The organism is Nocardioides kribbensis (assembly GCF_015070375.1).
In the GTDB taxonomy this organism is placed as follows: Bacteria; Actinomycetota; Actinomycetes; order Propionibacteriales; family Nocardioidaceae; genus Nocardioides; species Nocardioides kribbensis.
The window spans coordinates 1-361,671 of record NZ_JADCLL010000004.1 but is presented as its reverse complement, the minus strand read 5'-3'; the positions used below and the strand labels follow the sequence as shown (position 1 = coordinate 361,671).

The 361,671-nt window shown below is 74.3% G+C and carries 356 protein-coding genes, 3 tRNA genes and 1 riboswitch; of the genes, 207 read left to right on the top strand and 152 right to left on the bottom strand.

Annotated elements, in window-relative coordinates; translation table 11 throughout:
- The first annotated feature begins 308 nt into the window (after positions 1-308).
- Both IR170_RS11270 and IR170_RS11265 read left to right on the top strand, forming a co-directional pair.
- Positions 309-1,946, top strand: coding sequence for an MDR family MFS transporter (locus IR170_RS11270; RefSeq protein ID WP_193663933.1), 1,638 nt, complete (start codon positions 309-311; stop codon positions 1,944-1,946).
- Complete coding sequence (locus IR170_RS11265; protein ID WP_227489023.1) at positions 1,946-2,398, top strand: MarR family winged helix-turn-helix transcriptional regulator; 453 nt, start codon at positions 1,946-1,948, stop codon at positions 2,396-2,398. The genes IR170_RS11270 and IR170_RS11265 overlap by 1 nt, the downstream gene beginning before the upstream one ends.
- Before the next feature lie 57 nt (positions 2,399-2,455).
- On the opposite strand, the gene IR170_RS11260 is transcribed toward IR170_RS11265, so the two are convergent.
- Positions 2,456-4,078 (bottom strand): glycoside hydrolase family 13 protein, encoded by a 1,623-nt coding sequence (locus IR170_RS11260; protein ID WP_193663931.1) that lies wholly within the window; start codon positions 4,076-4,078, stop codon positions 2,456-2,458.
- A gap of 68 nt (positions 4,079-4,146) precedes the next feature.
- Entirely contained in the window at positions 4,147-5,505 is a 1,359-nt protein-coding gene (locus IR170_RS11255; RefSeq protein WP_319805030.1) for a cryptochrome/photolyase family protein, read from the bottom strand.
- Positions 5,506-5,612: 107 nt separating this feature from the next.
- On the opposite strand from IR170_RS11255, the gene IR170_RS11250 reads away from it, so the two are divergent.
- Together IR170_RS11250 and IR170_RS11245 are read left to right on the top strand one after the other, a co-directional pair.
- Positions 5,613-6,299, top strand: coding sequence for a metal-dependent transcriptional regulator (locus IR170_RS11250; protein ID WP_193663929.1), 687 nt, complete (start codon positions 5,613-5,615; stop codon positions 6,297-6,299).
- Between the two features lie 257 nt (positions 6,300-6,556).
- Entirely contained in the window at positions 6,557-6,940 is a 384-nt protein-coding gene (locus IR170_RS11245; protein ID WP_193663927.1) for a hypothetical protein, read from the top strand.
- Positions 6,941-6,977: 37 nt separating this feature from the next.
- On the opposite strand, the gene IR170_RS11240 is transcribed toward IR170_RS11245, so the two are convergent.
- The 3 genes from IR170_RS11240 to IR170_RS11230 are packed head-to-tail and all read right to left on the bottom strand — an operon-like array spanning position 6,978 to position 10,242.
- Positions 6,978-7,871 carry an NAD-dependent protein deacetylase gene (locus IR170_RS11240; RefSeq protein ID WP_319805029.1) on the bottom strand — a complete coding sequence of 298 codons (894 nt, stop codon included), beginning with the start codon at positions 7,869-7,871 and terminating at the stop codon, positions 6,978-6,980.
- The gene (locus IR170_RS11235; protein WP_056865708.1) at positions 7,868-8,137 is read right to left on the bottom strand and encodes a DUF2277 domain-containing protein; all 270 of its coding nucleotides are present in this window, start codon (positions 8,135-8,137) and stop codon (positions 7,868-7,870) included. Before IR170_RS11235 ends, IR170_RS11240 begins: the two co-directional genes overlap by 4 nt.
- A gap of 20 nt (positions 8,138-8,157) precedes the next feature.
- Positions 8,158-10,242, bottom strand: coding sequence for a beta-propeller domain-containing protein (locus IR170_RS11230; protein WP_193663924.1), 2,085 nt, complete (start codon positions 10,240-10,242; stop codon positions 8,158-8,160).
- A 64-nt stretch (positions 10,243-10,306) separates the two neighbouring features.
- Between IR170_RS11230 and IR170_RS11225 the strand changes: the two genes are divergently transcribed.
- Positions 10,307-11,479 carry a saccharopine dehydrogenase family protein gene (locus tag IR170_RS11225; RefSeq protein WP_193663922.1) on the top strand — a complete coding sequence of 391 codons (1,173 nt, stop codon included), beginning with the start codon at positions 10,307-10,309 and terminating at the stop codon, positions 11,477-11,479.
- A 28-nt stretch (positions 11,480-11,507) separates the two neighbouring features.
- Here the strand turns inward: IR170_RS11225 and IR170_RS11220 are convergent, their stop codons facing one another.
- Entirely contained in the window at positions 11,508-12,251 is a 744-nt protein-coding gene (locus IR170_RS11220; protein WP_193663895.1) for an SDR family NAD(P)-dependent oxidoreductase, read from the bottom strand.
- A 380-nt stretch (positions 12,252-12,631) separates the two neighbouring features.
- On the opposite strand from IR170_RS11220, the gene IR170_RS11215 reads away from it, so the two are divergent.
- Positions 12,632-12,940: a tyrosine-type recombinase/integrase gene (locus IR170_RS11215; protein ID WP_193664028.1), complete on the top strand. Its 309-nt coding sequence runs from the start codon at positions 12,632-12,634 to the stop codon at positions 12,938-12,940.
- Between the two features lie 8 nt (positions 12,941-12,948).
- Here the strand turns inward: IR170_RS11215 and IR170_RS11210 are convergent, their stop codons facing one another.
- A complete protein-coding gene (locus tag IR170_RS11210; RefSeq protein ID WP_193663893.1) occupies positions 12,949-13,515 on the bottom strand; it encodes a hypothetical protein in 567 nt (188 codons plus the stop codon).
- A gap of 565 nt (positions 13,516-14,080) precedes the next feature.
- Here IR170_RS11210 and IR170_RS11205 point away from each other — a divergent pair.
- Complete coding sequence (locus IR170_RS11205) at positions 14,081-15,193, top strand: three-Cys-motif partner protein TcmP (protein WP_193663892.1); 1,113 nt, start codon at positions 14,081-14,083, stop codon at positions 15,191-15,193.
- Here IR170_RS11205 and IR170_RS11200 read toward each other — a convergent pair.
- Both IR170_RS11200 and IR170_RS11195 read right to left on the bottom strand, forming a co-directional pair.
- Complete coding sequence (locus IR170_RS11200; RefSeq protein ID WP_193663890.1) at positions 15,190-15,933, bottom strand: DUF5131 family protein; 744 nt, start codon at positions 15,931-15,933, stop codon at positions 15,190-15,192. The genes IR170_RS11205 and IR170_RS11200 overlap by 4 nt on opposite strands.
- Positions 15,934-16,288: 355 nt before the next feature.
- Positions 16,289-16,364: transfer RNA gene (locus IR170_RS11195), tRNA-Arg, on the bottom strand.
- Positions 16,365-16,570: 206 nt separating this feature from the next.
- On the opposite strand from IR170_RS11195, the gene IR170_RS11190 reads away from it, so the two are divergent.
- The 3 genes from IR170_RS11190 to IR170_RS11180 all read left to right on the top strand — a co-directional run bounded on the left by IR170_RS11190 (position 16,571) and on the right by IR170_RS11180 (position 18,746).
- Positions 16,571-17,113, top strand: coding sequence for a GNAT family N-acetyltransferase (locus IR170_RS11190; RefSeq protein WP_319805028.1), 543 nt, complete (start codon positions 16,571-16,573; stop codon positions 17,111-17,113).
- A gap of 203 nt (positions 17,114-17,316) precedes the next feature.
- Positions 17,317-18,552 carry an LCP family protein gene (locus IR170_RS11185; RefSeq protein WP_319805027.1) on the top strand — a complete coding sequence of 412 codons (1,236 nt, stop codon included), beginning with the start codon at positions 17,317-17,319 and terminating at the stop codon, positions 18,550-18,552.
- On the top strand, positions 18,552-18,746 hold the full coding sequence (locus tag IR170_RS11180) for a hypothetical protein (RefSeq protein ID WP_193663888.1): 195 nt from the start codon (positions 18,552-18,554) through the stop codon (positions 18,744-18,746). Before IR170_RS11185 ends, IR170_RS11180 begins: the two co-directional genes overlap by 1 nt.
- Before the next feature lie 43 nt (positions 18,747-18,789).
- Here IR170_RS11180 and IR170_RS11175 read toward each other — a convergent pair whose 3' ends face one another.
- The 3 genes from IR170_RS11175 to IR170_RS11165 all read right to left on the bottom strand — a co-directional run bounded on the left by IR170_RS11175 (position 18,790) and on the right by IR170_RS11165 (position 20,362).
- Positions 18,790-19,161 (bottom strand): MscL family protein, encoded by a 372-nt coding sequence (locus tag IR170_RS11175; protein ID WP_193663886.1) that lies wholly within the window; start codon positions 19,159-19,161, stop codon positions 18,790-18,792.
- Between the two features lie 52 nt (positions 19,162-19,213).
- Positions 19,214-19,927: an SAF domain-containing protein gene (locus IR170_RS11170; RefSeq protein WP_193663884.1), complete on the bottom strand. Its 714-nt coding sequence runs from the start codon at positions 19,925-19,927 to the stop codon at positions 19,214-19,216.
- A 75-nt stretch (positions 19,928-20,002) separates the two neighbouring features.
- Positions 20,003-20,362: an FmdB family zinc ribbon protein gene (locus IR170_RS11165; RefSeq protein ID WP_193663882.1), complete on the bottom strand. Its 360-nt coding sequence runs from the start codon at positions 20,360-20,362 to the stop codon at positions 20,003-20,005.
- Positions 20,363-20,458: 96 nt separating this feature from the next.
- Here IR170_RS11165 and IR170_RS11160 point away from each other — a divergent pair, with 96 nt between their 5' ends.
- Positions 20,459-23,149, top strand: coding sequence for a penicillin acylase family protein (locus IR170_RS11160; protein WP_193663880.1), 2,691 nt, complete (start codon positions 20,459-20,461; stop codon positions 23,147-23,149).
- Between the two features lie 33 nt (positions 23,150-23,182).
- On the opposite strand, the gene IR170_RS11155 is transcribed toward IR170_RS11160, so the two are convergent.
- On the bottom strand, positions 23,183-23,779 hold the full coding sequence (locus tag IR170_RS11155; protein ID WP_193663878.1) for a 5-formyltetrahydrofolate cyclo-ligase: 597 nt from the start codon (positions 23,777-23,779) through the stop codon (positions 23,183-23,185).
- Positions 23,780-23,802: 23 nt separating this feature from the next.
- On the opposite strand from IR170_RS11155, the gene IR170_RS11150 reads away from it, so the two are divergent.
- From IR170_RS11150 to IR170_RS11120, 7 genes are all read left to right on the top strand, one after another.
- Positions 23,803-25,221, top strand: coding sequence for a UTP--glucose-1-phosphate uridylyltransferase (locus tag IR170_RS11150; RefSeq protein WP_193663860.1), 1,419 nt, complete (start codon positions 23,803-23,805; stop codon positions 25,219-25,221).
- Positions 25,214-26,446: a molybdotransferase-like divisome protein Glp gene (glp, locus tag IR170_RS11145; protein WP_193663815.1), complete on the top strand. Its 1,233-nt coding sequence runs from the start codon at positions 25,214-25,216 to the stop codon at positions 26,444-26,446. Before IR170_RS11150 ends, glp begins: the two co-directional genes overlap by 8 nt.
- Entirely contained in the window at positions 26,446-26,925 is a 480-nt protein-coding gene (gene moaC / locus IR170_RS11140; RefSeq protein WP_193663813.1) for a cyclic pyranopterin monophosphate synthase MoaC, read from the top strand. The genes glp and moaC overlap by 1 nt, the downstream gene beginning before the upstream one ends.
- The gene (locus IR170_RS11135) at positions 26,922-27,434 is read left to right on the top strand and encodes a MogA/MoaB family molybdenum cofactor biosynthesis protein (RefSeq protein ID WP_193663811.1); all 513 of its coding nucleotides are present in this window, start codon (positions 26,922-26,924) and stop codon (positions 27,432-27,434) included. The genes moaC and IR170_RS11135 overlap by 4 nt, the downstream gene beginning before the upstream one ends.
- Entirely contained in the window at positions 27,431-28,036 is a 606-nt protein-coding gene (locus tag IR170_RS11130) for a GNAT family N-acetyltransferase (protein WP_227489022.1), read from the top strand. Before IR170_RS11135 ends, IR170_RS11130 begins: the two co-directional genes overlap by 4 nt.
- A 78-nt stretch (positions 28,037-28,114) precedes the next feature.
- Positions 28,115-29,128: a divisome protein SepX/GlpR gene (gene sepX, locus IR170_RS11125; RefSeq protein ID WP_193663809.1), complete on the top strand. Its 1,014-nt coding sequence runs from the start codon at positions 28,115-28,117 to the stop codon at positions 29,126-29,128.
- Between the two features lie 83 nt (positions 29,129-29,211).
- Positions 29,212-29,284, top strand: a tRNA-Ala gene (locus IR170_RS11120).
- A 25-nt stretch (positions 29,285-29,309) separates the two neighbouring features.
- Here IR170_RS11120 and IR170_RS11115 read toward each other — a convergent pair.
- The 3 genes from IR170_RS11115 to IR170_RS11105 all read right to left on the bottom strand — a co-directional run bounded on the left by IR170_RS11115 (position 29,310) and on the right by IR170_RS11105 (position 31,523).
- Complete coding sequence (locus IR170_RS11115) at positions 29,310-30,146, bottom strand: acyl-CoA thioester hydrolase/BAAT C-terminal domain-containing protein (RefSeq protein ID WP_193663807.1); 837 nt, start codon at positions 30,144-30,146, stop codon at positions 29,310-29,312.
- A 4-nt stretch (positions 30,147-30,150) separates the two neighbouring features.
- Positions 30,151-30,315 carry a hypothetical protein gene (locus IR170_RS11110; RefSeq protein WP_193663805.1) on the bottom strand — a complete coding sequence of 55 codons (165 nt, stop codon included), beginning with the start codon at positions 30,313-30,315 and terminating at the stop codon, positions 30,151-30,153.
- Between the two features lie 260 nt (positions 30,316-30,575).
- Positions 30,576-31,523 (bottom strand): universal stress protein, encoded by a 948-nt coding sequence (locus tag IR170_RS11105; protein ID WP_193663796.1) that lies wholly within the window; start codon positions 31,521-31,523, stop codon positions 30,576-30,578.
- Between the two features lie 157 nt (positions 31,524-31,680).
- Here IR170_RS11105 and IR170_RS11100 point away from each other — a divergent pair, with 157 nt between their 5' ends.
- On the top strand, positions 31,681-32,640 hold the full coding sequence (locus IR170_RS11100) for a TauD/TfdA dioxygenase family protein (protein WP_193663794.1): 960 nt from the start codon (positions 31,681-31,683) through the stop codon (positions 32,638-32,640).
- Positions 32,640-34,016: an aldehyde dehydrogenase family protein gene (locus tag IR170_RS11095; protein WP_193663792.1), complete on the top strand. Its 1,377-nt coding sequence runs from the start codon at positions 32,640-32,642 to the stop codon at positions 34,014-34,016. Before IR170_RS11100 ends, IR170_RS11095 begins: the two co-directional genes overlap by 1 nt.
- Positions 34,017-34,061: 45 nt before the next feature.
- Here IR170_RS11095 and IR170_RS11090 read toward each other — a convergent pair whose 3' ends face one another.
- Positions 34,062-34,355, bottom strand: a complete 294-nt coding sequence (locus IR170_RS11090; protein WP_193663790.1) for a YiaA/YiaB family inner membrane protein — start codon at positions 34,353-34,355, stop codon at positions 34,062-34,064.
- Positions 34,356-34,741: 386 nt separating this feature from the next.
- On the opposite strand from IR170_RS11090, the gene IR170_RS11085 reads away from it, so the two are divergent.
- The gene (locus IR170_RS11085) at positions 34,742-36,865 is read left to right on the top strand and encodes a DEAD/DEAH box helicase (protein WP_193663789.1); all 2,124 of its coding nucleotides are present in this window, start codon (positions 34,742-34,744) and stop codon (positions 36,863-36,865) included.
- A 31-nt stretch (positions 36,866-36,896) separates the two neighbouring features.
- On the opposite strand, the gene IR170_RS11080 is transcribed toward IR170_RS11085, so the two are convergent.
- Complete coding sequence (locus IR170_RS11080; RefSeq protein ID WP_193663787.1) at positions 36,897-37,928, bottom strand: hypothetical protein; 1,032 nt, start codon at positions 37,926-37,928, stop codon at positions 36,897-36,899.
- A 224-nt stretch (positions 37,929-38,152) separates the two neighbouring features.
- On the opposite strand from IR170_RS11080, the gene IR170_RS11075 reads away from it, so the two are divergent.
- A complete protein-coding gene (locus IR170_RS11075) occupies positions 38,153-38,971 on the top strand; it encodes an alpha/beta hydrolase family protein (RefSeq protein ID WP_193663785.1) in 819 nt (272 codons plus the stop codon).
- Here IR170_RS11075 and IR170_RS11070 read toward each other — a convergent pair.
- The 3 genes from IR170_RS11070 to IR170_RS11060 all read right to left on the bottom strand — a co-directional run bounded on the left by IR170_RS11070 (position 38,883) and on the right by IR170_RS11060 (position 43,381).
- Positions 38,883-41,123: an acyltransferase family protein gene (locus IR170_RS11070; protein ID WP_193663783.1), complete on the bottom strand. Its 2,241-nt coding sequence runs from the start codon at positions 41,121-41,123 to the stop codon at positions 38,883-38,885. The genes IR170_RS11075 and IR170_RS11070 overlap by 89 nt on opposite strands.
- 69 nt (positions 41,124-41,192) lie before the next feature.
- Positions 41,193-41,618 carry a pyridoxamine 5'-phosphate oxidase family protein gene (locus IR170_RS11065; RefSeq protein ID WP_193663781.1) on the bottom strand — a complete coding sequence of 142 codons (426 nt, stop codon included), beginning with the start codon at positions 41,616-41,618 and terminating at the stop codon, positions 41,193-41,195.
- Between the two features lie 44 nt (positions 41,619-41,662).
- A complete protein-coding gene (locus IR170_RS11060; protein ID WP_319805026.1) occupies positions 41,663-43,381 on the bottom strand; it encodes a dolichyl-phosphate-mannose--protein mannosyltransferase in 1,719 nt (572 codons plus the stop codon).
- 94 nt (positions 43,382-43,475) lie between these two features.
- Here IR170_RS11060 and rsmI point away from each other — a divergent pair, with 94 nt between their 5' ends.
- The 8 genes from rsmI (at position 43,476) to IR170_RS11020 (ending at position 52,439) form a co-directional block, all read left to right on the top strand.
- Positions 43,476-44,387, top strand: coding sequence for a 16S rRNA (cytidine(1402)-2'-O)-methyltransferase (gene rsmI / locus IR170_RS11055; RefSeq protein WP_193663721.1), 912 nt, complete (start codon positions 43,476-43,478; stop codon positions 44,385-44,387).
- Positions 44,384-45,265, top strand: a complete 882-nt coding sequence (locus tag IR170_RS11050) for an alpha/beta fold hydrolase (RefSeq protein WP_193663719.1) — start codon at positions 44,384-44,386, stop codon at positions 45,263-45,265. Before rsmI ends, IR170_RS11050 begins: the two co-directional genes overlap by 4 nt.
- Positions 45,262-46,185: a TatD family hydrolase gene (locus IR170_RS11045; RefSeq protein ID WP_082500544.1), complete on the top strand. Its 924-nt coding sequence runs from the start codon at positions 45,262-45,264 to the stop codon at positions 46,183-46,185. The genes IR170_RS11050 and IR170_RS11045 overlap by 4 nt, the downstream gene beginning before the upstream one ends.
- Positions 46,186-46,514: 329 nt before the next feature.
- Positions 46,515-47,702, top strand: coding sequence for a ubiquitin-like domain-containing protein (locus tag IR170_RS19505; RefSeq protein WP_319805025.1), 1,188 nt, complete (start codon positions 46,515-46,517; stop codon positions 47,700-47,702).
- Positions 47,703-47,725: 23 nt separating this feature from the next.
- Positions 47,726-48,655, top strand: coding sequence for a 16S rRNA (adenine(1518)-N(6)/adenine(1519)-N(6))-dimethyltransferase RsmA (gene rsmA, locus IR170_RS11035; protein ID WP_193663630.1), 930 nt, complete (start codon positions 47,726-47,728; stop codon positions 48,653-48,655).
- Positions 48,652-49,560, top strand: a complete 909-nt coding sequence (locus IR170_RS11030) for a 4-(cytidine 5'-diphospho)-2-C-methyl-D-erythritol kinase (RefSeq protein ID WP_193663628.1) — start codon at positions 48,652-48,654, stop codon at positions 49,558-49,560. Before rsmA ends, IR170_RS11030 begins: the two co-directional genes overlap by 4 nt.
- A 1-nt stretch (position 49,561) precedes the next feature.
- Complete coding sequence (locus tag IR170_RS11025; protein ID WP_193663570.1) at positions 49,562-51,394, top strand: ABC-F family ATP-binding cassette domain-containing protein; 1,833 nt, start codon at positions 49,562-49,564, stop codon at positions 51,392-51,394.
- Positions 51,395-51,521: 127 nt separating this feature from the next.
- Entirely contained in the window at positions 51,522-52,439 is a 918-nt protein-coding gene (locus tag IR170_RS11020) for a patatin-like phospholipase family protein (protein WP_193663421.1), read from the top strand.
- Between the two features lie 32 nt (positions 52,440-52,471).
- Here IR170_RS11020 and IR170_RS11015 read toward each other — a convergent pair whose 3' ends face one another.
- Positions 52,472-52,957 (bottom strand): MarR family winged helix-turn-helix transcriptional regulator, encoded by a 486-nt coding sequence (locus tag IR170_RS11015; RefSeq protein ID WP_193663419.1) that lies wholly within the window; start codon positions 52,955-52,957, stop codon positions 52,472-52,474.
- 76 nt (positions 52,958-53,033) lie between these two features.
- Here IR170_RS11015 and IR170_RS11010 point away from each other — a divergent pair, with 76 nt between their 5' ends.
- From IR170_RS11010 to IR170_RS10990, 5 genes are all read left to right on the top strand, one after another.
- Positions 53,034-53,867: a methyltransferase domain-containing protein gene (locus IR170_RS11010; protein WP_319805024.1), complete on the top strand. Its 834-nt coding sequence runs from the start codon at positions 53,034-53,036 to the stop codon at positions 53,865-53,867.
- Positions 53,864-54,262, top strand: a complete 399-nt coding sequence (locus IR170_RS11005) for a VOC family protein (protein WP_193663417.1) — start codon at positions 53,864-53,866, stop codon at positions 54,260-54,262. The genes IR170_RS11010 and IR170_RS11005 overlap by 4 nt, the downstream gene beginning before the upstream one ends.
- Positions 54,263-54,584: 322 nt before the next feature.
- Positions 54,585-55,088, top strand: a complete 504-nt coding sequence (locus tag IR170_RS11000; protein ID WP_193663416.1) for a hotdog fold domain-containing protein — start codon at positions 54,585-54,587, stop codon at positions 55,086-55,088.
- An 85-nt stretch (positions 55,089-55,173) separates the two neighbouring features.
- Complete coding sequence (miaB, locus tag IR170_RS10995; protein WP_193663415.1) at positions 55,174-56,736, top strand: tRNA (N6-isopentenyl adenosine(37)-C2)-methylthiotransferase MiaB; 1,563 nt, start codon at positions 55,174-55,176, stop codon at positions 56,734-56,736.
- Between the two features lie 196 nt (positions 56,737-56,932).
- On the top strand, positions 56,933-57,877 hold the full coding sequence (locus IR170_RS10990) for a DUF559 domain-containing protein (RefSeq protein WP_193663414.1): 945 nt from the start codon (positions 56,933-56,935) through the stop codon (positions 57,875-57,877).
- Positions 57,878-57,925: 48 nt separating this feature from the next.
- Here the strand turns inward: IR170_RS10990 and IR170_RS10985 are convergent, their stop codons facing one another.
- The 4 genes from IR170_RS10985 to IR170_RS10970 all read right to left on the bottom strand — a co-directional run bounded on the left by IR170_RS10985 (position 57,926) and on the right by IR170_RS10970 (position 59,241).
- Complete coding sequence (locus IR170_RS10985; RefSeq protein ID WP_193663413.1) at positions 57,926-58,222, bottom strand: hypothetical protein; 297 nt, start codon at positions 58,220-58,222, stop codon at positions 57,926-57,928.
- A gap of 76 nt (positions 58,223-58,298) precedes the next feature.
- Positions 58,299-58,805, bottom strand: coding sequence for an NUDIX hydrolase (locus IR170_RS10980; protein ID WP_193663412.1), 507 nt, complete (start codon positions 58,803-58,805; stop codon positions 58,299-58,301).
- A complete protein-coding gene (locus tag IR170_RS10975; protein ID WP_156718300.1) occupies positions 58,802-58,966 on the bottom strand; it encodes a hypothetical protein in 165 nt (54 codons plus the stop codon). Before IR170_RS10975 ends, IR170_RS10980 begins: the two co-directional genes overlap by 4 nt.
- Positions 58,963-59,241, bottom strand: a complete 279-nt coding sequence (locus tag IR170_RS10970; protein ID WP_056865743.1) for an antitoxin — start codon at positions 59,239-59,241, stop codon at positions 58,963-58,965. The genes IR170_RS10975 and IR170_RS10970 overlap by 4 nt, the downstream gene beginning before the upstream one ends.
- A 91-nt stretch (positions 59,242-59,332) precedes the next feature.
- Here IR170_RS10970 and miaA point away from each other — a divergent pair, with 91 nt between their 5' ends.
- The 6 genes from miaA to IR170_RS10940 all read left to right on the top strand — a co-directional run bounded on the left by miaA (position 59,333) and on the right by IR170_RS10940 (position 65,425).
- Complete coding sequence (gene miaA, locus IR170_RS10965) at positions 59,333-60,301, top strand: tRNA (adenosine(37)-N6)-dimethylallyltransferase MiaA (protein WP_193663382.1); 969 nt, start codon at positions 59,333-59,335, stop codon at positions 60,299-60,301.
- Complete coding sequence (locus IR170_RS10960; RefSeq protein WP_193663381.1) at positions 60,298-60,840, top strand: dihydrofolate reductase family protein; 543 nt, start codon at positions 60,298-60,300, stop codon at positions 60,838-60,840. The genes miaA and IR170_RS10960 overlap by 4 nt, the downstream gene beginning before the upstream one ends.
- 130 nt (positions 60,841-60,970) lie before the next feature.
- Positions 60,971-62,902 (top strand): gamma-glutamyltransferase, encoded by a 1,932-nt coding sequence (gene ggt / locus IR170_RS10955; protein ID WP_193663322.1) that lies wholly within the window; start codon positions 60,971-60,973, stop codon positions 62,900-62,902.
- A 16-nt stretch (positions 62,903-62,918) separates the two neighbouring features.
- The gene (dapF, locus tag IR170_RS10950) at positions 62,919-63,791 is read left to right on the top strand and encodes a diaminopimelate epimerase (RefSeq protein ID WP_193663320.1); all 873 of its coding nucleotides are present in this window, start codon (positions 62,919-62,921) and stop codon (positions 63,789-63,791) included.
- 85 nt (positions 63,792-63,876) lie between these two features.
- The gene (locus IR170_RS10945) at positions 63,877-64,653 is read left to right on the top strand and encodes an SDR family NAD(P)-dependent oxidoreductase (protein ID WP_056865811.1); all 777 of its coding nucleotides are present in this window, start codon (positions 63,877-63,879) and stop codon (positions 64,651-64,653) included.
- Between the two features lie 79 nt (positions 64,654-64,732).
- Positions 64,733-65,425 (top strand): alpha/beta hydrolase, encoded by a 693-nt coding sequence (locus IR170_RS10940; protein WP_251532516.1) that lies wholly within the window; start codon positions 64,733-64,735, stop codon positions 65,423-65,425.
- A gap of 18 nt (positions 65,426-65,443) precedes the next feature.
- On the opposite strand, the gene IR170_RS10935 is transcribed toward IR170_RS10940, so the two are convergent.
- The gene (locus IR170_RS10935; RefSeq protein ID WP_319805023.1) at positions 65,444-66,151 is read right to left on the bottom strand and encodes a nucleoside/nucleotide kinase family protein; all 708 of its coding nucleotides are present in this window, start codon (positions 66,149-66,151) and stop codon (positions 65,444-65,446) included.
- Positions 66,152-66,254: 103 nt separating this feature from the next.
- On the opposite strand from IR170_RS10935, the gene hflX reads away from it, so the two are divergent.
- Positions 66,255-67,799: a GTPase HflX gene (hflX, locus tag IR170_RS10930; RefSeq protein ID WP_193663318.1), complete on the top strand. Its 1,545-nt coding sequence runs from the start codon at positions 66,255-66,257 to the stop codon at positions 67,797-67,799.
- A 53-nt stretch (positions 67,800-67,852) separates the two neighbouring features.
- Positions 67,853-68,581 carry an SGNH/GDSL hydrolase family protein gene (locus IR170_RS10925; protein WP_193663304.1) on the top strand — a complete coding sequence of 243 codons (729 nt, stop codon included), beginning with the start codon at positions 67,853-67,855 and terminating at the stop codon, positions 68,579-68,581.
- Here IR170_RS10925 and IR170_RS10920 read toward each other — a convergent pair.
- Complete coding sequence (locus IR170_RS10920; protein ID WP_193663302.1) at positions 68,556-69,455, bottom strand: alpha/beta fold hydrolase; 900 nt, start codon at positions 69,453-69,455, stop codon at positions 68,556-68,558. The genes IR170_RS10925 and IR170_RS10920 overlap by 26 nt on opposite strands.
- Before the next feature lie 108 nt (positions 69,456-69,563).
- On the opposite strand from IR170_RS10920, the gene IR170_RS10915 reads away from it, so the two are divergent.
- Positions 69,564-71,606 carry an ATP-dependent DNA helicase gene (locus IR170_RS10915; protein WP_406603381.1) on the top strand — a complete coding sequence of 681 codons (2,043 nt, stop codon included), beginning with the start codon at positions 69,564-69,566 and terminating at the stop codon, positions 71,604-71,606.
- Between the two features lie 4 nt (positions 71,607-71,610).
- Here IR170_RS10915 and IR170_RS10910 read toward each other — a convergent pair whose 3' ends face one another.
- From IR170_RS10910 to lexA, 4 genes are all read right to left on the bottom strand, one after another.
- Positions 71,611-72,942: an alkaline phosphatase family protein gene (locus tag IR170_RS10910; RefSeq protein WP_193663282.1), complete on the bottom strand. Its 1,332-nt coding sequence runs from the start codon at positions 72,940-72,942 to the stop codon at positions 71,611-71,613.
- Positions 72,942-74,663: an alkaline phosphatase D family protein gene (locus IR170_RS10905; RefSeq protein ID WP_193663280.1), complete on the bottom strand. Its 1,722-nt coding sequence runs from the start codon at positions 74,661-74,663 to the stop codon at positions 72,942-72,944. Before IR170_RS10905 ends, IR170_RS10910 begins: the two co-directional genes overlap by 1 nt.
- A gap of 119 nt (positions 74,664-74,782) precedes the next feature.
- Positions 74,783-76,483 (bottom strand): MXAN_6640 family putative metalloprotease, encoded by a 1,701-nt coding sequence (locus IR170_RS10900; RefSeq protein ID WP_193663263.1) that lies wholly within the window; start codon positions 76,481-76,483, stop codon positions 74,783-74,785.
- A 133-nt stretch (positions 76,484-76,616) separates the two neighbouring features.
- On the bottom strand, positions 76,617-77,315 hold the full coding sequence (gene lexA, locus IR170_RS10895) for a transcriptional repressor LexA (protein ID WP_406603380.1): 699 nt from the start codon (positions 77,313-77,315) through the stop codon (positions 76,617-76,619).
- 448 nt (positions 77,316-77,763) lie between these two features.
- Between lexA and IR170_RS10890 the strand changes: the two genes are divergently transcribed.
- On the top strand, positions 77,764-78,093 hold the full coding sequence (locus IR170_RS10890; RefSeq protein ID WP_056865751.1) for a LysM peptidoglycan-binding domain-containing protein: 330 nt from the start codon (positions 77,764-77,766) through the stop codon (positions 78,091-78,093).
- Positions 78,094-78,230: 137 nt separating this feature from the next.
- Here IR170_RS10890 and IR170_RS10885 read toward each other — a convergent pair whose 3' ends face one another.
- Positions 78,231-78,599: a hypothetical protein gene (locus IR170_RS10885; RefSeq protein ID WP_193663219.1), complete on the bottom strand. Its 369-nt coding sequence runs from the start codon at positions 78,597-78,599 to the stop codon at positions 78,231-78,233.
- A 130-nt stretch (positions 78,600-78,729) separates the two neighbouring features.
- Between IR170_RS10885 and IR170_RS10880 the strand changes: the two genes are divergently transcribed.
- The gene (locus IR170_RS10880; protein WP_193663217.1) at positions 78,730-79,233 is read left to right on the top strand and encodes a mismatch-specific DNA-glycosylase; all 504 of its coding nucleotides are present in this window, start codon (positions 78,730-78,732) and stop codon (positions 79,231-79,233) included.
- A 4-nt stretch (positions 79,234-79,237) separates the two neighbouring features.
- On the opposite strand, the gene IR170_RS10875 is transcribed toward IR170_RS10880, so the two are convergent.
- The gene (locus tag IR170_RS10875) at positions 79,238-80,257 is read right to left on the bottom strand and encodes an alcohol dehydrogenase catalytic domain-containing protein (RefSeq protein ID WP_227489021.1); all 1,020 of its coding nucleotides are present in this window, start codon (positions 80,255-80,257) and stop codon (positions 79,238-79,240) included.
- A gap of 427 nt (positions 80,258-80,684) precedes the next feature.
- Here IR170_RS10875 and nrdR point away from each other — a divergent pair, with 427 nt between their 5' ends.
- From nrdR to IR170_RS10845, 6 genes are all read left to right on the top strand, one after another.
- On the top strand, positions 80,685-81,185 hold the full coding sequence (gene nrdR / locus IR170_RS10870) for a transcriptional regulator NrdR (RefSeq protein ID WP_056904883.1): 501 nt from the start codon (positions 80,685-80,687) through the stop codon (positions 81,183-81,185).
- 188 nt (positions 81,186-81,373) lie between these two features.
- Positions 81,374-84,277: a vitamin B12-dependent ribonucleotide reductase gene (locus IR170_RS10865; protein ID WP_193663215.1), complete on the top strand. Its 2,904-nt coding sequence runs from the start codon at positions 81,374-81,376 to the stop codon at positions 84,275-84,277.
- Between the two features lie 857 nt (positions 84,278-85,134).
- The gene (locus IR170_RS10860) at positions 85,135-86,193 is read left to right on the top strand and encodes a nucleotidyltransferase domain-containing protein (protein ID WP_193663213.1); all 1,059 of its coding nucleotides are present in this window, start codon (positions 85,135-85,137) and stop codon (positions 86,191-86,193) included.
- A complete protein-coding gene (locus IR170_RS10855) occupies positions 86,178-86,702 on the top strand; it encodes a hypothetical protein (protein WP_193663212.1) in 525 nt (174 codons plus the stop codon). Before IR170_RS10860 ends, IR170_RS10855 begins: the two co-directional genes overlap by 16 nt.
- Positions 86,690-87,298, top strand: coding sequence for a hypothetical protein (locus IR170_RS10850; protein WP_227489020.1), 609 nt, complete (start codon positions 86,690-86,692; stop codon positions 87,296-87,298). Before IR170_RS10855 ends, IR170_RS10850 begins: the two co-directional genes overlap by 13 nt.
- 473 nt (positions 87,299-87,771) lie before the next feature.
- Positions 87,772-88,620 carry a bifunctional 5,10-methylenetetrahydrofolate dehydrogenase/5,10-methenyltetrahydrofolate cyclohydrolase gene (locus tag IR170_RS10845; RefSeq protein ID WP_193664010.1) on the top strand — a complete coding sequence of 283 codons (849 nt, stop codon included), beginning with the start codon at positions 87,772-87,774 and terminating at the stop codon, positions 88,618-88,620.
- A gap of 458 nt (positions 88,621-89,078) precedes the next feature.
- On the opposite strand, the gene IR170_RS10840 is transcribed toward IR170_RS10845, so the two are convergent.
- Both IR170_RS10840 and IR170_RS10835 read right to left on the bottom strand, forming a co-directional pair.
- Positions 89,079-89,405, bottom strand: coding sequence for a hypothetical protein (locus tag IR170_RS10840; RefSeq protein ID WP_193663210.1), 327 nt, complete (start codon positions 89,403-89,405; stop codon positions 89,079-89,081).
- Positions 89,402-90,265 (bottom strand): tryptophan 2,3-dioxygenase, encoded by an 864-nt coding sequence (locus IR170_RS10835; RefSeq protein ID WP_193663208.1) that lies wholly within the window; start codon positions 90,263-90,265, stop codon positions 89,402-89,404. The genes IR170_RS10840 and IR170_RS10835 overlap by 4 nt, the downstream gene beginning before the upstream one ends.
- 35 nt (positions 90,266-90,300) lie before the next feature.
- Between IR170_RS10835 and IR170_RS10830 the strand changes: the two genes are divergently transcribed.
- The 3 genes from IR170_RS10830 to IR170_RS10820 all read left to right on the top strand — a co-directional run bounded on the left by IR170_RS10830 (position 90,301) and on the right by IR170_RS10820 (position 94,717).
- Positions 90,301-91,746: a T3SS (YopN, CesT) and YbjN peptide-binding chaperone 1 gene (locus IR170_RS10830; protein WP_406603379.1), complete on the top strand. Its 1,446-nt coding sequence runs from the start codon at positions 90,301-90,303 to the stop codon at positions 91,744-91,746.
- 132 nt (positions 91,747-91,878) lie between these two features.
- Positions 91,879-93,255: an NAD-dependent succinate-semialdehyde dehydrogenase gene (locus tag IR170_RS10825; protein WP_193663205.1), complete on the top strand. Its 1,377-nt coding sequence runs from the start codon at positions 91,879-91,881 to the stop codon at positions 93,253-93,255.
- Positions 93,256-93,562: 307 nt separating this feature from the next.
- Entirely contained in the window at positions 93,563-94,717 is a 1,155-nt protein-coding gene (locus IR170_RS10820) for a magnesium and cobalt transport protein CorA (protein ID WP_193663203.1), read from the top strand.
- Between the two features lie 55 nt (positions 94,718-94,772).
- On the opposite strand, the gene IR170_RS10815 is transcribed toward IR170_RS10820, so the two are convergent.
- The gene (locus tag IR170_RS10815) at positions 94,773-95,435 is read right to left on the bottom strand and encodes a hypothetical protein (RefSeq protein WP_200919257.1); all 663 of its coding nucleotides are present in this window, start codon (positions 95,433-95,435) and stop codon (positions 94,773-94,775) included.
- A 205-nt stretch (positions 95,436-95,640) separates the two neighbouring features.
- On the opposite strand from IR170_RS10815, the gene IR170_RS10810 reads away from it, so the two are divergent.
- On the top strand, positions 95,641-97,293 hold the full coding sequence (locus IR170_RS10810) for an alkaline phosphatase D family protein (RefSeq protein ID WP_193663201.1): 1,653 nt from the start codon (positions 95,641-95,643) through the stop codon (positions 97,291-97,293).
- 24 nt (positions 97,294-97,317) lie between these two features.
- On the opposite strand, the gene IR170_RS10805 is transcribed toward IR170_RS10810, so the two are convergent.
- Positions 97,318-97,725, bottom strand: coding sequence for a VOC family protein (locus tag IR170_RS10805; RefSeq protein ID WP_193663199.1), 408 nt, complete (start codon positions 97,723-97,725; stop codon positions 97,318-97,320).
- A gap of 386 nt (positions 97,726-98,111) precedes the next feature.
- On the opposite strand from IR170_RS10805, the gene IR170_RS10800 reads away from it, so the two are divergent.
- The 5 genes from IR170_RS10800 to IR170_RS10780 all read left to right on the top strand — a co-directional run bounded on the left by IR170_RS10800 (position 98,112) and on the right by IR170_RS10780 (position 102,637).
- Entirely contained in the window at positions 98,112-98,660 is a 549-nt protein-coding gene (locus IR170_RS10800) for a C40 family peptidase (RefSeq protein ID WP_193663197.1), read from the top strand.
- 213 nt (positions 98,661-98,873) lie between these two features.
- A complete protein-coding gene (locus tag IR170_RS10795) occupies positions 98,874-99,896 on the top strand; it encodes a hypothetical protein (protein WP_193663102.1) in 1,023 nt (340 codons plus the stop codon).
- A 31-nt stretch (positions 99,897-99,927) separates the two neighbouring features.
- Positions 99,928-101,052, top strand: coding sequence for a 23S rRNA (uracil(747)-C(5))-methyltransferase RlmC (gene rlmC, locus IR170_RS10790; protein ID WP_193663100.1), 1,125 nt, complete (start codon positions 99,928-99,930; stop codon positions 101,050-101,052).
- A 51-nt stretch (positions 101,053-101,103) separates the two neighbouring features.
- Positions 101,104-102,099, top strand: a complete 996-nt coding sequence (locus IR170_RS10785; protein ID WP_193663049.1) for an aldo/keto reductase — start codon at positions 101,104-101,106, stop codon at positions 102,097-102,099.
- A gap of 55 nt (positions 102,100-102,154) precedes the next feature.
- Positions 102,155-102,637 (top strand): winged helix-turn-helix domain-containing protein, encoded by a 483-nt coding sequence (locus IR170_RS10780; protein ID WP_319805022.1) that lies wholly within the window; start codon positions 102,155-102,157, stop codon positions 102,635-102,637.
- A 24-nt stretch (positions 102,638-102,661) separates the two neighbouring features.
- Here the strand turns inward: IR170_RS10780 and IR170_RS10775 are convergent, their stop codons facing one another.
- A complete protein-coding gene (locus IR170_RS10775; protein ID WP_193662956.1) occupies positions 102,662-103,282 on the bottom strand; it encodes a hypothetical protein in 621 nt (206 codons plus the stop codon).
- Positions 103,283-103,299: 17 nt separating this feature from the next.
- Here IR170_RS10775 and IR170_RS10770 point away from each other — a divergent pair, with 17 nt between their 5' ends.
- The 5 genes from IR170_RS10770 (at position 103,300) to IR170_RS10750 (ending at position 106,320) form a co-directional block, all read left to right on the top strand.
- Positions 103,300-103,512 (top strand): hypothetical protein, encoded by a 213-nt coding sequence (locus IR170_RS10770; RefSeq protein WP_193662928.1) that lies wholly within the window; start codon positions 103,300-103,302, stop codon positions 103,510-103,512.
- A gap of 128 nt (positions 103,513-103,640) precedes the next feature.
- Positions 103,641-104,306, top strand: coding sequence for a SprT-like domain-containing protein (locus IR170_RS10765; protein WP_056865771.1), 666 nt, complete (start codon positions 103,641-103,643; stop codon positions 104,304-104,306).
- 85 nt (positions 104,307-104,391) lie between these two features.
- Positions 104,392-105,078: a DUF6629 family protein gene (locus IR170_RS10760; RefSeq protein WP_193662927.1), complete on the top strand. Its 687-nt coding sequence runs from the start codon at positions 104,392-104,394 to the stop codon at positions 105,076-105,078.
- Positions 105,075-105,407, top strand: a complete 333-nt coding sequence (locus tag IR170_RS10755; protein WP_193662926.1) for a TraR/DksA family transcriptional regulator — start codon at positions 105,075-105,077, stop codon at positions 105,405-105,407. The genes IR170_RS10760 and IR170_RS10755 overlap by 4 nt, the downstream gene beginning before the upstream one ends.
- Positions 105,408-105,513: 106 nt before the next feature.
- Positions 105,514-106,320 carry a hypothetical protein gene (locus IR170_RS10750; protein WP_193662925.1) on the top strand — a complete coding sequence of 269 codons (807 nt, stop codon included), beginning with the start codon at positions 105,514-105,516 and terminating at the stop codon, positions 106,318-106,320.
- Between the two features lie 49 nt (positions 106,321-106,369).
- On the opposite strand, the gene IR170_RS10745 is transcribed toward IR170_RS10750, so the two are convergent.
- The 7 genes from IR170_RS10745 to IR170_RS10715 all read right to left on the bottom strand — a co-directional run bounded on the left by IR170_RS10745 (position 106,370) and on the right by IR170_RS10715 (position 112,143).
- Positions 106,370-106,684 (bottom strand): contact-dependent growth inhibition system immunity protein, encoded by a 315-nt coding sequence (locus IR170_RS10745; RefSeq protein ID WP_193662923.1) that lies wholly within the window; start codon positions 106,682-106,684, stop codon positions 106,370-106,372.
- 11 nt (positions 106,685-106,695) lie between these two features.
- On the bottom strand, positions 106,696-108,123 hold the full coding sequence (locus IR170_RS20320; RefSeq protein WP_193662922.1) for an RNase A-like domain-containing protein: 1,428 nt from the start codon (positions 108,121-108,123) through the stop codon (positions 106,696-106,698).
- Complete coding sequence (locus IR170_RS10735) at positions 108,120-108,416, bottom strand: WXG100 family type VII secretion target (RefSeq protein ID WP_193662920.1); 297 nt, start codon at positions 108,414-108,416, stop codon at positions 108,120-108,122. Before IR170_RS10735 ends, IR170_RS20320 begins: the two co-directional genes overlap by 4 nt.
- Positions 108,413-108,784: a WXG100 family type VII secretion target gene (locus tag IR170_RS10730; RefSeq protein ID WP_193662918.1), complete on the bottom strand. Its 372-nt coding sequence runs from the start codon at positions 108,782-108,784 to the stop codon at positions 108,413-108,415. Before IR170_RS10730 ends, IR170_RS10735 begins: the two co-directional genes overlap by 4 nt.
- 97 nt (positions 108,785-108,881) lie before the next feature.
- The gene (locus IR170_RS10725; RefSeq protein WP_056865779.1) at positions 108,882-109,286 is read right to left on the bottom strand and encodes a DUF2237 family protein; all 405 of its coding nucleotides are present in this window, start codon (positions 109,284-109,286) and stop codon (positions 108,882-108,884) included.
- 68 nt (positions 109,287-109,354) lie between these two features.
- Positions 109,355-110,656 carry a DUF1501 domain-containing protein gene (locus IR170_RS10720; RefSeq protein WP_193662900.1) on the bottom strand — a complete coding sequence of 434 codons (1,302 nt, stop codon included), beginning with the start codon at positions 110,654-110,656 and terminating at the stop codon, positions 109,355-109,357.
- Positions 110,657-110,667: 11 nt separating this feature from the next.
- The gene (locus IR170_RS10715; protein ID WP_193662898.1) at positions 110,668-112,143 is read right to left on the bottom strand and encodes a DUF1800 domain-containing protein; all 1,476 of its coding nucleotides are present in this window, start codon (positions 112,141-112,143) and stop codon (positions 110,668-110,670) included.
- A 308-nt stretch (positions 112,144-112,451) separates the two neighbouring features.
- On the opposite strand from IR170_RS10715, the gene IR170_RS19490 reads away from it, so the two are divergent.
- Positions 112,452-112,967: a DUF4234 domain-containing protein gene (locus tag IR170_RS19490; RefSeq protein WP_227489019.1), complete on the top strand. Its 516-nt coding sequence runs from the start codon at positions 112,452-112,454 to the stop codon at positions 112,965-112,967.
- A 75-nt stretch (positions 112,968-113,042) separates the two neighbouring features.
- Positions 113,043-114,125, top strand: coding sequence for an NADH:flavin oxidoreductase/NADH oxidase (locus tag IR170_RS10705; RefSeq protein WP_319805021.1), 1,083 nt, complete (start codon positions 113,043-113,045; stop codon positions 114,123-114,125).
- Between the two features lie 102 nt (positions 114,126-114,227).
- On the opposite strand, the gene IR170_RS10700 is transcribed toward IR170_RS10705, so the two are convergent.
- Positions 114,228-114,569 carry an ArsR/SmtB family transcription factor gene (locus IR170_RS10700; RefSeq protein ID WP_193662897.1) on the bottom strand — a complete coding sequence of 114 codons (342 nt, stop codon included), beginning with the start codon at positions 114,567-114,569 and terminating at the stop codon, positions 114,228-114,230.
- Positions 114,570-114,652: 83 nt separating this feature from the next.
- Between IR170_RS10700 and IR170_RS10695 the strand changes: the two genes are divergently transcribed.
- Complete coding sequence (locus IR170_RS10695; RefSeq protein ID WP_319805020.1) at positions 114,653-115,669, top strand: cation diffusion facilitator family transporter; 1,017 nt, start codon at positions 114,653-114,655, stop codon at positions 115,667-115,669.
- Here the strand turns inward: IR170_RS10695 and glgA are convergent.
- Entirely contained in the window at positions 115,651-116,853 is a 1,203-nt protein-coding gene (glgA, locus tag IR170_RS10690) for a glycogen synthase (protein WP_193662895.1), read from the bottom strand. The two genes, IR170_RS10695 and glgA, sit on opposite strands and share 19 nt — an antisense overlap.
- Before the next feature lie 75 nt (positions 116,854-116,928).
- On the opposite strand from glgA, the gene IR170_RS10685 reads away from it, so the two are divergent.
- Positions 116,929-117,300: a DUF427 domain-containing protein gene (locus tag IR170_RS10685; protein WP_056865784.1), complete on the top strand. Its 372-nt coding sequence runs from the start codon at positions 116,929-116,931 to the stop codon at positions 117,298-117,300.
- 38 nt (positions 117,301-117,338) lie between these two features.
- On the top strand, positions 117,339-118,583 hold the full coding sequence (glgC, locus tag IR170_RS10680; protein WP_193662841.1) for a glucose-1-phosphate adenylyltransferase: 1,245 nt from the start codon (positions 117,339-117,341) through the stop codon (positions 118,581-118,583).
- Here glgC and IR170_RS10675 read toward each other — a convergent pair.
- On the bottom strand, positions 118,580-119,185 hold the full coding sequence (locus IR170_RS10675; protein ID WP_193662801.1) for a mismatch-specific DNA-glycosylase: 606 nt from the start codon (positions 119,183-119,185) through the stop codon (positions 118,580-118,582). The two genes, glgC and IR170_RS10675, sit on opposite strands and share 4 nt — an antisense overlap.
- Before the next feature lie 71 nt (positions 119,186-119,256).
- On the opposite strand from IR170_RS10675, the gene IR170_RS10670 reads away from it, so the two are divergent.
- On the top strand, positions 119,257-119,721 hold the full coding sequence (locus IR170_RS10670) for a hypothetical protein (protein ID WP_193662799.1): 465 nt from the start codon (positions 119,257-119,259) through the stop codon (positions 119,719-119,721).
- A gap of 31 nt (positions 119,722-119,752) precedes the next feature.
- On the opposite strand, the gene IR170_RS20315 is transcribed toward IR170_RS10670, so the two are convergent.
- From IR170_RS20315 to IR170_RS20310, 3 genes are all read right to left on the bottom strand, one after another.
- Entirely contained in the window at positions 119,753-121,036 is a 1,284-nt protein-coding gene (locus IR170_RS20315) for a phosphodiester glycosidase family protein (RefSeq protein ID WP_193662797.1), read from the bottom strand.
- 19 nt (positions 121,037-121,055) lie between these two features.
- Positions 121,056-122,627 carry an alpha/beta hydrolase gene (locus IR170_RS10660; RefSeq protein ID WP_193662794.1) on the bottom strand — a complete coding sequence of 524 codons (1,572 nt, stop codon included), beginning with the start codon at positions 122,625-122,627 and terminating at the stop codon, positions 121,056-121,058.
- Between the two features lie 86 nt (positions 122,628-122,713).
- The gene (locus IR170_RS20310; protein ID WP_193662792.1) at positions 122,714-123,616 is read right to left on the bottom strand and encodes a matrixin family metalloprotease; all 903 of its coding nucleotides are present in this window, start codon (positions 123,614-123,616) and stop codon (positions 122,714-122,716) included.
- Positions 123,617-123,690: 74 nt separating this feature from the next.
- On the opposite strand from IR170_RS20310, the gene IR170_RS10650 reads away from it, so the two are divergent.
- Positions 123,691-124,869, top strand: a complete 1,179-nt coding sequence (locus IR170_RS10650; protein ID WP_193662773.1) for a site-specific DNA-methyltransferase — start codon at positions 123,691-123,693, stop codon at positions 124,867-124,869.
- Between the two features lie 18 nt (positions 124,870-124,887).
- Here the strand turns inward: IR170_RS10650 and IR170_RS10645 are convergent, their stop codons facing one another.
- A complete protein-coding gene (locus IR170_RS10645) occupies positions 124,888-126,294 on the bottom strand; it encodes a WS/DGAT/MGAT family O-acyltransferase (protein ID WP_193662768.1) in 1,407 nt (468 codons plus the stop codon).
- Positions 126,295-126,530: 236 nt separating this feature from the next.
- Between IR170_RS10645 and IR170_RS10640 the strand changes: the two genes are divergently transcribed.
- The 4 genes from IR170_RS10640 to IR170_RS10625 all read left to right on the top strand — a co-directional run bounded on the left by IR170_RS10640 (position 126,531) and on the right by IR170_RS10625 (position 129,182).
- Positions 126,531-127,184, top strand: a complete 654-nt coding sequence (locus IR170_RS10640; protein ID WP_251532476.1) for an HNH endonuclease family protein — start codon at positions 126,531-126,533, stop codon at positions 127,182-127,184.
- 169 nt (positions 127,185-127,353) lie between these two features.
- Positions 127,354-127,692, top strand: coding sequence for a hypothetical protein (locus tag IR170_RS10635; RefSeq protein ID WP_193662727.1), 339 nt, complete (start codon positions 127,354-127,356; stop codon positions 127,690-127,692).
- Positions 127,689-128,021, top strand: a complete 333-nt coding sequence (locus tag IR170_RS10630; RefSeq protein WP_193662671.1) for a hypothetical protein — start codon at positions 127,689-127,691, stop codon at positions 128,019-128,021. Before IR170_RS10635 ends, IR170_RS10630 begins: the two co-directional genes overlap by 4 nt.
- Positions 128,022-128,081: 60 nt before the next feature.
- A complete protein-coding gene (locus tag IR170_RS10625) occupies positions 128,082-129,182 on the top strand; it encodes an FUSC family protein (RefSeq protein ID WP_056865792.1) in 1,101 nt (366 codons plus the stop codon).
- A 24-nt stretch (positions 129,183-129,206) separates the two neighbouring features.
- On the opposite strand, the gene IR170_RS10620 is transcribed toward IR170_RS10625, so the two are convergent.
- Complete coding sequence (locus tag IR170_RS10620; RefSeq protein WP_251532473.1) at positions 129,207-130,334, bottom strand: glutamate--cysteine ligase; 1,128 nt, start codon at positions 130,332-130,334, stop codon at positions 129,207-129,209.
- Between the two features lie 88 nt (positions 130,335-130,422).
- On the opposite strand from IR170_RS10620, the gene IR170_RS10615 reads away from it, so the two are divergent.
- On the top strand, positions 130,423-131,868 hold the full coding sequence (locus tag IR170_RS10615) for a threonine/serine exporter family protein (protein WP_193662662.1): 1,446 nt from the start codon (positions 130,423-130,425) through the stop codon (positions 131,866-131,868).
- Here the strand turns inward: IR170_RS10615 and IR170_RS10610 are convergent.
- Genes IR170_RS10610 through IR170_RS10600 form a run of 3 tightly spaced genes read right to left on the bottom strand, consistent with a single transcriptional unit; the run spans position 131,856 to position 134,781 of the window.
- A complete protein-coding gene (locus tag IR170_RS10610) occupies positions 131,856-132,392 on the bottom strand; it encodes a DUF402 domain-containing protein (protein ID WP_193662660.1) in 537 nt (178 codons plus the stop codon). The genes IR170_RS10615 and IR170_RS10610 overlap by 13 nt on opposite strands.
- Before the next feature lie 5 nt (positions 132,393-132,397).
- A complete protein-coding gene (locus IR170_RS10605; protein WP_056865795.1) occupies positions 132,398-133,240 on the bottom strand; it encodes an SDR family NAD(P)-dependent oxidoreductase in 843 nt (280 codons plus the stop codon).
- Positions 133,237-134,781, bottom strand: coding sequence for a flavin-containing monooxygenase (locus IR170_RS10600; RefSeq protein ID WP_193662658.1), 1,545 nt, complete (start codon positions 134,779-134,781; stop codon positions 133,237-133,239). Before IR170_RS10600 ends, IR170_RS10605 begins: the two co-directional genes overlap by 4 nt.
- 50 nt (positions 134,782-134,831) lie before the next feature.
- On the opposite strand from IR170_RS10600, the gene IR170_RS10595 reads away from it, so the two are divergent.
- Positions 134,832-135,491 carry a TetR/AcrR family transcriptional regulator gene (locus tag IR170_RS10595; protein ID WP_319805019.1) on the top strand — a complete coding sequence of 220 codons (660 nt, stop codon included), beginning with the start codon at positions 134,832-134,834 and terminating at the stop codon, positions 135,489-135,491.
- On the opposite strand, the gene IR170_RS10590 is transcribed toward IR170_RS10595, so the two are convergent.
- The 5 genes from IR170_RS10590 to IR170_RS10570 all read right to left on the bottom strand — a co-directional run bounded on the left by IR170_RS10590 (position 135,464) and on the right by IR170_RS10570 (position 141,858).
- Complete coding sequence (locus tag IR170_RS10590) at positions 135,464-137,461, bottom strand: mannosyltransferase YkcB-related protein (protein WP_193662654.1); 1,998 nt, start codon at positions 137,459-137,461, stop codon at positions 135,464-135,466. The genes IR170_RS10595 and IR170_RS10590 overlap by 28 nt on opposite strands.
- 88 nt (positions 137,462-137,549) lie before the next feature.
- Entirely contained in the window at positions 137,550-138,806 is a 1,257-nt protein-coding gene (gene rocD, locus IR170_RS10585; RefSeq protein ID WP_193662652.1) for an ornithine--oxo-acid transaminase, read from the bottom strand.
- A 228-nt stretch (positions 138,807-139,034) separates the two neighbouring features.
- Entirely contained in the window at positions 139,035-140,552 is a 1,518-nt protein-coding gene (locus IR170_RS10580; RefSeq protein WP_319805018.1) for a sensor histidine kinase, read from the bottom strand.
- Positions 140,553-140,565: 13 nt separating this feature from the next.
- Positions 140,566-141,276, bottom strand: a complete 711-nt coding sequence (locus IR170_RS10575) for a response regulator transcription factor (protein WP_056865799.1) — start codon at positions 141,274-141,276, stop codon at positions 140,566-140,568.
- Between the two features lie 156 nt (positions 141,277-141,432).
- Entirely contained in the window at positions 141,433-141,858 is a 426-nt protein-coding gene (locus IR170_RS10570) for a hypothetical protein (protein WP_193662650.1), read from the bottom strand.
- A gap of 1,282 nt (positions 141,859-143,140) precedes the next feature.
- Between IR170_RS10570 and hrpA the strand changes: the two genes are divergently transcribed.
- The 4 genes from hrpA to IR170_RS10550 all read left to right on the top strand — a co-directional run bounded on the left by hrpA (position 143,141) and on the right by IR170_RS10550 (position 149,859).
- Entirely contained in the window at positions 143,141-147,052 is a 3,912-nt protein-coding gene (gene hrpA, locus IR170_RS10565; RefSeq protein WP_227489018.1) for an ATP-dependent RNA helicase HrpA, read from the top strand.
- Positions 147,053-147,092: 40 nt separating this feature from the next.
- Entirely contained in the window at positions 147,093-147,689 is a 597-nt protein-coding gene (locus IR170_RS10560) for a hypothetical protein (protein ID WP_228942954.1), read from the top strand.
- 169 nt (positions 147,690-147,858) lie between these two features.
- A complete protein-coding gene (locus IR170_RS10555; RefSeq protein WP_193662645.1) occupies positions 147,859-148,350 on the top strand; it encodes a type II toxin-antitoxin system PemK/MazF family toxin in 492 nt (163 codons plus the stop codon).
- A gap of 129 nt (positions 148,351-148,479) precedes the next feature.
- Positions 148,480-149,859: an ABC transporter substrate-binding protein gene (locus tag IR170_RS10550; RefSeq protein WP_193662643.1), complete on the top strand. Its 1,380-nt coding sequence runs from the start codon at positions 148,480-148,482 to the stop codon at positions 149,857-149,859.
- 3 nt (positions 149,860-149,862) lie between these two features.
- Here IR170_RS10550 and IR170_RS10545 read toward each other — a convergent pair whose 3' ends face one another.
- Together IR170_RS10545 and IR170_RS10540 are read right to left on the bottom strand one after the other, a co-directional pair.
- Complete coding sequence (locus IR170_RS10545; protein WP_193662641.1) at positions 149,863-151,152, bottom strand: HRDC domain-containing protein; 1,290 nt, start codon at positions 151,150-151,152, stop codon at positions 149,863-149,865.
- Positions 151,152-151,778, bottom strand: a complete 627-nt coding sequence (locus tag IR170_RS10540; protein WP_193662639.1) for a DUF3000 domain-containing protein — start codon at positions 151,776-151,778, stop codon at positions 151,152-151,154. The genes IR170_RS10545 and IR170_RS10540 overlap by 1 nt, the downstream gene beginning before the upstream one ends.
- Before the next feature lie 71 nt (positions 151,779-151,849).
- Between IR170_RS10540 and hemE the strand changes: the two genes are divergently transcribed.
- Positions 151,850-152,899 (top strand): uroporphyrinogen decarboxylase, encoded by a 1,050-nt coding sequence (gene hemE / locus IR170_RS10535; RefSeq protein WP_235558562.1) that lies wholly within the window; start codon positions 151,850-151,852, stop codon positions 152,897-152,899.
- Here the strand turns inward: hemE and IR170_RS10530 are convergent.
- Together IR170_RS10530 and IR170_RS10525 are read right to left on the bottom strand one after the other, a co-directional pair.
- Complete coding sequence (locus IR170_RS10530) at positions 152,868-153,803, bottom strand: DUF4349 domain-containing protein (RefSeq protein ID WP_193662637.1); 936 nt, start codon at positions 153,801-153,803, stop codon at positions 152,868-152,870. The genes hemE and IR170_RS10530 overlap by 32 nt on opposite strands.
- Entirely contained in the window at positions 153,800-154,738 is a 939-nt protein-coding gene (locus tag IR170_RS10525) for a LysR family transcriptional regulator (RefSeq protein WP_193662635.1), read from the bottom strand. Before IR170_RS10525 ends, IR170_RS10530 begins: the two co-directional genes overlap by 4 nt.
- A gap of 112 nt (positions 154,739-154,850) precedes the next feature.
- Between IR170_RS10525 and IR170_RS10520 the strand changes: the two genes are divergently transcribed.
- From IR170_RS10520 to hemQ, 8 genes are all read left to right on the top strand, one after another.
- Positions 154,851-156,203: an acyl-CoA dehydrogenase family protein gene (locus IR170_RS10520; RefSeq protein WP_193662634.1), complete on the top strand. Its 1,353-nt coding sequence runs from the start codon at positions 154,851-154,853 to the stop codon at positions 156,201-156,203.
- Between the two features lie 151 nt (positions 156,204-156,354).
- Positions 156,355-157,503, top strand: coding sequence for a dimethylsulfone monooxygenase SfnG (gene sfnG / locus IR170_RS10515; RefSeq protein WP_193662632.1), 1,149 nt, complete (start codon positions 156,355-156,357; stop codon positions 157,501-157,503).
- Positions 157,500-158,732 (top strand): SfnB family sulfur acquisition oxidoreductase, encoded by a 1,233-nt coding sequence (locus IR170_RS10510; protein WP_319805017.1) that lies wholly within the window; start codon positions 157,500-157,502, stop codon positions 158,730-158,732. The genes sfnG and IR170_RS10510 overlap by 4 nt, the downstream gene beginning before the upstream one ends.
- A 15-nt stretch (positions 158,733-158,747) precedes the next feature.
- A complete protein-coding gene (locus IR170_RS10505; protein WP_193662629.1) occupies positions 158,748-159,920 on the top strand; it encodes an LLM class flavin-dependent oxidoreductase in 1,173 nt (390 codons plus the stop codon).
- Positions 159,917-160,468: an NAD(P)H-dependent oxidoreductase gene (locus tag IR170_RS10500; protein WP_319805016.1), complete on the top strand. Its 552-nt coding sequence runs from the start codon at positions 159,917-159,919 to the stop codon at positions 160,466-160,468. Before IR170_RS10505 ends, IR170_RS10500 begins: the two co-directional genes overlap by 4 nt.
- The gene (locus IR170_RS10495) at positions 160,465-160,983 is read left to right on the top strand and encodes a flavin reductase family protein (protein ID WP_193662627.1); all 519 of its coding nucleotides are present in this window, start codon (positions 160,465-160,467) and stop codon (positions 160,981-160,983) included. Before IR170_RS10500 ends, IR170_RS10495 begins: the two co-directional genes overlap by 4 nt.
- 101 nt (positions 160,984-161,084) lie before the next feature.
- Positions 161,085-162,545 (top strand): protoporphyrinogen oxidase, encoded by a 1,461-nt coding sequence (gene hemG, locus IR170_RS10490; protein WP_193662625.1) that lies wholly within the window; start codon positions 161,085-161,087, stop codon positions 162,543-162,545.
- Positions 162,542-163,249: a hydrogen peroxide-dependent heme synthase gene (hemQ, locus tag IR170_RS10485; RefSeq protein WP_193662612.1), complete on the top strand. Its 708-nt coding sequence runs from the start codon at positions 162,542-162,544 to the stop codon at positions 163,247-163,249. The genes hemG and hemQ overlap by 4 nt, the downstream gene beginning before the upstream one ends.
- 12 nt (positions 163,250-163,261) lie before the next feature.
- Here the strand turns inward: hemQ and IR170_RS10480 are convergent, their stop codons facing one another.
- Genes IR170_RS10480 through msrB form a run of 3 tightly spaced genes read right to left on the bottom strand, consistent with a single transcriptional unit; the run spans position 163,262 to position 165,299 of the window.
- On the bottom strand, positions 163,262-164,161 hold the full coding sequence (locus IR170_RS10480; RefSeq protein ID WP_193662609.1) for an aminotransferase class IV: 900 nt from the start codon (positions 164,159-164,161) through the stop codon (positions 163,262-163,264).
- Positions 164,162-164,890, bottom strand: coding sequence for a sulfotransferase-like domain-containing protein (locus IR170_RS10475; RefSeq protein ID WP_193662607.1), 729 nt, complete (start codon positions 164,888-164,890; stop codon positions 164,162-164,164).
- Between the two features lie 10 nt (positions 164,891-164,900).
- Positions 164,901-165,299, bottom strand: a complete 399-nt coding sequence (gene msrB, locus IR170_RS10470; RefSeq protein WP_193662605.1) for a peptide-methionine (R)-S-oxide reductase MsrB — start codon at positions 165,297-165,299, stop codon at positions 164,901-164,903.
- Between the two features lie 76 nt (positions 165,300-165,375).
- Between msrB and IR170_RS10465 the strand changes: the two genes are divergently transcribed.
- From IR170_RS10465 to IR170_RS10455, 3 genes are read left to right on the top strand one after another with little or no spacing between them, the layout of a single operon-like run.
- Positions 165,376-166,449: a ferredoxin reductase gene (locus IR170_RS10465; protein WP_193662603.1), complete on the top strand. Its 1,074-nt coding sequence runs from the start codon at positions 165,376-165,378 to the stop codon at positions 166,447-166,449.
- 49 nt (positions 166,450-166,498) lie between these two features.
- The gene (locus IR170_RS10460; protein WP_056862035.1) at positions 166,499-167,698 is read left to right on the top strand and encodes a fatty acid desaturase family protein; all 1,200 of its coding nucleotides are present in this window, start codon (positions 166,499-166,501) and stop codon (positions 167,696-167,698) included.
- Positions 167,695-168,066, top strand: a complete 372-nt coding sequence (locus IR170_RS10455; RefSeq protein ID WP_056862036.1) for a hypothetical protein — start codon at positions 167,695-167,697, stop codon at positions 168,064-168,066. Before IR170_RS10460 ends, IR170_RS10455 begins: the two co-directional genes overlap by 4 nt.
- An 86-nt stretch (positions 168,067-168,152) precedes the next feature.
- On the opposite strand, the gene IR170_RS10450 is transcribed toward IR170_RS10455, so the two are convergent.
- Positions 168,153-169,457, bottom strand: a complete 1,305-nt coding sequence (locus IR170_RS10450; RefSeq protein ID WP_193662601.1) for a GNAT family N-acetyltransferase — start codon at positions 169,455-169,457, stop codon at positions 168,153-168,155.
- Positions 169,458-169,520: 63 nt separating this feature from the next.
- Here IR170_RS10450 and IR170_RS10445 point away from each other — a divergent pair, with 63 nt between their 5' ends.
- The 3 genes from IR170_RS10445 to IR170_RS10435 are packed head-to-tail and all read left to right on the top strand — an operon-like array spanning position 169,521 to position 171,461.
- On the top strand, positions 169,521-170,621 hold the full coding sequence (locus IR170_RS10445) for a DNA polymerase domain-containing protein (protein WP_193662599.1): 1,101 nt from the start codon (positions 169,521-169,523) through the stop codon (positions 170,619-170,621).
- Positions 170,618-171,181, top strand: a complete 564-nt coding sequence (locus tag IR170_RS10440) for an AAA family ATPase (RefSeq protein ID WP_193662597.1) — start codon at positions 170,618-170,620, stop codon at positions 171,179-171,181. Before IR170_RS10445 ends, IR170_RS10440 begins: the two co-directional genes overlap by 4 nt.
- Positions 171,174-171,461, top strand: a complete 288-nt coding sequence (locus IR170_RS10435) for a DUF4031 domain-containing protein (RefSeq protein ID WP_319805015.1) — start codon at positions 171,174-171,176, stop codon at positions 171,459-171,461. The genes IR170_RS10440 and IR170_RS10435 overlap by 8 nt, the downstream gene beginning before the upstream one ends.
- Here IR170_RS10435 and IR170_RS10430 read toward each other — a convergent pair.
- The 3 genes from IR170_RS10430 to serA are packed head-to-tail and all read right to left on the bottom strand — an operon-like array spanning position 171,451 to position 174,257.
- Positions 171,451-172,095, bottom strand: coding sequence for an HD domain-containing protein (locus IR170_RS10430; protein WP_193662595.1), 645 nt, complete (start codon positions 172,093-172,095; stop codon positions 171,451-171,453). The genes IR170_RS10435 and IR170_RS10430 overlap by 11 nt on opposite strands.
- Before the next feature lie 53 nt (positions 172,096-172,148).
- A complete protein-coding gene (locus IR170_RS10425; RefSeq protein WP_193662592.1) occupies positions 172,149-173,027 on the bottom strand; it encodes an oxygenase MpaB family protein in 879 nt (292 codons plus the stop codon).
- A gap of 30 nt (positions 173,028-173,057) precedes the next feature.
- The gene (serA, locus tag IR170_RS10420; protein ID WP_056904829.1) at positions 173,058-174,257 is read right to left on the bottom strand and encodes a phosphoglycerate dehydrogenase; all 1,200 of its coding nucleotides are present in this window, start codon (positions 174,255-174,257) and stop codon (positions 173,058-173,060) included.
- Positions 174,258-174,336: 79 nt separating this feature from the next.
- Between serA and IR170_RS10415 the strand changes: the two genes are divergently transcribed.
- Together IR170_RS10415 and IR170_RS10410 are read left to right on the top strand one after the other, a co-directional pair.
- Positions 174,337-174,984 (top strand): hypothetical protein, encoded by a 648-nt coding sequence (locus IR170_RS10415; RefSeq protein WP_193662590.1) that lies wholly within the window; start codon positions 174,337-174,339, stop codon positions 174,982-174,984.
- Between the two features lie 96 nt (positions 174,985-175,080).
- A complete protein-coding gene (locus IR170_RS10410) occupies positions 175,081-177,429 on the top strand; it encodes a hypothetical protein (protein WP_193662588.1) in 2,349 nt (782 codons plus the stop codon).
- Between the two features lie 19 nt (positions 177,430-177,448).
- On the opposite strand, the gene IR170_RS10405 is transcribed toward IR170_RS10410, so the two are convergent.
- From IR170_RS10405 to IR170_RS10385, 5 genes are read right to left on the bottom strand one after another with little or no spacing between them, the layout of a single operon-like run.
- Positions 177,449-178,156 (bottom strand): class I SAM-dependent methyltransferase, encoded by a 708-nt coding sequence (locus IR170_RS10405; RefSeq protein WP_193662585.1) that lies wholly within the window; start codon positions 178,154-178,156, stop codon positions 177,449-177,451.
- Complete coding sequence (locus IR170_RS10400) at positions 178,153-178,941, bottom strand: ABC transporter ATP-binding protein (protein WP_193662583.1); 789 nt, start codon at positions 178,939-178,941, stop codon at positions 178,153-178,155. Before IR170_RS10400 ends, IR170_RS10405 begins: the two co-directional genes overlap by 4 nt.
- Entirely contained in the window at positions 178,938-179,924 is a 987-nt protein-coding gene (locus IR170_RS10395) for an ABC transporter substrate-binding protein (RefSeq protein WP_193662581.1), read from the bottom strand. The genes IR170_RS10400 and IR170_RS10395 overlap by 4 nt, the downstream gene beginning before the upstream one ends.
- Before the next feature lie 45 nt (positions 179,925-179,969).
- Positions 179,970-181,082, bottom strand: coding sequence for a FecCD family ABC transporter permease (locus IR170_RS10390; protein WP_319805014.1), 1,113 nt, complete (start codon positions 181,080-181,082; stop codon positions 179,970-179,972).
- 59 nt (positions 181,083-181,141) lie between these two features.
- A complete protein-coding gene (locus tag IR170_RS10385) occupies positions 181,142-182,311 on the bottom strand; it encodes an RtcB family protein (RefSeq protein ID WP_193662579.1) in 1,170 nt (389 codons plus the stop codon).
- Between the two features lie 120 nt (positions 182,312-182,431).
- Here IR170_RS10385 and IR170_RS10380 point away from each other — a divergent pair, with 120 nt between their 5' ends.
- Positions 182,432-182,590, top strand: coding sequence for a hypothetical protein (locus tag IR170_RS10380; RefSeq protein ID WP_193662577.1), 159 nt, complete (start codon positions 182,432-182,434; stop codon positions 182,588-182,590).
- 42 nt (positions 182,591-182,632) lie between these two features.
- Here IR170_RS10380 and IR170_RS10375 read toward each other — a convergent pair whose 3' ends face one another.
- Genes IR170_RS10375 through IR170_RS10365 form a run of 3 tightly spaced genes read right to left on the bottom strand, consistent with a single transcriptional unit; the run spans position 182,633 to position 187,134 of the window.
- Positions 182,633-184,273 (bottom strand): DNA repair helicase XPB, encoded by a 1,641-nt coding sequence (locus IR170_RS10375; RefSeq protein ID WP_193662575.1) that lies wholly within the window; start codon positions 184,271-184,273, stop codon positions 182,633-182,635.
- 40 nt (positions 184,274-184,313) lie between these two features.
- Complete coding sequence (locus tag IR170_RS10370; protein WP_193662573.1) at positions 184,314-184,841, bottom strand: CGNR zinc finger domain-containing protein; 528 nt, start codon at positions 184,839-184,841, stop codon at positions 184,314-184,316.
- 10 nt (positions 184,842-184,851) lie between these two features.
- A complete protein-coding gene (locus tag IR170_RS10365; protein ID WP_193662571.1) occupies positions 184,852-187,134 on the bottom strand; it encodes a helicase-associated domain-containing protein in 2,283 nt (760 codons plus the stop codon).
- Between the two features lie 48 nt (positions 187,135-187,182).
- Here IR170_RS10365 and IR170_RS10360 point away from each other — a divergent pair, with 48 nt between their 5' ends.
- The 5 genes from IR170_RS10360 (at position 187,183) to IR170_RS10340 (ending at position 194,725) form a co-directional block, all read left to right on the top strand.
- Positions 187,183-188,016, top strand: coding sequence for a PP2C family protein-serine/threonine phosphatase (locus IR170_RS10360; protein ID WP_056904821.1), 834 nt, complete (start codon positions 187,183-187,185; stop codon positions 188,014-188,016).
- Positions 188,013-189,299: an FHA domain-containing protein gene (locus IR170_RS10355; protein WP_193662569.1), complete on the top strand. Its 1,287-nt coding sequence runs from the start codon at positions 188,013-188,015 to the stop codon at positions 189,297-189,299. Before IR170_RS10360 ends, IR170_RS10355 begins: the two co-directional genes overlap by 4 nt.
- A gap of 11 nt (positions 189,300-189,310) precedes the next feature.
- Positions 189,311-190,390 carry an RDD family protein gene (locus tag IR170_RS19950; RefSeq protein ID WP_193662567.1) on the top strand — a complete coding sequence of 360 codons (1,080 nt, stop codon included), beginning with the start codon at positions 189,311-189,313 and terminating at the stop codon, positions 190,388-190,390.
- Positions 190,391-190,581: 191 nt separating this feature from the next.
- Positions 190,582-192,990: an immune inhibitor A domain-containing protein gene (locus tag IR170_RS10345; RefSeq protein WP_227489017.1), complete on the top strand. Its 2,409-nt coding sequence runs from the start codon at positions 190,582-190,584 to the stop codon at positions 192,988-192,990.
- 118 nt (positions 192,991-193,108) lie between these two features.
- The gene (locus tag IR170_RS10340) at positions 193,109-194,725 is read left to right on the top strand and encodes an AMP-binding protein (protein ID WP_193662554.1); all 1,617 of its coding nucleotides are present in this window, start codon (positions 193,109-193,111) and stop codon (positions 194,723-194,725) included.
- Between the two features lie 17 nt (positions 194,726-194,742).
- On the opposite strand, the gene IR170_RS10335 is transcribed toward IR170_RS10340, so the two are convergent.
- Positions 194,743-196,911, bottom strand: coding sequence for a S8 family serine peptidase (locus IR170_RS10335; protein WP_193662552.1), 2,169 nt, complete (start codon positions 196,909-196,911; stop codon positions 194,743-194,745).
- A gap of 143 nt (positions 196,912-197,054) precedes the next feature.
- Here IR170_RS10335 and IR170_RS10330 point away from each other — a divergent pair, with 143 nt between their 5' ends.
- The 3 genes from IR170_RS10330 to IR170_RS10320 all read left to right on the top strand — a co-directional run bounded on the left by IR170_RS10330 (position 197,055) and on the right by IR170_RS10320 (position 199,716).
- Positions 197,055-198,515, top strand: coding sequence for an HAD hydrolase-like protein (locus IR170_RS10330; protein ID WP_227489016.1), 1,461 nt, complete (start codon positions 197,055-197,057; stop codon positions 198,513-198,515).
- A complete protein-coding gene (locus tag IR170_RS10325) occupies positions 198,512-199,231 on the top strand; it encodes a M50 family metallopeptidase (protein ID WP_193662550.1) in 720 nt (239 codons plus the stop codon). The genes IR170_RS10330 and IR170_RS10325 overlap by 4 nt, the downstream gene beginning before the upstream one ends.
- 89 nt (positions 199,232-199,320) lie before the next feature.
- The gene (locus tag IR170_RS10320; RefSeq protein ID WP_056862058.1) at positions 199,321-199,716 is read left to right on the top strand and encodes a cold-shock protein; all 396 of its coding nucleotides are present in this window, start codon (positions 199,321-199,323) and stop codon (positions 199,714-199,716) included.
- A gap of 6 nt (positions 199,717-199,722) precedes the next feature.
- Here the strand turns inward: IR170_RS10320 and IR170_RS10315 are convergent, their stop codons facing one another.
- Positions 199,723-201,162, bottom strand: coding sequence for an MFS transporter (locus tag IR170_RS10315; protein ID WP_227489015.1), 1,440 nt, complete (start codon positions 201,160-201,162; stop codon positions 199,723-199,725).
- A 94-nt stretch (positions 201,163-201,256) separates the two neighbouring features.
- Here IR170_RS10315 and IR170_RS10310 point away from each other — a divergent pair, with 94 nt between their 5' ends.
- Positions 201,257-202,033 carry a DUF3027 domain-containing protein gene (locus IR170_RS10310; RefSeq protein WP_056862059.1) on the top strand — a complete coding sequence of 259 codons (777 nt, stop codon included), beginning with the start codon at positions 201,257-201,259 and terminating at the stop codon, positions 202,031-202,033.
- A 24-nt stretch (positions 202,034-202,057) separates the two neighbouring features.
- On the opposite strand, the gene IR170_RS10305 is transcribed toward IR170_RS10310, so the two are convergent.
- Both IR170_RS10305 and IR170_RS20305 read right to left on the bottom strand, forming a co-directional pair.
- Entirely contained in the window at positions 202,058-202,732 is a 675-nt protein-coding gene (locus IR170_RS10305) for a class I SAM-dependent methyltransferase (RefSeq protein WP_193662547.1), read from the bottom strand.
- Positions 202,725-203,018: a DUF2530 domain-containing protein gene (locus tag IR170_RS20305; protein ID WP_319805013.1), complete on the bottom strand. Its 294-nt coding sequence runs from the start codon at positions 203,016-203,018 to the stop codon at positions 202,725-202,727. Before IR170_RS20305 ends, IR170_RS10305 begins: the two co-directional genes overlap by 8 nt.
- A gap of 129 nt (positions 203,019-203,147) precedes the next feature.
- Between IR170_RS20305 and IR170_RS10295 the strand changes: the two genes are divergently transcribed.
- The 9 genes from IR170_RS10295 to IR170_RS10255 all read left to right on the top strand — a co-directional run bounded on the left by IR170_RS10295 (position 203,148) and on the right by IR170_RS10255 (position 213,205).
- Positions 203,148-204,590, top strand: a complete 1,443-nt coding sequence (locus IR170_RS10295; protein ID WP_228942191.1) for an NCS2 family permease — start codon at positions 203,148-203,150, stop codon at positions 204,588-204,590.
- 84 nt (positions 204,591-204,674) lie between these two features.
- Positions 204,675-205,124, top strand: a complete 450-nt coding sequence (locus tag IR170_RS10290) for a MarR family winged helix-turn-helix transcriptional regulator (RefSeq protein WP_227489014.1) — start codon at positions 204,675-204,677, stop codon at positions 205,122-205,124.
- Between the two features lie 44 nt (positions 205,125-205,168).
- On the top strand, positions 205,169-206,470 hold the full coding sequence (locus IR170_RS10285) for an MFS transporter (RefSeq protein WP_193662537.1): 1,302 nt from the start codon (positions 205,169-205,171) through the stop codon (positions 206,468-206,470).
- A gap of 196 nt (positions 206,471-206,666) precedes the next feature.
- Complete coding sequence (rpsL, locus tag IR170_RS10280) at positions 206,667-207,041, top strand: 30S ribosomal protein S12 (protein ID WP_056862063.1); 375 nt, start codon at positions 206,667-206,669, stop codon at positions 207,039-207,041.
- Between the two features lies 1 nt (position 207,042).
- Entirely contained in the window at positions 207,043-207,513 is a 471-nt protein-coding gene (gene rpsG, locus IR170_RS10275; RefSeq protein ID WP_056862064.1) for a 30S ribosomal protein S7, read from the top strand.
- Positions 207,514-207,590: 77 nt separating this feature from the next.
- Positions 207,591-209,702, top strand: coding sequence for an elongation factor G (gene fusA / locus IR170_RS10270; RefSeq protein WP_082499865.1), 2,112 nt, complete (start codon positions 207,591-207,593; stop codon positions 209,700-209,702).
- A gap of 86 nt (positions 209,703-209,788) precedes the next feature.
- The gene (tuf, locus tag IR170_RS10265) at positions 209,789-210,982 is read left to right on the top strand and encodes an elongation factor Tu (protein ID WP_056862065.1); all 1,194 of its coding nucleotides are present in this window, start codon (positions 209,789-209,791) and stop codon (positions 210,980-210,982) included.
- Between the two features lie 116 nt (positions 210,983-211,098).
- On the top strand, positions 211,099-211,821 hold the full coding sequence (trmB, locus tag IR170_RS10260) for a tRNA (guanosine(46)-N7)-methyltransferase TrmB (protein ID WP_193662534.1): 723 nt from the start codon (positions 211,099-211,101) through the stop codon (positions 211,819-211,821).
- Between the two features lie 169 nt (positions 211,822-211,990).
- A complete protein-coding gene (locus IR170_RS10255) occupies positions 211,991-213,205 on the top strand; it encodes a S8 family peptidase (protein WP_056862838.1) in 1,215 nt (404 codons plus the stop codon).
- Positions 213,206-213,248: 43 nt separating this feature from the next.
- On the opposite strand, the gene IR170_RS10250 is transcribed toward IR170_RS10255, so the two are convergent.
- Positions 213,249-214,058 carry an RDD family protein gene (locus IR170_RS10250; protein ID WP_193662525.1) on the bottom strand — a complete coding sequence of 270 codons (810 nt, stop codon included), beginning with the start codon at positions 214,056-214,058 and terminating at the stop codon, positions 213,249-213,251.
- A 23-nt stretch (positions 214,059-214,081) separates the two neighbouring features.
- Here IR170_RS10250 and IR170_RS10245 point away from each other — a divergent pair, with 23 nt between their 5' ends.
- A complete protein-coding gene (locus IR170_RS10245) occupies positions 214,082-215,077 on the top strand; it encodes a stage II sporulation protein M (protein WP_193662522.1) in 996 nt (331 codons plus the stop codon).
- Positions 215,078-215,081: 4 nt separating this feature from the next.
- Here the strand turns inward: IR170_RS10245 and IR170_RS10240 are convergent, their stop codons facing one another.
- Genes IR170_RS10240 through IR170_RS10220 form a run of 5 tightly spaced genes read right to left on the bottom strand, consistent with a single transcriptional unit; the run spans position 215,082 to position 220,018 of the window.
- The gene (locus IR170_RS10240; protein ID WP_193662518.1) at positions 215,082-216,374 is read right to left on the bottom strand and encodes a DUF58 domain-containing protein; all 1,293 of its coding nucleotides are present in this window, start codon (positions 216,372-216,374) and stop codon (positions 215,082-215,084) included.
- Between the two features lie 8 nt (positions 216,375-216,382).
- Positions 216,383-217,375: an AAA family ATPase gene (locus IR170_RS10235; RefSeq protein ID WP_193662514.1), complete on the bottom strand. Its 993-nt coding sequence runs from the start codon at positions 217,373-217,375 to the stop codon at positions 216,383-216,385.
- On the bottom strand, positions 217,372-218,475 hold the full coding sequence (locus IR170_RS10230) for a DUF4350 domain-containing protein (RefSeq protein WP_193662510.1): 1,104 nt from the start codon (positions 218,473-218,475) through the stop codon (positions 217,372-217,374). The genes IR170_RS10235 and IR170_RS10230 overlap by 4 nt, the downstream gene beginning before the upstream one ends.
- Positions 218,472-219,083 carry a DUF4129 domain-containing protein gene (locus IR170_RS10225; protein WP_193662506.1) on the bottom strand — a complete coding sequence of 204 codons (612 nt, stop codon included), beginning with the start codon at positions 219,081-219,083 and terminating at the stop codon, positions 218,472-218,474. Before IR170_RS10225 ends, IR170_RS10230 begins: the two co-directional genes overlap by 4 nt.
- Entirely contained in the window at positions 219,080-220,018 is a 939-nt protein-coding gene (locus IR170_RS10220) for a hypothetical protein (RefSeq protein ID WP_193662502.1), read from the bottom strand. Before IR170_RS10220 ends, IR170_RS10225 begins: the two co-directional genes overlap by 4 nt.
- Positions 220,019-220,658: 640 nt before the next feature.
- Between IR170_RS10220 and rpsJ the strand changes: the two genes are divergently transcribed.
- The 33 genes from rpsJ to rplQ all read left to right on the top strand — a co-directional run bounded on the left by rpsJ (position 220,659) and on the right by rplQ (position 239,514).
- Positions 220,659-220,967: a 30S ribosomal protein S10 gene (gene rpsJ, locus IR170_RS10215; protein WP_008360994.1), complete on the top strand. Its 309-nt coding sequence runs from the start codon at positions 220,659-220,661 to the stop codon at positions 220,965-220,967.
- Positions 220,968-220,977: 10 nt separating this feature from the next.
- On the top strand, positions 220,978-221,640 hold the full coding sequence (gene rplC, locus IR170_RS10210; RefSeq protein ID WP_082499866.1) for a 50S ribosomal protein L3: 663 nt from the start codon (positions 220,978-220,980) through the stop codon (positions 221,638-221,640).
- A 4-nt stretch (positions 221,641-221,644) separates the two neighbouring features.
- Positions 221,645-222,253, top strand: a complete 609-nt coding sequence (rplD, locus tag IR170_RS10205) for a 50S ribosomal protein L4 (protein ID WP_056862074.1) — start codon at positions 221,645-221,647, stop codon at positions 222,251-222,253.
- Positions 222,250-222,555 carry a 50S ribosomal protein L23 gene (gene rplW / locus IR170_RS10200; RefSeq protein ID WP_056862075.1) on the top strand — a complete coding sequence of 102 codons (306 nt, stop codon included), beginning with the start codon at positions 222,250-222,252 and terminating at the stop codon, positions 222,553-222,555. Before rplD ends, rplW begins: the two co-directional genes overlap by 4 nt.
- 29 nt (positions 222,556-222,584) lie before the next feature.
- A complete protein-coding gene (gene rplB / locus IR170_RS10195) occupies positions 222,585-223,421 on the top strand; it encodes a 50S ribosomal protein L2 (RefSeq protein ID WP_056862076.1) in 837 nt (278 codons plus the stop codon).
- A gap of 5 nt (positions 223,422-223,426) precedes the next feature.
- Positions 223,427-223,708 carry a 30S ribosomal protein S19 gene (gene rpsS, locus IR170_RS10190; RefSeq protein WP_056599671.1) on the top strand — a complete coding sequence of 94 codons (282 nt, stop codon included), beginning with the start codon at positions 223,427-223,429 and terminating at the stop codon, positions 223,706-223,708.
- A gap of 34 nt (positions 223,709-223,742) precedes the next feature.
- Complete coding sequence (gene rplV / locus IR170_RS10185) at positions 223,743-224,168, top strand: 50S ribosomal protein L22 (RefSeq protein ID WP_082499867.1); 426 nt, start codon at positions 223,743-223,745, stop codon at positions 224,166-224,168.
- A complete protein-coding gene (gene rpsC / locus IR170_RS10180) occupies positions 224,168-225,004 on the top strand; it encodes a 30S ribosomal protein S3 (protein WP_056862077.1) in 837 nt (278 codons plus the stop codon). The genes rplV and rpsC overlap by 1 nt, the downstream gene beginning before the upstream one ends.
- 5 nt (positions 225,005-225,009) lie before the next feature.
- Positions 225,010-225,429 carry a 50S ribosomal protein L16 gene (gene rplP / locus IR170_RS10175; protein WP_056862078.1) on the top strand — a complete coding sequence of 140 codons (420 nt, stop codon included), beginning with the start codon at positions 225,010-225,012 and terminating at the stop codon, positions 225,427-225,429.
- A complete protein-coding gene (gene rpmC / locus IR170_RS10170; protein WP_056862079.1) occupies positions 225,429-225,674 on the top strand; it encodes a 50S ribosomal protein L29 in 246 nt (81 codons plus the stop codon). Before rplP ends, rpmC begins: the two co-directional genes overlap by 1 nt.
- Positions 225,671-225,949: a 30S ribosomal protein S17 gene (rpsQ, locus tag IR170_RS10165; RefSeq protein ID WP_056862080.1), complete on the top strand. Its 279-nt coding sequence runs from the start codon at positions 225,671-225,673 to the stop codon at positions 225,947-225,949. Before rpmC ends, rpsQ begins: the two co-directional genes overlap by 4 nt.
- Positions 225,950-226,048: 99 nt before the next feature.
- The gene (rplN, locus tag IR170_RS10160) at positions 226,049-226,417 is read left to right on the top strand and encodes a 50S ribosomal protein L14 (protein ID WP_056862081.1); all 369 of its coding nucleotides are present in this window, start codon (positions 226,049-226,051) and stop codon (positions 226,415-226,417) included.
- Entirely contained in the window at positions 226,417-226,779 is a 363-nt protein-coding gene (rplX, locus tag IR170_RS10155) for a 50S ribosomal protein L24 (RefSeq protein WP_056862082.1), read from the top strand. Before rplN ends, rplX begins: the two co-directional genes overlap by 1 nt.
- On the top strand, positions 226,779-227,366 hold the full coding sequence (gene rplE / locus IR170_RS10150; protein WP_056862083.1) for a 50S ribosomal protein L5: 588 nt from the start codon (positions 226,779-226,781) through the stop codon (positions 227,364-227,366). The genes rplX and rplE overlap by 1 nt, the downstream gene beginning before the upstream one ends.
- A 1-nt stretch (position 227,367) precedes the next feature.
- Positions 227,368-227,553, top strand: coding sequence for a type Z 30S ribosomal protein S14 (locus tag IR170_RS10145; protein ID WP_011757321.1), 186 nt, complete (start codon positions 227,368-227,370; stop codon positions 227,551-227,553).
- An 82-nt stretch (positions 227,554-227,635) separates the two neighbouring features.
- Positions 227,636-228,043 carry a 30S ribosomal protein S8 gene (gene rpsH, locus IR170_RS10140; RefSeq protein ID WP_056862084.1) on the top strand — a complete coding sequence of 136 codons (408 nt, stop codon included), beginning with the start codon at positions 227,636-227,638 and terminating at the stop codon, positions 228,041-228,043.
- Between the two features lie 30 nt (positions 228,044-228,073).
- Positions 228,074-228,613 (top strand): 50S ribosomal protein L6, encoded by a 540-nt coding sequence (rplF, locus tag IR170_RS10135; protein WP_193662469.1) that lies wholly within the window; start codon positions 228,074-228,076, stop codon positions 228,611-228,613.
- Position 228,614: 1 nt separating this feature from the next.
- Positions 228,615-228,998, top strand: coding sequence for a 50S ribosomal protein L18 (gene rplR / locus IR170_RS10130; protein ID WP_056862086.1), 384 nt, complete (start codon positions 228,615-228,617; stop codon positions 228,996-228,998).
- Positions 228,999-229,035: 37 nt separating this feature from the next.
- Positions 229,036-229,665 (top strand): 30S ribosomal protein S5, encoded by a 630-nt coding sequence (rpsE, locus tag IR170_RS10125; RefSeq protein WP_056862087.1) that lies wholly within the window; start codon positions 229,036-229,038, stop codon positions 229,663-229,665.
- Positions 229,665-229,847, top strand: a complete 183-nt coding sequence (rpmD, locus tag IR170_RS10120) for a 50S ribosomal protein L30 (protein ID WP_056862088.1) — start codon at positions 229,665-229,667, stop codon at positions 229,845-229,847. The genes rpsE and rpmD overlap by 1 nt, the downstream gene beginning before the upstream one ends.
- A 1-nt stretch (position 229,848) precedes the next feature.
- Positions 229,849-230,289: a 50S ribosomal protein L15 gene (rplO, locus tag IR170_RS10115; protein WP_056862089.1), complete on the top strand. Its 441-nt coding sequence runs from the start codon at positions 229,849-229,851 to the stop codon at positions 230,287-230,289.
- 169 nt (positions 230,290-230,458) lie between these two features.
- Positions 230,459-231,760 carry a preprotein translocase subunit SecY gene (gene secY, locus IR170_RS10110; RefSeq protein WP_056904803.1) on the top strand — a complete coding sequence of 434 codons (1,302 nt, stop codon included), beginning with the start codon at positions 230,459-230,461 and terminating at the stop codon, positions 231,758-231,760.
- A gap of 1 nt (position 231,761) precedes the next feature.
- Positions 231,762-232,337 (top strand): adenylate kinase, encoded by a 576-nt coding sequence (locus IR170_RS10105; RefSeq protein WP_193662464.1) that lies wholly within the window; start codon positions 231,762-231,764, stop codon positions 232,335-232,337.
- An 8-nt stretch (positions 232,338-232,345) separates the two neighbouring features.
- On the top strand, positions 232,346-233,161 hold the full coding sequence (map, locus tag IR170_RS10100) for a type I methionyl aminopeptidase (protein ID WP_227489072.1): 816 nt from the start codon (positions 232,346-232,348) through the stop codon (positions 233,159-233,161).
- Positions 233,162-233,242: 81 nt separating this feature from the next.
- Positions 233,243-234,238: a TerC family protein gene (locus IR170_RS10095; RefSeq protein ID WP_056862092.1), complete on the top strand. Its 996-nt coding sequence runs from the start codon at positions 233,243-233,245 to the stop codon at positions 234,236-234,238.
- Between the two features lie 28 nt (positions 234,239-234,266).
- Positions 234,267-235,328, top strand: coding sequence for an LLM class flavin-dependent oxidoreductase (locus tag IR170_RS10090; RefSeq protein WP_193662444.1), 1,062 nt, complete (start codon positions 234,267-234,269; stop codon positions 235,326-235,328).
- Positions 235,329-235,570: 242 nt separating this feature from the next.
- A complete protein-coding gene (gene infA, locus IR170_RS10085) occupies positions 235,571-235,792 on the top strand; it encodes a translation initiation factor IF-1 (RefSeq protein WP_026145687.1) in 222 nt (73 codons plus the stop codon).
- 74 nt (positions 235,793-235,866) lie between these two features.
- Entirely contained in the window at positions 235,867-235,980 is a 114-nt protein-coding gene (gene rpmJ, locus IR170_RS10080) for a 50S ribosomal protein L36 (RefSeq protein ID WP_056862094.1), read from the top strand.
- Between the two features lie 209 nt (positions 235,981-236,189).
- Positions 236,190-236,564: a 30S ribosomal protein S13 gene (gene rpsM / locus IR170_RS10075; protein ID WP_056862095.1), complete on the top strand. Its 375-nt coding sequence runs from the start codon at positions 236,190-236,192 to the stop codon at positions 236,562-236,564.
- A gap of 68 nt (positions 236,565-236,632) precedes the next feature.
- Complete coding sequence (rpsK, locus tag IR170_RS10070; RefSeq protein WP_056862096.1) at positions 236,633-237,040, top strand: 30S ribosomal protein S11; 408 nt, start codon at positions 236,633-236,635, stop codon at positions 237,038-237,040.
- A gap of 26 nt (positions 237,041-237,066) precedes the next feature.
- A complete protein-coding gene (gene rpsD, locus IR170_RS10065; RefSeq protein ID WP_056862097.1) occupies positions 237,067-237,675 on the top strand; it encodes a 30S ribosomal protein S4 in 609 nt (202 codons plus the stop codon).
- A 124-nt stretch (positions 237,676-237,799) separates the two neighbouring features.
- A complete protein-coding gene (locus IR170_RS10060) occupies positions 237,800-238,816 on the top strand; it encodes a DNA-directed RNA polymerase subunit alpha (RefSeq protein WP_056862098.1) in 1,017 nt (338 codons plus the stop codon).
- Between the two features lie 116 nt (positions 238,817-238,932).
- Positions 238,933-239,514: a 50S ribosomal protein L17 gene (rplQ, locus tag IR170_RS10055; RefSeq protein WP_056904801.1), complete on the top strand. Its 582-nt coding sequence runs from the start codon at positions 238,933-238,935 to the stop codon at positions 239,512-239,514.
- A gap of 78 nt (positions 239,515-239,592) precedes the next feature.
- Here the strand turns inward: rplQ and IR170_RS10050 are convergent, their stop codons facing one another.
- Positions 239,593-239,952, bottom strand: coding sequence for a GntR family transcriptional regulator (locus IR170_RS10050; protein ID WP_193662440.1), 360 nt, complete (start codon positions 239,950-239,952; stop codon positions 239,593-239,595).
- A gap of 62 nt (positions 239,953-240,014) precedes the next feature.
- On the opposite strand from IR170_RS10050, the gene IR170_RS10045 reads away from it, so the two are divergent.
- Positions 240,015-240,914, top strand: coding sequence for a PfkB family carbohydrate kinase (locus IR170_RS10045; RefSeq protein WP_227489013.1), 900 nt, complete (start codon positions 240,015-240,017; stop codon positions 240,912-240,914).
- 18 nt (positions 240,915-240,932) lie between these two features.
- Here the strand turns inward: IR170_RS10045 and IR170_RS10040 are convergent, their stop codons facing one another.
- On the bottom strand, positions 240,933-242,627 hold the full coding sequence (locus IR170_RS10040; protein WP_319805012.1) for an FAD-dependent oxidoreductase: 1,695 nt from the start codon (positions 242,625-242,627) through the stop codon (positions 240,933-240,935).
- A gap of 17 nt (positions 242,628-242,644) precedes the next feature.
- Here IR170_RS10040 and IR170_RS10035 point away from each other — a divergent pair, with 17 nt between their 5' ends.
- Genes IR170_RS10035 through IR170_RS10025 form a run of 3 tightly spaced genes read left to right on the top strand, consistent with a single transcriptional unit; the run spans position 242,645 to position 244,870 of the window.
- On the top strand, positions 242,645-243,391 hold the full coding sequence (locus IR170_RS10035) for a hypothetical protein (RefSeq protein WP_193662429.1): 747 nt from the start codon (positions 242,645-242,647) through the stop codon (positions 243,389-243,391).
- Between the two features lie 11 nt (positions 243,392-243,402).
- Entirely contained in the window at positions 243,403-244,233 is an 831-nt protein-coding gene (gene truA / locus IR170_RS10030) for a tRNA pseudouridine(38-40) synthase TruA (RefSeq protein ID WP_193662425.1), read from the top strand.
- Positions 244,226-244,870: a class I SAM-dependent methyltransferase gene (locus IR170_RS10025; RefSeq protein WP_193662411.1), complete on the top strand. Its 645-nt coding sequence runs from the start codon at positions 244,226-244,228 to the stop codon at positions 244,868-244,870. Before truA ends, IR170_RS10025 begins: the two co-directional genes overlap by 8 nt.
- A gap of 103 nt (positions 244,871-244,973) precedes the next feature.
- Here the strand turns inward: IR170_RS10025 and IR170_RS10020 are convergent, their stop codons facing one another.
- From IR170_RS10020 to IR170_RS10000, 5 genes are read right to left on the bottom strand one after another with little or no spacing between them, the layout of a single operon-like run.
- Entirely contained in the window at positions 244,974-246,317 is a 1,344-nt protein-coding gene (locus tag IR170_RS10020) for an ABC transporter substrate-binding protein (RefSeq protein ID WP_193662405.1), read from the bottom strand.
- Entirely contained in the window at positions 246,314-247,465 is a 1,152-nt protein-coding gene (locus IR170_RS10015) for a branched-chain amino acid ABC transporter permease (RefSeq protein WP_193662399.1), read from the bottom strand. Before IR170_RS10015 ends, IR170_RS10020 begins: the two co-directional genes overlap by 4 nt.
- Complete coding sequence (locus IR170_RS10010; protein WP_056862107.1) at positions 247,465-248,343, bottom strand: branched-chain amino acid ABC transporter permease; 879 nt, start codon at positions 248,341-248,343, stop codon at positions 247,465-247,467. The genes IR170_RS10015 and IR170_RS10010 overlap by 1 nt, the downstream gene beginning before the upstream one ends.
- 26 nt (positions 248,344-248,369) lie before the next feature.
- A complete protein-coding gene (locus tag IR170_RS10005) occupies positions 248,370-249,074 on the bottom strand; it encodes an ABC transporter ATP-binding protein (protein ID WP_056862108.1) in 705 nt (234 codons plus the stop codon).
- Position 249,075: 1 nt separating this feature from the next.
- Positions 249,076-249,939 (bottom strand): ABC transporter ATP-binding protein, encoded by an 864-nt coding sequence (locus IR170_RS10000; protein ID WP_193662368.1) that lies wholly within the window; start codon positions 249,937-249,939, stop codon positions 249,076-249,078.
- Positions 249,940-250,211: 272 nt separating this feature from the next.
- Here IR170_RS10000 and IR170_RS09995 point away from each other — a divergent pair, with 272 nt between their 5' ends.
- Positions 250,212-251,504 carry a PucR family transcriptional regulator gene (locus IR170_RS09995; RefSeq protein ID WP_193662355.1) on the top strand — a complete coding sequence of 431 codons (1,293 nt, stop codon included), beginning with the start codon at positions 250,212-250,214 and terminating at the stop codon, positions 251,502-251,504.
- Positions 251,505-252,314: 810 nt separating this feature from the next.
- Here the strand turns inward: IR170_RS09995 and IR170_RS09990 are convergent.
- From IR170_RS09990 to IR170_RS09960, 7 genes are all read right to left on the bottom strand, one after another.
- Positions 252,315-253,022, bottom strand: coding sequence for a hypothetical protein (locus IR170_RS09990; RefSeq protein ID WP_193662342.1), 708 nt, complete (start codon positions 253,020-253,022; stop codon positions 252,315-252,317).
- Between the two features lie 100 nt (positions 253,023-253,122).
- Positions 253,123-254,061: an alpha/beta hydrolase gene (locus tag IR170_RS09985; protein WP_193662328.1), complete on the bottom strand. Its 939-nt coding sequence runs from the start codon at positions 254,059-254,061 to the stop codon at positions 253,123-253,125.
- A gap of 51 nt (positions 254,062-254,112) precedes the next feature.
- Complete coding sequence (locus tag IR170_RS09980; RefSeq protein WP_193662323.1) at positions 254,113-255,264, bottom strand: acyl-CoA dehydrogenase family protein; 1,152 nt, start codon at positions 255,262-255,264, stop codon at positions 254,113-254,115.
- A gap of 62 nt (positions 255,265-255,326) precedes the next feature.
- On the bottom strand, positions 255,327-256,076 hold the full coding sequence (locus IR170_RS09975; protein WP_056904792.1) for an SDR family oxidoreductase: 750 nt from the start codon (positions 256,074-256,076) through the stop codon (positions 255,327-255,329).
- Positions 256,077-256,128: 52 nt separating this feature from the next.
- On the bottom strand, positions 256,129-257,082 hold the full coding sequence (locus IR170_RS09970) for a phosphatase PAP2 family protein (protein WP_193662311.1): 954 nt from the start codon (positions 257,080-257,082) through the stop codon (positions 256,129-256,131).
- A 32-nt stretch (positions 257,083-257,114) separates the two neighbouring features.
- Positions 257,115-258,254: an acyl-CoA dehydrogenase family protein gene (locus IR170_RS09965; RefSeq protein ID WP_193662305.1), complete on the bottom strand. Its 1,140-nt coding sequence runs from the start codon at positions 258,252-258,254 to the stop codon at positions 257,115-257,117.
- A 19-nt stretch (positions 258,255-258,273) separates the two neighbouring features.
- Complete coding sequence (locus tag IR170_RS09960) at positions 258,274-259,425, bottom strand: acyl-CoA dehydrogenase family protein (protein WP_056862116.1); 1,152 nt, start codon at positions 259,423-259,425, stop codon at positions 258,274-258,276.
- Positions 259,426-259,630: 205 nt separating this feature from the next.
- On the opposite strand from IR170_RS09960, the gene mfd reads away from it, so the two are divergent.
- From mfd to IR170_RS09945, 3 genes are read left to right on the top strand one after another with little or no spacing between them, the layout of a single operon-like run.
- Complete coding sequence (gene mfd, locus IR170_RS09955; RefSeq protein ID WP_319805011.1) at positions 259,631-263,212, top strand: transcription-repair coupling factor; 3,582 nt, start codon at positions 259,631-259,633, stop codon at positions 263,210-263,212.
- Positions 263,209-263,883: a hypothetical protein gene (locus IR170_RS09950; RefSeq protein ID WP_193662291.1), complete on the top strand. Its 675-nt coding sequence runs from the start codon at positions 263,209-263,211 to the stop codon at positions 263,881-263,883. Before mfd ends, IR170_RS09950 begins: the two co-directional genes overlap by 4 nt.
- A 2-nt stretch (positions 263,884-263,885) precedes the next feature.
- A complete protein-coding gene (locus IR170_RS09945) occupies positions 263,886-264,548 on the top strand; it encodes a MazG nucleotide pyrophosphohydrolase domain-containing protein (protein WP_319805010.1) in 663 nt (220 codons plus the stop codon).
- A gap of 18 nt (positions 264,549-264,566) precedes the next feature.
- Here the strand turns inward: IR170_RS09945 and IR170_RS09940 are convergent, their stop codons facing one another.
- A complete protein-coding gene (locus IR170_RS09940; protein ID WP_193662285.1) occupies positions 264,567-265,400 on the bottom strand; it encodes a class I SAM-dependent methyltransferase in 834 nt (277 codons plus the stop codon).
- Between the two features lie 135 nt (positions 265,401-265,535).
- Between IR170_RS09940 and eno the strand changes: the two genes are divergently transcribed.
- From eno to IR170_RS09885, 11 genes are all read left to right on the top strand, one after another.
- Entirely contained in the window at positions 265,536-266,813 is a 1,278-nt protein-coding gene (gene eno / locus IR170_RS09935; protein WP_193662283.1) for a phosphopyruvate hydratase, read from the top strand.
- Between the two features lie 189 nt (positions 266,814-267,002).
- On the top strand, positions 267,003-267,449 hold the full coding sequence (locus tag IR170_RS09930; RefSeq protein WP_227489012.1) for an FtsB family cell division protein: 447 nt from the start codon (positions 267,003-267,005) through the stop codon (positions 267,447-267,449).
- On the top strand, positions 267,446-267,943 hold the full coding sequence (locus tag IR170_RS09925) for a DUF501 domain-containing protein (RefSeq protein ID WP_193662281.1): 498 nt from the start codon (positions 267,446-267,448) through the stop codon (positions 267,941-267,943). Before IR170_RS09930 ends, IR170_RS09925 begins: the two co-directional genes overlap by 4 nt.
- Positions 267,928-268,857, top strand: coding sequence for a Ppx/GppA phosphatase family protein (locus tag IR170_RS09920; protein ID WP_319805009.1), 930 nt, complete (start codon positions 267,928-267,930; stop codon positions 268,855-268,857). Before IR170_RS09925 ends, IR170_RS09920 begins: the two co-directional genes overlap by 16 nt.
- Before the next feature lie 59 nt (positions 268,858-268,916).
- Positions 268,917-269,222, top strand: a complete 306-nt coding sequence (locus IR170_RS09915; RefSeq protein ID WP_056862124.1) for a hypothetical protein — start codon at positions 268,917-268,919, stop codon at positions 269,220-269,222.
- Positions 269,223-269,232: 10 nt separating this feature from the next.
- The gene (locus tag IR170_RS09910; protein ID WP_193662280.1) at positions 269,233-270,030 is read left to right on the top strand and encodes a uracil-DNA glycosylase; all 798 of its coding nucleotides are present in this window, start codon (positions 269,233-269,235) and stop codon (positions 270,028-270,030) included.
- A complete protein-coding gene (locus IR170_RS09905) occupies positions 270,027-270,566 on the top strand; it encodes a glycine cleavage system protein R (RefSeq protein ID WP_193662279.1) in 540 nt (179 codons plus the stop codon). The genes IR170_RS09910 and IR170_RS09905 overlap by 4 nt, the downstream gene beginning before the upstream one ends.
- Positions 270,563-271,123 carry a peptide deformylase gene (def, locus tag IR170_RS09900; protein ID WP_193662278.1) on the top strand — a complete coding sequence of 187 codons (561 nt, stop codon included), beginning with the start codon at positions 270,563-270,565 and terminating at the stop codon, positions 271,121-271,123. The genes IR170_RS09905 and def overlap by 4 nt, the downstream gene beginning before the upstream one ends.
- Before the next feature lie 37 nt (positions 271,124-271,160).
- Positions 271,161-271,233 (top strand) — tRNA-Leu (locus tag IR170_RS09895).
- Positions 271,234-271,291: 58 nt separating this feature from the next.
- Positions 271,292-271,906, top strand: coding sequence for an SAM-dependent methyltransferase (locus IR170_RS09890; protein ID WP_193662277.1), 615 nt, complete (start codon positions 271,292-271,294; stop codon positions 271,904-271,906).
- 163 nt (positions 271,907-272,069) lie between these two features.
- Entirely contained in the window at positions 272,070-272,936 is an 867-nt protein-coding gene (locus IR170_RS09885) for a Bax inhibitor-1/YccA family protein (protein ID WP_056862129.1), read from the top strand.
- Between the two features lie 124 nt (positions 272,937-273,060).
- On the opposite strand, the gene IR170_RS09880 is transcribed toward IR170_RS09885, so the two are convergent.
- The gene (locus tag IR170_RS09880; protein WP_193662276.1) at positions 273,061-274,113 is read right to left on the bottom strand and encodes an SGNH/GDSL hydrolase family protein; all 1,053 of its coding nucleotides are present in this window, start codon (positions 274,111-274,113) and stop codon (positions 273,061-273,063) included.
- A 69-nt stretch (positions 274,114-274,182) separates the two neighbouring features.
- Here IR170_RS09880 and IR170_RS09875 point away from each other — a divergent pair, with 69 nt between their 5' ends.
- The 5 genes from IR170_RS09875 (at position 274,183) to IR170_RS09855 (ending at position 279,395) form a co-directional block, all read left to right on the top strand.
- Positions 274,183-275,589: a cystathionine beta-synthase gene (locus IR170_RS09875; protein WP_193662275.1), complete on the top strand. Its 1,407-nt coding sequence runs from the start codon at positions 274,183-274,185 to the stop codon at positions 275,587-275,589.
- 138 nt (positions 275,590-275,727) lie between these two features.
- Positions 275,728-276,369, top strand: a complete 642-nt coding sequence (locus tag IR170_RS09870) for an ABC transporter permease (RefSeq protein WP_319805008.1) — start codon at positions 275,728-275,730, stop codon at positions 276,367-276,369.
- A complete protein-coding gene (locus tag IR170_RS09865) occupies positions 276,366-277,562 on the top strand; it encodes an ABC transporter ATP-binding protein (protein ID WP_193662274.1) in 1,197 nt (398 codons plus the stop codon). Before IR170_RS09870 ends, IR170_RS09865 begins: the two co-directional genes overlap by 4 nt.
- Positions 277,559-278,377 (top strand): ABC transporter permease, encoded by an 819-nt coding sequence (locus IR170_RS09860; RefSeq protein ID WP_193662273.1) that lies wholly within the window; start codon positions 277,559-277,561, stop codon positions 278,375-278,377. Before IR170_RS09865 ends, IR170_RS09860 begins: the two co-directional genes overlap by 4 nt.
- A gap of 1 nt (position 278,378) precedes the next feature.
- Positions 278,379-279,395 carry a glycine betaine ABC transporter substrate-binding protein gene (locus tag IR170_RS09855; protein ID WP_193662272.1) on the top strand — a complete coding sequence of 339 codons (1,017 nt, stop codon included), beginning with the start codon at positions 278,379-278,381 and terminating at the stop codon, positions 279,393-279,395.
- Here the strand turns inward: IR170_RS09855 and IR170_RS09850 are convergent.
- Entirely contained in the window at positions 279,385-279,909 is a 525-nt protein-coding gene (locus IR170_RS09850; RefSeq protein ID WP_319805007.1) for a GNAT family N-acetyltransferase, read from the bottom strand. The two genes, IR170_RS09855 and IR170_RS09850, sit on opposite strands and share 11 nt — an antisense overlap.
- Before the next feature lie 34 nt (positions 279,910-279,943).
- Between IR170_RS09850 and IR170_RS09845 the strand changes: the two genes are divergently transcribed.
- From IR170_RS09845 to IR170_RS09825, 5 genes are all read left to right on the top strand, one after another.
- Positions 279,944-280,789 carry an aminoglycoside phosphotransferase gene (locus IR170_RS09845; RefSeq protein WP_193662271.1) on the top strand — a complete coding sequence of 282 codons (846 nt, stop codon included), beginning with the start codon at positions 279,944-279,946 and terminating at the stop codon, positions 280,787-280,789.
- Positions 280,790-280,891: 102 nt separating this feature from the next.
- Entirely contained in the window at positions 280,892-282,355 is a 1,464-nt protein-coding gene (locus IR170_RS09840; protein ID WP_056904775.1) for a cytochrome ubiquinol oxidase subunit I, read from the top strand.
- Positions 282,356-282,372: 17 nt separating this feature from the next.
- Entirely contained in the window at positions 282,373-283,395 is a 1,023-nt protein-coding gene (gene cydB / locus IR170_RS09835; RefSeq protein WP_193662270.1) for a cytochrome d ubiquinol oxidase subunit II, read from the top strand.
- Positions 283,392-286,766 carry a thiol reductant ABC exporter subunit CydD gene (cydD, locus tag IR170_RS09830; RefSeq protein ID WP_193662269.1) on the top strand — a complete coding sequence of 1,125 codons (3,375 nt, stop codon included), beginning with the start codon at positions 283,392-283,394 and terminating at the stop codon, positions 286,764-286,766. Before cydB ends, cydD begins: the two co-directional genes overlap by 4 nt.
- Entirely contained in the window at positions 286,759-287,463 is a 705-nt protein-coding gene (locus IR170_RS09825) for a response regulator transcription factor (RefSeq protein ID WP_319805006.1), read from the top strand. The genes cydD and IR170_RS09825 overlap by 8 nt, the downstream gene beginning before the upstream one ends.
- 22 nt (positions 287,464-287,485) lie before the next feature.
- On the opposite strand, the gene IR170_RS09820 is transcribed toward IR170_RS09825, so the two are convergent.
- The 4 genes from IR170_RS09820 to IR170_RS20300 form a co-directional block, all read right to left on the bottom strand.
- Positions 287,486-289,105, bottom strand: a complete 1,620-nt coding sequence (locus tag IR170_RS09820; RefSeq protein WP_193662267.1) for a GAF domain-containing sensor histidine kinase — start codon at positions 289,103-289,105, stop codon at positions 287,486-287,488.
- Between the two features lie 119 nt (positions 289,106-289,224).
- Positions 289,225-289,641, bottom strand: coding sequence for a pyridoxamine 5'-phosphate oxidase family protein (locus tag IR170_RS09815; protein ID WP_193662266.1), 417 nt, complete (start codon positions 289,639-289,641; stop codon positions 289,225-289,227).
- A gap of 91 nt (positions 289,642-289,732) precedes the next feature.
- Positions 289,733-290,152: a YchJ family protein gene (locus IR170_RS09810; RefSeq protein WP_319805005.1), complete on the bottom strand. Its 420-nt coding sequence runs from the start codon at positions 290,150-290,152 to the stop codon at positions 289,733-289,735.
- Complete coding sequence (locus IR170_RS20300; RefSeq protein ID WP_193662265.1) at positions 290,149-290,994, bottom strand: adenylate/guanylate cyclase domain-containing protein; 846 nt, start codon at positions 290,992-290,994, stop codon at positions 290,149-290,151. Before IR170_RS20300 ends, IR170_RS09810 begins: the two co-directional genes overlap by 4 nt.
- Before the next feature lie 88 nt (positions 290,995-291,082).
- Here IR170_RS20300 and IR170_RS09800 point away from each other — a divergent pair, with 88 nt between their 5' ends.
- The 3 genes from IR170_RS09800 to IR170_RS09790 are packed head-to-tail and all read left to right on the top strand — an operon-like array spanning position 291,083 to position 295,581.
- Positions 291,083-292,066 (top strand): universal stress protein, encoded by a 984-nt coding sequence (locus tag IR170_RS09800; RefSeq protein ID WP_193662264.1) that lies wholly within the window; start codon positions 291,083-291,085, stop codon positions 292,064-292,066.
- Between the two features lie 52 nt (positions 292,067-292,118).
- Positions 292,119-293,507: a P-loop NTPase family protein gene (locus IR170_RS09795; protein WP_056862141.1), complete on the top strand. Its 1,389-nt coding sequence runs from the start codon at positions 292,119-292,121 to the stop codon at positions 293,505-293,507.
- The gene (locus tag IR170_RS09790) at positions 293,500-295,581 is read left to right on the top strand and encodes a vWA domain-containing protein (protein WP_193662263.1); all 2,082 of its coding nucleotides are present in this window, start codon (positions 293,500-293,502) and stop codon (positions 295,579-295,581) included. The genes IR170_RS09795 and IR170_RS09790 overlap by 8 nt, the downstream gene beginning before the upstream one ends.
- Before the next feature lie 28 nt (positions 295,582-295,609).
- On the opposite strand, the gene IR170_RS09785 is transcribed toward IR170_RS09790, so the two are convergent.
- From IR170_RS09785 to bla, 4 genes are all read right to left on the bottom strand, one after another.
- The gene (locus tag IR170_RS09785; protein ID WP_319805004.1) at positions 295,610-296,005 is read right to left on the bottom strand and encodes a DUF2695 domain-containing protein; all 396 of its coding nucleotides are present in this window, start codon (positions 296,003-296,005) and stop codon (positions 295,610-295,612) included.
- Between the two features lie 96 nt (positions 296,006-296,101).
- On the bottom strand, positions 296,102-296,632 hold the full coding sequence (locus IR170_RS09780; protein ID WP_193662262.1) for a hypothetical protein: 531 nt from the start codon (positions 296,630-296,632) through the stop codon (positions 296,102-296,104).
- Between the two features lie 96 nt (positions 296,633-296,728).
- Entirely contained in the window at positions 296,729-297,625 is an 897-nt protein-coding gene (locus tag IR170_RS09775) for an ABC transporter substrate-binding protein (protein WP_193662261.1), read from the bottom strand.
- A gap of 4 nt (positions 297,626-297,629) precedes the next feature.
- Complete coding sequence (gene bla, locus IR170_RS09770; protein WP_319805003.1) at positions 297,630-298,610, bottom strand: class A beta-lactamase; 981 nt, start codon at positions 298,608-298,610, stop codon at positions 297,630-297,632.
- Positions 298,611-298,654: 44 nt separating this feature from the next.
- Between bla and IR170_RS09765 the strand changes: the two genes are divergently transcribed.
- From IR170_RS09765 to IR170_RS09750, 4 genes are read left to right on the top strand one after another with little or no spacing between them, the layout of a single operon-like run.
- Positions 298,655-299,434, top strand: a complete 780-nt coding sequence (locus IR170_RS09765; RefSeq protein WP_193662260.1) for a TSUP family transporter — start codon at positions 298,655-298,657, stop codon at positions 299,432-299,434.
- Between the two features lie 4 nt (positions 299,435-299,438).
- Positions 299,439-300,080, top strand: a complete 642-nt coding sequence (locus IR170_RS20295; protein WP_193662259.1) for an IMPACT family protein — start codon at positions 299,439-299,441, stop codon at positions 300,078-300,080.
- Between the two features lie 32 nt (positions 300,081-300,112).
- Positions 300,113-300,502 carry a pyridoxamine 5'-phosphate oxidase gene (locus IR170_RS09755; RefSeq protein WP_193662258.1) on the top strand — a complete coding sequence of 130 codons (390 nt, stop codon included), beginning with the start codon at positions 300,113-300,115 and terminating at the stop codon, positions 300,500-300,502.
- 59 nt (positions 300,503-300,561) lie between these two features.
- Positions 300,562-301,089: a GNAT family N-acetyltransferase gene (locus IR170_RS09750; RefSeq protein WP_251532230.1), complete on the top strand. Its 528-nt coding sequence runs from the start codon at positions 300,562-300,564 to the stop codon at positions 301,087-301,089.
- Between the two features lie 13 nt (positions 301,090-301,102).
- On the opposite strand, the gene IR170_RS09745 is transcribed toward IR170_RS09750, so the two are convergent.
- Both IR170_RS09745 and IR170_RS09740 read right to left on the bottom strand, forming a co-directional pair.
- Positions 301,103-301,648 (bottom strand): hypothetical protein, encoded by a 546-nt coding sequence (locus tag IR170_RS09745; protein ID WP_193662257.1) that lies wholly within the window; start codon positions 301,646-301,648, stop codon positions 301,103-301,105.
- Between the two features lie 24 nt (positions 301,649-301,672).
- Positions 301,673-303,007 carry an ABC1 kinase family protein gene (locus IR170_RS09740; RefSeq protein ID WP_193662256.1) on the bottom strand — a complete coding sequence of 445 codons (1,335 nt, stop codon included), beginning with the start codon at positions 303,005-303,007 and terminating at the stop codon, positions 301,673-301,675.
- A 92-nt stretch (positions 303,008-303,099) separates the two neighbouring features.
- Here IR170_RS09740 and IR170_RS09735 point away from each other — a divergent pair, with 92 nt between their 5' ends.
- Entirely contained in the window at positions 303,100-303,486 is a 387-nt protein-coding gene (locus tag IR170_RS09735; RefSeq protein ID WP_193662255.1) for a hypothetical protein, read from the top strand.
- Here the strand turns inward: IR170_RS09735 and IR170_RS09730 are convergent.
- The 5 genes from IR170_RS09730 to IR170_RS09710 form a co-directional block, all read right to left on the bottom strand.
- Positions 303,483-304,778: an MFS transporter gene (locus IR170_RS09730; RefSeq protein ID WP_319805002.1), complete on the bottom strand. Its 1,296-nt coding sequence runs from the start codon at positions 304,776-304,778 to the stop codon at positions 303,483-303,485. The two genes, IR170_RS09735 and IR170_RS09730, sit on opposite strands and share 4 nt — an antisense overlap.
- Before the next feature lie 38 nt (positions 304,779-304,816).
- Entirely contained in the window at positions 304,817-305,872 is a 1,056-nt protein-coding gene (locus IR170_RS09725) for a YihY/virulence factor BrkB family protein (RefSeq protein ID WP_251532220.1), read from the bottom strand.
- Positions 305,859-306,365 carry a TetR/AcrR family transcriptional regulator C-terminal domain-containing protein gene (locus tag IR170_RS09720; protein ID WP_193662254.1) on the bottom strand — a complete coding sequence of 169 codons (507 nt, stop codon included), beginning with the start codon at positions 306,363-306,365 and terminating at the stop codon, positions 305,859-305,861. The genes IR170_RS09725 and IR170_RS09720 overlap by 14 nt, the downstream gene beginning before the upstream one ends.
- 69 nt (positions 306,366-306,434) lie before the next feature.
- Positions 306,435-307,208, bottom strand: a complete 774-nt coding sequence (gene aqpZ, locus IR170_RS09715) for an aquaporin Z (RefSeq protein WP_193662253.1) — start codon at positions 307,206-307,208, stop codon at positions 306,435-306,437.
- A gap of 199 nt (positions 307,209-307,407) precedes the next feature.
- A complete protein-coding gene (locus IR170_RS09710; RefSeq protein WP_193662252.1) occupies positions 307,408-307,581 on the bottom strand; it encodes a CsbD family protein in 174 nt (57 codons plus the stop codon).
- A 134-nt stretch (positions 307,582-307,715) separates the two neighbouring features.
- On the opposite strand from IR170_RS09710, the gene IR170_RS09705 reads away from it, so the two are divergent.
- The 9 genes from IR170_RS09705 to IR170_RS09660 all read left to right on the top strand — a co-directional run bounded on the left by IR170_RS09705 (position 307,716) and on the right by IR170_RS09660 (position 316,805).
- A complete protein-coding gene (locus tag IR170_RS09705; protein ID WP_193662251.1) occupies positions 307,716-308,750 on the top strand; it encodes a LacI family DNA-binding transcriptional regulator in 1,035 nt (344 codons plus the stop codon).
- A 166-nt stretch (positions 308,751-308,916) separates the two neighbouring features.
- Complete coding sequence (locus IR170_RS09700) at positions 308,917-310,269, top strand: ABC transporter substrate-binding protein (protein WP_193662250.1); 1,353 nt, start codon at positions 308,917-308,919, stop codon at positions 310,267-310,269.
- Entirely contained in the window at positions 310,266-311,225 is a 960-nt protein-coding gene (locus IR170_RS20290; protein ID WP_251532209.1) for a carbohydrate ABC transporter permease, read from the top strand. The genes IR170_RS09700 and IR170_RS20290 overlap by 4 nt, the downstream gene beginning before the upstream one ends.
- Complete coding sequence (locus tag IR170_RS09690) at positions 311,222-312,046, top strand: carbohydrate ABC transporter permease (RefSeq protein WP_228941392.1); 825 nt, start codon at positions 311,222-311,224, stop codon at positions 312,044-312,046. The genes IR170_RS20290 and IR170_RS09690 overlap by 4 nt, the downstream gene beginning before the upstream one ends.
- 59 nt (positions 312,047-312,105) lie before the next feature.
- Positions 312,106-313,098 carry an acetylxylan esterase gene (locus tag IR170_RS09685; RefSeq protein WP_193662249.1) on the top strand — a complete coding sequence of 331 codons (993 nt, stop codon included), beginning with the start codon at positions 312,106-312,108 and terminating at the stop codon, positions 313,096-313,098.
- Positions 313,099-313,101: 3 nt separating this feature from the next.
- Complete coding sequence (locus IR170_RS20285; protein WP_319805001.1) at positions 313,102-313,482, top strand: LacI family DNA-binding transcriptional regulator; 381 nt, start codon at positions 313,102-313,104, stop codon at positions 313,480-313,482.
- A gap of 28 nt (positions 313,483-313,510) precedes the next feature.
- Positions 313,511-313,690, top strand: a riboswitch (cobalamin riboswitch).
- A gap of 48 nt (positions 313,691-313,738) precedes the next feature.
- Positions 313,739-314,836 carry a FecCD family ABC transporter permease gene (locus IR170_RS09670; protein WP_374108175.1) on the top strand — a complete coding sequence of 366 codons (1,098 nt, stop codon included), beginning with the start codon at positions 313,739-313,741 and terminating at the stop codon, positions 314,834-314,836.
- Positions 314,833-315,621: an ABC transporter ATP-binding protein gene (locus IR170_RS09665; protein WP_319805000.1), complete on the top strand. Its 789-nt coding sequence runs from the start codon at positions 314,833-314,835 to the stop codon at positions 315,619-315,621. Before IR170_RS09670 ends, IR170_RS09665 begins: the two co-directional genes overlap by 4 nt.
- Before the next feature lie 128 nt (positions 315,622-315,749).
- Positions 315,750-316,805, top strand: coding sequence for an ABC transporter substrate-binding protein (locus IR170_RS09660; RefSeq protein WP_193662247.1), 1,056 nt, complete (start codon positions 315,750-315,752; stop codon positions 316,803-316,805).
- 13 nt (positions 316,806-316,818) lie between these two features.
- Here IR170_RS09660 and IR170_RS09655 read toward each other — a convergent pair whose 3' ends face one another.
- Positions 316,819-317,403 carry a helix-turn-helix domain-containing protein gene (locus tag IR170_RS09655; protein WP_193662246.1) on the bottom strand — a complete coding sequence of 195 codons (585 nt, stop codon included), beginning with the start codon at positions 317,401-317,403 and terminating at the stop codon, positions 316,819-316,821.
- A gap of 101 nt (positions 317,404-317,504) precedes the next feature.
- Between IR170_RS09655 and IR170_RS09650 the strand changes: the two genes are divergently transcribed.
- Positions 317,505-318,143, top strand: a complete 639-nt coding sequence (locus tag IR170_RS09650) for a class I SAM-dependent methyltransferase (protein ID WP_193662245.1) — start codon at positions 317,505-317,507, stop codon at positions 318,141-318,143.
- A gap of 5 nt (positions 318,144-318,148) precedes the next feature.
- On the opposite strand, the gene IR170_RS09645 is transcribed toward IR170_RS09650, so the two are convergent.
- The 23 genes from IR170_RS09645 to msrA all read right to left on the bottom strand — a co-directional run bounded on the left by IR170_RS09645 (position 318,149) and on the right by msrA (position 349,141).
- A complete protein-coding gene (locus tag IR170_RS09645; protein ID WP_193662244.1) occupies positions 318,149-319,237 on the bottom strand; it encodes an MSMEG_0565 family glycosyltransferase in 1,089 nt (362 codons plus the stop codon).
- Positions 319,234-320,073, bottom strand: a complete 840-nt coding sequence (locus tag IR170_RS09640) for a carbon-nitrogen hydrolase family protein (RefSeq protein WP_193662243.1) — start codon at positions 320,071-320,073, stop codon at positions 319,234-319,236. Before IR170_RS09640 ends, IR170_RS09645 begins: the two co-directional genes overlap by 4 nt.
- On the bottom strand, positions 320,073-321,344 hold the full coding sequence (locus IR170_RS09635) for an MSMEG_0569 family flavin-dependent oxidoreductase (protein WP_193662242.1): 1,272 nt from the start codon (positions 321,342-321,344) through the stop codon (positions 320,073-320,075). The genes IR170_RS09640 and IR170_RS09635 overlap by 1 nt, the downstream gene beginning before the upstream one ends.
- Entirely contained in the window at positions 321,341-321,670 is a 330-nt protein-coding gene (locus tag IR170_RS09630) for an MSMEG_0570 family nitrogen starvation response protein (RefSeq protein ID WP_193662241.1), read from the bottom strand. Before IR170_RS09630 ends, IR170_RS09635 begins: the two co-directional genes overlap by 4 nt.
- Positions 321,663-322,574: a carbon-nitrogen hydrolase family protein gene (locus IR170_RS09625; protein WP_193662240.1), complete on the bottom strand. Its 912-nt coding sequence runs from the start codon at positions 322,572-322,574 to the stop codon at positions 321,663-321,665. The genes IR170_RS09630 and IR170_RS09625 overlap by 8 nt, the downstream gene beginning before the upstream one ends.
- The gene (locus tag IR170_RS09620) at positions 322,571-323,986 is read right to left on the bottom strand and encodes an MSMEG_0567/sll0787 family protein (RefSeq protein WP_193662239.1); all 1,416 of its coding nucleotides are present in this window, start codon (positions 323,984-323,986) and stop codon (positions 322,571-322,573) included. The genes IR170_RS09625 and IR170_RS09620 overlap by 4 nt, the downstream gene beginning before the upstream one ends.
- A complete protein-coding gene (locus IR170_RS09615; protein ID WP_193662238.1) occupies positions 323,983-325,065 on the bottom strand; it encodes an MSMEG_0568 family radical SAM protein in 1,083 nt (360 codons plus the stop codon). Before IR170_RS09615 ends, IR170_RS09620 begins: the two co-directional genes overlap by 4 nt.
- Positions 325,066-325,077: 12 nt before the next feature.
- Positions 325,078-325,602 (bottom strand): MSMEG_0572/Sll0783 family nitrogen starvation response protein, encoded by a 525-nt coding sequence (locus tag IR170_RS09610; protein WP_193662237.1) that lies wholly within the window; start codon positions 325,600-325,602, stop codon positions 325,078-325,080.
- A gap of 72 nt (positions 325,603-325,674) precedes the next feature.
- Positions 325,675-326,505: an amidohydrolase family protein gene (locus IR170_RS09605; protein ID WP_193662236.1), complete on the bottom strand. Its 831-nt coding sequence runs from the start codon at positions 326,503-326,505 to the stop codon at positions 325,675-325,677.
- Positions 326,506-326,584: 79 nt separating this feature from the next.
- Positions 326,585-327,124, bottom strand: a complete 540-nt coding sequence (locus IR170_RS09600; RefSeq protein ID WP_193662235.1) for a 4'-phosphopantetheinyl transferase family protein — start codon at positions 327,122-327,124, stop codon at positions 326,585-326,587.
- Entirely contained in the window at positions 327,121-327,972 is an 852-nt protein-coding gene (locus IR170_RS09595; RefSeq protein ID WP_193662234.1) for an ABC transporter permease, read from the bottom strand. The genes IR170_RS09600 and IR170_RS09595 overlap by 4 nt, the downstream gene beginning before the upstream one ends.
- Positions 327,969-328,958, bottom strand: coding sequence for an ATP-binding cassette domain-containing protein (locus IR170_RS09590; protein WP_319804999.1), 990 nt, complete (start codon positions 328,956-328,958; stop codon positions 327,969-327,971). The genes IR170_RS09595 and IR170_RS09590 overlap by 4 nt, the downstream gene beginning before the upstream one ends.
- On the bottom strand, positions 328,951-329,154 hold the full coding sequence (locus tag IR170_RS09585) for an MbtH family protein (protein ID WP_193662233.1): 204 nt from the start codon (positions 329,152-329,154) through the stop codon (positions 328,951-328,953). Before IR170_RS09585 ends, IR170_RS09590 begins: the two co-directional genes overlap by 8 nt.
- Positions 329,155-329,242: 88 nt before the next feature.
- The gene (locus IR170_RS09580; protein ID WP_193662232.1) at positions 329,243-339,502 is read right to left on the bottom strand and encodes a non-ribosomal peptide synthetase; all 10,260 of its coding nucleotides are present in this window, start codon (positions 339,500-339,502) and stop codon (positions 329,243-329,245) included.
- On the bottom strand, positions 339,499-339,993 hold the full coding sequence (locus IR170_RS09575; RefSeq protein ID WP_193662231.1) for a hypothetical protein: 495 nt from the start codon (positions 339,991-339,993) through the stop codon (positions 339,499-339,501). Before IR170_RS09575 ends, IR170_RS09580 begins: the two co-directional genes overlap by 4 nt.
- A 149-nt stretch (positions 339,994-340,142) precedes the next feature.
- Positions 340,143-341,132, bottom strand: a complete 990-nt coding sequence (locus IR170_RS09570) for an arsenic resistance protein (protein ID WP_319804998.1) — start codon at positions 341,130-341,132, stop codon at positions 340,143-340,145.
- A gap of 10 nt (positions 341,133-341,142) precedes the next feature.
- Positions 341,143-341,793: a hypothetical protein gene (locus IR170_RS09565; protein ID WP_193662229.1), complete on the bottom strand. Its 651-nt coding sequence runs from the start codon at positions 341,791-341,793 to the stop codon at positions 341,143-341,145.
- Positions 341,790-344,315 (bottom strand): AMP-binding protein, encoded by a 2,526-nt coding sequence (locus tag IR170_RS09560; protein WP_319804997.1) that lies wholly within the window; start codon positions 344,313-344,315, stop codon positions 341,790-341,792. Before IR170_RS09560 ends, IR170_RS09565 begins: the two co-directional genes overlap by 4 nt.
- Positions 344,312-345,382, bottom strand: a complete 1,071-nt coding sequence (locus tag IR170_RS09555) for an ABC transporter ATP-binding protein (RefSeq protein ID WP_193662228.1) — start codon at positions 345,380-345,382, stop codon at positions 344,312-344,314. The genes IR170_RS09560 and IR170_RS09555 overlap by 4 nt, the downstream gene beginning before the upstream one ends.
- The gene (locus IR170_RS09550; protein ID WP_228941375.1) at positions 345,379-346,935 is read right to left on the bottom strand and encodes an ABC transporter permease; all 1,557 of its coding nucleotides are present in this window, start codon (positions 346,933-346,935) and stop codon (positions 345,379-345,381) included. Before IR170_RS09550 ends, IR170_RS09555 begins: the two co-directional genes overlap by 4 nt.
- Positions 346,936-346,943: 8 nt before the next feature.
- Entirely contained in the window at positions 346,944-347,954 is a 1,011-nt protein-coding gene (locus tag IR170_RS09545; RefSeq protein ID WP_193662227.1) for an iron ABC transporter substrate-binding protein, read from the bottom strand.
- Positions 347,955-348,097: 143 nt separating this feature from the next.
- Positions 348,098-348,313: a hypothetical protein gene (locus IR170_RS09540; protein ID WP_193662226.1), complete on the bottom strand. Its 216-nt coding sequence runs from the start codon at positions 348,311-348,313 to the stop codon at positions 348,098-348,100.
- A 180-nt stretch (positions 348,314-348,493) separates the two neighbouring features.
- Complete coding sequence (gene msrA, locus IR170_RS09535; protein ID WP_056862172.1) at positions 348,494-349,141, bottom strand: peptide-methionine (S)-S-oxide reductase MsrA; 648 nt, start codon at positions 349,139-349,141, stop codon at positions 348,494-348,496.
- A 144-nt stretch (positions 349,142-349,285) separates the two neighbouring features.
- Between msrA and IR170_RS09530 the strand changes: the two genes are divergently transcribed.
- The 4 genes from IR170_RS09530 (at position 349,286) to ilvA (ending at position 354,108) form a co-directional block, all read left to right on the top strand.
- On the top strand, positions 349,286-350,167 hold the full coding sequence (locus tag IR170_RS09530; RefSeq protein ID WP_193662225.1) for a dioxygenase family protein: 882 nt from the start codon (positions 349,286-349,288) through the stop codon (positions 350,165-350,167).
- Positions 350,168-350,216: 49 nt separating this feature from the next.
- The gene (locus tag IR170_RS09525) at positions 350,217-351,380 is read left to right on the top strand and encodes a cystathionine gamma-synthase (protein ID WP_056862177.1); all 1,164 of its coding nucleotides are present in this window, start codon (positions 350,217-350,219) and stop codon (positions 351,378-351,380) included.
- Positions 351,381-351,442: 62 nt separating this feature from the next.
- Complete coding sequence (locus tag IR170_RS09520; protein ID WP_319804996.1) at positions 351,443-352,801, top strand: AI-2E family transporter; 1,359 nt, start codon at positions 351,443-351,445, stop codon at positions 352,799-352,801.
- Positions 352,798-354,108 carry a threonine ammonia-lyase gene (gene ilvA / locus IR170_RS09515; protein ID WP_193662224.1) on the top strand — a complete coding sequence of 437 codons (1,311 nt, stop codon included), beginning with the start codon at positions 352,798-352,800 and terminating at the stop codon, positions 354,106-354,108. Before IR170_RS09520 ends, ilvA begins: the two co-directional genes overlap by 4 nt.
- 56 nt (positions 354,109-354,164) lie before the next feature.
- On the opposite strand, the gene greA is transcribed toward ilvA, so the two are convergent.
- Both greA and IR170_RS09505 read right to left on the bottom strand, forming a co-directional pair.
- Entirely contained in the window at positions 354,165-354,674 is a 510-nt protein-coding gene (gene greA / locus IR170_RS09510) for a transcription elongation factor GreA (RefSeq protein WP_056862178.1), read from the bottom strand.
- Between the two features lie 202 nt (positions 354,675-354,876).
- Complete coding sequence (locus IR170_RS09505; protein WP_193662223.1) at positions 354,877-355,278, bottom strand: DUF4307 domain-containing protein; 402 nt, start codon at positions 355,276-355,278, stop codon at positions 354,877-354,879.
- An 82-nt stretch (positions 355,279-355,360) separates the two neighbouring features.
- Between IR170_RS09505 and mca the strand changes: the two genes are divergently transcribed.
- The gene (mca, locus tag IR170_RS09500) at positions 355,361-356,266 is read left to right on the top strand and encodes a mycothiol conjugate amidase Mca (protein ID WP_193662222.1); all 906 of its coding nucleotides are present in this window, start codon (positions 355,361-355,363) and stop codon (positions 356,264-356,266) included.
- Positions 356,267-356,278: 12 nt separating this feature from the next.
- Positions 356,279-356,617, top strand: a complete 339-nt coding sequence (locus IR170_RS09495) for a hypothetical protein (RefSeq protein ID WP_193662221.1) — start codon at positions 356,279-356,281, stop codon at positions 356,615-356,617.
- Positions 356,618-356,659: 42 nt separating this feature from the next.
- Here the strand turns inward: IR170_RS09495 and IR170_RS09490 are convergent, their stop codons facing one another.
- The 3 genes from IR170_RS09490 to IR170_RS09480 form a co-directional block, all read right to left on the bottom strand.
- On the bottom strand, positions 356,660-357,040 hold the full coding sequence (locus IR170_RS09490; protein WP_056904739.1) for a thioredoxin family protein: 381 nt from the start codon (positions 357,038-357,040) through the stop codon (positions 356,660-356,662).
- An 80-nt stretch (positions 357,041-357,120) separates the two neighbouring features.
- Positions 357,121-358,095 (bottom strand): YihY/virulence factor BrkB family protein, encoded by a 975-nt coding sequence (locus IR170_RS20280; RefSeq protein ID WP_193662220.1) that lies wholly within the window; start codon positions 358,093-358,095, stop codon positions 357,121-357,123.
- Positions 358,096-358,814: 719 nt separating this feature from the next.
- Positions 358,815-359,963 carry a serine/threonine-protein kinase gene (locus IR170_RS09480; RefSeq protein ID WP_193662219.1) on the bottom strand — a complete coding sequence of 383 codons (1,149 nt, stop codon included), beginning with the start codon at positions 359,961-359,963 and terminating at the stop codon, positions 358,815-358,817.
- 234 nt (positions 359,964-360,197) lie between these two features.
- Between IR170_RS09480 and IR170_RS09475 the strand changes: the two genes are divergently transcribed.
- Positions 360,198-361,574, top strand: a complete 1,377-nt coding sequence (locus IR170_RS09475) for an ABC transporter substrate-binding protein (RefSeq protein ID WP_193662218.1) — start codon at positions 360,198-360,200, stop codon at positions 361,572-361,574.
- Positions 361,575-361,671: the final 97 nt, after the last annotated feature.

Sequence of the window (361,671 nt, the reverse complement as noted above, 5' to 3'; positions counted from 1 at the left end):
TCGCCCAAGTCGCCTCCGCCGCCGACGACACCCGCCACGGCGCCCACAACACCCTCGAGTCCGCCACCGCCCTGGCCACCATGGCCACCGAGCTCAAGGCCCTCGTGGCCCGCTTCCAGGTCTGAGGAGGAGACGACGCCGGGGTCGGGTGACCCGACCCACACGAGGAATGGTTGTCGGGGACAACGGTCGGGGATACCGTTGCCCCCGACAACCTTCTACCCGTCGTGAAGCGAGCAGACCCCGTGACCCAGACGTCCCCGTCCACCCCGGCCTCCCCGGCGGCCCCGCCCGTGGCGGACGCTCCGATGACGCACCGCCAGATCCTGGAGGCCATGAGCGGCCTGCTGCTGGCGATGTTCGTGGCGATGCTCTCCAGCACGGTGGTCACCAACGCGCTGCCCACCATCGTCGCCGACCTCGACGGCAGCCAGACCGGCTACACCTGGGTCGTCGTCGCCACGCTGCTGGCCATGACCGCCACCACCCCGATCTGGGGCAAGCTGGCCGACCTGTTCAGCAAGAAGCTGCTGGTGCAGCTCGCGCTGGTGGTCTACTCGGTCGGCTCGCTCATCGCCGCCTTCGCGCCGTCGATGGAGGTGCTGATCGGCTCCCGCGTCATCCAGGGTCTCGGCGTCGGCGGCCTGACCGCGCTGGTGCAGGTCGTCATCGCCAGCATGGTCTCGCCGCGCGAGCGCGGTCGCTACTCCGGCTACATCGGTGCCACGTTCGCGCTGGCCACGGTCAGCGGGCCCCTCATCGGTGGCCTGATCGTCGACTCGCCCCTGGGCTGGCGCGGCTGCTTCTTCGTGGGTCTGCCCGTCGCCGCGCTCGCCTTCGTGCTGCTCCAGAAGACCTTGCACCTGCCCGTCGTGCGCCGCCAGGTCTCCATCGACTACCTCGGCGCCACCCTCATCATGGCCGGCGTCAGCATCCTGCTGATCTGGGTCAGCCTCGCCGGCAACCAGTTCGCCTGGGCCTCGGCCACCACCGCCGCCATGGTCGTGGGCGGTCTGCTGGTGATCGCCGCCGCCCTCTACGTCGAGGGCCGGGTCGCGGCGGAGCCGATCATCCCGCTGCACCTGTTCAGGGACCGCACCATCGCCCTGGCCACCGTCGCCTCCACCCTCATCGGCGTGGCGATGTTCGGCTCCACCGTCTACCTCAGCCAGTACTTCCAGGTCGCCCGGGGCATGAGCCCCACCGAGGCCGGCCTGATGTCGATCGCCATGGTCGGCGGCCTGCTGGTCTCCAGCATCGTCACCGGCCGGATCATCTCCGAGACCGGCCTGTGGAAGCGCTACCTCGTCGGCGGCATGGTGCTGGTCGTCGTAGCCCTGGGCCTGCTCGGCACCATCGACGACACCACCAGCCTGGTCGTCATCGGCCTCTTCATGGCCGTCCTGGGCGTCGGCCTGGGCGCCACGATGCAGAACCTCGTGCTCGCGGTGCAGAACAACGTGGCGCTCAAGGACATGGGCGCCGGCAGCTCCGTCGTCGCCTTCTTCCGCTCCCTCGGTGGCTCCGCCGGCGTCTCGGCCCTCGGCGCGCTGCTGAGTGTGCAGGTGGCCGACAAGGTCGCCAGCGGCCTCGCGGCCATCGGCGTGAGCGGGGGCAGTGAGACCGAGAGCCACTCCATCCCCGACCTGGACACGCTGCCCGGGCCGGTGCGCGAGATCTTCCAGTCGGCCTTCGGTGAGTCCTTCGGCCACCTGTTCCTCGTCGCCACGCCCTTCGCGGTGCTCGCCCTGGTCTGCGTGCTCTTCATCGAGGAGGTGCCGCTGCGCACCACCAACGACCTGGTGCCCGACACGGCGCCCGGAGCCGACGAGGGCAGCGACCTGCTCGAGGCCTCGACGCGCCGGGCGGCCGGTGCCGCCACCGGCGCCGACACCACGCCCGGGTCGCTGGTCGAGCGCGAGCAGCCCACTACGCTGCGGTCCTGATGACCGCGCGCACGGAGCACCTGATGAAGCTCGAGCAGGAGGTCGGCGTGCTGATCCGCCGGGTCCGCCGCGTGATCGGCGAGCGCGCGCTCGCCGTCCACGAGGAGCTGCAGCCGGCCTCCTACCTCATGCTCAGCTACCTCGCCGACCACGGCGCGATGCGCTCCTCGTCGATGGCGGAGGCCTTCCACATCGACAAGGGCGCCATCAGCCGCCAGGTGCAGCACCTCGCCGACCTGGGTCTCGTCGAGCGCACCCGCGACCCCGAGGACGGCCGGGCCTCGCTGGTCGCCGCGACCGACGAGGCGGTGCGCCGCCTCACCGACGTGCAGGAGCACCGCCGCAAGTTCCTCGACGAGCGGCTCGGCGACTGGGACGAGAGCGAGCTGGCGGCCTTCGCCGAGGTCCTGCACCGCTACAACAGCGCGCTCAACCAGCCGACCGACCGCTGAGCGAAGGCACGCGGGCCGCCGACCCCGGCGCGGGGTCGGCGGCCCGTGGCCTGCCGCTCAGTCGCCGGTGGTGAGCCAGACCGCGGTGTCGACCGGCAGCAGGTCGGAGACCGGACCGCTGCTGGCCACGACGTCGCCGGCGGGGCGGGTCACCGGCGTCGCGCCGCAGTTGACCACGACGGTGAGCGGGCCACGACGGAAGGCCAGCACGTCGCGGCCGAGGTCGAGCAGCTCGACCTCGTCGCCCGCGGTCTCGGCGAAGGCGCGGCGTGCCGCGAGCGCCTTCTGGTAGAACGCCAGCGTCGAGTCGGGGTCGGCCTGCTGGGCGGCCACCGTCAGCGGGGCCCAGTCGTCGGGCTGCGGCAGCCACGGCTGGGCGTCGCCGGGGCCGAAGCCGTAGGGGGCGGCGTCGCCGCTCCACGGCACCGGCACGCGGCAGCCGTCGCGGCCGACCTCGCCGGTGCGGAACCACGACGGGTCCTGGCGGTGCTCGGGCTCGACGTCGACCTGCTCCAGGCCCAGCTCCTCGCCCTCGTAGAGGTACGACGAGCCCGGCAGCGCCAGCATCGCCAGGGTCGCGGCACGCGCCCGCGCCAGGCCGACCGCACCGCCGCCGTAGCGGGTCACGTGGCGCACGACGTCGTGGTTGCTCAGCACCCAGGTGGGGCTCGCGCCCACGCCGGAGAGGGCCTCGAGGGTGCCGGTGACGACCGACGCGAACTCCTCGGCCGACCAGGGGGCCAGCAGCCAGGAGAAGTTGAAGGACTGGTGCATCTCGTCGGGGCGCACGAAGCGGGCCATCGACTCGGCCGACTGCGTCCAGGCCTCGGCGACCATCATCCGGTCGCCGTCGTAGGAGTCGAGGACCGTGCGCCAGCGGCGGTAGACCTCGTGCACCTCGGGCTGGTCCCACATCGGCTCGTCGCGCATGGTCCGCTCGACCATGCTGGAGACCGCCTCGGGGTTGATCTCGCCGCTGGCCGGGGTGTCGCCCTCGTCGACGACCTGGTCGCGCAGCGACTCCTCCTTGACCAGGCCGTGGGCCACGTCGACCCGGAAGCCGTCGACGCCGCGGTCGAGCCAGAAGCGCAGGACGTCCTCGAACATGTCGCCGACCTCGGGGTTGCGCCAGTCGAGGTCGGGCTGGGTGGAGTCGAAGAGGTGGAGGTACCACTGTCCGTCCTCGACCCGCGTCCAGGCGGGCCCGCCGAAGACCGAGCTCCAGTTGTTCGGCGGCTGCGAGCCGTCCTCGCCCCTGCCCTCGCGGAAGAGGTAGCGGGCGCGCTCCGCGCTGCCCGGCCCGGCGGCCAGGGCGGCCTGGAACCACGCGTGGGCGTCGGAGGTGTGGTTGGGCACGAGGTCGACGATCAGCTTGAGGCCGAGCTCGTGCGCGGTGGCGACGAGACGGTCGGCGTCCTCGAGGGTCCCGAAGAGCGGGTCGATGTCGCGGTAGTCGGCCACGTCGTAGCCGTGGTCCTTCTGCGGCGAGGTGTAGAAGGGCGAGATCCACAGCGCGTCGACGCCGAGGTCGCGCAGGTAGGGCAGCCGCGAGGTGATGCCCGGGAGGTCGCCGACGCCGTCGCCGTCGCTGTCGGCGAAGGAGCGGGGGTAGACCTGGTAGATGACGGCGTGACGCCACCACTCCGGGGCCTCGGAGCTCTTTGGATCGTTCAAAGTCATGTCCACAAGTCCATCACACGATCCGGCCCCGTGCCCAGCCCTCGCGCCCGGGCCGGGCGGCCCCGTGGTCAGCGGTCCTTGATCGCCCCGTAGCGGTCCAGCGCCTCCAGCCGCTCCGCCTTGTGGTCGACGATCGGCTCGGGGTAGCCCGCCGCCTCCCGGTCCTGCGAGGACGGCTCGTGCGGGTCGGCGGCGTCGGCCAGCTCCGGCACCCAGCGGCGCACGTAGTCCGCCTGCGGGTCGAACTTGCGGCCCTGGGTCGTGGGGTTGAAGACCCGGAAGAAGGGCGAGGCGTCGGTGCCGCTGCCGGCGGTCCACTGCCAGCCGTGGTTGTTGCTGGCCAGGTCGCCGTCGACGAGCCAGTGCAGGAAGTGGCCGGCGCCCAGCTGCCACTCCAGGTGCAGGTCCTTGACCAGGAAGCTCGCGGTGATCATCCGCACCCGGTTGTGCATCCAGCCGGTCGCCCGCAGCTGGCGCATGCCGGCGTCGACGATGGGGAAGCCCGTGCGGCCCTCCTGCCAGGCGGCGAGCTGCTCGCCGGGGGAGTCGTAGGCCATCCGGGCGTACTCCGGCTTGAGGTACTCGCGCGCCGTCTCGGGGCGCCGCGCCAGCACGTCGGCGTAGAAGTCGCGCCACGCCAGCTCGGTGCGGTAGGTCGCCGCGCCCCGCGAGCGGCGCTGCGCCAGGTCGGCCAGCAGCGTGCGCGGGTGGACCTCGCCGTACTTGAGGTGCACCGACATCCGGCTGGTGCCCTCCACCCCGGGGCGGTCGCGGTCGTCGTCGTAGTCGTCGACGCGGTCCAGGAACTCCTCCCAGCGGGCGCGGGCGGCCCTCTCCCCGGCCTCGGGCAGCTCGAGCCCGGCGGGGAGGTCGGGGTCGGGCACGTCGGTGGTGCCGTCCTCGAGCTCGACCCAGCCGCCGCCCGACGGCGGGTCGACCGGCGCCCGCCAGCCGTGGTCGTTCCAGGCGCGGGAGAAGGGCGTGAAGACCTGGTAGGCCTTGCCGGAGCCGTTGACGACCCGCCCCGGCGCCACGGCGTACGGCGAGCCCGTGCGCACCAGCTCGATCCCGGCCTCGCCGAGCGCCTCCTCCACCCGCTCGTCGCGCGCGCGGCCGTAGGGCCCGAAGTCGGCCGCGACGTGCACGCGCCGCGCGCCGACCGCCTTCGCGGCCAGCACCACCCGTCGCACCGGGTCGCCCCGCACCACCGAGAGCCGCGTGTGCCGCTGCCGCAGCTGCGCGTCGAGGGCGCGCAGCGACGCGCCGAGGTAGGCGCGGCGGCTCGGCCCGGCCGGGCCCCACAGGTGGGGGTCGAGCACGAAGAGCGGGAGCACCGCCCCGTCGGAGGCGGCCTCGAGCAGCGCGGGGTTGTCGCCCAGGCGCAGGTCGCGGCGGAACCACATCACGGAGGTCGTCGAGTCAGCCACCCGGCGACCCTGCCACCCCCGCGTCGCCGTGGCCTCCCCCCTCCGGTCCCGTTCCGCCGCGCCGGGCGCCGGTCGGGACGAGGTGCGCGATGAGGGACAATGGGGGTGTGAGCGACCTCATCGACACCACCGAGATGTACCTGCGCACGATCTACGAGCTCGTCGAGGAGGGCATCGTCCCGCTGCGCGCGCGGATCGCCGAGCGGCTGCACCAGAGCGGCCCCACCGTCTCGCAGACCGTGGCGCGCATGGAGCGTGACGGCCTGCTGACGGTGCAGGGCGACCGCCACCTCGAGCTGACCGAGGAGGGCGACCGGCTCGCCACCCGTGTCATGCGCAAGCACCGCCTCGCCGAGCGGCTGCTCATCGACGTGATCGGCCTCGACTGGGAGCTGGTGCACGAGGAGGCCTGCCGCTGGGAGCACGTGATGTCGGAGACCGTGGAGCGCCGGCTGCTGGAGCTGCTCGACCACCCGACCGAGTCGCCCTACGGCAACCCCATCCCGGGCCTGGAGGAGCTGGGCCAGAGCCGGGTCGGGGAGGAGTTCATGGCCGGGGTCGAGTCGTTGGCCGACGTCGCCTCCGCCGAGGAGGGCCGCGTGCTCGTGCGCCGCATCTCCGAGGAGATGCAGAAGGACGAGGCGCTGATGAGCGCCCTGCGCCGGGTCGGCGCCCTGCCCGACAAGACCGTCACGGTGGTGCAGACCGGCGAGGGCGTGCTGGTCGGCTCCGGTGGCGAGACCGCGGAGGTCCTCCTCGACGCCGCCGACCACATCTTCGTCAAGCGCCTCTGAGCCTCGGCCGTCGTCGACCGGGCCGTCCCCGCACCGCGGGGATGGCCCGTTGCTTTACCCCCGTGCTGCGGAACGCGCACCACCTGCGGTGTCGGGTGGCCGAAATCGCGGCGCGCTCAGGGGCGGGCGGGCATGATGGTGCTCGACGCACGACTCTCGGAGCACTGGTCCAGACCGGTGCGGTGCGCCGTGACCGCCGGCGTCCCCCCTCGTTGTCCCTGCACACACGCACACGCCTGGACCTGAGGGAGGTCGCCATGAGCATGGCGAGGGGAGTGCTCGAGATGGAGCTCGTGGAGGTGCCGGCGACGGCGCTCGAGCTCGGTGTGCTCGAGGGAGACATCGTGGTCAGCCACGTCGGCACGCGCCTGACGCGCGGCCTGGAGATCGACGAGGAGGTCGTCGTGCTCACCGCCGACGGCGAGTTCCTCAGCGCCCGCGTGGTCGACCTGGAGTTCGACCTGGCCGACACCCGCTACGTCCTGCGCCGCGGCGTGCGGATGCCCCCCGAGCTGGCCTGGGAGCGCCTCGAGCAGGGCGACGGCCTCGCGCCGCGCGGCCCCGCCGCCGGGTCGGGCGAGTCGGTGCAGTCCCTGCTCGACCTGCTGGGCGACCTGCGCGACCGCGACCAGCGCGACTGACCGGGCGCAGGGTCCGACCGCGGCTCCGGCCCGGGACTCAGCCGACGCGCCGCGCGGCGAGGTCGGCCAGGAAGCCCGAGCACCCGGCCTCCACGGCGTACGTCGCGAGCGCGTCGCCGCGCGTGGCGCCGCGGTTGACCACGACCACCGGGGTGCCGGCGCGCGCCGCCCGGCGCACGAACCGGAACCCGCTCATCACCGTCAGGCTCGACCCGACGACCAGCAGCGCACCTCCCGCGCCCAGCGCGTCGACGGCGTCGTAGCAGCGCTGCACCCGCGGGGCCGGCACGTTCTCGCCGAAGAACACCACGTCGGGCTTCAGGGTGCCGCCGCAGTCGCAGTCGGGCACGACGAAGGACTCCGTGAGCGACGCCTCGAGCTCGACGTCGCCGTCGGGCCGGGTCTCGGCGTCGTCGTGCCCTGCGCCGAAGTCGGGGTTGAGGGCGCTGAGCCGCTCGTGCAGCGCCGCGCGCGAGGTCGTGCGGCGGCAGCCCAGGCAGACCACGTCGGCGATCCGTCCGTGCAGGGCCACCAGCCGCGGGCTGCCCGCACGCTCGTGCAGTCCGTCGACGTTCTGGGTGATCAGCAGGTCGGGGTCGACCTCGACGAGCGCGCGGTGCCCGGTGTTGGGGTCGGCGTGACGCATCCGGCCCCAGCCCAGGTGGCTGCGGGCCCAGTAGCGGCGGCGGGCCTCGGGGGTGGCCACGAACTCCTGGTAGGTCATCGGGGTGCGGGTCGGCGCCTGCGGCCCGCGGTAGTCGGGGATCCCGGAGTCGGTGGAGAGCCCGGCGCCGGTCAGCACGACGAGGTCGCGGTCGGCGAGCAGGTCGAGCGCGGCGGCACGGGTGGCCGGGTCGTGGGCGGCCGCGTCGGGGTCGCGCTGCTGCGACGGGGAGGTCGCGGCGGGGGAGCGGGTGGGCAGCAGGCTCACCGGGCGTACCTCACCTCGGCCCGCGCACGCGCCTTGGCCGCCTCGACCTCGCGGTCCTTGGGCGGCGCGGCGGTCACGAGGTCGTCGAGGAGGTGCTGGGTCAGGTGGGCGATCTCGCGCACGGCGCGGTCGAAGGCCTCCTGGTTGGCCTGCGAGGGCTTGGAGCTGCCGCTCACCTTGCGCACGTACTGCAGCGCCGCCGCCGTGACCTCGTCTCGCGTGGCCGGCGGCTCGAAGTTGTGGAGCTGGCGGATGTTGCGGCACATGCGACGAGCCTACGCCGCCCTCAGCGGGCCGGCGGCTGCTCGGAGCCCGGTGCCGGACCGGGCACGGGGGCGAGCCGGGCCGCGTCGAGCAGGGTCGTGGACCGGTCGGTGAGCAGCACGACGCGGCGGTCGGCCAGCAGCACCGTGCGCACGCCGCGGGCCTCGGTGCCACGCGGCAGGGGCAGGGTGCGGGCCGAGACGCGACCGTCGGCGAGCGTGACCACGGCCAGGTGCGGTCGGGTGCGTCCTGGTCCGTAGACCACGCTCAGCGCGGTCCGGGCACCGGGCAGCCAGGTCAGCTGCCGCGGGTCGACCGACGCGCCCAGCGTGGTGCCGGCGGCGAAGTGGTGGACGCCCAGGGGGCGGGGGTCCGCGAGGTCGCCCAGGTCGAAGAGGCCGACTTGCGCACCCCACGCGCCGCGGTCGGGCCCCTCGCCGATCCCCAGCAGCCGGCGCGGTCCGAGCGGGTGGAGGTGGGCGGAGAACCCGGGCACCGTCAGGGTCCCGAGCAGCCGCGGCCGGTCGGGGTCGGAGAGGTCGACGGTGTGGAGCGGGTCGACCCGGCGGAAGGTCACCACGATCGCGAGGTCGTCGAACCACCGCACCGACTCGATGCTCTCGAAGCGGCCCAGCCCGTCGACCCGGCCGGCCTCGACGAGCCGGTCGCCGTCGCGGCGCAGGGTGGCCACGGCGTTGGCCGGCCCGGTGCCCTGGGCCGGTCCGAGGGCCAGGCGGAGCACCCCGTCGACCTCGTCCATGGCCCACCGGTCGGCGAGGGCGCCGAGCACCTCGCCGGAGGCGACGTAGGAGGTGGAGACGCCCTCGAGGTCGAGCTCGTGCACCGTGGTGAGGCCGGCGCCGGCCGCGCCGGTAGGGTCCCAGCCCGCCCAGGCGGGGGCGGTGGCGACGTAGAGCCGCTCGTCGGAGGCGTAGGCGAGGTCGGTGTCGACCAGCAGGCCGGAGCCGCTCGGGTCGACCAGGCTCCGCGCCGCCGACTCCGGGGTGGCCGCGTCGAGGCCGAGCACCGCCAGCGTGCCGAGACCGGCCTCCTGCGACGGCACGGCGACGTCGTCGCAGGCCACGGTGGGCGCGGTGGTCGACGCGCCGTCGGCCGCCAGGTCGTCCACGGTGGCCCCGGGCAGCCAGTCGGCCGCGGTGGCGGCGCGCACGACCTCGCGGTTGGCCAGGGTGGCCGCGGTCCTCCCGCCCGCGCGGCGCGGCGTGGTGAAGGGCAGGTCCGGCCGGCCGGAGGACAGCACGAGCCGCACCACCGTGCCGTGCTGCACCGCCCGCACGAGCCCGGCGTCGTACGCCGTCGACGCGGTCACCCGCGGGTCGGTCGGGTCGGAGACGTCGACGGTCAGGACCCTGGTCGACGTCGCGATCGAGGTCGAGGCCGGCGTGCCGGCGATCCGCGGGGTGGTCGCCGCGCCCCGGTCGCGACCCACGACCACGACGGTGTCGCCCACCAGCAGCAGCTCGGGGTCGACCAGCGACGTCGCGGTCAGGTCGAGCGAGCCGAGCCCGACGACCGCCGAGCCGCCCACGTCGTGGGTGCTCAGCGTGCCGCCGGCGACGCGCACCAGCAGGGAGCCCTCGGTCTTGACGGTGTCGGGCTCGTCGACGCCGGCCTCCTGCACCGTGGTGCCGGTGGCGCTGGGGTCGGCCCGGGTCATGCCCGCGGTCGGGCCGCTCGCCGCCCGGGCCGACGCGGCGAGCTCCGGCGCGCCGTCCCGCGCCGCGAAGAAGGGCGAGTCGAGGAAGAAGTACGGGTCCTCCCAGCCGTGGGGGCCGACGAGGTCCTCGCCCAGGTCGGCGTACGCCGCCGCGAGGTCGGCGCACGAGTCGGCGGGCACGAGGTCGCCGCCGAGCCAGGCGGCCCGTGCGGCCCCGTCGCCGGTGGTCCGGAGGCCGGCGGTCCCGAGGTCGGGGCCGGCCGGGCCGGCGGGCCCGTCGCCCGCCGGCGCTGCGCCGCACCCCGCGGCGAGCGCGCCGGTGAGCAGCACGGCGAGCAGCGTCGCGACCGTGGGGCCGGGCCGCCCGGCGCGGGCCCGACGGGGCGCGACGACGGGACGGAGGAGGCGGGGCGTGGGGGTGACGGGCACGGGGCTGTGACGGCGGGCGGCCCGTGCTGGTTCCCGGCGACGACGCGGTGCGAGGATGACGGGCATGCCCGACTCCCGCGAGCTCGACCTCGTCCTCTTCGGCGCCACCGGCTTCACCGGGGGCCTCACCGCCGAGTACCTCGCCCGCACCGCGCCCACCGGGCTGCGCTGGGCCCTGGTGGGTCGCAGCCGCGACAAGCTCGAGCGCGTGCGCGCCCGCCTGGTCAGGATCGACCCCGCCCTCGCCGACCTGCCGCTCCTCGAGGCCGACGCCACCGACGCCGCGGGCCTGGCCGACCTGGCGGCGCGCACGAAGGTGGTCGTCACCACCGTCGGGCCCTACCTCCAGCACGGCGAGCCGCTGGTGCGCGCCTGCGCCGAGGCCGGCACCGACTACGTCGACCTGACCGGCGAGCCGGAGTTCGTCGACCGCATGTACGTCGCCCACCACGTCACGGCTGCCCGCACCGGTGCCCGGATCGTGCACGCCTGCGGCTTCGACTCGATCCCGCACGACCTCGGTGCGCTCTACACCGTGCAGCAGCTGCGGGCCAGCGGCCCGGTGGCCATGCGGGGCGTGGTCCGCGCCAGCGGCATGGTCTCGGGCGGCACCTTCCACTCCGCCATCGGCGCCTTCGCCCGGGCCAAGCAGATGAGCGAGGCCCTCAAGGCCCGCCGCCGTGCCGAGCCGCGGCCCGAGGGCCGCTCCTCGCGCGCGGTCGCTGGCAAGCCCCACCGCGACAAGGCCCTCGGTCTGTGGCTGCTGCCGATGCCCACCATCGACCCCCAGGTCGTCGCGCGCAGCGGGGCGGCGCTGGAGGCCTACGGGCCGGAGTTCCGCTACTCCCACTTCGCCGGCACCAAGACGCTGCGCTACGCCGCCGGCGGCGCGCTCGGCGTCTCCGCGATCGGCCTGGCCGCCCAGGTGCGCCCGCTGCGCAACGCGCTCCTCGGCCGGATCAAGCAGGGCGAGGGCCCCGACGAGAGCCGCCGTGCGCGGTCGTGGTTCACCGTCGACTTCGTCGCCGAGAGCGAGGGACGCTCGATCCACACCCGCGTGTCCGGCGGCGACCCGGGCTACTCCGAGACCGCGAAGATGCTCGCCGAGTCGGCGCTGTGCCTCGTGCTCGACGAGCTGCCCTCCACCGCCGGCTGCGTCACCACGGCCCAGGCGATGGGTGACGCGCTCATCGCGCGGCTGGTCGCCGCCGGCCTCACCTTCGAGGTCGTGGCCTGAGTCCCGCCTCGGCGGGGTGCGCCGGCGGCTAGGCCCACAGCGACCCGGGGCGGCCCCCGTCGAGGGTGACCACGCCGCCGTTGACGATCGCGGCGTGGGGCGAGCAGAGGAACGTCACCGCCGTCGCCACCTCGTCGGCGGTGATCGCACGCCCCAGGGCGTTGTCGGCGGCCTTGACCAGGTAGTCGCCGTCGTCGGCGTTGCGCTCGGTGACGGTGAGGCCGGGGTGCACGCACACGGCGCTGACGCCCTGCGGCCCGAGCTCGTCGGCGAGGTTCTTGGTGAGCGCCACGACGGCGATGTTGCGCACGGAGCCGGTGATCGAGCCGGTCTTGCGGGCGTTCATGCCGGAGACGTTGACGATCCGCCCGCCCCCGTCGAGCAGGTACGCCGAGGCCGCGCGCACGACGCGGGCGTAGCCCAGCGCCTTGGTGTCCATCTCCACCAGGAACTCCGCGTCGTCGAGGCCGGCCAGCCCCGGGGTGCGCCCGCCGCTGGCCCGCGGGGCGGCGGCGTTGACCACCACGTCGAGGCCGCCGAGCTCGCCCGCGGCGCGCTCCACCGCGGCCCGCACGGCGGCGTCGTCGGTGGTGTCGGCCTGCACCGTCACCGCCCCCTCGAGGGAGGCCGCGGCCCGCTCCAGCGCCTCGCCGTCGCGGGCCAGCAGCGCCACCCGCGCCCCCTCCGCGCTGAGGCGACGTGCCGTCGCCAGGCCGATGCCGCGGTTGCCGCCGGTGACGAGCGCTCGGGCGCCCGAGAGTCCCAGGTCCATGCGCCCGAGCCTAGGTCGCCGCTGCCAGCGCGGCGCCGCGCTCGGGCCCGGACGGCCGGACCGCCGGTGGCGCCCCAGGGCAGGAGTCGAACTTGCGACCTTTCGCTTCGGAGTCCGCGCGACAGGTCTGCGCCGGTCCACCGAGGTCTGTCCCGGTCCTGACCGTGTTCTCTACGTTCCGCTGGTAGGTCGCCGGTTCCACTCGCTTCAGCCTCCGACCAGGAGGAACGCGCGGAGCGGTCCCTGATCCGAGGCTAGTAGCGCGCTCGTAGCGCGGCGAGCCGACCCATTCTGGCCTGAACACCCCTTGGCCTCAGGTGGACCGCCGAGCGTAAGCCGGTCCAGTAGAGTGGTAGGCGAGCCGGTCGTCCCGGGGACAACTGAACATCACGCACGACCCGTACTGGCGGCGCACGTGCCGTACGGTCGGGCTGCCGGAATCGGTGCGGGTGTACGACCTCCGACACTTCCACGCAAGCACGCTGCTGGACGCGGGCATGAGCATCAAGGACGTTCAGGAGCGGCTCGGCCACGCCAACGCGACCATGACCCTGGATCGGTACTGGCACAGCCGAACCGACGGTGAGGCGCGCCGCCAGCGTGGCGCAGCAGTGGCCGCCGCGATGGGCCGCGATGTGATGGAGAACGTGACACCAATCGCGACCAGACGCTCAGGCCAAACTGGTTGAGCGACCGCCTAATGACTGTCGGGTGGGGGCTCTGACGGCGAGCCCGTTGAGGAGGAGGGAAGTGCCTTCCGCCGTCGCGCGCTAGGAAGGGGTCTCTCCCTCGCGAGTGCCTTGATCCCAAGGTCTGTCCGCACGACACGAACATACGCAGTCATGGCTTCGTACAACTCGGTGTGTGAGCCGCCACCCCACCCCCAGGAGTAGAACGCTCGGCTGCACACCTCCGCGGCGGCAAGGCCCGCATCGGAAGCATGGAATTGGAGCCGCACCAACGCGTTGTCTACGCGCTTGTTGCCCGCGTCGTACCCCATGTCGCCCGGGAGCCCGCCGGTTTGCTCTTCCAGTTCTAGTGTGGCCTGCTCTGCTGAGGCGAGAGTGGCATAGAACTCTTCATACGCCGTCTTGCGTTCGTCGTAGCGCGCCTGGCGCTCCTCGTGAAGCCGCGCCTGTTCGTCGCGCTTGTCCTGTGCTGCCTGCCGCCTGCTTTCGAGGTAGACGTTTGCGCCCGTCGCGAGTCCGCCCGCGCTCAGAGCAGAGAGCGCGGCGATGAGGGCACCCTGAACGGCTGGATCCATGTGACACACCCAAGCACAGGCGGCGGGACGCGGCGCGCGCCATCGCGCTTCGAGGCGAGTTGAAAGTCGCCATCATGGCGCACGCGCGACGTGGGGCTGGTATTGAGGCTTCGGCGTGTCGTGCCCCCGTCTGTCGGTGTTGGCAGCCACCATCGAGACAATCGAGAGGAAGGAGGTAGACACCATGGCTGGCAAGAAGCGCAGCGGCGGCGGTGGCAAGCGGGTTCGTTCCGCGATCACCGGTCGCTACGTCACTCCGGCTACGGGGCGGCGTCACCCCAAGACGACCGTGACCGAGTCAACCAAGAAGTAGGCAGGTACGTCGCTGTAGGCGGGGAAGCCGCGCAGCGTCTAAGAAGCCCCACCCGACCCGAAGTGCTAACGACACCTCGGTGCGAGTGGGGCTCTGCTGTATTCAACCAATTGACTTCAGTGTGCTGGTAGTGGGCTGCACTACCCGGTGCGGGCTCTGGCCTCGATACCTACGTTGGCGTGTTCCGCGCCGGGCTACCGCTGCGCGTAGTTACCCTCACCCCATATACGCGCGCAGGATGGAGACAGGCCGATGGGGGGTCTCTGGGCGCTGGAGCCTGCTACCGAGGCGAAGCACCGGCTGTACAAGCGATATCTCGACGCATGGTGGCCGATCATGCTGCAGCGGGCGCACGTCAGCCGCGTGACCTACGTTGACGCCTTCGCCGGGCCAGGCGAGTACGTCGATGGCCAGGAAGGCTCCCCGATCTTCGCGCTTGACCGGTTGTTGAGTCATGTGGCCCGCCCGCGCATGAACTTGACCAGGCAGCGGGTGACCCTGATCTTCATCGAAGAGAATCAGAAGCGACGTGACCACTTGGAGGCGTTGCTCGAAAAGCGGTTCGGGGCGCTTGATGAGTTGCCTGTGACTGTGCGCGTGGAGAAAGGCCGAGCCGAGCGCGACACCCTTCCCCTGCTTGACGAGACGAACGCGTGGGGCTCGCCCATCCTTGCCGTGTTCGATAGTTGGGGAAACGTCGGTGTGCCCTGGGTGGACCTCCGGAAGATTGCAAGCAATCCGTCTAGCGAGAACATCGTGACCTTCGGACCCAACTGGTTCAGTCGCCGGGAGAACCAAGAGCCAGAGAAGCTTGACCTCATCTTTGGCGGGCCCCAGTACTGGCAGCCGAGCAACGACGATCTGACGTCTACGGACCGATGGCGAGAATGGCTGGAGACTTACCGAGGCGCGCTTAAGCGGGCGGGTCACGAGTACGCCCTGACTTTTCAGGTGATGCCGCGCACTGGTCAGCCGTTGTATCTGGTCTACGGGACGGGGCATCCCTCGGGCGTGAAGGCGTTCAAGGATGCCATGTGGAAAGTGGATGTCTCCGACGGCATGCGCTTCAACGACCCACGCACTACAGCAGGCAAGCAGGCGGCCATGGCTGACCTACAGCCCTCGCTGTTCGATGCGCCCGATGACGTTCCCGATCCGGAGCTGCTCGGGTTCGTCGATGACCTCATGGACAAACCAGGGACCTCGGTTCAGGACGTGTGCGACTTTCTCATCCGTGAGACGTCACGCTGGCGTGAGACCGACGCGCGACCCGCGATTCGCCATCTGCTCGAAGAGGGCCGTATCGCCCGGAACCCGGCAAAGGGTCACTTGACTAGCACGACTCGGCTCCGACGAGTGACCTAGCCGACTAGTTCTGGCATCTCATCCCATGTGCGACCGTCGAGTTCGCGACCGCCTGCCTTGGCCCTGATGCCGCCCCACTGTTTGAAGAAGAACGGGGTGCGCTGGTCCACGCAGGTGTCCCGTAGATCCCGGAACCACTCAGGGTTGGCAGGCCGGGCATTGAATCCGCTCTCACCGCCCGCGATAACCCAGTCGATGCCTTCGAGGGGTATCTGCGGCAATGGTCCCAACAGTGGCTCGCAGGACAGGAACCGAACGGCTGCCGGAACCTTCGCCAAGTCGCGGATGCGGTCGTACTGCTCAGAGGACTCGACGCTCACCCCCATCCACACGTTGCGGGGCCAGTCCAGCTTGTCGGCTATCCGCGCCAAGCGATGCGCGCGCTTGGTCAGGACTTGATATGTATGGTGAGGAGTGTCGCCCATCACGTCAAAGACTTGCTTGATGAAGTCGATGGGGACCCGGGCGTGAAAGAGGTCGCTCATCGAGTTCACAAAGACGACACGCGGGCGCTTCCACGAATAGGGGATCGCGAGCGCGTCCGGATGAACGGTCACGCCAAAGCCTGGGCCGCTCGTGCGCGGGTCGCCATCGTTCTGATACTTGGGATTACCCATGGCTTTGAGCCGCTTGGACAGCGTCAGCGCGTAGCAGTTGTCGCATCCGGTCGAGACGCGGTCGCAACCGGTCGTGGGGTTCCACGTGGCCTCAGTCCACTCGATCGCACTCTTGTCGGCCATGAGCGCACTGTAGCCACTCTGAATGTCGAACACGTGTTCGAACTCGGCGCGTCGTCGATCTAACCCTTTGCGAGGGGGTGGGAGGTTCGGAGCGACCGCTGAGGGCCGTCAACGCGCGAGAGGCCGTTTGCACGCGTCCAGCGGGGCCTCCCCGCCTCTTAGTCGGTGCGGTTCAGGGTTGCCGGCGTTCTCGGTGGGGACGGACGCGAGCCGAACTCTGGCCGAAGCGGGGCGGGGCGACTCGGTACCGGTCCGGAGCGGCCTCCCGCGTCGGTTGGTAGCGCGGGAGTAGCGCGGCACGCGGATTCGACCAACCCGGTTCGCAGGCCGTACCCGCGCCGACCAGGCGAAACATTGGTGCCCCAGGCAAGAGTCGAACTTGCGACCTTTCGCTTAGGAGGCGGCTGCTCTATCCACTGAGCTACTGGGGCGGGCCGCGCGCATCGATGCGGACGACACCCACGGCGGGGAGCAGTTTGTCAGCCGAGCGTCGCAAGAACCAACGCGGCCCCGAAGTGCGGACGTGCGAGCGGTCGGTCGCGGACCGTGGGCCGGTCGTCTCGCCGCCCCTCGCGGCGCGGCGGCACGGGTCGCCGCTCGGCGCCACAGCGCTCCGCGGGTCTGACAGGCTGCCGCCGTGACCCCCACCGCCGCGCCGTACGCCGACGACGAGATCGTCGTCGTCGCCCTCACCGAGACGCACTGGAGCGCTGTGCAGGCGATCTACGCCGCCGGCATCAGGACCGGGCACGCCACGTTCGAGGCCGAGCCACCGACCTGGCGGCGGTTCGACCAGACCCGCCTCGCGGACCACCGCCACGTCGCCGTCGACCAGCAGGGCCGGGTCCTGGGGTGGACCGCCGCGTCCGCGGTCTCCGACCGTCGCGTCTACGCCGGCGTCGTCGAGCACGCGCTCTACGTCGACCCGGACGCACGGGGACGCGGTGTCGGGAGGCGGCTCCTCGAGGCGCTCGTGCAGTCGACCGAGGAGGCCGGGATCTGGACCATCCAGTCCGGGATCTTCCCCGAGAACGCTCCCAGCCTCGCCGTGCACCGCTCAGCCGGGTTCCGCCCCGTCGGCACCCGCGGACGCGTCGGACTGATGACCTACGGGCCGAGGGACGGGGAGTGGCGTGATGTGGTGCTCGTCGAGCGACGCAGCGAGAGGGTCGGGGCCTGACCGTACGCGAGCGCCGGTCGGGCGTCGCGGCCGAGCCTCGTGCTTCCGCGCGCCTCCTCATCGGGGTCCGCGACGGGCGGCACGGCGAAGTCGAGCGCCTCCGGCGCGGCGGTTGGGCGCGCGAGGTGATTTGGGTGTAACGCGGCTGCCGCCGCACACTAGGTCGACCCGTCTACCGTGGGTCCGCATCCCCGACTCCCGAGGTGACAGTGCCCGACCAGACCGAGCACGGCTCGACCGGCCAGCCCGACGTGGCGACTCCCGACACCGCCGTGACCCGCACCGGGAAGCGACGCGCACGACGACGCCGTTCCCACACGGTCCTCAAGGTCGTGCTCACCACGGTGCTCGTGCTCGCCATGGTGTCGGGGCTGTCGGTGACCTACCTCTACCGCCACCTCAGCGGCAACCTCACGGTGCTCGACATCGACGACCAGATCGTGGGCGAGCGCCCTGACAAGGTCGAGGTGGCCGGACCCCAGGAGCCGCTCAACATCCTCGTCATGGGCTCCGACAGCCGCGACGGGGAGGGCAACAACATCGACGGGCTCACCGGCGGCGGCGAGCGCTCCGACACCACGATCTTCCTGCATCTCTCGGCCGACCGCGAGCGCGCCTACGGCGTGAGCATCCCGCGCGACTCGATGGTCGACCGCGCCAGCTGCAAGACCGGCGACGGCGAGACCATCCCGGCAGCGTCCTACCAGATGTGGAACACCGCCTTCGAGCTCGCCGGGCCCGCCTGCACGGTGCAGCAGTTCGAGCACCTCACCGACATCCGCCTCGACCACTTCGTCGTCGTCGACTTCGAGGGCTTCGAGGACATGGTCGACGCCGTGGGAGGCGTCGAGATGTGCATCCCCGAGACCATCGACGACCGGGCCCACGGCATCTACCTCGAGGCCGGCACCCGCGAGCTCGAGGGCCGCGAGGCGCTCAACTACGTGCGCGAGCGCTACGCCGTCTCCGGCGGCAGCGACATCGGTCGCATGAAGCGCCAGCAGGCCTTCATCGCCTCGATGGCCCACACCGTGGTCTCGGCCAACACCCTGGCCAACCCCGCGCGGCTGCTCGGCTTCCTCGAGGCCGCCACCGAGTCGCTCACCCTCGACGACGACATGGGCAGCCTGGCCAAGATCGCCAAGCTGGGCTACGAGTTCCGCGACATCGGGCTGGACAAGATCCAGTTCCTCACCATCCCCAACACCGTCGACCCCACCGACCCCAACCGGTTGGTGTGGACCGACCAGGCCAACGACGTCTGGAACGCGCTGCGCAAGGACGAGCCCCTCACCAAGGAGCTCACCAGCAGCGCCATCAGCGCCGGCAACGTGCCCGGCACGACCGGGGCCGGCGGCTCCGGCGGCAGCGGTGGCGGCGGCGGGGCCGGCGCCGAGGCGAAGGCCGAGGAGCTGCGCGCCGCCGGTCTGTGCGCCTGATGGCGACCGCGGGCGACACGCCGGACAACCTCCCGGCCGAGACGGCGTGGCAGCGCCGCAAGCGCCTGGCCGAAATCTTCGGCGACGCGCTCCCCGAGACCACCCGCGACGAGCGGGACGCCTCGGGGGAGCGCGAGCGCCGCGACGGCGACACCTGGCTGCGCGAGCAGGTGCCGCCGCACCACGGGTCCTGACCGACGGGTCCCGGCCCGCCGGGCGGGCCGGTCCCGGCCCGGGTCAGGCGCCGGGGGTCTGCTGGCCCTTGAGCGCGTCGCGGATCTCGCGCAGCAGCATCGTGTCCTCGGGCGTGCCGGGAGGGGCGCTGGGGAAGTAGCGCTCCTTGGCCTTGGTGAAGGGCGTGACGATGAAGAAGTAGACGACCGCGGCCATGATCACGAACGAGATGAGCGCGGTCAGCCACGCGCCGACGGAGACGCCTCCCGGCTCGTACTCGGAGAAGTCGGGTGTGCCCCCGATCTTGCCGATCAGGTCCATCAGCACGTCGACGGTCGCGGTGACCACGGCGGCGAAGGCGGCGGCCATGATGAAGGCCGTGGCCAGCTCGACCAGGTTGCCGCGGAGCAGGAAGTTCTTGAATCCACCGAGCATGGGCTCTCCCTCGGGTGCGCGGGACGGGCCGGTCCCGCCCCCGGGCGGCACGCTAGCGGGCCCACGCCCAGGTGAGGAAGGTGCGCACGGCGGCGTCGGCCAGGCCCGCGACCAGTACGTCGGGGGCTGCGACCACCACCACGCGACCCGTCGTGCCCAGGCCCGATCCCGTCTGGCCGCCGGTGTCGGTCGCCGACCCGTCGCCCGGCAGCGCGACCACCTGGACGCCCGGCGCCACGACCCGGGGCTCGGCGCCCTGCGGGTCGGTGGCGATGAGGTCGATCCGGTCGCCCACGCGCAGCAGCCCGGCCATCTCGGCGTCGGGCAGCCGCACCGGCACCGCGGTGAGGCCCTCGGGGGCGAGGGCGGGCCCGACCAGGCGCACGTCGGTCACGGCCTCGCCGCGGCGCAGCGGTGCCGCGAGCACCCGCCCCACCGGGTCGGGCGCCAGGCCGGCCGGCTGCGTGCCCGGCACCTGCTCGACGCGCACCAGGTCGGCGGCGGTGAGCTCGGTGCCGGCCGGCAGGTCGTGCGCCGCCACGAGCAGCGGGCGGGTCGGCGCCGCCGGGGCGGTCGCTGCCCGGAGGCCGGCGACCACCGCGATCGCGGTCAGCAGCGCGGCGAGCACCCGGCGCCGGGCGAGCACGGCGCGTCGGACGGCGAGCAGCGACTCACGCCACCGGCGACGCGACGGGGCGTGGGGCCCGTCGGCGGCCGTCGTGCGTGACCGGTCGGCGACGGACGCGGGAGTCGGGGTCGAGCGCATGGCCCGACGCTAGGCCGGATCACCGGGCCGTGCGGCGGCCTCTCCACAGGCGCGGTGCGGGCCGGTCGGCCCGTGTCAGCTCGAGCTGGCGGCCGGCTTCGCGGACGAGGACGAGGACGACGACGAGGTCGACGGCGTGGAGGACGAGCCCGACGAGGACGAGCCGGAGTCCGACCCCTTCGACGAGCCCGACCCGCCCGAGGCGGCCGGCGCGGCGGGCGTGGTCGAGGACGACCCGGCGTCGGAGGAGGTCGTGGTGGAGCGGCTGTCGTTGCGGTAGAAGCCGGAGCCCTTGAAGACGACGCCCACGGCGTTGAACACCTTGCGCAGGCGCCCGTGGCACTGGGGGCACTCGGTGAGCGAGGCGTCGGAGAAGCTCTGGAACTGCTCGAAGGCGTGCCCGCACTCGGTGCAGGCGTACTGGTAGGTCGGCACGGTTCTCCCCGGTCGGACTCGACGGCTTCCGGGGGAGGGATTGGCACTCCGACCCGGCGACTGCCAATGCTACGCCAGGGCACAATGAGGTCCACCATGACCGACCCCGCCGCCCCGTCCTCGCCCGATCCGACCCAGGTCGGCCCGGCCTCGTGGCCGCGGCGCATCCGCCGGGCCTGGGCCTCCGGCTGGGGCGTCTTCCGCGGCCTGCCCCGCTCGCTGCGCGTCTCGACGTACGTCGTGGTGGGTCTCGTGCTGGTGCTGCTCGCGGGCCTGGTGACGGCCACGGTCGTGGTGCGCCGGCCCTTCCCGCAGACCACGGGCGAGGCCAGCCTGCCGGGCCTGGAGGGCGAGGTGGAGGTCGTGCGCGACGACCACGGCGTGCCGCAGCTCTACGGCGACTCGGTGGAGGACCTCGTGCGCGCCCAGGGCTACGTGCAGGCCCAGGAGCGCTTCTACGAGATGGACGTGCGCCGCCATGCCACCGCCGGCCGGCTGGCCGAGCTCTTCGGCGAGGCCGCCCTGGAGAGCGACCTGGTGGTGCGCACGATGGGCTGGCGCCGGGTGGCCGAGGAGGAGCTCGGCCTGCTCGAGCCCGAGACCCGCGCCGCGCTGGAGGCCTACAGCGAGGGCGTCAACGCCTACCTCGACCAGCACGACCCCTCCGAGATCGCGATCGAGTACACCCTGCTCGACCTCAGCGGCCTCGACTACCGCCCCGCCGACTGGACGCCGGTCGACTCCCTGGCCTGGCTCAAGGCCATGGCGTGGGACCTGCGCGGCAACATGTCCGACGAGATCGACCGGGTGCTCACCGCCGCCGACGTCGGCCCGGAGCGCGCTGCCGAGCTCTGGCCGCCCTACCCGTACGACGAGCACGCGCCGATCGTCGACCAGGGGGCGGTGGTGGACGACGTCTTCGAGCAGGACGCCGAGCGGGGCGGCTCCCGCAACCCGGTCCGCCCGCCGTGGCGCGCCGACCAGGTCGCGGCCCTGCGCGCGGTCGGTCGCGGTCTGGAGGACCTGCCGGCGTGGCTGGGGCGCGGCGACGGCGTCGGCAGCAACTCCTGGGTCGTCGACGGCGAGCACTCCACGACCGGCGCGCCGGTCCTGGCCAACGACCCCCACCTCGGGGTCGGGCTGCCCGGGGTCTGGATGCAGATGGGCCTGCACTGCCGCACGGTGTCGCCCGCCTGCGCCCTCGACGTCGCCGGCTTCACCTTCTCCGGGGTGCCGGGGGTGGTGATCGGCCACAACGCCGACATCGCCTGGGGCTTCACCAACCTCGGCCCCGACGTCACCGACCTCTACCTCGAGCGCATCGACGGCGACAGCTGGATCCAGGACGGCGAGCGCCGCCCGCTGCGCACGCGCACCGAGACCGTGGAGGTGCGCGACGGCGACGACGTCACCCTCGAGGTGCGCGCCACCGCCCACGGGCCGATCCTCTCCGACGTCTCCGGGGCGATCGGCCGGGTCGCCGACGCCGAGGCGGCCGACCCGCCCGGGGGAGCGGTGCGCGAGGGCGAGGAGCTCGCGGTGTCGCTGCAGTGGACCGCCCTGCGCCCGGCCCCGACCGCCGACGCGATCCTCCAGCTGAACCTGGCCACCGACTGGGACTCCTTCCGGGCCGCCGCCTCCTCCTTCGCCGTGCCGGCGCAGAACCTCGTCTACGCCGACCGCGAGGGCCACATCGGCTACCAGGCGCCGGGGCGGATCCCGATCCGCAAGTCGGGCAACGACGGGCGGCTGCCCGCCGCAGGCTGGCGCTCGGAGAACGACTGGACCGGTGACTACCTGCCCTTCAGCTCGCTGCCCCACGTGCTCGACCCCGAGGACGGCTTCGTCGTCACCGCCAACCAGGCCGTGGTCGCGCAGGACTTCCCCTCCTTCTTCACCGACGACTGGGACCGCGGCTACCGCTCCCAGCGCATCCGCGACGTGCTGGAGGACCGCTTCGCCGACGGCGGCACGGTGTCGGTGGGCGACATGACCGACCTGCAGCTCGACACCGCCAGCGCGCTGGGGCCGGTGCTCACGCCGTACCTGCTCCAGCAGCGGATGCCCGGCGGCTACTACACCGGCGGGCAGCGCCAGCTGCGCGACTGGGACTTCACCCAGCCCGCCGAGGGCCCGCAGAGCGCGGCGGCGGCCTACTTCAACGTCGTGTGGCGCACGGTGCTGCAGCAGACCTTCGACGACGAGCTCTCGCCCGAGGTGCGCCCCGACGGCGGCCAGCGCTGGTGGGCCGTCATGGAGCGGCTGCTGCGCGAGCCCCGGGACCCGTGGTGGGACGACGTCACCACCGAGGACGTGGTCGAGACCCGCGACGACGTGCTGCGCCAGTCGATGCTCGACGCCCGCGACGAGCTGACGCGCCTCGACGCCCACGACGCCGACGACTGGGAGTGGGGCCACCTGCACCGCCTCGAGCTGCGCGAGCAGACCCTCGGCGACTCCGGCATCGCGCCGGTGGAGTGGCTGGTCAACCGTGGCGGGTGGAAGGCCGGTGGCGGCGGCTCCGCGGTCGACGCCACGGCGTGGGACGCGGCCGAGGGCTACACCGTGACCGCGGCCCCCTCGATGCGGATGGTGGTGTCGCTGGCCGACCTCGACGACTCGCGGTGGATCAACCTCACCGGCGTCAGCGGCCACCCCTTCCACCCCCACTACACCGACCAGACCGACCTGTGGGCGCGCGGGGAGACCCTGGCCTGGGCCTTCAGCCCCGACGCCGTGCGCGACGCCGCCGACGACACGATGACGCTGGCGCCCGCCGAGGAGTAGACCGGAGACCAGACCGGTGGAGCAGGCCGGGGCTCAGCGCAGTCGCACCACGCCGGCGGGGCTGACGGCGGCGGTGACGGGCAGGTCGTGGGCGTCGACGGGCACGTCGAGGCCGACCTCCTCGTCGTGCAGCAGCACGCAGGTGACGGTGCCGACCGGCACCCGGGCGAGCGCCCGGTCGTAGGAGCCGCCCCCGCGGCCGAGCCGCTCCCCGCGCGGTGAGACGGCCAGGCCCGGCACGAGCACCACGTCGGCGGTCGCGACGGCCTCGGGGCCCAGCCGCCGGCCCACGGGCTCCAGCAGGCCCCGGCCGGCGCGGGCGAGCGAGCCCGGCCCGGCGTACGCCGCCCAGTCGAGGTCGTCGTCGGGGAGCAGCACGGGCAGCAGCACGCGGCGCCCCGAGGCCTCGAGGGCGTCGAGCAGGGGAGCGGTGCCGGGCTCGTCGCCGACCGCGACGTAGGCCGCGACCGTGGCCGCGCGGCGCACCTCGGGCGCGGCCAGCAGGTGGGCCGCCACGGCCGCCGCGACCTCCGCCCGCTCGCTCAGCGGGCGCCGACGACGGGCGGTGACGAGCCGGTCGCGCAGGGCGGTCTTGGCCGCGGATCGGGCGGGAGGTTGCGAGGCGGCCACCCCGGAAGCCTACGATCGACATCATGGGTTCACCTGGCTTGCACATGGCGCGCGACAAGATGGCCGCCGCGGGGGTCGACGAGGTCGCGATCGACACGTTCTCCCACTACTACCGCCTCCTCGAGCACGGCGAGACCGGGATGATCCCGGAGTCGACCATCGAGCCGGTCGACATGGAGTCGCTGGCCGACGTCGAGGTCTCCGACGAGGTCGCCGCGCAGGCCATCCGCACCACCGCGGTGATCAAGCTCAACGGCGGCCTCGGCACCTCGATGGGCATGGACCGCGCCAAGTCGCTGCTGTGCGTGCGCCGCGGGCTGTCCTTCCTCGACATCATCGCCCGCCAGGTGCTGCACCTGCGCACGCAGTACGACGCCACCCTGCCGCTGGTCTTCATGAACTCCTTCCGCACCTCGGGCGACACCATGGCCGCCCTCGCGCGCTACGACGACCTGCCGGTCGCCGGTCTGCCGCTGGAGTTCCTGCAGAACAAGGAGCCCAAGCTGCGGCTCAAGGACCTCGCCCCGGTCGAGTACCCCAAGGACCCCGACCTGGAGTGGTGTCCGCCCGGGCACGGTGACCTCTACACCGCGCTGCGGGGCACGGGCCTGCTCGACGAGCTGATCGCGGCGGGCTACGAGCGCGTCTTCGTCTCCAACTCCGACAACCTCGGCGCCGTGCCCGACGCCCGGGTCGCCGGCTGGTTCGCCGCGAGCGGCGCGCCCTTCGCCATCGAGGCCGTGCGCCGCACCCCCTCGGACCGCAAGGGCGGCCACTTCGCGCGCCGTCGCTCCGACGGCCGGATCGTGCTGCGCGAGACCGCGCAGACCCTCGACGCCGACAAGGACGCCCTGGCCGACCTCGACCGGCACCGGTTCTGCTCCACCAACAACCTGTGGTTCGACCTGGCCGCGATGAAGGCGGCCCTCGACCAGCGCGACGGCATCCTCGGCCTGCCCATGATCCGCAACGTCAAGAACGTCGACCCCGGCGACAAGTCCACCACCGAGGTCGTGCAGATCGAGACCGCGATGGGCGCCGCGATCGAGGTCTTCGAGGGCTCCACGCTCATCGAGGTCGGTCGCGACCGCTTCGTGCCGGTCAAGACGACCAACGACCTGCTGGTGCTGCGCTCCGACGTCTACGACCTGGGGCGCGACTTCGTGCTCGACCAGACCGCCGACGAGGTGCCCTTCGTCGACCTCGACGGCGACTTCTACAAGCTGGTCGGGGAGTTCGACAAGCGCTTCCCCGAGGGCGCGCCCTCGATGAAGGCCGCCTCCTCGCTGCGCGTCGAGGGCGACTTCACCTTCGGCAAGGGCGTGCAGGTCGTCGGCGACGTCGCGCTCTCGGCGCGCTCGGCCCAGCGCCTGCCCGGCGGCGAGGTCCTCACCGGCGAGGGCTCCACGGCCGGCGCCACCGACGGTCGTGCCCGTGGCTGACGCCCCGATCACCGTCGAGCAGCACCTCGCGCGGGTGCTGGAGGCGATCACCCCGCTGGGCCACGTGCAGCAGCCGCTGATGGAGACCCTCGGCCTCGCGGCCGCCGAGTCGGTCACCGCCGGCATCGCGCTGCCCTCCTTCGACAACTCCGCCATGGACGGCTACGCCGTGCGCCACGCCGACGTCGCCGACGCCGGCGAGGAGTCGCCCGTCGAGCTGCCCGTGGTCGGCGAGATCGGCGCCGGCAACGCCCAGCTGCTGACGCTGCCCCCCGGCACGGCGGCCAAGATCATGACCGGCGCGCCGGTGCCCAGCGGCGCCGACTGCGTCGTGCCCTACGAGTGGACCGACCACGGGGTCGCGCGCGTGCGCATCGAGCGCTCGCCCTCGCCGGGCCAGCACGTGCGGGTGGCCGGCGACGACGTCTCGGTGGGCGACCTGCTCATCGAGGAGGGCACCGTCCTGGGTCCGCGCCACCTCGGGCTGCTCGCCTCGGTGGGCCGCGCCAGCGTCGCCTCCCGGCCCCGCCCGCGGGTGGTCATCCTCTCCACCGGCACCGAGCTGCGCGAGCCCGGGCAGCCGCTGGGCCACGACTCGATCTACGACGGCAACTCCTACCTCCTGGCCGCCGCCGCGCGTCGCGCCGGGGCGCTGGCCTACCGCGTCGGGATCGTGCCCGACCAGCCGCGCGCCTTCCTCGACGCGCTGGCCGACCAGCTCGTGCGCGCCGACGTCGTGGTGACCTCGGGCGGGGTCTCGATGGGCGACTTCGACGTGGTCAAGGAGGCGCTGCGGCCGCTGGGCACGGTGTGGTTCGGCCCCGTGGCGATGCAGCCGGGCAAGCCCCAGGGCTTCGGCACCGTGGGTGACGACGCCACGCCGATCTTCTGCCTGCCGGGCAACCCGGTGTCCTCCTACATCTCCTTCGAGATGTTCGTGCTGCCGGCGCTGCGCAAGATGATGGGGATCGCCCCCCACTCCCGCCCCCTGGTGCAGGCCCGGCTGACCCACGCCATCACCTCGCCGCCGGGTCGGCGCCAGTTCCTGCGCGGGGAGTACGACGCCGCCTCGGGGCAGGCCACCGTCACGCCGGTCGGCGGGTCGGGCTCGCACCTGGTCGGCGACCTCGCGGCCTCCGACGCGCTCATCGTGGTGCCCGAGGACACGCTGTCGATCGGCGCCGGCGAGCCGGTGCAGGTCATCCGGCTCGACGAGGAGTTCTGATGGGCGAGCGCCCGGGCGGGCTCACCCACGTCGACGAGACCGGCGCCGCGCGCATGGTCGACGTCTCGGCCAAGGCCGTCACCGCCCGCACGGCCTCGGCCTCCGGGCGGGTGCTGGTCTCGCCCGAGGTGGTCGGCCTGCTGCGCGGGGAGGGCGTGCCGAAGGGCGACGCGCTGGCCGTGGCCCGCATCGCCGGCATCATGGGCGCCAAGCAGACCCCCGCCCTGATCCCCCTGTGCCACCCGCTCGCGGTCTCCGGCGTCACCGTCGACCTCGCCGTGGCCGACGACGCCGTGGAGATCCTCGCGACCGTGCGCACCACCGACCGCACCGGCGTGGAGATGGAGGCGCTCACCGCGGTCTCGGTCGCCGCGCTCACGGTCGTCGACATGGTCAAGGCGGTCGACAAGGGCGCGGTGATCACCGACGTGCGCGTCGAGACCAAGACCGGCGGCAAGTCGGGGGACTGGGCGCGATGACCCCCGAGCCGACGACACCGGCCGCGCCCGCCCACGGCCTGCCCGCCGCGGTGGTCGTGGCCTCCAACCGCGCCTCCGCCGGCGTCTACGCCGACACCACGGGCCCGCTCATCGTCGAGGCGCTGCTCGGGCTGGGCTTCGAGGTCGGTGAGCCGGCGGTCGTGCCCGACGGGGAGCCGGTGGCCGCGGCGATCCGCGCCGCGGTCGAGGCGGGGGCCCGCGTGGTCCTCACCACCGGCGGCACCGGCCTCACCCCCACCGACCGCACCCCGGAGGCCACCCGCAGCGTGGTGGAGCGCGAGGTGCCGGGCATCGCCGAGGCCATCCGTGCGCACGGCGTGGCCAAGGGCGTGCCGACGGCGATGCTGTCGCGCGGGCTCGCCGGCGTCGTCGGCACCACCCTGGTCGTCAACCTCCCCGGCTCGCGCGGCGGCGTCAAGGACGGCCTGGCGGTGCTGACGCCCGTGCTGGTGCACGCGGCCGAGCAGGTCGTGGGGAGCGACCATTGAGCCGTGACCAGCGACCCCCGCGGTCGGCCTGGCCCGTGGCCCTGCGCCACGAGGAGGTCACCGTGCGTCCGCTGCGCCGCGGCGACGCCGACGCCTGGCGCGCGACGAGGCGTCGCAACGCCGCCTGGCTGATGCCGTGGGACGCCACGGTGCCGCCGGGCGGCGACGACCGGCCCACGACCTTCCGGGCGCTGGTGCGCCGGCTGCACCGCCAGGCCCGCCACGACACGACGTACCCCTTCGTGGTCGAGGTCGACGGCCGCTTCGTGGGCCAGGTGACCGTCAACAACGTGGTGCGGGGCTCCGCGCTCTTCGCCTCGGTCGGCTACTGGCTCGACCGCGACGCCGCGGGTCGCGGCATCATGCCGCGCGCGGTGGCGATGGTCATCGACCACTGCTTCACCGGGCTGGGCCTGCACCGCATCGAGGTGGCGATCCGCCCGGAGAACTCCAACTCCCTGCGCGTGGTCGAGAAGCTGGGGCTCACCGAGGTCGGCTACGCCCCGCGCTACCTCCACATCGACGGCGCCTGGCGCGACCACCGGCTCTACGCCGTCACCGCCGAGGACTGCCCCGACGGGCTGCTGCGCCGGGTGGTCTGAGCCCGCTCCCAGCAGCTGATCTGCGACACACGGGTTGACATCCGAGAGCCCCTGAGGCAGTGAACCTAGGCTGCGGGGGTGGACCTGAGCGCATTCATCTTCCTCGCCCTCGCCGTGGCGTGGGCCGTCTACCTGGTCCCGAAGGCCCTGCGCCACCACGACGAGGTGACGCGGAGCCGCTCGGTGGAGCGCTTCTCCCAGAGCATGCGGGTGCTGGCCCGGCGCGAGCCGGTCGACCGGCGCGACGCACGCCTGGTGGTGCAGCCCGGCCGGGCCCCCTCGGGCCCCGTGGTGACCACCAAGGGCGGTGCCGCGGCCGGCCCCGCCGGCGAGGCCGTGCGCCTGGAGTCCACGGTGTCCGTCTCCTCCCCGGCACCCGCGCCCCCGACCGACGCGACGGTCGACGCCGCCGGTGCTCCGACCCGTACGCCGTCGCCGGTGGCCCGTCGCGCGGCCGCGCGCAGCGCCGCGCGCCGCCGTCGCAACGTGCTGGCCGTCCTGCTGCTGGCCCTCGTCGTGGTCGGCGTGCTCGCCGCGACCGCGGTGGTCTCCTGGTGGTCGCTCACCGCCCCCGGCGCCCTGCTGGTGGCCTGGCTGGTGGCCTGCCGGCTGATGGTGCGCCAGGAGCGCGGTCTGGGCCGCGCCCGCCGCGCGCCCGGCACCCCGGCCGGCACCGCTGCCGAGACCGGCGGGACCGGCGCGACCGAGGACGCCCCCCACGCCGCCGTCACCTTCGTCTCCGAGGTCGTGCTCGACGTGGCCCTGGCCGCCGGGCCCCTCGAGGCGCCCGCGCCCGAGCCGCGCGAGGAGTTCGAGCTGCCCGGCGAGGTGACCGAGGAGATCAGCGCCGTGCAGGCCGACCCCACCCCGGACGCCGCCCTGTGGGACCCCGTGCCGGTCACGCTGCCCACCTACGTCTCCAAGCCCGCCGCGGCCCGCCGCACGGTGCGCACCATCGACCTCGACGACACCGGCGTGTGGACCTCCGGGCGCTCCGAGGCCGACTCGGCGCTGGCCCGCGAGGCCGACGACCAGGCCCGCGCGGCCAAGGCCGCCCGCGAGGAGGGGTCCTCCCGCCGCACGGGCTCCTGACGGGCATCGGATTCGTGACGGCGCCGCGACGGTGCTAACGTTTCCCACCGCATCGCCCGCCGCTCGTCGGCGGTGACGCACCCGGGGCTGTGGCGCAGTTGGTAGCGCGTCTCGTTCGCAATGAGAAGGCCAGGGGTTCGAATCCCCTCAGCTCCACCGATCGACGCAAGGCCCGCAGCCCTCAGGCTGCGGGCCTTCGTCGTGCCAGGCGCAGGGCGTCGGCGATCGCGGGCCAGGCCAGCGCCCCGAGCCGCTGCGGCGCGCCCGCGTCGCCACCCACCTGGTAGGGCCGGCGCAGGTCGGGCGCTTCCTCGCCGGGCAGCACCACGGGGTGACCGGCGGCGGGATCGACCACCACCGTGGTCGCGAGTCCGGCCGCGGCGCGGCGCGCGGCGATCCGCCGGGCCTGCCCCTCGCTGTCCCACACCCGGTCGTCGCCGCCGGCCACGAGCACCACGTCGCCGCCGATCCGCTCCACCGGGAGGGTGGCCGCGGCCACCGCCTCGGGGGCCGCCCGCGCGCGGCTGCGCTCGTAGACCTCCACGAAGGCCGGGTCGGGCGGCGGGGTCCAGGTGCGGTCGAGCGGCACGAACGGCACCGGCTCGCCCCGGAGTGTCCACTTCGTGCGCGGCGGGTCGTCGTCGCTCTCCCGGGCGCCCTCCCAGACCACGTCGGTGGGCGCCAGCGCCACCACGGCGTCGATGCGCTCGTCGTGGCAGGCCAGCAGCAGCGCGGCCTCCGCGCCGTACGACGTGCCGAGCGCGGCCACCCGCCGGCACGACGCGGCGAGCCGGTCGAGGGCGCCGGCGAAGGTCTCCAGCGGCACCTCGCACGGCTGGGCCGGCTGGCCCTGCCCGCCGAACCACCGCAGCGCCACCGCGGTGGCGCCGCGGGCGGCGAGGAGGTCGGCGCGCCCGGTGTCGAGGCGGCCGCTGGAGCCGGCGAGCACCAGCACGCCGGTGCCGCAGTCAGCCGCGGGCACGGGGGCGGACCAGTGGATGTCGGGGGTGGGCCTCACGTCCTCAGCGTTGCACGATCCTCACGCTGACCAGCTCGTGGCCGTCGGGGGCCTCGGCGTCGAGCAGGGCCAGGAAGTCGGCGGTGGAGCGGGGGGCGGGGCCCTCCACGTGGCGCTCGACCTCCTCGCCCCACGCGTCGCGCGGTCGGTAGGTGCAGGTGAGCTTCATCGTGCGACCGTACGCGTGTCGCGGGGCCGCCGTGGCCCGCCGCCACCGGCGTGACGCTGCCGTGACGGAGGGCTGACGCGTGGGTGCCGCCCCGCGCCCGGCGCACCGCCCGGCCCGCCCTCGCCCGGGGTCCGCCGGGTCCGTCGAGCAGGTGACCTCCAGGGCGCGGAGGCAGGACCGTCGGCCCTCGGTGCCCCCGGCGGTCCGCCGCTGGCCGGGCTCGCCCGGCACCGCGACCACCTGACCGCGAGGGGGCCGGCTCAGGGCGCCGACACCGGCACGACGGCGACGGCTCCGAGGGCGTGCTCGACCACGATGGGGGCCACCGAGCCGTAGAGCAGGTCCTCCAGCGGTCCGTCGACCTGGTGGCCGACGACCACCAGGTCGGCGTCGCGTGAGGCCTCGACGAGGTTGTGGTCGGCGAAGCCCCGGCCCAGCCTGACCTCCACGTCGACCTCGGGGAACTTCTCGGCCATCCCGGCCAGCGACTCCGCCACCAGGGCCTGCTCGTCGGCGAGCTCGGGGGCGGGCAGTCCGCGCTGGATCGCCAGGGCCTCGGTGGCGTCGAAGTAGGAGTGCTGCACGATCAGGGGGCGCCCGCGGAAGGACGCCATCCGGAAGGCGAACTCGACGGCCGGGAGTGAGCGCGCGGTGCCGTCGACACCGACCAGCACGCCGGTCCGCGGGCGCTGCGGGTCGTCGGGTCGCCGCACCACCACCGGGCAGGAGGCGTGCTTGGAGACCGAGACGCTCACCGAGCCGAGGAGCAGGCTGCGCAGCGGGCCGCGGCCGCGGGAGCCGAGGACGACCATCGCGGCCTGGCGCGAGAGCCCGAGCAGCACGCCACGCGGGTCGGCGCTCGACATCACGCGGTGCACGACCACGCCGGGCGCCCGCTCGTGGGCGGTCGCCTCGGCGGCGCCCAGCAGCGCGGCCCCGCCCTCGCGCACCTGGTCGAGCAGCAGGCCGTAGTCGATCGCCGTGGTGGCGTACATGCCGGACGCCGGCACCTGCACGGGCTCGAGCACGTGCACCAGGGTCAGCGGGCGCTGCTCGAGGTCGGCCTGGTCGCAGGCCCACACCAGCGCCTGGGCCGCCGTCTCCGACCCGTCGACGCCCACGACGATGCTGCCCGGCGGCACGTGGGCGGTCTCGCCGGCGCTCGCGGCGGGCAGGGTCTGGTCGTCGGGGCGAGGGGAGAGGTCCATGCCGCCAGCCTCGACGCACCGTGCGCCGCGGGGCAGGGGCGGACGTCCTGACGTCGGGGGTCGTGCGTCCCGGCCCCGCCGCGAGTCGAACCCGAGTAACTCAAGTGTGTCACTATGGTTTGGTACGCCACTCGACCCGACGCGCCCAGGAGCAGCCATGACCAGCACCCTCGACCGCCCCGAGGCCGCCCTCGGCGGCGACCGGCTCGACGTCCACGGGCTCGACGTCCACCAGCTCGGCGCCCGCATCGGGGCGCGCGTCGACGGCGTGCGCCTCGGGGGCGACCTCGACGAGGCGACGGTCGCCGCCGTGCGCGGGGCCCTCCTGCGCCACAAGGTCGTCTTCTTCCGCGGCCAGGACCACCTCGACGACGCCGCGCACCAGGCCTTCGCCGAGACCATGGGCCCCCTCACCACCGCCCACCCGACCGTCAACACCGGCAGCGCCCGGGTCTTCAGGGTCAGCGCCGACAAGGGCATGGCCGCCAACGCCTGGCACACCGACGTCACCTTCGTCGACCGGGTGCCCGCGATCAGCGTCCTGCGCGCCGTGGAGCTCCCGCCCTTCGGGGGCAACACGGTGTGGGCCAACACCGTGGCCGCCTACGACGCGCTGCCCGCCTCGCTGCGCGCCCTGGTCGACGACCTCTGGGCCGTCCACACCAACTCCTACGACTACGCCCAGCACGAGGAGGACTCCGAGGAGCCCGACGCGCACTACACCCGCGCCGACTTCACCTCCCAGCTCTTCGAGACCGAGCACCCCGTGGTGCGCGTGCACCCCGAGACGGGGGAGCGCTCGCTGGTGCTGGGCCACTTCGTCAAGGCCTTCAGCGGCCTGAGCTCCGCGGAGTCCGTGGCGGTCTTCACCCTGCTCCAGAACAGGATCACCCGGCTGGAGAACACGATCCGCTGGACCTGGCAGCCCGGTGACGTGGCCATGTGGGACAACCGCGCCACCCAGCACTACGCCGTGGCCGACTTCGGCACGGCCTACCGCGAGATGCGCCGCATCACCGTGGCCGGCGACGTGCCGGTGAGCATCGACGGGCGTCGCAGCCGGGTGCTGCGCGGCGACGCGCAGGCCTACTCGCGCATCGACGAGCTGATCAGCTGATGCCGCTGCTCGACCTCGTCGACCCCGCGACCGGCGGCGTGCGCTCGAGCCTGGCGACCAGCGACACCGCTGCGGTGACCCGCGCGGTCGACGCCGCCGCCGCGGCCTTCCCCGACTGGTCGCGCAGCACGCCGGGGGCGCGTGCCGACGCGCTCCTCGCCCTCGCCGGCCTCGTGGAGGAGCACGCCGAGGAGCTGGCGCTGCTGGACTCCGAGGACGTCGGCAAGCCGGTCCACCACGCCCGGGAGGAGCTGCCCGGGGTGGTCGACAACCTGCGCTTCCTCGCCGGCGCGTCCCGGGTGCCGAGCGCCGGCTCCGCCGGGGAGTACGCCGCCGGCCGCACCTCCACGCTGCGCCGCGAGCCGCTCGGTGTGGTCGCCCTCGTCACGCCGTGGAACTACCCGCTGCTCGAGGCCGTGTGGAAGGTCGCCCCGGCGCTGGCCGCCGGCAACACCGCGGTGGTCAAGCCCTCCGAGCTGACCCCGCGCTCGACGCTGCGGCTGGTCGAGCTGGCCGCCCGCGTGCTGCCCGCGGGGGTCCTCGGGGTGGTGCTCGGCGGGGCAGAGGTGGGCCAGGCCCTCGTGCGCGACCCGCGGGTGCGTCTGGTCTCGCTGACCGGTGACAGCGCCACCGGCAGCGCGGTCGCAGCGACCGCGGCCGAGTCGCTGACCCGGGTGCACCTCGAGCTGGGCGGCAAGGCACCCGTCGTGGTCTGCGACGACGCCGACCTCGACGACGCCGTCGCCACCCTGGTGCCGGCCGGCTTCCTCAACGCCGGCCAGGACTGCACCGCGGCGTGCCGGGTGCTGGTGGCCGACTCGGTCCACGACGCCTTCCTGGCGGCGTACGTCGAGGCCGTGCGCGACCTGCGCGTCGGCGACCCCGCCGACGAGGACACCCGGCTGGGCCCGCTGGTCAGCCGGCGCCAGCTCGACCGCGTGGCCGGCTTCGTCGACCGCGCGGTCGCGGGCGGGGCCCGGGTCGAGGTGGGCGGGCGCCGGCTCGAGCGCCCCGGCTGGTTCTACGCGCCCACCGTGCTGACCGGGGTGGGGCAGCGCGACGAGGTGGTGCAGCGCGAGGTCTTCGGCCCGGTGGTGACGGTGCAGCGGGCTCCCGACGACGAGGCCCTGCTGGCCCTGGCCAACGACGTCGAGCAGGGGCTCGCGGCCAGCGTGTGGACCGCGAGCCTGGCCCGGGCCGACCGCTTCACCCGAGGCCTCGACTTCGGCACGGTGTGGGTCAACGACCACCTGACGACGGTCTCGGAGATGCCGTTCGGCGGGTTCGGTGCGTCGGGCTACGGCGCGGAGCTGTCGACCCGCTCGATCGACGACTACTCCCGTTTCAAGCACGTGATGACGCGCGTGCCGCGCTGAGCGGCGCGCGCCCGGGCCGACCGGTGCCGACCCGGGCGGGGAGGCTCAGGAGACGGCGCGGAAGGGGTCGTGCTCGGCCAGCAGCTTGTCGACGCGGGCCTGGTCGAGACGGGTGGTGACCGCGCTGTTCTCCTGGTTGTCGCGCACGACCTTGGCCAGGGTGAAGGAGGAGGAGACCAGGAAGAGCGTGGTCATCGCGAGGAAGGCCCGCACCCACGGGTCGACCGGCAGGTAGAGCACGGCGATCGCGAGGCCGAGCAGGGCGGCGCCGAAGGAGATCGCGGCCTGGGCGAAGAAGGCCGTGGTGTTCTGGGTGCTGCGGGGGTTCGGCGAGCTCATGGTGGTCCTCCTGGTCGGGGCCGGGGTGGCCGGTGTGCCCACCAGCCTGGCGGCGCCCGCCGCGCCGCGCCTGAGCCCGAGTGCTTAACCGGCCCGGGTGCGGCTACCATGGTCGCGGCGCCTCCGGGTGCCCCGGCGCCCGTGGCGCCAGGGGCGGCCCGCAGCCGCCAGGCGGTCACCACCCGGTGGCCGCGGCTCCACGCCGAGACCGGCAGCAGCCCCTCGGCGTCCCGAACCCCCGTGGTCGGGTCGGGGCCGAGACACGCGATGGACACGTGACGCAGCGGCCGCCCGGCCCGTGCGTCCGAGACGGTCGCCGCGCCGCCGGCGCGGGCCGCCACCCCGCGACGGGGTCGTGCACGCCGGGCGCTCCAGAGGAGGAGTACGTGGCTCGACGAGACCAGCGCCGCTCAGGCGGGTCCCGCACCGCGACGCGCCAACGGCGCGTGCGCGACATCGACAACGAGGGCATCATCCCGGTGCTGGCGCGCGCCGTGCGCGAGGTCGAGAACGGCGTGGCCCGCGGGTCGGTCGCCTCCTCGCTGCGCACCAAGTTCCAGGTCGTCGCGATCCTGGTGCGCGAGGAGCGGGCCCGCGTCAAGGCCGACGAGGAGGTCACCGAGGCCCAGCGCGCCGAGCAGCTCAAGCGCCTCGACGGCGTGGCCACCATCCTGGCCAAGACCGCGGCGCGCGACACCTCCCTGCTGCAGCTGCTGGCCGAGGACGCGCGGCTCTCGGAGTCGGCCGCCCTGCTCAAGCGCGAGATGCTCGAGGCCGCCGGCATCGAGCAGCGCGTCGTGGCCGACCGCGAGGAGACCCCGGCGACCGGCCTGGCCGAGAAGCGGATCGTGCCGCAGTCGGTGATCGCCCGGAAGCTGGCCAACCCCTTCCTGGTGCCCGACTTCGCCAACGCCGAGCCCACCGAGCCGCGCCCGCGGCGCCTGGCCGGCTGGGAGCTCATCGGCCCCCTGCTGCGCTCCTTCGAGTACGCCGGCGGCCACTCCGCGTGCATGCCGCTGCCCGACACCGCGTCGGTGGCGGCGCCGGGCCGCCTGGAGCTGATGCACCACCAGGCGCAGGTCGTGCAGGCCGCCGCCGACGGCCACCGCACCTTCCTGCTGGCCGACGAGCCGGGCCTGGGCAAGACCGCCCAGGCGCTCCTGGCCGCGCAGGCGGCCGGGGCCTACCCGCTGCTCGTCGTGGTGCCCAACGTGGTGAAGACCAACTGGGCCCGCGAGGCCGAGCGCTGGACGCCGCACCGCGCGGTCACGGTGGTCCACGGCAACGGCGACACCGTCGACGGCTTCGCCGACATCGTGGTGGTCAACTACGAGATCCTCGACCGCCACGTGGGCTGGCTGGGCGACCTCGGCTTCCGCGGCATGGTGGTCGACGAGGCCCACTTCATCAAGAACAAGACCTCCCAGCGCTCCCAGCACGTGCTCCAGCTCTCCGAGCGGATCCGCGCCCGCATCGCCCGGCCGCTGCTGATGGCGCTCACCGGCACGCCGCTGATCAACGACATCGAGGACTTCCGCGCGATCTGGCAGTTCCTCGGCTGGACCGACGACAAGACCCCGCGCGCCCGGCTGATGGAGAAGCTGGAGGAGACCGGGATGACCCCGGCCGACCCGGCGTTCTACCCCGCGGCCCGCGCGGCCGTCGTCGACATGGGCATCGTGCGGCGCCGCAAGGTCGACGTGGCCTCCGACATCCCCGCCCGTCGCGTCGCCGACCTGCCCGTCGAGCTCGACGACGAGATCGGCCGCTCCATCCGCGAGGCCGAGCGCGAGCTGGCCCGCCGCATGGTCGCGCGCTACGACACCGCGCTGGCCACCCGCACCTCGGGCCGCACCGTGGCCGGCATCGACCACGAGCTGGTGCGCCGGGTCGCGACGTGGGAGCGCGAGGACACCACGACCACGAAGACCGACGAGAACGTGTTCTCGATGATGCGGCGCATCGGCCAGGCCAAGGCCGGTCTCGCGGCCGACTACGCCGCGCAGCTGGCGCGCAACGTCGGCAAGGTCGTCTTCTTCGCCAAGCACCTCGACGTCATGGACGTCGCGGAGGAGACCTTCGCCAAGCGGGGCATCAGCTACGCCTCGATCCGCGGCGACCAGACCCCGCGCGTACGGCAGAAGAACATCGACGCCTTCGTGGAGGACCCCGACGTCCAGATCGTCGTCTGCTCGCTGATGGCGGCCGGCGTGGGGCTCAACCTCCAGGTGGCCTCCAACCTGGTGCTCGCCGAGCTGTCGTGGACCGACGCGGAGCAGACCCAGGCCATCGACCGGATCCACCGCATCGGCCAGGCCGAGCCGGTGACGGCGTGGCGGATCATCGCGGCGCAGACCATCGACACCAAGGTCGCCGAGCTCATCGACAGCAAGGCCGGTCTGGCCGCCCGGGCGCTCGACGGCTCCGACGACGAGGTGTCCAGCTCGGTCGACGTGCAGCTCGAGGCGCTGGTGGCGCTCCTGACCGAGGCGCTCCAGGCGCGCGGCTGAGAGCCGTCCCGGGGCCCGGCCCCGGGACGGCTCAGCGAGCGGTCGCGGGGCTGCCGGTGCCGAAGACCAGCTCCGGGCCGGTCGGCAGCTGGAACTCCGCGCTGACCGGTCGGCACCGCGGTGCCCTGACGTCGCAGGCGACGACCACGGTGCGCCCGCTGGGCCCGGCCGAGGAGCCGTCGGCGCTCGCCGCGCCGTAGTAGGTGTCCTGGTCGATCCAGCCGCCGAGCTGGAACCACCGCTCGCCCGGGTCGAAGCGCACCGGCACCCCCGAGGCGGCGTCGTAGGCCCGGGGCGGGGTCGCTGCGCCCAGGGGGTGGATCAGGTCGCCGGCCGGCGACAGCAGGGCGCGGGCGTCGGGCCGCTCACCGTCGCGGGCCAGCCTCAGGTGGCCCGCCGTCGTCCGCACGACGTCGACCTCGGAGCCCAGGGAGCGGTCCACCCGCAGGTCGTCGGGGGCCGGCCCGCCCGGCCCGCCGTCGAGCGGCAGCCGGGTGACGCCGTCGACCAGGGGGTCAGCGACGTAGGCGGCGTCCTCGTCGAACCCGAGGAACGTCGGGGGCTGCGCGGCGTAGAGCGCGGCGACGTCGACCGTGGGCCGCGCGGGACGGGTCCGCAGCACCTCCTTGCCGGTGGTCACGTCGAGCACGACGGCGACCGCCGCCGCGACGCCGGCCGCGTCGGTGGGCCCGTGCACCCGGTCGAGCAGGCCCAGGTGCCGCCCGTCGGTGGACAGGGCCAGCCGGTCGGTGTCCACCTCCGCGACCGCCACGGGGTCGGCGCCGTCGGTGAACCACAGCGTGCCGCGGGCCAGGTAGTAGACGCCGGCGGTCGTCACGACGAACGCCTCGGGCGCGGGGCGCACGTCGAGCTCGACGTCACCCACGTGCAGCGACCGGCCGACGGCCCACGCCGGCGCGGCGACGTCGTAGGTCGGGGCTCCGACCGGCACCGTCAGGTCGCCGGCCGCGCCCTCCTCACCCGCCGGTGCGCACCCGGCGAGCGCCGCGGCGAGTGCGAGCACGAGGGCCGGCACCTGGGTGCGCGTGCGTCGCGAGAGCATCCGCCACCGCCGTTCCTCGGCCCGTGCGGGGGCTCCGAGCAGCTCCCGCGTCGACGCCTCCCTTCCTACCCGGCGACCCGCCCCTGGACCCGCGGATCCCAGCGGGCGGCCATCACGATCCGGTCTCGATCCGCGGCGCCGGACCGGTGGGGTCGACAGGAACGCTGCCACCGATCTGCCGGATCGATGTGGGAAACGGCCCGCCGCGGTTGATAATCGACGCCATGACCTCGCCGTCGACGATCCCCGGAGCCCCTCGGCGTCGCTCGTCGGTGCCCAAGCGCGTGGCCCAGGCCGTGCTCGCCGGGGTCCTCGCGCTCGGGCTCGTGCTCGCCACGACCGGGGCCAGCGGCGAGCACCCCGGTGAGCAGGTCACCTCGGTGCTCGCGGGACAGCCGGTGCGCCTCAACCTGCCGCCCACCGACGAGCCCAAGGGCGTGGCCGTCTTCTTCCACGGCCAGGGCGGCAACGTCAACGACAAGATGGACGGTCCGTGGCTCGACGCGCTGCGGCGCGACGGCTGGGTGGTCGCCTCGTCCCTCTTCCACCGGGAGGCCTGGGGCAACCCCGCCTCCACCGAGGACACCGAGCGCCTCATCGCGTGGGCCGAGGAGCAGGGCGGCGCGGAGGTCAAGCTCTTCATCGGCACCTCGATGGGCGCCACCACCTCGCTCAACGCCGTCGTGCACGGCATCGAGTCGCCGCCGTGCTGGTACGGCGTGAAGGCCGCCGTCGACATGCGCACGATGGGCAACGTGCCGGGCGCCGACGGCTTCATCCGCGCCGCCTACGACGGCGAGCCGTGGCCCTTCGTCCGCAACCCCGTGGACAACGCCTCGCGCTTCCCCGCCGACGTGCGCTACCGCTTCGTCGCCTCGCCCGTCGACCCCTACGTGCCCTTCGAGGACAACACCGAGGTCATGGCGGGGCGGCTGCGCGAGGCCGGCGCCGAGGTCACGGTGCGGCCGGTGCAGGGCCCCCACGACGACCCGTCGCACTACAGCGCCTTCGACCTGGTGCGCTTCGCGAACTCCTGCGCCTGAGCAGGCCCAGCGACACCCCCAGCGGGCGGGCCAGCTGCTCGGCGTACTGCGTGGTGACGTGCCCGCCGTCGCGGTAGGGCACCGTCGAGCCGACCACGGCGGGACAGTCGTCGCCCGCGCAGAACCACTGCCGCGTGCGCACCGAAGCGACACCGACGGCGTCCGCCGCCCGCACCTGTGCGGCGGCCGCGGCGCGGTGGTCGGGACGCTCGTGGGTCAGGCAGGCCCGCAGCGACCGCGGGCGCGAGGACAGGCACGGCCCCGGGTCGTCGGCCAGGATCGGCACGTCGGCCAGCAGCACCGTCCGCCCCGCCGCGGCGTCGAGTCGCTCCAGCAGGGCGGTCGTGCCGCGACGCACCGCGCGGGCGGTCTCCTCGGGGTCGTCGACCACCTCGCCGTCGACGAGCACGCCCCTGCTGGTGCCCGGTGAGCTCGAGACGACCACGAGGTCGGGCTGGAGCCGCTCGACCTGCTCCAGCGCCCAGCGCTTGAAGTCGTCGCAGGCGGTGAAGGGCTCCGTGGTGCCGCCGCGCAGCGAGGTCACCAGCCACGGCACGCACTGGGGCTTGGCCAGGTAGTAGGCGCGGTAGCCGGCCTGCTCCGCGATCGGCTCGAGCGCCGGGATCCAGTGGCGGGCGTGGGAGTCGCCCAGCAGCACCACGGTGCGCTCGGCGTCCTGGTCGCCGCGGGGACACAGCTCGCGGTTGGTGTCGTCGCGGTAGTCGCAGCCGGCGAGGTCGGCGGTGGAGTCGAGCAGGCGGGTCAGCGGGGGGCTGAGGCGACGCGGCACGGCACGCCCCTCACGGCTGGCCCGCGCCGAGGCGCGCACCAGGGCGGTGGCCGGGTCGTCGGTGCCGAGCTCGCGCCGCCAGTCGTCGGGCAGCGTGATCGCCGCGCCGCGGCCGACCTCGCCCTGCGTGCGCTGCACGTAGGCGCCGGCGGCCACCGCCGAGGACACGACGAGGGCCAGCGTGGTGGGGTAGAGCACCAGCCCGCGCCACGGCAGCGCGAGGCCGCGGGCGCGGCGTACGGGGTCCTCGACGAGGCGCGTGGTGAGCGCGGCCAGCAGCAGGGTCAGCCCGGCCAGGGCGATCTTCTCGCCGAGCGTGAGCGCCCGGTCGACGTGCACGGAGGGGATGACGACGAGCGGCCAGTGCCACAGGTAGATCGAGTACGACCAGCCGCCGAGCAGCTGCAGCGCACGCAGCGACAGCGCCCGGTCGACCAGCGAGCGCGTGGCCGTCGCGCCGGCGAGCAGCACCGCGAGGGTGCCGAGCACGGGCACCAGCGCGGCGGTGCCGGGGAAGGGGGTGGCCGGCGTCAGCCGCAGGCAGGCCCAGCCGACGGCGGCCAGCCCGGCCAGCGCCAGCGGCTCGACGACCGCGCGGGGCAGGGTGCGCCTCGCGGGCCAGGCGGCGACGGCCACCGCACCGAGCGCCCCCAGAGCCAGCTCCCACGCGCGGGTCAGGCTCGAGAAGTACGCCGCCGTCGGGGTCTCGCCCGTGCGGTGCGCCGACCAGGCCAGGCTGGCGGCGGCCACGACCACCAGCACACCGGCCAGCGCTCCCAGCGGCACCGGCTGGGCGGGCGGGGCGGGCTGGTCGGGCCCGGCGGCCCGGTCGGAGGCACGGGCCCGGTGGCGGCGCCGGGCCAGGAGCACGACGGCGAGCAGCAGCAGCGGCCACACGACGTAGAACTGCTCCTCGACCGCCAGCGACCAGTAGTGCTGGACCGGCGAGGGGGAGAGGTCCAGCGCGAAGTAGTCGGTGCCGCGCTCGGCGAAGCGGACGTTGGCCGCGAAGGCCGCGGCCCACACGACGTCGACGAACGCCTCGGGGGCGCGCAGCGGGCCCAGCCACAGCGCCGAGGCGACCGCGGTGGCCACCAGGACCAGCGAGGCCGCCGGCAGGATCCGTCGGGCGCGGCGGGCGTAGAAGTCGGTGAGCGAGAGGCCGCCCGTGCGGGCGACCTCGCGCAGCATGAGCTGAGTGATGAGGAAGCCCGAGACGACGAAGAACACGTCGACGCCGACGAACCCCCCGGTGAGGGGGCCGAGGTCGAGGTGGCCCAGGACGACGGTGACGACCGCGACGGCACGCAGTCCCTGGACGTCGGTGCGCAGGTGCGTTGCGCGCGCGGGGGACGGGCTCACTGGCCACCACGCTAACCGCCGCGCGCTCGGTGAGCCGGGCGGGGGACCCTCGGCGCGGCGGCGCCCGGGTCAGGCGGCGCGCAGCAGGCCGGGGCCGAAGACGAAGCGGGCGACCTCGATCCGCAGGGCCACGCGGGCGGGGTTCTCCCGCGGCTGGCGGTAGCGCGCGGCGTACCGCTCCTCGGCCCGGGCGACCTGCTCGCGGTCGTCGACCACCTCGGCGGTGCCCTCCACGGTCGACCACCGCGCGCCGTCGACCTGGCAGGCGGCCACCAGCCGGGAGCCGGCCGGGTCGGCGAGGTTGAGCGCCTTGCGGCTGGTCGCCGAGGTGATCACCCACGCACAGGCGCGCTCCGGGTCGAGCGCGACCCCCACCGGCACGACGTGCGGGCGCCCGTCGGGCCGCAGGGTGGTCAGCGTGCACAGGTGGCGCTCGGTCCAGAAGGCCAGCAGCGGCTCGGGCAGGCTGTCCCAGCCGGGGGTGAAGGCGCTCATGACGGGCAGCCTAGGCGTCGCCGGCCACCGTGGCCGGCCCGACCTCAGATCCAGCGGGCGAACCACATCCGGTCCAGCCACTCGCCGTTGGTGAGCAGCCCGTTGGTCCAGATCGGCCAGAACCACGCGAAGTTGACCAGGGTCAGCACGAGGAAGGCCCCGGCGACGACGACGCCGACGGTGCGGCGGGTGGAGGGGCCGCGCCGCCGGCCGACCAGCGCCCCGATGGCCAGCGTCAACGACAGGACGATGAAGGGCAGGGTGACGATGGCGTAGAAGGAGAAGATCGGCCGGTCGTCGTAGGCCAGCCAGGGCAGCCAGGTCGAGGCCACACCGACCACGGCCAGGCCGTGGCGCCAGTCGCGGGCCCCGATCCACATCGCGGCCGAGAACACCAGCGCCAGGATGCCGGCCCACCAGATCGTGGGGGTGCCCAGCAGGAGCACCTGACGCAGGCAGTCGCTGCCCTCCGGGGCGGTGCAGCCGCGCGTGCCGGGCTGGATGCCGGTGTCGGCGGCCACGCCCACCGAGCGGTTGAGCAGCAGCCACCCCGCGGGCTTCGAGGCGTAGCTGTGGGTGGAGCAGTCGAGGAAGTTGGTGTGGAAGGTGTAGACGTCCTGGTGGTAGTACCAGAGCGAGCGCAGCGACTGCACGACCTCGGCCGGGCCGGAGGCGTCGGGCTCGGTGGCGGTGGGCCAGCGCGCGTCGGGGTCGGGGTCGTCGGAGACGAAGGAGTCGCCCTCGCAGTGGCCCTGCCCGGTGAACTGCGTGTACTGCGTCGAGGAGAGCGCCTCCTCGTACTGCCCGGCGTGCACCAGCCACCCGCCCCACGTGCCGACGTAGACCACCGCGGCGACGCCGACCAGCTGCACGAAGGCCGGCAGGCCGTCGACCACCGCCGAGCGGAGCACGGCCGCGCGCACGCCGAAGGAGCGCCGCGCCCCGCTGCTCCACAGCCACACCAGGACGCCGAGTGCGGCGAGGGGGTAGAGCGCGGTCCACTTGGTGCCGATCGCCAGGCCGAAGCAGACCCCGCCCAGCAGCAGCCACGGGCGCAGCAGCAGCCCGCGCACGGGTCCCCACCCCCCGGTGAGCGGCACGGGCTGCAGGCGGGCCATGCGGGCGCGGTGCCAGTCGCGGTCGTTGACCAGGCACGCCACCGCACAGAGGGTGAAGAAGGCCAGGAAGATGTCCAGGAGCGCCAGGCGCGACAGCACGAACTGCAGCCCGTCGAGCATGAGCAGCAGCCCCGCGACCAGGCCGAGCACGGTCGACCCGGTGACCCGTCGCGCCAGGCGGCACATCACGAGCACCATGAGGGCGCCCACGACGGCCGAGGCGACCCGCCAGCCGAAGGGCTCCATGCCGAAGACCTTCTCGCCCAGCCCGATCAGCCACTTGCCGACCTCGGGGTGCACGATCATCGACGGATCGCCCTTCCACACCCCCGTGGTCGTGCCGGCGAGGATCTTCTCGTCGGCACCGTCGACGTACTCGCGGACGTAGCCGTGGTTGACCAGCGACCACGCGTCCTTGGCGTAGTAGGTCTCGTCGAACTCGAAGACCTTCGGCTCGCCCAGGCGCCACAGCCGCAGCACGAGCGCGAGCAGGGCGAGGCCCAGTGCGGCCGACCAGCCGATGAAGGGGTCCTCGACGCCCAGCCGGCCCCTGGCCCGCTGCCACGCGGTCGGGAGGGTCTCGCCGGCCGCGGTCCCGGAGAGCCCGCGTGCCGCTCCCGGGCGCGGCGCCTGCGTGGTCGTCACGGGGGTGGACTCTACGGGGCGCCACCCCGGCGCCGCGGGGCTTCGCGGTCGAGGGCCGAGCGCGACGCGGCGCGGGATCGGGCATGATCGGCCCATGCCTGCCGCCCCCGACCCCGCCCGCACCGGGCCGCCCCGGGAGCCGGGGGAGCCGGGGGTGCTCGTGCTGGCCGCGACCCCGATCGGTCGGGTCGCCGACGCCCCGCCCCGGCTGTCGCAGGAGCTGGCCGACGCCGACGTCGTGGCCGCGGAGGACACCCGCCGGCTGCGGCGCCTCACCACCGACCTCGGGGTGACGGTGACCGGGCGCGTCGTGTCGTACTTCGAGGGCAACGAGAGCGCCCGCACCCCCGCGCTGCTCGAGAGCCTGCTGGCCGGCGACCGCGTGCTGCTGGTGACCGACGCGGGCATGCCGAGCGTCTCCGACCCGGGCTACCGCCTCGTGGCGGCCGCCGTGGAGGCCGGGGTCCTCGTCACCGCCGTGCCGGGACCGAGCGCCGTGCTCACCGCGCTCGCGGTGAGTGGGCTGCCGGTCGACCGGTTCTGCTTCGAGGGCTTCCTGCCGCGCAAGGCCGGCGAGCGGGCCCGTCGCCTGGCCTCGCTGGCCGCCGAGGAGCGCACGATGGTGTTCTTCGAGGCCCCCCACCGCACCGAGGCCGCGCTCGCCGCGATGGCGCAGGCCTGGGGCGAGGACCGCGCCGGCGCGGTGTGTCGCGAGCTGACGAAGACCCACGAGGAGGTCCGGCGCGGGCCGCTCGGCGAGCTGGTGACCTGGGCCGCCGAGGGCGTGCGGGGCGAGGTGACGATCGTGGTGTCGGGGGCGGCTGTCACCATGGCCGTCGACAACGACCCCGCCAGCCTGCGGGCCGCCGTGGCGGACCTCGAGGCCGGCGGCACCCGCCGCAAGGAGGCGATCGTGGAGGTGGCCCGCATGGCCGGAGTGCCCAAGCGCGAGGTCTACGACCTCGTCCACAAGCAGGACGGGTCCGCCGGGGGTGGGGTCCGGTGAGCGCCCGCCACCCCGACCGCGTCACCGAGGTCCACCGCGACGGGCTGGTGCTCGACGTCATCGACGAGGGCCCCCTCGACGGCGACCCCGTCGTGCTGCTGCACGGCTTCCCCGAGCGCGCCACCTGCTGGCGCTCGGTGGCTGCGCTGCTGCACGCGCAGGGCCTGCGCACCTTCGCCCTCGACCAGCGTGGCTACTCCCCGCGCGCCCGTCCCCGCGGCCGCCGCGCCTACCGCGTCGCCGAGCTCTCCGCCGACGTCGCCGCCCTGCTCGACCTGCTGGTGGGCGAGCCCGGGCCCGGCGGCGTGCGCGGCCAGGAGAGCAAGGTCCACGTCGTCGGCCACGACTGGGGCGCCATCGTGGCCTGGCACGTCGCCACGACCCGCCCCGACCTGGTGCGCTCGCTCACCGCCTTCTCCGTGCCCCACCCCGCCGCCTTCGTCTCCTCACTCGTCTCTTCGCGCCAGGGCCTGCGCAGCTGGTACGTCGGGGCCTTCCAGCTCCCGGGCGGTGCGGAGTGGCTGGCGGGACGCGGCACGTTCGAGCGGCTGCTGCGCCGCGGGGGGATGAGCGCCGACGAGGTGGCCCGCTTCCGCCGAGAGATCCTCGACGACGGCGCGCTGCCCGGGGGCCTGGCGTGGTACCGCGCGCTGCCCTGGACCGACCGCGAGGCCGCCCGGCAGCAGGTCACCGTGCCGACCACGATGGTGTGGAGCGACGGTGACTCCTTCATCGACCGCGGTGCGGTCGAGCGCTGCGGCCGCCACGTCGACGCGCCCTACCGCCTGGTCGTGATGCCCGGGGTCACCCACTGGATCCCGACGCAGGCCCCGGAGCCCGCCGCGGCCGCGATCCTGGCGCGCGCCGAGGCGTCGTGACCGGGCCCGACCCCGCGGCGGGGCCGGCGGGCCCCACCCGTGCCCGGGCCGCGGTCGACGAGCGGGGCAGCCGGCGCAACCGCGAGCGGCCGCCGGCCCCCGACCCGCTGCCGCACCCGGTGGTCGACAACCACTGCCACCTCGACATCGCCGACGCGGGCGAGGGCGACGACTGGCTCTCCACCGCCGACGCCCTGGCCGCGGCCGCGGCCGTGGGCGTGACGCGCATCGTGCAGATCGGCTGCGACCTGCCCGGTGCCCGCTGGGCGGTGGAGGCCGCCGCCGCGCACGACGCGCTCGTCGCCGGCGTCGCGCTGCACCCCAACGAGGCCCCGCGCCTGGCCGCGGAGGGGCGCTTGGAGGAGGCCCTCGCCGAGATCGAGGAGCTGGCGCGGACCCACGACAAGGTCCGCGCGGTGGGGGAGACCGGCCTCGACTTCTTCCGCACCGGCGAGGACGGCCGGGCGGCCCAGGAGGAGTCCTTCCGCCGTCACGTCGACCTGGCCAAGCGGCTCGACAAGACCCTGGTCATCCACGACCGCGACGCCCACCAGGCCGTCCTCGACGTGCTCGACTCCGAGGGGGTGCCGGAGCGCTGGGTGATGCACTGCTTCTCCGGCGACGCCGCCTTCGCCCGGGCCTGCCTCGACCGCGGCGCCCACCTGAGCTTCGCCGGCACCGTGACGTTCAAGAACGCCGACGCGCTGCGCGAGGCGCTCGTCGTGGTGCCGCGCGACCGCCTCCTGGTGGAGACCGACGCGCCCTTCCTCACCCCGACGCCGTGGCGGGGTCGACCCAACGCCTCCTACCTCGTGCCGCTGACCGTGCGGACGATGGCGGAGGTGCGCGGCGACGACCTCGAGCAGCTCTGCGCGGCGCTCGACGCGGCCACCGAGGCCGCCTTCGGTGGCTCCTGGTGAGTGTTTTTACCTTCCGCCCCGCCCGACCGGTCGGGTCACGGCGTTCTGCCTGGTGAGGCGGGCTGAGACCGGTCCCTACCCGGGCCCCGACCCGGGGAGAGCCTGCTCACGTTTTCCGCAAGATCCGCCCGACGGGTTTGCGTGACCCCCGTGCCGGCTGGTCCTCTGGAGCACAGACCGCCGGGATCGGGACCGATCCGGCCGGGCCTCCGACGCTCGCACAGCGAGCGCGGGCAGCGCCCCCGCACCCCTCCCGCCGCCGTGTGGGAGTGGCGCGCGGGAGCAGGCCGGGCCTCCCGAGAACCGGAGAGCACGACGTTCGGAGCAGTGTGCCTTCCCAGCAGACGAGCAGCCTCGCCCACCGTGTGGGCGCCCTCATCGCCGCAGCAGGGCGCAGCCGCGCCCTGGTCGTCGGACTCACCGCCGTGGTGGTGCTGGCCGTGGCCGGCACGACCCTCGGCTACGCCTCCCTCGGCAAGTCGGTGACGGTCTCGCTCGACGGCCAGGAGCGCGAGATCACCTCGCGCGCCGGCACCGTCGGCGAGGTCCTCGAGGCCGAGGGCATCGAGGTGGGCCAGCACGACGAGGTCGCCCCCGACCTCGGGGAGTCCGTGGAGGACGGCAGCGCGATCAGCGTGCGCTTCGGTCGCCCGCTCGAGGTGAGCGTCGACGGCGAGGAGGAGACCTACTGGGTCACCGCCACCGACGTCGCCGGGGCCCTCGACCAGATCGGCCGCGGGTTCACCGACGCCGACCTGTCGCTGAGCCGTGGCGGCTTCATCGACCGCAGCGGCGCCTCGCTCGAGGTGGTCACGCCCAAGCGGCTCACGCTGGCGCTGGCCGGCAAGAAGCCGGTGGAGCGCGAGATCACCGCGCTGACCGTCGAGGACGCCCTCGACGAGCTCGGCGTCGAGGTCGACCGGAGCGACAAGGTCCGTCCCTCCCTCGACACGGCGCTCGAGGACGGCGACAAGCTCGTCTTCACCGACATCCGACGTGTCGAGCGCACGGTCAAGGGCGAGAGCCTGCCCTTCGACACCGTCGAGCGCTCCGACTCCTCGCTCTACGACGACCAGACCTCGGTGGTCCGCGAGGGCCGCGCCGGCAGCCGCAACGCCACCTACGCCGTGACCATCCGCAACGGCGAGGTCGTGGCCCGCAAGCTCGTGCGCAGCACCCTCACCTCGGCGCCGGTCGACCGTGTCGTCGCGGTCGGCACGAAGGAGCGCCCCGCCCCGGAGCCCGAGCCCGCCGCCCCCGTCTACAGCGACGGCGGCACCGTGTGGGACAGCCTCGCCCAGTGCGAGTCGGGCGGCAACTGGGCCATCAACACCGGCAACGGCTACTACGGCGGCCTCCAGTTCAGCCTCGGCACCTGGCAGGCCTACGGCGGCACCGGTCTGCCGAGCAGCGCCTCGCGCGAGACCCAGATCGCCATCGCCACCAAGGTGCGCGACGCCTCCGGCGGCTACGGCGCCTGGCCGGGCTGCGCGGCGTCCCTCGGCCTGCCGACCTGAGTGCTGGCACTACGCTGACCCGCATGTCCCACCCCTCCGCCGGTCCCGCGGTCCCACGACTGCTCGGGCCGGCGGAGGTGCGTCTGCTGGCGGCCGAGCTCGACCTGCGCCCCACCAAGCAGCGCGGCCAGAACTTCGTCATCGACGCCAACACCGTGCGTCGCATCGTGCGCGCGGCCGAGGTCACCGCCGCCGACACGGTGCTCGAGGTCGGCCCCGGCCTCGGCTCGCTCACGCTGGCCCTGCTGGAGACCGCGGGCCGGGTCGTGGCCGTGGAGGTCGACCCCCTGCTGGCCGGTCGCCTGCCCGCCACGATCGAGGAGTTCGCGCCCGGCCGGGCCGACCGCTTCGAGGTCGTGCTCGCCGACGCCATGCGCGTCGCGGAGATCCCGGGGCTCCCGCCGACCGCCCTGGTGGCCAACCTGCCCTACAACGTCTCGGTGCCGGTGCTGCTGCACCTGCTCGGGCTGCTGCCCAGCCTGGAGCGCGGCCTGGTCATGGTGCAGGCCGAGGTCGCCGACCGGCTCGCCGCCGAGCCCGGCTCGAAGGTCTACGGCGTGCCCTCGGTCAAGGCGGCGTGGTACGCCGACGTGCGCCGCGCCGGCTCCGTGGGCCGCAACGTGTTCTGGCCCGCGCCCAACGTCGACTCCGGGCTGGTCGCCTGGACCCGCCGCGAGCCGCCCGCCACCACCGCGACCCGCGCCGAGGTCTTCGCCGTGGTCGACGCCGCCTTCGCCCAGCGCCGCAAGGCCTTGCGCGGGGTCCTGCGGGGCCTGGCCGGCTCGGCGGAGGCCGCGACCGCCGCGCTCGAGGCCGCGGGGGTCGACCCGATGGCTCGCGGTGAGTCGCTGCGCGTCACCGACTTCGTGCGGATCGCCGAGGCCCTCGGGGCCGTCGCCGGGCCCGGCCCTGACGGCTCCGTCGGATCGAGCCCGGGGGAGGCGCCGGCGTGAGCGTCACGGTGCGGGCCCCCGCGAAGATCAACCTCCACCTCGGCGTCGGCTCGCTCGGCGCCGACGGCTTCCACCCGCTCGCCACGGTCTACCAGGCCATCGGCCTCTACGACGACGTCACCGTGCACGACGCTCCCTCGTGGGCCGTGGAGGTGCGGGGCGATCGCCACGTGCGCGTGCTCGACGTGCCCGCGGACGACGACAACCTCGCCGTGCGCGCCGGGCGCGCCCTGCTGGCCCACCACGGCCTCGAGCGGGCCGCACGCATCGAGATCCACAAGGGCATCCCGGTGGCGGGGGGCATGGCGGGCGGTTCGGCCGACGCGGCGGCCACCCTGGTGGCCCTCGACCGGCTCTGGGACCTGCAGACCCCCGACGACGACCTGCTGGAGGTGGCCGGCCGGCTGGGCAGCGACGTGCCCTTCGCCCTCCTGGGCGGCACGGCCCTCGGCGAGGGCCACGGGGAGCAGGTCAGCGCGGTCGACGACGCCGGTGCCTGGTGGTGGGTGGCGGTGCTCAGCGACCGCGGCCTCTCCACCCCCGAGGTCTACCGGCGCTTCGACGAGAGGCTCGACGGCCTGCGCCTGCCGGCGCCCGAGGTGCCCGGCGCGCTGCGGGTCGCGCTCGGCCAGGGCGACCCCGGCCGCCTGGCCCAGACCCTCGCCAACGACCTGCAGGCGCCCGCGCTCGACCTGCGGCCCGACCTGGCCGCGGTCTTCGAGGCAGGCGCCTCTGTCGGTGCACTGGCCTCGCTGCTCTCCGGCTCCGGGCCCACGGTCCTCATGCTGTGCGACGGGATGCCCCACGCCCAGGAGGTCACCGCCGGCCTCACCGCGCTGGGTCACGAGTCCGTGCTGGCGGCCCCCGGTCCGGTCGCCGGCGCCCACGTGGTCGAATACGCCTGACATGCCCAACCTCCTCAACCTCGAGCGCGTCTCGAAGTCCTACGGCGTGCGGCCCCTGCTCACCGACGTCTCGCTCGGCATCGGCGCCGGCGAGCGCATCGGCATCGTGGGCCGCAACGGCGACGGCAAGACCACGCTGCTCGAGGTCATGACCGGCCTCGAGGAGCCCGACACCGGTCGCGTCTCGCGCCAGCGCGGGCTGCTGGTGGGCTACCTCCACCAGGGTGACGAGCTGCTCGACACCCACACCGTGCGCGAGGCCGTGCTGGGCGGGCGCTCCGACCACGAGTGGGCCGCCGACTCCCGCACCCGCGAGGTGGTCGAGGTGCTGCTGGCGGGCGTCACCCTCGACCGCTCGGTCGCGGGCCTGTCCGGTGGGGAGCGCCGCCGCTGCTCGCTGGCCGCCCTGCTGCTGGGCGAGCACGACCTGGTCGTGCTCGACGAGCCCACCAACCACCTCGACGTCGAGGCCGTGGCCTGGCTGGCCGCCCACCTGGTGCAGCGCAGCTCGGCCATGGTCGTGGTGACCCACGACCGCTGGTTCCTCGACGAGGTGTGCCAGTGGACCTGGGAGGTCCACGACGGCCAGGTCGACGCCTACGAGGGCGGCTACGCCTCCTTCGTGCTGGCCAAGGCCGAGCGCTCCCGCCAGGCGGCCGCCGCCGAGACCCGTCGCTCCAACCTGGCCCGCAAGGAGCTGGCCTGGCTGCGCCGCGGCCCGCCGGCGCGCACCTCGAAGCCGAAGTTCCGCATCGACGCCGCCAACGCCCTCATCGAGGACGTGCCGCCGCCGCGCGACCGGCTCGAGCTGCAGCGCTTCGCGACCCAGCGCCTGGGCAAGGACGTCGTCGACCTCGAGGACGTCGACCTCGTGCGCGGCGAGCGACGTCTGCTCCACCACGCCACCTGGCGCCTGGGCCCGGGGGACCGCGTCGGCATCGTCGGCGTCAACGGCGCCGGCAAGACCTCCGTGCTCTCGCTGCTCTCCGGCGCGCTGGCCCCGGCCTCGGGCAAGGTCAAGCACGGCCGCACGGTCGCGCTGCAGCACCTCACCCAGCAGCTCGACGACCTCGACCCCGACGGTCGCGTGCTGCCCACGCTGGAGTCGATCCGGCGCGTCAGCAAGACCCTCGACGGGGTGGAGCTGACCGCGACCTCGCTGCTCGAGCGCTTCGGCTTCACCGGTGACAAGCTCACCACCCGCATCGGCGACCTCTCCGGTGGGGAGCGCCGCCGCTTCCAGCTGCTGCGGCTGCTGCTGACCGAGCCCAACGTGCTGCTGCTCGACGAGCCCACCAACGACCTCGACATCGACACCCTCAACGTGCTCGAGGACTTCCTCGACGGCTGGCCCGGCACCCTCGTCGTGGTCTCCCACGACCGCTACTTCCTCGAGCGGGTCACCGACTCGGTGTGGGCCCTGCTCGGCGACGGCCAGATCGCGATGCTGCCGCGCGGCGTCGACGAGTACCTCGAGCGGCGCACCGCGGCCCTCGCGGTCTCCACGACCCCCACCACGAGCGAGGCCGCGGCGACGGCCGCCACCGCCGCGGCTGCTGCAGCGTCCCCGGCGGGCGCCCCTCCGGCGGCGGCGTCCTCCACCCGCGCCAAGGCGGGCTCGGCCGAGGAGCGCGCCGCCCGCAAGGCGGTGGCCCGGATCGAGAAGCGCCTGGCCCGCATCGCCGAGCAGGAGGCCGCCCTCAACGCCCAGGTGGTCGAGCACGCCCAGGACTACGCCCGCCTGGCCGACCTGGGCGCCGAGCTCGCCGTGCTGGCCGACGAGCGCGACGAGCTCGAGCTGGAGTGGCTCGAGGCCGCCGAGGTGCTGGAGTAGCCACCCGCGTGGCCCTCTCCCCCGGGAGGGTGACCGGGGCCCGATTTTCCTGGCGTGAGGTGCGTCACTCAGGTCTCATGGGGGTACGCCGATGAGGACGGTGTACCCCCGACCGCGAGGAGGCCCGATGGCGACCACCCGTCACCGCGACGTGCTCGTGCTCTCCGGTGGTGCCTCGCGGGGCGCCGTGCAGGTCGGCATGGTGCAGGCGCTGCTCGAGTCGGGCGTGCGCCCCGCCGCCTACGTCGGCACCTCGGTGGGCGCCCTCAACGCGACCTTCCTGGGCAGCCACGACGGACCCGACGCGGGCGAGCAGCTCGCGCGACGCTGGCGCGGCATCGACACGCGTGAGGTCTTCGCGGTCAGCCACGGGACCCGTCGGGGACACCTCGCGCGACACCCGGCCCCGCTCTGCGCCGCCGACGGGGTCGCGCGGCTGGTGCGGCGCTGGGCGCCGTACGTGAGGCTGGAGGACCTGCCGGTGCCGGTGCGGGTGGTCACCACGCGCCTCGACAGCGGGGTGGCGGTCTACCACGACCGCGGCGACCTCCTCGACGTGCTGCTCGCCTCGACCGCGCTGCCCGGTGTCTTCGACCCGGTGCGCCTCGCCGACCCGACCTCGGGCTGGCAGGTGCCTCACGTCGACGGCGGCCTCGCCGACCTCGTGCCCGTCGCCGGCGCCCGCGCGCTGGCGCCCACCCGGGTCTGGGTGCTCGACGCCACGGTCCCGACCCGCATCGAGCGGGTGCGCTCTCCGCTCGACGCCCTGCTGGCCGGGCTCGCGGAGTCGTTGCGGGTGCGCCCCGCGGTCGACCTCGGCGACATCGAGGTGCACCACCTGACCGCCCCCGACCTGGGCGTGAGGATGCACGACTTCCGCCGCACCGAGGAGCACATCGCGCTGGGCCGGGCCTCGGTCGCCGCCGCCCTGGCCGGGCCGGCCGACCAGGTCGAGCCCGTCGCTGTCCCGGCGGCCGAGGCCCCGGTGACCGGGCTCGCGGCCCCGGTCGCGCCGCAGCGGCCCGAGCCGTCGGTCGCCGCCTGACGCGAGCCGGTCCGCGCGCGGACGGGCGCGGGTCAGGAGAAGGGCACGAGCAGGGTGCGCAGCAGGCGGGCCAGCTGCTCGCGCTCGCGCACCGGGAGGTCGACCAGCAGCGCGTGCTCGGCGGCGATGAGCGCCCCGAAGGCCTCGTCGACCGCCGTCTTCCCGTGCGGGGTGAGCCGCACGATGACCCCACGCCGGTCGTCGGGGTCGGGGGAGCGCTCCACGAAGCCGCGGGCGGCGAGCCGGTCGACCCGGTTGGTCATGGTGCCGCTGGTCACGAGGGTCTCGCGCAGCAGCCGGCCGGGGGAGAGCTCGTAGGGGGCGCCGGCGCGACGCAGCGCGGCCAGGACGTCGAACTCCCACGACTCCACGTCGGCGGCGGTGAAGGCCTCGCGGCGGGCCAGGTCGAGGTGGCGGGCGAGGCGGGAGATCCGGCTGAAGACGGCCACCGGGGCGAGGTCGAGGTCGGAGCGCTCGCGCGCCCACGCCTCGATCAGCTCGTCGACCTCGTCCCGCATGGGGCCAGCCTAGGCCAGATCGAGAATCTTGACGTCAAGAGGTGTTAGTGTCTTGACGTCAAGACACTTCTCACGCGTGACGACCCGATGGAGCGAGGACGACGTGCACGACCTGACCTGGGACCCCGAGCGCTACCTCACCTACGCCGACCAGCGCGGTCGTCCCTTCGTGGAGCTGCTCGCCCGCGTCGGCGCCACCACCCCCGACCTCGCCCCCGCCGACGTGCTCGACCTGGGCTGCGGCCCGGGCAACCTCACCGAGCTGCTCGCCCGGCGCTGGCCCGACGCCACCGTGCGCGGCCTCGACAGCAGCGCCGAGATGGTCGCCGCGGCCCGCGAGCGGGGCGGGCCGGTCGACTACGAGGTCGGTGACCTGCGCGACTGGGCCGAGCGCGCCGAGGAGCAGGTCGACGTGCTGCTGACCAATGCCACGCTCCAGTGGCTGCCGGGCCACCTCGAGCTGCTGCCGCGCCTGGTCGCGCGCGTGCGCCCGGGCGGCTGGTTCGCCATGCAGGTGCCGGGCAACACCGGCGAGCCCAGCCACGAGCTGCGCCGCGAGCTCGCCGCGGAGGCGCCGTACGCCGCCCACACCGCGGGGGTCTCCTCGCCCGCCAGCCACGACGCCGTCGCCTATTTCGACGCGCTGGTCGCGGCCGGCTGCGTCGACGTCGACGCGTGGGAGGCCACCTACGTGCACGTGCTCACCGGCGAGGACCCCGTCTTCACCTGGATCTCCGGCACGGGCGCGCGACCGACCCTCCAAGCCCTGCCCGACGCGCTGCGCCCCGACTTCGAGGCCGAGCTGCGCCGCCGCCTGGCCCGCGCCTACCCCCGTCGCGCCGACGGGTCGGTGCTGCTGCCCTTCCGTCGGGTCTTCGCCGTCGCGCGGGTGCCGGAGGTCCGGCGGTGAGCGCCCGGCTCCACCACGTGCAGGTGTCGTGCCCGCCCGGGGGCGAGGACGACGCGCGCCGACTCTGGGTCGGGGCGCTGGGTCTGGTCGAGGTCGAGAAGCCGCCGGCGCTGCGGGCGCGGGGCGGGGCGTGGTTCCGCTCCTACGACGAGCAGGGCCGGGTCGTCGCCGAGGTGCACGTGGGCGCCGAGGCCGACATGGTGCCCGCCCGCCGCGCCCACCCGGCGCTGCTGCTCGACGACGAGGCGGCCCTCGAGAGCGCTGCCGACCGGGTCGCCGCGCTGGGCCTGGAGGTCGACCGCAGCGAGCGCGGCACCTTCCCCGGCTACCTGCGCCTGCACGTCAGGGACGCCGCGGGCAACCGCGTCGAGCTGCTCGCCCCGGGGCCGGACTGAGGGGTCGGACCGGGGATCTGACCGGGCGCCTGGGCGGGGTCCGGGGCTGGACGGCAGCGCCGCCCGAGGGCGACCCCTCGGGCCAGGCGGGGGGAGCCCGTCCCGAGGGGCCGTCCACGTGCGGCGCCGCCGGCGCCGGCCGTGACGGCCGTGGTGCCGGGGCGCGGTGGGGGCACGACCCGGCCGGTGCGGTCGACGGTAGCACCGGCGGGGCCTCCCGGTCCGACCGGTCGAGACCTGCGGTGCGGCGGTCCCGGGCGTGCCGCGCGGGCGGTGGGACGGGTGCTGGCGGCAGAAGTTACCGTCGAGTAATGTGCGGCCCATGAGTCAGGTCCTCTCGCTGTGGCGCACCACCAGCAACCTCCCCGTGATCGGCCGGAGCGTCGGCACCCGGGTGTTCTCGGTCCTCTTCGGTCAGAAGGCGCCCTACTTCGCCTCGATCCGCCCACGCTTCACCGTGCTGGAGCCCCACCGCGCCGAGCTCGTGATCCCGAAGCGTCGCGCCGTGCACAACCACATCGGCACCGTGCACGCCATCGCGCTGTGCAACGGCCTCGAGGCGGCCATGGGTGCCCTGGCCGAGGCCTCGATCCCCTCCGACAAGCGCTGGATCCCCCAGGGCATGGAGGTCCGCTACACCGCCAAGGCGACCAGCGACATCACCTGCATCGCCGAGACCGACCCCGAGCAGTGGTCCTCCGAGACGCTGCCCGCCGCCGGGGGCGAGGTGCCCGTGCGGGTGCGCGGGGTGCGCGACGACGGCACCGTCGTCATCGAGGGCGTCATCCGGCTCTGGGTCACCCCCAAGCCCGCCCGCGCCTCCTGACCCGGCGGCCGGGCCGGGGCCGGGCCCGGGGGGTCGCAGCGCGCGTTGGGTGGGCGCCACGGTGCCGCCGTACCCTGGGACGGCCATGACTGCTGCCCCCGAGACCGTCCCCGCCACCGTCGAGTCCGCCGAAGCCACGGCCGACGTCGCGGCGGCGACCCGCACCTACGAGGTCCGCACCTACGGGTGCCAGATGAACGTCCACGACTCCGAGCGGCTCACCGGCCTGCTGGAGGACGCGGGCTACGCCCCCTTCGCCCGCCCCGGGGCCGGCGAGGCCGGCACCACCGCGGAGGCCGTGCCCGACGTGGTGGTCTTCAACACCTGCGCCGTGCGGGAGAACGCCGACAATAAGCTCTACGGCAACCTGGGCCACCTCGCCTCGGTCAAGGCCCGCCACCCCGGCATGCAGATCGCCGTCGGCGGCTGCCTGGCGCAGAAGGACCGCTCGACGATCACCGAGCGCGCGCCCTACGTCGACGTCGTCTTCGGCACCCACAACATCGGCTCGCTCCCGGTGCTGCTGGAGCGGGCCCGGGTGCAGGAGGAGGCGCAGGTCGAGATCCTGGAGTCGCTCGACGTCTTCCCCTCCACGCTGCCGACCAGGCGGGAGTCGGCGTACGCCGCCTGGGTGAGCGTGTCGGTGGGCTGCAACAACACCTGCACCTTCTGCATCGTGCCCGCGCTGCGCGGCAAGGAGCGGGACCGCCGCCCCGGGGAGATCCTGGCCGAGATCGAGGCGCTGGTGGCCGAGGGCGTCAGCGAGATCACCCTGCTGGGGCAGAACGTCAACGCCTACGGCGTGGAGTTCGGCGACCGGCAGGCCTTCTCCCAGCTGCTGCGCGCCTGCGGGAGCATCGAGGGGCTGGAGCGGGTCCGCTTCACCTCGCCGCACCCCGCGGAGTTCACCGACGACGTCATCGAGGCGATGGCCGAGACCCCCAACGTCATGCCCTCGCTGCACATGCCGCTGCAGTCGGGCTCCGACAAGGTGCTCAGGGACATGCGCCGCTCCTACCGCTCGGCGAAGTTCCTCGGGATCATCGAGCGGGTGCGTGCCGCGATCCCCGACGCCGCGATCACCACCGACATCATCGTCGGCTTCCCCGGGGAGACCGAGGACGACTTCGCCGAGACGCTGCGCGTGGTCCGCGAGTCGCGCTTCGCCAGCGCCTTCACCTTCCAGTACTCCAAGCGCCCCGGCACCCCCGCCGCGACGCTGCCCGACCAGGTGCCGCCCGCGGTGGTCAAGGAGCGCTACCAGCGCCTGGCCGCCCTGGTCGACGAGATCGCCTGGGAGGAGAACAAGGCCCTCGTGGGGCGCACCGTCGAGCTGATGGTGGCCGAGGGCGAGGGCCGCAAGGACGCCGAGACGCTGCGGCTGTCGGGACGTGCGCCCGACAACCGTCTCGTGCACTTCGCCGCCCCCGAGGAGCGCGTGCGCCCCGGCGACCGGGTCACGGTGGAGATCACCCACGCCGCTCCGCACCACCTGGTCGCCGACCGCGTACTCGGCTCGCGACGCACCCGGTCGGGCGACGCGTGGGAGGCCCGCACCGCCGCCCCCGCCGCGAGCGCCGGCGTGGGGCTCGGCATGCCGGGCGTCGGCGTGCCGGCCCCGCTGCCGCCCGTCAACGCCTGCGGCTGACCCGCGCCGACCCGAGCGGTCGGGGCCGGTGGGCGCCGTAGCCGAACGGGCACAGTCGTCACGTGCCGCCCGGCGGGCTGCGGTACGACGGGGCGCGGCCGGCGGGTCGGGACGCCGGCGGGCGACTGTGCCCGTTCGGCTCCGCGGCTGTGGAGAGCACCCGCACCACCACGCCTGCGCCGGGCACCATCGGCGCATGGCGTCGGCGTGCGTGGTGGAGGTGCTGACCCGGCTCGGCGGGGTGGCCTCGCGGCACGACCTGGTGGAGGCGGTGGGGAGTCGGGCCGAGGTCGACCGCGCGCTCGCTGCCGGCGACGTGGTGGTGCTGGCCCGCGGCCGCTACGCGCTGCCGGCGGTGGACGAGGCGCGCGCCGCCGCCCACCGGCTGACCGGCACGGTGTCCCACCTCAGCGCCGCGCTCCACTGGGGATGGGCGGTGCTCACGCCGCCGTCGCGACCGGTGGTCACGGTGCCGCGCAACCGCAGGGTCACGCCGGCACAGGCACGCGGCGTGCAGGTGCGCTGGTCGCGCCTCGACCCCGCCGTGGACGTCGAGGACGGTGTCACCGCACGGGAGCGCACGCTGCGCGACTGCCTGCGCCACCTGCCCTTCGCCGAGGGCCTCGCCGTCGCCGACTCCGCGCTGCGCGCAGGGGTGCCGCGGTCAGCGCTCGACCGAGTGGCGCGGGAGGCACGTGGTCCTGCGACCGCGCAGGTGCGGCGCGTGGCGGGTGAGGCGAGCCTCCTGGCCAGCGGCCCCTTCGAGTCGGCGCTGCGGGCCGCGGCCCTCGACGTACCGGGGCTGCGGGTGGAGCCCCAGGTGAGCATCCACGACCCGGGCTTCCTGGGGCGTCCCGACCTCCTCGACCGGCGGCTGCGCCTGGTGCTGGAGGCCGACTCGTTCGCGTGGCACGGGTCGCGCAGCGCGCTCGCCGAGGACTGCCGGCGCTACGACGCCCTCAGCGTGGCCGGGTGGCTCGTGCTGCGCTTCTCCTACGAGGAGGTCGTCGGCCGGCCGCACCGTGTGACCGAGACCCTGCGGGCCGCCGTGGCCGAACGGGCACAGTGCCTGTGCCCGGGGTGCCGCACCGTCCCTGACCCGCGCGACGTCGCGGGTCGACCACCGTGCGGGCCGGGCTGATCGGCACTGTGCCCGTTCGGCTCCGGCGGCGTCCGGCGTGGGCGACGCTCAGACGGGGGCGTCCTCGTCGTCGGCGTCGGGACCCTCGTCCTCGCCGCCGGGGGAGCGGGTGGCCTTGGTGCTGGTGTCCTCGCGCTCGCGGGTGGCCACGGGGGAGTCCTCGGTGGCCGGGTTCGACTCCGGGGGGAGGTCGGGCACGATGACCTCCTGCTCGCCGGTGTCGAGGGCGTCGGCGCCCCCGGGGTTGGGCTCGCCGGGCTCGATCGAGGGCTCCGGCATCGGGCCCAGGTCGCCCTGGTCCTGCGCGGTGGTCTCGTCGGTCTGGTCCTGGGGGGTCTCGCTCATCGGGGCCTCCTGGGTGTCGGGGGTCGGGTGTGCGGGGGTCGGGTGGAGTGCTGCGGCGGAGGGTCCGCCGGCTGCGTCAGAAGCCGAAGGTCGAGTACGGCGTGGTCGTGCCGGCGCCGAGGGCCGAGAGCACGGCCCGCTCGTGGGGCACCACGGGCTGCGGCAGCTCGCCGAGCTCGCCGAGACCCACCCAGCGCAGGCCGGCGCACTTCTCGGGCTCGACGACGCGCGGCTCCCCGGTCCAGGCGCGCGCGGTGAAGAAGAAGTCGATGCGCTCGTCGATCGGCTCGCCGCCGCGGGTGCGGTGCATCGCGGTGACGAAGGTGAGGTCGAGGTCGCTCACGCCGAGCTCCTCGGTGGCCTCGCGCTGGGCGGCGGCGTAGGCCGTCTCGCCCTGCTCCACGTGGCCGGCGGCGGCCGCGGCCCAGTGGTCGTCCATGTAGCCGGTGCCCCGGCGCAGCTGCAGCAGCACCTCGGTGCCGTGGGCCCCGTCGCGGGTGAGGAAGACGTAGGCCGCCGGGACGACCACGAAGCGACCGAGCTCCTGGGGGGTGCGGCCGGCCGGGGTGGAGGCGGTGGTCACTGGGACGGCTGGTCCAGGGAGGTCTCGGCGTTCTCCTCCTGGGCGGCCTCGGCGGCCTGGTCGCCGTCGCCGCCGCCGGGCAGGTCGCTGGAGTGCTCCCCGGGCGGCTCCTCGGTGAGGTCGTAGGCGTCGTTGCGCTCCTCGGGCACGGGCTGGCTCATCGGGGGCCTCCTGCGGGGCCGGTGGGCCCGGTCGGACCCGCGGGGCCGGCGGGCCCGTCGCGGAAGTCGTCGTTCTTGCCGTCGAGCTTGTCGAGGCCGTCCTTGGCCTTGGCCACGCCCTTGGCGATCTTGTCGCTGTGCTTGCCGCCGGTGCGCTTGTCGGCGGCCGCGGCGGCCTTGTCGATGCCACCGGAGATCTTGTCGCCGTGCTTGTCGACGGCGTCGCTGACCTGGCGCTTGACCTTGTCGAGCCTGGCCTTGTCGAAGAGGCCCATGTCGTCTCCTGTGTCGCCTCGGGATGGCTGGGATGTCGCGTCGTGCCGGGTGGTCGCCGCGGGGGCGGTCCGTGCTTGCCACACTAACGACATGACCAGCGCCGACGGGACGCCCGAGGGGGTGTGCGGACCCGTGCCCGTGGTGGCGGTCGTCGGGGCGACGGCCTCGGGCAAGACCGCGCTGTCGCTCGACCTGGCCGAGGCGCTGGGCGGCGAGGTGGTCAACACCGACGCCATGCAGGTCTACCGCGGCATGGACGTCGGCACGGCCAAGCTCCCGGTCGGGGAGCGCCGGGGTGTGCCGCACCACCTGCTCGACGTGCTCGACGTGCGCGGGTCGGCCAGCGTCGCGCAGTTCCAGCGGTGGGCCCGCGACGTGGTCGACGACCTCCGTGGGCGGCGCCGCGTGCCGGTGCTGGTGGGTGGCTCGGCGCTCTACACCCGCGCCGTGCTCGACCGCTTCGACTTCCCGGGCACCGACGAGGCCCTGCGCTCGCGGCTGGAGGCGGAGCTGGCCGAGGTCGGGCCGGTGGCGATGCACGCCCGCCTCGCCGCCGTCGACCCGGAGGCCGCCTCCCGCATCCTGGTCGAGAACGGTCGGCGCACGGTGCGCGCACTCGAGGTGGTCGAGCTCACCGGTCGCCCCTACAGCGCCTCCCTGCCCCGCCTGGAGTACGTCGGGCCCGCGACCGTGCAGGTGGGCGTGGACATCGACCGGCCGACCCTCGACGCCCGCATCGAGCAGCGGGTCGACGCGATGTTCGCCGGCGGCCTGGTGGCCGAGGTGGAGCGGCTGCTGGGCGAGGGCCTGGCCGAGGGGCGCACGGCGGTGCGGGCCATCGGCTACCGCGAGGTCGCGGCGTACCTCGCCGGGGAGCTGGGGCTCGAGGAGGCGCGCGAGCGCACCGTGAGCGCGACGCGGCGCTTCGCGCGGCGCCAGGACGGGTGGTTCCGCAAGGACCCCCGGGTCGTCTGGGTGCGCCACGACGACCCGGAGCGGCTCGACCGCGCGCTGGAGGCCGTGCACCGCGCCGTGGACGGGGCAGGATCGACCCCGTGACCCGGGTGACCTACTACACCGCGACCACGCTCGACGGCTTCCTCGCCGACGAGCACGACTCCCTGGACTGGCTCTTCACCCAGGACACCGACGCCGACGGGCCCATGGGCTACACCGGCTTCATCGCCGGCATCGGGGCGATGGTGATGGGCGCGACCACCTACCAGTGGCTGCTCGACCACGCCGCCGCCACCGGCGAGCCGTGGGGCTACGACATCCCGTGCTGGGTCTTCACCCACCGCACCTTCCCCGAGGCCGAGGGCGACGTCCGGTTCGTCGGCGGCGGGGTGGAGGAGGTCTGGCCCGAGGTCGTGGCGGGAGCGGCCGGGGGCGACGTGTGGGTCGTCGGCGGCGGCGACCTGGCGGCGCAGTGGGCGCTGGCCGGCCACCTCGACCGCCTGGTGGTCTCGATCGCGCCGGTCACGCTGGGGGCGGGGCGCCCGCTCTTCCCCCGTCCCTTCGACCTCAGGCTGGTCGACCTGGCCCGCAACGGCGACCTGCTCTGCGCGACCTACGACGTGGTGGGCCCGCGCGGCTGAGGCCGCGCCGAGGGGTCGCCACCGCGGGCCGGTGAGGCCTGCCGTCGGTCGGCGACCTGGTGCAGGATGGGCGGCACCCGCAGGCCGCCCCCGGGCCGCCGCCGACCACCCCACCTCTCGGAGCCCCGTGATGCGACGCCCCCGCCCGCCCCGTCCCTCCCGCCTGGCCGCCGCGGTCGCGGCGCTCTCCTGCGCCCTGGTGGCCGCGCCGGCCCTCGCCGCGCCCGACGCCCCCGACACCGGCTCGGACGTCGGCCCCGTCGGCCCCGTCGGCGTGGTCGGACCGGCCGACGCGCCCGCCGCCCGCGCCGGGGTGCCGCCCAAGCAGGCCACCGCGGTCGGCACCGGGGGCGCCGTCACCTCGGTCGACCCCTACGCCACCCGCGTCGGCATGGCCGTGCTCAAGCGCGGCGGCAACGCCGTCGACGCCGCCGTCGCCACGGCGGCGGCGCTGGGCGTGACCGAGCCCTACAGCGCCGGCATCGGCGGCGGGGGCTACTTCGTGCACCTCGACGGGCGCACCGGGAAGGTGTCCACCGTCGACGGGCGCGAGACCGCCCCGCTGTCGGTCCCGCGCGACGCCTTCCTCGACCCCGGGACCGGTGAGCCCTACCCGTTCACCCCCGACCTGGTGACCAGCGGCGTCTCGGTCGGCACGCCCGGCACCCTCGCCACCTGGGAGCGGGCCCTCGAGCGGTGGGGCAGCGTGCCGCTGCGCCGCGCGCTGAGGCCGGCCGCCCGGCTGGCCCGCACCGGCTTCGAGGTTGACCAGACCTTCGCCGACCAGACCGAGGACAACGTCGAGCGCTTCTCGGCCTTCCGGTCCACCCGGCGGCTCTTCCTGCCCGGGGGCGAGGTCCCGGCCGTGGGCTCGACCTTCCGCAACCCCGACCTGGCCGCCACCTACGACCTCGTCGGCCGGCGCGGCACCCGGGCGTTCTACCGCGGCGACCTGGCCGGCGACGTCGTACGTGCCGCGCGGCGCCCGCCGGTCACGGCCTCGACCGACCTGCCGGTGCCCCGCGGGCACCTCCAGCGCCGCGACCTCGCCGCCTACCGCGCGGTCGACCGGGCCCCGACCCGCGTCGACTACCGCGGCTACGACGTGTGGGGCATGGCCGGGTCCTCCAGCGGCGGCACGACCGTCGGCGAGGCGCTCCAGGTGCTCGAGCGGTTCCCCCTGCCGGAGCTCGACGACGTCGACGTGCTCCACCACTACCTCGAGGCCAGCGCCCTGGCCTTCGCCGACCGCGCGGAGTACGTCGGCGACCCCGCCTTCGTCGACGTGCCCCGCCGGCGGCTGCTCTCGGAGCGGTTCGCGGCCTCCCGGGCCTGCCTGATCGACCCCGACCGCGCCGCGACGAAGCCCGTGGCCGCGGGCGACCTCGACGCCACCGGGGCCGACTGCGACACCGCCCGCGCCGGGGCGGTCGCGGAGGACCACGAGAACGTCGAGACCACCCACCTCACCACCGCCGACCGCTGGGGCGACGTCGTCTCCTACACCCTCACCATCGAGCAGACCGGCGGGTCGGGCATCGTCGTGCCCGGGCGCGGCTTCCTGCTCAACAACGAGCTCACCGACTTCAGCCTCGAGTTCGACCGCACCGACCCCAACCGGCTCCAGCCCGGCAAGCGCCCGCGCAGCTCCATGGCGCCCACGATCATCACCGAGCAGGTCGGCGACGGCGCGGGGGAGCGCACCGTGCCGGTCCTGGCGATCGGCTCGCCCGGCGGGTCGACGATCATCACCACGGTGCTGCAGAGCATCGTGGGCTACCTCGACCGCAGCCTGCCGATCACCGAGGTCGTCGCCGACCCGCGCGGCTCCCAGCGCAACACCCCCGCCGTCAGCGCCGAGCCCGGGTTCATCGACCGCTACGGCGCCGCCCTGGAGGCCTACGGCCACGACCTCCAGCCCGCCGGCGACGCCTTCACCTCGCAGGCCGAGATCGGCGCCCTCACCGCGATCGAGTTCGGCCCCCGCAGGCGGCTCACCGCCGTCGCGGAGCCGGAGCGCCGCGGCGGGGGCTCGGCCCGGGTCCTCGACCCGACCGGCTGAGCGGGAGGATCGACCCATGCCCGCGCACCGCACGCCCTACCCCTTCCTCAAGGGGCACGGCACCGAGAACGACTTCGTGCTCCTGCCCGACCACGACGGCACGGTCCACGGCGACCTCGACCCCGCCCGGGTCAGGGCGCTGTGCGACCGCCGGGCGGGCATCGGGGGCGACGGCGTGCTGCGCGTCGTGCGCACCGCGGCCCTCGACGGCGGGGTGGCCGGCCCCGGCTCGCCCGCACCGGAGGGCTCCCCGGAGTGGTTCATGGACTACCGCAACGCCGACGGGTCGGTCTCGGAGATGTGCGGCAACGGCATCCGGGTCTTCGCCCGCCACCTGGTCGAGGAGGGCCTCGCCGACCCGGCGCGCCCCCTCCCGGTGGCCACGCGCGACGGGGTCAAGACCATCCGGCTCGAGGGCGACCTGGTCGCCGTCGACATGGGCCCGCCGGCCCTGCTCGGCCACACGGAGGTCACCGTCGGCGCGACCCGCTGGCCGGCGCGTCACGTCGACATGGGCAACCCCCACGCGGTGGCCTTCGTCGACGACCTCGCCCCCACCGGGCCCGTCGGGGCCCTGCGCGAGGCCCCCGGGCACGACCCCGCGGTCTACCCCGCGGGCGTCAACGTGGAGTTCGTCGTACGCCGGGGGGAGCGGCACGTCGCGATGCGGGTGCACGAGCGCGGCTCCGGCGAGACCCGCTCGTGCGGCACCGGGGCCTGCGCGGTCATGGTGGCGGCGGCCGAGGCCGACGGGCTCGGGCCGGCCGACGGTGCGGAGTACCGCGTGGACCTGCCGGGCGGCACGCTCACGATCGCCTGGACCCCGCAGGACCGCGTGCTGATGACCGGCCCGGCCGTCGTGGTCGCCCGCGGCACCACCGCGCTGTAGCACCCGCGCCGACCGTGACAGCGGCGCTGTCGCGGGAGTACCAGGAGGTGGGAGCGGGTACTCCGCGCCCACTATGCTCGCGGCCATGGACATCAACGGATGCAGTGCCATCGTCACGGGCGGGGCGTCGGGCATCGGCGCGGCCGCCGCCCGCCAGCTCGCCGCCAAGGGCGCGGTCGTCGTGGTCGCCGACCTCCAGGCCGACAAGGGCGAGGCCCTGGCCCACGAGATCGGGGGCGTCTTCGCCCAGGTCGACGTCACCGACACCGAGCAGATCAAGGCCGCCGTCACCGCCGCGGCGCAGATCGCGCCGCTGCGCGCGGTGGTCAACTCCGCCGGCATCGGCTGGGCGCAGCGCACGATCGGTCGCGACGGGGAGTTCGACTCCGCCCACGACCTCGAGGCCTACACCCGCGTCATCGCGATCAACCTCATCGGCACCTTCGACATGACCCGGATCGCCGCCACGGCGATGAGCCGCAACGAGCCCGACGCCGACGGCTGCCGCGGCGCCATCGCCAACCTGACCAGCGTCGCGGCCTTCGACGGCCAGATCGGCCAGGCGGCCTACTCCTCCTCCAAGGGCGGCGTGGTCGGCATGACCCTGCCCGTGGCGCGCGACCTCTCGGCCTCCGGCATCCGTCTCAACACCATCGCGCCGGGCCTGGTCGACACCCCGATCTACGGCGAGGGCGAGGACGCCGAGGCGTTCAAGGCCAAGCTGGGCCAGAGCGTGCTCTTCCCGCACCGCCTGGGTCGCCCCGAGGAGCTGGCCAGCATGGTGGTCGAGACGATCACGAACTCGTACATGAACGCCGAGGTCATCCGCGTCGACGGCGGCATCCGGATGCCTCCGAAGTGACGCTCCCGGGCCGCTGCGGCGGCCCTCCCTCGGCCGGCGGGGTGGGGCGCGGCTTGAGCGCTCCCGGGAGACTGGGGCGGTGACCGGTCCCCTGGAAGCCGCCCCCCGCCTCGTGGCGACCCACGCCCCCCGCGACCCCGAGGGCGTCGTGGTCGTGCTCCACGGCGGCGCCAACCGGCAGGGCGACCCGCGGGTCAGCCCCACGCAGCTCTCGGTGCTGCGCATGGTGCCGACCGCGCGGCGGGTGGCCCGCGCGGGCGGCCGACGCCTGGCCGTCGTACGTCTGCTCAACAGCCACCGGGGCTGGGCCGCCGACCACACCCCCCTCGACGACCTGCGCTGGGCGATGGCCCGGCTGCGCGAGCAGTACGGCGACCTGCCGGTCGGCCTGGTCGGTCACTCCCTCGGCGGCCGCGCCGCCCTCCTCGGCGGCGCGCAGGACGGCGTGGTGAGCGTGGTGGCCCTCAACCCGTGGGTCTACCCGACCGACGGCGTGCCGCTGCCGGGGCGCCGCGTGCTGGTGGTGCACGGCCAGCAGGACCGCATCGCCCAGCCCTCGCACGCCGAGGCCGTCGCCCGTCGCATCGCCGCCTCGACCGACGTGGGCTTCATCCGGGTGCCGGAGGGCAAGCACGCGATGCTGCGCCACGGCGGGGACTTCGACGGCTACGCCGCGCAGTTCAGCGTCGCCTCGCTGCTCGGCGCCGACGCCGTGCGCCTCGACCCGCCCGTCGCCCAGGTCCTCGCCGGCGAGGAGTGGGTCACCGCCTGACCGGCCCGGTGCGGCCGCTCAGCCGAGCCGCAGGTCGCTGAGGTCCAGCACGAGGTCGGCGCGGGGCGCGGCAGCCTCCACGAGCCGGGCGTTGGGCCCGTCGACCCGCTCGACCCACGCCCGCGCCTCGGCGGGCGACTTGCCGAACTCCTCGTGACGCGTCACCAGGCGCGCGAGCCGCAGCGGCTCCGCGACGCGCAGGTGCCACACCGCGTCGAGCTGGTCGTGCACCCGGGCCCAGGCCCCGTCGAGCAGCAGGTAGTTGCCCTCCACGACCACGAGGTCGACGCCGCCGGGCACCGGCAGCGCGCCGGCCAGCGGCTGCTCCAGGCCGCGCTCGAAGGCCGGTGCCATCACCAGCGACTCCCGGCCGCGCACCCGGGTCAGCAGCGCCGCGCAGCCCTCGGGGTCGAAGGTCTCCGGTGCGCCCTTGCGCGCGAGGAGCCCGCGGCGCCGCAGCTCGACGTCGGCGAGGTGGAAGCCGTCCATCGGCACGACCGCCGCGCCCGAGCGCGCCGCCAGCAGCGCGGCGAAGGTCGACTTGCCGGCCCCGGGCGCGCCGGTGAGGCCGAGCATCCGCGCCCCACGCTCGCGCAGGCCCGTGAGCAGCGCGTCGAGAGCGGTGTCGAGGGCGGGTCCGTGGGAGGGCAGCCGGGTGACGCCGGGAGCGCCCGGGGCGTCGGGGCGGCTCGCGGCACCGGGGCCGGCAGCGGTCGGGTGGGGCACCCGCCGATGATCGCGCAGCGCGGGCGCCGGTGGGCGGATCCGGTGCGGCCGGGGGAGTAAACCCGCTCGCGGTGTTGTTCCCCCACACCTACCCTGGAGGCATATGACCCACGCACACGACCTCACCCTCGACTCCGACCTCGAGCCCGATCTCGACTCCGGGCTCGACTCCGCGCTGGCCGAGACGGCCGACTGGGAGGACCCCGACGTCGAGTCGGGCTACGCCGCCGACGGGCCCGACCCGGAGGACGACCCCACCACGGGCGCCATGGACCTCGCCGAGCGTCACCAGCTGCGCAGCGTGGCCAGCCTGCGCACCGAGCTCGAGGACATCACCGAGGTCGAGTACCGCCAGCTGCGCCTCGAGCGCGTCGTGCTGGTCGGGGTGTGGACCGAGGGCACCACGCAGGACGCCGAGAACTCCATGGCCGAGCTGGCGCTGCTGGCCGAGACCGCGGGCTCGGAGGTCCTCGACGCGATCTACCAGCGTCGCCAGTCGCCCGACCCGGCGACGTACGTCGGTCGCGGCAAGGTGGAGGGCCTCAAGGAGATCGTCGCGGCCACCGGCGCCGACACCGTCATCTGCGACGGCGAGCTGGCCCCCAGCCAGCTGAGGAACCTCGAGGACCGGCTCAAGGTCAAGGTCGTCGACCGCACGGCGCTGATCCTCGACATCTTCGCCCAGCACGCGAAGTCCAAGGAGGGCCAGGCCCAGACCGAGCTGGCCCAGCTCAACTACATGAAGCAGCGCCTGCGCGGCTGGGGTGGCAACCTCTCGCGCCAGGCCGGTGGCCGGGTCGCCGCCGGCGCCGGCATCGGTGGTCGCGGTCCGGGTGAGACCAAGATCGAGACCGACCGCCGCCGCATCAACACCAAGATCGCCAAGCTGCGCCGCGAGCTCAAGGAGATGAAGGGCACCCGCGACACCAAGCGGGCCGACCGCAAGCGCCACCAGATCCCCGCGGTCGCGATCGCCGGCTACACCAACGCCGGCAAGTCCTCCCTGCTCAACCGGCTCACCAGCGCCGGCGTGCTCGTCGAGGACTCGCTCTTCGCGACCCTCGACCCGACCACGCGCCGCACCACGACCTCCGACGGTCGCGTCTACACGATGAGCGACACCGTCGGCTTCGTGCGCCACCTGCCCCACCAGCTGGTCGAGTCCTTCCGCTCCACGCTGGAGGAGGTGGCCGACGCCGACCTGCTGCTCCACGTCGTCGACGGCTCCCACCCCGACCCCGAGGGCCAGCTGGCCGCCGTGCGGGAGGTACTGGCGGAGATCGACGCCGGCGACGTGCCCGAGCTGGTGGTCATCAACAAGGCCGACGCGGCCGACCCCATGGTCATCGCCCGGCTGCGGGCCCGTGAGCCCCACTCCGTGGTCGTCTCCGCCCGCACCGGCGAGGGCATCGCCGAGGCCCTGGCCGTGATCGAGGCCGAGCTGCCCCACCCGGAGGTCGCCTTCGAGGCGCTGCTGCCCTACGACCGGGGCGACCTGGTCAACCGGCTGCACCAGGAGGGCGAGATCGACAGCATCGAGCACACCGCCGACGGGTCCGTCGTGCGCGGCCGCGCGACCGAGGCGCTGGCCGGCGAGCTCGCGCCCTACCTCCTCGACGCGGGCGTCGGCACCGCCACGATCGGGTAACGACCGGTCCCGATGTGCTGCGCGGCCCCCGGGTCGTGCCGCACCCTGGTCGCGTGGGGATCCTCGGGACGCGCCGTCGGCGCCTGCTCGCCGGCGTGGCCGGGCTCGGCGCCGTCGTGGCGACGCTGCCGCTGTGGCTGGGGGCCGGCGCGACCGGTGAGGGCGCCTCGCGCTGCGAGACCTTCGCCGCGCAGTCGGCCGCCCGCGCCGCGGCCGTCTCCGGCAGCGGCGCGCCGGTGCTCGTCGTGGGTGACTCCTACTCCGCCGGCCTCGGCCTCGACGACCTCACCACGTCGTGGCCCGCCCGGCTGCCCGGCGAGGTGCACGTGGCGGGCTTCTCCGGCTCCGGCTTCAGCCCCGGTGCCTCCTCCTGCGGCGCCCGGGTCGCCTACGACCGCCGCGCCCCCGAGGCGCTGGCCCGCCTCGCCGCCGACGACCCCGCCGGCGCCGACGACGCCGTCGTGGTGCTCGAGGGCGGCCTCAACGACGTCGACCAGCCCTCGGGCGAGATCGCGGCCGGCTTCGAGCGGCTGCTGGCCGGTCTCGAGGGCCACCGCGTGGTCGTGGTCGGCCCGCCGCTCGCGCCCGAGCGCGCCGCCGCGGTGCCCCGCGTCGACGCGCTGCTGGGCGAGCTGGCCCGCGCCCACGGAGCGGCGTACGTCGCCACCTCGGGGCTCGACCTGACCTACCTGCCCGACCGGCTGCACCTCACGCCCGAGGGCCACCGGGTCTTCGGCGACCACGTCGCCGCGGCGCTCACCGCAGGCCAGCCAGCCCGGTGAGGTCGGCCAGCACCTCGTCGAGGCGCGCCACCAGCGACAGGTGGCCCTCGTCCTCGAACAGGTGCGCCCGCGCGCCGGGCACGTGCTCGGCCAGCCACGCGCCGTGGGAGTAGGGGACCATCGCGTCCTCGCGGCCCTGCCAGACCGCCACCGGCACGGTGATCGAGGCCAGGTCGAAGCCCCACGGCGCGACGCAGGCCAGGCCGTCGTCGCGCACCCCGACCACCCCCTGGGCGCCCGCGCGGCGGAAGGTCTCGGCCAGCCACTCGGCGTAGGTGTCGTCGAGGGCCGCCTGGTCGACGGGGGTGAGCAGACCGCCCATCGCCTCGGTGAGGTCGGCGGGGGAGGCCTGGAGCACCGGCAGGAACTCGCGCTCGAGGTAGGCGGCGTAGGCCTCGGGCCCCGCGGCGGCCGCGGTGTACTCCGCGACGTTCTCCGGGGCCATGCCCGCCGACCAGTCGAGCCCCGCGCCGTCGTGCGGCGCCACCCCTGCCAGGGTGGCCGCGGCCCGGCAGCGCCCGGGCAGCAGCGCCGCGGTGGCCAGGGCGCGCGGCCCGCCGCCCGACCAGCCGAGGGTCACCAGCTCGTCGACGCCGAGGTGCTCGAGCAGCTCGACGGCGTCGGCGACGTCGTCGGCCATGCGCGGCGGGCCCTGCTCGGGACGCCGGGGGCTCGAGCCGCCGTAGCCGGCCCGGGAGAAGGTGATCAGGCGCAGCCCCGCCTGGCGCGCGGCCTCGTCGACGGGGGCGTAGGCGACGGCCGCGCTGGGGGAGCCGGAGTGGTAGAGCCACGGGAAGCCGTCGGGGTCGCCGCCGGTGAGGTGCTCCAGGGTGCGGCCGTCGGCCAGCGTCAGGGTGTCGGTGAGGGTGTCCACCTCGGCAGCCTAGGTGGTGCGGCGCCGGTGCGGCCCCGGCCCGACGGGGGTTCTCCACCGGTGCCGCTCGGGGCCCGTCGGGCTGTCGGCGAGCGCGGTTAGGGTTCTCTGGTGCCGCAGACCCCCGCCCCCAGCCAGACCGCCCCCGCGGCGCCCGCCGCGAGCCCCGGCGACGCCCGCGCGGTCACCCGGGTGCTGTCGGCGGCCGTGGCCGCGCTCGGAGGGCAGGAGCGGGCGGGTCAGGTGCAGATGGCCGAGGCCGTCTCGCGCGCGCTGGAGTCGGAGGAGCACCTGCTCGTCCAGGCCGGCACCGGCACCGGCAAGTCGCTGGGCTACCTCGTGCCGTCCCTGGTCCACGACGGCCGGGTGGTCGTCGCCACCGCCACCCTGGCCCTGCAGCACCAGCTCGTGGAGCGCGACCTGCCCCGCCTGGTCGAGGCGGTCAAGGACCAGCCCGGCGTCGACACCTCCTACGCCGTGCTCAAGGGCCGCTCCAACTACGCCTGCCTCCACCGCATCCGCGAGGGGGTGCCCGACGACCAGGGCGCGCTCGTGCAGATGCCCGAGGGCTCGATGGGCCAGAAGGTGCTCGAGCTGCGGGCCTGGGCCGAGGAGGAGGCCGAGCAGGGCGGGTCGGGCGAGCGCGACGCCGCGCCGCGCCACACCGACCGCGAGTGGCGCCAGGTCAGCGTCGGCCACCGTGACTGCCTGGGCGCCAGCAAGTGCCCCTTCGGCCAGGAGTGCTTCGTCGAGCTCGCGCGCGAGAAGGCCCAGCGCTCCCACCTCATCGTCACCAACCACTCGCTGCTGGCCATCGACGCCATCGAGGGCGTGCCGATGATCCCCGACTACGACGCGGTGGTCATCGACGAGGCCCACGAGCTCACCGCCCGGGTCACCCAGGCCGCCACCGACGAGCTGGCCGTCGGCGACGTCGAGCGCGCCGCGCGCCGCTCCCAGCGCTGGGTCGACGGCAGCGAGGCCGACGACCTCGCCGACGCCGCCGGCGCGCTGCGCGACGCCATGGACGCCTCCACCCCGGGGCGCTTCGAGCAGCTGCCGCAGCAGCTCGGCGACGCCCTCGAGCTGGTGCGCGACGCCGCGCGCACCTGCCTGTCGGCCTACCCCCGCGAGCAGAAGGAGGCCGGCGAGGGCGGCGACGCCGGGCGCGCGCAGGCCCGTGGCTCGGTGCAGGAGGTCTTCACCACCGCCGAGCGGATGGCGGGTCTCTCCGAGCACGACGTGCTCTGGCTCAACGAGGGCGGCCAGGCCGGCGCCTCCCGCATCCCTCCGCGGCTCCACGTCGCGCCGCTGCAGGTGTGGGGCCCGATGCGCGACAAGCTGCTCTCGGAGAAGACGGTGGTCTTCACCAGCGCCACCCTCATGCTCGGCGGCGACTTCAACAACGTCGCGACCGGCGTGGGCCTCAAGCCCTCCGAGCGCGTCGACGTCGGCAGCGACGTCACCGGCTCGGGAGCGCTGCCCTGGCGCGGTATCGACGTCGGCAGCCCCTTCGACTACGGCCAGCAGGCGATCCTCTACGTCGCCCGCCACCTGCCGCCCCCGGGGCGCGACGGTCTCGCGCAGGCCCAGCTCGACGAGATCGTCGACCTCGTCGACGCCGCCGACGGCCGCACCCTCGGGCTCTTCTCCAGCCGCCGGGCCGCCGAGGCCGCGGCCGAGGCGGTGCGCGAGCGGCTGCCGCACCTGACCACGCTGGCGCAGGGCGACGCCCAGCTGCCCGAGCTGGCCAAGCAGTTCGTCTCCGACCCCCACACCTGCCTCTTCGGCACGCTCACGCTGTGGCAGGGCCTCGACGTGCCCGGCGAGACCTGCCAGCTCGTGCTCATCGACCGGATCCCCTTCCCGCGGCCCGACGACCCGCTGATGAGCGCCCGGCAGCGCGCCGCCGACAAGGCCGGCGGCAACGGCTTCATGCAGGTCGCCGCCACCCACGCCGCCCTGCTCATGGCCCAGGGCGCCGGCCGGCTCATCCGCACCACCAGCGACCGCGGCGTCGTGGCCGTGCTCGACCCCCGGCTGGCCACCGCCCGCTACGGCGGCTTCCTCAAGGCCAGCCTGCCGCCGATGTGGACCACGACCGACCCGGCCGTGGTCCGCAAGGCCCTCGCGCGCCTTGCCGCCGGCTGAGGGCTCAGATCCGGGCGCGACCCTCGTAGAGCGCCGCTCCTGATGGCAGCCCGAAGAACGACGCCACGGTGGGGGCCACGTCGAGGGTGCGGGCGTGGGCCGAGGACGCCTTCCCCCGCGGCACCCGCGGGTGGCCGCCGGCGAGGAAGAACGGGATGGCCCGGGTGGCCGGGTGGCCGTGGTTGCCGGGGATCGGGTTGGAGGTCAACGGGTCGGGGTCGCTGAAGCGCCACCCCGCCCGGCAGAAGACCACGACGTCGCCGGCCTCGGGGCCCAGGCGCAGCCACTCGGCGCGGCGGTCCCACGCCCTCAGCACGCCCTCGGTCTCCTCCGCGATCGCGCGGATGCGGCGTACGGCCTCGGCGCGCCGGCTCGACGGGCCGGTCCAGTAGACGAGGTCGGCGCCGCCGTTGTCGGCGATGACGACGTTGCCGGCGAGGAGGGGGTCGGCCTCGAGCGGGGCCTGCAGCGAGACGACCTGGGTGGGCAGCGACCAGTCCATCGAGTGGTCGGCGAGCACCACGAGCATCGAGTGCTCCCAGCGGCCCGAGCTCTTGAGCTCCTCGACGAACCGAACGACCAGGGCGTCGGTGGCCGCCAGTGCGGTGCGGCGCGCGAGCTGGAGGGTCGTGCCGGTGAGGTCGGAGTGGCCGAAGCGGTCGATGTCGCCGAGGTTGACGAAGACCAGGTGCGGGTCGAACTCCTCCAGCATCGCGAGCGTGGCCTGCATGGTGAAGACGTCGGGGGCGTAGCCGGCCACCGGGACGATCGGCATCGGCTCCCAGCGGTGGGTGGCGCGCTCGCCGAAGACGCCGTAGAGGTACTCCTTCGACAGCACCGTGCCCGTGCGCAGGCCGCGGCGGTTGAGCCGCTCGATCACCGTCGGCACCTTGATGTCGCTGGCGCGGTCCATGTCGCGGATCGCGCCGAGCTCGCGGTCGAGGATCGCGTTGGCCGGCACGCCGGTGCGGTCGGGGCGCTGGCCGGTCATCATCATCACGTGGTTGGGGATGGTCTCCATGACCGGCATGGAGGAGGCGCGCGGGAAGCGCAGTCCGCCCTCGCGGAGGGCGTGGAGGTTCGGGGTCAGGCCGCTGTCGATCTCCTCGGGCCGGCAGCCGTCGACGACGAGCACGTAGGCCCGCCTGCGGGTGTCGGCCCCGCCGGCGGCCCGGGCGACCTGTGTGCCGGCGAGGGTGGAGAAGAGCAGTCCGGCGGCGCCGGCCGTGATCGCCGTACGCCGACCGGTGCGCAGCTCGCCGAGGCCGCGGGCGAAGGGGCGCTCCTCGTGGCTGTCGTGGTGGTCGCAGTGGCCGCGGGGAGTGGGCGTGCACATCAGGCGTCACCCCCGACGGGGGCGTCGACCTGCTCGATCCGGCTGGTGCCGGCGGCGGTGGCGAAGGAGACCGACCACGTGATCGCGGTGTCGCGGTCGTCGCGGGCCCCGATGACGTACCAGTCCATCTGGGCGCGGGCGGGGGTGACGTCGAGGACCGAGAAGCCGTGGTCGTCGAAGTCGAGGTACTTGATGTGGCGGTTGTTGGCCAGGATGGCCTGCTCCACCAGCCTCGAGGTGGTGTGGGGCGGGGTGCCGGTGATGTCCTTGAGGTTGTTGGAGGTCACCGAGGTGCACACGAACTCCACGCCCAGGGAGTCGCCGACCACCGGGTAGGTGGAGGTGTCGAGCGGCAGCTCGCAGGCCCAGGCGGAGTGGATGTCGCCGGTGAGGAACACGGTGTCCTTCACCTGGTGGTCGTCGAGGTGGGTCAGCACCTCGCGGCGGTCGGCGGTGTAGCCGTCCCACTGGTCGACGTTGTAGGGCGCACCGTCGCCGGGCAGCAGCCCCGTCACGTCGTTGACCGGCTGGACCAGCGCGTCGGGCAGGTCGGCGAAGGTCACTGGCGCGATCATCACGGGGTTGCCCACCACCTTCCACTGGGGCCGGTGGTCGCGGCTCAGGGAGTCCTTGAGCCAGGCCATCTGGCGCGCGCCCGTGATCGTGCGGTCGGGGTCGCTCACGGCCGGGTCGACGGCAGGGGTGGCCACCTGCTGGTCGCGGTAGGTGCGCAGGTCGAGCATGCTGATCTCCAGCAGCGTGCCGAAGCGCAGCCGCCGGAAGAGCCGGGCGCCGTCGCCCAGCGCGGCCGTGCCGTCCAGGCGCACGGGCATCCACTCGTCGTAGGCGCGGTGGGCGCGGGCCCGCCGGCGCCGGTAGTCGCCCTCACCGCCCTCGCCGGTGCCGGGGGTGTGGTTCTCCGCCCCGCCCCGCCACTGGTCGTTGGTGACCTCGTGGTCGTCCCAGGTGACGATCCAGGCGTAGCGGGCGTGGGCGTCCTGGAGGTCGGGGTCCTGCTTGTACTGCGCGTGGCGCTGGCGGTAGTCGGCCAGCGAGACCATCTCGTGGTCGGGCACGTGGCGGCGCACGTCGACGTTGTCCGCGCCCATGCCGTACTCGCCGGGGCCGTACTCGTAGAGGTAGTCGCCGAGGTGCACGATCGCGTGCAGGTCCTCGCGCGCGGCGAGCCCGCGGTAGGCGGAGAAGAAGCCGGCCTGGAGGTTGGCGCACGACACCACGCCGAAGCGGAGGTGGTCGGGGGAGGCCTGGGGCGCGGGAGCGGTGCGGGTGCGACCGGTGCGACTGGCCTGGCCGTCGAGGCGGAAGCGGTAGTAGTAGTCGGTCGCCGGGCGCAGGCCGGTGGCGTCGACCTTGACGGTGTGGTCGCGGCTGGGCCCGGTGCGCACACGTCCGCGGCGCACCACGCGGCGGAAGCGGGGGTCGGTGGCGACCTCCCAGACCACCTCGACGGAGGGGCCCCGGCCCGAGCCGGGGGTGCTGCCCGGGGTCGGGGTGACCCGGGTCCACAGCACCACGGCGTCGGGCAGCGGGTCGCCGGAGGCGACCCCGTGGCGGAAGACGCGGGCGCGGCGGGCGGCGGGCCGCGAGGGGGCCGCGGTGGCGCGGTCGGCGCCGACGCGCAGGCCGAGGGCGCCGACGCCGACCGCGCCCCCGGCCAGGACCGTACGCCGGCGCGGGGCCGGGCCGGTCGAGTCAGGCACGGGGGAGGACTGCGGGGTGGTCTCGCTCGTGGTCACGTCTCGTTCAACGACGCGGTGGCGGCGCCGTGACGGCCTCGCGGCGACCCGCACCGATCGTTCACCTGCCGGGCGCGGTCCCGTCACCCGGCAGGGACGGCCCTCCCGGTGAGGGTGAAGCGGAGCCCGTCGTCGACCGGGCGACCACCGCAGGGCCACGTGCTCGTCCCGCCGTTGCTGCAGTTGCGGTAGCGGGCGCTGCCGTTGACCAGCGTGACCTCGACGTAGGAGGTGCGGGCCGAGGAGAAGCCGACCCGGGTGACGGCGTCGCCGGCGCGGTCGAGCCGCAGGACCCGGGTGGAGGGGGTGCCGGAGGTGGGCACGACGGTGACGACCGCCGCGGAGCCGCGCGTCGGTGACGGCAGGTCGAGGGACAGCCGCAGCCGCCAGCCGCCCCCGAGGCCGGCGCCCGGGGTGAAGCGCTGGCTGGCGCTGCTGAGGTGGTCGAGGTAGACGCGCTGGGCGCCCACGGAGCGCTTCGAGCCCGTCAGGGTCGTGCGCTTCCACAGCGGGGCCTTGGGGTAGGACTGCGCCCTGCCCTCGGCGTAGGCGCGGCCGGGGCGCAGGTTGGCGTCGGCGAAGCGGGCGAAGGACTCGCTCAGGGACACGTCGTGCTGGCGGCGCAGCACCTGCTCGACGGCCTGGGTGGAGTACTCGTCACGGTCGCCGGCGGCGGCGCCGGCGCGCTCCCAGATCGTGCGCACCAGCACGGGCAGTCCGCCGACCGCGGCGGGGTGGCGCTCGGTGAGGTGGCGGAAGAAGATCCAGTCGCCGTAGACCGCGAGGTCCTCGTCGCGGTCCATCGACTGCCGCGGGTGGGAGAGCGGGCTGTCGGCGAGGTACTGCACGTTGTCGTCGACGGAGTCGAAGAGCTCGTCCTCGGCCCAGGTGGCGGTGGCCTCGATGAGCCAGCCGTCCTCGCCGGCGTCGTAGGCGTACTGGACGGCGTGGAAGTACTCGTGCGCCGCGGTCACCTGGAGGTTCTCGGTCGGCAGGTTCGTGGGGAACTGCCCGGTGCGGTAGTCGTTGTCGAGCACGCAGTAGGCGGGCACGTCGCGCGCGTCGTCGGGCACGTCGTCGTCGGAGGTGCAGTAGCCGTAGAAGCCCATGCTGCCGACGTCGCCCAGGTAGACGTCGGTGCGGGCGTCGCCGCCCTTGGCGCCGTCGGGCAGCGGCGTGCGGTAGCCCGCGCCGGCGTAGGTGTCGTGCACGTCCTGGAGCGTCGAGAGTGCGAAGTCGACGTAGTCCGGGACGCCGTTGCCCGCACCACCGGCGCCCCCGCTCGCGTCCTTGGCCGGCACGTTGTTGCCCGAGGCGCCGCCGACGACGTAGTGCACGCACAGGTCGTCGGTGCAGATGCGCTGCACGGCGTCGCCCTCGTAGTCGAGGTAGCCGTCACCGCGCCTGTCGGTCGGCCGGGCGAGGTAGGCCGCGGCCTCCGCGCGGTCGGCGGGGGAGAGGGCGTTCATGCTCAGCGCGAGGTCGCGCAGCGCGCCCGTGAGGTCGGCCTCGCCGGCCTGCGTCAGGGTCTGCTGGGCCTCCGCGGGGCTGGTCGCCGGGTCGACCAGCGTCTCGACCACCTGGAGGGCCGCGAGGGCCTGCTCGTCCGGCGTCCCGGTCTCGTCCGGGCCCGGCAGTCCAGGCAGCCCCGGCAGCCCCGGCAGCCCCGGGACCCCGGGCACCCCGGGGAGGTCGACCTGGGGGGCTGCGACGGCCGTGCCGGGCAGGACCGGGACGCACAGGGCGCCCGCGAGGAGCAGGGCGGATAGGGGACGAAGGCGCACGTCGGGCACTCCAGTGGGTCGAGGGTTCCGGCTGTCCGTCCAGGCTCTCACGGCTCGCCGACACGCACGCCGGCCCGCCCTCCGTGGGGGAGGACGGGCCGGCGCCGGGTGTCCCGGGTGGGTGCGCCTCGGGCTAGACGCTGCGCAGGACGGCGGTGACGACGCCCAGGATCGTGGCGTGGGTGCCGTCGATCGGGTCGTAGGCCTCGTTGTGCGGCATCAGCCAGACCTGGCCGTTCTTGCGCTGCAGGGTCTTCACGGTCGCCTCGCCGTCGATGAGGGCGGCGACGATGGTGCCGTTGTCGGCGGTCTGCTCCTTGCGGATGACGACGTAGTCGCCGCTGCAGATCGCCGCGTCGATCATCGAGTCGCCCACGACCTCGAGCAGGAAGAGCTGCCCCTCGCCGACGAGCTGCTTGGGCAGGGGGAAGACGTCCTGCACCTGCTCCTCGGCCAGGATCGGGCCGCCGGCCGCGATCCGGCCGACGACCGGGACGTAGGTGGCGGCCGGCACGGAGTCGCCGACCCCGGTCTCGTCGTAGCCGCTCTCCTCGGCCGCCGAGATCGACCGGCGTGCGGCCATCACCTCGGGCAGGAAGACCTCCAGCGCCCGGGGGCGGTTGGGGTCGCGCTTGAGGAAGCCCTTCTCCTCGAGCACCTTGAGCTGGTGGGCGACGCTCGAGGTGCTGGTGAGGCCGACCGCGTTGCCGATCTCGCGCATGCTCGGCGGGTAGCCGCGCTTCTCGATCGCGTCGCGGATGGTGGCCAGCACCCGCAGCTGCCGCGGCGTGAGGCCGGTGGCGTCGGGCGCGCCGTCGGGCAGCTCGGTCACCGTGCCGTCCGCCGTGCCGCCAGTCGGGCCCTGCGTGGGACCGCCCCCGGTCCGCCCCCGGGTGTCCTTGGTCGCCATCGTCTGCCTCTCCGCTGGTCGGTGCCACCGATCGGTGTCGCTGGTCGCCCGGTCGGGCGATGTGCTCACCATGCCAGGAGGCCCCGAGGGTTTCAAACACCTGTTCGAACGGCGTGTCGGACCGTCCGTGCCGCTCCAAGTCGGCAGGTCCGGGCCTCCGTGTCGGGCCGACGGTCGAACAGATGTTCACTCGACCCCTTGTGCTGTTCGAACGCGTGATCTAACGTCGTACACATGTTCGATCGAACGTGTGGTCGAGCCGGTGCGCGACGGCGGTCCTCCAGGACTGTCGGTGGTCACCACTAGACATCACCTCGTCCACCTCGAGCTCCACCCCACGGCTGACCGCCCCCTTCCCCAGGAGGTCCCCATGAGCACCACGATCCAGCACCCCGCCGCATCCCGTGTCGCCACGCACCACGTGCGGCTGACCCGGCGTGGGCGACTCGTGGTGTTCACGCTCTCGCTCCTGGCCATCCTCGCCGTCGGCGTGTGGCTGGCCGCCGGGTCGGTGGCCACCTCCCAGGCGCAGCCCACCGAGGTGATCGTGGTCGGCACCGGCGAGACGCTGTGGGACATCGCGGCCGACGTCGCCGACGACGGTGACGTGCGCTCGACCATCGCCGAGATCCAGCAGCTCAACGACCTCGACGGCGGCATGGTCGCCGCGGGCCAGCGTCTGCGCATCCCGCTGGCGTGACCTCGGGCGCCGCCGTCGGCGCCCCCATCGACATCACCGGTCGCCTCGACCCCGGCCGGTGAGCAGCGGGGAAGGTGCAGGAGGGCGGGCCCCACCGGGCCCGCCCTCCTTTGCCGTCCAGGGGTGCTGCCGGCCGGTCAGCGCGCGGCGCGGCGTCCGCCGGGCGGGCGGGGCGCGGCCGGCTCGAGGTCCTCGGCGCCGCTGCCGTCCGGGGCGACACCGGTCGGTGCGGTGGTGATGCCGAGCTCGCGGAGCAGGCGTGCCACCAGCAGGAGGCCCACGAAGAGGCACGCCACCGCTCCGACCGAGGCCAGGGCGAGGAACGCCCACGAGCCGGAGTCGCCGTCGCGGGCGGCGGTGCCGAAGTCGATCGCGGCGTAGACGAGGTAGCCCCAGGCCACGACGGCCGCCGTCACGGCCAGGGCCAGCGCCAGCAGGCGCGGGCGCAGCTGGCGGGGCGCCCGGGTGCCCTTGCGCGAGCCCGCTCGCTTGCCCGCTGTCGCCACGGGCTCATTCTGTCCGATCGGCAGGGACTTCGCAGCGCGACACCACCATCGCGTCGCGCCCGTCGACCCGAAGCCCTGACCCGGTGCCCTGACCCGGTGCCCTGACCCGGTGGCTGGCACGGTGGGGGGCATGGAGGTCCTCCCCGACATCGTGGCCACGGAGCCGGCGATCGTGTTCTGCGGCCTGGCCGGCGCCGACTCGACCCGCACCCGGGAGCACTACTACGACTCGCCCGGCAACTCCTTCTGGGAGTCGCTGCACCTGTCCGGTCTCTCGCCGCGTCGGTTGCGCCCGGAGGAGGACCGTGAGGTGGCCGCCCTCGGTCTCGGCCTGACCGACCTGGTCGGCCACTGGGACCCGCGGTGGGTCGAGGTCGACGAGCTCGTCGCCAAGGTGGAGCGCTGGCGGCCCGACTGGCTGGCCTTCACCAGCAAGGGTGTCGCCCACGAGGCCGCGCGTGCGCTGGGTCGACGCGCGCACCCCCGTCTCGGCGCCCACGACTGGTACGCCGGGACCGCGCAGGTCTTCGTGCTGCCCGGGACGAGCGGGGCCAACCATCGTCGTGACTACGACGGTCGGCCCACGCGCGTCGCGTGGTGGCGCGAGCTGGCCCAGCTGGCCGGTCGCGCCTGAGTCGTCAGCCGACGGTGAGCACCATCCGGAAGCGGGCGTCGCCGGCCATCATCCGGGCGTAGGCCTCGTTCGCCTGCTCCAGCGGCATGGTCTCGATCTGCGCCTCCACGCCGGTGAGGGCGCTGAAGTTCAGGGTGTCCTCGCTGTCGGCCGCAGTGCCCGAGGCGTGACCGGCCACGGAGCCGTTGATCGGGATGAGGGCGGCGGCCGGCACGGGGATCGGCTGCTCGGCCGCACCGACCACGACCAGCTCGCCGTCGACGCCCAGGCCGGGGATGGTCGAGGCGACGGCGTCGCCGTTGGTGACGGTGGAGAGCACGACGCGGGCGCCGCCGAGCTTGGCCAGCTCCTCGCCGGGGTCGGTGGCGGTGGAGTCGATGTAGGTGTGCGCGCCCAGGCCCAGGGCGAGGTCGGCCTTCTCGGTGCCGCGGGCGATGGCGGCGACGCGGAAGCCCATCTTGGCGGCGTACTGCACGCCGAGGTGGCCCAGGCCGCCGACGCCGAGCACGGCGACCAGGTCGCCGGGGCGCGCGCCCGTGCGGCGCAAGCCGTTGTAGGTCGTGACGCCCGCGCACATCAGGGGGGCGGCGAGCTCGGGGGCGAGCTCCTCGGGCATGGCGGCCATGGCCGCGGCGGGCACCAGCACGTAGTCGGCGTAGCCGCCGTCGCGCTGGACGCCGGGGATCTGGGTGTTCTCGCAGGCGATCAGCGCGCCCATCCGGCAGGGGCGGCACCAGCCGCAGGCTCCGCCGTACCAGCCGACGCCGACGCGCTGGCCCTCGCGCCAGCCCGGCACGCCCTCGCCCAGGCTGTGCACGGAGCCGGCGACCTCGTGGCCGGGCACCACGGGGAAGCTGACGCCGGGGTAGACGCCCTCGCGGGCGAACATGTCGCTGTGGCAGACGCCGCAGGCGGCGACCTTCACCACGGCCTCGCCGGGCCCCGGGGTCGGCACCGGGCGCTCCTCGAGGGTGAACTCCTGGCTCTTGGCCTTGACCACCATGGCTCGCATCGTCTCGCTCATGGCACGGACGCTAGGCCGAGCGGGGCGCCGACCGGCTCACCCCATGCGGCAGGACGCGGAGCCCCGTCGAGCCGCGACACGCCCGGACCGCGGTCGGTACGGACCACCGTGCGGTCACCGTCGCACCCCGCTGACCTGCGGGTTTGGCGGAGCTCCCGACGCGACCCGGCGGGACACGCCGAACAGGTTGCGCGGTGTGCGCGACGGGCGTACGGTTCCCCTACATCTAGTACTTACACGGATGTAGTTATCCACATCTAGTGCACAGCGCCAGGGTGGATGGTTCACAACAGGCCCGGTGTTCTCCACATGACCGGGCGTCTTATCCACAGCTCCTGGCCACCCGACGAGGGTGTCACAGGCGCGCCGCCACGCTCCTGCAGCCGTCCCGCACCGTCCGTTCGACCCGTCCGAGAGGAGACCTGTCGTGCACTGCCCGTTCTGCCACCACGCCGACACCAAGGTCCTCGACTCGCGGGTCGGCGACGACGGCGGCTCGGTGCGCCGGCGTCGGCAGTGCCTGGCGTGCAAGGAGCGGTTCACCACCGTCGAGCTCATGCCGCTCGCCGTGGTGAAGCGCTCCGGCGCGACCGAGCCGTTCCACCGCGAGAAGGCCGTCGCCGGTGCCCGTAAGGCCTGCAAGGGCCGGCCGGTCACCGAGGACGACCTGGCCTGCCTCGGCCAGGCCGTCGAGGACGCCCTGCGCGGCCTCGGTCAGGCCGAGGTCCCCGCCCACGAGGTGGGGCTGGCCATCCTCGCGCCGCTGCGCGAGCTCGACGAGGTGGCCTACCTCCGCTTCGCCAGCGTCTACAAGGCCTTCGAGTCCGCCGAGGACTTCGAGGCCGAGATCGCCCAGCTGCGCACCCACCGCGCCGAGCAGCTCACCGAGCTGGTCGAGGGGCGCGACCCCCAGCCCACCACGGGCTGACCCAGACCGCCCGGCAGGCAGTGGGGAAGCTGCCTGCCGGGCGCACCACCTCCTCCCCACCGGACCGACCCCCACGCCGGTCCGCCCCCCGAGTGTCGGTGGTCAGCGCGACCATCGACACGAGCCCGACCACGCACCACACGACCAGCACGCGACACAGCCAGCACGCGACACAGGGAGAGCAGCACATGACGGAGACGATGAGCGGGGCCCAGACCGGCGCCTCGGCGGCGGGCAAGGGCCTGACCTTCGAGCGCACGTTCAGCACCGCCGGCGTGCACCCCTACGACGAGATCACCTGGGAGCGCCGCGACGTCGTCCAGACCAACTGGAAGACCGGCGCCACCGTCTTCGAGCAGAAGAACGTGGAGTTCCCCGACTTCTGGTCGGTCAACGCCTCCACGATCGTCACCACCAAGTACTTCCGCGGCGCCGTCGGCTCCGACACCCGCGAGCAGAGCCTGCGCGAGCTCGTCGACCGGGTCGTGAAGACCTACCGCAAGGGCGGCGAGGACAACGGCTACTTCGCGTCCCCGGCCGACGCCGAGGTCTTCGAGCACGAGCTGACCTGGCTGCTGGTGCACCAGTACTTCTCGTTCAACTCCCCGGTGTGGTTCAACGTCGGCACGCCCTCCCCGCAGCAGGTCTCGGCCTGCTTCATCCTCTCGGTCGACGACTCCATGGACTCGATCCTGAACTGGTACAAGGAGGAGGGCTTCATCTTCAAGGGCGGCTCCGGCGCCGGCCTCAACCTCTCCCGCATCCGCTCCTCCAAGGAGCTGCTCTCCTCCGGCGGCACCGCCTCGGGCCCCGTCTCCTTCATGCGCGGCGCCGACGCCTCCGCCGGCACCATCAAGTCCGGCGGTGCCACGCGCCGCGCGGCGAAGATGGTCGTGCTCGACGTCGACCACCCCGACATCGAGGAGTTCGTGGCGACCAAGGCGCGCGAGGAGGACAAGATCCGCGCCCTGCGCGACGCCGGCTTCGACATGGACCTCGGCGGCGACGACATCACCTCGGTGCAGTACCAGAACGCCAACAACTCCGTGCGCGTCTCCGACGAGTTCATGCGCGCGGTCGAGAACGGCACCGACTTCGGCCTGCGCTCGCGCAAGGACGGCTCGGTCATCGAGACCGTCGACGCCCGCGACCTGTGGCGCAAGATCGCCACCGCCGCGTGGGAGTGCGCCGACCCGGGCATGCAGTACGACGACACCATCAACGACTGGCACACCAACCCCGAGACCGGCCGCATCACCGCGTCCAACCCCTGCTCGGAGTACATGTCGCTCGACAACTCCTCGTGCAACCTCGCCAGCCTCAACCTGCTGAAGTTCCTCAAGGACGACGACACCTTCGACGGCGCGCTGTTCGCGAAGGCCGTGGAGTTCATCATCACCGCGATGGACATCTCCATCTGCTTCGCCGACTTCCCGACCGAGTCGATCGGCCAGACCACCCGCGACTACCGCCAGCTCGGCATCGGCTACGCCAACCTCGGCGCGCTGCTCATGGCCATGGGCCTGGGCTACGACTCCGACGGCGGCCGCGCCATGGCCGCCACCATCACCTCGCTGATGACCGGCACCTCCTACAAGCGCTCGGCCGAGATCGCCGGCGTCGTGGGCCCCTACACCGGCTACGCCCGCAACGCCGACGCCCACAAGCGCGTCATGCGCAAGCACCAGGCCGCCAACGACACGGTGCGCCCGGTCCACATCGCCGACGAGCAGGTCCACAAGCTGGCCACGGCCGCGTGGGCCCAGGTGCAGGAGCTCGGCGCGAAGCACGGCTTCCGCAACGCGCAGGCCTCGGTGCTCGCGCCCACCGGCACCATCGGCTTCATGATGGACTGCGACACCACCGGCATCGAGCCCGACTTCTCGCTGGTGAAGTTCAAGAAGCTCGTCGGTGGCGGCTCCATGCAGATCGTCAACCAGACCATCCCGCGCGCCCTGCGCAAGATGGGCTACCAGCCCGAGCAGGTCGAGGCGATCGTCGACCACATCGCCGCCGAGGGCCACGTCATCGAGGCCCCGGGTCTGCGCCAGGAGCACTACGAGGTCTTCGACACCGCCATGGGCGCCCGCGCCCTGGCCCCGATGGGCCACGTGCGGATGATGGCGGCCTGCCAGCCGTTCCTCTCCGGTGCGATCTCCAAGACCGTCAACCTCCCCGAGACCGCCACGGTCGAGGAGATCGAGGACGTCTACTTCCAGTCCTGGAAGCTCGGCCTCAAGGCCACCGCGGTCTACCGCGACAACTGCAAGGTCGGCCAGCCCATGTCGAGCGGCAAGGGCGACAACAAGGGCACCGACTCCAACAAGAGCGCCGACGCCGCCCCGGTCGAGACCAAGGTCGTCGAGAAGGTCGTCTACGCCCCGACCCGCAAGCGCCTGCCCAAGTCGCGCGTCTCGCGCACCACCTCCTTCACCGTGGGTGGCGCCGAGGGCTACATGACCTCGGGTGCGCACGCCGACGGCGAGCTCGGCGAGATCTTCCTCAAGCTCGGCAAGCAGGGCTCGACCCTGGCCGGCGTCATGGACGCGTTCTCGATCGCGGTCAGCATCGGCCTGCAGTACGGCGTGCCGCTGGAGACCTACGTCTCGAAGTTCACCAACCTGCGCTTCGAGCCCGCCGGCCTCACCGACGACCCCGACGTGCGGATGAGCCAGTCGATCATGGACTACATCTTCCGCCGCCTGGCCCTGGACTACCTGCCCTTCGAGCAGCGCCAGGCCATGGGGATCTACTCCGCCGACGAGCGTCAGCGCTACCTCGAGACCGGCTCCTACGAGCCCGTCGTCGAGACCGGCGGCGCCGCGGAGCTCATCGACGAGCCGGTCGCCTCGGCGCCGGTCGCCGAGCCCGAGACCGTCGAGGGTGTCGTCACCCACGACACCGAGGGCGCCTCGCAGCGCGAGGTCCCGGCCCAGCCGGCCAAGGAGGCCCACACCTCCGCCGAGCTGATGGAGAAGATCACCGGCACCGCGATCGACTCCCCGCTGTGCTTCACCTGCGGCACCAAGATGCGCCCCGCAGGCTCCTGCTACGTCTGCGAGGGCTGCGGCAGCACCTCCGGCTGCAGCTGAAATCAACCGAGGGTTCCGTGTCCCCTGCGGGGGCCGGATCTGCTCGAACAGGAAGTGAGAACTGCCTTGAACTAACCAAGATGCGGTGTCCCCCTTGGGGGGGCTAGCTCCCCGACAGTGGGACACCGCATCTCCGGGGTCGAACTTGGTTGGGCCAGTCGCCGACTGGCCCGCGAACCTCCGTCAACGACCCCAGGTGGAAGAGGAACATCGTGATCAGCCAGACCCAGCACACGAACCAGGGCGACGCCTCGGCGCTGGATGCTGCCTCGAACGACGGCGCTGATCCGATCCGACTCATCCCCAACCTTGACCGGCCCGGCCTCCCGCAGTGTGGGGAGCCGGGCCGGCCCCACGTCTGGCACCTGTCGAGCGCTATCCGCTCTCGTGCCGCGGCCTGCGTCGTCGCATCGCGCTGGCCCACGAAGCTCTCGCCGACGGTTCAGCGTCGGTGCGAGGTGATCAACTGCACGCGGGCCATCGAGGCCCACACAAGAACTCGAGGCCCGGTCCTGGCAGACCGGGCCTCGGGGGCACCGACCGAGTGGCCGAGTGCGGGGCGTTCACCCGTATGTGACCACCCCCGGTGCCGGCTTGTCCATACGGCATCAGGGGCGGGGGTGAAGAGAGAGATGACCAAGAGGAACACGAGGCAGACGAGCGCGAAGGCTGCGTCGGCTGCCAGCAAGGTGCTGAGCAACCCGAAGGCGGGCAAGGCCGCGAAGTCGGCTGCCGCCAGCGCGTTGTCGCAGACGCCGAAGCGGAAGTGACTCTCGGCGGCCCTCCCTACGGGGAGGGCCGCCACCACGGCCGTGCCGTCCGGCACGACCACTCTCTTCAACCTCTAGGAGGCCCGCATGAAGCGGACCGTGGACAACTCGTTCATCAAGCTCGACGAGAACCTCAACCTCGACCCGTTCGTGCGCCAGAAGGCGCAGACGCTGCACAACACCATCCGCGACGACCTCACCAAGGCCGGGCTCATCGCGGGCAGCTTCCTGCAGGGGTCGTTCGCCCGCAAGACGATGCTGAAGCCGCTAAAGGACGTCGACATCGTGTGCCTGCTGCCCCCCTACCTGTGGGAGCAGCTGCGCGGCCCCGACGGCCCGGGCAGGGCCATGGAGTCGTTCAAGGCGCCCATCGTGGACCGGTGGCCCGACGTCCAGTTCGACGTGGGTGACGAGCCGTCCGGCAAGGCGCTGCGGCTGACGCTCAGCGACGTCGACTTCACCATCGACCTCGTGCCGGCCTTCGACACCGACAACGACTACGTCCTCATCGGTGACCGCTTCGAGGGGACCTGGGAGCAGAGCAACACGCGCATCCAGCTGAAGCGTGTCTCTGACCGGAACCAGGCCACGGACGGCCGGTTCGTCCACCAGGTCCGCGAGGTCAAGGCGTTCACGAAGCACCACGAGGAGCTCGACTTCGTCTCCGGCATCGTCGTGGAGTCGCTCGCGTACGCAGTCGTCGGCCGCAAGATGCTCGACAAGGACGCGGTGGCTGCCGTCCTGGCGTACGCCAAGGACGGCGTCAAGGGTCCGGTGCTCGAGCCGGCCGGAGAGGACGACGTCACCATCAAGTGGACCGACGAGGAGCGGGAGACCGCTGCCCGGGTGTACGCCGAGGCCTCCCGCAAGGCGTCCGAGGCGCTCCGGCTCGAGCGTGCCGGCGACATGGACGGCGCCATCAGCGTGTGGCACTCCCTGTTCGGGGACGCGTTCCCCGACGCGCCGATCCGCCCCGTCCTCGACGTGATGACCGCCTTCGCGGCCGGCAGCGTGTCGAGTGCGGGACGTCCGAGCACCACGACGGTCGCGCAGCAGGCCGCGGCCCCGGGCCGCTCCTGGACCCGCGGACCGGACGGTGGCCAGGGCTCGGTCTTCGGCCTGCCGGGCACGTGGCCCTCGCGCTGAGCGACGTCCTGGACGACCCGGCGCGCGTGCGCCGGGTTCTCCAGGACGAGGTGTTCGGCGTGACCGTCGACGACCTTCGTGAGCCTCGGTACGGCGGCCTGGTCATCGACCTCACGTTCGCGCCCCTGCCCGAGCTGGGAGTGGCCGGCTACGGCGTCGAGCGCGGCCGGGTAAGCGTCCGACCTGACGGCGCCATCTACGCGTTCCCACTCGGGCCGGACCGCACCTGGCACCACCGCAACCCGTCCCCGCTCGGGCCCCGGTTCGGGAAGCTCGCCGGCGACCTGTGCCTGTGGTACCCGAAGGACCCCCGGGCGCTGCGATGGGAGTGGGACGACGGCCTGGAGCAGTACGTCACCCGTGTGCATCGCCACCTGCTCTTCGAGGAGTACTACCGCCGCGAGGGTCAGTGGCCGGTCGAGGACGCCCCGCACGCTGAGCGTGTCAACGGCGCGCACCCCATCCGTAGCGCCTTCATGCGCGAGGAGGAGCGACGATGGGCGTCCTGACCATTCACCTGTTGGCCGCCGAGGTCGCCACCCACGTGGCTGAGGCCGGCGGGGCACCCGCAGCGCCCGGGAGTGAAGACCCCTCGACGAGCGTGTGGCTCCTCGTCGTCATCACCTTGTTCGGCTCATCCGTCCTTGCTGGGCTCATCACCAGCGTGCTCGGGAATCTGCGGGCCGCCGCGACCGCTCGTCGCGAGGGGTACGCGAACGCAGTCCGGTCGCTCATCTCGCGTGGGGAGTACCCGTACCGGGTCCGGCGCCGGGTCTCCGATGACCCTGCCGTGCTCACCGCGCTGGTGGAGCGGGGCCATGACCTTCAGGAGCAGTTGGCTGCGTGCCGGACCTGGGTGGCCTCCGAGCACGGGGACCTCGGGGACATGTTCGAGCAGGCGCTCGCCGCCGTCGACGCAACGGTGAAGCAGGCGACGGGGGACGCGTGGAACCAGCCGCCCATCACAGCCGCCTCCGGGATGAACCTCAACGGCTGGGGACCGGGGGACCAGTGGCCGCACGTCGCCAAGCTGGAACGTGCCATCACGTATCGCTTCGGATGGCGTCGACTGCTGCCTCGGAGACTTTGGCGCCTCCAGCCCTGATCCGACTTCGACAGGCGGCACGCCGCATCTGGGTAGTCCGGATGTGATCCCCCGCAACTACGGTGATCTTGACGAGTTCGACTCCTCATCAGGGTCACCGTTCGTTGCGAGGGAGATCCCGTGGCGCACGAGGTCAAGGTCCGGCAACCGCTCGCGGCCCTAGACCTCGACATCGCCGAGCGGGCTCTCGGCGAGCGTCCCCTGGACCGGCGCAAAAGGGACCACGTCCCGGCTCATCGACCTGTCACGATTGCCCGCCGGTTTCGGCTAGTTCGCTGCGGCGAAGCGCCGAAACGCGGTGACCTGCGGGAACGCGGCCGCACACGACTTCCCCGCTAGTGAGATCTGGCACCGCGTTCACCGCGTTCCCGGAACGTGGGAACGCCCGGACATTCTGATGAGCGGGCGTCACCACGAGCCAACGACTGCCGCCGGGGGGCCACCAGGCATCATGAGGACTTGTGTCAGCACTCATGATGCCCGGAGCCCCCGTCGCCGACGCCGTGCTCGCCGACGTCCGTGCCCGCGCCGCGGTACTGGTCGCTGCTGGCCACGTCCCCGGCCTGGCCACGTTGCTCGTCGGTGACGACCCAGCTAGCGCTGGGTACATTCGGATGAAGCAGGAGAAGGCCGCCGAGCTGGGCTTCACCTCTCCACATGTGCACCTACCGAGCAGCGCGACCCAGGCCGACGTGCTCGCGGTGATCTCGGAGTTCAATGCCGACACGGCGGTGGACGCCATGCTCTTCCAGCACCCTGCGCCCCGGCACATCGACTACGACGCGGCGCTCGCGACGGTCGACCCCGACAAGGACGTCGACGGGATGCAGCCGGTCAACGTCGGACGTCTCGCCCTGGGGCTGCCCGCGCCCGTCGCCTGCACACCGGCTGGTATCGAGGCGCTGCTGGCCCACTACGAGATCCCTGTCGCTGGCCAAGACGTCTGCATCGTCGGACGCGGTGCCACCATCGGTCGTCCGTTGGCGCTGTTGCTCTCCCAGAAGCGGGACGCCGCGAACGCCGCAGTCACCGTCGTGCACACCGGTGTACCCGACTGGGCCGAGTACACCCGCCGCGCCAGCATCGTCGTCGCCGCCGCGGGCGTTCCCGGCATGATCCGGCCCGAACACCTGACCCCCGGCGTCACGGTCGTCGGCGCGGGCGTGCGCTATGAAGGGCGACGTCTACTGCCCGATGTCGACGAGTCCTGCGAGGCCGTTGCCGGTGCTATCACGCCGCGGGTCGGCGGAGTCGGCCCGACAACGATCGCCATGCTGTTCCGAAACGCGGTCGAGGCCGCCGAGCGGCACGCCCGAACCTGAGCGGCTGCGTCTACCGGGGGTCTACCCCTGTCCCCACGCGGTCGTCCCCTGCCCGCGGTCGTTGGGAACCGCCAGGCTGACGGCTTGCCCGGCCGGGGACATCAACTCTCCTGTCCGGTGCAGGACTGGCCGAGGTTTCCTCGAGGGTGCACCCATGCTCCGTTCGCTGTTGCTTCCGGGGGATCACTCCCACTCGCTGTCGGGCCGGCAGGTCTGGGCTGCGATCCGCCCGAGACCGGGGATACTAGGTGCATGCGAGGGGATCGAAATGCGGGGGGACAGGGGCCCTTCGCCCAAGACCTCGTGACGCCTCCAGCATCGCCACCGGCTCGATCCCTCCAGCACACAGGGACCGGGCCGGTGGCCGTTGCGGACCAGACGAGGCCCAGCTGCTGTGCGGTGACGGTGGGCTCGCGCAGTCCAGGCAGCGACCGAGCCGTCCCCAGCAATCCCGACCGTCACGGGACCTGGGCGAGCCCCCACAGGGACAGGGTGGTCACGAGCGGCAGGGCCGCCACCATGAGGCCGAGGGCCGTGGTGCCGCGGCTCCCGGCCGGCCGCTGGACGATCAGGGCGAGGGCCAGGAAGCCGGTGGTGGTGAAGGCGAGCACGGTGGGCGTGAAGGGGAACGCTCCGCCGCACACGCGCGCTGCCCACCCGGTGAGCGGAGCGTAGGTGCCGGCCCAGGCGGTGTCACACGTGGGACCCCAGTCGATCATCAGGTAGCCACCGAGGCTGCCGGTGACCACCCACACCGCAGCGAGGAGCGGCCGCGGCGACGTCACGACGGGCCGCCGCCGATGCCCGTGCGCACGGAGTACAGCTCGGGGAAGAACGTGAGCTCGAGCGCGCGCTGGAGGAAGCCGACGCCGGAGCTGCCGCCGGTGCCGGTCTTGAAGCCGATGGTGCGCTGCACGGTGCGCAGGTGGCGGAAGCGCCAGAGCTGGAAGGCGTCCTCGAGGTCGACGAGGTCCTCGCAGATCGCGTAGCCCTCCCAGTGGGTGCGCGGGTCGTCGTAGAGGGCGGCGAGCACCGGCACGAGGTCGGGCCGCTCGACCCAGGCCTCGCGGACGTCGCGGCCCAGGACGTCGGCGGGCACGTCGTGGCCGTGACGGGCCAGGAAGGCCAGCAGGGCGTCGTAGACGGTGGGGGTGTCGAGCAGGTCCTGCAGCTCCCCGCGCACGGTCGGTTTGGCGTCGAAGACGCGGAGCATGCGGGCGTTCTTGTTGCCGAGGATGAACTCCACCCCGCGGTACTGGTGGGACTGGAAGCCCGACGAGGGGCCGAGGGCGTCGCGGAACCCGCCGTACTCGCTGGGGGTGAGCGTGGCCAGCACCGACCACTGCTCGGTGAGGGTGCGGAAGATGTGCTTGACCCGGGCCAGCGCCTTGCGGGCCCGGTCGACGTCGTCGGCCTCGAGGTAGCCGCGCACGCCGCGCAGCTCGTGGAGGACGAGCTTGAACCACAGCTCGGTGGTCTGGTGCTGGACGATGAAGAGCAGCTCGTCGGGGTGGACCGGGTCGCTGACCGGGTGCTGCGCGGAGAGCAGCCGGTCGAGGTCGAGGTAGGTGCCGTAGTCCAGCGCCTCGCGCAGGTCGGTGCGGATGCCCTCCTCGAGGGGTCGCTCACCGTGCTCCAGGGCCATCGGGTCTCCTCCGGTCGGGGTCGACCCCCGGGTCGGTGGCCGCGGCCACGTCACACGGAGGCGGCCGTGCCAGAGCCTGCCACGCCGCCGGACCGAGCAGGCCCCGACTGTCGGTGGTCGCCCCTAGCGTGACGGGCATCGCAGCGGCACCGGGTCGCGGCGCGACGGGGACGGGGCGTGCGGTGACGCAGCTGACGGGATCGTGGCGGGAGCTCCGCCGGCGACTGGGCGACCGGCTGGCCGAGCTCGGGGACGGCGAGGTGGTGTCCCTCGGGCTCGAGGTCGTGGACACGGACACGGGCCAGAGGCCCGGCGTCAGGCTGACCGGGTGGGGTGCGGGCATGGTGCGGGCGGAGGTGGTGGCGGGTGCAGACGCCGACGCGGCCCTCCGCCGGGGTCTGCTCGACCTCGGGTGGCTCGACCCCGCCGCGGAGCCGGGCGAGGAGCCCGACGCCGCGGTCCTGGGGGTCCTCGACCGCCCGCGAGCGAGGGCCGACGAGCTGGCGGCGCTGGCCGTGCTCGCGCTCACGGAGGTCCTCGGTTGTCCTGACCCGGCGTTCCTCGTGACCGATCTCGACCTCCGGGGCCTCCGGTCGGAGGGCGGGCAGGAGCCGACACGGACGTCCCCGGCGCCGCTGGCCACGATGCCCGAGGGTGTCGAGCACCTGCAGGAGATGGTCGACGAGGTGCTCCTGGAGCTGTCGGAGGGCGAGGAGCTCGAGCGCGACGAGGACGGCGACGTGCCGGTCCGGGTCGGCCTGTCGACGGTGTTCGTGCGGGTCCTCGACGACGTGCCGGTGGTGCGCCTCTTCGGGTGGCTGGCCGTCGACCTGCCCGACCACGCTGCAGCGCTGCGCGAGGTCGCCCTGCTCGCGGCGCGCATGCCGTTCCTCCAGCTGCGGGCGGTGGAGGGCGAGATCGAGTTCGGCCACGACCTGCACGCCCTGCCCTTCGCGCCCATGCAGCTGCGGGTCGTGCTGTCGCGGATCATGCAGGAGATCGACGAGGCCGCGCGCGACACGGTGGCGCGGCTCGGTGGCCGGCGCTACCTCCAGCCGCCGACGGAGCCGGCGCCGGCAGCCCGCACGGCGGCCTTCGAGCGCCTGGCCCGCCTCGGGCCCGGAGCCGTCGACCTCGCGGAGGCCACGCCCCTGGCCGCCGTGGTCGAGCTCATGGCCGACGCCCGGCTCGCCCCGGAGCTGGTGGCCGAGCTGTTCGACCACGACCGGCGCCTCATCGTGGCCCACCTCGTGGGTGTGCGTGCCGGCCACCTCGACGTGACCGGCGTGGACGTCGAGGAGCTGCTCGCCGGCCTGCGCGCTGCGCTGCGCCTGGTGGTGTGGCGTCAGTCCCGCGAGCGGGAGCCCGCCCCGCCGCGTCCCGTGGTGGCCCGGAGGCGCGAGCGCCAGCTCTCGTTGCTGCCCGACGACGAGCCCGGGCTCGAGCTGTTCGACCCGGGGGAGGAGGCGCGCTGGGCCTGAGGACAGGCGTGGCTGCGACCACCCCGACGGGCCCTTGCGCCGTGCTCCGCGCGGACTACCGTCGAGAAGGCCGGTGAGCGCGGCACCAACGAGGGTGCGGCGTGATCGCCGGCGGCACGGAGAGGACGCGAGATGAGCGACTACCAGGTGGTCAACCCGTCGACGGGCAAGGTCGAGAAGGAGTACCCGACGGCGACTGATGCCGAGGTGCAGGACGCGCTGGCGCGCTCGCACGCGGCGTACGGCCAGTGGCGCACCACCGACAAGTCCGAGCGCACCGCGGTGCTGCACAAGGTGGCCGACCTCTTCGACGAGCGCATCGACGACCTCGCCGCGATCATCGCCCGCGAGATGGGCAAGCCGCTGCGCGAGGGCAAGGGCGAGCTGCAGCTGGTCGCCTCGATCTTCCGCTACTACGCCGACGAGGGCCCGGGCCTGCTGGCCGACGAGCCGCTGAGCCCGTCGATGGGCGGCAACGCGGTCGTGCGCAAGGAGGCCGTGGGAGCCCTGCTGGGGATCATGCCGTGGAACTTCCCGTACTACCAGGTGGCCCGGTTCGCCGCGCCCAACCTGATGATCGGCAACACCATCCTGCTCAAGCACGCCCCCCAGTGCCCGGAGTCGGCGCTGGCCATCGAGCAGATCTTCCACGACGCCGGCCTGCCGGCCGACGCCTACATCAACCTCTTCGCCACCAACGACCAGGCCGCCGACATCATCGCCGACCCCCGCGTCGTGGGCGTCTCGGTCACCGGCAGCGAGCGCGCCGGCGCCGCGGTGGCCGAGGTCGCGGGCCGCAACCTCAAGAAGGTCGTGCTCGAGCTCGGCGGCTCCGACCCCTTCATCGTGCTCGACGCCTCCGACCTCGGTGCGGCGGTCAAGACCGCCGTGCGCGGACGCATGGGCAACGCCGGCCAGGCCTGCAACGCCGCCAAGCGCATGATCGTCGTCGACGACCTCTACGACGACTTCGTCGAGCAGTTCACGCAGAGGATGTCGGCCCTGCAGCCGGGCGACCCCTTCGAGGACGGCACCGGCTTCGGTCCGCTGTCCTCCGAGGGCGCCGCGCAGACCCTGGTCGAGCAGCTCGAGGACGCCAAGGCCAAGGGCGCCACCGTGCGCACCGGTGGCAACCGTGTCGACCGCCCGGGCTCCTTCGTCGAGGCCACGGTGCTCACCGACGTCACCCCCGACATGCGGGCCTACGGCGAGGAGCTCTTCGGACCCGCCGCCGTCGTCTACCGCGTGGCCGACGCCGCGGAGGCCATCGAGCTGGCCAACGCCTCCTCCTTCGGCCTCGGCGGGGTGGTGTGGAGCGACGACGTCGAGAAGGCCCAGCAGGTCGCCGACCAGCTCGACACCGGCATGGTGTGGATCAACAGCGCGCAGGGCACGGCCGCCGACCTGCCCTTCGGCGGCACCAAGCGCTCCGGCGTGGGCCGCGAGCTCGGCCCCTACGGCATCGACGAGTTCGTCAATAAGAAGCTCATCTACACCCCCCAGGGCTGACCCGGGGGGGGGTTGGCCCGCAGACCCGCGGGTGAACGGCGCACGACCGCACGGGGCCGGTCGGACGAACACCGTCCGGCCGGCCCCGCCTGGCGTGCGGGGAGCGGCAGCGGCGGTTTCCGCGCAGCCGCGCCGCGGCCTATCGTGGACGCCGAGACAGACGAGCCACGGGCGTGGCGCAGACGGACGGGGGAGGTGGTCGCCGTGAGCGGTGAACCTCCCAGTCGTCCCCGTCCCGCTGCCTGAGGTAGCCCCGCCCGCCGCGCCCACCGCCCGGCGCCGCCCGTCCGCGGAGGAGTCTCCCGTCATGTCCGAGCGCCCGTTCCTGCCCCTGCGCCACCTCGCCGGCCGTCGTCGTGCGCCCCACCCCGCGCCCGCCGCGCCCGCCGCCGCGGCGGCCCCCGACAGCACGCGGGTGGGCCACGAGACCCTCGTCGACGCCGCGGTCTACGTCGACGGCGACCGCGTCGAGTCGCTGAGCAGCCTCGCCGACACCTACCGCTGCCTGCGCGAGCGCGGCGACGAGGCCCCCGACGACGGCGCCATCGCCTGGATCGGCCTCTACCGCCCCGACCAGCACGACCTCGCCTCGCTGGCCGAGGAGTTCGACCTGCACGAGCTGGCGCTGGAGGACGCGATCCTCGCCCACCAGCGGCCCAAGCTCGAGCGCTACGACGACACCCTCTTCGTCGTCCTGCGCGCCGCGAGGTACGTCGACGCCACCGAGGAGGTGGAGTTCGGCGAGGTGCACGTCTTCGTCGGCCCCGACTTCGTGGTCAACGTGCGCCACAGCGAGGCCCCCGACCTGGCCGCCGTGCGCCGGCGCCTGGAGAGCAACCCCGACCTGCTGCGGCTGGGACCGGAGGCGATCCTCTACGCCATCCTCGACCGGGTCGTCGACGGCTACGCCCCGGTCGTCGCTGGCCTGGAGAACGACATCGACGAGATCGAGGTGCAGGTCTTCACCGGCGACCCGGGCGTCTCGCGGCGCATCTACGAGCTGACCCGCGAGGTCATCGAGTTCCAGCGGGCCACCGGCCCGCTGCTCACCGTCGTGCGGCGCCTGACCATGGGCTTCGCCAAGTACCGCACCGACGAGGAGCTCCAGCGCTACCTGCGCGACGTCGAGGACCACCTCGTGACCGTCACCGAGAAGGTCGACGGCCTGCGCCAGCTGCTGCGCGACATCCTCACCGTCAACGCCACCCTCGTGGCCCAGCAGCAGAACGAGGAGATGAAGAACCTCAGCGAGGTCAGCATCTCCCAGAACGAGGAGGTCAAGCGGATCTCGGCGTGGGCCGCGATCCTCTTCGCGCCGACCCTGGTCGGCACGGTCTACGGCATGAACTTCGACTCGATGCCCGAGCTGCACTGGCGCTTCGGCTACCCGATGGCCGTGGTCATGATGTTCATGGTCAGCGTCGTGCTCTACGTGGTCTTCCGCCGGCGCCGCTGGATCTGAGCAGACTGGATCTGAGCAGACCCGCGGGCGCCGGCGGACCACGCCGGGGTGGTGCTCAGGCGCAGTTGTCGCACTCGCCGGTGGGCGGGATGGCCATGAAGCAGGTGGGGCAGATGTCGGGCTGCGCCTCCTCGCGGTTCTTCTTCCGCTCGCGGGTGACGACCATGTCGTAGCGCGGGGAGAGCGCGGCGTTGCCGCCGTCGGCCGGGAGGGTGGCGTCGGCCCAGCGGTAGCACTCCATGCGGGCCAGGGCGGCGTGCTTCTCGCGGGCCAGCGGGTCGCTGATCGGGTCGGCGTCCTGCAGGCGCAGCACCTCGTCGTAGGCCTCGCCGACGGTGCCGTGCACGCCGTGGACCACCAGGGCGGTCAGCGGGGGCTCGCCGGCGGCGTGGACCTCGGCGGCGACGCGGGCCAGCACGCGCCCGATCCAGTTGCTGGGGTTGCTGCGGGTGCGCACGCCGGTGTCGGCCTGCAGCCGCCCGGCGAACTCGGTGTGGGTGATCAGGCCGTGGTAGGTGCCGGCCACCTCGGTCAGCACCGGGCGCGCGGCGGCGACCCAGACGTCCTCGCCCTCGGCGGCGGTCACGGGCTCGGCGGGCGCCTCCGGCTCGGAGGTCTCCTCCGGGTCCGGGGTCTCCGTCTCGTCGCGGTCGTCCTCGAGGGCCTCGTCGGGCTCCACGTCGGTCGGGCTGGCAGGGGTCGTCGTCTCGAGGCTCATGACGTCCGTACTGGAGCTGGCACGTGTCGGGCGTGGTCGCGCGGCGCCGTGCCCCGGCTCCCTCACCCTCGACTGTACGGCGAGGACGCCAGCCGCACCGAATGCGCCGGCCGACGCACCGGTGTGCCGGACGCCTTCCCGAGGCGACCGGCGAGGTTCACCCGCAGGACCACCCCGCGCCACCTCGGTGGTGTGGCCTCGGGGCATGACCGATCTCGGACGCCCTGCCGCCAGCCCCGCCAGCAACCCGGCCGCCAGCCCCGCCGGCGGCGTCACCCCCGCGCCGGTGGGCCGCCGCGCGGTGCTGCGTGCGGGCGCGCTCACCGCCGGTGCGCTGACCACGCTGGGCGCCACGAGCGGGGTGGCGGCCACCTCGCCGCAGGTGCGGCAGGCCGCGTCGGCCGGTGGGCTGGTGACGCGGCGCCTGACGCTGCCCTCGGGCGTGCAGAGCGGCGACGTCACCCCGCGCGCCGCCGTGCTGTGGGCGCGCTCGAGCGGGCGCGGGCGGCTCGTGGCCCACCTGCGCAGCGGTCGACGACGCCGTGTCGTCCGCGGTCCCTGGGCCACCGACGCCTCCGACCTGACCGCGAAGATCGCCCTCGACGGGCTCGCCCCGGGCCGGGAGTGGGAGGCCGAGCTGGCCTTCGAGGACGAGCAGGGCCGGCGCGGCGAGGCCCGGGTCGCGCGGTTCTCGACCCCGTCGCTGCGCCCGGCGGCCACCAGCTTCGTGTGGACCGGCGACACCTGCGGCCAGGGCTGGGGGATCAACCCCGACCTCGGCGGGCTGCGGGGCTACGCCGCGATGCACGCCACGCGTCCCGACCTCTTCGTCCACGCCGGCGACACCGTCTACTCCGACGGCCCGATCGCCGCGGAGGTCGTCGAGCCCGACGGGCAGGTCTGGCGCAACCTGGTCATCCCCGAGGTGACCAAGGTCGCCGAGACCCTCGCGGAGTTCCGCGGACGCCACCGCTACAACCTCATGGACGACAACGTGCGCGCCTTCTACGCCGACACCCCCGTCGTCGCGCAGTGGGACGATCACGAGACCACCAACAACTGGTGGCCCGGCGAGGTGCTCACCGACGAGCGCTACACCGCCGAGCGTCGCGTCGACGTGCTCGCCGCCCGCGCCCGGCGCGCCTGGCAGGAGTGGCAGCCGATCGCCGACCCCCGCGCCCACGGGCGCGGCAGCGGCTTCGCGGAGGCCCGGATCTACCGCAAGGTCTCGCGCGGGGCCCACCTCGACGTCTTCTGCCTCGACATGCGCACCTTCAAGGACCCCAACACCCCCGGCCTCGAGCAGGAGCGCACCAGCGTCCTGGGCCGCGAGCAGCTCGACTGGCTGGTGCGAGAGGTGCGCCGCTCGACCGCGACCTGGAAGGTGATCTCCGCCGACCTGCCGATCGGGCTCGTCGTGCCCGACGGCAGCGCCCAGGAGGGCCTGGCCAACCGCGATCCCGGCGCCCCGCTCGGCAAGGAGCAGGAGATCGCCGAGGTGCTCAGCGCCTTCAAGCGCCACGGCGTGCGCAACACCGTGTGGATCACCGCCGACGTGCACTACTGCGCGGCCCACCACTACGACCCGGCACGCGCTGGCTTCACCGACTTCGACCCCTTCTGGGAGTTCGTGGCCGGGCCGATCGCCTCGGGCACCTTCGGACCCAACGACCTCGACGGCACCTTCGGGCCCGAGGTGGTCTTCAGCAAGGTCGCGGGCACGCCGGGGGAGTCGCCGCGGGCGGGCAACCAGTTCTTCGGCCACGCCGCGATCGACCGCGCCGGGCTGCTGACCATGAGCCTGCGCGACCAGTCCGGCGCGGTGCTGTTCAGCCGCGATCTCGAGCCGCAGCGCTAGCGGCGTACGTCGTGCCGCGCCGGATCAGGCCGGGGCCGCGATGTTGACCAGCCACGTGACGCCGAAGCGGTCGGCGCACTGGCCGAAGACGTCGCCCCACACCTGCCGCTCCAGCGGCACGTGCACCTGGCCGCCCTCGGCCAGCGCCTCGAACCATCCGCGCAGCCGGGGCTCGTCGTCGCCGCTCAGGCTGAGGGTCACGGTGTCGCCGGGGGCCACGGTCATGCCCGGCGGGACGTCGGCGGCCATCAGCGTGACGCCGTGCTCGCCGCGCAGCATGGCGTGCATGACCTGGTCGGCGTGCTCGCCCTGCTCGCCCATCTGCGCGAAGGTCATCACGTCGAGCTCACCGCCGAAGAGCGACTGGTAGTGGGTCATCGCCTCGCGGGCGGTGCCGTGGAGGTGGAGGTAGGGGTTCAGCAGGACCGGCATCGGGGCTCCTCGGGTCGGCGGCGGTCGGGCAGTGGCGCGACCGGTGTGCGGGTGTGCAGACCGGCGGTGTCCCGTGGAGTCATCGGCGTGACGCCGGGCGGCGGTGAGAAGGGTCACCGGGTGTCGGCTTGATCGGCACCCGGGGGGCCGTGGCAACCTCGGTGCCTCCTCCGGCACACCGGAGGCACCCGGCCCGAGCCGAGGCCCGTCACGGCGCCGGGGTGACCCCAGCAGCACGCAGTGACGGGCGCGGGAGACCCGAGCAGGACGCCGCGGCGCAGCCGCGGCTCGGGGTGGAGCCGGAGCGACCGCGAGGGAGCACCGGCCGGGCACAGGCGCCCGAACCCGACAGGACCCCTTCCGCAGGCGATGCCTGAGGACCACCGATGACCCACACCCGCATGCGCACCCTCGGGGCGACCCTCGTCGCCGCCATGGCCACCAGCACGGTGCTCGGCACCGGGCTCACCCTCGACACCGCGCGCGCCGCGGAGGCGGCACCGGCCGAGCGCCAGAGCGCCCAGACCGCCCGGGGCACCGAGACCACCCGGACCGCCGACGCCCGCCGTGACGACGGCCCGACCCGTGCGGAGCGGATCCTGGGCGTGGCCCGCGCCCAGGCCGACGACGTCTACCGCTACGGCGCAGCCGGGCCCGACGCCTTCGACTGCTCGGGCTTCACGCAGTTCGTCTTCCGCAACGCCGTCGGCGAGGCGCTGCCGCACTCCTCGGCGGCCCAGGTCGACCGCACCCAGCGCGTCACCCCCGCCGAGGCCCGCCCCGGCGACCTGGTCTTCTTCTACGACGGCGGCGGGGTCTACCACGTCGGCATCTACGCCGGCGACGGCTACATGTGGAACGCCGCCAACTCCGAGGCCGACGTCGAGCGCACGAAGATCTGGACCGACCAGCGGTTCTTCGGCCGGGTGCGCTGAGCCCGGCACGCCCGTCCCGGACCGCCCGTCGGGGCCACTCGTCCGCGGCGCACCCCCCTCCGGCGCTCGCCCGGAGGGGGGGTGTTTCCCCAGATGTGGGCATCAGTTCGCCGGCTCCCGCAGACGTGGGGGGTGCACCGCCCTAGACTCCGAGGACCGGGCACCCCCACCCGGCTCTCGGTCTCGTGTGCGCGGAGGCAGCAGGTGCGGCAGGTGCTGGTCAGGTCCGGAGTGGTCCTCGGCGTGCTGGGCGCGCTCCTGGTGCCCTCGCTCTCCTCCCCGGCCTCCGCCGCGGGCGACGCCACCGTCGTGGTGCGCGGCACCGACCTGCCCGTGGGCGGCCCGATCGAGCTGTCCTACGTCGGGTGCGCGCGGCTCTACGAGCGCACGGCCGAGGTGCCGCAGCCGTTCGTCGGGCTGGGCCCCGACCAGGCGCCCGCGGGGGAGCGCAGCCTGCGCTACGACCTCGCCGGCGGCACGGCGCTGGGCTCGCTGAGCTACGCCCGCTCGATGGCCTCGACCACGACGTCGGGCCTCTCGGTGCAGGCGCCGCGCGGCGCCGCGGGCGTCGCGTGGGTGGGCTACCAGGAGCCCGCCGACTTCGGCACCACCACCTACTGGTTCGGCCGCGCCGACGTCTCGGCGCCCGCCGGTGCGTGGACCAGCGTGGAGACCACCGGCCTCACCTACACCTGGTCGCGCTACGACATGGCCACCCGCCGCGCCGTCGGCGGCGCCACCGCCGCCCCCTCGACGCTCGCGGCGATGATCGCCGAGCGCGGCGACGGGCCCGGCTTCCGCACGGTCGGCTTCGGCTGCGACGGCAACCGCTTCGCCCTCGACGCGCTGCGCGTCGGCGACGCCACCGGCACGACCACCTACGACCTCGAGGGCCTGACCACCACGACCGTCATGGCCGCTCGCCCGGCCCCGAGGGGCACGGTGCTCACCGGCGTCCTGCGCGACGGCTCCGGCGAGCCGGTCGTGCGCGGCACGCTCGTGCTCGAGCGCCAGGTCGCCGGCGGCTGGGAGACCGTGCAGGTCGTCCCCGCCGAGGCCGTCGACGCCACGGTCACCGTCACCCCGGAGCAGACCACGACCTACCGCTGGCGCTTCGCCGACCGGCCCCTGGCCGAGGGCAGCGTCTCCGAGCCGACCACGGTCACCGTGGCTCCCGGCCAGCAGCCGACCCAGCAGCCCGCCCAGCAGCCCACCCGGCAGCCCGCCCAGCGCTGACCCCTGCGGGCCCGGCCCGTAGCCTCGCCCCGTGCAGTGCCACCACTTCGACGCGGGTCGCTGCCGCTCGTGCGCCTGGATGGGTCAGGCCTACGACGACCAGGTCGCCGCCAAGCAGCGTCACTGTCGCGGGCTGCTGGCCGCGTGGCCCGACCTGACGTGGCTGGAGCCCCACCGCAGTCGCGAGGAGGGCTTCCGCAACAAGGCCAAGATGGTGGTCGCCGGCACGCTCGAGGCCCCGACGCTGGGGATCCTCGACCCGTCGGGGGCCGGCGTCGACCTGCGCGACTGCGGCCTGCACGAGCCCGGCCTGGCCGCCGCCCTGCCCGCCCTGGCCGACTTCGTCACCCGCGCCGCGGTGGCGCCGTACGACCTCGCGACGCGGCGCGGCGAGCTCAAGCACCTGCTCGTGACCCGCTCGCCCGACGGTGAGCTCATGGTGCGCTTCGTGCTGCGCTCCACCGAGCCGGTCACCCGGATCCGCAAGCACCTCCCGGCCCTCCACGCCGCGCTGCCCGAGCTGGTGGTGGTCTCGGCCAACGTGCAGCCCGAGCACAAGGCCGTGCTGGAGGGCGAGCGCGAGATCGCGCTGAGCCCGCGCGAGACGCTGGCGATGCGGGTCAACGGGCTCACCCTGCGGCTGCGGCCCCAGGGCTTCTTCCAGACCAACACCGAGGTCGCGGCCGCGCTCTACCGCCAGGGCCGCGACTGGGTCGAGGAGGTCGCCCCGGCCTCGGTGTGGGACCTCTACTGCGGGGTCGGCGGCTTCGCGCTGCACGTCGCGGCCCCCGGGCGCCTGGTCACCGGGGTGGAGGTCAGCGAGGAGGCGGTCGCCGCCGCGCGCGCCACCGCCGAGGACGCCCGGCTGCCGGGCCTGCGCTTCGAGGCCTCCGACGCCACGACGTGGGCGCAGGCGCAGGAGGCCGGCCCCGAGCTGGTGGTGCTCAACCCGCCGCGGCGCGGCGTCGGGCCCGAGCTGTGCGCGTGGCTGGAGGGCTCCGGGGTCGGCCACGTCGTCTACTCCAGCTGCAACGCCGTCTCGCTGGCCCGCGACCTGGCCGCGCTGCCGTCCTTCGCCCCGCGCCTGGCGCGGTTGTTCGACATGTTCCCCCAGACCACCCACCACGAGGTGATGGTGCTGCTCGAGCGCCGCTGACGGGTCGCTGACGGGTCGGGGGCGTGGGCCGGCGTGGCTAGAGTCGCGGCCATGGACCACCGCACCCTGGGCCGCACCGGCCGTGACGTCTCCACCGTCGGACTCGGCACCTGGCAGCTCGGCGCCGACTGGGGCGAGGTGAGCGAGCACGACGCCCGCGCCGTGCTCGAGACCTCCCTGGAGGCCGGGGTGACGCTGTTCGACACCGCCGACGTCTACGGCGACGGCCGCAGCGAGCAGGTCATCGGCCGCTTCGTGGCCGACCACCCCGACGCCGCGCTCACCGTGGCCACCAAGATGGGCCGCCGCGCCGAGCAGGTGCCGGAGAGCTACACCCTCGAGCACTTCCGCGGCTGGGTCGACCGCTCGCGCCGCAACCTCGGCGTCGACCGGCTCGACCTGGTCCAGCTGCACTGCCCGCCCTCGGCCACCGTGACCTCCGACGCCACCTACGAGGCCCTCGACACCCTCGTCGACGACGGGGCGATCGCCGCCTACGGCCTCAGCGTCGAGACCACCGACCAGGCCCTCGACGCGATCGCGCGCCCCCACGTGGCCAGCGTGCAGATCATCCTCAATGCCTTCCGGCTCAAGCCGCTCGACGCCGTGCTGCCCGCCGCGGAGGAGGCCGGCGTCGGTGTCCTGGCGCGCGTGCCGCTGGCCTCGGGCCTGCTCAGCGGGACCTACGACGAGACCACCACCTTCGCCGCCGACGACCACCGCACCTACAACCGTGACGGCAGCGCCTTCGACGTCGGTGAGACCTTCTCCGGGGTCGACTTCGCCACCGGCGTGCGGGCCGCCCAGGAGTTCTCCGCCCTGGTCGCCGAGCACGGCCCCGAGGGCGCCACGCCCGCCCAGGTCGCCCTGGCCTGGGTGTGGCAGCAGCCCGGCGTCACCACCGTCATCCCCGGCGCCCGCAACCCCGGGCAGGCCCGGGCCAACGCCGCCGCCGGCGCGCTGCCGCCGCTGGCCCCCGCCCTGCTCGAGGGCGTCCGCGACCTCTACGACGCGCGCTTCCGCGCCCAGGTGCACCACCGCTGGTGATCCTGCCCGGGCCCCGTGTGGCCGGGAGCGGCGGGCACGACGTACGGTCGGGGGCGTGGCCGAGGACTACTGCGAGCTGTGCGACCTGCCGCTGAGCACCTGTGTGCACGGGATGCCGAAGCGTCCCCCCGAGCCCGTGGCGCCGCCCAAGGCGACACCGGTGCGCCGCCGCAGCACGGCGGCCCCCTCGGGGTCCACCGCGCGGGTGCCGGGCTCCTCCAAGTCGGCCGCCGCACCGGCCAAGCCGCGGCGCCGCACCCACCAGGACGACTTCAAGCCCTACATCATCCGGGTGCTGCAGGAGGTCGGCGGGGAGCGCGAGGCCGAGCTGGTGATGCTCGAGCTCGAGGAGCGCATGGCCGAGGTGCTGCGCGAGGGTGACCGCGAGGTCGGCCCCACCGGTGAGGTGCGCTGGCGCACCGCCGTGCGGTGGGCGCGCAAGGAGCTCGCCGACGACGGCTTCCTGGTGGCCCCCCGCCCGGGCGTGTGGCAGCTCACCGACCGCGGCGCCGAGCTGCCCGCCGACGCCCTGGACTGACCCCGCCGCGCGGCCGGGCGCCGCTCAGGGCACGGCGACGGCGATCTCGTCGCCGAGCCGCGCGCCGCGCAGCAGCCCCATCTCGTCGCCCGACCAGAACATGCCGGGGTCGTAGAAGTTCGTGGGGCGGTCGTCGTCGAGCAGCCCCATCGCGGTGTAGGTGGCGGCGACCACCTCGGCGCAGTAGGTCAGCTCGGCCGGGGCGGCCCGCCGGATCCGGCCCCGCGCCCAGCGCCCGGCCAGGGCGACCGTCGAGGGGAACGGCGTGCCGTCGAGGCGGGCCACCGTGCGCAGCACGGCGTCCTCCATCTCCCGGGTCACCGCGGTGTCGAGCTGGCGCAGCCAGGCGCGCTGCTCGTAGCGCCCGCACCACTGCTGCACCGCCTCGCGCAGGTCGTGCAGCTGCACCCCGCGCTGGTGCTGCCCGGTCCACACGTCGCGCAGGCCCTTGCCCAGCTCGGCGTGCCACATCAGCGGCGGCAGGTCGTCGAGCACGACCGCCATGCCGACGTGGTTGACCGGCGCGTTGGTCAGCACCCGGATAGCGTGGTCGGCGGTGGAGCGCCCGCGGAAGAGCCACAGGTCGCCGGTGCGCGTGAGGTCCACGGCCACGTCGAGGGACAGCGGGGCGGACGGCGAGGACATGAGGAGGAGTCTGCTCGATGAGGTCGACGAAGGTGTGGAGGCTGCTCGGCGTCGCCGGGCTCGCCGGGGTCGCGGCCACCGGGGTGGTCGTCGCGCGCGACCAGCGGCGCCGCTCGACCCTCGGCGCCGACGAGGTCCGCGCCCGGCTGCACGAGCGGTTGGCCCAGGCCGACGGGGCCGAACGAGTCGACGGGGCCGAACGAGCCGACGGGGCTGAACGAGCCGACTGAGCCTGTTTCGCTAGCGAAACCGTGGTGCGCGTGGTCCGGCGCGGCCGGCACCGGCGTGTCCCGCCCGGGCGCCGGTGTCCTGTGGATCGCCCCGCCCGCCTGTCGGCGTCGCGACGTACGGTCCTGCCATGGACCTGAGCGACGCCTTCGCCCTCGCCGAGCACCTGCTCGAGCGCCACGGGCCGCCGGGGTGGAGCGTGGAGCTCGACTCCGCCAAGCGTCGGGCCGGGGTGTGCCGCTTCGGGCCGCGGGTGATCGGGCTCAGCGCCCCGCTGACGGTGCTGCACTCCGAGGCCGAGGTCCGCGACACGATCCTCCACGAGATCGCCCACGCGCTGGTGGGCCCGCGCCACGGTCACGACGAGACCTGGCGCCGCACCGCCCTCGCGCTGGGCTCCTCGGGGCGTCGCTGCGTGCCCGCCGACGCCCCGGGCGTCGAGCCGGCCTGGCTCGGCGTGTGCGCGGCGGGACACACCTCGGGGCGCCACCGCCGCCCCGAGCGGGTGATGACCTGCGGGCGCTGCTCACGCCGCTTCGACCTCGCCCACGTGCTGACCTGGACCCACCACGGCCGCCCAGCGGTGCACCACCCCAACTACGAGGCCGAGCTGGCCCTGCTGCGCACGGGCGGTCGACCCACCCGGCTGCCGGTCGGCTCCCGGGTGCGGGTCACGGTCGCGGGGGAGCACCACGGCCGGGTCGGCGTCGTGGTGAAGGTCGGCCGCACGAGCTACCACCTGCGCGCCGGCCGGGCGGTGCTGCGCGTGCCCTTCGCCTGGGTCGAGTCGGTCTGACCCGTCGGCGCTCGCCGCGCCGGTCGCCGCGCCGGTCTCCCCCCGGGTGAGCACCACGGCGCGGCCCGGGTGCTCCACTGGTCGCGTGTGCTTCTCCCTCCAGGCCGACCTCGTCGCCGGCGCCGTCGTCCTGCCCCTCGGCGCCCTGGCCCTGCGCGAGGTGCGCGCGCCCCGCGAGCTGCCGCTGGCCGCGCTGCCGGTGCTCTTCGCGGTCCACCAGCTGGTGGAGGCCCTGGTCTGGGCCGGTGCCGACGGGCTGGTCTCCGACACCACCGCCCACCGCGCCGCGCTGGCCTACGTCGTCTTCGCCCTGCCCTTCCTGCCGCTCTACCTCCCGCTGGCGGTGCTCCTGGTCGCCCGGCCCGACCGGCGGGGTCTCGTCGCGCCCTTCGTGGCGCTCGGGGGAGCCGTCGGCGCCTACATGGCCTGGCACCTGTGGACGGGCGGGGTGCGGACCACGGTGCGCGACCACGCGATCGTCTACTACGTCGGCCTCGGCGAGCCCGAGATCTCCACCGGCCTCTACATCGTGGCCGTGGTCGGCGCCTGCGTCCTGGCCGGCCACCGGTGGATCACGGCCTTCGGCCTGGCCAACCTCGTCGGCCTGCTCGTCGTCGGCTACGCCTACGCCGACGCGTTCGCCTCGCTGTGGTGCGTCTGGGCCGCGGTCTCCTCGGTGCTGATCCTGGTGCACCTCGCGCGGGTCGAGCGTGGGACCGACCCGCGCGGTGACGGGGAGAGCCTGCAGCCACGCACGGACGCCGCCCGGTGAGCGGCCCGCGCGAGCGGCTGCTGGCCGAGCGGGAGCGGGTGGCCTCGCGGCTGCGCGACCTCGAGGGCGACCACCGCGGTGTGGTCGAGGCCTCCCGCGACACCAACGCCGACGACGAGCACGACCCCGAGGGCGCCACGATCGCCTTCGAGCGCTCCCAGGTCGACGCGTTGGCCAGGCAGGCGCGCCACCACCTCGACGAGGTCGACGCCGCCCTGGCCCGCGAGGCCGCCGGCGACTACGGCCGCTGCGAGCGCTGCGGCAGCGAGATCCCGGACGAGCGGCTCGACGTACGGCCCACGGCACGGACCTGCGTGACCTGCGCCTGACCCCGGGCCACCGGCGCGACGCGCCCGGGCTGCGCCGGGCCCCCGTGTCGATCGACACAGCGCACGGGGTTGGGCGTCGCGACGTCGGCTCCATACTGGGAGACGTATGGCTGACGAGACCCCCACACCCCAGAAGCTCGACATCGACTGGCTGAAGACCGCCGCCGGTGCGCTCGCCGCAGTGTCCTCCGCGGTGCTGCTCTCGACCCTGGGTGCCGCCGGCACCCTCATCGGCGCCGCGGTCGGCTCCGTGGCCGCGACCGTGGGCACCGCTCTCTACTCCGAGGGTCTGGCCCGCAGCCGTGCCGCGGCCGCGAAGGCCCAGGAGGCGGCCCTGTCGAAGGTCGGCATCGCGCAGGCGGAGGTACGCCGCGCCGGGCGCAGCGACGCCGACACCGCGGCCGTCGGGGCCCACCTGGACCACGCCGACGAGAAGCTCGCCGAGGCCAAGGCCGGCCTCGACGAGGCCGTGCTGGAGTCGCGCACCGGCTGGCGCGACCGGCTCGCCGGCCTGCCGTGGAAGCGGATCGCGATCCTGGCCGCCGGCATGTTCCTGGTCGTCATGGTGGCGCTGTCGCTCTTCGAGGTGGTCTCGGGACGCTCGGTCTCCAGCTACACCGGCGGCAGCGACCGCGACGGCGGCACCACGATCTCCCGCCTCACGGGCGGCTCGTCCTCCGGCGACGACGAGCCCACCCGGGACCCCGGCCAGGGCAGCGACCCGTCCGGCGCCTCCACCCCCACCGCCGACCCCACGGCCGAGCCCACCGACGACCCGACCGCCGAGCCGAGCGACGAGGTCACCGACGAGCCGACGGAGGAGCCCACCGACGAGCCGACCGAGGAGCCGACCACGGTGCCCTCCACGACCCCGACCCCCAGCGCCGTCCCCACACCGACGCCGACCTCCTGACCGCTCCTCGAGGGGCCGAGCCCCTCAGTCGTGCTCGGGCGGCCGGGGATCAGCCACGAGGTGTCGACTCCCGCCCGATCTGCTCTCGCGCCAGACGGGCCAGGTCCTCGAGCCAGACGCGGTTGGTCAGCCCCAGACCGGTCGGGTCCAGACAGAACCCCGCCCGTTGCATGGCCTCTCCCAGCTCGTCGTCGGTCAGCCCGGCGGCGAGGAGCTGCTCGACCTGGTCCAGCAACTCGGGGCCCGCGTCCGGTTCGTCGCGGAAGAAGTCCTCGACGACGCCCTGCGGCGTCTCGAAGTCGTAGGGCCAGTCCTGGTGGAAGTAGGCCCCACCGAGCTGCTCGAAGGCGGGTGTACGTGGCATGGCAATCTCCTCTAGACATCGGGAAAAGCGGTCAGGACGCGCCATCCGTCGTCCATCCTGTGGTCGCGGACGAGTACCACCCGGACGTTCGACGTCGTGTGGTGTGCAGTTCTGCTGACAGTCACGCCCGTGACGTCGTCCAGCGTGGCGTGCAGCGTGAGTTTGCCCGAGCCGGCGGTCAACCACTCGGCCACGTCATCGCCCCGCATCCTCAGCGCTTGAGCGATCGCGCGCTCCGCCGCTGGGACATCCGCGAACGAACTGGCAAAAGAGATCCCAGGCTGACTCCGAAGGCGTGCCAGCAGATCCTCGAGAGTCTTGCCCACGTGCCGCTCGATCGTGTGCGACCCGCGCACCTCGTGCGTGCGCAGCCACCCTGGGCCGGGGTCCCAGGGCCTGGGGGCGACGACCCGGATCTGCCCCGCCTCGTCGGAGAGCCCACCGGAGCGGGCGTAGCGGAACTTCTCCAGCCGGCTGCGGGCGACGGTGACGCGGACGGCGGTGTTGCGCACGGAGGCGGCGAGCACCTCGTTGGCGGCCCGCAGCCGGGCCGCCACGGCGAGGACGTCGGGGGTGATGGCGGCGACGCGGGTGCCGGTGAGGGCGGTGGCGCCGACGGTGCCGCCTCCGCCGGTGACGGAGTTGAGGAGCATGCCGGCGCCCTGGATGACGACGGTCTCGGCCAGCAGCTGCACGACGAGGGCGACGACCTCGGCCCGGTGGGACTCGACCTGGTCGGCGTACTGCTCGCAGGCTCGGCCCAGGCCGTAGGCCTCCTCGGCGATCGCGGCGAGCTGGTCGGAGACCTCCTGGCAGGCGTCGACGGCGAGCGGGATCTCGGGGGACAGCTCGCCCCCGAGGCCCCGGACCGCGGCGTCGCAGTCGGCGGTCAGGTCGGCGACGGCGCGCGCGCAGTCGACCCACGTGGCGCCCGCGGCGCGCAGCTCGCCGACGTCGGCGCTGGGCCACGCGAAGCCCTGGATCAGGTCGATCACCCAGCCCAGCCCCGTGGGGACGGCCGACCAGTCGCCGCCGAGGGCGGTGGGCGGCGGGCAGGGCATCGCGCCGACCCAGCCCAGGTCGCCCGGCCCGCCGGCGGGGGAGACCTCGCCGTCGGGCGCGACGACCGACCCCGGCACCACCACACCGCGGAGCACGGCCCCGGCCTCGGCCCGCTCGTGCTCGGCGCGTGACGTCGCGGTGAGCCGGCCCAGGCAGGCCAGGGCCGTCACGCAGTCGCCGAGCCCGGCGACGACCTCGGCGGCCGCGGTGTCGTAGGCCGCTGCGAAGTCGGCGGACGTGGCGTCGTCGCCGGCCATGCCGCCGAGACCGGAGAGGGCGTCGGTGAGGTCGTCGAGGTGCTCCGCGCAGCGGCGGTTGCCGGTGGCCAGGGCGCGCTCGGCGGTGAGGAAGCCCGCGCCGTCGACGTCGATCCTCACCGCACGGCCCCCCAGGCCGCGAGGTTGGAGGCGACCGCCGCCTCGTAGCGGTCGTGGGCCACGCCCGCGGCCGTGCGCAGGTCGGCGAGCGCCTCCCGCATCTCGTCGTACGCCGCGGTCCAGCGCGCATGCGCCTGGTCGTGCGCGTCGGCGGCGGCGCCCGTCCACGTGGCGTCGAGTCGCGCCACCCGGGCCGCGACGCGGTCGAGCGCCGCGTCGAGCTCGCGCTGGGTCGCACCGGCCGCGTCGACGACCCGCTGGAGCTCCGCGAGGTCGACCCGGAAGCCGCTCACCGGGAGCCTCCGACGCCGCTCCCGTCGAGCCGGGCCGCCAGCGCTGCGAGTCCGTCGGCCACACCGACGTCGAGGTCGGTTACGTCGCGGTGGTGCCGCGCGATCCGGTCGGCGGTCTCGTCGAGGGCCGCGACGACCGCGTCGGCGGCCCCGGCCCAGTCGGCCCAGGCGACCGCGAAGGAGTCGGCGGCCCGGCCGCGCCACACGGCGTCGAGGAGCCCGTCGACCTCGCGGCCGAGGCGGGCCCGCGAGCGGGCGAGGTCGGCGGCCACGTCGCGCAGGTCGGCGACCGCGGCGTCGGTGGCCGCGTGGTCGAGGGCCAGCGTGCCGGCGGGGCCGGTGGTGCCGGCGGGGGCGTCGAGGGGCATCGGATCTCCCGAGAGGTCGTCGTAGGACCACCCTGACCCGAGGGGGAGCGCCGCGACAGCCCCGGTCGCCGATCTGTGGACAACCCCGCGGGAGGGGTCAGACGAGGTCGCCGGGGTCGGCCGGCACGTCGACCGACTGCGAGCGCAGCGCGTCGAGGGGGATGATCTCGAGGGCCCGCTCGCTGGTCGCGGCGAGCACGACGGGGGCCGCGACGCCGTCGTGGAGCGCCTGGAGCCAGCGCACGGCCACCACGCACCAGCGGTCGCCGGGGTGCAGCCCCGGGAAGCCCCACTCGGGGCGCGGGGTGGCCAGGTCGTTGCCGACCGAGCGCTGGTGGGCGAGGAACTCCTCGGTCATCACCGTGCACACCGCGTGCAGGCCCACGTCGGCCGGGCCGCAGGTGCACGTGCCGTCGCGGTGGAAGCCGGTCATGGGCTCGGTGCCGCAGGGCTCGAGCTCGCCGCCGAGCACGTTGAGCTCCGGTGTGCCCTCGGGTCGCATGGCGCCACTGTGGCAGGTCCGGCGGCTCCGCGGACAGTGTTCGCGGCGACCGCTCCTCGCTAGCGCGGTCAGCGCCCGACCATCACCCCGACCGGCTCGGGGGTGAAGCCGGGGAAGACCTGGGCGGCGGAGGCGTCGGTGCGCGACAGGACGACCTCGGAGAGCACCGAGCGGAAGTCGGTGGTGACGGTGAGGTCGGCGTCGAGGGAGTTCTCCAGACCGGGCCAGCGGCCGTAGTAGCGCCCGCCCTTGACCCCGGCACCGGCGAGGAACATGACGTTGCCCCAGCCGTGGTCGAGGCCGTAGTTGGAGTTCTCCGAGACCCGTCGGCCGAACTCCGAGATGGTCAGCAGGGTGACCCGCTCGCGCATCGAGCCGAGGTCGGCGAAGAAGGCGGCGATCGCGGTGGCCAGGTCGTTGGCGTTGTACTTCATCGCGCCCCAGTCGAGGGTGCCGAGGTCGGCGTGCATGTCCCACTCGCCCTGGTCGACGGTCACCAGGGAGACGCCGACGTCGCCGCGGATGGTGCGGGCGACGGCGGCCAGCGCCCGGCCCAGGTCGCTGTCGGGGTAGGCCGCGCGGTTCTCCGGCTGGGCGCGCACGGGGCCGAGGTCGGCCACGGCCGCCATCGCCGAGCGCATGCCACGGGCCATCGGGGCGGTGGAGGAGCCCCACATCTGCGACAGCGAGCGCAACCGGGCCTGGTCGGTGTCCCACTGGTCGTTGCCGGCGACGACGGCGTCGGAGATGTTGCGCAGCGACATGATCGGCTGCTCGCCGTAGAGCGAGGCCGGCGGGGAGGAGGAGCCGATGCTGACGCCCTGGAGCGGCGAGTCGCCGTCGAGGCCGCCGAGCAGGCGGTTGAGCCAGCCGCTGCGCACGCTCGAGCCCGGGTTGGCGTCCTCGACCAGCTCCATGGCCGCGAAGTGCGACCGGTTGGCCACGGCCATGCCGGTCGCGTGCACGGCGGCGAGCTCTCCCGACTGCCACATCGGGAGCAGGGGCGCGAGGTTGGGGTGCAGCCCGAAGAAGGCGTCCTTGCCCAGCAGCTTGGCCGCGGGCACGGCGATGCGGGGGCGCGCGGCGTAGTAGGCCGGGTCGCCGTGGGGCACGACGAGGGAGAGCCCGTCGGCGGCACCGCGCATCGACAGCACGACCACCACCGAGCCGTTCGGTGCCGGCGCGACCCCGGCGGCCATGGCCGGCGCGGCGCCGTAGGTGACCATCGCCGAGCCCACGGCGTACGCCGCGCCCGTGAGCCCCAGCCCGCGCAGGAAGCCGCGGCGCGAGAGCGCGGTGGCGGCGGCGTAGTCGGGGCACCCGCACGGGTCGCCGGTGCGGGAGGCGGTGCGGGCAGCAGAGGTCGTCATCGTCGTCACGCTCACCGGAGGTAGTGGTCGGGGTGGTCGAGCAGAGCAGCGAGCAGGCGCGGGAAGTGCCACTTCATCAAGGCGTGGTCGGCGGTGATGGTGGCGTCGGGGGCGATGCCGGTGGCCGTGCACGCGCCCTGGAGCAGCGAGGCGGAGGACGGACGGGCGTGCACGCGGCGGGCCATGTGGTCGACCAGGTCGCGGAAGACGATCGGGAACTCCGGCACCCACTCGGTGGGCTTCTTGTAGGTCGTGCCGTGCTCGGGCCACCACCCGCCCGACATCGACCAGTGCATGGCCATCGAGGCCAGGGCGCGGGCCGGGGAGTCCCAGGCGGCGTTGGTGAGCGGCTGCCCGTCGGGGCGCGGCCAGGCGAAGGGCTTGAGCCCGATGGTCTCCGACTGCCAGATCATCGCGTTGGCGGCGGCCTCGCCGTCGCTGGGCGGCTCGAGGGGCAGGCCGAGGGCGCGGTAGGTCGCGACGACGTCCTCGGCGGGGTCGCGCAGCTTGGTGCGCCGCGAGGTGCGGAACTCGCGGCTGTTGACCAGCTTCATCAGCACCGGCTTGATGGCGGTGTCGTTGGCCAGGTAGGTCGCGGCGAGCCTCTCCACCAGCGCGTCGCTGGGGGTGTCGCTGACGAAGCGCAGCGCCAGCTTGCGCGCGATGCGCCGGGCCGTGGCGGGGTGGTGGGCCAGGTGCACGAGGTAGGCCCGCACGACCTCGCGCCCGTCGGCGGCGGCGTTGTCGTGGCTGAAGCCCGCCACCTGCACCGGCCCGGTCCAGTGGTCCTCGGGGCGGTAGGTGGCGGCCCAGGTGCGCCACAGGTCGACGCGGTAGCCGGTGAGGATCCGCGCGGAGGCCTTGACGTCGTCCTCGGTGTAGTTGCCGACCCCGACGGTGTGCAGCTCGAGCAGCTCGCGGCCGAGGTTCTCGTTGGGGTGGGCCTTGGTGGAGGTCGCGCCGTCGAGGAAGATCAGCATCGAGGGGTGGGTGATCGCCTCGACCAGCATCTCGTCGAAGCGCCCGAGCGCGTGGCGCCGCATGATCTCGCCGTACGGCGCGCGCCACACCGCCTGCGCGTCGCCGATCGCCGGCACGTGGAGGTGGCCCTCCCAGAACTCCGTCATGACCTCGAGCACCTGCTGGCGCGAGGTGATGCGCCGCGCCATCACCCGGCGCGCGTAGTCGTACATGACCTCCCACGTGCCGCGGACGTCGGTGATCTGGCGCTGCCAGAGGTCGGCGGGTCCGCGGTGGAGGTCGGGCCACCAGTCGGCGAGGGCCTCGGCGCGGGCGGAGTCGGCGCTGGCGAGCTGGTCGCGGAACCACGCCATCCCGCCGCCGGCGGCCTTGACCTCGGCGGTGAGCTCGGGCGTGACGCCGTAGGAGAAGCGGGTGACCAGGTGGCGGGCGCCGGCGCCCAGGACGGGCGTGCGGGCGTAGCGACCGGGGGCGTAGGTGGCACTCACGAGGCGGGGGGTCCTCATCCGTGGGGTGGTGCGGCGGGGGGTGCAGGGGGGTGTCGAGGGGGGCGACACGGTGATCTTCGGCCGCGACGCGCCGAGGCGGAGGGATCGGCTGCAGAACGGGCCGTCAGGCGGGCGGCATGGCCCGGACGGGCCATGCCCGGATGGCCCGGACGGGTCATCCGGGAGAGGTGGGCGGGGTGCGGTCGAGCCGTTCGCGGCGTCGGTGTCGCCGAACGGCGCACGGAGCGTCGCGGCGTCGGTACGTTGCGACCGTCCAGCCCGCGGCACCCCGCCCCGGGCCCGCCCCCCGGTCACGAGGATCCCCGATGAGCGACAGCACCCCCTCAGCCCCGCCCCCGCCGCCCGAGGGCTACCGCCCCCCGCCGCCGGCCGGCTCGCCCTCCTCCTACGGCGCGCAGCCGCCCTCGCCGTACGGCGGCTACGGCGCGCCCGCCGCCTACGGCGCCCCGGGTGGCGCGCCCCTCGGCAAGGTCCGCGGCACCGGCGTCTGCATCGTGCTGGCCATCGTGACCTTCGGCATCTACTCCCTCTACTGGTACTTCAAGACCCACGAGGAGATGAAGCAGCACAGCGGCCAGGGCGTCGGCGGCGGCGTGGGCCTGATCCTGGCCCTCTTCGTCGGGTTCGTGATGCCCTACCTCACCGCCAGCGAGGTCGGCGGGCTCTACAAGCGTCGCGGCCAGGAGCCGCCGGTCAGCGGGCTCACCGGCCTGTGGTACTTCCCCGGCATGTTCATCCTCGTCGGCCCGATCGTGTGGTTCGTGAAGACCAACGGCGCCCTCAACCGCTACTGGGAGTCGCTGGGCGCCACCCGCGACTGACCCGCACGGAACACCCGGGACGCTCCCGGGGTTGGCCCGACGTACCCTCGTCACCGATCCCAGGAGCGTCTCCCCGTGCCCATCTCCGAGCTGTTCACCCCGATCACCCTGCGCGGCGTCACCGTGCGCAACCGGGTCTGGGTGGCGCCGATGTGCCAGTACTCCTCCGTCGACGGCCTGCCCGACGACTGGCACCTGGTGCACCTCGGCTCCTTCGCCCGCGGCGGCGCCGGCCTGGTGATGACCGAGGCCGCGGCCGTGGTGCCCGAGGGCCGCATCACCCCGCAGGACGCCGGCATCTGGGACGACGCCCAGCGCGACGCCTGGCGCCGCGTCGTCGACTTCGTGCACGGCCAGGGGGCCACGGCGGCGGTCCAGCTCGCCCACGCCGGGCGCAAGGCCTCCGCGGCCCGCCCCTGGGCCGAGGGCCAGGTGGCCTCCGACGCCGAGGGCGGCTGGGAGCCGGTCGGCCCGTCGGCCGAGGCCTTCCCGGGCCTGCGCGACCCGCGTGCGCTGACGGTCGCCGAGATCGAGCAGGTCGTGGCGGCCTTCGGGGCCGCCGCGGTGCGCGCCGTCGAGGCCGGCTTCGACGTCGTCGAGGTCCACGCCGCCCACGGCTACCTGCTCCACGAGTTCCTCTCCCCGCTCTCCAACCACCGCGACGACGAGTACGGCGGCCCCTTCGAGCACCGCGCCCGCCTCCTGCTCGACGTCGTGCGCCGGGTCCGCGCGGCCGTCGGCGAGGACGTGCCGCTGCTGGTGCGCATCTCCGCGACCGACTGGGCCGAGGGCGGCTGGGACGCCGACTCCTCGGTGCGGCTCGCGGGGCTGCTGCGCGAGGCGGGCGTCGACCTGGTCGACACCTCCTCGGGGGGCAACCTGCGCGTCGACATCCCGGTGGAGCCGGGCTATCAGGTGCCGTTCGCGGCCCGGATCCGCGCCGAGGCCGGCATCGCCTCGGGTGCGGTGGGCCTGATCACCGAGCCCAAGCAGGCCAACGACGTCATCGCCGAGGGCTCCGCCGACGTGGTGCTGCTGGCCCGCGAGCTGCTGCGTGACCCGCACTGGCCGCTGCGCGCGGCCCACGAGCTCGGCGTCGAGCCGGGGGAGGGCGTCGACTGGCCGGTGCAGTACCGCGCGGGGGCGGCCGGCTGGTGAGGCCGGTGGGGTCGGCGGGTGTCACCAGCCGGCTGGTGACACCCGCGCCTGTCGGCCCACGCGTCGGCCGACAGGTGCGGGTCCGGGCCGACAGGTGAGGTCTCAGTAGGTGAGCGAGGCGCGCACGTGCTCGGCGTGGGCGAGGGCCTGCTCGATGAGCTCGCCGACGTGGGTGTCGTAGAGCCGGTACTCGCGGTGGCGACCGTCCTGGGTGGAGGTGACGAAGCCCAGGTCGCGCAGCAGCCGCAGCTGGTGGGAGACCGCCGACTGCTCCATGTCGAGCGCCTCGGTCAGAGCACCGACCGTCGTCGGGCCGTCCTGCAGCACCGCCAGGATCCGCAGTCGGTGGGGGCTGGCCAGCGCGCGCAGGGTCGCCGCGACCGCGGCGGCGGCGTCGACGTCGAGATCGGGGCGGCGCGCCTGCCCGGTCGTCTGGTGGCCCATGGCCGCCACCCTACCGAGACTGATGACGACTTCTTCATATGATGTACCGTTCATGCGTCAGCCGCCGCGACGAGAGGCAGCCCGTGAACGACCGCGACCACAGCCACGACCACAGCCACGACCACAGCCACGCCGGCGGCCTGCGGGGCGCCGTGCGGGAGTTGCTCCACCCGCACAGCCACGACGCCGCCGACTCCGTCGACAGCGCCCTGGAGGGCAGCGCCGAGGGCATCCGGGCGGTCAAGGTCAGCCTGGTCGTCCTGCTGCTCACCGCCGCGGTGCAGGCGGCGCTCGTGGCGGTCACCGGCTCGGTGGCGCTGCTGGCCGACACCATCCACAACGTCTCCGACGCGTTGACGGCGCTGCCGCTGTGGGTGGCCTTCGCGCTCGGGCGGCGCCGGCCGACCTCGCGCTACACCTACGGCTACGGCCGCGCCGAGGACCTCGCCGGCATCGTGGTGGTCGTCATGATCGCCGGCTCCGCCGTGCTCGCGGGCTACGAGTCGGTGCGGCGCCTGCTCGACCCCGCGCCGCTGAGCCACCCCTGGGTGGTGGTGGCCGCCGGCCTGGTCGGCTTCGTCGGCAACGAGCTGGTGGCGGCCTACCGGATCCGGGTCGGTCGCCGGATCGGGTCGGCCGCGCTCGTCGCCGACGGCCTGCACGCCCGCACTGACGGCTTCACCTCGCTGGCCGTCGTGCTCGGCGCGCTCGGCGTGGTGGCGGGCTTCCCGCTGGCCGACCCCCTGGTGGGGCTGGTCATCACCGTGGCCATCCTGCTCGTCCTGCGCACCGCCGCACGCGACATCCTGTGGCGGCTGATGGACGCCGTCGACCCGGCGCTGACCGAGCGGGCCGCCGACGCCCTGCGCTCGACCCGCGGTGTCGTGGAGGTGGAGTACCTCCGGCTGCGCTGGGTCGGCCACCGCGTGAGCGCCGAGGCCGGGGTGGTGGTCGCGCGCGACCTCGACCTGACCGCCGCCCACGACATCGCCCACGACGCGGAGCGTCGGCTGCTGCAGGACGTGCCGCGGCTCGACACCGCGACCCTGCACGTCAGCCCGCGGGCCCTCGACGGGGCCGCTCAGAGCACCGAGCGGTAGACCTCCACCGTGCGGGCCGCGATGGCGCCCCAGCTGAAGGACTCGATGGCCCGCTGCCGGCCCGCGCGCCCCATCGCGGCGGCCCGGTCGGGGTCGGAGACGACCTCGACGAGCGCCGCGGCGAAGTCGGCGACGTAGCGGTCGGGGTCGAGGGGCGTGCCGGTGCCGTCGGTGGCCTGCTCGATCGGCACGAGCCGGCCCGTGGCGTCGGGGCCGGCGCCGTCGACGACGACCTCGGGGATGCCGCCGGTCGCGGTGGCCACCACCGCGGTCTCGCAGGCCATCGCCTCGAGGTTGACGATGCCCAGCGGCTCGTAGATCGAGGGGCAGGCGAAGGCGGTGGCGGCGCTGAGCAGCGCGACCACGTCGGCGCGCGGCAGCATCTCGCGGATCCAGACCACGCCGTCGCGCTCGGCGGCCAGGCCGGCCACCAGCGTCTCGACCTCGGCCTGGATCTCCGGGGTGTCGGGGGCCCCGGCGCACAGCACGATCTGCACCTCGGGCGGCAGCTGCGCCACCGCGCGCAGGAAGAGCGGCAGCCCCTTCTGCCGGGTGATCCGGCCGACGAAGACGACCGAGGGCCGGTCGGGGTCGACGCCCTGGGCGCGCACCCGGTCGGGGGCGTCCACGGGCGACCACAGGTCGGTGTCGATGCCGTTGTGCACGGTGTGCACGCGGTCGGGGTCGACGGCGGGGTAGGAGCGCAGCACGTCCTCGCGCATCGCGGCCGACACCGCGATCACCGCGGCCGCCGCCTCGTAGGAGGTGCGCTCGACCCACGACGACAGGGCGTAGCCGCCCCCGAGCTGCTCGGCCTTCCAAGGCCGCAGCGGCTCCAGGGAGTGCGCCGAGACGACGTGCGGCACGCCGTGCAGCAGCGAGGCGAGGTGGCCGGCCATGTTGGCGTACCAGGTGTGGGAGTGCACCAGGTCGCTGCCGGCGCAGCCCTGCGCGATGGCGAGGTCCACGCCCAGGGTGCGCAGGGCCGGGTTGGCGCCGGCGAGCTCGCCCAGGTCGGCGTACGACGAGGTGCCGGGCTCCTCGCGCGGGGCGCCGAAGGCGTGCACCCGGGTGTCGGGTCCGTCGGGCATCGCGCGCAGCGCACGCACCAGCTCGGCGACGTGCACCCCCGCCCCGCCGTAGATCTCCGGGGGGTACTCCTTGCTCAGGACGTCGACTCGCACGCAGAGGAACCTACTCGCCCCGGGGGCGACACGCCGCGCGGGAACAGCGCCCGTGGACGCCGAGTTGGGGCGGGCATGAGCACCCGCCCCGTGAAGGTCCCCGACGCCAGCCACCCGATCTCGGTCACCGCCACCGGCCAGCCCGTCACCGTCAGCGTCGACGGCCACGTGGTCGCGCGCACCGACGCCGCGCTCAGCCTGGCCGAGGCGGGCTACCCGCCCGTGCAGTACGTGCCGATCGGCGACGTCGACCCGCTCGTGCTGACCCGCACCGAGCACGCCACCTACTGCCCCTACAAGGGCGAGGCCGGCTACTACAGCCTCGTGGTCGGGGGCCGCACGCTGGAGAACAAGGTGTGGACCTACGACGCGCCCTACCCCGCGGTCGCCGAGATCGCCGGTCACGTCGCCTTCTACCCCGACGTCGTGGACGTGCGCGTCGGCTGACCTGCCCAGCCGGGGGTCCGGGGCGTTACGGTGACGCCATGAGCGCCTCCCGCAAGAAGGTCCTGGCCATCGTGCTCGCCGGCGGTGAGGGCAAGCGACTGATGCCGCTCACCGCCGACCGGGCCAAGCCCGCGGTGCCCTTCGCGGGCATCTACCGCCTCATCGACTTCGCCCTGTCCAACGTCGTCAACTCCGGCTACCTCCAGGTCGTGGTGCTGACGCAGTACAAGAGCCACAGCCTCGACCGTCACGTCACCCAGACGTGGCGCATGTCGACCATGCTCGGCAACTACGTCACCCCGGTGCCGGCCCAGCAGCGCGTGGGCAAGCACTGGTACCTCGGCAGCGCCGACGCGATCTACCAGTCGCTCAACCTCATCAAGGACGAGAAGCCCGACATCGTCGTCGTGGTCGGGGCCGACCACGTCTACCGCATGGACTTCTCCCAGATGGTGGCCCAGCACGTCGAGAGCGGCGCGGCCTGCACCGTCGCGGCGATCCGGCAGCCCATCTCGCTGGCCGACCAGTTCGGCGTGATCGACGTCGTGCCCGACGAGCCGAGCCGCATCCGCGACTTCCTCGAGAAGCCCACCGACCCGGTGGGGCTGCCCTCCAGCCCCGGCGAGGTGCTGGCCTCGATGGGCAACTACGTCTTCGACGCCGACGCGCTCGTCGAGGCCGTCACCCGCGACGCCACCACGCCCGGCTCCAAGCACGACATGGGCGGCGACATCGTGCCGGCCTTCGTGCGCCGCTCCCAGGCCGGCGTCTACGACTACCGCGACAACGTCGTGCCCGGCGCGACCGACCGTGACCGCGGCTACTGGCGCGACGTCGGCACGCTCGGGTCCTACTACGCCGCCCACATGGACGTCGTCTCCCCGCTGCCGGTCTTCAACCTCTACAACTTCGACTGGCCGATCTACACCGCCTACGGCCCGCAGCCCCCGGTCAAGATCGTGCAGGGCGGCGACGGCACCAAGGCCGAGGTCGACGAGGCCGTGCTCTCGCCCGGGGCCGTGGTGACCGGCGGCGCGGTCAGCCGCTCGGTGCTCTCGCCCGCGGTGCGGGTGGAGTCCGGCGCCGAGGTCAGCGGCTCGGTGCTGCTCAACGGCGTGCAGGTCGGCGCCGGCGCGGTCGTGCGCAACGCCATCCTCGACAAGAACGTCGTGGTGCCCGCGGGCGCGCAGGTCGGCGTCGACCCCGAGGCCGACCGGGCCCGGGGCTTCGTGGTCGAGGACGGCCTCACCGTGCTCGGCAAGGACCAGCCCTTCCCGGCCTAGGTCGCGGGCGGCGGGTCCGCGAGCAGCCCCGCGGCCCGCGCCGGCTCGGCGTAGGCCACGGCGAGGGTCTCGGTGGTCTCGTGGGCGTTGAGCCCGCTGGGGTTGGGCACGATCCACAGCTGTGCGCCGGCCAGGGGCTCGGGCTGGCGGCCCTGCTGCGCACGGGGCAGAGCGAAGGCGGTGCGGTAGGCCGTGACGCCGGCGACCGCGACCACGCGGGGGCGCACCCTCTCGACCAGCGCCGTGAGCCGCTCGGCTCCGGCGCGCAGCTCTGCGGCGCCGAGCTCGGAGGCCTTGGCGGTCGCGCGGGGTGCGAGGTTGGTCAGCCCGATCCCGCGCTCGCGCAGACGGTCGCGGTCGACGTCGGTGAAGCCCGCGGCCGGGTCGACGGGGTGCTCGATCACCCCGGCGCGAAGCATCGCGGGCCAGAACCGGTTGCCCGGGTGGGCGAAGTGCGTGCCGGTCGCCGCGGTCCACAGGCCGGGGTTGATCCCGACCACGAGCAGCCGCACCGGGTGCGCGTCGTCGCCGAGCACGTCGGGCACCTCCGCGTCGCGGAAGCCCTCCAGCTCGGCGCGGGTGAAGGTCTGCCGCGGGCTCACGCGCCGAGCCTGCCACGCCGGCGCCGCGCTGCCCGCGGGAACCCCGCGCCGCGGGCTACCGTCGGAGCACCATGCGCCTCCTCCTCGGGACCCTGACCGTGCTCGTGCTCGCGTCGGGCTGCGCCGACGACCAGACCTCGGGGTCGGCCGCCGACCCGGTCCGCACGGCTGCGGAGCCCGAGGTCGTCGCGCTGCTGAGCGCCACGGCGGCGGGTGGCCGGGCGGAGGCGGAGCCGACTCGCCTGCGCGAGCCGGGCGACGTGGCCGCGCTGGTCGCCGACCTGCGGGGGCCGCTGGTGGGCGAGGTGCGCCGTGCGGTCGAGGGCACCGACGTGCCGCAGGGGAGCGAGCTGGTCGGCGGCGTCGTGGCGGTGGGCTGCGAGCCGGCCGAGGACGTCGCGGTGGAGGGCGCCGGTGAGGGGCTGCGGCTCGAGGCCGTCCCCGCCGCCGCGACGGGTCGGGAGTGCCTGGCGCCGGTGACGACGGTGGCGCTGGTGCTGGTCGACGACCGGGCCGACGACCGGGCCGACGGCTGAGCCGGCCGACGACCGCGCCGGCCGGACCGGGTCAGCCGCGGGGCGCGGCGTAGGTGACCAGGAGGCTGTTGGCCACCGACCGCTGGAAGTCGTCGGAGGGCTCGTTCTCGACCGCCAGCCCGCCGTCGCCCTGCTCGGCCACGAGGGTGGAGGAGCCACCGCCGTCGAGGTTGAGCGCCTCGTCGGCGCCGAGGTCGATCATGAGGTCGGCCAGCTCGACCATGGTGTGGCCGCGGCTCTGCTGGGAGCGGCCGTCGACCACGAGCACGAGCACCTCGCCGGTGTCGGAGTCGATGCCCACCGCCGTGCGCGGGTGCATCTCGCGGTCGTCGACGACCTGCACCACCCCGTCGTCGACGAGGAACTTGTTGCCGGTCACGACCATGCGCGGGGCGCCCTCGAGCGACCAGGTGGTGCGCACCGGCGTCCCGACCCGCAGCGCGCGCAGGGAGCGGGCCCCGTCGCCGCGCCCGACGAGCAGCCGGCCGTCGATCCTGGCCCCGGGCTGGAGGCGGGTGCGGTTGGCGACGACCCGGCCGCCGCGCACGACGACGAGTCGCACGTCCTCCTGCTGGCCCTGCACGACCTGGTAGCCCGGCGAGCGACCCCACCGGGGCGTGTAGATCCCGACCCCGCCGGGAGCCACGAAGTGCGAGTTGAGGTTGGTGACGTCGATGCCGGGGCGGTCGACGACCGAGGCCCGCAGGCGGACCGTGCCGATGTGGGGCGCGCCGTGGGCGCCGAGGTAGAAGGCGGAGTTCCACCCCGAGGCACGGGCGTTCATGACGCCCCCGGCCTGCGAGCGGCCGACGCCGAGCGGGGCGCCCGTGCGGCCGATGTCGTAGAAGTCGCCGTTGACGGCGCCGACCGCGGCGGGCCGGTCCTGGGCCATGTCGAGCACGGTCTCGGTGGCGGCGACCCGGCCGGGGTTGGCGTAGTCGAGGCCCACCCCCCTCACCGAGGGGTCGACCACCAGCAGGTGCGCGCGGACCGGGCCGCGGGCGTCGGTCTGGCTCCACTCCCGCAGCTCGACCCCGGGGGCGACCTGGCGCACCGAGACGACGCTGCGGGTGAGGAGGCGGCGCTCGCCGGGGCTGACGGGCGCCGCCAGGGTGCCGGCGAAGCCGTCGGAGGTCTGCCGGTCGCGGCCCTCGCCGGCGGCGGTGCCCGGCCGGGTCGCCGGGGCCCCGGCGGGGCTCGCGGCAGGGCTCACGGAGCCGGCGGGAGCGGGGTCGTCGGGGGTCGCCAGGGCCGGGGCGCCGAGGGCGAGCAGCCCGCTCAGCGCCGCGGCAGCCAGGGGTCGGGAGACGCGCACGGCATGAAGGCTAAGCCTCTCACCGGTGCTTGCGGGGCAGATGCACCACAGTTCCCTCCAGCACCACCAGTCCCGGGGTGCGGCTGCCCGTGCCGGCGAACACGTCGCTGACCGGCGAGGCGAGCAGGTAGAGCCGCTGACCGCGCGGCACCCGCACCGCCACCGAGGGCAGGGCGATGCGCCGGGCGGCACCCGTGACGGGGGTCGGCTCGTGCAGCGGCAGAACGTTGTTCTGCACCAGCCGGGCGTCGGCCGGGGAGGTGCCGACCGCCAGGCCGTAGAAGGCGCGGCTGCCCACGCCCGGGGCGGTGACGTCGGCGGTGAGGTACGGCGTGCCCGCCACCGTGATCGGTCCCTCGGCGACCGGCGTCGCGACCGGCACGCCGAGGGCCGTGGAGGTGGCCACCGTGCCCACGTCGTAGGTCGTGGTGGCCCGGACCGACCCGGTGCTCACGCACGTGCTCGCCGGTGTGGCCAGGTGGTAGCGGCCGTAGCCCTCCAGCGTGCGCCGCCCGCCCCGCAGCGCGTGGTCGAGGAAGCGGAGGGTCAGGGCGGTGAAGTCGCCGCCGGCCAGCTTCTCGCTGCACGGGTCGGAGGTGACGTCGACGCCGCGGGGGAGCAGGGCCGGCAGCACGTGGCCGCCGTTGTAGCCCACGAAGATGCTGCGCTCCCGTGCCCGCTGCGTGAGGGCGGAGCGGAAGGTGCGCAGGCCCTGCTCGAGCGGGAAGAGGGAGTCGGTGGTGCCCTGACCGAGGAGCACGGGGATGTCGAGGCGGCGCCCCTGGCGCACGTGGAAGCGGGGGCCGTTGTCGGCGAAGTCGGCCTCGAGGTCCTCGCCTCCGGGCAGGGAGCCGTCGGGCCACGCGCCGGTGGCCGCGCCCTCCACCAGCGCCTTGTAGACCGCGGGCGGCAGGGCGTCGCTGGGCAGGGCTGCGGCGGCGAGGGCAGCCGCCCAGGCGGTGCGCACGACGCCCTCGGGGGCCAGGCTCTGGCCCAGGTCGTGCCAGGTGATCTCGGGCGCCAGGGCGTCGAAGACGGGCTCGCCGCGCAGGCGCAGCTCCTCGAAGGCGCCCACGAACTGGTAGCCACCGCCGTAGGAGCCGCCGATCGCACCGAGGCGGGGATCGCCGGGGCCGTCCTGCTCGACCCAGGCCAGGCGGCTGACCATGCGCACGAGGCGGCGTACGTCGGTGCCCTCGAGCGCCGGGTCCTCGACGTGGGCCTGCCCGCCCGACTCGCCCCAGCCGCGCTGGTCGAAGGAGACCACGCCGTAGCCCGCGTCGGTGAACGCCGCGAAGGCCGCCGGGTCGGTGGTGCGGCTGCCGCCCCAGCCGTGGCTGTGCACCACCATCGGCACCGGGTCGCGCCGGCTGGCGTCGGCGGGCCGGAAGACGGTGAAGCAGATCGCGACCGGCTCGGTGGAGCCCGGCTCGGGCACGCTGTCGAGGCAGCCGTCGTCGACCCGCACCTGGGCGGCGGCCGCGGCCGCCGGTGCCGTCAGGGGGGAGTGCGGCACGGCGAGCACCGGCGCGGCCACCGCGGCGGCGGCGGCGGCGGTGAGCAGGGCGGTGCGGACGGTGCGACGGCTCATGGGTGCTCCTCGGAGGTGACGACGCCTCCTCAACGCGCGAACGAGACCGACGTCACGCGCCGCCGGACCGACGGGGGCCGGCCGCCTCAGGAGCAGGGCACCGAGCCCAGGCGGGCCAGACCCTCGCGGTCGCCCTCGCCCAGGGTGGTGCGCCCCAGGTTGTCGGCGTTCATCAGCTCCTCGGGGTCGTCGACGTGGCCCAGGCCCACGACGTGGCCGAGCTCGTGCACCAGGATGGCGCGCATCTGCTCGCGCCCGCCCGGCTCGTCGGCGAGGCGGTCGTAGACGTCGGTGTCGAGGGCGACCATGCCGGTGACGTAGTAGCGCCGGCCCAGGCCCTGGCTGGTCGCGCTGCCGCCGAGCCCGGCGACGTCGCCGGCCAGGCGCGGCACCTCCTCGGCGTCGGACCAGCCGATGAGCACCGGCGCGGGCCGACCGAGCAGGCTCTCGCGCCGCTCGAAGTCGCGGTCGTCGGTCACCCCCTCGTCGCTGAACCGGAAGCCCGTGGCCCCCTCGATCTCGGCCACCGACTCCGAGACCAGCTCCTCCCAGCCCTCCGGCGCCCCCTCGGGGTTGACCACGTAGGTGATCGGCTCGCAGGGGTTCCAGCTCACCGGCTGGCGGCCCCCGCGCTGGGTGAGGCTGAAGTCGTAGGACCCGCCGGTGTCCTCGACGCCCACGAGGTCGCCCAGCCGGTCGTTGCGACCCAGCAGGTCGCGCATCCGGTTGCCGAAGGCGCCCGGGTCGCGCATCAGCAGCAGCGTGGTCACCACGACCGCCACCAGCAGCCCCGGCAGCACCGGCCCGTGGGCGCGGCGCTCGCGGCGCGGCCCCGACGTACGCCGGCGCGCGCCCCACGGCTCCCGGACGGGACGGTGGGTCGGGCTCGCCCCCAGGCCGTGGGCCTGGTCGAGACGGTCGAGCTCGCGCAGGCGCCGCTCCATCTCCCTGGCCCAGCGCCGCTGCGCGCGTCGTTGCGAGAACCCCACGGCGCCATTCTCACCCGGCGCTCCACACCGGCGTGGCCGGACGGGCGCAGCGGTGTCGCACTAGGGTCGGCGGCGTGCCGGTGTGGAACACCTTCGTAGAGGGCGACAACCTCGCCGTCCTGCGGGCGTGCGCCGCGCGCGGCGAGGTCTTCGACCTGGTCTACATCGATCCGCCCTACAACACCGGGCACGCCTTCGCCTACGCCGACGACCGCCGCGGCGCGCCCGGGGAGGGCCGCCACGCCGCCTGGACCGCCTTCATGCGCCCCCGCCTCGAGGCGGCCCGCGACGTGCTCGCCGACACCGGGGCGCTCTTCGTCAGCATCGACGACCACGAGGCGGCCCACCTGCGGCTGCTGCTCGACGACGTCCTGGGCGAGGAGGGCTTCCTGGCCCAGGTCGTGGTCAACCTCAACCCCAAGGGCCGCCAGCTCGGCGGCGGCTTCGCCACCAGCCACGAGTACCTCCTGGTCTACGCCCGCGACCCGCGCCGCTGCGTGCTGCAGGCCAGCAGCCCCGACACCGTCGACGAGCGCGACTTCCCGCTCACCGACGCCGCGACGGGGCGGCGCTTCCGGCACCTGCCGCTGCGCAACACCAACAAGAAGTTCAACCCCACCACCTCCCGCACGCTGCACTTCGCGGTGTGGGGCGACCCGGTTACCGGCCGCGTCGCCACCGCCCCCTTCGACGGCGCGGTGGAGATCGAGCCCGTCTTCGGCGACGGCCGGCCCGCGGTCTGGCGCTGGAGCCGCCCCCTCATCGACCAGCGCCCCGACGACCTCGTCTGCCGCACCGTCAACGGCGTGCGCGGCCCGCGGGTCGACGTCTTCCAGCGCGACTGGCTGCACCCGGGCCGGCGCAAGAAGCTGACCACGATCTGGCTGGCCGAGGAGGTGGGCTCCACCGACACCGCGGTGGCCGAGCTCAAGGAGCTGGTGGGCCACGTCTTCGAGTCGCCGAAGCCCACCGGCCTGCTGCGCCGCGTGCTCGCCACGATGCCCGCCGACGCGCGGGTGCTCGACTTCTTCGCCGGCAGCGGCACCACCGGCCACGCGGTGGCGCTGGCCAACGCCGCCGACGGCGGCAGCCGCGCCTGCACGAGCGTCGACGTGGCCGCGCCGACCCGCGTCGGGTCCAACGCCCACGCCGCGGGCCTGGTCACGGTCGCCGACATCACCCGGGCGCGGCTGCGCGCCGTGGCCGAGACCGTCGGCGGCGGGCTGGAGGAGCGGATCGAGCCGCCCGCCTGACCCGTGGCCGACCCCGGGTCACTCCACGCCGGCGGCCTTCTCCAGGGCCGCGACCTCGTCCTCGAGGAAGGTCAGCAGCCGCTGCAGGTGCGGCACGGTGCGGCGGCAGCCGGTGAGGCCGAAGGCCATCTGGCCGTCGTAGGAGGTGCAGGTGATGTTGAGGGCCATGCCGTTGATCGGGATCGACAGCGGGTAGACCCCCGTCATCCGCGCGCCGTTCCAGTAGTGGGTCGTGCGGGGGCCCGGCACGTTGCTGATGATGAGGTTGTAGGGCGAGCGGACGATGCCCTGCATCCGCAGCAGCGGCGGGATGATCGCCGGCGCCTGGCCCATCGCGGTCATCGCGATGATCTGCGTCGGCGTCATCGACGACAGCGCCTCCTTGCCGTCGACCATGGAGCGGTGGATGCTGCGCAGCCGGTCGGCCGGGTCCTCGAGGTGGGTGGCCAGCTGGGCCAGCACCGCGCCCACGGCGTTGCCGCCGTCGGCGGAGGCGATGTGGGAGGACTTCGCGTTCAGCCCCACCGGCACCATCGCCACCATCGGCTGGTCGGGCAGCGCGTCGAGCTCGAGCAGGTAGGCGCGCATCGCGCCGCTGCACATCGCGAGCACCACGTCGTTGAGGGTCGTGCCGGTGGCCCGGCCGATGGCGTGCAGCCGCTCGATCGGCCAGTCCTGGGCCGCGAAGCGTCGGGCGCCCGTGATCGGGCGGTTGAACATCGTGCGCGGCGTGCGCAGCGAGACCGTGGTCGTCTCGTTGCGCACCCCGCGGGCCAGGGTCCGCACCAGGGCCGAGGGCATGCCCGCGGCCTCGGCGCTGATGCCCAGCGCCGTGCGCGCCGCCCGCAGCGGCAGCTCGGCGAGGCTGCGGTCGCGGGTGGTGGCCAGCGCCTTCGACCGGGTGGGCGGGCGGTAGCCCCACGGCGCGGGCATGTCGCGCTCGTCGGGGTCGGTGCCCAGCACGCTCTGGAGCAGGCGCATCGCCGAGACGCCGTCGACCAGCGCGTGGTGCGACTTGGTGTAGAGCGCCACCTTGCCGTCGGCCAGGCCCTCGATGACGTGCGACTCCCACAGCGGGCGCTCCCAGGCCAGGCGCGTGGAGTGCAGCCGCGAGCACAGCTCGAACAGCTCGCGGTAGCGGCCCGGCTCCGGCAGCGCGCTGTGGCGCACGTGGTGCTCCACGTCGAAGTCCTCGTCGGGCACCCACACCAGCTGGCCCGCGGTGCGCAGCGAGCGGTGGGGGCGCTTGAGGAAGAGCGGTGCGATCTCCTCGACGTCGCGCATCTGCTCGTACATCTCGCGCACGTAGTGAGGGCCCGCGCCGGCCGGCTTCTCGAAGAGCTGCAGCCCGCCCACGTGCATCGGCATGTGACGGTTCTCGGCCAGCAGGAACGCCGTGGCGGTGGGGTCGATCGGAGTGACCACGAGGGGGCCTTTCGCTGGCAGGGGGCTGCTCGGCGGCGGCCCGGGGGCCAGGATGTCTCGCCGTGACGGCCGCCACAAGGTGAACGGTGAACTCACGGCGAAGTGACGGCGACCGCAGGGCGGTGTGCGTCACCCCGGCTGAGGGGTTCCCCTCGTCCTCGCGCGCGGGTCTTGCCGGGCCCCGGCGGCGGCCGCAGGCTCGACGTACGCCGTCCCTCCGACTCCCGGGAGCCCTCGTGGTCCGCCGTCTCCTGCCCTCCGTCCTCGTCTCCGCGGCCCTCGCCGCGGGCGCGGTCGTGCTGCCGAGCGCGGCGCACGCCGCCGACTACTCCGCGCCGCTGCGCACCGCCGTCAGCGACCTGCCGACCGCCACCGAGGTGCGCACGGGCTACTCCCGCGACCTGTTCACCCACTGGATCGACGCCGACGGCGACGGGTGCAGCACCCGCAACGAGGTGCTCATCAGCGAGGCCGACGACCCGGTCACGGTCGGCTCGGGCTGCGCGCTGTCGGGCGGGCGCTGGTACTCCTACTACGACGGCGCGTCGTGGACCGCCACCTCCGACGTCGACATCGACCACATGGTGCCGCTGGCCGAGGCGTGGGACTCCGGCGCCCGCACCTGGTCGAGCGCGACCCGCCAGGCCTACGCCAACGACCTCGGCGACCACCGCTCGCTGGTCGGGGTCACCGACAACGTCAACCAGGCCAAGAGCGACCAGGACCCCGCCGAGTGGCTGCCGGCCCAGCAGGTGTGCCGTTACGTCTCGGAGTACGTCGCGGTCAAGCACCGCTGGCGGCTCAGCGTCGACGCGGCGGAGAAGGCGGCGCTGGCCTCCGTGGCCGACGGCTGCACCAACACCACGCTGACCGTCACCCTCGCACGCTGACCCCGGCCGGACCCTGCCCGACCCGGGCCGGCCCACGAGTCGTCCACAGGCGCCCGCGCCCGTCGGTCCCTCCCCAGGCGGCCGCGGGCGGGCCCGGCGGGGCCCGGATCTCCCTAGCGTCGTCGTCGACACCGGATCCCCCCGGTGCGCGACCCTCGGGAGAGACACCATGACCAGCTCCACCCTGCGCCTGGCCGTCGCGGCGGCCGGCCTCACGCTCGCCGCCACCACCGGCTCCCTCGTTGGCGTGGCCGCGGCCCAGGCCGACCCCACCCCGCCGGCGCCCGACACGATCGTCAGGGTCACCGGCGACGCCCAGACCGGTTTCGGCATCAAGTACTACGACGGCAGCTCCGCCTTCCCCCCGCGCCTGCGCGAGGCCCTCGACGACTGCGCCGACTACCCCGCCCGGATCGGGCAGGCGCGCTGCCGCACCAAGGTCAAGACGTGGTACCGCGACCTCGCCGACACCAAGCAGGCGCTGAAGTGGGCCCGGAGCGCGGCGTGAGGTCCCCGGCCCGGGTCACCGCCCTGGTCGGCCTCGCCGGTGCCGTGGCAGGGGTCGGCCTGCTGCTGCCGGGCGCCAGCAACGGCACCCAGGCGCCGGCGGAGCCGCCGCCCGACACCATCGTCGAGGTGACCGGCGACGCCGCCAACGGCTTCGGCGTCCACCACTACGACGGCACCGCGCTCTACCCGCCCACCGACTCCGAGGCCGCGGCCGAGTGCGGGGAGTACGACACACGGGTCGCGCGGGTGCGCTGCCGCACCGAGGTGCGGGTCTGGTACCGCGACCTCGCCGACCTCCAGCAGGCCCTCGACTGGGCCCACCGCTAGGTCGTCCGCCCGCGCCGCTCCGGCCACGGCGGGGCCTCGGGGTCTGGCACGATCAGGACCATGGAGGCCCCGCCGTTCGACCTCGTGTGGAGCCGCTCGCGCAGCTCGGCGCGGGTGCGGGTCGCCCGCTGGCGCTCCAAGCGCTGGCAGATCCTCCAGTGCGCGGTGGCCGCCGCCGTCGCCTGGCTCATCGCCAGCGACCTGCTGGGTCACGACGTGCCCGTCTTCGCGCCCATCGCCGCGGTGGTCAGCCTCGGCACCTCCTACGGCCAGCGGCTGCGCCGGGTGGCGGAGGTGACGGCGGGCGTGGCCATCGGGGTGCTGCTGGCCGACCTGCTCATCGTCTGGCTCGGCGGCGGCGCCTGGCAGCTGGGGCTCATCGTGGCCCTCGCCATGACCGCAGCGGTGCTGCTCGACGCGGGCACCCTCTTCGTCAACCAGGCCGCGATCCAGTCGATCTTCGTCGTGGCCCTGCTGCCGGGGTCGGGCGCCTCGCTGACCCGGTGGACCGACGCCCTCATCGGGGGCGGCGTCGCCCTGGTGGCGGCCACGGTGGTGCCGGCGGCGGCGCTGCGGCGCCCGCGCGAGCAGGCCGCCGTCGTGCTGCGCAAGGTCGCCGAGCTCCTGCGCGGCGCCGCCGACGTCATGGTCGACGGCGAGGTCGAGCGCGGCATGGCCCTGCTCGACGACGCCCGCAGCACCGACGCGCTCATCCGCCAGCTCCAGTCGGCGGCCGACGAGGGCATGGCCATCGTGGCGTCCTCGCCGTTCCGGGTGCGGCACAAGCCGGGCATCCGGCGCATGGCGGAGCTGGTGGGCCCGATGGACCGCGCGATGCGCAGCACCCGGGTGCTGGTGCGCCAGGTCGCGGTCGCCGCCTACCACCGCCGACCGGTGCCCACCTCCTACTCCGCGCTGGCCCGCGACCTCGCCGACGCCGTCGACGTGGTGGTCGAGGAGCTCACCCAGGACCGCCAGCCCACCGCGGCGATGCCCGCGCTGCTGGCGGTGGGCATGGCCACCGGCTCGGTCGAGCGCGCCGAGGAGATGACCGCCGAGGTCGTGCTGGCCCAGCTGCGCTCCGTCGTCGTCGACCTGCTCATGCTCACCGGGCTCTCGCAGCTGGAGTCGACCGACGCGCTGCCCCCTCCGCCGCGCTGAGCCGGGTGGGGCGGGCGGGCCGGGTCACAGCTCGGCGCGCAGCTCCTGCACCACCGAGTCGACGACCGCCACGAGGTCGCCGCCGGTGCGCTCGGCCACCGCCCGCTGGCGCTGGTAGGAGGCGCCCCGGCGGGGGATGTCACCGACCAGGGCGAGCTCCTCGGAGCAGCCCAGCCGCTCCGCCACCGGGGCGAGGCGCTCCAGCAGGTCGGCCAGGTCGTCGGTGACCAGGCGCTCGGTGGAGTGCTCGTCGAGGATCACGATGGCCTCGAGGCCGTAGCGCGCCGCGCGCCACTTGTTCTCCTGCACGTGCCACGGCGGCATGGTGGGCAGCTCCTCGCCGGCGGCCAGCCGGGTGTCGAGGTCGACCACGAGGCACTGGGTGAGCGCGGTCAGCGCCGCGAGGTCGGAGAAGGTGGAGACGCCGTCGCACACCCGGCTCTCGAGGGTGCCGAGGTGGGCGGCGGGCCGCACGTCCCAGCGGATCTCGGAGAGGTCGTCGATCACGCCGGTGGTGAGCTGGTCGCGGGCGAAGCGCTCGAACTCCTCCCAGGTCGCGAACTGGAAGGGCAGCCCCGCCGTCGGCAGCTGCTGGAACATGAGCGCCCGGTTGGAGGCGTAGCCGGTGTCGACCCCGGCCCAGATCGGGGAGGAGGCCGAGAGGGCCTGCAGGTGGGGGTAGTGGTTAAGCAGCGACGACAGCACCGGCATCACCCGGCGCCGCTCGGGCAGGCCGACGTGCACGTGCACGCCCCAGATCAGCATCTGCCGGCCCCACCACTGGGTGCGGTTGATCAGCTCCTCGTAGCGGTGGCCCTCGCTGAGCTGCTGGGTGGTCCAGGAGGCGAAGGGGTGGGTGCCACCGCCGTAGAGGTCCACGCCCAGCTCGTCGGCGGCCGGCACGACCGCCTCCAGGGTGGCGCGGAGGTCCTCGACGGCGTCCCCGACGGTGTCACAGATGCCCGTCACCGCCTCGACGGTGTTGCGCAGCAGCTCCTTGTGGAGCCGCTCGGGGTGGGGCAGCCGGGGCCCGGCGAGGGCGGAGAGGTCGGCGGCGCAGTGGGTCAGGTCGCGGTCGGTCTTGTCGACCAGCGCGAGCTCCCACTCCACCCCGAGCGTGGGGGTCGGCGACCCGTGGAAGTCGATGCGCACGCGCCCAGCGAACCACACGGCCGGCGTGAGGCAGATCGCAGCGGCGGAGTTTGGCCTGCCCGGGGCAGGCCCTGCGAGCATCGCGGCCATGTCGGAGAACCGTGAGCTGAACCTGACCCTGGACTTCTGTCTCCGGGTGGGGGAGGTGCTGCTGTCCTCGGGCGCCGGCGCGGCCGACGTGACCGCGACGATGCTCTCGCTGGCGCGCGCCCTCGGCTTCTGGCAGGCCGAGTGCGACATCACCTTCACCTCCCTGGAGATGTCGCACCAGACCAGCCCCGACGAGCCCCCGGTGATCGCCACGCGCCAGGTCAAGCAGCGCGTCATCGACTACCAGCACCTCACCCGCGTCGACCACCTCGTGCGCGACGTCCTACGCGAGGACCTCGACCTGCGCCAGGCCCGGGCCGAGCTCGGCCGCATCGTCTCCACCGGTCACGACCGGCCCCGCTGGGCCGTCACCGGGGCCTGGGCCGCGATGAGCGCCGGCGTGGCGATGCAGCTCGGCGGCGACGCGGCCGTGGTCGTGCTGGCCCTGCTCAGCGCGGTCACCATCGACCGGCTCCAGCTGCGCATGGCCAAGCGCCGGATGCCGGCCTTCTACCAGCAGGTCGCCGGTGCGGGCGCCGCGACGCTGATCGCCGCGGCCGCCGCGGCCAGCCCGCTGAGCATCGACGTCTCGCTGGTCATCACGGCCAACATCGTCATGCTGCTGGCCGGCGTCGGCTTCATGGGCGGGCTCCAGGACGCCCTGACCGGCTTCTACATCACCGCCGGCGCCCGGCTGACCGAGGCGATCCTGGCCACGGCCGGCATCATCGCCGGGGTCAGCGGCGGGCTCAGCCTGGCCAACGTGGTCGGTGTCCAGATCCCCGAGATCGACCCCGGCCGCGTCGACATCCAGAGCGTGGGGCTGATGATCGTGGGCTCGGCGCTGGCCGCTGCGGCCTTCGCCTTCGCCTCCTACTCCCCGGGGCGCATCCTCGCCCCGATCGCGGGCATCGCCGCGGTGGCCATGGGCATCTCGACGTCGCTGGCCCAGCCGGGCCTGGGGCGGGCGTGGTCGGTCGGCACCGCGGCCTTCTTCGTCGGCCTCGTCGCCTTCGCCGTCGCCGGCCGGATGCGGGTGCCCCCGCTGGTGGTCGTGGTCTCGGCGATCGTGCCGATGCTGCCCGGGATCTCGATCTACCGCGGCCTCACGCTGCTGGCCGAGGGCGGGCGCCGCGACAGCTCCGAGGGCCTGCTGGCCATGGTCACCGCGGCCTCGGTCGCGATCGCGCTGGCCGCGGGCGTCATCCTCGGGGAGTACGTCGCCCAGCCCCTCAAGCGCGAGGCGCAGAAGCTCGAGGTCAGGCTCTCGGGGCCGCGACTGGTCGGCCCGGTGCGCGTGCGCAGCCGTCGCCCCGGCTCCTCGGCGCAGACCTCGCGCCGCGGCCGCTCCCGGGCCCGCGCGGAGGACGCCGACGACGGCAGCACGGGCGCCACGGGGGTCACGGGCGACGACGGGGCCGGGTCGACGGCTCAGCCGGGCTGAGCCAGCCGCTCGAGCCAGACCTCCGCGCTCCCGTCGTACGGCGCCCTGCGCGCGGCGACCGCGGCGTGCACCGCGTCGCACGACGCCCGGGCGGCCGCGACGACCTCGGGCGGGTAGGCGTAGCGCACCCGGTGCTCGGCGAACTCGTCCTCGTCGTCGACGTAGTCGCTCCCGTCGGCGCGACGCACCACGTCGAGGTCGAGGTCGACGGCGGTGACCACCGGGCCGTCGGGCCCCGCGAGCCAGCGGGGTGGCGTGGTGATGTCGACGTAGACCGACGCCCACGTGCCGGGGGCGTGGAAGGTGGCGACCCACCACTGCGCGGTCGCGACGGGCAGCAGGGTGACGGTGTCGACCTCGGAGACGAAGGCGGCGCCGGGGCGCGCGTGGTGGGTGCCGCGGGGCACGCCGACCCAGTCGCCGTGCTCGTCGGCGCCGAGGTGCACGCCCGCCATCCGCCAGTGGGGCCGATCGCCCCACTTGGTGGTCTCGATGCGGACGGGCTGCCCCGGCGCCGGTCGCACGGGCCTCAGACCACCTGGGTCTTGGGCGGGAGCACCTTCTTCGACACCTTGGCCACGACGTCCTGGTAGCGGGAGCCGGCCAGCTTGCCGAAGGTGTGCAGCGCGTGGGCGTCGAGACCGACGAGCACCCGGGCCTGGTTGCGGGTGATGCCGCGCACGATGATCGCGGCGGCCTTCTCCGGGGTCATCTTGGCCAGCTTCTCGTCGAAGAACTTGGCCGTGGCGGCCTGGTCCTCGCCCGCGGAGACGCGGGAGTTGCGGGCGATGGCGGTCTTGATGCCGCCGGGGTGCACCGAGGTCACGCCGACCGGGTGGCCGGCGATGAGCATCTCCTCGCGCAGGGCCTCGGTCATGCCGCGCACGGCGTACTTGGAGGCGTTGTACATGCTCTGCCCGGGCATCGAGATCAGCCCGAAGAGCGAGGACAGGTTGACCACGTGGCCGTCGCCGGAGGCGATGAGGTGGGGCAGGAAGGCCTTGGTGCCGTGCACCACGCCCCAGAAGTTGATGCCGATGATCCAGTCGATGTCGTCGTACTCCAGCTCGACCAGGTCGCCGGCCAGCGCGACGCCGGCGTTGTTGACGACCACGTTGACCCGGCCGAAGTGGTCGACGACCGCGGCGGCGTAGGCCTCGAAGGCGTCGCGGTCGGCGACGTCGAGCCGGTCGGTGCGCACGTCGCGGGCGCCGGCGGCCCGCGCCTGGCGGGCGGTCTCGGCCAGGCCGGCCTCGTCGACGTCGGAGAGGGCCAGGCGCGAGCCCTTGCCGGCGAGGTTGAGGGCCAGGGCCCGGCCGATGCCGGATCCGGCGCCGGTGATCACGACGACCTTGTCGGTCAGCGTCTTCATGCGTTCACGTCCTCACGTGTCGGGGTGCTGCGGGGGGCGGGGTCGGTGTGCGGCGCGCCGACGGCGTAGGCCGGGGTGTCGAAGCGGGCGAGCAGGCGGCGGAAGCCGAAGGTGGAGCGCGGCCACAGGGTGGTGTTGCGCCCGTGCTCGTCCTGGTACCAGCTGGAGCAGCCGCCGGTGCTCCAGACCGTGCGGTCCATGCGCTGCTGGAGGCTCTCGTTCCAGGCGGCGGTGGCCCGCTCGGTGGGCTCGACCGTGGCGTAGCGGTGCCGGCGCATGGTGCGGATCGCGTCGCGCACGTAGGCGACCTGCGACTCGATCATGAATACCATGCTGGAGTGGCCCAGGCCGGTGTTGGGGCCGACCAGCAGGAAGAGGTTGGGGAACTCCGGCACGGTGGTGCCCTTGTAGGCCGCCATGCCGCTCTCCTTCCAGCGCGCGGCCAGGGTGCGGCCGGTGCGGCCCACGAGGTGCTCGGTGATGGGCAGCTCGGTGGTGTGGAAGCCGGTGGCGACGATGACGACGTCGACCTCGCGCTCGGTGCCGTCGGCGGTCACGATGCCGCGCTCGGTGAGCCGGGCGATCCGGTCGGTGACCACCTCGGTGGTCGGGCGGGCCAGGGCGGGGTAGTAGCGGTTGGAGATGAGGATCCGCTTGCAGCCGATCTGGAAGTCGGGGGTGACCTTCGCGCGCAGCTCCGGGTCGCTGATCGAGCGGGCGATGTTGGCCTCGGCGGCCTTGCGCGCCGGCAGCAGCACCGCGGGGGCCAGGGTGAAGGGCGGCACGTAGGACTCGCGGCCCCAGTAGATCGCCGTGCGGTAGGCCTTCTGCAGCCCGGGCACGTGGCGCAGGGCGGCCTTCTCCAGGCGCGAGTAGGTGCGGTCGTGGCGCGGCATCACCCAGGGCGCGGTGCGCTGGTAGACGTCGAGGTGCTCGGCCCGCTCGGCGACCTCGGGGATGATCTGGATCGCCGAGGCGCCGGTGCCGATGACGGCGACGCGCTTGCCGCTCAGGTCGGCGGTGTGGTCCCAGCGGGCGGAGTGGAAGACCTCGCCGCCGAAGGACGCCAGCCCCTCGATGTCGGGCAGCTTCGGCTCGGAGAGGCCACCGGCTCCGACGACGAGGTCGCGGGCCAGGTAGTCGCCGCGGCTGGTCTCGACCAGCCACGCCTGCTCCTCGGCCCGCCAGGTGGCGGTCTCCAGCGCGGTGTCGAACACGAAGCGGTCGAGCACGCCCGACTCGCGCGCCACGCGCTGGATGTAGGCCTGGATCTCCGGCTGGGGCGAGAACGACATCGACCAGTCGGGGTTGGGCGCGAAGGAGTAGGAGTAGAGCTGGCTGGGCACGTCGCAGGCGGCGCCGGGGTAGGTGTTGTCGCGCCACGTGCCGCCGACGTCGCCGCCCTTCTCGAGGACGACGAAGTCGCGCTCGCCGTCGGCGTCGAGCTGGATCGCGGCGCACAGGCCCGCGAAGCCGGCGCCGACGACGAGGTGGTCGACGCGGCGCGCGCCGGCCGGGACCGGGGTGGTGTCGGTGGTCATGGTCACGAGGGTATTGGCGTTATTGAAAAAGTGTCAATAGAGTGGGGTCCGTGACCCGCAGCACCTCCTCCCGCACCCGGCTCAGCCCCGACGAGCGCCGCGCCCAGCTGCTCGACCTCGGCGTGCGCCTGCTCGCGACCCGCTCGGTCGACGAGCTGAGCATCGACCTGCTCGCCGAGGAGGCCGGGATCTCGCGGGGGCTGCTCTACCACTACTTCGGCAACAAGCACGCCTTCCACGAGGCTGTCGTGCGCCGGGCCGCCGACGACCTCATCGAGCAGACCGCCCCACCCACCGTGGGCGACCCGATCGAGCGGCTGCTGCTGTCGATGACCGCCTACCTCGACTACGTCGTGGCCAACCACGAGGGCTACCTCTCGCTGGTCAAGGGCGCCGCCGGCGGCAACGAGACGCTCCGCGAGATCTACGAGGAGGCCCGCTCGACCCTCACCGACCGCATCTTCCGCGAGGACGCCCAGGGCCAGCTCGTCCCCGACACCCCCGCGAGCCGGCTCATGGTGCGCGCCTGGGCGGCCATGAACGAGCAGCTGGTGCTCGCCTGGATCGAGCACCCCGCCGGCATCTCCCGCGACGACCTGGTGGCGATGATGGCGGGCTCGCTGCCCGCGCTGGTCGGGGTGCTGCCGCCGGCCGCGCAGTCGACCGCGCCGTCGACCGGGTCTCACTCCACCCCGGCCGAGAGGTCGTAGAGGCTCACGCCGTCGACGCTCTGCGCGGTGAAGGTCGACTCCACCCAGGCCGTGATCTCCGCCGCCGCGTCCGAGCCGCCGTCGGACCCGCCCACGCCGGCGCCGGGACCGCCCATCGTGCCGCCCCCGCCGATGAACCAGTGGATCTCGCCGTCCGCGACGTACTGCTGGAACTCCTCGAGGGTCGGGCTGGGGTCGCTGCCGTTGAAGCCGCCGATCGCCATCACCGGCTCCTGGGTGGCCAGCTGGTAGCCCGACGCGGTGTTGGAGCCCACCGCCGCCGCGACCCAGGTGAAGGAGTCGGCGTCGCTCGTGAGCAGGGCGTCGATCGCCTCGCTCGACGTGCTGGCCTCCAGCAGCCCACCGGTGCTCGCCCCGGGCGCAGCGCCCGTCGTGCCGGGGCCGCCCATCCCCCCGGGGCCGCCCATCCCGGCGGGGCCGCCCGTGCCCCCGGGGCCGGTGGTGGTCGTCGGTCCGGCGGTGGGGATCGAGCCGGTGTGCGGGGTGGCGGCGGTCGACAGCGCGTACGCCGTCGGGCCGGCCAGGGCCGCGACCAGCGCCGCGGCCGCCACGACCCGGCCCGCGCGGCGGGGCAGGTGCCGCACCCCGGCGAGCGCCAGCGTGGCGAGCGCGCCGACCGCGGCCACGACGTACTTCAGCCAGGGGTGCCAGTCGCCCGCCCGGTCGAGCAGCACGAAGGCCAGCGACGCGGTCAGTGCCGTGGTCGTGGCGAGCACCCCGCTGACCAGCAGCGAGTCGCGGTGCGACCACGCCGACCAGGCGCCGATGCCGACGAGGGCGGCGATCGCGGGGGCCAGGGCGACGGTGTAGTAGGCGTGGAAGATGCCGCCCATGAAGGAGAAGGTCACCGCGGTGACCACGAGCCAGCCCAGCCAGACGGCGAGCGTGCCGCGCAGCACGCGGGGGCTGCGGGGGCCACGGGGGCCACGGGCCGATGCCGGGCCGCGGCGCCAGGTGAGGGCCAGCGCCGTCGCCCCCAGGACCACGGCGGCGGGCAGCAGCCACGCGACCTGCCCGCCGATCTCGCTGCCGAGCAGGCGCAGCGCCCCGGTCTCGCCCCAGCCGCCTGCGCCGCCCACCGAGCCGGTCTCCTCGCCGGTGATGCGGCCCAGACCGTTGTAGCCCAGGGTCAGCTCGAGGACCGAGTCGCCCTGCGAGCCCCCGATCCAGGGCCGCGAGGACGCGGGCCACAGCTCGACGACCGCGACCCACCAGCCACCGGCGAGCACCATCGAGGCGAGGGCGAGGAGGAGGTGGCCCACCCGCCGTCCCAGCGGCACGGCGGCGAAGAGGGCGTAGGCGAGGAGGAAGGCCGGCAGCACCAGGAAGGCCTGGAGCATCTTGGCCAGGAAGGCCAGCCCGACCAGCGCCCCGGCCAGGGCGATCCACCGCGCCGGTCGGGCCCCCTCGAGGGCGCGCTGCACGGCGTACGCCGCGGCCACCAGCAGGAGCACCAGCATCGCGTCCGGGTTGTTGAAGCGGAACATGAGCACCGCCACCGGCGTGAGCGCCAGCACGGCGCCGGCCAGCAGGCCGGCCCCGGCCGACCCGGTCACTCGCCGCACGAGGGCGTGCAGCAGGGCGACGGCGCCGACCCCCATCAGCGCCTGCGGCACGAGGATCGCCCAGGAGGAGAGCCCGAAGGCCCGCACCGAGAGCATCATCGGCCACAGCGACAGCGGGGTCTTGTCGACGGTGATGGAGCTGGCGGCGTCGGAGGAGCCGGAGAAGAAGGCCTTCCACGACTCCGAGCCGGCCTGCACGGCGGCGGAGTAGAAGGAGTTGGCCCAGCCCGAGGCGCCGAGGCCCCACAGGTAGAGCAGGGCCGTCGAGCCCAGGAGCAGGGCGAGCGCCACGCGCTCCCGGGGGAGTCTCAGGACCCCGGGAGCGGTGGCGCCCGCGTCTGGGTGGGTGGTCGCTCGGACGGGTGCGGCGGTGCTGGTCGACATGACCGCCAGCCTGCGGCCGCCGGCTGGGGCGACCTCAGGGCCGCGCTGTCAGCGGCCTGTGACCCGCGAGGGCCACCCGGCGCCGAGCCTACGCCGGATCGACGGCCCGGACGACCTCGGCCAGCTGGTCGAGGCCCCAGGCGAGGTCCTCGGCGGTGATGACCAGCGGCGGGGCCAGGCGGATCGTGGAGCCGTGGGTGTCCTTGGCCAGGACGCCGCGCGCCATGAGCGCCTCGCAGACCTCGCGACCGGTGCCGACGGCGGGGTCGATGTCGATGCCGGCCCACAGGCCGCGGGTGCGCACGCGCAGCACGCCGTGGCCCACCAGCGCCTCGAGCCGGTCGCGCAGCACGACGCCGAGCTCGGCCGCGCGGTCCTGGTGCTCGCCGGTGGCCAGCATCCGCACGACCTCGAGGCCGACGGCGCAGGCCAGCGGGTTGCCGCCGAAGGTCGAGCCGTGCTGGCCGGGACGCAGCACGCCGAGCACGTCACGGTCGGCGGCGATGGCCGAGACCGGCACGATGCCGCCGCCGAGCGCCTTGCCCAGCACGTAGACGTCGGGCACGACGCCCTCGTGGTCGCAGGCGAAGGTCTTGCCGGTGCGGCCCAGGCCGGCCTGGATCTCGTCGGCGACCATCAGCACGTTCTCGCGCGTGCAGACCTCGCGCAGTCCTCGCAGGAAGCCGTCGGGGGGCAGCACGACGCCGCCCTCGCCCTGGATCGGCTCGATGAGCACGGCGACGGTGTCGGCGTCGATCGCGGCCTCGATGGCCTCGAGGTCGCCGTAGGGCACCATCTGGAAGCCGGGGGTGAAGGGGCCGAAGCCGTTGTGGGCGTCGGGGTCGTCGGAGAAGCTGACGATGGTCGTCGTGCGGCCGTGGAAGTTGCCGGAGGACACGATGATCTTGGCTTGGCCGGGCGTCACGCCCTTGACCTCGTAGCCCCACTTGCGCGAGACCTTGATCGCGGTCTCGACGGCCTCCGCGCCGGTGTTCATCGGCAGCACGAGCTCCTTGCCGCACAGGTCGCCCAGCTCGGCGCAGAAGTCGGCGAAGCGGTCGTGCACGAAGGCACGGCTGGTGAGCGTGAGGCGGTCGAGCTGCTCGTGGGCGGCGCGCAGCAGGCCGGGGTGGCCGTGGCCGAAGTTGAGCGCGGAGTAGCCCGAGAGGAGGTCGAGGAAGCGCTTGCCGTCGACGTCGGTCATCCAGGCGCCCTCGGCGTGCTCCACGACGACCGGCAGCGGGTGGTAGTTGTGCGCCGTGCGCGCCTCGGCGCGCTGGTAGAGCTCGGTGCTGCGGGCGACCTCGGTGGTGGCGGTCGTGGCGTCGGTCAGGGATGCCGTCATGGCTCGTCTCCTCCTGGAGGCCCGTCCCGGCGTGCGGGAGGGTCGGGGCGGGTCGGTCGGATCGTGGGTTGCGTCGCGCGACCTCCCCACACCACCAGGCACGGGGACGGAATCCGAGGATTGTCAGACAATCCCTCACGAGAGTAACCCCACGTACGGCGGGCCGCCGAATGCTCGACGGCCCCCTCGACCGACCCGGTCGCCCCGGGGTCGACCCTCAGTCGATCCTCAGTCGACCGCCCCGGGCAGGGTCACCTCGACCGCGGTGTCGCCCGGTCGGCTGACGAGCGTGACCCGGCCCCCGTGGGCCGTCACGATGGCCTCGACCAGCGCCAGCCCGAGCCCCGCGCCGCCCGGTGCGGCCGCGCCGCCGCGGGTGCGCGCGGTGTCGCCGCGGGCGAAGCGCTCGAAGGCGTGGTCGAGCAGCTCGGGCGGGAAGCCCGGCCCGTCGTCGTGCACCCGGAACCCGTCGGGCAGCGCGGTGACGGTGACCGTGGAGCCGGCGGGGGTGTACTTGCGGGCGTTGGTGAGCAGGTTGGTGACGACCTGGTGCAGCCGCTGCTCGTCGCCGTCCACCTCGGCTGGCGCCTCCTCCGGCAGCTCGAGGCGCCAGTGGTGGTCGGGGGAGAGCACGCGGGCGTCGGAGACCGCCTCGAGCAGCAGCCGGGTGAGGTCCACCGGCGCCGACTCCAGCGGTCGTCCGGCGTCGAGGCGCGCGAGCAGGAGGAGGTCCTCGACCAGCGAGGTCATCCGCCCCGACTCCTCCTCCACCTTCGCCAGGGCGGTGGTGACCGCGGTGGCGTCGTCGGGTCGGCGGCGGGCCAGCTCGGTGTAGCCGGCGATCGTGGCCAGCGGCGTGCGCAGCTCGTGGGAGGCGTCGGCCACGAACTGGCGCACCTGCAGCTCGCTGCGGTGGCGGGCCTCCAGCGACGACCCCACGTGGGCCAGCAGCGTGTTGAGCGCCGAGCCCACCCGGCCGACCTCGGTGCGCTCGTCGGTGAGGTGGGCGGGCACGCGCTCGGTCAGGTCGATCTCGCCCTGCGCCAGCGGCAGCTCGGCCACCGTGTGGGCGGTGTCGGCGACCTCGCGGAGGGGTCGCAGCTGTCGGCGTACGACGAGCAGGCCGGCCAGGCCGGCGACGGCCCCGCCGAGCAGGATGAGCACCACCTCGGTGGTGACCAGGGTCGACACCACCCCGTCGAGGTCGTCGGTCGGCAGGCCCGCGGCCACGGTGTAGCCGCCGGTGGCGGTCTCGCGCACGGCCACGCGGTAGGACCCGACGCCGGGCAGGTCGACCTCGCGCGGGCGGCCGTCGGCCGGGAGGTCGGCCAGGAGGTCGAGGGCGGCCGTGGAGAGCGCGCGGGTGCCGGGCCGCCCGTCCTCGCCGGGGGTCAGCACGCAGCCGGCCGGGTCGGTCCCGGCGTCCTGCTCGAAGAAGGCCGTCAGGGTGCCGACCGACTGCCCGCGGCCGGGGTCGTCGCCGTCGCCCGGCCCCCGGTCACGGTCGTCGAGGTCGTCGGGCACGCCCCCGGCGGGCGGGGCGGGGGTCGAGCAGGGCACGAAGAACTGCGACGCCGCGACGTACTCCGCGCGCTGCAGCGCCGCCCTCACGTCGTCGTCGACCTGGCCGAGCAGGTAGGAGCGCACGGCGAGGGTGGCGACGGTGCCGATGAGCAGCGAGACGAGCAGCACGAGCGCCACGGCCGTGACGACCAGGCGGGAGGTGAGGGAGGCGAGGCGGCCCACGGCGTGCCGGCGCCTAGGCGGCGGGCTTGAGCACGTAGCCCGCGCCGCGCATGGTGTGGATCATCGGGTCGCGACCGGCGTCGATCTTCTTGCGCAGGTAGGAGATGTAGAGCTCCACCACGTTGGCCTGGCCGCCGAAGTCGTAGTTCCACACCCGGTCGAGGATCTGGGCCTTGCTGAGCACCCGGCGGGGATTGCGCATGAGGAAGCGCAGCAGCTCGAACTCGGTGGCGGTCAGGCTGATCTCGGTGCCGCCGCGGAAGACCTCGTGGCTGTCCTCGTCGAGGGACAGGTCGCCGACGGTGAGCACCGACGACTCGGCGGCCTGCTGGGCCCCGGCGCGCCGCATGAGCCCCCGCAGCCGCGCCACGACCTCCTCCAGCGAGAAGGGCTTGGTGACGTAGTCGTCGCCACCCGCCGTCAGACCGGCCACCCGGTCCTCGACGGCGTCGCGCGCCGTGAGGAACACGACGGGCACGTCGGGGTCGTGGGTGCGCATGCGACGCAGCACCTCGAGGCCGTCGAAGTCGGGCAGCATCATGTCGAGCACCACGGCGTCGGGACGGAAGTCCTTCGCGGCGGCCACCGCCTTCGTGCCGGTGTGGGCCGCGCTCACCTCGAAGCCCTCGTAGCGCAGCGCCATCGAGATCAGCTCGGCGATGTTGACCTCGTCGTCGACGACGAGGACGCGCAGGGGACTGCCGTCGGGTCGGGTGAGCTCCATGGCTCCACTCTGGCCCAGGTGCCTGTGAGTCCGCTGTGGGCGTCCTGGGTGTCGGACGTGCGTGCCGTGACGGTGCGGGCGGCGGTGACGACGGGGCGCGACGTGGTGCGGGGGGATGCGCGACGAGACCGGGGCCGGCCCTCCGTCGGCCGTGGGTCAATCGCCGGTGGTGGTGGCGCCGGTGGTGGTGGCGCCGGTGGTGGGGGCGCCGGTGGTGGTGGTGGGGGTGGTGGGGACGGGGTCGGTCGAGGCGTCGGGAGGAGAGGTGGGGTCGCCGGGGGAGCCCGGCGCGTCGGCGGGGCCGTCGTCCGACGGCTGTCCCGGGAAGGTCCCCTGCTGCACCGGCGGTCGTCCCCTGAAGCCGCCCGGACCGCCCGGCCCGCCCGACCGGCCGTCGTCGGACCCGCCCGCCGCGACGCCGAGCACCGCGCCCCCGGTCCCGCCGATGAGCAGGCTGGCCAGCGCGACGGCCACGACGCCCCGCAGGGCGAGCGCGCGTCGCCGCCACCCCCCTCGGACGGGCGGGGCGCCCTCGGCGTTCGGACGGGAGACGGCGGGGTGGTCGGGCGTCTGGTCACTCATGCCGCCAGCGTCGACGCCCCCGCTGTGCCCACCCTGTGCCCCGACCGTGAGTCCGGTGGGCCGATCCGGGCCTCGGTGGTCGAGGAGGCACCGCCGGCGAGCGTCGTCCCTGTGGATCGTCTCGTCGTGACCCGTCGGTGTTCGAGTTCGGTGTTCGAGTTCGTCGTCAGAGGTCTCGGGCACCCGGCCACGGACGGTCGGTCGGTCGCTGCGAGCGCTGCCAGCGCCGGCCCCGCCTCGCGGAGCTGCCTCGCCTCTCCGGCCGGCCCGCCCGAGAAGTGGCGGCAGACGACCGGTCGTGGGCCGCCGGAGGTGTCGTCTCCCGCCACTTTCCGACGCCGCGGTCGCCGCGGTCGGCGCGAGCGCTGCCAGGACCGGCGCCGCCTCGCGGGGCTGCCTCGCGTCTCCGGCCGGCCCGCCCGAGAAGTGGCGGCAGACGACCGGTCGTGGGCCGCCGGAGGTGTCGTCTCCCGCCACTTTCCGACGCCGCGGTCGCCGCGGTCGCCGCGAGCGCTGCCAGGACCGGCGCCGCCTCGCGGGGCTGCCTCGCGTCTCCGGCCGGCCCGCTCGAGAAGTGGCGGCAGACGACCGGTCGCGGGCCGCCGGAGGTGTCGTCTCCCGCCACTTGGCGACGCCGCGGTCGCTGCGAGCGCTGCCAGTGCCGGTCCCTCCTCGCGGGGCTGCGTCGTGTCCCCGGCCGGCGCGCGCGAGAAGTGGCGGCGTACGACTGGTCGAGGGCCGCCGGAGATGTCGTCTCCCGCCACTTGGCGACGCCGACCACCGGGCCGACCCACGGGCCGGGCACCGGACCGGTCGGCGGGTCGATCCCCGTGGGTACGCCGATCGGTCGAGCTCCTGATCCGGCCAGCGACTCCGACGGGCCGGGCCGGTAGCCACCAGCGACACGTCGGTCGAAGGCGCGAAGCCAGCGTCGAGACGGGTCACGCCCGCAGCTGGACCGCAGCCCATCACCACCGGGGCTCCGACCACGCGCCCCTGCGCCGCGCACCGCCACCGCCTCACGACCACCGGCTCCGCGGGCAGCCCCCCCTGGACCCACCACCGCACCCCCGACGGCACCTGGACCACCCCCAAGGCCGGACCGACCCCCCAAGGCTGGACCACCCTGGTCCGCCCCGGCCGAGCCGGTCACGCCGGCAGCCCGACAGCGGGCGGCACCCCTCGGGCCGACCCGTCCCCCGCGTCGCCGGGCCGGGCGGACGGGCCAGGGCGTCAACCCGTTGGCCCCCGTCACCCGGCCGCAGGCAGAATGGGGAGCATCATGTCCTCCCCGCGCCCGGCCGGAGAGCAGGCGCCGCCCGAGCTCTCGATCACCTACCCCGCCGAGCTCCCCGTCACCCAGCGCCGCGACGACATCGCGCGGGCCATCCGCGACCACCAGGTCGTGATCGTGGCCGGGGAGACCGGCTCCGGCAAGACCACGCAGCTGCCCAAGATCTGCCTCGAGCTCGGCCGCGGCCGGCGTACGACGAGGAAGGGCCGCGACGGCAAGGAGCGCAGCTCGGGCGGGCTGATCGGCCACACCCAGCCGCGCCGGATCGCGGCCCGGTCGGTGGCGGAGCGGATCGCCGACGAGCTCGGCCAGCCGCTGGGGGAGGAGTCGGTGGTCGGCTACCAGGTGCGCTTCACCGACCGCACGACCCGCTCGACCCGGGTCAAGCTGATGACCGACGGCATCCTGCTCGCCGAGCTGCAGCGCGACCGCATGCTGCGTCGCTACGACACGATCATCATCGACGAGGCCCACGAGCGCTCGCTCAACATCGACTTCCTGCTGGGCTACCTGCGCCGCCTCCTGCCGCAGCGACCCGACCTCAAGCTCGTCATCACCTCGGCCACCATCGACCCGGAGCGCTTCGCCGCCCACTTCGCCGACCGCGACGGGAAGCCGGCCCCCATCATCGAGGTGTCGGGGCGCACCTATCCCGTCGAGGTCCGCTACCGCCCGCTCATGGTGCTGCCGGAGGAGGCGGGCGACGACCAGGACGAGGACGGCGAGGTCGTCGTGCGCGACCAGACCGAGGCGATCGTGGAGGCCTGCCGCGAGCTCTTCGCCGAGGGGCCCGGCGACATCCTGGTCTTCCTGCCCGGCGAGCGGGAGATCCGCGACACCGCCGAGGCGCTGACCGAGGCCACCCAGGGCACCCGCGGCGGCGGCACGGAGGTCGTGCCCCTCTACTCCCGGCTCTCGGCCGCCGAGCAGCACCGCGTCTTCAGCTCCCACACCGGGCGCCGCATCGTGCTGGCGACCAACGTCGCGGAGACCTCGCTGACCGTGCCCGGCATCCGCTACGTCGTCGACACCGGCGTCGCGCGCATCAGCCGCTACTCGCTGCGCACCAAGGTCCAGCGGCTGCCGGTGGAGGCGATCAGCCAGGCCTCGGCCAACCAGCGCTCCGGGCGCTGCGGTCGCGTCGCGGCCGGCGTCGCGATCCGGCTCTACTCCGAGGAGGACTTCGAGGCGCGCCCGGAGTTCACCGACCCCGAGATCCTGCGCACCAACCTGGCCAGCGTCATCCTGCAGATGACCAGCCTCGGCCTCGGCGACGTGGGACGCTTCCCCTTCGTCGAGCCCCCCGACCGGCGCAACGTGCAGTCGGGGGTGCAGCTGCTCGAGGAGCTCGGCGCGCTGCCCTCGACCGGCGCCCCGGAGGCCCGCCGGCTGACCCGGCTCGGGCAGCGCCTCGCCCGGCTGCCGATCGACCCCCGCCTGGGCCGCATGATCCTCGAGGCCGAGCGGCTCGGCTGCGTGCGGGAGGTGCTCGTGGTCGCGGCCGCGCTGTCGCTGCAGGACCCCCGCGAGCGCCCCGCGGAGCAGCAGGCCCAGGCCGACCAGCTCCACGCCCGCTTCAAGGCCGAGGGCTCCGACTTCCTGACCTGGCTCAACCTGTGGTCGCACCTGCGCGAGCAGCAGCGCGAGCTCTCCGGCAGTGCCTTCCGCCGCATGTGCAAGCGGGAGTTCCTCAACTACCTGCGGGTGCGCGAGTGGCAGGACTTCGAGTCGCAGCTGCGCCAGGTCTGCAAGGAGATGGGCATCGAGGTCGGCCGACCCGCCGACCAGCCCGACGCCGACGGCATCCACCAGGCCCTGCTGTCGGGTCTGCTGTCGCAGATCGGTCTGCTGGAGGAGCGCGAGAAGGAGGCCCCGGGCGCCAAGGCGCGCACCGGTCGCCGCCCGATGCGGGAGTACCTCGGCGCGCGCGGCGCCCGGTTCGCGATCTTCCCCGGCAGCGGCCTGGCCCGGAAGCCCCCGCAGTACGTCATGGCCGCCGAGCTGGTCGAGACCGGCCGCCTCTGGGCCCGCCAGGCCGCGGGCTTCGACCCGGCCTGGGCCGAGCGCCTCGGCGGCGACCTGGTCAAGCGCACCTGGTCGGAGCCGCACTGGTCGAAGAAGCGCGCCTCGGTCGTGGCCTACGAGCGGGCGACGCTCTACGGCGTGCCGCTGGTCGCCGACCGGCTCGTGGCCTACGGCAAGGTCGACAAGGAGCTCTCGCGCGAGCTCTTCATCCGCCACGCGCTGGTCTACGGCGAGTGGGCGCAGCTCACCTCGGGCCGCCACCGCTTCTACGCCGAGAACCTCCGCCTGCTCGAGGAGGCCGCCGAGCTCGAGCACCGCGCCCGGCGCCGCGACATCGTGGTCGACGAGCACACCCTCTTCGACTTCTACGACGCCCGGATCGGCCCCGACGTCGTCAGCGGCTCGCACTTCGAGCAGTGGTGGAAGCAGGAGCGCCGCCGGCGCCCCGACCTGCTGACCTTCGACCCGGCGATGCTGACCCACGACGCGGCCGCCGAGGTCAGCGAGGCCGACTACCCCGAGCAGTGGGCCGCCGACGAGGGCCTGACGTTCCCCATCGCCTACCACTTCGAGCCGGGCGCCGCCGACGACGGCCTCACCATCGACGTGCCCGTCACCACCCTCAACCGCGTCGGTGCCGACGACTTCTCCTGGGTCGTGCCGGGGCTGCGCGAAGAGCTGGTCACCAGCCTGATCCGCAGCCTGCCGAAGAACCTGCGCGTCAGCTTCGTGCCCGCCCCCGACCGGGCCCGCGACTTCCTGCGCGAGGTGCCGGCGGGCGAGGAGCCGCTGCTCGACGCCCTCGAGCGCTGGTGCCGCTCGACCACCGGCGTCGTCGTGCCCCGCGAGGCGTGGGACTGGACCAAGGTGCCCGAGCACCTGCGACCGACCTACCGCGTCGTCGACGACACCGGGGCAGAGCAGGCCCGCGGCAAGGACCTCGAGGCGCTCAAGGAGCCGTTGCGACCGCGCTTCGCCCAGGCGATGGCCGAGGTCGCCGCCGACTCCGGGGTCGCCCGCAGCGGCGAGACCGGTTGGACCTTCGGCACCATCGAGCCCTCCTTCGTGCAGACCCGCGCCGGCCACGAGGTCCGCGGCTTCCCGGGGCTGGTCGACGAGGGCGCCAGCGTCGGGCTCGCGGTCGCGGGCTCCGAGGACGAGCGCGACGCCCGCCACCGCCTGGGCGTCGCGCGGCTGCTGCTGCTCGAGCTGCCCTCGCCGGTCAAGCGGGTGCTCGACTCCCTCACCAACGCCGAGAAGCTCGGGCTGGCCGGCTCGCCGTACGCCTCGGTGGCCGAGCTGCTCGAAGACTGCCGTGCCGCCGTGGTGCAGGCCGTCGTCGACGCCCGCCCGCCCGCCCGCACCCCCGAGGCGTACGCCGCCCTGCGCGAGGCCGCCGGCCGCGACCAGGAGGCCCACCTGCGCGCCGTGCTCGGGGACGTGGTGCGCGTGCTCGACGCGTGGCGGCGCACCGAGAAGTCGCTGTCCGGCCGCGCCGACATGGCCATGCTCCCGGCCCTCACCGACATGCGCGCCCAGCTGGCGCGGCTGGTGCACCGCGGGTTCGTCGCCGAGGCGGGCACGACCTGGCTGCGCCGCTACCCGACCTACCTCGCCGCGCTCGACCAGCGCCGGGCCCGTCTCGACCAGGGCGGCGCCGCCGCGCACCGCGACCGGCTGCTGATGGACCAGGTGGCCGACCTGCAGGCCGCGTGGGCGCACCGCACCGAGGCGCTGGCGCCGGGCCGCCCGCCGGGGGAGGCGCTGCGCCAGGTGCGGTGGCTGCTGGAGGAGTGGCGGGTCTCGCTGTGGGCCCAGCAGCTCGGCACCGCCGTGCCGGTCAGCGACCAGCGGATCCGCAAGGCCCTGGGCTGACGGGTCCGTGGCCGCACGGCCCGGGCGTAGTGTCGAGCGGGTGACCCAGCGCCCCCACCACCGGCCCATGCGCAAGGCCGGGGCCTTCTTCGACGAGTTCGTCGGCGGCGACGACCCCGCCATGGTCAGCGAGGCCGCCGACCGCGCCGCCCACCTGCTGGTGCGCGGCGCGGCCGACTCGCGTGACGACGCCGTGGCCGAGCGGCTGCTGCACCTCGCCGAGACCGAGGGCATCGAGACCATCGCCGAGGTGTGGGCCGGCTCGCCGGCCGACTCGCTGGCCGGCTGCCTGTGGCGGCTCTTCGTGCTGCGGCAGTGGGTGCACGCCGACCCGACCGCCGTGGCGCGCGAGTTCGAGGCCGGGCGCGCCCGCGCCCAGGTGGCGCGGGTCGTCGCCGGCGTCGCTGACCCGCCGACGCCCGAGGGCCTCCAGGCGATGGTCGACCAGGTGCTGCGCGGCATCGTCGCCGGCGACTTCGCCGACGTGCTCTTCCGCGCCGCGGCCTTCTCCCGGGTCGTCGCCACCGGTCGCGCCGGACTGCCCGAGCGCACCGACGCCGAGGTGCAGCGCATGCTCGGGCTCTCCGAGCAGCTCGAGGCCGCGGGCCACGCCGAGCTGGCCTCGCGCCTGGCCTGAGCCCGCTCCCGCGGGAGCGGTGCGGTTGGACGACGGGCCCCGGGTCGTTAAACTCTCACTCAGGAGCACGCCGGGCCGCGGCAGCCCCGGGTCCCACAATAAGCCGCTACGAGCGGCCACGCGCCGTGAGGCGCTCCCGGTCCGGCGTGCTCCGACTAGCGTGGCGACCATGAGCTCCCGTCTGAGCACCGCCCTCCGCGTCGTCCGTGCCCTGCGCCGGAGCACCCGCCCGGCTCTCCGGCCCGGGCCCCGGTCGGGCCCCCGGTCCGGGCCCCGTCTCGACTACGCGCCCCGCGCCGACGGCCGCCCCGACCCCGGCGAGGTCGTCTGGGCCTGGGTGCCCTACGAGGAGGACGACGGGCGCGGCAAGGACCGCCCGGTGCTGGTCCTGGCCCGCGCGGCGCGCGGGCGGCGGCTCGTGGCGCTCATGCTCACCAGCAAGGACCACGACCGCGACGCCGCCGACGAGGCGCGCCACGGCCGGCACTGGCTCGACGTCGGCGCCGGCGGGTGGGACCGCGAGGGCCGCCCGAGCGAGGTGCGGCTCGACCGGCTGCTCGACCTCGACCCCGCCTCGGTGCGCCGGGAGGGCGCGGCGCTCGACCGCGCGCGCTTCGACGAGGTCGTCGCGGCCGCGCGGGCGCTGCACGGCTGGCGCTGAGCAGGCCCCGAGACGGCCCGGCACGGCCCGGCCGAGGCCGCACCACACCCCTGAGGGCCCGCTCGGTAGGCTGACCCGCGGCGCCCCACGGGTGTCTCAGGCAGTGTCGGAGCGCGGGACGGGGTGTCGGTGAGCAGGTTCGGACGATCGGGCCGGCGGCGTACGTCGCTCCTGGCAGTGCTCGCGCTCGGCGCCTCCCTCGGGCTGGCCGCCTGCTCCGACGAGGGAGGCGACGCCCCCGCCCCGCAGCCGGAGCCGACCGGGCAGACCTCGCAGGTGCCCCAGGTCGACCTGACCTTCGGCGCCTGGGGCGCCCCGGAGGAGATCAGCGCCTACCAGCAGGCCGTGCGCCAGTTCAACCAGGTCTCCGACGCCAGCCGCGTGGAGCTGCGCTCCTGGCCCACCCGCGAGGCCTTCGTCGCCGCGCTGCGCCGCGGCACCGACGTGCCCGACGTCTACCTCGCCTCGCGCCGCGACCTGACCTGGCTGCGCGAGCAGGGCTGGACCCGTCCCGTCGACGAGCTGCTCGACGAGCGCGACGTCTCCTTCGGCGACGTCTACTCCCGCGACGCCCAGGAGGCGTTCTCGGCCGACCTCAAGCTGCAGTGCATGCCCTACGGCGTCTCCCCGATGGTCATCTACTACAACGAGGACCTCGTCGACCTCGACACCATGGCCGAGCGCGGCATCTCGGTGCCGCCGGAGTCGCACTCGCGCTTCACCTTCGACCAGTTCCGCGCGGCCGCGGAGTTCGCGGCCAAGCCGCGCCGCGGCACCCGCGGCGTCTACATCGACCCCACCCTGCGCGGCCTCTCGCCCTTCGTCTACGCCGGGGGAGGAGAGGTCTTCGACGACGAGGACCAGCCCACGTCGCTGGACTTCTCCAGCGACGACACCCGCGAGGCGCTCGAGACGACCCTCGAGGTGCTGCGCGACCCGCGCCTGACCCTCAGCCAGGACCAGCTCGACCAGGCCTCCGGGCTGGAGTGGTTCAAGCGCGGCAAGGTCGGCATGATCGCCGGCTTCCGCGACCTCGTGCCCGAGCTGCGCGAGGTCGACGGACTCGACTTCGACGTGCTGCCGATGCCGACCCTCGACACCACCGCCACCATCGGCGACCTCACCGGGCTGTGCCTGGACCCCGACACCGAGAGCCTGGTGGAGTCGGCCGACTTCCTGGTCCACATGATCTCCTCGCCGGAGGTCGCCGTGGTCACCCGGGCCGGGCACCTCGTGCCGGCCAACCAGGAGGTCGCGCTCTCGGAGGACTTCCTGCAGACCGACGAGCAGCCGGCCAGCGCGGGCGTCTTCACCTACACCAACCGCTTCATGGTGCTGCCGCCGCTGCTCGACACCTACAGCGAGCTCCAGGCCGCGGTCGACCCGACCATCGGCGAGCTGGTCAGCGCGCCGGGCGTGCTGCCGCTGGACGAGCTCACCACGCAGATCGACGAGGAGTCGCGCGAGGTGCTGGAGCAGCCCGTGGAGGACGACTCCGAGGAGGAGTGAGGCTCAGTCCCCCTCGGCCGGCTCCTCCACGGGGAGGTCGGCCTCGAGGATCGCGGCGGTGAGCACCGGCTCGGCCAGCGCGACCTGCCACGGACGTGCGCCGTAGCCGCTCAGCAGGGCGGCGACCGCCTCCGCGAGGGCCGCGGGCTCGCGGGTGTGCGGCGGGTCCCAGAGGGTGCGGCGCAGGTAGTCGGGGGTGAGGACGTTCTCGACCGGGAGGTGCTGCTCCTCGGCGAGGGCCGCCATCTGCTCGCGGGCGAGCTGGAGCCGGCGGGCGGCGACCGGGTCGCGCTCGGCCCACGCGCGGGGCAGCGGCGGGCCGTCGGAGCGCGGCGAGCGCGTCGGCAGGTCCTTCTCCTCGGCCTCGGCGGCGCCGCGCACGGCGGCGACCCAGCGGCTGGAGTAGCGCTCCGCGCCGCGGCCGTGGAAGCCCTTGGTGCCCAGCAGGGCCGCCCGGTCCTCCGGCATCGCGGTCGCGGCCGCCACGATGGCGGCGTCGGGGATGATCCGCCCCGGCGTCACGTCGCGCTGCTCGGCGATCTCGTCGCGCGCCTCCCACAGCGCCTTGGCCGCGCCCAGCGAGCGTCGTCCCCGCACCCGGTGCAGGCCCGACGTACGCCGCCAGGGATCCACCCGCGGTGTCGGCGCGAAGCCGCGCAGCGCGTCGAACTCCTGGCGCGCCCACTCGTCCTTGCCGGCCTCGACCAGCTCGGCGGCGAGCCGGTCGCGCAGCTCGACGAGCACCTCGACGTCGAGCGCGGCGTACTCCAGCCACGGCTCGGGCAGCGGCCGGGTCGACCAGTCGACCGCGGAGTGCTCCTTCTTCATCCGGGCGCCCAGCAGCGTCTCGACGAGCGTGGCCAGCCCGACGCGGGGGTAGCCGAGCAGCCGGCCCGCGAGCTCGGTGTCGAAGAGCGCGTCGGGGTGCAGGCCGAGCTCGGTGAGACAGGGGAGGTCCTGGGTGGCGGCGTGCAGGATCCACTCGGTGCCCGCCAGCGCCTCCTGGAGCGGGGCCAGGCTCGACAGGCCGATCGGGTCGACGAGGAAGGTCGTGGACCCCTCACGGCGCAGCTGGATGAGGTAGGCGCGACCGGAGTAGCGGTAGCCCGACGCGCGCTCGGCGTCGATGGCGACCGGGCCGGTGCCGGCGGCCAGCGACGCGCAGACCTCGCGGAGGCCGGCGTCGGTGTCGGTGAGCGGCGGCAGGCCGTCGCGCAGCGTCAGCAGCGGCAGCTCGGGGGCCTGCTCGGGGGCCTGCTCGGGGATCGGGGTGGTGTCGGGCTCGTCCGTCATCAGCGGGTGGGGCCGCGCTGACCGCGGCGGCTCGGCATCATCGTGACCCCGTCGGGCACGGGAGGCAGGCCCGCGGCGGTGCACAGCAGCTCACCCCAGGCCTCGACGTGCGGGGCGAGGTCGGGGGCGCCGTCGTCGCCGGGGGCGGGCGTCCACGACGCGCGCACCTCGATCTGCGCGGTGCGCCCCTCCTCGGCCATGCCGCCGAAGCTCTCGGTCGTCACCGTGGTCACGGTGCCCGAAGCGGCCAGGTGGGCGGCGCCGTGGGACTCCAGCGCCTCGGCCAGCCAGGACCAGCCGACCTCGGGCAGCATCGGGTCGGCCACGAGGTCGACGTCGATGTCGGCGCGCGCGTAGGCGACGCAGCGGAAGGTGCCCTCCCAGGCGTCGTTGCCGTCGGGGTCGTGGAGCACGATGATCCGCCCGGTGCCGACGTCGGTGCTGTCGACCGTCACGTCGGCCGACAGCGCTGAGGCGTAGGGGGCGATCCGCTGTGGCGCCGGCATCTGCTCGCAGAGCACCTCGGGGCGCAGCCGCGCACCCTGCATGCTGGCGACAGCCTGCCGGAACTCGGGGGGCTGCGCGTCCGCGCCCGCACCCGGGCGCGTCTCCTGGCGGACGACCATGGGGCCACAGTAGGTCGGGAGGACTCGAACCGATGTGCGAACACGCCGGGGGGAGTGCGACCCTTGTGCCCGTGACGACTGCCACCGCGCCCGCGCAGGACCTCGCCGACAGCGCCTTCCTCAAGGCCGTCCGGGGGGAGCCGGTGCCCCACACGCCGGTGTGGTTCATGCGCCAGGCGGGCCGCAGCCTCCCCGAGTACCTCCGGGTGCGCGAGGGCGTCGGCATGCTCGAGTCCTGCATGGACCCCGACCTGGTGGTCGAGATCACGATGCAGCCGGTGCGTCGCTACGGCGTCGACGCGGCGATCTTCTTCTCCGACATCGTGCTGCCGCTCAAGGCCGTCGGGGTCGATCTCGACATCAAGCCCGGCATCGGCCCGGTGGTCGCCGAGCCGGTGCGCACGCTGGCCGACGTCGCCGCCATCCCCGACCTGACCCCCGAGCACGTGCCCTTCATCACCCAGGCCGTGCAGGGTCTCGTCGGCGAGCTCGGCGCCACCCCGTTGATCGGCTTCGCCGGCGCGCCGTTCACGGTCGCCTCCTACCTCGTGGAGGGCGGGCCGTCGAAGGAGCACGCCAAGACCAAGGCCATGATGTTCGGCGCCCCCGAGGTGTGGGAGGCGCTCATGGCCAAGATCGCCGGGATCGCCGCGGCCTACCTCGAGGTGCAGGTCGCCGCCGGCGCCTCTGCCGTGCAGCTCTTCGACTCCTGGGCCGGCGCGCTGACCCCGGCCGACTACGTCGAGCACGTCATGCCCCACTCGGCCCGCGTGCTCGAGCGGGCCGGAGCGCTCGGCGTGCCGCGCATCCACTTCGGCGTCGGCACCTCCAACCTGCTGGGCCTGATGGGTCAGGCCGGTGCCGACGTGGTCGGCGTCGACTGGCGTACGCCGCTGACGCAGGCCATCGGTCAGGTCGGCGACCGCGCCGTGCAGGGCAACCTCGACCCGACGCTGGTCTTCGCCCCCACCGACGTCATGACCTCGCGCGCCGCCGAGGTGATCGAGGCCGGCCGCGCCGCCCGGGGGCACGTGTTCAACCTCGGCCACGGCGTGATCCCCTCCACCGACCCCGACCAGCTGGCCCGGCTCACGGAGTTCGTGCAGTCCTACCCGCTCTGAGCGAGCGCACCAGCAGCGCGAGCGGCACGCCGAGCAGCAGCGCCACGACCGCGAAGGGCAGCACGGCGCCGAGCGCGGTGGCCGCACCCACCGCCACCGACGACAGGCCGTCCCAGCCGGCGGCCAGCCCGGCCAGGAAGCCCGAGCGGTCCTCCTCGGGCCGCTGGGTGGCGGCGGGGTCGGGGGTGCGGGTGAGCCTGAGGGTGATCGTCGACAGCGAGGTCTGGTCGGTGAGGTAGGCCTGCTGGGCCAGCAGCGAGTCGAGGTCGGCCTGGCGACGCGTCAGCTGACCCTCGATGCCGATGACGGCGCCGATGGTCTCGGCCCGCGCCAGCAGGGCCTCGATGCGCGCGATGCTGGCGCGCTGGGCCCGCACCCGCACCTCGTTGTCGACCACCTGGGTCGTGACGTCCTCGCTCGCGCGGCGCGAGTCCTCGGTGACCCCGATGCCCTCCAGGGCCTCCATCGCCACGGCGAAGTCCTCGCTCGGCACGCGCAGCACCAGACGGGTCGACTCCACGGCGCCGTCCTCGTCGCTGCTCGACCGCTCCTCCGCGACCGTCCCACCGGTCTGGTCGAGCACGTCCTGCACCTCGTCGCGGGCCGCCGCCACGTCGTCGGCGCGCACCTCGAGGCTGCCGGTGGAGATGATCGCCGGTGCGGCCGGCTCGACGGCCGCGGGCCGGGCGCGAGCGGCGGTGCCGCCGGCGCCGCCCTCGACCGCCGAGGACAGGGCCGACTCGGGCCCGACGGCGTCGGCGGCGGCGTCGGCGGTGCCGGCGGTGTCGGCGGTGCTGGACGCCTCGTCGGAGCCGCCGCCGGAGCAGGCGGTGAGGCCGAGGAGCAGGGCGAGCAGGAGAGCGGTCGGCAGGGCGGCCGGGGCGCTGCGGTGGCGTCGGGTCATGCCCCCTGGGACGCCGCGACGGCCAGGGTGGTTCCGCTGCTGCGCCGGCGCGCCAGGTCGACCAGCAGGCCCCGCAGCTCGCGCACCTGCACCGGCACCCGGTCGGGAGCGCGGTGGCGCAGCACCAGCGACACGACCGTGCGGTCACCGGCGATGGGCCGGGTGGTGAGGAGGCCCGCGCGCTCGAGCGGGTCGTCGACGACGCTGTAGTCGGGCAGCACGGTGAGACCCAGCCCCTCGGCCACCATCACCTTGCCGAGCTCGGCGCCGTCGGTGCTGTGGCAGGCGGCCGGCATGTGGCCGGCGAAGAGGCGGTGGGCGAAGCGGTGCATCAGGTAGCCCGCGCGCATGGTGACGAAGCGCTCGGCGCGCAGCTGGTCGACGCTCACCTCGGCGTACGCCGTGAGCGCGTGACCGGCCGGGAGCACGGCGACCGGGCGCCCGTGGAGGAGGTCGGTGCCGACCAGGTCGGTGGGGGTGTCGTCGCCGGAGAGCACGTTGACCAGGCCGAGGTCGAGGGAGCCCTCGTGCAGGCCGGCGTCGATCTCGGCCTGCTGCATGGTCATCACCTCGACCGTGGTGCCGGGGTGGCTGTCCTGCAGTCCGCGCACGGCCGGCACGAGCAGGCTGGAGGTGGCGGCGTTGACCGTGCCGAGCCGGATCAGCCGGGCCGAGGCGGTCTGGTCGCCCGCGGCGGTGCGCAGCCGGTCGACGGCCTCGAGCACGTCGACCATGTTCTGCAGCAGGTCGCGGCCCTGGCGGCTGATCCGGGCGCCGGACCGGCGCCGGTCGAGCAGCGTCACGCCGAGCTCGCGCTCGAGCTTGCTGACCGCCTCGCTGAGCGCCGGCTGGGAGATGTGCAGTCGCTCGCTGGCGCGGCGCAGGGAGCCGTGCTGGGTGACGGCGGCGAGGTACTCCAGCTGCTCGATGCGCACCGGGGATCCTTCCTGGGAGGGGCGGGTGTCGGCTTGCCCCCGGGACTCCGCGACGTCATAGTCGACCAAGTCACTAGACAAACCGTGTCATGACTGTAGCCGAGGAGCGCCCATGTCTGTCCAGCCGTCCGTCCAGCCCGCCGCGCGGTCGTCCGTGGGGCGGGCCCCCGCCCGGGAGGCCGCCGTGCCGTTCGTGCCCCACGTCGCCGTCGACTCCCCGCGACTGGCGGGGCTGCGCGCGACCTACGCCCCGCTGTGGGAGCGGATCGCGGCCGGGGCCGTCGGGCGCGAGCTCGACGGCGAGCTGCCGGTCGAGCAGGTCGCCTGGCTCAAGGCGGCCGGCTTCGGCGCCGTGCGCGTGCCGCGCGAGCACGGCGGGGAGGGGCTGTCGCTGCCGGAGGTGACCCAGCTGTGGATCGAGCTCGCGGCGGTCGACAGCAACCTCCCGCAGGCCTTCCGCGGCCACTTCGCCCTCGTCGAGGACCGGCTGTGGCAGCACGCCCGCGGCTCCGACCAGGCGCGGTGGTTCGACCGGTTCGCCGCGGGCGAGATCGCCGGCAACGCCTGGTCGGAGGTCGGTGCCACCGAGATCGGCACGCAGCGCACGGTGCTCACCCGCCTCGCGGGCGGCGACTACCGCCTCGACGGCACGAAGTACTACACGACCGGCACCATCTACGCCGAGTGGGTCGACGTCTACGCCCTGCGCGACGAGGGCGACGAGGGCGACGAGGGCGAGGGTGGCGCGGGGGTCGGCGGCGCCGACGACTTCGCCATCGCGATCGTCGACACCCGTCGCTCCGGGGTCAGCGTCGTCGACGACTGGGACGGCTTCGGTCAGCGTGGCACCGGCAGCGGCACGACGAGCTTCGACGCCGTGCGCGTGCCCGCCGAGGACGTGCTCGCCTTCGAGGAGCGCTTCCCGCACCAGACCGCGCTCTACCAGCTCAACCTGCTCGCGACCCTCGCCGGGATCGGGCGTGCCGCGCTCGCCGACGCGGTCACCGAGGTGCGCCGCCGCGAGCGCAACTACTCCCACGCCAACGCCGCCCGGGTGCGCGACGACGCGCAGGTGCTCGCCCGCATCGGCGAGATCGCCGCCGCCGTCTACGCCGCGGAGGCCGCCACGCTGCGGGTCGCCGAGGCCCTCCAGGCCGTCGCCGACTCCGCGCACGGCGACCCCGAGCGCACCCGGCGACTGGTCGAGGTCGGCGAGATCGAGTCGTCCACCGCGCAGGTCGTCGTCACCGACCTCGTGCTGCGCGCCACCAACGACCTCTTCGACACCCTCGGCGCCTCGGCCACCGCGCGCGGCCGGGCTCTCGACCGGCACTGGCGCAACGCCCGCACGGTGTCGTCGCACAACCCCCGGATCCTCAAGGCGCGGGTGGTCGGCGACCACCTCGTCAACGGCGCGACCCCGCCGTACGCCTGGTCGATCGGGGCGACGCGCCGCGACCGGTGACGGGTCCGGCCGGGCGGTGAGAGGCGCTGCCTGTCACCCCGTCGCCCCTTCCGGTGGGGCTCAGGGGGGTCCTGCCTTGCATCCGCACCAATTGTCCAGCAACCTTATCGACATAAGCGGCTTCGGCCGCGAGAGACCACGAGGAGTCCCCATGACCGTGCAGCAGACCCGCGGTGAGTCCGGCGTGCAGCCGGGGCACGAGCCGCTCAAGTTCGCCTACTGGGTGCCCAACGTCAGCGGCGGCCTGGTCGTCAGCAAGATCGAGCAGCGCACCGACTGGAGCTACGAGTACAACAAGCGCCTGGCCAAGGTCGCCGAGGACAGCGGCTTCGAGTACGCCCTGTCGCAGGTGCGCTACATGGCCTCCTACGGCGCGGCCTACCAGCACGAGTCGACCTCGCTGTCGCTCGCGCTGCTGCTCGCCACCGAGCGGCTCAACGTCATCGCCGCGGTGCACCCCGGCCTCTGGCAGCCCGGCGTGCTGGCCAAGTTCATCGCCTCCGCCGACCAGATCTCGGGCGGGCGCGCCGCGATCAACGTCGTCTCCGGCTGGTTCAAGGACGAGTTCACCCAGCTCGGCGAGCCGTGGCTCGAGCACGGCGAGCGCTACCGCCGCGCCGAGGAGTTCATCCGCTACGTCCGCGAGATCTGGACCAGCGACCACGCGGAGTACCAGGGCGACTTCTACCGCCTGCACGACTTCGACCTGAAGCCGAAGCCGCTGGAGGTGCCCGGCCGGGCCCACCCCGAGATCTTCATGGGCGGCAACTCCACCGACGCCCGCGGCATGGGCGGTCGGGTCACCGACTGGTACTTCATGAACGGCAACACCCCCGAGGGCGTCGCCGAGCAGGTCCGCGACGTCACCGACGTGGCCCGGGTCAACGGCCGCCCCGAGGGGGCCGTGAAGTTCGGCGTCAACGGCTTCGTGGTCGCCCGCGACAGCGAGGCCGCGGCCCGCCAGGTGCTGCACGACATCATCGACCAGGCCGACGTCGAGGCCGTCGAGGGCTTCGGCTCCGCGGTCAAGCAGGCCGGCCAGTCGACGGGTGACAAGAAGGGCATGTGGCAGGACTCCGACTTCTCCGACCTCGTGCAGTACAACGACGGCTTCCGCACCGGCCTGGTGGGCACGCCCGAGCAGGTCGCCCACCGGATCATGGAGTACAAGCGGCAGGGCGTGCAGATGATGCTGCTGGGCTTCCTGCACTTCATCGAGGACGTCGAGCACTTCGGTCGCGAGGTGCTGCCGATCGTGCGCGAGCTGGAGGCCGCCGAGCTCGCGAGGGTCGGCCGGTGACGACGCTGACCGCCCCCGCGACGGTGTCCGTGCTCGACGCCGACGCCGCGCTGCGCGTCGCCGCCGACCTCGCGGGCGAGCTGGCGCAGGGCGCCGTACGCCGCGACGCGGAGCGGGTGCTGCCCGCCGCGGAGCTCGACCTGCTGTCGGCCTCGGGGCTGCTGGCGATCACGGTGCCGGCCGAGCACGGCGGCGCCGACCTGCCGGTGGAGGTCGTGGCCGAGGTCTTCCGCCTGCTGGCCGCGGGCGACCCCAGCGTGGCCCAGGTGCCGCACAGCCACTTCGTCTACGTCAACGCGCTGCGCCACCAGGGCACGCCGGCCCAGCAGGCGTTCTTCTTCGGCGAGGTGCTGCGCGGGCGCCGGCTGGGCAACGCCCAGTCGGAGGTCGGCACGAAGCACGTGCGCGAGCACCGCACCACCCTGACCGAGACCACCGCCACGACCGGACCCACGGCGGACGGCGGCCGCACCTGGCGCCTCGACGGCGAGAAGGGCTACAGCACCGGCGCGCTCTTCGCCGACTGGATCCCCGTGCTCGCCCACCTCGGCGAGGACGGCCCCATGCACGTCGCGTGGGTGGAGCGCACCGCCCCGGGCGTCACGGTCGTCGACGACTGGGCCGGCATGGGCCAGCGCACCACCGCCAGCGGCACGGTGCGCCTCGAGGGCGTGGCGGTCGACGACTCGCGGATCACGCCCTACCACCTGACCTTCGAGGGCCCGCAGACCTACGGCGCCTTCGCCCAGCTCCTGCACGCCGCGATCGACGCCGGGATCGCCCGCGCGGCGGTCGAGGACGCGGCGAGCTTCGTCACGACGATGTCACGGCCCTACCCCGACGCCGGGGTGGAGCGGGCCGCCGACGACCCGCTGGTCGTGCACGCCTTCGGCGAGATGGACCTCGCCGTGCGCGGTGCGGAGGCCCTGGTGGCCGAGGCCGGGCGCGCCGTCGACCGCGCCGACGCCCACCTCACGGTCGAGAGCGTCGGGGCGGCCAGCCTCGCCGTGGCCGCCGCGCGCGCCTCGACCACCCAGGTGTCGGTGGCCGTCGCCAGCCGGCTCTTCGAGGTCGCCGGCACCCGCTCGGCCCTCGACGGGCTCAACCTGCACCGCCACTGGCGCAACGCCCGCACCCACACGCTCCACGACCCCGCGAGCTGGAAGGTCCAGCACCTCGGGCACCACGCCCTCGAGGGCACGCTGCCGCCCAACCACGGTCAGATCTGAGAGGAAGAACCCCCCATGAGCCCGTTGACGTTCCACTGGTTCCTGCCCACCAACGGCGGTGACGGCCGCCAGGTCGTTGGCGGCGGCCACGGCGTGAGCGCCGGGCCGTCGGGTCGACCCGCCGACGTGCCCTACCTCGGCCAGATCGCCCGCGGCGCCGAGCAGATGGGCTTCGAGGCCGCCCTCACCCCGGCCGGTGCGTGGTGCGAGGACGCCTGGCTCTCGACCGCGATGCTGAGCCAGGTCTCCGAGCGGCTGAAGTTCCTGGTCGCCTTCCGGCCCGGGCTGGTCGCGCCCTACCTCGCCGCGCAGATGGCCGGCACCTTCCAGAACCTCACCGGCGGCCGCCTGCTGCTCAACGTGGTCACCGGTGGCGAGAGCCACGAGCAGCGCATGTTCGGCGACTTCCTCGACAAGGAGGCCCGCTACGCCCGCTGCGACGAGTTCCTCGAGATCGTGCGCCGGCTGTGGGCCGGCGAGACGGTCGACTTCGCCGGTGAGCACCTGCAGGTCGAGAGCGCGAAGCTCGGTCAGATCCCCGACCCGGTGCCCGCGATCTACTTCGGTGGCTCCTCGCCGGCGGCCGGCAGGGTCGCGGCCAAGCACGCCGACGTCTACCTCACGTGGGGCGAGCCGCCGGCCGCGGTGGCCGAGAAGGTCGACTGGATCCGGAAGCTCGCGGCCGAGGAGGGACGCGGTGCCGAGCGCCCGATCCGCTTCGGCATCCGGATGCACACCATCGTGCGCGACACCGCCGAGGAGGCGTGGGCCGAGGCCGACCGCCTGCTCGCCGGCATCGACCCGGCCTCGATCAAGGCCGTGCAGGAGGGCCTGCGCAAGAGCGAGTCGGAGGGCCAGCGCCGCATGCTCGACCTCAACGGCGGCAGCAAGGACGACCTGGAGATCCACCCCAACGTCTGGGCCGGCGTGGGCCTCGTGCGCGGTGGCGCGGGCACGGCCCTCGTGGGCAGCCACGAGCAGGTCGCCGACCGGATCGAGGAGTACCACTCCGTCGGCATCGACGAGTTCGTCCTCTCCGCCTACCCCCACCTCGAGGGGGCCTACCACTTCGGTGAGGGCGTGCTGCCGATCCTGGCCGAGCGCGGTCTGTGGGAGCACCCGGCCCCGCCGGTGCACCACACCACCGCCGTGCCGTTCCAGGCCGCCGGCCGCACGGCGGCGTCGTGACGGCCCGCCCCCGCGTGGCGGTGGTGGTCGGCAACCCCAAGCCGCGCTCGCGCACCCTCGGGGCCGCCACGCTGCTGGCCCGCGAGCTGTCGGGGGAGGAGCCCGACCTGACCGTCGACCTCGCCGAGCTCGGCCCGGCCCTGCTCGACTGGTCCAGCGCGGTCGTCGCCGACCTCGTCGAGGCCGTGGGGGAGGCCGACCTCGTCGTGGTGGCCTGCCCGACCTACAAGGCCACCTACACGGGTCTGCTCAAGCTCTTCCTCGACCGCTTCGGCGCCGGCACCGGCCTGCGCGGCGTCGCGGTGCCCCTGATGCTCGGCGCCGGCCCCGCGCACGCCCTGGCCCCCGAGCTCACCCTGCGCCCGGTGCTCACCGAGCTCGGCGCCACCGTGCCGGTGCGCGGCCTCTACGTGCTCGACCAGCACCACGACGACCCGGCGGCCTACGCCGACTGGCTCGCGACGGCGCGGCCCCGCGTGGCCGCCCTGCTCGACCCCGCGCCGCACCTCGCGCTCCACCCCCACCTCCCGACAGGAGCCCCCGCATGAGCGTCACCGCCCTCTCCACCAACCAGGACCTCGACCCCCAGCGCCTGCGCGAGGCCTTCGGCATCTTCCCCAGCGGGGTCGTCGCCGTGGCCGCGCAGGTCGACGGACGCCCGGTCGGGCTGGCCGCGAGCTCCTTCACCTCGGTCAGCCTGGAGCCGGCGCTGGTGTCGTTCTCGATCGCCAACACCTCCAAGACCTGGCCCGACCTGCGCCGCGCCGACCACCTCGGCGTCACCGTGCTGGCCGACCACCACGGCGGGGTCTGCCGCCAGCTCGCCGGGCCGGTCGACGAGCGCTTCACCGGCATCGACATCTCCACCACCGACGACGGTGCGGTGACCCTCGACGAGGGCCTGGCCCGCTTCGACTGCTCGCTCTACCGCGAGGTCGAGGCCGGCGACCACACCATCGTGCTGCTCCAGCTGCACGCCGTGGAGTCGGTCGAGGGCGCGGTCGCCGACGCCCCGCTGGTCTTCCACCGCAGCGGCTTCGGACGGATGGCCGCCTCGGCCTGAGCCCCCCCCTGCCGCTGCCCCGGCGCCACCCCCCGACTCCCACGCCGCGACGACCCCGCACCCGGTCGTCGCGGCGTGGGCCGCTCTGAGACGCTGGTGGCATGGCTGCACCCGGCACCCCCCGCGCCCTGGCCGTGGTGGTCGGCGGCGGCATCGCCGGCCTCGCCGCGGCCCGCGACCTGGCCGAGGCCGGCCACGAGGTCGTCGTGCTCGAGGCCGCCGACCGCGTCGGCGGCAAGCTGCTCCGCCACGAGGTCGCCGGGGCGTTGGTCGACGTCGGCGCCGAGGCGATGCTCAACCGCCGAGCCGAGGGCGTCGACCTGGCCCGCGCGGTCGGGCTCGAGGTCGAGCACCCGGCCGTGGTCAGCTCGCGCATCCACAGCCGCGGGGCGATGCGGCCGCTGCCGCGCTCGCTCATGGGGGTGCCGCTCGACCTGGCCGCGCTCGAGGCCTCCGGCGTGCTCTCGCCCGAGGGCCTGGCCCGGGCCGCCCGGGAGGTCGACCTTCCCGCCAGCGACCTGGGGGACCTGGGCGACCCGGGGGCCGACGTCACCGTCGGCGACCTCGTGGACGCCCGCTTCGGCCCCGAGGTGACCGACCGGCTCGTCGAGCCCCTGCTCGGCGGGGTCTACTCCGGTCTGGCCCGTGAGATCTCCGCGCGCGCCGCCGTGCCGCAGCTGGTGGCGCTGGCCGCCCGCGGCTCGGTGGTCACCCACGGCGGCGCGGTGCCCACGACGTACGCCGGCCCGGTCTTCGCGGGGCTGTCCGGCGGCATGGGAGCGCTGCCCGACGCGGTGGTCGCCGCCGGTGGGCTGCGCGTGCGCACGGGCACCACCGTGCGCGGCCTGCGCCGCACGCCCGAGGGCCTCGAGCTGCTGCTCGGCCCCACCACCGACCCCGAGCTGCTGCGCGCCGACCTCGTCGTGCTGGCCACCCCGCCCGCGCCGACCGCGCGGCTGCTCGCCGACGTGGCGCCCGCCGCCGCGAGCGAGCTGGCCGCGGTGGAGACGGCCTCGGTGGCGGTGGTGACCCTCGCCGTGCGGGCCGCCGACGCCCCGGCGCTGGCGGCCGCCGACACGTCGGGCTTCCTGGTGCCACCGGTCGAGCGGCGCCGGATCAAGGCGGCGACGTACTCCTTCTCCAAGTGGGCGTGGGTGCGCGAGGCCGGCCGCGGGCTGGTCGACGGCGACGACGTGCTGCTGCTGCGCACCTCGCTGGGCCGTCACCGCGAGGAGCGCACCCTGCAGGCCGACGACGCCGAGCTCGTCGCCGCGTCGCTGTCCGACCTGCACGCGCTGACCGGGCTCGACGCCCGCCCCGTCGACACCCACGTGCAGCGCTGGGGCGGCGGGCTGCCGCAGTACGCCGTGGGCCACGTCGCGCGCGTCGCGCGGGTGCGGACCGCGGTCGCGCAGGTGCCGGGCCTGGCGGTCTGCGGGGCGGCCTACGACGGGGTCGGCATCCCCGCAGCCGTCGGCTCGGCCCACCGCGCGGTGCGCGAGCTGCTGGCGACCAGGGTCACGTGGGCCGACGAGGCCCCGCGCGGCATGATGGAGCCATGAGCGACACCCAGACCAACGCCGCCCGGCTGCGCGAGATCAACGACTCCATCCGCTACACCACGTGGTCGGTCTTCCGTCTCGACCGGGTGCTCGGCGACGCCGACCGCGAGGCCGAGGGCGCCGAGGTCGAGAAGCTCCTCGCCGAGCTGGCCGAGGAGGGGGTCGTGGTGCGCGGCGTCTACGACGTCGCCGGGCTGCGCGCCGACGCCGACGTCATGGTCTGGTGGCACGCCGCCGACTCCGAGGCCCTCCAGTCGGCCTACCACCGCTTCCGCCGCACCGCGCTCGGCTCGCGCCTGGCGCCGGTCTGGTCGCAGATGGCGCTGCACCGGCCCGCGGAGTTCAACAAGTCGCACGTGCCGGCGTTCCTCGCCGACGAGGAGCCGAAGCGCCACGTCTGCGTCTACCCCTTCGTGCGCTCCTACGAGTGGTACCTCCTGCCCGACGAGGAGCGCCGCGACATGCTCAAGGAGCACGGCATGCAGGCGCGGCCCTACCCCGACGTGCGCGCCAACACCGTCGCCTCCTTCGGCCTCGGCGACTACGAGTGGATCCTCGCCTTCGAGGCCGACGAGCTGCACCGCATCGTCGACCTCATGCGCGACCTGCGCGCCAGCCGCGCCCGCCGCCACGTGCGCGAGGAGATCCCGTTCTACACCGGTGCCCTGGTGCCGGTGGCCGAGCTGGTCCAGCGCCTGCCCTGAGCGGCGGCCGGCTCAGGCCACGACGGTGCCGGAGCGGGCGGTGAGCTCGGCGTACGCCGCGGAGATGCGCGCGGCGACCGGGCCGGGCGCGCCGTCGCCGATGGTGCGCCCGTCGATCGCGACCACCGGCGTGACCCCGCCCATGGTGCCGGTCACGAACACCTCGTCGGCGGTGTAGAGCTCCACCAGCGAGTGCTCGCACACCTCGGTGGGCAGGCCGAGGTCGGCGCAGAGCCCGAGCACCGTCTCGCGGGTGATGCCCTCGGGGCACGCCCGTGTCGTGGAGGTGCGCACGCGGCCGCCGGCGACGTGGAAGACGTGGGTGGCGTTGGTCTCGGCCACGAAGCCCGCGTCGTCGAGCATGAGGGCGTCGTCGGCGCCGGCCACCGTGGCCTCGACCTTGGCCATGATCGAGGTCAGCAGGTTGTTGTGGTGGATCTTGGGGTCGAGGGAGTCGGCGCGGTGCCGGCGCACCGAGGAGGTCGCCAGGGTGATGCCGGAGGCGTCGTAGACCGGTGACTTGAACTCCGCGAGCACGATGAGCGTGGGCCCGGAGGTGTTGAGCCGGGGGTCCATGCCGCTGGTGACCTTGACCCCGCGGGTCAGCGTGAGGCGCACGTGCACGTCGTCGTGCATGTCGTTGGCCGCCAGGGTGCGGCGCAGCTGCTCGACGATCTCGGCGTCGGAGGGGATCTCGGCGAAGGCCAGCGCCTTGGCCGAGCGGCGCAGCCGGGCGAGGTGCTCGTCGAGCCCGAAGATCCTGCCCCGGTGCAGCCGCAGCCCCTCCCAGACGGCGTCGCCGCCCTGCACCACGGAGTCGAAGGGGCTCACCGCCGCCTCGTCGCGGTGGGTGATCCGGCCGCCGACGTTGACCTGGAGGTCGGCGTTGCGGGGGTCGAACTGCTGCAGCATTCAGGACTCCTGGTCGGTGGCGGGGCGCAGCCGGTGGGGGGCCAGCGCGTCGTAGAAGGGGCGGCAGCGCTCGAGCAGCGGCGCCAGGCGCTCGGGCAGCGGGTCGTGCCCGCCGGGGGAGGAGGTGGCGAAGCCGGTGGAGGCCTCGACCCCGGCGTACCAGTGCGGGGCCCAGACGCCGTCGGTGTCGCGCGGGCCCGCGGGCCAGGACAGCATCGCCTCGTCGAAGGCGAGACCGAGCGCGGCGCACAGGGCCGTGAGCGTGCCGCGCGGGTCGCGGAGCACGTCGGCGGCGTCGACCACCGGGCCGCCGAAGCGCTCGAAGAGCGCCAGCTGCTGCGGCAGGCCGAGGTCCTCCAGCGTCGGCTCCTCGCGCACCTTGGCGTAGGAGGTGAGCACGCGCTCGGGGTCGCGCACGAGGAAGGCGTGGCGCAGCCCGGCCAGCGCGCCCTGGTCGAGGTCGGGGAGCACGTGGTGGGTCATGTGCTTCTGGTACTGCACCGGCGTGGGCACGGGGCCCGCGGTCAGCTCGCGCACCAGCGCCTCCCAGTCGGTCGACTGGGAGGCGATGACCTCGTCGCGGCCGGGGTGGTCGAGACCGGTGGCGGCGAGGTAGGCGGCGTAGAGCGGCTCGTCGACGACGGTGCAGTCGGCGCGGTGCTCGAAGCTGCGCATCAGGGCCGTGGAGAGGTTGCGCGGCCCCGACCACATGGCGACCCGGAGAGTCACGCCGACCGACCTACGCCTTCTCCTCCAGCGTGAGGCTGATGGAGTTGATGCAGTAGCGGTCGCCGGTGGGGGTGCCGTAGCCGTCGGGGAAGACGTGGCCCAGGTGGGAGCCGCAGCTGGCGCAGCGGACCTCGACGCGCTTCATGCCGTGGCTGGTGTCCTCGATGTACTCGATCGTGTCACTGATCGGCTGGTAGAACGACGGCCAGCCGCAGCCGGAGTGGAACTTGGTGTCGGACTCGAAGAGCGTGGCGTCGCAGGCCTTGCAGCGGTAGACGCCCGTGGTCTCGGTGTCGGTGTACTTGCCGGTGAAGGCCCGCTCGGTGCCGGCCTTGCGCAGGACGGCGTACTCGTCGGGGGAGAGCTGCTCGCGCCACTCGGCGTCGGTCTTCTCAACGGAGTAGGTCATACCCCCAGAGTACGTCGGGGAGGTTCACCCCTCCGACCCGTTGACGCCAGTGGGAGAACGCCTGTTCACTGGGCCGATGGCAGGGACGATCCCGTGGGAGCGGGTCCGCAGGGCGGGCTCGAAGCTGACCACCCCGTTGCACCCCGACGACTACCTCTCGCTGGTCAACCCGCTGTGGTCGACCCGCGAGCTGCGCGGCCGCATCGAGGAGGTCGTGCCCGAGACCGAGGACGCCGCCACCCTGGTGATCCGGCCCGGCTGGGGCTGGCGCTACGACCACAAGCCCGGCCAGTACGTCGGCATCGGCGTGCAGGTCGAGGGCAAGTACCAGTGGCGCTCCTACTCGGTGAGCTCAGCGCCCAAGCGCAGCGGCCGCACCATCGCGATCACGGTGCGTGCCATGCCCGAGGGCCTGCTCTCCTCGCACCTGGTCAACGGCCTGGCCCCCGGCACGATCGTGCGCCTCGCGCTGCCCGAGGGTGACTTCGTGCTCCCCGACCCCCCGCCGGCGCGGATGCTCTTCCTCGTGGCCGGCTCCGGGGTGACCCCGGTGATGTCGATGCTGCGCACGCTCGACCGCCGTGGCTCGATGCCCGACGTCGTCATGCACTACTCCTCGCCGACGGCGGAGCGGATGATCTTCCGCGACGAGCTCGACCGGCTCGAGGAGGGCCACGAGGGCCTCACCGTGCACCGCCTCCACACCGACACCGAGGGCATGCTGGCGCCCGCCGACCTCGACCGCGTGTGCCCCGACTGGCGCGAGCGCGAGACGTGGGCCTGCGGACCCGGCCCGATGCTCGACGCGCTCAGCGAGCACTTCGAGGCCGAGGGGGTCGCCGAGCGGCTCCACCTCGAGCGCTTCTCGCTGAAGCTCGGCGACGCCGGCGGCGAGGGTGGCACGATCTCCTTCCGCAACTCCGGCAAGACGGTGGACGCCGACGGCGCCACCACCGTGCTCGAGGCCGGCGAGCAGGCGGGCGTGGGCATGCCCTACGGCTGCCGCATGGGCATCTGCCACACCTGCACCGTCACCCTCGTCTCCGGCGCGGTGCGCGACCTGCGCAACGGCGAGGAGTACGCCCAGCCCAACGAGCAGATCCAGACCTGCGTGACCGCCGCCGCCGGCGACTGCACCCTCGACATCTGACCCACCCGACCCACCAGCCCCCCGCACCGCTGCACCCACTGGAGGACCCATGGCCATCTCGGACGTCCGGGAGTACACCCACCTCACCGACGAGGAGGTCGAGCAGATCGGCCGCGAGCTCGACGCGATCCGCGCGGAGGTGGAGGAGTCGCGCGGGGCCGCGGACGCGGCGTACATCAACCGGATGATCAAGGTGCAGCGCGGCCTGGCCTTCGCGGGCCGCGTCACCCTGCTCGCCTCGCACCGCAAGCCCGCCTGGGCGGCCGGGGCGGCGATGCTCGGCGTGGCCAAGATCCTGGAGAACATGGAGATCGGCCACAACGTCATGCACGGCCAGTGGGACTGGATGAACGACCCCGAGATCCACTCCTCCAACTGGGAGTGGGACACCGCCCAGCCCGCGGAGCAGTGGAAGCACTCCCACAACTACGTGCACCACCAGTTCACCAACGTGCTCGGCCACGACAACGACATCGGCTACGGCATCCTGCGCATGGCCCGCGAGCAGAAGTGGCACCCCGCCAACCTCGGCCAGCCGGTCTACAACGCGCTGCTCGCCAGCCTCTTCCAGTGGGGCGTGGCCCTCCACGACCTCGACATCGAGGCCATCCGCAAGGGCAAGAAGGACCCGAAGGAGATGAAGCGCCAGCTCGGGCAGATCTGGCGCAAGGGCCGCAACCAGGTGCTCAAGGACTACGTCGTCTACCCCGCGCTCAGCGGGCCGCACTGGCGCACGACCCTCACCGCCAACGCCACGGCCAACGTCACCCGCAACCTGTGGTCCTACGTGATCATCTTCTGCGGCCACTTCCCCGACGGTGCGATGCACTTCACCGAGGAGGAGATCGAGGACGAGACCCGCGCGGAGTGGTACCTGCGCCAGATCCTCGGCGCGGCCAACTTCGAGGGCGGCCCGCTGCTGCACATCATGTCGGGCAACCTGGGCTACCAGATCGAGCACCACCTCTTCCCCGACCTGCCGAGCAACCGTTACGGCGAGATCGCGGTCAAGGTCCGCGCGCTGTGCGACAAGTACGACATCCCCTACACGATCGGGCCGCTGCACAAGCAGTACGGCCAGGCGCTGCGCACCATCATCAAGCTCTCGGTGCCCAACGGCTTCACCACCTCCGACAAGCCCGAGCCCCCGAGCCCCGACCGTGCCCCGGTCGAGCGCGGCCGCAAGAGCGACGCCGAGCGTCCCTCGCGCCGGGCCGAGCTGGGCGGCTGGTCGCGGAAGGCGTCATGATCCGGGGCCTCAGCCGTGACGTCGACGCCGTCGACGCTCCCTTCGCCTGGGAGCGCGACGACGCCGGCGACCTCCAGCTCGTGGCCCGCCGGGTGACCCAGTGCGCCCTGAGCCGCATCTGCGGGGCCTGCGCGGAGTCGCTGGGGCGCCCGGTGGCCTTCGTCGGCGACGACCTGGAGATCGGGCGCAACGCCTTCCACGCCCCGCCCCTGCACCTGACGTGCGCAGCCGACCTGGCCGCCCGGGTCGACCACTGGCGGGTGGTCACCACGTCGGGCTTCGAGTTCGTGCGCGCCACCGCCGAGGACGAGGACCGCCGACCGGTCTTCAGCCCCAACTCGCTGCTGGGCGAGGCCTCCCGCGGCTGAGGGCCGCCCCACCGACCCCGCGCCGCGGGAGCCGGGACATCCGGGGGGAGCCCCGGTCCCGCGGTGTCGGACCCCGGCGGCGAGGCTCAGAAGCCGGTGGTGTTCCAGGGGGCCGGACCGGCGTGGTCGGTCATCGCGGCCCACGTCGCCACGTCGGACCCGGTGACCCGACCCGCGGCGGCCGCGGTGAGCACGGAGCGGTCGCCGAGGTAGAGGGCTCCGAGCGTGTCGACGCCGAGCCGCACGCCGGGCGCCTCGTCGGTCGCCTCGACCCGTGCCCGTCCCTGCCCGGTGGTGACCCGGAAGGTCCCCGCGGCGTGACCGAGCGGGTCGTCGACGCCCAGCACCACCGTCGCGTCGGCGCTCCACGGCCGAGCCTCCAGCGCCGCGACCGGGTCGAGCACGCGCAGCCACAGCACGTCGCGCACCTCGGTGGTGGTGACGACCCGGGGGTCGGTGAGCGCGAGGTCGAGCGGGTCCTCGACCGGGGCTGTCGCGCGCGCCTTCGCGGTCAGGTCGAGGTCGGCGAGGAAGCGCCACAGCCGCAGGTGCACCTGCGGGCCCAGGGCCTGCAGGTCGCGCACCTCCACCAGCCCGCCGTCGGTGTCCTTGACACGGAAGCGGACGTAGCCGTCGGGCGTGCCCGAGGGGTCGAGGTGCACCGCCACCCGCGACGCGCGGTCGGGGCCACCGGTCTCCCAGTCGTGCTCACCACTGTCGTGGACCGCGTGGTGGGCCGGGCGCGCCACCATGCCCCGCGTCGTGGCCAGGACCCGCGCGAAGACCTCGCGGCACACCGGGTAGGCCTCGGCGGGCGTGGCCAGCTCGAGCGCCCCGGTGTCCTCGACCTGGTCGCGCAGGGCGAAGCGGGCCGTGAGGTCGACCTCGATGCGCCGGCGGCGGGTGGCCACGCCGAAGCCGTAACGGCCGTAGATGGAGCCCTCCGAGACCGTGAGGGCGGCCAGCGGCAGCCCCCGGTCGGCGGCCTCGGCGAGGTCCTCGCCCATCAGCCGGCGCAGGAGGCCGCGGCGGCGGTGGGTGGGGGCCACGGTGACGTCGGTGATCATGTGCAGCGGCAGCAGGCGCCCGCCACCGACGTTGACCTGCTGCTGCCAGCTGGTGAAGGTGCCCACCGGCGCAGGCGTGCCCGCCACCCGGCTGGTGCGCGGCCAGACCGCCCGCAGCACCGCGTCGTCGGCGCGGGTCGAGTCCAGCCAGCGGCGGTGCTTGTCGTCGTCGAGCCCGCCCTCGTGGAAGCCGAGGCTCCAGGCGTCGGCGTACGCCCGCAGGCGGGCGAGCTCGCCCGCGTCGGTGCTGTGGACGTCGAGCCGGTCGACGACCAGGTCGGGGTGGGGGTCGGGGTGGTGATCGGAGAGGGGGTCGGGGCGCACGCGGTCACGCTACGGCGCGTGCGCCGCCCGTCACGACCGGGTTTCGCCGCTACGGTGGCGCCCATGGCGAAGGCGAGCGCGGTCGAGGTGCAGGCGGGCGGGCGCGCTGTGCGGGTCTCGAGCCCCGACCGGGTGGTCTTCGAGGCCACCGACCGCACCCCGGAGGTCACCAAGCTGGGCGTGGCGGAGTACGTCGCCTCAGTCGACGACGGGCTGATGCGGGCCCTGCGCGGTCGTCCCACGGCGCTGGAGCGCTGGACCTCCGGCGTGCGCCCCGGCATGCGGCTGGCCACGGGCCCGCAGGACAAGGACGCCGACGCGTTCTACCAGAAGCGGGTGCCGAAGGGGGCGCCCGACTACCTCGAGACCGCCCGCATCACCTTCCCCTCGGGTCGCACCGCCGACGAGATCTGCCCGACCGAGATCGCGGTGCCGGTGTGGTGCGCCCACATGGGCGCGATCACCTTCCACCCGTGGCCGGTGCGCCGCGACCCCGCGGTCGAGGGCTGGCAGGACCGCCCCGACGAGCTGCGCATCGACCTCGACCCCCAGCCCGGCACGACCTTCGCCGACGCCGTGCGCGTCGCCGGCGTGGCCGACGGTCTGCTGCGTGAGCTCGGTCTGGTCGGGTGGCCCAAGACCTCGGGCAACCGCGGCGTGCACGTCTACGTGCGCATCCGCCCGGAGTGGGACTTCACCGACGTGCGCCACGCCGCCATCGGCCTGGGCCGGGAGCTCGAGCGCCGCGACCCCGGCGTCACCACGAACTGGTGGAAGGAGGAGCGCGGGCAGCGGATCTTCGTCGACTACAACCAGAACTGCCGCGACCGCACCATCGCCTCCGCCTACTCCCTGCGCCCGCTGCCCGGCGCGCCCGTCTCGACCCCGCTGTCGTGGGAGGAGCTGGCCGAGCTGCGCGACCCCCGCGAGCTCAACATCGTCACGGTGCCCGAGCGGCTGCGCGAGCACGGCGACCCGTGGGCCGGCATCGACGACGCGGCGGGCTCGCTCCAGCCGCTGCTCGACCTCTGGGAGGAGCTGCCCGGCGGGGAGCTCAACTACCCGCCCGACCACCCCAAGATGCCGGGGGAGCCGCCGCGCGTCCAGCCCTCGAAGAAGGTGGCCGCCCACTGGGACGACGACGGCAACCGGGTCGAGGCGTGAGCCTGCTCCTCCACCTGAACGGACCACCCGGCATCGGCAAGTCGGCCCTCGCCGCCCGATGGGCGGACGCCCACCCGGGCACGCTGCTCCTCGACGTCGACGCGCTGCGCACGTGGGTCGGTGGGTGGCGGGAAGACTTCGCCGCCACCGGGGAGGTGGCCAGACCTGTCGCGCACGCGATGGTCACGGCCCACCTGCGCGGCGGGCGCGACGTGGTGCTGCCGCAGCTGCTCGCCGACCCCGCGGGCCAGGCCGGCTTCGAGCGGGCCGCGCACGCTGCCGGGGCCGACGTCTGCTCGGTGCTGCTGCGGGCACCGGCGGCCGAGGTCGCCGCGCGGCGCGCGGGACGCGGGGACTCGACGCCGCTGGCGCGGGCGGTCGCGGGCGTGGTCGACGGCGAGGGTGAGCAGGGTCCGGCGCTGTGGATCTCGCGCCTCGAGGCGCTCACCGGGCAGCGTCCCGACCTCCTCGACCTCGACGTGGGTGGTCTCGACGAGGCCGCCTCGCTGCGGGCGCTCGAGCACCTCGTGCGGCGCGCGGTGCCAGGATGGGGTGCGTGAGCACCCGATGATCCTCATCGACCCGCCCAACGCCGCCGGCCACGGCCGGCTCTGGTCGCACCTGGCCAGCGACACGTCCTACGACGAGCTGCACGCCTTCGCGCGGGCGCAGGGCTTCTCCGAGCGCGGCTTCGACCGCGACCACTACGACGTGCCCTCGGAGTGGTACGACGACGTCGTGGCCGCCGGTGCCACGCCGGTCAGCAGCCGCGAGCTCGTCGCCCGGCTGCGCGCGGCGGGGCTGCGCACGACGCAGAGGCGGGGGCGCCCTAGCGGCTGACGGCCTCGGAGCGGCCCGTGCGGGCCCCCAGCGAGGCGAGCTCGGCGTCGAGGTTGGCGCGGGCGGGGGCCTCCCAGGTGCGGCGGGCGTGCGCGGTGTGGAAGAGCTCCGGCTTCTCGGCCAGGCTCTCCAGCACCCGGGCGCGGCCCTCGTGGAAGGTCTGGTCGTCGAGGTGGGCGTACTCGCGACGCACGGCGGCGACGTAGTCGTCGTAGCGCGCGCGGGGCGCGGCGAGGATGGCCAGGTCGGCGTCGGAGAGCGCGCAGCCGGCGGCGTCGTCGTCCTCGGGCTGGTGGGTCTCGGTCAGCCGGACCAGGCGCACGACCTCGGCGACCTCCTCGGCCGGCAGGTGGGTGGCGAGGGCGTGCTCGGCCCAGGCGGCCGAGCGCTCCTCGGCGTCACGCTCGCCGTCGTAGACCCCGTCGTGGAACCACGCGGCGAGCACCACCGGGCGCTGCGGGTAGGCCGCACCCCGCGCGGCGAGCTCGTCGAGCCGGTCGAGCACCTCGGCGAGGTGGCGCAGGTCGTGGTAGCCGCGGCTCGGGTCGCCGTAGGCGGCCAGCAGTGCGTCGCGCACGTCGGTGGCGCCGGCGAGCGGCCAGCGTGAGGAGAGGTCCGGATGCGGAGGTTCCATGGGTCCATTCAACGGGGACGCACCCACCGGTGCCAGCCCGGGTCGGGGGTGGATCAGGCGTCGGCGGCGGCGCGGGCGGCCTGCGAGGGCGTCATCGCCCACCGGATGGTGCCGGTGGCCAGGCCGCCCAGCGCCCGCACGACGGTCCGCTCGCCCACCGGCAGCCAGGGCAGCCGCAGCGGCAGCCGGGTCCACACCGGCATCAGCGCCACGGCAGCGGCCACCAGCACGCCGTAGGGCGCCCGCGCGGGCAGGGGGAGCGGCGGCTTGAAGAGCAGGTAGCCCACGGCCTCACGCGCCTCGGGGGTGCCGCGCAGCTCGGGGCGGTAGGCGGCCAGCACCTCGCGCAGCTCGGCCTCGGTCTGCGGCGGGTCGACGACGCCCAGCTTCTCGGCGATGACCCCGACCTGGGCGACGTACTCGTCGCGCCCGGCCTGGTCGAGCGGCTGCTTGCCGTAGACCTGGTGGGCCAGCAGGAAGGAGTCGACCTCCGCGACGTGCACCCACCTCAGCAGGTGGGGGTCGGAGGCGGCGTACGGCGTGCCGTCGGGCATCGTGCCGGTGACCTTGGCGTGGATGCGGCGCACGACGTCGACCGCGGTCTGGGCGTCCTCGGCGTGGCCGAAGGTGGTCGTGGCGAGGAACGTGCTCGTGCGCGCCAGGCGGCCCCACATGTCACCGCGGTAGCCCGAGTGCTCGGCCACCGCCCGCATCGCCGCGGGGTGCAGCGTCTGCAGGAGCAGCGCCCGGATCCCGCCGATGAACATCGAGGCGTCGCTGTGCACCCGCACGATCGCGCTGTCGGGCTCGAACCACCGCGGCCCGGGCCGGTTGTGGATCCGGTCGCTCTGCTTGGCGCCGTCGGGCCCGGCCACGCGCTCGAACAGCGCCTGGCCCAGCCGGTCGCGCACGCTCACCCTCGCGGTCCCCATGCCCCGAGCCTACGGACGGGGCGGTGGGGCTTAGGCCGACCAGGTGCGGACCCAGAGCGTGTGCTCGGAGTCGGCCAGGGCCTTGATCGCCGACTCCGGGACGGGGTCGGAGGTGTCGGTGACGACGTAGCCCTGCTCGCCGGAGGTGGCGAGGTACTGACCGGTGACGTTGCTGCCCGACTCGGCGATGAGCTGGTTGACCGAGGCGAGCACGCCGGGCACGTTGACGTGGAGGTAGCCCAGCCGGTGCCCGCTCTGCAGCTGCGGGGCCATGACGGCGGGCAGGTCGACCGACAGCTCGGTGCGGCCCTCGAGGGCGAAGCCGGCGAGCTTGTTGGCGACGAAGAAGCCGATCTCCTCCTGCGCCTCCTGCGTGGAGCCGCCGACGTGCGGGGTGAGGATGACGTTGTCGAGACCGCGCAGCGGCGACTCGAAGGGGTCGCCCTGGGCCTTGGGCTCGATCGGGAAGACGTCGAGGGCGGCGCCGGCGATGTGGCCCGAGAGGATGTGCTCGCGCAGCGACTCGTTGTCGACGACCATGCCTCGCGCGGCGTTGATGAACAGCGAGCGCGGCTTCATGCGCGCGAACTGCTCGGGGCCGAAGAAGCCGGCGTTGCCGGGGCGGCCGTCGACGTGCAGCGTGACGACGTCGGCCTGCTCGAGCAGGTCGTCGAGGGTCTTCATGCGCTGCGCGTTGCCGTGGGCCAGCCGGTCGGCGGTGTCGAAGAAGATGACCCGCATGCCCATCGACTCGGCCAGGTTGGACAGCTGGGTGCCGATGTTGCCGTAGCCCACGATGCCGAGGGTGCGACCGCGGATCTCGTGGCTGCCCTTGGCCGACTTGTCCCAGACACCGGCGTGCATCTTGCCCGACTTCTCGTGCAGGCGACGGGCCAGCGCGATGATCTCGCCGATGACCAGCTCCACCACGCTGCGGGTGTTGGAGAAGGGCGCGTTGAAGACGGCCAGGCCGCGGGCCGCGGCCGCGGCCAGGTCGACCTGGTTGGTGCCGATGCAGAAGCAGCCGACGGCCTGCAGGTCGGTGGCGGCGTCGAGCACCCGCTCGGTGAGGTGGGTGTTGGAGCGGATGCCGAGCAGGTCGACGCCGGGGAGCGTCTCCACGAGCTCGTCCTCGGAGAGGGAGCCGGCGCGCAGCTCGACCTCGAAGCCGCGACCCTCGAGGATCTGGACGGCGAGCGGATGGATGTTCTCGAGCAGCAGTGCCTTCACTCCGACAAGGGTAGAGAAGCCGCGCCGCTGCGCCGAAAACCCGATGAGGCGTGGACGCCGCCCGTGGTCTGCTGGGCGCATGGAGCCCACCCTCGACCGATTCCGCGCGCTGGCCCGGAGCGGACCGTGGCGCTGGCGCACCCTCGAGGTGCGCTTCGTGGAGGGGACCGCGGCTCCGGCGGAGGCGAGCCTCGACCGTGCGCGCGGCACCCTCGTCGTGCGGGACCCCCGGGGCATCCACCACGTCGCGGCGGCGCCGCACTCCGCGCCCGGGCGACCGTGGGCGGTCACGCCCGCGCTCGACGCCGACGGACTGGTGGCCAGCCGCCCCACGCGTGCCACGGCCGACAGGAGGATCGACTACGCCGACGCGATGTGGCAGTCCTACCTCTGGGTCGCCGTGCTCGACCCCGTCGAGCTGAGCTCGGGGGTGCTGCTCGACGACCTGCGCGCCGGCGAGGTGGCCGGCAGGAGCGTGTGGTGGGCCCGCGCGGTCCCGGTCGAGGGCTACGACCCCACGTGCAGCTGCTGTCCGCTGCTGTGGTCGCGGGTCAGCGACCGCCTCGAGTACGGCGAGGAGCGCGACCTCACCGGCATCGACTACCCCAGCGCCCACGACGTCGCCCTCGACCTGGGGACCGGCGCGGTGGTGCGGGTGGTGCCGCTCGACGGCGACCGACGCGGGGCCTGGTCCCTCGACGTGCTGGCCGTCGACATGGTGGGCTGAGCGTCGACGTCTCGGCCGCGAGGCAACCGGACGACGCTCTCGTGCGTCTAGGAGTCGGTGGGCAGACCGCCCACCCCGAACGAACGGACCTCACCCGTGCTCCAGCGCCCCACCCGCCGTGCCGCCGCGGCGCTCGCCGCCATCCTGCTCCCGTTGACGGCCGCGGCCGTCGTGCCCACCCCGACCGCCGCCGCGCCGCCGGCGCCGGGCGCCACCTCGGCCGACCGCGGCGCCTGGCAGGTGTCGCGGGTCGACGCCGCGACGTGGCGGGTGGCGTGGACCGCGCCGGGCCGGCTGCCGCTGGGCTCCGACCGCCCGACCCTCGCCGGCGCCGGCCTCGGCTTCGGGGCCCCGACCGTGAGCGCCGACGGGCGCACCGTGAGCGCCACGGTGCGCTCCGCGCAGCGTCCCGACCCCGCCGACCTCGACGTGCTGCTCTCGGGCGACCGCCTGGACGAGTCCGGGCTCGACGCGGCCCGGGCCACCGCGCCGCTCGCCGCGGGTCGCGCGGCCACCGCGCCGTACACGCAGGGCTTCGCCGAGCTGGCCGACGACCCCGGGGTGGCCGGGCCGTTCGCCACCGTCGCCAGCGACTACGAGCTCGATCCGGTCAAGCTGCCGGGGATGCCCGAGCCGGTCGAGATGGTTGGCCACGTGGTCGAGCCCGCCGCCGACGCCGCGACCGGGCCCCGGCCGCTCGTGCTCTTCCAGCACGGTCGTCACGGCGTGTGCTACGACCCCGACCGACCGCGTGCCTACAGCTTCGACTGGCCCTGCGCGGGCCGCTTCGAGGAGATCCCGAGCCACCTGGGCTACGTGCAGACCCAGGAGCTGCTGGCCAGCCAGGGCTACGCCACGGTCTCGATCCGGGTCAACGGCATCAACGCCCAGGACTACCGCCTCGACGACGGCGGCGCCGACGCCCGCGCCGAGATCATCGCGCGCCACCTCGACCACTGGGTCGACCTGGCGCCCTCCCACGACGTCGACCTCGACCGGGTCGTGCTGGTGGGCCACAGCCGCGGCGGCGAGGGCGTGGACCGCGCCTCGATCCAGATCCCGCTGTCGGCTCCCTACCGCGTCGCCGGTCAGGTGCTCATCGCGCCGACCGACTTCGGCACCCAGACCGCGCCCTACGTGCCGACCGTGACCCTGCTGCCGGCCTGCGACGGCGACGTGTTCGACCTCCAGGGCCAGCGCTTCACCGACTACGGCCGTGACGTCGCCCCCGACGACACCTCGCTGAAGAGCTCGGTGCTGGTGCTGGGCGCCAACCACAACTTCTTCAACTCCGAGTGGACCCCCGGCGTGGCCGCGGCCCCGTCGGTCGACGACTGGTTCGGCGGGGAGATTCGCTCGTGCGGCACCGCCGACCCGCGCCGTCTCGACGGCGCCGAGCAGCGTGCGGTGGGCGCGACGTACACCGCCGGGGCTGTGCGGCTCTTCACCGGCGACGTCGCGGTGCTGCCGCTCTTCGACGGCTCGCGGGTCACCGCGGCGTCGGCCGGCGACGCCGAGGTGCTCAGCCACGCCGTCGGTGGCGGGCGCGACGTGCGCGCGCCCGGCGACGAGGCCGGACGCTCCCTGCCCGACGGCGCGGCCTCGCGCTTCTGCCGCGGCACCGCGTCCTACGCCCAGCGCGCCGCCGACTGCGGGCGCGGCATCACGGGCCAGGTGACCCCGCACTGGACCACGTCGGGGGAGCGCACCCCGACCCACCGCTTCCTGGAGGTGTCGTGGGACGCCCCGGGCCAGCGCGCCGGACTGGTGCTGGAGGAGCCGCTCGACCTCGCCGGGCGTCGGCTCGAGCTGCGCACCCTCGTCGACCCGCGGCTGGGCGACGTGCAGGTCGACGTGCGCCTCACCGACGCCGACGGCGCCACCGCCGTGGTGACCCCGGAGGGCGACGGCGTGCTGCGCGCGCTGCCGCGCGGCAGCACCAAGATCTGGGGGCAGACGCTGCTGGTCGACGCCTCCAAGGCCGCCGGCATCGACCCCGCCCGCGTCACCGCGGTCGACCTGGTCGCGCGCAGCGGCGACGGGAGGGTCTGGGTCGCCGACGTCTCGGCCGCCCCCGACCGCCTCGCCGCCGTGCCGCAGCGGCGGATGGCCACGATCAGCTTCGCCGACGTGCGCCGGCCCGAGGGCGACGGCCCCGCGCCCGCCACGGTCAACCTGCCCTTCACGGTCACCGGCCTGACCCGCCCGGCGCGGGTGCTCGTGCTCACCACCGGTCAGTCGCGCGGCTCGCTCGAGCGCTACGTCCTCGACCTCGCTCCCGGGCAGACCAGCGGCGTCGTGCCGCTGACCTACCAGCCCGACGACGAGCGCGGGGCGCGTCGCTACGATTTCCAACTCACCGCCTGGGCCCTCGACGGCGTCATGACCGACCAGTACGTCGCCCGCGCGTCGGTCCTCGACGACGACCGCCGGGGCCGCGGCTGAGGCGGCCCGGCCGGGCCGGTCAGGGGCGCGCGGTCAGCAGGAACTGCAGCCGTACGTCGTGCCCGGGCGCCGCGCCGTGGGCCCGGTCGAGCTCCAGCAGCCCGGTCAGCGGGGTCACCTCGACGTCGCGGAAGCCGCCGTCGCGCAGCGCCTGGGCGCTGGCCTCGATGCTGCCGGCCTCGGCCAGGGGGAGCGCGGCGCGCACGGTGTCGTCGTAGGAGCCGGTGAAGTCCTCGCTGCCGTGGCCCCCGAGCCCGTCGGGGAACCACGTGCTGTCGACCATGGCCAGCACCCCGTCGGGGCGCAGCACGCGGCGCCAGGCGGCCAGGGCGGCGGCGGGCTCGCGCAGCGTCCAGAGCACGTAGCGCCCGGCGAGCACGTCGAAGCTGTCGTCGGGGAAGTCGGGCGCGACCATGTCGCCGCGCAGCAGCCGCGGCGGACGGGTCGTCGGGGGCAGCTCGGCGACCCGCTGCCGCGCCACCTCGAGCATGCCGTCGGCCAGGTCGATGCCGGTGACACGGTGCCCGAGCCCGGCGAGCAGGGTGGTGACGTAGCCGCTGCCGCATCCGAGGTCGAGCACGTCGGCCGGGGCCGGGGGCAGCGCCGCCGACCACACCTCGGCCCACAGCTCGCGGTCGCGGCCCCGGTGCTCGGGCCGGTGCTGGCCGGCGTCGTAGGCCGGGGCCCGGCGGCTCCAGTAGTCGTTCATGCGGTCCTGGACGCTCATGCGGGGGCTCCTTGGTGGGTGGGCTGGAAGAGCAGGTGGACCTGGCCGTCGACCTCGACCCGGCGGATGCCGATGCCGTAGACGGGCTCGAGGACGGCCGGGTCGAGCACGGTGCCGGCCGGCCCGGCGGCCACGACCGCGCCGTCGCCGAGCAGCACGAGGTCGTCGCAGTAGCGGGCGGCCAGGTTGAGGTCGTGCAGCACCACGACGACCGCGGTCGGGTCGGGGCCCTCGACGAGCCCTCGCACCAGGCCGAGCACCTCGTGCTGGTAGCGCACGTCGAGGTGGTTGGTCGGCTCGTCGAGGAGCAGGTGGGTCGCCTGCTGGGCCAGCGCGCGGGCGATGAGCACGCGCTGCCGCTCACCTCCGGAGAGCCCGGCGAAGGCGCGGGCGCCGAGGTGGTCGGCCCCGACCCGGCGCAGGCAGTCGAGGGCCAGCGCGTGGTCGTCGGCCCCGAGGCGCTGGAAGGTCGACAGGTGGGGTCCGCGCCCCAGCAGGACCATCTCCGCCACCGTCAGGGCGGTCTCGCCGCCGCTCTCCTGCACCACGACGGCGAGGCGCCGGGCCGCCTCCCGCGGGCCGAGCGACGCGGCCGGGTCGCCGTCGACCTCGACCTGCCCGGTGGGGGAGCGCAGCGCGCCGTGCAGCAGGCGCAGCAGGGTCGTCTTGCCGCTGCCGTTGGGGCCGATGAGCCCCAGCACGCGGCCGGGGCGGGCGAGGAGGTCGACGCGGTCGACGACGCGGCGGCCGGCGTAGGCCCAGGAGACCCCGGTCGCGGTGATCACGCCCCGAACCTCGCCACGATCGCCTCCAGCCCGTCGACCGACAGCGGGCTGGGGGGCTCGGTGAAGTTGAACAGCTGCGTCATCACCTCCCCCTCGCGCACGGCGGTGAGCCGCTCCGCGCCGGGGAGCCCCACCAGGGCCTCCTCGACCGCGGCGGGGTCGCCGTCGGTGTGGAGCAGCACGAGCACGTCGGGGTCGCGGCCCAGCAGCTCCTCGAGGGTGACCTCGAAGACCCGCTCGTCGACGTCGCCGAAGACGTTCTCGAGGCCGGCGGCCTCCAGCTGCGGGTGCGCCATCGACCCGGTGCCGTAGGCGTACGTCGTGCCTCCGCCCACCGTGGGGTAGAGCACGGCGGCCGTGCGCCCCGACGGCTCGCCGACCGCGGCCTCCACGGCGGCGAGGCGCTCCTGCAGGTCGGCGGTGGCGGCGGCCGCCTCGTCGGGACGGTCGAAGACCTCGCCGTAGAGCGCCAGCTGCGACCAGACGTCGTCGAAGCCGGGCTCGCTCCCGCCGGTCTCGCACAGTGCCGGCTCCTCCAGCAGTGGCACGTCGACGGCCTCGAGGCTGCTGCGCGAGAGGTTGTCGACCTCGCCCAGCACGAGGTCGGGCCGCTGGGCGACGACGACCTCCTTGGAGATCTGCAGGTGCCCGCCGGTGTCGGTGTCGCTGGTCAGCTCGGGGATCGCGTCGAGCTCGGCGAGGGTCTGCTCGTCGTAGTACTCCGACGGGTAGAGCCCGGCGCGGGCGACGACCCGGTCGAGCACGCCGAGGTCGTGCAGGTAGGGCACCGCGGCGCTCTTCAGCATCACCACCCGCTCCGGGGCGGAGGGGAAGGTGACGTCACTGCCGCAGTTGGCGACCGTCACCGGCTCGCCGCCCGAGGCGCTGCCCGACGCGTCGGTCGAGGTGCCGCAGCCGGCGAGCGCGAGGACGGAGGCGGTGAGGACGGAGGCGGTGAGGACGGAGCCACGGGGGCGGGGCATGGGTCTCCTAGCTGGGGAGGGGGCGGGGGAACGGGGAGGGAGGGGTCAGGCCGCGGTGGCGTGGAGGCGGCGGATGAGCAGCAGGAGGAAGGGGGCGCCCACGACCGAGGTGATGATCCCGATCGGGATCTCCTGCGGCTGGAGCAGCACGCGGCTGGCGACGTCGGCCCAGACGAGGAGGATCGCGCCCATGAGCGCGGCGGTGGGCACGACCCGCACGTGGCCGGCGCCGACGGCGCGGCGCGCGAGGTGGGGCACCACGAGACCCACGAAGCCGATGCTGCCCGCGGCGGCCACCAGCACCGCGACGCACAGCGACACGACCAGCAGCAGCAGGGTCCGGAAGCGGTCAGGGGAGACCCCGAGGGTGTGGGCGGTCTCGTCGCCGACGGCGAGCGCGTCGAGCCCGCGGCCCCACACCGCCAGCAGCGCCACGGTGAGGATCACGACGACGGCGACCACCGCGAGCGGGGCATCCCACTGGGCCAGGCCGAGGGAGCCGAGCAGCCAGAACATCACCGACCGCGCGCCCTCCGCGGAGCCGGAGGCGAAGACCAGGAAGCTGGTGAGCCCCGACAGCGCGTAGCCCACCGCCACCCCGGCGAGCAGCATCCGGGTCGAGGTGAGCCGCCCGCCGGAGCGTGCCACCGCGAGCACGAGCGCGGAGGCCGCTACGGCGCCGAGGAAGGCGCTGGCGGGCAGCGCGTGCTGTCCGAGGCCGGCGCCGAGGCCGAAGAGGATGGCCGCCGCGGCGCCGGTGGAGGCGCCGGAGTTGATGCCGAGCAGGTAGGGGTCGGCCAGCACGTTGCGGACCATGGCCTGGAGGGCGACCCCGCACACGGCGAGCCCGGCGCCGACGAGCACGGCGAGCACGACCCGCGGCAGCCTCACCTGCCAGACGATGGCGTCGCTGGTGGGGTCGACGGCGGCGGTGCCGGGGAGTCCCAGCAGGTGGTGGCCCACGATGCGCGCCACGGTGGCGGGGTCGATGCCGACCGCCCCCGCGCCCACCCCGACCAGCACGGTGGCGACCAGCCCGGCCCCGAGGCCGAGCAGCCAGAGCGTCGTACGTCGTCGTCGGGCGCGGAGGCCGAGCGGGTCGTCCGCCCGTCCGGGCGCGGGGCCCGGACGGGCGGACGGGGTGGCGGTGGGGATCACGACGCTCCGAGGTTGTTGCGAACAATGCGCAACAACGTACCAGTCGCCGTAGGCCTGGCTCAGTCGCCCTTGACGTTGACCACCTGCCGTAGCACGTGCCTGACCTCCACCAGGTCGGAGGCGTCGGCCATCACGCGATCGATGTCCTTGTAGGCCCCGGGGATCTCGTCGAGGAAGGCCTCGGAGTCACGCCACTCGATGCCCGTCATCGCCTCGCGCAGCTGCTCGCGGGTGAAGGTGCGCCGGGCCCGTGCCCGCGAGTACTCCCGCCCCGCGCCGTGGGGTGCGGAGTGCAGCGAGACCGGGTCGCCCCTGCCGACGACGACGTAGGAGGCGGTGCCCATCGACCCGGGGATCAGCCCCGGCCGACCGGCCTCGGCGTTGATGGCGCCCTTGCGGGAGAGCCACACGTCGCGACCGAAGTGCCGCTCGCGCTCGGTGTAGTTGTGGTGGCAGTTGATCTCCTCGGTGCGCACCACAGCCTCGCCGACCCACTCCTCGACCTGGCGCACCACGCGGTCCATCATCTCCTCGCGGTTGAGCAGCGCGTAGGTCTGCGCCCACCGCATCTGGGCGACGTAGGAGTCGAGCTCCGCGGTGCCCTCGACGAGGTAGGCGAGGTCCTTGTCGGGCAGCGGCACCCACCAGCGCTCGCAGAGGTCGCGCGCGACGGCGATGTGGTGCTGCGCGATGCGGTTGCCCACCCCGCGCGAGCCCGAGTGCAGGAAGAGCCAGACCCGCTGCTCCTCGTCGACGCTCACCTCGATGAAGTGGTTGCCCGAGCCCAGGGTGCCGAGCTGGAGCTCCCAGCGCCGGGCGTACGCCGCCGGCTCGAAGCCGGCCTGCTCGGCGAGGCGGGTCAGCAGCTCGAGCCGCTCCCGGGTGTGCTCGCGGCTGACCCGGCGGTTGGCGCCGCCGGCCGAGAGTGGCACCGCCCGCTCGATGGCCTCGCGCACGGGGCGCCGGTCGGTGGGCAGTCGGTCGGCCGTCCACTGGGTGCGCACGGCGATCATGCCGCAGCCGATGTCGACGCCGACGGCGGCGGGCATGATCGCGCCGAGGGTCGGGATGACCGACCCGACGGTCGCCCGCAGACCCAGGTGCGCGTCGGGCATCAGCGCGAGGTGCGGGTGGATGAACGGCATGCGCGCCGTCGTCATCGCCTGCTCGCGGGTGGTGTCCTCGAGGATGGAAGCCCAGCTGAGGAGCTTCGGGGTGATCTTCTCCATCGTCCTTCCCCTGATCGGTCGCCGACCACGGTGGCCGGCGACCGGCGACGCTACGGAGCAGGAATCGGGTTGCACCCCCGGTTTTGCGCGTGCAGGGGCGCGGCGGGCGAGGATGCGCCCATGCGCCTGCCGACCGACCGCCTCCTGACCGTCACCGACGACGGCGGGCTCGACCCGCTGCTGCCCGCCCCGGCGGAGATCGCCGTGGCCGTCGTGCTCGTGCTCGCGGTGCTCGGTCTCGTCGTGTGGCTGGTGCGCCGGGCCCGCCGCGGCCGCTGACCCGGCCGGCGGCCCCGGCGGGCGGCCCCGGCGGGGGCCTCCTCAGGCGGGCAGGTCCTCGGCGTCGACGATGCGGTAGGCGTAGCCCTGCTCGGCCAGGAAGCGCTGGCGGTTCTGGGCGAACTCCGCGTCGACGGTGTCGCGCGAGACGATCGTGTAGAAGTGCGCGGTCTTGCCCTCGCTCTTGGGCCGCAGCAGCCGGCCCAGGCGCTGGGCCTCCTCCTGGCGCGAGCCGAAGGAGCCGGAGACCTGGATGGCCACCTCGGCCGAGGGCAGGTCGATGGAGAAGTTGGCCACCTTGCTCACCACGAGCAGGCCGATCTCGCCGGAGCGGAAGGCCTCGAAGAGGCGCTGGCGCTCCTTGACCGTCGTCTCGCCCTTGATGACCGGGGCGTCGAGGGCCGCGGCGAGCTCGTCGAGCTGCTCGATGTACTGCCCGATGACCAGGGTGGGCTGGCCCGGGTGCTGGGCGACCAGCTCGCGCACCACCTCGACCTTGTGGTGGGTGCAGGCGGCCAGGCGGTAGCGCTCCTCGGGCTCGGCCGTGGCGTAGACCAGCCGCTCGTCGGTGGGCAGCGAGACCCGCACCTCGACGCAGTCGGCCGGCGCGATCCAGCCCTGCGACTCGATGTCCTTCCAGGGCGCGTCGTACCTCTTGGGCCCGATGAGGGAGAAGACGTCGCCCTCGCGGCCGTCCTCGCGCACCAGGGTCGCGGTGAGGCCGATGCGCCGGCGCGCCTGGAGGTCGGCGGTCATCCGGAAGATCGGCGCGGGCAGCAGGTGCACCTCGTCGTAGACGATGAGGCCCCAGTCGCGGGCGTCGAGCAGCTCGAGGTGGGGGTAGGCGCCCTTGCGGCGCAGCGTGAGCACCTGGTAGGTCGCGATGGTGACCGGCTTGATCTCCTTCATCGCCCCGGAGTACTCGCCGATCTCGTCCTCGGTGAGCGACGTGCGCTTCACCAGCTCGTCCTTCCACTGCCGCGCCGAGACGGTGTTGGTCACCAGGATCAGCGTGGTGGCCTTGGCGTGGGCCATCGCGGCCGCGCCGACCAGCGTCTTGCCGGCGCCGCAGGGCAGCACGACGACGCCGGAGCCGCCGTGCCAGAAGGAGTCGGCGGCGTCGCGCTGGTAGTCGCGCAGGTGCCACTCGCTCTCGTCGAGGTCGATGGGGTGGGCCTCGCCGTCGACGTAGCCGGCGAAGTCCTCGGCCGGCCAGCCCAGCTTGAGCAGCGCCTGCTTGAGGTTGCCGCGCTCGGAGCCGTGGACCACCACGGTGTCGTCGTCGAGGCGGGCGCCGATCATGCCGGCGATCTTCTTGGCCCGCAGCACCTCCTCGAGCACGGGGCGGTCGGAGCTGACCAGGGTCAGCCCGTGCACCGGGTGCTTCTCCAGGCGCAGCCGGCCGTAGCGGGCCATGGTCTCGGCCACGTCGACCAGCAGCGAGTGCGGCACGGCGTAGCGGCTGTACTCCAGCAGCGTGTCCACGACCTGCTCGGCGTCGTGGCCCGCGGCGCGTGCGTTCCACAGCCCCAGCGGCGTGAGCCGGTAGGTGTGCACGTGCTCGGGGGAGCGCTCGAGCTCGGCGAAGGGGGCGATCGCCTTGCGGCAGTCCTGCGCCCGCTCGTGGTCGATCTCGAGCAGCAGGGTCTTGTCGGACTGGACGATGAGGGGGCCGTCGTTCACCTGGCGAGTCTACGGAGCCGCCGGGCGGCGGGCGGTCGGCTCAGGCCGGCGTACGCCGTCGCGCGCGGTGGGCGGCCACGTGGACCCGCGAGGCGCACCGCCCGGAGCAGTAGCGCCGGGAGCGGTTGGAGGAGGTGTCGACCCACACCTGCGAGCAGCGCGGCTCCCCGCACACGCCGAGCCGGGCGGCGCCGAGGTCGGCCACCAGGGTGGCCAGGCCCACCAGCGACTCGGCGAGGAGCTGCTCGGCCACGGCGTCGGAGCGACCCCCGACGGCCAGGCGCAGGCCCGAGGGCGCGTGCGGGTCGGGCGTGAGCCGCGGGGTGACCGGGTGCGCGGCCAGCAGGGCGTCGAGGGCCTCGACGGCGGCCGCGTCGCGGCCCTCCGCGGCCGCCCGGAAGACGGGGTCGAGGTCGCGCTGCAGCCGCCGCACGAGCATGCAGTCGCGGTCGGTCACCCGCGCGGCCAGCGAGGGGCGCTCCGAGAGCACCGCGACGAGGTCGTCGACGTCGAGCACCGTGGCGTTGACCAGCCGGGCGGCCTGCTCGGCGTGGCCCGCGACGTCCATGGCGCCCAGCCTACGAGCCGGCGGCGCCGGGCTCGACGGGCTTGACCGTGGTGATCCGGTGCACCGCGAAGGTCCGCACGTCGTCGACGCGGTGGTCGCGCGCGGTGAGCTGGCCGCCCTCCACCGCGAGCGGGTCGACGATGCGCTCGGTGCGGGTGCCGTGGTTGTCGACGTAGCCGATGAGCACGCTCAACCCCAGCTCGACCGCCTCGCGCAGCGCCGCCAGCGAGCCCGACGGGGTCAGGGCGCTCGCGGGCGCCTGGAGCCGGGTGCTGGTGGCGCGGTCGCCCGAGCGCACCGCGGTGACCACCGCGGCCACGCGCGCGCCCTCGCGGGCGTCGCGCTGGCCCGGCGAGCGACGCTCGCGGGGGGTGCGGGCGCGCAGCTGGTCGGGGCGGGCCACGTGGACCGTGCCGTCGGGGGCCTCGACGACCGGCGCGGCACCGAGCTCGCGCAGCCGGGGCAGCAGCAGGTCGATCGGCAGCGTCGAGACCAGCACCGTCGGGGCCAGGCGGCGCAGCTCCAGGCCCGCGGCCTGCGGGTGGCCGAGGATCTCCGAGAGCGCGGTCTCGTCGTCGGCGCGCAGGAAGGCCTCGGCGTGCCCCACCCGCACCGAGCCGAAGGTCCGTGCGGTGTCGTCGACCAGGTAGGTCAGCGGCTGCGGCACCGGCGTGCGCGAGACCGAGCCGAGGAAGTCGTGCAGCTCCACCGCGGTCCAGCCGGTGTCGAGCGCGCGCCGCACGGAGCCGGGGGTGAAGCGGTAGACGGTCGCGCCGCCGCGCGACTCCACGTCGGCCACGACCTGGAGGCGCCGCGCGAGCGCCGACTCCAGCGGCCCGGGGGCCACCGCCGTCAGGTCGGCCTGCAGCAGCACGTGGTCGAGGGGCTCGGGCAGCAGCGGCGCGAGCTCGGCCGCCGCGCGGTCCGGCTCGTCGGCGACGAGCGGGCGGGCGAAGCCGGCCAGCCCGCCCAGGCCGGTCAGGCCCAGCGCGGCCGCCTCGGCGACGACCCAGCCGACCTGCTCGGTGCGGGTGCGGGGCCGGCGCGGACGCAGCCACGACAGCCGCGCGTGCAGCGAGGGCGGCCCGGTGCCGCTGGCCAGCACGCGCCCCGGCCCGGCCGAGGCCAGCGCCTCGAGCGTCATCCGGCGCGTCTCCACGACGTGCACCCCCGAGAGGTCGGGCGACAGGGCGTTCCACGCCTTGCCCGCGGTGTCGCGGCTGCCCACCATGCCCGGCAGGCGGGGGCTGTCGAGCCACGCGGTGACGAGCCGGCGCCACCGGTCGGCCGCGGGCCGCGCGGCCCAGGCGTCGTAGTCGTCGCTGGGCAGCCAGGCCGGCGCCCCGTCGGCGCCGACGCCGGTCGCGAGCAGGCCCGCCGCGACGGCGGTCTCCACCAGCAGCGCGGTCGTCGCCTCGTCGACGTGGAGGAGCAGCGCTGCGGCCCGCAGGTCGCGCACCCCGAGACCGCCGCTGCGCAGGGCCGAGGGGGGCCGGGTGCCCCAGGCGTCGAGGAGCAGCTCGGTGCGTCGTACGGCGTCGAAGGCCGCGCCGGCGGCGGTGCGGTCGACGAGGGCCTGGTCGCGCTCGGAGGTGACCAGCTCGGGCACGGCGTCGACCGGCTCGGTGGTGGTGCGCCCGCCGCGCAGCGCGAGGCCCACCTCGCCGGGCACCACCACGGTGCCGCCGCCGCGGGCCACCAGCAGGCGGCGCGACAGCAGCTCCTCGGCGGGGGTGGTGGCGTCCTCGGGCAGCACCGTGTGGCGTGCGGCGCCGGTGGTCGCCTCGCCGCCCTGGGCGGCGACGTGGTCGAGCATCGCGCGCGCCGCGGGGGAGAGGGCGGCCAGGTGGGACGCGACCGCGTCCGGGTCGGGCGCGGGCTGGCTGCGCGGGCGCAGGCCGCTCACCCCGACGTCGCCGCCGCCGGTGAGCAGGTCGGCCACGCCGGTGAGCGGGCGGGGGCCCGACGTCGACTCCCAGACGAGCGCCACGTCGACGAGGTGCTCGAGCGCGGCACGGGCCCGGGCGGGGTCGGCGTGCACCAGCGAGGCGACTTCGTCGGGTGTGGTTTGACCTGCGACGACGAGGGCATCAAGGACGCAGAGCTCGAGCCGGGACAGCTGGTCGAGCGTGCGCAGCAACGACGACCGGGTGGCAGCCCGCGAGGCGAGCTGGCTGGAGTCGTGAGGGGCGGGAGTGGCGAGATCGGGTCGAGCGACGAGCAGACGGGACAGCCGCTCGTCCGACCAGGCGCGCAGCTGGTCGGCCAACGATCGGTACCCCGTCTCGGACATCCCTCCCACGCTACCGACCCGGTCCTCGTCGCGGGCGTCGGTCCGCCGATGAGCCGCCCCCTGGGACAGGTCGAGCTGCAGCACGGGGCGGCCACCGACGTCGGGCTGGTGCGCCAGGTCAACGAGGACTCCTTCCTCGTCGCGCCTCCGGTCTTCGTCGTGGCCGACGGCATGGGCGGCCACGACGGCGGCGACGTCGCGAGCGCGATCGTGGTCGAGGAGTTCGCCCGGCTGGCCGACGAGGGCTACGACCCTCGTCGCGGCGCGGAGGTGGTCGCGGCCACCCTCACCTCCTGCCAGCAGCGCATCGAGCAGTACGGCGCGCACCAGCGCCTCGGCGGCGCGGGCTCCTTCCACGCCGGCACGACGGCCGTCGTCGCCCTGCTGGTCGAGGACGCCGGGGAGACCAAGTGGCTGCTGGCCAACCTCGGTGACTCCCGCATCTACCGCTTCAGCGAGGGCGTGCTCGAGCAGGTGAGCGTCGACCACAGCGTCGTGCAGGAGCTCGTCGAGGCCGGCACGATCACGGCCGACGACGCCGCCGTGCACCCCGAGCGCCACATCATCACCCGCGCCCTCGGTGCCACCGAGGGCGCCGAGGCCGACTACTTCCTGCTGCCCCTGCCGGCCGTCGAGCGGCTCCTGCTGTGCTCCGACGGGGTGACCGGCATGATCGGCGACGACCACGTCGCGCGGATCCTCGCCGCCGCCGCCGACCCCCGCGACGCGGCCGAGCAGGTCGTGCGCGCCGCCGTCGCCGCCGGGGGCAAGGACAACGCCACCGCCGTCGTCGTCGATGTGGTGGGATTGGCCCACGACCACCCCTACGACTCCGAGCGCCAGCGCGTGAGCCTGGAGCAGAAGCTGGGAGCCCTGCCGTGACCCCCTCCCCCTCGCGTCCCCGGTCCTACCGGCCCGGTGACTGGTACGCCGTGCTGGGCCCCGACGTCCTCGTGGCCCTGCCCCCCTCCGAGCGCGGCCGCGTGGCCGCCCTGTGGGAGATGGTCGACGACGGCGCCGACGGCGACGCCGTCCTCGACGCCCTCATCGCCGGCGGCCTGCGCCACCTGCCGGGCTTCGTGCTCGTCAGCGAGGTCGACGGCACGACCCGCGCCGTGGTGCGCGGCTCGGTCACCTGCACCCTCACCGCGGGGGGAGAGGTGGTCGAGCTCGACGGCACCGCGGCCACGACCTGGGTGGAGCGCTCCCTGCCCGGGGTCACCGCCACCACCGTGTCGGTCTCCGGCGACGCCGCCGGGCCCGACCTCGTGATCGGCCCCGGGCTGGTGCGCGTCGCCCGCGTCGACGACCCACCCGCCTCCGTCGAGGCCGCGCCCGCCGCACCGCTCGACGTGCCGGCGCCTCTCGACGTCCCCGCCCCCGTCGACGTGCCCGCCCCCGCGGAGGTGCCGCAGGTCGAGGAGGAGCCCTCGCCGGTGGTCGCCGCCGCGGCGGAGGCCGCGGTGCCCGACGAGCCCGCGGCGGGGCCCGCGGCCGAGCCCGAGCCCGAGCCTGCCGCCGAGCCCGTCGAGCCGGCGTACGAGGACCTGCCGACCGAGCGCTTCGACAGCCTCCCTCCCGCGCCGCCGGCGCCCCCCGCGTGGGGGCCGACGAGCCCGCCGCCCAGCGCCCCGCCAGCGGCCCCCGAGCCCGACCCGACTCCCGACCCCCAGCCCGACCCCCAGCCCGACCCGCCGCCGGCCGACCACGACCACGACGGCATGACCCGCGCCGGCAGCTGGGACCCCGACGAGTTCGCGCGCCCCCAGGCCGGCATCCCCGGCCAGCCGCAGGCGCCGTCGGTCACCTCGCGTCCCGTGGCACGGCTCGTCGTGTCGAGCGGCGACACCGTCGACGTCGACCGGGTGGTCCTGGTCGGCCGCGCCCCCGAGGCGCGGCGCTTCACCTCCACCGAGCAGCCGCGCCTGGTCACGGTGCCGAGCCCGCAGCAGGAGATCAGCTCCACCCACCTCGAGGTGCGCCCCGGGTCGGGGGCCGACCACGGCAGCGCCGTCGTCACCGACATGGGCTCGACCAACGGCACCGTGCTGGTGCAGCCCGGTCTGCCCTCGGAGTCGCTGCAGCCCGGCATCCCGGTGCAGCTGATCCCCGGAGCGCTCATCGACCTCGGCGACGGCGTGACCATCCAGGTCACCCGGCCCTGAGGCGCGTCGAGGTGTCCCACGTGTCCGCCCGCGAGGCGGCTCCCACCAGCTTCCCCGCGGCCGAGCTCGACCGCCGCTTCTACGCCTTCACCCTCGACCGCCTCGTGGCGTGGGGTCTCTACGCCGCCGCGGGCTGGGCCGCCTGGGCCTTCCTGGCCGACGGGTCGGGCACCCTCGTGGCGGTGCTGGCCGTGGTGGGGGTCGTGCTGGTCGTCTCGCTCGCCTCGGCGGTCGTGCTGGGCCTGCGGGGGGTGTCGCTCGGCAAGGCCGCCGTCGGCCTGCGCGTCGTCGCCGTCGGCACCGGCGAGCCCATCGGCGTGGGCCGTGCGCTGGTGCGCCAGCTCGTGCTCGGCGTGGGTGCCCTGCCCACCTTCGGCCTCGGGGTGGCGACGCTGGCGTGGACCGCGGTCATGGACGCCAGCGCCCGGCGTCGCGGCTGGCACGACCACCTGGGGCACTCGGTGGTCGTCGACGTGCGGCCCGCGCCCGAGGTCGAGAGCGAGGCCGAGCGCCCGCGCGCCGTCGTCAACCTCACCGCGCTGCGCCTGGCCGCGCCCGAGCCCGAGCCGGTGACCGCTCCCGCGCCTGCCCCGGCCGCCGTGCCCGCCCCGGCCCGTGCCGAGCCCGCGCAGGCCCCTCGGGCACCGCGGGCCCCCCAGCCGCCGCCGCCCCCGCCCCCGTCGCCCCCCGCGGGGCGCCGGATCCGCACCGAGCCCGCACCGCCCGCCGCCCCGCCGCCGTCGCCGACCACGGCCCCCGCGCACTGGCGGGTCGCCTTCGACACCGGGGAGTCGTTCGTCGTCGAGGGCCTCGCCCTGGTCGGTCGCGGGCCGCAGGCCCGAGGCGGGGAGGACGTGCGCCACCTGGTGCCCCTGCCCTCCTCCGACATGTCGCTGTCGAAGACCCACGCCCAGTTCCTCGTCGCCCCCGACGGCGCCCTGGTGGTCATGGACCGCGGCTCGACCAACGGCTCGATGCTGGTGCGCTCCGGTGTCACCCGCGAGCTGTCGGCGGGCAAGGCGGTCACGCTGCTGCCGGGCGACAAGGTCCGCTTCGGCGACCGCTCCATGGACGTCTCGCGCGAGTCGTGACCCCCGGGTCGGCCGGGCTGCGGGCCGGTCACGACTCGGTAACGATGGCCTGTGCCTCTTCCGGTGCCCGGGGTCGGGCGTGTCGACTGCACGAGGTCGACCGCCCGACCCTGCCGTGATCCGACGGGGCTCGCCGAGCGGCCTGTCTCGGGCGCTGGAGCGCCACTCGGAACCGTCCCAGGAGGATGACTTTGCGCAGGTCCAGACTCGCCGTCGTCGCGAGCACGTCACTGGTCGCCGCAGCGCTCGCGCTGCCGCTGACCGCTTCGCAGTCCGGCGCCGCGCCGGCTGCCCCGGCCGCCTCGGCGGCCCCGTCGGGCGAGGCCGCTGCGCCCCGCCCCACCGACTCCCTCACCATGCCCTGGCAGGCCAAGTACGAGGCCGAGCGCCAGGTCGCCGTGGAGAAGCGCCTGCGCAACGGCGGCTCGGGGGAGAGCCAGAAGATCGGCAAGGACACCTACGGCCGCGTGGCCCAGTCCGGCACCGACAAGATCTTCGTCGTGCTGGCGGAGTTCGGCGACACCCGCCACTCCGCCTACCCCGACGGTGGGACCACCGAGGGCCAGGAGCCGGCCACCACCTACGACGGCCCGCTCCACAACGAGATCCCGAAGCCCGACCGCGCCACCGACAACTCCACGCTGTGGCAGGCAAACTACGACCGCAAGCACTACCGCGACATGTACTTCAACCGGATGCGCACGTTCTACGAGCAGCAGTCCTCCGGTGAGTACTCCGTCGACGGCGACGTGACCGCCTGGGTGAAGGTCCCCTTCAACCAGGCCCGCTACGGCCGCAACACCTGCGGCGACATCGTCTGCAACAACACCTGGTTCCTCATCCGCGACGGCCTCGCGCAGTGGACCCAGGACCGGCTCGACGCCGGCCAGTCGATGGAGCAGATCCAGGCCTACCTCAAGACCTTCGACCAGCAGGACCGCTACGACTTCGACGAGGACGGCGACTTCTCCGAGCCCGACGGCTACATCGACCACTTCCAGGTCGTGCACGCCGGCGGCGACGAGGCCGACGGCGACCCGACCTACGGCGAGGACGCCATCTGGAGCCACCGCTGGTACGCCCAGATCGAGCCGCTCGGCACGGGCCCGGCCGACGGCGCCCAGCTCGGCGGCGTGAACGTCGGCGAGGGCGGCGTCTCCGACGCCAGCGGCGCCAACGTGCAGATCCCCGACAACCCGACCGGTGTCTGGGTGGGCGACTACACCATCCAGCCCGAGAACGGCGGCCTGTCGGTCTTCGCCCACGAGTTCGGCCACGACCTCGGCCTGCCCGACCTCTACGACACCTCCGGCAACACCGGCGGCGCCTCCAACAGCGTGGAGTTCTGGAGCCTGATGAGCCAGTCGCGCGGCACGCTGCCGGGCGACCCGGGCATCGGTGACCGCCCGCAGCCCTTCGGCGCCTGGGAGAAGTTCCAGCTCGGCTGGCTCGACTACGACGTCGCCCGCGCCGGACGCAGCTCCACCCACGTGCTGCGACCCGGTCAGTCGACCTCGGGCAGCGCCGCCAACGGCCTGATCACGATCCTGCCCGACAAGGAGGTCGTCTCCCAGCTCGGCGAGCCGGCCGCCGACGGCGGCGAGCGGTTCTACTACTCCACCTCCGGCAACGACCTCGACACCCGCATGACCGCGGCCGTCGACGGCGGGGGCGAGCTCACCGCCACGACGCGCTACGACATCGAGGAGGGTTGGGACTACGCCTACCTCGAGGCCTCCAGCGACGGCGGCGAGACCTTCGCCGGCGTGCCGACCAGCGTCAGCTTCGAGGGCGAGGACGCCAGCGGCCTCAACCCCGACGGCACCGGCATCTCGGGCACGACCGACGGGGCCTGGGTCGACCTGACCGCCACCCTGCCGGCCGACACCGACACGATCCGCTTCCGCTACCGCACCGACAGCGCCTTCGTGCTCCCGGGCTTCGCGGTCGACAACGTCGCGGTCGACGGCGAGACCGTGGGCACCGCCGAGGAGGGCGACACCGCCTTCGAGCTCGACGGGTTCACGACCTCGACCGGCACCGAGGTGGAGGAGTTCCTCAACGCCTACATCGTCGACAACCGGCAGTACGTCGGTCGCGACAAGCAGCTGAAGCACCTCTACAACTTCCCGGACCTCGAGAAGAAGCCCGACACCGTGGAGTTCTTCCGCTACGCCCCCGGTGCCCTCATCTCCTACTGGGACACCTCCTACACCGACAACAACGTCGGTGACCACCCCGGCTCCGGCCAGGTCCTGCCGGTCGACGCGCACCCGGACTTCGTCCACTACGCCGACGACACGCTGGCCCGCACCCGGGTCAACACCGCCGACTCCGCCTTCGGCCTGCGCCGCATCAAGGCCCAGACCCTGAGCAACGCGGGCCGCGAGTTCACGGTCCCGGCGCGACGCGCCCAGCCCGTCTTCGACGACACCCGCCCGTGGTGGTTCGACAGCGACGAGCACGGCGTCGGCACCCACCCGGGCTTCTACCAGCCCGGCTGGTTCGGCGTCGACGTGCCGCAGACCGGCACCACGATCCGCGTGGTGAAGGTGGCCAAGAACGGCAACATGACGGTGAAGGTCGGTCGCTCGAGCTGACCCGCCCGTCCTCCTCGGACCCCGTCGATCACCGGATCGGCGGGGTCCGTCGTCGTCGGGGCCCCGGCCGCGGCCGGCGCCAACCCCGCGACAACGTGACGGGCATTACGTTGCTCCCATGGAGTCCTACGCCGCCGGAGAGACCACGCCCCCGCTGCTCGAGGAGACCATCGGGGAGAGCTTCACCCGCACGGCCACGACGTACGCCGAGCGCGAGGCCCTCGTGGAGGTCGCCACCGGGCGCCGGTGGACCTGGGCCGAGCTCGACCGCGACGTCGACGCGGTGGCCCGCGGGCTGATGGCCGCGGGCCTCGAGCCCGGCGACCGGGTCGGCATGTGGGCGCCCAACTGCGCGGAGTGGACGATCGTGCAGTTCGCCACGGCCAAGGCCGGGATCGTCCTGGTCAACGTCAACCCCGCCTACCGCACCCACGAGCTGGCCTACGCGGTCGAGCAGTCGGGCATGCGCCTGCTGCTGGCGACCAGCAGCTACCGGGGCAGCGACTACCGTGCCACGGTCGAGCAGGTCCGCGGGGACTGTCCCGCGCTGGAGCGGGCCGTCTACGTCGACACCGACGACTGGGCCGACCTGGTGGCCGCGGGGGAGGCGGTGGCAGCCGAGGCCCTCGCCGAGCGGCAGGCGGGGCTGCGCCCCGACGACGCCATCAACATCCAGTACACCAGCGGCACGACGGGCTACCCCAAGGGCGCGACGCTCAGCCACCGCAACATCCTCAACAACGGCTTCATGGTCACCGAGGCGATCAACCTGACCCACGAGGACCGGCTGTGCATCCCGGTGCCCTTCTACCACTGCTTCGGCATGGTCATGGCCAACCTCGGCTGCACCACCCACGGCGCGACGATGGTGATCCCCGCGCCGAGCTTCGACGCCGCCACCACGCTGCGCGCGGTGCAGGACGAGCGGTGCACCGTGCTCTACGGCGTGCCCACGATGTTCATCGCCATGCAGAGCCTCCCCGACGTCCACGCGCACGACCTGAGCGCGCTGCGGGGCGGGATCATGGCCGGCTCCATCTGTCCGGTCGAGGTGATGCGACGCTGCATCGACGACATGGGGATGAGCGAGGTGTCGATCGCCTACGGCATGACCGAGACCAGCCCGGTCTCCTGCCAGACCCGTGACGACGACGACCTGGAGCGACGCACCGCCACCATCGGCCGGGTCCACCCGCACCTGGAGATCAAGGTCGTCGACCCGGTCAGCGGGCTCACCGTGGAGCGCGGCCGGCCCGGTGAGCTGTGCACCCGCGGCTACAGCGTGATGCTCGGCTACTGGGAGGACCCCGCCAAGACGGCCGAGGCGATCGACGCAGACGGCTGGATGCACACCGGCGACCTCGCCGAGATGCGCGAGGACGGCTACTGCACGATCGTCGGCCGGATCAAGGACATGGTGATCCGCGGCGGGGAGAACATCTACCCGCGCGAGATCGAGGAGTTCCTCTACACCCACCCCGACGTCGAGGACGTCCAGGTCGTCGGCGTCCCCGACGAGAAGTACGGCGAGGAGCTGTGCGCCTGGCTGCGGATGCGACCCGGTGCGGCCCCCCTCGACGCCGCCGCCGTGCGGGCCTTCGCCTCGGGACGGCTCTCGCACTACAAGATCCCGCGCTACGTCATGGTGGTCGAGGAGTTCCCGATGACCGTCACCGGCAAGATCCGCAAGGTCGCCATGCGCGAGGAGAGCGCCAAGGCGCTGGGCCTGGCCTGAGGGCCCCGGCCCGGCGCTCAGCGGCTGACGACGACCGGGATGCTGGCGCGGGTGCCGTCGCCCCCGCGCCACACGACCGTGCCGTCGTCGCCGCGAGGCGCCCCGGGGCGTGCGGTCAGCGTCAGGGTGAAGCGGGCCGACTCGCCCGGGTCGAGGCGCACGGCGGCCGGGGTGACCACCGCGCGGTGGTGGGCGAAGCCGCGGGCGGAGGAGGAGAAGTAGAGGGCGCGCCCGCCGACGTTGGTGATCGTGCGTCGCGTGCGGCGCTCCTCGGCACCCAGCAGCACCGAGGGCAGGTTGAGGACCTGCTCGGGGTCGCGTCCGGCGAGCCGGCCGTCGATGAAGGCGCGGTAGTCGGCGGGGTCGGTGAGGTAGACCAGCCCGGGGCGCAGGGCGCGCTCGGCCCGGACCCGGCCGGCCCCGGCCCGCAGCGGCGACGTGCCGCGCACCGGCGCCGCGCTGGTGGCGAGTGCGGAGCGCACCGCGGTCGCCGACCACCCGCGCCGGTCGACGAGCAGGGCGGCGGTGCCGCTGGTGATGGCCGTGGCGGCCGAGGTGCCGGAGGCGAAGGCCCACCGGGTGCCGCGGACGTCGGAGGGCACGGCACCGAGCACGCCGGTCGCCGGGGCCACGACGTCGGGCTTGACCACCGCCCCGGCGGGGTCGCCGGAGCCCGACCACGCCAGGACCTGCGACGCGGAGCGGTCGGTGCCCAGGGAGGTGAGGGTCACACGGGCCAGCGGGTGGGAGCGCGACCAGGTGCGCACGGCGTCGCCGTCGGCGCGGTCGAGGTGCACCGTCGGCACGCTGTGCAGGTCGGTGTCGAGCGACTGGCGCCGTACGTTGGCCAGCACCATGCCGACGCCGTCGGCCCGCTCCACCGCCGCGGACTTGTCCACCCGGCCCACCCGGCCGCGGTCGCACAGCACCACGGCACCGGTCACCCGCGCAGCGTCGAGGCTGCCGGGCGCGCACACGCGGGCGTCGTCGATGCGGGCACCCGGCGCGCTGACGTCGGCCCCGACCACGAGCCGTGCCGGCCCGACGTCGCGCGGCGAGGCCATCAGGCCCTCGACCACGGGGCCACCGCCGCCGAGCGCCACGCTCCCGCGACGGTCGGGACCGGTGGTGCCGCCCACGGTCGTCACCCAGGGCGAGGGGTGGGAGGCGAAGGCGCGCTCGCCGTCGTTGCCGGCGGCGGCCACCACCACGACGTCCTGCTCGGCCGCGCCCAGCAGGGCGCGCTCGAGCACGTCGAAGCCCGGGCTCCCGCCCACCGAGAGGTTGAGCACGTCGACGCGGTCGTGGGTGGCGCGGTCCACCGCCGAGACCAGGTCGGCGGTGGAGCACCCGTCGTCGGCGGGGTCGGGCGCGGTCCAGCAGGCCTTGTAGACCGCCAGCCTGGCCTGCGGCGCGACGCCGGCGTAGGACCCGAGCTCGTCGTCGTCGACGCGCACGGCGACCCCGGCGTTGCCGGCGGCGATCGAGGCGACCTGCGTGCCGTGGCCGTCGTCGTCGCGGGGGGAGAGCGAGGAGGCCGAGCGCACCGCGTCCTCGCCGAAGCCGGCGAGGAACCAGGAGCCGCCCACGACCTTGCCGTTGCACGCGCTGGCGCCCCAGTCGGCGGACTGCGAGCAGTCGCCGCGGAAGCGCGCGGGCCGCTCACCCAGGCCCGGCACCGAGGCGAAGGCGGGGCTGTCGGGGCTGAGGCCGGAGTCGACGACCCCGATGACCACGCCGGCCCCTCCGCGCTGGCGTCCGGAGGGCACCAGCCGCTCGGTGGCGCTGCCGCGGCCGGGCGCGGCGGCCAGGGGGCGCACGGTGTCGCGCTCGGTGGCCACGACTCCGGGCTGGGCGGCGATCTCGTCGGCCTGGGCCCGGGTCAGGCGCACGGCGACGCCGTTGAGCGCGGAGGTCCAGCGGTAGACCGGCTCCGGGGCGCCGACGGCGGCGAGCACGGCGTCCTGCTGCCCGCGCATGCTCAGCTCGAGCATCGTCTCGGGCAGCGGGGAGGTGTCGCCGGCCGTGCCGGGTCCGGCGAGGGTGACCAGCCACAGGTCGGTGCCGTCCTGCGCAGCGGCGACCGGGGCGGGACCGGCCAGGGCCGCGGCCCCGACCAGCGCGACCGCGGCCGCCACGGCGCGACGGACGGCGCGGTGGCTGCGGGAGCGGCGGGCGGTGGTCACGGGGTCCTCGTCGGTGGGTCGCGGGGCGGGCGCGGGGGCGGGGCGCAGGGGCGGGAACCACCCATTGTGACCGACAGCCGGGCGCAGCGGGAGGCGAACCCCGCAGGCGGAGGGCGAGGGGTGCGCGCACGTAGGCTCCTGGCATGCCCCCGACGCCCTCCGCCGTGCCGCCGGTGGTCGGCTTCGACCTCGACATGACCCTCATCGACACCGCCCCCGGCTTCCGTGCGCTGCTGCGCGTGCTCGGTGACGAGCTGGGCGTCGCCCTGCCGGTGGAGGAGATGACAGCCCGGCTCGGCCCCCCGCTCGACCAGCTCCTCGCACCCCACCTGCCGGCCGAGGCGGTGGGTCCGGCCGGCGACCGCTTCCGCGCGCTCTACCCCGACCACGCCGTGACCACCACGCCCGTGCTGCCGGGCGCCCACGAGGCGCTGGCGGCCGTGCGCCGCCACGGCGGCCGCATCGTGCTCGTGACCGGCAAGTTCCCCGACAACGCCCGGCGCCACGTCGAGCACCTCGGACTCGACGTCGACGTGCTCGAGGGGTGGGTCTGGGGCGCGGGCAAGGCGACCGCGCTGCGCCGCGAGGGCGCGGGCGTCTACGTCGGCGACCACGTGCACGACGTCGAGGGCGCGCTGGCCGCGGGGGCCACGAGCGTCTCGGTGCTCACCGGCGGCTGCACCCGCGAGGAGCTGCTCGACGCCGGCACCCACGTGGTGCTCGACAGCCTCGAGGACTTCCCCGGGTGGCTCGACGACCACGTGCTGACCACGCGGGTGGCGGCGCTCGAGGCCCGGCTGGCCGACCTGGGGTCGCTGGCCGTGGCCTACAGCGGCGGGGCCGACAGCGCCCTGCTGCTGGCCGCGGCCGTGCGGGCCCTCGGGCCCGGGCGGGTGCTGGCGGTGACCGGCTACTCCGACTCCCTGCCCGCGGTCGAGCGCGACCCCGCGCGCGCCTTCGCCGAGGGCCTCGGCGTGGAGGTGCTCACCCCGCGCACCCACGAGATGGAGCGCGAGGGCTACCGCGCCAACGACGGCGACCGGTGCTTCTTCTGCAAGGCCGAGCTGCTCGACGTGCTCGTGCCGCTGGCCCGCGAGCGCGGGGTCGAGCACGTCGCCACGGGCACCAACGCCGACGACGTCGTCGCCGGCTTCCGCCCCGGCATCCGCGCCGCCGCCGAGCGGGGGGCGCTCACCCCGCTCGCCGACGCCGGCCTCACCAAGGCGCAGGTGCGCGAGGTCTCGCGTCGCTGGGCCCTGCCCACCTGGGACAAGCCGGCGGCGGCCTGCCTGTCCTCCCGGGTCGCCTACGGCGTCGAGGTCACCCCCCACCGGCTGGCGCGCATCGAGCGGGCCGAGGCCGCGGTGCGCGAGTCGGTCACGGGCGCGGGGCTCCCGCTGCGCGACCTGCGGGTGCGCGACCTGGGGGAGGACCGGGCCTCGGTCGAGGTCGACGCCGCCCTGCTCCCGCTGCCGTCGGTGCTCGCCGGTGCCGTGCTGGCCCGGGTGCGCGAGGCCGGCTTCGCCCACGCGGAGGTGGCCGAGCGCGGCTTCCGCTCCGGCGGGCTGAACGACGCCCTGCCCGACCCCGAGCGCTGGCGGTGAGCACGGCCGACACCTGGGCCCGGCTCTGGGGCGACGTGACCTCGCGCCAGCCCGTGCCCGAGGCCCGCTTCGTGCTGCTCACCGGTGCTGTCGCGGCGCTGCTCGTGCTCGCCCCCGGCACCTGGCCGCGGGTCCGGCTCGCCGTCACCGTCGTCCACGAGGCCGGCCACGCCCTCGTCGCCGTCCTCGTCGGGCGCCGGCTGCAGGGCATCCGGCTGCACTCCGACACCTCCGGCGTGACGCTGTCGCGGGGCCGTCCCCGTGGTCCGGGCATGGTGGCGATGCTGGCCGCGGGCTACCTCGCCCCGGCGCTGCTGGGCCTCGGGGCCGCCCTCGCGCTCGCGGCGGGGCGCAGCCTCGCCCTGCTGTGGGGCCTGGTGGTGCTGTCGGCGCTGATGCTGCTCTGGGTCCGCAACCTGTACGGCGCCCTGGCCCTGGTCGTCCTCGGGGCGGGCGTCGGCGTGGTCTCCTGGGCCGGCGGGCCGACCGCGCAGGCGGTGGCGGCGTACCTCATCGCCTGGCTGCTGCTGCTGGCCTCGCCCCGGCCGCTGCTGGAGCTGCTGGGCGCGGGGGCGGCGCGACGCCGGGGCTCCGACCCCGACCAGCTGGCCCGGCTGACCCGGCTGCCGGTCGTGGTGTGGGTGCTGGTGCTGCTCGCGGCCAACCTCGCGGGCCTGGTCGTGGGGGTCTCGACCCTCGCGCCCGAGCTGCTCTGAACCCGATGGCGGGGCTCACCGGGCCCCACATATCCTTCCCGTCGGTCGGTCCGCAGGGGCCCGACGCAGAGCTGACGGGGGAAGTCGCCGTGCCCAGTGGCAAGGTCAAGTGGTTCGACGCGGAGAAGGGCTTCGGCTTCCTCTCCCAGGACGGCGGCGACGACGTCTACGTCCGCGCCGACGCCCTCCCGGCCGGCACGACGTCGATCAAGCCGGGCACCCGGGTGGAGTTCGGGGTGGCGCAGGGTCGTCGCGGCGAGCAGGCCCTCCAGGTGCGCGTGCTCGACGCCCCGACCTCGGTGGCGCGCAACCAGTCGCAGGCACGACGCAAGAAGCCCGACGAGATGGCGCCGATCGTGGAGGACCTCATCACGCTGCTCGACGGCGTGGGCGAGGCCTACCGCCACGGCCGCCACCCGGACGCGCGCACCGCGCGTCCGACGGCCAAGCTGCTGCGGGCCCTCGCCGACGAGCTGGAGCTCTGAGGCGGCTCAGGAGACGCGCGCGACCGACCGCACGGCCCCGCGCGAGGAGCTGAGCACGAAGACCGACCACGCCCCGAGCACGGCCACGGCGACGCCGAGGCCGAGCCGGGCGGGCTCGAGCGGCAGCGCGATGCCGATGAAGCCGCCGACCACCCAGGCCAGCTGGAGGGTGGTGTCGCTGCGGGCGAAGGCGCTGGCCTGCACCCGCTCGGGGATGTCGCGCTGGATGGTGGCGTCGAGGCAGAACTTCGCGAGCGACTGCGACAGGCCGGCCACCAGGCCGAGCAGGGCCAGGGGGAGCACGCCGTAGAACAGCGTGGCGACCAGGGCCGCCCCGGTGCCGGCCAGCAGCGCGAGCACGACGGTCACGGCGGGGTTGATCCGCCGCAGCAGGGCGGCGGCCGCGACACCGAGGGCGTTGCCGGCGCCGGCGGCGCCCACGACGATCCCGATGAGCAGCTCGGGGCGCAGGCTGCTCGCGGGAGGGTTCTCGCGCAGCAGGAAGGCCATGAACATCAGCAGGAAGCCGGAGAGCCAGCGCGGCCCGCAGTTGGCGCGCAGCGCGAAGGCGACGGCGGTGGGGATCCGGGTGCGGGGCCGCCCCGAGCGCGTGGTGCCGTCGCCGACGGCGCGGTCGGCCGGCGGCGCCATCAGCACCAACGTCTCCTCGCCCTGGCTGGAGTCGACGGAGGCGGGCAGCCGGATGGCCGCGACCGTGGCGGCCACGAAGAGCAGGAAGGCGTAGCGCAGCGACCACTCGGGGCCGGCCAGGGAGGCCAGGCCGGCGAGGGGGGCGGAGACGGTGGCGCCGACGATGCCGGCCATGGAGACGCGCCCGTTGGCCTTGACCAGCGTGAAGTCGTCGGGCAGCAGCCGGGGCACCGCGGCGGCGCGGGTCACGCCGTAGGCCTTGGAGGAGACCAGCACCCCCAGGGCGGCGGCGAAGAGCAGCGGCGACTCGCCGTCGGCCGCCCCGGCCAGGGTCAGGCACAGCACGGCCCGGATCGCCATGGTCGCCCCGATGGCCCACCGGCGGCCGTGGCTGAAGCGGTCGAGGAAGGGGCCGATGAGCGGCGCCACGATCGCGAAGGGGAGCATCGTCAGCCCCAGGAAGAGCGCCACCTGCCCGCGCGCCTCGCCCGAGGGCACCTGGAAGAAGAGGCTGCCGGCCAGCGAGATCGCCACCGCCGCGTCGCCGGCGGTGTTGAAGAAGTGCATCTGGATCAGCCGCGACAGCCCGGAGCGGTCGGCGCCCTGGGCGTGGGAGGCGCGCACGGCCTGGCGCCCGACGTAGCGGCTGGCGCGCCCGGTGCCGCGGGCGACACCGGCCACCCCGCGGGCTCCGGCGCGCACGCCCGTGCCCAGGCCGCGCCCCACCGACCGGGTGCGCGCACGCGGCATCCGCACGGTCGGCTCGTCGGCCGGGTCGGGTCCGTGCGAGGTCATGGGCACATCCTGCCCTGGGGGTCCGACCGTCCGAGGGGAGGGACACGGGACCCCGACCTGACACGCGGGGTGGGAGGAGGCATGATTGCCCGCCGTGACCACTGTGCTGCGCGCCAAGCCCGACCCCGCGACGGTCGCGGCCGTCGACGCCGCCCGGGAGGCCCTGCTCGCCGAGGTCGACGCCGTCGACGTCGGCGACCACCTCGGGCACCTCGTGGAGGGCGAGCGCGTCGTCACCCACCAGTTCGCCTGCCTGCGCAAGGGCTACTCCGGCTGGCGCTGGTCGGTCACCGTCGCGCGCGCCTCGCGGCAGAAGGCCGTCACCGTCGACGAGGTCGTCCTCATCCCCGGTGAGTCCGCCATCGTCGCACCGGCCTGGGTGCCCTACCGCGAGCGCCTGCAGCCCGGCGACCTCTCGCCCGGCGACCTGCTGCCGGTCGACGACGACGACCCGCGCCTCGTGCCGACCTGGTCCTACGGCGACGACCCGCTCGACGCCGACGACCGCGCCCAGGTGCGCCAGGTGGCCCAGGACCTCGGCCTGGGCCGCGTCCGCACCCTGTCGGTCGAGGGCCGCGACCTCGCGGCCCAGCGGTGGTACGACGGTGACGCCGGCCCCGGCTCGGCGCTGGCCCAGGCCGCCCCCGACCACTGCCACTCCTGCGGCTTCCTCGTGCGCCTGGCCGGCCCGCTGTCGGACACCTTCGGCGTCTGCGCCAACGGCGACGCCAACGACGATGGTCGCGTGGTCTCCTTCGACCACGGCTGCGGCGCCCACTCCGAGGTGCGCCTGGCCAAGAAGCACGAGCCCGTGCCCGTGCCCGAGCCGGTCTTCGACACCCTCACCCCGGGCGACGTCGAGCGCTTCTGAGCCCGGCCTCCCGCGCCGGGCCGCTCAGGCCGGGTCGTGGGTGACGGTGCGGTGGTCGCCCGCGGCGGCCGGCGCGTCGTCGCGGCTCAGCACCCACACGGCGTACGCCGGGTCGGCGGGGCGCAGGTCGTAGCCGCCCAGGCGCAGGTCGACGCGCAGGCCGGCGGCCTCGGCGTCGGCGACGAACTCCGCGGCGGGGTAGACCCGGCTGGTCGTGGGCCCGCCCTCGAGGTGGAAGCCGACGAGGAGGCGCCCCGTCGGTGAGAGCAGGTCGCGCAGCCGGCGCAGCACCGCGCGCTCGGTGCCCTCGGCCAGGAAGATCATGACGTTGCCCACGCAGGTGACGAGGTCGAAGCCGGTCGGGGCGCCGGCGGCCTCGAGCACCGCGGGGTTGAGCTCGAGGACGTCGACCGGCAGCACCGTCAGCCCGGGGTAGGTGCGCCGCGACTGCGCCACGAGCGCCGCGTCGGGCTCGCAGCCCACCACCCGGTGCCCGCGACCGAGGAGCGCGGCGCCGACGCGCCCCATGCCCGAGCCCGCGTCGAGCACGCGCCCGCCGCGGGGGAGCAGGGCGTCGGCCAGCCGGGCCTCGCCGTCCACGTCGTCGCCGGCCTCGACCAGCTCGGCGAAGCGCAGCGCGTAGCCGGCGTTGGCCTCCCCGCCCCGGGCCCAGCGCGTCGGCGGCGACGGCTCAGTCATCGGCCTGGTCGGCCTGGTCGGCGCGGGCCCGGCGACGACGGCGGCAGTACTCGACGCCCAGCAGGCCCAGGCCGAAGCCGGACAGGCACGTCCACAGCCACCAGGTGCGTCCCGACTCCTCGAGCCGGCCGTAGAACGGGAGGAGGGCGACGAAGGCGAGCAGCCACAGCCCGACCCCGACCCAGACGGTGCGCACGCCGTCGATGTCGAGCGGCTCGACGTCGGCGACGACGTAGGTGCGGTTGCCGATCTCGTGCTGCGTCGGCTGGTCGTCGCGGAGCTCCACGCGGGCGACTGTAGTGGCCCTCGCCCCACCACGCGGACCACGGGGAGGACCACGGGGAGGACCACGGGCAGGACCACGGGTCGGTCCGCGTTGACAGCGACGGTGCCCGGGCTGAGAAGGTTGCTCCCCGTGAGCAGTCCTGTGCGCCCCGTGGGCCGTCCTGCCGGCATCGACGGCTTCTTCCAGATCTCCCAGCGCGGCTCGACGGTGGCCCGCGAGGTGCGCGGCGGCGTGGTCACGTTCGTGACCATGGCCTACATCGTCGTGCTCAACCCCCTCATCCTGGGCTTCGCCCTCGACGCCGACGGCCAGACGCTGGGCGGCCCCGGGCCGGGCAACCTCGCGGTGATCGCGGCGGGCACCTCGCTGGTCGCGGGAGTGGCCACGATCCTGATGGGGGTGGTGGCCAACTACCCGATGGCGCTGGCCACCGGACTGGGGCTCAACGCCTTCGTCGCCTTCTCGGTGGCCTCCCAGATGACGTGGGCCGACGCGATGGGCCTGGTCGTGCTCGAGGGCCTGGTGATCCTGGTGCTGGTGCTGACCGGCTTCCGCGAGGCCGTCTTCCACGCCGTGCCCGCGCAGCTCAAGGTGGCCATCTCGGTCGGCATCGGGCTCTTCATCGCGCTCATCGGCTTCGTCGACGCCGGCTTCGTGCAGCGCATCCCCGACGCCGCCGGCACCACCGTGCCGGTGCAGCTCGGCGCCACCGGTCAGCTCTCGGGCTGGCCCGTCCTCGTCTTCGCCCTCGGCCTGGTGCTCGTGGTGGCGCTGTGGGTGCGCCAGGTGCGCGGGGCGATCCTCGTGGCCATCGTCGTGACCACCGCCGTGGCCGTGCTGGTCGAGGAGATCGGCCACGTCGGCGGCTGGAGCCTCACCACGCCCGAGCTCCCCTCCGACCTGGTGGCCTCGCCCGACTTCGGCACGCTGGGGGAGTTCTCCCTGCTCGGCTCCTTCGACCGCATCGGCGTCGTCGCCGCGCTGCTGCTGGTCTTCACCCTGCTGCTGGCCGACTTCTTCGACACCATGGGCACCATGACCGCCATCGGCGCGGAGGCCGACCTGCTCGACGAGGACGGCATGCCCCCCCGCACCCGGCGCATCCTGGTCGTCGACTCGCTGGCCGCGGCCGGCGGCGGCGCGGCCGGCGTCTCGTCCAACACCTCCTACATCGAGTCGGCCTCCGGGGTCGGCGAGGGCGCGCGCACCGGGCTGGCCTCGGTGGTCACCGGGGTGCTGTTCCTGCTCACCATCTTCCTCGCGCCGCTGGTCGCGGTCATCCCGTCGGAGGCGGCCGTGCCGGCCCTGGTGCTGGTGGGCTTCCTGATGATGCAGCAGGTGCGCGAGATCGACTGGGACGACCTGGAGATCGCGCTGCCGGCCTTCCTCACCATCGTGCTCATGCCCTTCACCTACTCGATCACCGTCGGCATCGGCGCCGGCTTCCTCGCCTTCGTGCTGATCAAGGTCGTGCGCGGCAAGGCGCGCGCCGTGGCCCCGCTGATGTGGGTCGTGGCCGCGCTGTTCGTCGTCTACTTCGCGATCGACCCGATCACCGACCTGCTGGCCTGACCCGGGCAGGCCCGGCCCGGCGCGACCGGGCCGGGCCTGCCGTCGCGGGAATGCTTAGCAAGGGTAATGAGTTGTGCCCATGACATGCCCACCACGGAGAAGGTCGCCCGCACCGACGCGGGGCTCGCCTCGGAGCTGCGGCTCTCGGTGATGCGGCTGCGCCGCCGGCTGGCCGCCGAGCGCCACCCCGACAACGACCTGTCGATGAACGCCATGGCCGTCCTGGGTGCGCTCTTCCGCCAGGGCGACCTCACGGTCGGCGCGCTCGCCGCCCACGAGCGGGTGCAGCCGCCGAGCATGACCCGGGTGGTCAACGCCCTGGCCGAGCGGGGTCACGTGGACCGCCGCGCCGACGTCGACGACGGCCGCAAGGTGGTCGTCGCTCTCACCGACCTGGGTCGCGAGACCGTGCTGGCCGACCGTCGTCGTCGCGACGAGTGGCTGGCCACCGCGCTGGCCTCGCTCGGCCCCGACGAGCGCGCGGTCCTGCGCAGCGCCGCCCCCGTCCTCGAGCGCCTCGCCCGCCTCGACTGATCCCCACCCCGCCCCGGCCCCGACCCCGAAGGACTGATCAGCGCTTGAGCCCCACGTTCCGCGCCCTGGCCAACCACAACTACCGGCTCTACCTCGCCGGCAGCGTGGTCTCCAACACCGGGACGTGGATGCAGCGGGTGGCCCAGGACTGGCTGGTGCTCAGCCTCGGCGGTGGGGGCACGGCCCTGGGCATCACGACGGGCCTGCAGTTCCTGCCCGTCCTGCTGCTCTCCCCGTACGCCGGGGTCGTCGCCGACCGCTTCCCCAAGCGCCGGCTGCTCCAGGTCACGCAGGTGACGATGGCCGTCTGCTCGCTGGTGCTGGGCGTGGTCGCGGTGACCGGCGCGGCCCAGACGTGGCACGTCTTCGTGCTGGCCTTCCTCTTCGGGATCGGGTCGGCCTTCGACGCGCCCGCGCGGCAGTCCTTCGTCTCGGAGATGGTCGGTCGCGACGACGTCACCAACGCCGTCAGCCTCAACTCCGCGGCCTTCAACACCGCCCGCATCGCCGGGCCCGGGCTGGCCGGGCTGATGATCGGCGCGCTCGGCGGCGGGGCCCGGGCGACGGGCTGGGTGATCCTGGTCAACGCCGTGTCCTACGCCGCGGTGATCTGGCAGCTGCAGCGCATGGACACCGCGCTGCTGCACACCACCGAGCTGCGCGGGCGCACCCCGGGCATGCTGCGCGAGGGGGTGCGCTACGTGCGCAGCCAGCCGAAGATGATGATGATCCTGGTGCTGGTCTTCTTCGCCGGCACCTTCGGGATGAACTTCCAGATCACCTCCGCGCTCATGGCCACCGAGGTCTACGGCCTGGGCGCCAGCGAGTTCGGCGTGCTGGGCTCGGCGATGGCGGTCGGCTCGCTGGTGGGGGCGCTGCTGGCGGCGCGGCGCACCCGCATCCGGCTGCGGCTGCTCGTGCTCTCGGGGGTGGGCTTCGGCGTGGCCAACATCGTGGCCGGGCTGCTCCCGTCGTACCTGGTCTTCGCCTGCTTCGTGCCCCTGATCGGCTTCTGCACCCTCACCCTGCTCAACTCCGCCAACGCCACCCTGCAGCTGGAGTCCGACCCGGCGCTGCGGGGGAGGGTCATGGCGCTCTACATGACCATCGTCATGGGCGGCACGCCGCTGGGCTCGCCCTTCATCGGCTGGGTGGGGGAGCACCTCGGCGCGCGGTGGACGTTGGTGGTCGGCGGTGGTCTCACCCTGGTCGGCGTCGCGCTCGCCGTGACGGTGCTCGTGCGGCTCAGCGGCGGGCTCCGCAGCGTTTTGACCGGGCTGGAGGCGCCGGGTAGCCTCGGTCATCGTGTCTGGGACAACCAGGCCGTTGCGCGTGCTCGGAAGTGATCGGCGGGTCCTGACCGTCCGGCCACCTGCACGAAAGCCACCGTCACTCGGGCGACACGCCCGACCTCGGGGGTGAGCAACGCCGGTTGGCTCCGCACCACCCGGACATGCAGGACCTGCGCAGTCGACCTGCGCACGAAGATCGTGCCCGGCAAGGTGCCGCGCACTGAGAGCGACACAGAAGGGGAACCACCAGGTGCCCACGATCAACCAGCTGGTCCGCAAGGGCCGCGAGGACAAGGTGTCGAAGAACAAGACGCCTGCCCTCAAGGGTTCGCCCCAGCGACGCGGTGTCTGCACCCGCGTCTACACCACCACGCCGAAGAAGCCGAACTCCGCCCTGCGCAAGGTCGCCCGTGTGCGCCTGTCCAGCGGCGTCGAGGTCACGGCCTACATCCCGGGCGTGGGCCACAACCTCCAGGAGCACTCGATCGTGCTCGTCCGCGGCGGTCGTGTGAAGGACCTCCCCGGTGTCCGCTACAAGATCATCCGTGGGTCGCTCGACACCCAGGGCGTGAAGAACCGCAAGCAGGCGCGCAGCCGCTACGGGGCCAAGAAGGAGAAGAGCTGACATGCCGCGCAAGGGTCCCGCTCCCAAGCGGCCGATCGACATCGACCCCGTCTACGGGTCGCAGCTGGTCTCCCAGCTCGTGTCGAAGGTCCTCATGGACGGCAAGAAGCAGGTCGCTCAGCGCATCGTCTACGGCGCGCTCGAGGGCTGCCGCGAGAAGACCGGCACCGACCCCGTCGTCACGCTGAAGCGTGCGATGGACAACGTGAAGCCGGCCATCGAGGTCAAGTCCCGCCGCGTCGGCGGTGCGACCTACCAGGTCCCGATCGAGGTCAAGGGCACGCGCGGCACCACGCTCGCGCTGCGCTGGCTCGTCGGCTACGCCGCCGACCGTCGCGAGAAGACGATGTCGGAGCGCCTCATGAACGAGATCCTCGACGCCTCCAACGGCCTCGGTGCCGCGGTGAAGAAGCGCGAGGACACGCACAAGATGGCCGAGTCCAACAAGGCCTTCGCGCACTACCGCTGGTGACCACGGCGGAGTCCCTCACCTCGTGAGGGGCTCCGTCCCCACCGCACCACTCCCACTTTCTAAGGAACGCACTCACAGTGGCTGTCGACATCACCACGGACCTCAACAAGGTCCGCAACATCGGCATCATGGCTCACATCGACGCCGGTAAGACCACCACCACCGAGCGGATCCTGTTCTACACCGGCATCTCGTACAAGATCGGTGAGGTCCACGACGGCGCCGCCACGATGGACTGGATGGAGCAGGAGCAGGAGCGCGGCATCACGATCACGTCCGCCGCGACCACCTGCTGGTGGAAGAACCACCAGGTCAACATCATCGACACCCCGGGCCACGTCGACTTCACCGCCGAGGTGGAGCGCTCGCTGCGCGTCCTCGACGGCGCCGTCGCGGTCTTCGACGGTGTCGCCGGTGTGGAGCCCCAGACCATGACCGTGTGGCGCCAGGCCAACAAGTACTCCGTGCCCCGCATGTGCTTCGTCAACAAGCTCGACCGCACGGGCGCCGACTTCTTCCGCTGCGTCGACATGATGGTCGAGCGCCTCAACTCCACCCCCCTCGTGCTCCAGCTGCCCATCGGCGCGGAGTCCGACTTCCTCGGTGTCGTCGACCTGGTCGGCATGCGTGCCCTCACCTGGCGCGGCGAGACCAAGATGGGTGAGGACTACGAGGTCGAGGAGATCCCGGCCGAGCTGGCCGAGCAGGCCGAGGAGTACCGCACCAAGCTCCTCGAGACCCTCGCCGACGCCGACGACGCCATCATGGAGAAGTACCTCGAGGGCGAGGACTTCACCGTCGAGGAGCTCGAGGCCGCCATCCGTCGCGCCACCCTGGCCGACAAGCTCAACCCCGTCCTGTGCGGCACCGCGTTCAAGAACAAGGGCGTCCAGCCCCTGCTCGACGCGGTCGTCAAGTACCTGCCCTCGCCGCTCGACATCGACGGCATCGTGGGTCACTCGCCCAAGGACGAGGAGCAGGAGATCGTCCGGAAGCCCTCCGACGACGAGCCGTTCTCCGGCCTGGCCTACAAGATCGCCTCCGACCCGCACCTGGGCAAGCTGATCTACGTCCGGGTCTACTCCGGCAAGCTCGAGGCCGGCTCGACCGTGGTCAACTCGGTCAACGGCCGCAAGGAGCGGATCGGCAAGGTCTACCAGATGCACGCCAACAAGCGTGAGGAGATCGCGTCGGTCGGCGCCGGCCAGATCGTGGCCGTCATGGGTCTGAAGGACACCAAGACCGGTCACACCCTGTCCGACCCGCAGAACCAGGTCGTCCTCGAGTCGATGACGTTCCCGGCCCCGGTGATCGAGGTCGCGATCGAGCCCAAGACCAAGAGCGACCAGGAGAAGCTGGGCATGGCGATCCAGCGGCTCTCCGACGAGGACCCGACCTTCACGGTCAAGTCCGACGAGGAGACCGGCCAGACGATCATCGCCGGCATGGGCGAGCTCCACCTGGAGATCCTGGTCGACCGCATGAAGCGCGAGTTCCGCGTCGAGGCCACCGTCGGCAAGCCGCAGGTCGCCTACCGCGAGACCCTCCGCAAGGAGGTCAAGGGCCACAGCTACACCCACAAGAAGCAGACCGGTGGCTCGGGTCAGTTCGCGAAGGTCGTCATCAACCTCGGCCCCAACATCGACCCGGAGACCGGCACGGGTGCCGGCTACGAGTTCGTCAACAGCGTCTCCGGCGGTCGCGTCCCGCGCGAGTACATCCCGTCGGTGGACCAGGGCGGCCAGGAGGCCATGGAGTTCGGCGTGCTCGCCGGCTACCCGATGGTCGACGTGAAGTTCACCCTGGAGGACGGCGCCTACCACGACGTCGACTCCTCCGAGCTCGCGTTCAAGATCGCCGGCAACCAGGCCTTCAAGGAGGCCGCACGCATGGCCAAGCCGGTCCTGCTCGAGCCGATGTTCGCGGTCGAGGTCACCACCCCCGAGGGCTTCCTCGGCACGGTCATCGGTGACATCAACTCGCGGCGCGGCCAGATCCAGGCGCAGGAGGAGCGGCACGGTGACATGGTCATCAACGCCCTCGTGCCCCTGTCCGAGATGTTCGGGTACGTCGGTGACCTGAGGTCCAAGACCTCCGGCCAGGCGTCGTACTCGATGGAGTTCGACTCGTACGCCGAGGTTCCTTCGAACATCGCCGACGAGATCATCAAGAAGGTCCGTGGCGAGTGACCCTCTAGGGTTGCGCAGCGACAGATCCTCGGCACCACCCCCAGCAAGTACGAGTCAAGCAACAACCACCACAGGAGGAGCCCACCGTGGCTAAGGCGAAGTTCGAGCGGACCAAGCCGCACGTCAACATCGGCACCATCGGTCACATCGACCACGGCAAGACGACGCTGACCGCTGCCATCACGAAGGTGCTGCACGACAAGCACCCGGACCTCAACGCCGCTTCGGCGTTCGAGGACATCGACAAGGCTCCCGAGGAGCGTCAGCGCGGCATCACGATCTCGATCGCGCACGTCGAGTACCAGACCGAGAACCGCCACTACGCGCACGTCGACTGCCCCGGTCACGCCGACTACATCAAGAACATGATCACCGGCGCGGCTCAGATGGACGGCGCGATCCTGGTGGTCGCCGCGACCGACGGCCCCATGCCCCAGACGCGTGAGCACGTGCTGCTCGCCCGCCAGGTCGGCGTGCCCGCCCTGGTCGTCGCGCTCAACAAGTGCGACATGGTCGACGACGAGGAGCTCATCGAGCTCGTCGAGATGGAGGTGCGCGAGCTCCTCTCGGAGTACGAGTTCCCCGGCGACGACATCCCGGTCGTCCGCGTGGCCGCCTTCCCGGCGCTGCAGGGCGACGCCAAGTGGGGCGACTCGATCATGGAGCTCATGGACGCGGTCGACGAGGCCATCCCGACCCCCGAGCGTGAGACCGACAAGCCGTTCCTCATGCCCGTCGAGGACGTCTTCACGATCACCGGTCGCGGCACCGTCATCACCGGTCGCATCGAGCGCGGCATCGTCAAGGTCAACGAGGAGGTCGAGATCATCGGCATCCGCGAGAAGGCCCAGAAGTCGACCGTCACCGGTGTCGAGATGTTCCGCAAGCTGCTCGACGAGGGCCAGGCCGGCGAGAACGTCGGTCTCCTCCTGCGCGGCACCAAGCGCGAGGACATCGAGCGCGGCATGGTCGTCATCAAGCCGGGCACCACGACCCCGCACACCAACTTCGACGCCTCGGTCTACATCCTGTCGAAGGAGGAGGGCGGCCGTCACACGCCGTTCTTCAACAACTACCGCCCGCAGTTCTACTTCCGCACCACGGACGTGACGGGCGTCGTGACGCTGCCCGAGGGCACCGAGATGGTCATGCCCGGTGACAACACCGAGATGGCCGTCGAGCTGATCCAGCCCATCGCCATGGACGAGGGTCTGCGCTTCGCGATCCGCGAGGGCGGCCGCACCGTCGGCGCCGGTCGGGTCACCAAGATCACCAAGTGATCGACTGAAGCACCTGTGAGAGCCCCCAGCCTTCGGGCTGGGGGCTCTTGCGCGTCCGCACCACTCCAGCACCACCACGAGCACCCGCACCCGCACCAGCAACGCCGAGGAGAGACATGACCGACCGGGTGACCCCGGCCCGCCCCCACCTCAAGCTCACCGACGACGGCCGTCGGGTGCGCGAGGTGCTCAGCTACTCCCGGCGCGGCCAGCGCTTCACCCCGCGCCAGGCCGAGGCGTGGGAGGCCCACCACGAGGGTCTGGTCGTGCCCGACGAGGCCGTCGACGACCCCGACTTCTCCTGGGCCGCCTGGTTCGGCCGACAGGCGCCGATGATCCTCGAGATCGGCTCGGGCGTGGGGGAGGCCACCGCCGTGCTGGCCGCCGCGCGACCGGCGTACGACGTGCTGGCGCTGGAGGTGTGGCGCCCGGGCGTGGCCGACACCCTGTGGCGGTTGGCCGAGACGGGGGCGACCAACGTGCGCCTCTGCGGGGTCGACGCCGTGTGGACCACCGAGCACCGCGTCGCCCCGGGCGCCCTGGAGGAGGTCTGGACCTTCTTCCCCGACCCGTGGCACAAGAAGAAGCACCGCAAGCGTCGCCTCGTCGACGCCGACTTCGCGGCCCTGGTCGCCTCCCGCCTGCGCCCCGGCGGCGCGTGGCGCCTGGCCACCGACTGGGGAGACTACGCCGAGCAGATGGAGGCCGTCCTCGACGCCGAGCCCGCCCTGGAGGGCGGCGTCGTGGAGCGGTGGGGCGAGCGTCCGGTGACGAAGTTCGAGCGCAAGGGCGTCGAGGCCGGCCGGGACATCACCGACCTGGTCTACCGCCGGGTCTGACCCGATGGGCGGCGAGGGTGCCGCGAGGGTCGCTGCGAGGGTTTCCCCGCTAGTCACCGGGTGTGCGTGCGGGAGAGGTTGTGCCCGACGACGTGGTGTCGTCCACCGTCCGCTCTCGGGACGTGTGTCCTACGTGGGGACCGGGACCCGGTCCTTGGAGGTCATGAAGATGGTCAAGCACGCAGCCCTGTCGACCGCGGCCCTCGCCGCGCTCGCCCTCGGTGCGGTCGGCGTCGCGGGCAGCCCCGCCGCCACCGCGCTCCCCGCCGGCTCCGACACCGTCGCCACCGCGCCGGCCGAGGCAGGCTCCGCCCCGCTGCTGCGCAGCTCCGACGCGATCTCCGGGCGCTACATCGTCGTGCTGAAGGAGGGGGCCGACAAGGTCCGCGCCGAGGCCGACGGCGCCGTCGCCGGCGAGGGTGGCAAGGTCACCGAGGTCTACGACGACCTGGGCGGCTACGCCGCGCGGCTGACCCCCGAGCAGCTCGACGCCGTGCGTGCCGACCCCGACACGCAGTTCGTGCAGCAGGACGCGGTCGTGACCATCTCCGCCACCCAGAGCAACGCCACCTGGGGCCTGGACCGCATCGACCAGCGCTCGCTGCCCCGCTCGGGCACCTTCACCTACAACGCCACCGGCTCCGGTGTGCGGGCCTACGTCATCGACACCGGCATCAACGCCTCGCACGCCGACTTCGCCGGCCGCGTCGCCGCCGGCGCCACCGCCATCAACGACGGCCGCGGCACCAGCGACTGCAACGGCCACGGCACCCACGTCGCCGGCACCGTCGGCGGCTCGACCTACGGCGTGGCCAAGCAGGTCACCCTCGTGCCCGTGCGCGTGCTGGACTGCCAGGGCTCGGGCGCCAACTCCGGCGTCATCGCGGGCATGGACTGGGTCGCCGGCCAGGGCGTGCGCCCGGCCGTGGCGAACATGAGCCTGGGCGGCCCCGCCGACAGCGCCACCGACGCCGCCATCCAGCGCATGGTCAACGCCGGTGTCACCACCGTCGTCGCGGCCGGCAACGAGAACCAGAACGCCTGCAACGTCTCGCCCGCCCGCGCCGCGTCGGCCATCACCGTCGGCGCCACGACGTCGAGCGACGCCCGTGCGTCGTACTCCAACTACGGCTCCTGCGTGGACATCTTCGCGCCGGGCTCCTCGATCACCTCGGCGTGGATCGGCAGCTCGACGGCCACCAACACCATCTCGGGCACCTCGATGGCCTCCCCGCACGTCGCGGGCGTGGCCGCGCAGTACCTCCAGACCAACCCCTCGGCCTCCCCGGCCACGGTGACCAACGCCCTCCTCGGCAACGCCACCACCAACGTGGTCTCCGGCGTCAACGGCTCGCCCAACCGCCTGCTCTTCACCAGCTACTGAGCACACGCCCCGCGCTGAGCCCCCGACCGACGCGGTCGGGGGCTCAGCCGCGTGAGGTGAGCCGCTGGCGCATCCGGGCCTCGCGCTCCAGGCGGGCGGTGTCGCGCTCGCGGCGCGCGGCCACGACGGCCACCAGGAACGCCTCGGGCGGGGTGCCGGGCGGCGGGGGCGGTGAGACGTGCGGGGCCACCTGCTCGGCCAGGCGGGCCGCCAGGCCCGCGCGCGCCGCGGGGTCCACCTGACCCAGGCGCCCCAGCAGCTGACGCACGGCGACCGCGAGACCCAGGGGCAGCGGCGCGATGTCGGCGCCGCGGGCCCACGCGGCGAGCGGTGGCGGCATCGGCAGCGGCGGCGCCAGCTGCAGACGCACCCGCTCGCGCACGACGTAGGTGCCGGCGGCGTAGTCGCCCAGCCGCTTGCCCCGGGAGCTGACCAGCGCGGAGAGGAAGGCCGGGGCCCCGGTGAAGGCGTAGACCTCCACGAAGCCGACCAGGGACCGCACGAAGGCGTGCTGGAAGGAGATCGGCCCGGCGTCGTCGCGCACCGTGCGCAGCCCCATCGCCCACTTGCCCAGCGACTTGCCGCGGGTGAGCGTCTCGACCGCGGTCGGCACGACCAGGAAGACCACGATCAGCGAGCCGATCATGCCCACGGTGGCGAGGGCTTGGTCGGTCTGCAGGGTCGCGGTGAGCAGCAGGAGCACCACGGCCACGAGCAGCGCCACGGTGACCACCACGTCGACGAGCCCCGACACCATCCGGGCGCCGAGCCCGGCCGCCGGCAGGTCGAGGGCGACCGCGTCGCCGGTGACGAGGTCGTCGGCGGTGAGGTGCGCGCGATCGGGGGTCGACATCGCGGCCAGTCTAGGCTGGGTGCGTGGACCTCGACGCCTACGTGCAGGCGCACGCGCGCGACTGGCAGCGGCTCGAGGAGCTCGTGGGCCGCCGGCGCCTCGACGGCGCGGCCAGCGACGAGCTGGTCGAGCTCTACCAGCGCGTCGGCACCCACCTCTCGGTCGTGCGGGCCTCGGCTCCCGACCCGACGCTGGTGGCCCACCTCTCCTCGCTGCTGGCGCGCGCCCGCAACCGCGCAGTCGGCACCCGGGTCGGCTCGTGGCGCACCGTGGCGTCGTTCTTCGTCGACCGCTTCCCCGCCGCTCTCTACCGGCTGCGCTGGTGGTGGCTGGGCTGCCTGGCCGGCAACGTGGTGGTGACCGCGGTGATGATGCTGTGGCTGCTCGACAACCCGGTGGTGGAGCAGTCGCTGCTCTCGCCCGCCGAGGTCGACCAGCTGGTGCAGCAGGACTTCGAGGGCTACTACAGCGAGTACGCCGCCGGCAGCTTCGCCACCCAGGTGTGGGTCAACAACGCCTGGGTCGCCGCGCTCTGCATCGCCCTCGGGGTGCTGGGCCTGCCGGTGGTCTACGTGCTCTTCACCAACATCAGCAACCTCGCGATCATCGGCTCCATCATGCACCGCGCCGACCGGGGGCAGCAGTTCTGGGGCCTGATCCTGCCCCACGGGCTGCTCGAGCTCACGGCCGTCTTCGTGGCCGGCGGGGTGGGGCTGCGGCTGTTCTGGTCGTGGATCGAGCCCGGCGCGCTGTCGCGGGCGCAGTCGATCGCGCGCGAGGGCCGCACGGCGGGCACGGTCGCCCTCGGGCTGGTCGTGGTGCTCCTCGTCTCGGGCGCCATCGAGGGCTTCGTGACGCCCTCGGGGCTGCCGACCTGGGCCCGGGTGGGCATCGGCGTGCTCGCCGAGGCGGTGTTCCTCGCCTACGTCCTCGTGCTGGGCCGCCGCGCGGTGCAGCGGGGCCACACCGGCGACCTCGACGCCGCGCTGCTCGAGGACCGGGTCGCCACCCAGGCCTGAGCCCCTACAGCAGCCCGCGGGCCTTGAGCCCGAGGTAGTGGTCGGCCAGTGCGGGGGGCAGCCGCTCGGCGTCGGCGTCGACCACGTCGACCCCGAGGGCGCGCAGCAGCTCGGCGGTGCGGGTCCGGCGCTCGAGCACCTGCTCGGCGGCCGCGGCGGCGTACACCTCCTCGGCGGTGCCGCGGGCGGCGGCCAGCCGGTCGAGCGCGGGGTCGCGCACGGAGGCCACCACCACCCGGTGGTGGCGCACGAGCACGGGCAGCACGGGCAGCAGGCCCTCCTCGACCGCGGCGGGCTCGAGCGGGGTCAGCAGCACGACCAGTGCCCGCTGCCGCCCGAGGCCCGTGACGGCGCCGGCCAGCGCGCGCCAGTCGGCCTCCACGATCACCGGCTCCAGGTCGGCCATCTGCTCCTGGAGCCGCGCCGCGACGTCACGGGCCCCGGCCGCGCGCAGCCGGGCCCGCACGACCCGGTCACCGGCCAGGAGGTCGACCCGGTCGCCGGCGCGCGCGGCCAGCGCCCCCAGCAGCAGCGCGGCGTCCATGGCGGAGTCGAGGCGCGGCACGTCGTCGACGCGGCCGGCCGAGGTGCGTGAGGTGTCGAGCACGAGCACCACCCGGCGGTCGCGCTCGGGCTGCCAGGTGCGCACGACCACCGAGCGGTTGCGGGCCGTGGAGCGCCAGTCGATGGAGCGCACGTCGTCGCCGCGCACGTACTCGCGCAGCGAGTCGAACTCGGTGCCCTGGCCCCGCACCCGCACGGCGGCGCGCCCGTCGAGGTCGCGCAGCCGGGCCAGGCGGGAGGGCAGGTGCTTGCGCGACTCGAACGCCGGGAGCGCCCGCACGCTCCCGGGCAGGGCCGTCGTGGCCTGGCGCGCGACGAGCCCGAGCGGCCCCCAGCAGCGCACGGTGACGCCGACGGCGCGCAGGTCGCCGCGCCGGCGCGGGCGCAGCGGGGTGCGCAGCAGCACCGTCGCGCCCCCGGCCAGGTCGAGCCGGTGCCGGTCGGGCCCGGCCCCGGCGGTGGGCTGCCAGGCGTCGCGCAGCACGCCGCGCACCCGTCGGCGCCCGTCGTTGCGCACCAGCAGCGCGCTCTCGACCTCCTCGTGCAGCCGGGTCGTCGGCACGGGCCGACGCTCCAGGTGCAGGGTGCCGGGTCGCGGGGCGAGCAGGAGGTCGGCCGTCGCGAGCACGCCGACGACCAGCACCCACAGCCACACCGTGCCCACGGCGGGGCGCAGCACCACCGCGACCAGCCCGAGGGCCAGCAGCAGGGGGAGGCGACCGGAGACGGCCACGGCGCTCCTCAGCGCGGGACCGGCACGGAGCCGATCGCCGAGGAGAGCACCTGACCGACGTCGACACCCTCGAGCTCGGCCTCGGGCCGCAGCCCCAGCCGGTGCACCAGGGTGGCGTGGGCGAGGGCCTTGACGTCGTCGGGGGTGACGAAGTCGCGTCCGTTGAGCCAGGCCCAGGCCCGCGAGGTCCGCAGCAGCGCCGTGGTGCCGCGGGGGCTGACACCGAGGCTGAGCGAGGGGGAGGTCCGGGTGGCGCGGGCGATGTCGACGATGTAGCCGACGACCTCCGGGGAGACCTGCACGGCGGCCACGGCAGCGCGGCCCGCGGCGACGTCGTCGGGGCCGGCGACGGGGCGGACGCCGGCGGCGGCCACGTCGCGGGGGTCGAAGCCCGCGGCGTGGCGGTGCAGCACCTCCAGCTCGTCCTCGCGCCCGGGCACCGGCAGCACCACCTTGAGCAGGAACCGGTCCAGCTGGGCCTCGGGCAGCGGGTAGGTGCCCTCGTGCTCCACGGGGTTCTGGGTGGCCGCGACCAGGAAGGGCACAGGCAGCGGGTGGGAGGTGCCGTCCACCGAGACCTGGCCCTCCTCCATCGCCTCCAGCAGCGCCGACTGGGTCTTGGGCGGGGTCCGGTTGATCTCGTCGGCCAGCAGCAGCTGGGTGAAGACGGGCCCCTCCCGGAAGCGCAGCTCACCGCCCTGGCCCTCGATCACCATCGAGCCGGTGATGTCACCCGGCATCAGGTCGGGGGTGAACTGCACGCGCCGGGTGCCGACCGAGAGGGCGCCGGCGAGGCTGCGCACGAGCAGGGTCTTGGCCGTGCCAGGCACCCCCTCCATGAGCACGTGGCCGCCGCACAGCAGGGCCACGAGCAGGCCGGAGACGGCGGCGTCCTGGCCGACGACGGCCTTGGCCACCTCGGCGCGGACCGCGGCGATGCGCTCGCGGGGGTCGCCGGTCGGGGCGGGGGTCCCGGTCAGGGGTCGGGGGGTGTCGGTCACGGGGTGCGTACCTCTCGGTCGAGCTCGGCCAGCGCGCCGGCCAGGGCGATCAGGTCCCGGTCGGTGCCGGGAGCGGGGGAGTCGGGGTCGAGCAGACGGGCGACGTCGGCCGCGGACCGGCCGGTGCGGGCGGCGAGCTGCTCCGCGACGACGTCGAGCCCGGCGCCCACCGGGAGGCGCAGTCGGGCCGCACCGCGCCGTCGGGCGGCCTCGCGCAGCGCCCGCGCGGCGTGGCCGCGGTCGGAGGCGTGGTGGTAGAGCCGGCCACGGCTCAGGGTGGTCTCGACGGCGCTCACCGCCACCGGCAGCGGCTCGACCGAGAGCCGGCCCAGCCGCCGCCCCCGCCAGAGCACGACGGCCAGGAGCACGACCACGGCGAGCACGAGACCGGGCGCGACCCAGCGGGGCACGAGCCCGGAGAGACCGACGGCGTCGCCACCCTCGAGGTCACCCACCGACGGCACGTACCACACCAGGCGCTGCCCCTGACCGAGCAGGCGCAGCGCCACCGCGGCGTTGTCGGCACGCAGCACCTGGTCGTTGCTCAGCGCCTGCCCGGCCCCGAGGAGGGTCACGCCCCCGACCTCGGCCACCACCGCGCGTCCGCGGCTGCCGAAGCAGCCCGGCGCGTCGTACGCCGTGGCCGTGTCGGTGGCGAGCACGAGTCCGGCCAGCGCCGGGGTGCCGCACCCGGCGGCGAGCCCGTCGCCGGGGTCGACGGCCACGGGCTCGGCCGCGAGACCGAGGGCGTCGAGCGCGCCCGGGCGGGCGTCGACCACGACCAGGCGGCCGGGGGCGGCGGCGCGCAGCAGGCCCTCGGCCGTGCTGCGGCCCAGTGCCTCGGTGCCGGTGACGACCACGGTGGTGCCGGCGTCGACGTCGGCCGCGTCGAGCGCCGCGGCGTCGCGGGCCACCTCCACCTGCACGCCACGGTCGGCGAGCACCCGGGCCACGGCCTGCGCCCCGTCGGGGTCGGGGTTGTCGGGGTCGAGGGGGTCGGTGGTGCGGGCGCCGCCGCCGAGGAGCACGGCGACGACCACGGCGAGCGCGAGGGCGGTCGCGACGACCAGGGCGGAGGTGTGGCGTCGCAGCCGCCTCACCGGCGCGCCCCGACCAGGGTGTCGAGGAGGTCGAGCACGCCGCGCGCGGCGGCCTCGTCGGCGCGGCGCTCGCCGTAGCGCACCAGGTCGAAGGTCCGGGCGGCGGCCGCGGCCGCGTCGGCCAGCGGGGGGTGGCCCGCACCGAGGGCGAGGGCCACCTCGCGGGCGGTCGCACCGGGGTTGTCGGCGAGCAGGCCGCGCTCGACCTCGCGCAGGGTGAGCGCACGGAAGGCCTCGACGACCACGTCGTCCCAGCGCCCGTCGGCCGCGGCGTCGTGCGCGCGGCGGGTGAGCTCGTCGGCGCCGACACCGGTGCCGGCGAGCACGGCGTCGGCGGGCCCGGCGAGGCGCGCCGACCCGCGCGCCCGCGAGAGGAGCCAGCCGAGGGCGAGCACGAGCAGCAGCGCCGCGACGACGGCGGCGAGCGTGGTCAGCGGAGGCGCCCCCGACGCGGCGACCAAGGCGTCGTCGACGAGCCGCTGGAGCGCGTCGAGCACCTGCTGGAGCACGTCGCGCTCGTGGTACTCCGGGCGCAGCAGCTCCTGGCGCAGCGCCGTGCGGGCGTCGTCGGGGGAGGGGGTCGGCCCCGCCACGAGCAGCGGGGTCACGGCCGGGTGATCCCCGCCTGGGTCATCAGGTCGACGTCGTAGGCCTCGCGGCGGATGCGCAGGTCGAGGTACTGCAGCGCCGTGACGGCGGTGGTGAAGGGGGCCACGAACGCCGTGGAGACGACCGTCGACAGGGCCTGGAGCAGCACCAGGCCGAGCACCTGGTACTCCGGCCCGACCGCCAGCAGGGCGAGCTGTCCGCCGAAGGAGAAGGGCAGGGTGAGCACCGAGCTCGCCACGCCGGTGAGCACGACGGTGAGCAGCGCGATGCCGAAGGTGCGCCAGAAGGCGCCCCGGGTCAGCCCGTAGCCGCGGCGCAGGGCCTGGCGGATCGTGAGGCCCTCCATCATCAGCGCCGGCGCGGGCAGGTAGTAGACCCGGATCCAGAACCACGTCATGAACGCGACCAGGAGCAGTCCGCTGAGCACGGCGTAGACCACGACCTGCCAGGTGGCGGTCGACAGCAGCACGACGGGCACGTAGGTGGCGGCGTAGAGCGCCAGCACCGTCAGCGTCAGCACGAGGAGCAGCGCGGCGAGGCCGACGAGCCGCAGCCGTTGGCCGGCCGTGGCCCGCCAAGCCTCGCCGAGGCTCAGGCGGCGACCGACGGCGGCCGCGGCCACGACGTGGGCCACCATGCCCGCCACGAGGATGAGCCCCACCTGCTGCAGGAGCGTGCCGACACCCAGGGCGCCGAACGACCCGAGGAAGCCCACCACCGACTCCGTCGACGGCGAGTCGGCCGAGAGCAGGCTGAGGTCGACGGTGAAGGTCAGCACGCTGGTCACCAGCACGGGGACCACCATCGCCACCGCAGCGACCAGCACGGCGGCACCGACGGTGGCCTGCGGGTTGTGCCGGATCGTGCGGAAGGCGGCGTCATAGAGGTCGCCCAGACCCAGCGGCCGCAGCGGCACCGCGCCGGGCCGGTGCACCGGCCGCGGGGCCGTAGGCGGGCCCCACGTGCCGGGCGGCGGGGTCGGCCCCGCAGGAGGAGGGGTCCACCCGGGCGGCGGCGGGCCCCAGCCGCCGGGCGGCGGATGGCCGTGGTCGTTCGACATCGCTCTCCCGTCGTGCGTGCCCGGTCCGGCACGACCTGCGTGGGCCGCTATCCTCGCAGGTGCGCGCGATCGGCGGTGCTCGACCCGGTGCTCGAACCGGAGCCCGACCCGACCTCCACGGGCGGTCGCCAGGACGATTTGGCCCCACCGGAGGGATCTGCCAAGATAGTCCGGTTGCTTCGGCGGGTTGCCGGGGTGCGCCACATCTTGACTACTGAATCGCGTCTCCGCTCCCTCGAGGGGCACCCAGTGATGGGGAGATCGGTGGTGGTCGGCCCGTGGCGGCACCGCACCAGGAGACCCGATCAGCCTGACGAACCGTCGGGCGTCACCGATCAGACGTGAGCAGGATCCCGGTCCTGTGTCGTGCCCAGCGCAGATCCTTGTGCAGGCCGCACGACACGCCCGACCGCGGGGGTCGGCCACGAGGTGATGGCAACAGGGCGGGACCCACTCAAGCCCGAGGAATCCCGGACACGCACGCGGCAGCTGAGAAGAAGGACGGACGAGACCTATGGCGGGACAGAAGATCCGCATCAGGCTCAAGGCCTATGACCACGAGGTGATCGACACCTCGGCGCGCAAGATCGTGGACACGGTCACCCGCACGGGTGCCAAGGTCGCCGGCCCGGTGCCGCTGCCGACCGAGAAGAACGTGTACTGCGTGATCCGCTCGCCCCACAAGTACAAGGACTCCCGCGAGCACTTCGAGATGCGCACCCACAAGCGCCTCATCGACATCATCGACCCGACGCCGAAGACGGTCGACTCGCTCATGCGCCTCGACCTGCCTGCCGGCGTCGACATCGAGATCAAGCTCTGAGGTCACTGACATGACGATGGAACGCAACCAGAAGGGCCTGCTGGGCACGAAGCTCGGCATGACCCAGCTGTGGGACGAGAACAACCGCATCGTCCCCGTGACCGTGATCGCCGCGAGCACCAACGTGGTCACCCAGGTCCGCACCCCCGAGAAGGACGGCTACAACGCCGTGCAGATCGGGTTCGGCGAGATCGAGGCCCGCAAGGTCAACAAGCCGCAGGCCGGTCACTTCACCAAGACCGCGGGCACCACCCCCCGCCGTCACCTCGTCGAGATCCGCACCGCTGCGGCCGGCGACTACACCGTGGGCCAGGAGCTCGCCGTCGACACCTTCGCCGCGGGCGAGGAGATCGACGTCACCGGCACCAGCAAGGGCAAGGGCTTCGCCGGTGTCATGAAGCGTCACGGCTTCGCCGGTGTGTCCGCCTCGCACGGTGCCCACCGCAACCACCGCAAGCCCGGCTCGATCGGCGCCTGCGCCACGCCGGGCCGAGTGTTCAAGGGCGTCCGCATGGCCGGCCGGATGGGTAGTGACACGGTCACGACCCAGAACGTCACCGTGCACGCCGTCGACGTCGAGAAGGGCCTGATCCTGCTCAAGGGTGCCGTTCCCGGCCCCCGCGGCGGGCTGATCGTGCTCCGCTCGGCTGCCAAGAAGACGCAGGAGGCCTGAGCACATGGCTATCAAGACCGTCAAGGTCGACCTGCCCGCCGAGATCTTCGACGTGGCGGTCAACATCCCCCTGATGCACCAGGTCGTCGTGGCCCAGCAGGCCGCTGCGCGCCAGGGCACGCACGCCACCAAGACGCGGGCCGAGGTCCGCGGTGGTGGTCGCAAGCCCTACAAGCAGAAGGGCACCGGCCGCGCCCGCCAGGGCTCGACCCGCGCGCCGCAGTTCGCCGGCGGTGGCGTGGTCCACGGCCCGCAGCCGCGCAGCTACGACCAGCGCACCCCCAAGAAGATGAAGGCCGCCGCCCTGCGCGCCGCCCTCTCCGACCGGGCCCGCAACGACCGCATCCACGTCGTGGAGTCGCTCGTCACCGGCGACGTCCCCTCGACCAAGAGCGCCCTGGCCAACCTGGCCGGCCTCTCGGAGCGCACGAAGTTCCTCGTGGTGCTCGAGCGCAACGACTCCGTCACCTGGCTCTCGCTGCGCAACGCGCAGCACGTGCACATCGTGGCCGTCGACCAGCTCAACACCTACGACGTGCTCGCTGCCGACGACGTGGTCTTCAGCAAGGGCGCGTACGACGTGCTCGTGAGCGCCAAGGAGGATGCCAAGTGAGCACCCTGCACAAGGATCACCGCGACGTCCTGCTCGCGCCGGTCGTGTCGGAGAAGAGCTACGGCCTGCTCGACGCGAACAAGTACACGTTCGTCGTGCACCCCGACGCCAACAAGACCGAGATCAAGATCGCGGTCGAGAAGATCTTCGGCGTCAAGGTCACCTCGGTGAACACGCTGAACCGCGCGGGCAAGACCCGTCGGACCCGCAACGGTCTGGGCAAGCGCAAGGACACGAAGCGCGCGATCGTCAGCCTCGCCGAGGGTCACCGCATCGACATCTTCGGGGGTCCGGTCTCCTGACCGGGCAGCTGGATACGAGGACATAGACAATGGCTATCCGCAAGTACAAGCCGACCACCCCGGGCCGTCGTGGCTCGTCGGTCGCCGACTTCGTCGAGATCACCCGCACCACGCCGGAGAAGTCCCTGGTCGTGCCGCTGCCCAAGAAGGGCGGTCGCAACAACCAGGGTCGGATCACCACCCGGCACCAGGGCGGCGGTCACAAGCGCGCCTACCGGATCATCGACTTCCGTCGCTACGACAAGGACGGCGTCCCGGCGAAGGTCGCCCACATCGAGTACGACCCGAACCGCACCGCGCGCATCGCGCTGCTGCACTACGCCGACGGCGAGAAGCGCTACATCATCGCGCCGAAGGGCCTGACGCAGGGCACCCCGGTCGAGAGCGGCCCCCACGCCGACATCAAGACCGGCAACAACCTGCCGCTGCGCAACATCCCGGTCGGTTCGACCATCCACGCCGTGGAGCTGCGGCCCGGCGGCGGCGCGAAGATCGCCCGCTCCGCCGGCAACAGCGCCCAGCTGGTCGCCCGTGAGGGCAGCCGCGCCACGCTGCGCATGCCCTCGGGCGAGATGCGCTTCGTCGACGTGCGCTGCCGCGCCACGATCGGCGAGGTCGGCAACGCCGAGCAGTCGAACATCAACTGGGGCAAGGCCGGCCGCATGCGCTGGAAGGGCAAGCGCCCGACGGTGCGAGGCGTCGTGATGAACCCGGTCGACCACCCGCACGGTGGTGGCGAGGGCAAGACCTCGGGTGGTCGTCACCCGGTGTCCCCCTGGGGCAAGCCCGAGGGCCGCACGCGCAAGCGCAAGGCCTCCGACTCCCAGATCATCCGTCGTCGCAAGTCCGGCAAGGGTAGGAAGTAACCGACATGCCTCGCAGCCTGAAGAAGGGCCCCTTCATCGACGACCACCTTCAGAAGAAGGTGGACGCCGAGAACGAGAAGGGCTCGCACAACGTCATCAAGACCTGGTCGCGCCGGTCGATGATCGTGCCCGACATGATCGGTCACACCATCGCCGTGCACGACGGGCGCAAGCACGTCCCGGTGTTCGTGACCGACTCGATGGTCGGCCACAAGCTGGGCGAGTTCGCCCCCACCCGCACCTACCGCGGGCACGTGAAGGAAGACCGGAAGGGCCGCCGCCGCTGATGCGGCCGGCTCTGGGAACTGGAGAGAACGAGCTATGAGCGTTACTGAGCGAGGGCGCACGAGCGCCCGACGCGAGTCGCTGCTCGGCGACCAGCCGGGCGCCTTCGCGAGCGCGCGTCACACGCGGATCACCCCGCTGAAGGCCCGTCGTGTCGTGGACCTGGTCCGCGGCATGCACGTCGACGAGGCCCTGGCCCTGCTGCAGTTCGCGCCGCAGGCCGCCTCGGAGACCGTCTACAAGGTGCTGGAGAGCGCCGTCGCCAACGCCGAGACCACCGAGGGTCTCGACCGTGGCGACCTGGTGGTCTCCGTCGCGATGGTCGACGAGGGTCCCACCATGAAGCGCTGGCGCCCCCGGGCCCAGGGCCGAGCGACGCGGATCAACAAGCGCACCAGCCACATCACGCTGGTCGTCCAGCCGGCTGCCGTGGTCGCCGAGAAGAAGGGCAGGAAGGCCTGATGGGCCAGAAGATCAACCCGAACGGCTTCCGCCTCGGCATCTCGACGGACCACAAGTCCCGTTGGTACGCCGACAAGCTGTACAAGTCGTACGTCGGCGAGGACGTCGCCATCCGCAAGCTGCTGTCGAAGGGCATGGAGCGCGCCGGGATCTCGAAGGTGGAGATCGAGCGCACCCGTGACCGTGTGCGCGTGGACATCCACACCGCGCGCCCCGGCATCGTCATCGGTCGCCGCGGCGCCGAGGCCGACCGCATCCGCGGCGAGCTCGAGAAGCTCACCGGCAAGCAGGTGCAGCTGAACATCCTCGAGGTCAAGAACCCCGAGGTCGACGCGCAGCTGGTCGCCCAGGGCGTCGCCGAGCAGCTCGCCGGTCGCGTGCAGTTCCGTCGCGCCATGCGCAAGGCGATGCAGACCACGATGCGCTCGGGTGCCAAGGGCATCCGGATCCAGTGCTCGGGTCGCCTCAACGGCGCCGAGATGTCGCGGACCGAGTTCTACCGCGAGGGTCGCGTGCCGCTGCACACGCTGCGCGCCGACATCGACTACGGCTTCTACGAGGCCAAGACGACCTTCGGCCGCATCGGCGTGAAGGTCTGGATCTACAAGGGCGAGGTCGCCGGCACCCGTGCCGAGCGCCAGGCCCAGGCTGCCGCCCGCGCCGGGGTCCCCGGTCGCGGTGGTCGTCCGCAGCGTGGTGGGGAGCGCCCGAGCCGTGGCTCGCGCGGCGACCGCCCGACGCGTGCCGACCGCGGCGCCGAGGCTCCCGCCACCACCACGGAGGCGCCGGCCGAGGCCGCTGCCCCCGTCGCCGCTGAGTCCGGATCGGAGGCCTGACCGACATGCTGATGCCCCGACGCGTCAAGCACCGCAAGCAGCACCACCCCAAGCGGACCGGTGCGGCCAAGGGTGGCACCCGTCTCGCCTTCGGCGAGTTCGGGATCCAGGCCATCGAGGGTCACTACGTCACGAACCGACAGATCGAGTCGGCCCGTATCGCGATGACCCGTCACATCAAGCGAGGCGGCAAGGTGTGGATCAACATCTACCCCGACCGCCCGCTGACCAAGAAGCCTGCCGAGACCCGCATGGGTTCCGGTAAGGGTTCCCCCGAGTGGTGGGTGGCGAACGTCAAGCCCGGCCGCGTCATGTTCGAACTCTCCGGCGTCGACGAGGGCACCGCACGCGAGGCCATGCGCCGCGCGATGCACAAGCTCCCGATGAAGTGCCGGTTCATCTCGCGAGAGGCGGGTGAATTCTGATGCCCAACGGTATCGCTGCCCACGAGCTCGACGAGATGAACGACGTCGACCTCGAGGCGAAGCTGCGCGAGGCCAAGGAGGAGCTGTTCAACCTCCGGTTCCAGGCCGCCACCGGCCAGCTCGAGAGCCACGGCCGGCTGCGCACGGTCAAGAAGGACATCGCCCGGATCTACACCGTGGTGCGCGAGCGCGAGCTCGGCATCCGCACGGCGCCGGGTTCTGACAACGAGGATGGTGCCGCATGAGCGAGCAGACTGCCGAGACCACGGAGCGCAACGCCCGCAAGGTCCGCGAGGGCCTGGTCGTGAGCGACAAGATGGACAAGACCGTGGTCGTGTCCGTCGAGGACCGCGTCAAGCACGCCCTCTACGGCAAGGTCCTGCGCCGCACGAGCAAGCTCAAGGCGCACGACGAGGCCAACGAGTGCGGCATCGGTGACCGCGTCCTGCTCATGGAGACCCGACCGCTGTCGGCGACCAAGCGCTGGCGCGTCATCGAGATCCTCGAGAAGGCGAAGTAACCCCTCGCCCTCGCCGGGCGAGATCCAACCCCACCAGTTCGGCAAGGCTCACGGCCCGCGAGGCCGGCGAGAACCAGCTCGACAACCAGGAGAAACTCAATGATCCAGCAGGAGTCGCGACTCAAGGTCGCCGACAACACCGGTGCGAAGGAGATCCTCTGCATCCGTGTTCTCGGCGGCTCGGGTCGGCGCTACGCGGGCATCGGTGACGTCATCGTCGCCACCGTGAAGGACGCGATCCCCGGTGGCAACGTCAAGAAGGGCGATGTCGTCAAGGCCGTGATCGTGCGCACCGTCAAGGAGCGTCGCCGTCCCGACGGTTCCTACATCCGCTTCGACGAGAACGCCGCCGTCATCCTCAAGAACGACGGCGAGCCCCGCGGCACGCGCATCTTCGGCCCCGTGGGCCGCGAGCTGCGCGACAAGCGCTTCATGAAGATCATCTCGCTCGCACCGGAGGTGCTCTGATGGCCAAGTCGTCCGTGAACATCAAGAAGGGCGACACCGTCAAGGTGATCGCCGGCAAGGACAAGGGCGCCGAGGGCAAGGTCATCCAGGTGCTCCGTGAGGAGCAGCGGGTGATCGTCGAGGGTGTCAACCGCGTCAAGCGACACACCAAGGTCGTCAACCAGGGCGGCTCGGGCAGCACCGGCGGCATCATCACCGCCGAGGCCCCCATCCACGTGTCCAACGTGATGCTGGTCGAGGGCGACGGCGTGACCCGGATCGGCTTCCGCCGTGACGAGGTCACCAAGCGTCGCCCCGACGGCTCGACGTACCAGGCCGAGCGCAGCGTCCGCATCTCGCGCAAGAGCGGCAAGGAGATCTGATGACCGAGACCCAGACCCCCGACGTGGCTGCGTCCGCGAAGGTCACCCCCCGCCTCAAGACCCGCTACCGCGAGGAGATCCTCCCCGCGCTGCAGTCGGAGTTCGAGATCGGGAACGTCATGCAGGTCCCCGGCCTGGTCAAGATCGTGGTCAACATGGGTGTGGGCGAGGCTGCCCGCGACTCCAAGCTGATCGAGGGCGCCGTGCGCGACCTCACCGCGATCACCGGCCAGAAGCCGCTCGTGACCAAGGCCCGCAAGTCGATCGCGCAGTTCAAGCTGCGCGAGGGCATGCCGATCGGTGCGCACACCACGCTGCGCGGCGACCGCATGTGGGAGTTCCTCGACCGGCTGCTGTCGCTGGCGCTCCCGCGCATCCGCGACTTCCGCGGCCTCTCGCCCCAGCAGTTCGACGGCCGGGGCAACTACACCTTCGGTCTGACCGAGCAGGTCATGTTCCACGAGATCGACCAGGACCGGATCGACCGTTCCCGCGGCATGGACATCACCATCGTCACGACGGCCACGACCGACGACCAGGGCCGCGCGCTGCTCAAGCAGCTGGGCTTCCCGTTCAAGGAGAACTGACATGGCGAAGACCGCTCTGAAGGTCAAGGCCGCCCGCAAGCCGAAGTTCGCTGTCCGCGGCTACACCCGCTGCCAGCGCTGTGGCCGGCCCAAGGCCGTCTACCGCAAGTTCGGCCTGTGCCGCATCTGCCTGCGAGAGATGGCGCACCGGGGCGAGCTGCCCGGCGTGACCAAGTCCTCCTGGTAATCCTTCCCAATTCAAAGATCGCTGCAGGTCGCACCTGAGCTACAGGTGCGAAACCACGGTGGAGAAAGGGCCGCAGCAGGCCATGACGATGACAGACCCGATCGCAGACATGCTCACTCGTCTGCGTAACGCCAACCAGGCGTACCACGACGCGGTTTCCATGCCGTACAGCAAGATCAAGCAGGGTGTCGCCGACATCCTCAAGCAGGAGGGCTACATCACCTCCTACGACGTCACCGAGCCGGGTGAGGGCGAGGTCGGCAAGACGCTGACCATCACGCTCAAGTACGGCCGCAACCGGGAGCGCTCCATCGCGGGCGTGCGCCGGATCAGCAAGCCGGGCCTGCGGGTCTACGCCAAGCACACGGGTCTCCCGAAGGTGCTGGGCGGGCTGGGCGTCGCGATCATCTCGACGAGCCAGGGCCTGCTGACCGACCGACAGGCCAACCAGAAGGGCGTGGGCGGAGAAGTCCTCGCCTACGTCTGGTGACGACGAGACCGAGATAGGAGAACTGAAAGCATGTCGCGTATTGGCAAGCTCCCCGTCGCGGTTCCGTCCGGTGTCGACGTGGCGATCGACGGCCAGCTGGTGACCGTCAAGGGCCCCAAGGGTGCCCTGACGCACACCGTCGCCGAGCCGATCGCCGTGGTGAAGGGGGAGGGCGTCCTCGACGTCACCCGCCCCGACGACCACCGCATCAGCAAGTCGCTGCACGGCCTGAGCCGCACGCTCATCCACAACATGGTCGTCGGTGTCACCGACGGCTACGAGAAGAAGCTCGAGATCGTCGGCGTGGGCTACCGCGTCCTGTCGAAGGGCCCGACCCAGCTGGAGTTCCAGCTCGGGTACTCCCACCCGATCATCTTCGACGCCCCCGAGGGCATCACCTTCACCGTCGACGGCCCGACCCGCCTGGGTGTCCAGGGCATCGACAAGCAGCTCGTCGGCGAGACGGCCGCGAAGATCCGCAAGCTGCGCAAGCCCGAGCCCTACAAGGGCAAGGGTGTTCGTTACGCCGGCGAGCAGGTCCGCCGCAAGGTCGGAAAGGCTGGTAAGTGACATGGGCATCTCGCTCTCGAACAACAAGCACACCGCCGCTCGCGTCAAGTCGCGCCTGCGTCGCCAGGTCCGTGGCCGCAAGAAGGTCGCCGGCACCGCCGAGCGTCCTCGCCTGGTCGTGACCCGCTCCTCCAAGCACATCACCGTCCAGGTCGTCGACGACCTGGTCGGCAAGACGCTGGCCTCGGCCTCCACCATGGAGACCGACCTGCGCGGCTACGAGGGCGACAAGACCGCCAAGGCGAAGAAGGTCGGCGAGCTCGTCGCCGAGCGCGCCAAGGCTGCCGGTGTCGACGGGGTCGTCTTCGACCGCGCCGGCAACAAGTACCACGGCCGCGTCGCGGCCCTCGCGGACGGCGCCCGTTCGGGCGGCCTGACGTTCTGATCCAGACATCGCAAGTGAAGAGAAGAGGAACAGTCTCATGAGCGGAGCCCAGCGCGGACAGCGCAGTGGCGAGCGCCAGTCTGGTGACCGTCGCGGTCGCGACGACCGTCGCGGTGGCCAGGCTGACAAGACCGCCTACATCGAGCGCGTCGTGGCGATCAACCGCGTCGCGAAGGTCGTGAAGGGTGGTCGTCGCTTCAGCTTCACCGCCCTCGTGGTCGTCGGTGACGGCGAAGGTCTGGTCGGAGTCGGCTACGGCAAGGCCAAGGAGGTGCCCGCGGCGATCGCCAAGGGTGTCGAGGAGGCCAAGAAGGCCTTCTTCCGGGTCCCCCGGATCCAGGGCACGATCCCGCACCCCGTCCAGGGTGAGAAGGCGGCCGGCGTGGTCATGCTGCGTCCCGCCTCGCCCGGTACCGGCGTCATCGCCGGTGGCCCGGTGCGTGCGGTGCTCGAGTGCGCCGGCATCCACGACATCCTGAGCAAGTCGCTCGGGTCGTCGAACCAGATCAACATCGTGCACGCGACCGTCGAGGCGCTGCGCATGCTCGAGCAGCCCGAGGCCGTGGCCGCCCGTCGTGGCCTGCCGGTCGAGGACGTCGCCCCGGCGGCGCTGCTCAAGGCGCGCACCGAGGTGCCCGCGGGCGTCTCGCAGGAGGTGTCCTCCTGATGGCACAGCTCAAGGTCCAGCAGAAGAGGGGCACGGTCGGCCTCAAGGCCAACCAGCGCGAGACGCTGCGCACCCTCGGCCTGAAGCGGATCGGTGACGTCGTCGTCAAGGAGGACCGTCCCGAGATCCGCGGCATGGTCAACACGGTCCGTCACCTGGTGACGGTCGAGGAGGTCGACTGACATGACGCTCAAGCTGCACCACCTGCGCCCCGCTCCGGGCGCCAAGACCGCGAAGACCCGTGTGGGTCGCGGTGAGGCCTCGAAGGGCAAGACGTCGGGTCGCGGTACCAAGGGCACCAAGGCCCGGTACCAGGTCCCGGTGGCCTTCGAGGGTGGCCAGATGCCGATCCACATGCGTCTGCCCAAGCTCAAGGGCTTCAAGAACCCGTTCAAGGTCGAGTTCCAGGTCGTGAACCTGGACCGGATCAGCGCGCTCTTCCCCGAGGGTGGCTCCGTCACCGTCGACGAGCTCGTGGCCCGCGGCGCCGTCCGCGACGGTCACCCGGTCAAGGTCCTCGGCCAGGGCGACTGCTCGGTCAAGGTCGACGTGAGCGCCCACGCGTTCTCGGCCTCGGCCAAGGAGAAGATCGAGTCCGCAGGCGGCACCACCAGCCTGGTCTGACCCAGCCCCGTCAAGGCGCGGCCGGCACCGCTCACCAGCGTGCTGGCCGCGCCTTTGCCGTCACTCGTGAGGCCGACGAGGTGTGGGTCACCACCCCTGTTAGGCTTCCCGAGGCTTCCATGGTCGTCCGTGGGAGCCGCTCATCGTTGTGAGGAAAGAGGATCTGCCCGTGCTAGGCGCCTTCGCCAACGCTTTCCGGACACCGGACCTGCGTCGCAAGCTGCTCTTCGTCCTGGGGATCATCGTGATCTTCCGGGCCGGGTCGCAGATCCCCGCCCCCGGCGTGAACGTCGCCAACGTCCAGCAGTGCATCGACATCGCGCAGACAGGTGACAACGCCAGCCTCTACAGCCTGGTCAACCTGTTCTCGGGCGGAGCTCTGCTCCAGCTCACGATCTTCGCGCTCGGCATCATGCCGTACATCACCGCCAGCATCATCCTGCAGCTGCTCGTCGTGGTCATCCCGCGGCTCGAGGCGCTGAAGAAGGAGGGCCAGGCGGGCCAGACGAAGATCACCCAGTACACCCGCTACCTCACCCTGGGCCTCGCGCTGCTGCAGGCCACGGGCATCGTCGCGCTGGCGCGCTCGGGCAACCTGCTGCAGTGCAACCTGCCGCTGCTGCACAGCAACGGCACCCAGACCTTCCTGGTCATGGTCATCACCATGACCGCCGGCACCGCGGTGATCATGTGGCTCGGCGAGCTCATCACCGAGCGCGGCATCGGCAACGGCATGTCGATCCTGATCTTCACCCAGGTCGTCGCGACCTTCCCGGCCGCGCTCTGGGAGGTCCAGAAGAGCCAGGGCTGGTGGGTCTTCGGCCTGGTCATCGCGATCGGCCTGGTCATCATCGCCGCGGTCATCTTCATCGAGCAGGCCCAGCGCCGGATCCCGGTGCAGTACGCGCGCCGCATGGTCGGACGCAAGATGTTCGGCGGCAGCTCGACCTACATCCCGCTGAAGGTCAACCAGGCCGGCATCATCCCGGTCATCTTCGCCTCCTCGCTGCTCTACCTGCCGGCGATGGCGGTGCAGTTCAACCAGACCAACCCCTCGCCGTGGGTGGAGTGGATCAGCAAGTACTTCGTCACCGGGGCCCACCCGCTCTACATGGCGACGTTCTTCCTGCTCATCGTCTTCTTCACCTACTTCTACGTCTCGATCACCTTCAACCCCGTCGAGGTGGCCGACAACATGAAGAAGTACGGCGGCTTCATCCCCGGGATCCGGGCGGGCAAGCCGACCGAGGACTACCTGTCCTACGTCCTGTCCCGCATCACGCTGCCGGGCGCGCTCTACCTCGGACTGATCGCCCTCATCCCGCTCATCGCCCTCGTGCTGATCGACGCCAACCAGAACTTCCCGTTCGGTGGCACCTCGATCCTCATCATGGTCGGCGTCGCGCTGGACACGGTGAAGCAGATCGAGAGCCAGCTCCAGCAGCGAAACTACGAAGGATTCCTCCGCTGACATGCGAATGATCTTCATGGGCCCGCCCGGGGCCGGCAAGGGCACCCAGGCCAAGTTCGTCGCCGAGCACTTCGGCATCCCCGCCATCTCCACCGGCGACATCTTCCGCTCCAACGTCTCCCAGGGCACCCCCCTCGGCGTCGAGGCCAAGCGGTACATGGACGCCGGCGACTACGTGCCCGACGAGGTCACCAACCTCATGGTGCGCAACCGCATCGACGAGGACGACGCCACGCCCGGCTTCCTGCTCGACGGCTACCCGCGCACGCTGGCGCAGGTCGAGGAGCTCGACGGGATGATCGCCTTCACCGGCCACTCCCTCGACGCCGTGGTCGTGCTCACCGTCGACGAGGACGAGCTGGTGGCCCGGCTGGTCCAGCGCGCCCAGGTCGAGGGTCGCGCCGACGACACCGAGGACGTCATCCGACGCCGCCAGGAGGTCTACGCCGAGCAGACCGAGCCGCTCATCGGGGTCTACCGCGATCGCGGCCTGCTGGTCGAGGTCGACGGCATGGGCGAGGTCGCCGACGTGACCAAGCGGATCTTCGACGCCCTCGACGACCTGCCGCAGAGCTGACCGTGGGCCTGCTCGACCGCGGCCTGGAGATCAAGACCCCGGAGCAGGTCGTCGCGATGCGTCGCGCCGGCCTGCTCGTGGGGGAGACCCTGGAGCTGCTGCGCTCCTCGGTGCGTCCCGGCATCAGCACCGCCGAGCTCGACGCCGTGGCCGAGGACGCGATCCGCAGCGGCGGGGGAGTGCCCTCCTTCAAGGGCTACCACGGGTTCCCCGCCTCGATCTGCGCCTCGGTCAACGACCGGGTGGTGCACGGCATCCCCGGCGCCGACGAGGTGCTGGCCTCCGGTGACGTCATCTCCATCGACTGCGGCGCGATCGTCGAGGGGTGGCACGGCGACGCCGCGATCACCGTGGCGGTCGGCGAGGTCTCCGCGGAGCTCGTGGAGCTGATGCGCGTCACCGAGGAGTCCATGTGGCGCGGCATCGCCGCGGCGCGGCTCGGCGGACGGGTCTCCGACATCGGGCACGCGGTCGAGACCTACGTCCGCTCGCAGGGCGACTACGGCATCCTCGAGGACTACACCGGGCACGGGATCGGCACCGAGATGCACCTGCCGCCCAACGTCCCCAACTACGGCAAGCCCGGCAAGGGCCCCAAGCTCGTCCGCGGTCTGGCCCTGGCCGTGGAGCCCATGATCACCCTCGGCAGCGCCGAGACCGACGTGCTCGACGACGACTGGACCGTCGTGACCACCGACGGCAGCCGCGCCGCGCACTTCGAGCACACCTTCGCCCTCACCGCCGACGGCGCCTGGGTCCTGACCGCCCTCGACGGCGGCGAGGAGGCCCTCACCGGCCTCGGGGTCCCGTTCGGCGGACGGTGACCCCGGCGGGTACCGTGAGCCCGCTCCGCACCGGGTCCCCGACCCGGCTGCACCACTGACACCAATCGGAAAGGTCCCGTCGTGGACGTCGCCCCCTGGCTGTGGTGGACCACGGTCCTCCTCACCACCGGCCTGCTCCTCGTCGACGTCTTCGTCATCGGACGCCGGCCCCACGAGCCCACCACCCGCGAGACCTCGCTGCACCTGGCCGGCTTCGTCGCCCTCGCGGTCGTCTTCGGCCTGGGGGTCTGGTACTTCGCCGGCGGCCAGTACGGCGGGGAGTTCTTCGCCGGCTGGCTGACCGAGTACTCGCTCTCGGTCGACAACCTGTTCATCTTCATCATCATCATGACCAAGCTGCAGGTGCCGCGGCAGTACCAGCAGACCGCGCTGCTCATCGGCATCGTGCTCGCCCTGGTGCTGCGCGGCATCTTCATCGGCGTCGGCGCCGCGGCGATCGAGAACTTCAGCTGGGTCTTCTACCTCTTCGGCGCCTTCCTCATCTACACCGCCGTCAAGCTGGCCAAGGAGGGCGGCGACGACGACGAGCACTACGAGGAGCCCAAGCTGGTCGCGATCGCGCGCAAGCGGCTGCCGCTGACCGAGCACTGGAACGGCGTGAAGTTCACCGTCTCCGAGAACGGCAAGCGGATGCTCACCCCGATGTTCATCGTGGTGCTCTCCCTCGGCGTGACCGACCTGCTCTTCGCCCTCGACTCGATCCCGGCCATCTACGGCCTCACCAGCGAGCCCTACCTGGTCTTCACCGCCAACGTCTTCGCGCTGATGGGCCTGCGCCAGCTCTACTTCCTCATCGGCGACCTGCTGCAGCGTCTGGTCTACCTCTCCTACGGCCTGGCCTTCCTGCTCTTCTTCATCGGCGTCAAGCTCGTCCTGCACGCCATGCACGAGAACGAGCTGCCCTTCGTCAACGGCGGCGAGCACATCGAGTGGGCGCCCGAGGTGCCGATCTGGCTCTCGCTGCTCGTCATCGTCGGCACCCTCGCGGTGACCACCGTGCTCAGCCTGCTCAAGGACCGCAGCACCCGGCGCAAGGCCTCGATCGGCGCGGAATAGCCCTCCGCGGGGTGGGGTTGGGACGGTGATGAGCCAGTCACGCAGCCACCAGACCAGCCCCACCCTCTCCGTGCTCGACCTCGTGCCGGTGCGCAGCGACCAGACCTCGGGCGACGCCCTCGCCGCCACTCTCGAGCTCGCGCGCGAGGCCGACGCGCTGGGCTACCGGCGCTACTGGGTGGCCGAGCACCACAACATGCCGGCCGTGGCCTCGACCAACCCCCCGGTGGTGATGGCGATGATCGCCGGCGCCACCGAGCGGCTCCGCGTGGGCTCGGGCGGCGTCATGCTCCCCAACCACGCCCCGCTGGTCGTGGCCGAGCAGTTCTCGCTCCTCGAGGCCGCCTACCCGGGTCGCATCGACCTCGGCATCGGGCGTGCCCCCGGCACCGACCCGGTCACCAGCTACGCCCTGCGCCACGGGGCCGGCGGCGTCAGCGACGAGGCCGTGACCCGCTTCCCCGAGTACGTCGACAACGTGCTGGCCATGATGGAGCCCGAGGGCGTCGCCGTCGCGGTGGCCGGTCGCCAGCAGGTCCTCAAGGCGACCCCGGCGGCCGCCGGGGTGCCCGAGATGTGGCTGCTGGGCTCCTCCGACTACTCCGCCCGCCTGGCCGCGGAGAAGGGCATGCCCTACGTCTTCGCCCACCACTTCTCCGGCAGCGGCACCGCCGAGGCGCTCGAGCTCTACCGCTCGACCTTCCGACCCTCCGCCGCACTGGCCGAGCCGCGCACCTTCCTGACCGTCAACGTCTCGGTGGCGCCGACCGCGGAGGAGGCCCGCCTGCGCGCCCTGCCGCAGCTGCAGATGATGCTGGCCCTGCGCACCGGGCAGCCGCTGCAGGCGCAGGTGCTGGTGGAGGAGGCCGAGAAGGTCCAGGCCCCGCCCGCGCAGCAGGACGTCATCGACGCGATGGCCGCGCGCTGGGTCATCGACGCCCCCGAGGCGGCCCGCGCCCGGGTGGCCGAGCTGGCCTCGACGTACGGCGTCGACGAGGTCATGGTCGTGCCGGTGGCGGGCGCCCACGTGGGCACCGAGCCCGGCAGCTCGCCCGCGCGCGTGGAGGCGCTGCGGCTGCTCGCCGCCTGAGCCCAGCGCGGCGCTCGGGCTGATTAGGGTTCTGGGGCGCCCGCGAACTAAACTGGCGTGTCGGCCCAACGTGGGTCTGTCCTGCGCTCCTCGAGGCTGCCCGTCCGCCGGGTGAGGAGCGCCGGTCGGCTTCACGAGGTCCACCCCCGCCCCCGGGCGGAGGAGGTTCCCGGGCCACCCGCAGGGCACCCGCCCCGCGGTGCAGCACACGGTAGACAACCGGACAACAGATTGTGGAGGACATGCCGAAGAAAGAAGGCGTGATCGAGCTCGAGGGCACCATCACGGAGGCCCTGCCCAATGCCATGTTCCGCGTCGAGCTGAGCAACGGCCACAAGGTCCTCGCCCACATCAGCGGCAAGATGCGCCAGCACTACATCCGGATCCTCCCCGAGGACCGCGTGGTGGTGGAGCTCTCGCCGTACGACCTCACCCGGGGTCGCATCGTCTACCGCTACAAGTAAGCGGTGCCGCGAGACCGCTCGCCGGCGCACGCGTCAAGCCGACAGCCCCCCGGGGCCACGAAAGGACCTCCGCGATGAAGGTCAACCCCAGCGTCAAGAAGATCTGCGACAAGTGCCAGGTGATCCGTCGCCACGGCCGCGTCATGGTCATCTGCGAGAACCCGCGACACAAGCAGCGCCAGGGCTGAGAGGCCCGCTGCAGCCCGGCTGCACCCCGCACCACCCGCACCACCACAACTGAACACACCTCAACGTGATCGCTTAGCCGCCCTGGACGCGGCGAACCACCCCCGGAGCAGAGGCCGGGGCCCGGGCACGACGGCTCGCCGTCGACATCCCCCCGGGGCGCGACACGACCAGAAACCTCTGTGGACTACCCGAAGGGACCGCCAGACACATGGCACGCCTCGTTGGAGTGGATCTCCCGCGCGACAAGCGCATCGAGATCGCTCTCACCTACATCTACGGCATCGGCCGTACCCGCTCCCAGCAGCTGCTCGCCGAGACCGGGGTCGACCCGAACACCCGCGTGCACCAGCTGGGTGACGAGGAGCTGGTCAAGCTCCGCGACGCCATCGAAGCCAACTTCAAGATCGAGGGTGACCTCCGTCGCGAGGTCCAGGCCGACATCCGTCGCAAGATCGAGATCGGCAGCTACCAGGGTCGCCGCCACCGCATGGGCCTTCCGGTCCGCGGTCAGCGCACCAAGACCAACGCGCGCACCCGCAAGGGTCCCAAGCGCACGGTTGCCGGCAAGAAGAAGGCCAAGTGACGCGACGGCCCGCGCCGTCCCACCTGCCCTTCCTCACCTCAACGACCAGCTACCCCAGGAGATAACGCATGCCTCCCAAGAGCCGCGCAGCGGCCGGCGCCAAGAAGGTGCGCCGCAAGGAGAAGAAGAACGTCGCTCAGGGCGAAGCCCACATCAAGAGCACGTTCAACAACACCATCGTCACGATCACCGACCCCACCGGTGCGGTGATCTCGTGGGCCTCGGCCGGCACCGTCGGCTTCAAGGGCTCGCGCAAGTCCACCCCCTACGCCGCGCAGATGGCCGCCGAGGCCGCCGGGCGTCGGGCCATGGACCACGGGATGAAGAAGATCGACGTCTTCGTCAAGGGTCCGGGGTCGGGTCGTGAGACCGCGATTCGCTCGCTGGGTGCCATCGGCCTCGAGGTCGGCACCATCCAGGACGTCACGCCCACCCCGCACAACGGCTGCCGCCCTCCCAAGCGCCGCCGCGTCTGACCCGAGACCTAGAAGGAGACTGAACCATGGCCCGTTACACCGGACCCATGACCCGGAAGTCGCGCCGTCTCGGTGTCGACCTCGTCGGTGGCGACCAGGCTTTCGAGCGTCGTCCCTACCCGCCCGGCGCCCACGGCCGCGGCCGCATCAAGGAGAGCGAGTACCTCCTGCAGCTGCGCGAGAAGCAGAAGGCCCGCTTCACCTACGGCGTGCTCGAGAAGCAGTTCCTGAACTACTACAAGGAGGCCTCGCGCCGCACCGGCAAGACCGGTGACAACCTCCTGCAGCTGCTCGAGTGCCGTCTCGACAACGTGGTCTACCGTGCCGGCTTCGCCCGCACGCGCCGCCACGCCCGCCAGCTGGTGACCCACGGTCACTTCCTGGTCAACGGCCACAAGGTCGACATCCCGTCGTTCCAGGTGACCGCGCACGACATCATCGACGTCCGCGAGAAGTCGCTGGAGACCACGCCGTTCATCGTCGCGCGTGAGACCCACGGCGAGCGCGTCGTCCCGGCCTGGCTCGAGGCCCTGCCGAACCGCATGCGGATCCTGGTGCACCAGGTGCCGACCCGGGCGCAGATCGACCTTCCGGTCCAGGAGCAGCTCATCGTCGAGTACTACTCGAAGAAGTGACCCTCGGGTGTCGCCCCCGTCCTCCGGGCCGGGGGCGGCGCCTGTTGCTGCTCCACCCTCCCTTTCCACATCCTCGCAGTTCGGGCCCGTCAAATAGCGGGTGGGCCCGGAAAGGAAAACACCAGTGCTCATCGCACAGCGCCCCACCCTCTCGGAAGAGTCCGTCGACGAGTTCCGCTCGCGCTTCGTCATCGAGCCCCTCGAGCCCGGCTTCGGCTACACGCTCGGCAACTCGCTGCGCCGCACGCTGCTCAGCTCCATCCCCGGCGCCTCGGTCACCAGCATCAAGATCGACAACGTCCTGCACGAGTTCTCGACCATCGACGGCGTCCGCGAGGACGTCACCGAGCTGATCCTGAACCTCAAGGGCCTCGTGGTCTCCTCCGAGCACGACGAGCCGGTCACCATGTACCTGCGCAAGTCGGGTGCCGGTGACGTCACCGCCGCCGACATCGCGCCCCCGGCCGGTGTCGAGGTGCACAACCCCGACCTCAAGATCGCGACCCTGTCCGAGAAGGGCAAGATCGAGATGGAGCTCGTCGTCGAGCGCGGCCGCGGCTACGTCTCGGCCGTGCTGAACAAGGGCGCCGACAACGAGATCGGCCGCATGCCGGTCGACTCGATCTACAGCCCCGTGCTGAAGGTGACCTACAAGGTCGAGGCCACCCGCGTCGAGCAGCGCACCGACTTCGACAAGCTCGTCATCGACGTCGAGACCAAGCCCTCGATCCGTCCCCGCGACGCGATCGCCTCGGCCGGCAAGACCCTCGTCGAGCTCTTCGGCCTCGCCCGCGAGCTCAACGTCGAGGCCGAGGGCATCGACATCGGCCCCTCGCCGGTCGACGAGCAGCTCGCCGCCGACCTCGCCCTCCCGGTCGAGGACCTGCAGCTGACCGTGCGGTCCTACAACTGCCTCAAGCGCGAGGGCATCCACACCGTGGGTGAGCTCATCAGCCGCTCGGAGCAGGACCTGCTCGACATCCGCAACTTCGGTGCGAAGTCGATCGACGAGGTCAAGGCCAAGCTGGTCGAGATGGGCCTGTCCCTCAAGGACAGCGCCCCCGGCTTCGACCCCCACGCCGCTCTCGCCGCCTACGGCGAGGACGACGACGACGCCTTCGTCGAGGACGAGCAGTACTGAGTCCCAGCACCACCCCGCTGCACCCCTGCACCACCCGCAGCACCCAGCCCTGACCTGCACCACGCCGGTCGACTACCCGGGTACCTGGTACGGCCCGGGAGAAATGAGAGAGAGCCATGCCCAAGCCCAAGAAGGGTCCCCGCCTCGGCGGTAGCCCGGCCCACCAGCGCCTCATCCTGGCCAACCTCGCGACCGCGCTCTTCGAGCACGGCCGGATCACCACCACCGAGTCGCGGGCGCGCACGCTGCGTCCCTACGCGGAGAAGCTGATCACGAAGGCCAAGAAGGGCGACCTGCACAACCGCCGCGAGGTCCTCAAGACCATCCGCGACAAGGGCGTCGTGCACGTGCTCTTCACCGAGATCGCCCCGACCATGTCGGAGCGTCCCGGTGGCTACACCCGCATCACGAAGCTCGGCCCCCGCAAGGGCGACAACGCCCCCATGGCCGTCATCGAGCTGGTGACCGAGGCCTACACCCCCTCGGCTCCCCGCACCGCCGCTCCGGCTGCCGCAGCCCCGGCCGCGCCCGCCGAGGAGGCTCCCGCCGAGGAGACCACCAGCGACGAGACCGCCACCGACGAGGCGCCCGTCGAGATGACCGACGAGGCCTCGCCCGAGGGCAGCGTCGTCGCCGAGGAGCAGGCCGCCGAGGCCGACTCCGACGAGGGCGACAGCAAGGACGAGACCAAGGCCTGAGCCTGGTCCTCACCGCACCGAGGCCCGCCACCCCGCTGGGGTGGCGGGCCTCGTGTCGTTCACGGGCTCACCGGCCGCTCACCCGCGCCAGGCCTGCTCGACGAGCCGGGTCGCCTCGGCCAGGGAGAGACCGAGGCGCCGCGCGGACCCGACGTACGCCGCCGCGGCGGCGCCGGCCGCCGGACCGGACGCGGCGGCGCCCGCGGTGACCGAGGTGCCGCGGCGTCCCTCGGTCACGACCACGCCGTCGGCCTCGAGCTCGCGGTAGGCGCGCGCCACGGTGCCGGCGGCCACGCCGAGCTCGGCGGCCAGGGCGCGCACGGTCGGCAGCCGGGTGCCGGCGGGCAGGTCGCCGGAGGCGGCTCGGCGGGCGATCTGGGTGCGCAGCTGCTCGAAGGGCGCCTCGCCGGAGGCGGGGTCGAGCGGGTGGACGGTCATGGGCTGCACGCTAGTGCCCGGGCGCGGGCCGCGGTCGGGCCCGGCGTGGTAGAAGCATCCCTATGGATGCACAGGTGCTGGTGGTGGGGGAGTCGCTGGTCGACGTGGTGCACCGCGCGAGCGGGGAGCGGGTGGAGTACGCCGGGGGCAGCGCGGCCAACGTCGCGGTCGCGCTGGCCCGGCTGGGGCGCCCGGTGCGCTTCGCGACGGCCTTCGCCGACGACCACCACGGGTCCATGGTGCGCGACTACCTCGAGGCCGCCGGGGTGCGGCTGGCTTGCGACCCGGCGGCTATCGACCGCACGGCGACCGCGGCGGCGACGATCGGCGCCGACGGGGCGGCGTCCTACGAGTTCGACCTCGACTGGCGGCTGCTGCCCGTGGAGCGCGAGCCGGCGCCGGTGGCCGTGCACACCTGCTCGCTGGGCGCCGTGCTGGCCCCGGGGGCCGAGGACGTGCTGACCCTGCTGGAGGAGCTGCGCGGCACGGCCACGGTGACCTACGACGTCAACGCCCGGCCCGCGATCACCGGCACCGGGCCCGACGTGGTGGCGCGCGTGGAGCGGGTGGCCCGGCTCGCCGACCTGGTGCGGGCCAGCGACGAGGACCTCGAGGCGCTGTGGCCCGAGCTCGACCTCGCCGAGGCCGTCGCGCACCTGCGGGGTCTCGGCGCGGCCGTGGTCGTGGTGACCCGCGGCGCCGACGGCGCGTCGTGGACCTCGGCCCAGGGCGAGGTCGTGGTCGCCTCGCGACGCGTCGAGGTGGCCGACACCATCGGCGCGGGCGACACCTTCGGCGCGGCGCTCCTTGACGCCCTCGCCGAGCGGGGGCTGCTCGGCGGCCGGCTCGGGCCGATCGGTGACGACGTGGTGGTCGAGGTGCTCGAGCACGCGGCGCGGGCGGCGGCGATCACCGTCTCGCGCCCCGGCGCCGACCCGCCGTGGCGCCACGAGATGGCCTGACGCCCCGGCGCCCGCACGTCAGCGCCCGGTGAGCCACCGGTGGACCAGCGGCACCACCGAGGCGCCCTCGCCGCTGGCGGCGGCGACCCGCTTCATCGAGCCCGAGCGGATGTCGCCGGCCGCGAACACGCCCGGCAGGGTCGTGGCGAGGTCGGCGGGCGGCAGGCCGTCGGTCCAGCGCTCGCGGGGCACGTCGCGCCCGGTGAGCACGAAGCCCTGTGCGTCGCGCTCGACCTCCGCCGGCAGCCACTCGCAGTGCGGCTCGGCGCCCAGCAGCAGGAACAGCCCGCCGGCGGCGACCTCCTCGCGGGCGCCGCTGCGGGTGTCCTCGAGCACGAGGCGCTCCAGCCGGCCCGCGCCGCCGCCGTCGACGACCGCCGTGCACGTGCGCACCGCGATGCGCGGGTTGTGGTCGATCTCGCCGACGAGGTACTGCGACATGGTCTCGGCCAGCGAGGGCCGGCGCACCAGCACGGTCACCGAGCGGGCGAAGCGCGACAGGTGCACCGCGGCCTGGCCGGCGGAGTTGCCGCCGCCCACGACGTAGACGTCCTGGCCCTCCATCTCGCGGGCCGCGGTGAGCGCGGCGCCGTAGTGGACGCCGCGTCCCACGAGCTCCTCCAGCGGCTCGACGCGCAGCTTGCGGTAGGCCACGCCGGTCGAGACGACGACGGCGCGGGCCCGGACCTCGCCGGCCTCCGTGCGCACGACGTGCGGCTCCCCGTCGACGCCGGGCAGGAGCGCCTCGACCGACCAGCCGGTGAAGAACTGCGTGCCGAAGCGCAGGGCCTGGTTGCGGGCGCGCTGGGAGAGCCGCATGCCCGAGATGCCGCGGGGGAAGCCCAGGTAGTTGCGGATCATCGAGCTGGTGCCGGCCTGGCCGCCGATCGCCTCGGCCTCGAGCACGACGGTGGAGAGCCCCTCGGAGGCGGCGTAGACGGCCGCGCCCAGGCCCGCGGGCCCGGCACCGACCACGACCAGGTCGACGACCTCGTCCACGGCGACGTCGCCGGGGGCGCCGTAGACCGAGAGCGCGACGTCGCGCACGCTGCGCGCCTCGACCACCTCGCGGTCCAGCGCGTGGACCAGCGGGTACGCCGCGTCCGGCCGGGCCAGCGCCCGCACGTGCCGGCCGCCCTCGCTGTCGGGGTGGTAGACCCGGCTGGGCATGCCCATCCGGTCGAGGTAGTCGCGGATGGCCAGCGTGAGGCCGTCCTGCTCGGGCGCGACGATCGTGACCGAGACGACCTCGGGGTCGGCGACCGTGGAGCCCCAGTCGGAGAGCAGGTCGGTGACGGCGTGGTGGAACTCCTCGTCGCGGGTGCCGCGCGGCATCAGCAGGTAGGCGTCGTACTTGCCGGCCGCCATGCCCGCGCGCAGCGCGGGGCCGTCGGGGATGAAGCGCTCCCAGTGGGCGGCGATCATCCGCCGGGCGGTCGGCACCACGGTCCGCCAGCGCCCGAAGGCCTCGAGCACGTGGCAGTCGGGCAGCACCGACTCGGCGACGAAGAGGGCGACCGTGCCGCCCTCGGCGCGCACCCGGGCGGCGACCTCCTCGGCCTCGGCGCACGAGGTCGCCGTGCGCAGGTCGTACTCGCGCTCGTAGCGCCCGAAGTGCTCGCGCAGCTCGTCGGCGCGGGTCCCGGAGACCAGCACGATGGTGGGGGCGGTGGGGTGCTGCAGGGGCACCACGGTGGCCGGGTCGTCGCTCACGCCCCGAGCCTAGGCGGGTGAACCGGATCCGGGGCAGCGCGTGGTGGGGTGGCCCGATGGTGCTCTACGCCGCCGACCCGGCCCGCCGCACGTGGCAGCTGCTCCTCGACCTCCTCGTGGTGCTGTGGGTGGTGCTGGCCGTCTGGGCCGGCACCCAGGTCACCGACGCCCTCGGCGGGGTGGCCGACCAGGTGCGCCAGGTCGACGACGCGGGCACCAGCCTGGCCGACAACCTCACCGGCGCCGGGGACACCCTCGACGGCACCCCGGTCGTGGGCGACGAGGTCGCCGCCCCCTTCGACCGGGCCGCCGAGGCCTCCGCGGGCATCGCGCAGGCCGGCGCCGACGGCGCCGACGCCGTCGACCGCGTGGCCTTCTGGTCGGGGGTGGTCACCGCCCTGCTGCTGGTGCTGGTCGCGCTGCCGTGGTGGCTGCCCGGGCGGGTGCGTTTCGTGCTCACCGCGACCCTGGCGCGGCGCTACCTGCGCGCCGGCGGCGACCCCGACCTCTACGCCGTGCGGGCGCTCGCCCGCCAGCCCGTGCGCGTCCTGGCCCGCGTGCCCGACGCCGCCGCCGGCTGGCGGCGCGGCGACCCCGCGACCGTGGCCGCCCTGGCCACCCTCGAGCTGCGCGCCGCCGGGCTCGCGGGCGTCGCGCCGGACGACGTGCCTGCCGACGCGCCTGCCACCGCCACCGCGCCGGTCGCGCGACCCGCACCGCCGCGCACACCGGGCGGCCCGCCGCCCGGCCCGCCCGGGCCCTAGGATCGTCCACCGTGCGCCTGCGGATCGATCTCGCCTACGACGGCACCGGCTTCCACGGGTGGGCGGCGCAGCCGACGCTGCGCACCGTGCAGGGCGACGTCGAGGCGGCGCTGGCCACGGCGCTGCGCAGCGAGCGCGTGCCGGTGGTCTGCGCCGGGCGCACCGACACCGGCGTCCACGCCCGGGGCCAGGTGCTCCACCTCGACGTCGACCCCGCGGTGCTCGCGGCCTCGGCCGGGCGCGCGACCGAGCCGCCGCTGGAGGCGCTGGCCCGCCGCCTCAACGGCATCCTCGCCGCCGACGTGCGGGTGCACCGCGTGAGCGAGGCCCCGCCGGGCTTCGACGCCCGCTTCGGGGCCACCTGGCGCCGCTACGCCTACCGCGTGGCCGACCGGCCCGACCTCGTCGACCCGCTCGCGAGGCTCCACGTGCTGGCCTGGTCGCGCCCGCTGGACCTGGCGGCCATGCAGACCGCCGCCGACGACCTGGTCGGGCAGCACGACTTCGCCTCCTTCTGCCGCCGCCGCGAGGGGGCCACCACCATCCGCACGCTGCTCGAGCTCGCGTGGTCGCGCGACGCCGACGGTCTCGCCGTGGCCACCGTGCGGGCGGACGCCTTCTGCCACTCCATGGTCCGCTCGCTCGTGGGCTGCCTGCTCGCCGTCGGTGACGGCCGCCGGCCCACGACGTGGCCCGCCGAGGTGCTGGCCGCCGGCGTCCGCTCGCCCGCGGTGGCCGTGGCCCACGCCCACGGCCTCACGCTCGAGGAGGTCGCCTACGCCGAGGACGGCCAGCTCGCCGCCCGCGCCGAGCAGACCCGCGCCAGGAGGACCTGTGACTGACCAGCCCGAGGACCGCTCCGAGGACCGCTCCGAGGACCGCTCCGAGGACCACTACTTCACCGCCGACCCCTCGGTGCCCTTCACCCGCGCCGCCGTCGCGGCGCACGTGTGGGGCCACGACCTCGACCTCGTCTCCGGGTCGGGCGTCTTCGCCCGCGGCCGGGTCGACGTCGGCACCGCGGTGCTCTTCCGCGAGACCGAGCCGCCGTCGGCCGGGCGGGTGCTCGACCTGGGCTGCGGCTACGGCGTCATCGGGCTGGCCGTGGCCGTCGCCGTGCCCGGGGCCGAGGTCACCGCCGTCGACGTCAACGAGCGCGCGGTGCTGCTGGCGGGGGAGAACGCCGCGGCGCTCGGCGTCGCGGACCGCTTCACCGCGCTCACGCCCGACGCGGTGGCCGGGGGCGCGACGTACGACGAGATCTGGTCGAACCCGCCCATCCGCATCGGCAAGGCCGCGCTCCACGAGCTGCTGCTCACCTGGCTGCCGCGCCTGGCGCCGGGCGGTCGCGCGGTGATGGTGGTGGGCAAGAACCTCGGCGCCGACTCGTTGCAGCGCTGGCTGGGCGAGCAGGGCTGGCCCACCGAGCGGCTGGCCAGCGCCAAGGGCTTCCGCGTGCTGGAGACGCGGCGCGGCTGAGGCCGGGCCGGGGACGACGCAGACGGGCCGCCCGCCCCCGGAGGGACGGACGGCCTGTGCCGTGCGGCTCAGCGTGCTGTGCGGCTCAGGTGGTGCGGCCGGCTCAGGGCGCCTCGGGGATGCCGGACTCCGGCGGGGCGTCGTCGGCCTGGCCGGAGCTGTCCTCCTCGATCGGGGCGTCGCCGATGTCGGTGCCCAGCACCGGGGTGATCGGGTCGCTGGCGCCGCCGTTGAGCTCGACCAGCTGCACGCCGGAGATGCCGAGGTGGCTGTCGGCGGAGTAGCGGAAGGGCGCCAACTGCGGGCCCTCCAGCGACTCGCCGGACTCCTCGAGGGCCTCGACGAGGCCGTCGCGGGTGAGGTCCTCGCCGGCCGCGGCCAGGGTCTGCACGAAGGCGTAGGCGCTGGACATGCCGTAGATGCGGAAGTTGCTCAGCTCGCCCTCCTCGCCCTCCTGGTCCCAGACCTTCTGCCACAGCTGGGTCCACGGGTTGTCGGTGTCCTCGACGCCGGGGATGTACTCCGAGGTCAGGATCCCGTCGAGGGAGGAGTTGTCGCCCTCGACCGCGCCCTCGGAGAAGCGCGAGAGCAGGGAGCCGACGAGCTCGGGGTCGGAGCCGATGTTGGAGTAGAACCACTGCGGCTCGTAGCCCAGCCGCAGCGCCACGAGCTGGCTCAGCGCGGTGTAGGACGGGGTGTTGAACGACAGGACGAGGTCGGCGTCGGCCGACTGGAGCGCGGCGATCTGCGGGCCGACGTCGGTGTTGCCGGAGGTGTAGCGCTGCACCTCGACGATCTGCTCGTCGAGGAACTGGCGCACCCCGACCTCGGCGTCGGCGCCCAGGTCGTCGTCCTGGAGGAAGAGGCCCACCTTGGCGTCGGGCATGTTCTCGGCGACGTACTGGCCGATGATCTTGCCCTCGATCTCGTAGTCGGGCTGCCAGCCGAAGGTGTAAGGCCGGTTCTCGACGTCGTCGCCCCACTGCAGCGAGCCCGAGGAGACGAACATGTCGGGCACGCCCTCGTCGTTGAGGAAGTCCACGACCGCGCTGTGGGTCGGGGTGCCGAGGCCGCCGACCATCGCGAAGATCTCGTCCTGGAGCACCAGCTCGTTGGTGACGGTGCTGGTGTTGGTGGGGTTGTAGCCGTCGTCGCGCACGATGTAGTCGATCTGGCGGCCGTTGATGCCGCCGGCGGCGTTGACGTAGTCGAAGTACGCCGCGGCGCCCAGCGGGATCTCGCTGTAGCCCGGCGCCGCGACGCCGGTCAGCGGGAAGTGGGCGCCGATGGTGATGGTGTCGTCGGTGACGCCGATGTCGGTCGACCCGCCGCTGTCACCTCCGCCCCCGTCGGACTCGCGGTCGCCGCCGGCGCCGCACGCTGCGAGCAGCGTGGAGGCGGCGACCAGTCCGGCCAGCGGGCCGATGAGCCTGGCTCGTCTTGTCATGTGGGTGTTCCCTTCGAGGAGGTGGGGACGGTGCTGCGGGTGGGGGAGTCGGGGGTGCCGGTCGTGCCGGTGGCACTGGCCGCGACCGGCGCCGGGGCGACGGCGACCCGGGCCTGGCGGCGGATGCGCCAGGCGCGGAAGGAGCCGGCGATGCCGGCCGGGGCGAGCAGGATGACCGCGATCATGACCAGGCCGTAGACGAGTGGCGCCAGCTCGGCGGCCCGCAGGTCGCTGAGGCCGGCGTCGCTGCCGACGCTGGTGACGAAGGGCGGCAGGAAGGTCAGCAGCGCCGCCCCGACCAGGGCGCCGCCCAGGCTGCCCAGACCGCCCAGGACCACCGCGGTGAGCAGGGTGAGGCTGAGGGTGAGCGTGAAGCCGCTGGGCGCGGCCAGCCGCACGGTGAAGGCCAGCATGGCGCCGGCCGCCCCCGCCGCGGCGGCGCTGACCATGAAGGCCGAGACCCGTGAGCGGCCCAGCCGGATGCCGGCCAGCTCCGCGGAGACCTCGCCGTCGCGCACGGCGCGCCACCGGCGTCCGACCCGGCCGCGGGAGAGGTTGGCCAGCAGCACGTAGGTGACCGCGAGGGTGGTCCACGCCATGAGGGCGACCCAGCCGCTGCGGGTCATCTCGGTGCCGGTGAGGAGGTACTCCGCGTCCAGCGCCCAGACCGGCACGTCGGGCATCGAGACCCGCAGGCCCTGCTCCCCGCCGAGGGTCTCGCCGAAGTACAGCGCGATGCCGGGCACGGCGACGGCCAGGGCCAGGGTGGCGCCGGCGAGGTAGGGGCCGTGGAGACGGGCGGCGGCCGCGCCGACCGCCGTACCGACCGCGAGCGTGACGAGCACCGACACCAGCACCACCAGCGGCAGCGGCGTCGAGGCGTCGCGGTCGGGCAGCATGAGGGCCGCGGTGTAGGCACCGATCGCCATGAGCGCCCCGTGGCCCAGCGAGATCTGGCCGTTGAGGCCGGTGAGGATGGTCAGCCCGCCCGCGGCGATGCCGAGGTAGGCCATCGAGGAGAGCTGGATGGCCCGGAAGTCGTTGACCGTCTCGAGCAGCAGCAGGACGACCAGCAGGCCGACGAGGGCGACGAGGACGTGGCGGCCCAGGACGGAGTCGCGCCAGAGGCGCTGCAGCTTCGCGGGCATCAGACGCGCCTCTCCGCGGCCTGGGAGAACAGGCCCCCGGGTCGCAGGGTCAGGACCAGCATGAGGATGCCCAGGGCGGCCAGGGCGACGAGCTCGGAGCCGACGTAGCCGCTGACGAAGCTGAGCGAGACGCCGAGGGTCAGGCCCCCCACCACCGCGCCGATGGGGCTCTCCAGGCCGCCGAGCACGGCGGCCACGAAGCCGTAGACGACGACGGAGTCCATGTAGCCCGGGTGGACCAGGCTGCCGCCGGCGATGAGGATGCCGGCCAGGGAGCCGACCAGCGCGGCCAGGGCCCAGCCGAGGGTGAGCATGCGCCCCACCCTGACGCCCAGCAGGCGGGCGACCTCCTGGTTGTAGGCCGCGGCCCGCATGCGCAGGCCCACGTCGGTGAAGCGGAAGAGCGCCACCAGCAGCGCCATCACCACCACGACCGCGCCGATGGTGAAGACCCCGAAGCCGGTCAGCGCGATGGTGCTGCCGCCGACCTCGAAGCCGCGGATCCCGAACGGCGCGGGGAAGGAGCGGTAGGCGTTGCCGAACACCACGGCCGCGAGGGCGTGGAGCACGATGAAGAGGCCCAGGGTGAGGATGACGGCGTTGATCTCGGGCTTGTCCTCGACCGGGCGGATCAGCACCCGCTCGACGACCGCGCCGAGCACGAGGCCCGCGAGCAGGGCGGCGGCGAAGCCGATCCAGTAGGAGTAGCCGGCGTCGATCAGGGTGAGGGCGATGAAGGTGGTCACCATCGCCATCGGCGCCTGGGCGAAGTTCACGATCCGCGTGGAGCGGAAGATCAGCACGAGGGCCAGCGCGAACGCGGCGTAGACCATGCCGAGGGTCAGACCGCCGAGGGCGGTGTTCAGCAGCTGCTGCACGAGGTCTCTCCTTCTCGTCGCACGGGTCAGAACCCGAGGTAGGCGTGTCGGAGCTGGTCGTCGGCCGCCAGCGTGGCCGCGTCGTCGTCGGCCACCACACGGCCGAGGTTGAGCACGACGCCGTGGTCGGCGACCGACAGGGCGCTGCGGGCGTTCTGCTCCACGAGCAGCACGCTCAGCCCGTCGGACTGCACGAGCCCGCGCAGCAGGTCGAAGATCTGGGCGACGATGCGCGGGGCCAGGCCGAGGGAGGGCTCGTCGAGCAGCAGCATCCGGGGCCCGGCCATGAGCGCGCGGCCGATGACGAGCATCTGCCGCTCCCCGCCCGAGAGCGTGTGGGCCAGCGCCGCCCGACGGTCGCCGAGGATGGCGAAGAGGTCGTAGACGCGGTCGAGGTCGGCGGGCTGCACGCGGCGCCCGCGCCCCAGGCCCCCGAGGCGGAGGTTCTCCTCGATGGTCAGCTCGGTGATCACGCCGCGGCCCTCGGGCACGTGGGCCATGCCGAGCCCGGGCATCCGGTCGGCCGCGACCTTGCCCAGCCGCCTGCCCTCGAGCTCGATCGTGCCGGAGTCGGCTCGCTGCAGGCCCGAGACCGTGCGCAGCAGTGTGGTCTTGCCGGCGCCGTTGGCCCCGAGGACGGCGGTGATCTCGCCCTCGCGGGCGGTGAAGGAGACCTGCTGCAGCGCCTTGACGGGGCCGTAGCTGGTCGACAGCTCGTGGAGGGTCAGCACGTCAGCGACCTCCCTCGGGCGTCGCGGGCAGGGCGCCGGGGGCGTCCTCGTCGCCGACGACCTCGCCGAGGTAGGCGGCCAGCACGGCGGGGTCGTCGCGGACCTCGGCCGGTGTGCCGTGGGCGATGACGCGGCCGAAGTCGAGCACCGTGATCTCGTCGCAGACGCGCATGACCAGGTCCATGTGGTGCTCCACGAGCATCACCGACATCCGGTCGGTCAGGCTGCGCACCAGGTCGCCGAGCTCGTCCATCTCGTCGGCGGACAGCCCGCTGGCGGGCTCGTCGAGGAGCAGCAGCGTCGGCTCGGCGGCCAGCGCCCGGGCGAGGGCGACCCGCTTGCGCACGGGGTAGGGAAGGCTGGGCGGGTAGCGGTCGGCGTACGCCGCGATGCCGAGCTCCTCGAGCACGGCGCGGGCCCGCTCGCGCAGCTCACGCTCCTCGCGAGCCGCCCGGGGCAGGGCGAGCAGCGAGCCCAGGAAGCCCACGCTCGCGTGGCGGTCGGCGCCGACGACGACGTTGTCGAGCACGCTCATCCGGTCGAAGAGGCCGAGACCCTGCAGCGTGCGGGCCATGCCGAGGCCGGCCAGCTGGTGGGCGTGCAGGCGGCCCAGCTCGCGGCTCTCCCGCACGATCGTGCCGGTGTCTGGGGTGACGAAGCCGCACGCGACGTTGAAGAGGGTCGTCTTGCCGGCGCCGTTGGGGCCGATGACCCCCAGCACCTGGTGCGGACGGACGGCGAGGCCCACGCCCGAGAGGGCCGTGACGCCGCCGAAGGTGACGGTCACGTCGCGCAGCTCGAGCACGGGGCCGGTGGCCGAGGCGGCCCCGGGGGACGGCGCAGCGGGGGAGGAGGTCGCGGACATCGCGCCCTTTCGTCGGGGGGTCGGCGGGGGTCGTCGCAGGTCGGTCGCAGGTCGGTCGCAGGTCGGTCGCGGGTCGGTCGCGCGCGGCGGGGTGGCGCCGCGGGAGGACGGTGTCGACCAGGTCGAGGGTGGGGCCCCGGTGTGACGGCCACCACTTTGGTCGCAGCGCACAGGAAGTGCACTAGGCGCGGAGCACAAAGATGCTTGGATCCAACGCAGTGATCGGGGTCAAGGGCTGGCCAAGATTGTGCGCGGAGTGCGAACGTCGTCCCGTGTCCTCCTCTGGGCGATCCGGCGCCTCCTCCGGGGCCGCCGAGCGGGCTCCTGGCCGCCGGTCGGCGTGGCAGGCCCCCGACCCGGTCGGCTTCGACCGCGCCACGACGGCCGACGTGCGTCGGGCCTGGCGGCTGCTGGTGGACGACGCCGACCGCATCGCCGACCAGATCACGCTGACCCTGCTCGAGCGCGACGCCGAGGTCTACGACCGCGTGGGGCCCGACCTGCGTCTCGACGTGCGCGAGAGCACCCGGATGCACATCCGGCGAGGGCTGGAGATCCTCAGCGGCAGCGCGCAGCCGGGGGGCGAGGGCGCGCGCGACGTGTGGCGGGAGACCGGCCGGCGGCGCGCCCGCCAGGGAGTGCCCCTCGAGGTCGTGCTGAACGCCTACACGCTCGGCGCGCGGGTGCTGTGGCAGGCGCTCGTGGAGCGCTCCTCGACCGGCCCCGCCGACCTGCGGGTCGACGACGCCGTGCTCCTCCTCGCCGGGCGGGGGGTCTGGGCCGACCTGGACATCCAGAACGCCGTGCTCATCGACGCCTACCGCCGCGAGGCGCGCCGGCTCCAGCGCCAGGACCTCCAGCGCCAGCAGACCGTGCTCGACGCGCTGCTCGAGGGTCGCGGCGCCGATCCCGACTTCGCCGGCGAGGCGCTCGCGGTGCTGGGCATCCGCGGCGACGCCGACCTCGCCTGCGTGGTCGCGCTCCAGGACGGCTCGCTCGACGACGCCCTCACGCTGGCCGAGGACGGCCTCGAGCGGCTCGGGGTCACCGCGGTGTGGCACGTCCGCGCCGGGGCCCACTTCGGCCTGCTCGCCGGCCCCCTGCCCGACGAGCCCGGGCTGGCGCAGGTCTTCGCGCCGCACGCGGCCGGTCGGGTCGGCGTCGCCGGCTGCCCCGACGGGATCGCCGGCTTCGCCGCCGCCTACCAGCTCGCCACCCGCGCCGCCGAGACCCTCCCGCGCGGCATGGCCCAGGTGGTCTCGGTCTCCGAGCGGCTCCCCGAGGTGCTGCTGGCGGGCAGCCCCCAGGTCGCGCCGCTGCTGCTGCGCGAGACCCTGGGCGACCTGCTGAACCAGCCCGAGGCCCAGCTCACGACCCTCGTCGACACCCTGCGCGCCCTGCTGCGCCACGACGGCTCCCCGACCCACGCCGCGGAGGAGCTCTTCTGCCACCGCAACACCGTCATCTACCGCCTCAAGCAGATCGAGGCGCTCACCGGCCGCCACCTCGCCAACCCGCGCGACAAGCTGATGCTCGAGCTCGCCCTGCTGGCCTACGACCGCTGAGGACGTCCGTCTCCCCGGGGGCTCGAGCAGTCGGTCGAGGTCTCGGGCGACGGAGCGCCTGAGGCGGCGTGTGGTCTCGCAGGTGGTCCCGCCCGCGGTGGCGCGGCGGGTGACGTCGACGCCCGGGTGTCGTGGTCGTCGCGGATCCGGGACGGCGTGTGGATGCTCCGGGCGCGGTCGGTCTGTCGGTCGCCCTAGCGGGGCCCGCCCGAGAAGTGGCGGCGTACGACTGGTCGAGGGCCTCCGGAGGTGTCGTCTCCCGCCACTTCCGGTCGGTGGGTCGCCGCGGGCGCTGTGGACCTGTCACGGGGCGGGGCCTCGCGTCCCCGGGCGGGTCGCTCGAGGAGTGGCGGCGTACGACGGGTCGCGGGGCTCTCGAGGTGTCGTCTGCCGCCACTTTCGGTCGGTGGGTCGCCGCGAGTGCTGCCGAGGCGTCGCGCGGCGGGGTCTTGCGTCTCCGGGCGGGTCGCTCGAGGAGTGGCGGCGTACGACGGGTCGCGGGGCTCTGGAGGTGTCGTCTGCCGCCACTTTCGGTCGGTGGGTCGCCGCGAGTGCTGCCGAGGCGTCGCGCGGCGGGGTCTTGCGTCTCCGGGCGGGTCGCTCGAGGAGTGGCGGCGTACGACGGGTCTGGGGGCTCCGGAGGTGTCGTCTGCCGCCATTCCTGGTCGGTGGGTCGCCGCGAGCGCTGCCGAGGCGTCACGGGGCGGGGCCTCGCGTCCCCGGGCGGGTCGCTCGAGGAGTGGCGGCGTACGACGGGGCGGGGGGCTCCGGAGGTGTCGCCTCCCGCCGCTCACCGACGCCGGCCACTGGTCAGGCGGCGGTGAGGGAGTCGACGACCAGGTCGGTGAGCTCGTCGCTGGTGGTCTCGGTGCCGGCGGTGACGGTGATCGTCACGAGCTGCCCGTCGACGTCGACGGCCAGGGCCTGCGATCGCACCTGGCCGCCACCGGCCTCCAGGGTGTAGGCGACGCGGAGAGCGTCGCCCGCGCCGGTCTCGACGGCCTCGATCGAGGTGATGGTGGCGCCGATCTGCCTCAGCTCGGCCCGCGCGGCGGACTCGGTGGGGAGGGCGCCGGGGAAGTGCACGACGTTGAGGTTGGTCAGGACGCCCGCGTCGCGCTCGCCGTCGCTGGTGACGATGAGGTCCATCTGGGCGAAGGTCTGCACGGCCTGCTCGGGCGTGACGCCGAGGCGCGCGGCGAGGTCCTGGACGACCGGGTCCTCGGTGGCGTCGTCGCCGGAGAAGGCCTCGGCCGCGTCGACCGTCACCCACGACGCGGGCACGTCGAAGGCGACCTGGTCGGTGGCGACCTCCTGTGTGTCGGTGTCGGTGTCGGGCTCCGAGGGCTCCGACGCGTCCGCCGAGGGCGACGCCGCGGCGGTGCTCTCGGCGGGGCTCTCTGCGGCGGTGGCGGCCGGGCTGTCGGCGGACTGCTCGGCGGTGTCGTCGGACGAGCACCCGGCGGCGACGAGGGCGAGGCAGAGGGCGACGGGGGCGAGGAGCGGGCGCAGGCGCATGGCGCGACGCTACCCGCCGGTGCTCACGCCCGGGCCGCTCCTCCCCGCACGGGCCGCACGGCTCTGCTCGGACCGCGCGGCTCTGCTCGGCCCTTCCTGGTCAGCGGTGCAGCAGCCCCCGGAAGAGCGCCAGCGACTCCTCCACGGCGGCCTGGGCCGCGGCGGAGTGGCGTCCCATGTCGACGAAGCCGTGGATGAGGCCGGGGAACACCCGGTGCTCGACCGGCACGCCGGCTGCGGCCAGGGCCTCGGCGTAGGCGTTGCCGTCGTCGCGCAGCGGGTCGAACTCGGCGGTGACGACGACGGCGGGGGGCAGGCCCGCCTTGTCGCCGAGCATGGGGGAGAAGCGGGGCGACCCGACCACCTCACCCCCGCCCGAGCCGACGTAGTGCGCCCCGAACCACAGCATGGTGGCCTGGTCGAGGAAGTAGCCCTCGGCGTTCTCGGTGGTGGAGGGGTAGCTGCCGGCCAGGTCGGTGGCGGGGTAGAAGAGCAGCTGCGCGTCGAGCGGGCGGCCCTCGTCGCGCATGACCTGGGTGACGACCGCCGAGAGGTTGCCCCCGGCGGAGTCGCCGGTGACGGCCAGCACGTCGTTGCCGCCGAGGTCGGCGAGGTGCTCGGCGGCCCACCGGGTGGCGGCGACGGCGTCCTCGACCGCTGCGGGGAAGGGGTGCTCGGGGGCGAGGCGGTAGTCGACGGAGACCACGACCGCGTGGCACGAGTCGGCGACGCAGCGGGCGTAGAGGTCGTGGGTGTCGAGGTCGCCGACCACGAAGCCCCCTCCGTGCAGCAGCACCACGGTGGGGAGCGGTCCGTCGGCGGCCGGGCGGTAGATCCGGGCCGGCCGCGGGCCGTCGCCGCCCGGGACCTCGACGTCCTCGACCCGCTCGACGTCCGGGAGCACCGCGGGGTCGCGCAGGTCGACGGCGAGGGTGCGGAAGCCGTGGCGTGCTTGCTCGGCGGTGCCCTCCGACATCGACGGCGCACCGGAGTCGGCGAGGAACTGCAGCAGGGTGGCCAGCTGGGGGTCGAGCGGCACGGGGGGTGCTCCTGTCAGGGGTGGAGGAGAGAACGAGGGGGGCGGGAGGGGTCAGACGAAGGCGTTGACGCCGGTCTCGGCGCGGCCGATGAGCAGCTTCTGGATCTGGCTGGTGCCTTCGTAGAGCGTCATGACCCGGGCGTCGCGCAGGTACTTCGCGCCGGGGTACTCGTCGACGTAGCCCGCGCCGCCGTGCACCTGGATGCAGTTGTTGGCCGCTCGCACCGCGGCCTCGGAGGCGAACAGCTTGGCCTTGGAGGCGGCGGTGCCGAAGGGCTCGCCTCGGTCGACGAGGTCGGCGCAGCGCCACACCAGCAGGCGCGCGGCGTCGGCGTCGAGGGAGATGTCGGCGATCATGTCCTGCACCAGCTGGAAGCCCGCGAGGGGCTTGCCGAACTGGGTGCGGTTGAGGGCGTAGTCGACGCTGGTCTCCAGGCACCCCTGCACGATGCCGACGCAGCCGGCGGCGACCGCCAGCCGTCCCTTGTCGAGGGTGCTCATGGCGATCTTGAAGCCCTTGCCCACCTCGCCGAGCACGGCCGAGGCCGGCACGCGCACGTCGGAGAGGAACAGCTCGGCCGTGGCCTGGCCGCGCAGCCCGAGCTTGCCCTTGATCTCGCGGGCCTCGAAGCCGGGGGTGTCGGTGGGCACCAGGAACGCCGTGACCCCGCGGGGGCCGTCGTCGCTGGTGCGGGCGAAGACGAGGGCGACGTCGGCCCAGGTGCCGTTGGTGATGAACAGCTTCTGGCCGTTGAGGACGTAGTCGTCGCCGTCCTTGACCGCGCGCGAGGTCAGGTTGCCGGCGTCGGAGCCGGTGCCGGGCTCGGTGAGCCCGAAGCAGCCCAGCTTCGAGGCGGTGGCCAGCTGCGGCAGCCACTCCTGCTTCTGCTCCTCGCTGCCGAAGAACAGGATCGACTTGCCGACCAGGCCGCTGCTGACCGAGACGATGCCCCGCAGGGCGGAGTCGGCGCGGCCGAGCTCCTCCATGGCGAGGGCGTAGGTGACGTAGTCGCCGCCCAGCCCGCCGTACTCCTCGGGGATGGTCAGGCCGAAGAAGCCGAGCTCGGCCATCTTCGGCACGATGGCGAGGTCGACCGCCTCGTCGCGGTCCCACTGGATGCGGTGGGGCACGGCCTCCTTGTCGAGGAAGGCCCGCGCGGTGTCGCGGAAGCTCTGCTGCTCGTCGCTCAGGGAGAGGTCCATGACCTCATCCTGACCCACGGGTGGTCGCCGTCACAGTCCCGGTCCCGGCGGGCGGACCGGGCTCAGCGGTGGGCGAGGGTGACGCCGCCGTCGAGCACGACGGTCTGCCCGGTCAGCCAGGAGGCCTCCTCGGAGAGCAGGAACGCCACGGCGCCCGCGACGTCGTCAGGCACACCGAGGCGGCGCAGCGGGTACGTCGCGGCGACCTCCTCCTCGCGGCCCTCGAAGAGGGCCTCGGCGAAGCGGGTCTTCACGACCGCGGGGGCGACCGCGTTGACCCGCACCGACGGGCCGAGCTCGACGGCGAGGTCCTTGGTCAGGTGGATGAGCATCGCCTTGCTCGCGCCGTACATCGCGATGCCCGGGGCGCTGCTGACGCCCGCGACCGAGGCGACGTTGACCACCGCACCGCCGTGCTCGCCCATCCACGCGCGGTGGGCGACCTGCACCCAGCCGAGGGCGGCGACCACGTTGACGTCCACGATCTTGCGGGCGGCGTCGAGGTCGAGCGCCATCAGCGGGCCGTAGGCGGGGTTGATGCCGGTGTTGTTGACCAGCAGGTCGACGCTGCCGAAGGCCTCGAGGGTGCGGGCCACCGCCTCGTCGCGGTGCGCGGCGTCACCGGCGTTGCCGGCCACGCCGATCGCGTGGTCGGGGCCGCCGAGGCTCGCGACGGCCTCCTCGAGCGCCTCGGGCTTGCGGGCGGTGACGCAGACCCGCGCCCCCTCCGCGACCAGCCGCTGGGCCACGGCCAGGCCGATGCCGCGACTGGCGCCGGTGACGACGGCGGTCCTGCCCTGGAGTCCTCGCACGGTGGTGCCTCTCGTGTGGGTCGGTCGGTGGTGGGGGTCAGGCGGGTGGGGGTCAGGCGGGGGTGGGGCGCTCGTGGCGGCGCTCCCACCAGGTGGAGCCGGCGAGCACCAGGCCCGCCAGCAGCCCGCCGGCGACCACGTCGACGACGTAGTGCTCGGCGTAGTAGACCAGGGCCACCGACATCAGCAGCGGGTAGAGCAGCAGCAGCCAGCGCCAGCGGGTGCGCAGGTGGCCCACGCCGTAGAGCGCGACGAGGAACGTGATGCCCGCGTGCAGCGAGGGCATGGCGGCGACCGGGTTGCCGACACCCTGGAGCACGAGGTCGAAGCGGCCCAGGCCCAGGTCGGCCCACCCGCGGCCGGTGATCCGGGTGACCTCGCCGAGGTAGCCCTGCTCGGAGGCCATCCACGGCGGGGCCATCGGGTAGACGACGTAGACGACCAGGGCGCCGAAGTTGATGGCCAGGAAGCGGCGCATCCAGCGCACCCACTGGGTGCGGTTGCGCACCCACAGCACGGCCGCGATGGTCAGGCCGGTGAGGAAGTGGGAGGCGTAGACGGTGGTCAGGACGACGTCGTACCACCGGGGCGGGCTCTCGCGCAGGCACGGGTCGCCGCACCACGCGTCCTGCAGGCGCTCGGTGGGCGTGACGCCCCCGCCGAGCCACTCGTCGACGGTGATCGGCATCTGCACGTGCACCGGGAGACCGAGCTCGTCGGTGAGGCCGCGGCTGTAGAAGTAGACGACCAGGCCGATGACCGGGAGCGACCAGTCGCGCAGGAACAGCAGGTGGTAGCGCCACGGGGCCTGCACGTTCCACGCGATGGTGCCGAGCCACAGCCACACGAACACCTGGACGGTGTCGTTGGGGATGCCGAGCAGCTCGCTCCACAGCACCAGCAGCACGGCGTAGACCGCCATCGCCAGCGCGCGGGGGCCCCGGCTCGTGGTCGGCGGCAGGCCCGGGGGTGCCGAGCGGGTGGTGTCCTCGGCGGTGCCCGTCATGGGAGGGATCCTAAGGACCCCTCCCACCGGTGTCAGGGAAGCGGGTCGATCGAGCCGTAGTCGCCGATGCCGCCGGCCAGCGCGGAGAGGTGGTGCTGGCCGTCGCCGAGGAGCCGCTCGAGGGCGGTGAGCACCGAGACGTAGCTGCCCACGGAGTACTCCGCGGTCATGCCGATGCCCCCGTGCAGCTGGATCGCCTCCTGGCCGACGTGGCGGCTGGCCCGGCTCACCTGGAGCGAGGCGCGGTGGGCGGCGTCACGGGTGGCCTCGGCGTCGCCGGTGGCCAGCACCATGGTCGCCCACTGGGTCAGGCTCGTGGCCAGCTCCAGGGAGACGTACATGTCGGCGGCGCGGAAGTTGAGTGCCTGGAAGGTGTTGAGCGGCACGCCGAACTGCTTGCGGCTCTTGAGGTACTCCGTGGTGGTGCGCAGCGCCACCTCCATCGCGCCGACGGCCTGGTTGCAGGCCATGATCCGGCCGATGTCCTGGACCGTGGCGATGCTGGCGGTGACGTCGCGACCTGCCTCGCCCAGCGGCGTCGCGGCGGTGCCGGAGAAGGTCACCTTGGCCGCGCGGCCGCCGTCGTAGGTGGCGTAGTCGGTGCGCTCGGCGGCCGAGCCCTCGACGAGGAAGAGGCCGGTGCCGCCGTCGGGCAGCGCGGCGCTCACCACGAGCAGGTCGGCGCGTGCGCCGTGGACGACCGGCTCCTTGACGCCGCTCAGCGTCCAGGAGCCGCCCTCCTCGGTGGCGGTGACCGCGGTGGCCGAGGGGCTCCAGCGCGAGCCGGGCTCGTCGTGGGCCAGCGCCAGCACGCTCTCGCCGGCGCTCAGCGCGCCGAGCACCTCGCCGCGCTGCTCGGTGGTGCCGACCGCGGAGACCAGCCCGCCGGCGAGCACGACGCTGGTGAGGTAGGGCTCGGGGGCGATGACGCGGCCGAGCTCCTGGGCCACGATCGAGATCTCGACCGGCCCGGCGCCGACCCCGCCGTCGTCCTCGCTGAAGGGCAGGCCCAGCACGCCCATCTCGGCCAGCTGGGTCCAGACCTTCTCCGAGAAGCCCGGGTCGGCCTTGGTGGTCTGGCGGCGCTGCTCGAAGTCGGAGTAGGCCCGGCCGACCAGTCCGCGCACCGCGTCGCGGAGGGCGTCCTGCTCGTCGTCGTAGGTGAAGTCCATGATGAGTCTCCTGCCCGGCTCAGAGGCCGAGGATCGTGCGGGAAATGATCTGGCGCTGGATCTCGTTCGAGCCGCCGTAGATGGAGGCCTTGCGCAGGTTGAGGTACGACGGGGTCGCGTGGCGCGCCCAGTCGGGCAGGGCGCTGTCGTCGCCCGCGCCCGACGCCAGCGACCCGGGCCCGGCGAGGTCGACGAGCAGCTCGCTCACGGCCTGCTGCAGCTCGGTGCCCTTGAGCTTGAGCACGGAGCTCGCCGGGTGGGGCTCGCTGCCGGCGGAGTGGGCGACCACGCGCAGGGCGGTGAGCTCGAGGGCCAGCAGCTCGTTCTCCAGCTCGGCGATGCGGGCCGCGGTCAGCGGGTCGTGGGCCTGCTCGCCGGCCAGCTCCTTGGCCCGGGCCAGGCGGCGCTTGGTGGAGCCCACGGGGGCCACGCCGACGCGCTCGTTGCCGAGCAGGAACTTGGCCATCGTCCAGCCCTGCCCGGGCTCACCGACGAGGTTCTCGCCCGGCACGCGCACGTCGCTGAACCACACCTCGTTGACCTCGTGGCCGCCGTCGATGAGCTCGATGGGCCGCACCTCGACGCCGGGGGAGGTCATGTCGATGAGGAGCATCGAGATGCCCTTCTGCTTCTTCACCTCCGGGTCGGTGCGCACGAGGGTGAAGATCCAGTCGCCGTACTGCCCCAGCGTGGTCCAGGTCTTCTGGCCGTTGACGACCCAGTCGTCGCCGTCGCGGACCGCGGTGGTGCGCAGGCCGGCGAGGTCGGAGCCGGCGTCGGGCTCGGAGAAGCCCTGGCTCCACCAGATGTCGAGGTTGGCGGTCTTGGCCAGGAAACGCTCCTTGATCTCCTGGCTGCCGAACTGCGCGATGACCGGACCGATCATCGAGGCGTTGAAGGCCAGCGGCGGCGGCACCGCGGCGGCCTGCATCTCCTCGTTCCAGATGTGGCGCTGGATCTGGCTCCAGCCCCGGCCGCCCCACTCCTCGGGCCAGTGCGGCACCGCGAGGCCGGCCGCGTTGAGCGTCTGGTGGGCCTCCACGATCTGCTCGCGGGTGAGCTCGTGGCCCGCGGCCACCGCGTCGCGGATCTCCTGGGAGACCTTGGTGGTGAAGAAGTCGCGCATCTCCGCGCGGAACTCCTGCTCCTCGGCCGTCAGCTGCAGCTCCATGTCACGCCTCTCGTCGCGGCCCCTGCGGGGCCGGTGCTGTGGTGCCGATCTCATCATGGCCTCCCGGTGGTTGCCCGCCCCCACCCGTCCGGGCCGCAGACGATCCCGTGGTCGGTGGTGCGACCTAGACTGGGCCGGTCACCACCCCCTGTCGTCTCGACCGGGGGCCGTCGTCGTGGGTGACGCCCGTCAGTCGAGGAGCTCCGTGACCACCACCGTCCTTCCCCCCGCCCCGTCGACCAGCCCCGCGGTGACGGCGCTGGCGCGGGCCGTGCTCGCCGACGCCACGCTGTCCGAGGTGCTGGCCGACGCCGCCGGCGGCGCCGTGCGGGCGCTCGACCTCACCGGGCCGGAGGCGCTGCGGCCCTTCGTGGTGGCGGGCCTGGTGGCCCAGGGCCGCACCGTGCTGGCCGTGACCGCGACCGCCCGCGAGGCCGAGGACCTGGTAGGGGCGCTCGGCGACCTCGTCGACCCCGCGACGGTGGCCTACTACCCCAGCTGGGAGACGCTGCCCCACGAGCGGCTCAGCCCGCGCAGCGACACCGTCGGGCGCCGCCTGGCGGTGCTGCGCCGCCTGCGCCACCCCGGCACCGACGCCTCCAACGGCCCGCTCAAGGTGGTCGTGGCCCCGGTGCGCTCGGTGCTCCAGCCGCAGGTCGCGGGCCTGGCCGACCTCGAGCCCGTCGAGCTGGTCAGCGGCGAGGCCGCCGGCCTCGACGACGTGGTGCGGCGTCTGGCCGACGCGGCCTACAGCCGGGTCGACCTGGTCGAGAAGCGCGGCGAGTTCGCCGTGCGCGGCGGCATCGTCGACGTCTTCCCGCCGACCGAGGAGCACCCGCTGCGCGTGGAGTTCTGGGGCGACGACGTCGAGGAGATCCGCAGCTTCTCCGTCGCCGACCAGCGCACCCTCGAGAAGGTCGAGCGGCTCTGGGCCCCGCCGTGCCGCGAGCTGCTGCTCACCGACGCCGTGCGCGAGCGGGCCGCCGAGCTGGGCCGCAGCCACCCGCAGCTGCTGGAGCTGACCGACAAGATCGCCGCCGGCATCGCGGTGGAGGGCATGGAATCGCTCGCCCCGGTGCTGGTCGACGAGATGGAGCTGCTGGTCGACCTGATGCCGGCCGACACCCACGTGCTGGTGCTCGACCCCGAGCGGGCGCGCCGCCGCGCCCACGACCTGGTCGCGACCAGCGAGGAGTTCCTCGGCGCGAGCTGGGCCGCAGCGGCCGGCGGGGGCACCGCCCCGGTCGACCTGGGCGCTGCGTCGTACCAGGACCTGGCCGAGGTGAGGCTGACCAGCCTCGAGCAGCACAAGCCGTGGTGGACGATGAGCCCCTTCGGCATCGCCGACGACGCCGAGACCGCCACCGGCATGAGCGCCAGCGACGCCGGCGTGCCGACCCGGGCCCTGCCGGCCCACCCGGTCGACGCCTACCGCGGCGACGTCGAGAAGGCCATCACCGACCTCGAGGGCTGGCGTGCCGCGGGCTTCCGCACCGTCGTGGTGCACGTCGGGCACGGCCCGGCCAACCGCATGGTCGAGGCCCTCGGCGAGCACGACGTGCCCGCGCGGCTCGACGGCGAGCTGGGTCACGACGTCGTGACCGTCACCTGCGGGTCCCTCACCCAGGGCTTCGTCGACGAGACCAACCGGCTGGTGCTGCTGACCGGGGAGGACATCTCGGGGCAGAAGTCCTCCACGCGCGACATGCGCAAGATGCCGGCGCGGCGCAAGAAGCAGATCGACCCCCTCGAGCTCAAGGCCGGCGACTTCGTCGTGCACGAGCAGCACGGCGTGGGCCGCTTCATCGAGATGAAGCAGCGCGAGGCCGGGGGCGCGGTGCGCGAGTACCTCGTGCTCGAGTACGGCGCCTCCAAGCGCGGCGGCCCGGCCGACCGGCTCTACGTGCCCGCCGACGCCCTCGACCAGGTCACCCGCTACGTCGGCGGCGAGCAGCCCAGTCTCGACCGGCTCGGCGGCGCCGACTGGTCCAAGCGCAAGAGCCGCGCCCGCAAGGCCGTGCGCGAGATCGCCGCCGAGCTGATCAAGCTCTACGCCGCGCGCCAGGCCACCAAGGGCCACGCCTTCGGCCCCGACACCCCCTGGCAGCGTGAGCTGGAGGACGCCTTCCCCTTCCAGGAGACCGTCGACCAGCTGACCACGGTCGACGAGGTCAAGGCCGACATGCGCCAGGTCGTGCCGATGGACCGGCTGGTCTGCGGCGACGTGGGCTACGGCAAGACCGAGATCGCGGTGCGGGCGGCCTTCAAGGCCGTGCAGGACGGCAAGCAGGTCGCCGTGCTGGTGCCGACCACGCTGCTGGTCACCCAGCACCTGTCGACCTTCGCCGAGCGGATGAGCGGCTTCCCGGTCGTGCTGCGGGCGCTGAGCCGCTTCCAGAGCGACAAGGAGGCGGCCGAGGTGATGAAGGGGATGGCCGACGGCTCGATCGACATCGTCGTCGGCACCCACCGCCTGCTCAACCGCGACGTGCGCTTCAAGGACCTCGGCCTGATCATCGTCGACGAGGAGCAGCGCTTCGGTGTGGAGCACAAGGAGCAGATGAAGCGGCTGCGCACGTCGGTCGACGTGCTGTCGATGTCGGCCACGCCGATCCCGCGCACCCTGGAGATGGCGATCACCGGCATCCGGGAGATGTCGACGATCACCACCCCGCCCGAGGAGCGCCACCCCGTGCTGACCTACGTCGGCGCCTACGAGGACCGCCAGGTGGTGGCGGCCGTGCGCCGCGAGCTGCTGCGCGAGGGCCAGGTCTTCTACATCCACAACCGGGTGCAGTCGATCGAGAAGGCCGCCGCGCGCATCCGCGAGCTGGTGCCCGAGGCGCGCGTGGCCACCGCCCACGGGCAGATGGGGGAGAAGCAGCTCGAGCAGGTGATGCTCGACTTCTGGGAGAAGCGCTTCGACGTGCTGGTCTGCACGACGCTGGTGGAGTCGGGCCTCGACGTCTCCAACGCCAACACCATGATCATCGAGCGCTCCGACACCCTCGGCCTCTCCCAGCTGCACCAGCTGCGCGGACGCGTGGGCCGCTCCCGCGAGCGGGCCTACGCCTACTTCCTCTACCCCGCGGAGAAGCCGCTGACCGAGACCGCCCACGAGCGGCTCGCCACGCTGGCCCAGCACTCCGACCTGGGCGGCGGGATGGCGATCGCGATGAAGGACCTCGAGATCCGCGGTGCGGGCAACCTGCTGGGCGGGGAGCAGTCGGGCCACATCGCCGACGTCGGCTTCGACCTCTACGTGCGCCTGGTCGGCGAGGCCGTCCACGAGTTCAAGGGCGAGGGCGAGCCGGAGCTCGACGAGGTGCGCATCGAGCTGCCCGTCGACGCCCACCTGCCCCACGACTACATCCCCAGCGAGCGCCTGCGCCTGGAGATCTACAAGCGCCTGGCCGAGGTGCGCACCGACGAGGACGTCGACGCCATCAACGAGGAGCTGCTCGACCGCTACGGCGAGCCGCCGGTCGTGGTCGTGTCGCTGCTGCTCGTCGCGCGCTTCCGGGCCCGGGCCCGCCAGGCCGGCGTGGGCGAGGTGACGGTCGCGGGGAAGAACGTGCGCTTCGCGCCGGTGAGCCTGCCGGAGTCGCGGGTGGTGCGGCTGATGCGGATGTATCCCAAGGCGATCGTCAAGACCGGTGTCGACACCATCCTCGTGCCGCGGCCGCAGACGGCGGTCGTGGGTGGCAAGCCCATCGACGGGATCGCCCTGCTTGAATGGGCCCGCAGTGTGATCGACGCCATCATCGACCCGCGGGAGTCCACGTGAAGATCGTCCGCCCGGCAGCCGGTCTGGCCGCCGTCGTCCTCCTCGGCTCGGGGCTCGCGGGCTGCGGGGTCGCCGATACCCCGATCCGCCCGGGCGTCGCCGCGACGGTCGGCGACGAGGACATCACGCTGAGCGAGGTCGACACCTACGCCGCCGACACCTGCGAGCTGCTGGAGTCCAACGAGGGCCAGGCCCCGATCGCCGGCGCCGCCTTCCGCGACCAGGTGCTCTACAGCCTGGTGCTGGGCTCGATGGCCGAGCAGATCGGCGCCGACTACGACGTGGACGTCGCGGCCGCGCGCCGCCAGGTCGAGCAGACCACCCGGCAGGGGCTGACCGGCGCCGACCCCGACCTGGTCGACGACGTGCTGCCCGTCTTCGCCGGGCCCGACCTCTTCACCGCCGTGCTCAACAGCGCGGTGACGTCGCAGGTGGAGGAGGGCACGAGCGGCGAGGAGGCCCAGGCCGCGGCCACCGAGCTGGTGCAGCAGTGGCAGGACGACAACGGCGTGGAGACCAACCCCCGCTTCGCCTCGATCGACGTGGCCAGCCAGGAGGCCGGCACCGTGCCCGAGCTCTCGGTCGCCGTCGGGGAGGCCGCCACCGCGCTCGACGGGGAGCTGACCCCGGAGCAGGTCGCCGCCCTGCCCGCCTCGCAGCGCTGCGGCTGAGCGTGGCGGGCACCGGGGAGCTGCGCCGGGAGGGGAGCGGGCAGGAGCCGCTGCTCGTCTTCCGCACGATGATGCGGCGCCTGCGCGCCGAGTGCCCCTGGAAGCGCGAGCAGACCCACCGCTCGCTGTCGCGCTACCTGCTCGAGGAGGCCCACGAGACCCTCGAGGCCGTCGACGCGCTCGCGGCGGCCGAGGACGCCGGCGACCCCCGGCGTCGCGCCGCGGCGGCCTCCCACCTGCGCGAGGAGCTCGGCGACCTGCTGCTGCAGGTCTACTTCCACGCCGCGGTGGCCGAGGAGCACGGCGACTTCGACCTCGACGACGTGGCCGCCGGCCTGGCCGAGAAGATGGTGCGGCGCAACCCGCACGTCTTCGGCCCCGACCCGGGCTCCCACGACGACGCGGCGTCGGTCGACGACGCCTGGCAGCGGATCAAGGCCGAGGAGAGGCCGCGCGCCGCGCTGCTCGACGGCGTGCCCGCCACGCTGCCGGCCCTGCTGCTGGCCGACAAGGCCCTCGACCGGCTCGCCCGGGCGGGCCGACCGGTCGAGGACCTCGACCCCGACGACCTCGGCGACCGGCTGCTGGGCCTCGTCGCGGAGGCCCGCGCCGCCGGCGCCGACCCCGAGCAGGTGCTGCGCGACGCGGTGCGACGGCGTACCTGACGGGCCTCGGGGGGCGGCTCAGGGGCGGGCGAGGGTGTAGCGCACCACCAGCTGCAGGTGGAGCCGGCCGTCGTCGCCGCGGGTGCCCTCGAGCACCTCGCCGATGCGCTCGAGGATCTCGGGGTGCTCCTCGACGGGGCTGCGCATCCACACGTCGGTGAGCCACGTGGTCAGCGACCAGCGCCGCCAGTGGTCGAGGTCGTCGAAGACCAGGTCGTGGGTGAGCGTGGCGTGCTCCACGTCGCTCCAGCCGGCGCCGGTGAGGAAGTCGGTGACCTCCTGGTCCTCGTCGACCTCGGGGGCCTGGGTCATGCTGCGCCGGCCGGTGCGGTGGGCGTGGTCGTCGAAGACGTCGAGCACCGCCCGCCACGCCGGTGGCCAGGTGCCGAAGGTCGTGAAGCCGGCGCGCCCGCCGGGCCTCACCAGCCGGCGCCACGCCGTGAGCGCGACGTCGGGCTCGGGCAGGAAGAAGAGGAGCAGCGAGGAGGCGAGCACGTCGTACGACGACTCCTCCAGCGGCGGCTCGACCGCGTCGCCGAGCACGACCTCGACCTGGGAGGCGCCGCGCTGCTGGGCCTCGCCGGCGGTCAGCTCGACCATGCTCGGCGCCAGGTCGAGGGCGTCGACGTGGCCCTCGGCGCCGACGGCCTCGGCCAGCGGGAAGGTGACGGCGCCGCGGGCGCACCCCAGGTCGACGGCCCGCTCCCCGGCCTGCGGGGCGAGGCGACGGACCAGCTCGGCGCCGACCGGTCCGCTGAAGGCGACGTCGGAGGTGTCGTAGGTGTCGGCGAGACCCTCGAAGAGGGCGGTCACCTGGCGGATGCGGGTCTCGGGCGGGGGCAGGGGCTCCATGCGCACCGATCCTGCCCGGCGAGCGGGCGGGGCGGCTCACCCGAGACGACGGGGTCGCAGGGTCGGCGCGGGGTGCCGGGTCCCCTAGGCTGGCTGGGCCCCCACCCGAGACACCTCTGCACCAGGAGCAAGCCAGTGGCATCCATCGAAGCAGTCGGCGCCCGCGAGATCCTCGACTCCCGCGGCAACCCCACCGTCGAGGTCGAGGTCCTCCTCGACGACGGCACCTTCGCCCGGGCGATGGTGCCCAGCGGCGCCTCCACGGGCGCGTTCGAGGCCGTCGAGCTGCGCGACGGCGGCGACCGCTACCTCGGCAAGGGCGTCGAGAACGCCGTGCGCGGCGTCGTGGAGAAGATCGGCCCGGCCGTGGAGGGCCTCGACGCCGACGACCAGCGCCTGGTCGACCAGGTCATGCTCGACCTCGACGCCACGCCCAACAAGGCCGAGCTCGGCGCCAACGCGATCCTCGGCGTCTCGCTGGCCGTGGCCCGCGCGGCGGCCGACTCCGCGGGTCTCCCGCTCTACCGCTACGTCGGCGGCCCCAACGCCCACGTGCTGCCGGTGCCGATGATGAACATCCTCAACGGTGGCTCCCACGCCGACTCCAACGTCGACATCCAGGAGTTCATGATCGCGCCGATCGGCGCCCCCACCTTCCGCGAGGCGCTGCGCCAGGGCGCGGAGGTCTACCACGCGCTCAAGGCGGTGCTGAAGAAGAAGGGCCTGGCCACGGGCCTGGGCGACGAGGGCGGCTTCGCCCCGGACCTCGACTCCAACCGCGCCGCGCTGGACCTCATCGCCGAGGCCGTCGCCGCGGCCGGCCTGACCCTGGGCACCGACATCGCCTTGGCCATGGACGTCGCGGCCAGCGAGTTCTGCACCGACGGCACCTACGCCTTCGAGGGCGGCTCGAAGACCGCGGCCGAGATGGTGGCCTACTACGCCGAGCTGTGCGAGGCCTACCCGATCGTCTCCATCGAGGACCCCCTCGACGAGGACGACTGGGAGGGCTGGAAGGCCATGACCGACCAGCTCGGCTCGAGGATCCAGATCGTCGGCGACGACCTCTTCGTCACCAACGTCGAGCGCCTCCAGCGCGGCATCTCCGGCGGCCAGGCCAACGCGCTGCTGGTGAAGGTCAACCAGATCGGCTCGCTGACCGAGACCCTCGACTCCGTCGAGCTGGCCCACCGCAACGGCTACCGCTGCATGATGAGCCACCGCTCGGGCGAGACCGAGGACACCACCATCGCCGACCTCGCGGTGGCCACCAACTGCGGCCAGATCAAGACCGGCGCCCCGGCCCGCTCCGAGCGCGTCGCGAAGTACAACCAGCTGCTGCGCATCGAGGACGAGCTCGGCGACGCCGCGCGCTACGCCGGTGTGTCGGCGTTCCCGCGGTACACCGCGTAGGGGACCCTAGGAGGCATGGCCGACAAGCGACGCACCCCCGCGCGGGGGGCCGCCTCCCGGCCGGGAGCCCGGGGCCGGTCAGGTCCCGGGCGTCCCGCGGGGGGCCCGCGGACCCGCGCCCCCCTGGCCGGCCGTGCCACCGACGGGCCCGGCCCGTCGGTGCGGCGCCCGCGGCTGACCGGTCGCGCGATGATCCTCGTGCTCGTGCTCGCCGTGCTCGCGGTGTCCTACGCCTCCTCGGCGCGGGCCTACCTCCAGCAGCGGGCCCACCTCGACGACCTGCGCACCGAGATCGCGGAGCGCCAGGCCGACATCGACGTGCTCGAGCGCGAGCAGCGGCGCTGGGAGGACCCGGCGTACGTCGAGCAGGTGGCGCGCGAGCGCTTCGGCTACGTCATGCCCGGCGAGCGCTCCTTCGTGGTGCTCGACGAGGACGGCGAGCCGCTGGAGGCCGAGGCCACGCTCACCGACCCCGCCGACGTCGCGCCCGAGGAGCCCACCGCGTGGTGGGACGAGGCGTGGGCGTCGGTCGAGACGGCCGGTCGCCCCCCGAAGGACGAGGGCACCCCGCCCGCCACCGAGATCGACGGCTCCCCGGAGCAGGCCCCCAGCGGCCAGGAGGACAGCGACCAGTGATCGACCCCGCCGACGAGGCGGCCATCGGCGAGCAGCTGGGCCGTGAGCCCCGCGCCATCCACGCCGTGGGCCACCGCTGCCCGTGCGGCAGCCCCGACGTCGTCACCACCGAGCCGCGGCTGCCCAACGGCACGCCCTTCCCGACGACCTTCTACCTCACCTGCCCCCGCGCCGCCTCACGCATCGGGACCCTGGAGGGCTCGGGGCTGATGAAGGAGATGGAGGCCCGCCTCGGCGAGGACCCCGAGCTGGCCGCGGCCTACGCCCGCGCCCACGAGCGCTACCTCGAGGCCCGCGGCGAGCTGGAGCAGCAGACCGGCGCGGTGCCCGAGATCGCCGGCATCTCCGCCGGGGGCATGCCGAGCCGGGTCAAGTGCCTGCACGTGCTCGCCGGCCAGGCCCTGGCGCAGGGCCCCGGCGTCAACCCGCTGGGCGACGAGGTGCTCGCGCTGCTGGGCCCGTGGTGGGAGCAGGGTCCGTGCGTCGGCCCGTAGCCGCCGTCGACTGCGGCACCAACACGATCAAGCTGCTGGTCGGCACCATGCCGGAGGTGCTGGTGCGCGAGGCCACCGTCGTGCGCCTCGGCGCGGGCGTCGACCGCACCGGTCGGCTCTCCCCGGAGGCGCTGGAGCGCACCTTCGCCGAGGTCGAGCGCTACGCCGCGATCCTGGCCGAGCACGGGGTGCGAGCCGAGGACGTCCGCTTCTGCGCCACCTCGGCCACCCGCGACGCGAGCAACGCCGAGGACTTCCGCGAGGGCGTGCGCGCGCGCCTCGGGGTGCTGCCCGAGGTGCTCTCCGGCGCCGAGGAGGCCGCCCTGGCCTACGCCGGCGCCGTGCGCGAGCTCGACGCGCCGGCCGAGCCGGTGCTGGTCGTCGACGTCGGCGGCGGCTCGACCGAGCTGATCCTCGGCGGGGCGGCACCGACGGCGGCGCACTCGATGGACGTCGGCTCGGTGCGCCTGCACGAGCGCCACCTGCACTCCGACCCGCCGACCGCGGCGGAGGTGGCGGCCTGCGTCGCCGACGTCGACGCCGCCCTCGACGCCTGCCCGGTCGACGCCGTCGCGGCCCGCACGGTGGTCTGCGTCGCCGGCACCGCGACCTCGGTCGCCGCGGGGGTGCTGGGCCTGCCGGCCTACGACCGCGACGCCGTCGACCACGCCGAGCTGCCCGTCGAGGCGGTGCACGAGCTGACCGAGCGGCTGCTGGCGATGACGGTGGCCGAGCGGCTGGCCCTGCCCTGGATGCACCCGGGGCGCGCCGACGTCATCGGGGCCGGTGCCCTGGTGCTCTCGCGGGTGCTGCGACGCACCGCGGTCGCCGGGGTCGTGGCCTCCGAGACCGACGTCCTCGACGGGATCGCCTGGTCGGTGGCCGCCCCCGCAGGGGTGGTGCCGCCCGCCTGAGTGCGACGGCACAGTGGGGGGCTCGAGTGATCCACCCCCCCACAGGAGGAGAACGACCGATGAGCAAGACCACCCTGATCGCCGCCGGAGCCGTCGGCTACGTGCTGGGCGCCCGCGCCGGCCGTGACCGCTACGACGAGATCGTCACCGCCGCCCGCAAGGTCGCGCGCGACCCGCGCGTGCAGTCGGCCAAGGACAGGGCCGCCGACACCGCCCGCACCCAGGCCACCGCTGCTGCCGAGGTCGCCCGCGAGAAGGCCGGCGACGTGGCCGCTGCCGCCAAGGACAAGATGAGCAGCGACGACGCGGCGTCCCCGACCGGAGGCCCGGTCGCCACCCAGACCACCACCCAGACCCCGCTCTGAGGTCGAGCCGGTGCCGGACGGGCTGCCCCACCCGCTGACCGGCGAGGTCTTCGCCTCGCCGGTGCCGCCCGGCACCGGCTGGCCCGACGACCCGGCCGAGCCCCGCACCCCGCTGGAGGTGCTCGCCCGCGAGATGACGACCTGCCGGGCCTGCCCGCGGCTGGTCGACTGGCGCGAGGAGGTGGCGCTCATCAAGCGCGCCGCCTTCGCCGACCAGCCCTACTGGGGCCGCCCCGTCGCCGGGTGGGGCGCCGCGCAGCCGCGGGTGCTGGTCGTCGGCCTCGCCCCGGCCGCCCACGGCGCCAACCGCACGGGGCGGGTCTTCACCGGCGACCGCTCCGGCGACTGGCTCTTCGCCTCGCTGCACCGCGTCGGGCTGGCGGAGCGGCCCACCAGCGAGCACGCCGGCGACGGCCAGCGCCTGGTGCACACGCGCCTGGTGGCCGCCGTGCGCTGCGCCCCGCCGCAGAACAGGCCGACCCCGGCCGAGCGCGACACCTGCGCCCCGTGGCTCGACCGCGAGCTGGCCCTGGTGGGCGAGCACGTGCGCGTCGTGGTCGCGCTCGGCGCCTTCGGCTGGGCGGCGGCGCTGGGCGGCGTACGGCGGGCCGGGTGGCAGGTGCCGCGGCCGGCCGCGAGGTTCGGCCACGGTGCGCAGGCGCGGCTCGTGCGGCCCGACGGCGAGGAGGTGGCGCTGCTGGGCTGCTACCACCCCAGCCAGCAGAACACGTTCACGGGGCGGCTGACGGAGCCGATGCTGGACGAGGTGCTCGGCCGCGCCGCGGCCCTTGCGACAATGGAGCGGTGAGCACCCCCACGCCGCCCCCGACCCAGCACGCGATCACCGTCCTGGGCCACGACCGCCCGGGGATCATCGCCGAGACCACCGGCCGCCTGGCCGAGCTCGGGCTGAACCTCGAGGACTCCACGATGACCCTGCTGCGGGGTCACTTCGCGATGATGCTGGTCTGCGCGGGCGAGCCCTCGGTCGCGGCGATCGAGACGGCCCTGGCGCCGCTGGCCGACGACGGCTCGCTCACCGTGACCGTGCGCGCGGTGTCGCCGGGCGCCGGCGCCGCGCCCGCGGGCAGCTCCTGGGTGCTCACCGTGCACGGCGGCGACCGCCCCGGCATCGTGTCGTCGGTGGTGGGCCGCGTCGCCGAGGTCGGCGGCAACATCACCGACCTCACCACCCGCCTGGCGGGCGACCTCTACCTCCTCGTGGCCGAGATCGACCTGCCCGCCGGGGCCGACGTCGACGCCCTCGAGGCCGCCGTGCGCACCGCGGCGACGGCGCTGGGCGTCGGGGCCACGCTGCGCCGCGCCGAGGCCGACGACCTGTGAGCGCTGTCGACCCCCGGGTGGCGGCCTGGACCGAGGCCGAGCTGGGCGTGGAGGGTCGGGTGCTCGACGTCGTCACCGCGCCGGCCCCGGTGCTGTCGGGCGTGGGGGAGCGGGTCGACCCGACCTCCGCCGAGGTCGTGCGGCTCGCGGCCGACCTGGTGGCCACGATGCGGGTCAGCCCGGGCTGCGTCGGCCTGGCCGCCCCGCAGGTGGGCGTGGGGGCGCAGGTCTTCTGCGTCGACGTCTCCGAGCACCCCAAGACCCGTGAGCACCACGGCACCTTCGTGCTCTGCAACGCCGAGGTGGTCTCCTCCAGCCGCAACGAGAAGGCCCGCGAGGGCTGCATGAGCGTGCCCGACCTCACCGGCGACGTGAAGCGCGCCGGCCGGATCACGGTGCGCGGCCAGCTGCCCGGCACCGGCGAGGAGGTGGAGGTGTCGACCAGCGCCTTCGAGGCCCGCGCGCTGCAGCACGAGATCGACCACTGCCAGGGGCTGCTCTTCCTCGACCGCGCCGCCGGGGCCCACGCGATCTACGCTCGCAAGACCTACCTCTAGGCGCTCGACCGGACGCTCCGCCGGAGGACCGGAGCCGGCCCCCGTATCCCAACGGCAGAGGAAGGCGCCTTAAAAGCGCCGCAGTGTGGGTTCGAGTCCCACCGGGGGCACCTCGACCGACCACCCCGAGGTTGACCTCAGGTCGACCTGAAGGGGGAGCATGGGCCCATGACCGACGACATGTGGACCGCGGAGTTCTGGGACGAGCGCTACTCCTCCTCCGAGCGGATCTGGAGCGGCGCGCCCAACCCCCACCTCGCCGACGTCGTCGGCGGGCTCGTCCCCGGCTCGGCGGTCGACATCGGGTGCGGCGAGGGCGCCGACGTGCTGTGGCTGGCCCACCGCGGCTGGCGCGCCACCGGCGTCGACCTCTCGCAGGTCGCGCTCGACCGGGGCGCGGCCCGGGCCGCGCAGGAGGGGGTCGAGGCCACCTGGCTGCAGGCCGACCTGCTCGCCGAGACCCTGCCCGAGCAGTACGACCTGGTCAGCGCCCACTTCGTGCACGTGCCGACCCAGCACTTCGCGCCGCTCTACACCCGTCTCGGCGCCGCCGTGGCGCCCGGCGGCTCGCTGCTCGTGGTGGGCCACCACCCCCACGACGTCGAGACCGGGGTGCGCCACCACCACGGCGACGACATCCTCTTCACCCCCGACCGGGTCGTGGGCCTGCTCGACCCGCAGCACTGGGACGTGCGCCGCGCCGACGCCCCGACCCGCACCCAGCGGGTGGAGGACGCCGACGTCGCCGTGACCGACACGGTCGTGCACGCCGTACGCCGCTAGCGCCGGTCGGGTGTCGGGGCCCGCCGGCGGCTCAGGAGATTCACAGCCGCGCCGGGAACGCCCCGGACGGGTGTGACGTTGAGGCTGGTGAGGACCCCTACAGTGGTCCGCACTCAGTGAACCGTCAGGGAGACGGTCACCACCGGCCTCCAAGGAGAGACCAATGCAGAGCAACAACCCGGTGTTCCGCCGGTCGGAGGAGTTCAACCGCTCCGGCGCGAACGCCTACGGCAACCAGACCTACGCGGGCAACGGGTACCCCGGCTACTCCAACGACCCCTCGCAGTGGGGCGTCGGCACCCCGGGCGGCCCCGCCCAGCAGACGCCGGCCACCACCGGCCCGATGACGATCGACAGCGTCGTGCAGAAGACGGCGATCACGCTCGGCGTGGTCATCCTGACCGCCCTCGCGACCTGGATCGCCATGCCGGAGGTCACCGAGACCACCGCCGAGACCGCCCTGCCCACGGTGGGCGCGGCCGCGACGATCGGCGCGCTCGGCGCCTTCGCGCTGTCGATGGTCAACTCCTTCAAGCGGGTCATCAGCCCGGCTCTCGTGCTCGTCTTCGCCGCCTTCGAGGGTGTCGCCCTCGGCGCGCTGAGCCTGCTCTTCAACGTCATGTACCCCGGCGTCGTCCAGGGCGCGGTCATCGGCACCTTCGCGGCCTTCGCCGGCACGCTGGCGGCCTACAAGGTCCTCAACATCCAGGTCACCCCGAAGTTCCGGATGATGGTGACCGCCGCCGTGCTCGGCATGGTCGGCCTGGCCGTCATGGAGCTCGTGCTCGGCCTCTTCGGCGCCCAGATCGGCTTCTTCGGTGTCGGCACCGGCCTCAGCCTCGTCTTCGCGGTGGTCGGTCTGGTGCTCGGCGTCTTCATGCTGATCATGGACTTCGACTTCGTCGAGCAGGGCATCGCCAACGGCCTGCCCGAGCGTGAGTCGTGGCGCGCGGCGTTCGCGATGACCGTCAGCCTGGTCTGGATCTACACCAACCTGCTGCGCATCCTGGCCTTCTTCCAGCAGGACTGACCCAGGAGCAGCACCCACCTGTCCGGCCCCGCTAGGTCGGCGTGGAACACGGAACCCCCCGGACCTCGGTCCGGGGGGTTCCGTCCGTCTGCGCCCGGACGGGGCCGACTCGGTCGCGGGCGGGTCAGCCGCGGGCGAGCTCGGGGTCGGGCGTGTCCTGTTCGCCCGCGTCCTCGTCGTGCTCGTCGGGGGTCTCGCCCTCGGTCTCGGGACGGCGACGACGGTGGCGCAGCTCGACCCACAGGCCGCGCACGCCGAGCCGGTTGCCACCGATCTCGGTGCCGCCCAGCTCGGTGCCGGGGTGGTTGACGGCCTGGATCGCGGCGGCGGTGATGGGCAGCACGCCCTCGCCCCGCAGGGCCTCGAGCTGGGCCTCGTCGGTGTCGATGACGCCGAGCGCCGCCAGCGTGGAGGGCAGCAGCACCGCGGAGAGCGAGCGGTAGCCGGCGGCGGAGGGGTGGAACTGGTCGGGGCCGAAGAGCAGCGCGGGCGCCGCGGCGAACTCGGGGCCGAGCACGGAGGCCAGCGACACGGTGCGCCCGCCCTCCTCGATGACCGCGATGGTCTGGCCCGCGGCCAGGCGGCGCGACCAGGCGCGGGCGACCTGCTTGAGCGGCGGGGCGATCGGCTTGAGGGTGCCGAGGTCGGGGCAGGTGCCGACGACGACGGCCACCCCGGCCTCGCGGAGGCGGCGCACCCCCTCGGAGAGGTGGCGCACCGAGACCGCGGGCGTCACGACGTGGGTGACGTCGTTGGCGCCGATGAGGATGACCGCGACGTCGGGCTCGATGGGCAGCGCCCGGTCGATCTGCTCGCCGAGGTCGGAGGACTTGGCGCCGACGACGGCGAAGTCGCGCAGGTAGACCCGCCGGTCGGCGTGCTCGGCGACGCCGGAGGCGACCAGCGCGCCGGGGGTCTCCTCGACCCGCTCGACGCCGTAGCCCGCGGCACTGGAGTCACCGAGCAGGGCGACCTTGATCGCGGGCCCGGGCCGGCCGCGGCCGTACCAGCCGGTCGGGTCGGGCGGCGGCTCCTCGAGGATCGGCCCGATCGTCTTGCGCGCCAGGCGCGCCTCGGCGGTCAGGACGCCGTAGAGACCGGCGCCGAGCACCGACAGACCGCCGCCGCCGAAGGCAGCGGCGGAGGCGAGCTTGCGTGCCGCTGCTGCTTTTCCCACGCGGGGATTCTACGGAGCACGCCCGTCCACACTTCGCCGGGAGGGGTGAACGGGCCCTAGATTGACCGGGTGCAGTACGTCGACTCGCTCCTGGACCTGATCGGCAACACCCCGCTGGTGCGCCTCTCGCGCACCCTCGACCTGCCCGCGACGGGTGGCCCGCTGGTGCTGGCCAAGGTGGAGTACCTCAACCCGGGCGGGTCGGTGAAGGACCGCATCGCCACCCGGATGATCGAGGCGGCCGAGGCCTCGGGCGCGCTGCAGCCCGGCGGCACGATCGTGGAGCCGACCTCCGGCAACACCGGTGTCGGGCTGGCCATGGTCGCCCAGGCCAAGGGCTACCGCTGTGTCTTCGTGTGCCCCGACAAGGTCAGCGAGGACAAGCGCAACGTGCTCAAGGCCTACGGCGCCGAGGTCGTGGTCTGCCCGACGGCGGTGGCCCCGGAGCACCCCGACTCCTACTACAACGTCTCCGACCGCCTGGCCTCCCAGCCCGGCGCCTGGAAGCCCGACCAGTACTCCAACCCCCACAACCCGCGCTCGCACTACGAGACCACCGGCCCGGAGATCTGGGCGCAGACCGAGGGCCGGATCACCCACCTGGTGTGCGGTGTCGGCACCGGCGGCACGATCAGCGGCACCGGGCGCTACCTCAAGGAGCAGGCCGCCGCGGCCGGCCGCGAGATCCAGGTGGTCGGTGCCGACCCGGCCGGGTCGGTCTACTCCGGCGGCACCGGGCGGCCCTACCTCGTCGAGGGCGTCGGCGAGGACTTCTGGCCCGAGACCTACGACCGCGGTGTCGCCGACCGCATCATCGAGGTCTCCGACGCCGACTCCTTCGCCTTCACCCGCCGTCTGGCCCGCGAGGAGGCGCTCCTGGTGGGCGGCTCGTGCGGCATGGCGGCCTACGCCGCGCGCCAGCTGGCCCACGAGCTGGCCGGCACCCCCGAGGGCGAGGACGCCGTCATCGTCGTCATCCTCCCCGACTCCGGGCGCGGCTACCTGACCAAGATCTTCAACGACGACTGGCTGGCGCAGTACGGCTTCCCCTCCGGCGACGGCGCCCCCCACGCCCAGACCGTGGGGGAGGTGCTGCGCGGCAAGTCCGGCCAGCTGCCCGACCTGGTGCACACCCACCCGGCCGAGACCATCGCCGAGGCCGTGGCGATCCTCCAGGAGTACGGCGTCTCGCAGATGCCCGTCGTGCGCGCCGAGCCGCCGATCGTCGCGGCCGAGGTGGCCGGCGCCGTCTCCGACCGTGCACTGCTCGACGCCCTCTACGCCGGCACCGCGCGGCTCACCGACCCGGTCGAGGAGCACATGTCTCCGCCGCTGCGCACCATCGGCGCCGGCGAGGACGCCCGCGAGGCGGTGCACCTGCTGGAGGAGGTCGACGCCGTGCTCGTGCAGGAGGACGGCAAGCCCGTCGGGGTGCTCACGCGCCAGGACCTGCTGGCCTTCCTCGCGCGCTCCTGAGGCCGCGCATGGTCGCCCCCGCGGGGGTCACGGGTGTTCACCCACCCGGGTGACATCACGGGACGCGCCGGCCACACCTGTGGTGGGGTGGCCGCGGACCGCTGACCCCCGGCGGATCCTGGAGGCGGTGGACGCGACGTGTGGGACTTCATCAGGGAACGGCAGGACCAGCTCCTGTACAACGCCTTCCAGCACTTCAGCCTGGTGATGCAGGCCGTGCTGGTGGCCAGCGTGCTGGCGGTGCTGCTGGCCGTCGTCATCGTGCGGTACTCCTGGCTCCAGGGCCTGGCCAACGCGCTGAGCGCGATCGGCCTCACCATCCCGGCGCTGGCGCTGGTGGGCGTCATGCTCGCCCTCACCGGCATCCAGCCGATCTCGGCCTTCGTCGCGGTCGCCTTCTACGCCCTCCTGCCGGTGCTGCGCAACGCCGTGGTCGGCCTCCAGGGCGTCGACCCGACGCTGGTGGAGTCGGCGCGCGGCATGGGCATGAGCCCGCTGGCGGTGCTGTGGCGGGTGCGCCTGCCGCTGGCCTGGCCGGTCATCCACGCCGGGGTGCGCACCTCGACCCAGATGGCGATGGGCATCGCGGCGATCGCGGCGTACATCCTCGGGCCGGGGCTGGGCGGCTACATCTTCACCGGCCTGGCCCAGATCGGCGGCGCCAACGCCGTCAACTACGCCTTGGTCGCCACCCTCGGCATCGTCCTCGTCGCCCTCGTGGCCGACGTGCTCCTGCTGCTCCTCGGGCGGCTCACCATCTCGAAGGGAATCAGGGCATGACCACGCAGCACACCACCGGGCACACCAGCGGCATCAGCGGGGCGGAGATCCGCCTCGAGGAGGTCGTCAAGCGCTACCCCGGCCAGAAGACCGCGGCGGTGGAGTCGCTGTCGCTGACCATCCCCGCCGGCGAGATCGTGATGTTCGTCGGGCCCTCGGGCTGCGGCAAGACCACCTCGCTGAAGATGATCAACCGGCTCATCGAGCCCACCTCGGGCACGATCCTCATCGACGGCGAGGACGTGCGGAAGAGCAGCGCCGACGAGCTGCGCCGCAAGATCGGCTACGTCATCCAGGGCGGCAGCCTCTTCCCCCACATGACCGTGGCCAAGAACATCGCGATCGTGCCGAAGATGCTCGGCTGGGACGCCTCGCGGGTCAAGGGCCGCGTCGACGACCTGCTCGACCTCGTCGGACTCGACCCCTCGCGCTACCGCGACCGCTACCCCCGCGAGCTCTCCGGCGGGCAGCAGCAGCGCGTGGGCGTGGCCCGCGGCCTGGCCGCCGACCCGCCGGTGATCCTCATGGACGAGCCCTTCGGCGCCGTCGACCCCATCACCCGCCAGCGACTGCAGGACGAGCTGCTCTCGATCCAGCGCGAGCTGCGCAAGACCATCGTCTGCGTCACCCACGACATCGACGAGGCGATCAAGCTCGGCGACCGGATCGTGATCCTGCGCGAGGGCGGCCACATCGCGCAGTACGACACCCCCGAGGTCGTGCTCGCCTCGCCGGCCGACGACTTCGTCAGCGACTTCGTGGGCTCCGGCTCCACGCTCAAGCAGCTCAGCCTGGCCCGGGTCAACGAGGTCGACCTGCGCGAGACCGTCACCGCCCGCATCGGCGAGCCCACCGCCGACGCCGTGCAGCGGGCCGAGGCGGCCGGCGAGCGCTCCGTGATCGTGCTCGACGACCGTGACCGGCCCCGCGGCTGGCCCTGGCTGCGCCAGCTCAAGGGCGACCGGATCGTCGAGCCCACCGAGGACCTCGTCACCGTCGACGAGCGCTCGACGCTCAACGACGCCCTCGACACCATGCTCACCAGCAGCCACGGCGCCGCCGTGGTCACCGGTGACCGCGACCGCTACATCGGCATCGTCACCTTCGACACTGTCACCGACCACATGCGCCTGCTCGAGGACCGCGCGGTGGAGGACCGGGCCCACGAGCAGGCGGCGGGGGAGCGGGCATGAGTGCCACGAGCGACGCGACGGCCTCGGCCGGCGCGACGGTCGACCCGACCGGCGAGGCCCCGGCGGCGAAGCGCCGGGGACGGCGCCTCGACCCGGAGATGCTGCTGCTCCTCGTGCTGCCGCCGGTGCTGGTGGCCCTGGCCTTCGGGGCCTGGGTCGTGTGGCGCCAGACCGCCGACCTCGACTCCGTGGAGCAGAGCCAGCTGGCCTGGTCGACGGTCACCTCGCTCATGGTCGAGCACGTCAAGCTCACCGTCGTGGCCGGGCTGCTCGTCGTCGCCGTCGCCGTGCCCCTGGGCATCGCGCTGACCCGTGGCCGGCTCAAGGCCGCCTCGCCCGTGGTCGTGGGCCTGGCCAACGCCGGCCAGGCCGCACCTGCCGTCGGGCTGATCGTGCTGCTCGCGCTGTGGCTCGGCTTCGGCTTCGGCACCGCGATCATCGCCCTGGTGGTCTACGGCGTGCTGCCCGTGCTCCGCAACACGATCGTCGGCCTGCAGGGCGTCGACCCCACCCTGGTCGAGGCCGGCCGCGGCATCGGCATGACCTCGGCGTCGGTGCTGCTGCGCGTGGAGCTGCCGCTGGCGCTGCCGGTGATCATGTCGGGCGTGCGCACCGCCCTGGTGCTCATCGTCGGCACCGCCGCCCTGGCGACCTTCATCGACGCCGGCGGTCTCGGGGCGATGATCGTCTCCGGCATCAACCTGTTCCGCAACTCACTCGTCGTCTCCGGCGCGCTGCTGGTGGCCCTGCTCGCCCTCCTCGTGGAGTGGCTGGGCCGGGTCCTGGAGTTCGTCGCCCGACCGAAGGGGGTCTGAGATGACCGGTCCTGCCACCCGCCCCACCCGACTGCGCACGCGCGCCCGCCGACTGGCCGCCACCGGGCTGGCCGTGGCCGCCCTGGCCGTGCCCGCCGGCTGCGGCCTGGGCACCGCCGGCGGCTACGTGCCCGACGCGACCCTGGCCGGTCCGCTCGAGGGCGTCTCGCTGGAGGGCACCGAGATCGCCGTGGGCTCGAAGAACTTCTCCGAGAACATCCTGCTCGGCAAGATCGTGCTCATCCTGATGAAGGCCGCCGGTGCCGAGGTCACCGACCTCACCAACATCCCCGGCAGCAACTCCGCGCGCCAGGCCCAGCTCCAGGGCGACATCGACGCGATGTGGGAGTACACCGGCACCGCCTGGATCTCCTACCTCGGCGAGGACGAGCCGATCGAGGGCACCGAGGAGCAGTACGAGGCGGTCGCCGAGCGCGACCTGGCCGAGAACGACCTGGTCTGGCTGCCGCCGACCCCGGCCAACAACACCTACGGCTTCGCGATGACCGCGCAGAGCGCCGAGCGGCTGGGCATCACCAAGCTCTCGCAGATCCAGGACATCCCCGTCGACGAGCGCACCTTCTGCGTGGAGTCGGAGTTCGAGAACCGTCCCGACGGCCTGCCGGGCATGCTCAAGACCTACGACATCCCGCGCGGCCAGGCCCAGGGCACCCCCGACGACAACATCGGGCTCTTCCAGACCGGCGCGATCTACGCCGCGACGGCGCAGGGCGAGTGCACCTTCGGCGAGGTCTTCACTACCGACGGGCGGATCCTCGCCCTCGACCTCACCGTGCTCGAGGACGACCGGCAGTACTTCCCCAACTACAACATCTCCCTGGTGGTGGGCGAGCAGCTGGTCGAGGACCACCCCGAGATCGAGGAGCTCGTCGACCCGGTGGCCGCCGAGCTGACCAACGAGGTGCTGCTGGGCCTCAACGCCGAGATCGACGTCGAGGGCCGCGAGGCCGCCGACGTGGCCGAGGAGTGGCTGCGCGAGGAGGGCTTCATCGCCTGAGCGGCAGCTCCATGAGGATCAGGTCGGGCCGGTCGGCGCGCAGCCAGGCGGGCCGGGCGGTGCCGACCTCGACCCAGCCGCGCCGGCGGTAGACGGCCAGCGCGCGCGGGTGGGACGGGGCCACGTCGAGCACCGGGCGCAGCCCGGCGTCGCGGATCCAGGCGACGGCGCGGTCGAGCAGCAGCCCGCCCGTGCCGGTGCCCTGGGTCGCGGGGTCGACGTAGAGCACCGCCACCATGGCCGGGGCGGGCTCGGGGGCCGGGCGCGCGAAGGCCTCGGCCATGTCGGGCGGCACGTCGGTGACCGAGACGTGGCCGACGACGCGACCCTCGCGCTCGGCCACCCAGGCCGCGCGCTCGCCGGGGCGCACCACGAACTCCTCGGCCGGGAAGGGCAGCGGCCAGCGCATCGGGTAGCCCGAGCCGGGCTGCTGGGCGGCCAGCACCGCGACCAGGGCGGGCAGGTCGTCGGGGCGGCGCGGCCGCACCGCGACGGAGGCACGTACGTCGGGCACGTCGCCATCCTGCCGCCCCGGTAGCCTCCGGGCCGTGCCGACCCCCGCGACCCCCTCGAGCCACGTGCTCGACCTCTTCGCGGTGCCCGAGGTCGTCGAGCCGCTCCCCGGGGCGCTCACCGACAGCGTGCGCGCCGGGGACCTCGTGCTCAGCCCCGGTCGGGACGCCGCCGTGCAGGCCTGGCTCAGCCCGCTGCTGGCGCGCCTGGCCGTGCGCCTCGACGAGCGCCCCGACCGCCGGGCCCAGGACCTGCGGGTGGCGATGCCGGTGCCGGCGCGCGACGGCGCCTGGGTCGTCGAGGGGTGGGCGGCCAGCCGCTGGGAGCCGGGCACGACCGCCTGCCTCGACCCTGCGGTGACGCTGGCCGCGGGGCGGCTGCTGCACGCCCGGCTGGCCCCGCTCGTGACCGAGCCGCCCGCGGTGGTGCTGGAGCGCACCGACGCCCGGGCCCGTGCCGAGCGGCTGGCCTTCGCGGGCGGCGCCGACCTGCGTGCCGCTGCCGGCACGCTCCCGGCCGGTGCCGCGGGACTCGTGCGCCGCGTCGCCGACCTGCTCGACGGGCTCGACCCCGACGCGGCCTCCCCGGCGGCGACCCGCCACCAGCTGGTGCACGCCGACCTCGCCGGGCACGTGCTGCTCGACGCCGCCGGGGCCCCGGTGGTGGTCGACGTCGACCCGGCGTGGCGCCCGCCGCTGTGGGCCGAGGCGGTCGCCGCCCTCGACCTCGTGCGCGGCGGCGCCGACCCCGCCCGCCTCGACCGCTACGCCGGTGCGGCGACCCGCGCCGCGCTGCTGCGGGCGCTGCTCTTCGGGGCGCTGGTCGACCCCGCGGCCGACGTCGCGGCGTACACGGCGGTGCTCGACCGGCTGGACCGCTGAGCGGTCGCCGAGCCGCTGGGCCCGCGCGGCGGGGACGAAGGTCCCGACCGCGCGGTCCGTCGTGCCGTGGCGGCCCGGCGCGGGCGCCCCGAGGGTGGAGGCGTGGACCTCGACACCCTCGACATCGCCCGCTGGCAGTTCGCCATCACCACCGTCTACCACTTCCTCTTCGTGCCGATCACGATCGGCCTGTCGGCGATCGTGGCCGGCTACCAGACCGCGTGGGTGCGCACCGGGCACGAGCAGTGGCTGCGGCTGACGCGGTTCTTCGGCAGGCTCTTCCTCATCAACCTGGCCATCGGCGTGGTGACCGGGATCGTGCAGGAGTTCCAGTTCGGGATGAACTGGTCGGACTACTCCCGCTTCGTCGGCGACGTCTTCGGAGCGCCGCTTGCCATCGAGGGCCTGCTCGCCTTCTTCCTGGAGTCGACCTTCGTCGGCCTGTGGATCTTCGGGTGGGACCGGCTGCCGCCACGGCTGCACCTGGCCACCATCTGGCTGGTGCACGTCGGCACCGTGCTCTCGGCCTACTTCATCCTGGCCGCCAACTCCTGGATGCAGCACCCGGTCGGCTACCGCTACGACGCCGTGACCGGTCGCGCGGAGCTCACCGACATCGTGGCCGTGCTGACCAACCGGGTGCAGCTGGTGACCTTCCCCCACACGCTGCTGGCGGCCTACATGACCGCCGGGGCGTTCGTGGTCGGGGTGGCGCTGTGGCAGCTGAGCGCCGGCCGCAGCCGGCCCGGGGCGGACCGGTCCGAGGACCGCGGGATGTTCCGCTCGGCCGCCCGTGTCGGTGCCGTGGTGCTCGTCGTCGCGGGAGCGGGGGTGGCGCTGAGCGGCGACCTCCAGGGCAAGGTGATGACCGAGGTGCAGCCGATGAAGATGGCCGCGGCCGAGGCGCTCTACGACACCGAGCAGCCCGCCGCCTTCTCGCTGGTCACCGTGGGCAGCCTCGACGGCTCCGAGGAGCTGTGGTCGCTCCGGGTGCCCCACCTGCTGTCCTACCTGGCCACCGGCGACCTCGACGGCGAGGTCCGCGGCATCGACGACCTGCGCGCGGAGTACGAGCAGACCTACGGCACCGACCCCGGCGCCGCCTACTACTCACCGGGCGACTACACCCCGGTGGTCCCGGTGACCTACTGGAGCTTCCGGCTGATGATCGGCCTGGGCGTCGCGGGGGTCGCCGGCGGACTCGCGGTGCTGTGGGCCACCCGGCGCGGCCGGGCGCCCTCGTCGCGGCGCTGGGTCTGGCTGGGCGTCGCCCTCCCGCTGATGCCGCTGCTGGCCAACTCCTTCGGCTGGGTCTTCACCGAGATGGGCCGCCAGCCCTGGGCGGTCTTCGGCCTGATGACCACCGAGCGCGCCGTGTCGCCCTCGGTGAGCCCGACGGAGGCCCTGGTCTCGCTGCTGGCGCTCACCGGCGTCTACGCCGTCCTCGCCGTCGTCGAGGTGCGCCTGCTGCTGCACTACGTCGCGCGCGGCGCCGACCCCCACGTCGAACCGCGCCTGCGCGACGACGAGCACGACCCCGAGCGCCCGCTCGCCGTCGCCTACTGAGTCCGGAGGACCCGAGCATGGAGCTCACGACCGTCTGGTTCGCCCTCATCGCCGTCCTGTGGATCGGCTACTTCTGCCTGGAGGGCTTCGACTTCGGCGTCGGCATGCTGCTGCCGGTGCTCGGCCGCTCCGAGGCCGAGCGACGGGTGCTGCTCAACACCGTCGGGCCGGTCTGGGACGGCAACGCGGTGTGGGTGCTGGTCGCCGGCGGCGCCACCTTCGCCGCCTTCCCGGAGTGGTACGCCACCCTGTTCAGCGGCTTCTACCTGCCGCTGCTGATGATCCTGGTGGCGCTCATCGTGCGCGGCCTGGCCTTCGAGTACCGCGCCAAGGTCGACGACGACCGTTGGCGCGCGCGCTGGGACGTCGCCCTCGTGGTGGGCTCCTTCGTGCCGGCGCTGCTGTGGGGCGTGGCGTTCGCCAACATCCTGCACGGGGTGCCGCTCGACGCCGACAGCGAGTACGCCGGCGGCCTGCTGACCCTGCTGCACCCCTACGCCCTGCTCGGCGGTGTCACCACGCTGCTGCTCTTCCTCACCCACGGCGCGGTCTTCCTCGCCCTCAAGACCGACGGACCGGTGCGGCGCGACGCCCGGGGCCTGGCCTCGGGGCTGGGCACCGCGGCGGCGATCGCCGCCGTGGCCTTCCTGTCGTGGACCCAGCGCGACACCGGCGACCTCGCCTCGGCGGTCCTCTTCCTCGGCGCGGCGGTCGCGCTGGTGCTCGGTGTGCTGGCCGTCGGCGTGGGCCGCGAGGGCTGGGCCTTCGTCGGCACCTTCGCCGCCATCGCCCTCGCGGTGGCCGGTCTCTTCGCCGCGCTCTTCCCCGACGTGATGCCCACGACGCTGGCCGACGGCACGGGCCTGACCACGACCAACGCCGCCGCGACCTCCTACACCCTCGGCGTGATGACGGTGGTCGCCGCCGTCTTCACCCCCGTCGTGCTGGCCTACCAGGGGTGGACCTACTGGGTCTTCCGGCAGCGGATCTCGGTGCACCACATCCCGGCCGCCGGGCGCGTGCCCGAGCCGCAGCGGTGAGACCGACCGACCCGCGCCTGCTGCGACGCCTGGCCCCGGCGCGCCGCGAGCTCGCCGCGGTGCTGGCCGCGGGCGCCGTCGGCGGCGCGCTCGTGCTGGCCCAGGCGGGGGCGCTGGCGGGGCTGCTCGTCGCCGTCGTCTCCGGGGCGCCGGTCGGCCCCTGGGCGTGGGCCCTCGCCGCCGCCCTCGCCGGTCGCGGAGTCGCCTCGCTGGTCGGGGACCGGGCCGCCGCACGCGCGGCGGCGCTGGTGGCGACCGACGTACGCCGCCGGCTGGTGGCGCGCGTCGGCGACGACCCGGGCGGGGGCGTCGCGCTGCTCGCCACGCGCGGGGTGGCGGCGTGCGAGCCCTACCTGACCCGCTACCTCCCCGCCCTCGTGCTGGCCCTCGTGCTGCCCCCGCTCGCGGTGGCGGCGATCGCGACGCAGGACCTGCTCAGCGCCGGCATCGTGCTGCTGACCCTGCCGCTGGTGCCGGTCTTCGCCGCGCTGGTCGGCCTGGCCACCCGCGACCGCGCGGAGCGGCAGTGGCGCGAGCTGGGCTCGCTGGCCGGCCACTTCGTCGACGTGGTGCGCGGGCTGCCGACCCTGGTCGTGTTCGGTCGCGCCGAGGCGCAGTCGGCGCGGATCCGGGTCGCGACCGAGCGCTACCGCCGGGCGAGCGCCGCCACGCTGCGGCTGGCCTTCGCCTCCTCGGCCGTGCTCGAGCTGGTGGCCACCCTCTCGGTGGCCCTGGTCGCCGTGAGCGTGGGTCTGCGGGTCGCCGACGGGGGCCTCGACCTGCGCACGGCGCTGGTCGTGCTGCTGCTGGCGCCGGAGGCCTACTGGCCGCTGCGCCGCGTGGGTGCGGAGTTCCACGCCGCCGCCGAGGGCGTCGCGACCTTCGAGCAGGTCGCGGCCGTGCTGGACGCGCCCGTGGCCGACCACCCCCGCGCCCACGAGGCCACGAGGGTCGGGTCCGGCCCGCTGCGGGTGCGCGGGCTGACCCTCCTGCACCCCGGGCGGACGACCCCCGTGCTCGACCGCCTCGACGCCGACCTGCCCGAGCGCGGCTTCACCGTGGTGGTCGGGCCCTCGGGGTGCGGCAAGTCGACCCTGCTCGCGGTGCTGGCCGGTCTGCTGCCGGCGACCGCCGGGCACGTCGACCGGGTCGCCGCCGACCCCGCGTGGCAGCGGCGGGTCGCGTGGCTCCCGCAGCGTCCGGGCTTCGTGGCCGGCACCGTCGGCGACAACCTGCGCCTGGGCCAGCCCGGCGCCGGCGACGTGGAGCTGTGGGCCGCGCTGCGCCTGGTGGCGCTGGAGGAGCGGGTGCGCGACCTGCCCGCCGGGCTCGACACCGACCTCGCCGAGGACGGAGCCAGCCTCTCCGCGGGGGAGCGGGCTCGTCTCGCGCTGGCGCGCGTGGTCGTCGCCGACCGGCCGTGGGTGCTGCTCGACGAGCCGACCGCCCACCTCGACGACCTCACCGAGCAGCTCGTCGCCGACACCCTGGTCGACCTGGCCCGCTCCCGCGCGGTGGTCGTGGTCACCCACCGCCCGGCGCTGGTCGGCCTCGCCGACCACGTGGTGCGCGTGCCCGCCCCTCCTGTGGCCGCCCCGTCTCTGTCCGTCCCGCCTGTGCCCGTCCTGCCTGTGGCCGTCCCGCCCGCGGTCGTACCCCGACCGGCTGCGGGGGAGGGGCCCCGGCCCGACCCGTCCCGCGCCGCCGGCGTCCTGGGCGGCCTGGGGGTGGCCACCGTGCTCGGGTCCCTCGCCTCGGCCTCGGGGGTGGCCCTGACGGCGACGGCGGGCTGGCTGCTGGTCCGTGCCTCGGAGCAGCCGCCCGTGCTGACCCTCATGGTGGCCATCGTGGGCGTGCGGGCCTTCGGGCTGGCGCGACCCGCGCTGCGCTGGGCCGAGCGCCTGCGCGCCCACGACGTGGTGCTGGGCATGCTGGCCGAGCAGCGGGCACGGGTCTACGACCTGCTGGTGCCGCTCACCCCCGGTGCGCTCGGGCGCCGCCGCGGCGACGTGCTGGCCTCGGTGGTCGACGACGTCGACAGCGTGCTCGACCGCGAGCTGCGCGAGCGGCTGCCGGTGCGCTCGGCCGTCCTCGTGGTGGTCCTGGCCGCGGTGGTGGCCTCCCTCGCGCGGTGGCCCGCGGGCCTCGTCGTCGCCGGGGGCAGCGCCGGCGCCGCGGTGCTGGCCCACGCCGTCGCCCGCCGTGGCGCCGCGCGGGCCGAGGCCGGTGCCGTGGCCACCCGCGCCCGGCTGGCCGAGCACGTCGTGGAGGCGGTCGACCTGGGCGAGGAGCTGCGCCTGTGGCAGGCGCGCGGACGCGCCGCCGACCGGGTGGCCGCCGACTCCGAGGACCTCGGGCGCGACACCGTGCGCGCCGCCACCGCGCTCGCCGCCGGGCGCGCCGTCGTGCTCGGCGCGGCGGCCGCGTCCACGGTGGCGCTCGCGCTCCTGCTCGCCCCGGCGGTGGCCGACGGTGCGCTCGACGCGCCGCGGGCCGCGCTGCTGCTGCTCCTGCCGCTCGCGCTCACCGACGTGCTGCTGCCGGTGGCCGACGCGGGCGCCGTCGGCGTGCGCACCCGCGCCGCCCGCGACCGCCTCGACGCGCTGGCCGCCCTGGCCCCGCGCGTGCTCGACCCGCCACGGCCGCGACCGGCGCCCGAGCACCCGGCGGTGGTCCTCCACCGCGTCGGCGCCGGCTGGGGCGAGGAGGAGGCGGTGGGCGACCTCGACCTCCGGCTGCCGCCCGGTCGCCGCGTGGCCGTCGTCGGCCCGTCGGGGTCGGGGAAGAGCACCCTGGCCGCACTGCTGCTGCGCTTCCTGGACCCGAGCACGGGCAGGGTCCTGCTCGACACCGTGGACCTGCGGGGGCTCGCGCTCCACGACGTACGCCGCACCGTCGGGCTGGTCGACGACTCACCGCACGTGTTCGCCTCGACCCTGGTCGAGAACGTGCGCCTGGCCCGGCCCGACGCCGACGACGCCCGCGTGGAGGCCGCCCTGCGCGCGGCCCGGCTCGGCCCGTGGCTCGACGCGCTGCCCGACGGCCTCCACACCTGGCTCGGCGAGGGCCACGCCGGGGTCTCCGGCGGTGAGCGCGCCCGCCTCGGCGTGGCCCGGGCCCTGCTCGCCGACCCACCGGTGCTCGTGCTCGACGAGCCGACGGCCCACCTCGACGAGGCCACGGCCGCCGACCTGGCGCGCGAGGTGCTCGGGCCGGACGGGCGCGCGGCAGGTGCGGGGCGCACGGTCGTGTGGATCACCCATGGCTCGGCGGGTGTCGACCTGGTCGACGACGTGGTACATCTGGGCCGGCACGACGGGCCCCCACGGCCCGACCCGGTGGCCGAGACCGAGGAGCTGCACCGTGGCTGACCAGACACCGAGCGACCAGGGCGGGCAGGCCGGGCAGGACCGCCCGGTCCGCGTGTTCCTCCTCGACGACCACGAGGTGGTGCGCCAGGGCATCCGTGCGCTGCTGGAGCAGTCGGGCGGCATCGAGGTGGTCGGGGAGTCGGGCTCGGCGCACGAGGCCATCTCCCGCATCCCCGCCCTGCGCCCCGACGTGGCCGTGCTCGACGCCCGCCTGCCCGACGGCTCGGGCATCGAGGTGTGCCGCGCGGTGCGCGCCGTGGACCCCGGCATCAAGGCCCTGGTGCTGACCTCCTACGACGACGACGAGGCCCTCTTCGCCGCGATCATGGCCGGCGCCGCGGGCTACGTGCTCAAGCAGATCCGCGGCCAGGACCTCGTCGGCGCCGTGCGCTCGGTCGCCATGGGGCACTCCCTCATCGACCCCGCCCTCACCGCCCGGGTGCTCGACCGGGTGCGCACCGGCTCGGCGACCGTGCCGGAGCTGGCCGAGCTGACCGAGCAGGAGCTCAAACTGCTGGCCCTCATCGCCGAGGGCCTCACCAACCGCCAGATCGGCGAGCGGGTGCACCTGGCGGAGAAGACCGTCAAGAACTACGTGTCGAGCATCCTGGCCAAGCTCGGCCTGGAGCGGCGCACCCAGGCCGCTGTGCTGGCCAGCCGACTGCTGGGCCCGGGCGCCGGGAGCCCCCGGGACTGAGCGGCACCCGGGCCCCACGGGCTCACGACCCGGCGCGGGCGCGCCACACCAGCACCGTGCCGCGCGGCTCGCGGGGGGCCAGCTCCAGGGAGCCCCCGAGCCCCTCGGCGCGGTGGGCGGCGTTGCGCAGCCCGCTCTCGACGCGCTCGGCGGGCAGGCCTCTACCGTCGTCCTCGACGCGCAGCGTCACCTCGCCGTCGTCGACGCCGAGGGTGACCCAGGCGGCCCCGGCCTCGGCGTGGCGGGCGATGTTGCTGAGGGCCTCGCGCAGCACCGGCAGCAGGTGCTCGCGCACCCGGGCGGTGACCGCGGTGTCGACCGGGCCCTCGGTGCGCAGCAGCGGGGTGAAGCCGAGCAGGGGGGCGGCGTCGCCGACCAGCTCGTCGAGCTCGTCGCGCAGGGTGGCGACGCTGCGGTGGCGCAGCGCGAAGATCGTGCCGCGGATGTCGCGGATCGTGGCGTCGAGGTCGTCGACGGCGCGGTCCACCCGCGCCGCGACCTCGCGGTCGCTGGTCAGCATGCCGACGCCCTGCAGCTGCAGGCCGGTGGCGAAGAGGCGCTGGATCACCACGTCGTGCAGGTCGCGGGCGATCCGCTCGCGGTCGGAGACGACCGCCATCTGGGCCCGCTCGGCCAGCGCCTGCGCCCGGTCGAGGGACAGGGCGGCCTGGTCGGCGAAGGAGACCAGCAGCTCGCGCTCCTCGACGTCCTGCGGTCCGTGGGCGAGGTCGGTGACCACCGCGAGGGCGACCGGCGAGGTGAGGTGGGTCCGCACGGGCACCAGCACGACCGCCTGGCCCTCGACCTCGAGGTCGACCGGCTCCGGCAGCGGTCCCTCGACCGCGTCGACGTGGCCGGCGACGAGCGGCAGGGCGGCCTCGAGCAGGTCGGTGAACGCCTCGCGCTGGGCCTCGTGGCAGGCCAGCGCCACGATCGTCGGGGCCTGCGGGCCGGTGGGCAGGCGCAGCACGGCCGCCGCGCGGGCACGCCCCACCGTGCGGGTCGCCTCGGCCACGCGCACGAGGGTGTCGCCCCGGTCGACGGGCGGCTGGAGGTGCTCGCCCAGCACCGCCGCGGCCTCCAGCCACTCTCGCCGTCGCTCGCTCAGGCCGTAGGCGCGCGCGTTGCCGATGACGAAGCCGGCCGCCGAGGCCAGCGCCTCGACCAGCGCGACGTCCTCGTCGGTGAAGCCGGGCTCGGGCTCCGCAGCGTCCTCGACAGGGCTCTTCTGCGTCAGGTAGAGGTTGCCGAAGACCGCGCCGCGCACCCGCACGGGCACCCCGAGGAAGGTCCGCATCGGGGGGTGGTGGGCGGGGAAGCCGTAGGAGGCGGGGTGGGCGGAGAGGTCCTGCAGGCGCAGCGGCTCGGGGTGGTCGACCAGCAGCCGCAGGATGCCCCGGCCGTGCGGCGGGGCGCCGATCGCCTCACGCTCGGCGTCGTCGAGGCCGGTGGTGACGAAGTCGGACAGGTCGCCGTCGCGGCCGATGACGCCGAGGGCGGCGTACTGGGCGCCGGTGAGCTCGGCGGCCGACTCCACGATGCGCAGCAGCACGCTGTGGAGGTCGAGGTCGGAGGAGATGGCGACCACGGCGTCCAGCAGCGCGTGGGTGGAGCCGCTGAGGTCGAGTCGACGGTGGGGCATCGGCTCAGTGTGGCGCACGGAGGGCCTCCTGCGTCAGGGCCGGCCCGGCCCGTCCTGCGGGGTCGGCCGGGCGGATCGACCGGGCGGGTCGCGCGGGTCGGTCGGGCGGGTGAGGGCGGTCAGGCCGAGTGCACGACCGACGACGCACCGAAGCTGCGGCCGGTGACGTCGGTGGTCGGCAGCGCGACCACGAGCGTGCGGGTGCCGGCGGCCCACGGCACGGGCCAGCACTCCCGCACCGCCGCCAGCTGGGCGGGGTCGGTCACGAACTCCCCGCGCCCCCGCACCACCACGCTCCAGCCGCTGCGGCTGGCCACGTCGAGCGCGTCGACCTCGAAGGCGACCAGGCCCTCGCGGGCGTGCGTGCCGACGATGCTCCACGGGCTGGTGCGCACGACCACGCGGCCGTCGTGGAGCACGTAGGTCAGCGGCACGATGTGGGGTCCGCCCGGCGTGGAGACGGCCATCCGGCCGACCTCCGCCTCGCGCAGGTGGGCGAGGCACTCGTCGGGGGAGAGGTCGCGGTGGTGGAGCACGCCTCCGAGCCTGCGCCGGGGCGCTCGGGCGCGGCGAGGGTCGATGGTCCTCTCCCCACGGGACGGGTGTCCTCGGCTCCGCGAGGGGGGTCTACCCGCCGGCCCCGCCGTGGTCGCCACCGTGGTCGCCGCCGTGGTCGCCGCCGCTGCCGTCGAGGTAGACCCACCGCCCGGCCCGCCGCACGAAGCGGCTGTGCTCGCGCTGCTCGCCGGGGAGCCCGTGCCGCTCGTAGCGGGCCACGAAGGCGACGTCGTCGGCCCCGGCCGAGAGCACCTCGAGCCCGGTCCACACCGTGGCGGGGTCGAGCTCGACGTCGTCGGGGCGGGTGCGCGGGTGCCACGTGCGGAAGAGGTACGCTGCGTCGCCCACCGCGAAGGCGGCGTAGCGGGAGCGCATCAGCTCCTCGGGGGTCTCCGCCCGCGCAGCGCCACGGTGCAGGCGCCCGCAGCAGGCGTCGTAGGCCGACCCGCTGCCGCACGGGCAGGTCGCGCGCAGCGGTCCGGTGCTCACCGGACCTCCCCGCGGGGCAGGACCCGCCACAGGGCGTGCACGCCCGGCAGGCCCTTGAGCCCGACCTCCCCGGCCTCGACCAGGTCGACCGCGGCGTCGTCGTCGAGGGCGGCGCGCACGGCCTCGCTGGCCAGCACCTCCCCGCCCTGGGCGGTGTCGGCGACCCGGGCGGCCATGGCGACGTTGCGCCCGAAGTAGTCGCCGTCGCGGGCGACCACGGGACCGGTGTGGATGCCGATGCGCACCCGCACCGGCGCCACCAGCCGCAGCCGGGGGTCGAGGGTGCGCTTGAGGTCGCGCTGCACCCCCACGGCGGCGCGGCAGGCCGCCTCGGGATCGCGGAAGGCGACCATGAAGCCGTCGCCGGCGGTCTTGACCACCTGGCCGCGGTAGCGCTCGATCCGGGCGCGCAGGAGGGTGTCGTGGGCCTGGAGCACCCGCACCCAGGTGGCGTCGCCGAGCCGTTCGTTGAGCCGTGTCGACCCCTCGATGTCGGAGAACAGCAGGGTCACCCGACCGTCGGAGCTGGCCATGCTCGCCACGCTCTGCTGCTGCTCGGCGGCCCAGGCCTGGAGGTCCTCCAGCGAGGACTGGAGCAGACCCGCCACGCCCTGCTCGCGGACCCTGGTGGCGGTCCGCACGACCCGGCGCACGGCGCGCTCGGCCGGGGTGGCCGCGGGACGCGGGCGCAGGGCGACGTCGAGGTCGGCCTCCAGCACGGCGATGCGCCGCCGCGCCGCGCGCTCCCGCCGGCGGGCGGCCGACAGGCACAGGGCCAGCGCGGCCACGGCGGCGGCGAGCACGGCGCTGAGCGCCGCCAGGAGGACCACCGCGAGCGTCACGAGCCGAGAGCGTAGCGACGACCGAGGGCCCGCGGGATCGGGACCTTCGTCCGTGGCTGCCGCCCGCGGGGCTGGTGAGGCTGGAGTCATGACGGTGACCGACCTCTCCTCCTCCTCCGCCCGCCCGACCGCCGACCTGCCCACCGGCGCCGTGGTCGTCGGGATCGACGGCTCCCACGACGCCGACCTCGCGCTGGCGTGGGCGGCGCGGCAGTGCCTGCTGCTGCGCCGGCCCCTGGCCCTGGTGCACGCCTACCGCCTGGTGGGCTCGGTGTGGCTCGACCAGGCCGGCATCGACTCGCGCGACGTGCTCGACGCCGTGGGCGACGACGCGTGCACGCTGCTCCAGGACGCCCGGGGGCGGGTGCTGGCCGACCACCCCGACCTCGAGGTGGTGCTGCTGATGCGTGCCGACGACCCGCGCTCCATGCTGGAGGACCTCTCCCGCCACGCCTCGCTGCTCGTGCTCGGGTCGCGGGGGCGCGGCCCCGTGGCCTCGCTGCTGCTGGGCTCGGTGAGCGTCGCCGTCGCGCGCCACGCCCACTGCCCGGTCGTCGTGGTGCGCCCCGGCGCCGCCGTGCGCCGCCCCGGCCGGGCGGGTCGGGGCGCCCACCCCGACGACCGCCCGCGCGGCGGGGTGCTGGTCGGCGTCGACGGCACCCCGGGCTCGCTCGCGGTGGTCGAGTTCGGCTACCAGCAGGCGGCGCTGCGCGGCCTGCCGCTGGAGGTGCTCCACTGCGTCTGGGACGTGCGGGCCACCGCCGCCGGGCTGCACCGCGCCCCGGCCGAGGACCCCGAGGTCGCCGACGTGCGCGCCCTGCTGTCGGAGGCGGTCGCCGGCCTGGCCGAGCGGCACCCCGGCGTCGACGTCACCCTGACCGTCGCCTACGGCCTGGCCGACGACGAGATCGTCGCTGCCTCGCGGGGGCGCGACCTCACCGTCGTGGGCTACCGCCCCGGCTCCCCGGTGCGCTCGCTGCTGCTCGGCTCCGTGGCCCCGGCCGTGCTCGAGCACGCCGACGGCGCCGTGGCCGTGGTGCCCGTGGCCCCGCTGGGAGCCGAGCGCCCCTGACCCGCGTCCCGGCGCGACGGCGCGGTTGCGACCCGTCAGTAGCGTGGATCGGGTGACGTCTGCTCCCACCTCCACCACCGTCGGCGAGCTGCGGGCCTCGGGCCACGAGCACCGCCCGCTGCGCACCGAGATCCGCGACAACCTCCTCGCCGCCCTGCGCGAGGGCCGCGACCCCTGGCCCGGCCTGCACGGCCTCCAGGACACCGTGATCCCCCAGCTCGAGCGCGCCCTCATCGCCGGCCACGACATCGTGCTGCTCGGCGAGCGCGGCCAGGGCAAGACCAGGCTGCTGCGCACCATGGTCGGCCTGCTCGACGAGTGGACCCCGGTCATCGCCGGCTCCGAGCTCGGCGAGCACCCCTACGACCCCATCACCGTGGCCTCGCGCCGCCGGGCCGGCGAGCTCGGCGACGCCCTGCCGATCACCTGGCGCCACCGCGACGAGCGCTACGCCGAGAAGCTGGCCACCCCCGACACCAGCGTGGCCGACCTCATCGGCGACGTCGACCCGATGAAGGTGGCCGAGGGCCGCTCGCTGGGCGACCCGGAGACCATCCACTTCGGGCTCATCCCGCGCAGCCACCGCGGCATCGTGGCCATCAACGAGCTGCCCGACCTCGCCGAGCGGATCCAGGTGGCGATGCTCAACGTGATGGAGGAGCGCGACATCCAGATCCGCGGCTACGTGCTGCGCCTGCCGCTCGACACCCTCGTGGTCGCCAGCGCCAACCCCGAGGACTACACCAACCGCGGCCGCATCATCACCCCGCTCAAGGACCGCTTCGGCGCCGAGATCCGCACCCACTACCCGACCGAGCTGGTCGACGAGGTCGCGGTGATCCGGCAGGAGGCCGACCTCGTGGCCGAGGTGCCCGACTACCTCGTCGAGATCCTCGCCCGCTTCACCCGCAACCTGCGCGAGTCCTCCTCGGTCGACCAGCGCTCCGGCGTCTCGGCCCGCTTCGCCATCGCCGGCGCCGAGACCATCGCGGCCGCCGCCATCCACCGCGCGGTCTCCCAGGGCGAGGACGACGCCGTGGCGCGCCCGGTGGACCTCGAGACCGCCGTCGACGTGCTCGGCGGCAAGATCGAGTTCGAGTCGGGCGAGGAGGGCCGCGAGGGTGAGATCCTCACCCACCTGCTGCGCACCGCCACCGCCGAGACCGTGCGCACGCACTTCCGCGGTCTCGACTTCGGCGTGCTCGTCGACGCCCTCGAGAGCGGCGTGATGGTCACCACCGGCGAGCAGGTCACCGCCCGCGACTTCCTCACCGGGCTGCCGGTGCTGGGGGAGTCGGAGCTCTACGACGACGTCTGCGACCGGCTCGGCGCGACCAACGACGGCCAGCGCGCCGGCGCCATCGAGCTGGCCCTCGAGGGGCTCTACCTCGCCCGCAAGGTGAGCAAGGAGTCCGGGGGTGGCGAGACCGTCTATGGCTGACCGCTGGAGCCGCCGCCGCGCCGCGAGCTACGGCCGCTACGACGGGGGCGCCGACCCGCTCGCCCCGCCCGTCGACCTGGCCGAGGCCCTCGACGCCATCGGCGAGGACGTCATGGCCGGTGCCTCGCCGGAGCGGGCGATGCGCGAGTTCCTGCGTCGCGGCGGCCGCGACCAGCAGGGCCTCGACGACCTCGCCCGCCAGGTCGCGGAGAAGCGTCGCGAGCTGCTGTCGCGCCACAACCTCGACGGCACGATGCAGGAGGTGCGCGAGCTCCTCGACCGCGCCGTGCTCGAGGAGCGCAAGCAGCTGGCGCGCGACGCGATGATGGACGACGCCGACCGGGCCTTCCGCGAGATGCAGCTTGAGGGCCTCCCGCCGAGCCCCGCGGCCGCGGTCAGCGAGCTGTCGTCCTACGACTGGCAGTCGCGCGAGGCCCGTGAGGCCTTCGAGCAGATCAAGGACCTGCTCGGTCGCGAGATGCTCGACCAGCGCTTCGCCGGCATGAAGCAGGCCCTGGAGAACGCCACCGACGAGGACCGCGCCGCGGTCGCCGCGATGGTCTCCGACCTCAACGACCTGCTCGACAAGCACCGTCGCGGCGAGGACACCGAGCAGGACTTCGCCGACTTCATGGACGAGCACGGCCAGCACTTCCCCGAGGACCCCCAGAGCGTGGAGGAGCTGCTCGACTCCCTGGCCCAGCGCGCCGCCGCCGCCCAGCGGATGCGCAACTCCATGACCCAGGAGCAGCGCGACGAGCTCGACGCGCTGGCGGCGCAGGCCTTCGGCTCACCGGAGCTGATGGACCAGCTCGGCCGTCTCGACGGCAACCTCCAGTCGCTGCGCCCCGGCGAGGACTGGGGCGGCTCGGAGCGCATGGACGGCCAGGAGGGCCTCGGCCTCGGCGACGGCACGGGCGCCTTCCAGGACCTCGCCGACCTCGACGCGCTCTCCGAGCAGCTCTCGCAGTCCTACGGCGGCGCGCGCATGGACGACCTCGACCTCGAGCTGCTGGCCAAGCAGCTCGGCGACGCCGCGGGCGTCGACGCCCGCACCCTGCAGCAGCTCGAGCACGCGCTGCGCGACTCCGGGACGCTGCAGCGCGGCTCCGACGGCCAGCTGCGGCTGACCCCGAAGGCCATGCGCCAGCTCGGCAGGTCGCTGCTGCGCGACGTGGCCCAGCGCATCTCCGGGCGTCAGGGCCAGCGCGACCTCGACCGCGCCGGCGCCTCGGGCGAGCGCTCCGGCGCGACCCGGTCGTGGGCCTTCGGCGACACCGAGCCGTGGGACGTCACCCGCACGGTCACCAACGCCGTGCTGCGCACGGTCTCCGAGGGCGGCTCGGCCGCCGACGGCGTGCGGCTGACCATCGACGACGTCGAGGTGCAGGAGACCGAGGCCCGCACCCAGGCCTGCGTGGCGCTGCTGGTCGACACGTCGTTCTCGATGGCGATGGACGGGCGCTGGGTGCCGATGAAGCGCACCGCGCTGGCGCTGCACACCCTCATCCGCAGCCGCTTCCGCGGCGACCACCTGCAGCTGATCGGCTTCGGCCGCAGCGCCCAGGTCATGGAGATCGAGGAGCTCACCGCCCTCGACGCCATGTGGGACAAGGGCACCAACCTGCACCACGCGCTGCTGCTGGCCAACCGCCACTTCCGCAAGCACCCCAACGCCCAGCCGGTGCTGCTCATCGTCACCGACGGCGAGCCGACCTCCCACCTGGAGACCAGCGGCGAGGTCTGGTTCAGCTACCCGCCCCACCCGCTCACCGTGGCCTACGCCGTGCGCGAGCTCGACAACGCGATGCGGCTGGGGGCCCAGACCACCTTCTTCCGTCTCGGCGAGGACCCCGGTCTGGCCCGCTTCATCGAGCAGATGGCCCAGCGGGTCGACGGCCGGGTCGTCGCCCCCGAGCTCGACGACCTCGGCGCCGCCGTGGTCGGCTCCTACCTCGGCGACCGCAGCGGCCGCTCCGGTGGGGACGGCGGCTGGGACGAGGACGGTGCCCGCGGCGGCGGCTACGGCGGGCTCTTCGGCGGCGGCCGGGGCTGGTGGGTCGGGGGCGACTGAGGCCGCGGCCCCGCCTCGGGCCCTCGGCTCAGCGCGGGGCGCGCTCCCAGTGGCCGCAGCCCCGCGACGACGTCCGGCGCACCCCTGCGCAGTCGGGGCACCGCGCGGGCGCGCTGAGCTCGTCGGTGTGCAGGTCGCGCTCCATCACGTGGCGCGCCGGTCGCCACCCCGCGGCGAGCGCGGCGCAGTCGCACCCGCCGCCTCGGTGGGACAGCCGCCGCTCCAGCCCCGTCGCCGTGGGGGAGCGCACCTCGCGGAAGCGCTCGGCCCAGCGCATCGAGCCGTCGCAGCCGTGGGCCTGCAGCATCCGGGCCACGAAGCACAGCGAGCACTCCCGCGGGCGCGGCCAGGTCGCCTCGGCGGCCTCGTCGAGGATCGGGACCGCTACGCGGTCGCGCAACGGCGGGGTGTCGTGGTCGTGCACGCGTCCTCCGCTCCCGTCCGGTGCGCCCTGCTCCGGCGTACGGACAGGTCTAGCGGGGGGCACCGACAGTCGCGGGCGGAGGAGGCACGAGGGCCGCTAGGACCGCGCCACCGCCGCGCCGAAGGAGCGCGGCGAGCGCAGCCAGTCGACCGCGACCCCGCCGTCGGGCCGCGAGCCGGCGACCCTGACCTCCACCCGCACCGGGCCCTCGCCCGGCTCGGCCTCGAAGCAGTCGGTGTCGAGGCGCATCCTGACCAGGTCGTCGGCGTAGCGGGGGTGCAGGGCGTAGTCGCACAGCACGCGCTCCCCGGTCTCGCGCAGGCTCCACGAGGAGGTGCGCAGCAGCGCGTAGTCGGTGCCGGCGAAGAACCCGCCGGTGAGCACGTAGTCGGGCTCCCGGTCACCGTCGGTGTCGAGGAAGACCGAGCCCCCGGTGACCTTCGGGCCGCTCTTGCGCAGGTCGCGCACCTCCACCGTCACCCGCACGGCGCCCTCCCGGTTGACCACGGTCACCGCGCGCAGGTCGGAGGGGTGGTCGAGGTCGCCGGCCTTGTCGGAGAACGTCCTGGTCGCGGCGCTCGCCGGCAGCGCCGTCGTCACCAGCACGGCCACTGTCGACGCCACCACGGCGCCCACCGAGCGGCTCCCGCGTCTCGTCAGGACCATCCCCACCACGACCTTCCACGTCCGCGCGGCACCCCGACGGGCGCCGTCACCCCAGGCCTACTCCGGTGCGTGCGGCGGCGCAACCGCCCGACGGCCCTCGACGTCTCCCGCGGGGTGCAGCACGGCGGCGAGCTCCTCGACGCCGTCGACGACGCGCGGGCCGGGGCGGGCCCAGTGGGCGTCGGCGTCCACGGGGTGCACGAGGGCCCCGGCGGGCAGCAGGCCCGCGGCGAGGAGCGCGTCGGCCTGCTGGCGCGCGCCCTCGCGGTCGTAGCCGCACGGGGCGACCACCACGACGTCGGGGCGCGCCTCGTGCACGCGCTCCCACAGCACCCGGGTCGACTTCTCACCCGCAGCGCCGAGCACGCACTCACCGCCGGCGGCCTCGACCATCTCGGGGATCCAGTGGCCGGGGGCGTAGGGCGGGTCGGTCCACTCCAGCACCACCACCCGCGGGCGGGGCCGGCCTGCCACGCGCGCCCGGACGGCGTCGAGGCGGGTCGACAGCGAGGCGGCGAGCGCCTGCGCGGCAGGCTCGCGGCCGGTGGCCCGGCCCAGGGCGACGACGGTGTCGAGGACCTCCGCCAGGGTGTGGGGGTCGCAGGTCAGGACCTCCGCGGTGCAGCCCAGGTGCGCCAGCGCGTCGTCGACCACGCCGACGTCGACCGCGCAGACCGCACAGAGGTCCTGGGTCACCACGAGGTCGGCGTCGAGCCCTGCCAGGGCGCCGGCGTCGAGACGGTAGAGGTCCTCACCGCGTGCGGCCGCAGCGGAGACGAAGGCGTCGATCTCCTCCGGCGCCAGCCCCTCGGGCATCGCCGAGGTCGACACGATGGTGCGGCTGCGGGCCTCGGCGGGGGTGTCGCACTCGAAGGTCACGCCGACGACGTCGTCGCCCGCGCCGATGGCGAAGAGCGCCTCGGTGGTGGCGGGGAGGAGGGAGACGATGCGCACGCCGTCAGCCCGCCTCTCCGAGCCCGCGGGCCACGACCCCGGCGGCCGCCGCGACCAGGGCGTCGCGCGCGACGGCGTCGACGTCCTCGCTGCGGGTCAGCACGGCCACCACGACCGGTGCGCGGCCGGGCGGGGTGACGACGGCGACGTCGTTGCGGGCGGCGTAGGTGGCCCCCGACCCGGACTTGTCGGCGACCGCCCAGTCGTCGGGCACGCCGGCGCGCACCAGGGTGTCACCGGTCTCGTTGCCCGACATCCACCGCAGCAGCAGCCGTCGGTCGGAGGGAGCGAGGGTGTCGTCGACCGCGAGGGTGCGCAGCGTGGTGGCCAGCGCCCGCGGCGTGGTGGTGTCGCGGTCGTCGCCGGGCTCGAAGCGGTTGAGCGTCGGCTCGGTGCGCCGCGGGTCGGTCACCCGGTCGCCCAGCCCGCGCAGGGCACGACGCAGGCCGTCGGGCCCGCCGATCGCCTCGAGCACGATGTTGCCGGCGGTGTTGTCGCTGACCCGCACGGCGGCCTCGGCGGCGGCGCCGAGGGTGAGGCCGCGCCCCACCCGTTGCTCGACCACGGGGGAGTACTCGACCAGGTCGGTGCGGCGCACCGGCACGACCCGCTCGAGCTGGGAGGGCGTCGTGCGGTCGAGCAGCACCGCGGCGGCCAGCGCCTTGACGGTCGAGGCGTAGGGGAAGCGCTCGTCGGCGCGGTGGGCCAGGGTCTCACCGGTGGCGGTGTCGATGGCCACGACGCCGACCCGGGCGGCGTACCGCTCCTCCAGGGCGGCGAACGCGGCTCGCCCGGTGGCCGGCTGCTGCGGGTCGACCGAGGAGGTGGCCCCGGGGCCGCCCGAGGGTCCGCTGCTGCGTGCAGGGGCGTCGTCGCCCCCCGCGCCCGAGCCGCAGCCGGCGGTCAGCACGAGGGCGAGGAGACCCGCCGCAGGGGTCAGACGGCGGCGGGGGCGGTCGGACAGGGGCGGGAGGGCACGCGTCACCCCTCCTGCCTACCAGCCCCGGCCAGACGCCTACAGTCGGCGCAGTGGGGGACCTGTCGCTGACCGTGATCGCGCTCCTGGCCCTCGCGGCGGTCTCGGCGGGCTTCGTGGACGCCGTGGTGGGCGGCGGCGGTCTCATCCAGCTGCCGGCGCTGCTGCTCGGCCTGCCGGGCGCCTCGCCGGTGCAGGTGCTGGCGACCAACAAGCTGGCCTCGATCTGCGGCACCAGCACGAGCGCGGTGACCTTCTACCGCCGCGTGCGCCCCGACCCTCGGACCTTCCTGCCGCTCATGCTGGCCGCCTTCGTCGGCTCCGCGCTGGGCGCACTGGTCGCCTCGCAGGTGCCCCGCGGGGCCTTCGAGCCGATCGTGCTCGTCGCCCTGGTGGTGGTGGGGGCCTACGTGCTGCTCAAGCCCAGCCTCGGCGAGGTCACCGCGCTGCGCTTCGCCGGCCACCACCACACCACCGCTGCGCTCGGCGTCGGGGTCCTCGTCGGCTTCTACGACGGGGCGCTGGGCCCGGGCACCGGCAGCTTCTTCGTCTTCGCCCTCGTCGGCCTGCTCGGCTACGGCTTCCTCGCCGCCTCCGCGCAGGCCAAGATGGCCAACTGGGCCACCAACCTCGCCGCGCTGTGCGTCTTCGTGCCCCAGGGCGCGGTGCTGTGGCAGATCGGGCTGCTCATGGGCGCCTGCAACGTGCTCGGCGCCTACGTCGGCGCGCGCACGGCGGTCGCGCGCGGCGCCGCCTTCGTGCGGGTCTTCTTCCTGCTCGTGGTCTCGGCCTTCGTGGTGCGCCTCGGCGGCGGCGTGCTCGGGGTGTGGTGAGCCCGTGAGCGCCCAGGCCTACGCGACGGTGCGCGGCTCGGTCGCGGTCGAGACCGAGGTGAGGCGCTCGCGCTTCCTGTGCGTCGTGGAGCGCGTCGGGGGCGGGGCCGCGGAGGAGGCTGCCCGGGCCGTGGTCGAGCGGCAGCGGCGTGCCCACCACGACGCACGGCACCACTGCTCCGCCTTCGTCCTCGGTCCGCCGCCGCAGCCGGTGGAGCGCTCCTCCGACGACGGCGAGCCCGCCGGCACGGCCGGCGCCCCGATGCTCGAGGTGCTGCGCGGGGCCGGCCTCAGCGACGTCGTCGCGGTGGTGACGCGCTGGTTCGGCGGCACGCTGCTGGGCGCCGGCGGCCTGGTGCGCGCCTACGGCGACGCCGTGCGCGCCGCGCTCGACGAGGCCGACGTCGTGCACCGCTCGCTGCTCGTCGAGCTCGAGGTCGACGTGCCCCACGCCGACGCGGGCCGGATCGAGGGCGAGCTGCGGACGCGCGGCACCCGCGTCCTCGGGGCGACGTACGCCGGGGCCGTCACCCTGCGCCTGGGGGTGGCCCCCGAGCGCGAGCCGGCCCTCCACGCCACGCTGGCCGAGCTGAGCTCCGGGGCGCTCGCGGCCCGCGAGGTCGGTCGCCGCTGGGTCGACGCCTGACCCCGGTCGCGGGCAGCGCCTAGGCTCGGGGCATGAGCATCCCCGTGGAGATCGCCGACCTGGCCGCCGCGCTCGAGGACTTCGGCGCGGGCTACCTGCTGACCGTCTCCACCTCGGCCGGGGTGAAGGCCGTGACGGTCGAGCCGACCCTCGAGGGCGGCACGCTGCTCGTGCGTGCCCCCGGGCGCGGCACGCTGGCCAACCTCGCGGCCCACGAGGCGGTGACCGTGCTCTTCCCGCCCCGCGAGCCGCGCGGCCACAGCCTGCTCGTCGACGGCACCGCCACGGCCTGCGGCGACACGGGCGAGGACGTGAGGGTCGAGCCCACCGGCGCGGTGCTGCACCGCCCGGCCGACCACGCCGACGGGCCGCCCGCCCCGGGAGCGGGCGGCTGCGGCCACGACTGCGCGCCGGTCACCTGAGCGCGGGGCAGGACGACCAGGCAGGACGACCAGGCAGGACGACCAGGCAGGATGACCGGGTGACCGAGCAGCCCTCCGCCGCGCCCGACCCCGCCATCCGTCCCGCGACCGAGGCCGACTGGCCGCGCGTGTGGACCTTCTTCGAGCAGATCGTGCGGGCCGGGGAGACCTACGCCTACCCCGAGGACCTCACCTCAGAGGAGGCCCGTGCCCTGTGGACCGGCGGCCCGGGGGCGGTGGTCGTGCTCGAGGAGGACGGCGAGGTGCTCGGCAGCGCCAGGATGGGCCCCAACCGGCCCGGCCGGGGCGCCCACGTCGGCACGGCGTCCTTCATGGTCTCCGAGCGGGCCCGCGGGCGCGGGGTCGGGCGTCGGCTGGGCGAGCACGTGGTGCGGTGGCACCGCGACCAGGGCTTCCGCGCCATCCAGTTCAACGCGGTGGTCGAGACCAACACCGCGGCCGTGGCGCTGTGGCGCTCGCTGGGCTTCACCGTCGTCGGCACCGTGCCGGAGGCCTTCGACTCCCGCGCCCACGGCCTGGTCGGGCTCCACGTGATGCACCTGCCGCTGACGGGCCCCACGCCCTAGCGGCGCCGGCGGGTCAGGTCGCGGGGCCGGCGGGGCCCGGGTCGTGCCCGCGGACCTCAGCGGTGAGGCCGGAGGCGAGCAGCGCCAGCCCGGCGAGCAGCCCCGCGACCGGCGCTGCGTCCCCGACGCCCAGGCCCGCCGCCACCGCGCCGGCGCCGCCGACCAGCACCAGCAGGCCGCCGAGCCGGGTGAAGACGGGTGCGCCGAAGGCGCGTGCGAAGGGCAGGAAGTGGGCGCCCACGACGAGCACCACCCAGGGCAGCACCACCGCCTCGAGGTCGAGGGCCACCCACGCGCGCGCCCCGACGACGATCGCGACCGCCATCAGCGTGACGCTCCAGCCGTAGGTGCGCAGCGCGCTGCGCGGGGGTGCCGCGCCCCCGCCGCTGCGGCCGCCGCGACCGCGTCGGGCGACCAGTGCCGCACCCACGGTCAGGACGAGCAGGGCCACCGCCGCGGCCCGCAGCCAGGTGGTGGCGGCCAGGTCGCCGGCGGCGTTCCAGACGAAGAGCGCGCCACCTGCGGCTCCGACCACGCTCCCGAGAGATCGACCGTCCACCGGGCCAGCCAACCATGCCCCGGCTCAGCCCTCCGCGAAGCCCGGCATCAACTCGGTGAGGATCTCGCGGAAGGGCACCTCGGCCTCGAGCTGGCTGAGGATGCCGATCGCGCCCAGCCAGGTGCGGTGGATGAGGAGGTAGGACGGGGGCAGGTTGATTTTGATGGCGACGGTGAAGGAGGGGTCGCGGGGGTTGTTGATCCGCTGGAACTGCTCCTGCATCCAGGCGCGGGTGAAGCGGAAGCGCTCGGTCTTGGTCGGCTCGACGAAGGGCGCGAGGTAGTCGAGCAGCTGCTGGGGGTCGAGGCTGACCTTGTCGCGCACGAAGCCCTCGCCCCGCAGCCCCTCCATGAGGGCCTCGGCGTCGCCGGTGGAGGCGATGCGGATGAGCCGGCCGGTGGCCTCGGGCAGGCGCCCCTCGGGCAGCCGGGCGACGGCGCCGAAGTCGAGCACGCCCATGCCGCCGGGCTCGTCGTCGCGGCGGGGCAGGACGCGGAAGTTGCCGGGGTGGGGGTCGGCGTGGAGCATGCCCGTGCGCGCCGGCCCACCCACGAGGAAGCGCACGAAGAGCTCGCCGTAGTGGTCGCGCTCGGCCTGGGTGCCCTCGGCGATCACCTTGGCCAGCGAGGAGGTCGACTCGAGCCACTCGGTGACCAGGGTGGTGTCGCCGGCGGCCACCACGTCGGGCACGAGGATGTCGGGGTCGTCGCGGAAGGCGGCTGCGAAGGCCCGCTGGGCCTCGGCCTCGAGGCGGTAGTCGAGCTCCTCCTCGGTGCGGGCCTGCATCTCCTCGATGAGCGGCTTGACGTCGAGACCGGGCACCATCGGCCCGATGGTGCGGGCCAGGCGGGAGAGCTGCTTGAGGTCGGAGCGCAGGGCGTCGCCGGCGCCGGGGTACTGCACCTTCACCGCGACGTCGCGCCCGTCGTGCCACCGGCCCTTGTGCACCTGGCCGATCGAGGCGGCCGCCGTCGGGCCGCCGTCGAGCCAGGTCAGCTGGCTGCGCCAGGTCGGGCCGAGGTCGGAGGCGATGGTGTCGCGCACGGTCTGGGTCGGCATGGGGGGTGCGGAGTCCTGGAGCTTGGTCAGCTCGGCGCGGTAGGGACCGGCGAGCTCCTCGGGCAGGGCGGCCTCGAGCACCGAGAGCGCCTGGCCGAATTTCATGGCCCCGCCCTTGAGCTCGCCCAGGGTGCGGAAGACCTGCTCGGCCGTGCGCTGCTGGATGTCGGACATGACGGTCTCGGCGGGCTTGCCGCCGATCCGCTTGCCGAAGCCGAGCGCGCTGCGTCCGGCGTATCCCAGCGGCAGGGCCGCGAGGCGGGCCGTGCGCGCTGCTGCCTTGCGGGGGAGTTCGGGCATGGCCCCATCTTCCCCGAGCCGACCTAATCCGGGTGGGGTCGGACGAGCCCGCGTGCTCAGGCGCCGGGGCGCGGCGCCCCCGAGGCTGGGGCATGAGCTACTCCTTCATCCTCCTGCGCACCGCCCTCCAGGCGTTCGGGCTGCTGATCACGCTCGGGCTGGCCACAGCCGGGTCGGCGCTGCTCGGCTTCGGTGTCATGACCGCGTGCACGTCGACGACGCCGTCGTGCGGTCTGACCGACGCCGTGCTCGTCGTCGGCTGGCTGCTCCAGGGGGCGCTGCTCCTGGTGGCGGCCGCGCTCTGCGCCGGCCCCGTCGTACGCCGCCTGCGCCCGGCCACCCACCTGGCCCTGGCCGCGGCGGTGCCGCTCGTGGCGGTGCTGGTGCTCGCGGGCACCGGCTGGGTCGCCGACCGGTCCTACTGCCTGCCGTGGCACGACCCGGTCGGTCCCGGCGACTACTGCGACGTGACCCTCTAGGCCCGTCGCGGGGTGGCCCGGCGCAGCGCCGGAAGCAGGGCGAGGGCGAGCAGCCCGCCGCCCAGCGAGAGCGTCGCGAAGCTGCTGGCGCCGACCACCAGGCCCGACAGCACGCCGCCGGTGGCACCGGCCAGGGCGACCAGCACGTCGATGCTGCCCTGCACGCGCGGCCGGGTGGCCGGCTCGGTGGCGTCGACCACGAGGGCCGTGCCGGCGATGAGGCCGAGGTTCCAGCCCAGGCCGAGCAGCACCAGGGCCAGGGTGGTGAGCACGAGCGAGTCGCCGGGCGCGAGGGCCGCGGTGACCCCGGAGGCCAGCAGCACCGCGCCGGCGAGCACCGCCACCGGCGTGCGGCCCCACCGGTCGACCAGCCGGCCGGTGAGCGGGGAGGGCAGGTACATCGCGGCGATGTGCAGGCTGATCACGAGGCCGACGTCGGCCAGGTCGTGGCCGTGCTCGCGCATGTGCACCGGCGTCATCGTCATGATCGCCACCATCGTGACCTGGGTGAGCACCATGACGGTGGCGCCGACGTGGGCGCCGGGTCGGGTGTCGGGTCGGATGCCGGGGCGGGTGCCGGGCCGGGTGCCGGGGGAGACCGGCGCACCGGCCGCGGTCGGTGCGGGCGCGGTGTCGAGGCGGCGGGCGAGCAGCAAGGGGTCGGGTCGCAGCAGGGCGAGCAGCACGACCCCGGCCGCGGAGTAGGCCACCGCGGCGAGCAGGAACGGCCCGGCCAGGGCGGGCAGACCGAGCCCGACGGCGAGGCGGCCCAGCGGCCCGACGAGGTTGGGCCCAGCGACGGCGCCGACCGTGGTGGCCACCAGCGCGGTGCTGATCGCGCGGCCGCGCTCGGCGGGGGAGGCCAGGTCGGTGCCGGCGTACCTCGCCTGGAGGTTGGTGGCCGTGCCGGCGCCGTAGACCAGCAGGGCCGGGAGCAGCAGCACGACGCTGTCGAGGGCGGCGGCCACGACGATGCCCGCCGCTCCGGCGCCGCCGGCCAGGAAGCCCGCGGCGAGCCCGACGCGGCGCCCGAGCCGCTGGCTGGTGCGCCCCACGACGTACGCCGCGAGCGCCGAGCCGAGGGTGAAGAGCGCGACGGGCAGCCCGGCCAGACCGTCGGAGCCGAGCATCTGCTGGGCCAGCAGCGCCCCGACCGTGACGCCCGCGGCCAGCCCGGCACCGCCCAGCACCTGGCCGGCCACGACCACGCGCATCGTGCGCCGCTGCACGCGCAGGCGCTCGGCCTCGCCGACCGAGGCGGTCCCGGCGGTCCCGGCGGTGGGTGCGGTCACGTCGGCCTCCTGGGCGGCGGTGGGGTGGCCCCCGGAACCTAGCCGGGCCCGGAGGACCTGTCGTCGCCGAGGTCCTCGGGGAGGTCGTCGGGCAGGTGCTCGGTGGCGAAGCCCACCTCGACGCGCTGGAAGCCCTTGAGCTGCTGGGCCTTGGCCAGGTCGGTGTAGGAGCGCACGTCGCCCTCGGTGAGGGTGACGTTGTCGGTGAAGGGCGTCAGCAGGGTGCGCGGGTGGAGGCGGTCGACGAGCACGACGTTGAGCTCCAGGCAGAGCACCAGCATCACGCTGGTGAGGTAGAGGAAGCCGAGCAGACCCAGCACGACGGCGAAGACGCCGTTGGTGGCGCTGGCGCCACCGCTCGAGGCGCCGACCAGCGCGACCCCGGCGTACTGGAGCCCGAGCCAGGCCACTGCCGCCACGCAGGCCCCGGGCAGCACGTCGCGCCGCTCCAGCTCACGGGTCGTGGCGAAACGGAAGACGAAGGAGAAGGCGGCGGCGTGGATGAGCAGGGTGCCGACGAGGATCGCCACCGACGAGAGCGGGCCGAGCACGTCGATCGCGCCCACGATCCCGGCGACGGCCGTGGTGGCGAGCACGTCGGCTCCGATCACGCCGAGCAGCACCAGGCTGCGGCCGCGGGCGGCGATGGGGTTGGGGCGCTGGTTGCGCGGCACGGTCCAGGCGTTGTTGACGGCGTTCTGCACCGCCTGGCCCACGCCCATCGCGCCGTAGAGCGCGCCGCCGAGACCGACGACGATGCCGGTCACGCCGCCGCCGAGGCCCTCGGGGCGCTGGAGGTCGTCACCGACCGCCGGCAGCTGCGCCAGCGCGGAGTCGAGCAGGCGCTCCTGGAGGTCGGGGTGGCCGACGAGCACGAAGCCGAGGATCGTCGAGGCCAGGAGCAGCAGCGGGAAGAGCGAGACGAAGGCGTAGTAGGTGATCTGCGCCGACAGGCTGCCGCCCGCGTCGTCGACGTACTTGTAGACCACCGCCAGGGGCAGGCCCACGGCCTTGTGGCGCTGCTGGAAGCGGTCGATCCGGGAGACCAGGCCCTCGTCCTCGGTGTGCTCGGGGCGGGTCTCAGTGCTCGGCACGCAGGGCCTCCATCCGGGCCAGGACGGCCTCGAGGGCGTCGTCGAACTCGTCGGCGTCGTGGTCCTCGGCCAGGCTGGAGCCGAGGCGGTCGAGCACGGGCCGGCCACCCCGGGCCGCGGGGTCGCCGGGCACCCCGGGGAAGGCGGGGGAGTCGGGGCCACCTGCGTGCAGCGAGGCCTCGAGCAGCAGGTGGCCGAGCACGCAGGTCACGAACGCACGGTACGCCGCCACCGCGGCCGCGTCGTCGAACCCGCCGTCGACGAGCACGACCAGCACCTCCTCGACCCAGTCGACGTCGCCCAGCGGCGGGCGCAGCCCCGGCGCCGCCGCGGGGGCCGTCGCCAGGGTGGCGAAGGCCTCCGGGCGGGCCAGCGCGACGCGGCGCAGGTCGTGGGCCAGCCGCTGGAGGTGGTCCTGCCAGCAGTGCGCCGCGCCCGGGTCGGCGCGGCGCTCCGCGCGCAGCCGGTCGAGGAGGTGGGGCAGGTCGTCCACGGGTGTCCTTGCGGTCTGGTTCGGTGGTTTACAGCGTAAATCGAGGGCCTGCGTCGGGCCGGAGGCGGGTCAGTGCCGCGTGTCGCCCTCGATGTCGACCCCGGCGTGGCGGTCGCCGGTGGCGCCGGCGTAGGCGAGACCGGCCAGTGCGGCTCCGACGAGGGGCGCGACGATGAAGAGCCAGGACTGGCCGAGGGCGGCGGTGTCGAACCAGGCCACGCCCAGGGTGCGGGCGGGGTTGACCGAGGTGTTGGTCACCGGGATCGAGACCAGGTGCACCAGCGTCAGGGTGAGGCCGATGGCCAGGGGGCCGAAGCCGGCAGGTGCGCGACGGTCGGTGACGCCGAGGATGACGAAGACGAAGACGGCGGTGAGCACGACCTCGGTGACCGCGGCGGCGAGCAGGGTGTAGCCGGCCGGCGACAGGTCGCCGTAGCCGTTGGTGGCGAAGCCGTCGGCGGTGGTGAAGCCCTCGCGGCCCGAGGCGATGACGTAGAGCAGGCCCCCGGCGACGCTCGCCCCCACCAATTGGGCGCCGACGTAGGCCGGCACGTCGCGCCACGCGAAGCGGCGGGCGACCGCGAGGCCGAGGCTGACGGCGGGGTTGAAGTGGCCGCCCGAGACGTGGCCGACGGCGTAGGCCATCGTCAGCACGGCCAGGCCGAAAGCCAGCGCGACGCCGAGGTAGCCGACCTCGTCACCGGCCAGGACGGCGGTGCCGCAACCGGCCAGCACGAGCCAGAAGGTGCCGACGGTCTCGGCGGCCAGGCGCACGGGCAGCAGCGGCGGCGCCGGTGCGGGAGTGGTGCGCGGGCCGGCCGGGGTGGTGGTCGAGCGGGACATCGGGTCGTGCCTCCTGGTCGTGACGCGCGGTGGCGTCGGTCGGTCGGTGAGTGGGGCCCCGGCGGTCCGGGGCGCGACAGGCGGCCCTCGCACGACGCGGACCGGTCGCGGGAGAGCCGCCTGCTGGGCGTGAGGAGTGCGGGGGAGCGTCACGCGGCGCGCCGGTCGTCGACCGGCCCCCGGGGGCCTGAGGCCCGGGTCAGCCCTTGAAGACGTCCTTGACGTCCTCGCCGGTCTTCTTGGCCGAGGCCTTGGTCTGGTCGGCCTTGCCCTCCGCCTTCAGCGAGTCGTTGCCGGTGACGTCCCCGACGACCTCCTTGGCCTTGCCGAGAGCGTCCTCAGCGGCGTTCTTGGCCTTGTCGGCGATACCCATGATGGTTCCTCCTCGGTGTGGTGGGTCGTTCGTGGATGCGAACACCAGGTAGTCGCACCGACCTGCGCGATCGTCACGCGCGGCCGGGATGATCTGGATCACGCCGGGGGGTCGGCGGTGTGTAGCCTCCCCCCATGCCGGGGCCCCCCCGTCGCGCCGCGACGATCTACGACGTCGCCCGCGAGGCCGCGGTGAGCATCTCGACGGTGTCCAACGTGCTCAACAAGCCCGAGCGGGTGGCGCGGCCCACCCGCGAGCGCGTCCTCGCGGTCGCCGACGAGCTGGGCTACGTGCCGAAGTCGAGCGCGGCGCACCTGGCCCGCAAGCGGGTCGGGCGGATCGGGGTCGTTGCTCCCTTCACCGCCTACCCGTCCTACCTCCAGCGGCTCACCGGGATCCTCCGCGGCGCCTCCGGCCAGCAGCTGGAGGTCGGGGTCTTCGACCACGAGTCGGCGGCCACGGCCGCGACACCGCTGCTGGCGAGCATCCCCGTGCGCGGTGCGGTCGACGGGCTGATCGTCATGGGCTCCTCGATCGAGCAGGTCGTCGAGGAGCGGCTGCTGGCCCACGGCGTGCCGGTGGTCGTGGTCGACGCCGACAGCGGCGCCTTCAGCGTGGTGACCATCGACGACTTCGGCGCCGGTCGCACCGCCGCGCAGCACCTGCTCGACCTCGGCCACCGCCGGCTCGGCTACGTGCTGGAGCGGCAGGAGGCGGAGTACGAGTCGCAGGCGCGACGCCGGCTCGGGGGCTTCCGCGAGGCGGTCGCCGAGGTGTCCGGGGCCACCCTCGAGGTGGTCTCCTGCCTCGGCACCGCGGCGGCCGCGGAGCAGGTCGCGGCCGGGATGCTGGCCGGCGGACCGGGCGGGCGGCCGACGGCGGTGATGGCCCACTTCGACGACCTCGCGCTCGGCGTCGTGCGGGCCGCGCGGGCGCTCGCGCTGCGGGTGCCCGACGACGTGAGCGTGCTCGGCTTCGACGACGGGCCGGTCGCCGACGCCGCCGACCTGTCCACGGTGCACCAGCCCTTCGAGGAGTCCGGGGAGGTCGCCGTACGGCTCCTGCTGCAGGCGATGGCGGCGGCCGTCGCCGGGGCAGCCGCCCCGCAGCGCCAGACCTCGGTGCTCGACTGCTCGCTGGTGCAGCGCGCCTCCACCGCCGCCCCGTGACGGGGCACCGCGTCCTCGGAGCGGCCAGCGAGGGTCCGCACAGCGACTGGATCGTTCCATAAAAGTGCTTTACAAGAAGTTGTTGACGCGCGTGACGGACGCCACTTAGGTTGGCGCCGTCGCGGACTCGGGTCCCACCCGCGGCACCCCGATCGAAGGAGCACCCGTGACCAGGACGACCGTCCGCTTCCCCGCCCGGCTCACCGGCCTCGTGGCGACCCTCTCCGTGCTGGCCGTGGCCGGCTGCGGCGCGCCGGGGTCGGGCAACGAGACCGCGACCCAGGACCCCGACCGCGAGGTGGGCACCGAGCTCACCGACGAGGACGTGACCCTGGACCTCTACCTCGAGACCGGCTTCCCGCTGGTCGAGGAGCTGAGCGAGGAGTTCACCCGCCAGCACCCCAACATCACCTTCGACATCCGCAGCGACCAGTTCGCCGCGCTGACCGAGAACGCCCCGCGCGTCATGGCCAGCGACGACGCCCCCGACCTCATCCGCCTGCCCACGATCGTCGACGCGGCCAAGGACGGGCTGCTGCTCGACCTCGACCCCTACTACGACGCCTTCGGCTGGGACGAGTTCCCCGAGTCGCAGCTCGAGCAGCTCCGCGTCGACGACGACGGCACCCGCGGCAGCGGCTCGCTCTACGCCATGGGCGTGGGCTACTCGGTGACGGGCGTCTACTACAACACCCGCATCGCCGAGGAGATCGGGCTCGAGGAGCCGCCGGCCACCATCGACGAGCTCGAGGACGCCATGGCCGAGGCCAAGGCCGCCGGCGAGCAGCCGATCGTGCAGTTCAACGACATCGGCGGCGTGGCCTTCCCGTTCCAGGCCCTGCTGAACCAGATGGGCGACCCGGCCGAGGTGGCCGCGTGGACCTACCAGAAGCCCGGCGCCACCATCGACACCCCGGCCGCCGCCGAGGCGGCCGACTACGTCGGGCGCTGGGCCGAGGAGGGCTACTTCCCCTCCGACGCCAACAGCCTCGACTACACCACGATGATGGGCCGCTTCGTCGACGGCGAGGGCCTGTTCATGTTCAACGGCGACTGGGAGTCGGCCAACCTCGACACCTCCATGGGCGAGGAGGTCGGCTTCTTCCTCATGCCCCCCGTCGAGGAGGGCAACGCCCCGGTCGCGATGGGCGCCCCCAACACCTACGCGATCCCGGCCAAGGCCGAGCACGCCGACGAGATGGCCTACTTCCTGAACTGGGTGCACACCGACGAGACCGCCCGCGAGATCGTCGTCGAGCAGGGCGGCGCCGCCCCCGGCGGTCCCGCCTCGCTGCCGCTGCCCGAGGTCGACCCCGACTCGCTGATCGCCCAGACCCTCGCCGGCGCCCAGACCATCGGGGAGTCGGGGGTGCTGGTGGACTTCATCGCCAACGCCACCTCCGGCATCTACGCCAACTCGATCCGCCCGGAGCTCCAGTCGCTCCTCGACGGGCGCACCAGCGGCGCCGACGTCCCCCCGGCGCTCCAGGCGACCTACGAGGACGAGCTGTCGTCGTGAGCGTCTCCGCAGCTCCCGTGGCGGCTGGGGAGGCCCTGACCTCCCCGGCCGCCACGGGCCGCGCACCCCGGCGCGGTCCCCGCCCCGGCGGCCTGCGCCGGTGGGGCCACCTGGCCTTCGTCGCGCCGGCCCTGGTCTTCTACGGCTACTTCGTGCTCTTCCCGCTCGGCACCTCGGTGCAGTACTCGCTCTACGACTGGAACGGCATCGGCCCCGCCACGTGGGTGGGTGCGGAGAACTACCGCCGGGTGCTCACCGACCCCGACCAGCTCGAGACGCTGCTCCACGCCTTCGAGCTGATCCTGTTCTTCACCGTCGTGCCCGTCGTGCTCGGCCTGGTCGCCGCCTCGCTGATGCACGGGCTGCGACCGGGTCCCTTCGCGACCGTCTCGCGCACCGTGCTCTTCATCCCGCAGGTCATCCCGCTGGTGGCCGCCGGCATCGTGTGGGACTGGGTCTACTCCAGCGACGGCATCGCCAACGAGGTGCTGCGCGCGATCGGGCTCGGCGACGTCGCCCGGCCCTGGCTGGCCGACTTCGAGACCGCGCTGCCCGCGGTGGGGCTCATCGGCTCCTGGGTGATGCTCGGCCTGTGCACCCTGCTGCTGCTCACCGGCATCAGCAAGATCGACCCCTCGCTCTACGAGGCGGCCCGCATCGACGGGGCAGGGCGGCTCAGCGAGCTGCGCCACGTCACCCTGCCCGGTCTGCGCCGCGAGCTGGGCGTCTGCGTCACGGTCACCATGATCGCGGCGCTGGCCAGCTTCGACATCATCTACATCTCGACCCAGGGCGGCCCCGGCCGCTCCACGATGGTGCCCGGCGTGGAGATCTACCGCCTCGCCTTCACCGAGCGCGAGATCGGCCAGGCCTCGGCCATGGCCGTCGTGCTCATGGTGCTGGTGCTCGTCACCATCGTGCCCGTCCAGCGACTGACCCAGAGGGCCGACCAGTGACCGCGACCCGCCGCGCCGACCTCGCCGGACGGGGCCTCCTCGTCGTCTTCATGGTGCTGACCCTCGTGCCCTTCGCCAGCCTGCTGCTGACCGCGCTCCAGCCGCAGGGCAGCATCCCCACCGGGCTCAGCTGGCCCGCCGACCCGCAGTGGCACAACTTCGTCGACGCCTACCGCGTCGCCGACCTCACCCCGCTGCTGGTCTCGAGCATGCTCATCGTGGCCGGCGTCGTGCCCGCCGCGCTCGTGCTGGCCAGCCTGGCCGGCTACGGGCTGGCCTCGCTCAAGGTGCCCGGCGCGTCGTGGATCTTCCTGCTCTTCGTGCTCGGGCTCACCATCCCGTTCGAGTCGCTCATCACGCCGCTCTACTACCAGATCGAGGCGCTCGGGCTGCTCAACACCCGGGCCGCGCTCGTGCTGCCGCTCATCGCGCTCTACATGCCCTTCGCGGTCTTCTGGATGCGGGCGCACTTCCTCACCGTGCCGGTCGAGCTCTCCGAGGCGGCCTACGTCGACGGCGCCGGGGCCTGGCGCACCTTCCGCCACATCCACCTGCCGCTGGCCGTGCCGGCCCTGTCGTCGCTGGCGATCCTGCTCTTCCTGTGGACCTGGAACCAGTTCATCCTCGCCATCGTCCTGGTCAGCGACCCCAGCAAGCGCACGATGGCCGGCGCGCTCGGCGCCTTCCAGGGCCAGTACGGCACCGACATCGTGCTGCTCTCCGCCGGCTCGCTGCTCATCCTGGCGCCCACCGTCGCGGTCTTCGTGCTCTTCCAGCGCCAGTTCTCCCGCGCGCTGCTCCAGGGCGCCGTCAAGGGCTGACCGCCCGCCGCCTCGCGCCCCTCCCGTCCACGCCCGTTCCCGACCCCTCGAGGACCACCGTGCCCCAGTACGACCTTCCCGCCGCCGAGCTCGCCGCCTACCGCGGCAGCGTCACCGAGCCCACCGGCCTCGCCGCCTTCTGGGAGGAGACCCTCCAGGCCTCCCGCGCGTGCGCCCGCGCTCCCCGGGTCGAGCCCGTCGACGCCCGCCTGCCCCTGGTCGAGGTGAGCGACGTGACCCTCAGCGGCTACGACGGCGAGCCCGTGCGGGCGTGGTACCGCCGCCCCGCCGGGGTGGGCGGCGACCTCCCGCTGGTCATCCGCTACCAGGGCTACACCGGCGGCCGCGGCCTGCCCCACCAGGTGCCGCACTGGACGCTGGCGGGCTACGCCACCCTCGACGTCGACAGCCGCGGCCAGGGCTCCGGCGGCGGCTGGGTCGGCGACACCCCCGACCCCCACGGGCACGGACCGTCGTACCTCGGGGGCTTCATGACGCGCGGCCTGGAGGACCCGGCCCGGCACTACTACCGCCGGCTCTTCACCGACGCGGTGCTGGCGGTCGACGCCGGCGTCGCGCTGCCGGGCGTCGACCGCGACCGGGTCGTCGTCGCCGGCGTCAGCCAGGGCGGCGGCATCGCTCTGGCCGTCTCGGGCCTGCACGACGGGCTGGCCGGCGTGCTCGCCGACGTGCCCTTCCTGTGCGACATGCCGCGCGGGGTGGCCATCGCCTCGACCGGCCCCTACCTCGAGGTGGCGGCGTTCCTCGCCTCCCACCGCGACGCCGCCGACCGCGCCTTCGCCACGCTCGCCCACTTCGACGCCGCGGTGCTGGGGCGCCGCGCGAGCGCGCCCGCGCTGATGTCGGTGGCGCTGATGGACACCGTCTGCCCGCCCTCCACCGTGCACGCGGCGCGCAACACCTACGGCGGGCCCAGCGAGCTGGTCGTCTACCCGTGGAACGACCACGAGGGAGGGCAGTTCCACCAGGAGGCGGCCCAGCTGGAGTGGCTGGCCAAGCTCCTCGGCGGCCCCACCCCCGGCCGGGCCTGAGCCGTGCCCGCGCGGGTCACCGTGGTCGACGTGGCCCGGGAGGCGCGGGTCTCGGTGGCCTCGGTCTCGCGGGCGCTCAACGACGCCCCGGGCGTCGGCGCCGCGACCCGCGACCACGTGCGCGCCGTCGCCCGACGGGTGGGCTACGAGCGCTTCGCCCCGGCCGCCGATCTGGCGCACGGAGCGGGTCGCGGCTCCGGCCCCGGGGCGGCCACGATGGCCGACGTCGCGGCCCGCGCGGGGGTCTCGCCCGCCACGGTCTCGCGCGCCCTCGCCGGCTCGCCCCGGGTCAGCGCCCCCACCCGTGCGCGGGTCGAGGCGGCCGCGCGGGACCTCGGCTACACCGTCTGCACCGCCGCGGCCTCGACCGCCCGGGCCCGGTGAGCGCGGCGCCGGGGGCGACCGCGGCGTGCTAACTTCGCCGCGAGCCAGAACACATCTGACGATGTGCGGGAATCCGGTGAGAATCCGGAGCTGACGCGCAGCGGTGAGAGTGACTGGTGGGACGACGCACCACTGGGCCCGTGGCCTGGGAAGGTGTCCCACCGGGACGAACTCGAGTCCGAAGACCGGCTGGCTCGCCTGACCGATGCCGGCCCGCGCGACTCGGGTCCCCGACAGATGCGAGACCCCTGTGGCCGTGACCCGTCCTGCCCCGTCGACCGCGCCCGCGCGCGCCGCCGACCCACCCCCGCCCGGCGTACGACGCGGCCCGCGGCTCGCGCTGCACCTGGGCCTGCTGGCGGCCCTGCTCGTCTCGCTCGTGGTGGCCCTCGCGCTGGGCTCGGAGCGGCTGCCGGTGGGCGGCGTCGTCGACGTGGTGCGCGAGCGCGTGCTGCACGGGCGCCCGGGCCCCGACCCGGTGCTCGACGTCATCGTCTGGGAGCTGCGCGCCCCGCGCGTGCTGATGGCGGCGGTGGTCGGCGCCGGGCTCGCGCTGGCCGGCACGGCGATGCAGACCCTGGTGCGCAACCCGCTGGCCGATCCCTACCTGCTCGGGGTCTCGGCGGGTGCCGGCGTCGGGGCGACGGCGGTCATCGCCTTCGGCGCGCTCGCCGCGCTCGGGGCGTGGGCGCTGTCGGTGGGCGCCCTGCTCGGGGCGCTCGGTGCGGCGGTGCTCGTCTTCGGGGTCTCGCTGGCCCAGGGCGGCCTGACCCCGCTGCGGCTGGTGCTGACCGGGGTGGTGATGTCGTCGGCCTTCTCGTCGGTCTCCAGCCTCATGGTCTTCCTCGGCGACGAGCCCCGCGCCACCGAGTCGGTGCTCTTCTGGCTGCTCGGCTCGCTCGCGGGCGCGACCTGGGCGCAGCTGGTGGCGCCCGTGGCGGCGGTGCTGGTGGCGGCGGTGCTCGTCCTCGGCGTGCACGGCTGGCTCGACGCGCTGGCCACCGGCGACGACACCGCCGCCGCGGTGGGGGTGCCGGTCGCCGCGCTGCGGATCGCGCTCTTCGTCCTCACCTCCGCCCTCGTCGGGGTGCTGGTGGCGGTCTCGGGGGGCATCGGCTTCGTTGGCCTCGTCGTGCCCCACCTGGCGCGCCTGGTCGTCGGCGGCGGCCACCGGGCGATGCTCCCGGTGGCCGCGCTCGGTGGCGCGGTCTTCCTGGTGTGGGTCGACGTGGTCGCCCGCACCGTCGTGAGCCCGCAGGAGATCCCGCTGAGCGTGGTCACCGGCCTCGTGGGCGCGCCGGTCTTCCTGCTGCTGCTCGGGCGCCGGCGCTACCACTTCGGGGGCGGGGCGTGAGCGGCCGGCCCGCACCGGCCCTGACGGCCCGGGCGCTGTCGTGCGCGGTCGGTGGGCGCGTCGTGCTGCGCGGCGTCGACCTCGACCTGGCACCCGGCACCACCACCGCCGTGCTCGGCGTCAACGGCTCGGGCAAGACGACGCTGCTGCGCACGCTGGCGGGCCTCCAGCGCCCCGAGACCGGGGCGGTGCTGGTCGGCGACCGCGAGGTCCACGACCTGCCGGCGCGCCGCCGGGCGCAGGTCGTGGCGTTCGTGGCGCAGGAGGAGAGCCCGCCGGCCGACATGACCGCGGGGGAGTTCGTGGCGCTGGGTCGCCTGCCCCACCACCGGCCGTGGGCGCGCGGCGACGGCGACCGGACCCACGCCCGCGCCGCCCTCGCCGAGGTCGGCCTCGACGCCGCCCTCGACCGGCCCTGCGCCCAGCTCTCGGGTGGCGAGCGGCGCCGCGTCTGCCTGGCCCGCGGCCTGGTGCAGGACTGCGAGCTGCTCGTGCTCGACGAGCCGACCAACCACCTCGACGTCAGCCACCAGGTGGCGCTGCTCGCGCTGCTGCGCGGCTCCGGGCGCACCGTGCTCACCGCGCTGCACGACCTCGCCCTCGCCGCGGCCTACGCCGACCAGGTGGTGGTGCTCCACGAGGGCCGGGTCCACGCCGCGGGCGCGCCGCACGACGTGCTCACCCCCGACGTCGTCACCCGCGTCTTCGGCGTCGACGCCGCCCACCTCAGCGACCCGCGGGGTCGCCACCACCTCGTCGTCGGCCCCGGCCGCCACCTGCGCTGACCCGGCTCCGCCGCGTCGGCCCACCGCCCTCCCACCACCCTCCCACCGCCCTCCCGTCGCTCCTCCCTCCCGAAGGCAGGTCCTCCGTGCACCGTCCCCTCCTCGCCCGTCCCCTCCCGGTCCGTCTCATGGCCGTCCGCCCCGTCTCCGCGCTCGCGGCCGTGGCGGTCCTGGCCCTGACGACGTCGTGCGGCGCCGGCCCCGCGACCGACCCGGCGGCGGGCTCGCCGGGCGCGACCGGCGCCTCGCTCGTGCTCGACAACTGCGGGGAGGAGCGCGCCTACCCCGACCCGGCCGAGCGGCTCTACGTCTACGACGGCGGCATGATCGCGATGGTGCTCGCCGTGGGTGCGGCCGACGCCGTCGCCGGCATCAGCGGGCTCCAGGACGACGCCGAGGCCCTCTCCCGGGTCTACGGCGAGGACGTCGTGGCCGACCTCCCGGTGGCCAGCGAGGACCGGCCCACCGTCGAGAACGTCCTGCTCCAGCGCCCCGACCTCATGCTCGCAGGCTGGAACTACGGGTGGGACGAGGACGCCGGTCTCACCCCCGACGGGCTGGCCGAGCGCGGCATCGCCGCCTGGACCCTCACCGAGTCCTGCCGCCAGGGCGACGGCGAGAGCCGCGGCGTCGTCGACCCCTGGACGGCGCTGAGCACCGACCTGACCGCGCTGGGCCGCCTCACCGGGCACGAGGACGACGCGGCCGCCCGGGTCGCCGACGTCGAGGAGCGCCTGGCCCGGCTGCGGCAGGCGCCGCGCGCCGAGGAGACGCCCACCGTGTTCCTCTTCGACAGCGGCACCACCTCGCCCTTCACCAGCGGCTCCTACGGCGGGCCGCAGGGCGTCATCGACGCCGCCGGTGCCCGCAACGCCACCGAGGACGTCGCCGACACCTGGACCACCGTGTCCTGGGAGCGGGTGGCGGCCGCCCGGCCCGACTACATCGCCTTCGTCGACTACCCCGGCCAGAGCTTCGAGCAGAAGGTCGCCGTGCTGCGCGCCAACCCCGCCACTCGCGACCTGCCCGCGGTGCGCGAGGAGCGCTTCCTCGACCTGCCCTACGCCGCCTGGGTCAGCAGCCCGCTGAACATCGACGCCGCCGAGCAGCTGCGCGCCGCCCTGGAGGAGGTCGACCTGCTGCCCGACTCCGGCATCGAGCCCGCCCACGACCTGCGGCCCTGAGCCCGCGCCCGGCTCAGGGCGCGCGCAGGTGGGCGCGCTGACCCTGGCGCCCGATGAGGCTGAGGAACTCCACCGGGCCGGCCGAGGTCGCCCCGAACCAGTGCGGCGTGCGGGTGTCGAACTCCACGGCCTCGCCGGGGCCCAGACGCAGGTCGTGCTCGCCGAGCACGAGGCGCAGCGTGCCGTCGAGCACGTAGGCCCAGTCGTGGCCCTCATGGGTGCGCAGGGTGGGGCGCGCGTCGTCGCGGCCGGTGGGCAGCACGAACTTGTAGGCCTGGATGCCGCCGGGGCGCCGGGTCAGTGCGATGACGCTGCCGCCGTCACCGGTGGCCACCGGGCGCAGGTGCACCCGGGGGTCTCCGGTGGCCGGGGCGTCGACGAGCTCGTCGAGGGTGACCCCGTGGGCGCGGGCCAGGGGCAGCAGCTGCTCGAGAGTGGGGCGGCGCAGCCCCGACTCGAGCCGCGACAGCGTGCTGGTGGAGACGCCGGTCTCGTCGGCGAGCTCACCGAGCGTGAGGCCGCGGTGCTGGCGCAGGGCACGCAGCCGCGGGCCCACGGCGTCGAGGGTGCGGTCGGCCTGCTCCCGGAGATCGGTCACCGGGCCAGTTTGCCGTTCGGCAACAGAGATTGCCAGGCGTGGTCCGGACCGTCATCGTCGGGAGCCACGGCCGCCGCGGTGGCGGCCACGGAGGGAGACCCGTGACGCACGCGTTCGACAAGGACTACTGGGACGCCGTCTGGCGCGGCGACCGCGCCCGGGCCATGGCCGCCGGCGAGCCCCACCCCCACCTCGCGGCCGAGACCCGCGACCTCGAGCCCGGCACGGCGCTCGAGGCCGGCTGCGGCGCCGGGGTGGAGGCGGTGTGGCTGGCCGGCGCCGGCTGGCGGGTGACCGGCGCCGACATCGCCGCCGACGCGCTCGCCCGGGCCGCCGAGCGGGCCGCCGCGGCCGGGGTCGCCGACCGGGTCCGGTGGGTCGAGGCCGACCTGTCGGTCTGGGAGCCCGAGGAGCGCTTCGACCTCGTCACCACCCACTACGCCCACCCGGCCACCCCGCAGCTGGACTTCTACGACCGTCTCGCGAGCTGGGTCGCCCCCGGCGGCACGCTGCTGCTGGTCGGTCACCTCCACGACGAGGGTCACCAGCACGGGCACGGGCACGGCGAGGAGGCGGGGCCGCCGGCGGAGGCCTCGGTGCGCGCCGCCGACGTCGTGGCGCGGCTCGACCCGGCGCGGTGGGAGGTGGTCACGGCCACCGAGTCGCGCCGCACCGTGACCGTGCCCGACGGGCGCGAGGTGGCGGTGCACGACGCCGTCGTGCGTGCCCGGCGCCGCTGAGCGGCTCAGCCCAGCGCGCGGTAGAAGGCGAGGTGCTCCGCGGCGGCGCGCCTCCAGGTGAAGCCGTGGCTGTGGGCCCGGCCGCGGGCGGGGTCGGGCGGGGCGGCGAGGGCGTCGAGCAGGGCGGCGGCGATCGCGTCCGGTGTGGCGGCGTACGCGACGTGGTCGCCGAGCACCTCCCGCAGCACGGGCAGGTCGCGCGCCACGACGGGCACCCCGGCGGCGAGGGCCTCGAGCGGGGCGAGGCCGAAGCCCTCCTGGGTGGACACGAAGCCCAGGGCGGCGGCCTCGGCGACCAGGGAGGGCAGGGCGTCGTGGGCGACCACGCCGAGCACCTCGGGCTCCACGCCCAGCTCGGCCGCGCGGCGGTCGAAGGCAGCGCGGTAGTCGCGGTAGTCGAAGAGGGTCTCGCCGCCGGCGAGCACGAAGCGCAGGTCGGGCACCTCGCGCCGGGCCAGGGCGTAGGCCTCGAGCAGGTCGAGGGTGCCCTTGCGGGGCTCGATGCCGCCGAGGGCCAGGACGTAGCGACCGCACCGCCGTCGCCAGCGGGCGCGGCCCTCGGTGTCGCGCCCGCCGGCCTCGAAGCGGGCGGCGTCGACGCCGTTGGCGATGACGGTGGCCGGCAGGCCCCAGCCGGCCTCGACCTCCGCGGCGACGGCGGCCGAGACGCAGACGCGCGCGACCGGCTCGACCACGGCGCGCTCGTGGCAGGCGACCAGCTCGGGGGTGGTGAAGGTGTCGAGGTGGTGCACGGTGCGCACGCACGGCCCCGAGCGCATGGCGGCGTTGGCGCTGATGCAGTCCTGGGCGTGGACCACGTCGTAGGCGGGGCGCTCGGCGGCGAAGGCCCGGTCGAGGGTGTCGATCGAGCGCAGGATGCGGGGGCCGACCTCGTCGCCGAGGTCGGGGAAGGGCACCGCGTGCACGGTGACCGCCGGGTCGACGGGGCGGAAGAACGCGGTGTCACCGCCGCGGCCGAGGGTCCACAGGTGCACGTCGAGCCCGTCGAGGCCCGCCAGCGCCTCGGCCAGCGCGAGGGTGTGCACGACCCCGCCGCGGGGCTTGGTGGAGTAGGTCAGCAGGGCGATCCTCACGGGTGCCTCCCCGGGGCGTAGGCCGAGCGGCTGAGCTCGTCGAGGTGGTGCAGCGTGCGGCGGGCCCGGGCGACCTCGCCGTCGACGTCGACCGTCGCGACGGCCAGCCCGCCCTTGGTCGAGGTGCGCGCGAGCACGTCGCCGCCCGGGCCCACCACCTTGGCCTGACCCAGGAAGCGCAGCGAGCCCAGGGAGCCGGTCTGGTTGGAGGAGGCCCAGACCACCTGGTTCTCCGCGGCGCGGGCACAGTCGTAGAGGTCGAAGAGGCGGGCCTGCCGGTCGTGCACGAGCCGCTCGGCGCGGTCGGTCACCGAGGCGGGCCAGGCCGAGAGGCAGGCCAGGACACGTGCGCCGTCGAGCGCCATCGCGCGGGCCGCCTCGGGAAAGGTCTTGTCGTAGTCGATGAGCAGGCCGAGGCGACCGACCGGGGTGTCGAAGGCGCGGAAGACGTCGCCGGGGGCGTAGACGCGCGACTCGCCGGCCGGAAGGTGCACCTTGCGGTGGTGGCCGAGCACGCCGTCGCCGGTGAGGCAGACCGCGGCGTTGTAGATGCGTCCGTTGCCGTCGTCGGCGGCCTCGGCGTACCCCAGGCAGACCACCGTGTCGCCGGCGAACCGGGCCACCCGCCGCAGCTCCTCGGAGTCGGGGCGCAGCGCGGGCGGCGGGCCGGAGGGGGTGCGCAGGTCGTCGAGGTAGCCGCCGAGGGCGGCGTCGGGCAGCACGACGACGTCGCAGCCGGCCGCCCGCGCGTCGACGACGATGCCCTCGACCTTGGCCAGCGCGCGGTCGAGGTCGCGCCCGAAGTGCGCGGCGACGGCGCCGATGGTGACCGGCACTAGGAGACCCGGCGCACCTGTGGCCGTGCCCCCACGGACTCGCGGATGGTGGCCGCCACGTGCTCGGCGTCGCGGGCGATCCCGAGGAAGCGTCCCGAGCCCCACGTGTGCAGCCAGGGCAGGCCGAGGAAGGACAGCCCCGGCACCGCCGTGACACCGCGGTGGTGGGTGGGGCGCCCGCTGCCGTCGAAGGCGCCGACGCCGACCCACCGGTAGTCGGGGCGGTAGCCGATGGCCCACACCACGCTGGTGACGCCGGCCGCGGCCAGGTCGAGCTCGAGCGGTTCGGCGCCGGGGGTCCACACGGGGGAGTAGCGCGAGGGCGGCGGGGCGTCGATCCCCTCGCGCTCGATCCAGCGGTCGATGTCGGCGCAGATGGAGTTGTAGGTCGCGTCCGCGGCGTCGAGCGCCGCCGTCAGCGTCGGGCGGAACTCCAGGCGTGTGCCGCGGCCGCCGGCCAGCAGGCCGTGGAGCCGCATGCCCTGCGAGGCCAGGAGGCGCAGGTCGAGGTCGCGGCCGCCGTCGCGCCCCGTGACGTAGTGGTTGGTCTTCTCCCGGGCCGCGAGGCCTCCGGGGTACTGCGTGACCGCGGTGTCGTAGAGGCCCATGTCGGCCAGCCAGGTCATGCAGTCGCGGCCGCGGTAGGTGCGCGCGACCCGCGGGGCGTCGCCGAGGGCGAGGTGCACCTGGCGGCCCTCGAGGTGGAGGTCCTCGGCGATCTGGGTGCCGGACTGGCCGCTGCCGACGACGAGCACGCCGCCGTCGGGCAGGTCGGCCGCGCGCTTGTAGTGGGCCGACTCCAGCTGGGTGAGGCCCGGGTCGAGCGCCGCGGCCCAGGGTGGCACGATCGGCACGTGGTAGCCCCCGGTGGCCACGACCACGTGCTCCGCGCTCCAGGTGGTCTCCCCGTCGGGGCCGGTGCTCTCGAGCACGAAGCCGCCGGCCTCGCCCTGGCGCAGGGCGGTGACCCGTGTGTGCTCGCGCAGCGGCGGGTCGAAGGTGGCGGCGTAGCCCCCGAGCCAGGCCACGACCTCGTCGCGGGTCATGAACCCGTCGGGGTCGGGGCCGTCGTAGGTGTAGCCCGGCAGGCGGCAGTGCCAGTTGGGGGTGACCAGGGTGAAGTTGTCCCAGCGGGTGTCGGCCCACTCGTGGGCGGCTGTGGCGGCCTCGAGCACGACGTGGTCGATCCCGTCGCGGGTCAGGCACCAGCTCGTCGCGAGCCCGGCCTGGCCGCCACCGACGACGACGACGGTGGTGTGCACGGTGGTCATGGGCGCTCCGGGGTAGTGGGGCTGGTGGGTGCGGCGGCGGGCAGCGGGGGCCACATCCGCACGACCTCGACGAGGTCGTCGTGGCGGTGCGCGGCGGCTCGGCGCCGCACCAGCTCGGCGCTGGCGGCGGCCGAGGTGCAGGCGAAGCCGTGGCGCTGCCGCACGCGCTCGCCGGCCTCGGCGAGCGCGGTCGTGGCGCGGTGGGCGAAGTCGGCGACGGTGTAGAAGGCGCCGGGGGCGAGGTGGTCGTGCATGACCAGCGAGGGCGACCAGCAGTCCTGGAGGCTGCCGTCGGGCCAGCGCACCGAGACCGTCATCTCAGGCATGCGCCGCGACCCGCTCGTGCTCGACGTAGAGGTCGGGGCGCCGGTCGCGCAGGTGGAACATCGCGCGCCGGGCGGTGCCGAGCAGATCCTCGACGTCGACCCGGGCGTAGGCGACGCCCTCGGTGGTGCCGGTGGCGGCGAGCACGTCGCCGCCGGGTCCGACGACCTTGGCCGAGCCGACGAAGCGCAGCGACCCGAAGGTGCCGGCCTGGTTGGAGGCCACCCAGAGGACCTGGTTCTCCAGCGCCCGGGCCTGGTCGAAGAGGTCGAAGCGCCGCTTCCAGCGGTCGTCGGCCAGGTCGCCGGCCGTGGCGGTGCGCGAGGCCGGCCAGGCCGAGATGCACACGACGGTCTCGGCGCCGTCGAGGGCCAGGCCGCGGGCCGCCTCGGGGAAGGCCTTGTCGTAGCAGATGAGGGCGCCGAGTCGCCCGACGGCGGTGTCGACGGCGCGGAAGACGTCACCGGCCTCGTAGTAGAGGCTCTCGCCGAGGGGCTGGTGCACCTTGCGGTGCACGCCGAGCACCCCCTCGCCGGAGACGATCGCGGCGCTGTTGAAGCGTCGGCCACCGTCGGCCTCGCAGAAGCCGACCACGAGCGTCATCTCGCGGGCGAGCGCGGCCACGCGGCGCAGCTCGGGTCCGTCGGCCTCGAGCACGGGTGGGAGCGAGTCGGGGGCGTCGGGGTGCGTGCCGTCGCGTCCCGAGCCGAGCACCGACAGGTAGCCGCCCAGGCAGGCCTCGGGCAGCGCCAGCAGCGACGTGCCGCGCTCGCGGGCCCGCGCCACCAGCTCGCCGACCTGGCGCAGGTTGTCGTCGAGGTCGCGCCCGAAGCCTGCGCTGACGGCCCCGACGGTGAGCGTGCCGGGCGTGCCGGGCGTGCCGGGCGTGCTGGGTGTGGTGCTCATCGGGAGGACCCCATTCCGGTGACGGTGGAGGTGACGGCGTCGGTGACGACGCCGTCGGGCCAGCGCAGGCCGACGCCCGCGCCGGAGGTGAGCTCGCCGCAGGCCGCGGAGGTGACAAAGGGGGGCAGCGCCGCGCGGGCCGGTGCCGTCTCGGCGGTGACCATGGCGAAGCCGGGGAAGCAGGTCAGCCAGTCGCCGTACGCCGCCCCCTCGGGGGCCGGGACGGCCGCGACGTCGAGCACGGCCCGGCAGCCGGAGGCCTCGGCGAGCATGCCGGTGGTGCCGACCAGGCCGCTCATGCTGACGTCCTTGGCCGCGGTGGGCCGCAGCGCGGGCACGACCCCGGCCAGGGCCCGCAGCTGCGCGCCGGTGCGGTGGCTGGAGGAGTCCCACTGCGACCCGGTGTAGCCCGGTCGCCAGCCGCCGCCGAGGTCGGCGGTGACCCGCAGCGTCTGCCCCGGGTCGGCGCCGCCACCCGCGACGGGGCGCGCGGTGCGGCCCAGGGCCGTCACCGACAGGGCGGCGGGCACGCCGAGCTGGGTGTGCCCGCCGACGACCGGCACGCCCCAGGCGCGGCCGGCGTCGGTGAGCCCGCGGAGCACACGGCGGGCGAAGGAGGCGTCGCGGGCGCCGAGGGAGTCGAGCAGCGCGACGGGGGCGGCGCCCATGGCGGAGAGGTCGTTGAGGTTGACCAGCACGGCGCACCAGCCGGCCCACTCCGGGTCGCGCTCGACCATGGAGGGGAGCACGGCGTCGCAGGCGGCGACGAGGTCGGAGCCGGGCACGGGCGCGCCGTCGTCGCCCAGGAATCCGGCCGGCACCCCGGCCGACACCTCGTCGAGCAGGCCGCCCAGGGCGGCCTTGGTGGCGTCGACCAGCCGCTGCACCCGCCCGATCGGCCAGTCCACGACCACGTGGGGGTGGCCGTGCCGGTGGGTGCGCTCGCGCGGCACCCAGCCGAGGCGGCGGAAGAGGGGCTCGTTCTGCGCCTGCACCGTGGCGTCGAAGCGCAGCGCGCCCGCGGCCTCGGCCGCGGCGCAGGCCGCGCGCACCAGGGCGGCGCCCACGCCCAGCAGCAGCCGGGCGTCGGAGGCCACCGCGAGCCGCGAGCCGCGCCACCAGCCGAGGTCGCGCCCGGCGGTGGCCGGGTGGAGCCGCACGCCGCCCAGCACCTCGCCGCCGGCGTCGGGGTGGGTGGCGACGGCGACCAGCACCACGGTGCGCGGGTCGTCGTCGACGTCGTCGCGGTCGGAGCCGACGAAGAGGCCCTGCTCGTGCACGAACACCTGGCGGCGCAGCGCGTGGTAGGCCGCGACCTCGCGGGCCCCGGCGCGCACCACGACGAAGGCGTCGAGGCTCGGAGCCGCCCGGCGGGCGCCGGTGAGGACCACCTCGTCGACCAGGCCCGTCATGACGCGGCCTCAGCCGAGGAGCAGGAGCCGAGGGCCGAGCAGGCCCCGCAGGCCGCGCAGCCCGCCGCCTGGTCGGAGCCCAGCATGCCGTGGGCGCGCAGCGCGGCCGCGACCTCGGTGGTGACCCGGTAGACGTCGGCGGGCCTCGGGGCAACGGCTCCGTCGACGTCGACGGCCAGCGTGCCCGCCAGCGGTCGGAAGGGCACGACGAAGGGGTAGACGCCCATCTCGATGAGCTCCACCGCCCCGGCGACGAGCTCGTCGGGGTCCTCGCCGAGGCCGACGAGGAGGTAGGTCGAGACCTGGTTCCACCCGAAGACGCGCACGGCCTCGGCCCAGGCGGCGCGGTAGTCGGCGAGCGGCACCGAGCCCTTGCCGGGCATCCAGGCGAGGCGGGCGGCCTCGTCGAGGGACTCCACGTGGATGCCGATGGAGCGGGCGCCGGCGTCGTGGAGCTCCTGGAGCGAGGCCAGGTCGCCCGGCGGCTCGCACTGCACCTGGATCGGCAGGTCGGGCAGCACCTCGCGCACCGCCCGCACGCAGCGGGCCAGGTGGGTGGCCCCGCGGTCGCGACCGTTGCTGGTGCCGGTGGTCATCACGAGCTGGGTGATGCCGTCGAGGTCGTGGGCGGCGCGGGCCACCTCGGCGATCTGCGCGGGCGTCTTGACCGCGACCGTCGCGCCGGCGCGCAGCGACTCCTCGATCGCGCAGAAGCGGCAGCGCTCGGCCTCGGCGTACCGCACGCAGGTCTGGACGACGGTCGTGGCCAGCACGTTGCTGGAGTGCAGCCGCGCGATCTGCTCGTAGGGGACGCCGTCGGCGGTCCGGAGGTCGTAGAAGCGGGGGCGGGCCACCGCCTCGACGCCCATGCCGGTGTCGGCGCCGTCGAGGAGCAGCTTGCCGCCGCTCACGGTGTAGGGGCTGCGCGGGTTGAGCGGCACCGCCGCCCCCACACCGTCGAGGAGCAGGTGCCCGTCGTCGCTGGGGCCGGCGCCCGCGCGGCGCGCGACCGGGGCGTCGGACGGGTCGGCGAGGCGGATGCCCAGGATCGCCACGTCCACGCGGGTGTCGGCCGTCATGACGTCAGCCGCTCAGAGGTTGTAGACGGAGTTGATGATGGCGCCCTTGTTGGCGAAGTGGATGACGGCGTCCTGCACGTCGAGCGGGTGGCAGGGGATCACGCCCTCGATGAGGTCCTCCTCGCGCTGGCCGTGCAGGGCCATCCCGAAGCGGCAGCACAGCACCGTGCCGCCCTCGGCGATGAAGGTCTTGATGGCGTCGTTCATGTTCTGGTTGCCGGGGAAGGCGACGTCGCCGGTGGTGGGGAAGCCGCGGGTGTCGGCGCAGGCCAGGGCGCCGGGGCCGTAGAAGTAGAGGGTGGCGTCGAAGCCCTTGCGCAGCGCGCGGGTGGTCTGGAGGACCGCCACGAACGACACCGACGACTCGTGGGGGATGCCGTGCACCAAGGTGAGCCAGGACTGTCCCTCGCTGGCCTGGTAGTCGGGGAAGAGCTTGGTCGAGCCGTAGAGGTTGGTGCCCTTCTCCTGGCTGGGGTGGGGGATCTCCGAGCGGGACTTCTCCATCGCGGCCAGGATCTCGTCGTCGAACACGGACATGTGCTGCTCCTCGGTCGGGGTGCGGGGCTGGGGTGGTGGTGGTGCGGGTGGTGCAGGTGGTGCTGTGGGGTCTCAGGTGCCGTAGAGGGCGTCGAAGTTGGCGTGGAAGAAGGCCTCGGCGAGCGCGCCGTCGCCCGCCGCCGCGGCCAGGCGGGCGTGCTCACCGGCGAAGTCGCCCCAGGGGGCGTCGGTGGCGAAGAGGACCCGGTCGTGGCCCACGCCGCGGCGCTCGATCTCCTGGGCCAACCAGGCCGGCGCGAAGCCGATGGCCCAGCTGGTGTCGGTGTAGACCTGCTTGCCGGCCTCAATCCAGTCGAAGAAGAGGCCGCCGACGAGCTTGAGGTGGCCGCTCATGCCCCCGCCCAGGTGCACGAGGTGGATCTTGGTGGCGTCGCCGTAGGCCTCCACGAGCCGGCCGATCCGCTCGACGTCGGAGGCGGCGCCCGGCGAGGTGTGCACGTGCACGACGAGGTCGAGCTCGGCGGCGGTGGTGAACATCCGCTCGAGCTGCTCGGCGCAGCCGGGGTCGTCGGGCGCCCCGCCCAGCAGGAAGCTGGTCTTGAGCGCGACCACGCCGTCCTCGCTGGCCAGGGCGAGGGCCTCGTCGTTGCGCGCCGCGTCGCTCTGCTGCGGGCTCACCCACAGGCCGCAGCGCACGCGGTCGTCGCGCTGCGCCGCCTCGAGGGCGAGGTGGTTGAGCCCGAAGGCCACCGCGGGGTCCGGCACGCCGTAGTTGGGCAGCACCAGCGCCCGCTCGGTGCCCTCGGCGTCGAGGGTCGCGACGAGCTCGGCCACGGTCTCCAGCGCCGTGGTGTCGGGACTGATCGGCGGGCCGCCGTAGAAGCCGTACGCCGGGAGCCGGCCGATGTGCCGGTGGGCGTCGCGGTGGGCGGTGCGGGTCATGGCGAGAAGCCAACGCCCGCGGTGTTGCCGGGTGGTTTCGCGCGGAAGACGATCCGCGGCGCCACGCGTAAGCGTCGTGTTACGTGCCGGGTCCCGCCGCGGACCGGTCGGCGGGGTGCGCCAGGGCCGCGCGGTGGTCGGGCCCGGCGTCGAGCGGGGTGATCCGCCACCGCGCGCGCACCGCGGGGGCCGGGTCGAGACCGTCGAGGATCCCGACGCCCTCGGCCTTCAGCAGCGCCTCCAGGCGCGTCCACACCTCGTAGAAGGCCCCGACCGGGTCGTCGGCGCCGTGCACGGCTGCGGCATCGGCGGCGCCGAGGTGGTCGCGCACGACTTGCTCGAGATCGGGCAGCGGGCGCACCCGCTCGACGTCGATGCCCACCGGTCGCGAGGAGAGGGCGACCGCCACGAGCCCGTCGGTGCGCGAGACGCTGACGTGCCCGTGCTCGGCCGCCGGGGCCGCGCCGGGGCGACGGGTCACCCGCCCCGCGCCGAGCGCGCCCAGCAGGGCGTACGGCGACGTGCCCGCCGGGGCGAGCCTGACGGCGATCCCGTCGATCCCGTCGATCCCGGCGGTGGTCCCGGCGCCGCTCCCTGCGTCACGGGGCGATGCGATCACCCCCGCGTCAGTCGCTTGTAGCGGGCCAGCACCAGCGGCATGAACACCGCCAGCACCGCCAGCGACGACAGCACGGCGTAGAGCGTCGGGTGCTGCAGGGACCAGGTGTCGGGCTGGGGCAGCGTGGCCGGCGTGGGATTGCCCAGCAGGTCGCGCACCGAGGTGGCGACGGCGGAGACGGGGTTCCACGCGGCGAACTCGCGCAGCGGGGTGGGCATGTTCTCGGCCGACACGAAGGCGGTGGAGATGAGCGAGAGCGGGAAGAGCCAGATCAGGCCTGCGCTCTGGGCGACCTCGACGGTGCGGGCGAAGACACCTACCGTGGCGCCGACCCAGGACATCGCGAAGCCGAAGAGCACCAGCACGAGGAAGGCGAGCGCGGCGTCGGCCGCCGAGCCTTCGACGCGCCAGCCGACGGCCAGGCCGCACAGTGCGGTGACCACGAGGGTGGCGACGCCGACCACCATGTCGGAGGTGGTGCGGCCCAGGATGACCGCCAGGGGCGACATCGGCAGCGACCGGAACCGCTCGACGATGCCCTTCTGGAGATCGTTGGCCAGGCCGACGGTCGTGAAGGAGGCGTTGAAGACCATGCTCTGGGCGAAGATGCCGGCCATGAGGAACCGGCGGTAGTCCTCGCCCCCGAGGCTGCCACCGAAGACGAAGGCGAAGAGCACCACGAACATGACCGGCTGCACCAGCCCCGTGGTGATGCGGCCGGGGATGCGGGCCACGTGGCGCATGTTGCGACCGGTCAGCACGAAGCCGTTGCGCAGCGTCTCGGCCCCGGCGGCGAGCAGCGTGGCCTCCGACGTCACGTCGGTGCGGGTCTCGGTGCGGGTGCTCATACGGGGTCTCCGTCCGTGGTGGTCTCGGCGCCGTGCCCGGTGAGGGCGAGGAAGACGTCGTCGAGGGAGCTGCGGTGCAGACCGAGGTCGACCAGCTCGACCTCGACGCGCGCGAGGTGCGCGAGCAGCTCGGCCATGACCTCGGGTCCCCGGTCGGTGGCGATGCTGGCCCGACCGGTGCGGTGGTCGACCCACGGCTCGCCCAGCCCGACGGCCCCGAGGGCGCGGGCGGCGTGGGCGAGGCCTGCGCCGTCGCGCACCTGCAAGGCGAGGGTCGCGCCCTGCACGCGCTCCTTGAGCTCCTCGGCGCTGCCCCGGGCGATCACGACGCCGCGGTCGATGACGGTGATCAGGTCGGCGAGGCGGTCGGCCTCCTCGAGGTACTGCGTGGTCAGCAGCACGGCGACGCCGTCGAGGAGGAGGTCCTCGATCACGGCCCACATGTCCAGGCGGCTGCGGGGGTCCAGGCCGGTGGTCGGCTCGTCGAGCACGACCACCTGGGGCCGCGCCACGAGCGCGCCGGCGAGGTCGAGACGGCGGCGCATTCCTCCGGAGTAGAGACCCGCCCGGCGACCGGCCACGTCGTCGAGCCGGAACCGGTCGAGCAGCTCCTCGGCGCGCTCCGCGGCCCGGCGGCGCGACATGCCGTAGAGGCGGCCGAGCAGGTGCAGGTTCTCGAAGCCGGTGAGGTGCTCGTCGACGGCGGCGTACTGGCCCGACAAGCCCAGGGCGCCGCGCGCGGCGCGGCTGTGGGCGACGACGTCGTGGCCGGCGATCTCGGCGCGGCCCTCGTCAGCGCGCAACAGCCCGCAGACGATCCGGACGGTCGTGGTCTTGCCGGCTCCGTTGGGGCCCAGCAGCGCGTGCACGGAGCCGGGGGCGACCTCCAGGTCGACGCCGTCGAGGACCTGGTGGTCGCCGAAGCGCTTCCTCAGGCCGGTGGCGCGCAGGGCGGGACGCAGGGGGGCGGCGCGATGCTCAGGCACCGACCGCGACCCCCAGCGTGGTGGGGTCGTCCCAGTTGTCCTCTACCCAGGCCACGGCGTCGGAGCGGGTGGCGTCCTCGAGCACGGCGCGCCAGCCCTGGGGGACCTCGACGAAGACGGGCCACAGCGAGTACTGGCCCTCGTCGTTGACGAGCACGTGGTAGCGGGCGTCGGTGTCCTCGAACGGATTGGTCATCTCGCTCCTCCTCGGGGGTGCGGGTGGTGCGTGGGGTGGTCGTGGCCGCGGGGTCGCCGGGGCACCGTGGTGGTTCGCGGCCGCGCCGTCACCGGTGTGGTCCCGCGAGCGTGTCGCCGACCACAGGGCCCACGTCGACCAGCGCCGTGGGGTCCAGGAGGTCGAAGTGGGCGTGGGGGACCCGGTGCTCGGTGGGTCGTGACCCGACGTACGGCGTCCACTGGTCGGCCAGGGGGGTGCCCTTAGGGCCCGGCGTCGCTGCCACCAGCGTGGTCGGCACGTCGATGCTCGGCGGGTCGCCGGCCTCGCGCAGCACCGCTCCGACCGCGCCGACCGCACCGGCCAGCCGCTGCGCGCCCTCGGCCCCGAGCAGGTCGAGCAGCGCGTCGGCCGAGCCCCCCTGGGCCTCCCGGTAGGCGGACAGGGCTGGCTCGGGATCGTCGGGGTCGGCCGCGAACGGCACGGCGTGGGGGTAGGAGTCCAGCAGCACGAGGTGCTCGACCTCCTCGCCCTCGGCCAGCAGGCGGGCCGCGACCCGGTGGGCCAGGACACCGCCGAGCGACCACCCCAGCAGGGCGTAGGGCCCGTGGGGCCGCACGCGGCGCAGCGCGGTGACGTAGCCGTCCACGAGCTGCTCGACGTCGTCGGGCAGCGGGTCGTCGGCGCTCAGCCCGGGGGCCTGGAGCCCCAGCAGCGGCCGGTCGGCCACGTGCGGCGCGAGTGCGGCGTAGGGCCAGGCCAGGCCCGAGACCGGATGGATCGCGACCAGGGGAGCCCGGTCGCCGTCGGCGCGCAGGGTGAGCAGCCGCTCCAGCCCCGCGGCGCCGGCGACGTCCGCGGCGGGCTCCCCGTCGAGGCGGGCCGCGAGTCCTGCCACCGTGGGGGTCTCGAAGAGGGCCCGCACGGGCAGCGCCTCACCGGTCGCGCTGCGGATCCGCGACACCAGTCGCGTGGCCAGCAGCGAGTGCCCGCCCAGGGCGAAGAAGCTGTCGTCGACCCCGACCTCCGACGTCCCGAGCACCTCGGCGAAGAGCGAGGCGAGCACCCGCTCGCGCGGTGTGCGGGGCGGGGTGCCGCTGCTGCCCCGCACGGTCTCGGGCTCGGGCAGGGCACGACGGTCGAGCTTGCCGTGGGCGGTCAGCGGGAGCTCGGGGAGCACCGCCATCGCGCCCGGCAGCATGTAGGCGGGCAGCCGCTGCGCCGCGGCCGTCCGCACGACGTCGATGTCGAGCCCGACGCCCGGCTCGGCCACCAGGTAGGACGCCAGCGCGGTCGACCCGGAGCCGTCGGTGACGGCGACGGTCGCGGCGCGGGCGACGCCGTCGACGGCGGCCAGCACCGCGTCGACCTCGCCGGGCTCCACCCGGAAGCCACGCACCTTCACCTGTTCGTCGACCCGCCCGGCGAACGCGAGGTCGCCGCGGGCGGTCCAACGGGCGCGATCGCCGGTGCGGTACATCCGCGAGCCGGGAGGGCCGTAGGGGTCGGCGACGAACCGCTCCGCCGTCAGGTCCGCCCGACCCAGGTAGGCCCGGGCCAGCCCGGCCCCGGCGAGGTAGAGCTCGCCGTGCACGCCGGGGGCGACCGGCGCCAGCCGGTCGTCGAGCACCAGGGCGCGGGTGCCTGCGACCGGGCTGCCGATGACGGGGTGCGCCGTGGTGGCCAGGTCGGCCACCACCGCGTCGACGGTCGACTCGGTCGGTCCGTAGAGGTTGACCGCTCGCCCGGGTCGGGTCGCGAGGTCGGTCCAGAGGTCCTCGCCGACGGCCTCGCCGCCCAGCGCGGTGACCGCGAGGTCCGGGAGCCCCAGGCGCAGCAGCTCGGCGACGTAGGACGGCGTCGTCTCGAGCACGTCGATCCCGCGCTCGGAGACCAGCGCCACCAGCGCCTCGGGGTCGACGCGGGTCTCGTCGTCCACCAGGTGCAGCTCGTGACCCGAGAGCATCCACAGCACCGGGTCCCAGGAGGCGTCGAAGGTGACCGCGGTGGTGTGCGCGACCCGCAGCCGGCGTCCTGCCTCGCGCGCGGCGGGCGCCACGAGGGCCTCGCGGTGGTGCGCCAGGAGCGCTGCGAGCGAGCGGTGCTCGACGACGACGCCCTTGGGCTCGCCCGTCGACCCCGACGTGAACAGCACGTACGCCGCGTCGCCGGGTCGCGGACCTTCGGGCAGGGCCGGGGGCTGCGGCAGCTCCGGCACCGCGTCGGTGCCGGTCAGCACGGCGCCGAGATCCGCGGCGTCCAGCACCACGGCGGGGGAGGCGGCCCGGAGGACGGCCTCGGTGCGTCCGGCGGGCTGCCCGGGGTCGAGGGGCAGGTAGGTCGCCCCCGACCGCAGGATGCCGAGCAGACCCACGACGCTGGCCACGGAGCGGGGCACCGCGAGAGCCGCGACGTCGCCACGACCGACACCACGACGAGCCAGCCAGCCGGCCAGTCGGTCGGCCAGCTCGGCCACCTCGGCGTAGCTGAGGGACTCGGGACCGTCAGGACCGGGTGCGACCAGGGCCGTCTCGTCGGGAAGCGCCTCGACCGTGCGTGACCAGGTCTCGAGCACGGTCGCCGCCGCTGGCTCGCGCGTGTCCACGAGGTCGGGCAGCACCGCCCCGCGCTCGACCTCGGTCAGCAGGGGCACCGCCGACAGCGGGGTCGAGGGGGCGTCGAGCCACCGCTCGAGCAGGCGGACCCACCGGTCGGCGAGCGCCTGTGCCGTGCCCTTGTCGTAGAGGTCGAGGGCGTGCTCGAGCACGCCACTGATGCCGGCGGGCGCGCCGTCGGCGTGGTGCTCGGCCACCGAGAACGACAGGTCGAACTTCGCCGAGCCCGCGGCCACCGGTAGCACCTCGGAGTCGAGCCCGGGCAGCCCCAGGTCGCCGGGGGTCTCCGCCTCGGCGGTGAGCATCACCTGGAAGAGCGGGTGCCGCGAGAGGGACCGCTCGGGCGCGAGCGCCTCGACGAGCCGCTCGAAGGGCAGGTCGGCGCGGGCGAACGCCTCGACGTCGGAGCGCCGCACGCGGTCGAGCAGCTCGGGCAGGGTGGGGTCACCGGCGGTGTCGGTGCGCAGGACGAGGGTGTTGACGAAGAACCCGACGAGGTCGTCGAGGGCCTCGTCGCCGCGTCCGGCCACCGGGGTGCCGAGCGGCACGTCCTCACCGGCGCCCTGCCGGGTGAGCAGGGCCGCCAGCGTGGCGTGGAGCAGCATGAAGGCGCTGGCGTCGTGGCGGCGGGCGACGTCGACGAGGCGGCGGTGGAGGTCGGCCCCGATCGCGAACCTCACCTCGCCGCCCTCGTTGCTGCTGTGCGTCGGGCGCGGGCGGTCGGTGGGCAGGTCCAGCTCGGCGGGCAGGTCCGCGAGCCGCTCGGACCACCACGCGAGCTGGTCGGCCAGCTCGCTGCCCTCCTCGGCGGTCCCGCCGAGGACGTCGTGCTGCCACAGGGCGTGGTCGGCGTACTGGACGGCGAGCGGCGCCCGGTCGGGGGTGCGCCCGGCCCGGCGCGCGGTGTAGGCCTCGGCGAGGTCGCGGCCCAGCGGACCGAGGGACCACCCGTCGGCGGCGACGTGGTGCACCACCAGCAGCAGCACGTGCTCCTGAGGAGCGAGGGTCAGCAGGGAGGCGCGCAGCGGACGGTCGACGGCGAGGTCGAACGGCGCCTCGGCGCGGCGGCGCAGCGCGTCCTCAAGATCGGCGTCGGCGACGGCGCGCCGCTCGAGCACGAGGTCGACGTCGTCGTGCACCAGCTGGTGCGGCTCGCCGTCGGTCTCGGGCAGCGTCGTGCGCAGGACCTCGTGGCGCGCGACGAGGTCGCGCAGGGCGGCCTCGAGCGCGTCCTCGTCGAGGTCGCCGCTGAGCCGCAGGGCCAGCGGGATGTGGTAGGCCGCGCTCGAGTCCTCGAGACGGTTGAGGAACCACAGCCGGTGCTGCGCCCACGACAGCGGCACGAGCGCGGGCCGCTGTGCGGCGGTGACGGCACGCCGGGCGTGGGCGGCTCCGGGCAGCCGCTCGGCGAGACGCTCCACGGTGGGCGACTCGAAGAGGGCTCGCACACCGAGCTCGACGCCCAGCTCCGCACGCACCCGGCTGACCAGGCGCGTCGCCAGCAGGGAGTGGCCCCCGAGGTCGAAGAAGCCGTGGTCGACCGGGGCGGGCTCGTCGAGCCCGAGGACCTCGGCGTAGAGCCGCGCCAGGGTCCGCTCGTCGTCGGTGCGGGCCTCGCGGCCGCCGGCGACCGTGGCCTCGGCAGCCGGCAGGGCGGCGCGGTCGAGCTTGCCGTTGGGGGTCAGCGGCAGGGCCTCCAGGCTCGCCCAGGCCGTGGGCACCATGTAGTCGGGCAGGGCCTCCGCGGCGCCCGCGCGCACCACGGCGAGGTCGACCTCGTCGCCGGTGGTGGGCACCACCCAGGCCGCGAGACGGCCGGCGCCGGCCGGGTCGTCCTGCACGGCCACCGCGGCGGCCGCGACGCCGTCCTGCTCCCGCAGCACCGACTCGATCTCACCGAGCTCGACGCGGAAGCCGCGGACCTTCACCTGGTCGTCGACGCGGCCGACGAACTCCAGCACGCCGTCGCGCGTGCGCCGGGCCAGGTCACCGGTGCGGTACATCCGTGAGCCGGGCGCGCCGTGCGGGTCGGCCACGAAGCGCTCGGCGGTCTGGGCCGCACGGCCCGCGTAGCCGCGGGCCAGCGCGGCTCCGGAGAGGTAGAGCTCGCCGGGCACGCCGGCCGGCACGGGACGCAGCCGGGAGTCGAGCACGTGGGCGGCGACGCCGTCGACGGGCAGGCCGAGCACCGGGGTCGGGTGGTCGGCGAGGTCGGCGACGACGGTGTCGACACAGGCCTCGGTGGGCCCGTAGAGGTTGACGCCACGAACCGTGGGGTGGGCACGCAGCTCGCGCCACAGCGCGGAGCCGACGGCCTCGCCGCCGAGCAGGGCGAGGCTGAGACCGGTCTCGCCGAGGCCCTCGGCCATCAGCGCCTGCACGTAGGACGGCGTGGTCTCGACCGCGTCGATCCCCGCCTCGCGCACCAGCGAGACCAGGGCCCCGGGGTCGCGACGGGTGTCGTCGTCGACGAGGTGGAGCTCGTGACCCGAGATCATCCACAGCACCGGGTCCCAGGCCGCGTCGAAGGACACCGCGGTGGTGTGCGCCATGCGGACCCGTCGGCCGAGCCGGCCGGCGGTGGGGTCGTGGAGCGTGTGCCGGTGGTGGGCGTGGAGGTTGCCCAGGGCGCCGTGGTCGACCAGCACGCCCTTCGGGCGTCCGGTCGACCCCGAGGTGTAGGTGAGGTACGCCGCGTCCTCGGGCGCGACCCGGGGGAGGTCGTCCCCGGCGTGCGGCCCGGCGAGCCGGCGACGGGTCGCCTCGTCGTCGAGCAGCAGCGTCGGGGTGCCCTCGGGGAGCCGGCCGACCGAGGCGCCGTCGGTGAGCACGGTGCGTGGTCGGGCGTCGGTGACGATGTGCTCGATGCGGGCGCGGGGGTACTCCAGGTCGATCGGGAGGTAGACCGCACCGGCGCGCAGCACCGCGAGGAGCGCGACGACGAGGTCGGCCCCGCGCGGGAGGGCGACGCCGACCCGCTCGCCGGCGTGGCCGGCGCCGACGAGCACGGCGGCCAGGCGGGCCGAGCGGGCGTCGAGCGCGGCGAAGTCCAGGGCGAGGTCGCCGACGCGCAGCGCGACGTCGTCGGGACGTGCGGCGACGGTGTCGGCGAAGGCGTCCACGACGGTGGCGCGGTGGGCGTGGTCGCGGCGGTCGGTGGCCCCGAGGACGGCGGCCCGCTCGGCGTCGTCGAGCAGGGGGGCCGCCCCGACAGGGGCGCCGGGGTCGCTCGCGACGGCGCCGAGCAGCCGCTCGAAGCGCAGCACGAGGTCGCGCACCGTGGCGGCGTCGAACAGCGCCGGGTCGTACTCGACGGCGCCGACGATGGCGGTGCGCCCGTCGGGCCGCTCGACCTCGCCGAGGTCGACCGAGAGGTCGAACTTGGCACCGGCGGGCCCGGCCGCGGCGTCGACCGTCACGTCGAGCCCGGGCAGCGCGAGCTCGACCGGTGCGTTGTTCTGGAAGGCCAGCATGACCTGGAAGAGCGGGTGGCGCGTGAGCGAGCGCTCCGGGGAGACCTCCTCGACGACCCGCTCGAAGGGCACGTCCTGGTGGGCGTAGGCGTCCAGGGCGGTCGACTTCACGCGCTCGACGAGCTCGTCGAAGGACGGGTCGCCCGAGAGGTCGTTGCGCAGGACGAGGGTGTTGACGAAGAACCCGACGAGGCTGTCGAGGGCCTCGTCGGTGCGGCCAGCCACCGGCACGCCGATCGCGACGTCCTCGCCGGCGCCGAGGCGTCCCAGGAGCGCGGCCAGCGCGGCCTCGACGACCATGAAGAGGCTGACGTCGTGGGCGCGGGCGACCGCGGCGAGCGCGTCGCGCAGGTCGGGGTCGAGGTGGACCTCGACCTGCGACCCGGCGCCGTCGGCCGGGGCCGCGGCGGGCTCGCGGGGCCGGGTCCGGTCGCGGGGCAGGTCGATCTCGGTGGGCAGACCGGCCAGTTGCCGCTTCCAGTGCTCGAGCTGGCGGGCGATCTCGCTGTCGGGGTCGTCCTCCGCGCCGAGCAGCTCGCGCTGCCACAGCGTGTAGTCGGCGTACTGCACCGGGAGGGGCGACCAGTCCGGCGGGACGCCGTTGTCGACCCGGGCGGCGTAGGCCACCGCCAGGTCGGCGGCGAGCGGGCCGAGGGACCAGCCGTCGCCGGCGACGTGGTGCAGCACGAGCGAGAGGAGGTGCTCGTCCTCGCCCAGCCTGATCAGACGCACCCGCAGCGGCAGCTCCCGGGTGAGGTCGAAGCCGCGGGCGATCTCGCGGCGCTGCACGTCGTCGGCGCAGCCGGGGCCCTCGGCCGGGGCGTCGCGGAGGTCGTCGTGCGCCACCTCGAGGTCGACGTCCGCGGGGTCCGCCACGACCTGGCGGGGCTCGCCGTCGATCTCGGGGAAGGTGGTGCGCAGGGTCTCGTGACGCGCCACCAGGTCCTGCACCGCGTGCTCGAGCGCCGCCGCGTCGAGCTCGCCGCTCAGCCGGAGCACAGCAGGGATGTTGTAGGCCGCGCTGCCCGGCTCGAGCCGGTTGAGGAACCACAGCCGCCGCTGGGCGAAGGACAGGGGCAGCTCCTCGGGCCGCGGCATCGGGCGCAGCTCGGTGCGGCTCTGCGGCGCCCCGACGAGCTGCCGGGCGAGCCCGGCGACGGTCGGGTGGTCGAAGAGCGCGCGGATGGGCAGCTCGGCGCCCGCGGCGCTGCGGATGCGGCTGACCAGGCGGGTCGCGAGCAGCGAGTGCCCGCCAAGGTCGAAGAAGTCGTCGTCCACGCCGACCTTCGGCAGTCCGAGGGTCTCGGCGAAGAGACCGGCCAGCAGCCGCTCCTGCGGGGTCTGCGGGTCGCGGCCCGCGCCGGCCGCCGTCTCCTCGCCGGTGGGGACGGGCAGGGCCTCGCGGTCCAGCTTGCCGTTGGGCGTCAGCGGCATCTCGGGCAGCACGACGTAGAGCGCCGGCACCATGTACGCCGGCACCGCGGCCGCGACGGTCTCGCGCAGGGCGGCCGGGGTCAGCGACGCGGGGTCGCCGGCGACGTAGGCCACCAGCTGCTGCACGCCGTCGCTCTCGCGGACGACCACGGCGGCGGCGCGGACGTCGTCGCGCTCGCCGAGCCGGGCCTCGATCTCACCGAGCTCCACCCGGAACCCGCGGACCTTGACCTGGTCGTCGACGCGCTCGAGGAACTCCAGCACGCCGTCGGCGCGCCAGCGGGCGACGTCGCCAGTGCGGTACATGCGGTCGCCGGGTCCGCCGAAGGGGTCGGCCACGAAGCGCTCCGCCGTGCGGCCCGGCTGGTCGAGGTAGGAGCGGGCCAGGCCGGCTCCGGCGAGGTAGAGCTCGCCCGGCGCGCCGACCGGCTTCATCTGCAGGCCCGGGTCGAGCACGTAGGCACGGGTGTTGGCGACCGGGCGGCCGATGACCGGGGAGTCGTGGCCGCCGATGCGGGTGGTGACGACGTCGACGGTCGACTCGGCCGGGCCGAAGAGGTTGTAGGCGAGCAGGTCCTCGCGCGCGCCCAGGAGATCCCACAGCTCGCGCCCGACGGCCTCGCCCCCGAGCGCGACCACGCGCACGGAGTCGCCGGCCCGGCCGAGGAGGCCGGAGGCCACCAGCTGCTCCATGTAGGTGGGGGTGGTCTCGACGAAGTCGATCTCGCGGGTGGTGAGGAAGTCCACCAGGGCCTCGGGGTCGGCCATCGTCCGCTCGTCGACCAGGTGCAGCTCGTGGCCGCCGATCAGCCAGAGGATCGGGTCCCACCCGGCGTCGAAGGACACCGGGGTGATGTGGGCGACCCGCAGCGGCCGCCCGCCGACCGCGGCGCGCGCGGGGGCGAACATCTCAGCACTGTGCGAGACGAACAGGTTCACCAGCGAGCGGTGCTGCACCACGATGCCCTTGGGGCGGCCGGTGGAGCCCGAGGTGTAGACGACGTAGGCCGGGTCACCGGCGCCGACACGTCCACCGCGCTCTTCGTCGGTGACCGGGGCGTTGGAGCGGCCGAGCACGTCGGTCAGGACATCGGGGTCGTCGAGGACGAGCAGCGTGGCGCCCTCGGGGAGCTCGGGCAGCCGGTCGGCGACCGAGACGTCGGTGACCACGACCCGGGGAGCGACGTCGCCCAGCATGTGGGCCACCCGCTCCGGGGGGTACTCCGGGTCGATCGGCATCACGACGGCGCCGGCCTTGTGCACCGCTGTGAGGCTGATCGCGAACTGCGAGCGCCGGGGCAGCGCGACCGCGACCGCGGTGCCGCGCCCGGCGCCGTGGGCCAGCAGTAGGCGGGCCAGCCGGTTGGCCCGGCGGTCCAGCTCGTTGAAGGTCGCGCTGGAGTCGGAGGCGACCAGCGCGGTGGCGTCGGGGGTGCGACGGACCTGGGACTCGAAGAAGTCCAGCACGGTGCGCTGCACGACGTCGACCGCGGTGCCGTGGGTGGCGCCGGCGATGACGTCGCGGTCGGCGTCGGAGGCGATGCGGATGGCCCCGACGGTGGAGCCGTGGTGGCGGGCGACCGATCCCAGGGTGACCAGGAATCGGGAGAGGTGCCCCTCGAGGGTCGCGGTGTCGTAGAGGGCGGGGTTGACGTCGACGTCGATGCGCAGGCCCTCGCCGTCGGGGGCGCGGGAGACGACGACCGACATGTCGTCGACCGGCCCCACCGACAGGTTGTGCAGGGTCCCGGGGTGGCCGCCGAAGTCGAGCGTGCCCTCGATGGGCAGGATGTTGATGGTCGGCCCGGCGAGCCGGGCGTCGCGGCCGAGGCCGAGGTCGGCCCGGATGTCCTCGGGGCGGTAGCGCTGGTGCTTGAGCAGGCTCCGCACCCGGCTGGAGACCTGGGCCGCGAGGTCGGTGATCGCGGTGTCGGGGCGCACGTCGAGGCGCAGCGGCACGATGTTGGAGACCATCCCGGGCACGGCCTTGGAGGTCTTGCCCCGTCGCGCGGTGACCGGGAGTCCCAGCACGACGTCGCGGTCGCCGGTGAAGCGGTGGAGGTAGGCCGCGAAGGCGGCGATGAGCAGGGTGGAGCGCGAGACTCCCATGTCCTTGGCTGCCGCCACCAGGGCCTCGGCGGTCGCCGCCGGCACGTCGCGGCTGCAGCGGGAGAGCTGGTCGGGCAGGCCCTGCGGCGGGTCGGCCAGCAGGGTGGGCGAGGGGTTGCCGTCGAGCGCGCGGGTCCAGAAGTCGCGGTCCTGGGAGCGGTCCGAGGCGCGGTACTCCCGGTCGTCGTCGACCAGGTCGACCAGCGGACCGGTGAAGGGCTCACCGGGGTCGGTGCCGTGCACGAGTGCGTTGTAGACCACGTTGACCCGCAGCATCGCCAGCGTGGCGCCGTAGCCGTCGAGGGCGAGGTGGTGGATGCGCTGGTAGCAGAAGGTGCGCCCGTCGGCCACGCGCAGCAGCGCGACGGAGAAGAGCGGCGGTGCCGCGAGATCGACCGGTGAGCGGAGCTCCTGCTCCATCCACGACCGGGCGGCCCCCTCCGGGTCGTTCTCGTCGCGCAGGTCGAGCTCGAGCAGCTCCCAGTCCACACCGTCGCCGACGAGCTGGAAGGGGCCGTCGGCGTCCTCCCCGAAGCCGGCGTGGAGCGCGTCGATCTCGTCGATCGTCATAGCCCAGGCGTTGCGGTAGGCGGCGCCGTCGATCTCGCCGGGCACGTCGAGGTAGTGCGCGATGTTGAGGACGACGTTGTCGGGGTCCAGCTGCTGGGCGTACCAGAGTCCGCGCTGGGCCGCGGTGAGCTCGAGGCGGACACCGTCGAAGGCGGGCGCGGCGCTCATCGCACGACCAGGACGATCAGACCGGCGAGGTCAAGGCGGGTGCTGGGCGTGGCCGCTGTGGGCGCGGAGCGCTGGCCCTGCAGCGCCCCCGCCTGCTGCTGCTGGCGGCCTCCGCTCTGCTGCTGGGCGAGGCCGAGCTGCTGCTGGTCGCCACGGGAGTCCTGTTGCTGGGCGCCGAGCAGCTGGTCCTGCGTGCGCCCGCGGTCGTCGGACTGCCGGGAGAGCAGGCCGGCCTGCTGCTGACCCTCCCGCGAGCTCTGCTGGGCGCCGAGCAGCTGCGACTGGCGCCGCTCACCCGAGTGCGAGGTCGAGAGCACGCCCAGCTGCTGGCTGCCGTCGGCGTCCTGCTGCTGCAGGCCGACCAGCTGGGACTGCCCGTCGGCCGGGAACCTGTCGGTGCGGGACCCATCAGCCTGCGCGGCGCCGGCGCCGGTCGCGACCAGGGCCGCGCTCGCGAGGGTGGACAGCAGGGCGGCGCGCTTGGGTGACATGTCATCCAGAGAACCAGTGAGGCGGCGGCTAATCACGCAATGGGGCTGTCGACCACGTCACCCGCCCTCGCACCCATCCGTTGCGAGCGCCGCGACGAAGGAGCAGACGACGAGCCCGCAGCGACCGACTACCGGCGAGCGGTGACCGGTTACCGGGCACGGGACGGCCAGGACGGCACGAGCCGGGGGACCAGCCGTACGAGGACCAGCATGGCCAGCAGCTCGACCATCGTCTGGGTGACGACGGCCAGCGGGGCGAGCGCGAGCGGCTCGGGCAGCGCGAGGGCCAGCGGCAGCACGACCAGCGAGTTGCGGGTCGTCACGGAGAAGACGGCCGCCCGCGTGCCCGGCACGTCGAGCCCGGCGGACCGGCCCACGACCAGGCCGACCGGCACGGCGAGCACGACGAAGGCGGCGTAGAGGGGCACCAGGCGGGCCAGCTGCAGCGCCTCGGAGCCGACCGCGGCGATCTGGGACCCGATCACGACGGTCAGCGTGAGCATCATCAGCGGCACCATGGCGCCGGCCGTGGCTCGCTCGAAGGCGCGCCCGGAGCGGTGGCGACGTCCCAGCGCCTGCACGAGCGCCGCAGCGGCGAGCGGCACCACGATCAGGACGAGGAAGGCCTCGACGAACGGCGCGGGCTCCACGACCGCGAGGACGTCGCCGCCCGCGAAGAGGAGGAGGTACGCCGGGAGGAGGAGCACCTGCGTGAGCATCAGCAGGGGCGCGGCCGCCAGCAGTCGGGCCCGGGCGCCACCGGCCAGGCCGGCGAAGACGATGACGTAGTCGATGCACGGGGTCAGCAGCACCAGCAGCACGCCGAGCGTCAGCCCCCGGTCGTCGGCGACGAACCGCGACAGCCCGAAGGCGAGGAGCGGCACCACCAGGAAGTTGCCGCCCAGCACCGCTGCGAGGAAGCGGAGGTCGCCGAACGCCCGGCCGACCTCCACGAGGGGCACCCCCAGGAAGGTCGCGAAGAGCAGCAGCGCCAGCACCGGGTTGATGGCGTGCTCGAGCGACGGGGCGGCCCGGGGGGCGGCGAGACCGAGCAGCGCCCCGCCCAGCATCGCGACGAGGTAGAGCGCGACCTGGTGGGAGTCGCACCACCCCACCAGCGATCGGGTCGGAGCAGGCACCGCTCCAGGTTCAGACGGCGATGTGCTCATGCTGCGCGGCCGGGCGCCGCTGCGGGGCGGCTGCGGGCCGTGCGTCGCGTGCTCGGTGGACGAGGAGCGCCGCACCAGCGGAGCCGATGACCCCCAGGGCCATGTCACCGAGTGTGTCGGCGTAGCGGTCCGAGGCCTGGGAGGTCGCGAGGAAGGCGGCGTACTCGGCCAGCTCCCAGGCCAGGGCGGCCGTGGCGCCGAAGGCGAGAGCGCGCTCGAGGTGCTGGCCGCGCGTCGCCCGGCGGGGAAGGGTAAGCATCAGGAAGGCCGCGGTGAGGAGGCCGGTGTTGACCAGGTGGACGACGTCGTCGAAGCGTCGGACGGTGTCGTAGAGGTCGAGGCGGTTGCCCAGCAGGTCGGAAAAGCAGGTGATGCTGATGAGCAGGTCCGCGATCCAGGGGAAGTCGGTGCGCCCGCGGCCGCGCAGCCACCACCACGCCGGGAGCGCGAAGGAGAGCAGGGGGGAGGCGATGGCGCGCTCGGTGGCGCCCTTGCCCTCGAGGTTGCCGAGATCGGGTCGGAGCACGAGGCCCACCAGCAGCAGCACCAGGAAGGTCTTGACCGCGACGTCGAGCGCAGCCGCGACCCGGTGGGACGGGGGCGCCGCGGGGGCGTCGAGGGGTGGGGTCACCGCCGAAGGGTAGCGGCGCGAGGTGGTCCGGGCCGCCTCGTCGTCGCGAGGAGCACCCGGTGGGCCCGTGCCGCGGCGAGGCCGACCGCGAGGCTCGCCACGAGGGCGGCCCAGGGGTGCCCGGCGTCCTCCAGGGGCGGGTAGACCTGCCAGTGCGTCAGGTAGATCCAGAGCGAGGCCTGGGCGACGGGCACGAGCAGCCGCGCCACCGGCGTCGGCACCCTCACCGGCCGGCGCAGGAGGAGCGCCGCGACGCCGAGCACCGCGACGACCTGCCTGGTCGTGTCCTCGCCGAAGTAGCCCGCCAGGGCCACGACCACCGCCGCCGCCACGACCGCCCGCTGCGCCGGGGTCCGGGCCTCCGCGGCGGCCCACCCCAGCGCGACGCAGAAGGCGGCCGTCGCGACGGCGTACTCCTGCAGCGAGGCGGTGCTCCACCCCACGAGCACGAAGCGGAGCGCGACGGTGCCCACCACGGCGGCCATCGCGGCCGCGAAGCGGTGCGCCCGCTGCCACCGGTCGACGGCGGGCACGGCGAGGAGGGCGGCCAGCGCGAGCAGGCTCCACACCAGGACCTCGAGGAACCAGAACTCCCAGTCGTCGGTCCACCGGTCGGGCCCGAGGAGCTGGTTGAGGTAGAGCGCTGTCGTGGGGCGGTAGTCGCCGGTGACCGCCCCGGCCACGAGGATCCAGACCGAGGCCGGTACGGCGAACGCCGCGACCGTGGCGAGGATCGCGCGGGTCCTGCGGCGCCGTCCCTCCACCGGCAGCGCGAAGCGCGCGACGTTGTAGCCCGCGACCGCCAGCAGCACGTGGGCGCCGCCCATGAGGTCCACCAGGTCGGTGTGGGACGCGACGATGGCCAGGATCGCCGCGGCGCGCAGGACCGTCGGCACCTCGAGGAGGGTGGTCCACATCCGCACGGGACGCGTCCGGCGCGCTAGCTCGACGGGGGTCAGGTGCGGCCAGTGCGCCGGGAGGTCGCCGAGCAGGCCGGCGAGTCGCGTGGAGGTCTCCACGAAGGCCAGTGAGTCGCCGCCGAGGTCGACGAAGCTGTCGCCGGTCGTGGCGTCGGGCCGACCGAGCACGACGGCGTAGAGGTCGCGCAGACGCTCGGCGGTGACCGGGCCTGCCCCCTCGTCGTGCGCCGAGGCCTCCCGGGCCGTGGAGGCGGCGTGGCGGCGCAGGGCCGCGTGGTCGACCTTGCCGCTCGAGGTGAGCGGCACCGCGGCCAGCGTGTGCACCACCACGGCCCCGTGGGGGAGGCCGGTGGCCGCCCGCAGCGACGCGCGTGCCGCTGCCGCCGACCGGGGGCGGTCGACGAACGCGTGGAGCCGGCCGTCGTGCTCCACCAGGCGGACGGGGACGGTGCACACCTCCTCGAGGCGTCCGAGGTCGAGGCGCAGCCCGAAGAGCTTGACGTGGCGGTCGAGGCGCCCCACGACCTCCCACAGCCCGTCGTCGGACTGCCGGCCGAGGTCGCCGGTGCGCAGCTCGTCGAGCTCGCCGCCCCGCGCGAGGTCGCCGCGCTCCAGGGCGTAGCCCATCATCACGTTGGGCCCGGAGTAGACGAGCTCCCCGACGCCGTCGGGGAGGTCCTGGCCCTCGACCGGCGCGAGACGCAGGTCGCCGCCGGGCACCGGCAGCCCGATGGCGTCGGGCCGGCTCGCGGCGAGGTGGGGCGGGAGATAGGCCATGCGGGCGGTGGCCTCGGTGGCGCCGTACATGACGAAGAGGTCCCACCCGCGTCGTCGACCGAGGTCGGCGAAGCGCCGGACCGTGGCGGGAGCGAGCCGCCCGCCGGCCTGGGTGAGGTAGCGCAGGTCGGGCAGGTCGCGCTCGGCGAACCCCGAGGCGTCCAGCAGGTCGAAGGTGTGGGGCACGCCGGCCAGGCTGGTGACGCGGTGGCGACGGGCGAGGCGCCAGAAGCACTCGTCGGTGACCGAGAGACCGGTCAGCACCACGGCCGCACCGGCCCGCAGGTGGGAGGTCAGCACCGACAGGCCGTAGCAGTAGTGGATCGGCAGCGAGGTGATGGCGCGGTCCTCGGTGGTGAGAGCGAGGTAGGAGGCGATGCTGTCGGCGTTGGCCAGGACGTTGGCGCGCGAGAGCCGCACGAGCTTGGGCGACCCGGTCGAGCCCGAGGTCGACAGGAGCAGGGCCAGGTCGGGGTGGAGGTCCTCGTCGCCGGCCCCGAGGAAGCGCTCCTCCACCTCGCGGTGGCGTGCGGCGTCGTCGGCCCCCAGCAGGACGACGGGGAGGCGCCGGGCCCACGCGGCGAGGAGGTCGACGACGGAGTCGAGGTCGTTGCGGGCGCGGACGGCGAGGAGCCGTCGGGTCGCGCCGAGGGCGGCGGCCCGGGCCGCGACCAGCCCGGCGAGCTCGCCGTAGGTGACCAGGCGCTCGCCGTCGACGAGGGCGACGTCACCGTGGTCGCCCCCCAGCAGGTCGAGGTCGAGGCGCAGGTCGAGGTCGGGCTCCGGCCGGGTGCCGAGCGGACCGGGGGCGGGCAGCGCGGTCACGGCCGACGGTCCGAGGCGAACGCCACCACGTCGCCGGTCACGACCACGCCGACCCTCTCCCCGGGCAGGGGCACGACGCCCGCCGGCGTGCGCGCGACGACCAGCTCGCCGGTGGCCAGCCGCACCCGGACGGTGGCGTCGTGGCCGAAGAAGCTGGTGTCGAGGACCTCGGCGGCCACACCGCGCTCGGCCGAGGTCACCTGCACCTGCTCCGCCCGCACGGCCACGCGCACCGGACCCGCCGGGGCCGGACTCCGCAGACCGATCTCACCCAGGGCGCAGCGCACCGCACCGGGCGCGGACCCCGCGACCGTGCCGTCGAGGAACACCGACAGGCCGACGAAGTCGGCGACGCGCTCGTCGGCCGGCGAGAGGTAGACCGCGGCCGGCCGGCCGACCTGGAGCAGCCGTCCGCTGTGCATCACCGCGACCTGGTCGGCCAGGGAGAGCGCCTCGCCCTGGTCGTGGGTCACCAGCAGCGCGGCCGCACCCCGCCGGCGCAGCGCCCGCACGACGGCGCGGCCGGTCTCCTCCCGCAGGCCGGCGTCGAGGGAGGAGAAGGGCTCGTCGAGGAGCACCATGGAGGGGCGGGGAGCCAGCGCCCGGGCCAGGGCGACCCGCTGCTGCTGGCCGCCCGACAGCTCGTGGGGATAGCGGTCGGCGAGGGTGTCGGGGAGGTCGACGAGCTCGAGGAGGCTCGCGACGGTGGCGCGTGCGGCCCGTCGCTGGGAGCGCGGGAGCCCGAAGACCACGTTGGCCGCGACGTCGAGGTGGGGGAAGAGCCCGCCCTCCTGCGGCACGTAGCCGAGCCGCCGGTGCCGCGGGGCGACCGCGGTGCGGTCGGCGACCACGGGCCGGCCGGCCACCGTGACGGTTCCCGTGCGGGGGGTGACGAACCCGGCGACGGTGCGCAGCAGCGTGGTCTTGCCGCAGCCCGACGGGCCGAGGATGGCGGTGACCCCGTCGGTCACGGTGAGGTCGAGGTCGTGGACGACGTCGCCGTCGCCGTAGCCCACGCTCAGGCCGCGCGCCTCCAGCGCTGGCGGTGCGGGCGGTGCGGCCGTCATGACGCCCCTCCGAGCGAGACGCGGCCCAGCAGCCATGTCGCCGGCACCGACAGCAGCACCAGCGCGAGGGCGTAGGGGGCCGCGGCGCCGTAGGCGACCGAGGAGGCGTCGGACCAGAAGCGGGTCGAGAGGGTCTCCGTGCCGATGGGGGCCAGGAGGAGCGTGGCGGTCAGCTCGGTCGAGACCGCGAGCGACACGAGCGCCACCGAGGCGGCCAGGCCCGGCGCCACGAGGGGCACGGTCACCCGCGCGGCCGCCGCCGGGCCCGAGCAGCCGAGCGACCGGGCCACCTCGTCGAGACCGGGTGGCACGAGCTCCAGCGACGCGCGCACGCTGACCACGGCGCGCGGCAGGAACAGCACGGCGTACGCCGCGAGCAGCACCACCACCGTCTGGTAGAGCGCGGGCAGCACCCGGATCGACACGGTGACGAGGGCGAGCGCGACCACGATGCCGGGCAGCGACCCCGCGACGTAGGTGCTGCGCTCGACGAGCGTGGCCAGCGGGCCGCGGTGCCTGACCGCGAGCCACACGACCGGCACCGCGAGCGCGGTGGCCAGCGCACCGCCGGCCGCGGCCAGGGCCAGGGTGGAGCCGAGGGCACCGAGCAGGGAGTCGACGTCCAGCCGGGTGGAGGTGCCCCGCACCAGCCACCGCAGCAGGCTCGCCACGGGCACCACGAGCGCCAGGGCGACCAGGAGGGAGAGGCCGGCGACGACGGCGGCCCTGCTCCGCCCGAGGGGGACGCGCTCGCCGGTCCGGCTGACCCCCGACCCGACGCGCGAGCGCCGCCGACGCCCGCGCAGGGCCAGCTCGAGGACGAGCAGCACGGCGCAGAAGCCGACCAGCACCAGGGCGAGCAGCGTGGCCTGCGGTCCGTTGAACACGGTGGCGTACTGCTGGAGGATCGCGGTGGTCAGCGTGGGGTAGTTGAGCAGCTGCAGTGCGCCGTACTCGGCGAGGAGGTGGAGCCCGACGAGGAGGGCGCCGCCCAGGACCGCCGGGCTGATGGCGGGCAGCGTGACCCGCCAGAAGACGCCGCGGGCCCCGTGGCCCAGCGACTGCGCCACCTCCTCGACGCTGGGGTCGAGCCGGCGCAGCGCGGCGACCGTGGGCAGGTAGACCAGCGGGTAGTAGGACAGCGTCACCACCAGGACGGCACCGCCGAAGCTCTGCACGGCGTGGGTGGTGGAGACCCAGCCGTAGCCGTTGACGAAGGCGGGCACCGCGAGCGGCGCGCACAGCAGGCCGTGCCACCAGCCGCGCCCGGGCAGGTCGGTGCGCTCGACCACCCACGCCGCGGCCGTGCCGAGGGCCACGCTGAGCGCGGTCCCGACGAGCAGCAGGCGCACGGTGTTCCACAGCAGCTCGCCCACGCGCGGGCGGACCAGGAAGTCGCTCGCCTGCCCGGGCTCGAGCTCGGAGGTGGTCCACAGCACGTAGCCGAGGGGGACGAGGGAGGCGGCCGCGACGAGGAGCCCGATGAGCACCAGCGGCCACGGCGCGCGCTGGTGGGCCCGCCGACCGCCGGTGCCGGCAGGGACCGCCGTCACCGTGGTGCTCAGAGGAAGCCCACCTCGGTCATGAGGTCGACCACCGTCCGCGAGTCGAGGTCGGAGACGTCGACCCGGGGCGGCTGGAGCTCGTCGAAGGGCTTGACCGGGGGGTCGAGCCGGACGTCGGGGTTGAGGGGGTACTCCAGGGCGTAGCTGTCGGCCAGGGCCTGCTGGCCGGTCCGGTCCACCAGGAACTGCACGAACTTCTCGGCGTCGCTCGCGTCGTCGCTCGAGGCGAGCACGCCCGCGCCCGAGACGCTCACGAACGCACCGGGGTCCTCGTCGCCGAAGAAGTACAGCGCGCTGTCGTCGCTGACGTCGCCGCCCTCGGCGAGGTCGCGGTACCAGTAGTAGTGGTAGATGATCCCGACCTCGGACTCACCGGAGTCGACCGCCTCGAGCACCACGTTGTTGCCGTCGTAGACGGTGCCGTTGGCCTTGATGCCCTCCAGCCACTCGCGCGTCGCGTCCTCGCCCTCGAGCTCCAGCACCGCGGCGACGATGGCCTGGAAGTCGGCGCCGGTGGGGGAGAAGGACAGGCGACCGGCCCACTCGGGGTCGGCGAGGTCGAGGATCGAGCTCGGCAGCTCGTCGGGGTCCACCAGGTCGGTGTTGTAGACGAGCACGGTCGAGCGCGCGACGAAGCCGGTCCACAACCCGCTGGCGGGGCGGTACTGCGCCGGGATCGGGGCGACGAGGTCCTCGGGCAGCGGGGCGAACAGCCCGGCCTCCTCGACCTGGGACATGGCCGGGGAGTTCTCGGTGAGGAACACGTCGGCCGGCGACGCGTCGCCCTCCTGCACCAGCTGGTTGGACAGCTCGAGGTCCTTGCCGTTGCGCAGCTCGACCTCGATCCCCGTCTCCTCGGTGAACTGCGGCGCCAGCTCCTCGAGCAGCTGCTCGTGCTGGGCGTTGTAGACGGTGATGCTCGGCCCGTCGTCACCGCTGCAGGAGACCAGTGCGGGCGTGAGGACGGCGAGCGCGAGAGCAGGCGCGAGCCGGGAGCGGCGGATCATGGGACCCCTTCGTAGGCAGGTGACCGTCGTTCAAGTGAGGCGAGGCTTACCTACGTTACCGCAGCTTGCCGCCGGCGGCCTGGACCACCCCGGTGCCCGGACGCCGGTTGGTCGCGTCGACCCACGGCCGCCACCGTGCGGACTCAGCGCGGAGGGTGCCGGCGTCGTTGCTCGTGCCGGAGGAGACCGCCGGTGACCAGGGCGACCGACGTGCCGGCGACCACCCACCAGCCGACCTCGAATTCGTCGAGGTCCCCGAGGGCCAGGTCCGCGAGGAATGCGAGGAGGAACAGCCCCGTCCCGGTGCAGAAACCCGCGAAGACAGGGTGGCCACGTCGCAACCATGCCGGCCTCGTCATGAGGTCGACGCTACAGCGGCTCCTCCCGGACAGACGTCCGATGAAGCGCCGCGCCTGTCCGAGTCGGACGGGCGCAGATGATCCGGGCAGCAGCAGGGCCGCGGTCCTCCACGGTGCTGGAGGGCCGCGGCCCGGGGGTGTGCCCTTCCGGCTACGGGAGCCGGACGGTGGTAGCGCTGCTCAGGCGGTCTGCGGGAACCGCACGCCGGTGTTGGCGTGGCAGCGGTAGCCGTAGGGGTTCTTCGCGAGGTACTGCTGGTGCTGGTCCTCGGCGTAGTAGTACGTCGGCACCTCGCGGATCTCGGTGGTGATCTCGCCGAGGCCGCGGCGGGCCAGCTCGTCGCCGTAGACCTTCGTCAGCTCGCGCGCGGTCTGCTCCTGGGCGGGGGAGGTGTAGTAGATCGCGGAGCGGTACTGCGTGCCGACGTCGTTGCCCTGGCGCATGCCCTGGGTCGGGTCGTGCACCTCGAAGAACGCCTTGACGAGGTCGGCGTAGGAGACCTGGGCGGGGTCGAAGACGACCCGCACGGCCTCGGTGTGGTTGGTGCGCCCCGAGCACACCTCCTCGTAGGACGGGTTGGGCGTGTCGCCGCCGGCGTAGCCCACCGACGTCGACCAGACGCCGGGCGTCTTCCAGTAGATCTCCTCGGCACCCCAGAAGCAGCCGAGGCCGAAGACGGCGACCTCGTAGCCCTCGGGGGCCTCGTCGGTGCGCACGGGGGCGTCGAGCACGACGTGGCGCTCGGCGAGTCGGAAGGGGCTCTCGCTGCGACCGGGCAGGGTCTGCTCGGGAGCGATCAGGTCGGTCTGCTTGCGGGTGAAGAACACGGGACCTCCTCGGGTCGTTGCCTACATCCTGCACAACGCCGTGGGCTGCCCGAACCTTCCCGGCGGCACCCGGGTCGGGGCGGTCACAGGTCCCTGCCAGGTCACTGCAGGCCCCGACCCAGCCGTCGCCGCTGGGATCGGCCCATGAGCGAGCACCGGCACGACGAGTCCCACGACCACGACGACCCCTTCGACCAGGGCCTGGCCCACGACCTCGTGGTGCTGCGCGAGCAGCAGAGGCGCCGCAGGAGCCGTCACCACCGCCGAGCCGTCCTGGGGATGCTCGGCGTCAGCGGCGCCGGCGCAGGAGCGGCCGCGCTGCTCTCGGGCGGGAGCGCGGCCACCGCGGCGCTGGCTCGCGTGACCTCGCAGGCCTGCACGGTCGAGGAGATCCCGGGCGAGACGGCCGGGCCCTACCCCGGTGACGGCTCCAACGGACCTGACGTGCTCGTCGAGGACGGCATCGTGCGCCGTGACCTCCGTGCCAGCATCGGCGACGCGGCCGGCACCACCGGAAGCAGCGCCGAGGGTGTCGACCTGCGGATCAGGCTCACCCTGACCGACACCGCGACGTGCGCTCCGGCCGCCGGGCTGGCGGTCTACGCCTGGCACTGCGACCGCGAGGGGCGCTACTCGATGTACTCCCCGGGCATCGAGGACCAGAACTACCTGCGCGGCGTCCAGGTCAGTGGTGCGAAGGGTCGCGTGGGCTTCCGCACGATCTGGCCCGCCTGTTACCCGGGACGATGGCCGCACGTGCATGTCGAGGTCTTCCGCTCCGTTGACGACGCGACCGGCGGCGGCGACCCGGTGGCGACCTCGCAGCTCGCGCTGCCGCGGCGCCAGTGCATGGCGGTCTACCGTCGGGCCGAGGGCTACTCGGCGTCGGTGGCCAACCTCGAGCGGGTCTCGCTGGGCTCCGACGGCGTCTTCGGCGACGACGGCGGCGTACGCCAGCTCGCGAGCGTGTCCGGATCGGTCGAGCGGGGCTTCCGCGCCCGGCTCACGGTCCCGGTCGACCTGTGAGCGCCTCCTGACCCTCCGGCCGCCGGCCGGCGGGCGCTAACCTCGAGCGGTGAGCGAGCAGCAGCACCCGAGCAAGGCGGGCTTCGAGACCCGCGCCATCCACGCCGGCTACGAGCCCGACCCGACCACGGGCGCGGTGATCCCGCCGATCTACGCCACGTCGACCTACAAGCAGGACGGCGTGGGCGGCCTGCGCGGCGGCTACGAGTACTCCCGCTCGGCCAACCCGACCCGCACCGCCCTCGAGGGCAACCTGGCTGCGCTCGAGGAGGGGGAGCGGGCCTTCGCCTTCGCCTCCGGCCTCGCCGCCGAGGACACCCTGGTGCGCGCGCTGTGCCGCCCCGGCGACCACGTGGTCATCCCCGACGACGCCTACGGCGGCACGTTCCGGCTCTTCGACAAGGTCGAGCGCGCCTGGGGCCTGGAGCACAGCCCGGCGCCGGTCTCCGACGTCGACGCCGTGCGGGCAGCGATCCGCCCGGGCAGCACCCGCCTGGTCTGGGTCGAGACCCCCACCAACCCGCTGCTCACCATCGGCGACATCGAGGCCCTGGCCGCGGTGGCCCACGACGCCGGGGCGCTGCTGGTCGTCGACAACACCTTCGCCTCGCCCTACCTCCAGCAGCCGCTGACCCTCGGCGCCGACGTGGTGGTGCACTCGACCACGAAGTACTGCGGCGGGCACTCCGACGTCGTCGGCGGCGCGCTCGTGGTGCGCGACCTCGACGTCGCCGAGAAGGTCGCCTTCCACCAGAACGCCATCGGTGCGGTGGCCGGCCCCTTCGACGCCTGGCTGACCCTGCGCGGGCTCAAGACCCTCGCGCTGCGCATGGACCGCCACTGCGACAACGCCGAGAAGGTCGTCGACTTCCTCCTCGACCACCCGCGCGTGGAGGAGGTGGTCTACCCCGGCCTGGCCTCCCACCCCGGTCACGAGATCGCCTCGCGCCAGATGCGCCGGTACGGCGGGATGGTGTCGTTCCGCGTCGCGGGAGGGGTCGACGCCGCGCTGTCGGTCTGCGAGCGCACCGAGGTCTTCACCCTCGGGGAGTCGCTGGGCGGGGTCGAGTCGCTCATCGAGCACCCGGGCCGGATGACTCACGCCAGCGTCGCCGGCACCGACCTGGAGGTGCCCGCCGACCTGATCCGGATCAGCGTCGGCATCGAGACCGCCGACGACCTGCTCGCCGACCTCGACCGCGCCCTGGGCTGAGCCCTCCGGACGAGCCCCCCGCCCCGGTCGGGGCGGGGCGGTGCGGCGGATAGCCTGCGGTGGTGGACGACGACGCACGACCGGCCGAGGCCCCGGACGGCGCCGAGGGCGACCTCGGGGGTGCGGAGAGCGCGGAGGTGCGCCGGCGCCGCGCGTTGCGCCGGGCCCGCGCCGACGCCGAGCGCGACGAGGGGCTGGCGGCGCGGCTGGCCCAGCAGTGGGCGGCGCTGCGCGACGAGCGGGAGCGGCGGCTGACGCCGGCCCCGATCACGCCGGGCCGGTCCAACTTCACCCGCGCCCAGGTGCCGTGGGGCGTCGACCTCGCCGCTGCCTGGTCGTGGCGCTTCCTGGTGATCGTCGCCGCCGGCGCCGTGGTCGCCTGGACGCTGGGCTACTTCGCGGTGGTCGTGCTGCCGCTCGCCGTCGCGCTGCTCATCAGCGCCCTGGTCGTGCCGGTCGTCGACCTGCTCCAGCGGGTCGGACTGCCCCGCGGGCTGGCGGCGCTGCTGGTGGTGCTCGGCACGCTGGCCCTCGTGGGCTCGCTGCTGACCTTCGCCACCCAGCAGGTCGCCAACGGCGCGACCGACCTGGCCGAGCAGACGGTTGCCGGGCTCGGCGAGATCCGGACCTGGCTCAAGGAGGGTCCGCTCAACGCCAGCGACACCCAGATCAACGACTACCTCGACCAGGCCCAGCAGGCCATCCGGGCCCAGAGCGACGGCGGTGAGCTCACCGCCCGGATCACCGAGGTCGGCACGGCGGTGGGACACGTCTTCGCCGGCTTCTTCATCGTGCTCTTCTCCTTCTACTTCTTCCTCGCCGACGGGGAGCGCATCTGGGCCTGGATCGTGCGGCTGACCCCGCGCGCCGCCCGCGCCCACGTCGACGGCTCCGGCCGGGTGGCCTGGATCTCGCTCACCCAGTTCGTGCGGGCCACGGTCATCGTGGCCGCGGTCGACGCGCTCGGCATCGCGCTGGGCGCCGCCGTGCTCCAGGTGCCCTTCGTGCTGGCCATCGGCGTGCTGGTCTTCCTCGGCGCCTTCGTGCCGATGATCGGCGCCACCATCGCCGGCAGCGTCGCCGTGCTCGTGGCCCTGGTCGACCAGGGGCCCGTCACCGCGCTGCTCATGCTCGGCGTGATCATCCTCGTGCAGCAGGTCGAGGGACACGTGCTGCAGCCCTTCCTGATGGGACGCTGGGTCTCGGTGCACCCGCTCGGCGTCATCGTCGCGATCGCCGCGGGCGTGCTCGTCGCCGGGATCGCCGGGGCGCTGGTGGCGGTGCCGCTGGCCGCCGCCGTCAACGCGGTGGTCCAGCACCTCGCGGCGAGCACGGTGGTCGGCGACGACCCGGTGGAGGCGCTCGAGGACGACTACGAGGTGACGGGCGAGCAGCCCGTCGCGACCCAGGAGGACGCATGACCGACCCCGTCGGGTCCACCAGCGAGACCACCAGCGAGACCACCGTCGAGTCCACCGCCGAGCCGGCGGGGCCCGGGGTGCCGCTGGGGCCGGTGCCACCGGTGCCGGAGGTGACCCTGGCCGACGTCGAGGCCGCCCGTGAGGTGCTCGAGGGCACGGCCATCGTCACGCCCATGGAGGAGTCGCGGTGGCTCTCGGCCATCGCCGGCGGCCGGGTCGGGCTCAAGTGCGAGAACCTCCAGCGCACGGGCTCCTTCAAGGCCCGTGGCGCCTTCGTGCGGATCAGCCGGCTCAGCGCCGAGGAGCGCGCCCGCGGCGTGGTCGCGGCCTCGGCCGGCAACCACGCCCAGGGCGTCGCGCTGGCCGCGCAGCAGCTGGGCATCGCCGCCACCGTCTTCATGCCCGAGGGCGCCCCGATCCCCAAGGAGCGGGCCACCCGCGGCTACGGCGCCGACGTCGTCTTCTCCGGGCGCTACCTCGAGGACGCCCTCGAGGCGGCGCGCGCCTTCGCCGAGCGCACCGGGGCGGTGATGATCCACCCCTTCGACCACGTCGACGTCGTCGCGGGCCAGGGCACCGTGGGCCTGGAGCTCCTCGAGCAGATGCCCGACGTGCGCACCGTGGTCGTGCCCACCGGGGGCGGCGGGCTCCTCGCGGGCATCGCGCTCGCGGTCAAGGCCGCACGGCCCGACGTACGGGTCGTGGGGGTGCAGGCCAAGGACGCCGCGGCCTACCCCGGCTCCCTCGAGCAGGGCCGGCCCACGCCGCTGGAGCACATGCGCACCATGGCCGACGGCATCGCCGTGGGCCGCCCCGGCGACATCACCTTCGCGGCCGTGCGCGACCATGTCGACGAGGTCGTCACGGTGAGCGAGGACCTGCTCGCCCGGGCCCTCCTGGCGCTGGTGGAGCGGGCCAAGATGGTCGTCGAGCCCGCCGGGGCCGCGGCCGTGGCGGCGATCCTCGACCACCCCGAGCGCTTCGAGACCCCCGCGGTCGCGGTGCTCTCCGGGGGCAACGTCGACCCGCTGCTGCTGGGCAAGGTGATCCGCCACGGCATGGCCGCGGCCGGGCGCTACCTCAACCTCCAGGTGACCATCCCCGACGCCCCGGGCGGCCTGGCCCAGCTGCTGACCGAGGTCGGCGCCACCGGCTCGAACGTGCTCGAGGTCGCCCACGAGCGGATCTCGCCGTCGCTGGGGATGGACGAGGTCACCGTGCAGCTGCAGCTGGAGACCCGGGGTGCGGAGCACTCCGCGCTGGTGCTGGCCCGGATGCGCGAACGCGGCTACCGCGTCGTCGAGTGAGGCTCGACGCGGCAGCCGCGCTGGCGGTGCTGGGCCCGGGGGCGCCCCGGCGATGATCAGCCGGTGTAGGGCACCGCGTCGACGATGACGACCTGCAGCTCCTTGCCGTTGGGCGCGACGTAGGAGACCGTGTCGCCCTTCGAGGCGCCGATGATCGCGGAGCCGAGGGGCGACTGCGGGGAGTAGACCTTGAGGTCGCTGTCCTCGTCCTCCATCTCGCGCGCGCCGAGCAGGAAGGTCTCGGCCTCGTCGTCGTCGTCGCCGACGAACTTGTAGGTCACCTTCATGCCGGGGGAGACGGTGCCGTCGTCCTCGGGGGTCTCGCCCACCTCGGCGCGGCGCAGCATGTCCTCGAGCTGGCGGATGCGGCCCTCGATGCGGCCCTGCTCCTCGCGGGCGGCGTGGTAGCCGCTGTTCTCCTTGAGGTCGCCCTCGTCGCGCGCGGCGCTGATCTTGTCGATGATCTCCTGGCGCACGGGGCCCTTGAGCTCGTCGAGCTCGGCCTGCAGCTTGTCGAAGCCCTGCTGCGTGAGCCAGATCGTGCCCTGCTCGGTCGACTGCGTCATGGGTGTACTCCTGCGGGTGAGCGGCTGCGGCCGTGCCGCGTGCTCGTCGATGGTGGATCGGTCAGGCCGTCCCCGGTCGGTCGGCGAAGGACCCCGGATCGTCTGTGCTGGGCCCCTTGCCGGACGGCCCTGCGGACGGTCAGAAGGAGCAGTTTACCCATACCGGCGACGGCGTGGGCGGATCCGCTCCCGAGGGGGTGGGTCAGCGGGGGCGGGGCTGGCCCTCGGCGGTGCAGCCGATCTTCTCCACCGAGGTGGCCATCCGCTCGGTGCGGATCGTGAGGTCGAGGCGGCCCGAGGACTCGGGGGTGAAGGCGAGCTCGCCCACCGTGGAGTGGTCCTCGGCGAAGGCGCGCAGCAGGCAGTCGGCCTCGACGTCGGCGTCGCGCAGGTCGACCTGCACGGTGGCGTCGACGGTGTGCTGGTCGACGGTGTCGAAGGTGACCAGCTCGGAGGTCACCGGCGGGTCGGCGTGGGCCACGGTGGTCCACGTCAGCCAGCCGCCGAAGACCAGCACCACCACCGCGACCAGCGCGAGGAGCGCACGCCGCCGCCAGGGCGCAGGCGCGCCGTACCGCTGGGCCATCAGGTCGGTGGAGCTCACCCCACCAGGGTGACACGCGGGTCCAGGGCGCTGCGCCGGTGCCCCGGCGCGACGGGGGAGCGGCCCACCTAGACTCGGGCCCATGTCGCAGTCGCACGCCACCGGACCCCGCGCGGGCCTCCGGCTCATGCACGTCCACGCCCACCCCGACGACGAGTCGAGCAAGGGCGCGGCCTCGACCGCGCGCTACGTCGCCGAGGGCGCCGAGGTGCACGTGGTCACCTGCACCGGCGGCGAGCGCGGCTCGATCCTCAACCCCAAGATGGACCGCCCCGACATCCTCCAGAACATCTCCGAGGTGCGACGCCAGGAGATGGAGCGGGCGCGCGACATCCTCGGGATCACCCAGCACTGGCTCGGCTTCGTCGACTCCGGCTGGCCCGAGGGCGACCCGAAGCCCCCGCTGCCCGAGGGGTGCTTCGGCCTGGCCCCGCTGGAGGAGGCCACCGAGCGTCTGGTGCGGCTGATCCGCTCGGTCCGCCCGCACGTGCTCACCACCTACGACGAGCGCGGCGGCTACCCCCACCCCGACCACGTGCGCTGCCACGAGGTGTCGGTGGCCGCCTTCGAGGCCGCCGCCGATCCCGAGCGCTTCCCCGAGGCCGGCGCCGCCTGGCAGGTCGCCAAGCTCTACTACCACCACTCCTTCAACCGCGAGCGCATGCAGCGCCTGCACGACGCCACCGTGGCCCACGGTCTGGAGTCGCCGTGGGGCGAGCGGCTCAAGGAGTGGAAGCCGGAGCCGGAGTGGGACGCCCGGGTCACCACCAAGGTGCCCTGCGGCGACTTCTTCGGCGTGCGCGACCAGGCGCTGCTGGCCCACGCCACCCAGATCGACCCCGACGGGCACTGGTTCGCCATCCCGCGCGAGGTGCAGGTCGACGTGTGGCCCACCGAGGACTTCGAGCTCGTCACCGCCCACGTGTCCTCGGCCACGCCGGAGGACGACCTCTTCGCGGGCGTCGACGCCTCCTACGACGGCTCCTGAGAGGATGGCGTCATGGTGACCACGCTCGGATCGCAGCTCAGCCTCCAGCTCACCGCGCTCGTCCTGCGGGTCGCCGACCCGACGCCCGAGCCCGAGGACGTCAAGGCCGGGTGGCCGGCCCTGGGGCTGTTCCTGCTCCTCGTCGGCTTCGTGATCTTCCTGTTCTTCAGCCTCGTCAAGCGGCTGCGCAACGTCGAGACCGCGCGCAAGACCGGCGTCTACGGCGACGCCCCCGAGACCGTCGGGACTCCCGGTGACCCGGGAGCGGACCCGGCGGTCGACTCGGCCAGGGAGCGGGGCGGCGACTCCTCGGGCGAGCACGGCGACGCGCCGCCGACGCCCCGGGCCTGAGGCCCGACCTGCCGCGGCTGCGGGTCGCGGTGGACTCCCGTCTCAGCCCTGCCCGGCGCCGGGCTGCTGCTGCTCGGCGACCTGCTTGCGCACGTCGTCCATGTCGAGGGCGCGCACCGCGCCGATGACCTGGTCCAGCGCCGGTGCGGGGAGCGCCCCGGGCTGGGCGAAGACGAGGATGCCCTCGCGGAAGGCCATCAGGGTGGGGATCGACTGGATCCCGGCCGCGGCGGCCAGCTCCTGCTGCTCCTCGGTGTTGATCGAGCCGAACGTGATGTCGGGGTTGGCCTCGGAGGCCGCCTCGTAGGTCGGCGCGAACTGCTTGCACGGGCCGCACCAGCTGGCCCAGAAGTCGACGAGCAGGATGTCGTCGCCCTGCACGTGGGTGGTGAAGTTGTCCCCGGTCAGCTCGATGGTGGCCATGCCCCCACCGTACGTCGGGCACGCGCCGGGCCCCACCGCCCCGGTGGGTGGGCGGCGGGTGGGCCGCCCGGGGTGTCGCCTCAGTCGACCACGTGGCCGTGGGGCCGGCCGGGGTCGTCGTAGGCCGGGTCGTCGCGACCGGCGCGCAGCGCCTCGAGCTGGGCGCACACCGCGACGCCGTAGAAGAACGACACCGAGCTCATCAGCGACCACAGCAGCAGCGCCACGATGCCCGCGAGGGGGCCGTAGGTGCTGCCGAAGGAGTCGCTGAGCCCGACGTACGCCGCCAGGCCCACGGTGGCCAGCATGCTGAGCGCCACCGCGACCACGCCGCCGAGGGCCAGCCAGCTCAGCGCGGGCTGCCGGCGTCGTGGCGCGTGGTCGAGCAGCACGGCGATCGTGAGGACGCCGAGCGCGACCCCCACCGGCCAGCGCAGCACGTTCCACGTGGTCCGTGAGGCCTCCGACCAGCCGTAGGCCTCGGTGACGGCGTCGGCGAAGGCGCCGCCGGCCACGAGCAGCAGGAAGGCCAGGGCCGCGGGTGCGGCGAGCACCGCGGTGAGCACGGCGGCCCGGCCGTACTTGGCCCGCGCGGGCCGGTCGCGACGGATGCCGTAGATGCGGTTGGCGCCGCGCTCGACCTGCGCCATGGCCGTGGTCATCGACACCAGTGACAGCAGCAGCCCGAGGACGAGCGCGACCTCGCCGGCCTCCTCGCTGGTGTCGGAGCCGGAGACCGCCCCGGCCAGGGCGTCGCCCGAGCCGCTGCCCGGCGAGACGCCGTCGATGGTGGCGGCCATGACGGCGGCCACGCGGGCCTGGTCGACGTCGGCGGCCAGGCCGGTGAGGGCGAGCAGGAAGGGCACCACGGCCAGGCAGGCCTGCAGGGCCAGGGCCCGGCTGTTGGTGAACCCGTCGCCGTAGCGGAACCGCACGAAGGCACCGACCGCGACGGCCTTGAGCCCGTGGCGGCGCGCGAGGTGCCAGGCGTCCTCGGCGTCGAGCTCGTCACCGTCGAGCTCGACGGTCACCGGCACGAGGCGGGCAGTGGTCACGGCTTCGGGCCCTTGCCGGGCTTCGGTCCCTTGTCGGACCCCGGTCCCTTGTCGGCAGGTCCCTTGCCGGGCTTCGGGCCGGGGCCCTCGTCCTCGTCGGGCTCGTCCTCGTCGGGCTCGTCCTCGTCCTCGTCGGGCTCGCCCGCGTCGGTGGAGGGAGACGCGGTGGGCGTGGGCGTGGGGGTGGGCGTGGGGGTGGGCGTGGGGGTCGTCGACGACCCGGGCGCGGGGGGGGGGGGGGGCGCCCCCCCCCCCCCCCCCGCCGCGGGGGGGGGGGGGGGGGGGGCGCGCCCCGCCGGCGCGGCGGGGGGCCCGGGGGGGGGGGGGGGGCGGGGGGGGGGGGGGGGGGGGGGGGGGGGGGGGGGGGGGGGGCGGGGGGGTCGTCGACGACCCGGGCGCGGTGTCGTCGGCCTCCTCCACCGCCTCCAGGGCCGCCTCGAGGCGGTCGGCGGCGCGCTCGATCCGCTCCTGCTCGGCGGCGGTGAGGTCGCCGGCGTCAGCGGCCTCGTCGGCGGCGTCGCGCAGCGCGTCGAGCGCGTCGAGACCCGCGTCGACGTCGCGGGCCACCAGCGCGTCGTCGACCGCGGCGAGGGCGTCGGTGACGGTGGCGGGAGGCCCGGTGGTGCTCTCCTCGCCGCAGCCGAGCAGGCCCGCGCCGAGCAGCGCGAGCGTGCCCAGCGCGAGGGCGCCGCGGCGACGGGAGGCTGGGCGCACGGTGCTCATCGGCCGGCCTCCCCGACCGCGTCGTGGAGGTCCTGCAGGGGGCTCTGCAGCCGGGCGGGCACGTCGTCGGGCACCGGCTCGACCTCGGCGGGGTCTCCAGCGCTCCCGGTGGAGGCGAAGGCCGCGACCACGAGGAGCAGCACGATGCCGCCGAGCGCCCCGGCCAGGCCCTTCTGGTGCGGCTCCAGCGCGGCCAGGCGTGCCCCCGGGCCCCGGCGGGGTCGGCCCGCCGCACCCGTCGGCGGGTGCAGCGGCGGTGGGGGAGGCCCGGGCGACGCCACCGGCGCGGTGAGCACGGCGGTGGGCGCGGGCTCGACGTACGGCGGCGGGCCGGGCGGACCGGCGGGCGGACCTTGGCGCAGCGCGCCCAGCCGGGCGGCCACCTGGGCGGTGCTCGGCCGCGCGGCCGGGTCGGCCGCGGTCATGGCGCATAGCAGGTCGGACCAGCCCGGCGGGAGGTCGGCGGGCACCGGGGGCGGGCGGTGCAGCCGGGCCATGGCCGACTCGGTGGGGCTGCCGGGGTAGGCGCGCTCGCCGGTGAGCGCCTCGAGCAGCACCAGGCCCAGCGACCACACGTCGACGGAGGTGTCGAGCTCCTCGCCGCGCACCTGCTCCGGCGCGAGGTAGGCCGCCGTGCCCACGGCGGTGCCGGTCTGGGTGTGGCGCACGGTGTCGCCGATGAGTCGCGCGATGCCGAAGTCGGCCAGCTTGACCCGCCCGTCGGGGGCGAGCAGGACGTTGCCGGGCTTCACGTCGCGGTGCACGACGCCGCGGCCGTGGGCGTAGGAGAGGGCGTCGGCGACCTGCTGGCCGATCCGTGCCGCCTCCGCGGCGGGCAGCGGGCCGTCGGCCAGGCGGGCGCCGAGCGTGGTGCCCTCGACCAGCTCCATCACGAGGAAGGGGTGCTCCGCGTCGACCCCGGCGTCGAGCACGGTCACCAGGCCGCGGTGGGAGAGCCCGGCCAGGGTGCGGGCCTCGGCGGTGAAGCGGGCGCGGTCGCTGGCCTGGTCGGCGGTGCTGCGCAGCAGCTTGACCGCCACCTCGCGGGCCAGCACCGTGTCGGTCGCGCGGTGCACGTCGGCCATGCCGCCGCGACCCAGGACCTCGCCGAGCCGGTAGCGGCCCGCGACCATCGTCGTCGTCACCCCGGGACCGTACCGGTCGCGCGGCGGGGGCCCGTTCCCGACCGGGCGGTCGGCTTACGGCGTACGTGTCCCACTCACCCACGGGGGTGACGACACGGTGGCGCGCGTCACGTGACGTGCGTTACACGATCGTTATCGCCCCGCCTTGACCCTCCGATTGCGTAAGCGCTTTCATTCATCCTGCCCCGGACGCTCGGCAGTGGTCTGGGTCACGACCCAGAGAGGGAGCACCCCATGCGCTCACGCACCATCCGACACGCCAGTGTGGCGGTCGTCCTGGCCGCCGGCCTGGTCCTGGCCGGCTGCGCCGAGGAGGAGTCCACCGAGGTCCAGTCCGCCGGTGGCACCTCGCCCGGCGAGGGCAAGGCCGAATGCGAGCAGCTGACCCAGTTCGGTGACCTCACCGGCACCAGCGTCAGCGTCTACACCTCGATCATCGCCCCCGAGGACGCCGCCCAGAAGAAGTCCTACGAGCTCTTCACCGAGTGCACGGGCGCCGAGGTCGAGTACGAGGGCTCCAGCGAGTTCGAGACCCAGCTCAAGGTGCGCGTGCAGGGCGGCAACGCCCCCGACATCGCCTACATCCCGCAGCCGGGCCTGCTGGCCAGCCTCGTGCGCGACGACGACGCCGTCGTCGAGGCGCCCGACACGGTCGCGGAGAACGTCGACCAGTGGTGGGGCGAGGACTGGAAGACCTACGGCACCGTCGACGACACCTTCTACGCCGCCCCGCTGGGCGCCAACGTGAAGTCCTTCGTGTGGTACTCCCCGAAGACCTTCGCCGACAACGGCTGGGAGATCCCCGAGACCTGGGACGACATGATGGCCATCACCGAGGACGCCGTCTCCAAGGGCATGAAGCCCTGGTGCGCCGGCATCGAGTCCGGTGACGCCACCGGGTGGGTCACCACCGACTGGCTCGAGGACTCGATGCTCCGCGAGGTCGGCCCCGACGTCTACGACCAGTGGGTCAACCACGAGATCCCCTTCGACGACCCGCAGGTCGCCGCCGCGCTCGACCGCGTCGGCAGCATCCTCAAGGACGAGGAGTTCGTCAACGGCGGCCTCGGCGACGTGAAGTCCATCGCCACCACCGCCTTCCAGGACGCCGGCTACCCCGTCGTCGACGGTGAGTGCGTCATGCACCGCCAGGCCAGCTTCTACGCCGCCCAGTGGGAGCCCGGCACCGAGGTCTCCGAGGACGGCGACGTGTTCGCCTTCTACCTGCCCACCGTCACCGAGGACTTCGGTCGCCCGGTGCTCGGCGGCGGTGAGTTCGTGGCGGCCTTCGACAGCCGTCCCGAGGTCCAGGCCTTCCAGACCTACCTGTCCTCCGACGTGTGGGCCAACGAGAAGGCCAAGGCCACGCCCGACGGCGGCTGGGTCACCGCCAACACCGGTCTCGACATCTCCAACCTGAGCAGCCCGATCGACATCCTGTCGGCCGAGACGTTCCAGGACCCCGACGCCGTCTTCCGCTTCGACGGCTCCGACCAGATGCCCAGCGCCGTCGGCGCCGGCTCCTTCTGGAAGGAGATGACGGCGTGGATCACCGGTCAGAGCACCGCTGACGCGCTGACCAACATCGAGGAGTCCTGGCCCGCCTCCTGAGGTGAGCCACCGACGTCGGGCCGCGGGCCGCGCCCCCGGCCCCCCGGCGCCCCCCCCCCCGCGCCCCGGGCGCCCCCCGCCCGCCGGCGGCCCCCCG

Bases quoted from the DNA above. Each gene is read 5' to 3' on its own strand.
- IR170_RS11270 (WP_193663933.1), top strand. From the start codon at position 309: ATGACGCACCGCCAGATCCTGGAGGCCATGAGCGGCCTGCTGCTGGCG.
- IR170_RS11265 (WP_227489023.1), top strand. From the start codon at position 1,946: ATGACCGCGCGCACGGAGCACCTGATGAAGCTCGAGCAGGAGGTCGGC.
- IR170_RS11260 (WP_193663931.1), bottom strand. From the start codon at position 4,078: ATGACTTTGAACGATCCAAAGAGCTCCGAGGCCCCGGAGTGGTGGCGT.
- IR170_RS11245 (WP_193663927.1), top strand. From the start codon at position 6,557: ATGAGCATGGCGAGGGGAGTGCTCGAGATGGAGCTCGTGGAGGTGCCG.
- IR170_RS11235 (WP_056865708.1), bottom strand. From the start codon at position 8,137: ATGTGCCGCAACATCCGCCAGCTCCACAACTTCGAGCCGCCGGCCACG.
- IR170_RS11225 (WP_193663922.1), top strand. From the start codon at position 10,307: ATGCCCGACTCCCGCGAGCTCGACCTCGTCCTCTTCGGCGCCACCGGC.
- IR170_RS11220 (WP_193663895.1), bottom strand. From the start codon at position 12,251: ATGGACCTGGGACTCTCGGGCGCCCGAGCGCTCGTCACCGGCGGCAAC.
- IR170_RS11210 (WP_193663893.1), bottom strand. From the start codon at position 13,515: ATGGATCCAGCCGTTCAGGGTGCCCTCATCGCCGCGCTCTCTGCTCTG.
- IR170_RS11205 (WP_193663892.1), top strand. From the start codon at position 14,081: ATGGGGGGTCTCTGGGCGCTGGAGCCTGCTACCGAGGCGAAGCACCGG.
- IR170_RS11200 (WP_193663890.1), bottom strand. From the start codon at position 15,933: ATGGCCGACAAGAGTGCGATCGAGTGGACTGAGGCCACGTGGAACCCC.
- IR170_RS11180 (WP_193663888.1), top strand. From the start codon at position 18,552: ATGGCGACCGCGGGCGACACGCCGGACAACCTCCCGGCCGAGACGGCG.
- IR170_RS11175 (WP_193663886.1), bottom strand. From the start codon at position 19,161: ATGCTCGGTGGATTCAAGAACTTCCTGCTCCGCGGCAACCTGGTCGAG.
- IR170_RS11170 (WP_193663884.1), bottom strand. From the start codon at position 19,927: ATGCGCTCGACCCCGACTCCCGCGTCCGTCGCCGACCGGTCACGCACG.
- IR170_RS11160 (WP_193663880.1), top strand. From the start codon at position 20,459: ATGACCGACCCCGCCGCCCCGTCCTCGCCCGATCCGACCCAGGTCGGC.
- IR170_RS11150 (WP_193663860.1), top strand. From the start codon at position 23,803: ATGGGTTCACCTGGCTTGCACATGGCGCGCGACAAGATGGCCGCCGCG.
- moaC (WP_193663813.1), top strand. From the start codon at position 26,446: ATGGGCGAGCGCCCGGGCGGGCTCACCCACGTCGACGAGACCGGCGCC.
- IR170_RS11135 (WP_193663811.1), top strand. From the start codon at position 26,922: ATGACCCCCGAGCCGACGACACCGGCCGCGCCCGCCCACGGCCTGCCC.
- IR170_RS11110 (WP_193663805.1), bottom strand. From the start codon at position 30,315: ATGAAGCTCACCTGCACCTACCGACCGCGCGACGCGTGGGGCGAGGAG.
- IR170_RS11105 (WP_193663796.1), bottom strand. From the start codon at position 31,523: ATGGACCTCTCCCCTCGCCCCGACGACCAGACCCTGCCCGCCGCGAGC.
- IR170_RS11100 (WP_193663794.1), top strand. From the start codon at position 31,681: ATGACCAGCACCCTCGACCGCCCCGAGGCCGCCCTCGGCGGCGACCGG.
- IR170_RS11095 (WP_193663792.1), top strand. From the start codon at position 32,640: ATGCCGCTGCTCGACCTCGTCGACCCCGCGACCGGCGGCGTGCGCTCG.
- IR170_RS11090 (WP_193663790.1), bottom strand. From the start codon at position 34,355: ATGAGCTCGCCGAACCCCCGCAGCACCCAGAACACCACGGCCTTCTTC.
- IR170_RS11080 (WP_193663787.1), bottom strand. From the start codon at position 37,928: ATGCTCTCGCGACGCACGCGCACCCAGGTGCCGGCCCTCGTGCTCGCA.
- IR170_RS11075 (WP_193663785.1), top strand. From the start codon at position 38,153: ATGACCTCGCCGTCGACGATCCCCGGAGCCCCTCGGCGTCGCTCGTCG.
- IR170_RS11065 (WP_193663781.1), bottom strand. From the start codon at position 41,618: ATGAGCGCCTTCACCCCCGGCTGGGACAGCCTGCCCGAGCCGCTGCTG.
- rsmI (WP_193663721.1), top strand. From the start codon at position 43,476: ATGCCTGCCGCCCCCGACCCCGCCCGCACCGGGCCGCCCCGGGAGCCG.
- rsmA (WP_193663630.1), top strand. From the start codon at position 47,726: ATGTCCCACCCCTCCGCCGGTCCCGCGGTCCCACGACTGCTCGGGCCG.
- IR170_RS11025 (WP_193663570.1), top strand. From the start codon at position 49,562: ATGCCCAACCTCCTCAACCTCGAGCGCGTCTCGAAGTCCTACGGCGTG.
- IR170_RS11020 (WP_193663421.1), top strand. From the start codon at position 51,522: ATGGCGACCACCCGTCACCGCGACGTGCTCGTGCTCTCCGGTGGTGCC.
- IR170_RS11015 (WP_193663419.1), bottom strand. From the start codon at position 52,957: ATGCGGGACGAGGTCGACGAGCTGATCGAGGCGTGGGCGCGCGAGCGC.
- IR170_RS11000 (WP_193663416.1), top strand. From the start codon at position 54,585: ATGAGTCAGGTCCTCTCGCTGTGGCGCACCACCAGCAACCTCCCCGTG.
- miaB (WP_193663415.1), top strand. From the start codon at position 55,174: ATGACTGCTGCCCCCGAGACCGTCCCCGCCACCGTCGAGTCCGCCGAA.
- IR170_RS10990 (WP_193663414.1), top strand. From the start codon at position 56,933: ATGGCGTCGGCGTGCGTGGTGGAGGTGCTGACCCGGCTCGGCGGGGTG.
- IR170_RS10985 (WP_193663413.1), bottom strand. From the start codon at position 58,222: ATGAGCGAGACCCCCCAGGACCAGACCGACGAGACCACCGCGCAGGAC.
- IR170_RS10975 (WP_156718300.1), bottom strand. From the start codon at position 58,966: ATGAGCCAGCCCGTGCCCGAGGAGCGCAACGACGCCTACGACCTCACC.
- IR170_RS10970 (WP_056865743.1), bottom strand. From the start codon at position 59,241: ATGGGCCTCTTCGACAAGGCCAGGCTCGACAAGGTCAAGCGCCAGGTC.
- miaA (WP_193663382.1), top strand. From the start codon at position 59,333: ATGACCAGCGCCGACGGGACGCCCGAGGGGGTGTGCGGACCCGTGCCC.
- ggt (WP_193663322.1), top strand. From the start codon at position 60,971: ATGCGACGCCCCCGCCCGCCCCGTCCCTCCCGCCTGGCCGCCGCGGTC.
- dapF (WP_193663320.1), top strand. From the start codon at position 62,919: ATGCCCGCGCACCGCACGCCCTACCCCTTCCTCAAGGGGCACGGCACC.
- IR170_RS10945 (WP_056865811.1), top strand. From the start codon at position 63,877: ATGGACATCAACGGATGCAGTGCCATCGTCACGGGCGGGGCGTCGGGC.
- hflX (WP_193663318.1), top strand. From the start codon at position 66,255: ATGACCCACGCACACGACCTCACCCTCGACTCCGACCTCGAGCCCGAT.
- IR170_RS10910 (WP_193663282.1), bottom strand. From the start codon at position 72,942: ATGTGCACGCCCACTCCCCGCGGCCACTGCGACCACCACGACAGCCAC.
- IR170_RS10890 (WP_056865751.1), top strand. From the start codon at position 77,764: ATGAGCACCACGATCCAGCACCCCGCCGCATCCCGTGTCGCCACGCAC.
- IR170_RS10880 (WP_193663217.1), top strand. From the start codon at position 78,730: ATGGAGGTCCTCCCCGACATCGTGGCCACGGAGCCGGCGATCGTGTTC.
- IR170_RS10875 (WP_227489021.1), bottom strand. From the start codon at position 80,257: ATGAGCGAGACGATGCGAGCCATGGTGGTCAAGGCCAAGAGCCAGGAG.
- IR170_RS10865 (WP_193663215.1), top strand. From the start codon at position 81,374: ATGACGGAGACGATGAGCGGGGCCCAGACCGGCGCCTCGGCGGCGGGC.
- IR170_RS10860 (WP_193663213.1), top strand. From the start codon at position 85,135: ATGAAGCGGACCGTGGACAACTCGTTCATCAAGCTCGACGAGAACCTC.
- IR170_RS10850 (WP_227489020.1), top strand. From the start codon at position 86,690: ATGGGCGTCCTGACCATTCACCTGTTGGCCGCCGAGGTCGCCACCCAC.
- IR170_RS10845 (WP_193664010.1), top strand. From the start codon at position 87,772: ATGATGCCCGGAGCCCCCGTCGCCGACGCCGTGCTCGCCGACGTCCGT.
- IR170_RS10835 (WP_193663208.1), bottom strand. From the start codon at position 90,265: ATGGCCCTGGAGCACGGTGAGCGACCCCTCGAGGAGGGCATCCGCACC.
- IR170_RS10825 (WP_193663205.1), top strand. From the start codon at position 91,879: ATGAGCGACTACCAGGTGGTCAACCCGTCGACGGGCAAGGTCGAGAAG.
- IR170_RS10820 (WP_193663203.1), top strand. From the start codon at position 93,563: ATGTCCGAGCGCCCGTTCCTGCCCCTGCGCCACCTCGCCGGCCGTCGT.
- IR170_RS10815 (WP_200919257.1), bottom strand. From the start codon at position 95,435: ATGAGCCTCGAGACGACGACCCCTGCCAGCCCGACCGACGTGGAGCCC.
- IR170_RS10810 (WP_193663201.1), top strand. From the start codon at position 95,641: ATGACCGATCTCGGACGCCCTGCCGCCAGCCCCGCCAGCAACCCGGCC.
- IR170_RS10805 (WP_193663199.1), bottom strand. From the start codon at position 97,725: ATGCCGGTCCTGCTGAACCCCTACCTCCACCTCCACGGCACCGCCCGC.
- IR170_RS10800 (WP_193663197.1), top strand. From the start codon at position 98,112: ATGACCCACACCCGCATGCGCACCCTCGGGGCGACCCTCGTCGCCGCC.
- IR170_RS10785 (WP_193663049.1), top strand. From the start codon at position 101,104: ATGGACCACCGCACCCTGGGCCGCACCGGCCGTGACGTCTCCACCGTC.
- IR170_RS10775 (WP_193662956.1), bottom strand. From the start codon at position 103,282: ATGTCCTCGCCGTCCGCCCCGCTGTCCCTCGACGTGGCCGTGGACCTC.
- IR170_RS10770 (WP_193662928.1), top strand. From the start codon at position 103,300: ATGAGGTCGACGAAGGTGTGGAGGCTGCTCGGCGTCGCCGGGCTCGCC.
- IR170_RS10765 (WP_056865771.1), top strand. From the start codon at position 103,641: ATGGACCTGAGCGACGCCTTCGCCCTCGCCGAGCACCTGCTCGAGCGC.
- IR170_RS10750 (WP_193662925.1), top strand. From the start codon at position 105,514: ATGGCTGACGAGACCCCCACACCCCAGAAGCTCGACATCGACTGGCTG.
- IR170_RS10745 (WP_193662923.1), bottom strand. From the start codon at position 106,684: ATGCCACGTACACCCGCCTTCGAGCAGCTCGGTGGGGCCTACTTCCAC.
- IR170_RS10730 (WP_193662918.1), bottom strand. From the start codon at position 108,784: ATGCCCCTCGACGCCCCCGCCGGCACCACCGGCCCCGCCGGCACGCTG.
- IR170_RS10725 (WP_056865779.1), bottom strand. From the start codon at position 109,286: ATGCGACCCGAGGGCACACCGGAGCTCAACGTGCTCGGCGGCGAGCTC.
- IR170_RS10720 (WP_193662900.1), bottom strand. From the start codon at position 110,656: ATGACGACCTCTGCTGCCCGCACCGCCTCCCGCACCGGCGACCCGTGC.
- IR170_RS10715 (WP_193662898.1), bottom strand. From the start codon at position 112,143: ATGAGGACCCCCCGCCTCGTGAGTGCCACCTACGCCCCCGGTCGCTAC.
- IR170_RS19490 (WP_227489019.1), top strand. From the start codon at position 112,452: ATGAGCGACAGCACCCCCTCAGCCCCGCCCCCGCCGCCCGAGGGCTAC.
- IR170_RS10700 (WP_193662897.1), bottom strand. From the start codon at position 114,569: ATGGGCCACCAGACGACCGGGCAGGCGCGCCGCCCCGATCTCGACGTC.
- IR170_RS10685 (WP_056865784.1), top strand. From the start codon at position 116,929: ATGAGCACCCGCCCCGTGAAGGTCCCCGACGCCAGCCACCCGATCTCG.
- glgC (WP_193662841.1), top strand. From the start codon at position 117,339: ATGAGCGCCTCCCGCAAGAAGGTCCTGGCCATCGTGCTCGCCGGCGGT.
- IR170_RS10670 (WP_193662799.1), top strand. From the start codon at position 119,257: ATGCGCCTCCTCCTCGGGACCCTGACCGTGCTCGTGCTCGCGTCGGGC.
- IR170_RS10660 (WP_193662794.1), bottom strand. From the start codon at position 122,627: ATGAGCCGTCGCACCGTCCGCACCGCCCTGCTCACCGCCGCCGCCGCC.
- IR170_RS10635 (WP_193662727.1), top strand. From the start codon at position 127,354: ATGACCAGCTCCACCCTGCGCCTGGCCGTCGCGGCGGCCGGCCTCACG.
- IR170_RS10625 (WP_056865792.1), top strand. From the start codon at position 128,082: ATGGAGGCCCCGCCGTTCGACCTCGTGTGGAGCCGCTCGCGCAGCTCG.
- IR170_RS10615 (WP_193662662.1), top strand. From the start codon at position 130,423: ATGTCGGAGAACCGTGAGCTGAACCTGACCCTGGACTTCTGTCTCCGG.
- IR170_RS10605 (WP_056865795.1), bottom strand. From the start codon at position 133,240: ATGAAGACGCTGACCGACAAGGTCGTCGTGATCACCGGCGCCGGATCC.
- IR170_RS10600 (WP_193662658.1), bottom strand. From the start codon at position 134,781: ATGACCACCGACACCACCCCGGTCCCGGCCGGCGCGCGCCGCGTCGAC.
- IR170_RS10590 (WP_193662654.1), bottom strand. From the start codon at position 137,461: ATGTCGACCAGCACCGCCGCACCCGTCCGAGCGACCACCCACCCAGAC.
- rocD (WP_193662652.1), bottom strand. From the start codon at position 138,806: ATGACGGCATCCCTGACCGACGCCACGACCGCCACCACCGAGGTCGCC.
- IR170_RS10575 (WP_056865799.1), bottom strand. From the start codon at position 141,276: ATGGAGCTCACCCGACCCGACGGCAGTCCCCTGCGCGTCCTCGTCGTC.
- IR170_RS10570 (WP_193662650.1), bottom strand. From the start codon at position 141,858: ATGAGTGACCAGACGCCCGACCACCCCGCCGTCTCCCGTCCGAACGCC.
- hrpA (WP_227489018.1), top strand. From the start codon at position 143,141: ATGTCCTCCCCGCGCCCGGCCGGAGAGCAGGCGCCGCCCGAGCTCTCG.
- IR170_RS10555 (WP_193662645.1), top strand. From the start codon at position 147,859: ATGAGCTCCCGTCTGAGCACCGCCCTCCGCGTCGTCCGTGCCCTGCGC.
- IR170_RS10545 (WP_193662641.1), bottom strand. From the start codon at position 151,152: ATGACGGACGAGCCCGACACCACCCCGATCCCCGAGCAGGCCCCCGAG.
- IR170_RS10540 (WP_193662639.1), bottom strand. From the start codon at position 151,778: ATGGTCGTCCGCCAGGAGACGCGCCCGGGTGCGGGCGCGGACGCGCAG.
- IR170_RS10530 (WP_193662637.1), bottom strand. From the start codon at position 153,803: ATGACCCGACGCCACCGCAGCGCCCCGGCCGCCCTGCCGACCGCTCTC.
- IR170_RS10520 (WP_193662634.1), top strand. From the start codon at position 154,851: ATGTCTGTCCAGCCGTCCGTCCAGCCCGCCGCGCGGTCGTCCGTGGGG.
- sfnG (WP_193662632.1), top strand. From the start codon at position 156,355: ATGACCGTGCAGCAGACCCGCGGTGAGTCCGGCGTGCAGCCGGGGCAC.
- IR170_RS10505 (WP_193662629.1), top strand. From the start codon at position 158,748: ATGAGCCCGTTGACGTTCCACTGGTTCCTGCCCACCAACGGCGGTGAC.
- IR170_RS10495 (WP_193662627.1), top strand. From the start codon at position 160,465: ATGAGCGTCACCGCCCTCTCCACCAACCAGGACCTCGACCCCCAGCGC.
- hemG (WP_193662625.1), top strand. From the start codon at position 161,085: ATGGCTGCACCCGGCACCCCCCGCGCCCTGGCCGTGGTGGTCGGCGGC.
- hemQ (WP_193662612.1), top strand. From the start codon at position 162,542: ATGAGCGACACCCAGACCAACGCCGCCCGGCTGCGCGAGATCAACGAC.
- IR170_RS10480 (WP_193662609.1), bottom strand. From the start codon at position 164,161: ATGCTGCAGCAGTTCGACCCCCGCAACGCCGACCTCCAGGTCAACGTC.
- msrB (WP_193662605.1), bottom strand. From the start codon at position 165,299: ATGACCTACTCCGTTGAGAAGACCGACGCCGAGTGGCGCGAGCAGCTC.
- IR170_RS10465 (WP_193662603.1), top strand. From the start codon at position 165,376: ATGGCAGGGACGATCCCGTGGGAGCGGGTCCGCAGGGCGGGCTCGAAG.
- IR170_RS10460 (WP_056862035.1), top strand. From the start codon at position 166,499: ATGGCCATCTCGGACGTCCGGGAGTACACCCACCTCACCGACGAGGAG.
- IR170_RS10455 (WP_056862036.1), top strand. From the start codon at position 167,695: ATGATCCGGGGCCTCAGCCGTGACGTCGACGCCGTCGACGCTCCCTTC.
- IR170_RS10445 (WP_193662599.1), top strand. From the start codon at position 169,521: ATGGCGAAGGCGAGCGCGGTCGAGGTGCAGGCGGGCGGGCGCGCTGTG.
- IR170_RS10430 (WP_193662595.1), bottom strand. From the start codon at position 172,095: ATGGAACCTCCGCATCCGGACCTCTCCTCACGCTGGCCGCTCGCCGGC.
- IR170_RS10425 (WP_193662592.1), bottom strand. From the start codon at position 173,027: ATGGGGACCGCGAGGGTGAGCGTGCGCGACCGGCTGGGCCAGGCGCTG.
- IR170_RS10415 (WP_193662590.1), top strand. From the start codon at position 174,337: ATGGAGCCCACCCTCGACCGATTCCGCGCGCTGGCCCGGAGCGGACCG.
- IR170_RS10405 (WP_193662585.1), bottom strand. From the start codon at position 178,156: ATGAGCGTCCAGGACCGCATGAACGACTACTGGAGCCGCCGGGCCCCG.
- IR170_RS10395 (WP_193662581.1), bottom strand. From the start codon at position 179,924: ATGCCCCGCCCCCGTGGCTCCGTCCTCACCGCCTCCGTCCTCACCGCC.
- IR170_RS10385 (WP_193662579.1), bottom strand. From the start codon at position 182,311: ATGGAGAAGATCACCCCGAAGCTCCTCAGCTGGGCTTCCATCCTCGAG.
- IR170_RS10380 (WP_193662577.1), top strand. From the start codon at position 182,432: ATGCGCCTGCCGACCGACCGCCTCCTGACCGTCACCGACGACGGCGGG.
- IR170_RS10370 (WP_193662573.1), bottom strand. From the start codon at position 184,841: ATGGACGTCGCGGGCCACGCCGAGCAGGCCGCCCGGCTGGTCAACGCC.
- IR170_RS10365 (WP_193662571.1), bottom strand. From the start codon at position 187,134: ATGTCCGAGACGGGGTACCGATCGTTGGCCGACCAGCTGCGCGCCTGG.
- IR170_RS10360 (WP_056904821.1), top strand. From the start codon at position 187,183: ATGAGCCGCCCCCTGGGACAGGTCGAGCTGCAGCACGGGGCGGCCACC.
- IR170_RS10340 (WP_193662554.1), top strand. From the start codon at position 193,109: ATGGAGTCCTACGCCGCCGGAGAGACCACGCCCCCGCTGCTCGAGGAG.
- IR170_RS10330 (WP_227489016.1), top strand. From the start codon at position 197,055: ATGCCCCCGACGCCCTCCGCCGTGCCGCCGGTGGTCGGCTTCGACCTC.
- IR170_RS10315 (WP_227489015.1), bottom strand. From the start codon at position 201,162: ATGACCTCGCACGGACCCGACCCGGCCGACGAGCCGACCGTGCGGATG.
- IR170_RS10305 (WP_193662547.1), bottom strand. From the start codon at position 202,732: ATGACTGAGCCGTCGCCGCCGACGCGCTGGGCCCGGGGCGGGGAGGCC.
- IR170_RS10290 (WP_227489014.1), top strand. From the start codon at position 204,675: ATGCCCACCACGGAGAAGGTCGCCCGCACCGACGCGGGGCTCGCCTCG.
- rpsG (WP_056862064.1), top strand. From the start codon at position 207,043: ATGCCGCGCAAGGGTCCCGCTCCCAAGCGGCCGATCGACATCGACCCC.
- trmB (WP_193662534.1), top strand. From the start codon at position 211,099: ATGACCGACCGGGTGACCCCGGCCCGCCCCCACCTCAAGCTCACCGAC.
- IR170_RS10255 (WP_056862838.1), top strand. From the start codon at position 211,991: ATGGTCAAGCACGCAGCCCTGTCGACCGCGGCCCTCGCCGCGCTCGCC.
- IR170_RS10250 (WP_193662525.1), bottom strand. From the start codon at position 214,058: ATGTCGACCCCCGATCGCGCGCACCTCACCGCCGACGACCTCGTCACC.
- rpsJ (WP_008360994.1), top strand. From the start codon at position 220,659: ATGGCGGGACAGAAGATCCGCATCAGGCTCAAGGCCTATGACCACGAG.
- rplC (WP_082499866.1), top strand. From the start codon at position 220,978: ATGACGATGGAACGCAACCAGAAGGGCCTGCTGGGCACGAAGCTCGGC.
- rplD (WP_056862074.1), top strand. From the start codon at position 221,645: ATGGCTATCAAGACCGTCAAGGTCGACCTGCCCGCCGAGATCTTCGAC.
- rplB (WP_056862076.1), top strand. From the start codon at position 222,585: ATGGCTATCCGCAAGTACAAGCCGACCACCCCGGGCCGTCGTGGCTCG.
- rpsS (WP_056599671.1), top strand. From the start codon at position 223,427: ATGCCTCGCAGCCTGAAGAAGGGCCCCTTCATCGACGACCACCTTCAG.
- rplV (WP_082499867.1), top strand. From the start codon at position 223,743: ATGAGCGTTACTGAGCGAGGGCGCACGAGCGCCCGACGCGAGTCGCTG.
- rpsC (WP_056862077.1), top strand. From the start codon at position 224,168: ATGGGCCAGAAGATCAACCCGAACGGCTTCCGCCTCGGCATCTCGACG.
- rplP (WP_056862078.1), top strand. From the start codon at position 225,010: ATGCTGATGCCCCGACGCGTCAAGCACCGCAAGCAGCACCACCCCAAG.
- rpmC (WP_056862079.1), top strand. From the start codon at position 225,429: ATGCCCAACGGTATCGCTGCCCACGAGCTCGACGAGATGAACGACGTC.
- rpsQ (WP_056862080.1), top strand. From the start codon at position 225,671: ATGAGCGAGCAGACTGCCGAGACCACGGAGCGCAACGCCCGCAAGGTC.
- rplN (WP_056862081.1), top strand. From the start codon at position 226,049: ATGATCCAGCAGGAGTCGCGACTCAAGGTCGCCGACAACACCGGTGCG.
- rplX (WP_056862082.1), top strand. From the start codon at position 226,417: ATGGCCAAGTCGTCCGTGAACATCAAGAAGGGCGACACCGTCAAGGTG.
- rplE (WP_056862083.1), top strand. From the start codon at position 226,779: ATGACCGAGACCCAGACCCCCGACGTGGCTGCGTCCGCGAAGGTCACC.
- IR170_RS10145 (WP_011757321.1), top strand. From the start codon at position 227,368: ATGGCGAAGACCGCTCTGAAGGTCAAGGCCGCCCGCAAGCCGAAGTTC.
- rpsH (WP_056862084.1), top strand. From the start codon at position 227,636: ATGACGATGACAGACCCGATCGCAGACATGCTCACTCGTCTGCGTAAC.
- rplF (WP_193662469.1), top strand. From the start codon at position 228,074: ATGTCGCGTATTGGCAAGCTCCCCGTCGCGGTTCCGTCCGGTGTCGAC.
- rplR (WP_056862086.1), top strand. From the start codon at position 228,615: ATGGGCATCTCGCTCTCGAACAACAAGCACACCGCCGCTCGCGTCAAG.
- rpsE (WP_056862087.1), top strand. From the start codon at position 229,036: ATGAGCGGAGCCCAGCGCGGACAGCGCAGTGGCGAGCGCCAGTCTGGT.
- rpmD (WP_056862088.1), top strand. From the start codon at position 229,665: ATGGCACAGCTCAAGGTCCAGCAGAAGAGGGGCACGGTCGGCCTCAAG.
- rplO (WP_056862089.1), top strand. From the start codon at position 229,849: ATGACGCTCAAGCTGCACCACCTGCGCCCCGCTCCGGGCGCCAAGACC.
- IR170_RS10105 (WP_193662464.1), top strand. From the start codon at position 231,762: ATGCGAATGATCTTCATGGGCCCGCCCGGGGCCGGCAAGGGCACCCAG.
- IR170_RS10090 (WP_193662444.1), top strand. From the start codon at position 234,267: ATGAGCCAGTCACGCAGCCACCAGACCAGCCCCACCCTCTCCGTGCTC.
- infA (WP_026145687.1), top strand. From the start codon at position 235,571: ATGCCGAAGAAAGAAGGCGTGATCGAGCTCGAGGGCACCATCACGGAG.
- rpmJ (WP_056862094.1), top strand. From the start codon at position 235,867: ATGAAGGTCAACCCCAGCGTCAAGAAGATCTGCGACAAGTGCCAGGTG.
- rpsM (WP_056862095.1), top strand. From the start codon at position 236,190: ATGGCACGCCTCGTTGGAGTGGATCTCCCGCGCGACAAGCGCATCGAG.
- rpsK (WP_056862096.1), top strand. From the start codon at position 236,633: ATGCCTCCCAAGAGCCGCGCAGCGGCCGGCGCCAAGAAGGTGCGCCGC.
- rpsD (WP_056862097.1), top strand. From the start codon at position 237,067: ATGGCCCGTTACACCGGACCCATGACCCGGAAGTCGCGCCGTCTCGGT.
- rplQ (WP_056904801.1), top strand. From the start codon at position 238,933: ATGCCCAAGCCCAAGAAGGGTCCCCGCCTCGGCGGTAGCCCGGCCCAC.
- IR170_RS10050 (WP_193662440.1), bottom strand. From the start codon at position 239,952: ATGACCGTCCACCCGCTCGACCCCGCCTCCGGCGAGGCGCCCTTCGAG.
- IR170_RS10045 (WP_227489013.1), top strand. From the start codon at position 240,015: ATGGATGCACAGGTGCTGGTGGTGGGGGAGTCGCTGGTCGACGTGGTG.
- IR170_RS10020 (WP_193662405.1), bottom strand. From the start codon at position 246,317: ATGACAAGACGAGCCAGGCTCATCGGCCCGCTGGCCGGACTGGTCGCC.
- IR170_RS10015 (WP_193662399.1), bottom strand. From the start codon at position 247,465: ATGCCCGCGAAGCTGCAGCGCCTCTGGCGCGACTCCGTCCTGGGCCGC.
- IR170_RS10000 (WP_193662368.1), bottom strand. From the start codon at position 249,939: ATGTCCGCGACCTCCTCCCCCGCTGCGCCGTCCCCCGGGGCCGCCTCG.
- IR170_RS09990 (WP_193662342.1), bottom strand. From the start codon at position 253,022: ATGCGCCTGCGCCCGCTCCTCGCCCCCGTCGCCCTCTGCCTCGCCCTC.
- IR170_RS09980 (WP_193662323.1), bottom strand. From the start codon at position 255,264: ATGGACCTCTCCCTGAGCGACGAGCAGCAGAGCTTCCGCGACACCGCG.
- IR170_RS09970 (WP_193662311.1), bottom strand. From the start codon at position 257,082: ATGACGGGCACCGCCGAGGACACCACCCGCTCGGCACCCCCGGGCCTG.
- IR170_RS09965 (WP_193662305.1), bottom strand. From the start codon at position 258,254: ATGGACTTCACCTACGACGACGAGCAGGACGCCCTCCGCGACGCGGTG.
- IR170_RS09960 (WP_056862116.1), bottom strand. From the start codon at position 259,425: ATGGAGCTGCAGCTGACGGCCGAGGAGCAGGAGTTCCGCGCGGAGATG.
- IR170_RS09940 (WP_193662285.1), bottom strand. From the start codon at position 265,400: ATGGAGCCCCTGCCCCCGCCCGAGACCCGCATCCGCCAGGTGACCGCC.
- IR170_RS09930 (WP_227489012.1), top strand. From the start codon at position 267,003: ATGATCCTCGTGCTCGTGCTCGCCGTGCTCGCGGTGTCCTACGCCTCC.
- IR170_RS09915 (WP_056862124.1), top strand. From the start codon at position 268,917: ATGAGCAAGACCACCCTGATCGCCGCCGGAGCCGTCGGCTACGTGCTG.
- IR170_RS09890 (WP_193662277.1), top strand. From the start codon at position 271,292: ATGACCGACGACATGTGGACCGCGGAGTTCTGGGACGAGCGCTACTCC.
- IR170_RS09885 (WP_056862129.1), top strand. From the start codon at position 272,070: ATGCAGAGCAACAACCCGGTGTTCCGCCGGTCGGAGGAGTTCAACCGC.
- IR170_RS09865 (WP_193662274.1), top strand. From the start codon at position 276,366: ATGACCACGCAGCACACCACCGGGCACACCAGCGGCATCAGCGGGGCG.
- IR170_RS09860 (WP_193662273.1), top strand. From the start codon at position 277,559: ATGAGTGCCACGAGCGACGCGACGGCCTCGGCCGGCGCGACGGTCGAC.
- IR170_RS09855 (WP_193662272.1), top strand. From the start codon at position 278,379: ATGACCGGTCCTGCCACCCGCCCCACCCGACTGCGCACGCGCGCCCGC.
- cydB (WP_193662270.1), top strand. From the start codon at position 282,373: ATGGAGCTCACGACCGTCTGGTTCGCCCTCATCGCCGTCCTGTGGATC.
- IR170_RS09820 (WP_193662267.1), bottom strand. From the start codon at position 289,105: ATGCCCCACCGTCGACTCGACCTCAGCGGCTCCACCCACGCGCTGCTG.
- IR170_RS09800 (WP_193662264.1), top strand. From the start codon at position 291,083: ATGACGGTGACCGACCTCTCCTCCTCCTCCGCCCGCCCGACCGCCGAC.
- IR170_RS09790 (WP_193662263.1), top strand. From the start codon at position 293,500: ATGGCTGACCGCTGGAGCCGCCGCCGCGCCGCGAGCTACGGCCGCTAC.
- IR170_RS09755 (WP_193662258.1), top strand. From the start codon at position 300,113: ATGAGCATCCCCGTGGAGATCGCCGACCTGGCCGCCGCGCTCGAGGAC.
- IR170_RS09740 (WP_193662256.1), bottom strand. From the start codon at position 303,007: ATGCCCGAACTCCCCCGCAAGGCAGCAGCGCGCACGGCCCGCCTCGCG.
- IR170_RS09735 (WP_193662255.1), top strand. From the start codon at position 303,100: ATGAGCTACTCCTTCATCCTCCTGCGCACCGCCCTCCAGGCGTTCGGG.
- aqpZ (WP_193662253.1), bottom strand. From the start codon at position 307,208: ATGTCCCGCTCGACCACCACCCCGGCCGGCCCGCGCACCACTCCCGCA.
- IR170_RS09710 (WP_193662252.1), bottom strand. From the start codon at position 307,581: ATGGGTATCGCCGACAAGGCCAAGAACGCCGCTGAGGACGCTCTCGGC.
- IR170_RS09705 (WP_193662251.1), top strand. From the start codon at position 307,716: ATGCCGGGGCCCCCCCGTCGCGCCGCGACGATCTACGACGTCGCCCGC.
- IR170_RS09660 (WP_193662247.1), top strand. From the start codon at position 315,750: ATGGCCGTCCGCCCCGTCTCCGCGCTCGCGGCCGTGGCGGTCCTGGCC.
- IR170_RS09635 (WP_193662242.1), bottom strand. From the start codon at position 321,344: ATGACCACCGTGCACACCACCGTCGTCGTCGTCGGTGGCGGCCAGGCC.
- IR170_RS09630 (WP_193662241.1), bottom strand. From the start codon at position 321,670: ATGCCTGAGATGACGGTCTCGGTGCGCTGGCCCGACGGCAGCCTCCAG.
- IR170_RS09625 (WP_193662240.1), bottom strand. From the start codon at position 322,574: ATGAGCACCACACCCAGCACGCCCGGCACGCCCGGCACGCCCGGCACG.
- IR170_RS09620 (WP_193662239.1), bottom strand. From the start codon at position 323,986: ATGACGGGCCTGGTCGACGAGGTGGTCCTCACCGGCGCCCGCCGGGCG.
- IR170_RS09615 (WP_193662238.1), bottom strand. From the start codon at position 325,065: ATGACGGCCGACACCCGCGTGGACGTGGCGATCCTGGGCATCCGCCTC.
- IR170_RS09610 (WP_193662237.1), bottom strand. From the start codon at position 325,602: ATGTCCGTGTTCGACGACGAGATCCTGGCCGCGATGGAGAAGTCCCGC.
- IR170_RS09605 (WP_193662236.1), bottom strand. From the start codon at position 326,505: ATGACCCGCACCGCCCACCGCGACGCCCACCGGCACATCGGCCGGCTC.
- IR170_RS09595 (WP_193662234.1), bottom strand. From the start codon at position 327,972: ATGAGCACCCGCACCGAGACCCGCACCGACGTGACGTCGGAGGCCACG.
- IR170_RS09585 (WP_193662233.1), bottom strand. From the start codon at position 329,154: ATGACCAATCCGTTCGAGGACACCGACGCCCGCTACCACGTGCTCGTC.
- IR170_RS09580 (WP_193662232.1), bottom strand. From the start codon at position 339,502: ATGAGCGCCGCGCCCGCCTTCGACGGTGTCCGCCTCGAGCTCACCGCG.
- IR170_RS09575 (WP_193662231.1), bottom strand. From the start codon at position 339,993: ATGTCACCCAAGCGCGCCGCCCTGCTGTCCACCCTCGCGAGCGCGGCC.
- IR170_RS09555 (WP_193662228.1), bottom strand. From the start codon at position 345,382: ATGACGGCCGCACCGCCCGCACCGCCAGCGCTGGAGGCGCGCGGCCTG.
- IR170_RS09545 (WP_193662227.1), bottom strand. From the start codon at position 347,954: ATGATCCGCCGCTCCCGGCTCGCGCCTGCTCTCGCGCTCGCCGTCCTC.
- IR170_RS09540 (WP_193662226.1), bottom strand. From the start codon at position 348,313: ATGACGAGGCCGGCATGGTTGCGACGTGGCCACCCTGTCTTCGCGGGT.
- IR170_RS09530 (WP_193662225.1), top strand. From the start codon at position 349,286: ATGAGCGAGCACCGGCACGACGAGTCCCACGACCACGACGACCCCTTC.
- ilvA (WP_193662224.1), top strand. From the start codon at position 352,798: ATGACCGACCCCGTCGGGTCCACCAGCGAGACCACCAGCGAGACCACC.
- greA (WP_056862178.1), bottom strand. From the start codon at position 354,674: ATGACGCAGTCGACCGAGCAGGGCACGATCTGGCTCACGCAGCAGGGC.
- mca (WP_193662222.1), top strand. From the start codon at position 355,361: ATGTCGCAGTCGCACGCCACCGGACCCCGCGCGGGCCTCCGGCTCATG.
- IR170_RS09495 (WP_193662221.1), top strand. From the start codon at position 356,279: ATGGTGACCACGCTCGGATCGCAGCTCAGCCTCCAGCTCACCGCGCTC.
- IR170_RS09490 (WP_056904739.1), bottom strand. From the start codon at position 357,040: ATGGCCACCATCGAGCTGACCGGGGACAACTTCACCACCCACGTGCAG.
- IR170_RS09475 (WP_193662218.1), top strand. From the start codon at position 360,198: ATGCGCTCACGCACCATCCGACACGCCAGTGTGGCGGTCGTCCTGGCC.